This is a genomic window from Sulfitobacter sp. IGS-18 (genome assembly GCF_059628195.1).
In genome coordinates, this window is sequence record NZ_CM184556.1 from 284810 (window position 1) to 728935 (window position 444126).

Genomic DNA, 444126 nt, shown 5'->3' on the forward strand with positions numbered 1-444126 from the left:
ACGGAATGTCGCCCATATGATCAACAAACATGTCCATCAGCATGGATTTGCCACGCCCCACCCCGCCCCAGAGGTAAAGCCCCCTGGGGGGTTCGGGTGCCTTGCGGAACAGACCCTTCTTGACCGGGTGCAACAGGGCGCTGCGGATGCGGTCGAATTCCGGCAAAACGGCCTGTTGCGCCGGGTCCGCTGTCAGCTTTCCCTGGGCAATCAGGTCATCATAGGTTTCTTGCAGTGTCGGCATGGGGATTTCTTACAGGCCCGCGCCGGCGATGGAAAGCAGCGGCGCCTGCGCCGGGCGCATAAAGCGCCCCGCCTTAGACCTGCATCGCCAATACCCTGCTGCACTACGCGCTCTCGGGACATTGCCGATGTAATCTGTCTCAGGTCAAAGGCGGGACGCGATAGGTCAGGAAATGTGGGTGTATCAACACATTTGATCATTTGACGCGACAATTGGTTTCGGTACTTTTGAGACAAATTCAAATGGCGGATCTGACATGCAAGAACGGACATCCATTTTCACACCCGTTCTCTTGGTCGGGTGCTTCATCATCATGGTCAGCTTTGCGGTGCGCGCGTCTTTCGGTGTTTTCCAGATCCCGATTGCAGAAGAATTCGGCTGGCTGCGCACGGAGTTCTCGCTCGCCATCGCGATCCAGAACCTTGCCTGGGGTGTCGGGCAGCCGATATTCGGCGCTGTCGCCGAAAAGATCGGCGACCGGCGGGCCATCATCATCGGGGCGGTTGTCTATGCCCTGGGGCTGATCCTGTCGGCCAATTCCGGGACCCCGCTGGAGCATCAGGCCTATGCCTGGTTGGTGGGTTTCGGCATCGCGGGAACCGGGTTCGGCGTGATCCTGGCGGTTGTGGGCCGGTCGGCTTCCGATGAAAACCGCTCCATGTCGCTGGCGATTGTCACTGCGGCGGGATCGGCGGGTCAGGTGTTCGGCGCGCCGACAGCCGAATGGCTGCTGACGTTTCTGAGCTGGCAGAGCACCTTCCTCGTCTTCGCGGCGGTCATTCTGGCGATGATCCTGACGCTGCCACTGATGCGCGCGCCCGCGATGGCCAGCAAGGCGGAGCTTGAGGAAAGCATGGGCCAGATCCTGGTCAAGGCCTTCCGTGATCCATCCTATACGCTGATCTTCCTGGGGTTCTTTTCCTGCGGATATCAGCTGGCCTTCATCACCGCGCATTTTCCGGCCTTCGTGACCGAGATGTGCGGGCCGATTCTGGCGGGCGGGGTGCTGCATAACATCGGGATCACGACCACATCGGCACTGGGCGCCGTGGCGATTTCGCTGATCGGCCTGGCGAATATCGCGGGGACACTGGCCGCGGGCTGGGCGGGCAAGCGCTATTCCAAGAAGTACCTGCTGGCGGGCATCTACGTGGGCCGCACGGTGATCGCGGCGATGTTCATCATGTTTCCGATCACGCCGGTTACGGTGATCCTGTTCTCTGTCGGAATGGGCGCGCTCTGGCTGGCGACGGTGCCGCTGACCTCGGGCCTTGTCGCGCATATCTACGGGCTGCGCTACATGGGCACGCTCTATGGCATTGTTTTCTTCAGCCACCAGTTGGGCAGCTTCATGGGCGTCTGGCTGGGCGGGCGCATGTATGACGCCTATGGCAATTACGAAGCCGTGTGGTGGATCGGCGTGGCCGTGGGGGCTTTCAGCGCCATTGTACATCTGCCGATCCGGGAGAAGCGGCTGGCAGGGCTGGTGACGGCCTGATCCGGGCGGAGGGCCGCGTTACGTGACCCAGGTCTTGCGTCAGACGCCATAGCGCCGCAGGATTTCCAGTATCTCGCCTGAATGGGTGTAGGTCAGCCCGTGCCCGGCCCCTTCAAGCACCTCATGCGCCGCCTTGCTGTTCCATTCCGCCAAAGTCCCGATGGCGGCGGCCGGGATCACCCTGTCGGCACCGCCCCAGATCGCCAGCACCGGCAGGCCTGCCGACTGCAGCTTCACGTGTTCGGATTCCTGTGTTTTGGACAGCAGCCCGCGCAGGCTGGCCAGCACCGCAGGGGTAAACCCCTGATACTCCGTTTCTTTGGCCTGAAGCAGGGTGACGTCCGGCACCGCAGTGGGCAGATCGCGCTCGGCCCGGACGCCTTTGCGATGCATCCGGGGAAACAGGGCCAGCATCAGCCAGTCGCCGATCAAGGGGGTGTCGATGATGAACCGCATCAGCTTGCCACGCGCCAGCCCCATACCCGCCGGTGCCAGCAGAACCAGCCGGTTGACCCGGTCGGGATGTTCCGCCGCGAAGGCCGTGCTGATCGCCCCGCCCATCGAATACCCGATTAGCGTGATGTCACCCTCGACCCCCAGATGGGCGAGCAATTCGTGTAGCTGGTCGAGAAAGAACGCTCGGTCCTGCGGCGCCCTGGGCCGGTCGGAATAACCGCGGCCGTAGAGGTCATAGGTCAGCACCCTGTAACCCCGCTCGACAAGGCCGGGGGTCAGGCCGCCCCAGACGAAACTGGGCGTGGTCAGACCGTGCACGCAGACGCAGATCGGCCCGTCCGCCGGGCCATGCCAGTTGAAATGCGTGACCCCCTTGCTGAGCCGCACGAATTGCCCCGGTGCCGTGCCGCGCGCGCTGTCGTCCATGCGGTGGCGGTTCCATTCGATCAACGGCGGCAAGGCGATGATCGCCGCCAGGATCAGCAGGACCCCGATCACTGCCCTGCGTTCCAGCGGTCCAGAATATAGCGGCTGGTCATCAGATCCAGATGCGCGCCGCCGCCGTTCTTGAACAGCGTGATCTCATCGCGGGACTCTCGGGTAAACCGGGCAAGGTCGTAATAATCCGCAATCAGATCATCGCGGGTGATTGCACCGGATTCCAGCGGGATATTGATTTCGCCGATATGGCCGATAGTGGTGTCAAAACTGTCGACAAAGATGCGCGCCCGCTTGAGTGCCGCATCATCGGTTTCGCGCATGTCGGGTCGGTAGGCGCCGATCAGGTCGATATGTTGCCCCGGTTGCAGCCAGTCGCCCCTGATCAGGGGTTGGGTCGACATGGTGGCCGAGGTGACAATGTCCGCGCCGCGCACGGCGGTTTCCAGATCCTCGGCAACCGCCAGTCCCGGCAATTCGCTGGCCATGGCCTGAGCGTTCTCCGGGGTTCTGTTCCAGACGGTAAAGGCGGCATCCGGAAAGGCGGCGGAATAGGCTGCATGCAGCGCCCTGCCTTGGGTCCCGGCCCCGACGATCAGGATGTTGCGGCTGTCCGGGCGGGCCAGCCTGCGGGCAGCCAGCAGGCTGTCTCCGGCGGTCTTCCATTTGGTCACCAGATGGAAATCGACAATCGCGGCCATCTGGCCTGTGTCGTCCGCATAAAGGCAGACACCGCCGTTCACCATGGAACGGCCCTGGGCCGGGTTGCCGGGAAAGACAGTGGCTGATTTGACCGCGATGCCCAGGCCGTCGATCCAGGCGGCGCGGTTGAGCAGGGTATCCTTGCCCCGGTAAAGGAATGTATCCCCGATCTCTGCCTTGGGAAGATCATGGCCTGCGGCCAGCGCATCGGTCAGTCCGATCCAGTCAAGCCGCGCCTCGCCCGCATCGAAGGGGATGTTCGGGACATCGGTCATTGCGCTTCCTCCTCGCTCAGCAGGTCTGCCGCGACAAGGCGGCCGGCCCATCCTTCGGGACCCTCGAACAGATGGGTCTGCCATCCCCGCGCGGCAGCGGCGGCGATATTGGCCGCGCTGTCATCGGTGAACAGCAGGGCGGCCGGGTCAACGCCGCTTTCCCTTTCCAGATGGGCAAAGATGGCCGGGTCCGGCTTCATCATCTTCAGATGACCGGAAATGAAATCGCGGTCGAATGACCGGAAAAACGGATAATGGGTTGCGGCCAGATCATAGGTTTCGATCCCGAAATTGGTCAGCGAAAAGACCGGCACGCCGTTCTTCTGCAAGGCCTGCATCAGCCGCACCGAACGGTCGATGGCAGGTGTTGCCATGTCCATCCAGTGCTTTTGCCACAGCAGGATTTCGTCGTACCAGTCCGGATTGGCCCTGGCGGTGGCCTGCACCAGATCGCCAAAGGGTTCGCCCATATCGACCCGGCGATTCATGTCGAAAAGGTCTACGGAAGCGAACAGCGCCTGCCGGCGTTCAGCCCCGATCAGGCGGTCATAGACCGGGAGCGGATCCCAGTGGATCAGCACGTTGCCAATGTCGAAAACGACGGCCTGCGGTTTCATCTGTCTTTATCTCCCCTGCCTGGAAATCCCGGGCGTTCTTTTCAACGAGAAAGGCTATTGCTGCTGTGCCGCGCGCAGGGCGCGCTCCAGCGCGTCCAGAAAACGGGAGCGGTCGGCCTTTGTAAAGCTCTTGCCGCCGCCCTGCCGAAACGGATCGGCGGCACGCAGGTCGGCCATCAGGTCGCGGGTGGCCAGCACGTTGCCGATGTTGGCCCCGGTCAGGGCCTCACCGTTGTGTTTGAGCACCTTTGCCCCCGCCGCCACGCATTTGGCGGCAAGCGGGATATCACCCGTCACCACGACATCGCCCGTGCCCGCGCGTTCCGCGATCCACATGTCCGCGACATCGGGCCCATCCGGCACGATCACCGTCTCGACCAGCGGGTTCTGTGAAGGCCGCAGGCCACCGTTGGAGACGACGAACATCCGCACCTTGTGGCGGGTTGCCACGCGCTCTGCCTCCGCCTTGACGGGGCAGGCATCGGCGTCGATGTAGAGCGCGGTCATGCGCCCCACAGTGCTTCTGCATGGAAGGCGATGTGATCTTCCATGAAGCTGGAGACAAAGAAATAGCTGTGGTCATAGCCCGGCTGCATCCGGAAGGTCGCCTGCTGGCGTTTGGCGGCGATGGCGGCTGCCAGCGCTTCGGGTTTGAGCAGGTCAAGGAACTGGTCAGAAGCGCCCTGGTCGATCAGGATCGGCCCGTCAAATCCCTTGTCTGCCATCAACAGGGTCGCGTCATGGCGCGCCCAGGTTGCCTCGTCGCTGCCCAGGTAGGCAGCAAGCTGTTTCCGGCCCCAGTCGCTTGCGGTGGGGTGCGCAATGGGGGCAAAGGCGGAGACCGATTTGAACCGCCCGTCGAGGTTCATCGCAAGGGTCAATGCGCCATGCCCGCCCATCGAGTGACCGGTGATGCCCTGCCGGTCCAGGTCGATGGCGAAATTTTCGCCGATCAGCGCGGGCAGTTCCTCGGCGATATAGTCCCACATGCGGAAATGAGGTTTCCAGGGGTCTTCGGTCGCGTTCACGTAGAAACCGGCACCTTTGCCAAGGTCATAAGCCTCGTCGTCCGCCACATCCTCGCCGCGCGGCGAGGTGTCGGGAAAGACCAGCGCAATTCCGTGATCCGCTGCCCAGCACTGTGCGCCGGCCTTTGTCATCGCGTTTTCATGGGTGCAGGTCAGGCCAGACAGATACCACAGCACAGGCACGGGCCCGTCGCGGGCTTCGGCGGGCAGGAAGAGGCCGAACGTCATGTCGCAGCCGCAGGTCGCGGAGCCGTGCGAATAGACCCCCTGCGTGCCGCCGAAACAGGCGTTTTCAGAGATCGTTTTCATGGTGTGTCCTTTCGAGGTTTCGGGTCTCATGGAATGATGGAAAGCGGCGCGAACCCCGGTGTCAAACCTGGGTGATCCAGCCCACGACAAGGCTGACGGTCAGGATGCTGACGGCGGTGGACAACAAGATCGCGGTCGAGACCCGGACCGGGGCGACGCCGTAATGCTGGGCAAGCATATAGACGTTTCCGGCCACGGGCAGCGCGGAAACGGCGATGATGACGCCTGCCTTGAACGGGTCCACGCCGAACAGGAACAGCGCCGCAAAGGCGACAAACAGCGGGTGCAGCACCAGTTTGCAAAAGCTCAGCCAGCCCGCGATGTGAATCCGCTCGGGCTGGGTCAGCGCCAGTGAGGCGCCGATGGCAAACAGGGCACCCGGTGTCGCGGCGCCGCCGAGGATGCTGAGAAAGTCGTTCATCGGGTCCGGGATGGGGATCTGCAGACCCGACCAGACGAAGCCCAGAACGATGGCGACGATCATCGGGTTGCGGATCAGGCCCAGCCCGATGGGCCGCAGCATCTGCATCGGTGCCAGACCGCCACGCGAACCGGTAATCAGGATGACGATCAGGCTGGAGAAGACAACCAGGTCTATCGCCAGCGCCAGCAGCACCGGGCCGACCGCCTCCGGGCCCAGCAGCAGGGCGAGCATCGGAACACCGAGGAACCCGGTGTTCCCGATCACCGCGCATTGCGCCTCGATCGCGGTTGTCGGCACGTCCTGGCCGCGCAGGAAACCGACAAGCGTGGCGATCCCGTAGACAAAGCTCGTCCCCCAGAGATAGGCGACCACAAGGCGGGTATCCCAGACCTCGGCCAGTGACAGATTGGCGGAAAATCGGAACAGCATTGCCGACAGGGCAAAGTAGAAGACAAATTTGGTCAGATATGCGGTGGCTTCGGCACTGAAGAACCTGGAGCGTCCTGCCCAGAAGCCCAGCCCGATCAGGGCAAAGAAGGGCAGAGTTTTCATGAAGATCGCCAGCATGTCCCAAGGGGTATCCAGCAATGCGGTCCGGTGCAAGCGTCCTGCTGCACGGAAATACCGCTTGGAACTGAACGATTCGGTTTATATTGTTGTACCTCAATGTTTCGGAGCAGAAATGAACGTTGCCCCCCCAAAGGTTCGCAAGGGCCGGAAATTCGATCAGGTGCTGGAAGGCGCGCGTTCCGTGTTCATGGCTGACGGTTTCGAAGGGGCCAGCGTCGATGAGATTGCCCGCGTTGCCGCGGTGTCCAAGGCGACGCTTTACAGCTATTTTCCTGACAAGCGGTTGTTGTTCATGGAGGTTGCCAGCTCCGAATGCGCCCGTCAGAGCCAGGAAGCGGTCAAGACCATCGACATGTGCGCCCCGCCCCGCGCGGTGCTGGGCCAGGCCGGGCGGCACTTCCTGCGGTTTCTGACCTCGACCTTCGGGCAGCAGGTGTTTCGGATCTGCGTTGCCGAATCGGATCGGTTTCCCGAGCTGGGCCAGAAATTCTACAGCACCGGTCCTGCGGTTGTGCGGGCCGAGATGGTTGCCTATTTCCAGGGGGCCGAGGCCCGGGGCGAACTGCGGATCGAGGATCACGCGCTGGCCGCCGACCAGTTTGGCGAGCTATGCAAGGCCGACATCTGGACGCGGCTGATCTTTGGCGTGACAAAGACCGTCTCTGACGCCGAAATCGACCGGGTGGTGGACAGCGCGGTCGAGACCTTTCTGGCCCGGTACGAAGCATGAGAACGAGATCAAGGAACAGGACATGAAAACACAGATCGCACTTGTCACCGCCGCCGCGCTGGCGGCCTGCGGCCCGCAACAAAACGGCGGCGCCTCGTCTGATGCTGGCGCGGGCGGTGCTGACACCTGTAACGCGGCGGCCTATGCCGGAATGATCGGTCAGGACGCGGTCGTGGCGCTGTCCATACCGGACCCCAAGCGTCAATACCGCCTGGGCGATCCGGTCACGATGGATTTCAACGCGTCCCGCGTGAACATCGTGCTCAACGATACGGATGTGATCATCGACATCACATGTGGCTGAGCGGTCCGGCTGTCTGACCTGCGGCATGGCGTCTTTGACCTGAGGCAGATCAGGCAAGCGTTTGAATCTCGTCAGTGGGCGGTGACAGGAAAATCCGACCCGGACCGGACCATAGACGGGGGGCACGTATGGGTCCGCTGTGCGGACTTATCTACAGTTGATCACTGGCAACCAGGCCCGGAACAAGCCGAAGGCGCCGGGCCGCGCACAGGCCCCTATATCCTGTTACACTTCGGCAAGCGCCTTTCTCGCCCCCCCGCGGCGTTAACCAAATAAAAACTTTTATTGACAATGTATTGGGTTCCCTGCGGGGAACGCTGCGGCGTCTCGTTGCTGATGTCAACACGACCTAGTATGGGGGAAACGAAATACGCATCATTTCCCACCGCCCCCGGATCGCTTGCGATCCGGTTCGCACCCGACCCCGCCCCCCAGGGCGGGTGCGAAACTCCGACCTCGCAAGATGCTGCGAAGTATGGAAAAATGGAGATGCCCCGCCAAATGGAGGGCCGCCCTCGGTTTCGGGTGCGAACCTGCCGTTGAGAGCTGCATTCAATGAACCGAACTTTGAGTCCGGGTGACTAGCACTTGGGGCGGTTGTCCACGATCCGCACGGCTTTGCCTTCGGATCGGGGGACACCGCCGACATCGGCCACATCCACTTTGACGCTGATCCCCACGGTCTGCTTGATCTGGGCAGACAATGCCCTTGCCGCATCGGCGCGCAGCGCGTCCGAGACGGAGGCATCCGCGCATTCACACAAGATCCGCATCTGATCCATGCGGTCGGGACGGGACAGTTCGATCTGGAAATGCGGGGCAAGGCCGCTGGTTGACATCAGCGCCTCTTCGATCTGGGTCGGAAAGACGTTCACGCCGCGCAGGATGATCATGTCATCCGACCGGCCCGTCACCTTTTCCATCCGCCGCATGGACCGTGCCGTGCCGGGCAGCAGGCGGGTCAGGTCGCGGGTGCGGTAGCGGATGATCGGAAAGGCCTCTTTCGTGAGCGAGGTAAAGACCAGCTCGCCCTGTTCACCCTCGGCAACCGGCTGCCCGGTTTCGGGGTTGATGATCTCGGGATAGAAATGATCCTCCCAGATGTGCAGCCCGTCCTTTGATTCCACGCATTCCATCGACACGCCCGGCCCCATGACTTCGGACAGGCCGTAGATGTCGACCGCATGCATGTCGAAGGCCTGTTCGATTTCAAGGCGCATCGCATTGGTCCAGGGCTCGGCGCCGAAAATGCCGACTTCGAGCGAGCTGGCGCGCGGGTCGATGCCCTGCGCGGCGAATTCATCCAGAATGGACAGGGCATAGGACGGGGTGACGGTGATCCCCTTGGGCTTGAAATCCTCGATCAGGCGGACCTGGCGCGGTGTCATCCCGCCCGAGATCGGGTAGGTCGACAGCCCCAGCGCATCGGCACCCAGATGGATGCCCAGCCCCCCGGTAAACAACCCGTAGCCATAGGCGTTGTGCAACATGTCGCCGGGACACATTCCTGCCGCACGCAGGGACCGCGCCACCACGCTGGCCCAGTTGTTCAGGTCGGCCTGCGTGTATCCCACGACCGTCGGCTGACCCGTGGTGCCCGAGGAGGCATGGATGCGGGCCACTTTCTCGCGCGGGACGGCGAACATGCCAAAGGGGTAATGGTCGCGCAGGTCGGTTTTGACGGTGAAGGGGAACTTTGCCAGATCGGCAAGCGATGTCAGGTCATCGGGATGTACGCCAGCCGCGTCAAAGCTGGATTTGTAGAACGGCACATTGTCATAGGCATGGCGCAGGGACCATTTCATGCGCTCCAGTTGCAGCGCCTCGATCTCGTCCCGGCTGGCAATCTCGATCGGATCAAGGGTGGATCTTTCTGGCGTCAGGTCTTTCATTCTTGGGTCCCCTCCTCAGGAAAATGCTGGCCTTTGACACTGCGCGACAAGCCACGGAACAGCGCGACCGTGCGCCCGTCCTCGCCCGTCACGGTGACGTCGTAGATGCCCGACCGCCCGGTTCTGGATGTCTCCACCGCGCGGGCAGTCAACACCTCGTCAGCCCGGCCGGGGCTGAGAAAGGTGATCTGGTTCTGCTGGGCGACGACAAGCTGGTTGTAGCTGTTGCAGGCAAAGGCAAAGGCGCTGTCGGCAAGGGTGAAGATATAGCCGCCGTGGCAAATCCGGTGCCCGTTCAGCATTTCGGGCCGGACCTTCATGGTCAGCGTGGCCTGTCCGGGTGCGACCGCCGTGATGGTCATGCCCAGCCCGGCAGAGGCCTGATCGGCGGCAAACATGATCTCTGTCGATTTTTCCGCACGTTCCTGGGGGGTCATTTGGCTGGCTCTTTATGTTTCATAAATCCTGAGAATTCCACAGTGCTGTAACTCTTTCAATCATTATCATCTACGCAGGCTCTTGAATTGGGCGGCGAAGGGCGCAACTGTAGAAACATGACAGTGCAATTTCCTCCGCAAGTCACCCCCTTTGAGCGTCCTGCCGAACAGGTCGCGTTTCACCGCACCGAACTGTCATTGATCCTGTCGCTTTACGGACGGATGGTTGCGGCGGGTGAATGGCGCGATTACGGCATATCATGTCTGCGCGACGTGGCGGTGTTTTCTGTTTTCCGGCGCACGGCCGAGATCCCGCTGTACCGGATCGAGAAACGCCCGAAACTGCGCAGCAAGCAGGGGATGTATGCGGTGATCGGGACAAACGGTCAGGTGCTGCGCCGGGGCCATGAGCTGAAAGCGGTCCTGCGTGTGTTGGAGCGAAAGCTGATCCGCGCGGTGGAATAACCTCCCCGTCGCAAGCTCAGCTTGAGGGATGCGAAAGGCGCCGGTGCGCTGTCACGTTGCCGTCGCCCTGTTCGCGGATGCGGGTGATCGCCTCGGCAATCGGTTCGTAAACGGTCTGCATGGCGTGGACATTGGCGTGGATCAGTGTTTCGGGGTCAGCAACCAGCGCCACATGCCCCTTCCAGAACAACAGGTCGTTGCGGCGGTAGGGGCGGGATGCCGGTTCCCCCAGGATATGCTGCTGGTCGCTGTCGCCGGGGCAGGGGATTCCACAGGCCAGCAGGGCGGCCTGCACCAGCCCGGAACAATCAATGCCCCAGCGGCTGTTGCCGCCCCAGAGGTACGGGGTGCCAAGGAACAGCTTGGCGATGGCGGCGGGATCGTCAAACATCTGGTCGGCCTCGCGCAGGTGCACCAGGGGAATGTATCCGATGGAGGTGACGGCAAAATTGCCCTTTGTGCCGGTCACGGCCACCGCGCTGCCAAAGCTGAGACTCTGGCGTTCCAGCGATTTGAAATCCGCCGAGGTATAGGCATGGGTGGCAGGCGCGCAGACCCTGTGGGTCGCCTTGGCCGCGCTGCCCAGCGCGCCGGTGCTGACATGGCCGCAATAGCCGTCCTTGTCCGCCTGAACATAGGTATATCCGGCAAAATCCTCCCCCAGCAGGGTCAGGGTGTCACCAAACAGCAGCTGGCGGTCTCGCGCCCCACCGGGGCTGCGGCACAGGTCGGTGACGGCGGCGGTGACCTGACCCGGTTCCGACCGTGTCACCAGCGAAGCAACGGGTGTCAGACGCGGGTCGCTCATCGGTTGAGAAACGGCAACAGAGCTGCGTGAAGCGCCCGTGTGGCCTGACCGGTGCCGCCCTTGGGGCGGGCAGGGGCAGCGGCAGGTTGCCATCCATAGATGTCGAAATGTGCATAGGGGCTTTCGGTGACGAAACGGCGCAGGAACAGGGCGGCGGTGATGCATCCGGCAAAGCCGCCCTTGGGCGCATTGTCCAGATCCGCGATGCCCGGTTCGATCATCGCCTCATAGGGATCGTGAAAAGGCATCCGCCAGACCGGATCGGCGGTGGCGGCTGCCGCCGCCTCAAGCGCCGAGACAAAAGCCGGGTCATCGCTGAAATAGGGGGCGAGATCGGGCCCGACCGCCACCCGTGCGGCCCCGGTCAGGGTCGCCATGGAGATGATCTGGTCCGGCGCGTCCTCATCGGCGTAAGCCAGCGCATCGGCCAGCACCAGGCGGCCTTCGGCATCGGTATTGTTGATCTCGACCGTCAGCCCCTTGCGCGATGTCAGAATGTCCTGCGGGCGGAAGGCGTTGCCGGAAACAGAATTCTCAACCGCTGGAACCAGCACCCGCAATTGCAGGTCCAGATCCGTGGCCATGATCATATGCGCCAGCCCAAGCACGGCAGCAGCTCCGCCCATGTCCTTTTTCATCAGACCCATGGAGGCACCGGGTTTCAGGTTCAGACCACCGGTGTCGAAACAGACCCCCTTGCCGACAAGGGTCAGCTTCGGTCCGGTCTTGCCCCAGCGCATGTCGATCAGCCGCGGGGCGCGGTCGGCGGCGCGGCCGACGGCGTGGATCATCGGAAAATTCTGCGTCAGCAGGTCATCCCCGACGATGATTTCGATCTCGGCACCATGCTGTTTTGCCAGTGCCAGCGCAGCATCGGCAAGGTCGGGGGGGCCCATGTCCGATGCAGGTGTGTTGATCAGGTTGCGCGTCAGCACCTCGCCTGCCGCTATGGCCTCGATCCGGGCCACATCCAGATCCGCCGGTGCGACAAGCCTTGCCCGCAGGGGCGATTGTTCGCGGTAGCGGTCAAAGGCATATCCGGCCAGGAGCCAGCCCAGTGCCTCGGTCTCTGCCGCGTCCTCGGGCAGGCCGCTGACGATTTCATAGCTGCCTTCGGGCAGGGTCGTCGCCGCACCGGCCAGGTGGAACCGACCCCGCAGGCGCGCCTTCTGTGTGCCGTATCCGACAAGGGCCATCGCCGGTTTGCCCTCGGCATCGGCGATCACCAGCGATTGGCCAAGCGCCCCGGTAAATCCATTCGCGCCGATCCAGTTCTGAACCGCTGCCGGCTGATCGGCGGACCAGCCCGTCAGCGCATCTTCGGAAAGAACGTGCAGCGGCAGGGTATCGGCGGTTTTCGGGACAAATGTGCAGGGCATGGTACGCTTTCGATTTCGGAACAACCTGCGGCGCAGCCTATCCTTTCCAGCGATGCCCGCAAGCCATCAGCTCGGGTTTTCGTCGCTGTGCCAGACTGCGCAAAGCGACCGCTCGCCAACCCGCAGCAAGCGCGAAAGCGTGGCGGCGGTGGCAATGGAATCCCCCCGGTCGATGCAGGTCACGACATCTGTGGCAACGCGGGTCATGGCCAGCATCCCGATCTGGTCACCCACCGCGATCAACGTCCTGGTGTTCTTGCGCAATGCCACCAGTTTCTTGTCATGATACAGGTCCGAACAATGCGACAGCCGCAGCGCGATGTCCTCCAGCGCCCGGCACAGAATGTCTTCGGCATCGGCTTCGCCCAACTGGCGATAGAGCGCGTTCAGCCGTGTTTGATCAACACATACGTTTTCCATAGGTTTCATTTGCAGAACCAGCATAGTCTCACCCCTTGATCAGCCCCCACGGCTGTGGCGTGACTATGCCGTGCAAGTGTTTGAAAAGGGTTGCCGCGCCCTACCTTTTCGCTCGAATTCGCCATTGATTTGGTCTAACTCTGCGGGACCGAAAACAAAGGGATCAGCGCGATGAACAGGGCAAAACCACTGCCGGGCTACCTGATACAGCGGTATCACGGCTGGAAAGCAACGAGCTATGCGGACAACGCATCTTGGTATCGCAGGCTGGCCGACGAGGGCCAGCGACCAAGGGCGATGGTGATCTCATGTTGTGACAGCCGGGTGCATGTGACCTCGATCTTCGGGGCCGATCAGGGCGAATTCTTCATCCATCGCAATATCGCCAACCTTGTCCCACCCTATGAACCCGATGGCGATCATCACGGCACCTCGGCGGCGGTAGAATATGCGGTGCGGGTGCTGAAAGTTGCCCATCTGATCGTGCTGGGCCATTCCAACTGCGGTGGCGTCAAGGGCTGTATCGACATGTGTCAGGGCAACGCGCCCGAGATGGAGGCGAAAGACAGCTTCGTTGGCCGCTGGATGGACATTCTGCGCCCCAAGTATGAAGAGGTCTCCAAACTGCCCGATGGGGTGGAACAGGAACGTCAGCTGGAAAAACTGGCGGTGATGACATCGCTGGAGAACCTGATGACATTTCCCTTTGTCGCGGAGCTGGTCCAGAGCGGCCAGTTGACGATGCACGGCCTCTGGACCGACATCGGCGAAGGCGGGCTGGAATACTACAGCGCGGAAAGCAGGCGCTTCCAGCCGGTATAACCGGGGCGGCGTATCGGGCAGGCGCCACTGGCGCCCGCCCTGTCTCTTATCTCAGGACCATGCCATCGGGCCAGTTCAGCTCTTGCTGGATCTCGATTTCGCTGGTTTCACCGGCCGCCACGCCGATGTTCCATTGCAGCACCCCGCGCTGGTCCTCGACATTGGTCTCATCCGGTTCCGGGGTCGCGCTCCACTGGATGACCAGGTCATCCTGAATGGTATAGGGAACCGCGGCCTGAACCTCGACGTCCCAATCGGTTGTGCCCAGATTCTCGATGTCCACGCGGACCCGCTGACGCTGGGCATTGGACCGGCTGATGATGCCGCGATCGCCTTCGGACTGGTTCAGGATCGTATAGGTCAGTTGCAGGTCCTCGATGGGGCCAAAGGGGACATCGCCCTCGCCGCCTGCCGGAACCTGCGGGAAGGGCGCGCGCCCGACCAGCGTGTTGTCGATGTAAAGCGCCGCCTCATCCGCCGCCAGCAGGGGTTCCTGCGTGGTATTGGTGAATTCGGCCATCAGATAGGCCGTGGTGTCGAATGCCGGGGCTGCATGGGCATAGCGGCGCGCGTCAAAGCTGAGCTGGTCCAGATTGACTCGTGTCGCGTCGACGCCACTGGCCAGATCAAGCGGGCGCGCCACGGTGTAGGTCACACCCGGCCCGTCAAAGGAGGTCGCGACACTGTCGTTGAACCGGACCGCCGATTCCATGACAGGTGCCGCTGCATCCATGCTGCCGCCTTCCTTGCGCAGGGAGGCCAAGGGGCGCGGCGGCTCAGGCTCTTCGATCCGGCGCAGTACCGGTGCCACGATGCTGGGGCTGATCTGTGATGCGGGTGCCAGCGTCGAAAGGGTGACCGCCACATCCTCCCAGTTCTCGCCGCTGTACTGCGCGATCATGGCCCCCCGGGTGATTTCCAACGTCGAAGGGTCCTGGCCCCGCAGGTATAGGTCATAGACCGGCCGCCAGCCTGCATCGACGGGATAGCTCAGGGACAGGGTCAACTCGGCCTCGGCTTCGGCTGTGACGGACAGGGTCAGCTGCGACACTTCCTTGGCCGGCGGCGTGAGCGCGGCAAGGGCGGCCTTCGCGTCGTTCAGTTCCTTGTCCAGATCCTCGCGGTCTCTCTCGATGTCCCGGGCGCGCTGCTGCGCCACAAGGGCGGCCTGCCGGGCGGCCAGTGTCTCGGTTTCGACCATCCGGGCGATATCGCTCAGGGTTGTCACATCGCTTGGCAGCCCCTCGTTTGTGCCCAAAGCCCCCAGAAAGCCGACCTTTGCCTCTGCTGCTGCAGCGGCAAGACGGGCCTCCGCAACCCGGTCCTCAAGATCGGTGATCGCGCGTTCGGCGGCCTTGATCCGGTCCTTTGCTGCGGTGATTGCCGCGCTGTCGGTATCGGGACGCGGGGGAATGGCAGAGGAACGGAATTGCGTCGCCCCAAGGCGCGCGCCATCCAGGCTGACCCGCAGCATGTCGCCCTGCAGCCAGGCAGGCAGGTCGGGCAGGATAACCTCATGCGTGCCCGCAGGAACGCTAAAGGCGACCTCGCGCGTGACCTGCGCGCCGTAGCCATAGACGACCGCGGCAGTGGGGGCACTGGCAAGGGTGAAAGTGTCGGCCTGGGCCATGACGGGCAGGCCCAGGAGGCATGCAGCAACAATACGCATCGGGTAATCCCTGTGATCAAAAACTGATCATATTGTGCAAGTCTGCCAGGCAAAAGAAAAGGGGCCACAAGGCCCCTCATCCCGGTCAAAGCGAAAGCCCGCCTAGCGCATATCGCTCAAAAGTGGGAACCGGTTTTGGGCTCCCCGGATATGCGAAATCAATAGGTTGGAGCGCGTCGCGTGCATGTAAATGAACGCGAAACGCTCTAACCTTTTTTCAGAACCTCACGGCCCAGCAGTTCAGCGATCTGCACCGCGTTCAGGGCGGCACCCTTGCGCAGGTTGTCGCTGACGCACCACAGGTTCAGACCGTTGTCGATGGTGCTGTCCTGACGGATGCGGCTGATGAACGTCGCGAAATCGCCCACGCATTCGATCGGTGTGACGTATCCACCGTCCTCGCGCTTGTCGATCACCATGATTCCGGGTGCCTCGCGCAGGATGTCGCGGGCTTCATCCTCGTCCAGATGGTCCTCGAATTCGATGTTGATCGCTTCGGAATGGCCCACGAAGACCGGCACGCGCACGCAGGTTGCCGTGACCTTGATCTTTGGGTCCACGATCTTCTTGGTCTCGGCGACCATCTTCCATTCTTCCTTGGTCGATCCGTCTTCCATGAAGACGTCGATATGCGGAATCACGTTGAAGGCGATCTGCTTGGTGAACTTGCGCGCGGGCTTGTCATCGACCGGGTTGTAGATCGATTTGGTCTGATCCCAGAGTTCGTCGATGCCTTCCTTGCCCGCACCGGACACGGATTGATAGGTGCTGACCACCACCCGCTTGATCGTCGCGCGGTCATGCAGCGGCTTGAGCGCCACAACCATCTGCGCGGTCGAACAGTTCGGGTTGGCGATGATATTGCGCTTTGCGTAATCATGGATCGCCTGCGGGTTCACCTCGGGCACGATCAGCGGCACATCCGAATCGTAGCGGTAGAGCGACGAGTTGTCGATCACCACGCAGCCGGCCTTGGCGGCGCTGGGCGCGTATTTCTTGGTCGCGTCGGACCCCACGGCGAAAAGCGCCATGTCCCAGCCCGTGAAGTCGAACGTGTCCAGATCCTTGCATTTGAGCGTCTTGTCCCCATAGCTGACTTCCGTACCCATGGACTTGCGGCTGGCCAGGGCCACGATCTCATCCACGGGGAACTGGCGCTCGGCCAGAATGTTCAGCATTTCGCGGCCCACATTGCCTGTGGCGCCCACGACGGCGACGCGATAACCCATCTGAATTCTCCAATGTTATATGTGATGGTGGCTGCCCTTTATCCCGCCTGTCGGCAAAGGGAAAGGGCTGCGCGATATGCAAGCCCTCAGGCGGTGCGGTCGCTGCTGAAAAGGTACACCAGCAGCCCCGCGACCAGGCAGCTGCCCAGCAGGACAAAGACCATCGCATAAGGCAGCACCACATCACCCGTGCCCGCGTAGTTGTGATAGACGCGGGCAGAGGCGAATTGCAGGATGCCGACCCCGCCGATGCTGAAAAGGTTGAGCATGGTCACTCCCCGCCCGATCAGATGCGGTGGCAGAAAACTGCGCCCATGTGCCATGATCACGGCATAACCGCTGCCAAAGAAGCCGATGACACAGATCAGCCCCACCGACAGGGCCAGCGAATGCGCGGGCAGCAAGATTACGGCAAAGGTTGTGAGGCTGGTGACCATTGCACCGCCCGCCAGCATCCATTTGCGCGAGGGAAAGAGCCGGTCGGCAAAGCCGTAGAACAGAGTGCCGGCGATCATCGCGGTGCCCATCAGCAGGCTGGCAACGCCCACCGCGCTGGTGCCCGCCCCGAACACATCCGTCAGGTAGGGACCGATCCAGAGGCCCCGCACCGCGCCCGGCAGCGCATAGTTGACGCCCATCAGCGGAAAGATGAACCAGAGCGCCCGCAGCCTGAAAAGCTCTGCCAGCGATCCTTTGCTTTCACCTTCGACCTTGGCAGGGTCCCTGACCCACAGATAGATCGACAAGGCCACCAGCGCGCAAAGGCCGCCCAGCCCCCAGAGCGAGTTGCGCCAGCCCAGCAGTTCCGCCGAGAGCGCCATCGGATAGGAGGCCACGAGGTTGCCCAGGCTGCCGACCCCGACCATGACAGACGCCAGAAGGGCAAACCGCATCGGCGGGTATTCGCGGGCGAAGATATAGTAGGAGGCCATCAGCACCGGCGCGCAGCCGAAGCCGATCAGCGTCATGGCGATGGTGATATGCAGCGGGCTGGTGGCCAGTGCAAACACGGCTGCCCCGCCGCCGCCCCCGAGCAGAAGCAGCCCGGCCGCAGTCCGGCGGGGTCCGATGCTGTCCAGGGCCGCGCCGATCGGGATCTGGGCCGCCGCAAAGGCCGCGAACCACATGCCGGAGGCCAGCGCCAGGTCATCGGGCGTGGCACCGATGTCCTGCTCAAGAAGCTTGGCAAGAACCGCCAGGAAGGCGCGAAAGAACTGGCTCAGCACATAGGCGAGCGCCAGCAGGATCAAACCAATATGCATCAGTCGCGGGGTATCCATTTCCGCGCCAGAGCCTGCGCGTTTTGGCTGAGCAGCAGGACATCGGCACCAACTGCAACGAACTGCGCGCCTGCCGCCAGGGCGTCATTTGTCATTTCGTCCCGGGTGGAGAGGATCCCAGGGGCCTTGCCTGCCGCCTTGATCCGGCGCAGGGCGTCCATGATTGCGGCCTGGACATCCGGATGCTGGGCATTGCCCATATGCCCCATGTCCGCCGCCAGATCGGCCGGTCCGATAAAGATCCCGTCCACTCCTTCGACCGCGAGGATGTCATCAAGCGCGGCCATCCCCTTGCGGTTCTCGACCTGGAGCAAAAGGCAGATCTGCGCATCGGCAGTGGTGCCGTAGTCGGTGATCCGGGAAAAGCGTGCTGCACGGGTCAGGGAATATCCGACACCCCTGTCGCCGTGGGGCGGATAGGTCACATCGCGTACCAGCTGCCGCGCCTGCTCGGCGCTTTCGACCATCGGAACCAGAATGGTCTGCGCGCCTGCGTCCAGCATCTGTTTCATCAGATAGGTTTCACCCACCGGGACCCGGACAATCGGGTGACTGGGCGAGGCGGCAAGGACCTGAAGCTGGGCCAGGATCGACCGCAGGTCGTTGGGCGCATGTTCGCCATCAATCAAAAGCCAGTCGAACCCGGCGGTGCCCATCAGTTCCGTGCTGAAGGTGTCGGCAAGGCCAAGCCAGCAGCCAAAGACGGTTTCGCCCGCGCTGAGGGCCTGTTTGAACGGGTTCACGGGTACGGGCATGATGAGGATCCTTGCAGTTTCTGCCGGACCCTACGCCGTGTCGCGTGGTCTTGACCAGAGGCTGCGCATGCGGGCGCGGCTCTCATCCGGGTGGCGGGGTCAGATGACCTTGATCACGTCCTTGTCGATGGCCAGCATGTAGCCGCGCCGCGCGATGTTCTTGACCAGCAGTTCGCTGACGATCTGGTTGCCCAGCGTGTCGCGCAGCCGCTTGATCCGGGTGGCCCCCGCGGCCTCGTCGCAATCGGCGGCGTTGCGGCCGGAAATGACCCCTTCGATCTCGGAGCCGGACAACACGTCGTCGTCCATCCGGGCCTCGGCCAGCACGCTCATGGTTTCCATCGCCGCATCGGTCAGCTTGAAGCCGAGGTTGTTGAGGTAGACGGTATTTTCTTCGCGGCTGATCAGCAGCGAATTCACCTGGATCCCTGCCCGCTCGATCTGGGCCATGCGGCGGTTGAAGCCGACCAGCATGATCAGAAAGACCAGCGCAGCCACCAGCATCGCGGTGGCAAAGACCAACAGCACAAAGATCACCATGCGGTAGCTGTTGAGCGTTTCGGAAAAGGCCGTGCCGGATTGTGCCAGAATCTCCAGCAGCTTGATCTCCGTCCCGGAGGTCAGATCGTCGTTCTCGACAAAGATGCGTGTGACTTCGGCGTTGAAGGCATTGGCATCGGGCAGGGACCAGAACAGCAGCCCTGCCGCGATCAGCAAGGCCGCGACAATTGCTGTAATCCCGGCACCCACGATGCGGCCGCCAAAGCGGCGCATGTCAGAAGCGGAGGTAGTTTGATCCTGCACTGTCTCTCCTCTGTGCCAACCCGTCCTCACCAAAGACCGACAGGATATTGAGCAGGGTCCAGCCCTGCGCCGAAAGCCGGGCGGAAAGCTCGGCCTTGGCGGCGCCTGCATTGCAGGCCCCGTTGATCTGCGCAACGCCGTAATGCAGGCGCAGCGGGTTGTCTTGCTTGGCCTTGTAATCGGCATAACACCCGGCCGCCGAGGCGGGCAGGGCGGCAGCGATCAGGGCCGCAGACAGAAAGGAAAGGATGAGGTGTTTCATGCAATATCTCTGCGCCTTTGTGCGCTGATATTCAATATCCAAAGGGGGTTAGCGCAGCTGTTATCCAATAACATCCCCCTGATATTGCCTGTCTGAGCCCCCTGACCCCAGGTTGATCCCATCAGCAGGCGACTCCCGTCTGCGCCCTCAAAAAGGATCAGACACATGTATCGCCGCATTATCGCTACCATCGCTGCCGCATCCATCGCGATCACCGCCATTGGCGCCATTCCCGCCCATGCCGGAGATCGCGACACCGTGCGGGCCCTTGCCGCCATTCTTGGCGTTGCCGTCGTGGGCAAGATCATTCACGACAACAACAAGAAGAAACGCGCCAATCACCAGCCCGCGCCGGTCTATGACCACCCGCGCAGCGCGCCGCCGCGCTATCATCCGCCGCGTGGCGTCCAGCCGCACCACAATCCGCCCCGCTATCATCCGCAGCCGCGCCCGCTGCCGCGTCATGTGAACAACAAGCTGCTGCCCAAGCAGTGCTTCCAAAGTTTCGACACGCGTCGCGGCACGATCCGGATGTTCGGCGAACGCTGCCTGCAGCGCAACTTTCGCCACGTGAAATCCCTGCCCCAGAACTGCCACTACAAGTTCGGGACCCCGAACGGCCTGCGCAGCGGCTTTGAAGCGCGCTGCCTGCGGGATGCGGGATACAGATTGGCCCGCGGGTAAAACCGCAGGCCATACCCCGCAGGCCAGGTCCCTGACCTGCGGGAAACTGGGGGAGGTGTTCGGGCACTTCCCCCACCTTTTTCAAACAGCCAGCAGATGATTTCAGACGGTCCGGGCCTTGCGGTGCGGGCCGTCTTGGGTTTTGGAAGGAACATGATTCCGGATTACTCATTTGAACAGGCAGCCCGGGGCCGGGGGTTCCTGCGGATCGCCGGGGTGGACGAGGTCGGTCGTGGCCCCCTGGCCGGTCCCGTCACCGCAGCCGCAGTGGTGCTTGACCCCGCGCGCATCCCCGAGGGGCTGAACGATTCCAAGAAACTGACCAAGCGGGCCCGCGCGCGCCTCTATGAAGAGCTCATGCAGGTGGCCGATGTCAGCATCGCCCATGCCAGTGTGGAGGAGATCGACAGGCTCAACATCCTGCGGGCCAGCCACCTGGCGATGATGCGCGCCCTGGCAGGTCTGAAAACGCCTGCAGATTACGCCCTGATCGACGGCAACATGCTGCCCCGCGATCTGACCCTCCCGGCGGAGGCGATCATCAAGGGCGACGCCCGTTCCCAGAGCATTTCGGCCGCCTCAATCATGGCTAAAACATGTCGAGATTGTGTCATGTTGTCCCTGGCGCAACAGCATCCCGGATATGGTTGGGAGACCAACATGGGATATGGATCAAAAAGCCACATGATGGCGCTTCAAAATCTTGGTGTGACCCCACACCATAGACGTTCGTTCAAACCCGTACACAATATGTTGTAGCAAGGTAATTTCTTAAGCATTTGATTCAAAAAAGAAATTGACCACGATTCGCCTTTGACTCATCCTGATGCTCAACCAACGAGTGCAAAATGCACCGGGCACAGAGGCAGAATTGATGAAGACCATGACAAAGGGTGCGGTGGCACTTCCCTTGAACGAAATCCTTGCGGGTGATTGCATCGACGTGATGAACGCCCTGCCGGAGAACAGTGTTGATCTGATCTTTGCGGACCCGCCCTATAACCTGCAATTGCGCGGCGATCTGGTGCGTCCCGACAATTCCAAGGTGGATGCGGTCGATGACGAATGGGATCAATTTGCCAGTTTTGCCGTCTACGACAAATTCACCCGGGCCTGGCTGAAGGCCGCCCGCCGCCTGCTGAAACCCAACGGGGCGATCTGGGTGATCGGCAGCTATCACAATATTTTCCGTGTTGGTGCTGCGCTGCAGGATGAGGGTTTCTGGATCCTCAATGACGTGGTCTGGCGCAAGTCCAATCCGATGCCGAACTTCCGGGGCAAGCGGTTCACCAACGCCCATGAGACGATGATCTGGGCCGGCAAGGACGAGAATGCGAAATATACCTTCAACTACGAGGCGCTGAAGGCGCTGAACGAAGGCATCCAGATGCGCAGTGACTGGGTGCTGCCGATCTGCACCGGGCATGAGCGGCTCAAGGACGAAGCGGGCGACAAGGCGCATCCGACGCAAAAGCCCGAAAGCCTGCTGCACCGCATTCTGGTCGGATCGACCAATCCGGGCGACGTGGTGCTTGACCCCTTCTTTGGCACCGGGACCACGGGTGCGGTTGCCAAGATGCTGGGCCGCGATTTCATCGGTATCGAGCGCGAGGAATCCTATCGCAAGGTGGCCGGCAAACGCATCGCGAATGTGCGCCGCTTCGACCGCGACGCGCTGCAGACCACAACCTCCAAACGCGCCGAGCCCCGTGTGCCCTTTGGCCAGTTGGTCGAGCGGGGGATGCTGCGCCCGGGCGAGAACCTCTATTCCATGAACAACCGTCACAAGGCCAAGGTGCGCGCCGACGGCACGCTGATCGGCGATGACATCAAAGGCTCTATCCACCAGGTCGGAGCGCATCTTGAGGGCGCGCCAAGCTGTAACGGCTGGACCTACTGGTGCTTCAAGCGCGAGGGCAAGACGGTGCCCATCGACGTTCTGCGCCAGCAGATCCGGTCCGAAATGGCCAACTGAAACAGCCTGACTTTATCCGAACACCGCCGGTGCCTGCGGCCTTCCAGATGAAGGTCCGCCTATAAAGGCACTCACCTAAGCCCCGCCCTTGTGGCGGGGCCTTTTTTGTTTGACGGCGCACGCCCGCATCATGGCAGAAAACCACCCTGCCCATCGGAAAAATCGCGCCAGATCTTTTCACCGACCTGGCAATCGCGCGGATCCCGGGCCTGTGCCGGGATCACCCGCGCCGCCGGGGTCAGCCCCGCGATTTCCAACACCAGTTTGCGTTTCACCGCATCCGCAAAATCGGGCCAGTCGGTGACCGGGATGACAAAGGCACCCGGCCCCCCGATGACGCAGGTCTGGTAATAGATGTCGAGCTGCGGCAGGTCGAACTGCGAATAGGCGCCGTCGCTGGTCATCAGCGGCAGCCCGTTGATGGTGATGCCCCGCGCAAGAACCGTATCTCGGGCAAGGGCTACCGGGCCGCCAAGGTTATTGGGGCCATCCCCGGAAATGTCGATCACCCGGCGCAGACCGGCATAGGCGTTGGTCTCGATCAGCTCCGCGCCGAATTGCAGCGCGCCCGAGATCGAGGTGCGGCGCAGGCCGGGATCAAGTTTGGCCGTCAGCCGCCGCGCGAAATCGGCCAGATCGGCGCGCGAGGTGACAACACGCCAATCCACCACGACCTGCTGCGTTCCGGCCCATTCCACATAGGTCAGGGCGACGTTCTGAAGCAGGCCGGACTGCACCGCCGCAAAGACTTCGGAAGACCCGAGCGCCGCGGCATAGCCCCGGCGTTGCAGCTCAAGTTCCGCCTGGGACATGGAGCGGGAGACATCGACCAGCAGGACCAGTTCAAGGTCCACTTCAACCACCTGCGTCTGGGCAACTGCGGTGCGAAAGCCGCCCGACATGCAGGCAAGAACCAGGGCCAGCAGGCCGGGAATCAGGCGAAGGCGACAGAGCATTCCGAAACGTTAAATCGTTTCGGGATAAACTTGAAACATCCCACATCACTTTTCGCGTTCGACCGAAGGGAGAGGCAGCGAACAAGTGATTCAGATTTATCCCGAAACGTTAGGAAGTCACCCTGCCTGTGTAAATTGCCCCTTGCCTGACATCACGGTCATTTCATCCGGGCTCAGCGCGGTTCGGGTGTGCTGTGCCTGTTGTAGGGCGCCCAGTCGGTGATCTCGGGATAATACATTGCCCGCCATTTGCGGACCCTCGGGTTCATGATGCGCCGCCAAAGTGGCGGGATCATCGCCGCCAGCGTCATCACCGGATAGCCATGGGGCAGTTGCGGTGCTTCATCAGGGCCATAGTTCTGCAGGACGGGGAACCGCCTGTCGGGTTTGTAATGGTGGTCGGAATGACGCTGCAGATTGATCAGCAGCCAGTTCGATGCCCTATGCGCCGCGTTCCAGGAGTGGCGCGGCTGGACATGTTCATATCTGCCGTCGCCCAGGTGCTTGCGGGTCAGCCCGTAGTGCTCAATGTAGTTGACCAGTTCCAACTGCCAGATCGCCACACCCGCCTGCACCAGAAACAGCACCAGCCCGGACCAGCCGCCCAGCAATAGGGCCAGCGCCAGCAGCGCGGCCTGAAACCCCCAGTATTTGAAGAACGGGTTGGAAAGGTCGGTCCAGGGCCGGGACTTGCGCGCCAGCATCGCCTTTTCTGCCGCAAAGGCCGAGATCAGCGATTCACGCAGCACACGGGGATAGAAACGGTGGAACCCTTCGTTGTATCGCGCCGTCACCGTATCGCGCGGTGTTGCCACATAGCGGTGGTGCACCAGCAGGTGTTCGGACCGGAAATGCGAATAAAGCACCATCGCCAGAAGCGCATCCGCCAGAAACCGCTCCAGCCGGTTCCGCTGGTGCATCAGCTCATGGGCATAGTTGATCCCTATGGTGCCGGTAATCACACCGACCCCGAAAAAGACCATGAAGCGTTCGAAGGTGCCAAGGTGCTCGGCCTGCGGGACGTACCAGATCAGTCCGAACAGCGTCAGGAATTGTGCAGGAACCCAGATCAGGGTGACAAGCCGATACCAGAACAGGTCGCTTTCCGAGGCAGAGAGGTCTGCGTTGTCCAGGTTCAGCCCCACGACAGCATCCAGCAGCGTGAACAGATACCATGTGATCAGCGGCAGCAGGACAACCGTCCACCCCCCGCAGATCGCCGTGATCCATGCCAGCGGGATCAGCCCCAGCGACAGCCAGAACGGCAGCGCCCGCGTCACGCGGGCAAGCTCCCTTGGCGCTAAGGTTTTACCTTGTATGGTCATGGTATCGGCTCTCTTTTCGCAATCCGATCCTAGTCACCCGGACTCAAAGTTCGGTTCATTGAATACAGTTCTCAACAGCAGGTTCGCGCCCGACCCCGAGGGCGGCCCTCCATTTGGCGCAGCACTTCCATTTTTCCATACTGGGCAGCATCTTGCTAGGTCGGAGTTTCGCACCCGCCGTTTTGCCGAAGGCAAACCTGCGGTTTGACGGGGGCGGGGTCGGGTGCGAACCGGATCGCAAGCGATCCGGGCGCAGGAGGAAATGATGCGCATTTCGTTTCCGCCATTCTAGCGCAGCTTGCCTGCCCGTCAAAGGCCCGTGACATCCTCTGACTGCGACAAATCGAACGCCTTGCGCATCACCGTCGGCAGATCGGAAGGGCGGAAGTCCTGCCTTGGGACAAAGTCGCCGCGTTCGGGCTGCACCTTTGGCCCGACGCGGGCCGTCCGGACGGAAAGGATCAGGTGGAAATGGGTAAAGGTGTGGCGCACTTCACCGGCCAGGTCGTGCCAGCAGGCGGTGACCGGCGGCGTGCCGGCTGGCCGCTCGGTCGCAATGTCCAGCCAGTCCGAACCCGGCCAGCCCAGCATGCCGCCCAGCAGCCCCTTGTCTGGGCGTGTTTCCAGCAACCACGCCCCATCGGTCCGTTGCGCGAGGTATAGCGTGCCGTGGCGCACCGGCTTGGGCTTCTTCGGTGTTTTCATCGGCAGCAGCGGGGCGGTGCCCTCGCGCCGCGCCTTGCAGGGATCGCGCCAGGGACAGATCCCGCATGCGGGCGATTTCGGGGTGCAGATCGTGGCCCCCAGATCCATCACCGCCTGCGCGTAATCGCCCGGCCTGTCACGCGGTGTCAGTGCCGCCGCTTTCTTCATCAGCACCGGTTTGGCCCCGGGCAGGGGCGTGTGAATGTCGTAAAGCCGCGCCATCACCCGCTCCACGTTGCCGTCCAGCACGGTCTGGGGCAGATCAAAGGCGATCGACGACACGGCCGCCGCCGTATAGGGGCCGATGCCTGGCAGGGCCAGCAAGGCCGCATGATCGGCAGGAAAGACCCCATCGTGTTGCGCAACCACGGCCCGTGCGCACTTCAGCAGGTTGCGCGCCCGGGCGTAATAACCCAGTCCGGCCCATTCGCCCATCACATCGGCATCCGGTGCTGCGGCCAGCTCCGCCACCGTCGGCCAGCGCGCGACGAAGCGCGCGAAATAGTCCCGCACCGTGGCAACGGTGGTTTGTTGCAGCATGATTTCGCTCAGCCAGATGCGGTAGGGGTCAGGCCGGATGCCCGCCCTGCGCTCTGCCGGGCCGGTGCGCCAAGGCATCTCCCGCGCATGGAGGTCATACCATTTCAGCAAGATGTGCGGCAGGTTGCCGGGGGACGGTGTTTCACGCAATGTTTATAGGTCCTCGGCGGTGATGGGGTGGCGCAACGGCATCAGACCGCTATGGTATGCTGCACGTTCGGAGATACAAGCCCATGCCACCGCGCCGCACCGGAACCTATGGTTTCAAACGCACCGACAGCCTTTTGTCCGGCCAGATCCGGAAGGCCTCCGAATCGCGTGGCTTCGCGCAGTCGCGGCTGCTGACCCAATGGGTTGAAATTGCCGGCAAGGACATTGCGGAAATCTGCCAGCCCGTCGAGATCAGCTATGGCCGGGGCGGATTGGGGGCGACGCTGACCCTGCTGACAACCGGCTCCCATGCCCCCGTGCTGGAGATGCAGAAAGAGAAACTGCGCGCCAGGGTGAACGCGGTCTACGGATACAACGCCATCGCACGGGTGCGCGTCACCCAGACCGCCGCAACCGGTTTTGCCGAAGGGCAGGTTGCATTCGCCCACCAAAGCCCCGGACCGAAGGCGGCACCAGACCCGGCGCTGCGCGCAAAGGCGACAGCGGCGGCGGGCCAGGTTTCGGACAACGGATTGCGCGAGGCACTTGCGCGTCTGGGTGAGAACATATTGAACAAGAACAACCGCTGAAGAGCTGACAAAGGAATATCACATGCAACGTAGAAATCTGATTCTGGGCGCTGTCGCCGTCGCGGGCCTGGGCGGCTGGGCACTGACCCGCACCTCGGCAACCCCCGGTTCGACCGCCATCGTTGGCGCGGCGAATGCCCAGTCGAGCGATGCGGATGTCGATACCTCCACAATCACCGAGATGGTGATGGGCGATGCGGATGCGCCGGTCACGATCATCGAATATGCCTCTTTCACCTGCCCGCATTGCGCGGCCTTCCATCAGGGGCCATTCAAGCAGCTCAAGGCCGACTATATCGACACCGGCAAGGTCAGGTTCATCTACCGCGAAGTCTATTTCGACCGTCCCGGCCTCTGGGCCTCCATGATGGCGCGTTGCGGCGGCGAAGCAAAGTTCTTTGGCATTGCCGATCTGATCTACAAGGGCCAGTCCGACTGGGTCCGCGGCGGCGATCCTGCGACCATTGTTGAAGGGCTGCGCAAGATCGGCCGCCTGGCGGGCATGGACAACGACACGCTGAACGCCTGCCTGCAGGATGCCGACAAGGCGCAGACGCTGGTGGCCTGGGAAACAGAGAACCGCGAAGGCGATGACATCACCTCGACCCCCAGCTTCATCATCAACGGCACCAAGCAGTCGAACATGTCCTATGCCGATTTCAAGACATTGATCGACGCTGAGCTCGGCAGCTGATGCGCGCACCGCTTGCCGGCCTGAAGGTCATCGAACTTGCAAGGGTCCTTGCCGGGCCCTGGGCGGGTCAGACGTTGTCGGATCTGGGATGCGAAGTGATCAAGGTGGAAAGCCCTGCCGGCGACGACACGCGCCAGTGGGGTCCGCCCTTTGTCACCCGCGATGACGACCAGTCGGCAAGCTATTTCCACTCCACCAACCGGGGCAAGGCATCCGTTACCGTCGATTTCCGGACCGACGCGGGCGTGGCGCAGGTCAAGGCGTTGCTGAAAGATGCCGATATCCTGATCGAGAATTTCAAGACCGGCGGGCTGGCCAAATACGGGCTGGACTATGCCAGTCTCAAGGAAGAATTCCCGCAGCTGATCTATTGTTCGATCACGGGTTTCGGCCATACCGGCCCCTATGCGCACCGGGCGGGCTACGATTTCATCATCCAGGGCATGTCCGGCCTGATGTCGGTCACCGGGGAAGCTGACCGGCAGCCGCAGAAATCGGGCATGGCGATCACCGATATCTTTACCGGTATCTATGCAACCACCGCGATACTGGCTGCCGTGCATCAGCGCTGCCAGACCGGTCGGGGGCAGCATATCGACATGGCGCTGCTGGATTGCGCGGTGGCGATCATGGGCAATCAGGCGATGAATTACCTGACCACCGGCAAAGCGCCGGGGCGTATGGGCAACGCCCACCCGAACCTGACCCCCTACGAAGTCTTCGAATCCTCAGACGGTCACCTGATCATCGCCACCGGCAACGATGGCCAGTACCAGCGGCTGTGCCGTCTGTTGGGGCTGGAAGACATGGCGGAAGCGCCGGACTATGCCAGGAACGCCGACCGTGTGGCCAACCGGCCCGAGATGATCCGCCGCCTGAACGGCGCAACGCGCCTGCGCGCGCGGGACGACCTGCTTGCCGCCTGCGAAGCGAACAATGTGCCGGCCGGGCCGATCAACGATCTGTCCGATGTCATGGCCGACCCGCAGGTGGTTGCGCGCGGCATGCAGATCGAACTGGACGGGGTGCCGGGCCTGCGCTCGCCCTTCACCTTCTCGGATGCCGAACTGGCGCTGCACCGTCCGGCCCCGAAACTGGGCGAGGACAACTGAGGCCCGCCGATCTTTTCAAAAAGATCGGACCGGAATTTTCGAAAATTCCGCCGTGTCATGCGGGGCGGGGCAGCGCATCCAGCGCTTTGAACAGTGCGTTGTCTTCGGCGAATTGCAGGCGGACGGGCAGGGTGATCACCTTGCTGCGGAAGCTGTCCGGCAGCCTGACGGCATCCTTTTCCGTCGTGACCAGCTGCGCGCCCCGCGCGCGGGCATCACTTTCCAGCCGGGTCATCAGCGCCGCGGTCAGCGGCTGGTGATCGTCCAGGGCTTCGGTATGGACCAATGTCGCGCCCAGTGCCCGCAGCGTGGCAAAGAACTTCTCCGGGTGGCCGATCCCGGCAAAGGCAAAGGCAGTGGTATCCGCCCAGTTCATACCGGTCTGCAAGGGGGCAAGGACAGCCTGCACATGCGGCACGGCAGGTGGCAGGTCCGGTGCCGCAAAGCGATCCTGCGCGGCCGCTGTTCCGATGGACAGCAAGATGTCAGCCCGGCCCAGACCGGCCGTCGCCGGTTCGCGCAGCGGGCCCGCGGGCAGGCACAGGCCGTTGCCAAATCCTTTTTCCGCATCCACCACCACGATGGCCAGGTCATGATGCAGCGCCGGGTTCTGGAAGCCGTCATCCAGCACGATCACCGTTGCCCCGGCCTTTTGCGCGGCCCTGGCTCCGGCAGCGCGGTCCCGCGCCACCCAGACCTCGGCAAAGGCGGACAGCAGCAGGGGTTCGTCCCCGACTTCGGCCGCGCTGTGGCGCGCAGGATCGACCTGCACGGGCCCTTCCAGGGTTCCGCCATAGCCGCGCGACACGATATGCGGTGTGTGAAACAGGTTGCGCAGGTGATCCACCACCGCCATGACCGTTGGGGTCTTGCCGGTGCCGCCCGCGTTGATGTTGCCGACGCAGACCACGGGCACTTCCAGCCGTTCGCGCGCGCCTCGTGCCAACCGGCGCGCGGTGGCCAATGCGTAAAGTGCGCCCAGCGGCTGCAACAGCCGTGCGCGCCAGTCGGGCCGGGGAAGATGCCAGAAAGCCGGTGCCCGCATCAATGCGCCCTTACCACATCATCAAGCGCATCCTGCACAAGATCGGTCACCCGATCCATCAGCGCCGCACCCTGGCTGATCACATCCCATCCCGCATGGGCCATGGTTGCGGCCTGATCCGGGGCGATCAGGCGGGAAACGGCAGTGCCGAGCGCATCGGCATCATTGACGATGCGCGCCGCGCCTGCGGCCGCCAGCCTTGTGTAGGAACCCATGAAATGCCGCACCTTGGGACCGTAAAGCACCGAAGACCCCAGCGCCGCCGCGTCAAAGGGGTCACAGCCGCTTTCGCCCTGCACCAGGGAGGAGCCCAGAAAGGAAACCGGTGCGAGCCGGAAGAACAGGCCCCGGTCACCGGGGTCATCGGTCACGAGGACCTGTGTTGCCTCATCGGGAAATGTGCCGTCGCTCCAGTTCACGGTCACAAAGCCGCGTGCCTGGGAAAGCTCGATCGCCTCGGCGGTTGTTCCAGGCTCTGCCGCCTGCAGGATCAGCAACAACCGGTGCGACAGGCGCATGGCCTGCCGGTGCGCCGAAAGGATCGTGGGAAATTCCCTGGCCTGCAACTGGGTGGCAAACCAGACCGGCCTGCCGCCGATGACCGCAGAGAGTTCCGTCAGATCCGAATCCACGCAGGGCAGGGCCTGTCCGCCTGCCAGCAGCGGTGAGGTGATTTCAATCTGCTGGCGCGTCAGCCCGAGTTGCAGCAGCCGTTGCAGCCCCGGTTCCGACCGGGTCAGGACGTAGTCGAACTGAGACAACATCCGGTAGGTCAGATCGGAAAGCCAGCGGTCGCGGCGGCCGTCAAAGCCCCGGGTGTCGGCGTCAATCAGGAACATGGCGCACTGCCGGGCGCCGGTTTCCAGCACAAGGTTGGGCCGCAGCGCGCCCCAGACCCAGATGCAGCAATCGGGTTTCCAGTGATCGTGAAATGCCTTGACCGTCGACTGGTGTTCGCCGGGCACAGGCTGGACGATCACGTTGTTGTCTGTTTTGGCCAGCGCGGTGACATCCGCCCCCTCCGACAGGGTGATCAGCACGTTCAACCCGGTCCGCACCGCGCAAAGCCGCAGGGCAAGGTCCTGCACCGCCAGCAGGTTCCCGGATTCAGCGGCGTGAATCCAAACCAGTTCACCGGGGGGCCGCGGCCCGGAGGGCGGGACCACATCCGCCGTCCCGTGCCGGATCATGGCGCGATATGCCGCGAGCCCCAGCGACCGCGCCATGGCCGGTTCAGCCCAGCTCTTCGGTGGGTGAGGCGGGGGCTTCCTCGTCCCGCAGGCGGTGCAGATGCGCGATGAAATAGCGCATATGGGCATTGTCCACCGTGCGTTGTGCCTCGTTCTTCCAGGCGTCGAATGCAGTGGCATAATTGGGGAAAATGCCAACGATATGGATGTCATCGACGTTCTTGAACGCGGTTTCCGTGGGATTGACCAGTTCACCGCCGAAAACGAGGTGCAAGCGTTGTGTCATGGAATTTCCTTTGTCACTTGGGAGTATCCCTGTCGTACCAGAAGAAACGTTTCAGGCAAGTGCAGCGATCAGCGCGGCCTGGGCGGGTGCGCCCCCGGCCACCACCCCGTTGAGCCGGGGATCGGCATTGTTGAAGACCAGCGGCCGGCCCGTCTGATCGGAACAGGTGCCGCCTGCCTCTGTCACGATCAGGGCGCCGGCTGCGATGTCCCATTCCCAGCTGCGGCGCAGGGTGATCATCGCATCGAAACGGCCCTGTCCCACCAGCGCAAGGCGGTAGGCCAGCGAAGGCCGGTAGCTGCGTTTGAAGGTCGGGGCGCTGCGGGATTTCCAGTAGTGGTCCATCAAGGCGGGTTTCGCGGCCAGTACGGTGGTCTGCGACAGGTCGGGCTGATGCGCGGCCCGCAGGTCCTTGCCGTTCAGGGTCGCCCCCTCGCCCTTTGCCGCGGCATAGAGCTTGTCCCGCATCGGCAGGAACACAACTGCCGCGGTGATCACCCCCGCCTCTGCCACCGCCAGCGAATGCGCCCAGGTGTTCGACCCTTCGACAAAGCTGCGGGTGCCGTCGATCGGGTCGATGATGAACACCCTGTCCTTGCCCAGTCTTTCGGTGGTGTCTTCGGTTTCCTCCGACAGCCAGCCGTAATCGGGCCGGGCAAGCCGCAATGTGGTCTGCAGCACATCGTTCACCGCCAGGTCGGCCTCGGTCACGGGGCCCGCATCGCCGGGTTTGTCCCACCGCCGCGCCGTCTTGCCGACAAAGCTGGTGGCGACCCGGCCGGCAATGCGCGCCGCGTCGATCAGAAGGGGCAGATCACGCGCCGGCAAGGGTCATCCCCGGCACCAGCAATGACGGCACGACCCGGCTCAGGTGCGGACGCCCGTCGTTGGCAGGGATCATCGCACGCAGCATGTCCCGCAGGTTGCCCGCGATGGTGCATTCGTTGATCGCATGGGTGATCTCACCGTTCTCGACCCACAGGCCGCTGGCCCCGCGCGAATAATCCCCGGTGTTGGGGTTGATCGTCGATCCGATCATCGAGGTGACAAGCAGACCGGTCCCCATCTCGCGGATCAGGTCGTCCCGGCTGACCGCGCCCTGGGTCAGGGCGATATTCCAGGTGGTGGGGGAGGGACCCGAAGAAGTGCCGCGCGCCGCGTTGCCGGTCGGCGCCATGCCCAGTTTGCGCGCCGTGGCCAGATCGAGGGTCCAGCCCATGAGCACGCCGTTCTCGACGATCATGCGGCGCTGTGTCGGCAATCCTTCACCATCGAAGGGGCGCGATCCGCCGACGCGGGGGCGGTGCGGGTCTTCGATCAGCGACAGGTGGTCGGGCAGGATGGCCTCGCCCAGCGCATGCCGCAGATAGGACGCACCGCGCGCAATGGCATTGCCGTTCACAGCACCCAGAAGATGGCCGATCAGGGAGGATGCGACGCGTTCGTCGAACAGGACAGGATAGGTCCCGGTGGGCGGCTTGCGCGCATCAAGCCGGGCAAGGGCGCGCTGTGCGGCGGTCTGGCCAATGTCGGCGGCATCCCGCAGATCCGATTGGAAAATGCGGTTGTCGCCATCGTAGTCTCGTTCCATACCGCTGCCGCTGCCCGCGATGGCAACACAGGACAGCCCGCGGTTGGTGCGGCCAAAGCCGCCTTCGAAACCGTTTGTCGTGGCCAGAAAGATCTGCTGCCTGCTGTACCCGGCGCTGGCGGATTGCACCTGGCTGACGCCCTTGACGGCCAGTGCCGCGGCTTCGGTCGCGGCGGCATCCTCCTGCAGGGCCTCGGGCGAGGGTTCCTCCGCCGGATCGACCAGTTGCAGGGCTTCGGCGTCCCAATGCTGCGCAAGCTGCTCTGGCTCGGCCAGCCCGGCATAGGGGTCTTCGGGGGCCTCGCGGGCCATGGCAACCGCGCGGACCGCCATTTCCTCCATCGTACGTTCGGAGGTGTCCGAGGCCGAAACCGTCGCGGATCGTTTCCCCACAAAAACACGCAGCCCGATGTCGGTGCCTTCTGCCCGCTCGGCCTGTTCCAGCATGCCGCCGCGCACGTCGACAGAGACCGAGGTCGCGCGGACGGCCTTTGCATCTGCCGCATCCGCGCCTGCCTTGCCGGCGGCAAGCAACAGGGATTTGGTCAGCGAATCGAGGGGCTGTGACATGAGGCAGGCTCCAATCGGGGTTGGCGCAGAGGTAATCGCCTATGGCCATAAGGGCAAGAGCAGCGCCCCGATTGGGCGCTCCGGGCGCGGGAACGGCCGGGTTGGCGGCCCTTGTTGTCCATGAATTGAACAAAGCTGCGCTTTGCCCCCGGGGCGTCAGATGCCAGGCAAAGCCGACTTTGCGTCACATCGCAGCCCCGGCGTGTGGCGCGACGTCCGAAGGACGCGGCAGGAGACAAGCGGTCAGTCGTGAGAATGCAGAGAATGGCGGGATCGGGTTCAACTTATGCTTTCAGGAATCCTGCTATCTGGGCATTTACTTCATCAGGGGCATCCTCCTGAACGATATGCGACGCATTGGGTATTATGCGATGGATCGCATTGGGCAGCCTGTCAGCCAAAGCATCATTCAACCGCCGAAAAACAACCGGGCTTGAGTTTCCGCTAAGCAACAGGACGGGCATCGTGACACGCGAGAGTGGTACGTTACGCAAATCGGGAAAGCCATGATACAAAGCCTGCGCTCTGTCCGGTCCCCGATTGTCCCAGACCTGCTGGTAGCGCTCTTCTGAGAGGCCGTCAAAGGCCCGATCCCCCAAAACGCCCCGGCCAAAATGTGCAATGGCGGCTTTGTCGTCCCCCTTTCGAAATGCCTTTTCCGCTGGCCCAAATGTCCCTGCACCCAGTTTCGCGATCGCAAAGGCAAGTTTCGGGTTCGAAAGGAACAGCTTGAGCAATTGCAGCGGCTTTGGCGGGATTTCCAGATGAACGGTTACGCTCGGTGCTTCGATCAGAACCAGGCTTCGACACATCTCGGGGCGTTGCGTCGCCAGGACGAGTGCAATCAGCCCGCCCCACGAATGCGCCACAATATGGGTTGGGGCCGTCCCAAGGTGGTCGATCAGCGCGGCCAGATCGTCCACATGGGTTTGGAACGTATCCGGCTGGTCTGGCGGAATGGGGGCGTTCGGTGCGTGAAACCGGCGACTATAGCAGAGAACCCGGAAATCCCTCGACAATGCGGACATCTGACCGGTCCAGCTTCGGAGGTCCGATACACCACCGTGGACAAGCGTGACAGGGTCGCCGCGACCTTGTTGGAATGTGGCGAGGCTGGTTCCGTTCACCTCGATCATAGTGGTGTCATTGAGGTCAAGCATGCAGGACAATAGCATATGTGCCTGAACTTTCCGAACGGCAACTTCGTCTGCCAGCAGGAACTTGCGCGCCCTGCGTCGAAGGTCCTCTCTGGATCGCAAACGCCTGACAGTTGGGCCAGGATTGCCTGGCACGGCCTCCTGTCAGGATTCAGAAAATTCGCCAGCAAGAGCCAGAATTGCGCGGCATGCGCCGCCCCGGGGCACATAGCAAATGAAAAGAGGCGCGGACAGCGCCGCGCCTCTTCGTCCATTCGAAGCGCGCAGCTTACTTGATACGCTGCCCATTGGCCAAGACCTGGCCATCTTCGGTGAATTCGATCTTCGAGCTCAGGGTATCCGGTTCGGTGCCGGGCACTGCGAAGAGGCCCATCATCATCCGTGCGCCCATCGCCTGTTCTTCCGGCAGCATGCCCATCCCGACCAGCTTGTCCAACAGGCCGTTGCCGCCGACAAGCGACAGGTCAACGGCGCCCACAGGCTTCGGCATGCCGGGGAATGTGGTCTGATCCGTGTTGTCGAAGGTCACGTCGCCCTGACCTTCGAGACGCGCACCGGCGGCATCCACCACCAGCGTGTTCACCGTCAGCGCGTTGACCTCGCCCGGAGGGCCCGCAAGGTTTGCCGCGGCTTCCGGGTCCATGTAGTTGACCAGCAGCTTGGCCTGACCGCTCAGATCCAGCTCGATGGTTGCCGGGTCACGCGGCAATTGGCCGGTGGGGTCGAAGATGCCCCAGATCATGTCGGACATGACGAAATCGCCCAGCGTGATCCCAAAGGCAAAATCCTGCGGGTCGTCGGATTTGACCACGGGCGCTTGCAGCTTGAAACCGGAACGCGCCATGCTCAGGTCGATCGGGAACGGCAGATCGGCCACCTTGATGTTCATCTTGGTGTCTTTCTGGGACCCGGCATAGGCAATGCCGCCCGGGCCCATCTCAACGCTCAGATCGCCGCCCTGCGAGGATGTGGTGGCGGCGAAATCGCCTTCGGTTTCATCCTGGAAATTGATGTCGGTGTTGCCGGCGCCATAGGTGATGGAGCCCGACATATCAAAGCCCGCCGCGATCATTGCCGCCATATCTGCCGCATTCAGGTTGTCGAGCGGGATCAGCCCACCCCCCTCAAGGGTCAGTTCGGACATGCTGCCGACCATGGCAAGCTGGCCGGTCTGTTCGGGGTTGTGCACAAACAGGTCATAGCTGACGCTGCCGATCTGGCCGGTCTGCTCATAGCTGCGCATGTCGCCGATGGCCATTGTTGTCCGGCTGGTGAAGTCGGTCGCAACGACGTCGATCTTGGCGTTTTCTTCGCCATAGCTTTTGTCATCCACCATCAGCTCGGTCAGCTTCAGGCCGATGGTGCCCGCATCATAGGCATAGGTCATGTTCTCGGGCGTCCCGCTGACCGTCATGCTGTGGTCGGACTGGGTGTAGTCCAGGTTCATGGTAAAGCCGGGGTCGGTATCGGTGCCGGTGGCGGAAATTGTCATGGGCAATCTGTCCGGCATCACGATTGCCACCGATCCATCGCCATTCGCGATGAATTCGAAGGTGCCCATGGTCATGGTGACCGCGCCGCCCTCATCCGGCATCGGCATGTCCAGGGTCAGATCGCTGACAGTCAGGTTGCCACCTGCCTCAGTTTCAGAGGCGCTGATGCCGTAGCCCATCCCCTCCATATACTGGCGCCAGTCACCCCAGACCTGTGACGGGGTCAGATCGGCCCAGGCGGCAGAAGACAACAGCATCGCGGGCAATGCGAGGCCAATGGAAGCGGAGTTCAGACGAAACATGGGAAAATCCTTATCGCAAATGTGGCCAGAGCCTCTGACAAAGGGCGCGAAGGGTCAAGTACCGTGCAGGGGTGGACCATCGCATTTCACAGCTTTACCACAGGGCAACGACCCTATGCAAAACATCCCCCGATCAAAGGAGCGATCCAATGGATATGACCGGCAAGACAGTTATGATCACAGGTGCAAGCCGTGGCATCGGCGCCGAAACTGCGCGGGTTTTCGCCCAGGCAGGGGCAAATGTCGTCTTGCTGGCGCGTTCTCAGGACGCGCTGAGCGATCTGGTGGGGGAAATCGGCGACAAGGCGATTGCGATTCCCTGCAACGTGGCGCGCTATGGTGAAATGTCTTCGGCGGTCGCCACCGCCCAAAGCGCATTCGGCAGTCTGGACGTGCTGATCAACAATGCCGGCGTGATCGAGCCGATTTCCCGCCTCGCCGACGCCGATCCTGCCGGTTGGGGTCAGGTGATCGACATCAACCTCAAGGGCGTGTTCAACGGCATCCATGCGGTGCTGCCTGCGATGCGCGAAGCGGGCGGCGGGTCGATCCTGACAATTTCTTCCGGTGCCGCCCATGGCGCGATCGAAGGCTGGAGCCACTATTGCGCCTCCAAGGCGGCGGTCAACATGCTGAACCGCTGCCTGGACAAGGAAGAGGCCGAACATGGTATCCGCGCCATTGGCCTGTCGCCCGGCACTGTCGCCACCCAGATGCAGCGCGAGATCAAGGCCTCCGGCATCAACCCGGTCAGCAAGCTGGCCTGGGAAGATCACATTCCCGCCGACTGGCCCGCACGCTGCCTGTTGTGGATGTGCAGCGCGGAGGCGGACCGGTTCAAGGGAGACGAAATTTCCCTGCGCGACGAGGACATCCGCCGCGCCGTCGGCCTGATATGATCCTCTGCGACCGCGCAGACGGTATCTGGACCGTCACCATCAACCGCCCGGACAAGGCCAATTCGCTGACCCATGCCATGCTCAGCGACCTGGCAGAGGTGATGGAGGCGGCAACAGAGGCAAGGGCGGTGATCCTGACCGGCACGGGCCGTGTTTTCAGCGCCGGTGCCGATCTGGAGGCTGCCCGCGCGGGGCTGGCCACCTCCGATGTCTGGGAACGGCTGTCCGGGGCGGTTGCCTCCCTGCCGGGGCTGACCATCGCGGCGCTGAACGGCACCCTGGCGGGCGGTGCCATGGGCATGGCGCTGGCCTGCGACATCCGCATCGCCGTGCCGGAGGCCAGGTTTTTCTATCCGGTGATGAAGCTGGGGTTCCTGCCGCAGCCGTCCGACCCGCTGCGCATGGCGGCCCTCATCGGCCCTGCGCGCACCAAGCTGATCCTGATGGGCGGGCAAAAGATCACGGCCGAAGAAGCACTGTCCTTTGGCCTGATCGACCGGATCGTCGCGCCTGAGGAACTGCTGGAACATGCCCGCGCCCTGACGGCCGACACGGTTGCCGCCAAGCCCGAGATCGCAGCCGGGATCAAGCAGATGTGCCGCTCAGGCTAAGGACCCCTTTGCTGCACGCCGCTGCATTCGGACGGACCAATCCGGATGCGGCGGGTTCTGACCCTTTGCAATATCCTTGATCCTTTGCCGCCGTCCGGGCATGAGGATGGCGTATTTGCTTTTTGTTACAAGGGTCCGGTGATGGAGTTCGACCTTTCTGCGCAACCTGAAATCGTGCAGCAGACCTATGGCTATGCCGTGCAGGGGTGGGAACTGGCGCTCAGCTGGTTGTTGAGCCCGGCGGCCTGGTCCCAATTCGCATTGCTTGTGGTCGCATGGCTGCTTGCGGTGCTGATTTCGACGCGGATGAAACCAGCATTGCAGCGGCTGATAGAACCCGGCGACAGTGCCGGTGTCTTCGCCACGCCGCGCCGGTTTGTCCTGCGCTTTCTGCCGTTGCTCTCTCCGCTGCTGGCCTATGCCCTGACGGGCATCGGGGAAAGCATCGTCAGATCCCTGTTCGATTCCGGCGCCGTCATCGCCTTTGGCAAGCGGGTGTTCCTCTTCCTGGCCGCGCGGGCGCTGGTCCGCGACATGATCACCGATCCGCTGCTCAAGACCATGGGCCGCTTTATCCTGCTGCCGATCATGGCGATTTATGCCGTGGGGCTGATGGATGTCGTGAACACGGCGCTGACCGAAACCATCGTGGGCGTCGGCAACATCCGCTTTTCGCTGATCACAGTCGTGCGCGGGGTCATCGCCGGGACCTTCCTGTTCTGGCTGGGGCAATGGTCGAACACCCAGACCACGCAGATCATCGCCCAGAAGGAGGAGATGCGCCCGTCGATCCGGCAGTTGCTGATCAAGACGGTCGAATTCACCATCTTTGCCGTGGCCTTCCTGCTGCTGATGAACATCATGGGCATCAATCTGGGGGCCCTTGCCGTTCTGGGCGGCGCCATCGGTGTGGGGCTGGGGTTCGGCCTGCAAAAGATCGCGTCGAATTTCATTTCTGGCGTGATCCTGCTGGTCGAGGGGCAGGCGACGGTCGGTGATTTCGTGGAACTCGACGGCGGCGAAGCGGGCACAATCGTCAAGATGATGGCCCGGGCCACGATTCTGGAAACCTTCGATGGCCGCTGGATCGTGGTGCCGAACGAAGATTTCATCACCACCCGTGTGGCGAATTACTCTGATTCCGGGTCGGCCAACCGATACGAGGCGGCATTCTCTGTCAGCTATGACACCGATATCAACAAGGTGCCGGCCCTTGTGGAGGCCGCAGTGGCCACGCATCCGGAGGTGCTTGATGAACCCTATCCGCCCGATTGCGAGCTGCGCGGCTTCGGTGACAGCGGTGTGGATTTCGCGGTGGAGTTCTGGGTCAACGGGCTGGACGACGGGCCGAACAAATACACCTCCGACGTCCTGTTCCTGATCTGGAACGCGCTCAAGGACGCGAAGATCGAGATTCCCTTTCCCCAGCGCGTGGTCGAGATCAAAGGCGGTTTGCCCAAGGCAGAGGCATGAGCCGCGCTGTGGTGATCGGGGCAGGCCCGGCTGGTCTGATGGCGGCAGAGATGCTGGGACGTGCCGGTCTTGCGGTCACGCTCTGCGATGCCAAGCCATCGGTGGGCCGCAAGTTCCTGATGGCCGGCAAATCCGGCCTGAACCTGACAAAGGACGAGCCGTTCACACCCTTCATGGAAGCCTATGCCGAGGCACGAGCCCCATTGTCCCCGATCATCGCGGCATTCGACGCCAGCGCCGTGCAGGCATGGGCGCGCGGGCTGGGCCAGGAGGTGTTCTCCGGATCGACAGGCCGGGTCTTTCCGACGGCGATGAAGGCCTCGCCATTGCTCAGAGCCTGGCTGGAACGCCTTGCCGGGCTTGGCGTGCAGACCCGCACCCGGTGGCACTGGCAGGGCTGGCAGGGTGAGGCACTGGCATTCGACACCCCCGGGGGTGTCGAGACGCTGCAGGCAGATGTGACCGTGCTGGCCCTTGGGGGCGCAAGCTGGCCCCGACTGGGCGCGACCGGCGCATGGGCCGACATATTGCGCGCCCGTGGTGTCGATCTGGCGGGTTTTGCGCCTGCGAATGCCGGCGTGGCGGTGGATTGGTCTGACCACATGGCCAAGCACTTCGGCGCGCCGCTCAAAGGCGGGGCATGGTCCGCCGGCCCCTATCAATCGCGGGGCGAGGCGAGCCTGTCGGCGCGCGGGCTGGAGGGCGGCGGGATCTATTCGGTCTCCCGCGGTGTCCGTGAAGGGCATGATCTCTTGCTTGACCTGTTGCCGGATCTCTCCGTGCCGGAGATCACGACACGCCTGGCAAAGCCGCGCGGCAAGGCCAGCCTGGCCAATCATCTGCGGAAGGTGTTGAAGCTGACACCGGCGCAGATCGCGCTGATACAGGAAATGGCGCGGCCCCTGCCCGATGGCCTGCGGGCCACGGCGCGGGTGTTGAAGGCGCTACCGATAAGCCACGCCGGGCTGCGCCCGATGGCGGAGGCCATCTCGACCGCCGGGGGCGTCCGCTTTGGCGCGCTGGATGACAATCTGATGCTGCGCGCGGTGCCGGGTGTCTTTGTGGCAGGGGAAATGCTGGATTGGGAGGCGCCGACAGGGGGCTATCTGATCAATGCCTGCCTTGCGACCGGGCGGTGGGCCGGGCAGCAGGCCGCAACCTGGGCCGGGGTCTGATCCGGGGGCTCGCGCTAATCGGCAGTCGCACGTCCGGCTATCGAGCCGCGGTTCCGCAACGCCATCCAATAATGGGCACTCCCGGTTGCTGAACCGTTTTTCCGCAACGCGATGGAAAAGCACTAACGTTCCGTAAATGAAGACATGTCATTTTTGACATGTCTTTATTTGCAGCTGTGAATGCCGTCTGTGTGAATGCCGAAAGCGTGAATGCACCTTGAGGGGCCGAAGCCTTCCGCATCCGAAACGCCAGAACTTACCCCGCACCCTTTTCCTGCGCGGCCTTGAACGCGGGCCGGTCCCGCATCCGGGCGGCCCAGGCGCCGAGCTTGTCATTCAGACGCGGAAACTTCGCACCGATCGACCAGTTCACGCAGTGACAGGCCAGGATATCCGCATGGGTCATCTGGTCCCCCATCAGGAACGGCCCTTCCAGCCGCTCCGCCAGCACATCGGCCGAGCGCAACAGCTCCGCCTTCAGGCTGTCCTTGATCTCGGGCACCCGGCGGTCTTCGGGAAAAACGAAACTGTGTTTGGCGGCCGCCCAGAGAATCGCGTCGAATTCATCGACCAGCCAGAAGGTCATTGCATCCTGCCGGGCCCGGGCAGGGGTGCCTGCCGTGGCCGTCAGCTTGCCATGTTTGTCGCCGAGGTAGGTCATGATCGCCACGGAATCGGTCAGGATCTCATCGCCGTCGACAAAGGCCGGGATCTTGCCCAGCGGATTGTATTTCAACGCTTCTTCGGACCGCGGCCCGGCATCCACCTGTTGGTAGTCTTCGCCCAGTTCTTCCAGCATCCACATCACCCGGAAAGCGCGGGATCTGGTCGCACCAATCACCTTGTACATCGTTGTTCCTTTCAGCGTTGAGCGCCCAGCATCGCGAGGCGGATAAAGGCGCGTTCGACCAGTGCCAGCGCCGGCGCGGTCTGCGCTGCCGACCGCAGGGTCAGGTCGGTATCGGTCAGAACCGTCAGCGCGGTTTCCAGCTTTGCCGCACCCCAGGCCTTGGCCTGCCGCATGGCGCGGTCCCGGTCGCGCACCCCATAGACGGGCGCACCGGGGGATGCCGCAATGCGGTAAAGGGTGCGGAAATGGCGGATCGCCATGATGGTCAGCGTCACCGGGTTCACGCCCTGTCCCTGCAACTTGCTCATCACCGGCCCGATGTCGCCCGCGCGGGCCTCGGCCACCACATGCAGGATGTCATCCACATCCGCCTCGGTCGATGTCGGCGCGCAGGCTGCAACATCCTGCCCGGTCAGGGCGCTTGGGTCATTCAGCTTGTAAAGCGACAGCTTTTCCAGGGTCTGACGGAAATCGCCGGGATCAAGCGTGCGGGCCAGTTCGCTCAGCGCGCCCATGGCATCGGGTTCGGGGCACAGCCCGGCCTCTGCCAGCAGCCGCTCGATCTCCGCCCGGTCTGGCGGGGTGTCATAGATCGCCACCGCATAGGCATTCGGGTGGCTCTCAAAGGCTTTGCGCACCTTCGAGGTCTTCTTCAGGTCGCCCCCGGACACGACAATCTGCGCATCGCCGGGCTGCCAGTCTCCCAGCGCATCCAGCAGCGGCTTGGCGATATTGTCGTTCGCGTCCTCGACAAAGGCCGCACGCGGTCCGGGAAAGAACCCCACCGCCTTGATCGCATCCAGCAACATCGCGGGATCGCGGCGCAGCTCGGCCGCCGGGATTCGCGTCAGGCGCATTTCCTCTTCCGCATCGGGACCCAGCAGGGATTTCAGGAATTCCTGCCGTTTCAGCGCGACGCGCATCGCGTCGCTGCCAAAGATCAGCAGGCCGGTCTTGCCCGCGTCCGGCTTGGCGAAATAGCTGTTGGCCTCGCGCGGGGACAGTTTCATGCGGGGATCTGCGCGGCGTAAAGCCTTGCGATGATCTGCTCGGCCAGGATGCGCATCAGGCGTTCCTGTGCATCCTGCGCGCTGGCCAGCGTTGCAACGGTTGTGCCGGTGGCGGAATAGCCGGTGAAATTCTCGACGGTGCCGGAGGTCACGATCTGGCCTGTGGTCAGATCCCGCAGGGCGAAATCCACCGCACCCAGCAGGTTGAACCGGGTGATGTTGCCCGCCGAATCGATGGCCAGCCCCTCTTCGGTCGTGGCAATCTTGACCGCCAGGCCAAAGCTTGCGGCGCTGGTACGGCCCAGCCGTTCCTCGATCTCTCGGGTCAGCAGATAGCCGTTGCGGTCATCCGGCTCATCCACCAGCACGCGGTTGCGCAAGGCGCTGCCGCTGCCGCCGGGTCCATAGACCGGCTCGAACCCGCAGGCGGCCAGCGCCAGCGGGGCAAGCAAAACGGTACGGCGGTCAAGCAACGACATTCACGATCCGTCCGGGCACAACGATGACCTTCTTCGGGGTGGCCCCATCCAGGGTTCTGATCACAGCTTCATGGGCCAGCGCGATCTTTTCAACCTCTTCTTTCGGCATATCGGCGGGCACCTGTATTTCCGCACGCCGTTTTCCATTGATCTGGATCGGCAGGGTGACGGTATCGTCAACCAGCATTGCCGCGTCAGCCTTCGGCCAGGGGGCGGTGGCAATCAGGCCTTCGCCGTTCTGCCTGGCCCAGATGTCCTCGGCCAGATGCGGGGTCATCGGGGCCATCAGCTGCGCCAGCGTCATGATCGCTGCGCGCTGGGCGCTCTGGCCCGCCTTGGATTTCTGCAAGGTTGCCGTGAAGGCGTAGAGTTTCGCAATCGCCGCATTGAAGCCGAAACTTTCGACACCCATGGTCACGTCATGGATGGTCTTGTGCATGGCGCGCAACAGATCCTCGTCACCCTCTCCCCCGGCATCGGCATCCATCGCCGCGATCCGGTCGCTGATGTTCCAGACCCGCGACAGGTGCTTGAACGCCGCTTCGGCACCTGAGGCTGTCCATTCCACGTCCCGCTCGGGGGGGGAATCGCTCAGCACGAACCAGCGGGCCGTATCCGCGCCATAGTTCGAGATGATGTGCAGCGGGTCCACGACGTTGTTCTTAGACTTGGACATCTTAGACGAAGGGATAAGGTCAATAGATGTGAAATCGTGACCGCCTGATCTGTAAATATCTGCCATTGCATTGTTGTCTTGTGAAAGGTCTCCTACTTCGTCCCGAAGGAAAGCCTGCTCAGTGCCATCAACTAGGAACGTCACAACCTCTTCAGGATAGTAGAACCTGTCGCGAAGAATGTTGTTGTCGTCCTTCATCTTTACACGAGATTTATAGATCGCGTGCGTCACCATGCCTTGGGTGAACAGCGCGTCAAAGGGTTCGATGGCGCTTTCCGGCAGGTGTCCGGTGATGTGCATCGCGCGGGCAAAGAAACGTGAATAGAGCAGGTGCAGGATCGCATGTTCGATGCCGCCGATATACTGGTCCACGTTCATCCAGTATTTGGCATCTTCCATGTTTGTCGGCGTTTCGGCGCGGGGCGCGGTGAAACGGGCGAAATACCAGGAGGAATCGACAAATGTGTCCATCGTGTCGGTTTCGCGCCTCGCCGCCGCGCCACAGGACGGGCAGGCACAGTCGCGCCAGGTCGGGTGCCGGTCCAGCGGGTTGCCGGGCGTGTCAAAATCCACATCATAGGGCAGTTCGATCGGCAGGTTCTCTTTCTTTTCCGGGACCACGCCGCAGCTGTCGCAATGCACCACCGGGATCGGGCAGCCCCAATACCGCTGGCGGCTGAGGCCCCAGTCGCGCAGGCGGAACTTGGTCACGCCGTGGCCCACGCCATTGTCCTCGCAAAAGCGAATCGCGGCGTCGATGGCTTCGTTGCCGGTTTGCCACTGCTCCCCCGCGAATCCGCGGTTGTAAAAGACCTTTTCGTCCTTGGCGGGCACAAAGGCCTCTTCGAGGTCTTCGGGCGCTTCCGCTGACGGCAGAAAGGTCGAAATGATCGGCAGATCGTATTTGGTCGCAAATTCAAAATCGCGCTGGTCATGGGCCGGGCAGCCGAAAATGGCCCCGGTGCCGTAATCCATAAGGATGAAGTTCGCGATATAGACCGGCAGGTCATGCGCCGTGTCAAACGGGTGGCGCACCCGGATACCGGTATCCAGGCCCAGCTTCTCGGCGGTTTCGATGGCTTCCTCGGTTGTGCCGCCCTTTCGGCACTCTGCGCAGAAGGCCGCGACATCGGCATTGTCCCGCTCCAGCGCCTTGGCAAGCGGGTGATCGGGCGAGATGCCGACAAAGGAGGCACCCATCAGCGTATCGGGGCGCGTGGTATAGACCTCGATCCGGTCATAGCCGTCCGGCGCGTCAATGGTGGAGAAGGCGAATTGCAGCCCACGCGATTTGCCGATCCAGTTGGCCTGCATCAGCTTGACCTTGGCGGGCCAGTTATCCAACCCGTCGAGCGCCTCCAGCAGTTCTTCCGAATGATCCGAGATCTTGAAGAACCATTGCGTCAGCTCGCGCCGTTCCACCAAAGCACCAGATCGCCAGCCGCGCCCTGCCTCGACCTGTTCGTTGGCCAGCACGGTCATGTCGACCGGGTCCCAGTTCACCACGGCGTTCTTGCGATAGACAAGGCCCGCATCGAGGAAATCGAGGAACAGCGCCTGCTGCTGACCATAGTATTCCGGGTCGCAGGTGGCGAATTCACGGGACCAGTCGATCGACAGGCCCAGCGGCTTCATCTGGCCGCGCATGTCGTCGATGTTGCCATAGGTCCAGTCCTTTGGGTGGCCGCCGATGGCCATGGCGGCGTTTTCCGCAGGCATCCCGAAGGCGTCCCAGCCCATCGGGTGCAGCACGTTATGCCCGGTGGCGATCTTGTAGCGCGCGATCACGTCGCCCATCGTGTAGTTGCGCACATGTCCCATGTGGATGCGGCCCGAGGGGTAGGGGAACATCTCCAGCACATAATACTTGGGCCTGGAGACATCGCGGACGGCGCGGAAAATGCCATCCTTTTCCCAGGCGGATTGCCAGCGGGCTTCGATTTCGGCGGGAGTATAACGGGTCATGGCCTGTGCCTTCGTTCAAACGGACTGCGCCGGGCCGTTCATGTCACTGGGCCCGGCGCATAAGAAGTCGTGGATTGTGTTCGGGATCAGAATTTGTTGTCGGCGAGTCGCATCTCACGGGCGCGGGACAGAATGGCGTCCTCGACCGCGCGGGTGGTGGCAGTGTTCACGGTGCGTCCGCCCTGGGTTTGCAGCGCCAGGTTCAGCGACCGCGCATCAAGCGCCGGATCGTCGATCAGAACCGTTGCGCGATAGGCAGAGCCGCCGCCCGGCGGTGTGCCATAGCCTGTCACGATCACGCCTGTGAATGGGTCGATGGATTGAACGGGCAGGAAATTGAGAACCTCAAGCGAAGCTGACCAGAGGTATTTGTTCACCGAAACATTCGTGCCGGTGTTCTTGCGGTTGAAGATCGACCAGATCGTATTGTCCGGATCGGTCTCGATCACGTTGGGGTTGTTGGTGTTGCTATAGGTCGCGGCACGCGGTGTCGCTTCCCGCCCCAGGCCACAAGCGCCGAGACTCGCAACAATAAGAAGTGCCACTGCGCCTTTGCAAACGGTCCTGTACGCCATTTCAGCTTTCCTTTGCCTGTTTGGACAATGGTCTATCCAAGTGCTGCACCATCGGCAAGGCATATGTCTGCAGCGATTCCCCTGTTGAATATGGGCTTTGTGCTCTTGGACACCCCTGAAAAGGGAGGGGCAGAGATAAAACTGTGGCAAAGCTGCACCATTGGCAGCGACATTGCCCCGGAGCGTTTCAGGCTTCTTGCAAGGAGGGGGGGGTTGGGTGCAAACACCCTTCATACCCTTTCCGGATTCCCCGGTCTGGGCATATGAATTCAAACCGAGGGAAAACTCATGAAAAAAGTTCTCTTCGCTACAACAGCCCTGGTCGCGACCGCCGGCGTTGCAGCAGCAGACGTTACATTTGGTGGTTACGGCCGCTTTGGTCTTCTGTACACCGACAACGGCGTTACAGACACAACAAACATCACAAGCCGTTTGCGTTTGATCGTGAATGCAACTGCTGAATCCGACGCTGGCGTCGTCTTCGGTGGTACAATTCACTTCGAATCCGAAGAGCGTGATGCGGCTGTCGGCACTCTGCCGGGCTTCAACGGCGCACGCTTCTTCGCCCGTTCCGGCGGCTTCGAAGTTGGTGTTGGTAACATCTACGGCGCGCTGGAGTTCATGCCTGGTCAGTACCCCATCGACCTGGGTTTGACCGGTCACTCCTATGACTACGTTGCCTACAACTTCCGTGGCGATGCTTACCAGAACGGCCAAGGCCTGGGTAGCTCGGGCTCCAACGGTATCGAAGTTCTGTACTCTGCTGGTGATCTGGCGGTCCACGTGTCCGCAACCAACCCTGCCGGTGCAAACAACGAGCGTATCGCGGGTCACATCGCATACACATGGAACGGCTGGACATTCGCTCTGGGTGCTCAGGACTCCGACTTCGTTGGTGACACTGAGTGGACAGCCACTGTTGGCGGTTCCTTCGGCCCGGCCGACGTGACACTGGCCTTCGCCGACAACGGCGTTGCTGGCGACCACTGGGTTCTGGCAGGTCGCTTTGATGTTGGCGCAGCCACAAACATCGAAGCCTACGTTGCAGATGCTGACTACTTCGCCCAAACATCCTACGGTGTTGACTTCAACCACGACATGGGTGGCGGCACATCGCTGCGCGGCGGTATCTCCAACAACAACGCCGACGTGACCATCGTTGACTTCGGTGTGCGCTTCAACTTCTAAGTTGAGCTCATACACGTGAGTTTGGGGCAGACCTTCGGGTCTGCCCCTTTTCATTTCTGCCCCCGTGTTGTTCTGTGCGCCTCAAGGCAGCAAGGGGAACATCATGGGTCTGACAGATATCACCACCAGATTGACCAGGGCAGAAGCGGATGCCGGGCGCAAAGCCGGTTCCGTCACCCTGATCGCCGTCAGCAAGGTGCAGCCGGACGCGCGGGTGCGCCATGTGCTTGAACAGGGCCACCGCTGTTTCGGTGAAAACAAGGTGCAGGAGGCGGCGGGCAAATGGCCCGGTTTCCGCGCTGATTTTCCCGGCGTCGACCTGCACCTGATCGGGCCCCTGCAATCCAACAAGGCACGGCAGGCAATCAACCTGTTTGACGCCATCCATTCCCTGGACCGGCCGAAACTGGCCAAGACCCTGGCACGGCTGGCCCAGGAAGAGGGGAAATGCCCCGATCTGTTCATCCAGGTGAACACCGGCGAAGAGCCGCAAAAGGCAGGCGTCCTGCCCGGCGATGCAGATGCCTTTGTCAGGGAATGCCGGGATCTCGATCTGCCGGTGCGGGGTCTGATGTGCATCCCCCCGGTGGATGAAGAACCATCGCTGCATTTCGCGCTGCTGGCAAAGATCGCGGCGCGCAACGGCTTGCAGGGGCTTTCCATGGGCATGAGCAGCGATTTCGAACGCGCCGTGGCCCTGGGTGCCACCCATGTCCGCGTCGGCTCGGCCATCTTCGGAGAAAGAGTGCCGGGATAAGGCCCGAAACCTGGCTCTATAGCGTCTGACGAAATACTTGAAGCATCATGCATCACGTAACGCGTTGAAATCTCTGATTTCAGGCAGCGTTACGGGATTCAGGTTTTTCGCATGACGATCTAGGTCACGATCAACCGTGCATGCTGCCGGATCATCGGGGCAATGGCATGCAGATCGGCCCGCCGCAGGCCGATACAGCCCTCCGTTGGATAACCGGGCCTGCGCCACTGGTGGATAAAGATGGCAGAACCGCGCCCCGCAACCGCATCGGGCCAGTTCCAGCTGGTCAGGATCACCAGATCATAGAGCGGATCCGCGCGGCGCAGCACCTCGTGGCTGTGCGGATAGGGCGCACGCACCATCCTGTTGTAATCCTTGGCCGCCGGATCGTCTGACCACAAGTCCCGCGGCCCGATCGGCACCGCCCAGTTCACCGGGCAGGACAACCTGTCGGGCCGATACAGCATCCCGACAATCCGGTGGGCCCCTTTCGGGGTGGCGCCATCGCCCTCGCGCTTGTGTTCGGTCACACCACCCCTGCCGATGCTGCAGGGGTAAAGCCGCCCCTGAAACCGCAGGCCAACAGGGGTCAGGACCATATCATCGCGGGTCATCAGCGCGGAGGCAGATCGTCGAAACAGGGCTTGCCTTCGGCCACCACATGGAAGGGCTGCGCGTCTTTCATGAAGATCGCAAATTCCGCATCACCAAAGTCTGCCGCCGGATTGTCCAATGTTCCCGCCTTGAGCACCAGATAATCCCGCCCCGGAATCCGCGTCACGACATGTGTCCCGCAGGTGCCGCAGAACTGCCGTGTGCGCGCGCCTTCAAGGTCGTCGCGGGTGAATTCGGCGGGTGTCCCGCTGGTAAAGGCAAAACCCTCCAGCGGCACTGCCATCGCGAAATTCGGCCCCCCGCCCGAGATATACTGACATTCCCTGCAGTGGCATTGCAGCTTCCACACCGGAACGGCTGTCACCTCGTAGTGCAGCGCCCCGCAATAGCATCGGCCTTTCATGGCTGTCCTTTCCCTAAAGAAGATGCCCGGACTTTGCAGCCTTGGTCGCCAGATAACCAGCGTTATGGCGGTTTTCGCCAACCTTCAGCGGCACCCGTTCGGCCACGTCGATGCCCGAGGCTTCCATCATTTCGACCTTGCGGGGGTTGTTGGTCAGCAATCGCACCGCGGAAAAGCCCATGGACCTCAGAATATCCGCCCCCAGCCGAAAATCGCGCTCGTCGTCCTCGAACCCCAGCCGGTGATTCGCCTCGACAGTGTCAAACCCCTGATCCTGCAGGGAATAGGCCCGCATCTTGTTGGCCAGCCCGATGCCGCGTCCTTCCTGATTGAGATAGAGCAATATCCCCGTCCCCTCGGCCCCCATCTGCGCCAGCGCAGCACGCAGTTGCGGGCCGCAGTCGCATTTCAGACTGCCCATCAGGTCACCGGTGAAACAGGCGGAATGCAACCGCGCGAGAACCGGTTTGGTCCGGTCGGGGCGGCCGATCTCGATGGCATAATGCTCCTCGCCGCCATCCTCGGGGCGAAAGATATGCAACCGGCCCGCCTCTGACACTTCCATCGGCAGGCGCGCATTGACGACAGGATGCAAGGGGCTGCGTTCGGCCAGCGCGGGCGTCACCGCGGCAAGCTCAAGCGCCGTCAGGGAATGCCGTGCGGCAAACGCCCTGGCATCGGGCAGCGGCAGGACCAGGGCAGCGGGCAGAAGGCGCGCCGTCTTGCACAATTGCAGTGCGGCGCGATGGGCGGCCACATCACCGCCCCGCGCGCATTGCAGCGGGCCCTTCATCGGTGCGCGCAGATCGTCAGCGGGATCAGCCAGATTTTGCACCCAGACCGGTGTGGCGTCTTCCGGCAGAAGCACACGCGCCAGGTCCCCGTCATAGGCCCGCGCCTTGAGGGTCTGGGCCCGGCGCGCGGTAATCGCAAGAACCGGCTCTCCCCCCAGTGCCAGCACATCGGCCAGCCGCTGCGCGGTCAGGGTTTCTGCCGCCAGTACCAGAACAGGCTCTGCACCTTGCAGAACAATCGGGATACCCATGCGTAAATCCGCCCGCGCGCGGGCCAGTTGCTCGATAATGTCAGGGGCCAGGGCCATATTGTGTTACAACTCCGTAAGGCGATTGAAACTTAACTATGCCACATGGCCCGGAATTGAAACATTGCGGCGCTCTGCCACACGAGGCCGTGAAGCCTGCATCCCAAACCTTGTCGAACTCGTGTGCAAGGCACACCTGTAACAAAATAGTGTGGAGGTTAGAAATGGCCCAGCTCAAGAAAATCCTTCTCGTCGACGATGACGAGGACCTGCGCGAGGCGCTGAGTGAACAGTTGATCATGACCGAAGACTTTGACGTCTTCGAAGCAGGCAACGGCGCCGATGCAATGGCCCGCGCGAGGGAGGCGATCTACGATCTGGTCATCCTCGATGTCGGCCTGCCCGATACGGATGGCCGCGAACTCTGCCGGCTGATGCGCAAACAGGGTGTGAAAAGCCCGATCATGATGCTGACCGGGCACGATGGCGATGCAGATACCATCCTGGGTCTGGATGCCGGTGCCAACGATTATGTCGCGAAACCCTTCAAGTTTCCGGTCCTGCTGGCCCGCATCCGCGCGCAGCTGCGCCAGCACGAACAATCCGAAGATGCGGTGTTCCAGCTTGGCCCCTATACCTTCCGACCGGCGATGAAGATGCTGGTGACCGAAGACGACAAAAAGGTCCGCCTGACGGAAAAGGAAACCAACATCCTGAAGTTTCTCTACCGCTCGAACGATGGCGTTGTCCCGCGGGATGTCCTGCTGCACGAGGTCTGGGGCTACAACGCAGGTGTGACCACCCACACGCTGGAAACCCATATTTACCGCCTGCGCCAGAAAATTGAACCAGATCCGTCAAATGCGCGCCTTCTTGTTACCGAATCCGGCGGATACAGATTAATGAGCTGACCGCCGGAACCAAATCGGGATTTTGCGGTTACCCCTTGCGAGAGGCGGGGTTTTCATGACCCGCCCCTCGGTTTGAACCCCGAAGTTTGTGCCCGGGTATTGGCACATACCTCCCTGTTGGACTTGGCCGGGCTCCGTGCCCGGCCATTTTTTGCGATCAAACACCGCAGGCGAATATGTCCGCCCGGGGGCCTTGATCCGGTGGCGCTCCCCCGGCCAAGCGGTTAACCTGCCCCTGGTCACTGACGGAGAACCCCATGCCATTCACCCTTGCCACCTGGAACATCAATTCGGTTCGTCTGAGAGAGGGCCTTGTCCTGAAGATGCTGGCCGAGCACGGGCCGGACGTCCTGTGTCTGCAGGAATGCAAAAGCCCGGTCGACCAGATACCGACAGAGGCCTTCATACAGGCAGGCTATACCCACATGGTCGCGCGCGGGCAAAAGGGCTACAACGGCGTTGCCATCCTGTCCAAATTGCCGCTGCAAGATGCCGGGGACCGGGATTTCGCCGCCCTGGGCCATGCCCGCCACGTTGCCGCGCGGCTGGAGAACGGCACGACCATTCACAACTTCTACGTGCCCGCCGGCGGTGACAAACCCGACCGGACCATCAACGAGAAATTCGGCCAGAAACTGGATTACCTCGCGGAAATGCGGGACTGGTTTCATGGCGAAAAGCCGCAAAAGGCCATTCTCGTGGGCGACCTGAACATCGCCCCGCGCGAGGATGACGTATGGGATCACAAGAAACTCCTGAAGGTGGTCAGCCACACCCCGGTCGAGGTCGAGGCCCTGGGCGCCACCCAGGATGCGGGCGGCTGGGTGGACATCACCCGCCAGGACATACCGCAGGGCAATCTCTACAGCTGGTGGTCCTACCGCTCCCCCGATTGGGATGCAGCAGACAAGGGCCGCCGCCTCGATCATGTCTGGGCCACACCGGATATTTCCAGCGCCGCCCATTCCAGCCACATCCAGCGCGCCGTGCGGGGATGGGAGCAGCCCAGCGACCATGCCCCGGTTTTTGCCACCTTTGACCTTTGATTCGCGCGCCCAAGCGCTCATATAAGGTCAAATATTGCCACGCGAGGACAAGACCATGGAACTGAACCTGACCGCCAATGCCCCCGGTGCCGACCTGATCAAGGATGTCAGCGAAGCGACCTTCATGACCGACGTGGTCGAGGCCTCGCAGACAACCCCGGTGATCGTGGATTTCTGGGCCCCCTGGTGCGGCCCCTGCAAGACGTTGGGCCCCCAGCTTGAGGCCGCGGTGACCGCCGCGAAAGGCGCGGTGAAGATGGCCAAGGTCAACGTGGACGAGGCGCAGATGATCGCGGGGCAGCTGCAAATCCAGTCGATCCCGACCGTCTATGCCTTTTTCAAGGGCCAGCCGATCGACGGTTTCCAGGGCGCCCTGCCGGAATCCGAGGTAAAGGCCTTTGTCGGCAAGGTGATCAAGGCCGCCGGTGGCGCAGCGCCGGGTGATGCCCTGGCCGAAGCGGTGGAAGCGGCAGAAGAGATGCTGGCCGAAGGCGCGGCAACAGATGCGGCACAGACCTTTGCCGCCATCCTGGGCGAAGATCCGCAACATGCCGGTGCCTATGGCGGCATGGTCCGTGCCCATATCGCCATGGGGGAACTGGACCAGGCAGAGGCGCTGCTGAACGGTGCCCCGATCGAGATTTCCAAGGCCCCGGAACTGGAGGCCGCCTTTGCCCAGCTCGAACTGGCGCGACAGGCGCAAAACGCAGGGCCGGTTGCCGAACTGACCGCAACAGTGGAAGCGGAACCCGACAACCATCAGGCAAGGTTCGACCTGGCCCAGGCGCTCTATGCCAAGGGCGACGCCGAACAGGCGGTCAGCCAGCTTCTCGATCTGTTCCGCCGCGACCGCGAATGGAACGACGGTGCCGCAAAGACCCAGCTTTTCACCATCTTCGACGCGCTGAAACCCAATGATCCGGTGGTCCTGAACGGACGCCGCAAACTGAGCTCGATGATATTTGCCTGATCTTGCCCGCGCGCTAAGTGCTAGGCCATGAAAAAGCAAACAGAGCTGCCAGATACCATTGCGGTCTTTCCACTGGCCGGGGCCTTGCTTCTCCCCCGTTCGCGGCTGCCCCTGCACATCTTCGAGCCGCGCTATCTGCAGATGGTTGCGGACGCGTTGAAAACCGATGGCCGGCTGATCGGGATGATCCAGCCCAATCTGGTGCCGGGTCGCGATGGGCCCGGTCTGCACAGCATCGGCTGCGCCGGGCGGATCACCCAGTTCTCCGAAACCGAGGATGGCCGCTATATGATCACACTCAGCGGCGTCTCCCGCTTCCGCATCCTGCGCGAGGTCGAGGGTTTCTGCCCCTACCGCAGATGCGACGTGAAATGGGATGGCTTTGAACGCGACCTGGGCGGGGAAGAGCAGGATACAAACTTCAGCCGCAAACCCCTCATGGAACTGCTGGGCCGCTACTTTGAAACCCGCGGCCTCTCAGCCGACTGGAACACGCTGAAAGAGGCGGAGGATGAATTGCTGATCAATTCACTTTCGATGATGCTCGACTTCGACGCAGAGGATAAACAGGCCCTGCTTGAGGCGCCGTCGCTCCAGACCCGGCGCGAGACCCTTGTGACCCTGATCGAATACGCCATGCGCGGCGGCCATGACGAAGGATTGATGCAATGACCGACACCCCGACCTTTGACCGCCGCATGCTGGATGCCCTGATCTGTCCGCGCAACCAGACAACGCTGGAATATGATGCGGAAAATCAGGAACTGATCTCAAGAGCCGCCGGTCTGGCCTATCCGATCCGCAACGGCATCCCGATCATGCTGATCGACGAAGCCCGCAAGCTGAGCTGACCCGCCTTCAGATCAAAGCACCCGATTTACAGCGCCCAGATTACAAGGCCTTGCCCTGCATCATCCGTGGCAATTCTCCGGTCAGGCCGGCAGCCTCGCGGATGAAACCGCGCCGCAGGCCGGGCATTGCATTCACGGCGGCCATCCCTATGTCGCGCGCCATGCGGATCACCGGGTTGTCGTTTGAAAACAGCCGGTTGAAACTGTCGGTCGCCAGCGCAAGCGTCGTATTGTCAAAACGGCGCCATTCCTGATAGCGCGCCAGCGCCGCGTCCGAACCCGGGTCCTCGCCGCGCCGCCGGGCGTCGGCAATCACCTCTGCCAATGCCGCGACATCCCGCAGACCGGCGTTCAGCCCCTGTCCGGCAATCGGATGCACCCCATGGGCCGCATCGCCCACCAGCGCGACGCGCGGTGCCACCATGTTCTGCGCCAGCGACAGGCTCAGCGGATAGGTATAGCGCGCCCCGGCCAGGCCGATCTCTCCCAGAAAATCGCCGATCCGGGGCCGCAACACCTCCAGATACCCCGCATCGGACAGCGCGTTGATCGCCTTGGCGGTCTCTGCCGTCTCGCTCCAGACGATGGAGGATCTGTTGCCGCTCAGCGGCAGGATGGCCAGCGGCCCGGAGGGCATGAACAGCTGATGCGCGATGCCGTTATGCGGTGCGGTATGGTCAAGCGCGCAGACCAGCGCGGTCTGGCCATAGGCCCATTCAACCCGCCCGATCCCGGCACGCCGCCCGGTGCCGGTGCCCCGGCCATCGGCCCCCACCGCCAGGCGCGCCCGCAGCGTGCCGCCGCTGGCCAGCGTCAACGTGATCTCGGTGGCCTCCGCGCTCTGGCCAATTACGGTTTCGCCATTCATCTGGCGGATGCGTTTGTCACCCTTGACGGCATCCAGCAGATGCCGCCGCAGATGCCGGTCCTCCACCATATAGCCCATCGGGCCTTCCTCGATCTCGGCATGGTCGAAATGCATGAACATCGGTGACGGCGCTTCACCCGCGCGCCCATCCGTCACCTTGATCTCCAGCATGGGCTGGGCCCGATCCGCAATCCCCTGCCAGAGGCCAAGCGCCTCCAGCATCCGGGCAGAGGACAGCGCCAGCGCATAAGACCGCCCGTCAAATCCCGCATTCCTGCGGATCTTGACCTCAAGCGTGTCGATCAATGTCACCTGCAGCCCCGAACTGGCAAGCGCCAGCGCCAGGACCGGGCCGTTCAGGCCGCCACCGATGATGGCAATGTCGGTATCGAATTCCATGCCCCTTGATATGGCGGCTGCTCGGGGATTGTCCATGTGCGCTATGGTCGCTACCGTCGGCGAAAAACAGGGGACCAAACATGCAAGACTGGCTGACCATGACCGCCGCGGATCTGGGGCGCGGCATCGGGGCAAATGAGATTGATCCGGTGGCCCTGTGCCAGACCTATCTGGACGCCATCGCAGCGCATCCCCTGCGGGACCGCATCTATGCCCGGGTCACCGCCGACCGTGCGCTGGCCGAGGCCCGCGCCGCCGCCGTCCGCGCCAAAGCGGGACAGCGGTTGTCCCCCCTCGACGGGGTGCCGATCTCCTGGAAAGACCTCTTCGACACCGCAGGCACCGAGACCGAGGCGGGCTCGAAGTTGCTGCAGGGGCGGGTGCCCGACCGCGATGCGGTCGTTCTCGCCAATGCGACTGCGGCGGGGCTGGTCTGCCTCGGCAAGACCCATATGAGCGAACTGGCCTTTTCGGGCCTGGGCCATAACCCCAGCACCGCCACACCGCCCTGCGTCAACGACGAAGATGCCGTCTCCGGCGGATCCTCTTCGGGCGCTGCGGCTTCGGTGGCCTTCGGGCTGGCCGCCGCCGCCATCGGCTCCGACACCGGTGGTTCGGTCCGGGTTCCCGCGGCCTGGAACGATCTGGTGGGCCTCAAGACAACCTCGGGCCGGCTCAGCCTCGAAGGTGTGGTTCCGCTGGCCCTGAAATTCGACACGGTCGGCCCGTTGTGCCGCTCGGTCGAGGATGCCTGCCTGCTGCTTGCTGCGCTGGAAGGGGAAAAACCCGCCGATCTGCGCCACAGCGAGCTGGAAGGGCGTCGTTTCGCGGTCCTGCGCACCGCCGCCATGGAGGATCTCCGCGAGGCACCGAAGGCGGCCTTTGAAGCGGCGATTGCCCGGCTGAAAAAAGCCGGCGCAGAGATCACCGAAATCGACATTCCCGAGGTGGCAGAGGCCATGCCGCTTAGCGGTTGTCTATATACGACAGAGGCTTACGGGCTCTGGCGCGACGTGATCGAAGCGAACCCCGACGCGATGTTCAGCGAAATCCTGGAACGGTTCCGCCTTGGAAAAGGCTTTTCCGGCCCGGATTATGTGGCCGCATGGGCAAAGCTGGACGCGTTGCGCGCAGGCTATGACGCCGCCGTTGCGGGTTTCGACGCGGTGCTGCTGCCCACAGCCGCCCTGCTGCCGCCCTCGCTTGCGAAGCTGCAGGAAGATCACGACTATTATGTTTCCGAAAATCTCTTGACCCTGCGCAACACCCGCGTTGGCAACCTGATGGGGTTATGTGCCCTCACATTGCCAACGCATACTCCCTCTTGTGGTCTGATGCTGATGTGCCCCCCATATATGGAAGAACAGCTTCTGAGGCTTGGCGCGGCGGTCAGCGAAGCGCTGGTCTGAGATTGGCCTAAATACCACAACATGCTGTGCTTGCGCCGGTTTTTCTGGACGGCAGGCAGCACCTTGGGTACTTTGAAACAAACGGGGCGATAACGATCCCGATCCGAGGCAGTTGTAATGTTTTATCCTGAGCGGTTTTCGAACCTTCCGGCCCATGCGTGGCCGCGCCTGCGCGCCCTTTTGGACGTGCACGAAGGCGGCGGGCCCTTGATCCAGATGACAATCGGTGAGCCGAAACATGCTTTCCCGGCATGGGTCACGGACAAGATTGTCGAAGCGGCGGAAGGGTTTAACAGCTATCCCCCGAACGATGGCTCGCCGCAGTTGCGCGCCTCCATCGCCGGCTGGATCAAGCGCCGCTATGGCGTGGACATGGACCCCGATACCGAGGTGATGGCGCTGAACGGCACCCGCGAGGGACTGTATAACGCGGTGATCGCACTCTGCCCCGAAACCAAAGGGGGTCAGAAACCCGCGATCCTGATGCCGAACCCCTTCTACCAAGTCTATATGATCGGGGCGATTTCCGGCAATTCCGACCCGATCATGGTCAATGCCACCGAAAAGACCGGGCAACTGCCCGATTTCCACGGCGTCGGTCCCGCGATCCTGGAGCGGACCACGGCCTGTTACATTTGTTCGCCCGCCAACCCGCAGGGCGCAGTCGCATCGCGGGATTACTGGGCCAATCTGATCGAGCTGGCCGAGAAGTACGATTTCAAGATTTTCGCCGATGAATGCTACTCGGAGATCTATCGCGACACGCCACCCGTCGGCGCAATGCAGGTGGTCGAGGAACTGGGCGCCGACCGCAACCGCGTGGTGATCTTTCACTCGTTGTCGAAACGGTCGAACCTGCCCGGCCTGCGTTCCGGCTTTGTCGCATCCGGTCCCGAGACAATTCGCGAGGTCAAGCAGCTGCGCAACTATGCGGGCGCACCGCTGCCGCTGCCCCTGCAGGCCGCCGCCGCCGCGGTCTGGGACGACGAGACCCATGTGGTCGAGAACCGGGCGCTCTACCTTGAGAAATACCATATCGCGGACCGCATCCTGGGCAATGTGCCCGGCTATGCCAGCCCCGAGGCGGGTTTCTTCCTCTGGCTTCCGGTCGAGGATGACGAGGCCGCGACCCTGAAACTGTGGAAAGAGACAGGCGTGAAAGTTCTGCCGGGCGGTTACCTGGCGCAGGACGTGGAAGGGGTGGAAAACCCCGGTAAAAAGTACATCCGGGTCGCCCTGGTGGCCCCCAAAGATGAAATGGCGCGCGGATTGGAACTGATCCGCGACTGCCTTTATCCGACTTGAGAACGAGGAACCGAGCAATGGCATATCAGACCCGTGGGCGTGACCCCCTGCTGGACAGCAACATGACCGAGGCGCTTGAAAAGCGTGGCAAGGAACTGTTGGGTCTGGCTCTGATCATGCTGGGCGTGATGGCCGCAATGATGATTGGCAGCTACACGCCGGACGATCCCAACTGGATGGTCTCCACCGATGCGCCGGTGCAGAACTGGATGGGCCGCATGGGGGCCTCCATCGCGGCACCGCTGTTCATGATCGTTGGCTGGGGCGCATGGGGTCTGGCCGCTATCCTGCTGTTCTGGGGCGGCCGCTTTGCATTGCATTGGGGGCAGGACCGGGCATTGGGCCGGTTGATCTTTGCACCGATTGCCGTGGCCCTTGGCTCGATCTACGCGGCGACCCTGGCACCGGGGCCGGAATGGCTCCAGACGCACAGCTTTGGCCTGGGTGGCCTGTTCGGCGATACCGTGATGGGCGCGATCCTGACGGTCCTGCCGATCGGGTCGGCCTTCACCGTGAAATTCATGTCGGTCGTCATGGGGCTGGGTATCCTGGCGCTGGGCGCTTTCGTGCTCGGCTTCACCAGATCCGAACTGAACCGCATTGGCCGCTTCCTGCTGGTGGGGACAATCATGGCCTACGCCACGATGATGAACATCATGGGGCGTGGCGCATCCGGTGCCGTTCAGGCGGCCCAGACACTGCAGGCCCGCCAATCCGAGCGGCGCGAACGTCTGCGCATCGAGGCAGAAGAGAACGCGGCCTTCGCAGCACAGCAGGAAGCCTCGGCTATTGCCGTCCAGCGCAACATGCCCCGCGCCGAACCCGTGCTGGAGGAATATGCGCAGGCCGAACCGGCCAAGACCAGCCTGCTGGGCCGCATGCCCGGCCTGATCAAACGCCCCGACCCGATGCCGGAACCCGAGCTGGTGGAAACCTATTCCGACGCCGTGGTGGAAGAGGAAGAACCGGGCAGCGACCGGATCCGCTCCAAGATCGCCGATGTGATCAAGAACCGCGTGCGCAGCACCACTGCGGTACACACGCCGACAACCGCACCGCTGACCCGCGGGCGCGGCAGGGGGCCTGATCCGCTGGTGTTGAAAACCGCACCCGCCACACAATTGCCGCCCGAACCGCCCCTGACATCGCAGGCAGCACAGCTCGGCCGGGCAGAACCGCCGCTGACCGCGCCGCGCCTGTCGGTCCCTGGCGTCAGCGCCGCCCCCATGGCAGCCCCGGCACCGGTGGCAGAGGACGCGCATTCATATGCGCCGATGGACGACAGCTACGATACTTATGGCGATACATATGACGAAGCTGACATCGGGACTGCCGAGGCCCTGCCGTTGCAACAGGCCGCACCGGGCGCCCCCGCCATCCCCGTAGCCGAGCCGCGCCGCGCGGTGGTGCAGCAACCGGTCCGCAAACCGGTGCAACCCTCGAAACAGGCCCAGGCCGAAGCGCAACCGACCCTGACCTTTGAAGACACCCATCCCGGTTTCGAACTGCCGCCGCTGAGCCTGCTGGAAAGCCCCGACACCGTTCAGCGCCTGCACCTCAGCGATGAGGCACTTGAAGAAAACGCCCGGATGCTGGAAACCGTGCTCGACGACTATGGCGTCAAGGGAGAGATCGTCGCGGTCCGCCCCGGCCCGGTGGTGACCATGTACGAGCTGGAACCCGCGCCGGGCCTCAAGGCCAGCCGCGTGATCGGTCTGGCAGACGACATTGCACGGTCAATGGCCGCGCTCTCCGCCCGGGTTTCCACCGTGCCGGGGCGCAGCGTGATCGGCATCGAACTGCCCAACGAGAGCCGCGAAAAAGTGGTCCTGCGGGAGATCCTCTCCAGCCGCGATTTCGGGGATGGCAATCAACGCCTGCCGCTGGCGCTGGGCAAGGACATCGGTGGTGATCCCATCGTGGCCAACCTCGCCAAGATGCCTCACCTGCTGATCGCGGGGACCACCGGTTCCGGTAAATCCGTGGCCATCAACACGATGATCCTGTCGCTGCTCTACAAGCTGACCCCGCAGGAATGCCGCCTGATCATGATCGACCCCAAGATGCTGGAACTTTCCGTCTATGACGGTATCCCGCATCTGCTGTCCCCCGTCGTCACCGACCCCAAGAAGGCCGTCGTTGCGCTGAAATGGACCGTGGGCGAAATGGAAGAACGCTATCGCAAGATGTCCAAGATGGGCGTGCGCAACATCGAGGGCTACAATGGCCGCGTGCGCGACGCGCTGGCCAAGGGCGAGTTGTTCAGCCGGACCGTTCAGACCGGATTTGACGAGGACACCGGAGAGCCGATCTTCGAGACCGAGGAAACCACACCGGTCGCGCTGCCCTATATCGTTGTCATCGTCGACGAGATGGCCGACCTGATGATGGTTGCCGGCAAGGAGATCGAGGCCTGCATCCAGCGTCTTGCACAGATGGCGCGGGCCTCCGGCATTCACCTGATCATGGCGACACAGCGGCCTTCCGTCGATGTCATCACCGGCACCATCAAGGCGAACTTCCCCACCCGGATCTCCTTTCAGGTGACTTCCAAGATCGACAGCCGGACGATCCTGGGCGAAATGGGGGCCGAACAGCTTCTGGGCATGGGCGACATGCTTTATATGGCCGGCGGGGCCAAGATCACCCGTTGCCACGGCCCCTTTGTCTCGGACGAGGAGGTCGAGGAAATCGTCAACCACCTCAAGCAGTTCGGTGAACCCGATTATGTCTCCGGCGTGGTACAAGGCCCGCCCGATGACAAGGAAAGCGACATCGACGCGGTGCTGGGGCTGAACACCGGCGGCAACACCGATGGCGAGGACGCGCTTTACGACACGGCCGTGCAGGTGGTGATCAAGGACCGCAAATGTTCGACATCCTACATCCAGCGCAAGCTGGCCATCGGATACAACAAGGCCGCCCGCCTGGTGGAGCAGATGGAGGAGGAAGGTCTTGTCTCTCCTGCGAACCACGTGGGCAAACGCGAAATACTGGTGCCGGAACAGGGATAAGGCTTACCTCCTCTATGCCCTGTTTGCTACATGCGCCAACAGCCGCCGGAAACGCTCCGGCGGCTTTTTTTATAGCGTCAGACGCTATAACGATACCCGCTTTGATGGCCGGGGCTGACCGATGTGGAACCCAAAGCCCGGAACAAGCCGAAGGCGCCGGGCCATCGCCTGCCCGCCCCTCGGGTAGGCGATTTGGTGAGGCTGGGAGTGTCCCCGATGGGGCTCATCACGGTTGAGAGATAAAGTGCCATGAACATAAGCCAGCATCGCCTACCCCGGGCAGGCGACGGCCCGGCTTGCGCTTCGCGTCAGGCTGGTCTTCCTTTGTGGAACACCCTACCCAAATCTGTATCACCTATCGACGAAGCAGCAGCGCACCAGAGCCGCCCCGGCGCTTCCGTCGGGATGTAAGCAGAAAACCGCGACCTGATATCGCATATCACCGGGTTCCGCCCTATCTCTGTTCCAACTGAACATACAGGAAGATCACAATGCGACTGATGAAACCCATCGTACTTGCACTTGCCCTACTGAGCCCCGTTGCGGCTGCGGCGCAAAAACTGCCGCTGAACGACATATCGGCCTATCTGAACCAGCTGCAGACGGCCAAGGGCGATTTCACCCAGATCAATGACGACGGCTCGATCAGCACCGGCACCATCTATATCAAGCGGCCCGGCAAGGTGCGGTTCGAATACAACCCGCCCGACTCCGCAATGGTGGTGGCCGGGGCAAACACCGTGGTGATCTACGACAAGAAGTCGAACCAGCCCGCAGAAAGCTATCCGCTGTCGCGCACACCGCTGTCGATCATTCTGGCCAAAAAGGTGGATCTGGCCCGCGCCAATATGGTCACCGGCCACAGCTATGACGGCACCGCCACCGTGGTAACGGCACAGGATCCCGAAAACCCGCAATACGGCAACATCCAGCTGAAGTTCACCGGCAACCCGGTGGAACTGCGCCAATGGATCATCAATGATGGCAGCGGCTCTCTCACCACCGTGGTGCTGGGGGATATGCAAACGGGCGTATTGCTGCCCAACAGCCTGTTCGACACCGGCCGTCCCGGCAGCACACCCAAAAGATAGAAGGCAGCGGCCCCGGCATCAACCGGGGCCAATCACCTCACCGCAAGCGGCAACCCGCGATCTGCTGCTCATACATCAGCGAGCGGGCCTCGACCTTGCCCGCCACGGCGACCAGCCAGGATTTGTTGTTGTAGGTGGCCCGCGCAAATCCCGTGTGGCCTTCGTGATAGGCCAGGTACTGATTGCGCGCGTCATGCAGGGCAATGCCGTTGCGGTCGCGGGTCTGGTTCATGTACCAGCCCATGAAATCGCTGGCGTCATTGATCCTGTCCCGCTTGGCCGACCGCCGGTTCTGCGCCTTGCGGTATTCCTCCCAGGTGGCATCAAGCGCCTGAGAATACCCGAAGGCGCTTGACTGCCGCCCCATCGGGATCACGCCCAGCACGTATTTGAACGGCGTGCGCGCGTCCGACACGAACTTGCTTTCCTGGTGGATGGTGGCCATCTGCACATGCACCGGCACACCCCATTTGCGTTCCACCTTGCGGAACGCCTTGTAGTATTCGGGGCGCTCTCTGAGAATTGTACAGGCGTTGTCCAGATCATTTGGCGCAGACGATTGCCCGCCCCCGCAGGAGGCGACCATCAGTACAATTATCATAGCGCGAAGAGTTTTGCTCATTTGCCTCTCGCTTGGTCGTTTTTTTATTTTGTCACAGCATACGCTATTTTGATGCCGGATCACATCATAAATTTTACAGCAGAACCGCCAGCAAAAGCGGTAATGCGCCCACCGATGTCAGTGCAAAAACCACGTCCGGACCGGCCACCGCCTGCGAATCGGCACCAACCGCGTGATGGCACGCTGGGTGACGAACCGGGGCAGGGGAATGGCGATACAACATGAACCGGAAACCCGATAGATGCGAGGTGCAACAGTTTGTTTCCTTTGCCGTTTCATGCGTGATTGGACAAATGCCCCTTGAACCGATTACTAACGAAGGGTAGGGGCTGCAATGTTATGCTACGCACGCGCGCGAAATATCATCTCGGGCAGATTGTCCGGCACAAGAAGCACCCGTTTCGCGGGGTGATTTTTGATGTCGATCCGGAGTTCGCAAATACCGATGAATGGTATGAATCGATTCCCAAGGAAAACCGCCCGGTCAAGGATCAGCCTTTCTATCACCTGCTGGCGGAAAACGATCAAAGCTACTACGTGGCCTATGTGTCGGAACAGAACCTTGTCGCGGATTATTCAGGGGAGCCGGTGGACCATCCCGATATCCCCGACCTGTTCGGCCCCTTCACCGATGGATCCTATCCGCTGCATTTCCAGCTGAACTGACGGGCCGGAAACCTCCGGCGTTAACCAATAACTATTCCACATTAGCAAAGTGTTGGGTTCTCCGCGGGGAACCTCGATGCCTGTTTTGCTCAACGATGGGCACCGCAGGCGCGCCACTGGCCGCCTGCGGCGGGCCGGTCAGTACCCCAGCGCGCATCCATCCTTGCGCGGGTCGCTGGCCCCTTCCAACATGCCATCCGGGCGCATCAGGATGGCCTGCGCACCGCCAAGGGCGACATCCGGAATTTCGACCGTGTGACCCATGTCGCTCAGCTGCGCACGGATCGCATCGGGGTATCCCCGTTCCACCTTCAGCACCCCCTGATCGGTAAAGGCGCGCGGCGCGTCGATGGCGCTTTGCACATCCATGCCGAAATCCTGCAGATTCGAGGCAAAGCGCGCATGGCCACAGGGCTGATAGGCCCCGCCCATGACGCCAAAGGGCATGATCACCTTGCCATTCTCGCGGATCATGCCCGGAATGATGGTGTGCATCGGGCGCTTGCCGCCCTTCAACTCGTTCGCATGGCCTTCCTCCAGGGTGAACCCGGCCCCCCGGTTCTGCAGCAGGATGCCGAATTTTTCCGATGCGATACCCGATCCGAAACCGTGGAAAATGGAATAGATCAGCGAGACCGCCATGCCGTCCCTGTCCACCACCGTGACATAGACGGTATCCTTGTGAACCTGTTCGGAGAGGGCAGCGGGCGAAGCCATCGCGCGCCTGGGGTCGATCAGCGCCGCCAGCCTCTGCGCGGTTTCACCCGACAGCATATGATCCAGCCGGGTGGTGTGATCCGGGTCCGCCAGGAAACGGTTCCGGGCATCATAGGCCAGCTTGGTCGCTTCGGCCTCTATGTGGATACGCTCGGCGCCAAAGGGGTCCATGCCTGCGATGTCGAACTGGTCCAGAATGTTGAGCAGCAACAGCGCCGTTGCACCCTGGCCGTTTGGCGGATGCTCGACCACTTCGATGCCCTTGTAGGGGCCTGCAACGGGAGTGGCCGGCGTCGCGGCAACAGCGGCAAAATCCTCGGGGCTGTGCAAGCCGCCCTGATCGTTCAGCGCGCGCAGCATGTCCTCGGCGATTTCCCCGGTGTAGAAGGCATCTCTGCCGTCTATGGCGATGCGCCGCAGCACTTCGGCCTGACCGGGCGCGCGGAAATTCTGGCCCACCTGCGGCACCTTGCCGTCGATCAGATAGTAATCCCGCGCCGCACCTTTCAGCTTTTCCGTCTCGCGCGCCCAGTCAAAGGCGACGCGCGGCGCGACCGGCACCCCGGCATCGGCATAGCGGATGGCAGGGGCAAGAATCGCGTCCAGACCCGCAGTGCCGACAGTTTCCGACAGGTGGCAAAAGGCGTCGATCGCGCCGGGTATGGTCACCGCATCCGCCCCGTACAGCGGCACGGTGCTCTCCCCGCGTTGCCGCAGCAGCGCCGCATCGGCCTTTGCAGGTGCGCGCCCCGATCCGTTCAGCGCATGCACTTCGTTGCTGCCGGGCAGGGTGTAAAGAACAAAGCAATCCCCGCCGATCCCGGTCATCTGCGGTTCGCAGATGCCCAGCAGGACCCCGGCGGCAATCGCCGCATCCATCGCGTTGCCGCCACGCTCCAGCATCTCGACCGCCGTTTTGGCGGCCAGGGGGTGTGAGGTGGCGCACAGGCCGTTGGCCGCAATGACAGGAGAACGTCCGGGCAGGTGAAAGTCGCGCATATGGTTTCCCAACATCAATGTTTCGCGGCAACCTAGCGCGTCGCTTCGGGACTGCCAATGTCGGGTGGGAATGATCGGGAAAGTACCTCGACGCCACGCACTGGGTGGGGGCAATTAAACGCAGCGCCGAGGGAAGCCATATGCAGCTACAAGGCGGAAAATGCCCTACAACGGTGGCGCGAATATGATCACAATAAGGCCTTTTGGCGGTCCGGGTCGTTCTCCCCTGGGTTGTCAGAGCCGCCGCTGCCACCCGCCGGTTGCGGAAATGCCTGTGCAGGCGGGCGAAACCGGTTATCCCTGCAGGTTCAGGGCAATCGCCAGTCGCAGGTCCAGAAGGTTTTCCGCGCCGATGCGGCGGTAACACACATCCTTGGCAAGGTCGCGAATCAGGAACCAGCCAAAGCCGCCTTCGGGCAGGTCCTCGATCACGGGGCTGATCGGCTGCGCATTCCCCAGCGGCGGTTTGCCGTCGGGCATGGCCTCGCCCCGGTCGATGATCCGGAAATGCAGACCGTCCCCCCTGTGGTCGCCGCGCAGGGTGATCAGGTCATCCGGCGCCGGCTCCTGCTCCGCATATGCGTGTTCGACGATGTTGTTCAGCACCTCGGCCAGCACAAGTTCTACCGTTTGCAGCTCCTCCATATCCAGTTCCAGAGGGGCCAGCGCCTGACGCACCCCTGCCAAAGCCTCGCGGACAGCGGGCTTGCTGCTTTTGAAGCGGATATCGAAAGGAAAGGGCAGGGTTTCCGGCGACAGCGCCGTGGAACTGGTCATGGCCGCCTGCTCAGGCATGTTGACCGCTCAGCGCGGCGGCAAGTGTGGGGAAGATGGCAAAGACTGAATCCATCCGTGTCAGTTTGAACACCCGGTCAACCGGGGCTGTCATGCCCGCCAGGATCAGCGACCGGTCCGGAGCAAGGAATTTCATCGTTGCCACGATCGCGCCCAGACCGCTGGAATCGATGAAGGTGACGTCGCTCAGGTCCAGAATGATGTTTTCGCCCGCTCCCTGGGCGGCCTGGCGCATCGTCTCCTTGAAATCCAGCGCGACCGCGGCGTCGATCCGCTGTTCGCGCAAACCGACCACGCAGAAGTCAGCTTCTGTTTTGACGGAAACTTGCATAGACAGACCTCTAGACCCAACTGGTGAAGCCGTTAGATAGTGACCAAAGATTATCATTCGGTAACCAACGGCCGGGACAAACAGGAGAATGTGATGCGGAATGTCGTGATTTCTGGTGCGTCTCGCACCCCGATGGGCGGTTTTCAGGGGGCTTTCGCGGGCCTTACGGCGTCAGAGCTGGGGGGCCATGCCATCAGGGCCGCGCTGGAAAATGCCGGGCCCGCTGCGGTCCAGGAGGTGCTGATGGGCTGCGTCCTGCCCGCCGGACAGGGCCAGGCCCCCGCCCGCCAGGCCGGTTTCGCCGCCGGTCTGGGTCAGGACGTGCCCGCCACCACCCTGAACAAGATGTGCGGCTCGGGCATGAAGGCCGCGATGATCGCCTTTGACCAGATCGCGCTGGGCCATACCGATGTCATCGCAGCGGGCGGCATGGAAAGCATGACCAACGCGCCCTATGTGCTGCCAAAGATGCGCGGCGGCGCGCGGCTTGGCCATGGGGCGGTGATCGACCACATGTTCCTTGACGGTCTCGAAGACGCCTATGACAAGGGCCGCCTCATGGGCACCTTTGCCGAGGATTGTGCCGAGACCTATCAGTTCACCCGCGAACGTCAGGATGAATACGCTCTGGCCTCGCTGTCGCGCGCCATCGCGGCACAGGACAGCGGTGCGTTCAGCGATGAAATCGCCGCGGTCGAGGTGACCTCGCGCAGCGGCAGCACAAGCATTGCCGCCGATGAACAGCCCGCGCAGGCCCGGCCGGACAAGATCCCGCAGCTGAAACCTGCCTTCCGTCAGGGCGGCACGGTGACGGCGGCCAATTCCTCGTCGATCTCTGACGGGGCCGCCGCGCTGATCCTCGCTTCGGAAGAAGCGGCCGAGGCGCAGGGCCTCAACATCCGCGCGCGCATCCTCGGCCATGCCAGCCATGCGCAGGAACCGGGTCTTTTCACCACCGCCCCGGTGCCCGCCGCGAAAAAGCTGCTCGAACGGATCGGCTGGAAGAAAGAGGACGTGGACCTGTGGGAGGTCAACGAGGCCTTTGCCGTTGTCCCCATGGCCTTCATGCACGAGATGGGGCTGGACCATGACATCGTGAACGTCAACGGCGGCGCCTGCGCGCTGGGCCATCCCATCGGTGCCTCCGGCGCGCGGATCATGGTCACGCTGCTGAACGCATTGGAAAAGCGCAACCTGCGCCGTGGCATTGCCGCGATCTGTATCGGTGGCGGCGAAGGCACTGCCATCGCCATCGAGCGCGTATGATTTCTTATTACCATGCATAATCTCGGTGGGCCGGGCGGCGGACAGCCCCCGGCGCTCCCGTTCAAGGAAACACCCCGTGCAAGCAGACTATGACACCCTGGCCAAGACCATCGCGGCGCTGACCGAAGGCGAGGACGATGCCGTTGCCCTGATGGCCACCGTCGCCTGCGAGGTCCATCATGCCGACGACCGCTTCGACTGGACTGGCTTCTACCGCGTCACCGCGCCGGAACTGCTCAAGATCGGGCCCTATCAGGGCGGCCATGGTTGCCTGGTGATTCCGTTCTCGCGCGGGGTCTGCGGGGCGGCCGCGCGGGAAGGCAGGGTGCAGCTGGTGCCGGATGTGGATGCTTTCCCGGGTCACATCGCCTGCGCCTCGACCACGCGGTCGGAGCTGGTGCTGCCCGTCCGCGATGGCACCGGCACATTGATTGCGGTGTTCGACATCGACAGCGATCAGCCCGATGCCTTTTCGCACAAGGATGCCACCGCCCTTGGCGACATCTTGCAGTCGGTTTTCCAACAAGTGAAATAATACTGGAAAATTTCATTTCCGGGGTCTAGCGTGAAAATGGAGACGTAATTTTCACCCAGGGCATCATGCAGCACAGCGCGCCAGATTCACCCTTTTCGCTTGGAGCGGACCTGCGCGCCCTGCGCAAGAGCCGGGATCTGACCTTGACGGATCTGTCCAATGCCCTTGGCCGTTCCGTCGGCTGGCTCAGCCAGGTCGAACGGGGCATCTCTGAACCTTCGATCACCGATCTGCGCCATATCGCGGCCTGCCTGGGGGTTTCCGTCTCCATGTTGTTCCGCCATGCCGCAGCCCCGGCGCATGAGGCGGGCTATGTGGTGCGCCGCGGCGCGCGGCGGCCCATCGGCTCTGATGTGGCCGGGCTGGTGGAGGAGCTGCTCTCTCCCGACCTTACGGATGATTTTGAAGTCGTCCATTCCACCTTTCAGCCCCACAGCCGCATCAAGGCGCCGGTCAGCCGACCCACCCAGGAAGTCGGATACCTTGTGTCAGGCAGGCTGGAGATCGAGATCGAGGGCACAACCCATCTGCTGAACCCCGGCGACAGCTTTCGCATCCGCGGCGAGGCGTTCCGCTGGGCCAACCCTTTCGATGCCCCCGCTGTGGCGATCTGGGTCATCGCGCCGCCGGTGTATTAGGTCGATGGCATGAGCTTTGAAACCCGGACCCTAACTGCTCTTTTCCGGCTGGTGCTTGGCGCCAGACCGGGGGCAGTCTTTGACTGCCCGGTGCGCCGGGTCATGGCGCTTTGTTTCATTCTGAACGGTGTCCTGCCGGGCACCGCCACCACCCCGACAAGGAGTTGAACCATGCTCAAAGGCAGCTGCCTGTGCGGCAAGATCACTTTCACGGCAGCGCGCACGGCCCGCGATCCGGCGGCCTGCCATTGCAGCCAGTGCCGCAAGCAATCGGGCCATTACTGGGCCTCCGTGAATGTCTGGATGGAGGGGTTCAGGGTGTCCGGCCCGGTACGCTGGTACGCGGCATCTGACAGCGCCAAACGCGGCTTTTGCCCGACCTGCGGCTCCTTCCTGTTCTGGAAAAGCGAGGACGAGGACGAAATCGGCGTGGCGCTGGGTGCGCTCGACGGGGAGACCGGCCTGCATCTGGAACGGCACATCTTCACCGCCGACAAGGGCGATTATTACGACATTCCGGCCACCGGCCCACGGGAGGCAGGGGCAGATGAGTGAGTTCCCCACAACCGCGCGTGTCGTCATCATCGGCGGTGGCGTCGTCGGGGCTTCGACCCTTTATCATCTGGCCAGGGCGGGCTGGACCGATTGTGTCCTGCTGGAAAAGAACGAGCTGACGGCGGGGTCCACCTGGCATGCGGCGGGCAATGTGCCGAACTTTGCCGGTTCCTGGGCGGTGATGAACATGCAGCGCTATGCCGCCGCGATGTACCGCACCCTGGGCGATGACGTGGGCTATCCGATGAACTACCACGTCACCGGCTCTGTCAGGCTGGCCCATTCGAAGGAGCGGATGCAGGAATTCGAACGTGTCGCCTCCATGGGGCAATACCAGGGGCTGGAGATGACCGTCTGCACGCCGGACGAGTTGAAGGAAAAGCATCCCTTCATGGAAACCCATGATCTGATGGGGGGGCTGTGGGACCCGCTGGACGGCGATATCGACCCGGCGCAGCTGACCCAGGCGCTGGCCAAGGGGGCGCGGGATGCGGGCGGGCGGATCGAACGCTTTTGCCCGGCCATCGGCATTGACCGCGCGGGCGACGAATGGATCGTGAAGACCCCCAAGGGTGATATCCGCTGCGAATATGTGGCCAATTGCGCGGGGTACTACGCGCAACGTGTGGGCGAGATGTTCAAGCCCTTCGGCGGGCGCACCGTGCCGATGGTGGTCATGTCGCACCAGTATTTCCTGACCGAGCCGATTGCCGAGCTTGAGGCATGGACCAAAGAGAAGGGACACAAGGTCCCGCTGCTGCGCGACGTCGATACGTCCTATTATCTGCGGCAGGACAAGAACGGCCTGAACCTTGGTCCCTACGAGCGGAACTGCAAGGCGCATTGGGTCACGCCTGATGATCCGATGCCGGAGGATTTCAGCTTTCAGCTTTACCCCGACGATCTGGAGCGGCTGGAATATTACATCGAGGACGCGATGGCGCGGGTGCCGATCCTGGGCAGTGCCGGGGTTGGCCGCAACATCAATGGTCCGATCCCCTATGCCCCTGACGGGCTGCCCATGGTGGGGCCGATGCCGGGGGTGCGGAACGCGTTCGAAGGGCATTCTTTCACCTTCGGCATTGCCCAGGGCGGGGGCGCGGGCAAGGTCTTGTCTGAATGGATCATGCACGGCCAGACAGAGCAGGACATGTGGGCGGTCGATCCGCGCCGCTACACCCATTATGCCGATCACGACTATACGCTGGCCAAGGCGCTGGAGACCTATGGCCATGAATACGCGATGCATTTCCCGCGCCATGCCTGGCCTGCGGGGCGCGACAAGAAACTGTCGTCGCTGCATTCCCGCCTGCGGGACGCGGGCGCGCAATTTGGCGCCTACAACGGCTGGGAACGGGCCAATTGGTTTGCCCAGCCGGGCGATGACACATCCGAGGACGCGACCCAGACCTGGGACCGCAACGGCCCCTGGGCGCCCCGCATCCGCGAGGAGGTGGAAGCGGTGCGCGATCACTGCGGGATGCTGCCGATCAGCGGTTTCACCCGGCTCAGGGTCAAGGGCCCGGGTGCGCGGGATTTCATCGACGGGCTGACCGCCTCGGCCCTGCCGGGGCCGGGGCGCGTCGGCCTGGCCTATTTCCCCGACGACCGGGGCCGCATCGTGACCGAGACCAGCGTGATGGTGCACGGGCCGGACGACGTGGGTCTGATCACCGCTGCCGTGGCGCAGTGGCACGACGCCGAGTACTTTCAGCGGCAGGCACCCGCAGGCATTGCGGTGACGGACCATTCTGACGAGGTGGATTGCCTGCTGGTCACCGGCCCGAAGGCACGGGACATCCTTGCCCCTTTGACCCAGGGCCATGACCTGACCGCCCCCTGGCTGTCGGTCAGCATGGCGGGCACGGTCGCGGGGCAGCAGGCCGCGCTGCTGCGGGTGTCCTTCGCGGGCGAGTTGGGCTGGGAGCTGCATGCAGCACCCGGGGCGATGCCGCCGATCTGGGATGCGCTGCTGAGCGTGGGGGTGAAACCCTTTGGCATGTGGGCGCTGAACGCCATGCGGATCGAAAAGGGCTATCGCGCGTGGAAGGGCGACCTGTCGACGGATTACACCCTGCTTGAGGCGGGCCTTGACCGGTTCATCCGCTTTGACAAGCCGAGGGGCTTTCCCGGCAAGGCGGCTTTGCTGGCCGAGAAACAGGCAGGTGTGAAGAAACGTTTTGTCACCATGATCGTCGAGGCGGGCGATCAGGACGCGCCCTATATGTCCACGGTGATCCACAAGGGCGAGGTTGTGGGTGAGACCACCAGTGGCGACTGGGGCTACCGGCTGGGCAAATCCATCGCGCTGGGCACCATCCGCGCGGATCTTGCCGAACCCGGCACGCAGGTGCAGATCAACATCTTTGGCAAACTCTGCCAGGCGGTGGTGCAGCCGGATCAACCGCTTTGGGACCCTGAAAACGAAAGGCTGCGCGCATGAGCATCGAGACATATCTGATCTATCTGGGGGTGCTGGCCGCGTTTTTCCTGACGCCGCCGGACACGAGCCAGCTGCTGATCATCTCCAATTCCCTGCGCCACGGGCTGCGCCGCAGCGCGGCCACGATTGCGGGCGACCTGTCGGCCAATGCGCTGCAGATGACGGCGGCGGCCTTTGGGCTGACAGCCATCATCGCGGCCTCTGCCGATGCGATCTGGATCATCAAATGGGGCGGCGTGGCCTATCTCGCCTGGATCGGCCTGCGCCTGATGATGACACGGGGCGGTGCGGCGGCGCCGGGTGCGGCCCGTGACGCCCGCACCGGCATCCTGTTCCGGCAGGGGTTCCTCACCTCTTCCGCCAACCCCTATGCGGTGGTCTTCTTTGGCGCGCTTTTCCCGCAGTTCATCGACCCGGCACAGGCCGTCCTGCCGCAGCTGCTGATCCTCGGGATCACCTATCTGCTGGTCGATGGTGCGGTGCTGCTGCTGTGGGGCTGGACCGCGACACGGACACTGGCGCGCCTGCGCGCGCTCAGCGGGGTCTGGGTGAACCGGATTTCCGGCGCGCTGATGATTGTCGCCGCGGCCCTGCTGGCCAGCCGCGACCTGAGCGCCGAGGTACGGCAATGAGCGATATCACCCTTCTCGATGGTGGCATGGGCCAGGAGCTGATCCACCGTGCGGGCGACAACCCGACGCCCTTGTGGTCCACCCAGGTGATGATCGACAATCCCGGCATGGTGGCCGGTGTCCACCGCGATTTCACCCGGGCCGGGGCGACGCTGGCCACCGCCAATACCTATGCCATCCACCGAGACAGGCTGGCGGGCACCCCGCTGGAAGACCGGTTCGAGGAGTTGCACAGGCTGGCGCTGGCAGAAGCGCGGGCCAGTGGCGCGCCCCGGATCGCGGGCAGCATCGGGCCGCTGATGGCCTCCTACCGGCCTGACCTGCATCCTGAGGCAGCGGCGGGTGCAGTGCATTATGCCGAGATTGCCGGGCTGCTGGCGCAGGACTGCGATCTGCTGATCTGTGAAACCGTCGCCTCGGTGACCCATGCAGAGAGTGTCCTGAAAGGGGCGGCCACAGCGGGCAGGCCCCTGTGGCTGGCCCTGACGGTCGATGATCAGGACGGCAGCAGGCTCCGCTCCGGCGAAGCGCTGTCAGAGGTGCTGCCGCTTGCACGGGCGCAGGCGCAGGCGGTGCTTGTCAATTGCTCGGTGCCCGAGGCGATTGCGGCTGCGATACCGGTATTGGCGCAATCCGGCCTGCCCTTCGGGGGTTACGCCAATGGTTTCGAGCGGATCACGGAGGGGTTCCTGTCGGACAAGCCGACCGTGGACAGCCTGACCATGCGCCGCGATCTCACGCCGGAACGCTATGCGGATCATGTCATGCGCTGGGTCGATGCCGGGGCCACCATTGTCGGCGGCTGTTGCGAAGTCAGCCCCGCCCATATCGCCGAAATCGCCCGCCGCCTGCGCGCGGCGGGTCATGCCATCGTCTGAGGTCGCCTGATATGAACGCCATCCCCAGCCACGCCCGCGTCGTCATCATCGGGGGCGGCGTTATCGGTTGCTCTGTCGCCTACCACCTGACCAAGCTGGGGTGGCAGGACGTGGTGCTGCTGGAGCGCAAGCAGCTCACCTCGGGCACCACCTGGCACGCGGCGGGGCTGATCGCCCAGCTGCGCGCCAGTGCCAATATGACAAAGCTCGCGAAATATTCGCAGGAGCTTTACGGCAGCCTGCAGGAGGAAACCGGTGTTGCCACGGGGTTCAAGCGCTGCGGTTCCATCACCGTCGCCCTGACCGGCGAGCGCCGCGAGGAAATCTACCGTCAGGCGGCCATGGCCCGCGCCTTTGGCGTGGACGTGGAAGAAATCAGCGCGGCGGAGGTGAAGCAGAAATATCCGCACCTCAACATCGGGGACGTCACGGGGGCAGTATACCTCGACAAGGACGGCCAGGGCGACCCGGCCAATATCGCGCTGGCCCTGGCAAAGGGGGCGCGGCAGCGCGGCGGGCAGATCTTCGAGCGGACCCGCGCCATCGGCGTGACCCGGCAGGGCCGCCGCATCACCGGCGTCGATTGGGCACAGGACGGCGACAGCGGGCATATCGCCTGCGAGATGGTCGTGAACTGCGCCGGCATGTGGGGCCGCGAGGTGGGGCAGATGCTGGGCGTGAACGTCCCGCTGCAGGCCTGCGAACATTTCTACATCGTGACGGAGGCGATTGCGGGCCTCACCCAGCTGCCTGTGCTGCGGGTGCCGGACGAATGCGCCTATTACAAGGAAGACGCGGGCAAGATCCTGCTGGGTGCCTTTGAACCCACAGCCAGACCCTGGGCGCTGGACGGCATCCCGGCGGATTTCGAGTTTGACCAGCTGCCCGAGGATTTCGACCATTTCGAGCCGATCCTCGAAGCGGCGGTGAACCGCATGCCGATGCTGGCGGAGGCGGGGATACATACGTTTTTCAACGGGCCGGAAAGTTTTACCCCCGACGACGCCTATCACCTTGGCCTTGCGCCGGAGATGGACAATGTCTGGGTCGCTGCGGGGTTCAACTCCATCGGGATCCAGTCGGCGGGCGGCGCGGGGATGGCCCTGGCGCAATGGATGGATCAGGGCGAAAAGCCTTTTGACCTTGGCGATGTGGATATCAGCCGGATGGAGCCGTTTCAGGGCAACCGCCGCTACCTGGCCGAACGGTCCACCGAAACGCTGGGCCTGCTATATGCCGATCACTACCCCTACCGGCAAAAGGCCACCGCGCGCGGCGTGCGGCGGACCCCGTTTCATGCCCATCTGCTGGAGTGCGGCGCGGTCATGGGCGAACTGGCCGGCTGGGAGCGCGCCAACTGGTTTGCCGAACCGGGGCAGGACCGCGCCTATCGCTACAGCTGGAAGCGGCAAAACTTCTTTGACAACGTGGCTGCCGAACATATGGCGGTGCGCGGGAATCTCGGCATGTACGACATGTCCTCCTTTGGCAAGATCCGGGTGGAGGGGCGCGATGCCATGTCCTTCCTCAACCACATCGGCGGCGGGCAATTTGACGTGTCGGCGGGCCGGATCGTCTACACCCAGTTTCTGAACCCAAGGGGCGGGATCGAGGCGGATGTGACCGTCACCCGCCTGTCGGAATGCGCCTATCTGGTGGTGACCCCCGCCGCGACACGGCTGGCGGACGAAACATGGATGCGCCGCCATCAGGGCGATTTCAACGTGGTGATCACCGATGTGACGGCGGGCGAGGGGGTGCTTGCCGTGATGGGCCCGCGTGCGCGTGACCTGATGCAGGCGGTATCACCGAACGACTTTTCCAACGTGGTGAACCCCTTTGGCACCGCCCAGGAGATTGAAATTGGCATGGGGCGCGCCCGGGTGCACCGGGTGAGCTATGTGGGCGAGCTGGGCTGGGAAATCTATGTCAGCGCCGACATGGCCGCCCATGTTTTCGAGACGTTGCACGCGGCGGGACAACCGATGGGCCTGCGCCTCTGCGGCATGCATATGATGGACAGTTGCCGGATCGAAAAGGGGTTCCGCCACTTTGGACATGACATCACATCCGAGGATCATGTGCTGGAGGCGGGGCTGGGCTTTGCCGTGAAGACTGACAAGCCAGGTTTCATCGGGCGCGACGCCGTGCTGCGCAAGCGCGAGGCCGGGCTGGACCGGCGGATGATGCAATTCCGCCTGACCGACCCCGAACCGCTGCTTTACCACAACGAACCGGTGCTGCGGGATGGCAAGATCGTCGGTTTCCTGAGTTCCGGCGCCTATGGCCACGCGCTGGGCGGCGCGATGGGCATGGGCTATGTCCCCTGTGCCGGCGAAACACCGGCTGATCTTCTGGCCTCTACCTATGAGATCGACGTGGCGGGCACGCGGGTCAGGGCGGAGGCATCGCTGAAGCCGATGTATGACCCGGCGGCTGCGCGGGCGAAAATGTAACGGGTACAAAATTAGCCTTCCCTCTGCCCTGCAGGTTGCCTACCCCTTGGAGCAAAGGACCGTTACCGATGCGCAACCCCGACAGCCTGCCGCCCCCCGCCACAAACGAAGACACGCCCCTGGGCCTTGTCTTTGCCATTACAGCCTATGGTCTGTGGGGGTTTCTGCCGCTTTACATGAAACTGCTGTCACATATCCCGGCGGCAGAAATCGTGGCGCATCGGGTCTTGTGGTCGCTGCCGATTGCCGCCGCCGTGCTGATCGTCCTGCGCCGCACCGACGCGCTGCGCGAGGCGCTGAGGTCGCCCCGGATGCTGGGCATGGGCTGCGTGACGGCGGCCCTGATCTCGATCAACTGGGGGATCTATGTCTGGGCCATCAACTCGGGCCATGCGCTGGATGCGGCGCTGGGGTATTACATCAACCCGCTGTTCAGCATCTTCCTGGCGGCGGTGCTCTTGGGCGAACGTCTGAACGCCGCGCAGATGGTGGCCATTGCCCTTGCTGCCTGCGCGGTGCTGGTGCTGGCGGTCGATGCAGGGCGGATGCCCTGGGCCGCATTGGGGCTGACAATCTCCTGGGGTTTTTATGCCCTGTGCAAGAAAAGCCTGCCCATCGGCCCCAATCAGGGTTTCCTGCTGGAGGTGCTGATCCTGATCGTCCCGGCAGTGGGATACCTGGGCTACCTCGCCACCACGGGCGAAGCGCATTTCCATTTCGACGGGGGGCGCGATTTCTGGCTGCTGCTTGGCTGCGGAGTCATCACGGCGGTGCCGCTGATGATCTATGCCAACGGGGCCAAGCTGTTGCGGCTGTCCACCATCGGCATCCTGCAATATATCGCGCCGACGATGATCTTCCTCTGTGCCGTGCTGGTGTTCGAAGAACCCTTTGGCCGCGCCCGCGCGATTGCCTTTCCGATGATCTGGCTCGCGCTGGTGATCTATTCCACCGCCATGCTGCGGCAGATGCGGGCGGCGAAAGCGGGCTGACCGGTGGCAGGCGTCAGGGCCGGTTCAGGTTTTTTGCTGCATACTCGGACCTTCGCGCAGATCGCGGCGAAGGGCGGGAGGGAGGCCAACCTGTCGTGAAGCGCAAGCCGGGTATCGCCCGATCTGGAGGGCGTTTCAAACATATGTGAGGTGCGTAGCGTCGCAACCCGCGGGCCGGTCATGGCTTGGTAGAGCGTGCAAAATCGCCCTCCTGGGGGAGGTCGGGCGATGCCCGGCTTGCGCCGGGCGGAGGCGCTTGGTGGTATGCACCGCACCAATGGCACGGAAGCTTCGTCCACATCGCCGGCCTTGACCCACACCTCGCGTCAAAGTCCGGTCTGGGTCAGAAATGCGAGAAGACAGTGTCAATGTCGCGTGGTGCGACCCTCTGACAGGATGCAGCGAACCCGCTGCATCCTGCCAAAGAAGTTGGTCGTTCCGTTGATCAAGAACCCGGTCAGGCGTTGGGCAGCTTGGCGGTCCTCAGGTAAGGCAGAACAGTTGTGAATTCACCGAACCGGGCCTTGGCGTCGGCGTCCGACACGGTGGCAGGGATGATCACGTCATCGCCCACATTCCAGTTCGCCGGTGTGGCAACACCCTGCCCGGTGGAGGTCTGCAGCCCGTCCAGCGCGCGCAGCACTTCGGCAAAGTTGCGCCCCACGGTCATCGGATAGGTCATCGAGAGTTTCAGCTTCTTGTCCGGCCCGATGATAAAGACAGAGCGCACCGTGGCGCTGTCCGCCGGGGTGCGGCCATCGGGCAGATAGGCTTCGGCAGGCAGCATGTCGAAAGCCTTGGACACCGCAAGCCCGTCATCCGCAATGATCGGGAAACCCGCCTTTGCCCCGGCGACCTTCTCGATGTCGCCCTTCCATTTCTTGTGGTCCTCGACCCCGTCGACGCTGACCCCCAGCACCTTGGTGCCGCGTTTCTCCCATTCGTCGGCCAATTGGGCCACGGCACCGAATTCGGTGGTGCAGACGGGGGTGAAATCCTTGGGGTGGGAAAACAGGATCATCCAGTTGTCACCGACAAAATCGTGCAGAGAGATGCTGCCCTGATCGGTTTCGACGGTCAGATCGGGAATCGTGTCGTTAATGCGCAAGCCCATGTTGTCCTCCGGGTCTGTCTTCTACTTTTCCATAACGTAAGGATTAATCCGCGACATTCCATCCCCTCTCTTGCAGCACCCCGCGCGCCCTGACAAAGTGGCGCCAAACCGGACAGGGCCAGTGCTTTGCCCCGTCATAACAACGAGGAGTTTTCCAATGCTGGAGAAACGTGAGTTCTATATCAACGGTCAATGGGTCGCCCCCGCCAAGGCCAATGATTATGCCGTTATCGATCCGTCCACCGAAGAACCCTGCGCGGTGATCTCGCTGGGTGGTCAGGAAGACACCGACAAGGCCGTCGCCGCCGCCAAGGCTGCCCTGCCGGGCTGGATGGCCACATCGCCGGCCGAACGCATCGCGCTGCTGGAAAAGCTGCTGGAGGTCTACAAGACCCGCGCCGAAGACCTTGCAAAGGCCATGAGCACCGAAATGGGCGCGCCCATCGAGATGTCGCGGGCCAGTCAGGTCGGCGCAGGCACCTGGCACCTGAGCAACTTCATCAAGGCCGCAAAGGAGTTCCACTTCGAGGCGCCGCTGGGCGATCACGCCCCGAATGACCGCATCATCCGCGAGGCGGTCGGCGTGGCCGCGCTGATCACGCCCTGGAACTGGCCGATGAACCAGATCACCCTGAAAGTCGGCGCCGCCGTGGTCGCGGGCTGCACCATGGTGCTGAAACCCTCCGAGGAAAGCCCGATTGACGCGATGATCTTTGCCGAGCTGATGCATGAGGCCGGTTTCCCCAAAGGCGTCTTCAACCTGGTCAACGGTGACGGCGTCGGCGTCGGCAGCCAGCTTTCGGCGCACGAGGATGTGGACATGGTGAGCTTCACCGGCTCGACCCGCGCGGGCACCGCGATTTCCAAGGCCGCGGCAGACACGCTCAAGAAAGTGCACCTGGAACTGGGTGGCAAGGGTGCCAATATCATCTTTGCGGATGCGGATGAAAAGGCCGTCAAACGCGGTGTGATGCACATGATGCAGAACACCGGCCAGTCCTGCAACGCGCCCAGCCGGATGCTGGTCGAGGCGAGCATCTATGACAAGACCGTGGAAGAAGCCGGTGAAGTTGCCAGCAAGATCACCGTTGGCCCGGCATCCGAAGAAGGGCGGCACATCGGCCCGGTGGTGAACGAGGTGCAGTTCAACAAGATCCAGGACCTGATCCAGAAGGGCATCGACGAGGGCGCGCGTCTGGTCGCCGGTGGCACAGGCCGGCCGGACGGGCTGAACCGCGGCTTCTTTGTCAAACCGACGGTCTTTGCAGACGTGACCCCCGACATGACCATCGCGCGTGAGGAAATCTTTGGCCCGGTCCTGTCGATCATGAAATTCGACACCGAGGAACAGGCCGTCGAGATCGCCAATGACACGGTCTATGGGCTGACCAACTATGTCCAGAGCTCCGATGGCACGCGCCGCAACAGGCTGGCACGCCGGTTGCGGTCCGGCATGGTCGAGATGAACGGCCAGGGCCGCGCGGCGGGTTCCCCCTTCGGCGGGATGAAACGCTCCGGCAACGGCCGCGAAGGCGGCATCTACGGGATCGAGGATTTCACCGAGATCAAGGCCGTCTCGGGCTGGGCTGCTGAATAGGCAGTGCCACGACGGACGATCGGACAGGGCCGCCTTCGGGTGGCCCTTTTCCTTTCACGCCCATGACTGCCGAAGGCACAGCGCCGCCGGGGGACGCCGGTTCAGCCTGCCTTGCGCTTCCATTCTTCCCAGAGGAAGGGATATGCCCAGACGCATTCGTGGGTCTGTGCCAGACCCTCGCGGATGGCGTCTCTTTCACCGTCCTGCGCGGGTGAATAGCGGTGGAACTGGACGGTCAGCCTGTCCACCCGTGCCATCAGGCCGGTGTCGATCAGGGCGGGCAGCAGATCGTATTCCCCGCCCTCGATGTTCATCTTGATGCAGGCCACGCGGTCCAGCCCCAGCGCGTCAAAGACCTCTGCCACCGGGCGCACCTCGCCCTGCACCGGGTTGCCGGAGGCGACCAGTGCGGAGGATGCGTTTTCATCGTCGGAGAGGTCCAGCACCCCGGCGGAAGCCCCCATGGCATAGCCTTCGACGGTGACATCCTTGCATCCTGCAAAACGATCCTGCAGGTGGCGGATGAACCTCGGGTGGGGTTCGAAACAATGGACCTTCACACCGTAAAGCGCGGTCATCCGCTCTGCCCAGTCGCCCTTGTATCCGCCGACGTCCAGCACGGTATCGCCGGGTTTCAGCCCGTCGTAACGTTCAGGCGTGCCGCGCCCATGCGCGGCGTAGAATTCCCGGACCATGCGCTTGTAGGCGCGAAACTCGGGGTTGGTGGCCAGTTTCCACATCTTGTGCAACTCGCTTGAGATCGACATGCGGCGGTTCCTTTGCATCTGGCGCAGGGCGCAATCTTTATCATAGAAAGCTGGGAAGCAATGGTGAAAGGTAACCATGATCTATACCCGCCTGCACGGATTCCTCGGCAACCAGATGTTTCAATATGCGGCTGCCGCGCAGCTGGCGGCGCGTCTGGGGGTGCCGGTGGCGCTCGACCCGCGCCGGGCGGCGGCCAAGGGGCAGGGCAACCTGACCGAGATTTTCGACCTGCCGGTGGTCGCCCCCGCGCAGCTGCCCCCCGATCAGGACCGCAGGCGGCTGGCCTATGCCATCTGGCGGCTTCTGGGCCGGTCACCCCGCCTGCGCCGGGAAAAGGGGCTGGGCTATGATCCGGCTTTCGAAGACTGGGGCGATGAAAGCTATCTGCACGGGTATTGGCAGAGCGAAAAGTACTTTGCCGGGATCAGGGACCACCTGCGCAATGTCTTCACGATGGTGCCGCCCATGTCGCCCGAGAACGCCGACATGGCCAGGCAGATCGCGGCGGGGCCCTCGGTGGCGCTGCATGTGCGGCGCGGCGATTACGTGGCGCTGGGGGCAACGGCGGTCTGTGATCAGGCCTATTACGACGCGGCGCTGGCTGCGGTGACACAGGGGTTGCCGGAGGCACCGACAGTCTTTGTCTTTTCCGATGATCCGGGCTGGGCGCGCGACAACCTGGCAGTGCCCTTCGACAAGGTGGTGGTGGACCTGAACGGGCGCGAGACCGCTTATGAGGATATGCGGCTGATGTCTCTGTGCCAGCACAATGTGATCGCCAATTCCACCTTCAGCTGGTGGTCCGCATGGCTGAATGCCCATGAGGGCCGCCGCGTGGCCGCCCCGGCCCGCTGGTTTGCCAATGACCACCAGCGCAACCCTGACATCCTGCCCGAGGATTGGATTGCCATCGGCTGACGCCCCGGAGTTTTCAAAAACTCCGGACCGAATTTTTCGAAAAATTCGGCTCCCCGCCGCCCCTAGGTCGTGTTGACATTCATTGTCGCCCACCCGCGCGAGACGGATTTTGCCGCTGGTGCGGGTGGGCGACAATGAATGTCAACACGACCTAGAAAGGCGCTTTCGACCTTATTTTCGTCGACCGCCCGCCCTGCGGATGATTGAACCGCAGTTCTTCCGAATGCAGCATCAGCCGGGGATAATCCCGTGCCGGACCCGTGGCATAAAACGGGTCACCCAGGATCGGATGCCCGATGCTCAGCATATGGACCCGCAACTGGTGGCTGCGCCCGGTTCTGGGGAACATCCGCACACGGGCGGTGTCGCCCTCATCCTTGATCCGTTTCCAGTCAGTCTGCGCGGGTTTGCCGGTGTCATGGCATACCTTTTGCAGCGGGCGGTTCGGCCAATCGACGATCAGCGGCAGGTCGATGGTGCCGGCAGGTTCCGTCGGCACGCCCCAGACCCGCGCAACATAGGTCTTGCGCGTCATCCGTTTTTCGAATTGCAGGCCAAGGTGCCGCTGCGCATAGGGTGTCATGGCAAAGATCATCACACCGGATGTATCCCGGTCCAGCCGGTGCACCAGCAACGCCCCGGGGAAGACCTGCTGAACGCGGGTCAGCAGGCAGTCGGCCAGATGCGGGCCCTTGCCCGGCACGCTGAGCAGGCCGCTGGGTTTGTCCACCAGCAGCACTTCGGCATCTTCATGCAGGATCACCAGCGGATCCTGCGGCGGGTCATATTCCGTTTCCATCCCTTCCCGTCTCAGATGTAGGGTGGGTTTTCAAGCCACCAGCGCAAATGAGGACCCCATGCACCCCACCATCGAAAAAATGCAATCTGTCGTCGCCTCGGGCGACCATACTGCGATCGCGCCGATTCTGGCGGCTGATGTGACTTTCCTGCCGCCAACCTATTGGAAGACCTGGACGGGCCGCGACGCTGTTGCGGCGGTGCTGGGCCATGTCGGGCAGGTGTTCAGCGATTTCCGCTATCGCCGGGTGATGGGCGCGGGCAACGACTGGGCTTTGGAGTTTCAGTGCAGGATCGGCGAGTTTGACGCCGTGGGTGTCGATCTGATCACGCTGGGCGATGACGGGTTGATTGCCCATTTCGAAGTGGTCATGCGACCGCATAAATCCATCGGTGCACTGCGCGACGCGATGAACGCCCGTGTGATGCAGGATCCTGCGTTTCTCAAATTCAAGGATGCGCTGTCGTGACGCGGCCTTGCGGCGTTGCTGTCAGCCCTGCTGCGGTCTCGCCCTGATCCGTGTCCGATAGATCGCGCGTCTGATTTCCCGCATCAGCTTGCCGCTGGCGCGGGTCTTCTTCTGGATGGTCGAAGCGCCCGGCATTTCGCCCACACCGCTTGGCCAGATCGTATGTATCGGCTGGCCGGTGACCCAATGCATCTGCAGCGTTGTATCCACGGGACGGTCCAGCCGTTCCGTCGCCGCCAGCAACCGCCGCGCCGCTCCCCTGCCGACAACCTGACAGACGGTCTGCAACCCGATCACACGGGGGAGAAACAGCGCGGCACCGCCATCCTCGGCCAGCACGACCTGCCTGTGTTCGCGGTCCTTTGCGGGCAGGCGGATAAAACTCTCCTCACCCGCATGTGCCGCCACCAGGGCCATGGCCCTGTCCCAGGGTGCCGGGTCAATCACCAGATCATCCTCGGCGATCAGGACAAAGGGGTCCGGCCCCGCTGCGATCTCCTGCCAGCATTTGCGGTGGCTCAGGAAACAGCCCACCTCGCCCTGGCCCATGGCAAAAGGATAGGGCGGGGTGTGGCAGTTGCCGTCCAGCACATCCGCCGCGCCGCTTTGTAGCGCCTCCTGGCCGTTAACCGCGGGCATGACCTCGGCCCCCGGCAGGACGCCCATGAGCCGCGCGACATTCTCTGCCCGGGCGCCCGGTCCGGGCATATGGATGATCAGGGATCGCATCTGTCAGGCCCCGTCTCGCGCGGGTGGGTGAAAATGAATGTCAACACGACCTAGTCACCCGGAATCAAAGTTCGGCTCATTGAATGCCACTCTCTACGGCAGGTTCGCACCCGCCCTGGGGGGCGGGGTCGGGTGCGAACCGGATCGCAAGCGATCCGGGCGCAGGAGGAAATGATGCATATTTCGTTTCCGCAATACTAGTGCAGGACAACGCGGGCACCATTCGGCACGCGGTTGGCCAGGTCGATGACATGGGCGTTGATCATGCGCACGCAGCCGTTCGACACGGCGCGGCCGACGTTTTCCGGCTGCGGCGTGCCATGAATGCGCAGCAGGGAATCCCGGTTGCCCTTGTAGAGATAAAGCGCACGCGCCCCCAGCGGGTTGGGCCCGCCACCCGGCATCCCGGCGGCGTGTTTGGCATAGATATGCGGCTCCCGGCGGATCATGTTCTTGGTTGGCGTCCAGCGCGGCCATTCTGCCTTGCGCCCCACCCGGAAGGTGCCGGAATAATAGCGCCCCTCCTTGCCGATCCCCACCGGATAGCGGACGGCCTTGCCCCCCTCCAATGTCCAGTAGAGCGCGAATTGCCCCGGATCGACATGAATTTCACCGGGTGCAAAGCCGTCCCGGATACGCACGATCCTGGCCTTCTGGTGGTCCGGTATCTGATATTCCCCGGTTGCGGAGACTGCGGGCGTGGCGACCAGCGCGGCAGCACCGGTGATCAAAAGGTTGCGGCGGTTCATCAATGGCATCCGGGTCTCCTCAGGCACGACAGCTGTTTGGGCTCAACATAACCCGCCCGCGCCGGAGGGCAATTGCGGAAATCCCGACCTGGTGCCGCGCCCCGGCCCAAAGCAAAAGGCCCCCGCGCAGCGCGCGGGGGCCCAGATGGGTCCGGAAAGGAGCCGAGGATCAATCCTCGACTTTTTCCTCTTTCTTCACTTCTTCACCGGTTTCCTGATCGACAACCTTCATCGACAGGCGCACCTTGCCGCGGTCGTCAAAGCCCAGAAGTTTCACTTTCACTTCCTGGCCTTCCTTCAGCACATCCGACGGATGGTTCAGGCGGCGGTTCTCGATCTGGGACACATGCACCAGGCCATCGCGCTTGCCAAAGAAGTTCACGAAAGCACCGAAGTCCACGATCTTGACGACCGTACCGGTGTAGACCGCGCCTTCTTCCGGCTCTGCGACGATGGAGTGGATCATGTCGTAGGCTTTCTTGATCGCGTCGCCGTTGGGGCTTGCGATCTTGATTATGCCTTCGTCGTTGATGTCGACCTTGGCACCCGACACTTCCACGATCTCGCGGATGACCTTGCCGCCGGAACCGATGACCTCACGGATTTTGTCCGTCGGGATCTGCATGGTTTCGATGCGCGGTGCGTGAACGGAGAAGTCCGCCGCACCTGACAGTGCCTTGTTCATTTCGCCCAGGATGTGGATACGGCCTTCTTTCGCCTGCGCGAGGGCTTTCTCCATGATCTCGGGCGTGATGCCCGCAATCTTGATGTCCATCTGAAGCGAGGTGATGCCCGCTTCGGTCCCGGCCACCTTGAAGTCCATGTCGCCAAGGTGGTCTTCGTCACCCAGGATGTCGGAGAGGATCGCATAGGATCCGTCTTCTTCCAGGATCAGGCCCATGGCCACGCCGGCCACCGCCGATTTCAGCGGCACGCCTGCATCCATCATGGACAGGGAGCCTCCGCAGACGGAAGCCATGGAGGATGAACCGTTGGATTCAGTGATCTCCGAGACAACGCGGATGGTGTAGGGGAAATCCGTTGCCGCGGGCAGAACCGCCTGCAACGCACGCCATGCCAGCTTGCCATGGCCAATCTCGCGACGGCCCGGGCCTGCGACGCGACCAACTTCACCAACCGAATAGGGGGGGAAGTTGTAGTGCAGCAGGAAGTTGGATTTGAAGTTGCCGTGCAGCGCGTCGATGAATTGTTCGTCATCGCCGGTGCCCAGCGTGGTCACGACCAGACCCTGCGTTTCACCCCGGGTGAACAGCGCCGAACCATGGGTCCGGGGCAGGATGCCTGTCTCGGCCACGATGTCGCGGATCTCGTCGGTCTTGCGGCCGTCGATACGTTTGCCGGTCTTGACCACGTCGCCGCGCAGGATGGAGGCTTCGAGCTTTTTCAGTGCGGAACCCAGGTTGGGATCCTCAAGCTGCTCTTCGCTCAGGCTTTCCTTGATCTTGTCGCGGGCCGCGGCAACAGCGGCTGTCCGCTCCTGCTTGTCGGCGATGGCAAAGGCGGCGCGCATGTCTTTCTCGCCCGCTTTCTTCACGGCTGCCGACAGCTCGGAATAATCGACCGGCTGGAAGTCAAAGGGCTCTTTCGCCGATTCTTCTGCCAGGTCGATGATCAGGTCGATCACCGGCTGAATGCTGTCATGGGCAAATTTCACCGCACCCAGCATTTCCTCTTCGGACAGCTCATAGGCTTCGGATTCGACCATCATGACCGCATCCTTGGTCCCGGCAACCACCAGGTCGAGGCGCTGTTCGGGGTTCAGGCGCAGGTCCTGCATATCGTCCACGGTGGGGTTCAGGATGTATTCGCCATCCTCGAAACCGACGCGGCAACCGGCGATCGGTCCCATGAAGGGCGCGCCGGAAATGGTCAGCGCGGCAGAGGCCGCGATCATTGCGACCATATCGGGATCATTGACCAGATCGTGGCTCAGCACGGTGCACATCACCAGCACTTCGTTCTTGAAGCCGGGGACGAAAAGCGGGCGGATCGGACGGTCGATCAGGCGCGCTGTCAGCGTTTCTTTTTCGGTCGGGCGCGCTTCGCGCTTGAAGAAGCCACCCGGCACCTTGCCGGCGGCATAGTATTTTTCCTGGTAGTGGACGGTCAAAGGAAAGAAATCCTGACCGGGTTTTTGCTGACGTGCATATGTCACGTTGGCCATCACGCTGGTTTCGCCCAGTGTGGCAATCACCGACCCATCCGCCTGACGGGCCACTTTTCCTGTTTCGAGTGTGAGCGTTTCTTCGCCCCACTGCATTGATTTCGTCGTTACGTTAAACATCTACGTTTCCTGTGTTGGCCCGCGGGCCTTTGCATAGAGGGCGCATTCCCTCTGACTCCGGTATCTTCTTTATCAGGCGCTGGAGTCCGGGCGCCGGCTTTCAGATTGCGCGGGCATACAGTGTTTCAAAGGGGATGGGAAGGCATTGGATCAATGAGTTCTGGCCACCCGGACAGAATCTGAAGTTCGCTCCGCGCTTCGGATCAATGCGCTGGACTCCGTCTACGGAGCCTATCCGAGCACGGCAAAGCGTGCCTTCAGCAAGGCTTCGGCGTATTCGTCATCTGCGGTGCTGTCATAGACAACCCCGCCGCCAACATTCAGCGTGACGCGATTGTCGGGGCCACAGATCAACGTGCGGATTGCGACGCCAAAAGACATCGCACCATCCGGGGCGATCCACCCGATGGCACCGCAATAGGCATCCCGCGCCTTCGGTTCGAGCGTGGCAAGTATCTGCATCGCACGGATTTTTGGTGCGCCCGTGATGGAACCACAGGGAAACAGCGCTTCGAAAATTTCGGATATGGTTGTGCCCGATCTGATCTGCGCGGTGATGGTAGAAGTCATCTGATGCAGCGTCTGATAGGTTTCGATAGCAAAAAGCCTGGGCACTTCTACAGTGCCAATTTGCGAAATACGGCTCATGTCATTGCGCAGAAGGTCGACGATCATCAGGTTTTCGGCCTGGTTTTTCTCTGAGGACCGAAGCCAGTCCTTCTGCTTTTCGTCCGCGCCCGGCGATGCGCCGCGCGGTGCCGTGCCTTTCATCGGGCGGGCGGTCATTTTCCCGTGTGGATCAAGATGAAAGAAAAGCTCCGGAGAACGCGACAGCAGGACAGGACCGCCCAGATCAACCAATGCGCCAAATGGCGCCGCTTGTTTCGCGCGCAAAGCCGCGTAGAGCCCGTCAATCGTGCCGGTCCGCTGCGCGGACATCGGAAACGTCAGATTGGCCTGATAAATGTCACCCCGGCAGATGAAATCATGCACCTTGTCGAAGGCCGCGACATAATCGTCGCGCTGCCAGTCCGGTGCCGGGATGTTCAGCGTCGCAGGGGCCTTTGCCGCTGCTAACCGGCTTGGCTGTGGCGCATCGAAAACCCCGAATTGCAAAAGCGGCGTTTTGCGGCGGGTTGGCAGGAAGTCCCGCAGTTTTGGCGACAAAAGATAGCCCAGTTCATAACTGGCGTAGCCCGCGAGCCAATGGCCTCCGGCCTGCGCATCCTCAAGCGCGGCCAGTGCCGCGGGCACATCTGACGGCTGGTCTGCGATGATGATGTGACGGGGCGCGTCAAACAGGGTGCCGTCCGGAAGTGGGCCGTGGTCAAAGACAACGCGTGCGTTTTTCATTTGTTATCTTTGATGCAGGTGCTGAACCGCAATTGGGTCAAAAGTCAGCGGCAATGCGCATATCACGAAGCGGTCTGACAACCCTGATTGATTCCTGGTAGATCGGGTCCGCTTTATAGGCCGTCAGCTTTTCGACGCTTTCGAACTCGGCATAGACAATGACGTCAACCTCGCCGGACAATGCGTCGTTCTGGATGTTCTCCCGGACCTCAAAAAACTGGCTATGGGGAATATCGCCAAGCATTTTCAGCCCGGTCACGATGGCGGGAATATCCGATTTTTCTTTTGCGCTGAAGAAAACGATGTGGCGGATCGCTGGTCTGGATGTCATTTTTGGGCCTGCATGTGGTCTGGTGCGGATCGCATCCGGGGTGCTAATCATATTCAATCGGTCTGATCAATGCCGCGATTGAGAATGCCTGCCAGACATGAAAAAGCCGCCCCCTGCTTCCAGAGCGCGGCCTTGTCTTTTTGTAAAGCGGTCAGGCTTAGCGGCGCAGGCCCAGACGTTGGATCAGGTCCTGATAACGGGCCTCATCCTTGCTTTTGACATAGTCCAGAAGTTTGCGGCGTGTTGCCACCATCTTGAGCAGACCACGGCGGCCGTGGTTGTCTTTCTTGTGGGTCTTGAAGTGCTCTGTCAGCGTTGCAATACGCGAGCTGAGCACGGCAACCTGTACTTCGGGCGAACCTGTGTCGCCTTCCGAAGTACCGAATTCCTTGATCAGGCGTGTCTTTTCTTCTGCAGTAATCGACATCGGGGGCTCCTTCTTGAGAAAGGGTTAATCGGAATGGCGCAGGCCGGGATGTCGTCCAGCACAGGCCCATGGAGAATTCGACCCTGAATCAGATTCGGGGCCGATGGGGGCGTATATGAAAATCCCCGGGCTTTGGCAAAGGGTTATTCGCTGGCTGCTCTGTTGGGGCTGTCCGTCCCTAACCAAGGAACCCCAGACCCTGCGCGGTGCTCAGCGGGATCAGCGAGATATCGGCGGCCTCCAGCAGGCTGTTGCCCTGCAATGTCGCCATCACCTGGCTGCCCATGACGATCTGAAGCTGGCCTTCATCCTCCGGGTTCCGGACCACGGAAATCTGCGGTTCCTCTGCCCCTTCACCGCTGTCGTCCCAGACAAACAGAAGCGAATCTTCCCTTGGTTCGAAATCCAGCACCTCCGCCGGCCCGCCGCTTCCGATCCAGTCGCCCAGAACGATCTGGTCCGCCCCCTCTCCGGCAGTGACGATATCGCCCTGACCGGCGACAATCAGATCGTCGCCGCCGCCACCGTTCAGATAGTCGCCGTCATCGCTGTCGCCGGTTCCCGGCGCCGGGGTGCCATCCGCAATGCCCGAGAGCGTGTCGTCGCCCCAGCCGCCAAACAGGGTATCACTGCCCGCACCGCCATGCAGGGCATCGTCATCCAGGCCCCCCATCAGCGCATCGTCACCCGCCCCGCCGAACAGCCGGTCATCGCCGGCAGAGCCTTGCAGGCTGTCATTGCCTGCGTTGCCATGGATCACGTCATCATCGTTGTGTCCGGCAAGCTGGTCATCCGCAGCGCCGCCGAAAAGGTCGTCATCGCCGTCTTCGCCATGCAGGGTGTCATCGCCGATGCCCCCCTCCAGCGTGTCGTTACCGCCCGCGCCGTGCAGATCGTCATTGCCTGCGCCCCCGTCGAGGATATCGTCGCCGCCGTATCCGCCGATCTGGTCGCCGCCATCGCCGCCGATCAGCGTATCGTCACCCTCCGTTCCGGACAGGATATCGTCTCCACCCGTCTCCGAAAGGATATCGTTCCCACCTGTCTCCGACAGGATATCCTCGTCGGTATCGGTATCCCGGGCGCCGATGTCCACGTAAACAACCGCGCTGACCGCCATCAAACCCATCAAACCCGCAAGAAACATCATCGGCACACACCATCAAATCAGGGGATGGTGCAACGCGCACCACCCCCCTGAGATCATCCGGGAGAACGGCCAGCGGGTCAAAAGCAAACCGGAAAGTTGGTTAATGCGACGCTATCGCCCCGGCACTCCAACGCCATTCCTCGGGTTGCCGGGCATAGGGCAGGTAGAGCGGATGGCGCGGGTGCCCGGCCTTGGACAGGCCCAGGTGGAACAGGGGCACGGCACCGGCGCCAAGCATCCGTGCCACCTGCGGCCCCCGGTCCAGATGTGCCCCGTGGACACCCCATGCCGCGATGACATGATCGGCCCAGACCATGCCCTCGGCCAGCATCGAATCGTTTTCCGGCCCCACCGGATCATTCGCCGCACGCATGTCCCGCGGGTCGGTGGCGCGCCAGGCAAAGATGTTGGTCACCCGAAACCCGCCATAGCCCAGGTGCCGCGCGCGCCGCTCGCAGCGCTCCACCGTCGGATCGTTCTGCACTTCTGTCGCCGTGGAGGGGTTCAGCATCACGAACATCACCTTCAGGGCCGCCGCATCCCAGACCCGCGTCAGGCTGTAGCGATAGGCCTCGCAGTCGGAATAGACCGCGGTGGAGGGGGCGTCGCCCTTGGTATGGCTGCGGGTGATCATGCCTGCTGGGTCAGCCTGCCTTATGCATCGCCGTCCTGCGACAGGTTGAACACCCGCGAGGGGTGCAGCTCGCCCGCCTTGAACCGGCCCACGGCAACCGCCTGACCCTCGAAAGAGGCCCAACATTCATCGCCGTATTCGACGCCTGACGCGATCACCATGCCGGGATTGCCATTGCGCAGCCGGGTGGCCCCCTCGGCGGTGGCCTTGACCTCGGGCAGGTCGTCCAGCCCGATCTCAAGCGGTTGCAGGTGCTGGTCCAGCTCCGGCGTGCGCGCCATTTCGGTAACCTGGTCCAGGGTCAGACCGTCCGCCACATCAAAGGGCCCGGACCAGATCCGGCGCAGATCGCGGACATGGCCGAGACAGCCCAGTTTATGCCCCAGGTCACGGGCAATCGACCGCACGTATCCGCCCTTGCCGCAGACCATCTCTAGCGTGACATGATCGGCATCGGGCCGGTCGGTCAGCAACAGGCTTTCCACAAACAGGGGCCGCGCTGCCAGTTCCATCTCTTCCCCGTCCCGCGCGCGCTTGTAGGCGCGTTGCCCGTCGATCTTGACGGCGGAAAACTGCGGCGGCACCTGTTGGATGTCACCGACAAAATCCGCCAGCGCCGCCTTGATCGCCTCGTCATCGGGGCGCAGATCGGATCTGCCCAGCTCTTCGCCCTCGGCGTCATCTGTGTTCGTGGCGATGCCCAGCCGGACGGTGAACTCATAGGCCTTGAGCGCGTCGGTAATATAGGGAACCGTCTTGGTCGCTTCCCCCAGCGCAATCGCCAGCACGCCCGTGGCTTCCGGGTCCAGCGTACCGGCGTGCCCGGCCTTCCTTGCGTCCAGCGCCCAGCGGACCTTGTTCACAACGGCGGTCGACGTGGGACCTGCCGGTTTGTCCACGACCAACCAGCCGGAAATATCTCTGCCCTTGCGTTTGCGCGCCATGTCTCACCCTTCTGTTTCGCGTGCGAGCCTATACAGACAGCCGCCACCGCTGCCCAGCAGATATCTGCCCCCCGGCACCGCGGCGCCCGTCAGTACAGATGCTCAGTCTGATTCGACCACGCCGACGATGGGCCCGATCGTGGTAAAGCCCGCATCATCGCGGCCCAGACCGGGCGCACGCAGGCGCGATACATTGCCATCGAAATAAAGCGCATTCGGCAGGCCCAGACGGTCCCGGAAAAACGTGCCGAATTCGTGAAAGGTGACGGTATTGTCCGAAATCACAAAGATCGCCCGCGTGCCATCGGCCGTGGTGCCGACGCCATTGCGGATATAGCGCGACGTGCTGTTCTTCAGGAAACGCGGATGCAGCTTGCCGTCGATGACCAGCATCGGACCCGATTGGGTCGCGGACCGGCAGGCGGGTCTGGCCTTGAGAAAGGCGGTTGTTTCCATGACGTCGGCACGGGTGTCGCGGATGCAGAAGATCCCGTTCGGCAGCAGGCCGAAATTGCCGGGGCCATCGGTGCTGATCACCTCCTGCAGCTGGCGGCCATTCTCAAGGTAATAGCCAACCGGCGCGCGGTTTTCGTGGTACATGCCCGCATTCATTGCAAAGCCAAGGTGAAGCCCCCTGGCAGCAAGGGCCTTTTCCACGTTTCCGAAATGTCCGTAGGTGCTGCCGGTCTCATCCGTCAGGAACAGCTCCAGCCGCTCTTTGGTCAGGTCCACTTCGCAGATGGAATATTTATTCCCGCCATAGCTTTCCTTGCGGCAGTCCGTTGCCTGGGCAGTGCCTGCCACAAGCATCAGGCCAAGCCACAGGAGCAATCTCATCCGTCACTGTCCGGGCCGGGCGCATCGCCGGGTGCATCGGCGTCACGGCGCACCGCTTCCTGATTCAGCATGCGGCGGGTCTCGTCCATCTGGTCAAAGGTCTCGTCCAGGCGAAACCGCAGTTCGGGGGCGAACTTCAGCGTCAGTTTCTTGGCCACCTGCCTGCGCAGCTCGCCCTTGTTGCGGGCCAGCAGCTTGATCAGCTCGTCCTGACCTTCGCCGCCCAGCGGCAGCACATAGGCCGTGGCAATCTTCAGATCGGGAGAGGTTCTGACCTCGCCCACCGTGACCGACATGCGGTTGAGGTCGGTATCGTGCACATCGCCGCGCGCCAATACCTCGGACAGCGCCCGGCGAATGGTTTCACCGACCCGCAATTGGCGTTGTGACGGGCCTGCGCCCTCGTGACTCTTGTTTCTGGACATGCCCTCCATCTAAGACGTTGGAAGGCTTTTGCCAAGGCGGCGAATGCAGGCTAAACCGGCCTGAGCAAAGGAGCGCAGATCATGGCAAAACTTCCCGGGGTCACAATCACCGGCGCCTCCGGGCGCATGGGGCAGATGTTGATCGCTCAGGTGCAGGCGTCAGAAAAGCTGGCGCTGGTGGGCGCGGTCGAACGGCCCGGGCATGCCTGGGTCGGACAGGACATCGGCCTGGCCATGGGCGGTGCTGCCATCGGCGTGACGGTCAACGATGACGCACAGGCGGCGATTTCGGCTGCCGAAGTGGTAATCGACTTTACCGCGCCTGCCGCCACACTGGCCTTTTCGGCCATCGCCGCTGCGGCGGGCACGGTGCATGTGATCGGCACCACCGGCATGACCGAGGCCGAAATCGCGCAGCTTGCGCCCGCTGCCGAAAAGACGGTCATCGTCCGGGCCGGCAACATGAGCCTTGGGGTCAACCTGTTGACGCAGCTGACCAAACGCGTCGCGGCGGCGCTGGACGCCGATTACGACATCGAGATCATCGAGGCGCATCACAACAAGAAGGTCGATGCGCCCTCCGGCACGGCCCTTATGCTGGGCGAGGCCGCCGCAGAGGGGCGCGGCGTGACGCTGGCAGAGGTCTCCGACCGGGCGCGCGACGGCATCACCGGGGCGCGCCGGCGCGGCGACATCGGCTTTGCCGCGATCCGGGGCGGTGACATCGTGGGCGAACATGACGTTATGTTTGCCGCCGAAGGCGAACGCATCATCCTGCGCCATGTGGCATCCGACCGTTCCGTCTTTGCCCGCGGTGCGCTCAAGGCAGCGCTTTGGGGTCTTGGCAAAGCGCCGGGGGCATATGACATGCTGGATGTTCTGGGCCTGAACGACGCCCGCTGAACCGGCGGCTTTCTGCGCGACTTCTCATCAGGGGTGAAACTTCACCTGGCCTTTCGGCGTGGTTGTACCAATTCATGCCAAGAGGAGAGTACAAATGAGACCCTTTGCACCTGCATTGTCCGCGGTCCTTGTCACAATGGCCGCTCCCGCATTTGCCGACTTCCAGAAAGTCACCACCCGCAGCGATTTCATCGCGCTTGTCGGCGGCAAGACCCTGACCCGGCCGCTGGTCAAGATCCAGGTGCTGCCGGACGGCCAGATCGCCGGCAGGGGCGCGGCCTGGGCGGTGACCGGTCAATGGCAGTGGAAAGGTGAATATCTGTGCCGCAGCCTTGAATGGGGCGGCGACGATCTTGGCTACAATTGTCAGGAAGTGAAGGTGGACGGGGCGAATGTCCGCATCACCTCTGACCGTGGCACCGGGGAATCAGCAGACTTCAGCCTCCGCTAGGCGGCAGGGCCAGATCCTTGAATGGTCTGGCCCTTGAAAAGCCCGACCCTCAAAAATCCACCGCGATGCCCTTTTTTTCCCAATCGCCGTACCGGACCGGCTCTGGGCCCTCCCTGCCACCCAGCTCGGGCGGCAGATCCAGTGCTTCGGCGGCCTTCCGGCGTGCGGCGGCCTCGTCCAGGGCGCGCTGGGCGGCGGGGGGAATGGGTTTGGGGGCCGGATCCGGTTGCGGCGGCAGATCGGGGCCCGGTGTCGGGACCGGATCGTTCGGCGTGTCCGGGATCGGCTTTGGGGCCGGTGTGGGGTTCCGCATGTCGGCGGGCTCTGTCATGTGATCCTCTTGAGCGGCTGCCGCCTTTGATATACGCCGCCTCATGGGCAGGGCAACCCCGGCCCCCGACCAGAAAAGGCGACGGCATGGCAGACACAGGCGTACAGGCGCGCAGAAGCGCTGTATATCTTCTGGACCAGATCCTGGGGGAAGAACCGCGCCTGATGTCGGAACTGCTCGCAGGGGGGGCGCTGGACAAACTGCCGCCCGACGACCGCGCCCGCGCCCAGCGGCTGGCCCAGGAAACCCTGCGGGGCATGGAGCGCGCCGACCGGTTGCTGCAAAAGCATGTCAAGAAATCTCCGCCCCTCACGGTGCGCAATGTGCTGCGGGTCGGCACTGTCGAACTCTGCCAGGGCGGCGCGGCACATGGGGTGGTGAACGCCATGGTGACCCTCGTCTCGCAACACCGGACATTGAGCCACCTCAAGGGGCTGACCAACGCCGTCCTGCGCAAGATCGCCGCCGAAGGGCCTGACGCCTGGGGCGCGCTGCGGGCGCCGCGGCTGCCGAAATGGCTGCGTGGCCCGCTGACCGAAGCCTGGGGCCCGGAGGCGATTGCCGCGATGGAAGTGGCGCATTTCGCCGGTGCCCCCCTCGACCTGACGGCCAAGGGCGATCCGCAGCTGCTGGCAGAGGCGACCGGTGGGGTGCTGTTGCCCACAGGTTCCGTGCGGGTGGCGGAAGCGGGCCAGGTCTCTGCCATGTCGGGATTCGCGGCTGGCGACTGGTGGGTGCAGGATGCCGCAGCGGCACTGCCCGTCCGCATCCTTGCGCCCAAAACGGGCGAACAGGTGCTGGATCTCTGCGCGGCACCGGGGGGCAAGACCATGCAACTGGCTGCCGCAGGCGCGGCGGTGACGGCCGTCGATTCCTCTGCCACCCGCATGGCGCGGCTGCGCGAGAACCTGACCCGCACGGGATTGCAGGCCGAACTGCAGACCGGGGACGCCCGCGCCGTCACTGGCTCCTTTGATGCGATTCTGCTGGATGCGCCCTGTTCCGCCACCGGCACGCTGCGGCGGCACCCGGATCTGCCCTATGCCAAGGACGGATCGGAATTTGGCGATCTGATCGAATTGCAGGCGGAGCTGCTGGACCACGCCTGGTCCCTGCTGAAACCCGGCGGGCGGCTGGTGTTCTGCACCTGCAGCCTCTTGCCCGACGAGGGGGAGGTCCAGGTCGACGAGGCGCTGGAACGGCATGGCGACATGGTGGTTGATCGCGAGGCGCTGATGGTGCCGGGGGTTGAAGCGGATTGGGTCACCTCGGAGGGCGGCCTGCGGCTGCGCCCGGATTTCTGGGCGGACCGGGGCGGGATGGATGGTTTTTATATCGTCTGCCTGCGCAAGGGCGGCTGATGGCGGATCAAGGAAAACTGCTGCGGTCCTGACGAACCCGTCCCAAAATGCGCAGACTACATCCGGACTGGCCGCGCCAGCCTGATCGCGCCGGATCGGCCGTCTGTGCCGCCCTGTGAGCGACGACACGCTCTGCCCTACACCGCCCTGCAAATGATGACATGTCAAAAATGACATGTCATCTTTTACGGAAAGTTAAGGCGAGCCCCCGAGCCGGAAACACCCATTGCGGCGACCGCGCCGCAGCAGGCGTCAAACGTCGGCAGGCGGCGGGTTGGGAACAGCCAGGTAATCCCGTGAAGGGATCGCAACCATCCCTTTCAGCCCCAGCGCCGCGCGGTCCGGCTCTGACAGCGCCGCCATCGCCTCGGCCACTGCATCGAATATGGCAGAACCGTCCCTGCCGCGCGCGGTGATATAGGGCAGGCCGGGCGTCGGCTCTGTCCACGCCAACACCCGCAACTGCGTTGCACAGGGCTCAAATTGCCGGATCAGCCGCCAGGTCACCGCGTCAAGCGCCGCAATATCGGCACGGCCTTCAGCCACGGCCCTGGCGGAATTCACATGCCCATGGCTCTGGCTGCGGTCCTGAAACCAGAAACCTGCCGCGCGCGCAGCGGCATGTATCGCGGCAAAGCCGGATTGCGACAGGGTCTGGTTGTAGATGAACCTCGCACTGGCAAAGTCGGCCAGCGCAGCGCGGTCATCCCCGGCGCGCACCACGATGGCACTGCGGTAATACCCCGGCGGGCACCCCGTGACGCCGAAATCCGGCGTGCCGACCAGGGTCACCTTGTCATGCAGCTGCGTCCGGTAGGGCATGCCGCAGGTCTGGCTCAGCACCAGTTCAGGGTCGGTCCAGACCGCAAAGGCATCGGCGCTGTTGGACAGCGCGACCGGTGCGTCAATCCCGCGCCAGGCCAGTGCGGCGCGGATATGCGCCCAGTACCGCTCCAGCGCGGCATCGGTTTCAGGTCTGGCATACATCATCAGGCTGGCGATCATGTTGGCAGGTTAACCCCGTCGCCGCCCCCGCAACAGCCCAATTGTGACCAAGAGCGTTTCGGGAAAATGTTGAATCGCAAATACCTTGCCACGTTTCGCGTTCCCAGGACATTTGCGATCCTTGTGCTCCAACCATTCCCCGAAATGCTTTATCGCGCCGATCCCGCGACGCCCTGCCAAAAAGCGGTGACACCCGCCGGGTCAGCCGCTATGCTCCCCGCAAACGCCAGCAGAGCGTCAAGGGCAGCAAATCATGTTCAACATCCCCGGCCTGACCGCACGGAAAGAGCGGTTTCTCAACCGGTGGCACGCCCGTGCCGCAACCCGCACGCCTGCGCAGGTCAAGGGGTTTGTCTCTTCGCCCGAACCACGCACCATCGGCTCCTATGCCCGCGGGCGGCAGCTGATCGCCGGCAATTACCTTTTCGCGGGCACCCTGATCAACGCGCCGGACCGCACCCTGTGGCAGCTTGAGGTGCCGGATGCGGCCTATGCCGCCGACCTGCAGGGCTTTGCCTGGCTCGACGATCTGGCGGCCGTGGGCGACGGTGCCGCGCGGCAGGTCGCGCAGCGCTGGCTGTGGGACTGGATCGGACTTTACGGCAAGGGGCGCGGTCCCGGCTGGACGCCGGACCTGACCGGCAGGCGGCTGATCCGCTGGATCAACCACGCGCTGTTCTGCCTGCGTGGGCAGGAATCCGATCAGAGCAGGGCCTTCTACCGCTCGCTTGAGCAGCAGACCCGGTTCCTGTCCCGCCGCTGGCACGGTGCCGCCCCCGGCCTGCCGAGGTTCGAGGCGCTGACCGGCCTGATCTATGCGGGCCTGGCACTTGAAGGTCAGGAAGCGCTGGCCGACCCCGCGATCAAGGCCCTGGCGCGCGAATGCCGCACCCAGATCGACGCCGAAGGCGGGTTGCCCACCCGCAATCCGGAAGAGCTGCTTGCCGTTTTCACCCTGCTGACATGGGCCGCCGCCGCGCTCAGCGACGCGGGCCGCAGTACTCCCAAAGATCATCTGGCCGCGATTTCCCGAATTGCACCCACCCTGCGGTCCCTGCGCCACGCCGATGGCGGTCTGGCCCGGTTCCACGGCGGCGGGCGCGGGCTGGAGGGCTGGCTGGACCACGCCCTTGCTGCGGCCAGGGTTCGGACCTCTCCGTCAGAGGGCCTGTCGATGGGCTATGCAAGGCTGTCGGGCGGGCGCACCTCTGTGGTGATTGACGCCGCTGTCCCGCCCAGCGGTGCCGCCTCCGGCAATGCCCATGCATCGACCCTCGCCTTCGAACTGACCTCCGGCCGCCGCCCGCTGGTGGTCAACTGCGGATCGGGGGCTTCCTTCGGGCTGGAATGGCGCCGTGCCGGGCGGGCGACCCCGTCGCATTCGGCGCTCTGTCTCGGCGGATATTCCAGCGCCCGCCTGTCCGAGCCGGACCGCCACACCGGGCGCGAGGCCCTGATCGACGGGCCGACCCATGTGCCGGTTGAAATGAGTTCCGCAGGAGACGGCATCCGCTTTCAGGGCGGGCACAACGGCTATGTGCGCTCGCATGGGCTGACCCTTGCCCGCACCCTGGAACTGACGCTGGATGGCCGGGGCCTCGCGGGCGAGGACATGCTGCTGGCGCTGGAGGACATCGAGAAGCGGCGCTTTGACAAGGCGCTGGACCTTGCCGGGCTCAAGGGCCTGCGCTTTGACATCCGCTTCCATCTGCACCCGGATGTGGACGCGACGCTTGATCTCGGCGGCGCGGCGGTGTCGATGGCCCTGAAAAGCGGTGAAATCTGGGTCTTCCGCCATGACGGCACACATAACCTCTCGCTGGAACCGGGTGCCTATCTTGAGACCACACGTCTCAAACCCCGCGCCGCACAGCAGATCGTGCTGTCCGGCATGGCATTTACATATGCCACCCGGGTCAGGTGGTCCTTGTCCAAGGCGCAGGAAACTGCGATTGGCGTCCGTGATCTTTCGATGGACGACCCATTGGCTGACAACACCGAACCGGACGAACAATAGGACCCTGCCAAATGCCTGATCTCTACCCCGTGAAACGCGCCCTCCTTTCCGTATCCGACAAGACCGGCCTGGTCGAACTTGGCCAGGCATTGGCCGCGCAGGGGGTCGAGCTGTTGTCCACGGGGGGCACCGCATCGGCGCTGCGCGACGCGGGGCTCACGGTCAGGGACGTGGCAGAGGTGACAGGCTTTCCCGAAATGATGGATGGCCGCGTCAAGACGCTGCACCCGGTTGTGCACGGCGGCCTGCTGGCGCTGCGCGACAATGACACGCATGTTGCGGCGATGAACGAACACAACATCGCCGGCATCGACCTGGTGGTGGTCAACCTCTACCCCTTCGAGGCAACCGTGGCCAAGGGCGCGGCCTATGACGAGGTGATCGAGAACATCGACATCGGCGGTCCCGCCATGATCCGCTCTGCGGCCAAGAACCACGGTTTCGTCAATGTCGTCGTGGATACCGAAGACTACGCCGCCCTCATCGCAGAGCTTGAGGCCAATGACGGCCAGACCACCTATGCCCTGCGGCAGCGCCTGGCGCAGACCGCCTATGCCCGCACGGCAGCCTATGACACCGCCGTCAGCACATGGATGGCCGCGCAGATCGGCGAAACGCCGCGCCGCCGGACATTCGGCGGCACCCTGGCCCAGACCCTGCGCTACGGCGAAAACCCGCATCAGAACGCCGCCTTCTATACCGATGGCTCCGACCGTCCGGGCGTGGCGACGGCACAGCAGCATCAGGGCAAGGAACTGAGCTACAACAACATCAACGACACCGACGCGGCCTTTGAACTGGTCAGCGAATTCGACCCAGCACAGGGCCCGGCCTGCGCCATCATCAAACATGCCAACCCCTGCGGCGTGGCGACGGGCAAGACCATGGTCGATGCCTATACCCGTGCCTTCGACTGCGACCGCACCTCGGCCTTTGGCGGCATCATCGCGCTGAACCAGCCGCTGGACGGTGAAACCGCGGAAGCCATCAGCGGCATTTTCACGGAAGTGGTCATCGCCCCCGGGGCCGATGCCGATGCCATGCGCATTTTCGGCAAGAAGAAGAACCTGCGCCTGCTCACCACCTCGGGCCTTGCCCCGCGCGACGCGGCGGCGCTGGCGGTGCGGCAGGTGTCGGGCGGCTATCTGGTGCAGGACAAGGACGTGGGCCGGATCACCCGCGACGATCTGAAGGTGGTGACCAAGCGCCAGCCTTCCGAGCAGGAACTGAACGACCTGCTCTTTGCCTGGACCGTGGCCAAACACGTCAAGTCCAACGCCATCATCTACGTGAAGGACGGCGCGACCGTGGGCGTCGGCGCGGGCCAGATGAGCCGGGTGGACAGTACCCGCATCGCCGCGCGCAAGGCGCAGGACATGGCCGAGGCGATGGGCCTCTCCGCACCGCTGACACAGGGTTCGGTCGTGGCCTCGGATGCGTTCTTTCCTTTCGCCGACGGTCTGATCACGGCGGCCGAGGCCGGGGCAACCGCCCTGATCCAGCCCGGCGGGTCGATGCGCGACGACGAAGTGATTGCCGCGGCAGACGAAGCCGGGCTCGCCATGGTCTTTACCGGCATGCGCCACTTCAGGCACTGAGACGGAGGCACCGATGCGCAGTTTCATCCTATTCACTGTGGTGGCCTTTCTGATCGACCAGATCAGCAAATACCTGGTCATTCACACCATGGAACTGGCGCGCATCCGGTCCATCGACGTGCTGCCGCCGCTGCTGAATTTCCGCTATGGCGAAAACCGGGGTATCAATTTCGGGCTGTTCGGCGGCGGGTCAGAGGCCAGCCGCTGGATCCTGATCGCCCTGGCGCTGCTGATCTGCACGGCAGTGACGATCTGGCTGATCCGCTCCGCCCAGCCCCGGCTTGCGCAGATCAGCGGTGGTTTGCTGGTCGGTGGCGCCATGGCGAACGTGCTGGACCGGCTGATCTATGGCTATGTGCTGGATTTCCTTAACATGTCCTGCTGCACGATCAAAAACCCCTTTGTTTTCAACGTCGCGGATATTTTCATCTTTGCCGGTGCCCTGGGCCTGATCCTGTTCAGCGGCGACGGCAAGACCGCCCCGCGCCGCCCGCGCAAAAAACCTAAGTGACATTGCCTGCCTGCCTGCGATATTGAAGGGCAGACCCAAAGGAGACGCCCATGCGCCGTATCGCTCTGATGATCCTGATCCCGCTGGCACTCTCGGCCTGTGCCAACAAGGGATTGCGTGACCTTCGGACAGAATCCAAGGGCCCGGACGAATTCATGCTGTCACCCTCTGCGCCGTTGCAGGAACCGGCCAACTACAGGGACCTGCCGCCGCCGACGCCGGGGCAGGCGAACCTGACGGACCGTTCCGCCAGAAACGAAGGCGTGGCCGCGTTCGGCGGCAACCCCCAGGCGCTGCAGGGGGGCGTGGACGGGCGCGATGGCGCCCTGGTCAACCACGCCAGCCGTCTGGGCGTGACACCGGGTATCCGGGGCATCCTGGCTGAAACAGATGCCCAGTTCCGCAAGCGCAAGGCACGGTTCACCCAGATCAGGATCGTGCCGGTGGACCGCTACCAGCAAGCCTACAAGCGGCAGGCGCTGGACGCCGCTGCCGAGGCGGCCCGCTGGCGCCGCGCCGGTGCGCGCACGCCTTCCGCTCCACCGGAAGAACGGCGGTTCAACCCCAGCTAAGCACAGACCAGAACTCATTTATCCGTGAGTTGCCTTGAATACGGTGGCCGCCCGCGTATCTCTCCCATGTTGTTTTCAAAGGAGCGATCATGAAACGATTGCAACTTCTTGGCGCTGTTGCGGCGCTTCTCCTGCCGGGTCTGGCGCAGGCCAGGGACAACGAGGCGGTAACCACCTTTACACTCGATAACGGGATGGATGTGGTGGTGGTCGAAGACCACCGCGCACCGGTTGTGCAGCAGATGGTCTGGTATCGGGCCGGATCGGCGGATGAACCCAAAGGGTCGTCCGGCGTGGCGCATTTCCTGGAACATCTGTTGTTCAAGGCGACCGACAAGCTTGAATCGGGCGAATTCTCGGCCACTGTCGCGGCGAACGGCGGGCGTGACAACGCCTTTACCAGCTACGATTACACCGCCTACCACCAGCGTGTCGCGGCGGACCGTCTGGAACTGATGATGGAGATGGAAAGCGACCGGATGCGCAACATCCGCCTGACGCCGGAAAACATCGCGACCGAACGGGACGTGATCATCGAGGAACGCAACCAGCGCACCGAAAGCAATCCCGGCGCGCTGATGAGCGAACAGATGAACGCGGCGCAATACCTCAATCACCGCTACGGCAGCCCCGTGATCGGCTGGATGCACGAGATGGAGGCGCTGGACCTCGATGATGCGCTGGCCTTCTACAAAACCTATTATTCGCCCAACAACGCGATCCTCGTGGTCTCGGGCGATGTGCAGCCCGATGCGGTGCGGGCCCTGGCCGAGAAATACTACGGCGTGATCCCCGCCAATCCGGACCTGCCCGAACGCCTCCGCACCCAGGAGCCGCCGCAGACTGCCGAACGGCGGCTGATCTTCCGCGATGCACGGGTGGCACAGCCCTATGTCAGCCGCTCCTACCTTGCGCCCGAACGCGACCCGGGCGCACAGGAAGAGGCCGCGGCCCTGACCCTGCTGGCCGAGATCCTGGGCGGCGGGACGACCTCCTTCCTGGCCGAGAAACTGCAATTCGACCAGCAGATCGTGACCTATTCCGGCGCCTTCTACCGGGGGGCCTCGCTGGATGACACGACCTTTGACCTCGTGGTCGTGCCTGCGGCGGGTGTCAGCCTGCAGGAGGCCGAAGACGCGATGGACAAGGCCCTTGCCGATTTCATGGAGACCGGCGTGGACGCCGAGCAGCTTGACCGGATCAAGCTGCAGATCCGCGCCAATCAGATCTATGCGCGCGACGACGCCGATTCCGTCGCCAACCGCTATGGTCAGGCGCTTGCCATCGGGCTGAGCGTGGAAGACGTGCAGAACTGGCCCGATGTGCTGGAGGCGGTCACCGCCGATGACATCATGGCCGCCGCGCGCAGTGTTTTCGACAAAAGACAATCGGTCACCGGCTGGCTGATGAAACCGGAGGTCACGCAATGAAACTGATTTATGGCCTGATCCTCGCGGTCCTGATGGCGCTGCCCGCCCGGGCAGAGGTGAACATCCAATCGGTCGAAAGCCCCGGCGGCCTGACCGCCTGGCTGGTCGAGGATCATTCGATCCCCTTCGTGGCGCTTGAACTGCGCTTTCGCGGCGGTGCCTCACTGGACCGGCCCGGCAAGCGCGGGTCCGTCAACCTGATGACCGCGCTGCTGGAAGAAGGGGCGGGCGACATGGATTCGCGCGCATTCTCCAAGGCTTCCGAAGCGCTGGCCACCTCCTTTGGGTTTGACGCCTCGCGCGATGATGTCTCGGTGTCGGCCCGTTTCCTGACCGAGAACCGCGCACCCTCCGTCGCGCTGCTGCGCGCCGCGCTCACCGAGCCGCTGTTCGACGAAGCCTCGATCGAACGGGTCCGGGGGCAGGTGCTGTCGATCATCCAGTCGGACGCAAAGGATCCCGATGACATCGCGTCAGAGACCTTTGACAGGATCGCCTATGGTGATCATCCTTATGCCAGTTCACTCAACGGGACGCTGGACAGCGTCGCGGCCCTGACCCGCGACGACCTGGTTGCGGCGCGCAAGGACGTCATGGCGCGGGACCGGGTGTACATCGGCGCGGTCGGCGACATCACGCCCGAAGAACTGGGCGCGCTGATTGATGAGCTGCTGGGCGATCTGCCCGAGACCGGAGCGCCGATGCCGCCACGGGCGGATGTGACGATTCCCGGCGGCGTGACCGTGGTTGATTTTCCAACCCCGCAATCCGTTGCCGTCTTCGGTCAGAAGGGCATCGCGCAGGACGACCCGGATTTCTTTGCAGCACTCCTGCTCAACCACGTGCTGGGCGGCGGGTCTTTTGAAAGCCGCCTGATGAACGAGGTGCGCGAAAAGCGCGGCCTGACCTATGGGGTCTATTCCTATCTGGTGGCGCGCGACCTGGCGGAGGTCTACATGGGGTCGGTCAGTTCCTCGAACGACCGCATCGCCGAGGCCATCGAGGTGATCCGCGCCGAATGGGCCAAGGCGGCCGAGAACGGCATCACCCAGGAAGAGCTGGACGCTGCCAAGACCTATATCACCGGGGCCTATCCGCTGCGGTTTGACGGCAATGCGCCGATTGCGAACATCCTGGTGGGGATGCAGCTGCTGGGCCTGCCCATCGACTATATCGCCACCCGCAACGACAAGGTCGAAGCAGTGACACTGGCCGATGTGAAACGCGTGGCGGGCGAATTGCTGGACCCGGAAGGCCTGCAGTTCGTGGTGGTCGGCCAGCCCGAAGGGCTGCAATCCACCACCAGCAACTGAGCGGACGGCGCCGGCAAACTTTTTGAAAAGTTTGATCCGGAGTTTTTGAAAACTCCGTATAACATCGCCCCGCGCGGCGCCCTGTCCGGTTAGGGATTCCCCGGCCAACCCTGCCTCATCACCTTCACTGCGCTGTCCGCCCTTGCGCAGCCAAACTTTTTGAAAAGTTTGACCCGGAGTTTTTGAAAACTCCGGCACCGGGCCTCACTCGCCGTAGGGGATCCAGATGTTCTTGACCTCTGTCGCGGCCTGAAGGAAGGGTTTGCCTTCGCCGTCGCGCCCCATCCAGTCGCGGGCGAAGCCGTTGTTCACCCAGGTCCGCTTGATGTTCGAGGCGGCCCCTTTCTCCACCACCTTGCTGAATTCTGCCGCCCCGAAGGACCAGACCGCATCCACATCCATATGCCGCGCCATCGTGTCGGCGACATCCGCATGTGGCCCGGTCAGGATGTTCACCACGCCCGCAGGCACATCCGAGGTCTCCAGCACCTGCACGAAATCCGTAGCCGCCAGCGGATAGGGTTCTGACGCGGCAAGGATCACCCGGTTGCCCATCGCCATGGCCGGGGCCATGACAGAGATCAGGCCCAGCAGCGGTGCCTCTGCCGGGCAAAGCGCCGCGATCACCCCCACAGGTTCCTTCATCGCCAGCGCCACGCCCCGGATCGGCACGCCATGCGCCTGGCCGTCGTATTTGTCGGCCCAGGCGGCATAGGTGAACAGCCGTCTGATGCAGGCCTCCACCTCTTTCGCGCCGGTCTTGCCCCCCTGCATCGCATCCAGACGGGCCGCGAATTCATCTGTCCGTGCCGCCAGATTCTCGGCCATGTAATAGATGATCTGCGCCCGCAGATGGCCGCTGGTCTTTCCCCAGCCCCTGGCGGCCTGTGCCGCCTCCACCGCGTTGCGCAGATCCTTGCGGTTGGCGATGCCGGCATGCCCCAGAAGCGCGCCGTTCCGGCCCCAGACCGGGGTGGAATAGCCCCCGTCGGGTCGCGCCTGCTTGCACCCGATATAGAGCTTCGCGGTCCGGTCGATCAGGTCCTGCGGCCCCCCTTCGCCGGTGTAGGGCTCGATCTCCTTCAGCGGTTTGGGCGCTGTTTTGGGCCGCGTATAGGCTGCCAGTCCTTCCCAGCCGCCTTCGCGGCCAAAGCCGCTTTCGCGCACTCCGCCGAAACCGGCTGCGGCATCCATCAGGTTGGTGCCGTTGATCCAGACAATCCCGGCCGCCAGTTGCGGTGCCACATCCAGCGCCAGGTTGATGTTCTCCGACCACAGGGTCGCCGCCAGCCCGTAACGCGTGTTGTTGGCCAGGCTCACCGCCTCCGCAGGCGTGCGGAAGGTGGTCGAGACCAGCACCGGGCCAAAGATTTCCTCCTGCATCAGTGTATCCGCCGGGTTCAGCCCGGTGATCAGCGTCGGCGGGTAATAGCAGCCATTCTCCGGCAGTGCGGTATCGGCGACAAATCGTTCCCCGGCGGTATTTGCCGCCACCATCTCGCTTACCGATTTCAGCTGCACGGGATCAACCAGCGTGCCCACGTCGATGCTCTTGTCCAGCGGGTCGCCCACGCGCAACCTGGCCATCCGCGCGCGCAGCTTGGCATAGAAGGCATCGGCCACCGGTTCATGCACCAGCAGGCGCGAGCCCGCACAGCAGACCTGCCCCTGATTGAACCAGATGGCATCCACCAGCCCCTCGACCGCGCTGTCGAGGTCGGCATCGTCAAAGACGATGTAGGGCGACTTGCCGCCCAGCTCCAGCGTCAGGGCCTTGCCGCTGCCCGCCGTCGCCTCGCGGATGCGTCGCCCCACAGCGGTGGAACCGGTAAAGGCAATCTTGTCGATATCGTCATGCGCCACGATCATCTCGCCCACGGCACCATCGCCGGTGACGATGTTCACCACACCCTTGGGCAGTCCTGCCTGACGGCAGATATCCGCGAACAACAGCGCGGTCAGCGAGGTGTATTCCGCAGGCTTCAGCACCACGGTATTGCCCATCGCCAGAGCGGGCGCGACCTTCCAGGCCAGCATCAGCAGGGGGAAGTTCCAGGGAATGATCTGGCCGCAGACCCCCAGCGCCTGCGCCTCGGGCAGCTCGCTTTCCATCAGCTGCGCCATGCCCGCATGGTAATAGAAATGCCGCTGCGCCAGCGGCACGTCGATGTCCCGCGCCTCGCGGATCGGCTTGCCGTTGTCGAGCACTTCGAGGACCGCAAAGAGACGGCTGTGTTTCTGCAGCAATCGCGCCAGCGCATAGAGATACCGCGCCCGGCCATGCCCGCCCAGCTTCTCCCACTTCGGCTGCGCCCGGCGCGCCGCCTTCACGGCGGCGTCCACATCTGCCTGCGTGCCCTGTGTCAGGGTCGCCAGAACCTCGCCCGTCGCGGGGTTGGTGCTGTCGAACCCCTTGCCGGGGTCGGTAAAGGCCCCGTCGATGAAATGGCCAAAGCGGCTGCCCTGATCCACCAGCCAAGCCAGCGCGTCGGCTGCGGATTCCGGGGCGGGGCCGTAGTCCATGCTTTCGAAGATTTCGGGAATGGTCATGTCGTCACCTCAGAGAAGTTCGAAGTATTGCGCGGTCAGGAAAAGGCAGAAGATGGTTGCGAACCCGGTATAGAGCTTTCGTGCCACCACGCGCTGTGCCGGTGACATTCCGATGACGGAAAATTCCCATCGGCCCGGCTCAGCGACCTTCCCGACAAGCGCGCAGCAGCGGGCAAGGTATGCGATGAAAAACACCGTCAGGATCAATCCTTGCAGGCTCTCTTTCGTCATCCGCCGCCCTTTCCCGTTAATATTTCTTAGATGATTTCCGGAAGTTCCCCGAGGGGACCCCTAGCTGGTCGCGTGGCGGTAGCCCGCCGAATAATTGCCGGTGACGTGATGCTCCAGCTGCCGTTCAATGTCGTTCAGCAGCGATGACGCGCCAAAACGGAACAGATCGGGCTGAAGCCAGCGGTCGCCCAGTTCCTCCTTCATCAGCGCGAGGTAGGTGATCGCATCCTTGGCCTTGGAGATCCCGCCCGCCGGTTTGTAGCCGATGCGTACGCCGGTGCGCTCGTGGTAATCGCGGATCGCGCGGATCATCACCAGGCTGACCGGCAGGGTGGCATTCACACTTTCCTTCCCGGTGGAGGTCTTGATGAAATCGGCCCCCGCCATCATGCAGACAAGGCTGGCCCGCGCCACGTTGCGCAGGGTGCCCAGCTCGCCAGTGGCCAGGATCGCCTTCACATGCGCGTCGCCGCAGGCCTCCCGCATGGCGCGCATCTCGTCATAAAGCGCCTGCCAGTTGCCGGACAGCACATGGCGGCGCGAGATCACGATGTCGATCTCGCTGGCCCCGGCAGCGACGCTCATCTCGATCTCTTTCAGGCGCAGCTCGAAGGGCGACAGCCCGGCGGGAAAACCGGTGGAGACGGCGGCAACCGGAATGCCCGTGCCCGCCAGCGCCGCGACGGCGGGGGCGATCATCTCGTGATAGACGCAGACGGCCCCGGTGGTGATCGGGCCCATGCCCAGCGCCTTCAGCAGGGCGGGGGCGACGGGCTGGCGCGCCTTGGCGCACAGCCGCTCGACCCGGCGTGCGGTGTCGTCGCCCGACAGGGTGGTCAGGTCGATACAGGTGATGGCGCGCAGCAGCCAGGCCGCCTGATGCGCCTTCTTGACCGACCGGCGCGCGGGCAGGCTGGCAGCGCGGCGTTCGATCGCAGAGGTATTGGCACGCGCGGCCAGCACCCAGTTCAGGTCCAGCGGCATCCCCGGATTGCGCGGCAGGGTCACCTGCGGCAGATGCGTCTGGCCGGTGCTCACGAGGGGTGTCTGGGACGGGGCGAGTGGCTGTGCCATCGGGGCTCTCCGGTTCGTGTCAGAGTGCGAAGGTGCCACGCCTGCGCCCCCTTTGGCAAGCGGTGCTGCCGCCACGTCTTCTGCGGGAAAACTGCACGAACCGACCGTTTGATCTGCACATCACGCAGGCATCAAGTCCCGGAACAAACAGAACGAGGGCAAGAGACATGAAGACTTTCCTGATCCGGGGGGTGCCGATGGCAATGCAGCAGGACGGATGGTGGCTGAACGCGCCACCGGCGGAACCGCCGCAGGGAAAGGCCCGCAGAGCACCGGGAACGCCCTGGCGGGCAGGCTTGCTGGTGATGCTGCTGGCGCTTGGTGATCTGCTGGTCTGGCAGGTCACGCCGGGGCTGTCGCTGGCGGTTTTCGCCGTGGCAATGGTCATCGCCGCTGCGGCCGCAGCGGGCCGGATGACGGCGCGGCGCGGCATGGTGGTGGGGGCGGGCAGCCTGCTGGCCTTCCTGCCGCTGGTCGAGCTGGTGCAGCCGCTTTCCTTTGCCATTGCGGTCGCTGGCGGATCGGTGCTTTTCGCAGTGATCGCCGGGCTGCGACCGGGGCAGGTTGCCCGCGCCGCGCTGCGGCTCTGGCCCCTGGGGATGCGGCAGACGGTGCAGGACGGGGCCGATGCCCTTGGCCGTCCTGACGCCAGCCAGGTGCCCGGCTGGCTACAGGGGGTTCTGAAACGCTGGTTCGTGCCGGCCTTCCTGGGTGGCGTCTTTGTCCTTCTGCTGCTGATGGCAAACCCGGTTGCCGACCGCTGGCTGGCCGATCTGACGCGGCATGAGCCTGCGCTTCCGGATGCCGACCGGGTCGGTTTCTGGCTGTGCCTGCTGCCGCTGGTCTGGACCGTCCTGCGCCTGCCCGCGATGCGCGAGCGGCTGGGCGCGGCACCGGCGCCCGCCCGCATGGGCCCGCGGCGTGAGGGGCTGATCAACTCCGGCTCGACGGCGCGCGCGCTGATCCTTTTCAACGCGGTCTTTGCGGTGCAGACGCTGCTGGATGTGGTCTATCTCTACGGCGGTGTCGGCCTGCCGGATGGGATAACCTATGCCCAATATGCCCACCGGGGGGCCTATCCGCTGGTGGTCACCGGGCTGCTGGCCGGGGGCTTTGCCCTGATGACCCGGCGCTGGGTTCTGGGTGACCGGGTCCTGCGCGTGCTTCTGCTGCTCTGGGTGGCGCAGAACGTGGCGCTTGTGGTGTCGTCGCTGGTGCGGCTGGACCTTTATATTGGTGTCTACGGGCTGACCCACCTGCGGCTGGCGGCGGGCATCTGGATGGGGCTGACCGCGGCCGGGCTGGCGCTGATCTTCTGGCAGGTCTGCGCCGGGCGGAACAATGGCTGGCTGGTGCTGCGCGGCGGCGGCATGGCGGCGGCGGTCCTGTATCTTTGTGCCTTTGTCAGCTTTGACGCCATGGTCGCGCGCTATAACCTGAGCCATCCGGTGCGCCAGGACCGCGCCTATCTTTGCGCGCTGGGCGAGGCTGCGCGTCCGGTGATTGCCGGTTTCGAGCTGGCACAGCGGCGCAGCATCTGCCCCGGCACGCATCGCATCACCAGCCCGCGCGACTGGCGCGAATGGGGCTTTCGCAACGCGCGCGCCCGCAATAGCCTTGCCACCATCCAAGCAAAGGCCCCGCGATGACTGTACCCCATATCCTGATCGTCGACGACGACCCCCAGATCCGCACCGTGCTGCGCATGGCCCTGGACAAGGCCGGGATGACCAGCGACGCGGCGGGCGACGGGGACGAGGGGCTGACCAAGGCAAGGTCCGGGCGTTATGACCTGATCGTGCTCGACATCGGATTGCCGCAGATGGACGGGCTGGCCCTGTGCCGGACATTGCGCCGGACCGACCAGACCCCGGTGCTGTTCCTGACCGCGCGGGATGACGAGATCGACAGGGTGCTGGGGTTCGAGCTGGGCGGTGACGATTACGTCAGCAAGCCGTTTTCGCCGCGCGAACTGACCGCGCGGATCGCCGCCATTCTCAAACGCAGCGGCGGCAGGCCGGCGCAGACGCCGCCAGGCCATTCGCGCGGCGTGCTGACACTGGATCCCGGCCGTCACACCTGTGCCGTCGCAGGTCAGGTTGTCGCCCTGACCGCGCGGGAGATGGGCATTCTGGGCCATCTGATGGCCCGCCCCGATCAGGTTCTGCCGCGCCCGGCGCTGACCGATGCGGTCTATGGCGCGCATGTCCATGTATCGGACCGCACGCTGGACAGCCACCTGCGCAACCTGCGCGCCAAACTGGCAGAGGCGGGTTGTGCGGATGCCATCGAGACGGTGCATGGCGTCGGGATCAGGATGGGGCCATGCCAAGGCAGGTGAGGCGCAAATGGCGGCCGCCCCTGGCGCTGATCGTGATCGGGGCAATGGCGGGGATCGTCGCGGTGCCGGTCCTTGGGCTGACCTATTTCCGGGTTGCGGGGAACGTGCTGGGCTGGGCGGAAACCGCCTGGCTGATCTTATGGGTGGCGCTGGCTTCGGCGGGGATACTGGGGTTTCTGCTGTGGCGTCTGGTGTTGCGCCCGGTGACAGCGCTGACAGCGCATGCCCGCGACATGAAGGCTGGCCGCGCCGGAAAGCCGCCTGCGCATTTCGGCACCCCGGAGTTTTCGGAACTGGGGCAGAGCGTGATCGACATGGGCGCCACATTGCACAGCCGCGCGGCCACGATGCGGGCCTATGCGGATCATGTCACCCATGAAATGAAATCGCCGCTGACCGCCATCGCCGGTGCCGCCGAACTGCTGGAGGACGCCACCGGGGAAGAGCGCAGGGCGCTGGTTGCCACGATTGCGGATTCCGCCGCACGCATGGACCGCCTGCTGCGCGACCTGCGCCGCCATGCGGCGGCGGGCCTTGCGCGGGAGGGCGGTGAGGTGCTGCTGTCGGTGGCGGCAGGGCAGGTGCGGGGCGCTGTGGCAGAGCTGCGCCGGGACGGCATGGTGCCGATGCCGCAGGACGATCTGGCCGCGGTGCTGGAGCAGTTGATACAGAACGCGGTCAGCCATGGGGCGGATCAGGTCAGCCTTGACTGGGATGGCGGCAAACTGTCGGTCGCGGACAATGGCTCTGGCGTGGCGCCGGGCGACCGGGACCGGATGTTCGATCCCTTTTTCACCACCACCCGCGCACAGGGTGGGACCGGCATGGGCCTTGCCATCGTGCGGGCGCTGATCGGGGCGCATGGCGGCACCATCGCCCATGTGCCAACGCAGAAAGGCGCGGTCTTCGAGATATCCTTTTGAGGGGGGGCTTGCGCCGAGGGTCAGCGCACCCTTGGGTTCGAGTCACTTTCGCGGGCATCCGGCATAGAAGCGAAAAGTTGAGATTGCGAATTACTTGCAACTGTATTGACTTAGTTGCGAATCAATCTCATATAGAAATCATGAAAAACATGATGACCAGATTCACCCCGACCCGCCGCGCCACCCTGTTGGGGGGGCTCGCCCTTTTCGCCACAGCACCTGCCCTGCGCGCAGCGGGCGTGCTGGACGTTGTTGCCACGACCGGCATGATCGCCGATGGCGTTCGCCGTGTCGGCGGCGATGCCGTCACCGTCCGGGCCCTGATGGGGCCCGGCGTCGACCCGCATGGATACCGCCAGACCCGCAGTGACATTGTCGCGATGACACGCGCCGATCTGACCCTGTGGCACGGTCTGTTCCTTGAGGCGCAGATGGAGCGGTTCTTTGAGGAACTGGGCGGCCAGCGCCGTGTCGTTGCAGTGGCCGAGGCCCTGGACAAGAGCAGGTTGCTGGAACATGCGGATTACGCGGGGCGCTATGACCCGCACGTCTGGATGGCACCCGATATCTGGACCGACGTGGTGTCCGAAATCGCCCGCGCCCTGACCGAGGCACGCCCCGACATGGCGGAAGAATTCGCCGCAAATGTCGCCGCCTACCGCGAAGAGCTTGCGGCGCTGTCGACCTATGCCGGTGAGGCCGTGGCCATGGTGCCGGAAGAGACCCGGGTGCTGGTCACGGCGCATGACGCCTTCAGCTATTTCGGACGGGCCTATGGGTTCGAGGTGATCGGCATTCAGGGCATTTCCACCAATTCGGAAGCCGGGCTGAACCGCATCTCCGAGCTTGTCGATGTGCTGGTTGACCGCAAGATCGGCGCTGTCTTTGTCGAGACCTCGGTTTCGGACCGCAACATGCGCGCGCTGATCGAAGGGGCGGCGGCACGGGGCCATGAGGTTGTCATCGGCGGATCGCTTTATTCCGACGCTATGGGGCAGGAGGGCACCTATGAGGGGACCTATATCGGCATGATCGATCATAACGTGACCACCATCGCCCGTGCCCTGGGGGCGGATGTGTCACCTGGCGGCATGACCGGCAGGCTGAGCAGCGGCAGCTGAGCCATGAGCATCAAACTCGCCACTGAACGTCACCCGGAGACCGGACAGACCAGCCGCGAGGACAGTCCGCTGGCGGTGCGGGGCATGACCGTGTCCTATGGCCAGAAACCTGCGGTCTTTTCCGTCGACATGACGGTGGAGCCGGGCAAGATGACCGCCATCATCGGCCCCAACGGCGCGGGGAAATCCACCCTGCTCAAGGCGGCGCTGGGCATTCACAAGCCCCTGGCGGGCACCACGACGGTATTCGGCAAGCCCGTGGGCGCGCAGCGGCACCGAATCGCCTATGTGCCGCAGCGGGCCAGCGTGGACTGGGATTTTCCCACCCGCGTGATCGACGTGGTGCTGATGGGGTTGTATCCGCAGCTGGGCCTGCTGGGCCGGGTCCGGCCCGCGCATCGCGCGCGGGCAGAGGATTGCCTGACCCGTGTCGGCATGGAGGATTTCGCCAGCCGCCAGATCGGTCAATTGTCCGGCGGACAGCAGCAGCGGGTCTTTCTGGCCCGTGCATTGGCGCAGGATGCGGACCTTTACCTGCTGGATGAACCTTTTGCCGGGGTCGATGCGGCCACCGAAAAGGCGATCATCAGCGTGCTGAAATCCCTGCGGGATGCGGGCAAGACGGTTGTGGCGGTGCATCACGACCTGTCGACCGTCACCGACTATTTCGACAATGTCTTTCTGATCAACACCCGCCGCATTGCGGAAGGGCCGGTGAAGACCACCTTTGTCACCGCGAACCTGCAGGACGCCTATGGCGGCCGGCTGGCGGGTGCGCAGATGGAAGCGCTGGCGCTGTCATGATCCGCGACGCGCTGCTGCTGCAACTTGGCTATAATGCGACCCTGGTGACCCTTGGCGCAACCCTGCTGGGGATGGCCGCAGGGGTTGGCGGGACGTTCCTGTTTCTGCGCAAGCGCGCGCTGGTCAGCGATGCGATCAGCCATGCCACGCTGCCGGGGGTCGCGCTGGCCTTTATGGTGATGGTGACACTGGGCGGCACCGGCCGGAACCTTGTCGGGCTGCTGACCGGGGCGGCGCTCTCGGCGGCGGTGGGGCTGTTGCTGGTATCCTGGCTGGGCACGCGGACCCGGCTGGCCGAGGATGCGGCGATCGGCTCCGTCCTGTCGGTTTTCTTTGGCTTCGGGATTGTGCTGCTGACGGTGATCCAGACCATGTCGGCTGGTCAGCAGGCGGGCCTTGAAGGCTTCCTTCTGGGCTCGACCGCCGGGATGCTGCGCAGCGATGCGATGGTGATCGCGGTTTCGGCGGCGCTGACCCTGGCGCTGGTGATGCTGATGCGACGGCCGCTGACGCTGGCCTCCTTCGATCCCGAATATGCGGTATCCATCGGGCAGGACGTGCGCCGCACGGATCTTGCCATGATGGGGCTGGTGCTGGCGGTGACGGTTGTGGGGCTGAAGATCGTCGGGCTGATCCTGATCGTGGCCCTGCTGATCATTCCACCGGTGACCGCGCGGTTCTGGACCGAGCGGACCGATCATGTCGTGATGATCTCGGGCGCTGTCGGAGGGCTGTCGGCCTATGTCGGCGCGGCGCTGTCGGCGGCGATCCCGGCTGTGCCGACCGGGCCGATCATCGTGCTGGTGGGCTTTGCGCTGTTTGCCCTGTCGCTGCTGGTGGCCCCGGGGCGCGGCGTGGTCTCGGCGCTGGCCCGGCACCGGACCCATCAGCGGCGGGTGCATCTGCGGCAGGGGCTGCTGGCGATGGCGCAGGGGCAACCGATCTATGAGAACATGACGCTGCGGCTGTTGCACCGGCAGGGCTGGGCGCGGCCCGATGGCGTGCCCACCGAACTGGGCCGGGGCCGCGCCGCGCGGGCCTTGCGCGACGAGAGCCGCTGGCGGGTGATCCGCAGCGATCCCGCGTTCGAGGCGGCGACCGCCCAGGATGACGGGCTGACCGATATTGAAACCGTGCTGACCGCCGACCAGCTGGCCGAGGTGGATGCACGCATTCCCAGTGCGGAGGTGGTCGCATGAATGGCGCTGAATTTGTCCCGCTCAGCCTTGTGCCGCTGCTGACCGGCATCTGCGTGGCCGTCGCCTGTGCGCTGCCCGGTAATTTTCTGGTGCTGCGGCGGCAGGCGCTGATCGGGGATGCAATCAGCCATGTGGTGCTGCCAGGGATCGTCGTCGCCTTTCTGATCGGCGGCACGGTCAGCACCCTGCCGATGTTGCTGGGCGCTGCCGGGGCGGCGGTGATCGCCGTCGGCGCGATCGAGGCGGTGCGGCGGCTGGGCCGGATCGAAACCGGTGCCGCGATGGGCGTGGTCTTTACCACCATGTTCGCGGGTGGGGTGCTGTTGCTGGAGCAATCGGACACCTCGTCGGTGCACCTGGACGTGGAACATGCGCTTTATGGCAATCTGGAAAGCCTGATCTGGCTGGATGCGACCGGATGGTCCTCTCTGCTGGACCCGCAGGCGCTGGCCAGCCTGCCGGTGGAGCTGCCGCGCATGGCGGCGACGCTGCTGCTGGTGGCGGCCTTCATCGCGCTGTTCTGGCGGCCGCTCAAGATCAGTACCTTTGACGAGGGTTTTGCCCGCACCATCGGGCTGCGGACCAGCCCGCTGGGTCTGGCGCTGGTGATCATGGCGGCGATTGCGGCGGTGGCGGCCTTTGACGCAGTGGGCAGTATCATCGTGATCGCCATGTTCATCTGCCCGCCCGCAGCGGCGCGGCTGATGACCAACCGGCTGGAGCATCAGGTGGCCTGGTCGGTGGGTTTCGCCACGCTTGCCGCGGTGCTGGGATATGTGCTGGCGGGCTATGGGCCGCTGTGGATCGGGATGCAGGACAGCGTCTCGGCTGCCGGGATGATCGCGACGGTGTCGGGGGTGATCCTGGCGGTGACCGCGCTGGTCGGCCCGCACCGGCTGCGCGGCTCAGCTGCCCCGGTAGGTTGAATAGCCGAAAGGCGAAAGCAGCAGCGGCACGTGGTAATGCGCCGCCGGGTCCGAGATGCCGAAACGGATCGGGATCTCGTCAAGGAAACGCGGGCTTTCGGCGGCTGTGCCGATCCGGTCGAGATAGGCCCCTGCGGCAAAGACCAGTTCATAGGTGCCGGGGGCGAAGCCTTCGGTTGGCAGGATCGGCGTATCGGTGCGCCCGTCCGCGTTGGTCTGCATCGCGGCCAGTTTGATCCGCGCCTCACCCTCCAGCCTATAGAGCGTGACCTCCATCGCGCGGGCGGGCGCGCCCAGGGCCGTGTCCAGGACATGAGTAGTCAGATATCCGCCGGGCATCGGGGCCTCCTTGGCTGGAATGGGCTTTTCACGGCAGGATAGAGCGGCGGTACGCCGCGTCAATGCGCGGCCGAGCCGCCCGTTCCGGCCCGGATCTGCGGCGAATCCCGGGTGATTCGGGTTTTCTGGGCAAAGTGATTCGTTTTTCTTTGACCTGCGAATCATCCTTTGCCTATATAGGGCGTGAGAGGCAAAAACTGCACGCAAAGCGTGTATTCTTGAAGCTTTCGGAACGCCGTCTGGGGGACGCCACATTGTTTTTTGGGAATTCTGCGCTGTCGGATTCGACCCGCAAAAGCAAATGTACCCCGGCAGTCATTCAGGTTGGCCCGCGCCTAATAATCCCAGACTAACGCATAAACACAGGCTGCAGCAGTCAATCTGGCATCGGGCTGCATCCAAAGCGGATGTAGCCCGATTGCTTTTCCCCGGTACAACAGAAATTGCGCGCCTGTCGGTATTTGTGCAGGGTGGGGAACACAGCTTCAGGACGTTACCATGAACCGCTATCCGCGCGACTTTCAGGGCCATGGCCCCAGACCGGCCGATGCCAGGTGGCCCCAGGGCGCACGCATCGCCGTGCAATTCGTCGTGAATTACGAAGAGGGCGGCGAGAATTGCCTGTTGCATGGCGATGCCTCGTCAGAGGCCTTCCTGTCCGAGATCGTGGGCGCGCAGCCCTGGACCGGACAGCGCCACTGGAACATGGAAAGCATCTATGACTACGGCGCCAGGGCCGGGTTCTGGCGGCTGCACCGGCTGTTCACCGGCGCGGGCATACCGGTCACGGTCTATGGGGTTGCCAGCGCGCTGGCCCGGGCGCCGGGACAGGTCGAGGCGATGAAGGAGGCGGGCTGGGAAATCGCCAGCCACGGGCTGAAATGGATCGACTACAAGGATCATACCGTCACCGCGGAACAGGCCGATATGGACGAGGCGATCCGCCTGCATACCGAGGTTGTGGGCAGCGCACCGCGCGGCTGGTACTGCGGACGCACGTCGATCAATACCGTGGCACTGGCGGCGCGCAGCGGCGCTTTCGACTACATCTCGGACACCTATGACGATGACCTGCCCTATTGGATGCAGGTCGGCGACCGCGATCAGTTGATCATTCCCTATACGCTGGATTGCAACGACATGCGCTTTGCCACGCCGCAGGGGTTCAATTCGGGTGACCAGTTCTATGCCTATCTGCGCGACACGTTTGACGCGCTTTATGCCGAAGGGGCGGAAGGTGCCGCCAAGATGATGAGCGTGGGTCTGCATTGCCGGCTGGTCGGGCGGCCCGGACGCATCCAGGCGCTGAAACGCTTTGTCGATTATATCAAGGGGTTCGAGGGCGTCTGGACCCCGCGCCGCATCGACATCGCGGCGCATTGGCACGCGGTGCATCCGCCAGAGCCGCGCGGGCCCCGGCCCAGCCAGATGGACCGTGACAGCTTTGTCGCGGCCTATGGCGGGGTTTTCGAACATTCGCCCTGGATCGCGGAGCGCGCCTTTCAGCTGGAGCTGGGTCTGGCCCATGACACGGCGGCGGGCCTGCACAATGCGCTGGCGCGCATGTTCCGGTCGGCCAGCGCGAAGGAGCGTCTGGGGGTGCTGACGGCGCACCCCGATCTCGCGGGGAAACTGGCCGCGGCCAGGCGGCTGACAGCGGAAAGCACGGCAGAACAGGCCAGCGCCGGGCTGGATGCCCTGACCGATGCGGAACGCGCGCGGTTCGAAGCGTTGAATGCGGATTACGTGAGCAAACACGGCTTTCCCTTCATCATAGCGGTCAAGGATCATGACAAGGCAGGTATCCTGCGCGCTTTCGAGGCGCGGATCGCCAATGACACGCAGACCGAGTTCGCAACCGCCTGCGCACAGGTCGAGCGCATCGCACGGCTGCGTCTGGAGGACATGTTTTGAGTTACGCTTTCCCTCCCGGCGGGCTGCCGGACCAATCGGTCAACCCCGAAGGTGCCGCCGTTTTCACGCCTGCCTATGCGGTGCTGCCCGCGATCACCCAGCGCGATATCGTCACCAGCTATCTGCCGGGCTGGCGCGACATGCGGATGTGGGTGCTGGCGCGGCCCCTGTCGGGCTTTGCCGAGACGTTTTCGCAATATGCCGTGGAACTGCTGCCCGGCGGCGGTTCTGACACGCCGGAGGAGGAGGCGGAGGCGCAATCGGTGATCTTTGTCGCGCGCGGCGGGCTGACGCTGAACATCGACGGCCAGCGGCATGAGATGGGCGAAGGCGGCTATGCCTATATCCCCCCCGATACGGTCTGGACGATCTGGAACGATACCGATGCGGTGGCCCAGTTTCACTGGATCAGGAAGCGCTATCAGCAGGCCGAGGGCATCGAGATGCCGCAGGCCTTTGTCACCTCGGACAAGGAGGTGGCGCCGGTCGTCATGCCCGATTGCGAGGGGGTCTGGGCCACAACGCGTTTTGCCGATCCGGCGGACCTGCGTCATGACATGCACGTCAACATCGTCACCTTCCAGCCCGGGGGGCGCATCCCCTTTGCCGAAACCCACGTGATGGAACATGGCTTGTATGTGCTGGAAGGCACGGCGGAATACCTGCTGAACCGCGATTGGGTCAGTGTCGGACCGGGCGATTTCATGTGGCTGCGCGCCTTTTGCCCGCAGGCCTGTATCGCCACCGGCGAAGGGCCGTTCCGCTATCTGCTCTACAAGGATGTGAACCGGCACATGCCGCTATGAGCGCCCCGCGCGAGATTGTCGCGCAGGCGCTGACAGCTGCCGCCTTCGCGCCTTTCGGAGATCTGCTGGATTGCGCGGACGCGCCGGACCGGTTGATCAACGCGGGGCTCTGCGGGCGCTACCACGACCGTGCCAGGCTGGATTTCGGGCCGGAGGGGCGCGCGGGGCTGAGCATTTTCAACGCGGTGCCGCGTGAACTGCCCTATCTGCTGGACCTTCTGGAGCGGCATCCGGAGGGGTCGCAGGCCTTTCTGCCGATGACCTCGAACCCTTTCCTTGTGATCGTAGCACCGGATCTGGGCGACCGTCCGGGCGTGCCGCAAGCCTTTCTCACCGCGCCGCATCAGGGGATCAACCTGCACCGGGGAACATGGCACGGTGTGCTTACGCCTTTGGCGGGGCCGGGCATATTTGCCGTTGTCGACCGGATCGGGGGTACGCCGAACCTTGACGAATACACTTTGGACCGGCCCTATATGATCAGGGCACAGCCCGCGTAACGGATCGTCCCGTCAGAGGGCGACCTCTCCAACAAGGGACAACAGCATGACATCCACTTCCATCGGGACGCCGGAGCAACTGCGCGATCCTAATTATACCCCTGCTTTGACGCGGGCGATTCCGCTGGGCATCCAGCATGTGCTGGCGATGTTCGTCAGCAATGTAACGCCCGCCATCATCATCGCCGGTGCGGCGGGTTTCGGCTTTGGCTCCAACTCGCCCGATTTTCCGGAACTGCTGTACCTGATCCAGATGTCGATGCTGTTTGCCGGGGTGGCGACGCTGCTGCAGACCATCACCATCGGCCCGGTCGGTGCGGCGCTGCCGATCGTGCAGGGCACGTCCTTTGCCTTTATCCCGATCATGATCCCGCTGGTTGCGGGCAAGGGGGTCGACGGGCTGGCCGCCCTGTTCGGCGGCATTGTCGTGGGCGGGTTGTTTCATGCCTGTCTGGGGTTGTTCATCGGCAAGATACGCTTTGCCCTGCCGCCGCTGGTGACGGGGCTGGTGGTCACCATGATCGGCCTCGCGCTGGTGCAGGTCGGCATCCAGTATGCCGCCGGCGGGGTGCCTGCCATCGGCACGCCGGAATATGGCAGTCTGCTGAACTGGTCGGCGGCGCTGGTGGTGATCCTGGTCACCCTGGGGCTGAAGTTCTTTACCCGGGGGATGCTGTCGATCTCTGCCGTGCTGATCGGGCTGATCGTGGGGTATTTCTATGCCGTGGCGGTCGGCATGCTGTCGTTTGGCGGCGACCGGGGCGTGATCGCAAGCTGGAACAACGCCGCCTGGATCGCCCTGCCGGACCCGTTCCGCTATGGCTTTGAGCTGTCGGCGGCGGCGATCATCGGCTTCTGCATGATGGCCTTCATCTCGGCCATCGAAACCGTGGGCGACGTGTCCGGGATCACCAAGGGCGGCGCGGGCCGCGAGGCCACGGATACCGAGATCGCGGGTGCGACCTATGCCGATGGTCTGGGCACGGCCATTGCAGGCGTCTTTGGCGGGTTGCCCAATACCTCGTTCAGCCAGAACGTCGGCCTGATCGCCATGACCGGTGTGATGAGCCGCCATGTGGTCACCTGCGGTGCGGTCTTCCTGATCATCTGCGGGCTGGTGCCCAAGGTGGGCGGATTGATCCGCACCGTGCCGATCGAAGTGCTGGGCGGCGGTGTGATCGTGATGTTCGGCATGGTGGTCGCGGCGGGCATGTCGATGCTGTCCGATGTGGACTGGAACCGCCGCAACATGGTGATCTTTGCCATCTCGATCTCTGTCGGGCTGGGCCTGCAGCTGGAGCCGGGTGCGGTGCAGCACCTGCCCGACACCATGCGCATCCTGATGACCAGCGGGCTGCTGCCTGCGGCGCTGATCGCGATCATCCTCAACCTGGCCCTGCCGGAGGAACTGGCCGGGGAATCGACCGAAGAAGTGTCAGGCGGCCTTCAGGGCCATTCAAAGGGCAGCCTGCCGCATTAGCAAAGGGGGAGGGGCAAGGCGCTGAGCGGCCCCTCCTCTTTTTGGCTCTAAATATCCAGGCGCAACCGCACCGCAATAACCCAGGTTTCCGAAAGAGCACCCATGTACGACCTTGCCACCATGTCCTCCTGGATCGAATTCGCGGTTCGCTGGACCCATGTGATTGTCGGGATTGCCTGGATCGGGTCCTCGTTCTACTTCATCGCGCTGGACCTCGGGCTGCACCGCGACCGCGACCTTGCCTCCGGTGCCGATGGCGAGGAATGGCAGGTGCATGGCGGCGGGTTCTACCACATCCAGAAATACCTGGTCGCGCCGGACAGGATGCCGGGCGACCTGGTGTGGTTCAAATGGGAAAGCTATTCCACATGGCTCAGCGGTTTTGCCCTGCTGGTGCTGGTCTATTATCTGGGTGCCGAGTTCTATCTCATTGATCCGGCGGTGATGGCGCTGTCCACCTTTCAGGCCATTGCCATATCGCTGGCCTCGCTGGCCTTTGGCTGGCTCGTCTATGACCGGATCTGCAAAAGCCGCTTTGGCGATGACAACACGCGGCTGATGATCCTGCTCTACGTGATCCTGGTCGGGATGGCCTATTTCTATACTTCCGTCTTTTCGGGCCGTGCGGCACTGCTGCATCTGGGCGCGTTCACCGCCACGATCATGTCGGCCAATGTGTTCTTCATCATCATGCCCAACCAGCGCATCGTGGTGGCCGATCTGCAGGCGGGGCGCACGCCGGACGCCAAATACGGCAAGATTGCCAAGCAGCGCAGCACCCACAACAATTACCTGACCCTGCCGGTCATCTTCCTGATGCTGTCGAACCATTATCCGCTGGCCTTCGCGTCGGATATGAACTGGCTGATCGCGTCGCTTGTGTTTCTCATGGGGGTGACGATCCGCCATTACTTCAACAGCGTACATGCCCGCAAAGGCGACCCGACCTGGACCTGGCTGGCCACCGCGCTGTTTTTCATCCTGATCATGTGGCTGTCCACCGAACCGATGTTCCGCACCGAAGAACCGGCAGAGGCGACAGGCCCTGCCGCCCTGCGCTTTGCCCGGGCCGAAGGCTTCGACCGGGTGCAGGACATCGTCACGGGCCGCTGTTCCATGTGCCATGCGGCGGAACCGTCGTGGGAGGGGCTGCACTGGCCGCCCAAGGGGGTGCGGCTGGAGACGGAACATCAGATCGCCATGGCGGCGAAACAGATCTATTTGCAGGCCGGGCTGACCCATGCGATGCCGCCTGCGAACCTGAGCTATATGCAGGCGGCGGAGCGGGCAGAGATCGTGGCCTGGTACAAGGCCGCAACGACCCGCTGACAGCCGGTTTCCCACTGGCAGAATCGCGTGATCGCATGCTAGGTCTAGCGATATGTCCCTGGCTCACCCCAATATAGCCGATAATCCCCCGGTCATCCGTCAGCTTGACGATGCCGCGATCAACCGGATCGCCGCCGGTGAGGTCGTCGAGCGGCCCGCTTCGGCGGTCAAGGAACTGGTGGAAAACGCCATCGACGCGGGCGCGCGGCGGATCACGGTGGAATATGCCGATGGCGGCAAGACCCTGATCCGGGTGACGGACGACGGCTGCGGCATCGCGCCGGGTGATCTGGCACTGGCGCTGTCGCGCCATGCGACCTCCAAGATCGACGGCTCGGATCTGCTGAACATCCACACCTTCGGCTTCAGGGGCGAGGCGCTGCCGTCGCTGGGTGCGGTGGGCAGGCTGTGCATCACCAGCCGCGCGGCGGGTCATGACGGGGCCGAGATCACGGTGGCCGGTGGCAGGCAGGGCGATATAAGGCCAGCGGCGCTGAACGGCGGGACGGTTGTCACCCTGCGCGACCTGTTCCATGCCACCCCGGCGCGGCTGAAGTTCCTGCGCACCGACCGGGCGGAGGCGCAGGCGATCGGCGACGTGATCAAGCGGCTGGCCATGGCCGAACCCTTTGTCCGTTTCACCCTGCGCGATGTTTCGGGTGACGGGCCGGGCCGCGAGGTGTTCCGCGCCGATGCCGAACAGGGCGAGATGTTCGAGGCCCTGCATGGCCGTCTGGCGCAGGTGCTGGGCCGGGAATTTGCCGACAACTCCCTGCCCATCGACGCGCAGCGCGAGGGGTTGCACCTGACCGGATTTGCCGCGCTGCCGACCTATTCGCGGGGCTCTGCCGTGGCGCAATATCTGTTCGTCAATGGCCGCCCGGTGCGGGACAAGCTGTTGGTCGGGGCGCTGCGCGGGGCCTATTTCGACTTTCTCAGCCGTGACCGGCATCCGGCGGCGGCGCTGTTCATCGACTGCGAACCGACATTGGTGGACGTCAATGTGCATCCCGCGAAATCCGAGGTGCGGTTTCGCGATCCGGGGCTGGCGCGCGGTCTGATCGTCTCGGCCCTGCGCCATGCGCTGGCCGAGGCGGGGCACCGCGCCTCCACCACCGTTGCGGGGGCGACCCTTGGCGCGATGCGGCCCGAACCCACCGGCGCGCGGGTCTATCAGATGGACCGGCCCAGCCTTGGCGCAAGGGGGGCGGCCCATCAGGCCCAGGCCCCTGCCGGCTTTGCCGAAACCGCAGGCATGTGGGGACGGGTGGAGACACCAGCCGAGCCCGTGACCGAAACCGCCGCGCCGGTGCCCGACTACCCGCTCGGCACAGCGCGTGGGCAGGTGCATGAGAACTACATCATCGCGCAAACCGCCACCGGCATGGTGATCGTGGACCAGCATGCCGCGCATGAGCGGCTGGTCTATGAAAAGCTCAAACGCCAGATGGCAGAAAACGGTGTGGCGGCGCAGGCGCTGCTGATCCCGGAGATTGTCGAGCTGTCGGCAGGCGATTGCGCACGCTTGCTGGAGGTGTCGGACGACCTCGCGCGGTTTGGTCTGGGGATCGAGGCATTCGGCGGCAATGCCGTCGCGGTGCGCGAGACGCCCGCGATCCTGGGCACGGTCAACGCCCGCGCGATGCTGCTGGATATTCTGGATGAACTGGCCGACCAGAGCGACAGCAACATCCTGCAGGCCCGGATCGAGGCGATACTAAGCCGCATCGCCTGTCACGGGTCGATCCGTTCGGGCCGCTGGATGCGGGCGGAAGAGATGAACGCCCTGCTGCGCGAGATGGAGGCGACGCCCCATTCCGGCCAGTGCAACCACGGGCGGCCGACCTATGTGGAACTCAAGCTGGCCGATATCGAACGGCTGTTCGGACGCACATGATCGAGATTGGCGGCACAATCTACCAGTGGAATGACCCGCTTGTGCTGGCTGTTCTTGGGGCGGCGGCGCTGGTCCTGCTGATCCTGATCCTGCTGATCGCGGCGGTGCGCGCGGCGGGCCGGACGGCGCGCCTGGCAGCACCCCTGTCGCAGCAGATGCAGGTGCTGGGCGGTCATGTGCAACAACTTGGCGCGGGGCAGGAGCAGCTGCGCGGCGGTTTGCAGATGGTCTCGGACACCCAGGCCAATGCGCAGAGCCAGCTGATTCAATCGGTGGAGGCGCGGCTGAACACCGTGCAGTTGCAGATGCAGGAGCGGCTGGCAGAGAACGCCGCGCGGTCGCAGCGGTCGCTGACCGAAATGCAGGAGCGGATGAACCAGACCCTGCATGGATCGGCCAAGCAGACCACCACCAGCCTGACGCAATTGCAGGAACGGCTGGCCGCCATCGACAAGGCGCAGGACAATATCACCAAGCTGTCGGGCGATGTGCTGTCCCTGCAGGACATCCTGAGCAACAAGCAGACACGCGGTGCTTTTGGGGAAATCCAGCTGCGCGACATCGTGTCCAAGCAGCTGCCCTCGGACAGCTACAGCCTTCAGCACACGCTGCCCAACGGCAAGCGGGCGGATTGCCTGATCCATCTGCCCAACCCGCCCGGTCCCATCGTGATCGACAGCAAGTTCCCGCTGGAGGCCTATGAGGCGCTGCGCAACGCGAAAACCGACTGGGATCTGAAGAATGCCGTGGCGGCGATGAAGGTCGCGGTGAAGAAACACATCCGCGATATTTCCGAGAAATACATCGTCGAAGGCGAAACGGCGGACGGCGCGCTGATGTTCCTGCCGTCCGAGGCGGTCTATGCCGAGTTGCATGCCAATTTCCCCGAACTGATCCGCGAAGGTTTTGCCGCGCGGGTCTGGATCGTGTCGCCGACCACCTGCATGGCCACGCTGAACACCATGCGCGCCATTCTCAAGGATGCGCGGATGCGCGAACAGGCCGGCGCCATCCGCAAGGAGCTGGGTGCGCTGCATGGCGATGTCGAGCGGCTGGTGACACGGGTCGGCAACCTTGACCGTCATTTCGGACAGGCGCGCAAGGATGTGGACGAGATCATGATCAGCTCGGAAAAGGCGTCCAAACGTGCAGGCCGCCTGCATAATTTCGACTTTGAGGAACTGGCCAAGGACGACGCCCCCGGCGTTGTGGTTCCGCTCGACAAGAGCTGAACCGGCCCGATCACAAACCCGTCAGAAACTTGAAGCCGCGCCAACCGGCCTAGGCTCTGGACCCATTAATTCTATATGCTCAGTTTGACAGATTTTTTCGTAGACTAGGAAAATCTGCGCAAGAATAGTGGTTCTATTTCAAGCAGATGTGACGCAGGCTGCGGGAAAATCCGTCAAACCCGAAGGGCGGTGATTTCACTTCATTTCAACGTCTTGGGTCGCTTGCAAATAGAACCACTATTGGCTGCACGCCCCAAACCATTGAAATTTCGTGAAGTCGCCGCTGAGCATGTAGAATTAGTGGGTCCACAGCCTAGTTCTCTTATCGTGGCGTTTTCAAAGTCATTTCAAAAAATCGCCGTGACCTCCGGGCGGGCTTGGCGCGCGCGCCGAACTTTTTTGCAACTCTTGGGCATCCAGCCTCGTACTTACTGCACGAATCCTACACTACCGTAACAACTGACAGGAAATCATCACCTTATGCCATTTGAAGCTGTAGCAATGGAGCCGGCGCGCGGCGGATCGCCCCGGCGCAGGATTGCCGTCATCGGCGCTGGTATCTCGGGCATGGGGGCGGCACATAGGCTGGCTGACAGCCACCACGTGACCCTGTTCGAAAGCGCGGCGCGGCTGGGCGGGCATGCCCGCACGGTGATCGCCGGCAAGAACGGGGATCAGCCGGTCGATACCGGGTTTATCGTGTTCAACTATGCCAATTACCCCAATCTCGCGGCGCTTTTCGATGAACTGGACGTGCCGGTCGTGAAATCGAACATGAGCTTTGGCGCCTCCATCGACGGCGGGCGGATCGAATATGCGCTGACCAGCCTGAACGCTGTCTTTGCGCAGCGGCGCAATGCCCTGAACCCGCGTTTCATCGCCATGCTGCGGGACATTTTCAGGTTCAACAAACATGCTACCCGCGTGGCCAGCGACCAGTCGCTGACCATCAGCGAATTCCTGTCGGTGCTGGGCACGGGGCGCTATTTCAAGGACTACTACCTGTCGCCGCTGTCTGGCGCGATCTGGTCGACGCCGACGGAAAAGATCATGGATTTCCCGGCCTATGCGATGGTCGATTTCTTTCGCAACCATGCGCTGCTGGGCTATTCCGGCCAGCACCAGTGGTACACGGTCCAGGGCGGCTCTTTGAGCTATGTCCGCCGGCTGGAGGCCGCGATGCGCGCCAGGCGTGTGGACATCCGGCTGAACGCGGCGGTGCAGGCCGTGCGCCGGTTGGAGCCAGGGGTGCAGATCAAGACCTGGGGCGGCGACTGGGAGACTTTCGATGAGGTGATATTTGCCACCCATTCGGACGATACGCTGGCGATGCTGGCAGATCCCGACCAAGCGGAGCAGGCCAGCCTTGGCGCGATCCGGTATCAGCCCAACGACATCACCCTGCATGCCGATGCCCGGATGATGCCCAGCCGGCGGGCCACCTGGGCCTCCTGGGTCTATACCGAAGACAGCAATACCACATCGGAGCGGATTGACCTGACCTATTGGATGAATTCGCTGCAGCCGATCCCGATGGAGGATCCGCATTTTGTCACCCTGAACACCAGGCGCAGGATCCGTGATGAACTGATCTATGATCAGGTGACCCTGCGCCATCCGGTCTATGATCTGGCAGCGCTTGCGGCGCAGAAAAGGATCGCCACCACCAACGGCAACCGCAACACATGGTTCTGCGGTGCCTGGATGCGCAATGGTTTCCACGAGGACGGGCTGGCAAGCGCATTGGAGGTGGCTGACCGGATCGAAAGGGGCGCCGCCCTGCCCATCGCCGCTGAATGAGGGGATCGGTCGATCATATCGTCGGGCAGACCTTTCACGGGCGCAAGGGGGCGACAAGGAACGCCTTTCGCTACGCCATCGACTACGTCTTGTGCGACGCGGAAACCGCACCGGAGACACCGGGGCTGTTTTGCCGAAACGGGGCGGGGCTGACCTCGCTTCTCGACCGTGACCATGGCGGCGCGCCGCATCGGGGCCGTGGCGCTGAGTGGGTGCGCGACGTGCTGGCGGCGCATCGGATCGGCGGCGTGCGGACCATCGAGATTCTGGCCCAGCCCCGGGTCCTCGGCTTTGTCTTCAACCCGGTCAGTTTCTGGCTGTGCCGGGATGATGCGGGCGCGCTGATCACGGTGATTGCAGAGGTGACGAATACCTATGGCGACCGGCATTGCTATCTGTGCCGGAACGAGGACCTTCGCCCGATCACGGCGGAGGACCATCTGACATCGACCAAGATTTTCCATGTCTCGCCGTTCCAGCCGGTGGAAGGCACCTATACCTTCCGCTTTGACATCCGGGCGGACCGGATCGGCATCTGGATCGATTACACAGCCGGAAACGGCGGGCTGATCGCGACGCTGACAGGCAGGCGCAAACCGCTGACCAATGCGGGTATCCTGCGCGCGATCCTGCGGCGTCCGTTCGGGGCGCGGCGGGTTTTGGCGCTGATCCACTGGCAGGCGGTCAAGCTGTGGTGGAAAGGCGCGACATTTCGTGCACGCCCCCTGCCGCCCGAGAAGGAAGTCAGCCGCTGATGCCGGTCCGGGCGCGGCGGCTTCCGTCTTATGCGCTTTTTGCGGCGCTGCTGTCGGCGGCCGGGCTACCCGTCTATATCCATGCGCCGAAATTCTACGTTGACGAATATGGTGTCTCGCTTGCGGCGCTGGGGGCCGTGCTGTTCGGGTTACGCCTGCTGGACGTGGTGCAGGACCCGCTGCTGGGACGTCTGTCGGAAAGGATGCGCAGGCATCGCGGCACGGCAGTGGCCATCGGGGCCTTCGTGATGGCCGCCGCCATGCTGGGGCTGTTTGCCGTGCCGCCACCGGTCCTGCCCATCACCTGGTTCGGGATCATGCTGACGCTGGTGTTTTCCGGTTTCAGCTTTCTGACAATCTGCTTTTACGCCCAGGGTGTGTCCAAGGCGGACAGCCTGCCGGGGCGCGGTCATCTGGCCCTTGCGCGCTGGCGCGAGACCGGGGCGCTGCTGGGCGTCTGTGTCGCCTCTGTCGCGCCGGTGGGGCTGGGCGTGGTCATGGGGACGCCCTTTGCGGGTTACGCGACAGGTTTTGCAGTGCTGGCACTGGCCAGCGTGCTCGCCATGAGCGGCGAGTGGCGCGATGCCGGTCTGCCACCTTCGACCGGGTTTGCCACCATCCTGCGCGACCCGGTGGCGCGGCAGCTGCTGCTGATCGCGCTGTTCAACGCAGCGCCGGTGGCGGTAACCTCGACCCTGTTCCTGTTCTATGTGGAAATCGCGCTGGAGGCGGCGGGCTGGGAAGGGCCGCTGTTGCTGTTGTTCTTCCTGTCCGCTGCCGGCGCGGCGCCGTGCTGGGGGCTGCTCGCCGAAAGGTTCGGCGGCAGGCGGGTTTTGCTGGCGGCAATGGCGCTGGGGATCGTGGCCTTCGGCGGCGCGCTGTTTCTCGGGCCCGGCGATGTGGCCGTCTTTGCGGTGATCTGTATCGCCTCGGGCGCGGTGTTGGGCGCGGACCTGACCCTGCTGCCCGCGATGTTCGCAACACGCATGGCCAGGGTCTCGCCTTCTGCTGCCGAGGGGTTCGGGCTGTGGTCCTTTGTTTCAAAGTTCACATTGGCATTTGCCGCGATTGCCCTACTTCCATTGCTTGAGGGGGCCGGGTTGCGCACGGGTGACGCGCCCAGCCCCCCGCAGGCCACGCGGCTGCTGATCATTTTTTACGCCGGCGTGCCCTGTGCGCTGAAACTGATTGCGATCGGCCTGTTGAGCCGAATGAATGCGATTGAGGACATTTCATGGAAGCAATGATTTTCCTGTTGATTGGTGTGGCCCTGACGAGCATCGCGGTGCTGCTGCGCAGGCGGTTTGCCGAGTTTCCCGGTCAGCATCCCGAAGACTACAGCGAAGGGTTCCCCGCCTTCGACATGCAGCACCACCTGAACGGCGAGATGATCTGCGAAGGTGTGATCTTTGGCCCGCTGGGGCGCGTGACCAGTTCCAAGACGTCTAAAATCTATTGATTGTCGATTGCGGCCTCGTCGCAAAGAACTTCAACGAGTTCTTCCATTTCGCGCATGTGCCTCTTTTCACGAGATTCTTCGGACGAGTCGGTGTCGATTGGAGGAACAGCATCAGCCAGTTCTTCGTGAAAGAAGTGCTGTGCGAACAATCCCATTACGTGGTTCACGCCGACTTCAAGTACCTCGCGCGCGTCTTCGGCATAATATCGTCCGCGAACATGCGGAGCAGTAATCACCTCATAAGAAGGGAAGTAGCAACAGTTGTTCATGCTGCGGGTCACACGTTCGGCTGCTATGCGCAGCACGGCCTTTGACCAAGTGGTTGACGACCAAACATGGCGGTCTTCGTAAGTTGCATTGAGAGGCACTGGCGAAACAGTGATAATAAAGCGTGCCCTGGGATTCTTTTCACGAATGAAAGTCAAAGCGGCTGATAAATCGTCGGCCGTTTCGCTTTCATCGAAGTTATAGAAAGCCACGTCTTCTGGCGAATACCGGCCACCGGCGACGCCAGGTGCCAGTGGAAAGACGGCACCATCCCGGGTATCTATCCAGCTTTCAGTCAAACCGAGGGTAAAGACAAATACATCCAGATTCTCAATTGCGTCCCGTACTGCGGCGAGATGCTGATCGCGATCCACAATCAATTCCGCTTCATTAGGGAAATTGCCAGGTTGAATCTGCGGCCGAAAGGGATCGACAACACCCTCTCCGCGAGGCGCTGGCCAAGCAACTGCCTTTGGGTTGAATGCGCCATAGGCTCGAAGCAAGAGCTGCAAAAGCTGCCGCGCGGTGTAAAGATTACCGTAGCGTGCGGAGAAAAGGCCGTAGTTATGCTTTTTGGCGATATTGTCGGGCACAATAGGGTGGGCCGGTTCAGCAATATAATGGTTGAATCCGCGATCGCTGAGATAGCGGGCGACGTGTTGAGCAAAGCAACTTCCCGCAGTCACGATTTTATCACTGCGGGCAATGCTGAAGGGGACGTCATTTACTGGATCAACGGCTTCACCGTGGGTTCCTGAAGGAGCGCGTTTCCAGAACTGCCTTTCCGGGAGGCCGACATACGGGTGTTTCGCTGCCATTCTAATTGCTCCCTAATGCGCGAATTTGATCAACAACCAACCCGCCGTAATAGCGATTTGCATGAGTGGGGTCGCCGCCCGAGTATCGTGATGCCAAAAGCCCGCTTTCAGCGATGGCTTCGGTCGGTGGTGGCAGAAATTCCATTCCAAATTTCTTAGCCAGGTCCTCGTAATATCGCGCCTGAACCTTGTAAGCAGCTAGCCTGAGAGACAACGGTGATCGTCCTAGATGCAACTTCTCTTTGAGAACTTCTGGAAAGTACACGACTTTTTCAAAGTCTTCGATCGGTGGTGGTGGGCATATTATCGCCATGCGGGTGTCTGGAAATCGCTTCACGATGCCCTCGGTCATCGGAGTGATGCCAGACAGCTTTTTGAGAAGAACATCCTCGAACACTGCGCTCGGAATGGCGACCCGCATTTTGTCATCCTGCACATTCCCGCCCACATCGTAGGGGCTAGGATGCTCGAAGAGAGAAAAGACATTATGCTCGTTACCTCGAATTGATAAACACAGCATGTCTGGGTTCACAACCGGCCACTCGAATTCGGGTTCGTGAAACGGAGTCGTCTTTTCATTCCATACGATGAACTGAGGGTCCGGATTGTGGTTGAGCCAGCTGTTGATCGCTCCCGTATGGCTATTGCCAACTATGACATATTTCGGTTCGCTGTGCGGCACCGCCTGAGTTGGTGTCATACTTGTTGTCCTTACTTCGCGCTTGCAGCATAAGGTTGTGACCAGATTGATGCAAGCTGCAACCGAATTAACCGACATTCCCCAAGTAGAACGCTGATTGTAGAAGCGGATAATCCGGTCAGGGTCCATCGGCAGGTTGGCCACGACGAAGTCGAGGCGCGGGGGCAACTCGCCGGGGTGCCTCTCGACCTTGGCAATAACGCGCCGAGGCCTGCGCCACGACAATGCCTGATACTCGAAATCGACTTGGAGGCACCGCATGCGGTTGGACAGGCGTCCCACCGGACGATTGAGCAGTTGCTTGATTCTGCTTTGCTGAGTGCGATTCGCACGCAGCCTTGGCGTCGACAGCCCGCCCCCCATCGATTCGCTACACTACAGGAACAATTCCCAGATAGTCCGCGTCATTCACATCCTTGTGTTTGGCCAACCGACCAAAAACAGACTGGGGCAGCAAGCCTACCAGGAAATGCAGACGCTTGTGACATGTCCGCGTGTCGCGCAAAACACTGCTCGCAATGTCGTGCAGGCCGAGAAGCACACCAAGTTCAGGAATAGCAACAGACCGCCGCCCGAACGGATTTTCGAGCTACGAAACGCAAGGCTCACCCGACGGTCAACACCGAACCAAACTGATCCCGTATCGTCTGCACCCTCAAGCTGATCCATCAAGTCACGCGCCCCACCGCATTAACGTGCTGAAAAATATCACACTACTATTCGATAAGGGCTCTGAAAATTTCAGGCTACATGGGGAATGCGGGTTCAAATTTTACATTGGCATTTGCCGCGATTGCCCTACTTCCATTGCTTGAGGGGGCCGGGTTGCGCACGGGTGACGCGCCCAGCCCCCCGCAGGCCACGCGGCTGCTGATCATTTTTTACGCCGGCGTGCCCTGTGCGCTGAAACTGATTGCGATCGGCCTGTTGAGCCGAATGAATGCGATTGAGGACATTTCATGGAAGCAATGATTTTCCTGTTGATTGGTGTGGCCCTGACGAGCATCGCGGTGCTGCTGCGCAGGCGGTTTGCCGAGTTTCCCGGTCAGCATCCCGAAGACTACAGCGAAGGGTTCCCCGCCTTCGACATGCAGCACCACCTGAACGGCGAGATGATCTGCGAAGGTGTGATCTTTGGCCCGCTGGGACGCGTGACCAGTTCTTTCGTGGCGGATTTCGACATCCGGTGGGAGGGCGAGACTGCCGTGATGACAGAGCGATTCCGATACAACGATGGCAGTTTTCAGGACCGGACATGGTATATCGCCCTGCAGGACAACGGTGCATTTACCGCCACGGCCGAGGATGTGCCGGGGCATGGCGCGGGCAGCGTGACCGGGTCTGCGGCGTTGATCCGCTATGACATCATCCTGCCCCCCGAAAGCGGTGGACACCGGCTGCGCACGGTCGACTGGATGTATCTGACACCCGACGGAACCATCGTGAACCGCAGCCAGTTCCGCAAATACGGGATCAAGGTGGCAGAGCTGATCGCCACCATCCGGCCAAAGGAGAGACGATGACGGGGTTTCAGTCGAAACGATACTGGCTAGTGGGTGCGAGCGGCGGGCTGGGTGCCGCTTTGGCGCAAAAGCTGAGCCGCGCAGGGGCCGAGGTGATCGTTTCCGCCCGGTCCGAAGGCAAGCTCGCTGCGCTGGTTGCTGAATTGCCCGGCAAGGCCAGTTTCCAGACTGTCGATGTCACGGACGCAGAGAGCGTGAAGGCGGCGGCAGAGGCCGTGGGGCAGATTGACGGCATCGTCTATCTGGCCGGTGTCTATTGGCCCTTTGGTGCGCGGGACTGGAACGCGGAGCAGGCAACCGCCATGGCAGATGTGAATTTCACCGGGCTGATGCGTGTCATGGGGCAGGTGGTGCCGGGGATGGTGGACCGCGATTCCGGACATATCGTCATCACCTCCAGTCTCACGGGGTTTCGCGGATTGCCCGGCTCCATCGGCTATACCGCGTCCAAGGCTGCCACCATGTCGCTGGCCGAATGCATGTATGCCGACCTGCGCAAGACCGGTGTCCGGGTGCAGGTGGTCAACCCCGGTTTCATCAGGACCCAGCTGACCGAAAAGAACAATTTCCGGATGCCCTTCATCATGACGCCTGAAGAGGCCGCGCAGCAGGTGATCGAACATATGGGCACGGACAGGTTCAAGAAGAGCTTTCCATGGCTTTTCTCGACCCTGTTCCGCATCAGCCAGTTCCTGCCCGACTGGCTGTATTTCCGCATTTTCTCCTAGTGCAGCGCGGCGCAGTTCAGGTGTGCCTTGCTGTCAGAGCATCCCCTTGGCGCGTATGGTCCTGACGCTTTCGCGGCTTTCCATCCGGGCCAGAAAGGCCTCGATCCGGGGGAAGTCGGCGACCGTGACGCCATCACCCGCCAGCCAGTTGCAAACGATGAAAAGATAGGGGTCGGCGATGGTCAGCGCATCCCCGCAGACATAATCGCCGCGCAGGCATTCTGCTTCGACATAGGCGGCGCAGGCGGCCATGGTCTGCGGCACCTTTGCCTTCATGTCGTCAAAGCTGGATTGGGCATCGGCCCAGCGACTGCCCCGCATCTTGTGGGCATGGGCCACATGCATGGTTGAGGCAAGGTAATACATGACACCGCGCATATGGGCCGCTGATTGCGCATCCGCGGGCAGGAGCCCCGCCTGCGGTGCAAGGGCGGCAATATAGTCCAGCAAGGCGCCGGTTTCGGTCATCACCGTGCCGTCATCGCCGATCAGCGCCGGCACCCGGCCCTTGGGGTTGATCGCCAGGTAAGGTTCCCTGGTCTGTTCCGCATTGGCGAAATCGACCTTGACGCCTTCATAGGCGAGCGCGGCTTCTTCCAAGCCGATGGCCACTGCGATGGAAATCGTGCCGGGAGCGTAAAAGAGTTTCAGCATGAAATGCGTCCTTTCAGATATGGGTTTGGGCACTGCGGCGGTCTGGCCTGTCCAGATGCGGCACCGCGTTGAACAGCACCGGCGACCAATGCCCGCCGATGGGAAAGAGCCGGTGCATGGAGGTATGCATGATCGCCAGCGCGATGCGCGCCATCGCCGGGATGCCAAGGCCCATGGCCTGGGCCATCACCATGGAAATCAGCCCGCCCGAGGTCACCACCAGCGCGGGCCCGTGACCGGAAGCGATCTCTTGCAGGGCATCTTCGATCCGGGTGTGGAAACTGTCCCAGGTTTCCGGCGCCTCTTCGATCATGCCGTCCTGCCAGTGCTGGAACACGGTGGGCAGATGCGAGGTAAAGGCCCCCTGTTCGGTCGGAAAGGCGATGCCGTGCTGCGCCTCAAGCAGCGAGGCAAGCGTGAAATACTCCAGCTCGTTCAGGCGGGGGTCGCGGATGGGTTCCAGCCCGGTGCCCATGCCTTCGGCGGTCTCGATGTGCCGGGTAAGCGTGCCGGTGTAGAGCCGCGTGTGATGGGTTTCGGTCTGGCGCAGGTGATCGCCCAGCCAGGCGGCCTGTTCATGACCAAGCGGGCTGAGCTTGTCATAGCTCAGCTCGTCCTTGGCACCGGAATTTGCCTGACCGTGACGGATAAGGGTGATGTGGGACATGGGACACCTGCCTGTTTCTGCCTTGATAGGCGAGCAGCGCGCCACTGGAAAGCGCGGTATCGGTATTTGGCCGCGTGATGGGGAAACCATGACGCCTGTCGGAAACACCGGGTGGCGCAAAACCGGGGGGGTGTGTCGGGATTGGGACTCCTGACCTGCACCGGATTTCGTTATAGGTTGGGGGCGCATGCGAGGAGACGGCAATGGCTGAGAAGATCACATTCACACTCGACGGCAAAACCGTGGAGGCCGAGGCGGGCTTGACGATCTGGGAAGTCGCCAACGGGCGCGGCCTGAAGATCCCGCATCTGTGCCACAAGCCCGCCCCCGGCTACCGCCCCGATGGCAACTGCCGCGCCTGCATGGTCGAGATCGAGGGCGAGCGCGTGCTGGCGGCAAGCTGCATCCGCGAACCTGCAGAGGGCATGGTCGTGACCACCAACAACGCGCGTGCGGAAAATGCGCGCAGGATGGTGGTGGAGCTGCTGATGGCCGATCAGCCCGGACATGACGTCAGCCACGACAAGTCCAGCCACCTGTGGGACATGGCCGCGATGAACGGGGTCGAAGCCAGCCGCTTTCCCAAGCTGGAAGAAGGCCGCATCCCGCTGCTGGACGACAGCCATGTGGCGATGAGCGTGAACCTGGATGCCTGCATTCAATGCGGGCTTTGCGTGCGCGCCTGCCGCGAAGTGCAGGTGAACGACGTGATCGGGATGTCGGGCCGCGGCCATGATGCCTATCCGACCTTCGACATGGCCGATCCGATGGGCGCCTCCACCTGCGTGGCCTGCGGCGAATGTGTGCAGGCCTGCCCCACCGGCGCGCTGATGCCCGCCACGGTGGTGGATGCCGATCAGGTGGGTGATTCCGCGGACTTCGATTCCGAGGTGGACAGCATCTGCCCCTTCTGCGGCGTGGGCTGCCAGATCTCGCTCAAGGTCAAGGATGGCAAGGTCAAATACGTCGAGGGCATCAACGGCCCCGCGAACGAAGGGCGGCTCTGCGTCAAGGGCCGGTTCGGATTTGACTATATCCACCACGGTCACCGCCTGACCAAGCCGCTGATCCGCCGCGAGGACGCGCCGCCCAAGGGGCTGAACGTCGATCCCGGCAACTGGTCACAATTCTTTCGCGAAGCCAGCTGGGACGAGGCGCTGGATTTTGCCGCCAAGGGTCTGAAGGACATCGGCGGCCGGGGTGTGGCCGGCTTTGGCTCGGCCAAATGCACCAATGAAGAGGCCTATCTGTTCCAGAAGCTGATCCGTCAGGGCTTTGGCCACAACAATGTCGATCACTGCACCCGGCTTTGCCATGCCTCCAGCGTGGCGGCCCTGATGGAGAACGTCGGTTCCGGCGCGGTGACCGCAACCTTCAACGAGATCGAGAATGCGGATGTGGCGATTGCCATCGGCTGCAACCCGATCGAGAACCACCCCGTTGCCGCGACCTATTTCAAGCAGTTCACCAAGCGCGGTGGCAAGCTGATCGTGATGGACCCGCGCGGCCAGGCGCTGAAACGGTTCTCCAGCCATATGCTGCAGTTCCGGCCCGGCACCGATGTGTCGATGCTGAATGCGATCATGCATGTGATCGTGGAGGAAGGGCTTTACGACCAGCAGTATATCGAAGCCTACACCGAGAACTGGGAGGCGGAGAAAGAGCACCTGAAGGATTTCACCCCGGAGAAGATGGCACCGATCTGTGGCATCGACGCCGAGATCCTGCGCGATGTGGCACGGACCTTTGCCGGGGCGAAGGCGGCGATGATTTTCTGGGGCATGGGTGTCAGCCAGCATATCCACGGCACCGACAACTCGCGCTGCCTGATTTCACTGGCGCTGATGACCGGGCAGGTCGGGCGGCCCGGCGCGGGCCTGCACCCCTTGCGGGGGCAGAACAACGTGCAGGGTGCGTCGGATGCGGGGCTGATCCCGATGTTCCTGCCGGACTACCAGTCGGTCATGGATGACGGCGTGCGTTCCGCCTTTACCGAGGTCTGGAAATCCGGGGATTTCTCGGCCGAGAAGGGGCTGACCGTGACCGAGATCATGGATGCGGTGCATGACGGCGATATCCGGGGCATGTATGTGCTGGGCGAAAACCCGGCGATGTCCGACCCGGATGTGGAACATGCGCGCGATGCGCTGGCCAAGCTGGAACATCTGGTGGTGCAGGACATCTTCATCACCGAGACGGCGAATTATGCCGATGTGATCCTGCCCGCCAGCGCCTTTGCGGAGAAATCGGGGACCGTGACCAATACCAACCGGCAGGTGCAGATGGGCCGGGCGGCGGTGGCCCCTCCGGGCGAGGCGCGCGAGGATTGGTGGATCGAGGTGGAACTGGCCAGACGGCTGGGACTGGGCTGGTCCTATGACAGCCCGGCGGATGTCTTTGCCGAGATGAAGCTGAACATGCGGTCGCTGAACAACATCACCTGGGACCGGCTGAGCCGCGAGAATGCGGTGACCTATCCGTCGCTGAGCGAGACCGATCCGGGGCAGGCCATCGTCTTTGCCGATGGGTTCCCGCGCCCCGATGGCCGCGCGCGATTCACGCCTGCCAGCATCATCGCGCCTGACGATGTGCCGGATGCGGATTATCCGATGATCCTGACCACGGGGCGTCAGCTGGAGCATTGGCACACCGGGTCGATGACCCGCCGCGCCACCGTGCTGGATGGGCTGGAGCCGGAGGCGAATTGCTCGCTGCACCCCAGCACGCTGCGCAAGCTGGGGGTCGCCCCGGGCGAGCACGTGCGCCTGAGCACCAAGCGTGGCAGCATCGAGATCATGGCCCGCGAGGACCGGGCGGTGTCTCCCGACATGGTGTTCCTGCCCTTTGCCTATGTCGAGGCGGCAGCAAACATCCTGACCAACCCGGCGGTGGACCCCTATGGCAAGATCCCGGAGTTCAAGTTCTCTGCCGTGAAGGTCGAGGCGGTGACGGGCGCTGTCGCGGCGCAGTGAACCTGCCGCAGTGTTGATCGGCTGGTGCGCGCCCTTGCGGGCGCGCATGCGATTTTATTCTTGCTGATGAGGGGCGCTGCCCCTCAAACTCCCCGGGAATATTTGCAGCCAAAAAGAGGAAAATACTATGAAGATCAATGCGGAGAGATTTCTGGCGGACCTTCATGCGCTGCGGGAATTTGGTGCCTCGGGTGTGGGCAAAGGGGTGGTCCGGCCCGCCTATACGCCGGCCGATCTGGCCGCGCGGCAGTGGCTGGCGGGGCGTTTCGAGGACGCCGGGTTGCAGGTGGCCATGGACGGGATGGGAAACCTCTTTGGTCTGGCAGAGGGGCCTTCGCTGCTGATGGGGTCGCATTCGGACAGCCAGCCGGAGGGCGGCTGGCTGGATGGTGCGCTGGGTGTTGTGGCGGCGCTGGAAGTGGCGCGGGCCAGCCGGGAAGCGGGGGGACCGGCCATATCGGTGGTCTCTTTCCAGGATGAGGAAGGGCGCTTTGGCGTCACCACCGGGTCGGCGGTCTGGTCGGGGCATCTGTCGCAGGCGGATGCGGATGTGCTGACGGATCATGCGGGTGTCACGCTGGCCGATGCGCGGGCGGCGATGGCCGGGATGGTCACCGGGCCGGTGGACCCGGCGCGCTTTACCGGGTTCATCGAGATGCACATCGAGCAGGGGCCGACGCTGGATTCTTCCGGCGCGCAGATTGGCGTGGTCTCGGATATCGTGGGCATTCGCGACATGAAGGTGACCTTCGAAGGCCAGCAGAACCATGCAGGCACGACCCCGATGCATCTGCGCAAGGATGCTTTCCAGGCGGTCTCGGCATTCAATACCCTGCTGGAAGAGCGGTTTCGCAATGTGGTGACCCCGGCGACGGTCTGGACCATCGGGCATGTGTCTCTGCATCCCAATGCTTCCTCCATCGTGCCGGGAAAGGCTGTCTTTTCAATGCAGTGGCGCGACGGCGACAGGGAAAGGCTGGCCCGGATGGAGGCGATCATCCGCGACACCGCGCAGGAAATCGCGGAGACCCGGGGCATGGCATTGTCCTATGGTCCGCTGTTGGGACTGGAGCCGGTGCGGATGGATGCGGGGCTGCGCGGGGCGCTGGAGGCCGGGGCGGAGGCGGTGGCGCCGGGGCAGTGGCGGGTGATGCCCTCAGGTGCCCTGCATGACGCCACGAATGTGTCGCGGCTGATGCCGGTAGCGATGCTTTTTGTCCCATCAATCAATGGGATAAGCCATGCCTTCGAGGAGGATACCGCCGAGGATGACCTGGTGGCCGGGGTTGCGGTTCTGGCGCGGGCTGTGGCGGAACTGGGCTGACACAGGCGCTGCACAAGCTGTACACAGCCCGTGCACCGTCAGCCGCCCACGGATTTGCGGAAGGTGATCGAGGTGGGCCGCCTGTAGCCCGGATGCGCGGTTCGGGCGATTTCAGCATATCCGGCTGCGGCAAAGAGGGCGTGATTCTCGACCAGTTCGACACGGCTTTGCAATTCGACCGCCCCGAGGCCGAGGTCGCGGGCACGGTGCTCTGCATGGTCGAGCAGGCGGCGCGCGTACCCTTGTCGGCGCGCATCGGGATGGACCGCCAGTTTCCCCAAATAGAGCAGCTGCGGCCTGGGGGTCAGGATCACACAGGCCAGGGGCGGCGTGCCGAGGGACCAGATTTCGCTGGTGGCGGCATCATCGTTCAATCCGGCCAGGGTCATCCGCAGCATCGAGGAGGGCGGGTCGATGCGGCCTTCCATCGGGGCAAAGCAGCTCCGGATCAGATCGAGGATCGCGGCCAGTGCCGGGTCATCCGGCCCGTGCCGCTGCGGTGTCAGCCCCATGTGACATCACCCAGAAAGATATAGCCCGCGCCATAGATCGTCTTGATCAGCTGCGGGTTCTTGGGGTCTTCGCTGAGCTTGGTGCGCAGGCGCGAGATGCGCACATCCATCGCCCGGTCAAAACTTTCGGAGGCGGCGCCGCCCAGGCTTTCCTGCATCTGCGCCCGGCTGATCAGGCGTTTGGGGCTGTCGAGGAAGAGGCGCAGGACTTCGCCTTCGGCATGGGAAAACGGGGTTTCCGCGCCTTCGGCATTTTCCAGCACGTAGCGGTCGAAATGTGCGGTCCAGCCGTTGAAACGGGCGGTGTCACCGGCCTGGGGGTTGGGCCGGGTGCTGCGCAGGCGGGCGCGGATGCGCGCGACCACTTCGGCCGGATCGAAGGGTTTGATGATGTAATCGTCCGCACCCAGTTCCAGCCCGGTAACACGGTCCTGCACTTCGGCCCGGCCCGAGATGATGATGACGATGGCGCCCTGTTCCAGCGCCAGCCGGTGAACCAGCGTCAGGCCATCGGTGTCAGGCAGGCTGAGGTCCACCAGGCAGACATCCGGGCGGTGCCGGGACAGCGCCGCCTCGAAGGCACGGGCGCGGCCGAAGCTGAGGGTGTCGAACCCCGATTCTTCCAGCGCCTCAGCCAGCATGGTACGGATTTCGGGCTCGTCATCGAGGATGGTAACCAGGGGGCGTTCCTTGGCGGTCATGGTTATGTGCCTTTTTGCAGGGTCGGCTGGATCAATGCGGCCAGGTCCTGTTCCGCGAAGGGTTTGCGCAGCACCGGTGCAAGGCGCTGGGCCGCCACGAACATCTCGTGATCGCCGGGCAGGGAGGTCATCAGGCAGAGCGGTGTGGTGCCGCCTATCCGCTGGGCAAGGTCGATGCCGGTGGCTTCTCCGACCAGCTGGATGTCGGAGAGGACAAAGGTGATATCGGGCAGGTCGGCCAGCAGGGCCGTGGCCTCGTCCGCGCTGGTGGCTTCGATCACCGATTGTCCCAGACCGGTCAGCATGTCCCGGACGGAGGCGCGGATGGCGTCGTGATCCTCCACCAGCAGGACCAGCCCGCCGGTGGCGGGGATCGCCACCCGGTAGGGCAGGCGCAATGTCACCTGCGCCCCGCCGTTTGCCACGTTGGACAGGCGCAGGTTGCCGCCTGCCGATTTGGTCATGTCATAGACCATGGGCAGGCCCAGCCCGGAGCCTTCGCTGCCCTTGGTGGTAAAGAACGGGTCCAGGCCGTGTTCCAGTGCCGAGGCTGAAAAGCCCGGCCCACTGTCGGTGACGACCCATTCGACCCAGGTGTCATGGACCAGACGCTGGGTCACCTCGATCCTGCCGCTGGTGCCGATGGCGTCGCGGGCGTTCAGGATCAGGTTCAGCAGGCTGTCGGTCAGACGGCCCCTGTCCAGCAGGGCCATGGTGCCCGGCGCTTCGTTCACGGTGGTGAGGCTGACCTTGGCGGGCAGGGTCGGTGCCGCCAGCGTTTGCAGATCGGCGATCAGGCCGTCGAGGTCGATGGAGACCGGGCGCAGGGTTTCGGGCCCCGTCATATCCGCGATGGAGCTGAGCAGCGCGCCGCCACGGCGGGCGGCGGCCAGGGTGCCGTCGATCAATGCGGCGGCCTCTGCCGGCATGGCCGAGAGGCGGCCCAGCTTGGATTGCAGGCCAAGGATGATGGTCAGCAGGTTGGAAAAATCATGCGCCAGACCGGAAATCATCTGCGCGGCCAGCTCGCGTTTGCGGGTCTGTTGCAAGGCTTCGCGGGTCTGGGTTTCCTCGGTGATGTCCATCGACATGATATATGCGCCCTTCTGCCCGTCGGGGGTGAAGGAGCCGCGAATCCGCCGCGCGCTTTCCTGATGGGTGAATTCAACAATGGCGGGTTCCCCGGCCAGCGCCCGGTCGAGCGCGGGTTTGATCCGGGCATAGGCGGACTCGCCCAGTGCCGTGGAGATATGAAGCCCGATGATGTTGCGGGGCCGTCCGGGCATTACGCTGCTGAGGCGGCGATTGGAATAGGTATAGCGCCCGTCGGGTCCGACATGGGCGATATGGGCGGGCATCATTTCCGTCGTGAGGCGGGTGCGGGCTTCGCTTTCGGTCAATTGGCGCTTGGTTTCTTCCAGCGTGGTGATCATCGCGGCGCGTTCGCGGTTGGTCTGTGACAGCTGCTCTGCATGGGCCAGCACCTGATCGGAGAGCGCCCCGGCGCGGGCGCGCAGCAGGGCTTCCTGGGTCTTGGCGGCGGTGATGTCGGTATAGACCGTGACCCAACCGCCCTGGGGCAGGGGCGAGCCTTCGACGGAGATGGTGCGCCCGTTGGCGCGGGTGCGTTCCATGTAATGCGGCTCGAAGGCGCGGGCCTGTTCCACGCGTTCCTGCACGAAGGCGTCGATGTCGGCGACCTCGCCGTATTCGCCACGGGCAGCAAGGTGGTGGATGGTCTCGCGAAAGCTTGCCCCCGGGGTGACCAGCGAATCGGGCAGGTTGAACATATGCTGGAAGGGGGCGTTGCAGACCGCCAGTTGCAGGTTGGAATCGTAGATTGTCAGCGCCTGTGCGATCAGGTTCAGGCCTGCTGTGGTCATCGCCTTGGTCTGGTCGTCGGTGATCTGCATGGCCCCTCCTTCATTCGACGTAGCACCGGGATCAGGTTGAGGCCAAGACGAATTCGCTGCTGTTACAATTCGAAAGGATTGAGAAAACATCGGGAAAAAGTTGACCTTCAGGGTCAAAGCCGCACCTTTATCGGGTGGTAGAATCGCGCAAAGCGATCACGCCGCCGATGGGTGGCACTGGGAGGACTATAATTTGGCCAAGCCGCTGACGCGCGCCGACGGACCCGCATCCGTTCCGGCTCTTTTGCATCGAAATGCGCAGGAGTTTGCGAATGCGCCTGCGTATCGCGAAAAGGAATACGGGATCTGGCAAAGCTGGACCTGGGCCGAGACGCGGGACGAGGTCGAGGCGCTGGCGCTGGGCCTGATGGAACTGGGCATCAATGAGGGCGATTTCATCGCCATCATCGGGCGCAACCGGCCTTATCTGTACTGGGTGATGATGGCCGCGCAGATGGTGGGGGCGGTGCCCGTGCCGCTGTATCAGGATTCCAACGCCGAAGAGATGGCCTATGTCATGGACCATTGCGGCGCCCGCTTTGCGGTGGTGGGCGATCAGGAGCAGGTCGACAAGATCATCGAGGTGCAGGACCAGCTGACCGGTTTCGAGCAGATGATCTATCTCGACCCGCGGGGCCTGCGCAAATACGACCATAGCGCGCTGACCCAATACAGTCGCGTGCAGGAGATGGGGCGCGAGAACCGCGAGAAACACATCAAGGAGATGGAGGCGCGGCAGGCCAGGCTGGATTACGACAGCACCGGCGTGATGCTTTATACTTCCGGCACGACGGGCAAGCCCAAGGGCGTGGTCCTGTCGAACCGCAACATCATCGAGACGGCCAAATCCTCATGCGCCTTTGACGATCTGCGGCAGTCGGACGATATCCTGGCCTATCTGCCGATGGCCTGGGTCGGCGATTTCATCTTTTCTGTGGGTCAGGCGCTTTGGGCCGGGTTCTGCACGAACTGCCCGGAATCGGCGGATACGATGCATGTGGACCTGCGCGAGATCGGGCCGACCTATTACTTTGCCCCGCCGCGCGTGTTCGAGTCCCAGCTGACCAGCGTGATGATCAGGATGGAGGATGCGAGCCGCTTCAAGAAATGGCTGTTCGACACCTTCATGGCCCATGCCCGCAAGGTGGGTCCCGCGATCCTGGACGGCAAGGAGGTCGGCATCTGGGATCGGCTGAAGTACCGGCTGGGCGAGATCATGGTCTATGGTCCGCTGAAGAACACGCTGGGGTTCAGCCGGGTGCGCGTGGGCTATACCGCCGGTGAGGCCATCGGACCGGAGATCTTTGATTTCTACCGGTCGCTGGGGATCAACCTCAAGCAGCTATACGGCCAGACCGAAGCCACGGTGTTCATCACCGCGCAGCCCGATGGCGAGGTGCGCAGCGATACGGTTGGGGTGACCTGCCCCGGTGTGGAGTTGCGGATCGCGGAGAATGGCGAGGTCTTTTACCGCTCGCCCGGTGTTTTTGTCGAATATTACAAGAACCCCGAAAGCACGGCGGACACCAAGGATGCCGAAGGCTGGGTGGCCACCGGTGACGCGGGTTTCATCGAGGAAGGCACCGGCCACCTGCGCATCATCGACCGGGCCAAGGACGTGGGCAAGATGGCGGACGGGAGCCTGTTCGCGCCGAAGTATGTCGAGAACAAGCTGAAGTTCTATCCCAACATTCTTGAGGCCGTTGTCTTTGGCAACGGGCGCAATGAATGCACCGCCTTCATCAACATCGACCTGACGGCGGTGGGCAACTGGGCGGAACGCAACAACATCGGCTATGCCTCTTATCAGGAGCTGGCGCGGCATCCGAAGGTGATGGATACGATCCAGTCCCATGTGGAGGAGGTCAACGCCAGCATCGCCGAGGATGAGATGCTGTCGGGCTGCCAGCTGCACCGCTTTGTGGTGCTGCACAAGGAGCTGGACGCGGATGACGGGGAGCTGACGCGGACCCGCAAGGTGCGGCGCAAGATCATCGCCGAGAAGTATGATGACATCATCCGCGCGCTTTACGACGGCTCCGGGACGGTCAGCACCGAAACCGAAGTCACCTATGAGGATGGCCGCAAGGGCAGCATCAAGGCGACGCTGGAGGTCCGTGATGCGAAGGTATTCGCGGACAACCGCAAGAAGATGGCGGCGGAATGATGGCGATACGAGGCGCGCGCCCGCCATCCCATGCGTGGTGCAACTTGAAACAGAATGAAGGGGACAGGGTGTGAAGGACTCTGCGGACAGCTACCAGACCGCCGACGGCCGCACCATCGGCCCCGTGGTGATGGAGATGAAGAACATCACCCTGCGGTTCGGCGGGGTGGAGGCGATCAAGGACATTTCCTTTGACATCCGCGAGGGCGAGATCCGCGCGATCATCGGGCCGAACGGGGCCGGCAAATCGTCTATGCTGAACGTCATCTCCGGCTTCTATGTCCCGCAGGAGGGCGAAGTCTGGTACAAGGGCGCGCGCCGTCCGGTCATGAAGCCCTATCAGGTGGCCGAACAGGGCATTGCGCGGACCTTTCAGAACATCGCCCTTTTCGAGGGGATGAGCGTTCTGGACAACGTGATGACAGGGCGTTTGCCGCATATGAACACCGGCCTGTTTTACCAGTCTTTCTGGAAGGGCAAGGCCGAGCGTGAAGAGATCGAGAACCGCGAAGTTGCGGAAAAGATCATTGATTTCCTTGAGATTCAGGCGATCCGCAAGACGCCGGTCGCGCGTTTGCCCTATGGTTTGAAAAAGCGGGTCGAACTGGCGCGGGCGCTGGCCGCCGAGCCGTCGATCCTGCTGCTGGATGAGCCGATGGCGGGCATGAACGTGGAGGAGAAAGAGGACATGAGCCGCTTCATCCTGGATGTGAACGACGAATTCGGCACCACGATTGCGCTGATCGAACACGACATGGGCGTGGTCATGGACCTTTCCGACCGGGTGGTGGTGATGGATTACGGCAAGAAGATCGGGGACGGCACCCCATCCGAGGTGCGCAACAACCAGGACGTCATCGACGCCTATCTGGGGGTGGCACATGACTGATTTTGCGGAAGCGATCCGCGCCTTCGGGCCGCTTCATCCTGGATGTGAACGACGAATTCGGCACCACGATTGCGCTGATCGAACACGACATGGGCGTGGTCATGGACCTTTCCGACCGGGTGGTGGTGATGGATTACGGCAAGAAGATCGGGGACGGCACCCCATCCGAGGTGCGCAACAACCAGGACGTCATCGACGCCTATCTGGGGGTGGCACATGACTGATTTTGCGGAAGCGATCCGCGCCTTCGGGATGCAGATTTACGGAGGGCCGATCAATGCCTGAGCAACTTGCCTTTACAATCGAGGTTTTCCTCAACGGGCTGATGGCCGGGGTGCTTTATGCGCTTGTCGCCCTTGGTTTCGTGCTGATCTACAAGGCCTCGGGCATCTTCAACTATGCCCAGGGGGTCATGGCGCTGTTTGCGGCGATGACGCTGGTCGGCATCCAGAACGGGCAGGTGCCCTTTGCCCATCTGATCAATGCGATCTTTGGCACCGATGTGCACAAGTTCGGCTGGACGGTTCATAGTTTCCTGGCGATTCTGCTGACGGTCATCGTGATGATCGCACTGGCCTGGGCGGTGCAGAAGTTCGTGTTCAAACATCTTGTGGGTCAGGAACCGATCATCCTGTTCATGGCGACCATCGGTCTGGCCTATTTTCTGGAAGGGGTCGCGGACCTGATGTGGGGGTCCGAGCTGAAGGCGCTGAACGTCTGCGCGGCGGATGGGGTCTGCCTGCCGCAGGGGCTGAACCTGTGGATCGACGAGACCACCTTCAATGCCTTCGGATACGGCTTTTTCATCGACAACCTGGATATCGTGGCCTCCATCGTAGCCGCCATTCTGGTGATCGGGCTGGTGATGTTCGCGCAATACACCAAGCAGGGCCGCGCCATGCGGGCCGTGGCGGACGACCACCAGGCGGCGCTGTCGGTCGGGGTGTCGCTGAACTTCATCTGGGTGCTGGTCTGGTCGCTGGCAGGGTTCGTGGCACTTGTCGCCGGGATCATGTGGGGCGCGAAGTCGGGCGTGCAATTCTCGCTGTCGCTGATCGCGCTGAAGGCCTTGCCGGTGCTGATGCTGGGCGGTTTCACCTCGATCCCCGGTGCCATCGTCGGCGGGCTGATCATCGGAGTGGGCGAGAAGCTGTTCGAATTCCTGATCGGCGCACCCTACCTTGGCGGGGCGACCGAGAACTGGTTCGCTTATATGCTGGCGCTGCTGTTTCTGGTGTTTCGCCCGCAGGGGCTGTTCGGGGAGCGTATCATTGAACGGGTTTGATCATACGGCGGTGCGCAATGAATGCGCACCCTACATCAGCAACGTAGGGTGCGCATTCATTGCGCACCACAGGAGGGTTGACCATGTTCTACCGTGAAGCAGGTGATTTCCGGACAACCTATGCCGAGGATCAACAGACCTTTCCGATCAAGTTCGACCGGTATCGCTATTACCTCGTGCTGTTCATCGCCATCTGCGTGATCCCCTTTGTCATCAATGACTATTGGGCCAACTCGCTGCTGCTGCCCTTCCTGATCTATGCCATTGCGGCGATCGGGCTGAACATTCTGGTGGGTTATTGCGGGCAGGTGAGCCTGGGCACCGGCGGGTTCATGGCGGTAGGGGCCTATGCCTGTTACAAGCTGATGACGGCGATGCCCGATGTCAGCATGTTCATCCACGTGCTGCTTGCGGGGGCGATCACCGCCGCTGTGGGCGTGCTGTTCGGCCTGCCGTCGCTGCGGATCAAGGGGTTCTACCTGGCAGTGGCGACACTGGCGGCGCAGTTCTTTCTGGTCTGGCTCTTCAACCGGTTTCCGTGGTTCTACAATTATTCCGCCTCCGGCCAGATCAACGCGCCGGAGCGGGATGTATTCGGCATTGTCATCACCGGCCCCAATGCGGAAGCCTGGGCGACCTATGCGTTCTGCCTGATCTTCACGATTGTCAGCGCCATCGTGGCGCGGAACCTGACGCGCGGCTCGGTGGGGCGCAAGTGGATGGCGATCCGCGACATGGACATCGCCGCCGAGATCATCGGGGTGAACCCGCTGCGGGCCAAGCTGACGGCCTTTGCGGTATCGTCGTTCTTCATCGGCGTCTCGGGGGCCTTGTTCTTTTCCATCTACCTGGGCGCGGTGGAAGTCGGTGAGGCCTTTGGCATCCAGAAATCCTTTCTCGTGCTTTTCATGATCATCATCGGGGGGCTGGGCAGCATCTTTGGCAGTTTTGCCGGGGCGGCCTTCCTGGTCCTGTTGCCGGTGCTTCTGAAGGTGGTGGGCGTGGACTGGCTGGGGTGGCCGACGGACATCGTCGCACATCTGCAGCTGGTCATCGTGGGGGCGCTGATCGTGCTGTTCCTGGTCGCGGAGCCGCATGGCATTGCGCAGCTCTGGCGCGTGGCGAAAGAGAAACTGAGACTGTGGCCCTTCCCGCATTAGCGGGCGGTTGCTGAAACGAGGCGGGGTGAAACCCGGCCCTGAGAACGTAACAAGTCGGAATTTATCCAAGGGAGGAAAACACCGATGACATACAAACTAGGAACTCTGGCCGTTGCAGGCCTGATGGCGGCAAGCCCCGTGATGGCGGATCTTGTCTTTCCATCGTTGAGCTATCGCACCGGTCCTTATGCGGCGGGTGGTATCCCCTTTGCGGACGGATATGCCGATTACTTTACCATGCTGAACGAGCGTGATGGCGGCATTGGCGGGGTGAAGACCAGCGTCCCTGAATGCGAGACGGCATATAACACCGAAAAGGGTGTGGAATGCTACGAATCGCTGAAAGACAGTGGCGGGCTGGTTTATCAGCCCCTGTCGACAGGGATCACCTATCAGCTGATCCCCAAGACCACGGCGGATGACATCCCGATGCACACCATGGGCTATGGCCGGACCTCGGCCGCCAATGGCGCGGTCTTCACGCATACGTTCAACTACCCCGCCAACTACTGGAACGGTGCCTCGGGTGCGATCAACTATCTGCTGGCTGAAAACGGCGGTGACCTGAACGGCAAGAAGATCTCGCTGGTCTATCACAACTCGGCTTACGGCAAGGAGCCGATCCGCACACTGCAGGAACTGTCGAAAAAGCATGGCTTCGAGTTCACCGAAGTGCCGGTCGATCACCCGGGCCAGGAGCAGAAGTCCCAGTGGCTGCAGATCCGCCGCGACAAGCCTGACTATGTGATCATGTATGGCTGGGGCGTGATGAACCAGGTGGCGGTTCAGGAAGCGGCCAACATCCGGTTCCCGATGGAGAATTTCATCGGCATCTGGTGGTCCGGTTCCGAAAACGACGTGCTGGCGGCGGGTGCTGCGGCCGATGGCTACAAGGCGCTGACATTCCACGGTGTGGGCAGCGACTTCCCCGTGTTCGACGACATCCAGACCTATGTGGTGGACAAGGGGCTCGCGGCGGGGGCCGGCGACCAGATCGGCACGGTGCTGTATAACCGCGGTCTCTATGCGGCGATGCTGGCAGCCGAGGCGGCCAAGACCGCGCAGGAAATCCATGGCACGGCGGACATCACCCCGGCGATGATGCGCGATGGCATGGAGGCGCTGAAGATCACCGAAGAGAAGATGACCGAACTGGGCCTGCCGAACTTTGGCCCGACTTTCGACGTCTCCTGTTCCAACCACGGCGGCACCGGCCTTGTCGGTGTGACGCAGTGGGATGCCACAGCCAAGGAGTGGAAGCTGATCTCTGATTTTGCGCCCACGGACATGGATGTGATCGGACCGCTGATCGAAGAGGACTCTGCCGCTTACGCTGCCGAGAACAACATCGAGCCGAGCTGCGGCTAAGACGCAATTCCCGGCCCGCGCCGATATGCGGGCCGGGAACCACTCCCGATCCTGTTGGAAAGACGAAACCCATGCTGGACGACACCAATACCGCCGATGTGGCCGTGGACAACGTGCTGGAAGTCAACAACATCGAAGTGATCTACAACCATGTGATCCTTGTGTTGAAGGGCGTGAGCCTGAACGTGCCCAAGGGGGGTATCACCGCCCTGCTGGGCGGCAACGGCGCGGGCAAGACCACCACGCTCAAGGCGATTTCGGGTTTGCTGGCCTCCGAACGGGGCGAGGTGACCAAGGGGTCGATCAGGTATCGCGGCGCGCCGATCCATCACGCGGACCCGGCCGAGACGGTCAAGAAGGGTGTCGTGCAAGTGATGGAGGGGCGGCATTGCTTCGAGCATCTGACGATCGAGGAAAACCTGCTGACAGGGGCCTATACCCGCAGCGATGGCGCCGCAGCGATCAATGCAGACCTTGAAATGGTCTATGATTATTTTCCACGCCTCAAGGAGCGCCGCCGCAGTCAGGCCGGCTATACTTCGGGCGGGGAACAGCAGATGTGTGCGGTGGGCCGTGCGCTGATGTCCAAGCCCGAAACCATCCTGCTGGATGAACCTTCGATGGGGCTTGCGCCGCAGCTGGTCGAACAGATTTTCGAAATCGTGAAGTCGATCAACGAAGAGCAGGGCGTGACCTTTCTTCTCGCCGAACAGAACACCAACGTGGCGCTTCGGTTTGCGCATTACGGCTATATCCTGGAATCCGGTCGCGTGGTGATGGACGGCCCCGCCGCCGATCTGCGCGAGAACCAGGATGTGAAGGAATTCTACCTTGGCCTGTCGGATGAGGGCCGCAAGAGCTATCGCGATGTGCGGTCCTACCGGCGTCGCAAGCGTTGGCTGTCCTGATGTGCCACGGGCGCAGTGCCGGTGAACTGTGGATCAACCGAAACGTAAGATGGGCGCGGCCCATCGCAACAGTCGAAGAACAAGGGTCAAAGTCATGTCAGCTTCCCATTTCGATGATCTCGAAATCCGCAGTGCGGATGAGCGGGCGGCGGCACAGGCCGCGCGGCTGAAAGAGATCCTGGCCGGGATCACCGATGCGCCGGAAGACTGGCGCGCCGATGCTGCTGCTGTCGGCGGGCCGGAGGATCTGCCGAAGCTGCCGGTGTTGCGGAAATCCGACCTGAGCGGCTGGCAGAAGGCAAGGCCGCCCTTTGGCGGGATTGCGGTGCGCAACGCGACCCATGTGTTCCAGTCGCCCGGCCCGATCTATGAACCGGGCGGCAGCTCTGCCGACTGGTTCCGCATGGGGCGTTTCCTGCATGCGGCGGGGCTGGGTGCGAAGGACATCGTGCAGAACTGCTTTGGCTATCATCTGACGCCTGCAGGCCATATGTTTGAAAGCGGCGCAAGGGCGGTGGGCGCGATGGTTCTGCCTGCCGGTGTGGGCCAGACCGAATTGCAGGTCACGGCGGCACGGGACGTGGGCACAACGGCCTATGCCGGGACCCCCGATTACCTCAAGATCATTCTGGAAAAGGCGGATGAAATGGGCGTGGCCCTTGGCATTACCAAGGCCGTTGTCGGCGGCGGCGCGCTGTTCCCCTCGCTGCGCCAGTACTACATCGACCGGGGGATTTCCTGCCTCCAGTGCTATGCCACGGCCGATCTGGGCAACATCGCCTACGAAAGTGCGGCGATGGTGGGCATGATCGTGGACGAGGGGGTGATCGTCGAGATCGTGACACCCGGCACCGGCGATCCCGTTCCGGCGGGGGAGGTCGGTGAAGTAGTGGTGACCTCGCTCAACCCGGATTATCCGCTGATCCGTTTCGCCACCGGCGACCTGTCTGCGGTGATGCCGGGCGCATCGCCTTGCGGGCGCACAAATATGCGCATCAAGGGCTGGATGGGCCGGGCCGATCAGACCACCAAGATCAAGGGCATGTTCGTCCGCCCCGAGCAGGTGGCGGCACTTGTCGCCCAGCATGACGAGATCCGCAAGGCGCGCGTGGTGGCCAGCCGCACAGGCGAGCAGGACGTGATGACAGTCCATATCGAAAGCGCGGGGGGCGACCCGGAGGCCTATGCGCAATCGGTGGCCAATCTGCTGAAGCTGAAAGGCAAGGTGGTGATCGTCGATCCTGACACGCTGCCCAAGGACGGGCTGGTGATCGAGGATCAGCGCAGCTACGACTGATCTGTTTTCCGGCGGGTGTCCTGAATGCCGACAGCAGATTGTTCCGGCAGAGGTGCGGGGCGGGGCTGGCAATCCTGACTGAAATCATCGAAATAGGGCCATGGACCAGAGCACCAGCCAGATGACCGCGAAACGCCCTGCCCCGACAGACCGGGCGCGGGGTCTGGCCTTTGGCGCGGTGCTGGTTGCTGTTGTTTGCGCGCTGCCGATGCTGGCGGTGCTGATTGCGGCGCTGAGCGGGGGCACGGATACGGTGCGGCACCTCCTCGCGACCGTGCTGGGGGCCTATAGCTGGACCACGTTCAAGCTGGTTGTGATGGTGGCGGCGGGCACCTTTGCGGTGGGGGTCGGCGCGGCCTGGCTGGTGACCATGACACGCTTTCCCGCCGTGCGGTTCCTTGAGATCGCGCTGGTGCTGCCGCTGGCCTTTCCGGCCTATGTGCTGGCCTATGCCTATACCTTTGTGCTGGATCATCCGGGCATCGTGCAAAGCACGCTGCGTGACGTGACCGGCTGGGGGCCGCGCGACTACTGGTTCCCGGATGTACGGTCTTTGGGCGGTGCGGCGGTGATGCTGATTCTGGTGCTTTACCCCTATGTCTACCTGTTGGCGAGGGCCGCGTTCCTGCAGCAGAGCGGGACGACCTTTCTGGCGGCGCGGGCGCTGGGCTCTTCCGCCTTTGCGGCATTCTGCAAGGTCAGCCTGCCGCTGGCGCGTCCGGCAATTGCCGGTGGCGTCCTGCTGGCGGTGATGGAGACCATCGCGGATTTCGGCACTGTGGCCTATTTCGGCGTGCAGACCTTTGCCACGGGCATCTATACATCGTGGTTCTCGCTCTATGACCGGGCCGGGGCTGCGCAGCTGGCGCTGTGCCTGCTGTCGGTTGCCCTGTTGCTGGCGATGCTGGAGCGGGTGCAGCGGGGCAAGGCGAAATATCATGACCCGGCACGGCGCGCGCCCGGCATGCCCCCGATCGAGCTGCGCGGCTGGTCGGGGATCGGCGCACTGGTGCTTTGCGGGGTGCCGGTGGTTTTTGGTGCGCTGCTGCCCATCGTGATTCTTCTGGTGATGGGCCTTGGCTCGGAGCAGGACCTTCTGAGCCCGCGCTACTTGGGTTTCATGCGCAATTCGGTGACGCTGGCGGGGACGGCGGCGCTTGTCACTGTGGTGGGCGCAATCTGCGTGGGCTTTTTCCGTCGGCTGCGTCCGGGGCGGCTGTCCCAGGGGGCGGCCTATGTGGCGCGGCTGGGCTATGCGGTTCCGGGCGGGGTGATCGCGGTGGGGCTGATGGTGCCCTTTGCCGCCTTTGACAATACGCTGGACGCCTGGATGCGCGCGACCTTCGGCATTTCCACCGGCTTGCTGATCACCGGGTCGATCTGGCTGCTGGTGGCGGCCTATATGGTGCGCTTCATGGCGGCGGCGCTGGGCGCTTATGAGGGCGGGCAGGCAATGGTTCACGCCAATATGGACGCTGCCGCGCGGTCACTGGGCGAAACGCCGGTCGGCACGCTGCGCCGGGTGCATCTGCCGATTCTGGCGCCGAGCCTGCTGACCGCGCTGCTGATCGTCTTTGTCGATGTGATGAAGGAGCTGCCCGCTACGCTGATCATGCGCCCGTTCAACTATGACACGCTGGCGGTGCAGGCCTACCGGCTGGCCAGTGACGAGCGGCTGGGCGGGGCTGCGGTGCCCTCGCTGGTGATTGTGGCGATGGGGCTGTTACCGGTGATTCTGATCTGCCGTCAGGTGGGCCGGGGGCGGCGCAGGTAAGGCGCATCGGGCTGCACCTTACCGCTGTGCACTCAGTCCTCGGCGGCCTCGATCTTGTCCTGGGTCCTGGTCTCGAAATCGCTGGCATCGTGGCGTTCCCGCAGCTGCATGGACAGGTCATCGCCAAAGGCGCGGTTGACCATCCGGCCACGTTTGACCGCCGGGCGTGCGTCGATGGTTTCGGCCCAGCGCAGCACATTCCTGTAAGAGGTCACATCGAGGAATTCGGCCGCATCATAGAGCCGTCCCAGCACAAGCTGCCCGTACCAGGCCCAGATCGCCATATCGGCGATGGAATAGCTGCCTGCCATCCATTCGTTCTCGGCCAGATGCCGGTCGAGCACATCGAGTTGGCGTTTCGCCTCCATCGTGAAGCGGTCGATGGGGTATTGCCATTTCTCCGGCGCATAGGCGTAAAAATGGCCGAATCCGCCGCCGAGGTAGGGCGCGCTGCCCATCTGCCAGAACAGCCAGGACAGCATCTCTGTCCGGTCCGCCGGGTTTTCGGGGATGAAGGCACCGAACTTTTCCGCCAGGTGCATCATGATCGACGCAGATTCGAAGACCCGCTGCGGTTTGTCCCCGGAGTGATCCATCAGCGCGGGAATTTTCGAATTCGGGTTGGCCGAGACGAAACCGGAGGTGAACTGGTCACCTTCCATGATGTTGATGATCCAGGCGTCGTATTCCGCGCCTGTGTGACCGGCTGCCAGAAGCTCTTCGAACAGGACGGTGACCTTGACGCCGTTGGGGGTGGCCAGTGAATACAGCTGGAAAGGATGTTTGCCGACCGGCAGGTCCTTTTCGCTGGTGGGGCCCGCGACGGGGCGGTTGATGCTGGCAAAACGCCCGCCGCTTTCGGCGTCCTGGGTCCAGACCTTGGGCGGTGTGTAGGTTTTCATCTCGGCCATATGGGTTCCTTCTCTTCGGCGGGCGCACGGCGCGTGCACCTTGTGGATTGGCCGTAAGGTGGGGCTTTGACCCACTGAGGGCCAGAGGAAAAATGCATTCCGCCGCAAACATGGTTGTGATCCCGGCGCGTGGCAGGGGGCGGCCGGTCAAGAAAAAAGGCTGCCCCGAAGGACAGCCTTTCTGAATGGTAACTGCTGGCAGATCTCAGCCCTGGCGGGCTTTGAACCGGCGTTGGGTCTTGTTGATCACGTAAACGCGGCCTTTGCGACGCACAACGCGGCAATCACGGTGCCGGTTCTTGAGCGAGCGGAGCGAGTTGCGAACTTTCATGTCCTTCTCCATCTTTCTGTCTGGCGCGAACCAGCGCCGGGTTGCGGGCAGCCCGACACGCCAGAGGCGGTCAGACCAGTGAAATTCGGTGGTGGGCGATACTGGGATCGAACCAGTGACCCCTTCGATGTCAACGAAGTGCTCTACCGCTGAGCTAATCACCCACACTGAAACACGGATTATATACGGCCCCAAACAAAATGGGGCGCGAAAACCCGCGCCGTGAGGGGTGCTATAAAAGGAGTCGGGCACATGATCAAGGGCTTTTGGCATCGCAAGTTTCTGCGCTATGTTGATCGCGAAAGGGGGCCGTATGCCGAAGTCTGCCTACGAAGTTTTTCACCCGGAGCGCAACCGGTCCTGCGTGGTCTTTGCCTCGCCGCATTCCGGGCGTGATTACCCCTGGTCTTTCCTGCGTAAAACGGTGCTGGACGAACATGCGATCCGGTCGTCGGAAGATGCTTTTGTGGACATGCTGTTCGACTGCGCGCCGCGTTACGGTGCGACCTTCATCAAGGCGGGCGCGCCGCGCGCCTTTGTGGATCTGAACCGGTCCAACGACGAGCTGGACCCGGCGCTGATCGAAGGGGTGCGCAGGCAGGGGCATAATCCGCGGGTGGCTTCCGGCCTTGGTGTCATCCCCCGTGTCGTGTCGAACGGGCGGGCGATCTACCGGGGCAAGATCACTGGTGCCGAGGCGGAGCGTCGCATCACGCAATATTGGCAGCCCTATCATGACATGGTGCAAAAGCTGCTGGATGCCGCGCATCAGCGGCATGGCCAGGCGGTGCTGCTGGATTGCCATTCCATGCCGCATGAGGCGATGGACGGGGTGGCCCGGTCGGGTATGCGCCGCCCTGATGTGGTTCTGGGGGACCGGTTCGGGGCCTCTGCCGGGGGCGAGGTCGTGGACCGGATCGAGGCGGCTTTTGCTGACGCCGGATTCGTGGTGACCCGCAACACGCCCTTTGCGGGGGCCTATATCACCCAGGCCTATGGCCGCCCGTCACGCGGGCAGCATGCGGTTCAGGTCGAAATCGACCGCTCGCTTTACATGAACGAGGCGCTGATCCGGCCCAATGGCGACTTTGACACGGTGCGCGCTGCCCTGCAGCAGGTGGTGGGGGAAGTGGCGCAGATCGGCCAGGGCCGGTTGCCGCTGGCCGCCGAATAGCCGTTCAGGTCTTTTTCCCGACTGACAGCATCGCCATGCCAAGGCAGAGCGTCCCCAGACCGGTTGCGGCGGTCCGCAGCTGATTCCAGAACTGCCATTCCGGTGAATAGCCCTGCCAGATCTGGCGCGCTGTTTCGATATCTTCGGGGACGGGGACTGCGCCAAGGGCTTCGTTCATCGGGACATTCACCGCCATTGTCAGCAGGACGCCCGGAAAGGTCACCAGCAGTGCCGCGCCAAGGCACCACCCGGCGGCGGCCCGCTGTGCAGCCACAAAGAGAATCACCGTTGTGACGGCCAGCACGACGGGCGTGCCAAAGAAAGCGGGGGCAAAGACCGCGTTGCGCACCGAGGCATTCATGGCCTGCATCGCGGCGATGGCGGTGCGGGGGTCGGCCTGATCCAGCCCCCACATGGTCGAGCAGACCCAGGCGTAGAAAAAGCCGAAGAGCGCGCCGCAGAGCAGCAGGGAGAGCAGAAGCAGGGGGCGGGAAAGTATGTTGGTCATCTGAAAATCCGTATTAATGTGTACGCCTTTACATATCCGTATCTTAATGTACGTTTATTTGTCAAGCAGAGGGGGGCATTCGATGCGTGACGACAAACGCCAGGCGCGCATGCGCGAGATTGAAGCGGTGGCCTATGAGTTGCTGGCCGAGCAGGGGTATGACGGAACCTCCATGCTGGCGGTGGCGAAACGGGCCAGGGCATCGAACGAGACACTTTATCGGTGGTACGGCGACAAGAAGGGATTGTTCGCCAGCATGGTCCGGGCAAATGCCGACGCGGTGCGCGCGGCACTTGATCACGTGGAACCGGCGGGCCTGTCGCCACTGGACAGGCTGCATCGGCTGGCGCCGGTCCTGTTGGGCATGTTGCTGGGGGAGCGCGCGATTTCGCTGAACCGGGCCGCTGCGGCGGATGCCACAGGAGACCTGGGGCGCGCCATTGCCGAGGGGGGACGCGAGAGCATCCTGCCCCTGCTGGCCGGTGTGATGGAAGAGGCGGTCGCAGCAGGGGAGGTGGTGCCGCCGAAGGTGGGGGATATCGCGCCGCTGTTCATGCATCTGCTGGTGGGCGATCAGCAGATCAGGCGGGTAATCGGGACCTTGCCCGCCCCCGGTGAGGCGCAGGTTGTGGCGCAGGCCAGGATTGCGATGGCCCAGTTCATCGCGCTCTGTGCCCCGTGCTGAGGTTAATCCGCTGAACGGCGGGGCCTGAGCCCAGCGAAGCGGCCTCGGGCGCGCGGATCAGCGCAGGGCGCGCCCCTTTACGATGGCCTTCTCGCCAAAGCGGGAGCGGATGCTGTCGGTGGCGCGTTCCGCGCGGTTGCGTTTATCGGCCTGCGGGTCCAGCAGGTCTCCGGCCAGATCGGCGCCCTCGGGCGTGCCAAGGTCGGAGATCCCGACACCGATCAGGCGGAAAGGGCCGGGGTCACCCAATTGGTCAAAGAGCGCGCGGGCATGGCGATAGATGCGGTCCGCAAGCTGGGTATGGTCGGGGAGCGAGACGCGGCGGGTGAGAATCTTGAAATTCGCGTGTTTCAGTTTCAGCGTGACGATGCGCCCGGCCATGCCCTTGGCCTTGGCCCGGTCGGCCACCTGCACCGACAGCCGCCAGATGTGGCCATCCAGAATATCGGCATCGCCCGTGTCCTCGCCAAAGGTGGTTTCCTTGGAGATGGATTTGACCGGTTCATGGGCCGAGACCCGGCGATGGTCCTGGCCTCGCGCCAGGTGCCACAGCCTTTCGCCCATGCCGCCGAATCGAAGGATCAGATCCTGCTTTTCCCAACGCAGAAGGTCGGAAAAATTGCGCACACCGGCCTTTTCCAGCGCCGCCTGGGTGACCGCACCGACCCCCCAGATCATGCTGACCGGTTTGTCGTGCAGGAAATCTGCCGTTTCCGCCTTGCCGATGACGGAAAAGCCGTGCGGCTTGTCGAGGTCGGAGGCGACCTTGGCCAGAAACTTGTTGTGGCTCAACCCGATGGAGCCGGTCAGCCCCAGTTCGGTTTTCATGCGACGGACCAGTCGCGCCAGCATGACCGCAGGGGCCGCGCCATGCAGGCGTTGGGTGCCGGTCATGTCGAGAAAGGCCTCGTCCAGGGAAAGCGGCTGAATGGCCGGGGTCAGTTCCTCCATCATGGCGCGAATGGCACGGGAGGCTTCGACATAGGCCGCCATCCTGGGTTTGATGATGATCGCCTCCGGACAGAGTTTGAGCGCCTGGAACATCGGCATCGCGGAGCGCACGCCGCGAATCCGCGCGATATAGCAGGCGGTGGAGACCACCCCGCGCCGGCCGCCGCCGATGATGACAGGTTTGCCCGCCAGCGCCGGATTGTCGCGCTTTTCCACCGAGGCATAGAAGGCATCGCAATCCATATGCGCGATGGTCAGTTCCATGAGTTCGGGATGGGACAGCACACGGGGGCTGCCGCAGCTGGTGCACCGCGTCACGGCAGGTTGTTCTTTCAGGCAATCACGACAAAGGCTCGCCATCTTGGCACACGGATGAGAATGGTTATGTAGCCAATGTAGCGGGTGAGCGAAGGAAAGAACATGGGGCAGGACGAAGGCTTTGACGGTGCCAAGCTTGCGCTTTTCATCGGCGCGAAACTGGCTGTGATCCTGCGCGACGATATCCCCGGCCTGCCCTTTGCCGGATATTGGGACCTGCCCGGTGGCGGGCGCGAGGGGGATGAAACACCCTTGGAATGCGCCCTTCGCGAGTGTCGCGAGGAGCTGGGATTGACGGTGCCGGAGGGTGCGGTGACATGGCGGCAGCGGTTTACCGAGGACGGACAGGTCAAATGGTTCTTCGTGGCAGGCCTGCCGGACCGGGCGGCGCAGGATGTCATTTTCGGCAACGAAGGGCAGCGATGGACGCTGATGTCGTCTGACGCATTTCTGGCGCATCCCAAGGCCGTCCCGGCATTTCAGGCACGCCTGCGGTTGTTCCTGAAGCGCGAGGGCGTTTCAGGTCTTTGAAATTATTTGGATTTTCAAGACAAAGCCCCCCGCCTTCTGCAGCGGGGGGGAGTTGACGAACTTCAGGAAGAACCAGTTCGTCGGGGAGTATCACCTGACCTTAGGTTAACATGGCAAGCAGGGGCCACATAGTCGGGAATTCCTGACCGGACAGCCAGCAGGCCCGATGTTGTCATTTATGTTACAGTCAGCGGTTGAAGTTCAGGCGCTGCCGCCAGCCATCCAAGGGCAGTTCAGGAGGGGGCGTTGGGTCTGGCCGCCTGTGGGCTTTTCATCTCGGCGAGGATTTCAAGCGCCGCGTCGCGGGGGTCAGGCACCGCCCAGATCGGGCGGCCGACCACCACATGATCCGCGCCTGCGGCGATCGCCTGCGCCGGTGTCATGATGCGTTTCTGGTCGCCGGGCGCACTGCCAAAGGGGCGGACGCCGGGGGTCACCACCAGCTTGCCCTCCGCTTCGGGCAGGGCGCGCACAAGGGCCGCCTCGTGCGGGGAACAGATGATGCCGTCTGCACCTGCTTCGAAGGCATTTGCGGCGCGGGTCTGCACCAGATCGGGGATGGCGCCGTCGCGGATCAGGGCGCCGTCAAGATCGGCCCGGTCCAGCGAGGTCAGGATCGTCACCGCGAGGATCTTTGTGTCATGCCCGCCAGCTCCTTCGCGGGCGGCAGCAACAACATAGGGGTCGCCATGCACGGTGAGGAAATCGAGTTCGAACCGCGCCAGGCCACGCACGGCGGCTTCGACGGTTGCGCCGATGTCGAAAAGCTTCATGTCCAGAAAGATGCGTTTGCCGTGCTCCTGCTTGAGCTCGTTTGCGAGCGCCAGACCACCGCCGGTCAACATGCCAAGCCCGATCTTGTAGAAACTGACGGCGTCGCCCAGTTCTTCCGCGAGCGCAAGCCCCGCGACAGCATTGGGAACATCGAGGGCTACGATCAGGCGGTCATCTGTCATCTGGCTTCCTTGGGTGATGCGGGCAAACGTCTGGGTCGTAGTCGGTTTGACCGGAAGCTGTCCAGTGAAAAGAGCGGGCCGGGCGCGCGCCGGTGCTGCGGAAGACAAAAAAAACCCGGATATGCTTGCGCGATATCCGGGCCAGTATGTCAGAGACAGTGCAGGCAGGCATAGGTCTCTGATGGAGGGGCCGCTGCATGGACAGAATATGCAGCGGTGCCCCGCTGTCCGCGCGGAAAGGCAGGTGTCGCGCGGATGGCTGTGAAATCAGGCGGCGCGGTTGCCGGGGTAGGCAACCAGGCTTTCCAGCCAGCGGCGCGGGTCGAACCGGGGCCGGCCGGCACGTTGCCGGGCAGCGCGGTGAGCCCGTTCCGAATAGAGACCGGCACCTTGCCGGTCCCGGCGGATGGCCTGTTTTTTCAAACCTTCGGCCGCCTGTTCGAAAGACATGGTGATGGGCGCATTGATGGCGCAGGCATATTTGCGCGCGGTTCCGTCACGATGGAGAGTGACAAGCGCCTCGAACGTCTGTTCGGCGGCGTTGTAGATCACATCTGACAGTTGAATGCTTGGATTCTGCATGAAGATTACCTCACAAGGCCTTGATCGTTGTCGCAGGGGTTGGTGCTGCTTTAGACAACAACGATTATGTTGCGAAATGGTTGCATGAATTCCGGAAAAAGCTGTGAATAAATTGGAATAATCTTTTTATTACAGTCGGCTATCCCGGTATGGAATTTTTCATTTCTGCGGAATTTGTCGCAAATTGGGCAGATTGCTGCCGTTCCCCTGGTGCGCCGCCTGTCCGCAGGCGCATTGGCCCTGCCTGCGCTTCATGTCACCCGGCATCTGACAGGTTCTATCGAACGTCGTGCCAGGCAATTCTGGCCCAATCCGGCCCTTCGACGCGGGGTGAGCGAGGAGCCGCTTTGCGGGACGAAGCTGCCGTCCACCAAAGCCCGGAGTCAAGGTGCGCAGCACCGCCGGGCAGCGCCCGACCGCCCCATGGGCGGGCGCTTTCTCACCGTATTGCGGTTCATCATCCCCACGCCAAAGATTAGAAATAAAGTGGCACCCACGGACGTTCCGCTGCCCACCCGCGGCCAGGCGCTGCCCTGTGTGGTTAAGTCACTTTGGACTCAATCCCGCCCTTCGCAGCATTTTTCACAAATGACCGCTTGGCCCCTGCCTCCCATCGGACATAACGCTGCGCTCCGGGCCAGCGATGTGACACAAAAGCCGGTATTGCCTGACACCTGACAGTTTCATTGTGGTGAGCGCCTCTTGAATCCGGTGTCCGGATCCCCAAATTCTAACCGAGGTCCCGAAGGACGCGTGCCGCTGAGCCGGGCGCATCCGCCATGGGGCGCTTAACAAGAGGAGAGAACCATGGACTTGAGCAAGTTCACGGAAAGATCGCGCGGCTTCATTCAGGCGGCGCAGACAATTGCCATCCGCGAGAGCCATCAACGGCTTACTCCCGAACATATTCTGAAAGCACTGCTGGACGATGATCAGGGCTTTGCGGCCAATCTGATTTCGGCGGCAGGCGGTAACGTCAAGCGCGTGACCGAGAACCTCGCGCTGGCGATGGGCAAGCTGCCCAAGGTTTCGGGCGATGCGGCCCAGGTCTATCTGGACAATACAACCACGAAAGTGCTGGCCGAGGCTGAGGCGCTGGCGAAGAAGGCGGGCGACAGTTTTGTCCCGGTAGAACGTCTGTTGATGGCGCTTTGCATGGTCAAATCCGCGGCGAAAACCGCGCTGGAAGCCGGTCATGTTTCGGCCCAGGCGCTGAACACTGCCATCAATGATGTCCGCAAGGGCCGCACCGCGGATACCGCGAGTGCGGAGGATGGATATGAGGCGCTGAAGAAATACAGCACCGACCTGACCACGCGGGCCGAAGAAGGCCGGATCGACCCGATCATCGGCCGCGACGAGGAAATCCGCCGCACGATGCAGGTCCTGTCGCGCCGGACCAAGAACAACCCGGTTCTGATCGGTGAACCCGGTGTCGGTAAGACCGCCATTGCCGAAGGTCTTGCCCTGCGGATTGTCGATGGCGATGTGCCCGAATCCCTGCGCAACAAGCGTTTGCTGGCGCTGGACATGGGGGCGCTGATTGCAGGTGCTAAATATCGCGGCGAGTTCGAGGAGCGTTTGAAGGCGGTTCTGACCGAAGTCACCGAAGCTGCCGGGGAAATCATCCTGTTCATCGACGAGATGCACACGCTGGTCGGTGCGGGCAAGGCGGATGGGGCGATGGATGCCTCGAACCTGCTGAAACCTGCGCTTGCGCGGGGTGAATTGCATTGCGTTGGTGCCACCACGCTGGATGAATACCGCAAATATGTGGAAAAGGACGCGGCGCTGGCGCGGCGTTTCCAGCCGGTCATGGTGCAGGAGCCGACGGTGGAAGATACCATTTCCATCCTGCGCGGCATCAAGGAGAAATACGAGCTTCACCATGGTGTGCGGATCAGTGACTCTGCCCTCGTGGCCGCCGCGACGCTGAGCAATCGCTACATCACCGACCGGTTCCTGCCGGACAAGGCGATCGACCTGATGGACGAGGCCGCCAGCCGTCTGCGCATGGAAGTCGACAGCAAGCCCGAAGAGCTGGACGCGCTGGACCGCCAGGTCCTGCAATTGCAGATCGAGGAAGAGGCGCTGAAGCTGGAAGACGATCAGGCGTCCAAGGACCGGCTGGAGACCTTGCAGAAGGACCTTTCCGATTTGCAGGAGAAGGCCAGTGGCATGACAGCCGCTTGGCAGGCCGAGCGTGACAAGTTGGCCGGCGCCCGCGATATCAAGGAAAAGCTGGACCGCGCCCGTGCGGATCTGGACATCGCCAAGCGGGAGGGCAACCTCGCCCGCGCGGGGGAGCTTTCCTATGGCGTGATCCCGCAGCTTGAGAAGGATCTTGAGGCTGCTGAATCCAGCGAGGATGGCATGATGGTCGAAGAGGCCGTGCGCCCCGAGCAGATCGCAAATGTGGTTGAGCGCTGGACAGGTGTGCCTGCGGGCAAGATGCTGGAAGGCGAACGTGACAAACTGTTGCGCATGGAAGACCAGCTTCATGCGCGGGTCATTGGCCAGAATGCTGCGGTCAAGGCGGTGGCAAATGCCGTGCGCCGTGCGCGTGCCGGTCTGAACGACGAGAACCGCCCCCTGGGCAGTTTCCTGTTCCTCGGGCCGACGGGTGTGGGCAAGACCGAGCTGACCAAGGCGGTGGCGGAGTTCCTGTTCGACGACGACAACGCCATGGTGCGTATCGACATGTCCGAGTTCATGGAGAAGCATAGCGTTGCCCGGTTGATCGGCGCGCCTCCGGGTTACGTCGGCTATGACGAGGGCGGTGTGCTGACCGAGGCGGTGCGGCGCAGGCCCTATCAGGTGGTGCTGTTCGACGAGGTCGAAAAGGCGCATCCGGATGTGTTCAACGTGCTGTTGCAGGTCCTGGACGACGGGGTGCTGACCGACGGGCAGGGCCACAGGGTCGATTTCAAGCAGACGCTGATCGTGCTGACATCGAACCTGGGCGCGCAGGCGCTGAGCCAACTGCCCGATGGCGGCGACATGGCACAGGCCAAGCGTGACGTGATGGATGCGGTCCGGGCGCACTTCCGGCCGGAGTTCCTGAACCGTCTGGACGAGACGATCATCTTCGACCGGCTGAGCCGCGAAAACATGACAGGTATCGTCGAGGTGCAATTGCAGCGGCTGCTCCGGCGGCTGGCCGGGCGCAAGATCGCGCTGGATCTGGATGAGAGCGCCAAGAAGTGGCTGGGCGATGAAGGCTATGATCCGGTCTTCGGGGCACGGCCGCTCAAGCGGGTCATCCAGCGGGTGCTGCAGGACCCGCTGGCAGAGATGATCCTGGCCGGTGACGTGCGCGACGGAGACAGGATCACGGTCACCGCAGGAGCCGATGGCCTGATCATCGGGGACCGGGTTGCGGCCAGCAATCGGCCCAAACCGGACGATGCGACGGTGCATTGATCCGCACTATATATATGCAAGTAAAAAAGGCCGGGGTTTTCCCGGCCTTTTTTGTCGGTAGCCCGGTCGGCGACACGGCAGGAATCTCGTTTGTGCCCATCTGCTGTTGCGGTTGTGCCGCAGGCAACGCAGCAACGCCTCAAGCTGTTTTTCATTTGCCGGTCGAATTGCTAGGTCCGCAGGGAGGAATTGCAGCGGATCCCCCATGCAGATGCAGCAGAAAGGCAGACCCATGAGACTATTAGGTATACTGGGGCTGCTGAGCCTGGCCGCATGTGGTGATCTTCCGGGCCCTTCGGTTCCTGCGCAACCGGGCCAGAACCTGCAATCGGCGCGTCAGGCGGTCTATGCCTGCTCCGCAAATGCGGCGCGGGGTGGTCAGAATGCTGTCGTCAGCAGCTATGTCGGGGGCGTGTTATTTGGCGGCGTGCTTGTGGGCCCGATCATCGTGGCGTCCAATGAAGGGAATATCCGTGCCCATGGCGAGGCGGGCGCGGTGGACCGTTGTCTGAATACGCGCGGTTTCGAGCGGCGCGATCTGACACCGGCAGAAGTTCAGGCGCTGAACAGATTGTCGGGCACCCGGCGCCATCAGCTGTTGGATCACCTGATCTCGGGCCAGTCGCTTGAGACATTCAATGCTTCCGCCGGATACGCCTGACGCAGGTCATGCCAGGTTCAAAGGGTCGTTTTGGCAGCCCTTTTTCGTGCGCACCCGCCGGGATTGTCCGGCGGATGTCTCCTCGGATCAAGGCATCAGCACCTTGTCGATGACATGGATCACCCCGTTCGTGGCTTCAATGTCGGGGGTGACAATCGTGGCATCATTGACCATGAGCCCATTGTCGAGGTTGATCGTGACGACAGAGCCCTCCAGCGTTTCGACATTCATCCCGGTCTGAAGGTCAGCGGACATGATTTTGCCCGCGACGACGTGGTAGGTGAGAATGCTTGTCAGAACGTCCTGGTTTTCGGGCAGCAGCAGGGTGTCCACAGCGCCGTCTTCCAGATCGGCAAAGGCGTCGTCACCGGGCGCAAAGACGGTATAGGGGCCGTCGCCTTTCAGGGTTTCGAGCAGGCCGGCCGTCTCGGCGGCAGCCAGCAGGGTGCCGAAAGTCCCGGCCTCGGTTGCGGTATCGACGATGTCTTTCTTGTTGTCGGCAGCAAAGACGGGTGTTCCGGCAAGCGCGGCAGCAGCGGTCAGGGCAAGTAGTGTTCTGCGGTGCATGATGGTCTCCTCTTGCTATCTGGTGTCACAGGACAATGTGAGGCGGTCCGTCGGAAAGAAAAGCCGGGGGTTTTCGCCGGTGGCGTGAGGGCGCGCCTTGAAACATGGGGCGCGCGCGCTAAGCGGGACGGATGCGGTGCGACCACTCAACTCAACGTGAAGCCGGGACGCGGTTTTGTGATCTCTGCCCGCAGCGCCGCAGGCGCTGGCCGTTTCTGCCGGGCGGAGCAAAGCTGACAATTCGGTGTTCTGGGTGAAATGAACCGCGAAAGTCTTTGGTGCATGGGCCTTGTAACCCTAACTCTGTTGTATGTGGAGTCGAGAGTAGGAGAGCCCGATGGCCCATCGTTGGATCAATACGCTGAAAGAAAGCGACGTCACCCCGGAGGCGGCGTTTCTGAACCGCAGGCAATTGATGGCGGGTGCGGTTGCGGGCGTCGGGCTTGCCGGGATATCCGGCGGGCGGGTGCGAGCCGAGGGAGAGCTGCAACCGAACAGCTATGAGGACATCACCAGCTACAACAACTATTATGAGTTCGGCACCGGCAAGGGCGATCCGGCCCGCAATGCCGGAACCCTCACGACCAAACCCTGGACGGTGAAGATCGACGGCCTTGTGGACAAGCCCGGCGACTACAACTTTGAAGACATCATGAAGGCGATGACCATCGAGGAACGGATCTATCGCTTCCGTTGCGTCGAGGCCTGGTCGATGGTGGTGCCATGGGACGGGTTTGAACTGGCGGATCTGCTGGAGATGGCGGGGGTGCAGTCCGCTGCGAAATACGTGGCCTTCGAGACGGTGCTGCGCCCCGACGAAATGCCCGGCGTGCGGTTCCCGGTTCTGGACTGGCCCTATGTCGAGGGGCTGCGCCTGGACGAGGCGATGCATCCGCTGACGATCATGGCGACCGGCATCTATGGCAAGGACATCCCGAACCAGAACGGCGCGCCGCTGCGGCTGGTGGTGCCGTGGAAGTATGGCTTCAAGTCGATCAAGTCGATTGTGCGGATCACGCTGACAGACAGCGAACCGCCGACAAGCTGGAACAAGGCCAATGCCCGTGAATACGGGTTCTACAGCAATGTGAACCCGGAAGTGAGCCACCCGCGCTGGTCGCAGGCGACAGAGCGTCCGCTGGGCGGAGGGCTGTTTGCCGGTCGCCAGGACACGCTGATGTTCAATGGCTACGGCGACGAGGTGGCCAGCCTTTATGAAGGCATGGATCTGGCCAAGAACTTCTGATGGCAAACCCGGGCGGCAGGGGAGACGGGATTTTCGAAAATCCCGGTCCAAATTCTTTGAAAAATTCGCCACGCCGGGTGGCCCTGTGAAAGTCTTCATCGACGGCATCAACAGCTTCGCGCGGCGCATCCCGACATGGGTTGTATATAGTGCGTATCTGATCCCCGCCGTCTGGCTGTTCTATCAGGGGGTCTACGGGGGGCTTGGCCCCGATCCGGTCAAGGCGCTGGAGCATGAGCTGGGCAAGACCGCGCTGCAGCTTTTGATCATCGGTTTGTGCATCACGCCGCTGCGCCGGTTTACCGGCCTTAACCTGATCAGATTCCGCCGGGCGATCGGTCTGCTCGCCTTTACCTATGTCGTGCTGCATCTGCTGGTCTGGGCATTCCTGGATGTGCAAAGCCTGTCGCGGGTTGCACAGGACATCATAAAGCGCCCCTACATCACCATCGGCATCGCGGCATTTGTCCTTTTGCTGCCCCTGGCCGCCACATCGAACAATTGGTCGGTGCGTAAACTGGGCCCGGCGTGGCGCAAGCTGCACAAACTGACCTACCTGGCCGTGATTCTGGGCGGTATCCACTACATCTGGCTGGTGAAGGGCATTCAGATTGAGCCCCTGGTCTATATGGCCGTGATTCTGGGGCTTCTGTCGCTGAGATTGGTCAAAACCCCGAAGCGCGGACCCGCTGCCCGGCCAAATCGGTGAATCACCGGGCCGCTCGGGGCTGATTGCTGGCCGGTCGCCGGAGATTCTGCACTGATTCCACCATGGTTGCCCGCCGAACGGGCACTTTTTGAAAGAAATTTTGGCCTGTCACGCAAGTCGGAGCCCGATTTTCGGTGAATCGCCCCTCCGATTCACACCCGATCCCACTTTCGGCCGGGTGAATCGCAGCCGACCCGCGGGTGAATCGGCAAATCAGGGGCAAATTTGTTGGCGCAAACAGGGTGAGTCTGCGTCCGGCTTGGGGGTAAGCCTGTGGATAACGCTATATATGGGAATCCGGAGGCCCTGCTTCGGTGATGCCGCAGGCGATAAAGCGACCGCAGGCAAAGTAATTCGAAAAAAATGAGATCGTAACACTCTGTTTCTAAACCACATTCTGAGAGTGTAGCAAAAATTTCGTATTTCTCGAAAAAAGGGGTTGCGGGTATCCGCTACTAACCGTAGAACCCCCCTCACCGGCGGCGCAGAGATGCACCGACGGGGCGTCAGACGGGCCGGACGGAAGCGGAAACGCGGACGGGCGGAAACGAGGCGGACAAGAAATATCAGAGGTATTTGGGCGGGGCGCGCCAGGAAGTTAGGGCGCATCTCAGTCTCTTTTGTCTCTACGCTCTTTGAAATTGATAGTATCTGAAGAGATATGTGGGCGGTTTGGTTCATTCGATGGATCAACCTCTTCATATCGCGCTACTAGACTTCGGTCGATGATGTAGTGTCAGCTTCACTGTTTGGACGGCTTCTGGTTACTTTGGTAACTGCAAGCACAACAAACAGAAAAGACGCCTGTGGTATTCAGTAAGTACTGCAGGTCGATGTGCAGAGGTTCGACGTCAAGGATAAGCAAGCAATTGCTTTTCAACTTGAGAGTTTGATCCTGGCTCAGAACGAACGCTGGCGGCAGGCCTAACACATGCAAGTCGAGCGCACCCTTCGGGGCGAGCGGCGGACGGGTTAGTAACGCGTGGGAACGTACCCTTTTCTACGGAATAGCCTCGGGAAACTGAGAGTAATACCGTATAAGCCCTTCGGGGGAAAGATTTATCGGTAAAGGATCGGCCCGCGTTAGATTAGATAGTTGGTGGGGTAATGGCCTACCAAGTCTACGATCTATAGCTGGTTTTAGAGGATGATCAGCAACACTGGGACTGAGACACGGCCCAGACTCCTACGGGAGGCAGCAGTGGGGAATCTTAGACAATGGGCGCAAGCCTGATCTAGCCATGCCGCGTGTGTGATGAAGGCCTTAGGGTCGTAAAGCACTTTCGCCAGGGATGATAATGACAGTACCTGGTAAAGAAACCCCGGCTAACTCCGTGCCAGCAGCCGCGGTAATACGGAGGGGGTTAGCGTTGTTCGGAATTACTGGGCGTAAAGCGTACGTAGGCGGATCAGAAAGTAGGGGGTGAAATCCCGAGGCTCAACCTCGGAACTGCCTCCTAAACTCCTGGTCTTGAGTTCGAGAGAGGTGAGTGGAATTCCAAGTGTAGAGGTGAAATTCGTAGATATTTGGAGGAACACCAGTGGCGAAGGCGGCTCACTGGCTCGATACTGACGCTGAGGTACGAAAGTGTGGGGAGCAAACAGGATTAGATACCCTGGTAGTCCACACCGTAAACGATGAATGCCAGTCGTCGGGCAGTATACTGTTCGGTGACACACCTAACGGATTAAGCATTCCGCCTGGGGAGTACGGTCGCAAGATTAAAACTCAAAGGAATTGACGGGGGCCCGCACAAGCGGTGGAGCATGTGGTTTAATTCGAAGCAACGCGCAGAACCTTACCAACCCTTGACATCCTGTGCTAACCCGAGAGATCGGGCGTTCACTTCGGTGACGCAGTGACAGGTGCTGCATGGCTGTCGTCAGCTCGTGTCGTGAGATGTTCGGTTAAGTCCGGCAACGAGCGCAACCCACATCTTTAGTTGCCAGCAGTTCGGCTGGGCACTCTAAAGAAACTGCCCGTGATAAGCGGGAGGAAGGTGTGGATGACGTCAAGTCCTCATGGCCCTTACGGGTTGGGCTACACACGTGCTACAATGGTAGTGACAATGGGTTAATCCCAAAAAGCTATCTCAGTTCGGATTGGGGTCTGCAACTCGACCCCATGAAGTCGGAATCGCTAGTAATCGCGTAACAGCATGACGCGGTGAATACGTTCCCGGGCCTTGTACACACCGCCCGTCACACCATGGGAGTTGGTTCTACCCGACGACGCTGCGCTAACCTTCGGGGGGCAGGCGGCCACGGTAGGATCAGCGACTGGGGTGAAGTCGTAACAAGGTAGCCGTAGGGGAACCTGCGGCTGGATCACCTCCTTTCTAAGGATGTTTCTAGCAGATTTTAAGTGATACCAACGCGCTCAAGTAGCGAAGCGGTAGCGCATAAAACTCATGAAACACTTAGCAGGACAGTAAACAAAACTGTCCATATTCGGGGCATCGCAAGATGTCCTTCGGACCGGGCCGTCCTCATATCTCTTCAGCAAGCGCCTCACGCAGTGGGGCGCGTCGCCCTGACAGGGTATCGCGCAGCGATATCCCCAGAAGGGTTGCAATGCGGGTCCGACCCGCCTGGCGCAACTCGCGCATTGCTTCGCAATACGCTGTTTGCGCGACGTCGATTTTGCCTGGGCAAAATCAACTGGGTCGGTAGCTCAGGTGGTTAGAGCGCACGCCTGATAAGCGTGAGGTCGGAGGTTCAAGTCCTCCTCGACCCACCAGTATCCCGAAAGGGTTTTGATGGGGCCTTAGCTCAGCTGGGAGAGCGCCTGATTTGCATTCAGGAGGTCAGGAGTTCGATCCTCCTAGGCTCCACCATTTACTACTAGTACTGATTAGATCAGCAAGCGCGCTGCGGCGTGTTTGCTCGTCCAATCGGACGCTGGTGAGTTCCTTCGGGAGCGCATCAAATTGACATCGTAAAGAGAGATACAATAACAACACTGTTTGGTTGTCCCGCGTAAGGGAATGACCTCGGTTTGGTGCGGCGGACCATGTCTTCGGATGTGGGCCAAAGCGAGCGTTTGCAAGGCTGTTTCCTCGGCCGACCAGGCGTATGCCTGCCGAAAAGAACGTGTTGTCCAAGTCAAGTACACTAACCAGAGACATGACGCTGCACCCTGCACGGGCTGCGGCTATCAGCATGTCTCGTTGTCCAGACGATAGTCTGGGCGGGAAAAAGTATGCTTTTGAACCAGGATAAGGAGGATCAGTTTCTTACCAGCTTCTGATCGTCGCGCGGGACGCAAGTCTTGCTTTTTCTGGATCAAATCAAGCGCGAAAAGGGCGTTTGGTGAATGCCTTGGCAGTAAGAGGCGATGAAAGACGTGATACTCTGCGATAAGCCATGGGGAGCCGAGAATAGGCTTTGATCCATGGATTTCTGAATGGGGCAACCCACCTGATACTGTGTTATTGTTACCCGCTTCGGCGGCGATCAATAATGCGGTAAAACAGGTATTTCTAGACTGAATACATAGGTTTAGAAAAGCAAACCCGGGGAACTGAAACATCTAAGTACCCGGAGGAAAGGAAATCAATTGATACTCCCCTAGTAGCGGCGAGCGAACGGGGACCAGCCGAGCCATGAGTGTGGTTAGAATGCGTTGGAATGCGCAACCAGAGTGGGTGATAGTCCCGTATAAGAAGCATGATTGGACGTATTAAGTAGGGCGGGACACGTGAAATCCTGTCTGAAGATCGGAGGACCACCTTCGAAGGCTAAGTACTCCTTACTGACCGATAGTGAACCAGTACCGTGAGGGAAAGGTGAAAAGCACCCCGACGAGGGGAGTGAAACAGTACCTGAAACCGAACGCCTACAATCAGTTGGAGGGGCTTTACGCCCTGACAGCGTACCTTTTGTATAATGGGTCATCGACTTGGTCTCACGAGCAAGCTTAAGCCGTTAGGTGTAGGCGCAGCGAAAGCGAGTCTTAATAGGGCGTCGAGTTCGTGGGATCAGACCCGAAACCGAGTGATCTAGGCATGGCCAGGTTGAAGGTAAGGTAACACTTACTGGAGGACCGAACCCACATCCGTTGAAAAGGATCGGGATGAGCTGTGCCTAGGGGTGAAAGGCCAATCAAACTCGGAGATAGCTGGTTCTCTGCGAAATCTATTTAGGTAGAGCGTCATCCGAATACCCTCGGGGGTAGAGCACTGGATGGGTAATGGGGCCCCACAGGCTTACTGATCCTAACCAAACTCCGAATACCGAGGAGTACTAGATGGCAGACACACGGCGAATGCTAACGTCCGTCGTGAAGAGGGAAACAACCCTGACCTCCAGCTAAGGCCCCTAATTCATGGCTAAGTGGGAAAGCAGGTGAGACGGCCAAAACAACCAGGAGGTTGGCTTAGAAGCAGCCATCCTTTAAAGATAGCGTAACAGCTCACTGGTCTAATTAAGCTGTCTTGCGGCGAAGATGTAACGGGGCTCAAGCCATGAGCCGAAGCTGAGGATGCATTTATTGCATGGTAGCAGAGCGTAGTGTGACATAACTCCTATCCCCTTCAGCGTTGGTGCGCAGTAAATGCGCACCCTACGTTGAGGAGGGTAAGGAGTTTTCTGTGAAGCTGGCGCGTGAGCGATCCGGTGGAGAGATCACTAGTGAGAATGATGACATGAGTAGCGACAAAGAGTGTGAGAGACACTCTCGCCGAAAGTCCAAGGGTTCCTGCTTAAAGCTAATCTGAGCAGGGTAAGCCGACCCCTAAGGCGAGGCCGAAAGGCGTAGTCGATGGGAACCAGGTTAATATTCCTGGGCCAGATGGAAGTGACGGATCTCGAGGGTAGTTCATCCTTATCGGATTGAATGGGCTGCTTAGAGGTTCCTGGAAATAGCTCCATCGCTAGATCGTACCCTAAACCGACACAGGTGGACTGGTAGAGAATACCAAGGCGCTTGAGAGAACTATGTTGAAGGAACTCGGCAAAATACCTCCGTAAGTTCGCGAGAAGGAGGCCCGGTTCCTAGGCAACTAGGGGCTGGGGGCACAAACCAGGGGGTGGCGACTGTTTATTAAAAACACAGGGCTCTGCGAAGTCGCAAGACGACGTATAGGGTCTGACGCCTGCCCGGTGCCTGAAGGTTAAAAGGAGGGGTGAGAGCTCTGAATTGAAGCCCAGGTAAACGGCGGCCGTAACTATAACGGTCCTAAGGTAGCGAAATTCCTTGTCGGGTAAGTTCCGACCTGCACGAATGGCGTAACGACTTCCCCGCTGTCTCCAACATAGACTCAGCGAAATTGAATTACCTGTCAAGATGCAGGTTTCCCGCGGTTAGACGGAAAGACCCCGTGCACCTTTACTACAGCTTCACACTGGCATTAGGCCGAACATGTGCAGGATAGGTGGTGGGCTTTGAAGCCGGAACGCTAGTTTCGGTGGAGCCTCCCTTGAGATACCACCCTTGTTCTGCTTGATGTCTAACCGCGGTCCGTTATCCGGATCCGGGACCCTGTGTGGCGGGTAGTTTGACTGGGGCGGTCGCCTCCTAAATCGTAACGGAGGCGCGCGAAGGTTGGCTCAGAGCGGTCGGAAATCGCTCGTTGAGTGCAATGGCAGAAGCCAGCCTGACTGCAAGACTGACAAGTCGAGCAGAGTCGAAAGACGGCCATAGTGATCCGGTGGTCCCAAGTGGGAGGGCCATCGCTCAACGGATAAAAGGTACGCCGGGGATAACAGGCTGATACTGCCCAAGAGTCCATATCGACGGCAGTGTTTGGCACCTCGATGTCGGCTCATCTCATCCTGGGGCTGGAGCAGGTCCCAAGGGTACGGCTGTTCGCCGTTTAAAGAGGTACGTGAGCTGGGTTTAGAACGTCGTGAGACAGTTCGGTCCCTATCTTCCGTGGGTGTAGGATACTTGAGAGGAGTTGCCCCTAGTACGAGAGGACCGGGGTGAACGATCCACTGGTGGACCAGTTGTTATGCCAATAGCAGTGCTGGGTAGCTATGATCGGACAGGATAACCGCTGAAGGCATCTAAGCGGGAAGCCCCCCTCAAAACAAGGTATCCCTGAGAGCCGAGGTAGACCACCTCGTCGATAGGCCAGAGATGTAAGCGTGGTAACACGTTCAGTTGACTGGTACTAATTGCTCGATAGGCTTGATTTGATCCAGTAGAAGCAAGACTTCTGCTTATCAATCAAAAGCATACACATACATTAGCTGTACTGACTTGGACATCAACACAGCCGTTCCTTCCGGAATGGCAAAAGAGCGGGAACGCGCATCTAAGAATGCGACGCCTCCCGCCCGAAACCTTCCCATCGCGGAAGGCTCGTAGAGGATTTGTTTGGTTTGGTGATCATAGCGCGAGCAAAACACCTGGTCCCATCCCGAACCCAGCCGTTAAGTGCCGTAGCGCCGATGGTACTGCGTCTTAAGACGTGGGAGAGTAGGTCATCGCCAAACCTAACAAGTCCTCTAAGGCGTTTCCGGTTCTCGTTGAAACGAAGCATCGCCAATGTCCCGAGAGCGCCGAAGGCGCGGCAGGGTAGGGGCGATATAACATAAACTGGAAACGCCAAAATTTGTATCTCTCTTCGATGATCAGATAACTCGACTTAGTGGCGCGGGATGGAGCAGCCCGGTAGCTCGTCAGGCTCATAACCTGAAGGTCGTAGGTTCAAATCCTACTCCCGCAACCAAGTCTTTTCCGAAATATCCGCCGTTCAACGTCGCTTTATGCGGCGTTTTTGTTGCTTCAACGGCGGTCTTTCTTCAGATTTGCACAAATGGTCTGCGTTTCTGGGTCTCGTAACACCCACGCGCATCTCCTATCTGTTGAGTAAGACAGGAAAGGAACCGCCATGACAGATCACGCAACCATCGGTCACATACACCTTCGGGTCAGTGATCTTGACCGCGCCATCGCGTTTTACCGGGATATTCTGGGGTTCGAGATTACCCAGAAGTTCGGCAATAGGGCTGCCTTTCTGTCGGCGGGCGGCTATCACCATCACATCGGGCTGAATACCTGGGAGAGCCTGGGCGCCACACCGCCGCCGCCGGGGCACACCGGGCTTTATCATTCGGCATTTCTCTATCCGGACCGGGCCAGCCTCGCGGCCGTGCTCAAGCGGGTGGTCGACGCGGGCATTCCACTGGACGGCGCTGCGGATCACGGGGTGAGCGAGGCCATCTATCTGCGCGATCCTGATGAAAACGGAGTCGAGATCTATCGCGACCGGGCGCAGGCAGACTGGCCCCGCGATGCTGCAGGAAAACTGTTGATGGTCAATGAGCGGCTCGACGTTGCCGCCCTGCTGGCGGAGGCGCCCTGAGCCGCAATTGATCAGGCGTCCACGATGGACAATCCCGTTCCGCTGCGCCAGTTTCGGCGCAAGGTTTCTGGAGGGAAAGTATCATGGCTACTGGATTTTACTGGCACGAACGCTGTTTCTGGCACGCGGGCGGCAATTATGCCCTGACATTGCCGGTGGGCGGGCTGGTACAGCCGCAGGTCAGCGGCGGCCTTCCCGAAAGCCCCGAGACAAAGCGCCGGTTGAAAAACCTGATGGATGTCACGGGGTTGAGCACGGAACTGGTTCAATGCAGTGCGCCGGAAGCGGACCGCGAAACCCTCGAACGGGTTCATCCCGCGCAATACCTGGATAAATTCAAGGCGGTATCTGACGCCGAAGGTGGCGAAATCGGTCATCATGCGCCCTTCGGTCGGGGTGGCTACGAAATTGCGACCCTCTCTGCGGGTCTGGCCTGCGCCGCGGTTGAGGCGGTGGCAACGGGAAAGCTCGACAACGCCTATGCGCTGACGCGCCCGCCGGGCCACCATTGCGAGCCTGACAGCCCGATGGGTTTTTGCCTGCTCGCCAATATCGCCATCGCCGTCGAGGCTGCGATCGCGCGGGGCGATGTGAAACGTGTCGTCGTGCTGGATTGGGATGTGCATCACGGCAACGGGACGGAAAAGATCTTCTATGACCGCGACGATGTGCTGACGATCTCGCTCCATCAGGAAGGCAATTATCCCGCCACAACGGGCAAGATAACGGATCGGGGCAGGGGCGCCGGAGACGGTGCCAATATCAACCTTCCGCTGCACGCGGGGTCAGGTCATACAGCGTACCTGCACGCGATGGACCGGGTTGTGATCCCCGCAATCGAGGCTTTCAAGCCCGACCTGATCATCGTCGCCTGCGGTTTTGATGCCTCCATGGTTGACCCGCTTGCCCGGATGCAGGCAACCTCGGTAACCTTTGCTGAGATGACCCAGCGGATCAAGGACACGGCGGCCCGCCTTTGTGATGGCCGCCTTGTGCTGGTTCATGAAGGGGGGTATTCCGAAGCCTATGTGCCGTTCTGCGGCCATGCCACCATCGCGACACTTGCGGGCAGTGCCATCACGGCACCGGACCCGATGTTGTCAGCATTCAACATCCGCCAGCCTTCGCCAGCCTTTGATGCCTTCCTGCGCCAGTCGATAGACGACATGGCGAAAACACTAGGACTCTGAGGACCGAATATGCCCATCGCCAATCCCGACGCCCTGAATTTCCTGCAGACCCGGCGGTCGCGCCCGTCAAAGACATTGGGTCTGCCCGTGCCGGATCGCGCAGCGCTGATGCCGCTGTTGACAGCCGCCGCCCGGACGCCGGACCATGGCAAGCTGGAGCCCTGGCGCTTTATCGTGCTGGAGCGTGGCGCGCTGCAAAACCTTGCCGAGGTGGCAGGGCAGCGGGGCCAGGAGCTGGGCCTTGCGCCAGAGCAGATTACCAAGGGCCGCAGCCAGTTTGATGACGGGCAATTGGCGGTTGTGGTGATCGAAGTGCAAAGACCGTCCGAGAAAGTGCCCGCAATCGAGCAGACCTATTCGGCAGGTGCGGTATGTCTGTCGCTGTTGAACGCGGCGCTGGCCAGTGGCTGGGGCGCGAACTGGTTGTCCGGTTGGCCCTCGCATGATCGGGGCTTCATGCGCGATGGTCTGGGGCTGGAAGATCACGAACGGATCGCGGGGATCATTCACATCGGGACGGAGACCTCCACCCCCCCGGAACGGCCGCGCCCCGAAATAGAGAGCATCACGACATGGCTATCGGACTGATCGTCAATTCATTTTTCCTTGCACTCGGACAGCTGAGCGACCCGCGGTTTCGCCGGGTCTTTCTGCTGGGTGTGGTGCTGTCGCTGATGCTGCTGATCGGTTTCACCGCCGGTTTTGCCTGGTTCACCGAAGCGATCACGCCCGATGAGATCTGGCTTCCGATCCTGGGCGAGGTTCAGTGGATTGATGATTTCCTGTCCTGGGGCGCCGCGTTCCTGCTGATGTTCCTGTCGGTGTTCCTGATGATTCCGGTCGCCTCGGCGATCACCTCGATGTTCCTGGACGAGGTTGCGGAAGCGGTGGAGGCAAAACATTTCCCGGAATTGCCCCGCGCGCATTCGGTATCCTTTGGCGATGCCCTGCGCGATACGGTGAATTTCCTTGGCGTGCTGCTGGCCGCGAACATCTTTGCCATCGTGCTTTATCTGATGTTCCCGCCCTTTGCGCCGCTGATCTTCTGGGCAATGAACGGGTTCCTGCTGGGCCGTGAATATTTCACGATGGTGGCGATCCGCTGGGTCGGCAGGGTCAAGGCAAAGGCGCTGCGCCGGCAGCACATCGGCACGATCTGGGTGGCAGGCACGCTGATGGCGATGCCCTTGTCAGTGCCGCTGGTGAACCTGCTGATCCCGATCCTGGGGGCTGCGACCTTTACCCATCTGTACCACGGCCTGACCATGCGCCGGCCCTGAACCAGGTTTCCACATCCGTAATACTGATCCATTCCGAGAGGATCACAGTGGCTGCCACGGCCCAGATGACCACCGCGATGGCAGTGGTCCACAGCGCCTTTTTCCCAAGGTGGTGATGTTCCGGCGCACCGGCATGGGTGCCCGGCACGATGTCGTTCAGATCGCCCTGGGTCTGCACCCGGATCGGCAGGATGATCAGGAACATCATCGCCCAGATCACGACAAACAGGACAATGCCCGAGGTGATACCCATGGTTCAGACCTGCTCCAGCTCGACCAGGGCGCCATTGAAATCCTTGGGATGCAGGAACAGAACCGGCTTCCCATGTGCGCCGATCTTCGGTTCCCCCGTGCCCAGCACACGCGCGCCGGTGGATTGCAGGTGATCGCGGGCCGCGATGATGTCATCAACCTCGTAGCAGATGTGATGAATGCCGCCTGACGGATTCTTGTCCAGAAACCCCTGGATCGGAGAGTTTTCCCCAAGCGGATAGAGCAATTCGATCTTTGTGTTGGGCAGTTCGATGAAGATGACGGTCACGCCATGGTCGGGCTCGTCCTGCGGTGCGCCGACATTGGCCCCAAGCGCATTGCGATATTGATCCGCCGCTGCCTCCAGGTCTGGAACAGCAATGGCCACATGGTTCAAACGTCCGATCATGTCAGGTATCCTTCCGGTTTGCTTCTGCCTTATGGCCCCAAGCCGGGGCGAGGGCAATGTGACACCTGCGCGCGGCGGCGGTCCTGCGGTGTTAACGGCGCATTAGCCATCGCTGGATATTCTCTGAGTCGTTATCGGATTGGAGACGACAATGGACAGCATCGATCCCTTCACCGCCCAACTTCCGCAACCCACGGCAGCACGCCCCTTGCTGGGCCTCACGGTTCTTGTGATCGAGGACAGCCGCTATGCCTGCGACGCGATGCGCCTGCTTTGCCTGCGGTCGGGTGCGCGGATCAGGCGGGCCGATTGCCTGCGGTCGGCCCGGCGGCATCTGCAGGTCTACCGCCCTTCGATTGTCGTCATCGACCTTGGCCTGCCCGATGGCAATGGCACCGACCTGATTGCGGAACTTGCGGCCAGCCAGCCCCGGGTGCAGGCACTGCTTGCGATGTCCGGCGACACCTTCCTGGAGGGGGAGGCGATGGCAGCGGGGGCGGACGGGTTCCTTGCCAAACCGCTTGTCTCGATCGCGGATTTTCAGGAAAAGATATTGTCCCTGCTGCCCGAAGAGCGTCACCCGCAGGGGCCGCGCGTTCTGGACAAGGCCGTGGTCATTCCCGACCGCATCGCATTGCAGGACGATATGGCCCATATCGCCGAGGTGCTGGAGGACCCGCCCGATGACCACGCGCTGGATTACGCGGCGCAGTTCCTGACCGGTGTTGCACGGCTTGCAGAGGACAAGCCGCTGGAAGATGCGGCACATGCGCTGGCCGCGAAAAGAGCATTGGGAGAGGCCGTCGCCTCCGAGACGGCGATCCTCGCTGGCCTCATTCAGCATCGCCTGACCGACAAGCTCGCGATTTAGCCGGAGTGGGGCCGGGGCCTGCAAACCCCATGGCAAAGCCCGCGCTCAGAGCGCGGGATCGCCGGCGGCGCGGACAAGGCCGGTCAGGTCGCCCAGGCTTTCGCGTTGCCGACCGTCCTTGTCGAAATTGGCCGGGGCAAGCCAGGCTTCGAAGGCTTCTTTCAACGCGGGCCATTCGGAATCAATGGCCGCAAACCAGGCGGTATCGCGGTTGCGCCCCTTGACCACCGCAGCCTGACGGAAAACCCCCTCATAGCTCAGCCCAAGCCGTTGCGCAGCCCGGCGGGAGGGCATGTTCAACGCGTCACATTTCCATTCATACCGCCGATAGCCTGCTTCAAAGGCCCATTTCATCATCAAGTACATGGTTTCGGTGGCCGCGCGGGTGCGTTGCAGCGCCGGGCTGAAGTTGATGTGCCCCACCTCGATTGAGCCGGCGGCCGGGGTGATGCGCAGATAACTCGCCACCCCTTCCCAGACCCCGCTCTCCAGATTGCGGATCGCGTAGAAAAACGGGTCCTGCTGGCCCTCATGTTCCCGCGCCCAGCGATGATACTGCGCGGCAGATGAAAATGGCCCGTAGGGCAAATAGTCCCACACCGCGTCATGCTCCGCATAGGCGCGGTAGAGCAGGGCGGCGTGAACATCTGCCGACAGCGGGGCGAGTCGCGCATAGCTGCCGGTCATGGTGTCGCCCGAAGGACGCGGCGGCGGCGTCCAGTTCGGTACAGGCGGCCCGACAGGCCGCGAAGGGGAAGAAACGTCAGTCATGGCAAAACGATATGCGCAGCAAAGGCATTGGGAAAGAGGATAATGCGCTGGCCGGACCGTCCAGAGCAGCTTTGCCGGGGCTGGTCCCGCGCCGTGGGATCCGGCCAGGGATGTCTCCGTTTCTTGCCCCGCGCCGCAAAACCTGCACGGTGACAGCCTAATATCGCCTTATTGCCCTGCTGAAATGGCAGGAATGCAGCACAAACCATGGACGCCAGATGTTTCCGGCCAAACGTGACAAGACCGAAAAGAAAGAGGCCGCCCCCCGCAAGGTGGACTGGATTGTCCTTACGGTTTCGCTTGTCGGGTTGCTGATCGTGATTGCCGCGTCCATCCAGGCGGGCGAGGCGGGATTGGTCGCCAGCCTGGGCCACTATGTGACGGATACGGCAGCCTTCTGATACCTACTGCTGGCATCATGCCAGCAACCCGGGGTCGCTGCCCATATCCAGCCCGGGAAAGACGTTGTTTTCCAGAATATTGCCGTTCACGCCGGTAATGCCCCGCAGCATCCAGGCCGCCGTGGCGCGGACATCGCCGGTTGGCATCAGGTCGCGCCGTTCGTAAAGATCGGCCTCTTCCAGCCCCGGCCAGCGGGTGCTGACCTGCCCCCCCCTGATCGCGCCCCCGGCAAGGATCGCCAGCCCCCCGGTGCCGTGATCGGTGCCGCCGGCCCCGTTTTCGCGGGCGGTGCGCCCGAATTCGGTCATGGCGAGGATCGCCGTCTTGCCCCAGATATCTGCGCCAAGCCCGTCTTTCAGGGCCAGAATGGAGTCCTGAAGCGTGGCAAGGCTGCGCGGCAGGACCCGGCTCTGGGCGCGGTGGGTGTCCCAGCCGCCAAGGGAAAAGGCCGCGATGCGCGCGTCGCCCCGCAGCCTGCCTGCCGCGTAGCGGGCGATCTGGTGATGGGCGCGGCCACCTTTTTCATCCATCCCGGTCTCTGCCAGCATTTCCGCTTCGGCCAGGGCTCTGTGCAAGGCCGGGTCTTCCTCCATCACCAGGGCGGCCAGCCGCATGGCTTGCGGGCTGATTTTCAGATTGGCCTCCGGTGCCCAGTTCGAAACCGGTGCAGCGCCCTCCAGCACCGGCAGGGGCGTTGTGCCGATGGCATAGGCTGTGTCCCGGCCCGCACCGGGTATCTGCTGCAGCAACCGGTTCAGCCAGCCATCGCGGGTGCCATCGCCCAGTTCGGCGGTGCCTGCCTCCAGCAGGTCCTGGCCATCGAAATGGCTGCGCTTGTCGCGGTAGGGGGTGGATACGGCATGGACAAAGCTCAGCTCCTGCTGCCGCCAGAGCGGCATCAGCCCGGCCAAAGCGGGGTGCAAGGCAAAGTAACCGTCAAGATCCAGCGCGCCGTCGGTGCGCAGGCCGGGCCGCAAAGCGGCATAGGCCGCATCGCCCATCGGCCGCACCACATCCAGCCCATCCATGCCGCCGCGCAGGATGATGACAACGAGGCGGGTGTCCCAGGGCGCCTGGGCAAAGGTCATCCGGGTCAGCAAGGGGCTGGCGGCCAGCGAGCAGCCGATGGCGGTTGCGCGGGTCAAAAGCTGTCTGCGGGAAAGCCGGTCTGTCATCGTTATCCCCTTTCTAGCGCCGCTGAAGCGCGGGCGAGACAAGCACCAGCCCGATCCCGACGGCGCGGGTCTCGGCAGCGGCGGTTGCGAATTTCAACGGCTCCGGGGCATCCGGGCCCAGGGTGCTGCGCAGGAATGCCTCCGGTTCCGGCAGGTCGTCAAGCAGGCGGGATGGCACTGTCATCGCCCATTCCAGCCGGGCGGCAACGCCTTGCGGCGTGACCCATGCGCCATCGGCCTCCGGCCAGCCATCGGGTCCCGACGGGCTCTGCCAGTCCTGACCCATGACATTCAGCGGGCCGAGGAACCAGTTGCGGGTCTCTTTGGGTTTCAACGCCTGAATGCGGTCCGGCGGCACCGCCAGCGCCCGCAGGGCCGTGCTGACGTATTCCAGCGGTGGCCGAATGTTTGTCGCGGGCATCTGCCATGCCAGCGGGTCATCCAGCAGCGCCTCGTAAAGCGCCATCAGATCGCCGCCACTGTCCAGATAGGCCGTCGTCAGCCGCGCAACCAGGTCTTCGGGCGGGGTATCGGCAACGAAATGCACCGCCAGTTTGGTGGCGAGGTGGCGCGCCGTATCGGGATGCAGGGCAAGATCGTTCAGCGCATCGCGGATCGGCGTCATGTCCTTGCGGTCGCCATAGGTCTTGCCCAGCACGGTTTCGGTGCCCGGTTCCGCCCAGCCCTTGCGATAGACAAAGGTATAGTCGCGCGTGCGGGTCAGGCCGGTCAGCAGTTCGGCCATCTGCCGCACATCGGCCTGATCATAGGCGGAACCGACGCCCAAAGTATGCAGTTCCAGCAGTTCACGCGCCAGGTTTTCGTTCAGTCCCCGGCGGTTGCCGTCGTGCTGCGCTCGCTTGCTGCCCGGTCCCATGGAGGTGGTCTGGTCCAGGTATTCCAGCATTATGGGATGGGTGATGCAGGCTGTGAGCAAATCGACAAAACGGCCTGAAACATGGGGCCGCACCGCTTCCTCCGCATAGGCGGGGACCGCCTGTTTGAGCATGGAGAACTTTCCCTGCACGGTGAAATGATCCGCCCAGAAGGCGACCAGCCGCTCGCGGAAGCTGTCAGTGCCATGGATGCGCCGCAGCTGCATCTGCCCGAAGGACCGCAGCCGTTCCCGGATGAAATCATGCACGATCGCATCCGATTTCTTGCGGGCCACCGCGGCCTGTTCGGGGCTGGTGGTTTCCTTGCGGGCGAAGGCGTCAAACCGCATCTTGACGATATGGGCGTCCTGAAACGGGCGAAACCCGGGGATCGGGAATTGCCGGGCCATCACATCTTCACCGCGCAGCGTGTCGAGCATGGCCGCAACAGAGGCAGGCGGCGCGACGAGGGGCGATGCGCCATAGCCAAAGCGCCTTTCGGCAAGATGTGGTGAAAAGCCCATGTCGTCTCCAAACCGGCCCTTTCACCAAGATAATACGTCACGGTTGCTTTTGCATCCCTGGCATTTGACCACAGGCCGAATTTGGCCGGGAACCGCGCCCAATCTAAGCGCGTTGGGCCGCGATGACCGAAAGGAACCACCATGCCCACAATCTATGATGCGATCAAAGCCGATCACGACCTGCACCGCAGCCTGCTGCAGGAAATCGGGGAAACAAGCGGCGCCAGCACAGAGCGCCAGAACGCCTGGAGCAGGTTTTACCATGACGTGAAATCCCATGCCGCCGCGGAGGAAGAGACCTTCTATTCCAAGCTGATCTCAAAGACCTGGGGCCAGGACGCCGCGCGTCATTCGGTGCATGAGCACCAGCAACTGGATGACCTGATGGAAGAGCTGAACGAGATGGACATGTCCTCGCCAGGCTGGCTGACCAGGTTCAAGACGCTCAGACACGACTACGAACATCACATGGATGAAGAGGAAGACGAGGTGTTTTCCCGCGCCAGGGAGGTCATCGATGCCGAGGAGATCGAAGGTTTCGGCACCCGTTTCGAGGCCCGCAAGAAGCAAGAGCGCGGGCTGATCGAGGAAAAGAAGGAAGATTCGCTGGAGGATTGACGAAAAAGGGCTGCAACAATGTGCAGCCCTTTTCAGCCTACTCCTGCGGGATCACCCTCAGCCCCAGTTCCATCAACTGGTCGCTAGTGGGCTCGCTGGGTGCGTTCATCATCAGGTCTTCGGCGCGCTGGTTCATCGGGAACAGGATCACCTCGCGGATGTTCTGTTCCTCGGCCAGCAACATGACGATCCGGTCGATGCCCGCCGCACAGCCGCCGTGGGGCGGGGCGCCATATTGGAAGGCGTTGACCATGCCGCCAAAGCGCTTGCGCACTTCCTCTTCGCCATAGCCCGCAATCTCGAAGGCCTTGAACATGATTTCGGGCTTGTGGTTCCGGATCGCCCCCGAGACCAGTTCATAGCCGTTGCAGGCCAGGTCGTACTGAAAGCCCAATACCTCAAGCGGATCGCCCTGCAGCGCCTCCATCCCGCCCTGCGGCATGGAGAAGGGGTTGTGTTCAAAGTCGATCTTGCCGGTTTCGGCATCCTTTTCGTAGATCGGGAAATCCACGATCCAGGCAAAGGCGAAGCGGTCCGTATCGGTCAGGCCCAGTTCCTCGCCGATGATGTTGCGGGCGCGGCCCGCGATGGCCTCGAAAGTCTTGGGCTTGCCGCCCAGGAAGAACGCGGCGTCGCCGACACCCAGACCCAGCTGCTGGCGGATCGCCTCGGTCCGCTCGGGGCCGATGTTCTTGGCCAGCGGGCCTGCCGCTTCCATGCCACCTTCGACTTCGCCGGATTTCAGCTTGGCCTGGGCTTCCTTCACGGTGATGCCCATTTCCTGTGCCACGGCATCCGCCGTTTTCTCGCGCCAGAAGATGTAGCCCATCCCCGGCAACCCTTCCTTCTGGGCAAAGGCGTTCATCCGGTCGCAGAACTTGCGGCTGCCGCCCGTGGGCGCGGGGATGGCGCGGACCTCGGTGCCTTCCTGCTCCAGCAGCTTGGCAAAGATGGCGAAACCGGAACCGGCGAAATGATCGCTGACCACCTGCATCTTGATCGGGTTGCGCAGGTCGGGCTTGTCCGATCCGTACCAGAGTGCCGCATCCTTGTAGGAAATCTGCTCCCAGGTCTGGTCGACCTTCTTGCCGCCGCCGAACTCTTCGAAGACGCCGGCGATCACGGGCTGGATGGTGTCGAATACGTCCTGCTGCTCGACAAAGGACATCTCAAGGTCGAGCTGGTAGAAATCGGTGGGCGACCGGTCGGCGCGCGGATCCTCGTCGCGGAAACAGGGCGCGATCTGGAAATATTTGTCAAAGCCCGAGACCATCAGCAACTGCTTGAACTGCTGCGGGGCCTGGGGAAGGGCATAGAACTTGCCCGGATGCAGGCGCGACGGCACGAGGAAGTCGCGCGCACCTTCAGGCGAGGACGCGGTGATGATCGGTGTCTGGAATTCCTTGAAGCCCTGATCCCACATCCGCTTGCGGATCGAGGACACCACGTCAGAGCGCAGCACCATGTTGTTCTGCATTTTCTCGCGGCGCAGGTCGAGGTAGCGGTAGCGCAGGCGGGTTTCCTCGGGATATTCCTGATCGCCGAAAACCTGCAGGGGCAGGTCGCCGTTCACCTTTCCCAGCACTTCGATGTCACGGATATAGACTTCGATCTCGCCGGTGGGGATCTTGGCGTTTGCCAGACCTTCCGCGCGGGCCTTTACCAGCCCGTCGATCCGGATACACCATTCAGAGCGGACCTTTTCCACCTGGGCAAACACGGGGCTGTCGGGATCGCACAGCACCTGGGTGATGCCATAGTGATCGCGCAGGTCGATGAACAGCACGCCGCCGTGATCGCGCACCCGATGGACCCATCCGGCAAGGCGCACGGTATCACCTTTGTTCGCAAGGTTCAGATCGGCGCAGGTATGGCTGCGATAGGCGTGCATGTGCGGTCCCCCTCAGGGCTGAATGAATTGGCGCAGGTACACCTTTTGCCGCCCCGGAAGTCAAGGGCGCGGCGGGTTCCGCTTCCCGTTTTTGCGGGGGATTGCGCTGCGTTGTGCCGCGGGCATGCGGCCAGCACCGGAATATGCCGGAAAATAAAATAAGGCCGGGTCGATCCCAGGGGGCGACCCGGCCTTGCCCGACGGGGAGGTGTCGGGGGTATTGCGTCTATGAGCCAATTCTCATGGCGCGCGATACCAACTCTTTAACGGTGCGGAACAAAGCCCCGCGCCGGTCATGTCCGGCGTAACTGCCGCCGATGCACGGTGGCAGCGAAACCTTACCCTGATCGCCCTTTGCTCCCCGGAAGGGGAAGGTGGCGCACACAGGATGTAATGCACCCTGCGCACGCCAGGCGATCACGACCCAAGCGGCATAAAATATAAAGCGCAGCCACCGAACACTCACCCGGACATTTTGCGCTGTCCGGGATCACTGCGGCAACTTCACCCCCACACGGGTCACAAACACCAGCCTAGACAGCCAGGTTCAGTGTAGCCGGGCGGTCGTGAGTTGCACGTTAGTAAACCGTTAATATTTGCGAGGGTCACCTGAGCGCTTGACCCGTGGCAATCCGCGCGCCCAAACTCCAAAGAGGGGTGATCCGGGGGTCAGATGACACAAACGCTTCAAGATTATTTCTGGGACGGATACCTTCATTGGGCCGATCTGATGGACCGGGCGGTCGAGGGGCCGGCCCCTTCGCTTGAACAGGTCGCGTCGGATACGGGTATGGCGGTCTACGAACCGGCCTTCGTGCGGGTGAGAGAGTGTTTATGCCCCGCGTCGCGCAGTCAGGTGGAGGGGTTCCTGCAGGCTGCCGACCTGTCTGCCGGGGCCAGCCTGCTGGCGCTGCCCGAGCTGCTATTTCTGTCCGGCCAGGATCTGGCCTTTGACATCAATGACCTGCTGATCGGCCTTGAACATGCGCTGTTTGCAGATGCGCCGCTTGAGTTCTTTTTGTATCGTCCGATTGCCCGCAGCCTGGCGGAGCACCAGCAATACGACAGTATTTTCGAGGTGATCGACCTTGGCGCACCGGCCTTGTACCGCCCTGCACCGGCCCCCTTCATGGACATGGCGTCGCAAGGTGCGATTGGCCAGCTGTTGCCCCAGGCAGAGGTGATCGGCGCGGTCATCGACAATGATATCGGTTTTCTGAACACGACCTTTCGCCATCGCGACGGTCCCGAGGCAGGCAACACCCGGTTCGAGGCGGTCTGGCTGCAGTCGCGCGAATGTCTGGCCAGCACGCCACTGCCGCCGATCAACGCGGTGCAGCTTGGCCGTGTCCTGCGCAAGACCGAGATAGACGCCATGATCCACGGTGATCCGCGCGATGAGGTGCGCATCTACGGCGACATCAACGATGCGCTGCATGTCTGGGATCCGTTTCGCCGCCCCCCGCCTGTCGAAAGCCATGGCACCGCGGTCGCCGATCTGGCCTATGGCCAGGACATGTGCACATCGGACAATCCCTGCGCCGTGCCCCTGATGGCGGTGCAATTGCCGCCCGAAGCGGCGGTGGACACCACCGGCAGCTACAGCGAGAGCTATATCGTTCAGGGGGTTCGGTGGCTTTGCGCCGAGGCGCGCAGGCGGGCACCGCAGGCCAGGCTGGTGATCAACATCAGCTATGGCGTGCTGGCGGGGCAGAAGGATGGCGGCAAGTTCATCGAGGCGCAGATCCACCGCGAGATCACCCTTGCGGAGGCGCTGGGCCAGCAGGTGCATGTGGTCTATGCCTATGGCAACAGCCTGAATGCGCAGCAGGTGGCGCGGGTCCAGATCGCGCCGGGTGCGACCTCTGATCCGCTGGTCTGGGTGATCCAACCCGACGATCCGGTCCCGAATTTCCTTGAGATACGGACCCTGAGCAGCGCAGGCACACCGCATCTGACCAGCCTGCCCGAGGGCTTGCAGATGACGGTCACCGCGCCGGACGGTGGTCAGGTGATACAGGCCGCGCCTGCGCCCGGTGCGGCGGTGCCGCCGCTGGGGGCCGCCCGGAGCGGCGCACCCGCGCGGCTGTACCACGCGCCGGAACGGGTGGTTAGCGGGCGTCCGGATTGCCTGGGGTTCTACAACCTCGCCATCGCGCCGACGCGCCGGATTGATCCTGATCTGCCGATCGCGCCTGCGGGCGACTGGCGCATCACCATCACCAACACGACGACGGCGCCGGTCGATCTGGTGCTGCAGGTACAGCGTGGCGATACCGCGCCGGGTTTCAACATCGGCGGGCGGCAATCGTTCCTGGAGGGGACAGCCGTGCCCGTTGTCCAGGACGGCCATCCCGGCTGGGACGTCCTGGCCCCACTGACCAACGAGGGAACCTGCAGTGCCTATGCCAGCGCCAGCCACCCGCGCATTCACACGGTTGGGGCGCAAAAGGATGTATTGGGGCAGGTGACGGCGGCGGATTATGCATCGCGCGGCGCGCTTTGGGCCGGGTCGGGTGCCGAGACCCAAAATCGCGTGGTGGATCAGGTGTTCACCTTTGGGCAGCGCACGACCGGCACCTATTCCGGCACCGGCTCGCGGCTGTCGGGGTCAAGCGGCGCTGCCGCGATCCTGAGCCGCGAATTGGTTCAGGCTGTCATGCCGCCGACCACCTAGGCGCGTTGTCAGAAATTCGCGATCCGCATTTCTGCCCGCGCCCGTGCCCAGATGTCCCGCAACAGCGGCGATACAATCGACCCGTCCACCGCAACCGAGGCCGGGGCGTGATCAAAGGCTTTCTGCGGACCCGAAAAGGCAAGCGTGTCAAAGTTGAAGTCGCGTGCCGCGATATTGGCGGTCTCAAGCCGATAGGCCCCGGTCTGCGCAGCACCGCTGAGCGCGTTCACCAGATATTCACCAATTGCCATGCCCATCGCGGCCCCGGCAAAACTGTCCGCAGGGAAATGGACACCGGCAATCGTGCGGTTCTCGGCGATCCTCGCGGCCAGCCGCATCAGCAGGCTTGCCTCGGTCGGTGGCTGGGTGGCGGCAAAGGCGGATTGCGCTGAATAGGGCGCATTGCCGGGCGTGTCCGTGGACAGCGCATGAAGAACGGTGGCCACGGCAAAGGCCTCTACCGAATGGCCGCTGGGAAAGCTGGCGTGGCTCGGCGGCTGGATGATCGGCTGGACAAAACCCGACATCTCGTTCGGGCGTGTCGCGGACAGATGCAGCTTGACCGGCATTTCGATATAGGTGCCAAAGCGCAGGATCGCGTCCAGCAACATCAGCGTCCAGGGGGTGCGGTTGTCGTCCAGCGCCATCAGCGCCCCGAAAAAGCTGAGCGTGTCGGTCTGCTGCACATGGATCTCGTCAAACCGCTCGTCCCGCAATGCGGCACTGCTTTTCACAAAGCGCATCTGGCCCCGGAGATAGGCATTCAGAACCTCGCGGAACGGCGTCTGGGGATCGGCCCCCTGTGGCAGGGGCAATGTATAGATTGGCGTGGCTGCACCGGCCTCCTGCAGGACCACCTCTGTCGGGGCGTTCAGGACAAGCGTGGCAAAGAGGTGATCGAGGTTGTAGTCGATGATGTGATTGCGGAAAAACCCCTCGTGGCGTTCAAACGCGGCAAGGTCGGGCGACAGCGCAGGCAGGTTGGTCGTGGGGGCAGAGGTGCGTGGTCGGTGCAATGTTGCGTCCCATTGGCGGGTGATCCCTTCGAATGTGGACATCAGCGCGGCACTGACCTGTCCGCTGGTCTCGCCCCCTGCAAAGAAGATGCCGTCACGGCCATTGCGCCCGTTCCGGCCATTCCTGCCGTTCCGCCCGTTTCTGCCATTTCGACCGTTCCGGCCATTAAGCGCGCTGAGACCCGTCATACCACCCCTCCGAGAACCGTTGTATTCAATACAGCCTGCGCTTAGTCTTGGGTCAACAGACAGCGTGGAAACGGGCCTTTATTAACGGTTTTTTCACTGCGTCTGACGGCGTTACACGCAGGGCGGGAGCCTGGGGCAGAGTCATGACGGTTGTACGGATCAGATTGCGGGGTGATTTCTGCATTTCCTCTCCGACGGGGGATGCGCTGACCCCAAGGGGAAAGAAGGCCATGGGCCTGCTGGCGATGCTTGCCAGCAGCGACAATCACACAAGGTCGCGGCGTTGGCTGGAAGACAAACTGTGGAGCGATCGTGGCAGCGAACAGGCACGGGGCAGTCTGCGCACCACCCTTGTGGACATCCGCAAGAACCTTGGCGAATTTGCCGAAATCCTCGGATCTGATCGCACGTCGGTCTGGCTGGAACAGGACCGGATCGAAACCGACATCGACAATACCGAAAGCACGCGCGAGTTTCTCGAAGGTCTTGTCATCCCCGATCCCGAATTCAACGACTGGCTGATGCAGCAGCGCATGATGCTGCGGCGGAGCGGGGCCAACCGGTCGGACGCGCAATTGCCGGGGCGGGTGACGATCCAATGCGGCGAACCCTGGAACCAATCCTCGACCGGCAATGCCAAACAGCAGATCGTGAACGATCAGGTCGGCAAGATCATCAGCGAATTTATCGCCGCTTCGCGCCGCACGATCACCGAAACCAATGCCGATCTGGTGATCCGCACCAGCATCGAGGAAGAGGACGGCGGTGCCGCGATCCTTGTTCAGGTCATCGACCCGCTGATGGACGAAATCGTGCATTCCGATCATTGCTTTGCCGAGGATCTGAACAATTTCCTGCGCAGTCAGGAGGTTTTGGGCCGGTTCTGCTGGAACGTGGCGGACCTGACGCTGGAAAAACTGCCCGGCCTGCGGCGCGACCAAAGTCCGCTGGCGATGCGGTCGGGTCATGTGCAGAAGGCGCTGCGCAAGGTTCTGACCTTTGATCCTGTGGAAATGCAATCCAGTCTTTCGGTGCTGGACATCGCGAATGACGAAATGGATGCAGGCCTTTACCTGGCGCTCAAGGCCTGGGCGATGACCTCCATGATCATGGAGGGCTTTCTGGTCGAGGACGCAGCAACGCTTGAGGAAATCTCCGCGCTGCTGACCCGGGCAGAAGAACTGGCGCCGGGTGATGCGATGATGGCGGCGGTCAGCGCAAACGTGCAGGCGATCCTGTTCGAGCGGCATGACAGTGCCGTCAATCTGGCCCGGCGCGCGCTGCGCGAAAACCCCAACAACCTGTTCGCCCTGCAGGCCATGTCCGTGGGCCGCATCGCCCAGGGGCAGCTGGATCAGGCCTATGAACTGTCGCGCCAGAGCAAGTTCATCTCTGCCCTTTCCAAGTTCGAGGCCATGTGCAACCTGCACCATTCGCTGCTGTGTATTTCCCTGCAGCGGACCGAAGAGGCGGTTGCAAGCTCCAAGCTGGCGGCGGAAAGGTCACCTGCGTACCGCGCGCCCCGGCGGCAGTTGATCGGCCTGCACGCGGCGCAGAACAGGGCTGCTGACAGCCTGAAACAGGTCAACGAGCTGAAAACGATCGAGACCAATTTCAGCATCGAACGCTATCTGTTCGATCAAAGCTATCCGTCAAATACCCTGCGCAAGTCAGGTTATCTGGACCGCGCGCGCCAGTCTTTGGTCGGGCGCAAGTAAAGCCGCCGTCAGTACAGGAAATCACCCCGGTCCAGATCGGCCCGGTCCACACCCAGCAGGATGATGGAACTGTCCACGCCGGTGACAATCTCGACCGAGTTGCCGACCTGGGTGGCCCCCCGCATGACGTCGACAAAGGCGCGGATGCTGGCAATGCCGGAAAAGTCGATCACCTCAAGGCCGCTGTTGGCATCGAAGTCGATGATCGTGTCATGGCCGTGGCCCTCTTCGAACACGAAGGTATCGCCGTTGAAATCGCCGCGCAGCAGATCATTGCCAGCGCCTCCGGTCAGAGTGTCGAACCCCGCATTGCCGTAAAGCGAGTCGTTGCCAGTGCCCCCCTGGATGTCGTCGTTGCCCGAACCGCCCAGCAGGCGGTCGTCGCCTTCGCCCGCCAGCATGGTATCATCGCCGTCCTGGCCCAGCAGCGCGTCACCGGAGGAGCCGCCGTCCAGCAGATCGTTGCCCGCCTCGCCGAAGAGCCGGTCAAAGCCATTGCCGCCCAGCAGCGTATCGTTCCCCGCGCCGCCGAACAGGTTATCGGCCTGGTTGCCGCCATCCAGGTAATCATTGCCATCGCCGCCATTGAGCAGGTCAAAACCGGCTTCACCAAAGATCGTGTCGTTGCCGGCCTCGCCAAACAGGCCATCGACAGTGCCACCGAAGTTCGCGCCGCCCCGGATTAGATCGTCACCGTCGCCACCGAACACACGGTCCGCAGAATCGCCCGCAAAAAGCGTGTCGTTGCCCGCATCGCCGTAGATGTTGTCGAACCCGTCTTCACCATAGATCAGATCGTTGCCGGTCCCCCCGCGCAGCAGGTCCGCGCCGAAGCCACCGTTGATGAAGTCATCGCCCTCGTCGCCCAGAATCGTGTCGAATCCGCCGTCGCCCAGCAGGGTATCGGCCATTTCGCCACCCAGGATCTGGTCGTTGCCGACACCGCCGCGCAGGGTGTCGTTGCCGCTGTCCCCTTCGATCTGGTCATCGCCATATCCGCCCTCGATCAGGTTGTCGTGACGGGACCCTTCCAGGGTGTCATTGCCCGCACCGCCCAGGATATTGGTAAAGCCGTAAAGGACATCGCTGCCGATATCGTCGCCTTCGGCATAGCCCGACAGGAAGTTGCTGGTCTCAAACCGGTCAATGTCGACGAAGATATTGGCCAAAGCACCGGAGTAGTCGAGCAGATCGACGAATGTATAGTCCGAGGAGCCAAGACCACCCATAAGGGTGTCGTTGCCTGCGCCCCCCACGATTGTGTCGTTGCCATTGCCCCCCCGGATGTCGTCATTGCCGCTGCCGCCGTCGATCCGGTCATTGCCGTCCGCACCGTCGATCCGGTCGTTTCCACCCTCGCCGGACAGGGTGTCATTGCCCGCGAAACCGCCGATGGTATCGTCCCCGGCCCCTGCCGCGATCACATCGTCCAGGCTGGTCCCGGTAATGGCCGAGGCGGCATTGCCCCATCCCTGGGTCACGCGCATGCTGCCCTCGTTGAACGCGAAGCTGGTGATGCCGCCCGTGGTTGACGGGGTGAAACCGGGCCCGCCGTACAGATGCTGGGCCGCCTCCACGTCAAAGATGCCCAGTCGGTTCACGGCACCCCGGTTGTAGCTCATGATGGTGTAAGTGCCATTGTCATAAGCCGCGTCCAGGACCAGATCGCCGCTGAACGGGTGTTCCATCCCGATGGCATGACCGATCTCATGCGCGATCAGCCCCCAGCTCATGTTCCCTGCGCGGCCAGTGTTGATGAACACATCCCCGCCAATGTCGGATTCATAGGTGCCGTATTGCCCGATGGTCCGGCCCGGGTAGTAGGCATAGCCGGAAAAGCTCCCCTGGCCGGGGTCCAGGTTGAAATTGTAATTGGCAAACCGCATGTCGCCTTCGCCGGAGTCAACCTCGACAAAGATGATGCCGGCGGCCGCGGCCCAGGCATCCATTGCCGAACGGGCCAGCGCCTGCTGGGCACTCGAAAACTGCTGGAAACTATCGACGTATTCCTGTGAAAACCCCCGATCAAGCAGATAGTCCTGTGCCATGGTTTCAAAGGAATAGGTCACCACCGTGGGCGTCGCCGCCTCGCCCGACCAGGTGGCACCTGAAAGGATCGCGGTATAATTATCAACAACTGTCGGCATAACGATTCTCTGAACAAAAAAACGAATATGCGTCAGGTTAGCAGCGGAGTGCCGCTCAAGGAACCTTAAGTTTCAGGTGCCGACGGTGCGGTGTCAGCCGACCATCCCAATGATTTCATATGTTTTTTTCAGGATGGGTGCCGTTATTTCGCGGGCTTGTGCCGCGCCCCTGGCAAGGATTCGGTCAATCTCTGCCGGGTCGTCCATCAGGCGCGCCATCTCGGACGAGATCGGCGCCAGCTTGGCAACCGCCAGATCGGCCAGCAACGGCTTGAAGGTGCCGAACTGTTGGCCACCCACCTCTGCAAGCACCTGATCGACGGATTGCTCCGAGAGGCCGGCATAGATGTTCACCAGGTTGCGCGCCTCCGGCCGGTCATCCAGACCCTTGGCTTCGGAGGGCAGGGCATCCGGGTCGGTCTTGGCCTTGCGGATCTTTTTGGCAATGGCATCAGCATCATCGGTCATGTTGATGCGGCTGGCGTCGGAGGGGTCGGATTTCGACATTTTCTTGGACCCGTCGCGCAGCGACATCACGCGGGTCGCGGCCCCTTCGATCACCGGTTCGGTGATCGGAAAGAAATCGACGCCGTAGTCGTGGTTGAACTTGGCCGCGATGTCGCGGGTCAGCTCAAGATGCTGTTTCTGGTCCTCGCCCACGGGAACATGGGTGGCGTGATAGACCAGGATGTCGGCGGCCATCAGTGCCGGATAGGCGAACAGCCCCAGCGAGGCGGCCTCCGCATTCTTGCCGGCCTTGTCCTTCCACTGGGTCATGCGGCCCATCCAGCCCATCCGGGCCACGCAGTTGAAAATCCATGCAAGCTGGGCGTGTTCCGGGACCTGGCTCTGGTTGATCAGGATGGATTTCTCGGGCGAGATGCCGCTGGCGATGAAACCTGCCGCCAGTTCGCGGGTGTTGCGGCGCAGGACCTCGGGTTCGAGGAATTTTGCGGTGATCGCATGCAGATCGACCATGCAATAGATCGTCTCGAAATCCTCGTCCTGCATCGACACGAACCGTTTGATCGCACCCAGATAGTTGCCCAGCGTCAGGCCGCCGGAGGGCTGAATCCCGGAAAAGACGCGCGGGGTAAAGGATGTCTCGGGCATGGCTGACCTCTGGGGCTGGAAAAGGCGGTGGGCACGGCTTACTCATGGGGGCCAATGCCGTCAAGGAGCGCCCATGTCCGCACCCGATTTCCAGCCGCCCGTGAACCCCTTGCCTCCGGTGGTGATCCTGTTTTTCCTTGCCATCGCCGGGGTGGAGGCGGGGCTGTCACTGGGCGAGGCCGGGCTGATCGGCGGGCCCGGGGCCGTGGGCTGGCGGCTGGGCCTGATCCGCGACTACGGCTTTTCCGGCCAGATCTTTGACTGGATGATCGCAAACGGGCAATTCCCGCTGTCCGAGGTCAAACGGCTTGTGACCTATTCCTTTGTCCATCTGGGGTTCACCCATGGCATCTTTGCCATGGTGCTGCTGCTGGCGCTGGGCAAGATGGTGGCCGAGGTCATGGGGCAGGTGGCCTTTGCGGTCATTTTCGTGCTGTCGGGGGTTGGCGGCGCGGTTGTCTACGGGCTTTTGCTGAATGATCCGATGTGGCTGACCGGGGCCTATCCCAATGTCTACGGGCTGATCGGGGCCTATTCCTTTGTCCTGTGGCGGTCGCTGGCCGGGACCGGGGCGCAACAGGCGCGGGCGTTTACCCTGATTGGCATGCTGATGGCGCTGCAATTGCTCTGGGGTGTGTTTTTCGAGGTCGGCACCCTTTGGGTGGCCGAGCTTGCGGGGTTCTTCTGCGGCTTCGCCTTGTGTTTCCTGCTGGCACCGGGGGAATGGGCGCGGATGCGCGCGGGCCTCAGGCGGCGGTGATCTTTGCGCGGTCAGGTTTGGGTGTTTCCGGCATAGGGAAGCAAAACCAGCGTCATCCCCGCCGGACCGCGCGCTTGAATTCGGACAGCCTGAACGCACCGGTCAGATGGCCGATGCCAAAGTAGCTGACCGCGCCGACGGCAATCAGCACCACAAGCGTCAGGCCGCGCCACCAGGGGATGCCAAAGAACGGCTGGAACGCGACATTGGCCGCCCAGAGGCACAGCCCCATTGCGGCGGAAGCAGCCAGCACGCGCCAGATACGTTTGTGAAACCGGGCGTCGAATTGCGCGGCTTCGCCATAGCCGCGGGCGCCGATCGCGAGACAGGCGAACATGACCCAACCGGCAAGGGTGGCGGCGATGGCGGGGGAAATCCAGCCGACGACGGGGGCCAGCCCGATGGCCAGCGCGGCATTGACCACCATGGCCACGACGGCAAAGTAGAAGGGGCGGCGGGTGTCTTCGCGGGCAAAGTAGATCGGTTGCAGGATCTTTTGCAGGACAAAGGCAGGCAGGCCCAGCCCATAGATCGTCACGGCGGTGGCGATGGCGGCACTGTCGTCCACGTCCGACGCGCCGCGCTGGAACAGGACCGTCACCAGCGCCAGCGGCACCACCACCAGCGCCACGGCGGAGGGGATGGTCAAAGCCAGGGAGATTTCGGCGGCCCGGCTCAGCGCACCGCGCGCGCCCGCGTCATCGCCCGCCCGCAAGCGGCGCGACAGGTCCGGCAGCAGGACCACGCCGACGGCGATGCCCACGACCCCCAGCGGCAACTGGTACAATCTGTCCGCGGCAAAGAGCCAGGACACGGCGCTGTCATATTGGCTGGCCACCAGTTGACCGACCACCAGGTTGATCTGCATCACGCCGGAAGCCAGGGCAGCGGGCAGGGCAATGACGATCATGCTGCGCATTTCGGGCGTCCAGCGGGGGCGTCCGGGGCGCAGGGCAAAACCGGCGGCAGCGGCAGCGCGCCAGGTCAGGAAAAGTTGCGCAAGACCCGCGACCGGGATCGACCAGATCAGCCAGTTCACCACAACCCCGCCGGTCAGCGCACCGATGGCCATCGCGGTGATGACAAAGATGTTCAGCAGCACCGGGGCCGCGGCCGCCACGGCAAAGCGGCCGGTGGCATTCAGGATGCCTGAAAACAATGCGGAGAGCGACATGCACAGGATGTAGGGAAAGACGATACGCCCGAAGCCCACGGTCATGTCGAACCGCGCATCCCCCACGAAACCTTCGGCAGTGGCCCAGACCAGCGCGGGCATGAAGACCATGCCCAGCCCGGTCAGGATCAGCACCACCATGCCCAGCCCGTTGAAGGCATCGCGGGCAAAGCGCCCTGCACCTTCTTCGCCTTCCAGTTTCTTGGCGAACATCGGCACAAAGGCCGCATTGAACGCGCCCTCGGCAAAGAAGCGGCGGAACATGTTGGGCAGCCGGAAGGCCGCGACAAAGGCATCCATCACCGGCCCCGGCCCGATGAGCGACAAAAGCAGCACTTCGCGCAGGAAGCCCAGCACCCGGCTGAGCAAGGTCCAGATACCCACGGTGAAAAAGCCGGACATCAGGCGGATGGGTTTCATGGCGGCCTCGGAGAATTGCGTTGCATTTTGCCTATCCCTTGCGTGCCTGCCGCGCAATGGGGCGGCTTGTGCAGGAAATCGGGAGTTTTCCCGCAGAGATCGCAACGGCGGGGCCGGCCCCTATTTCTCGGCCCGTTCCGCGCCTTCCGCAATCGCGTCGCGCAGGCGCTTTTCCAGCATCTTCTGCTTGGCAACCGTGTGGTATTTCAGGCCGAACATGTCCTTGACGTAAAAAGTATCGACCACCTGCGCGCCATAGGTCGCGATCACGGCATTGGCGATATAGACGTTTGCCCCCGCCAGGGTGCGCGTCAGATCATAAAGCAGGCCGGGGCGGTCGCGGGTGTCGACCTCGATGATCGTGTAGATTTCCGACCCCTCGTTGTCGAAAGTGATCGACGTGGGCACGCGAAAGGCCTTTTCGCGCTTCTTGACCTTGTCGCGGGATTTCAGTGCCTCGCGTGCCACGACCTCGCCGCGCAGGGTCTTGGCGATCATCTGGCGCAGGCGGGGCAGCTTGGAGGCCTCATAGGCGTTGCCCTCTGCATCCTGAATCCAGAAGGCATCGGTGACGAAACCGTCCTTGGTGGTGTAGCTGCGGGCGTCCACGACATTGGCCCCGACCAGGGCCAGCGCCCCGGCCAGTCGCGAAAAGATGCCCGGATGGTCGGCCATGACGAAACAGGCACGGGTGGCGTCGCGGTCTTCGTCCGGGTGCAGGTCGATGCGCACGTCGCCATCGCCGATGTCACGCAGCATTTCGGCAAAGGCGACATGGGCGGTGACGTGCAGGCCCTGCCAATAGGGCGGATAATGCCGTGCTTTCTCGGCCTTGAGGTCCTTGGCGGGCCAATCCGCCAGCGCTTCGCTCAGGGCCTTGCGGGCCTCGGTGCCGCGGTTTTCGCGGTTGATGTCCTCAAGCCCGGTTTGCAGCCCGCGTTTCGTCTGGCGGTACAGCGCGCGGATCAGGACCGCCTTCCAGTTGTTCCAGGTGTCGGGCCCCACGCCGCGGATGTCGCAGACCGTCAGCACGCAGAGCAGGTCAAGCCGCCGCACCGTCTGTACCGCCTTGGCAAAGTCGCGCACCGTGCGCGGGTCGGCGATGTCGCGCTTTTGCGCCATGTCGGACATCAGCAGGTGATAGCGCACCAGCCATTCCACGGTATCCACATCCGCCCGCGACAGCCCCAACCGGGGCGCGATCTTGCGCGCCATCTTGGCACCCAGCACCGAATGGTCCTCGGGGCGGCCCTTGGCGATGTCATGCAGCAGCAGGGCGGTATAGATCACCTTGCGATTCACCCCCCGCTTGAGGATGGAGGAGGCGACCGGCAGTTCCTCTACCAGCTCCTGCTTTTCGATCCGGGCCAGGTTGGCGATGCACTGGATGATGTGTTCGTCCACGGTATAGCTGTGGTACATGTTGAACTGCATCATCGCGACGATGGGTTCGAATTCGGGGATGAAGGCAGCCAGCACCCCCAGCTCGTTCATCCGCCGCAATGCGCGTTCGGGATTGCCGTGTTTCAGCAGCAGATCAAAGAAGATGCGCTGCGCCTCGGGCGTTTCGCGCATGTCGTCATCGATCAGGTGCAGGTTTGCCTTGATCAGGCGCATGGCATTGGGATGGATCAGCATGCCGGTGCGCAGACCTTCCTCGAAGATGCGCAGCATGTTCAGCTTGTCCGACAGAAAGGCCTTGTCGTCCGAGATGGCGATGCGGTTGTGCACCACCTCATAGCCTTCCTTGATCTTGGGGCGGCGGCGGAAGAACCGTTCCAGCAGCGGTTCCGCCTTGACGTGGATCGCCTCCAGGCTGGACAGGAAGATGCGGGTCAGATCCCCCACCGCCGTGGCGTGGCGGAAATAGGCCTGCATGAAAACCTCGACCCCGCGCCTGCCGCTGGTGTCCTGATAGCCCATCGCCTCGGCCACCTGGACCTGCACGTCAAAGGTGAGCTGTTCGGTGGCCCGCCCGGCCAGCAGATGCAGATGCCCCCGCACCGCCCAGAGGAAATCTTCCGCCTCCCGGAAGGTGTTGTATTCATCGGGGCGGAACACCCCCTTGTCCACCAGGTCCGAGATCCGGTCGACGTGATAGATCAGCTTGGCGATCCAGAACAGTGAATGCAGGTCGCGCAGGCCGCCTTTGCCTTCCTTGACGTTGGGCTCCACCACATAGCGTTGTCCCTGCTTGAGGTGTCGCTTGTCCCGTTCCTCCAGCTTGGCCTCGATGAAATCGCGGCCCTTGCCGTCGAAAAGATCGCTGGCCAGCCTGGTATCGAGTGCCTTTGCCAGCTTGCGGTCACCGGCGATATAGCGGTGCTCCAGCAGGGCGGTCTGGATGGTGTAGTCTTCGGCACCCAGCCTGATGCAATCCTTGATGGTCCGGGTGGCATGACCCACCTTCATTTTCAAGTCCCACAGGATATAGAGCACGCTTTCCACGACGCTCTCGGTCCAGGCGGTAGCCTTGTAGGGGATCAGGAAGAGCAGATCGACGTCGGAAAACGGTGCCATTTCCCCGCGCCCGTAGCCGCCAACCCCGATCACCGAAAGGCGCTCGCTCTCGGTCGGGTTGGGTTTGGGGTGCAGATGGCGCGCCGCGACGGCCAGCGTGGCGCTGACCAGTTGATCCGTGAGATAGGTATAGGCCCGGGTCATGCCGCGGGCGTCGAAGGGGGCTGCGGCAAAACTGCGTGCGATTTCAGCCCGTCCGTTTACCTGTACCTCCCGCAGCACCTGCACCGCTGCCGCGCGGCGGGCGCCGGGTTCTGCACCCGTGCAGGCTTCATCCAGGGCAGCATGTACCGCCTCGGCATCGAAAATAAGTTCGGGCGCGCAAATCAGGCGCGGATCGCTATCCGCGCCTGTCGCTTTTGTTGAAAGGGAAGTTGGCACTTTCGGATCAGGAACCCGCGCCGCCAAACGCCTTGGGCGCGGGATCGAGGATCACAACCGATTTGTCGCGGATCGTAGCGACGGCCAGCCCACGTTCATTGGTGCCGTCCGCGCGCAGGCGGAAGATGCCGCTTGCCCCCCGGAACCCCGCACCCTGGGTCAGGGACGCACCGGTGAGCGCCGTGGATTTGCCGGTCTTGACCAGGGCACCGATGGCCGCAATCCCATCAAATGCCAGTCCGGCCAGAGGATGCGGGTCAGACCCGTATGCAGCGCTGTATTTCTGGCGGAACACCCCTGTCGCGCCAGGGTCGGGCAGGGCGAACCATCCCCCCTGAACCCCTGGCAGGGCAAGGGTTGCAGGCGGAATGTCCCAGCGTGTCAGGCCGATGAACTGTGTTGTGGGGGCCTTTATGCCGGCCTCGGGCAGCAGTTGCGCATAGAGCGGCAGGGCACTGGCCGAAGAGGTCGTCAGGAACAGCGCATCGGCATTGCCGCTGTCCATGGCCGCCTTGACCCGCGGCACCGAAGCGATGACGGATTCCTGGCTGAGCGCATAGTCCACGGTCCCCGCGAGGGTCGCACCGTTTGCAGCAATCGCCCGCTGGATCGCATCACGCCCCAGTTGCCCGGCGACATCCTGCCCGTGCAGGATCACGATCCGGTCCTTGCCGTTGCGCTTGGCATGGCCGACCAGCCGGTTCGCGGTGGATTCAAAGGTTGGCCCGAGCACAAAGACGTTGCCGCCGGCGATGGTCGTGTTGTTGGAGAACGACAGCACGTTCACGCCCTGAGAGGCCACCGCAACCCCGGCGGCATTGGCGGATTCGCCATAGACCGGCCCGAGAATGATCTTGGCCCCTTCGGAGACGGCCTGGGATGCCATGCTGGCGGCAGTGCCTGCATTCCCGGCCGTGCCATAGACGCGCAGGTCCACCTTGACGCCGTCCAGGTCCCGGATCGCCAGACGTGCCGCGTTTTCAAGGTTCTGCGCAAGCAGGTTGTCGCTGGCCGAACCGCCGCGCGGGACCAGCAGGGCAACCGGGATCGGTGCACTTGTATCAACCTTGGGTCCGCCGGTGTTTGCCAGCCCGCCGATGGCCATCGGCTCGCAGGCGGCCAGGACCAGGGCAAAAAGGGCCAGGATCAGCAGCCGCAGCTTCTTGCGGCCTGCATCGAAAAAAGCAATCATGTCGAACTCACTCTCCGGGTGGTCAGGCGGCGTCGGGACGCCGGTGTTTTACCTAAGCAATCATAGAGAGTGCGAAAGGCGGGTCCAGCGTGAATTACCTCAAAGCCGCTTTGTCGGCGGGTTTATACTTTGTCGGCGTCCCGATCGGGACGGCGCGCGATATCACCCTGCGCGCGCTTGACGTGCTGGCCAGCGCAGATGTGCTGGCAGCGGAAGACACCCGCAGCCTGCGGCGGCTGATGGATATTCATGGCGTGCCACTGGCGGGGCGGCGCATTGTCGCGATGCATGATCACAGCGGTGCGGCTGTGACCGACAAGCTGCTGGCCGCGATCCGCGCCGGGCAGTCGGTGGCCTATGCCTCCGAGGCCGGCATGCCGCTGATTGCCGATCCGGGGTTCGAATTGTCCCGTGCCGTGGCCGAGGCCGGGTTGCCGCTGACCTGTGCACCGGGGCCATCCGCACTGCCCACGGCGCTGGCGCTGGGCGGATTGCCGACGGATGCGTTCTTTTTTGCGGGGTTCCTGCCCAATGCCGCAACCGCGCGCAAGGCTGCGCTGGAGACCCTGCAGGAGGTGCCGGGCACGCTGGTGTTTTACGAATCACCAAAGCGGCTGGGGGCCATGCTGCGCGATGCGGCGGAGGTGCTGGGCCCGGACCGGAAAGCGGCCGTCTGTCGGGAACTCACCAAGAAATTCGAAGAGGTGCAGCGCCATCCCCTGGAAAAACTGGCGGAAATCCACGCGGAGTCCAATCCAAAGGGCGAGATCGTGGTGCTGGTGGACCGTGCCCGTTCAGGAACTGTTAGGGAAATTGACCTAGAAACGGAATTGAAAGGCGCATTGTCGGAAATGTCGATGCGCGATGCGGTCGATATGGTGTCGCAGGCGCATGGATTGCCACGGCGCAAGGTGTATCAGGCTGCCCTGGCGATGGGAAAGGATGACACATGACCGGTTCTGCCAGAACCCACAGGGGCGCGATGGCTTTTCAGGCGGGGGTCGCGGCGGAAAACCGGATTGCGCAGGACTACGAAAGGCGCGGCTTTGCCCTGGCGCGCAGGCGGTGGCGCGGCAAGGGCGGGGAGATTGATCTGATCCTGCGTGACGGTGACGGGCTGATCTTTGTCGAAGTCAAACAGGCACGTGATTTCGACCGCGCCGCACAAAGCCTCTCTGCCCGCCAGATGCAGCGCATCTTTCTGGCCGCCGAAGAATTCCTTGGATCAGAACCTGCGGGCACCCTGACCGAAACGCGGTTTGACGTCGCGCTGGTCGATGCACAGGGACAGACCCGGATCATCGAAAACGCCTTTGGTCACGGCTGACCCATTGCACCCGCCGTCCCGCTGCGCCATCTAAGAGGCAAGCAGCAGGGATTGACCGATGAAAATTGCCTTTCAAATGGACCCGATCGGGGATGTGAACATCAACGCGGACAGCAGTTTCCGCCTTGCCGAAGAAGCGCAGGCACGGGGGCATGAGCTGTTCTTTTACGGGCCCGATCAACTGGCCTACCAGGAAGGGCGGATCACCGCGCGGGGGCATGATTTCACCGTTCAGCGTGTGCAGGGCGACCATGCGCAGCTTGGCCCCCTGCGGGAGGTCGATCTGGCAGAATATGATGTGGTCTGGCTGCGGCAGGACCCGCCCTTTGACATGCATTACATCACCTCGACACATCTGCTCGACCGGCTCAAGGGCACCACGCTGGTGGTCAACGATCCCTTCTGGGTGCGCAATTATCCCGAAAAGCTGTTGGTGCTGGATTTCCCCCAGCTCACTCCGCCCACGACGATTGCCCGCGACCTTGAAACCATCAAGGCGTTCAAGGCCAAGCATGGCGATATCATTCTCAAGCCGCTCTACGGCAATGGCGGGGCCGGGGTCTTCCGGCTGGATGAGAAGGACCGCAACCTAGCCTCCTTGCACGAACTGTTCACCGGTTTCTCGCGCGAGCCGCTGATCGTGCAAAAATTCCTGCCCGCGGTGTCCAGGGGCGACAAACGGGTCATCCTGGTCGACGGGGAGGCCGTGGGCGCGATCAACCGGGTTCCGGCAGAGGGTGAGACGCGGTCGAACATGCATGTGGGCGGCCGCCCCGAAAAGATCGGCCTGACCGAGAGAGACCGCGAGATTTGCGCCACCATCGGGCCGCTGTTGAAGGAAAAGGGGCAGATATTTGTCGGGATCGACGTGATCGGCGACTACCTGACAGAGATCAACGTGACCTCACCCACCGGGATACAGGAGCTTGAGCGGTTTGACGGCGTCAACATCGCCGGCAAGATCTGGGAGGCGATCGAGGCGCGGCGCGCATGAGCCTGTTGCGGCCAGTCCTGAACAACTATCTGCGGTTGGTGGAAAAGCCGCGCCTGGCACGGGCGGAGGGGCCAGAACAGATGCGCGCCAACCTGGAAAGGCAGGCGCGCTATTTCTTTCACGCCCCCCGTGGCACGCAAAAACAATGGCAGGTCCTGCAGGCGGCGGGCCGCCAGGTCGAGGCGCTGGAGGTCGTGCCGCGCGTTCTGACCTCTGACTCTGTCATCCTCTATATCCACGGCGGCGGGTTCGTCTTTGGCAGCCCGCGCACCCATGCGGCGATGCTGGGCAAGATCGGGCAATTGACGGGGATGCGTGCGGTCTTGCCGCGCTACCGACTGGCGCCGGAGGCTCCCTTTCCCGCTGCCGCCACCGACGTGCGCACCGCCTGGGATGGGTTGATCGCCAGCGGGATCAAGCCGGCCCAGGTGATTGTCGGCGGCGACAGTGCCGGGGGTGCGCTCGCGCTGGGTCTACTGGCCGAACTGGCGGGGGCGGGCGCGGCGCAACCCGCCGGGGTCTTTTGTTTCTCGACGCTTACCGACCTGACCTATTCGGGCGCGAGTTTCCGCCAGAACGCGCAGGCAGAGGCGGTTCTGGTTGCAGACCTCGCTGATGAAATGTGCCGGATGTATCTGGGAGACCACCCGGCAGAGGATCCGGCGGTCAGCCCACTGTTTGCGGATTTTACCGGGGCGGCACCGGTCTGGCTGACGGTGGGCGACACCGAAATCCTGCGCGACGATTCACGCCGGATGGCGGCACGGTTGCGCGAACAAGGTGTCGATGTCTGCTTTACCGAGGTCCGCGACCTGCCCCATGTCTGGCCGATCCTGCACAACATCCTGCCGGAAGCCCGGGCGAGCCTGCGCGACCTGGCAGCGTGGATCAGCCAGCGCCTGGATTGACCAGGCGAAAGCTGACCGCCTCGGCGATATGCGGCTTGCGCACGCTTTGTGCGCCGTCGAGGTCGGCAATGGTGCGCGCCACCCGGATCACCCGGTGATAGCCCCGTGCCGACAGGTGAAACCGTTCCGCCACCTTGGTCAGCAGCGCGCGCGCCTCTGCGTCGGGGGTGGCGATCTGTTCCAGCATGTCGCCCTCGGCGTCGGCGTTCACCCGCATGCCGGCGTGATCCTTGAAACGGGCGGCCTGGGTGGCGCGGGCAGCAGCGACACGGGCGGCCACATCGGCGGAACTGTCGCCGCTGCCGGGCAGGTCCAGATCGGTGAAGGCGACGGGGGGCACATCGACCCGCAGATCGAAGCGGTCCATCAACGGCCCCGAGATGCGGCCCATGTAATCCTCCCCGCATTGCGGCACCCGCGCACAGGCGCGCGCTGGATCGCTGAGATAACCGCATTTGCAGGGGTTGGCGGCGGCCACCAGCATGAACTTGCAGGGATATTTCACATGGGCATTGGCCCGCGCGATCATCACCTCCCCGGTCTCGATCGGCTGGCGCAGGGTTTCCAGCACCATGCGGGGAAATTCGGGAAATTCATCCATGAACAGGACGCCGTTATGGGCCAGCGAGACTTCGCCGGGCCGGGCCTGTCGCCCGCCGCCGATGATCGCGGCCATCGAAGCGGTGTGGTGCGGTTCGCGAAACGGACGCGCGCGGGAAATGCCGCCCTCGTCCAGCAGACCGGCGAGGGAGTGGATCATCGACGTGTCCAGCGCCTCTGCCGGGGTCAGGGGCGGCAGGATGGAGGGCAGCCGTGCGGCCAGCATGCTCTTGCCCGAGCCGGGCGTGCCCACAAACATCAGGTGATGCCGCCCGGCGGCGGCGATTTCCAGCGCCCGTTTGGCCCTCTCCTGCCCCTTGACGTCGCGCATGTCGCGGCCCTGTGGCGGTGCCGAAACCTCGCCCGGTTCGGCAGGGGGCAAGGGGGCCTGGCCGGTATAATGGCGCACCACGTCGCCCAGGGTGGGCGCCGCGATGACCTGGGTCTTGCCCACCCAAGCGGCTTCCGCCCCCGATCCGGCGGGACAAAGCAGGCTGCGGTCCTGTTCTGCGGCGGCCATGGCGGCGGGCAGGGCCCCCACCACCGGCACCAGCGTGCCGTCCAGTGACAATTCGCCCAGGGCAACGACAGTCTGCACCACGTCGTCGGGCAGGATATCCAATGCGGCAAGCAGCGACAGTGCAATGGGCAGGTCGAAATGGCTGCCCTCCTTGGGCAGGTCGGCGGGGCTGAGGTTGACGGTGATCCGCTTCGACGGCAGCGCGATGGCCATCGAAGTCAGCGCCGTGCGCACGCGGTCGCGGGCTTCGGACACCGCCTTGTCCGGCAGGCCGACGATGGAAAAGGCCGGCAGGCCCGCCGTCACGGCGCATTGCACTTCCACCATGCGCGCCTCGACCCCCTGGAAGGCGACGGTATAGGCGCGTGAAACCATCTGTTATCCCTTTGGCAACCTTGGTTAAGGGATAGGGAGGGGTGGTTTAAGAAGAGTTAACGCGGCTCATCGCCCGGCCAGGGCGCGGTTTCGGTGCCCATGTCGTAGGGAAAGGGGTCGTAGGTGGTTTTCAGCCCTTCCGCACGCCAGGCCTTGAAGGCCGGGTCACTGATCGCAATCTCGCAGTAGCGGCGCGCCGCCTCGGACACGGGCAGGTCATAGCCGATGATGCGCGCGGCCACCGGGGCGTAAAACACATCTGCCAGCGAGTATCGCCCGAAAAGCCATTGCCCCCGCAGGTCCGCATTGCGCATGGCATGGGTCCAGAGGGTTTCGATCCGGTCAAGGTCCGCCTGCACGGCCTCGGTGACCACGAAGCCCTTGTTCACATGCTGCAACTGCATCGGGCAGGCCCCGCGCAAGGCGGTGAAACCGGATGTCATCGCGGCACAAAGCCAGCGCGCCGTGGCGCGGGCTGCCGCGCCGTCGGGCCACAGGCCCGCCTCCGGGTGCCGTTCGGCCAGCGTTTCGGCCATGGCGAGGGTTTCGCCGATCACGGTGCCCTCAGGCGTGCGCAGGACCGGCACCAGTTTCGCCGGGGCAAGGGCCGCCAGCTCATCCGCCATCGTGCCGCTGTAAAGGCCCACCATATGGGCCTTGTAGGGCAGGTTGAATTTTTCCAGCATCAGCCAGCCCCGAAGGGACCAGCTTGAGAAGGTGCGATCGCCGATGAAAAGGTCATATGTCATGTCGCCACCTAGCCCTGATGTGAAAAGCGGAGCAAACGCAATTTTGTGCGGCAGGTGATCACGGGCAGTGATTGATGCGGCGCAGCTGCCAGGTTTCTGCCTCGTAATGCAGTTCGGTCACCGACAGGTTGTCGATCTTGTGGGCCATTGCCGCATTGGCGGTGACGCCCATGGCCCGCTGAACCTGGGTCAGGATCACGCCGAAATGCGCCACGGCGATGATATGTGCGTCGGGGTGGCGGGCGTTCAGCGCGTCGACGGCTTTGCCCACGCGGTCTGCGGCGGCGTTCCAGCTTTCGCCGCCGGGCGGGGCAACATCTCCGGGGGTTTCCCAATAGGCGCGGGACAGGTCCGGGTCTGTGGCGGCGACTTCGGAGAAGTGTTTTCCGTCCCAATCCCCGAAATGCAGCTCGCGCAGGTCGTGCCGATGCGGCAGACGCCTGTGGCCCGGCATCTCAAGCGCATCGGCGGTGGTGATCGAACGGATCAGATCGGACGACACGACAAGCGCCCGTTCCGGCAGGAAGGCGCTGAGCCGCGCGATGCGCGCCCTGTCGGACAGGTCCGCAGGGACATCGCGCCATCCTACAAAGGTCTTTTCATGGGTGGGACCGTGCCGGACCCAATGCCAGGTGGTCATGGCAGATGGCCTTTCAGGACCAATGGCAACCCGGCCGTCACCTGCACCACCAGTGCCGCCTCCTGCGCCAGCGCGATATTGAGCCGCCCCTGCGCTTCGCGGAACTGCCGGGCCAGGGCGTTGTCGGGCACGATGCCGTGACCAACCTCGTTGGAGACGATGACCCAGGGTGCAGCGCAGCCGCGCAGGGCGGTCAAAAGCGCCTCCCGGGCCGGGAGAAGGTCCGAACCCTCCATCATGTGATTGCTCAGCCACATGGTCGCGCAGTCGATCAGGACGCATTCATCGCCCGTCACCCCGGCCAGCGCCGGGGCCAGATCAAGCGGCGCTTCGATGGTGCGCCACCGCGCATCGCGCCGCTTTTTGTGAACCGCCACCTTTTGTGCCACCTCATCATCGAGGATCCGGCCGGTCGCCAGATAAACCATTGGCCGACCGTCATTTTCCAGAAACGCTTCGGCCCAGGCCGATTTGCCGGACGCGGCCCCGCCTAGGACGAGAGTGGATTGGGTCAAGATTTTTTCCTTTAATTCGGAACTATGGCGCCGGGTCATGCGTACCTTTGTCAAAGGCCGGTCTCAAGGCTTGCCATGTTTTCAGGGGGTATTTGAATATGACAACGCAAACGGCCAGAGAATTTTCCCTCACCCGGACCGCCATGAAAGCGGAACTGCTGGACGCAGAAACCGAGCTGAAGCTGGCATATGCCTGGCGCGACCAGCGGGATGAAGCGGCCCTGCATCGCCTGATCACCGCCTATATGCGTCTGGCCGTTTCCATGGCGGGCAAGTTCAAGCGCTACGGCGCGCCGATGAACGACCTGATCCAGGAAGCGGGCCTTGGGCTGATGAAGGCGGCGGACAAGTTCGACCCGGATCGCGGGGTGCGGTTTTCGACCTATGCTGTCTGGTGGATCAAGGCCTCCATCCAGGATCACGTGATGCGCAACTGGTCGATGGTGCGCACCGGCTCCACCTCCTCACAGAAATCGCTGTTCTTCAACATGCGCCGGGTTCAGGCCCGGCTTGAGCGTGAAGCCTCGGCGGCGGGTGAAACACTGGACCGGCATCAGCTGCGCCAGATGATCTCGACCGAGATCGGCGTGCCACTGCATGACGTGGAAATGATGGAAGGGCGGCTGTCCGGCTCTGATTATTCCCTGAACGCGACCCAGTCGGCAGAGGATGAGGGCCGCGAATGGATTGACGCGCTGGTGGATGAAAGCGCGCAGGCGGCAGAGCGGGTCGAAGACAGCCACGACACGGCGCAGCTGCGCACCTGGCTGGTGGTTGCGATGCAAGAGCTGAACGACCGCGAGCAGTTCATCGTGCGTGAAAGAAAGCTGCGCGATCAGCCGCGGACGTTGGAAAGTCTGGGCGACGAGTTGAGCCTGTCGAAAGAACGCGTGCGCCAGCTGGAGGCGGCCGCATTTGTCAAAATGCGCAAGTCGCTGGAAGGGCAGTCGCGCGAGGTCATGCATTTCCTGAACTGACCGTCCGGGGCTGGCACATTCCCGGGCTGCCGCTTATGGTCCCAGCCAGGCGCGATCTGGCAAGGGGATATCATGCTGGCAGGCAAACACATTCTGCTGATCATCGGTGGTGGCATCGCCGCGTTCAAGTCGCTTGACCTGATACGCCGCCTGCGCGAACGCGGGGCAGAGGTGACGCCGGTCCTGACCACTGCCGGGTCCGAGTTCGTGACCCCCCTGTCGGTATCTGCACTGGCGGGAAAGCCGGTGTTTCAGGCGCTTTTCGATCTGAACGACGAGGCCGAGATGGGGCATATCCAGCTCAGCCGCGTGGCCGATCTGGTGCTTGTTGCACCCGCAACAGCCGACCTGATGGCAAAGATGGCGCAGGGCCTTGCCAATGACCTCGCCTCCACCCTGCTGCTGGCCACCGATACGCCGGTTCTGATCGCGCCGGCGATGAATGTCCGCATGTGGCAGCATCCGGCAACCCAGCGGAATATCGAAACCCTCATGGCGGATGGGATCGCCATGGTCGGTCCCAATGCTGGTGACATGGCCTGTGGCGAATTCGGGCCGGGCCGCATGGCCGAACCGCTTGAGATCGTGGCCGACATCGAGGCGCGGCTGGCCGATGGGCCGCTCAGGGGGAAACGCATTCTGGTGACCTCGGGGCCGACCCATGAACCCATCGACCCGGTGCGCTATATCGCCAACCGGTCCTCCGGCGCGCAGGGGGCGGCGCTGGGCCGGGCGCTGGCGGCGCTGGGCGCGCATGTCGTCTTTGTCACCGGACCTGCCGATGTGCCCCCGCCCGAGGGGGTCGAGGTGATCCGCGTCCAGACCGCTTTGCAGATGCTGGAGGCGGTGCAGGGGGCCCTGCCCGCCGATGCCGCAATCTTTGCCGCCGCCGTGGCCGACTGGCGGGTCAGTTCGGCCAGCGACCGGAAGCTGAAAAAGTCGAAGGATGGCCTGCCCGAACTGAGCTTTGCCGAGAATCCAGACATCCTCAAGACCGTCAGCCGGATGCCCGAAGGCCGGCCCGGTCTGGTGATAGGCTTTGCCGCCGAGACCAACGATGTCGTCGACAATGCGACGGCCAAGCGCGCGCGCAAGGGCTGCGACTGGATCCTGGCCAATGACGTATCCCCCGAAACCGGCATCATGGGGGGCGATGAAAACGCGGTCACGCTGATTTCCGACGCAGGCGCGGAGGTCTGGCAGCGCATGGGCAAGGATGCTGTTGCCCGCAAACTGGCAGCGCGTATCGCGCAGGCACTGGGTTAGGATACATCGATGGTCACGATTACACTGCGCTGGGCCGAAGGGGCCGATCAGACACTGGGCCTGCCCGCCTATGAATCCGCCGGGGCTGCCGGTGCGGATCTGCGCGCCAACCTGCCAGCGGGGCCGGTGACATTGCCCCCTGCGGGCCGCGCGTTGATCTCCACGGGGTTGCATATGGCCATCCCGGAAGGGTTCGAGGTGCAGATCAGGCCGCGATCAGGCCTGGCGCTGAAACATGGGCTGACCCTGCCCAACAGCCCCGGCACGATTGACGCCGATTATCGCGGTGTTGTCGGGGTGATCCTGCTGAACACCGGGACGGAGGCCTTTGAGGTGACCCACGGCATGCGGATCGCGCAGATGGTGGTGGCCCCGGTGGTGCAGGCGGCTTTCAGGGTCGGGGAAACCCTGGATGATACCGCGCGGGGCGGCGGCGGCTTTGGATCCACGGGACTGAGCTGATGTTACTGGTTGCGGTCATGGCTGCCGCGATCTGGTTCGGCGGCGGCGTGATTGGCGCGCCGCGCAAGCTCCGGCTGATCCTGCTCGGTGTGCTGTACCTCGCAGTCCTGGGCATCCAGTTGACCTTTCCCGCCACCCATCCGCTGGCGGTGAACACCGGTGGCAGTGCCGCGCTCTGGCTGCTGCTGGGCGGTGCCGTGGTGATCTTTCTGGCCTACCGCGCGCTGATCCGCATCTTGCGCCAGCGCGCAGAGGGCAGAACAGCCATGCCGGACAGCGCGAAATCCACCGGTACATTCACCGACACCGAGCTGAACCGATATGCCCGCCATATCGTCCTGCGCGAGGTTGGCGGTGCCGGTCAGAAGGCCCTCAAACATGCGCATGTGCTGGTCATCGGGGCCGGCGGTCTGGGCGCGCCGGTGCTGCAATACCTCGCCGCCGCAGGTGTCGGCACCATCGGCGTGATCGACGATGATCAGGTGGAAAACGCAAACCTGCAACGCCAGGTGATCCACCCGGACAGTGCCATCGGCATGCCCAAGGTCTTCTCTGCGCAAAAGGCGATGCAGGCGCAGAACCCATTTGTCACCGTACGCCCCTATCACCGCCGCCTGACCGCGGAAATCGCCGATGAGCTGGTGGCTGAATATGATCTTGTGATCGACGGCTGCGACAATTTTGAAACCCGCTATCTGGTCAACGCCGCCTGCGTGCGGGCCGGGGTGCCGCTGATCTCGGGGGCGCTCAGCCAGTGGGAGGGGCAGCTTTCGGTGTTTGACCCGGCGCGGGGCGCGCCTTGTTACCAATGCATTTTCGACAAGGCGCCGGCGCCGCATCTTGCGCCCTCCTGCGCCGAGGCCGGGGTGATCGGTCCGCTGCCCGGCGTGGTGGGCGCGATGATGGCGGTGGAGGCGATCAAGCTGATCACCGGCGCGGGCACGGTCGCGCGGGGGCAGATGGTGATCTATGACGCGCTCTTTGGCGAGAACCGCAGCATTGCGGTGCAGCGCCGGGCGGGATGCCCCACCTGCGGCAGGGCTGCGGAAAGCTGACATTGCTGCCGGTGCATTGTATCTGCCGCCCCCGCGTCCTAGGGCCTGTGGACATTCGTCTTCGTCCACCCGCGCGAGACGGATTTTGCCGCTGGTGCCCTGATGTGAGCGCAGCAATGCGATCATTGGAAGCGAACATCCGGGATGGCAGAGGCAAAATCCGCCGCGCCCCGCAGGGGTTTCGCCAAAATTGCCCATTTCTGCGTTACAGCGTCCCGCCTTTACTTTAAGGCAAATCGCTTCGCCAATGTCCCGAGAGCGCGTAGCGCGGCAGGGTATTGGCGCTTCAATTTCAAGGCGGGGCGCGCAAAGAGAGCTTGAAATAGCTGGCTATTCCTGCGCTCTCTTGCCTGGAACTGAGCAATTTTGGACTGAAACGGGTGGGCGAAGACGAATGTCCACAGGCCCTAGCTTGAGCGCAAAGGAGATCCCCATGACAAACCCGCTGCTGCAAGACTGGCAAACCCCCTTTGCCCTGGCCCCCTTCGACCGGATTTCCGACGAAGATTTCGCCCCCGCGCTGGAAGCGGCGCTGACTGCCCATAATGCCGAGATTGAGGCGATCGCGCAGAACCCGGATGAGGCGGATTTTGCCAATACAATCGAGGCGCTGGAAGCCGCAGGCGGGGCGCTGGACAAGGTGCTGGGCGTTTTCTTTACCGTGGCGGGGGCCGACAGCACGCCTGCGCGGGAAGAGCTGCAACGCGACTTTTCACCGAAGCTGGCGGCGCATTTCTCCGAGATTTCCGCAAACAAGGCGCTGTTTGCCAGGGTGGCCGCCGTCTGGGACAGGCGCGACAGCCTGACGCTGAGCGATGAACAGGCACGGGTGCTGATGCTGACACATCGCGGCTTTGTCCGTTCCGGTGCCGCGCTGGAAGGGGCGGAGGAAGCGCGGATGAAGCAGATCAAGGGCAGGCTGGCGGTGCTGGGCACCCAGTTCACCCAGAACCTGCTGGCGGATGAGCGGTCGTGGTTCATGGAACTTGCCGAGGAGGATCTGGCCGGTCTGCCCGATTTCGTCGTCGACGCCGCCCGCGCGGCAGGGGAGGAAAAGCGCGCTTCCGGCCCGGTTGTGACCCTGTCGCGGTCTCTGATCGTGCCCTTCCTGCAATTCTCCCCCCGCCGCGATCTGCGCGAAAAGGCGTTTCGCGCCTGGGAGGCGCGGGGCGCCGGTGGGGGCGAGACCGACAACCGCGCCATCGCGGCCGAAATTTTGTCCCTGCGCGAGGAGCGCGCCAAGCTGCTGGGCTATGAAAATTTCGCGGCCTACAAGCTGGAAACCGAAATGGCCAAGACGCCCGAGGCCGTGCGCGGCCTGCTGATGGAAGTCTGGGAGCCGGCCAGGGCGCAGGCCAATGCGGATGCCGAGGTGCTGACCAGCATGATGCATGCCGATGGCGTGAACGGTGACCTGGCGCCCTGGGACTGGCGGTATTACGCAGAGAAACGCCGCGCGGCGGAGCATGATCTGGACGAGGCCGCGTTGAAACCCTACTTCCAGCTGGACCGGATGATCGACGCGGCCTTTGACTGCGCCACCCGGCTCTTCGGTCTGGAATTCGCACCCCTCGACGTGCCGCTCTATCACCCGGATTGCCGGGCCTGGGAAGTCACCCGGAAGGGCGAACATGTCGCCGTGTTCATCGGGGATTATTTTGCCCGTGGGTCAAAGCGGTCGGGGGCCTGGTGTTCGGCCATGCGCGCGCAGGCGAAATTCCCCAAGGTGCAAAGCCCGGTGGTGATCAACGTCTGCAATTTCGCCAAATCCGATCCGGCGCTGCTGTCCTATGACGATGCGCGCACGCTGTTTCATGAATTCGGCCATGCGCTGCATCAGATGCTGTCGGATGTGACCTATGAATCGGTCAGCGGCACCTCCGTGGCGCGCGATTTTGTGGAACTGCCCAGCCAGCTTTACGAACACTGGCTGGAGGTGCCCGAAGTGCTGGGCAAATTCGCGACCCATGCAAGGACCGGGGCGCCCATGCCCGGGGAGATGCTTGACAAGGTGCTGGCCGCAGCGACCTTCGACATGGGGTTCCAGACGGTCGAATACCTGGCCTCGGCCCTTGTCGATCTTGCATTTCACGATGGCGCGGCACCCGCCGATCCGATGGCGCGGCAGGCCGAGGTGCTGGCAGGCATCGGCATGCCGGAGGCAATCCGCATGCGCCATGCAACGCCGCAGTTCGCTCATGTCTTCTCGGGCGATGGCTATTCCAGCGGCTACTACAGCTACATGTGGTCCGAGGTCATGGATGCGGATGCCTTCGAGGCTTTCGGGGAAGCGGGCGGCGCCTTTGAGCCGGGCATTGCGGCAGCGCTTGAGCAGCATATCCTTTCCACCGGTGGCAGCCGCGATGCAGCGGAGCTTTATGTCGCGTTCCGGGGCCGGTTGCCGGGGGTTGAGGCGCTGCTGCGGGGCCGTGGGCTGATCGCGGTTTGAGAGGGTGCCGCGCTGCGGGTCTCACCAAACCCAGGGTTTCGGATCCGTCCTTGCGCGACCCCGTGCTGACAGGCCGCCAACCTCTTGCCAAGGATAATCGGCGTATCCCCGCGCGGCGGGGTCCCTCGTCGATTTTCCTTGGCAAGAGGTCAGCGCCCCGTCTGTCCGGTCGCACGCAAGGGCGGCTCCGAAACCAGGGACCTGTCGATCAGTAGCCCAGGTCCCGGTCGACGAGATTGAGAAATGCTTTGCCCGCCTCGCCGCGCCGGATGTTTTCGGCGACGGATTGCGCGGCTGTCGTGGCCCGCGTTTCGGCAGCGATATGCGGCGTGACCGTGACGCCCGGATGCGCCCAATAGGGATGGTCCTGCGGCAGGGGTTCGGTGCGGAAGACGTCCAGTGTGGCATGTGCGATCTGCCCGCTGTCCAGCGCCTCAATCAGGGCGTCATCGTCGATCAGCGGGCCGCGGCCGGGATTGATGATGAAGGCACCACGCGGCATCAGGGCCAGGGTTTCGCGGTTCAGCGTATTTTCGGTGGCGGGCGTGTCGGGCAGCAGCAGCACGGCGATTTCGGCGCGGCCAAGCGCCTGTTTCAGCCCCTCTTCGCCATGCAGGCAGGTGACACCGGCGACCTCTCTGGGGCTGCGCGACCATCCAGTCACCTGAAAGCCGATGTCGGCAAGCAGCTTCGCCGCAGCACTTCCCAGGGCCCCGAGACCCAGCATCACGACAGAGCGTTCCTGGGCCAGGGGCGGGGTGCGTGGCTCCCAGCGGGCATCACTGCGGGTGATGTCCGTGTCCAGGCCGAGGTGATAGCGCATCACGTGGGCGGTCACCCATTCCACCATGCCCTTTGTCAGGCCGGGATCGACCATGCGCGCCAGCGGGATCTTCAACGTGTCATTGCCGACCACGTTTTCCACTCCGGCCCAGAGGTTCAGCACCGCCTTGGCGCGGGTATAGGGGGTGAAATCCTGCAGGTCGCTGTTCGGGGCATAGACGATGTAATCCACCTCGGCGGGCGGGATATCCATGCTGAGCCGCGCATCGAGACCCGCGTCGGCAAGCGCCTTGCGCAGGGGCTGTTCATAGGTTTCCCACCGCTCCGATTTCGCGGCGAAAAGGACATTGATGGTCATGGGTTACCTCGGTCTGTGGACATGGGCGGATTGCACGAGGCCAAAGGCCAGCAGCAGCACCAGCATGGCTGATCCGCCGTAGCTGACCAATGGCAGGGGCACGCCGACCACCGGCGCCAGCCCCATCACCATCGACATATTGACCGCAAAGAACAAAAAGAAGTTCAGCGCGATGCCCAGGGTCAGCAGGGAAGAGAACCGGTCCTTGTTCAGGATCGCGGTGACCACGCAGAACAGGATGATCATCGCATAGAGCCCCAGCAGGCTGAACCCGCCGACAAAGCCGAATTCCTCTGCCAGGGTGGTGAAGATGAAGTCGGTATGTTTTTCCGGCAGGAAGTTCAGCCGCGACTGGGTGCCCTGCATGAAGCCGCGCCCGGTCCAGCCGCCGGACCCCAGCGCGATCTTGGATTGGGTGATGTGATAACCCGCGCCCAGCGGATCGGCGGCGGGATCGAGAAAGGTGTCGATGCGGCGGTACTGGTAGTCGTTCAGCAATTGCCAGGTGGTGCCGCGCGACTGGAAGACTGCCGTCAGCAGCCCCGTGGCCGAGGCGATGACCGCGGCGAAATAGGCCCAATGCACCCCGGCCAGGAACATCAGCCCGCCCCCCGCCGTCAGCAGCAGGATCGAGGTCCCGAGGTCCGGCTGGCGCAGGACCAGCACGGTCGGCACACAGATGATCAGGACCGGCAGCAACACCCAGAACGGGCGCGATACCTTTTTGGCGGGCAGCCAGTCGTAATAGGCGGCCAGAAACATCACCAGGGTGATTTTCATCAGTTCGGAGGGTTGCAGGTCCATGAAGCCAAGGTCGATCCAGCGCTGCGAGCCCTTGCGCTCATCGCCGATCAGCGCCACGGCGACCAGCAGCAGCAGCGAGCCCCCATAGGCCAGGCCCGACAGGTTCCGCCAGAGCCAGATCGGGATCATCGCCACTGCGAGCATCAGGGAGAGGCCAAGGCCGAAGCGTTTCATCTGCGGTTCGGCCCAGGGGGTGAATGACCCTCCGGCGACGGAATAAAGCATCAGGAAACCGATGCAGCAGACCGAGGCCAGCAGCAGCGTCAGCGGCCAGTTCAGGTGCAGGATCTTGCGAAACCCCGTCGGGACCGATTTGACCGTATATTCAAGGTAACTCATGCCTGATCGTTTCCGTTGATCGCGGCCTGGGGCTGCATCTCGCGCAGCTTGCGTTGCTGGGTCTTGATCCGGCCCCGGTCGGCAGAGGGATAGGCCTCCAGCGGGGGGTCGCCCCCTGCAAGCGCCTGCAGGATCACGTCCCGTGCGATGGGGGCAGCTGCCGTAGATCCGCCGCCGCCATGTTCAACCAGCACCGACACTGCATAGCGCGGGTTGTCGAAGGGGGCGAAACTGACAAACAATGCGTGGTCGCGACGTTCCCAGGGCAGGTCTTCGTTCCGGCTGACCCCGCGCGCCCGTTCGGCGGCGGTAATGTTGCGGACCTGGCTGGTGCCGGTCTTGCCCGCCATGCGGTATTCTTCGGCGATGATGCGCGACCTGTAGCCGGTGCCGCGGCGGTTGTTGACCACCTCGAACATCGCGCGGCGCATCTTGCGCAGGTTGTTTTCGTTCATGCCCAATGACTCGCCCGCGCCACTGGGTTGCTCGACGCCGTCGATTGTCTTGACCAGCCGTGGTGTCACCGCCCGGCCGGTGGCGATGCGCGCGCTCATCACCGCCAGTTGCAGCGGCGAGGCGAGCATGAAACCCTGCCCGATGGAGGCGTTGACCGTGTCGCCGATGACCCAGTCCGCCCCGCGTGTCTCGCGCTTCCAGCTTTTGGTCGGCGTCAGGCCCGAGGCGACAGAGGACAGCGCCAGTTCATGCTTGATGCCAAGGCCAAAGCGGTTCGCCATGGCCGAAATCTTTTCGATCCCGACCTTGAGGGCGAGATCGTAGTAATAGACGTCGCAGGATTGCTTCAGCGAGTTTTCCAGGTCGACCCAGCCGTGACCCGCGCGTTTCCAGCAGTGAAACCGCCGCCCCGCGACTTCGAGATGGCCGGGGCAATAGACGGTTTCGTCCGGGCCGATGATGCCTTCCTCGATGGCGGCCATGGCCGTCATCATCTTGAAGGTCGAACCGGGCGGGTACGTCCCCTGCACCGTCTTGTTCACCAGGGGGCGGTATTTCGATTCCAGCAGCGGGTTGTAGTCCTTGGAGGAAATCCCGCCGATGAAAAGGTTCGGGTCGTAGGATGGCGCCGAGGCGATGGCGGCCAGGTCGCCGTTCTCGCAGTCGATGACCACGACGGCGGCGCTTTCCCCGTCCAGGCGGGCCTGGACGTATTGTTGCAGCTTGGCGTCCACGGTCAGCTGTATGTCCTTGCCCGATTCGCCCTCGCGCCGGGACAGTTCGCGCATCACCCGGCCGGTGGCGTTGACCTCCACCTGCTTGGTGCCGGCCTTGCCGCGCAGGATATCCTCGCGCCGGGCTTCCACGTTGATCTTGCCGATCTGGAACCGCGGGATGCGCAGCACCTGGTCGGGGTCCTCCAGCGCGTCGAGGTCGGCCTGGCTGACCCGGCCGACGCGGCCCACCACATGGGCAAAGTCCGAGCCGCGCGGATAGACCCGCGTCAGCCCGACCTCGGGTGTGACGCCGGGCAGGGCGGGCGCATTGACGCTGACCCGGCTGACATCCTCCCAGCTGACATCGTCGACGATGGTGACGGGCAGGAAGGGTGCGGAGCGCTTGATCTCTGCCATGGCGCGTTCGCGGGTTTCCGCGTCAATCGTGATGATCTGTCCCAGACGATCCATCACCGCCTCTGCGTCGCCCGCATCTTCGCGCACCATGACAATGCGATAGCTCGGCACGTTCTGCGCCAGCCGCATGCCGTTGCGGTCAAAGATCTCGCCGCGGGCGGGGGGGATCAGCCGGATGTTGATGCGGTTTTCCTCGGCCAGCAGGCGGAACTGGTCGGCTTGATCGACCTGCAGATACCGCATCCGCGCGGCAAGGCCGCCCATGAACAGCAACTGCGCGCCGCCCAGCAGGGCGGCCCGGCGGGTCAGCCGCGTGTGGTTGGCATCGTTTTCGGCGCGGTTGCGTCTCATCTCAGACCCTCTGCCCCAAAGCATCCAGATCGCCGGGCGCGGTCTTGCGCACCCGCATCAGCCCGTGGGTTACGGCCACGACCAAGGGATAGAATAACAAGGACATGCCCAGTTCCGAAAGGCTGAGTGTGAGGCCCGGCACAGGCACCAGCACAAGGGCAAGTATCAGCCGGTTCGCGACCATGATCAACACCATGATCATGGCAACCGACACCCATTCAGCGGCAAAGCCGCCGTCGCGCAGGGACCGGCCCCGCGACTTGAGGTTTTCACAGCCGACCAGCGCCAGCAACGCCCAGAGGCCCGGCGGGCGCTGCAACAGAAGGTCCGACATCAGAAAGGCGATGGCCAGCGCGAGGGCAGGCACATATTCCGGGCGCCGCAGGCCCCAGGCACAGGCAAAACACAGCAGCAGGTCGGGGCCGGCCCAGCGGCGCGGCGTGGTTTCCATCGGCAGCAGATGAAAGAACAGTATCACAAGCGCAAGGAACAGGAACGACGCCCGCATCGCCCAAAGCCGGGACAGCGACAGATCGTTCATTCACTCACCTCCGCTTCCGCCTCTGTCTGCACGGGCAAGGGGCCTGCAGGGGAGATCACCTGCGCATTGTCGGTCACCTTCTCGGTGCCGTAGTGCCGCATCACCCGCAGGAATTCCAACCGCTCGTAATCCGCCGCAAGCCGCACGCGCAGCCGCCCGCCGGGGTCGGCGGTGACCTGTCCGATCAGCAGACCCGCCGGAAAGACGCCCCCGTCACCGGATGAAATCACCCGGTCGCCGGGACGCACCAGATCGGGGCTTTCGATGAAATCCAGCGGCGGCGCGGCGGAATTGTCGCCCGCGACGATCGTGCGCTGGCCCGAAGGCTGGATCACCGCCGGGATGCGGCTGGAGGCATCTGTCAGCAGGATCACCCGTGCGGTATTCTGCGCCACGCCGGAAATGCGGCCGACAAGCCCGATGCCGTCCATGGTGGCCCAGCCGTCCACCAGCCCGTCACGCGCGCCGACGTTCAGCAGGACGGACTGCCGGAAGGGAGAGCCGGAATCGGCCAGCACCACCCCGGTGATGAAGGTCAGGCGCGGGTCCAGCCGCACCTTGTTGAGGTCCAGCAGTCTGGCATTTTCCTGTTCCAGTTGCAGGGCCGCTTCCTTCCAGGCCTGCATCTGGCGCAATTCGCTGCGCAGCTCCTGGTTCTGTTCGCTCAGCCGCTGGTAGGATTGAAAGTCGCGCAACAGGTTGATCGTGCCCGTCACCGGCGCCATCGCCCAATCCAGGTTGGGCACCAGCCGGTCGGTGATCTGGGCGCGAAACCGTTCGACGCGCGGACTGTCGATGCGCCACAAAAGAAAGATCGCGCCCAGCAGCAGGATCAGCACAGCCAGCAGCAACCGGCGCAGCGGGCCGGTGAAATCACTGCTGGTTGAGCGGTCTTTGGCCATGTCACAAAGGCTCCTGCCCGAGGGGCGGGCGTGGCAATGGTATCAGGATTCAGCTGTCGTAGTCGATGGCGTGGCGCAGCTGTTTTTCGTATTCCAGCGCCTTGCCCGTGCCCAATGCGACGCAGTTGAGCGATTCATCCGCGATGGAAACGGCAAGCCCGGTCTGCTCGCGCAGCGCAAGGTCCAGATCGCCCAGCAATGCGCCGCCGCCGGTCAGCATGACGCCCCGGTCCACAATATCCGCCGCAAGGTCGGGCGGGGTGGTTTCCAGCGCGGTCATCACCGCCTCGCAGATCTGCTGCACCGGTTCGGCCAGCGCCTCGGCGATCTGGGCCTGCGTGACCTCGATCTCTTTCGGCACGCCGTTCAGCAGGTCGCGGCCGCGGATCTGCATCGAGGTGCCGCGCCCGTCGTCGGGCATCCGTGCCGTACCGATGGAGGTCTTGATGCGTTCTGCGGTGGTTTCCCCCACCAGCAGGTTCTGCTGACGGCGCAGGTAGCTGATGATTGCCTCGTCCATCCGGTCGCCGCCGACGCGGACGGAGCGGGCATAAACGATGTCACCAAGGCTGAGAACCGCCACCTCGGTGGTCCCGCCGCCGATGTCCACGACCATATTGCCGGTGGGATCGGTGATCGGCATCCCCGCACCGATGGCCGCGGCGATGGGTTCGGCGATCAGACCCGCGCGGCGTGCGCCAGCGGAAAGGACCGATTGGCGAATCGCGCGTTTCTCGACCGGAGTCGCGCCATGCGGCACGCAGACGATGATCTTGGGCTTTGAAAAGGTGGAGCGTTTATGCACCTTTCGGATGAAGTGCTTGATCATCTCCTCGGCGGTGTCGAAATCCGCGATGACACCTTCGCGCATCGGGCGGATCGCCTCGATACTGCCGGGGGTGCGGCCCAGCATCAGCTTGGCGTCCTCGCCCACGGCCAGCACCTTCTTGACCCCGTCCTTGATATGATAGGCAACGACCGACGGCTCAGACAGAACAATCCCACGACCCTTGACGTAGACAAGCGTATTCGCCGTGCCCAGATCAATCGCCATGTCGGAAGAAAACATGCCGCGGAGATTTCCAAAGATGTTCATGCGGTGCAAACCTTGATTAAAAGCCCAATCAGCCCGCGACTCTGACAGAGGCGGGCGCGCAGCCCTTATAGGCTTCGCTCCGCTGAGGCGAAAGGGGGGCTCTGAGAAGTCTCGGCATCTTGTCGCCGCCGGGTTAGGCTGGGCAGGAAAACAAAGGGTGGAGATATATAATGAAGAAAATTCAATCGCTCGGCGTCCATCACATCACGCTGACCGGTGCCGACCGTCAATCCTCGATCGACTTCTGGGAGGGGGTGCTGGGCATGCCTTTCATCTTCGACCAGCCCAATCTGGACGACCCGGACGAGGGGCATCTGTATTTTGATCCCGGTGACGGCCGGCTGATCACGATATTCACAAATGAAAACCGCAAGCCTGTTCATAACAGAACCCCGACCGATCCGGGCTGCGTGCATCATCTGGCGCTTGAGGTCGATCAGGCGACGCATGAACAGGTGCTTGACCGCCTGGCAGAGCGGGGCATCCCGAATTCCGGGATCAAGGACCGGGGTTTCATGAAGTCGATCTATTTCAAGGACCCGCTGGGCTTTCTGATCGAACTGGCCTGCTACACCTTCATCCCGCCGCGCGGCAGCAGCCATGCCGAGGTCATGCTGGAGGCACACAAGCTGCGCGTCGCACGGGGCGACAAGGCCATCGGCCGCAGCCATCTGGCCGACGCGGTGCTGTTGATCGTGGAGCGCAGCCAGTTGTCGCTGAGCGAGGATCGTGGCGCGCGCAACCCTTACGGGTGAGCCATCGCAAGGCGGCAGGTCGCGCGCAGGGCGGTCAGCCTTCGCCGACGTTTTTGGCAAAGGCTTCCTTGAATTCAGCCTGCTGTCCGGATGTCGCATCGGTCTGGTAGTTCTTCTTCCAGTCCTCCATCGACATGCCGTAAAACAGCTCGCGGGCCTCTTCCTTGGTCATTTCGATGCCCCGTGCATTGGCCGCTTCCTGATACCAGCGGCTCAGGCAGTTGCGGCAGAACCCGGCAAGGTTCATCAGGTCGATGTTCTGAACGTCGGTGCGGTCCTGCATCAGATGTTGTTGCAGACGGCGAAAGGCGGCGGCCTGCAGTTCGATCTCTTGCTGATCTGGCATGGTGATCTCCTTTTGGATGAAAGCTGGGGGGGCATCGCACAGGTGTCAAGCAGATGCGCCATTGAGCATCGAAATCATCCGGTGCAAGGCGGCCGGGGCTGGCAGAAGCTTAGCATTCATGAAACCTTGGGTGATTATGACGGTGGGGCTTCATATGGGCGGCAATGTATGTTACCGCTAACGGAAGAAAATTAACGGGCCACTGTCTGGCCCAGAAGAAAGAACAGGGAAAATCACATGAGACGCCTGCGCAACGTAAAGATCGTGGCAACCTTGGGCCCTGCATCCGATACATACGAGATGATCGAAACGCTGCACAAGGCCGGGGCGGACGTGTTTCGCCTGAACATGAGCCATGGCAGCCACGAGGAAATCCGCGAAAAGCACCGCATCATCCGCGAGGTCGAAGAGAACCTTGGCAGCACCATCGGCATTCTGGCTGACCTGCAGGGCCCGAAACTGCGCGTGGGTGTCTTTGCCGGTGACAGCGAACAGCTTGATCCCGGTGCCAGTTTCCGGCTCGATCTGGACGAGGCGGAAGGTGATGCAAGCCGGGTCAACCTGCCCCACCCCGAGATTTTCCAGGCGCTTGAGCCGGGGGCGACCCTGCTGGTCAATGACGGAAAGATCAGGCTGAAGGTCAAGGACTGCGGTCCGGATTTTGCCAATTGCGAAGTGGTGATCGGCGGCATCATTTCCAACCGCAAAGGGGTGAACGTGCCCGATGTCGTGCTGCCGCTGGCGGCGCTGTCGGACAAGGACCGCGCGGATCTGGAATTTGTCTGCGGCCTGGGCGTGGACTGGCTGGCGCTGAGCTTTGTGCAGCGCCCCGAAGACGTGACCGAAGCACGCGATCTGGCAAAGGGACGGGCCTCCATCCTGTCCAAGATCGAAAAACCCTCGGCGGTGACGCGGTTCGACGACATTCTGGCGGTCAGCGACGGCATCATGGTCGCACGCGGCGATCTGGGTGTCGAACTGCCGGTGCAGAACGTCCCGCCGATCCAGAAACGCCTGGTGCGCAAATGCCGTATGGCGGGCAAGCCGGTGATCGTCGCCACCCAGATGCTGGAATCGATGATCGAAAGCCCGATGCCCACCCGGGCCGAAGTGTCGGACGTGGCCACCGCGATCTACGAGGGGGCCGATGCGGTCATGCTCTCGGCGGAATCCGCGGCGGGCGCCTATCCGGTCGAGGCGGTGCAGACCATGAACAATGTCGCCTCCGAGGTGGAGCTGGACCCGACCTATACCCAGATCATCGAATCCTCGCGCATCGCCGACCGTGAAACCGTGGCCGACGCCATTGTTGCTGCGGCCCGCGAGATTGCGGAAACCACCGAGATCAAGGCGATCTGCTGCTTTACCCAAAGCGGGACCACCGCCGTGCTCACAGCCCGTGAGCGGCCCCGCGTGCCGATCATCGCGCTGACCCCCGATGTGCGCACCGCCCGGCGGCTTGCATTGAGCTGGGGCACGAACTGCGTGATCACACCGCCGCTGGACCGGTTCAAGCTGGCGGTTGTCGCGGCCGTCAAGGCGGCAACCGCCGAAGGTTTCGCACAGGCGAAAGACCTGATTGTCGTCACCGCCGGCGTGCCCTTCAACGTGCCGGGCACCACCAATATCCTGCGCGTTGCCCCCTGCGACGAACGTTTGATTTTTGCATCCGATCCGGAGTAGCCTGTTCAGGTAGTTGATTTTTTCTCAATCAGGAGTGGTCGGTAATGGACCCTGATCTGGCACTTGTCCTCGGCATCGTGATCGGGGCGCTCTCGATCCCGTCCATCCTGTCGGCCCTGTCTGACAGACGCGCGCCGCGCGCCTCGGCGCTGACGATCCTGATCGCCGGGGGGCTGGTCCTCTATGCTGCGCAGAACAAGCCGCAGGGCTATGCGCTGGAAGAGGTGCCGGATGTCTTTGTGGATGTCGTCGCCCGCTATATGCCCTGAGGCCGGGCGAGGTTTCACCGGCCGGCGGATGCGCCGGTAAACCAGCAACCGCGCAACCGCATCGCGGCACTTGCCAAACCGGCACAACCCTCCTATACGCCCTCACTCAACCCGCGCGTCCGGCCAACGTGGCATGCCGAGTCGCGCGTCAACCGAACTCAATAGACGGAGACGGAAATGCCCAAGATGAAGACGAAATCGAGCGCCAAAAAGCGCTTCAAGATCTCGGCGACCGGTAAGGTCATCGGGGGTCAGGCCGGCAAACGCCATGGCATGATCAAGCGGACCAAGAAATTCATCCGCGACGCACGCGGCACGACAGTTCTGTCAGAGCCCGATGCAAAGATCATCAAGGGCTATATGCCCTACGACCGCTGATAGAGGAGAACCGAGATGTCCCGAGTTAAAGGTGGTACAGTCACCCACGCCCGCCACAAGAAGATCGTCAAGGCCGCCAAAGGTTACTACGGCCGCCGCAAGAACGTCTTCAAGGTCGCCACGCAGGCGGTCGACAAGGCGAACCAATACGCCACACGTGACCGCAAGAACCGCAAGCGGAACTTCCGCGCGCTGTGGATCCAGCGGATCAACGCCGCTGTGCGCTCCCATGACGAATCGCTGACATACAGCCGTTTCATCAACGGTCTGAATCTGGCCGGCATCGAAGTGGACCGTAAGGTTCTGGCCGACCTGGCCGTGCACGAGCCCGAAGCCTTCGGTGCGATCGTCAAGCAGGCACAGGCGTCTCTGGCCGCGTAATCCGCGCCAGTCAGAAATTTCAAAAGGCCCCCGCGGCGATGCGGGGGCTTTTTTGTTTGGGCAGGTTCAGCATGGGTGGCACCGGCTGTGCGGCTGTGGGTTTCCAGCCGGCAGGGGGCAGGGCGCGTTACAGGGGCCGCGCACCAGCGTTGCGGCTCAGACCCCCGCCTTGCCCAATTGCCCCACATTCGCCAGCCAGCCGTCAACCTGCCCGGCACCGGGGCTGCTTGCGGCAGAGAAAAAGCTTACCCTGGTCGGTTTGATTCCGACAAAGCGCAGGATCTGCCCGCGCATCTGATGCAGGATGGCATTGCGATAGATCAGCGACAGGAACCATCTGGGCGTGTCCGAGGTCAGGATCAACCGCGCCGAACGGCCCGAGAGCAATGGTTTGGGCATCTTGCCCCTGGGCACCCGGCTGTCAAAGGTCCGGCCCGGCAGGAACGCCCGGTCAATCGCGCCCTTCAGCTTGGCCGGAATGCCGCCCCACCACATCGGCGCGGTCAAGACGACATGCTCTGCCCATTCGATGTCCGTCAGCAGCTTTTCCAGGGCGGGCTCCAGTGGCTTGGTTTTGCCAAAACCCGCAAATCCATGGTCGGGGTCGAAATCCATTGCTGCGATATGGGTCAGGCGCACCTCATGCCCCGCTGCACGCGCCGCCCCGGCATAGGCTTCGGCCAGGGCGCGGTTCAGGGAGGTTTCGGCCGGGTGGCCATTCAGGATGTAGATGCGTTTCGACATGGTGGTTCCTTGTAATTGACCGTGGTCATTAATTGTTATCGGCCAAAATGACCACGGTCAATAATCAAATTTGACCGCGATCAGGGATCGTGCCACATCTGGGTCATGAAACAGGCTGTCCAGAAACGCACCCTCGAAACCCGCGCCCGGCTGGTGGCCGCGGCCAAGGGGCTGGTCGCGGCGCAGGGCTATGCCGCGCTGCGGGTCGAGGATGTCGTGGCAAAGGCGGGGGTGGCCAAGGGCACCTTCTTTGCCCATTTCCCCGACAAGGATGCGCTGATGGATCTGCTGATCGGGGCCGAGATCGACCGCCACCTTGATGCCATCGCAGATCTGCCCGCCCCGCGCGACGTGGATGAATTTGTCACGGTTCTGATGCCGTTACTGCGTTTCATGACCTGCGAACGCTATGTCTTTGACGTGATCCTGCGCCACTCCGGCGCGGCGCTGGCAGAGGAGATCGGACCGATTGCCACCACCTTTGTGCGCCAGGCCGAGGTTGTTGCCGCTTGGTTGGACCAGGGCCCGTTTCGCCGCGATGTCTCCCCGGATTTGCTGGCCGAAGGGGTGCAGGCATTTGCCACCCAGGCGATGGCGCTGCATTTCTGCGCCCTGCACAACGCCGTGCCGCTCGACCAGCGCCTGCGCCCCTATCTGTCGGCCTGGCTGCAACCGGGCATCTGAACCCGCTTCACGCCCCGCATGGCTTGTATTCAGCGGCCAGTCTGCTAGCACGACCCTGACAGTTGAAGGACGATTGCGATGGACGATCTCAAGCAGAAATACCTTTCCCGGATTGCCGATGCGGCGGACGAGGCTTCCCTCGAAGACATCCGTGTCACCGCCGTGGGCAAGAAGGGTGAGATCGCGCTGAAAATGCGCGAGCTGGGCAAGATGACCCCGGAAGAACGGCAAGTGGCCGGTCCCGCGCTGAATGCCCTGAAGGACGAGATCAACTCCGCCCTCGCGGCCAAGAAGGCGGCGCTGGGCGACGCGGCGCTGAACGAACGCCTGCGCAGCGAATGGCTGGATGTGACCTTGCCCACCCGCGCCCGGCGGCAGGGCACGATCCACCCGATCAGCCAGGTGACCGAGGAGCTGACAGCAATTTTTGCCGAGATGGGCTTCTCCGTCGCGGAAGGGCCGCGCATCGACACCGACTGGTACAATTTCGACGCGCTCAACATCCCCGGCCACCACCCGGCACGGGCGGAAATGGACACATTCTATATGGCGCGCGCGGAAGGCGACAACCGCCCGCCACATGTACTGCGCACCCATACCTCCCCGGTGCAGATCCGCACGATGGAAGCGCAGGGCGCGCCGCTGCGCATCATCTGCCCAGGTGGCGTCTATCGCGCGGATTACGACCAGACCCATACGCCGATGTTCCACCAGGTCGAGGGGTTGGCGATTGACCGCGATATCTCCATGGCGAACCTCAAGTGGGTGCTTGAGGAATTCTTTGCCGCCTTCTTCGAGATCGACGGGATCAAGACACGCTTCCGCGCCTCGCATTTCCCCTTCACCGAACCCTCGGCAGAGGTCGACATCCAGTGTTCCTGGGTCGATGGCCAGTTGCGCATCGGCGAGGGCGACGGCTGGCTGGAGGTGCTGGGCAGCGGCATGGTGCACCCCCATGTGCTGCGCTCCGGCGGGGTGGATCCGGATCAGTGGCAGGGCTTTGCCTTTGGCATGGGGATCGACCGCATCGCGATGCTGAAATACGGCGTGCCGGACCTGCGGGCCTTCTTTGATTCAGACCTGCGCTGGCTGCGGCACTATGGGTTCGCCTCGCTGGACCAGCCGAACCTGCACGGCGGGCTGAGCCGGTAAGGAGGCCATATGAAGCTGTTTCACCGCGACAGGCGAAACGACTCAGCGGCGCACCGCCGGATCTATGCCCGGTTCGAGATCGCCTATACCATGGTCGATTTCCTGGCGGCCCTGATGTTCATCATCGGCTCGGTGATGTTCTTTTCAGACGCCTGGGTGACAACTGGCACCTGGCTGTTCCTGATCGGGTCGTTCTTTTTTGCCGCCAAACCCACCCTGCGCCTGTGGCGTGAGGTGAAATTATACCGCCTTGGCGATATGGAAGACCTGGCCCGGCGCGCAGGCGGCGACGGCTGACACAACCCGGGACCGGGCGCGGGATCACCCTGAGGGGGACGCGGGTGGCCGGCCGGGCTTTGGTGTATTTGAAGAACAATGAAAGGGGGGTGTCGCGCGCCAAAAGCGGGGCTTTTCATTGAAACCCCCGGCGTTTGCGGATACCGAACCCGTGAGACGCATGCACGAGGAACCGCGCGATGAAATTCACCCTGTCCTGGCTGAAAGAGCATCTGGATACGACCGCTTCGGTCGATGAAATCACCTATGCCCTGACCGATCTGGGTCTGGAGGTCGAAGGGGTCGAGGACCGCGGCGCGAAACTGGCGGATTTTACCATCGGTTACGTGAAATCTGCGGAAAAGCATCCCGATGCGGACCGCCTGAACGTCTGTCAGGTCGAAACCGACGAAGGTGTGACCCAGATCATCTGTGGCGCGCCCAATGCGCGTGCAGGCATCACCGTGGTGGTCGCCAAGCCCGGCGTCTATGTGCCCGGCATCGACACGACCATCGGCGTGGGCAAGATCCGCGGCATCGAGAGCTATGGCATGATGGCCTCCGAGCGCGAGATGGAACTGAGCGAGGAACACGACGGCATCATCGAACTGCCCTCGGGCGAGGTTGGGCAGCGGTTTGTCGACTGGCTGGCCGAGAATGACCCGGCCAAGGTTGATCCGGTGATCGAGATTGCCATCACCCCGAACCGCCCCGATGCGCTGGGCGTGCGCGGCATCGCCCGCGATCTGGCGGCACGCGGTCTGGGCAAGCTGAAACCGCGCGACGTGGATGCGGTGGAGGGTGCCTTCCCCTGTCCGGTCACCGTCAGCATCGACGAGGACACCCGCGACCAATGCCCGGTGTTTTACGGCCGCATGATCCGGGGCGTGACCAATGGCCCGTCACCTGCCTGGCTGCAGGACCGCCTGCGCGCCATCGGGTTGCGGCCGATCTCCTTCCTCGTGGATGTCACGAACTTCTTCACCTATGACCGCAACCGCCCGCTGCATGTCTTTGACGCGGACAAGATCGCGGGCAATGCGCTGCGGGTGCATCGCGCCCTGGGCGGCGAGACGATAATGGCGCTCGACGACAAGGAATATACATTCGAAGCGGGCATGACCCTGATTTCCGACGCCGATGGCGTGGAAAGCATTGGCGGCGTCATGGGCGGCGCCGGGTCGGGCTGCACGGCGGAAACCACCAATGTCTTCATCGAGGCGGCCTATTTCGATCCGGTCCGCACCGCCTACACGGGCCGCGCGCTCAAGATCAATTCCGATGCGCGTTACCGGTTCGAGCGTGGGATCGACCCGGCCTGGACGCCTTATGGCATCGAACATGCCACCCGGATGATCCTGGATCACGCGGGTGGCGAGGCTTCCGAGGTTGTGGTGGCGGGTCAGATCCCGGACACGGCCCGCGCCTACAAGCTGGACGCGGCAAGGGTGCAGTCGCTGGTCGGCATGACCATTCCCGAAAGCGATCAGCGCCAGACGCTGACATCGCTGGGCTTCCGGCTGGAAGGCAACATGGCCCATGTGCCGACATGGCGGCCCGATGTTCAGGGAGAGGCGGACCTGGTGGAAGAGGTGGCCCGTATCGCTTCGCTGACCAAGCTGGAGGGGCGGCCGCTGCCGCGCCTGACCGCAGGTGTGCCGCGCCCCGTGCTGTCACCGACACAGCGCCGGATCGGGGCGGCGCGCCGTGCCACCGCCGCGCTGGGCTATAACGAATGCGTCTCCTACAGCTTCATTGACCAGGCCTCAGCCGCGCTTTTCGGGGGCGGTACGGATGCGACCCGGCTGGAAAACCCGATCTCTGCCGACATGAGCCACATGCGCCCGGCGCTATTGCCGGGATTGTTGCAGGCGGCCGCGCGCAACCAGGCGCGGGGCCATGCGGATATGGCACTGTTCGAGGTTGGCCCGGCCTTTCAGGGGGGCGAGCCGGGTGAACAGGCGGAGATGATCACCGGGCTGCTGATCGGGCGCACCGGACCCAAGGATGTGCATGGCGCGTCCCGGCCCGTGGATGTCTTTGACGTCAAGGCGGATGCGGAAGCTGTGCTGTCGGCGATGGGCGCCCCGGCGCGGGTGCAGATCCTGCGCGGCGCGCCGGATTACTGGCATCCGGGCCGGCACGGCATGATCTGCCTGGGCCCGAAGAAGATCCTGGGCATCTTCGGCGAAGTGCATCCGAAAATCCTGACCGCGATGGACGTGAAGGGGCCCGCCATGGCCTTTACCATCTGGCCTGATGAAATCCCGCTGCCGCGCAAGGCCGGGGCCACCCGTGCCGCGCTTCGGATCAGCGATCTGCAGGTGGTTGAGCGTGACTTTGCCTTTGTCGTGGATGCCGGGGTCGAGGCGCTGACGCTGGTCAATGCGGCGCTGGGCGCGGACAAGTCGCTGATCGAGGATGTGCGCGTCTTCGACGAATTCATCGGCGGATCGCTGGGCGAGGGTAAAAAGTCGCTGGCGATCACGGTGCGGATGCAGCCCAGCGAAACCACATTGAAAGACGCGGATATCGAGGCGGTCGGGGCCAAGGTGATCGAGAAGGTCACCAAGGCCACGGGCGGCGTTCTGCGCGGTTAAGGGGGACATATGCTCAGAGTTTACCTGTCCGGCGAAATCCACACCGACTGGCGCGAACAGATCGTCGAGGGGGCCAGCGGGCTGGATGTCGCCTTTGACGGTCCGGTCACCGACCACGCCGCCAGCGACGATTGCGGCGTGGCGATCCTGGGCGCGGAGGCGGACAAGTTCTGGCACGACCGCAAGGGGGCGCAGATGAACGCCATCCGCACCCGCAAGGGGATTGCGGATGCGGATGTGGTGGTTGTGCGCTTTGGCGATCAATACAAGCAATGGAACGCCGCCTTTGATGCTGGCTATGCCGCCGCCCTGGGCAAGTCGCTGATCATTCTGCACGGGCCTGACCATGCCCATGCGCTGAAGGAAGTGGATGCCGCTGCCCTGGCGGTTGCGTCGGAACCGGCGCAGGTAGTGCAGATCCTGCGCTATGTGCTGAACGGCACGCTGCCGGGCTGAACGGGCTGCCACCCGCCCGCCCGGCGCGGGGCATCAGTCGCGCGGGGGCGTCACCAGACCCTTCTGCACTGCGGGGCGGGCCGTGAACCGTTCCAGATAATCCACCAGGTTGCTGTGATCTTCCCAGCCCACCACCTCTTTCGCGCCATAAAAATCGAGCCCCCGCAGCCAGGGCGCGATGGCGATGTCGGCGATCGAATAGTCACCGGCAATCCAATCCTTGCCCTCAAGCGCCAGGTTCAGCACGTTCAACAGGCGCTTTGCCTCGTTGATGTAGCGTTGCTGGGGGCGCTTATCTTCCCATTCGGATCCGGCGAATTTGTAGAAAAAGCCGAGCTGGCCCAGCATCGGACCAAGGCCGCCCATCTGGAACATCAGCCACTGGATGACATGCGCCTTTTCGGTCGCGGTGCTGCCGATCAGCTTGCCTGACTTTTCTGCCAGATAGATCAGGATCGCGCCGGATTCGAACAGGCCCACGGGTGTGCCGTCCGGCCCGTTCGGGTCAATGATCGCCGGGATCTTGTTGTTGGGGTTCAGCGACAGGAACTCCGGGCTTTTCACGTCGGCATCCGACAGGGTGACTTTGTGCGCCTCATAGGGAATGCCCATTTCCTCCAGCGCGATGGAGACCTTGACGCCGTTCGGCGTGGGAAAGGAATAAAGCTGCAATACGCCCGGGTCTTTCGGCGGCCATTTGCGGGCGATGGGGAAGGAATCGAAAACTGACATGGAGGGCTCCTTTGGTTTCATGATGCAAGGTAGTTGCTTTTCCCCGCAGTAACAGACTTCCACCTGTGCGAAGTTATGCTAACAAATGTGCATTGCTGAACGGACCGAAAGCCGTCCGGGCATCTACTGGAAAGAGGGACATGTTGTGATTAACGAATTCAAGGACTTCATCGCCAAGGGCAATGTCATGGACATGGCCGTCGGTATCATCATCGGCGCGGCCTTTACCGCCATCGTGACATCGCTGGTCGGCGATCTGATCAATCCGATCATCGGCCTGTTCTCGGGCGGGGTGGATTTTACCAATAACTATGCCGTGCTGGCCGGTGACGTGCCTGCCGGTGCCTCATTGGAAGCCGCGCGGGAGGCGGGCGCCTCTGTCTTTGCCTATGGCGCCTTCATCATGGCGGTCATCAATTTCCTGATCATCGCCTTTGTGGTCTTCATGCTGGTCAAGATGGTCAACCGTGTCAAATCTGCGGCCGAGAAGCCCGAAGAGGTCGCACCCGAAGTCGAGACCGGCCCCTCGGAGCTGGACGTTCTGCTGGAAATCCGCGACCAGCTTGCCAAGGGCAAGTGATCCGCTTCGTTTTCGATCAAAGGCCCGCTTTGGTGGGCCTTTTTCTGTTTCCGGGGCTTTAGTCGGCCGCCGCCGGACATGACCCCAGGCCGAGGTATCCGCGCGCCAGCCGCCCGGATCTGAGCAACAGCGCCTCCTGATCGGTTTCACCGGCCATGCCTGCGGCATCAATCATGCCGCGCAGCGCTGCCACCAGATCGCGGGCCAGCAGATCGGCATCCTCCAGCCCTGCATGGGTCAGAAATGCTGCGACCCTTTGCAGAATGGCGGCGTTCAGGGCCTTTGTTTCTTCCTCCAGCGGGAGGACAGCATCGGCATATTCCAGCATCCGGGCCAGTTTGGGCCGGCGCAGCTGATGGCCGACGGCCGCGCGCAGCAACCTCTCCAGGGTGGTCTCCACATCCTCCGCGGCCATGTCGCGGGTGGCTGTCTGCACATCTTCCAGCAGTTGAGCGCGCTCCCGGCGGATGATCTCGGCCAGGATCGCCTCCTTTGACGGGAAATATTGATAAAGCGTCCCGATGCTCACCCCCGCGACCTCGGCCACGCGGTTGGTGTTCAGCCGGTCAAACCCTTCCGCCACCAGAATGCGAGCAGCCGCCTCCAGGATGGCGTCGTAACTGACGCGGGCGCGGGCCTGCGTTGGTGTTTTTCGGGGGTTTATCCGCATCTCCAGGGCCACCTCCGGAAGCGAGTAGAAGAATGTGAGCGATTGCTCATACTTATGAACTGCAAGCAGGGAAAAAGGAATGCCCGATGAAATGGACCATTTTTGTCAACATGCGCGCCACACCGGCCTGGTTGCGCCAGCCGCCCGGGGAACGCGACAGGATCGCTGCGGCATGCCTTGGCACGGCGATGGTGGACGACCGCGTGACCATGCGGTTCTACGATGCGGAAGCCTTCAGCGGTTATTGCTCCGACGTGGCCGTGTTCGAGACGACCGACATGCAGGCCTATTATTTCGTCATGGAGAGGCTGCGCAATACGGCACTGTTGTCCGTGCCGTACTTTGAAATTATCTCCATCATCCCGGCCATGGAAAACGGTTTCCGGGAGTTCCAGCGCGCCGAGCAGGGGGTGCGGCAAGGCGGGTGATCGGGCCATCCGGCGCAAGCGCCGGCCCGGCCCGCACATTGCATTACCTTGGGCCCGACCGGAGCTTCGCCGCATTCTCACCTATGACCGCTTGGCCCCTGCCACCTCCTCCTGACATGCTGCAGCATTCAGGGACGACGAGGTGACACAAAGCCGGGTTTGGCTGGTGTCTGACGTTACGCCTTCAGCGCAAGCCGGGGTGACAACACGTCGATCCCAAGTGCCTTGCCCACCGCATGATAGGTCAGTTTGCCCGCATGTACGTTCAACCCGTTCAGCAGATGCTCGTCCTCTTCGCAGGCCTGACGCCAGCCCTTGTTGGCCAGCGCCAGCATGAAGGGCATGGTCGCATTGCCAAGCGCGATGGTCGAAGTGCGCGCAACCGCACCCGGCATGTTGGCCACGCAGTAATGCATGATTCCGTCGACCTCATAGACCGGATCCTGGTGCGTGGTTGCCTTTGACGTCTCGAAACACCCGCCCTGGTCAATCGCCACATCGACAAGCGCCGCACCGGGTTTCAGCTCGGACAATTGTGCGCGGGAAATCAGCTTGGGCGCCGCAGCACCGGGGATCAGCACCGCGCCGATGATCATGTCGGCCTGACGCGCCAACTCCATGGTGTTCTGGGCAGAGGCATAGGCGGTCTTGAAGGTGCCGCCGAAGACATCGTCGAGATAGCGCATCCGGGGCAGGGACCGGTCCAGCACGGTCACATCCGCGCCCATGCCCGCCGCGATCCGCGCCGCATGTGTGCCGACAACACCGCCGCCGATCACCATGACGCGGGCAGGGTTCACACCGGGCACACCGCCCATCAGCACGCCGCGTCCGCCGTTGGCCTTTTGCAGGGTCCATGCGCCAACCTGGGGTGCCAGACGGCCCGCAACCTCGGACATTGGTGCCAGCAGGGGCAGGCCGCCCATGCGGTCGGTTACGGTTTCATAGGCGATGCAGGTCGCACCGGAGGCCATCAGGTCGCGTGTCTGCTCGGGGTCGGGGGCAAGGTGAAGATAGGTGAACAGCACCTGGCCCTCGCGCAGCATCTTGCGCTCCACGGCCTGCGGCTCCTTGACCTTCACGATCATGTCGGCGGCGGCGAAAACCTCCTTCGCGGTCCCGATGATCTGCGCACCGGCGGCCTGGTAATCGCTGTCCTCGAAGCCCGCGCCGATGCCCGCGCCGGTCTCGATCAGGACCTCATGTCCTGCCGTTGTCGCCTCCAGCGCCGCCGAGGGGGTCAGCCCAACGCGGAATTCCTGCGGTTTGATCTCTTTCGGGCAGCCGATTTTCATGATGAGTCCCCTGTTGATTGATTGGCGGAAGCATGGGCAATTCTGCACGCAAAGGGACACGAATAAAGGTGGCGCGACCGGCATTTATCAGGATATCATTGCGCCATGATCAACATATACGCGAAAGTCTTGCGCCGATGAGTCTCGACGAGATTGATCGCCGTATCCTCAGGGCACTTCAACGCAACGGGCGGATGTCAAACGCCGAACTGTCCGACGATGTCCATCTGTCCCCCTCCGCCTGCCACCGCAGGGTCCAGCGGATGGAGCGGACCGGCTATATCAGCGATTATGTCGCCCTGCTGAATCCCCGGAAACTCGGGGTGCCGACAACGGTCTTTGTGGAGATTACCCTGCAAGGCCAGGCCGATGAAACACTGGACGCCTTCGAAAAATCCGTCGCGCGGATTCCCGATGTGCTGGAATGCCACCTGATGGCGGGCTCTGCCGATTACCTGTTGAAAGTGGTGGCCGAGAATACCGAAGATTTCGCGCGCATCCACCGCCAGCATCTTGCACGGCTGCCGGGGGTGCAGACCATGCAGTCCAGCTTTGCCCTGCGCACCGTCTGCAAAACCACCGCATTGCCTGTCTGAATGCAGATTGAACCCGAGATGGGCCTGCTGGTGGCCGCCGTGTTCCTGTTTGCCGGCACGATCAAGGGTGTGATCGGGCTGGGCCTGCCGACGGTCGCGATGGGGATCATGGGCCAGTTCCTGCCGCCCACCACTGCCCTGGCGATCATTGTGCTGCCGCTTCTGGTGTCGAATGTCTGGCAGGTGATCCGCGCCGGGGCGGGGCTGGGCACGCTGCGGCGCTACTGGCTGCTGATGGCACTGCTGGGCGGATCGCTCTGGCTGACGACGTTCTTCACCGCCTCGGTCTCGCCCGAATTCCTGCTCGGCGCCATCGGGGCTGCTATTGTCGTCTTTGCCGTCTCGAACCTGCTGGGGACCCCGCCACCGGTCCCCGACCGCTGGGACCGGACAGCACAGGCGATCACGGGGATCAGTGCGGGCGTGCTGGGGGGCTTTACCGGCATCTGGTCGCCGCCCTTTGTGACCTACCTCATCGCCCGGCGCACCGATGCGGATGAATTCGTGCGCGCCTCGGGCCTCTTTATCCTGATCGGGGGCGTGCCCCTTGCCATCGGCTTCTGGCAGTCGGGCATCCTGAACGGGACCACCGGGCCGCTTTCGGCGGCGATGATCGTACCGACGCTGGCGGGCTTTACCCTGGGCGAGGTGCTGCGCCGCCGGATGAGCGCCAGGGCCTTCCGCCGGGTGTTCCTCTGGCTTTTCCTGCTGATGGGGCTGAACCTGCTGCGCCGCGCGCTGTTCTGACCGGCCCGGGACCCGGACGGCAGGCCAAAGAAAACCCCCGCAGCGCGGGGCTGCGGGGGTTCTGATTTCCGGCATCGCGGGAATGATTTACATCATGCCTTCGCGTTGCGCTTTTTTGCGTGCCAGCTTGCGGGCACGGCGGATCGCTTCAGCTTTCTCGCGCGCTTTTTTCTCGGAGGGTTTCTCGAAATGTTGCTTGAGCTTCATTTCGCGGAACACGCCTTCGCGCTGGAGCTTTTTCTTCAGAGCCCGGAGGGCCTGATCGACATTGTTGTCGCGAACACTAACCTGCATGTGGTTGTCACCACCTTTCTAGGAAAAAGTTGCAAGGATTTGCAGGAAATGGCCCTATATCAACCTTGAAACTGTTTGTCGAGTCCGACAGGACCGCAATTGGAAGGTATGTCCGACAGGACCGCAATTGGACGGTACGTCCGACAGGACCGCAAAAAGGAGCGCAAGATGACCAAGGCAGCAACCGACCCCAGGCTGAAACTGCTGGATGCGGCCTTGCCGCATGTGCCCTTCGATGGCTGGACGGAGGTGACCTTCAAGGCCGCCATCGACGAAAGTGGCGTGGACCCGACAGTGGCGCGCGCGGTCTGCCCGCGCGGCGCGGTCGATCTGGCGGTGGCCTATCACCGGCAGGGCGATGCCGCGATGCTGGCCGCGCTGAAATCCGAAAACCTTGAAGACCTGCGTTTCCGCGACCGCGTGGCACGGGCGGTCCGCCTGCGTCTGGAACAGGTGCAGGACAAGGAACTGGTCCGGCGGGGCACCACCCTGTTTGCGCTGCCGCAATATGCGCCCGATGGCGCGAAGCTGATCTGGGAAACCTGCGATGCCATCTGGAACGCCCTGGGCGACACATCCGAGGATGTGAACTGGTATACCAAACGGGCCACCCTGGGTGGTGTCTATTCCTCGACCGTCCTGTACTGGCTGGGCGACGACAGCGAAGGCCACATGCGCACCTGGGCCTTCCTGGACCGGCGCGTCGACAATGTGATGCAGATCGAAAAACTCAAGGCGCAGGTGAACCAGAGCCCGACCCTCAGCAAGCTCATGGCGGGGCCGAACTGGCTGTTGAGCCACATCAAGGCGCCCAGCCGCTTTCCCAAGGGCGATCTGCCGGGGTCATGGACCGCCCCGCGGGATTGATTACAGTACCCCGCCTTTAACCTGATACAAGTTTGAGGCGGGGCGCTTGCCGCGGGAACTCGGGCCAAAACGGGTGCAATCTGGCGCGGGTGCCTTTACACCCCGGCCAGACATGCTAGGCGGTAGCGCCTTGATCCCAGCCGGAACAGACCCGCCTCATGCCGCTGATAGATGCACAAAACATCACATATGCGCCGAATGGCGTGCCTGTGTTGTCCGATGTAACCCTGGTCAGCGACGCCCGCCGCATCGGCGTGGTGGGCCGCAACGGATCGGGCAAGACCTCCTTCGCCCGTGTGCTCGCGGGGCTGGTCGCGGCGGACAAGGGACAGGTCCGTATCGCCGGTGCCCGGGTGGCAAAGGACCGCAAGGCGGCGCTGGGGGCTGTGGGCATCCTGTTCCAGAACCCCGACCACCAGATCATCTTTCCCACCGTGGAAGAGGAAATCGCCTTTGGCCTCGCGCAGATGGGCCATGCCCCTGCGGAGGTGGCGCAACAGGTTCAGGCGATCCTCGGGCAGTTCAACAAGGGCCATTGGGCGCGCGCCGCGATCCACCAGCTTTCGCAGGGCCAGCGGCAACTGGTCTGCCTGATGTCAATCCTGGCCATGCGCCCGCAGGTGATCCTGCTGGACGAACCATTTGCCGGGCTCGATATTCCGACCGCCATGCATCTGTCCCGGGTATTGGAAGGGCTGGAGGCGACCCTGGTCCATATCACCCATGATCCCGGCATGGTGCGCGGCTATGATCATGTGCTCTGGCTGGAAGGTGGCGCGGTGATGCAGCAGGGCAGGCCACAGGACGTGTTGCAGGCCTTCGAGGCACGTATGGTGGAACTGGGGGCGGCTGATGATCTCTCTGACCTCGCCGGTTGAAACCCGTGCCCATGGCTGGCCCGCCGGGGCCAAGCTGGCGGCGCTCTGTGCCGCGACGGTGGTGTTGTTCGCCACCAAGGCGCTGCTGTGGCACGGGGTCTTCCTGGCGCTGACCCTGGGGCTTTACGCCCTGCCGGGGGCGCTGTTCCTGCGCACCGGGATCGTCCGGCTCAGGCCGCTGTGGATCTTTGCGGCGGTGATCCTGCTGTGGCATCTGGTCACTGCCGATTTTCGGGCCGGGCTGGTGATCGTGATGCGGATGATGACCGCCGTGGCACTGGCCAATCTGGTCACCATGACCACCCGCCTCAGCGACATGATGGGGGTCGTGCGCTGGCTGCTGACCCCGTTTCGCGCCTTTGGCCTGCGCACCGATCTGGTGGAGCTGGCAATGGCGCTGGTGATCCGCTTCACCCCCGTCCTGGCCGGCAAGGGCCGCATGCTGGCACTGGCCTGGCGCGCCCGTGCGGTCCGCCGCCTGGGTTGGCGCATCATCACGCCCTTCGCCGTGCTTGCGATAGACGATGCGGAACATGTGGCCGACGCCCTGCGCGCGCGGGGCGGGTTGTAACTTGACGGTTTCGCCCTCAGCCCCTACCGCTGCGGGGTCGGAATTCAAAGGACCTATGCCATGGAACGCTCCCTGACCCTCATCGCCCTTTTCGCGGCCCTGATCGCTGCACTTGGTCTGATCCCCAAGTTCACCCTGGGCTTCGGCGTGCCGATCACGGCGCAAACGCTGGGCGTGATGCTCTGCGGGACGGTTCTGGGCGCACGGCGCGGCGGTCTTGCCGTGCTGTTGTTCATTGCCCTGGTGGCACTTGGCCTGCCGCTGCTGGCTGGCGGGCGCGGCGGCCTCGGTGTCTTTGCGACACCCAGCACAGGCTTCCTGATCGGCTGGCCGGTCGGTGCCTTTGTCTGTGGCCTGATCATGGAGCGGAGCCGCCGCCAGCCGGTGGCATGGGCCGCCGGGATTGCCTCGGTGCTGGGCGGAATCGTGGTGATCTATGTCTTTGGCATCGCGGGACTGATGCGCGCGCTGGACAAGAGCGCGCTTGAGTCCCTGGGGCTGGTGACCGCCTTCATCCCGGGGGATCTGATCAAGGCCGTCCTCGCAGGTCTGATCACCGCCGGTCTGGCACGGGCGCGCCCCGCAAGCCTGCTGTCACGCGGATAACAACAGGGCTGTCCCGAGGCCGCCCGCGGCGGCAATCGCGGCCAGCCCGGTCCCGCCCGTCCGGTGCAGCGTATGGAACAGCCGCACGGCGTTGATCGCGCCGGAGGCCCCCACGGGATGCCCGCGCGCCAGCGCCCCGCCGCCGGTGTTGACGATCTGCGGATCAATCCCCGCGCCGCGCACACAGGCGATGGCCTGCACCGCATAGGCCTCCATCACCTCGGCGGCCTGCAGGTCGCGCGGGGTCCTGCCGGCTGTGGCCAGCACATGTTCAATCGCGGCAACCGGGGCCAGGCCGGGCATATCCGGGGTGCCGCCGCGCGTCGCCCCGCCCAGGATTTCCTGCACAGGCGTCCGCAGCTGCCGCGCGGCCCGTTCCGACACCACAACGACAAATCCCGCGCCATCTGCGGCCACGGCGGTATTGGCTGTGGTGATGTCGCCGGTCAGGACTTTGGCACGCCGGCATAAGGCGGGCCGCAGATCACGGGTAAAGGCATCCGCCGTCAGCCCCGCAACGGGAATGATCTCTCCGGCCGCTACTGCATGGGCGCGCGCCTTTGCATGGCTGGCCATCGCCCAGGCATCCTGCGCCTCCCGGCCGATTCCCAGCAAGGCACCAAGGGCCTGGGCGGCCTCGGCCATGTCGGGGTCGCGGTCGGGCCAGGGGGTAAACTCTGCCTGCTCATAAGCCTCCGGCGCGCGGCCATCCGCAAAGCGCCTCAGGCGCAGGGGGCGGCGCGAGTAGCTTTCGACGCCACCGGCCACAACCACATCCGCAGCCCCTGCCAGAACCATCTGCCGCGCCAGAACCACCGCATCCAGACCGCCCGCGCATTGGCGGTCGATGCTCAGCCCCGCCACCCGTTCGGGCAGACCGGCCGCCAGCGCCAGCACCCGCGCCGGGTTTCCACCCGCCCCCAGGGCATTGCTGACAATCAGCTCGTCGACATCCTCGGCGGTCAGCCCCGCCTGCGCCAGAACGGCCTTGATCACCGGCGCACCGAGTTCGTGCAGCGACAGCGCCGAGAGCGCGCCGTCACGCGGGGCCACCGCGCTGCGGCAGGCCGCTGCCAGCCAGGCGCTCACGATCCGCTTTCCAGGAGGCGGGCCAGTTCGGCATGATCGGTCTTGCCCGACACCAGCCGGGGCAGGTCATCGAGAAAATGAACGCGCCGCGGCGCGACAAGCGGGCCAAAGCGCCGCCTGCAGGCATCGGTAACCGCGGCGCTCAGGCGCGGGTCCCTTGCCCCTTCGAGACAGGCCACAAGCCGATGGCCACGCAGCGCATCGGGCAGGGGCAGAACGGCACAGGCGGCCACGCCGGGCAGGTCGGTGATGAAATTCTCGACTTCTTCGGGATAGACGTTCTGATCCGCAATCGTGATCATCCGCGTCCTGCGCCCCTTGAGCCAAAGCAGCCCTTTCCCGTCCAGATGTCCCATTTCGCCGACAAAGACGAAACCGTCCCGCCGATGCGCCTCAGCCCCCGGCGCGCCAAGATAACCGTCAAACAGGTAAGGGCTGCGCACCCAGACCTCGCCCACGCCCCCGGTGCTCTGCCCGGCCTCGTCCAGTATCCTCAGCGTCACGCCGGGATAGGCGGCGCCGACCGCGCCATCCGGCGTATCCGCTCCGCCAAGGGTGACGAAACTGGTCTCGGCGGCGCCATAGAACACATGCAGGGCGGCATTGGGGGCAAGCGGCCTGACGGCGGCGCGGCCCGTCGCCTGCAGCGCCCCCCCACCGCAGAGGATCAGCCGCAGCGCCGGCAGGCGCTGGCCTTTTGCGGCGCGGGCGAGGCGCAGCAGCTGCGTCGGCGTCGCATAGAGGATCCGCACCCCATGACGCAGGCAATGGGCGATCTGCGCACGGGGCGAAAGACTGTCGAGCACATGCACATCCGCGCCCAGATGCAGCCCCTCCAGGACACCATAGAGGGCCAGCGAATGGCTGAGCCTGCCCAGAACCGCGATGCTGTCCCCGGGCGCGATGCCAAAGATCGCCGCATTCTGCGCGAAACTGGCGGTCCAGGATTTCTGACTGCGCAGGATCGCCTTGGGCTGGCCCGTCGAGCCGCCGGTCAGCGTGACGAAATGGGTTGCGGGCACCTCGGCCCCGGTCAGCGGCGCGCCATCGCGCAGGCAGAAGCTGCCCCGCGCTGCGATCTGTGCTGTCAGCCGGGTCAGGCAGGCCTCGGTCGGATGTGCCGGAATGCACAGGTCCGAAGGCACAGCCGCCGCAGCGGGCCGCGCGATTTCCGCAGACCCGGCAAAGAGCCGGGCATCGGCATGCCAGATGAACCTGTCCTGATCCGTCATGCTTGTCTCTTGCTCCGGTGTTCCTGACCCTTGCGCAGAGTTATCGGGGTCGACGCGGCGCGCGCAAGACCTATGCTGAAACGCAAGCGATGTGAAAGGAATTCCGATGAGTGACACAATGACCGCGATGGAGATCACCAAACCCGGTGGACCGGAGGTCCTGCAACCGGCCACCCGCCCGGTGCCCTTGCCTGCCCATGGGCAGGTGGTGATCAAGGTGGCCTATGCGGGTGTGAACCGCCCCGATGCCCTGCAACGGGCCGGGAAATATGCACCGCCCCCCACGGCCAGCGACCTGCCGGGGCTGGAGGCCTCGGGCGAGGTGGTGGCGCTGGGTGAGGGCGTCAGCGGCATCGACCTGGGCGATCAGGTCTGCGCCCTGCTGCCCGGCGGCGGCTATGCCGAATATGTGGCCACCCCGGCTGCACATTGCCTGCCGGTGCCCGATGGCATGGGGCTGAAGGAAGCCGCCTGCCTGCCGGAGACCTTTTTCACCGTCTGGTCCAATGTCTTCATGCGGGGCGGGTTGAAGGCGGGCGAACGCTTCCTGGTGCATGGCGGCTCCTCAGGGATCGGGACAACGGCGATCCAGCTTGCCCATGCCTTTGGCGCGCGGGTCTTTGCCACGGCGGGCACGGACAAGAAATGTGCCGCCTGCATGGACCTTGGCGCCGAGGCGGCAATCAACTACCGCGACATGGATTTTGTGGATGTGCTGGAGGCGGAAGGCGGCGCCGACCTCATTCTCGACATGGTGGGCGGGGATTACATCCCCCGCAACCTCAAGGCCCTGGCCCCGGACGGCCGCCTGGTGCAGATCGCCTTCCTGCAGGGGCCGAAGGTCGAGGTGAACTTCGCCATGCTGATGACCAGGCGGCTGACCATGACCGGATCCACCCTGCGCCCGCAGAGCGACCTGACCAAGGCGCGGATTGCGCTGGAACTGCGCGAGGCGGTCTGGCCGCTGTTGTCGGCGGGGCGCGTGGCACCGGTGATGGACAGCAGCTATCCCCTGGCCGAGGCCGCCGCCGCCCATGCGCGGATGGAAGGCAGCGGGCACATCGGCAAGATCGTGCTGGAGGTTGCCCCCTGACCCAAAAGCCGCGCTGACGCGCGACGCGATGCCCGGTGTCCGTGGCGCGCCTGAGCCCACCACCGGTGAGGTCTTTTGCAGTGCCACCGTCGCGCAGGGATATTTGCCTGCCAAAAAGAGAGGGTAAGAAAATCTTAACCCTCATCGGGCAGGTTGGTTCTGCGGTACAGGCGGGGACGCCGATGACCGTGCCAGAAAGAGAGCGAGGCTTTCCGGAAGGGGGAGGGGGCATGACGTCCCCCTCCTCTTTTTGGCAATAAATATCCATCCGACGCTGGCGACAGGTGCAAGGTCAGGGAATATTGCGCATGTGCGTGAACAGGGCATCTTTCATCCGGCAATCTTTCACCACATCCTGCCCGCAGGGCACCGGATCGAGGGTCTTGCTCAGGCAGATCCGCGCCTCCTGAATGTGGCCATCGCGGCAGGTGATGGTGATCCCGTCGGGCTCCAGCCCCGGATTGGCCTTGAGGAATGCCGCTTCCACCACCGAGGCGGGCAGGCGCACGTCCCGGGACAGCTTCCGAAACACCTCGGGCCGGCGGATTGTGCCATAGGCCTGCCGGGACAGCGCGTAATAATCGGCGGCGGACAACCCGCTGCAGCTTCCGTGTTTCTTCCACTGGTGCCAGGCCAGCCCGCCGGTGCCCATGATGTCGGCCATCGCCGCCGTCATCCCGCGCGAGGGCGGGCGCTGCGCGGTCTGGCAGAAGGCGGGATAGCCGCGATGAAACTGCGGCCAGAGACCATGCAGAACCCATCCGTGGCCGGCATCCCGCGCGCATTGCGGCGAGCGCCGCGCATCGCCCTCAAGCGCGCACCAGTTCGGCGACCAGCTCAGCGCCAGCACGTAATAGTCGAATTCACCGGCACGTTCGCCCCCGGCACGCAGGGCGGTTGCGCTGCAGAGCAGGGCGAGGATCAGGGCAAGCGCGCGCATTGGGTCTTTCCTTTGATGTGCGGGGCCACTATAAGGCGCCCGAGTTCCCCGACAATGGAAACCGTCCCGGCCCGCCGGGAAAGCCCTTTCAGGCGACGGGAAAGTTGCGACGTTCAGGAGAGATAAAATGGCAAAACCGATTATGGCCAAGGCCACCGCCGTTTGGCTGGTGGACAATACGACGATCAGCTTCAAGCAAATCGCCGATTTCGTCGGCCTGCATGAACTGGAAGTCCAGGGCATCGCGGACGGTGACGTGGCGCAGGGCGTCAAGGGGTTCGACCCGATTGCGAACAACCAGCTGACCCAGGAAGAGATCGACGCGGCGCAGGACAATCCGATGCACAAGATCCAGCTCAAGTTCAACGCCGCCGCCCAGGGCGAGGAAAAGCGTCGCGGCCCGCGTTACACCCCGCTCAGCAAACGCCAGGACCGTCCCGCCTCCATCCTGTGGCTGGTGAAATTCCACCCCGAGCTCAGCGATGGCCAGATCAGCAAGCTGGTGGGCACCACCAAACCCACGATCCAGGCGATCCGTGAGCGGACCCATTGGAACATCTCCAATATCCAGCCGATCGACCCGGTGGCACTGGGCCTGTGCAAACAATCCGAACTGGACATGGCGGTTCAGAAGGCCGCTGCCAAGAAGGCCGCAGCCGGCGAAGTGATGAGCGATGACGAGCGTCGCAAGCTGGTCAGCACCGAACAGAGCCTCGGGATGGAAGCGGAGCCGAAGATCCCGACAGCGATCGAAGGGCTGGAAACCTTCACGCTGGGCGGTGACGACGACGATGAGGACGAAGCGGACAGCAAGAGCGATTATTCCGATGCCGACAGCTTCTTCTCCCTGCCCGAAAGCGACGACGAGGACGCGGACGACACCTCGCGGTCCTGAACCTTCGCGCGGCGGCGGAACCCCGCAGGGGTTTTCCGAGTTGATCACACTCGGGGGTCGTCCCCGCGATTGACCGGGGGCGTTGATGGGCTGGGTGAATATTGCGATTGATGGCGTGATCTGGGTCACTGCCGCCCTGCTGTTGATCGCAACCCTGCTGCCGCTCAGCAAACTGCCACATGGCATTGTGCGCGGGGGCGAGTTTCCCCGCGAACAGATTTTCGTTCTGGCGGTGGTTCTGGCCACCGTCATGGCCACCACACAGAGATATCATCTGGGCAGCCTGGCAGCGGCCGTGCTGGTGCTGGTCGCGATTGTCCAGCTGGCCTTCATCCTGAAATTCACCCCGATCTGGCCGCGCCAGTCCATAGCGGCGGACCCGGTGTTGCGGCAGGACACCGACTGCCAGATCAGCCTGCTGACCGCCAACGTCAAGAAGTCGAACCGCGATTACGGGCGGTTGATCGACATGACCCTGCAGCGTGCGCCCGACCTCATGATGGCAATCGAGGTCGACGCCGATTGGGTCGCCGCACTCAGACAGGGGCTGGGCGCGCAATATCCCCATTGGATCGAAGCCCCCCGCGACAACGGCTATGGCATGTGCCTGATGTCGAAACTGAAGCTGAGCCGCTCTGAAGTGCGCGATCTGATCGTCGATGAGGTGCCGTCGATCCGCACCATCGTCACCCTGCGCAACGGCATGTGCTGCCGGGTCTATGTCGTGCATCCCGAACCGCCGGTCATCGACCATGACACCAAGGGGCGCGACAGCGAAATCGCGCTGGTCGGGCTGGAGGCGGAGAAGGACGAACTGCCCGCGATTGTCACCGGAGATCTGAACGATGTGGCCTGGTCCACCACCACCCGGCGGTTTCAGCGGCTCTCGGGCCTGCTGGACCCGCGCGTCGGGCGCGGCTTTTACAACACCTTCAGCGCGACCATGCCCTGGATGCGCTGGCCGCTGGATCACCTGTTTCACGACCCCCAGTTCCGGCTGGTCGACATGGCGCGCCTGGGCAAGATCGGCTCGGACCATTTTCCCATGTGGTTTGTCCTGGCCCTGACAGGGCAGGACGCCTGCGACAGCGATCCGGGCGATTGCGAAGAGGATGAGGTCGAAGAGGCCGAGGACATGATCGAGGCAGAGAAGCGGCGCGACCGCGAGGCGATCGGCAGCGATTGGGAGGACGAATAGAGCCCGGCCAGACCCCCCGAAAGCCCCCCTGAAAGTGATGCGGTTTGGTGACAGGAAGCCGCGCGGGGACAGCTTTTTCAAAACGACTGATTTTTCACTTGTACGAATCTGAAAAGGGCCTAAATGGCGGAATACAGACGCCAACGCACGCGCCTCTGGCCGGTCAGATCAACACTGACTGACCCGCGTTTATGTAGCGACGGTAACGTCTCTTGAAACGACTTCTGGGGGAATGTCCCCCATCTGCTCTTTGGAGATGACCATGAACGCTACAGTACCCGGCGCCCTGCGCGCCGCAACCTCCGTATATGCCGATCCCGCTGCGGCCTACATTGCCGCAAACGATTTTGACCGCCCCACGCTGGTGATCAGCCGCGACCGTGTTGCGGCGCAATACGATGCGTTGCGCGCGGGTCTGGGTCATGCGCATATCCACTACGCGGTCAAGGCGAACCCGGCAGCGCAGATCATCCGCCTGCTGGTCAAGAAAGGCGCGGGCTTTGACGCCGCCTCCCGTCAGGAAATCGAACTCTGCCTGGCCCAGGGTGCGAAGCCGCAGAACATCTCTTTCGGCAATACCATCAAACGCGCCTCCGACATCGCATTTGCCCATTCCGCCGGTGTGACCCTCTTCGCAGCCGATTCCGACGCGGAGCTGGAAAAGATCGCGGCCCATGCGCCGGGCGCAAGGGTCTATATCCGCCTGATCGTGGAAAACTCCATGGCCGACTGGCCGCTGAGCCGCAAGTTCGGCTGTGCGCCCGCCTCCCTGCCGGGCCTGCTGGATTACGCCAAGTCCCTGGGGCTGATCCCCTATGGCCTGTCCTTCCACGTCGGCTCGCAGACCCGCAAGGCGGAATACTGGAACCCGGTCCTGGACCAGGTATCGGCACTGTGGCACGCGGCGCAGGCCGACGGCCACGATCTGCAACTGCTCAACCTCGGCGGCGGTTTTCCTGCCTTTTACGGCGAAAGCATCGAAGCGCCGCGCGCCTATGCCGCTGCGGTGATGCGCGCGGTCGAGGCACGTTTCGGCGCGGTGCCGCAGGTGATGGCAGAGCCGGGCCGCGGCCTGGTGGCCGAAGCCGGGCATATCGCGGCGGAAGTCATGCTGGTGTCGCGCAAGTCCGCCGATGACCTGCACCGCTGGGTCTATCTGGATATCGGCCGGTTCTCCGGCCTGGCGGAAACCGAGGGTGAGGCGATCCGCTATCAGATTGCGACACCGCATGACGGTGGCGAAACCGGCCCCTGTGTGCTGGCTGGACCTTCCTGCGATTCTGCGGATATCCTGTACGAGAAACGCCCGATTCACTTGCCAATTGCCCTTAAATCAGGCGATAAGGTGATGATCCGATGCTGTGGGGCCTATACCAGCTCTTACAGTTCTGTCGGGTTCAACGGGTTTCCGCCGCTTGATGTGGTCGTTCTCTGAGAGGACGTGAGATCGCGACGGACGGGCCGTCTGCTTTGGGAGGAGCAGGCGGCCTGCGTTGTTTATCGGCAGGGCCGTCCGGGGCGGAGTTTTCAAAAACTCCGGTCCGTTTTCTTCAAAGAAAACGATTTGGGATCGGCAGGTTTTGTTGATGTGCAGCCGGAGTTTTCAAAAACTCCGACCCGTTTTCTTCAAAGAAAACGGCTAGAGCGCCTTGCGCGCCCGCATCGCCGCCGTGATCGTTCCGTCATCGAGATAATCCAGCTCGCCGCCAATCGGCACACCCTGCGCCAGCGATGTCAGGCGCACCTGGCCCTCCAGCCGGTCGGCGATGTAATGGGCCGTGGTCTGTCCGTCGATGGTGGCATTCAGCGCCAGAATCACCTCTGAAATCCCCTCGCTGGTGACCCTGTCGATCAGCCGGGGGATGCGCAATTCCTGCGGGCCGATGGCATCCAGCGCCGAAAGCGTGCCGCCCAGCACATGATAGCGTCCCTTGAAGACGCCCGAGCGTTCCATCGCCCAGAGGTCCGCCACGTCTTCGACCACGCAGATCTCGCCATTGGCGCGTTTTTCCGATGTGCAGATATCGCAGACATCGGCCGTGCCCACATTGCCGCAGTTCAGGCATTCGCGCGCCGTCGCGGCAACGGTCTGCATCAGGTCGGCCAGCGGGGTCAGCTGCAGCGCGCGCTTGCGGATCAGATGCAGCACCGCGCGCCGGGCCGACCGGGGGCCAAGCCCGGGCAGTTTCGCCATCATCTCGATCAGGGCGTCAATGTCGCGGGTTGAACTCACACACGGGCTCCCGGCGGCGGCTGTTGCTTTGCGGTATTCAGCGCATAACGAAGGGGCTGGGCTCAGAACGGCAGTTTCATGCCCGCAGGCAGGCCCAGCCCTTCGGTCAGCTTGGACATTTCCTCCTGCGCGCGTTCGCTGGCCTTGGCCTGTGCGTCCTTGATTGCGGCAAGGATCAGGTCCTCGACCACTTCCTTGTCGTCGCCGTTGAAGATCGAGGGGTCGATGTCCAGCGTCTTCAGCTCACCCTTGGCGGTGCAGCTTGCCTTGACCAGCCCCGCGCCGCTTTCGCCGGTGACCATGATATTGTGCATCTCGTCCTGAAGCTGGGCCATCTTGCCCTGCATTTCCTGGGCTTTCTTCATCATCCCGGCCATATCGCCAAGCCCGCCTAATCCTTTGAACATCTGTTCTCTCCTGTATCTGGTTGTCTGCTATATGAGCGCCACTGCGGTCGGGATCAACTGTCCTCGAAGGGGTCCCATTCGTCCTCGACCTCCGGCAGCGCTTCGGTTTCGGCCAGGGCCGCGACCTGTTCGGGGGTGCGGATCGCGGTGATCCGGGCCTTGGGAAAGGTTGCCAGGACCGCCTGCATCAGCGGATGCGCCTGGGCATCGGCGCGCAGGGCGTTCTCCTTGGCGTCGCGCAGCTCCGCAATGGTTTTTGCCTCGGCCCCGTTCACCACGCTGACCGCCCAGCGGTTGCCGGTCCACAGCTGCAACCTGGCCCCGATGCGCTGGGCAAGGTCGCGCGGCGCGCTGTCGGTCGGGGTGAATTCGATGCGGCCCGGCTGGTAGGCTGCAAGGCGCAGGCTGGTTTCCACCTCCACCAGCAGTTTGACATCACGGTTCGCGCGGATCAGCTCGACCACATGTTCAAAGCTGGGAAAGCGCGCCAGCGCCGCATCCGCCTGTGGGGCCAGCGCCGTCGCCGCGCCAGAGGATTGGGCCGTGGGCGCCACGCGCGCCTGCCGGGCCGGTCCGCCAGATGCGCCGCCACCCTGGGGCATGTTGCCCCCGCCGGGCGCCGGGGGCGGCGTGGCGTTCTGCAGCCTGCGCACCAGTTCCTCGGGGCTGGGCAGGTCGGCCACATGGGTCAGCCGGATGATCGCCATCTCGGCGGCCATCATCGCATTGGGCGCGCTTGCCACCTCGTCCAGCGCCTTGAGCAGCATCTGCCACAGGCGCGTCAGCACCCGCATCGGCAGGGTTTCCGCCATCTGCGTGCCGCGGCTGCGTTCCTCGGGAGACACCGTGGGGTCTTCGGCCGCTTCCGGCGTGATCTTGACCACCGAGACCCAATGGGTGATCTCCGCCAGGTCCCGCAGCACCGCCATCGGGTCGGCCCCATCGGCATATTGACCGGAAAGCTCGGTCAGCGCGCCTGCCGCATCGCCGCGCAGGATCATGTCGAACAGATCCAGCACCCGGCCCCGGTCCGCGAGCCCCAGCATCGCACGCACCTGCACCGCGGTCGTCTCACCCGCGCCGTGGCTGATCGCCTGATCCAGCAGCGAGGTCGCATCGCGCGCAGATCCTTCCGCCGCGCGGGTGATCAGCGCCAGCGCATCCTCGGCAATCTCTGCCCCTTCGGCCGCTGCGATCTTGCGCAGCAGGGCGATCATCACCTCCGGCTCGATCCGGCGCAGATCAAACCGCTGACAGCGCGACAGCACCGTCACCGGCACCTTGCGGATCTCGGTGGTGGCAAAGATGAACTTCACATGCTCGGGCGGCTCCTCCAGCGTCTTCAGCAGCGCGTTGAACGCGCCGGTCGACAGCATGTGCACCTCGTCGATGATATAGACCTTGTAGCGCGCCGAAGCCGCGCGGTAGTGCACCGAGTCGATGATCTCGCGGATGTTCGCCACCCCGGTGTTGGAGGCCGCGTCCATCTCCATCACATCCACATGACGGCCTTCCATGATCGCCACGCAATGTTCGCAGACGCCGCAGGGCTCAGTCGTCGGCCCGCCCGTGCCGTCCGGCCCGATGCAGTTCATCCCCTTGGCGATGATCCGCGCGGTGGTGGTTTTCCCGGTCCCCCGGATGCCGGTCATGACAAAGGCCTGCGCGATGCGGTCGGCCTCGAAGGCGTTTTTCAACGTCCGGACCATCGCGTCCTGGCCAACCAGATCGGCAAAGGTCTCGGGGCGGTACTTGCGCGCAAGAACGCGGTAGGCGGTGCTGTCGGTCATGGGCGTCCTTCGGATTCGGTCCAGGGGCCAAGTTAGGCCGTCGGGCAGGGCGCGTCCACCACCGTCACAGCGCCCAAAGTACCCCGCCCACAGCCAGCGATGCAACGCTCAGCAGGATCGCCAGGGTCCGCATCCGGCTGTTCGGCTGCGCTTCAGCATGGTGGTCGGTCAGCCGTTTGAGGGTCTTGGTGGCCTGATCATGTGCGGCCCAGAAAATATAGATCGCGGCGATGATAAACACTGTCGCCACGGCCTTGGCCGCCCAGGTTGGCTCGAAATCGCCGAATACGGCACGCAGGCCGATCGCCACGGCAAGTGACGCCATGCCGGTGCGCATCCACCCCGCAAAGGTGCGTTCGTTGGCCAGAATCGTGCGATCTTCGGCCCAGTCCGTGCGATCTTCGGCCAGTTCATTGTCGGTGCTCATTGAACCATTGTGCGGCGGCGGCGTTTGACTGACAATATCCGGTGACACAGCAAGGAAAACAATCATGCGGCTACGTGGCATCCGACGCAGCAGGAATGTCGAGGTCCGGCGCGGTGGCGGCGGTGCAAGGGCAGGCGGACTTGGCCTCGTCGGGGTTCTGTTTGTCCTGGGCATCGGTTATTTCACCGGCATTGACGTGACCCCGCTGCTGACCGGCAGTGGCGGCAGCGCCCCCAGCCAGCAAACGACGCCGGTCTCGGCAGAGGATGACGCCGCCACGCAATTCACCGCACAGGTGCTGGCCACAACCGAAGACGTCTGGAGCAAGGTGTTTCAGGAACAACTGGGCCGCACCTACGAACCGCCGCGTCTCGTGGTCTTTTCCGGCGTGACCCAAAGCCCCTGCGGCGGGGCCTCCGGCGCGACCGGGCCGTTCTACTGCCCGGTGGATGAAAAGGCCTATCTCGACACCGGTTTCTTTACCATGCTCAGCCAGCGCATGGGCGCCGGGGGCGATTTCGCCGCCGCCTATGTGATTGCCCATGAGGTTGCGCATCATGTGCAGAACCAGCTTGGCATCCTGCCCAAGGTCAACGCCGCCCGCCAGCAAGCCTCTCGGGTCGAGGCCAATGCGCTCACCGTGCGGCTGGAACTGATGGCCGATTGCCTGTCAGGTGTCTGGGCAATGAACGTGCGGGGGCTGATGGAACGGGGCGATCTGGACGAGGCGCTGAACGCCGCCCGCAAGATCGGCGATGATTACCTGCAAAAGCAGGCGGGCCGGGTCCCGCAGCCGCATACCTTCACCCATGGCACCTCCGAACAACGCGCGCGCTGGTTCGACCGGGGTTATGACAGCGGGCAGGTGGGGGATTGCGATACTTTCGCAGCGGCGCAGCTGTGACGCGTTAATCAGTTATTTCCATTAACTAACAGTTGGTTAAATTTCCTGCGGGGGGGCCAAGGATGCGTCCGGGACGCAAGGCGCGGACAAGGCGCTTTGGGTTTTCGGGTGACGCGTTTTTTGCTTTGCAAAAGTTGTGCGAAGACAGGTTTCTGTTCAATGTCGGAGGCTTGCCCTCTCGGGAGCATCTTTCAGATGCCCCTGCCGGGCGACGCGCTTTTGCTTTGCAAAAGTTGTGCGAAGACAGGTTTCTGTTCAATGTTGGAGGCTTGCCCTCTCGGGAGCATCTTTCAGATGCCCCTGCCGGGCGACGCGCTTTTGCTTTGCAAAAGCGCTTGGTGAGAGATTGATAACGACCCAAGCGGGACTCGTTACGGCTGCTTCCTTCCGGATCTGACCGGGTTGGCGAGGCGCCTGCCCGCACCAACCTCTCATTTCCGGATATAATGGCGCGGTTTTCGGAACGCAAGGGGCCCGGCGGCGGATGCCATTGCCCTCCCCCGTGCCATGGTGCAAACCCCTGATGCGGGCCGCAAAGGGGCCGGCAGGGATAAGGACGGCAAGATGCGACATGCGGAAACGGTGACTTTCGGGGGATCGGCGCTGGACCGGGCCGGGGAAATACGCAGCAACCCCGAGGCCATCGGCGCGGCGCTCAAGGACCCCGATGCGCGGGCGATCCTGTTCTGGCGCGGCAAGCCGCTGATCGCCACGGCCCGTCCCGCCCATCTTGCCCGCCTGCCGCTGGACCATCCCGTGCTCGCCGACGCGGGCGACGACATCATCCTGCTGGGGCGCGAGGACGGGGCAGCGCGTTTTGCCTATGACCTCTCCTCCTGGCAGCCCGAGGATCTGGACGAGGCGGCGCTGGGCGGTTTCCTGGATCCCAGCGAACAACGCCACCCGGCCCTGGGCGAGGAGATGGCCTTTGCCGAGCTGCGCCGAGTGATGACCTGGCTCAGCCCGCGCGACGCGGAACTTGCGGCAACCGGGCGGGCGATGTTCAGCTGGCACCGCAGCCATGGTTTCTGCGCGGCCTGCGGCCACAGGTCCGACATGGCACAGGCGGGCTGGCAGAGGGTCTGCCCGGCCTGCAAGGCCGCGCATTTTCCGCGCACCGACCCGGTTGTGATCATGCTGATCACGCAGGGCAATTCAGTGCTGATGGGCCGGTCCCCGGGCTGGCCTGCGGGCATGTATTCGCTGCTGGCCGGCTTTGTCGAACCGGGCGAGACCCTGGAGGCCGCGGTGCGCCGCGAAGTCTTTGAGGAGGCGGGAGTCAGGGTCGGGCAGGTGTCCTATCTGTCGAGCCAGCCCTGGCCGTTTCCGGCCTCCCTCATGTTCGGCTGCGCGGGCGAGGCGCTGAGCCGTGACATCAGCATCGACCCGGTCGAGATCGAGGATGCGCTCTGGGTGTCGCGGGAAGATATGATGGAGATTTTCGCGGGCAACCATGCTAGCATATTGCCAGCCCGCAAGGGGGCCATCGCACATTTCCTGCTTGAGAACTGGCTTGCGGACAGGCTCGATTGAGGCAAAAGTGAAGAACAAGAAGAATAAAGGTCGGCAGGACAATGTTGACCGTGGTATTTGAGGCAGTGGAGTTCGGGGCGGATTTATGAAGTTTTCGACCAAGGAAGATGTTGAAGCGCCGATCGACGCCGTTTTCACGATGCTCTGCGATTTCGAGAGTTTTGAACGCTCGGCGATGCGGCGCGGTGCCGAGGTCCAGCGGGTGGATCAGATGAATGTGCCCGGCCCGGGCATGACCTGGCGCGTGGCCTTCGATCTGCGCGGCAAGCGGCGCGAGCTTGAGCTGGAGATGGTGACCTTTGACAAGCCCAACGAGATGGTGCTGGAAAGCACCTCGCCGGGGTTGCTGGGGCAGATGCGTTTCGAGCTGTTGCCCCTGTCGCGCAGCCGCACGCGGATTCTGGTGGAGCTTGAAATCAAGCCGCTGAACCTGAGCGCACGTCTGCTGGTGCAGTCGCTCAAGCTGGCCAAGAACACGCTCACCCGCAAATACAAACTGCGGGTGGCCGAACAGGCCAAGGCGATGGAAGAACGCTATTCCCGGTCGGCCTGAACGGGGCCGGAGGTGGTCTGGATTGTTAAAGTAACGCCAGGCCGCGCATCGCGGGGCCTGGGGACGGCCCGTCAGGTTGCATATATGCCTCTGTCATGATGCGCGGCGGCCTGCGGCCTTGCTTCCGCGTGGGAGGAACGTGGAGAGGGCTCTTTCCGGACATTCGCCGCAAGGCCTGCGAAAATCTGGTCACCGGGCAGAGCTGTCGTCAATCAATGCCACCAAGGCCCGGAACAAGCCGAAGGTGCCGGGACATCGCCTGTCCGCCGCTCGCACCGAAGGTGCGCCTTTGAACGTCGGCATGCCTTTGGCATGACGGTAGGCGATATGGTTAGGCTGGGTAGTTCCCATGATAGGGCTCATCAAAGCTGAGAAACAAAGTGGCATGAGCCAAGGGCAGTATCGCCCACCCCTGGCAGGCGATGGTCCGGCTTGCGCTTCGCGTCTGAGGTTCAAGAGGATCGTCGCGCGAAGGGAAAGCGGAAAGGGTTCGCATCTTCCGTTCTGTAGTTGTGGTGCCGCCCCGCCCGGCCTGCGCCCCAAGTCACACCGGGGTCTCTCCTGACCGTTGCTGTGGCAGCACCAGTGGCGATTGCATCCCTGCTAATCCGCTTCGAAAGTGGCCAGGTAAGTCCGGAGCAGCGCGTTCAGATTGCCGCGTTCCTCCCCGGACAGGCCCGCAACAAGTTTCTTCTGCGTTTCGACGTGATCCGTCACCGCCGCATCAATGATCTTTTGCCCCTTGCCGGTCAGCTGGACCAGCACGCTGCGCTTGTCGTCGGGGTTCCTCACCCGGGTGACCAGATCATCCTTTTCCAACTGGTCAATGCGATTTGTCATGGTCCCTGAGGTGACCATCATGGTCTCAAGCAACTGGTTGGGAGACAGCGCATGCGGCGGGCCGGACCGTAGCAGCGTGGCAAGCATGTCAAAGCTCGGGCCGTTCAACCCGTGGCGGGCAAAGGTCTTGCCCATTTCTTCGGACAGATGGGCAGAAAGCCGCGTTATCCGTCCGATGAGGGCCATCGGCTCCGTGTCGAGGTCGGGCCGCTGTCTGGCCCATTGCGCCTTGATCTTGTCGATATCGTACATGAAGGAACCACAGCGCATATTTATCTTGACGTCAAGTTATTCGTGAGTATCTTGAGGTCAAGATAAAAAGGATTCCATCATGTCACGCAGCTTCGACATTGCATTGACGGCGGTTGCTCCGGTGATCTGGGGCAGCAGCTATATCGTCACGACGCAATTCCTCCCGAACCTGGATCCGCTGACGATCTCGCTTCTGCGGGCCCTGCCTGCCGGGCTGCTCCTGCTGTGTCTGGTCCGGCAATTGCCCAGCGGGGGCTGGATCCCCCGGATGTTTGTCCTGGGCGCGCTGAACTTCTCGATCTTCTGGTCGCTTCTGTTCTTTGCGGCCTACCGGTTGCCCGGCGGGGTGGCGGCGGTCATGGGGGCGCTGCAGCCTTTGGTGGTCATTTTCGCTGCCCGCGCCTTGCTGGGTTCGCCGATCCGAAAGCTGTCGCTGGTGGCCATCGCGGCGGGGGGTGTCGGGGTTGCGCTGCTGGTCCTGACACCGGCAGCGGGGCTGGATGCCCTGGGCGTCATCGCCGGGATCGCCGGCTCTGCTAGCATGGCGCTGGGCACGGTGCTGAGCCGGAAGTGGCAACCGCCGGTCTCTGCCCTGACCTTCACGGCATGGCAGCTGACGGCGGGCGGCATGTTGCTCTTGCCATTTGCGCTTGTGGCGCCGACGCAATTGGCGACGATTTCCGGGACCAATATCCTGGGCCTGATGTATCTGGGGCTGATCGGCGCGGGTCTGACCTATGTCATCTGGCTGCGCGGGATCAAGCTGCTGCAACCCTCCGCGGTTTCCGTCCTTGGCTTCCTCAGCCCGATGAGTGCGGCCCTTCTGGGCTGGCTGGTCCTGAACGAAACCCTGACCGCGCCACAGGCATTTGGCATGGCGCTGGTGCTGGGCAGCGTGTTCCTTGGTCAATATGCGCTGAGACCGGGACGGGCCCGGACGGCGGCGTGACGGCCGCCGCGCCAGGGCTCTCAGCCCCGGTCGGGATGGGCGGGGTAGACCCCCAGAACATTCAGCATATTGGTGAAATAGGCCAGCTCATCCAGCGCCCGTTTGACGGCCGGATCCTCCGGGTGCCCTTCGATATCCGCATAGAACTGCGTCGCGGTGAAAGAGCCGCCAACCATGTAGCTTTCCAGCTTGGTCATGTTGACGCCATTGGTCGCAAAACCGCCCATGGCCTTGTAAAGCGCGGCGGGGATGTTGCGGACCTCGAAGACAAAGGTGGTGAGCATCTTGTCGCCGCGCCGGGAGGTATCGATCTGCGGCGACATCAGCAGGAAGCGGGTTGTGTTGTGGTCCATGTCCTCGATGTCGCGGGCCAGCACCTCCAGCCCGTGAATGTCGGCAGCGACCTCGCTGGCCAGCACGCCGTCGCGGCTGCCTGCGGTCTCGGCCAGATCGGCGGCGGCACCGGCACTGTCGGCGGCGGCCTCGGAGGTGATGCCACGTGCCTCAAGAAAGCTGCGGGCCTGTGGCAAAAGCACCATATGGGCGCGCACATGTTTCACCTCGTCCAGCGTCACACCGGGACGGGCCATCAGCGCGATGCGCACCCGCACAAATGCCTCGGCCACGATCTTGAGCCCGCTTTCCGGCAGGAGGCGGTGAATATCCGCGACCCGGCCATAGGTGGTATTCTCGACCGGCAGCATCGCCAGATCCGCGCGTCCCTCGCGGACAGCGCGGATGACCCCTTCGAAGGTGGTGCAGGGCACGGGAATCATGCCCGGGACAGCCTGGAGACAGGCCTCGTGGGAATAGGCACCCAAAGCGCCCTGAAAGGCGATGCGCGGCGGCGTTTCTGCCATCTTTCTGAACATCCTTCGACAAATTGCGCCAGCAGGGGCGTTTGGTCGCGGTAACTACACCTTGCCCCGCGAGAGGGAAAGCAATAGATACCCGCCCAAGATAGCCACAGAAGTAATGGACCATGCCCATGTTCGATACGATGACAATCACAAAAATTGCCGGCGGCCTGTTTGGTGCATGGCTGATCCTGCTGCTGGGCAAATGGGCCGGCGAAGAGATCTATCACGCCGAGGCGCATGGCGATCAATCCTATGTCATCGAAGTTGCGAGCGCCGATTCCGGTGAACCCGCCGAAGAAATCGATATGGCGGCCCTGATGGAAGCGGCTGATGCCGGCAAGGGCGAGGGGATTTTCCGCAAGTGTTCGGCTTGTCACAAGGTCGATGGCACCGATGCGGTTGGCCCGCACCTGAACGGTGTGGTCGGGCGTGACATCGCTTCGGTTGGCGGTTTCAGCTATTCCGGTGGCCTGTCCGGCAAGGAAGGCGCCTGGGATCCCGAGAAGCTGAGCGCGTTCCTGACCAGCCCCAAAGGCTGGGCGCCGGGCACCACAATGGGCTTTGCCGGGCTGAAAAAGCCCGAAGATCGCGCCAATGTGATCGCCTATCTGCAGAGCCTGGGTGGCTGAAAAACAACGCGATTGATGCAAGGGCCGTCCGATTTGGGCGGCCTTTTGCATGTCTGCGCAGGCGCGGCCCCAAGATTACATATTCGCAACTTGTATCTTGGCGGCGTTGGCCTTTAGCTTACATCTGGTTTGAACAGACGATTTGAGACCCTCAAAGGAGAGCCTGATGATCCGATCCCAGTCCCGCGCCGCCGAACTGCCCCCTGCAAACCGGCTTTGGACAGCCTGGAACGCGCTGTTGGTGATCGGTCTGGCACTTGGGCTTGCCACTGCCGCAGCCGCCCAGGACGAAAAGATCATCAAGAGCCACGGATATTCCTTTTACGGCGATCTGAAATATCCTGCGGATTACACCCACTTCGACTATGTGAATCCCGATGCGCCCAAGGGGGGCGAGATTTCCCTCGGCGTCGTCGGCACCTTCGATTCCATGAACCCCTATACCCGCAAGGGCCGTGGCGGGGCCTTGTCGACGGTGATGTATGAAAGCCTGCTGGGCGAAGGGGTGAATTCTGCCGCGCCTGCGGATGTCTATGGCGAGGCCTATTGCCTTGTCTGCGAGAGCCTGGAATATCCTGAAGACAAGGATTGGGTGATCTTCCACATGCGCCCCGAGGCCCGGTTTTCCGATGGCACGCCGCTGACGGCATATGATGTGGAGTTCAGCCAGAACCTGATCCTTGAGCAGGGTCTGAAGTCTTATGCCGATGCGGTGCGCAAGCTGATCCCCAAGATCGAGGTGATCGACGAACATACGATCAAGTATTACTTTGCCCCCGATGTGTCGCGCCGCAGCCTGATCGAGACGGTTGGCAACATGTCGATCTGGTCAAAGAAATGGTACGAGGAAAGCGGCGCGCGGCTGGATGAATCCCGGTTGGAAATATCCCCCGGTTCGGGCCCCTATATGGTCGACAGCATAGATGTGAACCGCCGCATCGTCTACAAGCGCAACCCCGACTACTGGGGCAAGGACCTGCCGTTCAACGTGGGCCGCAACAACTTCGACACCATAAGGATCGAGTATTTCGGCGACGATACCTCGGCTTTCGAGGCGTTCAAGGCCGGTGAATTCACCTTTGAAACCGAGGGTGATTCAAAGAAATGGGCGACAGGCTACGATTTTCCCAAGGTCCGGAACGGCGATATCATCCGCGAGGAACTGCCCGACGGTGCGCCGCCCGATGCGGCCGGGATCGTGTTCAACCTGGGTCGTGAAGTGTTGCAGGACAAGCGCGTGCGCGAAGCGGTGGCGCTGGCGTTCAACTTTGAATGGACCAACGAGTCGCTGCAATACGGGCTGTTCAAGCAGCGCGCGTCCTATTCGCAGGACACAAAGCTGATGGCGACGGGCGCCCCGGAAGGGGCGGAGCTGGAGCTGTTGAAATCCCTCGGCGATCTGGTGCCGCCCGAGATGCTGACCGAAGAGGTCCGCATGCCGCATACCTCTGATCCCTCCCGCCTGCTGGACCGGCGGAATCTGCGCCGTGCCATGGGGCTGCTGGACGAGGCCGGCTGGCCGGTCGGGTCCGACGGCAAGCGCCGCAATGCGGCGGGGGAGCCGCTCAAGCTGACTTTCCTGTTCAATGCGTCAAGCTCGGCCACCCTGCGGGCGGTGATGGAGAACTTCATCTCCAACGTGAACAACCTCGGCATTGAGGCCGAGCTGCAGACCGTCGATCCGTCGCAATACACCCTGCGCGAGCGTGACCGCGATTATGATCTCGTCTATGATTCCTATTCATCCTATCTGAGCACCGGCGGTGGCCTGACCCAGCGTTTCGGGTCGGAAGATGCGGCATATTCGCTTTTCAACCCGGCCGGCCTCGCCAGCCCTCTGGTCGATGCGATCCTTGAAAAATCCCTGCGCGCCGAGACGCTGGAAGACACGGATGTCGCGCTGCGCGCGCTGGACCGGGCGCTGAGATATGAGTTCATCATGATCCCGACATGGTACAAGCCGACATATTGGGTGGCCTATTACAACCAGTATGAACATCCCGAGACGATACCGCCGTTCTCCCTGGGCAATCTTGATTTCTGGTGGTTCGATCAGGAGAAGGCGGACGCCCTCAAGGCTTCTGGCGCATTGAGGTAACGCGGCGTGGGTGCCTATATCCTTCGCAGATTGCTGCTGATCATCCCGACCTTGCTGGGGATCATGCTGATCAACTTTGCCCTGGTCCAGTTCGTGCCCGGCGGCCCGGTGGAGCAGGCCATCGCCCGGATTCAGGGTGGCGGCGATGTCTTTGCCGGTTTTGCAGGGGCCAATGAGGATGCGGGTGCAGGTGGTCTGACCGCCAATGACAGCGCTTATGTGGGCGCGCGGGGGCTGCCGCCGGAGTTCATCAAAGAACTTGAAAAGGAGTTCGGCTTTGACAAGCCCCCGGTCGAGCGGTTCTTCAACATGCTCTGGAATTATGCCCGGTTCGATTTCGGCGACAGCTATTTCCGGTCGATTTCGGTGATCGAGCTGATCAAGGAAAAGCTGCCGGTGTCGATCACCCTGGGGCTATGGTCGACGCTGATTGCCTATATCGTGTCGATCCCGCTGGGCATCCGCAAGGCGATCAAGGATGGCAGCGGCTTCGATACCTGGACATCGGGTGCGATCATCGCGGCCTATGCGATACCGGGGTTCCTGTTTGCGATCCTGCTGCTGGTGCTGTTTGCCGGCGGATCCTATTGGCAGATATTCCCGCTGCGGGGGCTGACCAGCGACAACTGGCACAGCCTGTCGCCGATGGGCAAGGTCGTGGATTACTTCTGGCATATCACCCTGCCTGTCCTGGCCTCGACCATCAGCGCCTTTGCCACGCTGACCCTGCTGACCAAGAACAGCTTTCTGGACGAGATCAAGAAACACTATGTCATGACCGCCCGGGCCAAGGGCCTGTCGGAGCGGCGCGTGCTGTACGGGCATGTCTTCCGCAACGCCATGCTGATCGTGATCGCGGGCTTTCCGGCGGTGTTCATTGGCGTCTTCTTTGGCGGCTCGCTGATCATCGAGACGATCTTTTCGCTGGACGGGCTTGGGCGGCTCGGCTTTGAGGCCGCGGTGGCGCGGGATTATCCCATCGTCTTCGGCACCCTGTTCATCTTTGGCCTGATCGGCTTGATTGTCGGCATCCTGTCGGACCTGATGTACGTGCTGGTGGATCCGCGCATTGATTTCGAGCGGCGGGAAGGCTGATGTCACAGGTTGATTTGATCCCCGAACGCGCCCCCGGTCAGGATGCGCCCCCGCCCGTACCCCAGGCCCCGCGCGGCTGGCTGTCGCCGCTGAACAAGCGGCGCTGGCGCAATTTCAGCCGCAACCGCCGGGCCTTTTGGAGCCTGTGGATCTTTGCCATCCTGTTCGGCATCTCGCTGTTTGCCGAATTCGTCGCCAACGACAAGCCGATCCTCGTGAACTACCGCGGCGAATATTACATGCCGATCTTCAGCTTCTATCCCGAAACGGCCTTTGGCGGTGATTTCCAGACCGAGGCGGTCTATCGCGACCCGGAGGTGAAATGCCTGATCGCGACCGGCGGGCTGGAGCAGTGTTTCGACGACCCCGGGGCGCTGATTGCGGATGCGCAGGACGGCATGGTCGCAGGCGAGGCGATCGAGAAGGGCTGGAGCATCTGGCCGCCGATTCCCTATTCCTTCAACACTGCGGTGGACCGGCCCGGTGCCGCACCGCTGCCGCCCAATGGCCAGAACCTGCTGGGCACCGATGGCACCAAGCGCGACGTGCTGGCGCGGGTGATCTATGGCTTCCGCCTGTCGATCATCTTTACCCTGATCGTCACCGGGCTTGCCTCGCTCATCGGCATCTTTGCCGGGGCGGTACAGGGGTTCTTTGGCGGCTGGCTCGACCTGATCTTTCAGCGGATCATCGAGATCTGGTCATCGACCCCGTCGCTTTATGTCATCATCATCATGTTCGCGATCCTGGGGCGCAGTTTCTGGCTGCTGGTGATCCTGCTGACGCTGTTTTCCTGGACCGCGCTGGTGGGCGTGGTACGCGCCGAATTCCTGCGCGCCCGGAACCTGGAATATGTCCGCGCCGCCCGCGCGCTGGGCGTGGGCAATGCCACCATCATGTTCCGCCATATGCTGCCCAATGCCATGGTGGCGACGCTGACCATGCTGCCCTTCATCATCACCGGCACGATCAGCACGCTGGCGATCCTCGATTTCCTGGGCTTCGGCCTGCCGTCCTCTGCCCCCTCGCTGGGAGAGCTGACCCTGCAGGCGAAGCAGAACCTGCAGGCCCCCTGGCTGACCTTCACTGCCTTCTTCACCTTTGCGATCATGCTGTCGCTTCTGGTGTTCATCTTTGAAGGTATCCGCGACGCCTTTGACCCAAGAAAGACCTTCACATGACGCAGGATCGGAATTTTCGAAAATTCCGGACCGATTTCTTCGAAGAAATCGGGCAGGGGGTGCGCGGATGAGCACAGCGCTGCTGGATGTCCGCAACCTGAACGTCTCGTTCCGGCAGGACGGCGCGCTGACCCATGCGGTGCGCGGTGTGTCCTTTTCCGTGGAACGGGGCGAGACTGTGGCACTGGTGGGCGAAAGCGGATCGGGCAAATCGGTTTCGGCCCTGTCGACCGTGTCGCTTCTGGGCGACAGCGCCGAGGTGTCGGGCTCCGTCACCTATGACGGCCAGCAGATGATCGGTGCGGATGCGGCACTGCTGCGCAAGGTGCGCGGCAATGACATCAGCTTTATCTTCCAGGAGCCGATGACATCGCTGAACCCGCTGCACACCATCGAAAAGCAGCTGGGCGAAAGCATCGCGCTGCATCAGGGCCTGACCGGCGCGCAGGCGCGTGCGCGGATTCTCGAACTGCTGGAAAAGGTCGGGATCACCGATGCGCAAAGCCGCCTGGGGGCCTATCCGCACCAATTGTCCGGCGGGCAGCGCCAGCGGGTGATGATCGCCATGGCGCTGGCCAACAAGCCCGATGTGCTGATCGCGGATGAGCCGACCACGGCGCTGGATGTCACGATCCAGGCGCAGATCCTCGACCTGCTGAAGGACCTCAAGGACAGCGAGGGCATGGGGCTGCTGTTCATCACCCATGACCTCGGCATTGTCCGCCGCATCGCCGACCGCGTCTGCGTGATGCAGCAAGGCGAGATCGTGGAGCAGGGGCCGACGCGGGAAATTTTCGACAATCCGCAGCACCCCTATACGCTGAAGCTGCTCAGCGCCGAACCCACGGGCAGCCCCGCGCCCGCCCCTGCGGAAGCGCCCGAGATCGTATCGACAGAGAACCTCAAGGTCTGGTTCCCGATCCAGCGCGGCCTGCTGCGGCGCACCGTGGGCCATGTGAAGGCGGTCAACGACATGTCGCTGACGCTGCACGCGGGGGAAACCCTGGGCATCGTGGGGGAAAGCGGATCGGGCAAGACGACAATGGCGCTTGCCATCATGCGGCTGATCCAGTCGGACGGGCGGATCACCTTCATGGGGCAGGACGTGCGGCAATGGTCGACCCGGCAGTTGCGGCGGCTGCGGGCGGATATGCAGATCGTCTTCCAGGACCCGTTCGGCTCGCTCAGCCCGCGCATGACCTGTTTCCAGATCATCGCCGAGGGTCTTGGAATTCACGGGGTCGGCAAGGGCCAGGATCAGCGGATTCTGGTGCATGAGGTGATGATGGAAGTGGGGCTCGACCCGGCCACGATGGACCGCTACCCGCACGAGTTTTCCGGCGGTCAGCGGCAACGCATCGCGATTGCCCGCGCCATGGTGCTGCGCCCCCGTCTGCTGGTGCTGGACGAGCCGACATCGGCGCTGGACATGACAGTGCAGGTCCAGATCGTCGAACTGCTGCGCGACCTGCAAAGGAAATACGGGCTGGCCTATCTTTTCATCAGCCACGACCTGCGGGTGGTGCGTGCCATGTCGCACAAGGTCATGGTGATGAAACGGGGCGATGTGATCGAATACGGGCCGGTGGATGATCTGTATGACAATCCGCAGACCGACTATACCCGCACCCTGCTGCAGGCCACGACCTGAGCGGCGGGGGCGGAATTTTCGAAAATTCCGGACCGTTTTATTCGAATAAAACGGCGCAGGCCGCCGGGGCCACGGCGGCCTGAATTGGCGCTTGCGCTGCCTGCGGTTGAAAGCGGCCGGGCCGGTGTCTGAGCGCGCCCGCGCCTGCTTTCCCCATGTTCAGACCGGTTACAGGCGGCTCAGGTCGATGCAGCTGGTCCTGGCGCGCTGCCACCAGCGCAGGCGCAATGACTTTGCGCCGGGCAGTATGCTGCGGACAGAGAGACGGTCGGTCCGGGTCGCTGTTTGCATGGCGGATGCGTAGATACTTAACATTTCGGGCTCTCCTTATGCTGCGTTTCACCCTTTCAATACTGGGCATTTCCCGGCAAAATGCGACTCATGTATCGTTTCTACATGTAAGTCAGGGTTGCATATGGACTGGAAGCAACTGCCCCCGATGGCCGCGCTGCGGGCCTTTTCCGCCTTTGCCCAAAGCGGCAATGTGCAGGCGGCGGGTGATGCGCTGGGGGTCAGCCATGCGGCGATCAGCCAGCAATTGCGGGTGCTTGAGAAACATCTGGATGTGGCGCTGCTGGATCGGTCGGGCCGGTCGATGCGCCTGACCCCGGCGGGCGAGGTGCTGGCCAAGGCGCTGCACGCGGGTTTTGCCGCGATGATCGAGGCGGCGCAGGAAATCACCGGAACGCGGGACGAGCGGCCCCTGCATATCTCCTGCACACCGACCTTTGCCGCCTCCTGGCTGATGCCGCGCCTGCCGTCGTTTCGCGCCCAGCATCCGGAGGCGAATCTGCGGCTTGATCCCACGCCGGCGCTTGCGCCGCTCTCGCCGGATGGCATTGACATCGCGATCCGTTACGGCGTCGGCCCCTGGCCGGGGCTGGAAACGGAGCTGCTGCTGGAATCCCCCATGGTGGTGATTGCGGCGCCCTCGCTGGTGGGGGAGGGGCCCTTGCCGCCGATTGATGCCCTGTCTGGCTACCCCTGGCTGGAGGAGGCGAGCACCTCTGAAAGCACCGATTGGCTGCGCCGTTTCGGCAATGGCGCGCTGGCTCCGAAGGCGCTGATGCAGGTCCCGGGCAATCTGCTGCTTGACGGGGCCCGGAACGGGCAGGGGGTGGCGGTGACGGTGCTTTTGTTTGTGGCACGCGACATTGCCGCCGGACGGCTGCGGGAAATGCACCGGACGGAAAGACCCGGATCGGGCTATAACATCGTCACGCGGCCCGGCGTGATGCGGCCCGCGCTGAAGGATTTCGTGCGTTGGATTCGCCGTGAGGCGGCGCAGGATCAGGCGGTCAGCCGGGCCCGATCATGAAGCAGCTGACGTTGCGCGCGGCCAGCCTGCGGCAGGCCAGGTCGGCGCTGTCACGGGTCATGCCGAGGAAATTGGCATCAAACCCCTGTGGGCGCTGCACCACCTTGCGCAGGCTGCCGTCCAGGGTTGCCATTTCTGCCAGTGCGGTCTTGAGCAGCACCTTTTCGGCGGCATAGCGGCTGGGATAGCGGCCCACGTTGACGCCCCATTGGCGTCCGCCCGATGTGGACAGCCGGGTGACCACTTCCTGCTCCACCGGGGCTGCCGCTGCGGCTGCGGGGGCGTCTGAGGCCCTGGGCCGCAGGGTCGGGCGCACGGAAGCCTGCGCCGCAGAAGCGAGGGTGACCACGGCGTCGCTTTCGACGGGTTTCGCCGGTGTCGGGGCCGGAGTCTGCACGGCTTCCTTGAGGGCTGCGGTGATGTCTGCATTTGTCACGACAGGTTCCGCAGAGGCCACCATGACAGGCGCGTCGCTGCCGGGGCGCAATTGCGGCCGCTTGGAGCTTTTGACCGCGCCGACCAGGCGGATCGTCTTGCCGGCACCACCCGGTACGGCACCTGCGCTGTCGTCCTCGACATCGGCGTAAACCGTTTCACGCTGGGGCTTGCGCAGGGGGGCATTCGACGGCGCGCGGCGGAATCCGAGATCCATCAGCTCGGCCACCTTGGCATTGCGCGATGCCGTGGACTGACCGCCGAAAACGGTCACGATGATACGCTCGTTGCCACGTTCGGCAGAGGCGGTCAGGTTGAAACCCGCCGCCCTTGTATAGCCGGTCTTGATCCCGTCGGCGCCTTTGTAGGAGGTCAGGAAGCGCCGGTTGGTGTGGCTGACCTTCTTGACCCCGGCATCGGCCTCGATGCGCGAGAACAGGTTGTAGTATTGCGGGTAATCATACAGCAGGTGCCGCCCCATCAGCGTCATGTCATGGGCGGTGGAGAGATGGCCCGCCTCGGTCAGCCCGTGCATGTTCTTGAAGGTCGTCCGCGTCATCCCCAGCGATTTGGCGGTCCGGTTCATCCTGCGGGCGAACTTGGCTTCGGACCCTTCGATTGCCTCGCCGATGGCGGTGGCGGCGTCGTTGGCGGATTTCACGGCGGCGGCGCGGATCAGATAGCGCAGCGCGATCTTCTGACCCGGACGCAGACCCAGCTTGCTGGGCGGCTCGGACGCGGCATTCTGCGAGACCGTCACTTTGGTATCGAGCGAAATTTCACCCCGTTCGATCGCCTCGAAGGCGATATAAAGCGTCATCATCTTGGTCAGGGAAGCAGGGTGCAGCCGGGTATCGGCGTTTTGCGCATGCAGGACCTTTCCGGTCCTGGCGTCGATCACATAAGCAGCATAGGGGGCGGCGATGGCGCTGAGCGGCAGAATGACCAGAAGCCATAGTGCTGCGAGGAAAAATAGCCCGAAACGGGCCGGCTGAATGCGCCGCGCCTTCATTGGAAACCTGCCTTTTACTGCCTCTGGACCGCCGATTTTTCGACTGGCCACAATTTGATTACAGTTAAGGTAACACAGGATCCGATTTCGGGAAAGGCATAACGTACTGGTAAATCAGCGAAAAAAGGGCCGGGTATCGTCCACATCTAGGGGGAGGAAAATCTGATGCCACAATAGGGGCGATTAAGGCAAGATTGTGGCGGCAGTTTGGCGGTCACGCCATTATTGAATTTGTGGCGCGCCTGACCGGTCAGCCGGCTGATTTGCACTGTGCGACCAGCGCCGGCAGATGCGCCAGATCGGGGATCTCCGCGAACCTGGGGTGATCCTGGGGTGCTTTGGCGTGTTCCAGCGCCCAGGTCAGCCCGTGGGGGATCAGAACCCCCCATCCGCCAGCCTCCAGCATCGGCAGAACGTCCGAGGACATGGAGTTGCCTGCCATCAGCCCCTGGTCGGCGCCGGTGCCATGCCGCCGGAAAATCTCGGTATATTCGGCCGGGGTCTTGTGGGAGACGATCTCGATGGCGTCGAAATGTTCGCGCAGCCCGGATTGCTCCACCTTGCGCATCTGGTCGAGCAGGTCACCCTTGGTGATCAGAAGCAGCTTGTGATCGGGCCGGAGCGCTGCAAGCGTGTCCTGCACGCCCGGCAGCAGTTCGACCGGGTGGGACAGCATATCGCGCCCGGCATCGAGGATTTCGCCGATCACGGTGGCGGGCACCTTGCCTTGCGTGATCTCGATTGCAGTTTCGATCATCGACAGGGTAAAGCCCTTGATCCCGAATCCGTAGTGCGAAAGGTTGCGCCGTTCCGCCTGCATCAGCCGCGCCATCAGGTCGGGCTTGTCCGCGTGATCGGCCAGCAGATCGGCAAAACGGTCCTGGGTCATGGCAAAAAACTGTTCATTTTGCCAAAGCGTATCGTCCGCATCAAAGCCGATTGTAGTTAATGCAAGTGCCATTTCCAAGCTGCCTCTTTTCTCAATACAGGAACAGGTTATATAGACGCTCATACGACTCACCAACGCACAGCAACCTGTCGGAGCAGCAATGCGCCTTGAAGAACACATGATGGCGGACAAGTCGGACGATGACGGTCAGACCGATCTGCTGACCAAGACCAAGCCCAAGACAAAGCGGCCTCCGCTCTACAAGGTGTTGCTGCTGAATGACGACTTTACCCCGATGGAGTTTGTCGTGCATGTGCTGGAGCGGTTCTTTGGTCTGAACCATGCCCAGGCCTTCGAGATCATGCTGACGGTTCACAAGAAGGGCCTGGCCGTGGTGGGTGTGTTCAGCCACGAGATTGCAGAGACCAAGGTTGCGCAGGTGATGGATTTTGCCCGCAGGCATCAGCATCCGCTGCAATGCACCATGGAAAAAGAAGAATAGCGTGTGATTGACGCACGACTGGATCTGGCGCTGCAAGGCGGGCTCGACCTGCCTGAGCAAGGGCTGATCGCCGTATTTCACCCCAATGCAGAGGCCCGGCTGCCGGGTCTGGATCCTGACCGTTGCCATATCGTGCAGGACTTCAAGCCACTTTACGACAGCTGGGAGGCGCGCGGTTACAAGGCGATTCACATGATCGGCGACCGCTATGCCGCCGCGATTGTCTGTCTGCCCCGCGCCAAGGCCGAGGCGCGCGCGCTGATCGCCCGGGCCTGCGAGGCCTGCGACGGGATCGTGGTGATCGACGGGCAGAAGACCGATGGCATTGATTCCATTTTTCGCGAGATGAAAAAGCGTGTCACCGTGAATGGTCCGATTTCCAAGGCGCATGGCAAATTGTTCTGGATCGACCCTGCCGCCAAGGATTTCTTTGCCGACTGGCTGCAACTGCCCGCGCAGACGGCAGAGGGGTTCTGGACAGCGCCGGGCGTGTTCTCTGCCGATGGGGTCGATCTGGCATCGGCGCTTCTGGTTGATGCCTTGCCCGAGAAGCTGGGTGCCGAAGTGGCCGATCTGGGTGCAGGATGGGGGTTTCTGGCGGCCCATGTCCTGACACGGGAGAGCGTCCAGACCGTGCATCTGGTGGAGGCCGGGCACAGCGCGCTGGAATGCGCGCGGCACAACGTGACCGACGAGCGTGCCAAGTTCCATTGGGAAGACGCGACCAAATGGGCGCCGCCGCATCGGATGGACACAATCGTGATGAACCCGCCGTTCCATCAGGGCCGCGCAGCCGAGCCGCAGATCGGCCAGGCCTTTGTCGCGGCGGCGTCAAGACTGTTGCAACCCAATGGCAATCTGTGGATGGTTGCCAACCGTCACCTGCCTTATGAGGCCGAGTTGAAGAAGAACTTTGCCCATGTTGATGAACTGGGCGGCGATGCAAGGTTCAAGCTGTTCCATGCAGCCAAACCGACGCGCCAGCGGCGCTGAGCATATCTGAGAAGGGATAGCGATGTCTTTTTCGATTTCCGGCAAGACCGCAATTGTCACCGGCGCGGCCAATGGCATCGGCCTGTCGATTGCGCGGCATCTGGCGAATGCGGGTGCCAACGTGATGTGCGCCGATGCGGATGAAAAGATGCTGATGGATGAACTGGGCGATGAGCAGGAAGAGGGCAACATCCGCACCTTTGCCGGCGACCTGCGCCAGCGCCTGACCATCGCAAACCTGATTTCCGCAACCATAGATGCCTTTGACCAGGTGGATATTCTGGTCAATGCCTCGCGCCAGGTGATGACAACCGACGCGCTGGATGTGGAGGACACCTCTGTCGAAACCCTGCTGGATCAGAACCTGATGACGGCCCTGCACCTGACGCAGGCGGTGTCGCGGCGGATGATCAAACAGGCGGACCCTGAATCCAAGGCGCAGGTCGGTTCGATCATCAACCTCAGCTCTACCGCCTGCAAGCAGACCCGGCCGGAACTGATGGGCTATGCCATCGCCGCCTCTGCGGTGCAGCAGATGACCCGCTCGATGGCGCTGTCGCTGGCCCAGCACCGGATCAGGGTCAACGCGATTTCCTTTGGCAGCGTGATGAGCGCCTCGCTGCGCGCCGCCGTGGCCGAAAACCGCGAGTGGCGCGACAACATCCGCAACAACACGCCGCTGGGGCGCATCGCGTCACCGAACGAACTGTGTGAGGCGGTGCAGTTCCTGGCGGCGGAGAGTTCCGGTTTCATGACCGGAGAGATCATGGTGATCGACGGCGGGCGCACCCTGCTGGACGCGGTATCCGCCCCGGCGCATTGATCCGGTCGTCAGGTCACGACAGGGAAGACGGGCCTTGCTTCCTTGAGAGCACGAGCAACGCCAGGGCGATGCTGGCGGGCACGAATTGCGGAAGGCCGGATTTCACCGCAACAGTCACCGCGGCCCCGACCCCTGCAAGGGCAACGAAGGTCAGGAAACAGGCGGCAATTCTGAACTGCCATTTCTCCTCTTTGATCAGCAGAGACCAGACCAGCCCGGCCGCGAGAAAAGCGTTATAGAAGCCCTGGTTGGCGGCCATCTGGATGGTCGGTTCAAAAAGCTCGGGCGGCATCGAGGTAAACACTTTCGGGCCGCGCGACGTCCAGGCGAAGATCTCAAACCAGGCGATATAGAAGTGGAGTGCAGCGATGAGGCCCACGAGAACCAGTGCAATTTTCTTCATCTTCGTAACTCATCTGTTGCGGTGCTTGGGCCCGGGGCGGGGAAGCAGGTTGGTTGATTGAGGCCGCTCTATCATAGCCCCAGGTGGAAAGGGAGCCGTTTCAGCGCAGCGCCTGCACGGGCTGACAACCGACGATAGCGTCTTGATCGGAGCGGTTCTACCAACCGGCCTCTGCCAGCGCGCGACCATAGTTGGGCGAGATGCGCATGCGGTCCCCGATACCGGCATCGCAAAGCGCGCGGTGCAGGTCGGGCAGGCGCCAGCAGGGGACATGCATGACCATGTGATGTTCCAGGTGGTAATTCACCCAATAGGGCGCGAGCAGTGCACGGGCGATGGGGCCCGCGCGGGTGGTGCGGACGTTGCGCAGCGGGTCCTCCGACTGTTCCGTCGCGCCATGTTCCGCAATGTTGCGGATACGCAGGACCAGTTGAAACCAGGTGAAATAGGGCAGCAGCCAGAAGGCCAGACCGTACCACCATTGCCCGAGGATGCTCATCAACAGGGCAACGCCCAGAAAGACCAGGAGGGATTTCCACAGGTCCCGCGCCTTGAACGCCAGCGCGGCATCCTCGGTTGCTGCCGCGATTGCGTCGTCATCCCCGGCCAGCCGGAAGGACATGACAATCTGCCCGACCACCTGCCGAACCCCGGTCTGCCCGGTCAGGTCGCGGATGAACTTGCGCCGCAGGCTGGCGTGGCTTGTCGGGAACTTGGCGGAGAGGACCAGATCGGGGTCCTTTTCGGTCTGGGTATAACGGTGGTGGGTCAGGTGATAATGGCGGTAGCTGGAAAGCTCCGCCAGGATCGGGCGACCGCAGAGCCATTCGCCCGCGAATTCGTTGATCCTGCGGTTATTGAACAAGGCGTTATGCGCGGCGTCATGCATCAGGATGGCAAGGCCCAGCTGACGCGAGCCGATAAGCACGACCGCCAGCAGGAAGGTCAGCGGATTGGGCCAGAGGGCGAACAGGGCGACAGCGCCAAGGATCACGCCCCAGCAATGGACCACCAGCCAGGCGCCCATGGCGTCGGATCGGCCTGCCAGCCTGTGGATGGCGTCAGCATCCAGATATGCTTTGCCAGGTGTCATGAACCCATGCTGTGCCAGAGGCGTCGACAGGTCAAGCGTGCAAAATGCCCCGGCATTTCCCGCGCCAAAACCCCCGGGGTTTGCAGCCCGGGGGTCAGGTATTCAGCCGGTCAGTGCGGTGGCTTACTGCTTGGGCAGCATCACGCCGTCAATCACGTGGATCACGCCGTTCGACTGGTTCACATCCGCGATGGTCACGAAGGCACCGTTCTGGTTTTCATCGGTGATCAGCACACGGCCATCGTCAGCGATTGACGCGGTCAGCATGCAGCCGCCAACTGTGGGGACCATATGCTTGCCGCCATCTGCCGCGATCATGCCGGTCAGCGCTTCGGCTGTGACCTTGCCGGCAACAACGTGGCAGGTCAGTGTTTTTGTCAGCAGATCACGGTTGGCCGGTTCCAGCAAAGTGGTGACGGCACCGTCTTCAAGGCGTTCGAAGCCTTCGTTGGTGGGGGCAAAGACGGTAAAGGGGCCTTCGCCCGCCAGCGTCTCAACCAGACCTGCCGCCTTGACCGCGGCAACAAGCGTTGTGTGATCCGCCGAATTCACGGCGTTTTCGACGATGTTCTTGTCGGAGAACATTTCCGCGCCACCAACCATGGGATTTTCTGCAGCAAAAGCGGCGGTTGTCCCCAGGGCAATGGCAGAAGCGGCAAGTGTCATTTTCAGCGTATTCATTTTGTCTCCCAACATTAAAATCTGTGTCGTATGGGGGATCAACGAACGCCTGATGGCATTAGTTTCAAAAGTTTGGAAAGTTTTGAAATATTCCGTCAGAAAGTTGCGCCCGGGTCCGGCCGGGCTGATTTTTCTGGTACCGTCAGGCGGGCAAAGCCATAGGCGAGGGCAAAGGTGAGCAGCCCGCCGAGGACATCGCTGAAGTGGTGGCCGCCATGGGACAGGATCGCGGGAAGCATCGCGATATTGATCAGCAGCATCGGCCAGAAGATCACTGTCCCGGCAACAAAGCAGACCGCAAGACAGGCCATAACCGTGTGGTAGGACGGAAAGGCGATGGTTCCCATGATGATCTGTGGCGTGATCACGGCATTGCCGTTCTGCGCCATGTCGCGCAGCCGGGCACCTGCCTCCTGTCCGTGGATCAGCCCAAGGGCGCGTTCTGTTTCTGCAGGAAGCGTGACATAAGCCGAGGGGCCAAGGCTGGGCCAGAGCCACCAGAAGGCGACGGCCAGCAGCAGCGAAACCGTGCCGGTGATCAACACCCGGTAAAGCGCGACGGACCGGCCGAGGTAGCCCAGCATGAAGATCACCGCGAAAAGCTGCATCAGCGAACTGCCATAGACCCAGCCGATTGCACGGCCGATCACGGGATAGGCGGCAATGGCAGTGGTGAACCCCTGCCAATCGTACCCGAAGATCTGCGCATCCAGCCGCATCAGATCCGCGTCCAGCAGGGGCACCGTGATCGGAAAGCGCAGATAGATCAGGATCGTGATCACCCCGGAAAAGCCGATGTAGATGCCTGTGGCGATGGCGCAGACCGCGGCGCGGGGCATGTTTTTTGCGCTGCGGACATAGGCCCCCAACAGGATCAGCCCGGCACTCGGGGCAAAGCTGATCAGAAAGGCGTTCCAGGCAACGGCCTGGGCAAAGAGGACCGACAGAATCAGCGCAACGGCTCCGGTGGCGGCGATCAGCGCGATCAGGAACAGTTCCGGCCCGGCAAACCAGCGGCGCGGGTCGAGGGCGGCCAGCCCCGCCAGAGGGGCAAGGGGCCGGGCAGTGACGTAATCGGGGCTCATGTCGGTCGGCATCGGGCGCGGTTCACCTGCTTTTGGTCATCTCAGCAGGTGGGATAGGGGCAGTATCGGGCCAGATTGGGGCAGCGCCGGGGCAATTGAATGAGCTTTGTACCGGCCCGGCGCGCTGCGGCCCGGTTCGGGACAAAACAAGTTGGTTTTATGCTTGACGGGCGCGGTGGGCTGGCATAGTCCACGCGCTCATGGCGTTATAGCTCAGTTGGTTAGAGCGAACGACTCATAATCGTTAGGTCGGTGGTTCGAGTCCACCTAACGCCACCATATCCCCCTTTGTGCAGGCCGCCATAGTGCGGCAGTCACGGGGTTTGACCCGGCGCGGTGGATTTTCTGAAATCCCGTCAGCGGGTGCTGCCATGCGATACTGGCCCGAGGGGCAAACATTTCTGATCCAGACCAGACGTTGGACGTGCCATGGTTGCCTTCGCGGAACTTGCCGTCCCGTTGCTGCTTGGTCTGGCCAACTTCCCGCCCGACCTCCCGCCAGGAGGGCGATTTTGCACCCTTTGCCAAGCCATGACCGGCCCGCGGATTGAGACGTTCCTCTCCGCGTCAAAGCTCTGATCGCCCTCCAGGTCGGGCGCTGCCTTCCGGTGCCTGTTTCCCCCGGTCCAGGGCAGCCTGTCAGGAACTATAATGCCTAAATCGCCGCGCAATTGGCGATTTTGCTGAATTGGCCGACTTGGAGCCAAGCCTTTGTTGACGCCGATACGCTGGTATTGTCTGATCCAGTAGCATGCACAAAAGGCCATCGTCCGGTGATAAGGGCGAGGTCGGGAATCTTAATGGGAGAAGACCACATGATGTTTCGCAGAACGCTTCTGGGGGCAGCAGGTGCCGCACTGGCAACGGCGCTCACAGCAACCACCGCCATGGCGCAGGATGTCACCCTGCGCATGCACCAGTTCCTGCCGCCGCAGGCCAACGTGCCCAAGCTGGTACTCGATGTCTGGGCCGACAAGGTCGAAGAGGACAGCGCAGGCCGCATCAAGGTCGAGCGTTATCCGTCGATGCAACTGGGCGGCACCCCGCCCGAGCTGATGGACCAGGCCATCGACGGGGTTGCAGACATTGTCTGGACCGTGGTCGGCTATACGCCCGGCCGCTATCCGTCGACCGAAGTCTTTGAACTGCCCTTCATGGTCGACGACGCGCGCGCGGCATCCTCTGCCTATTGGCAGATGTTCGAAAAGCACATGAAGGACGGCGAATTCAAGGATGTGCACATCCTGGGCACATGGGTCCACGGCCCCGGTCTGATCCATGCCAACAAGGAAGTGCGCACACCCGCCGACATGGAAGGCATGAAGATCCGCGGCGGCTCGCGTCTGGTGAACCGTCTGCTGGAAATCACCGGTGCGACACCGGTCGGCATGCCGGTTCCGGCGATCCCCGAAGGTCTGTCCAAGGGTGTCATCGACGGCACCACGATCCCCTGGGAAGTCACCGCAGCACTGAAGGTGCCGGAGCTGGTCAAGAACCACACCGAATTCGACGGTGCGCTTTACACGCTGACCTTCGTGCTGGCGATGAACAAGGACCGCTATGAAAGCCTGCCCGATGATCTGAAAAAGGTGATCGACGACAACTCCGGTCTGGAGTTCTCGATCTTCGCGGGCGGCACCCAGGCGGATGCCGATGGCCCCGCCCGTCAGCTTGCCGTTGATCTGGGTAACAACATCGTCACGCTGAACGATGCGGAGACCCAGGTCTGGCGCGATGCGGCCCAGCCGATCTACGAGGAATGGGTTGCGGACATGCAGGACAAGGGCATCGACGGTCAGGCTCTGATCGACGAGGCGAAGTCGCTGATGGACGCCTACCAGCAGTAAAACGCCCGGCGTTTGACCGACCCGCAGCCTGCATGCTGCGGGTCGGTTTTTTGGCACTATTTTACCGAAAGGTTGTCGCGGATGCGCAATATTGTCCACGCCCTTGCACGCGTTACGGCGCTTTTGGGGGGCTTCGTTCTCTTGGCGCTGATTCTGCTGACCACGCTGTCGATTATCGGACGCTCGGTGAACAAGTTCCTGCATGCGGATTTCTTCGACAGGATGCTGACCGGGGTTTCGCAGTTTCTGCTCGATCTCGGGATCGGAGAGATCAACGGCAGCTATGAACTGCTGGAAGCCGGGGTTGCCTTTGCGATTTTTTCCTTTTTGCCGATCTGCCAGCTGCACGGTTCACATGCCACCGTCGACATTTTCACCGCGGCCCTGCCGGATGCCTTCAACCGCTGGCTGGCCGCGATCTGGGAGATCGTGCTGACAGCGGTCGTGATCCTGCTGATCTGGCGGCTTTTCGGCGGGTTGGAACGCTACTTCGGCAATGGCGAGACAACGCTGTTCCTGCAATTCCCGGTCTGGTGGGCCTATGCCTGCAGTTTTGCCGCCGGGGTGGTCGCCTGTATCGTGGCGGTCTATTGCGCCGCCCTGCGCCTGGCGGGGGCGCTTACCGGACGCGACCTGCTGCCAAACCAAGCGGAAGGGCACTGACATGAGCGGTCTTGAGCTGGGCTTCTGGTCCTTTCCCGTTCTGCTGATCATGGTCTTCCTGCGCGCGCCCATCGGGCTTGCCATGATGCTCTGCGGCTTTGGCGGCTGGTACTTCTTCATGGGCGGCAACCCGACACCGCTTCTGGCCAAGCTGAAGTCAGAAACCTACACGACCTTTTCCAGCTATTCGCTGAGCATCATCCCGATGTTCCTGCTGATGGGCCAGTTTGCCACCCTGTCGGGCATGTCGAGCGCGCTGTTCAAGGCGGCGGAATCCTTCCTCGGTCACCGCCGGGGCGGGGTCGCCATGGCGGCGGTCGGGGCCTGTGCAGGCTTTGGCGCGATCTGCGGCTCTTCCCTGGCCACGGCGGCGACCATGTCCAAGGTCGCCCTGCCGGAGCTGCGGCGCTACGGCTATTCGGGCGGTTTCTCCACCGCGACGCTGGCGGCGGGCGGGACGCTGGGCATCCTGATCCCGCCCTCGGTGATCCTGGTGATCTATGCGATCCTGACCGAACAGAACATTGCCAAGCTGTTCCTGGCAGCTTTCGTTCCCGGCATCCTTGCCGCCATCGGCTATATCATCACCATCTCGATCTATGTGCGCCTGAACCCCAGGGCGGCAGGCACGCGCCCCGCTGTTCCCATGGCCGAAAGGTTCCGGGCGCTGGCCGATACCTGGCCGGTGCTGGTGATCTTCTTCATCGTGGTCGGCGGCATCTACCTGGGCTGGTTCACCCCGACCGAAGGTTCTGCCATCGGCGCCGCAGGGACCGGGTTGGTCGCGCTGCTGTCGGGCAGCCTGAACTGGGCGGTGTTGCGCGACAGCCTGCTGGGCACGGCAAAGACCACCGCGATGATTTTTTTCATCGTGCTGGGGGCAGGGTTCTACAACGGGTTCCTGGCCCTGTCCGGCGTGCCGCAGTTCATGGCCGACTGGGTGGTGAACCAGGGCTTCAGCCCGCTTCTGGTGCTCTGCATCATCCTGCTGTTCTACCTGATCTTCGGCTGCCTGATGGACAGCCTGTCGATGATCCTGCTGACCGTGCCGATCTTTTTCCCGGTGGTCTCTGCCATGGATTTCGGGATGAGCCCGGAACATGTGGCGATCTGGTTCGGCATCCTGGTGCTGATCGTGGTGGAGGTAGGGCTGATCACGCCGCCGGTGGGGATGAACCTGTTCATCATCAACACGATGGACCGCGAAACCCCGATGACGGAAACCTACAAGGCGGTGATGTATTTTGTCGGCTCCGACATCCTGCGTGTCATCATCCTTGTTGCCTTCCCCGGCATCACCCTTTTCCTGTTGTCCTAGGGGAGGCCCCCTTGCCATGACGTCGCATCTGAACCTGAAACCGCATGATGTCACCTTGCAAGAGCGGGCGGATGGCAGCTTCCTGATGCGGTCGAACCTGCCGCTGGGGCCGGTCGCGCGGCGGACCGGTGACTGGCTGGATCATTGGGCGGCAAAAACACCCGATGCGGTGTTCCTGGCGGAACGCCAGGGGCAGGGCTGGCGCGAGGTGACCTATGCGCAGGCGCTGACCTGGGTCCGCGCCATCGCCAGCCATCTGGTGAAGCGCGACCTGGGCCTGGACAGGCCGATCATGATCCTGTCCGGCAATGGTGTGGATCACGGGTTGCTGACACTGGCGGCGCAATACGTGGGCATCCCCACGATCCCGGTGGCTGAACAATACAGCCTGATCCCTGCGGCCCACCCGCGCCTGTCCCATGCGGCGGCGCTGGCGCGGCCCGGTCTGGTCTTTGCCGCCGACGCCACGCAATACGCGGCGGCGCTTGCGCTGGACGACTTTGCCGGGGTCGAGGCGCTTTCCGCTGCGCCGGGTGACAGCGGGGCAACGGACCTTGCCGATCTGCTGGTGCCTTCAGGGGCCGACATCACCGCCGCCGCCGCAGCGGTGGGGCCGGAAACGCTGGCCAAGATCCTGCTGACCTCCGGGTCCACCTCGGCACCGAAGGGCGTGCTGACCACACATGGGATGCTGACCACCAACCAGGCACAGATCGCGGCCTGCCTGCCGTTCCTCTCTGCCCGCGCGCCGCGGATCGTGGACTGGCTGCCGTGGAACCATACCTTTGGCGGCTCCTATAATTTCAACCTCATGCTTGCCAATGGCGGCAGTCTTTATGTGGACGATGGCAAGCCAGCGCCGGGGCTGTTCGACCGCACGGTTGAAAACCTCGGGTTGATCCCGGGCACGATCAGCTTCAACGTGCCGGTAGGTTTTGCGCAGCTGGTGCGCGCCCTGGAGCAGGACGCGGCCCTGCGCGATACCTATTTTGCCGATCTCGACATGATCTTTTATGCTGGCGCCTCGCTGCCGCAGGACACCTGGGCGGCGCTGGAGCGTCTGGCGCTGGCGGCGGGCGGGAAGCTGCCGCTGATCACCACCTCCTGGGGCCTGACCGAAACCGCGCCCGGCTGCCTGATCAGCCATGAGCCGGCGAAAGGTGCCGGTATCGTTGGGGTCCCGATGCCCGGGATCGAGGTCAAGCTGGTGCCGGATGCCGACATGCGCTGCGACGTGCGTGTCCGGGGCGGCAGCATCACCCGCGGCTATCTGGACAACCCCGAAAAGACGGCCGAAGCCTTTGACGACGAGGGGTTCTTTATCACCGGCGATGCAATGCGGCTGGTGGACCCTGCGGATGCGAACCGGGGCCTGCGGTTTGACGGACGCCTGTCGGAAGATTTCAAGCTGACATCCGGCACCTGGGTGCGCGCGGCGAACCTGCGGCTTGATCTGCTGTCGGCCCTTGCCCCCTTTGCGCAGGATGTCGTGATTGCCGGCGAGGGGCGTGACGACGTGCGCGCCATGATCCTGCCGAACCGTGCCGCAATCGCAGCAAAGGGCTGGGAGGTTACCGAAGCGGCAGGCGTGCTCAAATGCGCCGCATTGGAGGCCGAACTGGCACAGCGCCTGACCGCGCTCGCCGCCACTGCGGCGGGCAGTGCCGGGCGGGTCTGTGCCGCCATCGTCCTGGCAGAACCCGCGTCGATGGCAGAGGGGGAGGCAACGGCGAAAGGCAACCTCAACTTCCCCCGCTTTTTGTCCCGCAGGGCCGCACTGGTGGCGCGTCTGTTTTGCCCGGAAACCCCGGATGTGATCCGCATCTTGCACTAAAGTGCAATTCTTCTCCGCATAGCTTGCGGCTGCGGCACTCAAGTGCACACTGCCTCTACCGTGGGAGGAAGAGATGCAGTCAATACAAGCGAATGCCGTTACCTATTTCGTGGACCGCCATATGGACGAGGGGCGGGGGGAGAAGATTGCCTATACCGAGGCTGAAACCGGGCGCAAACTGAGCTATGCGCAGATGGCGGCAGGGGCGGCCAAGGTCGCCGGGGCCCTGACCCATGCGGGCATCCGCCCCGAGGAACGCGCAGCGATGCTGGTGCTGGACCAGATCGAATTCCCGCAGATTTTCTGGGGCGCGATCAAGGCGGGAGTGGTGCCTGTCCCCCTCAACACCCTGCTGGCGACCCCTGTCTATGACGCGATCCTGCGCGATTCGCGCGCCGCAATCCTTTTCGTCTCGGCCCCCCTGTGGGAGGTGGTGGCCCCCGCCATCGCCGATAACCCCTGGTTGCGCCAGGTGGTGGTGATCGGCGATGCGCCCGAAGGCACCCAGGATTTTGCCGCTTTCACGGCAGATGCGCCACCGCAGGATACCCTGCCGGTCAGCAGCGACGCGGTTGCGTTCTGGCTATATTCCTCAGGCTCCACCGGTCAGCCAAAGGGCGTGGCCCATGTCCATTCCGCCCTGCGTGCCACCGCCGACACCTATGGCGCCGAAGTGCTGGGCATCCGCGAGGATGATGTGGTGCTCTCGGCGGCCAAGTTCTTTTTCGCCTATGGGCTGGGCAACGCCATGACCTTTCCCCTTTCGGTGGGGGCCAGCACGATCCTTTACACCGGCAGGCCGACTCCCCCCGGCATGCTGGAAACGATCGGGACCCACAAACCCACGATCTTTTGCGGGGTGCCAACCCTCTATGCGGCAATGGTTGCCCAGATGAACCGCGACGGCGCGCCAAAGGCCCCGCTGCGGGTCTGCATCTCGGCGGGCGAGGCGCTGCCGGAGGATGTTGGCATCCGCTGGGAAAAGCACACCGGGGTCGGCATTCTGGATGGGGTCGGCTCCACCGAGATGCTGCATATCTTCCTGTCCAACGCACCGGGCGACATCGTTTATGGCACCTCGGGCCGCGCGGTGCCGGGCTATGCCCTGCGGCTGGTCGACGAGAATGGCGAGGAGGTCGCGGCGGGCGGCATCGGCGAATTGCTGGTCAACGGTGCTTCGGCGGCAAATGGATACTGGAACCAGCGCGACAAGTCGCGCAGCACCTTCGAGGGGGTCTGGACCCGGACCGGCGACAAATACGAAAAACGCGCCGATGGGCGGCTGGTCTATTGCGGGCGCACCGATGACATGTTCAAGGTCTCGGGCATCTGGCTGTCCCCCTTCGAGGTTGAGGGCGCGCTGATCAGCCACCCGGCGGTGCTGGAGGCCGCGGTGGTGGCCAAACGCGATGCGGAAGGGCTGGAGAAACCACAGGCCTTTGTTGTTTTGCAGGCGGGGGAAGACCCGGAGGCGCTCCGCGAGGTGCTGAAGGACCATGTGAAAGAGAAAATCGGAAAGTGGAAATATCCGCGCTGGATCGAGGTGGTCGAAGAGCTACCTAAAACAGCGACGGGCAAGATCCAGCGTTTCAAGCTGAGAGAGGACTGTTGATGGCAATCGAATGGAGCGAGAAACCGGCTGACCGGATCACACTGGGGGGCTCTGCGCTGGAATACGGCTGCTGGGGCCCTGCGCCGGATCAGGCACCAACGCTGGTCATGCTGCATGAAGGCCTTGGTTCCATCGCGCAATGGCGCGACCTGCCCGCCCGTCTCGCGGCGGCGACGGGATTTGGTGTGCTGGCCTATGCGCGGGCGGGCTATGGCGGCTCCGACCCCGCGACGCTGCCGCGCCCGCTGAACTACATGTCGCTGGAGGCAGAGAATGTGCTGGGCCCGCTGCTGGATGCCGCCGGGATTGCCCAGGCGGTGCTGCTGGGCCATTCGGACGGTGCCACCATTGCCGCCATCTATGGCGGCTCCGTCTCCGACATGCGGGTGCGGGGGCTGGTGCTGATCGCGCCGCATTTCTTTGCCGAGGCAGAGGGGCTGACGGCCATCCGCGCGGCGGGAAAGGCGTACCGCGAGGGCACCCTGCGCAATCGTCTGTCAAAGTATCACCGCGATGTGGATTCCGCCTTCAACGGCTGGCACGACGCCTGGACGGACCCGGCTTTCGAGAGCTGGAATGTGGCCGATTGCATCGACCACCTGCGCATTCCCGTGCTGGCGATCCAGGGCCGGGAGGACCCTTACGGCACCCTTGCCCAGATCAGCGAGATCGAAGCGCGCATCTATTCCCCGCTGGAGACGCTGATCCTGGAGGGGTGTGGCCACGCGCCGCATCTTGAGTATCCCGAGCAGACAGAGGCGGCGATCGTCGAATTCTGCGCAAGGCTGCACCGGCTGGAGCGGGAAGAGGTCCGTATTGCCTGACGCGCCGGATGGTCCCGAACTGCCACCGCACGTCTATGTCCCCGGCGTGACGCGCCGCCACCCGGAAGGGTGGTTCGACAGGATAAAGGCCAGCGTGACCGATGAGGTCGCGGTCGCCGACCTGCACCACACGGCGGCCTGGCAGGCGGGGCGGGCCTATTTCGATGCGGGCTATTACTGGGAGTGTCACGAGGTGCTGGAGGCGGTCTGGATGCGCACGCCGGAAGGGTCGCAGGAGCGCGACATGACCCAGGCGCTGATCCAGCTGGCCAATGCGCGGCTCAAGATCACCATGCAACGGCCCCGCGCGGCCTGGCGGCTGTGCAACATGGTGGAGGGGCATCTGGCCCGCTGCGATGCAACAGCCAGGATTCTGGGGCTGGAGGTCGCAGAGGTCCGGCATTGGGTGGTGCAGACGCGAAAGACGCTGGAAACCACGTAGATATGCATAATACTGCAAAAACAGCGGCGAATTCTGGCAAGTTCACTGGTTTACCCGCAAGGGGATGGAATTATAATACACCAAAAGGTCCAGGCAGGCTGTGAAAGGATTACCCATGACCAAGATCATCGACTTTCAGACGGACCCGTCGAAATACCGGCACTGGAAAGTGACCTATGACGGCCCGGTGGCCCATCTGTTCATGGATGTGGATGAAAAGGGCGGGCTTTTCGACGGCTATGAGCTGAAGCTGAACAGCTACGATCTGGGCGTGGACATCGAACTGGCCGATGTGGTGCAGCGGATGCGGTTCGAACACCCGGAGGTCAAGGTGGTGGTGATGCAATCGGCCAAGGACAAGGTGTTCTGTGCCGGGGCCAACATCCGCATGCTGGGCGGTGCCGCGCACAGCCACAAGGTCAACTTCTGCAAATTCACCAATGAGACGCGCAACACCTATGAGGCGGCGCTGGCCGACAGCGGGCAGAACTACATCTGCGCGGTGAAAGGGGCCTGCGCGGGCGGCGGCTATGAACTGGCGCTGGCCTGCAACCACATCATGCTGACCGATGACAGCACGTCATCGGTTGCCCTGCCCGAAGTCCCGCTGCTGGCGGTGCTGCCGGGCACCGGCGGGCTGACCCGTGTGACCGACAAGCGCAAGGTGCGCCGGGATCTTGCGGATGTCTTCTGCTCCATCGAGGAAGGGGTGAAGGGCAAGCGCGCGGTCGAATGGCGTCTGGTGGACGAGGTATTTCCGAACTCCAGGTTCGACGAGGCGGTGCTGGAACGCGCCCGCGAACTGGCGGCCGCTTCCGACAAGGCGGATGTGGCCGAGGGCATCACGCTGACCCCGATCAGCCGCAGCTTTGCCGAGGATGGCGTCACCTATTCCACCGTCGAGGTCGCCCTGAACCGCAAGGGCGCGCGCGCCACGATAACCATCAAGGGCCCGGATGCGGATGCGCCTGCTGATATGGCGGCATTTACCGCCGAGGGGGCGGAAACCTGGCTGCTGCGCTGCGCGCGCGAGCTGGACGATGCGATCCTGCACCTGCGCAACAATGAAAAGGAACTGGGCCTGATCGAATTCCAGACCCAGGGAGACCCCGAAAAGGTCATGGCCCATGAGGCGCTGCTGCTGGGCAACAAGGATCACTGGCTGGCCAACGAGGTGCTGCAATACTGGAAACGCGTGCTCAAGCGGATCGACATGACCTCGCGGTCGCTGGTGGCGATCGTGGAACATGGGTCCTGCTTTGCCGGGCCGCTGGCCGAACTGCTCTGGGCGGTGGACCGCAGCTATATGATGCTTGAGGAATTCGACGGCGACAATCGCCACATGGCAGCCATCACCCTGTCCGAAGGCAATTTCGGCACTTACCCGATGGGCAATGACCTGACGCGGCTGCAAACGCGGTTCCTGGGCACGCCGGAGCAGGTGGAAAGCCTGCGGGGTTCCATCGGCGCGGCGCTGGAGGCCGATGAGGCCGAAGAACTGGGGCTGGTCACCTATGCCTATGACGACATCGACTGGGAGGACGAGGTGCGCCTGTTCATGGAAGAACGTGCCTCCTTCAGCCCCGATGCGATGACGGGGATGGAGGCGAACCTGCGCTTTGCCGGGCCGGAGACGATGGAAACCCGCATCTTTGGCCGGCTGACGGCCTGGCAGAACTGGATTTTCCAGCGCCCCAACGCGGTGGGCAAGGAAGGCGCGCTGCAACGCTATGGCACCGGCCAGCGCGGCGAATATGACATGGAACGTGTGTGAGATATCGGTGCGCATGAATGCGCACCCTACGCCGGATACGGCGACCAACGGATGTAACCAACCGTAGGGTGCGCATTCATGCGCACCGATCTGGAGGAATAAGATGCTCGACCTGATCAACGTAAGCTATGACACCCAAATCCCCAACAATGTGGGCCTGAGCGAGGACAAGAAGGTTCTCAAGGCGCTGGAAAAATGGCACCCCGGCTATATCAACTGGTGGAACGACCTGATCCCGCAGAACTTTCAGGAATCCATGGTCTACCTGCGCACCGCCGTCAGCGTGGACCCGAAAGGCTGGGCCAAGTTCGACTACGTCAAGATGCCCGAATACCGCTGGGGCGTGTTGCTGGCCCCCGCCGTCGAGGACCGCAAGATCCCCATGGGCGAACATTACGGCGAACCGGCCTGGCAGGAAGTGCCCGGCGAATACCGCAACATGCTCAAACGCCTGATCGTGATCCAGGGCGACACGGAGCCGGGTTCGGTCGAACAGCAGCGCTTCCTCGGCCTGACAGCACCTTCGCTTTACGACATGCGCAACCTGTTCCAGGTCAACGTGGAAGAGGGCCGTCACCTCTGGGCGATGGTTTATCTGCTGCAGAAATACTTTGGCCGCGATGGCCGCGAAGAGGCGGATGACCTGCTGGTCCGCTCCTCCGGCTCCGATGACAGCCCGCGGATGCTGGGGGCCTTCAACGAGGAAACGCCGGATTGGCTGTCCTTCTTCATGTTCACCTATTTCACCGACCGTGACGGCAAGATGCAGCTGGAAAGCCTCGCGCAATCGGGGTTCGACCCGCTGTCGCGCACCTGCCGCTTCATGCTGACCGAGGAAGCGCACCACATGTTCGTGGGCGAAACCGGCGTCGGCCGCACCATTCAGGCGACGCTGGAGGCGATGGCGAAACATGGCATCACCGACCCCACCGACATCAACAAGATCCGCGATCTGGGCGTCATCGACCTGCCCACGATCCAGAAAAAGCTGAACCTGCATTACACCCTGTCGCTGGACCTGTTCGGGCAGGAGGTGTCGACCAATGCCGCCAATGCCTTCAACTCCGGCATCAAGGGGCGGTACATGGAGCAGCGGATCGACGACGATCACAAGCTGACCGGCGACACCTATCCCGTGACCTCCATCAAGGACGGCAAGATCGTGACGGAAGACGCCCCGGCGCTGACCGCCATCAACATGCGCCTGCGCGACGATTATGTGCGGGATGCTGCAGGGGGCGTGGGCCGCTGGAACAAGCAGATCCAGAAGGCCGGGGTGGATTTCGAACTGAAGCTGCCGCATGAGGGCTTTCACCGCCAGATCGGCGTGTTCAGCACCGTGGCCGTGGACCCCGATGGCCAGATCATCTCGGCCGAGGAATGGCACAAGCGCCGCGATGAATGGTTGCCGACCAAGGCAGACGGTGATTTCATCCAGTCGCTGATGGTGCCTTGCTACGAGCCGGGCAAATACGCCTCCTGGATCGCCGCACCCAAGGTCGGGATCGACAACAAGCCGGGCGACTTCGAATATGTGAAGTTGCACATGGCCTGATCGGCAGGGTGGGTTTCAAACCCAGCTTGCGGCAAGATCGAAAGGTGCGTGCCGGTCACGCACCTTTCGCACAGGAAGGACATGCCGCCCGACCAGCGGGCCGGAGGGGAGAGCGCATATGAACAAACCGGTCAAGCAACACCTGATCGACCCGGAAATCTGCATCCGCTGCTATACCTGCGAAATGACCTGCCCGATCAACGCGATCGAGCATGACGACAACAACGTCGTGGTCAACGCCGACATCTGCAACTTCTGCATGGATTGCATCCCGGTCTGTCCCACCGGCTCCATCGACGAATGGCGGGTGGTGCAGACCCCCTACACGCTGGAACAACAGTTCGAATTCGACGAGCTGCCCGAGCAGGAAGACATCGAAGCCGCCGCCGCCAGCGATGACGAGGAAGCGGTCGATCCGATTGCCGCCCTGCTGGCAGAGGCGCACAAGGGCGCGGGCGGCAAGGCCAAGGCGCCGCTGAGTGCGGGCAAGCCCACGGTCAACATGTACACGCTGGGCAAACCGGCGCGGATGAAAGTGCAGGGGAATTACCCGCTGACCCGCGACCCCGACCATGACGTGCGCCACATCATCCTGGACCCCGGCGCGCTGCCCTTTCCGGTGCTGGAGGGGCAATCGGTCGGCGTCATCCCCCCCGGCAAGGATGCAGAGGGCAAGCCGCATCTGCCCCGGCTTTATTCCATCTCCTCGCCCCGCGACGGCGAGCGGGCGGGCTATCACAACATCTCGCTCACGGTGAAGCGCGAGGACAAGGGCCTTGCCTCCAACTACCTCTGCGATCTGGAGCAGGGTGCGGAAGTCGAGGTTACCGGCCCCTTTGGCGCCACATTCCTGATGCCTTCCACGGCGGAATCGCATCTGCTGCTGATCTGCACCGGCACCGGCTCCGCCCCGATGCGTGCCTTTACCATGCAGCGCCAGCGCAGTGGTGCGACGGGGGGCATGACCATGTTCTTCGGCGCGCGCACGCCAGACAGCCTGCCCTATTTCGGCCCGCTCAAGAAGGTGCCGGAAACCCTGTTGAAGCAACACCTTGTGTTCTCGCGCCAGCCGGATCAGGACAAGGAATATGTGCAGGACCGCATCCTGGCCGAGCAGGACAGGGTGGCGGAACTGCTTGAGGATGACCGCACGCATATCTACATCTGCGGGTTGCGCGGCATGGAGGAAGGGGTCGAACTGGCCCTGACCTCCATCGCGGAAAGCCTGGGCCAGCAATGGACCGCCCTGCGCGATGCCATGCGTGAGGATGGGCGTTACCACGTGGAGACCTATTGATGGCCGATCCCTTTATCCACCCTGTCAACGTCACCTGGGGTGACTGCGACCCGGCGCGCATCGCCTATACCGCCCGTCTGCCCTATTTCGCGCTGGATGCGATCAACGCCTGGTGGGAGGCGCATCTGGGCGGTGACGGCTGGTTCCAGATGGAGATCGACCGCAATGTCGGCACGCCCTTCGTCAGCCTGGCGATGGAGTTCCGCAGCCCGGTCACCCCGCGTCATACGCTGATGTGCGACACTTTCCCGACCCGGCTGGGTGACAAATCCATCAGTTTCGCGGTGAACGGATCCCAGGACGGCAAGCTGTGTTTCGAGGGGCGGTTCACCTGTGTTTTTACCATCGCGGACCAGTTCAGAAGCCAGCCGGTGCCACCGGACCTTCGGGCCATCGTTGAGCCGCATATTCGTGCGAAATAATGCAGAATGCCCTGGCTGAGCCCTTGCCGGGGTGATCGACTTGCGGAATAATGCATTAATGTCTCTGATTGTGCCCCATGGCTGATACGCAGGATGCCCCGGACCCCGGTGCCGCGCTGATCGCGCGCATGGCCGAACGGGTCGCCGCCGCCCGCAAAAAGCGCGGCCTGCCGCGCCGGGTGCTGTCGGACCTGTCGGGTGTCTCGCCCCGCTACCTCGCACAGCTTGAATCGGGCGAGGGCAACATCTCCATTCTGCTGCTGTCGCGCGTCGCGGCGGCGCTTGATCTCAAGGTCGAGGCGCTTTTGGCGGATGAAATCCCGATGGACCACGACGCACAGCGCTTTGCGACCCTCTACCGCAATGCTCCGGCCGAGGTGCAGCACAAGGTCAGCGCCTTGCTGGCCCCGCGTGATCCCGGGCTGATGCGCGCCGGGCGGATCAGTCTGATCGGGTTGCGCGGCGCGGGCAAATCCACCCTTGGCCGCCTTGCAGGCGAAGCGTTGAAGATCCCCTTTGTCGAATTGAACGAAGACATCGAGAACGCGGTCGACATGCCCCTGGCAGAGGTCATGGCGTTCTACGGCGAGGACGGATATCGCCGGTTGGAGGCCGAGGCGCTGGACCGCATTTCAACCGTGCACGACCGTGTCATTCTGGCTGTTGCGGGCGGCATCGTCGCGCAGAAAAACACCTATGACCGGCTGCGCGAACGGTTCCACACCGTCTGGATACGCACCAGCCCGCCCGAGCACATGCAGCGCGTGCGCGCCCAGGGTGATGTGCGCCCGATGCAGGGCAATCCCGCAGCGATGGCGCATCTGAAGGAATTGCTGACGGCGCGCAGCCCGCTTTACGATCTGGCCGAGGCGCAGGTGAATACATCGAACCGGACCATCAGTTCCTCGCTGAACGATCTGCTGACCACCATTGCCCGGCACAATTTCCTCGATCCGGTGACATGAGCCAGGCGGCGCTGACCGCAGGGCTTCAGGATGTGTTCTGGCGGCGGGGTGAGGCGCTGCTGTTTCAGCATACAAACCCCTGGGAGCTGGACGAGGCGCTGACCGCTTGGGGCTATGACATGGGCCCCTGCGAAGCGCAGGATCTGCTGGGGCTGGACAGGGTGCTGGCGCGCGGGCCGGACCGCGAGGTGCCGATCCTGCCGCGCATGGTGGCAGAGGGGCGCATGGGCAAGCAGGGCGGCGTGGGCTATTACCGCTATCCCGGTGGCGGCGGTGCGGTGGTCGACCCGCTGATTGAGGATCTGATCCTGGAAGAAGCCTGGTTTGCCAGGGTCACACGATCAGAATTGAGCGATGCGGCCCTTGTCGCGGAGATGCATGCGGCGCTGCTGGCGGCGTGCCGCATGCTGCTGGCGCAGGGGGTGACGCGCGCGGCCCTTGCCGTTGCGCTGACAAAGGGGCTGCATCTGCCACAGGGCCGTGCCTCTGAACTGTCGGACCTTGCCTGACGGCGGCGCCGGTTCAGGTCAGGACAGCTGCGTCGCGCAACCGGGCAATGGCGGCATCATCATAGCCGAGTTCGCGCAGGGTCGCCTCGGTATCAGAACCCGGGGCCAGGGGGCTTTGCAGATCGTCTGGCGTGCTGCGCGAGAACCGGGGCGCCGGGGCGGCCTGGGTGACCCCGGCCACTTCGGTAAAGGTGCCGCGCGCCGCCATCTGCGGATGTTCGGGGGCTTCGGACCAGGTCAGGACGGGGGTTGCACAGGCGTCGGTGCCGTCGAAAATGGCAGCCCATTCATCGCGGGTCTTGCGCCTGAAGACCTCGGCATAGGCCGCGCGCCTTTCGGGCCAGGTGGCGCTGTCCATCTGGCTGGCCATATGATCCTGCGGCAGGCCGGCAAGGCGCACCAGTTCCGCAAAGAACTGAGGTTCCAGCGGACCGACCGCGAGGAATTTTCCATCTGCACATTCATAGGTCCGGTAAAAGGGTGCCCCGCCATCCAGCAGGTTGGCCTCGCGCGTTTCAGACCATTGGCCGCGCGCGATAAAGGCATGTACCAGCGCCATCATCGCGGATGCGCCATCGACCATCGCGGCGTCAATCACCTGACCCTTGCCGGATGTCTGCCGCTCGAAAAGGGCGGCCATGATGCCAAACAACAAGAACATCGTGCCGCCGCCGTAATCGGCCCCGATGTTGAGCGGCGGCATCGGGGTGCCGTCCGCAGCACCGGTGGCCTGCAGAAATCCGGTAAGCCCCAGATAGTTGATGTCATGCCCGGCCGTCTGCGCCAGCGGCCCGTCCTGGCCCCAGCCCGTCATCCGGCCAAAGACAAGGCCCGGGTGCTGCGCCAGGCACTCCGCCGGTCCCAGCCCCATCCGCTCCATCACGCCGGGGCGGAACCCTTCGATCAGCACGTCGGCGCGCGCGATCATGGACATCGCCACGGCGCGCCCCTCGTCTGATTTGAGGTTCAGCGCGACAGAGCGTTTGCCGCGGTTGTTGATGTCGGTCGGATCGGCCGGGCCGGATTTGCGGGTGATCAACGTGACCTCCGCCCCGAGGTCAGCCAGCAGCTGGCCCGCCAGCGGGGCGGGGCCAAGCCCTTGCATTTCCACGACCTTCAGCCCTTTGAGTGGTCCGCTCATCCTGTCCTCCGGCCGGGTGGATACCTTGTGATCCGCGCTCAGGACACGTCCTTGTAGCTGACCTCGCGCTTGTCGGTGCCGCCCTTTTCGCGGCGCACCAGCAGGCGGTTCAGCGCATGGATATAGGCGCGGGTGGAGGCGACAACCGTGTCGGTATCTGCCGACTGGCCGGTCACGATCCGCCCGTCCTCTTCGATCCGGACAGAGACGGTGGCCTGCGCATCGGTGCCTTCGGTGACCGCATGCACCTGGTAAAGCTGCAGCCGCGCCTCATGCGGCACCAGCGCCTTGACGCAGTTGAAGGCCGCATCGACCGGACCATCGCCGGTCTGTTCTGTGGTCTGTTCGGCACCGTCCACGTTCAGCGTCATCCGCGCCTGGTTCGGCCCTTCGGTCCCGCAGACCACATGCATCGACACCAGCGTGACGCGGTCTTCCTCGGGGTCGGTGGCGGTGCGCATCAGCGCAATCAGGTCGTCCTCGTAGATTTCCTTTTTCCGGTCGGCCAGTTCCTTGAACCGCACAAAGACATCCTTGAGCTGGTTGTCGCCCAGCTCGTAACCGAGGTCTTCGAGCTTGGAGCGCAGCGCGGCCCGGCCCGAATGTTTGCCCATGACGATATTGGTCTCGGTCAGGCCAACGTCTTCGGGGCGCATGATCTCGAAGGTCTCGGCGTTCTTGAGCATGCCGTCCTGGTGGATGCCGGATTCATGGGCAAAGGCGTTCTTGCCGACGATCGCCTTGTTGAACTGCACGGCAAAGCCGCTGACAGATGCGACCCGGCGCGAGATGTTCATGATCTTGGTCGAGTCGATCCCGGTCTGGAAGGGCATGATGTCGTTGCGCACGCGCAGGGCCATCACGACTTCTTCCAATGCGGTATTGCCCGCCCGTTCACCCAGCCCGTTGATCGTGCATTCGACCTGACGCGCGCCCGCCTCGACCGCGGCAAGGCTGTTGGCCGTCGCCATGCCAAGGTCGTTGTGGCAATGGGTGGCAAAGACGATCTCGTCCGCGCCGGGAACATTCTCAAGCAGTTTGCGGATCAGGTCGGCGCTTTCGCGCGGCGCGGTGTAGCCCACCGTATCGGGGATGTTGATCGTTGTCGCCCCGGCCTTGATCGCGATCTCGACCACCCGGTAGAGGTAATCAAGCTCGGTCCGGGTGGCATCCATCGGGGACCATTGCACGTTGTCGCAGAGGTTGCGGGCATGGGTCACCGTGTCGTGGATGCGCTCTGCCATTTCGTCCATGGTCAGGTTCGGGATCGCCCGGTGCAGGGGCGAGGTGCCGATGAAAGTGTGGATGCGCGGCTGGCGCGCATGTTTCACCGCCTCCCAGCAGCGGTCGATGTCGGGCAGCTGCGCGCGGGCAAGGCCGCAGATCACCGCGTTCTGTGACTGGCGCGCGATTTCGGAAACGGCGGCAAAGTCGCCTTCCGAAGCGATGGGAAACCCGGCCTCGATGATATCGACACCCATTTCATCCAGAAGGCTGGCGATTTCCAGCTTTTCGGCGTGGGTCATGGTGGCGCCGGGGCTTTGTTCGCCATCGCGCAAGGTTGTGTCAAAGATCAAGACGCGGTCTTGGGATTGGGTATTCATGTCGGGTTCTCTCTGTTCTGCTGTAAATCCATGGCGCGTCACCATCCCTCTGAGCGGACGCGCCGGATGGCACGCTCAGAGGCGGATTAGCAGCAGCAGGTTGGCACGCAGCAGCGCCGCGCAGGGGCGCGGCAGGGTCGGGATATGGGCGGCGTGTGTCATGCCGCTATTTATACGCCGCGTTTTTCAAATGGAAAGGGGGCAATGCGCTTTGCGGTGAAGTCAGTTCGCGTCGGCCCCGGACCTTAGGCTCTGGACCCATTGATTCTATATGCTCAGCGGCGATTTCACGAAATTTCAATGGTTTGGGGCGTGCAGCCAATAGTGGTTCTATTTGCAAGCGACCCAAGACGTTGAAATGAAGTGAAATCGCCGCCCTCCGGGTTTGACGGATTTTCCCGCAGCCTGCGGCGCATCTGCTTGAAATAGAACCACTATTCTTGCGCAGATGCTTCTTGTCTGCGAAAAAATCTGTCAAACTGAGTATATAGAATTAATGGGTCCAGAGCCTAAAAATTTGATACAGCGTCAACGACCCAAATGCGCCCCGCCCGGCCTGCGCCTGATGTCACCCCGGAGGTCGCTTTTCCCTTCGGATCAATGGAGCGCAGGAAGGCCAAAGTCATCCGGCCTTCAACAGCCTGCCTCACCCCTCAGTCATGCGCTGCGCGGCTGTCTTGCGGGGCCTCGGCGCGGTCGAACATGCCATAGTCGCGGATCACATGGGCGATGCGCAGGTGATAATCGGTAAAGATTCCGTCCCGCCCCTTCGCCTGTGCGCCGCGATGTGCCGTCAGCTTGCGCCAGCGCGCAACGGCGGCCTCATCCTCGAAAAACGACAGCGACAGCAGCTTGTCCGGATTCGTCAGGCTCTGGAACCGTTCGACAGAGATGAACCCCTCGACCTCGTCCACCAGCGGGCGCATCGCGGCGGCGATGTCGAGGTAATCCTGGCGGCGATCCGGGTGCGGCATGACTTCGAAGATGACAGCGATCATGTGGCGGCTCCATGCGGGCTGGAGGCCAGTTTCAGAAAGGTCCGTTCCTCGCGCAAGAGGAATTTCTCCGACTGGGCGAAAGCATAGTTTTCCCGGCCCAGCGGGTCTTCGGCCAGCCGGGCGCGGTAGGCTTCATAGGCGGCCAGGCTGGGAATGTTGTAAATGCCATAGGCAAGGGTCGATGACCCCTCATGCGGGGCGAAATAGCCGATCAGGTCGGCGCCGCAGCGCGGAATCGCCTGACCCCAGTTGCGGGCGTATTGGCGGAATTGATCGTGTTTGGTAGGGTCGATTTCATATTTGATGATACAGGTCAGCATGGGGTGTCCTTCATGTTTGCACCTCCGGTCTAGCCTATTGAACGCACCCAATGCTTCGACTAGGGTCGAAGTATGAAAGAAGGCCCTGACATATCCCGCATTGCAGCCCTGATCGGCGATCCGGCGCGCGCCAATATCCTGGGCGCGCTGATGAGCGGCAAGGCCCTGACCGCCACTGAACTGGCGGCAGAGGCGGGGGTGACCGTGCAGACCGCCAGCACCCATCTGGCCAAGCTGGAGGAGGGCAGGCTGATCGCCCACCGCAAGTCCGGGCGGCACAAGTATTTCACCCTTGCCGGTGCAGAGGTCGGCCATGCGCTGGAGGCCTTGATGGGTCTTGCGGCGGGGGCAGGCCACCTGCGCACCCGGACCGGGCCGCGCGATCTGGCACTGCGCGAGGCGCGCGTCTGCTACAACCATCTGGCCGGGGAACGGGGCATCGCGCTCTATCAGGGGCTGCTGGCCCGTGGCGCGATTGCCGAAGACGGGCCTGCGCTGACCCTCACCGAAGAGGGCAATGCCTTGCTGGCGGATTTCGGCGTTGATGTCGCGGCGCTGCAAAAGGGCCGCGTGCCGATGTGCCGACCCTGCCTGGACTGGAGCGCGCGGCGCAATCATCTGGCAGGCGCGGTCGGACGGGCAATGCTGGCACGGATGCAGGTGCTGGGCTGGTGCAAAAGGGTCGAAGGCACCCGCGTGATCGACTTCAGCGCCGCGGGGCGCGCGGCATTCGATCGCCGGTTCGGCGTGTCGGGCGCAGCGGCGTCCTGACCGGCCGGCAGCAAATCAAAGCTGCCCGGCCTCTTTCAACTGTTCGATCCCGTAAAGCAGATGTTCCGTACGAAAGGAATGGCCGCCGGGAAACAGGCAGAAATCAAGGATTTCGCCTGATGCATTGGTTTTGTCTTCGCAGGTCAGATCGCCTGCGCTGACAGGTTGTGCCGGGCCAAAGCCGCCGAAATCCGTGTAAAGGGCAAGCGCATCCGATACCTTGCCCTGTCTGGTCTCGTTGATGGCGCGGCCATCCAGTGGCACGGTGTTGTCCGCGTCGCCGTGAATGTGAACGATGGAAGACACCGGCTGCGCGCAGGTTTCGGGCGGTTCCAGCCAGAAGGTGCCGGACATCGGGATGAATCCCGCAAAACCCTGCGGGTGGCTGCAGGCGAGGTTCCAGACCATCATTCCGCCTGCCGAAAAACCGGAGACGATGATCCGTTCCGGGTCAATGGCGAAACGCGCCTGCGCATCGGCCAGAACCGCATCGAAATAGTCGAATTCCGCAGCGCCGGTGCTGTCGAAAGTGCCAGGCCCCTTGGGCAAATCCCACGACCCGTCCACGCCCTGCGCGGCAATCAGGGCCAATCCTGCGTCCGATACCATGCGGCGCAGACTGCCGTTGCGCATCGCCCCGGCGGCAGAGCCACGGTAGCCGTGCGACCAGACCAGCGCCCCCACCGGGGTCTTGCCATCATAGCCTTCGGGCATTGCGATGCGGTAGGTCCTGTCGCCCAGAACACAATCCGTGTCGGCACCGCAGGCCAGGACGGGTGAAGCAGAGATCAGGGCAAGCAGCAGGGTTGAAATACGCATGGGCATCCTTTGGCATACCGGCGTTTCCGGTACAAATCACATGATCGTTTGCGCGGGGCCGCGCCGATCACGACGCGACCCGAATGCCATTGTGTCAGCTGTTGAGTCTGGCCGTGATCTCCACCAGGCGCTTGGCCTGAAACCCGACCGATTTCTTGCCAAGGTCGTCGAACTTGCCCGCCGTGCCGGAATAGCCATAGGGGTTCCCGTCTTCGAACTTGACCTCATCCGCATAGCCCGGCGCGACGATGATGGTGCCCCAGTGCATGGCCGATTTGTAAAGGTTCTGGATCGTGCCTTCGCGCCCGCCATGGGCCGTCTGCGCCGAGGTCGTCGCGGTGATGGTCTTGTTCACCAGCTTGCCCTGTTGCCAGAGCGGGCCAAGCGTGTCGATAAACGCGGCCATCTGGCTGGGCAGGTTGCCGTATCGCGTCGGGACAGAGAAGAAATAACCGTCCGCCCATGTCATGTCATCGTGGGAGACTTCGGGAATGTCCTTCATCTTTTCCAGCTGGGCCTTCCAGGGCTCCTGACCGTCGATGACGGATTGCGGCGCGGTTTCGGCGGCGCGGCGCAGGCGGACCTCGGCACCCGCCGCTTCCGCGGCTTCCTGCGCGGCCAGCGCAATCTGATGGTTTGTTCCGTAGGTGGTGTAGAAGATGATGGCGATCTTGGGGTTGGCCATGTGCGGCTCCTTGGGTTTCGTTTGCTGGCCCAATGGCCGGGCGCGTGCTTTGGTTCCGCTCGGGCATGCACAGGCACTGTGCGAAATTGTCAGATTCCCTGCCGCTCTTTTACTTTGCCCCGCGCCTGACCATATCAACTGAATGACCCCGGATGCCCCAGACCTCGACAGTTTCGAAGATATCGCCCTGCGCACGGTCGAGGGTTTCCCGCCGCCCTTCCGCGACGCGGCGCGGCAGGTGCTGCTGCGGGTGACAGACTGGCCGACGAAAGAGATGCTGGCCGCCCTGCAGATCGCCGAACCTGTCCGGCTCACAGGGCTTTACGAAGGCATCCCGATGACCCGCAAATCAGTGCTCGACATGGCGATGCAGCCCGATACGGTCTGGCTGTTCCGCGAACCGATCCTGCACGAATGGCGTCTGCGCGGGAACGTGGAGATCGAAGACCTGATCGCCCATGTCACAATCCACGAATTCGCCCATCATTTCGGCTGGTCCGACGCGGAAATCGCCCGCGTCGCCCCCTGGGAGACCTGAGGCGCGGCGCGCCTTTCAGGACGGATCGCGCCAGCGGTTCACGATGGGATAACGCCGGTCCAGCCAGAAGGCCCCCTTGGTCAGGCGCGGGCCGGGTGCGGATTGAAAGCGCTTGTATTCGCTGATGTAGATCAGGTGCTCGACCTTTTTCGCCACATCGCGTTCAAACCCGGCGGCGACGCAATCGGCGACCGACCCGTCCTGATCCACCAGAATGTCCAGGATTGCATCCAGTTCCGGATAATCGGGCAGGCTGTCGCTGTCCTTTTGATCCTCGCGCAGCTCGGCGCTGGGCGGCTTGGTGATGATATTGTCGGGGATCACGGCACCGGCAGGCCCCATCATCCAGTCACGGTGGTTTTCATTGCGCCAGCGGCAGGTCTCGAACACGCGGGTCTTGTAGAGATCCTTGATCGGGTTGTAGCCGCCCGCCATGTCGCCATAGATCGTGGCATAACCCACCGCGACCTCTGACTTGTTGCCGGTGGTCAGCAGCATTTCCCCGAACTTGTTGGACATCGCCATCAGCAGCAGGCCGCGCAGGCGGGACTGGATGTTTTCCTCGGTCAGGTCCGCATCGCGCCCTTCGAACAGCGGGGCGAGGGTGTTGGTGATCGCCTGACGCCCTTCCCTGATCGGCACATAGTCGTAGCGGCAGCCAAGCGCCTTTGCCACGGCCTCCGCATCGTCGAGCGAGGCTTGCGAGGTATATTCCGAAGGCAGCATCACGCAGCGCACGTTTTCCGCGCCCAGGGCATCCACCGCGATGGTGGCGACGATGGCCGAATCGATGCCGCCCGACAGGCCCAGCAGCACCTGTCTGAACCCGGTCTTTGCCATGTAGTCGCGCAGCCCCTGCACCATGACGCGGTAATCCTGCTCCCAGGCGTCGGGCAACGAGGCAAACGGCTGTTGCACGACGCGCCAGCCCTCCGGTCCGCGTTCCAGATCGACGTGATGCACCATTTCGTCGAAGGCAGGCATCTGCATTGCCAGCCTGCCGCCGGGGTTCAGCGCAAAGGAGGCACCGTCGAACACCTGATCGTCCTGTCCGCCCACCATGTTGAGATAGATCAGCGGCAGCCCGGTTTCGACAACGCGGGCGACCATCATGTTCATGCGGGTGTCCAGCTTGCCCCGGTAATAGGGCGACCCGTTCGGCACCAGCAGGAACTCCGCCCCGGTCTCGGCCAGGGTCTCCGACACCTCCGGGTGCCAGGCGTCCTCGCAGATCGGGCTGCCGACACGGGTGTTGCCCACCGCATAGGGGCCGCCCAGCGGGCCGGAATCAAAGATGCGGACCTCGTCAAAGACCGTCTCGTTGGGCAGGTTGTGCTTGAGCGTGCGGTTGGCGATCCTGCCGTTCTTGAGGATCAGATAGGCGTTGAACAGCTCTGTCCCCTCGGCCCAGGGTGCGCCGATGGCCAGCGCCGGACCGTCGGCGCAGTCCTTTGCCAATTGGTCGATATGGGTCATCACATCCAGCTGAAACGCCCGTTTCATCACCAGATCCTGGGCATTGTAGCCGGTGATGAACATTTCCGGCAGTGCCACAAGGTCGGCATTCGCCGCCTTGCCCTCTGCCCAGGTCCTTGCCGCCAGCGCGGCATTGCCCGCAAGATCGCCCACGGTGGGGTTCAATTGGCCAAGGGTGATGCGGAAACGGTCTGCCATGGAAACGCCTTTGCGGTTTGGTCTGCCCCGGATGTAACAGATCAGTCAGGGGGGAAAAGCCCAAAGGATGCCGGAATGCCGCCCCGCGCAGGGGGCAGGTGGAAAGAAAAACCGCGCCGCCCCGCGCCCGGTGATCCCGATTGCGGCGGTTTGGCGCGAGGTGAGCGGATGTGGCGCAAAAGACGATTGCCCCTCTATGCCCCATTGCTTAGGCTTACCGGCGACCCCGCCTGATGCGCGGCGCAAACAATACGGGTATGCCGATGTCCTTTCGTTCGATGATCTTGTGCCTTTCCCTGCTTGCTGTGCCGGCCCTGGCGCAGGAGGGGCAGGTCCTGACCAAGCAATACGACGATGGCGGCGTCTATGAAGGGGCGTTCCGCGGCGGCCTGCAACACGGGCAGGGCACCTACAAGCTGCCCAATGGCTATGAATATTCCGGCAACTGGGAAGATGGCGAGATCAAGGGCGAGGGCGTCGCACGCTTTCCCAACGGCTCCATCTACGAGGGCAATTTCTCAAAAGGGAAGCCGGAGGGTTTCGGCAAGATCACCTTTGCCGATGGCGGCACCTATGAAGGCGACTGGGTGGCAGGCGCGATCATGGGCCAGGGTGTGGCGCTTTATGCCAACGGGGTGCGCTACGAGGGCGGTTTCCGCAATGCCAAGCACCATGGCAAGGGCGTGATGCAAAGCCCCGGCGGCTATGAATACAAGGGCGACTGGATCGAAGGTGTCAAACAGGGCACCGGCACCATCACCTATCCGGACGGCGCGGTCTATGAAGGCGCGATCGAGGCGGGCAAGCGCAATGGCGAGGGCACGCTGACCATGCCCGACGGTCTGGTCTATGTCGGGCTCTGGCAGGACGGCCAGATCGAGGGCACCGGCACGCTGACCCAGCCCAACGGCGATGTCTACGAGGGCAACCTCGTGGCCGGACGCCGCGAGGGGCAGGGCAAGGTGACCTATGCCAATGGCGACACCTATGTCGGCTCCTTCAAGGATGACCGGCGCGACGGGCAGGGGACTTTCACGGGCGCGGATGGCTATGTCTATACCGGGTCCTGGGTGGCCGGACAGATCGAGGGCGAAGGCCAGGTGACCTATCCTGACGGTTCGGTCTATGTCGGTGAATTCCGCGACGACCTGGCCGATGGACAGGGCAAGATCACCTATCCCGACGGTTCCACCTATGAAGGCGCCTGGTCGGCCGGCGTGATCGAGGGCGAGGGCCGCGCGACCTATCCCAACGGGGTTGTCTACGAGGGCGGCTTTTCCAATGCCCGCAACGAGGGGCAGGGCGTGATGACCTATGCCGACGGCTATCGTTACGAGGGCATGTGGAAAGACGGCCAGCGTCACGGCATGGGCACCGCGACCTATCCCGACGGGACGGTCTATGCGGGCAACTTCGAAGACGGCAAGCGCCACGGACGCGGCAAGATCACCATGGCGAACGGCTTTGTCTATGACGGTGAATGGACCCGGGGCGAGATCGAGGGCCAGGGCGTTGCCACCTACGCCAATGGCGACGTCTACGAAGGCACCTTCAAGGCGGGCAAGCGTCAGGGCACCGGCACCATGCGCTATGCCTCGGGCGAAGAGGCCAGCGGCGACTGGGACAATGGCGCGCTGACGGATCCTGCGTCCGGCGATGGTGCCGCGGCAGCGGAGACCACCCCGCCCAGTGACGAAACCCCGCCCAGCGATCAATAATTTCACCCGGCGGGTGCGCTGACCGCCGCTTTTGTCAAAAGGTGCCGCATGCTGGACAGTCTTGGCATTCAACTTCCGATCTTTCAGGCCCCGATGGCCGGGGTCTCGACCCCTCGTATGGCCGCGGCGGTGTCAAACGCGGGCGGGCTGGGCGCGATTGGCGTGGGGGCGACCGATGTTGCCGGTGCCGCGCAAATGATCGCGGAGACCCGCGCCGCGACGGATCACCCTTTCAACGTCAATGTCTTCACCCATGAGACGCCACAGACGGACCCGCAGACGGAACGGGCCTGGCTCGACCTTCTGCGCCCGCTCTTTGCCGGATTTGGCGCAGAGCCGCCCGCAGAACTGCATACGATCTATCAAAGTTTCAACGACAACCCCGACATGCTCGCCCTGCTGGTCGAGACCCGTCCGGCGGTTGTCAGCTTTCACTTCGGCCTTCCCACACCACAGGCTGTCACGGCGCTGCGCGATGCGGGCATCACGCTTCTGGCGACGGCGACGAACCTGGAAGAGGCCCACCGCATCAGGGCTGCGGGCATGCACGGCATCGTTGCCCAGGGGATCGAAGCGGGCGGCCACCGCGGCGTGTTTGACTGCGCGGCCCCCGACCCGCAGCTTGGCACCTTCGCGCTGACCCGGCTGCTGACCGCTGAAATCGACCTGCCGGTGATCGCGGCGGGCGGGATCATGGATGGCGGGGGCATCGCCGCCGCGCTGAATCTGGGGGCTGTCGCGGCACAGCTTGGCACCGCCTTCATCGACTGTGCCGAATCTGCTGCTGATGACGCCTACCGCGCGGCGCTGCATGGGCCGGGGGGCTATCACACGCGCCTGACCCCGGTCATTTCCGGTCGTCCGGCCCGCGCGCTCGAAAACCGGTTCACGGCCAGCGACAGCGTCGCACAGCGCGGCACGCCGCCTGCCTATCCGATCGCCTATGACGCAGGCAAGGCGCTGCATGCCGCCGCAAAAGCCGCCGGTGAACATGGTTTTGGTGCACAATGGGCCGGGCAGGGCGCCCCGCTGGCCCGGACCCTGCCCGCAGCGGAACTGGTGGCGGTCCTCGCCCGGGAGCTTCAGGCGCGGCGCTGACATCCCGGCACGGGGCGGCCCCGCACCGGGCGCATCATCTCACAGCATCAGCTGATAGCTGTGCGGCAGATAGGCAAACCCGTCTTCCCGCGTCTCCACATAGCCGAAGGCGGGGAAGGGCATGTGATAACCGACAAAGGGGATGCCATCGGTCGCCAGCATGTCCAGCAGGCGACGGCGGGTCGCGGCGGCGGCTGCCTTGTCCTGATCGAACTTTACCTCCCAGTCCGGGTGGGCCAGCGACCAGACATAATGGTTCGCGAAATCTGCCCCGAGAACCAGTTGCCTGCCGTCGGATTCGATCATGTAGGCCATGTGGCCCGGCGTATGGCCAAAGGCCGCCATCGCCGTGATGCCAGAGGCAACCGACCCGCCGTCATCCAGGAACGTCATCTGCTCCGCCAGCGGCTTGACCTTGGTATTGAACCCTTCGTTGTCCATCGCGGACCAGGCATCGAACTCCACCTGGCCGGTGACATAGCGCGCATTGGGAAAGGTCGGCGCATCGCCCGTCATCAGCCCGCCGATGTGATCGCCGTGCATATGGGTCAGCACCACAATGTCCACCTGATCGGCGGCATATCCCGCCGCCTGCAGCGCCGCCAGCGTGCCCTCGGCGCTCAACCCGGTATCGAAAAGGACCAGTTCCGACCCGGTGTTGACCACCGTGGGCGTGAAGAAGAACTGCGCAACCTCCGTCGGGATATGCGCGGCCCGGGACACGCTTTCGAAAGTCTCGTGATCCACGTTCAGGCCGAATATGTCATGCGGCGCTTCGACCGGGCGGGTGCCCGCGAGGATCGTCGTGACATCATAACCACCAAGCGAGACACGCCGGAACGGCGCGCTGCCCGCACCCATGATCGGCGCTTCGGCGCGGGCAGAGGTCGCCATCGCGGCCAATGGCAGGGCAGCGGCACCGGCAAGGGCGCTGCGGCGGGACATCTTGAGGCTGTTTCGCATGGCTTGGTCCTTTGGTTTATTACTGGTTGTCGGAATGGTAGCCTCTCTTTGCTGCCCGCCAATACAATTCCGGGCGGGCTGCCATCATATTTTCGTCAGGAGCAGGTGCGATGACAGACGTCCCCACTTTCCTCGCCGGGGTCACCCCCGAGAGGCGGCACCGCGAGGCGGTTGAACTCGACGCCTTCTTTCAACGGGTCACCGACTGGAAGCCGGTGCTCTGGCGCGGCGGGATGCTGGGGTACGGGACGTATGATTACACCTATGCATCGGGCCGCAGCGGCAACTTTCTCGCGACGGGTTTCGCACCCCGCAAGGCCAGGCTGTCAATATACGTGATGCCAGGATATTCCGATTTCGGCCCGATCCTGACCCGGCTCGGCAAACATGCAAAGGGCAAGTCTTGCCTTTACCTCAACAAGCTGGCGGAGGCGGACATGGAGGTGCTGGAGGAACTGATCCGCGCCGGACTGGCCGACCTCGCGAAGCGCTGGCCGGTGCATCCGACCTAGACAAACATTCGGCTCTGTGACACTTGACCGGGGTCCAAGGAGAACAGCATGTCCGCCGATACCGTCACCCGTTTCGCCCCTTCCCCCACCGGTTACATCCACGTGGGCAACCTGCGCACGGCGCTGATGAACTACCTGATCGCGCGCAAGGCGGGCGGCACCTTCATCCTGCGCATCGACGACACCGACCCGGAGCGGTCGAAGGAAGAATATGTCGACGGCATCAAGCAGGACCTGACCTGGCTGGGGCTGGAATGGGACCGGGTGGAGCGCCAGTCGGAACGGCTGGACCGCTATCACGCCGCCGCCGACGAACTGCGCGCCAAGGGCCGGTTCTATGAGGCTTTCGAGACGCCGACCGAGCTGGACCTCAAGCGCAAGAAACAGCTGAACATGGGCAAGCCACCGGTCTATGACCGCGCGGCGCTGTCCCTGACCGATGCACAGAAGGACGCGCTGCGGGCCGAGCGCGGCAGCGGTGTCTGGCGGTTCAAGCTGGACCAGAGCCGGATCGAATGGGCCGACGGCATCCTTGGCGATATTTCAATCGACGCGGCCAGCGTCAGCGACCCGGTGCTGATCCGGGGCGACGGGCAGATCCTCTACACCCTGGCCTCGGTCGTCGATGACACCGAGATGGGCGTGACCCATGTGGTGCGCGGGTCTGACCACGTGACCAACACCGCGACCCAGATCCAGATCATGCAGGCGCTGGGCTTTGATCACCCCGCCTTTGCCCACCATTCCCTGCTGACCGGCCCACAGGGCGAGGCGCTGTCCAAACGCCTCGGCACCCTGGCGCTGCGCGATCTGCGCGAACAGGGTGTCGAACCCTTTGCCCTGCTCAGCCTGATGGCGCGGCTGGGTTCCTCCGACCCGGTGGAACTGCGCACCGACATGGCCGCGCTGATCGAGGGTTTCGACATCGAACGCTTCGGCTCTGCCCCGACGAAATTCGACGTGCAGGACCTGTTCCCGCTGACCGGCCGCTACCTGCAGACCCGCACCGCCGAGGATGTTGCGGAGACAATTGCCGGTCTGGGCGTGCCGCAGGCGCAGGCGGCGCAGTTCTGGGCAGTCACGCGGGAAAACATCGAAACGCTGCATGACCTCAAGCCCTGGTGGGAAATGTTCCGCGACGGCGCCGACCCGGTGATCGAGGACGGTGACGAAGCCTTTGTCGCCGAAGCCATGGCGCTCTTGCCCGAGATGCCCTTTGACGAGACCACCTGGTCCAGCTGGACCGGCGCCGTCAAGGAGGCGACAGGCCGCAAGGGCCGCGGGCTGTTCCGGCCCCTGCGGCTGGCGCTGACAGGGCAGGAACACGGGCCGGAAATGGCTGCCGTAATGCCCCTGCTGCGGGTCGTGAAAGCGCGCGGGTGACCTGCGCCCGACAGGACCGGCGCAGGAGAACGCCGCGCACCGGGGCCTGTCATGCCTGAAGGGGCGCAGGCCAAGTTCCTGACAGGCAACCTGTTTGTGCATGTTGCGGTCATGTCCTTGACCTCCTCCATCGGTCTGATGGCCGTCTTCCTGGTCGACTTTGTCGATATGATCTTCATCTCGATGCTGGGGCGGTCGGAACTGGCGGCGGCGGTGGGCTACGCCGGTGCGATCCTGTTCTTTACCGCCTCTTTCGGCATCGGCATGGGCATCGCCGCGGGCGCGCTGGTGGCCCGGGCGCTGGGCGCGAATGATCCCGTGCTGGCGCGCGAACGCTCGACCCATGCGCTGCTCTATGGGCTGATGTTCGGCATTGTCTTTTCCATCGTGGTCTGGTCGGCGCTGCCCTGGCTGGTCAACATGCTGGGCGCGCGCGGAGAGACCGCCGGACAGGCCATACATTTCCTGCAGATCGTCGTGCCCTCGGTGCCCTTCCTGATGGTCGGCATGATGGGGTCCGCCATCCTCCGCGCCCATGGCGATGCGCGACGGGCGATGATGGCCACGATTGTCGGCGGTATCGTCAACGCGGTGCTGGATCCGATCCTGATCTTCGGGCTGGACCTTGAACTGACTGGGGCCGCCATCGCCTCCTTTGTTGCGCGGGTGGCGATTTCAGGCATGGCGATCTGGCCCCTGATCAAGGTCTATGACGCCCTGGTGCGGCCCCATTTCAAGGGCATGCTGCGCGACCTTTCCCCGGTAATCGCCATCGCCTTTCCGACCATCCTCGCGCAGGTCGCAACCCCGGTGGGGCAGGCCTATATCACCCGCGTCATGGCCGAATACGGCGAGGATGCGGTCGCGGGCATGGCTGTGGTGGCGCGGCTGATGCCGGTTGCCTTTGCCGTGGTCTTTGCCCTTTCGGGGGCGGTGGGGCCGATCATCGGCCAGAACTATGGCGCGGGCAACATGGCGCGGGTCCGGCGCGGCTTCACCGCGGCGGTCATCTTTGTCGCATTGGTGATCCTGAGCGTGTCTGCGGTGTTGTTTGCGCTGCGCGCGCCGATTGCCGATCTCTTCAACGCGACCGGCGTCGCCCGCAATCTGATCTATCTGTTCTGCGGCCCGCTCTCGCTCGCCTTCTTCTTTCCCGGCGTGCTGTTCGTGGCAAATGCCGTGTTCAACAACCTCGGCCAGCCGTTCCTCTCCACGGTGACCAACTGGGGCCGCAACGCGGTGGCCCTGATTCCGCTGGTCTGGATCTGCGCGGCCATCGGGGACGCCCCCGGTGTGCTGGTGGGCCAGTCGCTGGCCGGTGTCGTCTTTGGCGTGGTGGCCTGGGTCATGGCGCTGCGCTGTATCGCGCGTGGCGGCAAGCCAGAGGGGCGCGGCAAGGAGATTTTCGGGCGGGAGGGCCGCCTGATGACCCTATTCCACGCGCGCCGATAACCGCGCGAGGTGATCGTCCACCAGCGCTGTTTCCGCTGCCGACAACACCTTGTGCCGGGGATAACGCGGTGCGGCACGGTCGTTCAGCACCGGCGTGTCCCAGCCATCGGTGGTGTCAAAGAACGCGGCGACCCCCGCCTCGCCGAATTCATGCAGGAAACCCTGCACCACCACGTCGAGATAGCTCAGCAGGATGGCATGGTCGCCCGGCACCCCGGTGTCGGCGGGCGGCACCGCATAATGGGCGATGTCCGGCGCGGGGCTGATCGGATGGATCACCGCACCGCCCGATGACAGCCGCGCGTAACCTGCTTCGCGGGCATCCAGCGCGGCCCAGTCGGCCCCCGGCACGGCCGCAATCAACCCGTCGATGGTGGTGCCGGGGTCCTCGACCACGCTGAGAAACACAAGATCACGCACCGCGGTGCGCACCCAGGCCCGCCGCCAGCCGCGCAACCGGGCGGGATGGGCGTCGGGGTAATTGTGGGTCTGGCGGTTTACAAGGCTGCCATAGCCGAAAAAATAGGGGGTCATGCTGTCCGGGGTCCGTCAATTGTGCGGGCAACAGATCATTGATGTCAGGGGCGTACAACCCCGCTTGACGCCCCATGTGCCCCCGGCATACCAAAGGACATCCGCCACGGGAGAATCGGACCAACCGATGCCGAAGGAGCAACCGCCCCGGAAACTCTCAGGCTCAGGGACCGTGCCGGATATCGACACTCTGGAGAGTGGTGCGACACGCACCCGCCGAAGGGATAACGATCTCAGGCGAAAGGACAGAGGGGGCATCTTGGACCGCGATCTGCGGGGGAAAGATGCCGGATTGATCCCTGGGGACAGCGGCAGGAATATGGGACGCTGCGCCGATGGATGATCTGAAACATACTGCCCTTTTTGACCTGCATGTGGAACTGGGTGCCCGAATGGTGCCCTTTGCGGGCTATGCCATGCCGGTGCAATACCCTTTGGGCGTGATGAAGGAACACCAGCATACCCGCGACGCGGCAGGTCTTTTCGATGTCAGCCACATGGGGCAGGTGATCCTCTCGGGGCCGTCCTGGGACGTGGTCGCCCGCGCCTTTGAGACTCTGGTGCCGATGGATGTGCTGGGCCTGGAGGACGGGCGTCAGCGCTACGGGTTTTTCACCAATGACGCTGGCGGGATCGAGGATGACCTGATGTTCGCCCGGCGCGGCGAGGATCTGTTCGTGGTGGTCAACGCGGCCTGCAAGGAGGCCGACATCGCCCGGATGAAAGCGGCCCTTGAACCCGAAGTGACCGTGACCCCGCTGACCGACCGCGCGCTGATCGCGCTTCAGGGGCCGGCGGCGGCAGCGGTGATCGCCGCGCTGGACAGCCGCGCCGATGATATGGGGTTTATGGATCTGCGCGATCTGGAACTCGATGGCGTGCCGGTCTGGGCCTCGCGCTCCGGCTACACGGGCGAGGACGGGTTCGAGATTTCCGTGCCGGAAGCCCGGGCAGAGGCGCTGACCCGCACCCTGCTGGCGCAGGACGGGGTCGAGGCCATCGGCCTCGGCGCGCGGGATTCGCTGCGGCTGGAGGCGGGGCTCTGCCTTTACGGACATGACATCGACACCGGCACCACCCCGGTTGAGGGCGCGCTGACCTGGGCGATCCAGAAGGTGCGCCGCGCCGGGGGCGACCGCGCGGGGGGTTTTCCGGGTGCGGCCATCGTGCTGGACCAGATCACCGAAGGGGCCGCGCGCAAGAGGGTCGGCCTGCTGCCCGAAGGCCGCGCGCCAATGCGCGAAGGCACCGAGGTTTTCGACGCCGCCGAGGGCGGCACCCGCGTCGGGCAGGTGACATCGGGCGGCTTTGGCCCCACCGTTGGGACACCCGTGGCGATGGGCTATGTAGAGTCGGGGTCTGCCGGGATCGGCACATCCCTCTGGGGAGAGGTCAGAGGCAAGAGACTGCCCCTCACCGTGGCGAAGCTGCCCTTCGTGGCGGCGAATTTCAAACGATGAAGTCAACAGGGAAGAAGACATGAAATTTACCGAAGAACATGAATGGCTGCGCGAGGAAGACGGCGAAATGGTGGTTGGCATCACCATCCATGCGGCCGAGCAACTGGGCGATGTGGTCTTTGTCGAACTGCCGGAGGAAGGCACCATCGTCAGCAAGGACGACGAGGTTGTCGTGATCGAAAGCGTCAAGGCGGCCTCCGACATCCTAGCGCCTGTGGATGGCGAGATCACCGAAGTGAACAGCGCCCTGGCAGAGAATCCCAGCCTGGTGAACGAGGACCCGCAGGGCGATGCCTGGTTCTTCAAGATGAAGATCAGCGACCCGTCGCAGCTGGACGAATTCATGGACGAAGCCGGATACCAGAAATTCATCGGCTGATCCGGCCGCACCCGCCGGAGCCTCCGGCGGGGATATATGAAAGCCAAAAAGAATGAGGGTGTCGCGATGAGCTTCAAGCCGACCGATTATCTGCCGTATGATTTTGCCAACCGCCGCCACATCGGCCCGTCACCGGCTGAAATGTCGGACATGCTGAAGGTCGTGGGGGCGAAATCGCTTGGCGACCTGATGGATGACACCCTGCCAAAGGGCATCCGCATGAAAGGGTCGCTGGACTTTGGCAGGGCAAAGTCGGAACGCGAGGTGCTGGAGCACATGCGTGTGGTGGCGGGCAAGAACAGGGTCCTGACCAGCCTGATCGGCCAGGGCTATCACGGCACCGTCACACCCCCCGCGATCCAGCGCAACATCCTGGAAAACCCGGCCTGGTACACCGCCTATACGCCCTATCAGCCGGAAATCAGCCAGGGACGGCTTGAGGCGCTGCTGAACTTCCAGACCATGATCAGCGATCTGACCGGTCTGGAGGTTGCCAATGCCTCCCTGCTGGACGAGGCGACCGCCTGCGCCGAGGCGATGACCATGGCACAGCGGGTGTCCAAATCGAAGGCGGTGAAGTTCTTTGTCGACCGCGATTGCCATCCCCAGAACATCGCGGTGATGAAGACCCGCGCCGCCCCCCTGGGGATCGAGGTCGTGGTCGGCGACCCGGCCAAGATGGAGGCATCGGAGGTGTTCGGCGCGATCTTCCAGTATCCGGGCACCTATGGCCATGTGCGCGACTTCACCGACAGCATCGCGGCCCTGCATGAACACAAGGGCATCGGCATCATCTCGGCCGATCCTTTGTCGCTGACCCTGCTCAAGGAGCCGGGCGCGATGGGCGCGGACATCGCCGTGGGTTCGACCCAGCGTTTCGGGGTGCCCGAAGGCTACGGCGGCCCGCATGCGGCCTATATGTCCTGCAAGGACGCCTACAAACGCGCCATGCCGGGGCGGATCGTGGGCGTGTCCATCGACGCCCACGGCAACCGCGCCTACCGCCTGTCCCTGCAGACCCGCGAACAGCATATCCGCCGCGAAAAGGCGACCAGCAACGTCTGTACCGCCCAGGCCCTGCTGGCGGTCATGGCGTCGATGTACGCGGTGTTCCACGGCCCCGAGGGGCTGAAGGCCATCGCGCAGCGCATCCACCGCAAGACGGTACGTCTGGCCCGCGGGCTGGAAGAGGCAGGCTTCAAAGTGGACCCGCAGGCCTTCTTCGACACGATCACTGTCGATGTGGGGCCGCTGCAGGCAGCCGTGATGAAATCGGCGGTGGACGAAGGGGTCAACCTGCGCAAGGTGGGCGAATTCCGCGTCGGCATTTCACTGGACGAGCGCACACAGCCAAAGATCATCGAAGCGGTCTGGCGTGCCTTTGGCATCGTCAAGGAGGACAACGATTTCGCCCCCGAGTACCGCGTGCCGGAAGAGATGCTGCGCAGCTCCGAATACCTGACCCATCCGATTTTCCACATGAACCGGGCAGAGACCGAGATGATGCGCTACATGCGGCGTCTGGCGGATCGTGATCTGGCGCTGGACCGCGCGATGATCCCGCTGGGGTCCTGCACGATGAAGCTGAATTCGGCTGCGGAGATGATGCCGGTCAGCTGGCGGGAATTCTCGCTGATCCACCCCTATGCCCCCGCCGACCAGGCGCTGGGCTACAAGGAGATGATCGACGATCTGTCCGCCAAACTCTGCGACATCACCGGCTATGACGCGATCTCGATGCAGCCCAATTCGGGTGCGCAGGGGGAATATGCGGGGCTGCTGACCATTGCGGCCTATCACCGCGCCGAAGGTCAGGGCCACCGCAACATCTGCCTGATCCCGGTCAGCGCCCATGGCACCAACCCGGCCTCCGCACAGATGGTGGGCTGGAAGGTGGTCGTGGTGAAATCGGCGGCCAATGGTGACATTGATCTGGACGATTTCCGCGCCAAGGCGGAAGCGGCGGGCGACAACCTTGCCGCCTGCATGATCACCTATCCCTCGACCCATGGCGTGTTCGAGGAAACCGTGACCGAGGTGACAAAGATCACCCATGAATACGGCGGCCAGGTCTATATCGACGGGGCCAACATGAACGCCATGGTGGGGCTGTCGCGGCCCGGCGATCTGGGTGGCGACGTGAGCCACCTGAACCTGCACAAGACCTTTTGCATCCCGCATGGCGGCGGTGGCCCCGGCATGGGGCCGATTGGCGTCAAGTCACATCTGATCCAGCATCTGCCGGGCGATCCCAACGCGGGCGGGGCGGCGGTATCGGCCGCACCCTATGGCTCGCCCTCGCTGCTGCCGATTTCATGGTCCTATTGCCTGATGATGGGCGGCGAGGGGCTGACACAGGCCACCCGCGTCGCGATCCTGAACGCCAACTATATCGCCAAGCGGCTGGAGGGGGCGTTTGACGTGCTTTACAAGGGGCCGACCGGCCGGGTGGCGCATGAATGCATCATCGACGTCCGCCCCTATGACGAAAGCGCGGGCGTCACGGTGGATGACATCGCCAAGCGTCTGATCGACTGCGGATTCCACGCGCCGACCATGTCCTGGCCGGTGGCGGGAACGCTGATGATCGAACCGACCGAATCCGAGACCAAGGCCGAGCTTGACCGGTTTTGCGATGCGATGCTGGCGATCCGCGACGAGATTGCCGCGATCGAGGCGGGCGAGATGCCGCGCGAGAACAATCCGCTGAAGAACGCGCCGCATACGGTGGAGGATCTGGTGGTCGAATGGGGTGACCGGCCCTACACCCGCGAACAGGGGTGTTTCCCGCCGGGGGCCTTCCGGGTGGACAAATACTGGCCGCCGGTGAACCGGGTGGACAACGTCCACGGGGACCGGAACCTGATCTGCACCTGCCCGCCGCTGGAAGACTACGCCGAGGCGGCGGAATAGAGCCAGATCGGTAAACGGCCACCGGAACACGTGGCCGTTTGCCGTTTGCTAAAGCGCCCGACCTTTACCCTGAAGCATCCAGCGACATGATTGCCCCGAGAGCGCCGCAGGCGCGGCAGGGTATTCATGTCTCGGGTTTAAGGTCGGGCGCTCTGAGGTCAGCCCAGAAGCAGGACGGCGCCCAGGGGAATAACCACGTCACAGCTGCCGATGGCAGGTTGCGCTGTTTTTGCGCGGTTGGGATACCACAGACGGCAAGAGCCGGCCGGCGGGTAATAGCCCTTTGGCACGACGAGGTTGCTGCTGCTGAACGGGTCGTTGCGCACGACCATCCTGGTCTGCTTGGCGTTGGCTTCAGTCAGGGGCAAGCTGATGGCAGTCAGCGCGGCGAGAGCGATGCAGGATTTACTAAATGATTTTAACATCTCAAGTCTCCTTCGAAAGGGCCAGGGACGTAAATGACCGATGGCCAAGGACTCAACGCGCGGCGTAACGAAAAAGTTCCGGATCGTGACCGACCTTGCTATTGATCTGCGTCGTTCAGGAATTTGAAGACCCTGGCGAGGCGGTTCCAGGTTGCCTTGTCCGGCGCGGCCAGTATGTGCCCGCGGCGCAGGGTGGCGTCATAATCGCCGCCCGACAGCATCTGCACATAGCCGCCCGCCTGCTGGCAGATCAGCACGCCTGCGGCATGATCCCAGGGATTCAGGCTTTGGGTCAGCAGAAAGTCGAAGTGACCCTGCGCCAGCATCCGGTATTCATGCGCCGAACAGCGCAGGCAGTTGACCCAGTTGAAATTGCAAAGGGTCGCCGCCAGCTTCTCCCGCCACGCGTGATCGAACAGATAGAGCGGGATATAGCCTGAAAGCCCCGCCAGTTCGCCGCCCCTGCTGACCCGCAGATCATGCGTGACGCCGGAGGGACGCTGCATCTGTGCAGGGGATTGATCGTCCGCGATGGCCCAATCGTCCATCACCGGATCATAGATCAGCCCGAAGGCCGGTTTGCCGTATCGGGTGACCGCGAGGATGACGCCGAAGACCGACATGCCCCGCGCGAAATTCCAGGTGCCGTCCACCGGGTCGATGATGAAGCACAGCGGCGCATCGGCGATCTTGTCCAGCAGGGTGGGATCGGCGGAAACCGCTTCCTCGCCGATCACCAGCGCGCCGGGAAAGGCCATGTTGAGGGCGCGGGTGATCATCGCCTCTGCCGCCGTGTCCGCGATGGTCACCAGGTCGTCCGGCCGCGATTTCGTGGCGATGTCGGCGGCATTCAACGCGCGGAAACGCGGCATGATCTCGGCTTTTGCGGCGCGGCGCAGGATGTTGATCACATTGTTGCGCTGGGCAGGGCTCAGGGCGGGGGCGCGTTTGGCGGGCAGATTGTCAGGCATTGTCGCTCCTTTGTATTCTGGCGCTGACTTGCCCGATCCGCCGGGGGATGTGCAAGCCGGGTGGTGGTGCTTGCGTCATTCTCGCGCACGCAGGACCTGCGCGGGCCGGGCGTTGAGCGCGCGCAGGGCAAAGCCCAGCCCGGCCAGGACAGAGGCCAGCGCCCCGCCCGTCACGATCAGCAGGGCAGAGGGCCAGATCACGCTGAAGCGGGTTTCCATCACGAAGTGGCTGACGGCCCAGCCGCCCAGGATCCCCGCCAGCAGCGCGACGCTGCCCGCGAAAAGCCCCAGCAGGGCCGCGCGCAGCACGAAGCTGGCGGCGATGGCGCGCCGCGAGGCCCCCAGCGTCTTGAGCAGTGCGGATTCGTAGCGCCGCGCCTCCGCCCCCGCGGCCGCCGCGCCGATCAGCACCACGAACCCCGTCAGCAGCGTGGCCAGCGCACCGTAAGAGGTCGCGGCGGCAAGGCTTGCCAGCACGGCGGACACCCGGTCGATGGCGTCGCGCACCCGGATCGCGGTGATATTGGGGTATTGCGAGGCCAGATCGCGCAGAATGGCGGCTTCGGCCTCTTCCTCTGCATAGACGGTCGAGATGAAAGTATGCGGCGCGCCGGCCAGCGCCGCAGGGTTCATCGTCAGGACAAAGCCGATCCCGGCGGTGGAAAAATCCACCTCCTGAAAGGCGGCAATGGTGCCGGTGATGTCGCGGCCCAGCACGTTGATGGTCAGCGTGTCACCCAGCTTCAGCCCCATCTCCTCGGCCTCTTCGGCGGCAAAGCTGATCAGCGGCGGGCCGTCGTAATCCTCCGCCCACCATTTACCGGCGGTGATCCTGGCATCGGCACCGGGCTTTGCGGCATAGGTCACGCCCCGGTCACCGCGCACCACCCAGTGATCGCCCGCAACCTCCTGCGCCGACTTGCCGTTGATCCGGGTCACGACACCGCGCAGCATCGGCGCGCTGTCGATGCGGCTGACGGCGGGGTCATCCTCCAGCCGCTTGGTATAGCCGGGCATCTGGTCCTTCTGGATATCGACAAAGAAATAGGAGGGCGCCACATCCGGCAGGTTGCCCGCGATGGCCTGCCGCAGGTTGCCGTCGATCTGCCCCACGGCGGCCAGCACCGACAGGCCCAGACCCAGCGAGAGCACCACGGCACCGGCTCCTTCGCCCGGTCCCGCAAGAGCCGCCAGCGCCCAGCGCAGCCGGGGGCGGCCCCGCGCCAGCCGCGCGCCGCCCCGCGCCACCACGCGCAGCAGCATCGCCGCCAGCACAAGGATCAGCAGCGCCCCGGCAATGCCGCCCAGAGTCCAGAGCGTCAGCCGCCAGGATCCGTTGAACCAGCCCGCCAGCCCCACCAGCGCCGCCGCGAGCGCCGCGATGGCCACCAGGTACTTCGCGGCCGGCAGCCGCCGCGCCCCGGCCCAGGCATCGCGGAACAGGGTCGCGGCGCGTACATCCTCGCTGCGGGCCAGCGGCCAGAGGGTAAAGGCCAGCGCCGTCAACAACCCATAAAGCGCCGCCTCGATCAGCGGCGCAGGATAGAGCGCGAAACTGGCCGGCAGGGGCAGCCTGGCGGCAATGACCGGCGACAGCAGCAGCGGCACCAGCCCGCCCAGCACCACGCCGATGGCAACGCCCAGCAGCGACAGCACACCGATCTGGATGAAATAGGTCTGGAAGATCGTCGCCCGCTCCGCCCCCAGGGCGCGCAGGGTGGCGATCACCCCGGTCTTGCCCTGAAGATAGGACCGCACGGCGGCAGAGACGCCAACGCCCCCGACAGCCAGCCCCGACAGGCCCACCAGCACCAGAAAGGCGCTCAGCCTTTCAACGAAACGCGCCACACCGGGCGCCCCGTTGCGCGCATCGGTCCAGCGCATCCCGGCATTCTCGAACTGCGCCTCGGCCTCACCCTCCAATGCGGCAAGGTCGGTGCCCTGCGGCAGGTCCAGCCGGTATTTGCTGTTGTAAAGCGTGCCCGGCGCCAACAGCCCCGACCCCTCCAGCGCGTCGCGGTGCAACAGGGTGCGCGGCCCCAGGGCAAACCCACTGGCGGCGCTGTCAGGCTCACGCAGGATCAGCGCGGACAGCCGATAGTCACGGGTGCCCAGCCGGAAGGTATCGCCCGGCGTCAGGCCCAACCGGTCTGACAGTGCGCGTTCCATCACCGCGCCGGGCAGCCCCTCCACCTCGGACAAGGCCTGATCCAGCGGCATCGCGGGATCGAGAACCATCTCTCCGACAAGCGGGTAAAGGTCATCCACCCCCTTGATCTGGGTCAGGGCGCGGTCATCGCCGACCACGGCCATGGAGCGGAATTCGACGATTTCAGAGACCGCAGTGGCGCGCGCCGCCATCCACGCCCGTTCCTCCGGGCTGGCAAAACGATAGGTGAAATCAAGCTCCGCCGCGCCGCCCAGCAGGGCCGCCCCCTCCCGCGCCAGGCCCGCCTCGATCGCGGCGCGGACGGAACCGACAGCGGCGATGGCCGCCACCCCCAGCGCAAGGCAGGCCAGGAACAGGCGGAACCCGCGCAGCCCGCCGCGCATTTCGCGGCGTGCGAACCGGGCGGCGAGGGCAAGGCTCATGCGATCTGCCCGTCGGCCAGGGCGATGGGCCGGTCGCAGCGTTCGGCCAGCGCCGGATCATGGGTGACCAGCACCAGCGTGGCCCCATATTGGTCGCGCAGGGAAAACAGCAGGTCCATGATGGCCGCGCCATTGGCGCTGTCCAGATTGCCGGTCGGCTCATCCGCCAGCAGGATCGCCGGACGTGGCGCACAGGCCCGTGCCAGCGCCACCCGTTGCTGTTCACCACCCGACATCTGAGCCGGGTAATGGCCGGTGCGATGCCCCAGCCCCACGGTCTCCAGTGCCTCACGCGCGCGCTCAAAGGCCTCCGGGATCCCGGCCAGCTCCAGCGGTGTCGCGACATTTTCCAGGGCAGTCATGGTGGGGATCAGGTGAAAGGACTGGAACACGATGCCCATGCGCCCCTGCCGGAACCGGGCCAGCGCATCCTCGTTCATCGCGGTCAGATCCTGACCCAGCGCATGTACGGTGCCGCCCGTGGCCTGTTCCAGCCCGCCCATGACCATCAGCAGCGAGGATTTGCCCGACCCCGAAGGCCCGGTCAGCGCGACGCTTTCACCGCTCTCGACGTTCAGGGAAATTCCGCGCAGGATATCAACGGGTCCGGCATTGCCCTTGAGCGACAAAAGCACATCTTGAAGGTGGAAAACGGTGTCACTCACGCGGGGGCCTTTCAACAGGGTCCCTAGGGATATGGAGTTGTTACGATGATGCGCAAGGCGTTAAAGCGTTTCAGGATAAACTTGAAACATCCCACATCACTTTTCGCGTTCGACCGCAGGGAGAGGCAGCGAACAAGTGATTCAGGTATATTCCGAAGCGCTCTGGTGGGGATTGTTCTGGTCTGGGGGCAGGCGGTTGCGGCGCAGCAGGTCGTGATCGCGGCGCTGGGTGACAGCCTGACACAGGGCTATGGCCTGCCGGCGGAACAGGGGTTCGTGCCGCAGCTGGAAGCCTGGCTTGCAGCGCGAGGTAGCGATGTGCGGCTGATCAACGCGGGCGTTTCCGGCGACACGACCGCGGGGGGGCTTGCCCGCGTGGGCTGGACCCTGACGCCAGAAGTGGGCGGGATGATCGTGGCGCTGGGCGGCAATGATCTGCTGCGCGGGCTGGCCCCGGCGCAGGCGCGCGCCAATATCGACGGGATCCTGCAGGCGGCGCAGGCGGCCGATGTCGAGGTGCTGCTGATCGGCATGGAAGCGCCCGGCAATTATGGCCCCGACTACAAAAGCGAATTCGACGCCATCTATCCCGAGCTTGCAGAAGAATATGGCACGCAGTTTGTCGACAGTTTCTTTGCCGGATTGACGGAAGGGGATGCGCCCGCCGACCCGTCACAATTGCGCGGCTTCCTTCAGGCCGATGGCATCCACCCCAATGCAGAGGGTGTGACCCGGATTGTCGAGGGCATCGGGCCGGAGGTTCTGGACCTGATCGCCCGGATCAGGGCGGACTGACCCTTGCCGGGGCGGCTGTTCCTCACCACGCCACTTGCTGCGCTGGCGGAAGAATTGGGGGTGCCGCCGGGCGCGCTTGCGGATGAACCGCCCCGCGCCAATATCTCACCCGGCCAGCAGATCGTCATCTTCGACGGCACCGGCCTTGCCCATATGCGTTGGGGGATCATCCCGGTGGGGCGGGTCAACGCCCGTGGCCGGCCGGTGATGGAGACGCTGATCAACGCGCGCTCCGAAACCGTGTTCGACAAAAGCGCCTTTGCCGGGACGGGCAGGGCGGTGGTGCCGGTGAACGGCTGGTATGAATGGACCGGGGAAAAGCGCCGCAAGACCGCCTGGCGGATTGCACCGAAAGACGGCGGATACCTCTATTTCGCGGCCATTACCGACCTCTGGCAGGCGCCGGGTGGCCTGCAGGTGCCGCAGGTGGCAACGCTGACCTGTCCGCCGAACGCCGATGTCGCGCCGGTGCATCACCGCATGGGCGCGCTGCTTGAGCGGGAGATGATCGGCACATGGCTGACCGGTGACGCGCAGGACGTGAAGCCGCTGCTGCAGCCCTGGCCGGAGGGCCGTCTGCTGATTGAAAAGGCCAGCGGCGTCGACTGGACCGGGCCCTGACCGAAGCGACCTGAGAAAGTCCCCTGACAAAAGAAAACGGGCGCCTGACAGCGCCCGAATTCCCTCATGAAACTGATGCTTGCTCAGGCGAGTGCGATGTTCGCAGCGCTTTCGCGGCCGTCGCGGCCTGCTTCGACATCGAAGGTCACTTTCTGGTTGTCGGCCAGACCTGTCAGGCCTGCCCGCTCAACTGCGGAAATGTGAACAAAGATATCCTTGCCGCCCCCGTCAGGGGCAATAAAGCCGTAGCCTTTGGTCGTGTTGAACCATTTTACGGTACCAGATGCCATGGACCGGTTCTCCTGTCTTAGTTCTGCCCGCGGAATGCGGCAGCGTGGCTCGGACGAAGTCGTGATCGTTCCAGCGCCATAAGGCAGGGAGTTTCGAAAGTCGTTCGTGCAGCAATTTCGATAATGAAAGGAATCAAACGAAAATCAAGCCCATTTACTGGGCATGGCCCAATCGGCGGACGGCTGCGCATGAAATTTCACCGGAATGAAATAATTTGACCACTTGATAAAAAAATAACTCTGGGGCAGAGTTTTTCAAGACCCAGCCAATGCAAGGTGAGCCAGATGACTTCAGATGTCTTTGAACCGGGAATTCAATCGGGGCGGTTGAGCCCGGCGGACTATCAGGCGCAATTCTCGGACCTGCACCCGCCGCTGGACCGGCATGAGGCCCTGGTGGCGGCGGATCGGTGCTATTTCTGCCATGACGCGCCCTGCATCACGGCCTGTCCCACGGATATCGACATTCCGCTGTTCATTCGCCAGATCGCGACCGGCACACCCGATGCGGCGGCAAAGACGATCCTGAGCCAGAACATCATGGGCGGCATGTGCGCACGGGTCTGCCCGACGGAAACCCTCTGCGAACAGGCCTGTGTCCGTGAAAAGGCGGAAGGAAAGCCGGTGTTGATCGGCCAGTTGCAGCGATTTGCGACGGATCATTTGCAGGCGCAGGGCGTGCATCCCTTTGTCCGCGCGGCCTCCACCGGAAAGACCGTGGCGGTGGTGGGCGCCGGCCCTGCGGGCCTGTCCTGCGCACATCGGCTGGCGATGCTGGGACATGACGTGGTGATCCATGATGCGCGGCCCAAGCCGGGCGGTCTGAACGAATACGGCATTGCGGCCTACAAGACACCCGGCGGCTTTGCCCAGGCAGAGGTCGACTGGCTGATGCAGATCGGCGGGATCAGCTTCAGGCACGAAAGCGCCCTGGGCCGTGACCTGACCCTGGAGACCCTGAAAGCGGAATATGACGCCGTTTTCCTCGGCATTGGCCTGGGCGGGGTGAACGCCCTTGGGGCCGAGGGCGAGGACAAGCAAGGGGTCAGCGACGCGGTGGATTTCATCGCCGAGCTGCGGCAGGCCAGTGATCTGGCGGCCCTGCCGATTGGTCGCGACGTGGTGGTGATCGGTGGCGGCATGACGGCGGTGGACGCGGCGGTGCAGGCCAAGCTGCTGGGCGCGCTCAATGTCACGCTGGTCTACCGGCGCGGGCGCGACCGGATGAACGCCTCTGTCTTCGAGCAGGACCTCGCGGCCTCCAAAGGGGTGCGGATCGTGACCCATGCGGTGCCGGTGGCGGTACATGGCAACGGCGCGGTGCGCGAGATCGAGTTCGAATATGTCGATGACGCGATGAAGGGCACCGGGCAGATGCTGAAACTGCCCGCCGACCAGGTGTTCAAGGCCATCGGTCAGACGCTGGAAGGCGAAGGCATGCCCGAGCTTGACGGCCGCAAGATCAGGGTGGACGCCTCCGGCCGCACCAGCGTGGCGGGCATCTGGGCCGGAGGCGATTGCGCCAGCGGCGGCGACGACCTGACCGTGACGGCGGTGGCCGAGGGCCGCGACGCGGCGATGGATATTCACATGGCGCTGACCAAATGAGGTTTCGCGGCGAAACCTTGTTTATTAACAATGGGTTAATTCTTGACGCGCGCGCCCCGCGATAACCGCAGGGGACATGCGCATCGGGACTGGACGCATCTTTTGAGGATAGTGATATGGCTGATCTGACAACCGACTTCATCGGGATCAAATCCCCGAACCCGTTCTGGCTGGCCTCTGCGCCGCCGACGGACAAGGAATACAACGTGCGCCGCGCCTTTGAGGCCGGATGGGGCGGTGTGGTGTGGAAAACGCTGGGCTCCGAGGGGCCGCCCGTGGTCAATGTGAACGGCCCGCGCTATGGCGCGGTCTATGGTGCGGACCGGCGGTTGCTGGGGCTGAACAACATCGAGCTGATCACCGACCGCGACCTTTTCACCAACCTCGAAGAGATCAAGCGGGTGAAGGCGGATTACCCCGACCGGGCGATCATCGTGTCGATCATGGTGCCCTGCGAGGAGGAAGCCTGGAAGGCGATCCTGCCCCTGGTGGAGGACACCGGCGCGGATGGGATCGAGCTGAACTTCGGCTGCCCCCACGGGATGAGCGAACGCGGCATGGGGGCTGCGGTGGGCCAGGTGCCGGAATACATCGAAATGGTGACCCGCTGGTGCAAGCAGTATTATTCCAAGCCGGTAATCGTGAAGCTGACGCCGAACATCACCGACATCCGCAAGCCCGCCGCGGCGGCCAAGGCGGGGGGCGCGGATGCGGTGAGCCTGATCAACACGATCAATTCGATCACCTCGGTCAACCTCGACACGATGTCCCCGGAGCCGTCGATTGACGGCAAGGGATCACATGGCGGTTATTGCGGCCCGGCGGTCAAACCCATTGCCATGTCGATGGTGTCAGAGATCGCGCGCGACCCGGAAACACGGGGCATCCCCATCTCGGGGATCGGCGGGGTCACAACCTGGCGCGACGCGGCAGAGTTCATCACGCTGGGCTGTGGCAATGTGCAGGTCTGCACCGCTGCGATGACCTATGGTTTCAAGATCGTGCAGGAGATGATCAGCGGCCTGTCCGACTGGATGGACAGCAAGGGCCATACCAGCATCAAAGACTTCAAGGGCGCGGCGGTGCCGAATGTCACCGACTGGAACCAGCTGAACCTGAATTACATCGCCAAGGCCAAGATCGACCAGGACCTGTGCATTTCCTGCGGCCGCTGCTTTGCCGCCTGCGAGGATACCAGCCATCAGGCCATCGCCATGTCAGAGAACCGGACCTTCAGTGTGATCGACGCGGAATGCGTCGCCTGCAACCTGTGCGTCAATGTCTGCCCGGTGGAGAATTGCATCACGATGGAGGCGATGGCACCGGGCACCACGGATCCGCGCACCGGCAAGGTGGTGCAGCCGGATTATGCCAACTGGACAACGCATCCGAACAACCCGTCGGCAACTGCCGCTGAATAACGGTCGCGGCGGTCAAGGCTCAGGCCTGGCCGGCCCCTTTCAGGAAGGGCGAGGTCGGCAAAGGATCCGGCATGGTTCTGGAAATCTCTGCCAGGGTCGGCATCAGGTTTTCGATCTGCGCGGCCAGGATGGAATTGGGCGTGGCATCCGCCGGGCGACGTGTCAGCGCGGGGCGCTGCGCCGCCTCACCGCCCGCACCGGCACCCGTGCCGGAATGAGAGGTCGAGGACCCCTGCCGGGGCGTATCGGCGGGGCGGTTGGTTGGCGCGATCCTGGCCGCGCTTGATGTCGCGGTGACGCCGCCATCGGTGCCCTGTGCAGCACTTTGCCCGGCCGTGGCCGTGCCATGCACCGCGAATGGATTGGTCAAAAGTAGAACACTCATCTCTGCTCCGATCATGTGAAATTGGGCTTCTCGCCCAGGGAGCAGTTTGCAGCGCAATCGTGAAGGAAGGGTAAAGGCCCCTTTGCACCTGGCCGCGATGCCGCGCCTGCGGCCGGGGGCCACCGGGAAACGGCAGCAGGTTCCGGGCCTCTCAGACCCTGAGCATCGCTTCGAACATGCGGCGCAGATGGGCGGAGGCACGGGCATGCGGGTCTTCCTCGGGGCCCATCAGGATCCTGACCTGGCTTTCGAAATCGGCGTAATGCTGGGTGGTGGACCAGATCGAAAAGATCAGATGTTGCGGATCGAGGGGCGGCAGCCTGCCCTGGGCGATCCATTCGGCGATCAGCGCGCATTTTTCGTCGAACAGCGGTTTGAGATGCCCGGTCAGTTCCGGCGCGATGCGCGGTGCGCCCTGCAGGATCTCATTGGCGAAAAGCCGGCTTTCGCGGGGCAGGTCGCGGGCCATGTTGAGCTTGCGCTGCACGTAGGACAGGATTTCGGCGACAGGCTCACCCTGGGGGCTCATCGCCACCAGCGGGTCAAGCCAGGTGTCCATCAAGCGGCTGAGCAGGGTGACATGGATGTCTTCCTTGCCATCGAAATAATAGAGGATGTTGGGCTTGCTCAGCCCGGCCTCTGCCGCGATCTGGTCCAGCGTGGCCCCGCGGTAGCCGTGGCGCGAAAACACGTCGAGCGCGGCCTCCAGGATCAGCCTGCGGTTGCGCTTCTGGATGCGGCTTGTTTTCTTGGGCGCGCCGTCTGGCAAGGGCGTCTCCGGCAGGGTGCTGAGAAATGAGGCAGTCGCCCCGATGGGTTCCTGCGATGCTAAAAGCAGTTCTTGACAGATGCCAGTGTAATCGCAATCGTGCCTTTACCAAATGGTAAAATTTAATCCGCCAGCCTTTGAGGAGCCAGCAGATGCCTGCACCCGGTGAGAACCTGAAGATCAACCCGGACCGCCTGTGGGACAGCCTGATGGAGATGGCGAAGATCGGGCCGGGGGTCGCGGGCGGCAACAACCGCCAGACCCTGACGGACGAGGATGCCGAGGGCCGCGCGCTGTTCCAGAAATGGTGCGAGGAAGCGGGTTGTGCCATGGGGCTGGACCAGATGGGCAACATGTTCGCACGCCGCGAGGGGACAGACCCCGAGGCGCTGCCGGTCTATGTGGGCTCGCATCTGGATACCCAGCCGACGGGCGGCAAATATGACGGCGTGCTGGGGGTGCTGGGCGGGCTGGAGATCATCCGCACGCTGAACGATCTGGGGATCAAGACGAAGCATCCCATCGTTGTGACCAATTTCACCAACGAGGAGGGCACGCGATATGCCCCTGCGATGCTGTCGTCCGGGGTCTTCGCGGGCATTCACACGCAGGACTGGGCCTATGCGCGGGTCGATGCGGCGGGCAAGACCTTTGGCGATGAGCTGAAGCGGATCGGCTGGCGCGGCGAAGAGGAAGTCGGCGCGCGGAAGATGCATGCGTTTTTCGAGCTGCACATCGAGCAGGGCCCGATCCTGGAGATCGAGGGCAGGGATATCGGCGTGGTGACCCACGGCCAGGGGTTGAGCTGGACCCAGGTGTCGGTCACCGGCAAGGACAGCCACACAGGGTCCACCCCCATGCCGATGCGCCGCAATGCGGGGCTGGGCATGGCGCGGATCCTGGAGAAGGTCGACGAGATCGCCTGGTCGCACAAGCCGCATGCGGTGGGGGCGGCGGGCCATATTGATGTCTATCCCAATTCGCGCAATGTGATCCCGGGCAAGGTGGTCTTTACCGTCGATTTCCGATCGCCCGAGCTGAGCGTGATCGAGGACATGGAGGCGCGGCTGCGGGTCGAGGGCCAGAAGATCGCCGATGACATGGGGCTGGAGGTCGCCTTCGAGAAGGTGGGCGGCTTCGATCCGGTGGCCTTTGACGCGGGCTGCGTGGCGGCGGTACGCGCTGCGGCGGAGCGTCTGGGGTACAGCCATATGGACCTGATTTCAGGGGCGGGGCATGATGCCTGCTGGATCAACCGGGTGGCCCCCACGGCTATGGTGATGTGCCCCTGCGTGGACGGGCTGAGCCACAACGAGGCGGAAGAGATTTCGAAGGACTGGGCGATGGCGGGTGCCGATGTGCTGTTGCATGCAGTGGTGGAGACAGCGGAGGTCGTTGGTTGAGGCAGGTGCCGATTTTTTGGAAAAAATCGGGCCGGAATTTTCCAAAATTCCGGGGTTGCGCATGATTGCAAAGGGGCTTTCACTCGCTCGGAGGATTGACATGATGCTCGACAGCGAAGTGGCAGAGGCGCTGGCCAGTACAGACCAGGTGACACGGCGCACAGCACGGGATTTTGAACGCAGCAGGTGCGCCCCGCGCGAAGTGACGGTCAATTTTTCGGGCGGGATCACCCAGTGCTGCTGGTCCGTCAGCCGCGGCGATGGCACCTACCGGGTCGTCTATCTGCCCAGGGCCGGATATTTCTCGCTCTGCGTGGAGAGTGATTTCGGGCCGCTGGACATCGGCGTGCACGGGCCTGCGCTGGGGTGTTTCGGATCGGTCTGAGCCAGGGGGCGCTGCCCCCGCAGCCTTCGGCTGCCCCCCCGGGCATATTTAAGGCCAAAAAGAATGGAAGACGGGAGAGAAGTGATGAGCAAGGTGATCAAGGGCGGCATGGTCTGTACGGCGGACCGGACGTGGAAAGCGGATGTGCTGATCGAGGGCGAGAAGATCGTCCGTATTGGCGAGGACCTGACAGGCGACGAATATATTGACGCCGAAGGTGCCTATGTCATCCCCGGCGGGATCGACCCGCATACCCATCTGGAAATGCCCTTCATGGGCACCACCGCCGCCGAGACCTTCGAGAGCGGCACCTGGGCTGCGGCCTGTGGCGGGACCACGATGATTGTCGACTTCTGCCTGCCGGGCGCGGATGGCAGCATCAGGAACGCGATCAACGAATGGCACCGCAAGTCGGCACCGCAGATCTGTTCGGATGTTGGCTATCACATGGCGATCACCGGCTGGGACGAGAATGTCTTCAACGAGATGAAAGACGCCGTGGAGATGGGGGTGAATTCGTTCAAGCATTTCATGGCCTACAAGGGCGCGCTGATGATCGAGGACGACGAGATGTTCGCCTCCTTCAAGCGCTGTGCGGAGCTGGGCGCGCTGCCGATGGTCCATGCGGAAAACGGCGACCTGGTGGCCGAGCTGCAACAGAAGTATTTCGATCAAGGCATCACCGGGCCGGAGGGACATGCCTATTCCCGCCCGCCGGAGCTGGAGGGGGAGGCCGCGAACCGCGCGATCACCATCGCCGATACCGCCGGCGTGCCTTTGTACATCGTGCATGTCTCCTGCGAACAGACCCATGAGGCGATCCGCCGGGCGCGGCAAAAGGGGATGCGGGTTTACGGCGAGCCGCTGATCCAGTTCCTGACGCTGGACGAGTCTGAGTATTTCAACAAGGACTGGGACCATGCCGCGCGCCGCGTCATGTCGCCGCCGTTCCGCAGCAAGGACCATCAGGACAGTCTCTGGGCCGGGTTGCAGGCGGGGTCGCTGCAGGTGGTGGCCACGGACCATGCGGCCTTTTCCACCGCCCAGAAGCGTGCGGGCAAGGATGATTTCAGGATCATTCCCAACGGGTCGAACGGGCTGGAGGAACGTCTGAGCGTGCTCTGGACCGAAGGGGTGGAGACCGGGCGGCTGACGCCGAACGAATTTGTCGCGGCGACCTCGACCAATGTGGCCAAGATCCTCAACATCTACCCGCGCAAGGGGGCGATTGTCGAAGGGGCGGATGCGGATATCGTGGTCTGGGACCCGAAGATCACCAAGACGATTTCACCTGCGAACCATCATTCGGTGCTGGACTACAATGTCTTCGAGGGCTTCGAGGTGACGGCAAACAGCCGCTATACGCTGAGCCGGGGCGAGGTGATCTGGGCCTGGGGGCAGAACAGCCAGCCGCAACCGGGCCGGGGCAAGTTCATTCCGCGCCCTGCCTTCCCCAGCGCCAATGTGGCGCTGTCGAAATGGAAGGCGCTGACCAGCCCCAAGATGATCAAGCGCGATCCGTTGAACATTCCGGCGGGGATTTGACGACGTGGGGTCTGCGATGCCTGCTGAACACCATGGTTCTGTCGCCGCGGAGCCTGTTATCTCCGCCCGGAACCTCGACCTGACGTTCCAGACCAATGACGGGCCGGTGCATGCCCTGAAGGGGGTCAGCCTGGACGTCGGGAAGGGCGACTTTGTCTCCTTCATCGGCCCCTCTGGCTGTGGCAAGACGACGTTCCTGCGCTGCATGGCCGACCTTGAGCAGCCCACGGGTGGCACGGTCACCGTGAACGGCATGACGCCGGAGGAGGCGCGCAGGTCGCGGGCCTATGGCTATGTGTTCCAGGCGGCGGGGCTCTATCCCTGGCGGACGATTGGCGGCAACATCCGGCTGCCGCTGGAGATCATGGGCATTTCCAAGGCCGAGCAGGACGCGCGCGTGGCGCGGGTGCTGGACCTGGTGGAGCTGAGCGGATTTGAAAAGAAATTCCCCTGGCAATTGTCGGGCGGGATGCAGCAACGGGCCAGCATTGCGCGGGCGCTGGGGTTCGATGCGGATATCCTGCTGATGGACGAACCCTTTGGCGCGCTGGACGAGATCGTGCGCGACCATCTGAACGAACAGCTGCTGAAGCTCTGGGACCGGACCGGCAAGACGATTGCCTTTGTCACCCATTCGATCCCCGAGGCCGTCTATCTGAGCACCAGGATCGTAGTGATGTCGCCGCGTCCGGGGCGGATCACCGATGTGATCGACAGCCCGCTGCCGCGGGAACGGCCGCTGGACATTCGCGAAACGCCGGAGTTTCTGGAAGTGGCGCACCGGGTGCGTGAAGGTTTGCGGGCGGGGCATGGCGATGTGTGACTTCGCGATGTGTGGTGACGGTCAAGCGACCCGGTGCGCCGCAACTTGCCACGACGCTCCGGGTCCGCTCCGCCGTTTGTGTGGGGAGGCGAGGTCCCCCTTCATCGTTCACGGCCATCGGCTCACCAGCCTGTACCGCCGCTGCAGAAAACAACCAAATCCTTTCATTGTTCTTAAAATACACAAAAGACACCATCTGCGGCTGGCCGGGGCGCTGGTGTATTTGAGGAACAATGAAGCGGGGGGTATCGCATGAGGCGTTCTGTCGTGCCCGTGTTGACTGTTGTCGGGTTCCTGCTGGTGTTCTGGTATGCGGCTGCGGTCTGGCTGAATGCGCCCTGGGCCTACAACAAGGCGCAGCGGGCGGGCGAAAGCTTGTCCTTTTCGCAGGTGGTGGCTGATACCTGGTCGCAGAAGAAGCCGAAACTGCCGGCGCCGCATCAGGTGGCGCGGGAAGTCTGGGAGACCACGGCGCAGAAGGCCGTGACCTCGAAACGGTCGCTGATCTATCATGCCGGTGTCACGCTGAGCGCCACCCTGCTTGGCTTTGTGCTGGGTACCGGGCTGGGCATCTTGCTGGCGGTCGGGATTGTCTACAACAGGACGATGGACATGTCCGTCATGCCCTGGGTGATCGCAAGCCAGACCATTCCCATTCTTGCGATTGCGCCGATGATCATCGTGGTGCTGAATGCGGTGGGGATCTCCGGGCTGCTGCCCAAGGCGATGATCAGCATGTATCTGTCGTTCTTTCCGGTTGTAGTGGGCATGGTGAAGGGGCTGCGCAGCCCCGAGGCGATGCAGCTGGACCAGATGAGGACCTGGCATGCCAGCCGGGGGCAGACCTTCTGGAAGCTGCGGTTGCCCTCTTCGATGCCCTATCTCTTCACCTCGCTGAAGATCGCCATGGCGGCTTCCCTCGTGGGGGCGATTGTGGGTGAATTGCCGACCGGTGCGGTTGCGGGTCTGGGGGCGCGGCTGCTGGCGGGCAGCTATTACGGGCAGACGGTGCAGATCTGGTCGGCGCTGGTGATGGCGGCGGTGCTGGCGGCCTGCCTTGTGGGCATCATCGGATTGTTGCAGCGTGTCATGCTGCGCCGGATGGGGATGAGCTGATGGGCTGGATTGTCTTTGCCCTTGCCGCCTGGGCGCTGGGATGGCTGCTGAATGTCTGGCTGGCGCGCCAGCCGGTGACCTGGTGGTCGTCACTGGCGGCGCCGGTCATCTTTGGCCTGACGCTGCTGGCGGTCTGGGAAGGTGTGGTGCGCGGGTTCGAGATCAACCAGGTCCTGCTGCCTGCCCCCACGGCGATTGCGGCGCGCATCGGGATCTCGGCGGATCTGCTTTGGGCGGATTTTGCCCAGACCGTGCTGAAGGGGGCCTTGTCGGGCTATGTGATCGGCTGCGGCGCGGCTTTCCTGATAGCTGTGGCGGTCGACAGGTTCCCGTTCCTGCAGCGGGGTCTCTTGCCTGTGGGGAACTTCGTGGCGGCCTTGCCAGTGATCGGCATGGCACCGATCCTGGTGATGTGGTTCGGCTTTGACTGGCAGTCCAAGGCGGCGGTGGTGGTGGTCATGGTGTTCTTTCCGATGCTGGTGAACACGGTGCAGGGGTTGCAGGCGGCGGATGCCATGCAGAAGGACCTGATGCGCACCTATGCGGCGGGTTATTGGCGCACCTTGCTGAAACTGCGGCTGCCTGCGGCGATGCCGTTCATTTTCAACGGTCTCAAGATCGGGACGACGCTGGCGCTGATCGGCGCGATCGTCGCCGAATTTTTCGGCTCGCCCATCGTCGGGATGGGGTTTCGCATCTCCACATCCGTGGGGCAGTTGACGCTGGACCTCGTATGGGCAGAAATCTTTGTCGCGGCGCTGGCCGGATCGGCCTTTTACGGGGTGATGGCGCTGGTCGAACAGCGCGTGACGTTCTGGCATCCGAGCCAGCGGAATTAACCAAGAAGAGCAACCAACGGGAGTAAAAAGATGAAAAACATGACCAAGATTGCAGCCGGTGCGGCGCTGGGCCTCTGGGGCACGATGGCGCAGGCGGCAGATGATCTGACCCTGCAGCTGAAATGGGTCACCCAGGCGCAGTTTGCGGGCTATTACGTGGCCAAGGACAAGGGGTTCTACGAGGAAGAGGGGCTGAACGTCACGATCAAGCCGGGCGGCCCGGATATCGCGCCCGAGCAGGTGATTGTCGGCGGTGGTGCCGATGTGATCGTGACCTGGATGGCAGCGGGTCTGGCCGCGCGGGAACGTGGCGTGCCGCTGGTCAACATCGCGCAGCCCTTCAAGACCGGCGGTCTGCAGGTCAACTGCCTGAAATCCACCGGTGTGGAAAGCACCGATGATTTCGCCGGGCGCACCATGGGTGTCTGGTTCTATGGCAACGAATATCCCTTCTATGCCTGGATGGCCTCGCTGGGTCTGGAAACTGACGGAGCGGACGACAACGGTGTGACCGTTCTCAAGCAGGCCTTCTCGGCCGATCCTCTGATTCAGGGGCAGGCGGATTGCATTTCCACCATGACCTACAACGAGTACCGCCAGATCCTGCAGGCGGGGATCACCCCGGAGGAGCTGGTGACGTTCAACTACCTCGACATGGGGTTCGGCATGCTGGAAGACGGGCTTTACGTGCTTGAGGATGACCTGGAGGACCCGGCCTTCAAGGACAAGATGGTCCGCTTTGTCCGCGCGTCCATGAAGGGTTGGAAATACGCCGAGGAGCACCAGGAGGAAGCCGCCGAGATCGTGATCGAAAACGATGCCTCGGGCGCACAGGAGCTGGATCATCAGCTTTACATGGTCGGTGAAGTGGCCAAGCTGACGGCTGGCAGCAATGGCACCCTGGACGAGGCGGATTACGCGCAGACGGTCAACACGCTGCTCTCCGCGGTAAGCGAGGAGAATCCGGCGATCACGAAGGAGCCGGAAGGCGCCTGGACCCATGCGATCACGGATGAAGCGCTGAACTGATCGCTTCCGACATCGGGGAAGGGGCCGGTGCGGAAACGTGTCGGCCCTTTTGTTGAATGTGGCAACTGCAGCTTGCACCGCGCGCGGCGCATGATTTGAAAGCCGCACTCCTTGAGCAGAGGCATGAAAAAAGGGGCCGATACATCGTACCGGCCCCTTTCCAGTCAAGATGGCGCTTCTCTCAGAGAACGGTGACCTTGGTGCCCAGGGGCACACGTTCGTAGAGATCCTTGACGTGTTCGTTCAGCATCCGGATGCAGCCGTTGGACACGGACCGGCCGATGGAGTTCGGCTGGGTTGTGCCGTGGATGCGGAAATAGGTGTCCTTGCCGTTCTGGAACAGGTAGAGCGCGCGTGCGCCCAGCGGGTTGCTGGGGCCACCGGGCTGCGCATCGGTGTTGCCCTTGAAGCGGCCATAGGCCTGGGGGTCGCGTTCGATCATCTCGTCGGTGGGGCGCCATGTGGGCCATTCTTTCTTGACGGCGATGGTCGCGGTCCCGGTGAATTCCAGACCGGCCTTCCCGACGCCGACGCCATAGCGGATCGCACGGCCGGGGGATGTGACGAGATACAGGTAGTGGCTGCGCGGCAGGATCAGCAGTTGACCGGGTTGGTACTGGCGCTTGATCGACACTTCCTGAGGGGTCGGGTCATATGCTCCGGCCTGGGCGCTCAGGGCGTGTGGCAGGGCGGCGGCAGCCAAGGAACTGGCGATAAATGTACGGCGGCGCATGTAATGCTCCATGTAAATGGGGTTGGCAGATGATCCATTTTCCAGAGCGTTTGTCTCGATGACAAGTGGAGGCCCTTAAAATATCTGCCGGTTGTTGCACAAAGGCCGGAATAGCTGACGGGCCTTCCCGCCCCTTGGGGGAAACGCGGTGGCTGGCACAGAGTTCCCGTGAACCGGAACGCGCCCCGCGCCGGACAGGAAGGTCAGCCGCAGGTGATTCACGCCCCCTTGATGCGATCTGACGGACGTTTTGCCCTTCGGCATGTTCTGGCCTTAAAGTCTTGAATCAAAGGGCATTTAGGGCATGAAATGGGAAGCGTGACATGTTGCCGACGCGAGTACGGCACATTCCTGACCAGGTTGGCGCAAAGTCGTCGCCTATCTTAAAATTGTCTTAATCTGGTCGCAAAAACGCCCCCGATCCCTCACCACCTTTTGCTGATGCCACGGAATGACCGATCTGGCGCCGCAGGTAACCGACGAACCTTGAGGAAAACGCATGCGTATTTTGGCCGTTGATGATGATCCGGTGATTCTCGACCTGCTCGAACGGGCATTGGCCGACAGCCGGGGATATGAGCTGACCACCTGCACGTCGGGCGAGGACGCTCTGAAGTTGCTGAAAGGACCGATTGCCCCTTTCGAGTGTTTCCTGCTGGATGTCATGTTGCCGGGGATCGGCGGGATCGAGCTTTGCGATGCGATCCGCCAGACAGCGGCCTATCGCACCGCGCCGATCATCATGATCACCGCCAGCCGCGAGCCTGATCTGATGGAACGTGCCTTCTATGCCGGGGCCACCGATTTCATGTCCAAGCCGCTGGATGGCGTGGAGCTGAGCGCGCGGATCGTTTCGGCGAGCATGCTGAACGACAGCCTGCACCGCGAACGCGAGGCGCGGCATACGCTGGCCGATCTGACGGCCAAGATGAAGCTGCGCTTCGATGAGGCGGTCAGGCTGAGCAACCCGGAGGTGACGGATCTGCTGGCGCTGGAAAACACGCTGCTGCGGATGCCGGAAGGCTGCTATGCGATGACATTGTTTTCCATTGATGTGATGGGCCTGCGGGGGATTCACCGCGCGGTCAGCCCGATGGCATTCCGTTACCACCTTGAGGCCGTCGCGGGGGCGGCTGTTGATGCGTTCAAGCACCGTACAGCGCGGCTGGCCTATACCGGGTCGGGGCGTTTCATGGGTGTCGTGATGGGGCGTGAACGGTTCGACCGTGACGCCGTGTTGACAGGGATCAACGCAAGCCTGTCATCGGATTGGGATGCCACGGCAAGCGGCACGCCGATGCCGCCGGCGATCCGGCTGACGACACTGTCGGATCAGCGGTTGTGGTCGGGTGTGTCGGCCAGCGACATGCTGCGCACGAAAAAGGCGAATGTCGATCTGCTGCGCGGCGTTCAGGAGGAGCAGGAAGACAACCTGTTCAGCAAGCTGGAAGCCAGGGTGCCACGCGCCTCTTAAGGGGGTTCGGAAGGGCCATTGATCAAAACGGCCCGTTCCTTCTGTGCGTGATGGACCCTCGCGTTCAACAGAGGGAAGTAAGCCATTACCGCTGAGTGCGAACGGGCTTGTAAACAAGCCCTCAGATTGCTGACAAACCCGGAAACGGCTGCCGCCGGAGGTAAATCGTTCTTCTGCGCTCAGCGTTTCGTTTTCGAACGAAGGGCCGCGCCCGAGCCTGGGAGGGCGCATTGAGACGCGCATTCGGAGCGCCTCCCTAACAAATATCAATGTTGTCAGTGTGATACGAGAAGTCACCAAAAGCGCCCTCCCGGGGGGAGGGTCGGGCGCGGCCCGGGCTTTCAGCCCGCGCCAAGGGTTGTGGCTGGCGTCGTGGAAGAACGATTTCGTTGTTTCGGGGGGGCGGGTGCAGGAACGTGCTTTTTCAGCAGCCTGCGGGCTTGTAAACAAGCCCTGCCTCGCACACGTTGAATTTGCTACGCAAAGGTCAACGTACAAACTTCTTGTGTTTCAGCCGCTTGGGTTCCAGCGCATCCGCGCCGAGGCGGCGTTTCTTGTCTTCCTCATAGTCTTCGAAGTTGCCTTCGAACCATTCCACATGGGCCTCGCCCTCGAAGGCGAGGATGTGGGTGCAGATCCGGTCGAGGAAGAAGCGGTCGTGGGAGATGACCACGGCGCAGCCCGCGAAATCCACCAGCGCATCTTCGAGCGCGCGCAGGGTTTCGACGTCAAGGTCGTTGGTCGGTTCGTCAAGCAGCAGGACGTTGCCGCCCTCTTTCAGCAGGCGTGCCATGTGGACGCGGTTGCGCTCACCACCCGACAGCAGGCCGACCTTTTTCTGCTGGTCGCCGCCCTTGAAATTGAACGACGAGCAATAGGCGCGGGAATTGACCTCGGCATCGCCCAGCTTGATCAGCTCGGCCCCGCCGGTGATGGCCTGCCAGACGGTATCCTCGGCATTCAGGTCGTCGCGGGACTGGTCCACATAGGACAGATCGACGGTATCGCCATATTCGATGGAACCCGCGTCGGGCTTTTCCTGACCGGTCAGCATCCTGAACAGCGTCGATTTACCCGCGCCGTTGGGGCCGATGACCCCGACAATCCCGCCCGGCGGCAGGGAGAAATCCAGCCCTTCGACCAGCAGCTTGTCACCCATCGCCTTTTTCAACCCCGCGACCTCGATCACCTTGGAGCCGAGACGCGGGCCATTGGGGATGACGATCTGCGCGCGCGACAGCTTCTCGCGCTCGGAGGTTTCGGCCATCTCGTTATAGGCGTTGATCCGGGCCTTGGATTTGGCCTGCCGTGCCTTGGCACCCTGGCGCATCCATTCCAGTTCGCGCTCCAGCGTCTTCTGCTTGGACTTGTCCTCGCGCGCTTCCTGCGCCAGGCGCTTGGCCTTCTGTTCCAGCCAGTCGGAGTAGTTTCCCTCGTAGGGGACGCCGCGGCCGCGGTCGAGTTCGAGAATCCAGCCGGTGATGTCATCCAGGAAATAGCGGTCGTGGGTGACGATCAGGATCGTGCCCTTGTAGTCGATCAGGTGCTGTTGCAGCCAGGCGATGGTTTCCGCGTCCAGGTGGTTGGTCGGTTCGTCGAGCAGCAGCATGTCAGGCGCTTCCAGCAGCAGCTTGCACAGGGCGACACGCCGCGCCTCACCGCCCGAGAGGGAGGCAACATCGGCGTCATCGGGGGGGCAGCGCAGCGCCTCCATGCTGACGTCGATCTGGCTGTCGAGATCCCACAGGTCCTGCGCGTCGATGTCATCCTGCAGTTTGGCCATCTCATCGGCGGTTTCGTCGGAGTAATTCATCGCCAATTCGTTGTAACGGTCGAGGATGGCCTTTTTCGCGGCGACACCTTCCATCACGTTCTCGCGTACGGTCTTGGTCGGGTCGAGCTTGGGTTCCTGCGGCAGATAGCCGACGCGCGCGCCTTCGGCGGACCAGGCCTCGCCGGTGAAATCCTTGTCCATGCCTGCCATGATCTTGAGCAGGGTGGATTTACCCGCGCCGTTCACGCCGACGACACCGATCTTGACGCCGGGCAGGAAGTTCAGGTGGATGTTTTCAAAAAGCTTTTTTCCGCCCGGATAGGCTTTGGAGACGCCGGACATGTGATAGACGAACTGATAGGCGGCCATTGCGGTTTCCTGTCTGGTCAAAGAGGTTTCGCCCCGCAATATCGCGGTGATCGGTCAAGATCAACGCAGTCGTAAACGAGGGTGGCCGCGCAGGTGATACCTCGGCAGGCGCCGCTGTTTTCTGCGCAGGCGCCCTGCCGGAAACGAATTCTTCAGCATTGCGGCACTAGCTTGCACCTGAAAGGAGCCAAAATGCTCGATTCCCGGGATGACGATGCGCAGGCCGACCAGCCGGTCAATGCGCATGAAAACGCGATCGACGCGGTCGTGTCGATTGATGAACGCAATAATATCTCTGCCTTCAATCCGGCGGCGGAGCGGTTGTGGGGCTATGACAGCGCCGAGGTGATCGGCAAGAACGTCAAGATGTTGCTGCCCCCTGACATGCGGGCAACCCATGACAGTTTTGTCGACCGCCATCGCAAGTCCGGGCAGGACCGCATTGTCGGCACCAGCCGCGAAGTGCCGATCCATTGCAAGGACAACACCACCGCCTATGCGCGGCTGTCGCTGCGCCGGTCCGTGACGGCAGCGGGTGCACAGGGATATACCGCCTACCTGACCGATATGACCGAACAGCATCGCAAGACGACCGACACCGTCGAGGTGATGCGCGACCTGCTGGACCAGATCGACAGGTTGACCACGGGTATCAATACCATCGCGCAGCAGACCAACCTGTTGTCGGTCAATGCCTCTATCGAAGCGGCAAGGGCGGGCGACATGGGGCGGGGCTTTGGCGTGGTCGCGATGGAGATCAGGGCCCTGTCGAACCAGGCCAAGGAGATCACGCTGGAAATCGAGAACGTGGTGGAATCCGGCAGGCAATCAGTTGGCAAACTGGCGCAGGAGGCGACCCCGACCGGGCAGGGCGGTTGAGGCAGGACCGTCCCGATCGTGATCACGCTGAACGCCCGGCCTGGCCCGATGCCGTGCGATGTTTCAATATCTGCGCGAATTGCCCGATGGCATGAACTGTCCGATGACATGCGTCGATTCTACTGAGGCGAGAAGATTTCTGCAGGCAGTTCGGCTGCACAAGACTGCATCTGCCAAGCGAAATTGATGCTTTCGGCTGAGAATTCGGGTGATTTTAGGCGTTTTTACCGGAAACTGAACTTTTTCAGTCGATGTGAATTCAAAATCTCTGTTACGCTTTTGTTAACCTGCGAGGGTCGGTCGATGTCCGCCCTACGTGGGGAAACGAAGTGGTGTCCATGCAGGGACGGGTTTTCCCGCCGCTGCAAAGGCACAGGGACAACAGGGAACATCTCATGTCAAAAACCGCAATCGTTGTGGGTCTGGACGGGTCGGAGGCCGGCGAACGCGCGCTGGCTTTCGCCAAAAGCAGAGCCGAAATGATCGGGGATTGCTCAATCACGCTCTGCTACGTGATTGAATGGTCACCCTTTTCATTCCAGACACCCGAGGAAAACGAGCAACGCCACAAGCGCCGCGAAGAGGAATTGAAACTGGCGCATGAGCGGGTCATCGACCCCGCAGTCGCCCAGGCCAAGGCCGACGGTTTCGAAGTGACCGGTGTCGTCAAGCACGGCGATGCGGCGGATATTCTGGAGGATATCGCCAAGGCGCAGAGCGCCAGCCAGATCGTGGTGGGCCGGGTTGGTGCGCGCGGTCTGAAAGAGCGCCTGTTCGGTGGTGTCACGGGGCGGCTGGTCGCTTCGGCGAGCGTCCCGGTCACAATCATTCCCTGAAGCAGAGGTTTTCGACATGTCCAGACTATACGCAGTACTACTGACCCTGATCGCCTCTGTCCTGCCGGGCCTTGCCGCGGCACAGGAGGCGGTTGGCGTCGACCAGCGGATCAACCAGATCTTTGCGGATTACACCGGTTGGTACGTTTCCTTCATCTTTGCGCCCGTACCGGGCACAACCTTTTCCTGGATCGCCCTCTGGCTGGTGGTCGGTGCCGTGGTGTTCACGGTGTATTTCGGGGCCATCCAGTTCAAGGGTTTCGTGCATTCCATCCGACTGGTGAAAGGTGACTATTCCGATCCCAATGATGCGGGCGAGGTCAGCCACTTCCAGGCGCTGGCGACGGCGCTGTCGGGCACCGTGGGCCTTGGCAACATCGCGGGTGTCGCGGTTGCGGTCAGCATCGGGGGGCCGGGTGCGACCTTCTGGATGGTGGTCGCGGGCCTCTTTGGCATGGCGACCAAGTTCACCGAATGTACGCTGGGTGTGAAATACCGCAACGAATACCCGGACGGCAGCGTCTCGGGTGGTCCGATGTACTATATCACCAAGGGGTTCAAGGAGCGCGGTCTGCCGCTGGGCGGCTTCATGGCGGTTCTGTTCTCCATCTTCACGATCCTGGGCGCGCTGGGCGGGGGCAACATGTTCCAGGCCAACCAGGCACATGCGCAGATCGCGGGTGTGGTGGGTGATTATCCGGGCTGGATCACCGGTGTGGTCCTGGCGGGCGTCACCTTTGCCGTGATTGCAGGCGGTCTGAAGTCCATCGCACGGGTCACCGAAAAGGTCGTGCCCTTCATGGGTATCTTCTATGTGCTGGTGTCGATCCTCATCCTGCTGATCAACTTCGATCAGATCGGCTGGGCCTTTGGCCAGATCTTCATGGGTGCCTTTACCGGTCTGGGTGTTGTCGGCGGCTTTACCGGCGCGCTGATCCAGGGTTTCCGCCGCGCGGCCTTCTCCAACGAGGCGGGCATCGGGTCGGCGGCCATCGCCCACTCTGCGGTGCGGACCAAGGAGCCGGTGACAGAGGGATATGTGGCCCTGCTGGAGCCGTTCATCGACACGGTGGTGATCTGCACGATGACTGCTTTGGTGATCGTGATCAGTGGCGTGATGAACGTCGACCCGGAAACCGGTCTTTACATCTGGAATGCTGAGGCCGGCCGGATTGCGACCGACGGGGACGTCAGCGGTGTTGCCCTGACCTCGGCCGCCTATGCCAAGGCGTTCTCCTGGTTCCCGGTCCTGCTGATGGTGGCGGTGGTGCTCTTTGCCTTCTCCACCATGATCAGCTGGTCCTACTACGGGCTGAAAGCCTGGACCTACCTGTTCGGTGAAGGGCATACCAAGGAGCTGGTGTTCAAGATCATCTTCTGCCTGTTCATCGTGATTGGTGCGGCGGCAAGCCTTGGTCCGGTGATCGACTTCTCGGATGCGATGCTGTTCTCCATGGCGATCGTGAACATCATTGCGCTGTATTTCCTGATGCCGATCGTGAAACGCGAGCTGAACAGCTATGTCACGCGTCTGCGTGCGGGCGAGTTCGTCAAGCACAAGTAGGCTGATGCATTGACAATGGGGCGCAAAGCCCTTCCTTTCGGCCCCTGAAGAAATTCGGGGGCCGATTTTGTTGCGCCATAGAATGCCATATGCCGCAGCCGGTCAGGTGATCGGCCTGTTGGGCGGGTCGTTCGACCCGGCCCATGCGGGCCATGCCCATATCACCACCGAGGCGCTCAAGCGGTTTGGTCTGGATCGGGTCTGGTGGCTGGTCAGCCCCGGCAACCCGCTGAAGACCCGGGGGCCGGAGCCGCTGGACAAGCGGATGGACCGCGCCCGCGAGGTCATGCGCCACCCCCGCGTCGAGATCACCGATATCGAGAGCCAGCTTGGCACGCGCTATACGGCACAGACGCTGGCCAGGTTGCGCAGGCTTTATCCGAATGTGCGCTTTGTCTGGCTGATGGGTGCGGACAACATGGCGCAGCTGCATCAGTGGCAGGATTGGCGCGGGATCATGGAGACCGTGCCGATTGGCGTTCTGGCCCGCCCCGGCCAACGCATTTCGGCGCGGATGAGCCGGGCGGCGGGGCTTTATGCGCCCTACCGGATTCCGGGGCGTTTCAGCCATCTGCTGGGGCTGGCCGATGCGCCGGCCTGGTGTTTCATCAACGTGCCGATGAACGATGCTTCCTCGACGGCGATCCGGGCGCGGGGCGGCTGGTCAGCGCAGGCGGGTTGAGGCCAGTCCGGCGCCGATGATCAGGGCCAGCCCGGCCCAGGTGAAGGTATCGGGCAGGTCACCGAAGATGATCCAGCCCAGAAGGACAGCCGCGATCAGCTGGAAATAGACCAGCGGCGCCAGCCGCGTGGCGGGGGCGATACGGTAGGCAAAGAGCAGCAGCAGGTTGCCCAGCATGGAGAACAGGGCCGAAGCCAGGGTCAGCCCGGCGATGGGCAGGGTCATCGTCGGCAGGTTGAGCAGCCCGAGCGGCATCAGCAGAAGGCCTGCGATTACAAGCTGGGTAAAGGTCAGCGCCATCGGGCTGCCCAGCCCGGACAACCAGCGCGACATGGTCAGGAAAGTGCCGTAGCAGGTGCCGGCGGCCACCGCCCAGAGCACGTCCAGCTCTCCGTCCGGACCGGGGCGGACCACCAGCAGCACGCCGATAAACCCCAGCACGGTCAGGGCGCTGCGCAGCGGTGTGACGGCTTCACGCAGGAAAATCACCGCCAGAACATAGCTGACCAGCGGCCCGACAAAGAAGGCGGCAAAGACGGTGGCGATGTCGACCGTCTGCAACGCCATCTGGATGCAGGAGATGCCCATGGCGAGAACGGCTGCACGTGCCCAGATGCGCCAGTTGCGCAGCAGCGCATCGCTGCCGCGTGGCAGAAAGGGCAGCAGGATCATGGTGCCCAGGGCAAAGCGGGACCATGCGACGAACAGCGGAGAAACGCCCAGACCGCTGGTAAGCAGCTTACCGGCGCTGTCCCCGCCGGGGATCAGGGACATGGCAACAAACATGATCAGAACGGCACTTTGCATCAGGCCTGCTAGCACGCATTCACGGTCTGTAAAATGTGAAATGAGACTGCTTGTGGAAGACCGCGAGGTGCGGTTTAACCGGGCGCATGGGCAAGCTTGTTTCACGTCGGTTATTTCTGGGTTCGGTTGCGGCCTTCGGCACCATGCCCAGGGGCGTCCTGGCCGAGCCGCCGACCGCATCCCTGCGTCCCGTTCTGCGGGGGGAGGATTTCCACAAACGCGCGGTGGCCGATGTGGAAGCCATCATCCGCGAGGCGCATTTGACCGGCGATGTGGCCTTTGCCGTGGCGCGGGCCGATACCGGGGCCTGGCTGGAATGTCGGAATGAACAGGCAGGGACCCCGCCTGCCAGCGTCGCCAAGGCGATCACGGCGCTTTACGCGCTGGAGGCTTTGGGGCCTGATCACCGGTTTCAGACCCGTCTTTGCGCCACCGGTGGGATCAAGGATGGCGAGGTGCAGGGCGACCTGTGGCTGGTGGGCGGCGGCGATCCGACGCTGGATACCAACGGGCTGGCCGATATGGCCGCTGACCTGAAAGCCGCGGGGGTGCGGGCGGTCAAGGGCGGTTTCAAGATCTATGAGGCCGCGCTGCCGGTGATGCGCCAGATCGACCCCGAGCAGCCCGATCATGTGGGCTATAACCCGGCGGTGTCGGGGATAGCGCTGAATTTCAACCGGGTGCATTTCGAATGGAAACGGGCCAGCGGCAACTATTCGGTGACCATGGACGCGCGGTCTGACAAGTATCGTCCGGCGGTGGCGATGGCGGCCATGCAGGTGCAGGACCGCAGTGCGCCGGTCTATACCTTTGAAGACCGCGGCGGCACGGATCACTGGACCGTGGCGCGCGGGGCACTGGGCGACGGCGGGTCGCGCTGGTTGCCCGTGCGCAGGCCGGGGCTTTATGCGGGGGATGTGCTTTCCACCATGGCGCGGTCGCAGGGCATCAAGCTGGACCGGCCGGAGGTTGTTGATACCTTGCCCGAGCAGGTCGAAACGCTGGTGACCCGGCGCAGCGGGCCGTTGCGCGGTATCCTGCGCGAGATGTTGAAATATTCCACCAACCTGACGGCGGAAATGGTGGGCATGGCCGCGACGCTGGCCCGCGGGGAACCGGCGGCAAACCTGCGCGCCTCTGCCGCCGCGATGAACCGCTGGGCGGTGGCGGAACTGGGCATGACGGCACCCAAGCTGGTGGATCATTCCGGCCTGGGAGATGACAGCACCGTCACGGCGCTGGATATGGCGCGGGCCCTGGTCAAGGTGCGGGACAGCGGGCTGCGCCCGATCCTGAAACCTTTTGGCATGCGCGATGCCAAGGGACGCCCGATGAAGGATCATCCGATTGCGGTGGATGCCAAGACCGGAACGCTGAATTTCGTATCCGGGCTGGCGGGATATCTGACGGCGACGGATGGCACCGTGATGGCCTTTGCCATTTTTGCAGCCAACCCCGGGGAGCGCGCCAAGATCAGCCGCGAGGAGCGCGAAAGACCGCCCGGTGCGCAGGGCTGGAACAGCCGTGCAAAGCGCGTGCAACAGGCGCTGATCGAACGCTGGGGTGCGCTCTACGGCAGCTGACCCATGGGGCAGAAGGAGATTTCCATGGCAAGCTGGGCCGATCTGGACGAAGAGCTGCGCCTGTGGCGCGCGGCTGGCGAAATACCCACCTTCTGGTGGCGGGATGACGATACCGAAGCGCCGACCGCCGATCTGGAGCGGCTGATTGCGCTGGCAGAGCGGTTTTCGGCCCCCTTGCATCTGGCTGTGGTGCCCCATGCGATTGATCCCGGCCTCGCGCCGCGCCTTGGGGCGTCACCGCTGGTTTATGCGTTGCAGCACGGGTTTTCGCACAAGAACCACGAGCCCAAGGGCGCGCGCGCCTCTGAGGTCGGGGTGAATCGTGACATCGCCTTGCAGGAGGCGGATCTGACGCTTGGCTGGCAGCGTATGGTGGCGGCGGGATTGCCCAACCTTCTGCCCGTCTTTGTCCCGCCCTGGAACCGGATTGCGGAGAAGACGCTGATGGTCCTGCCGCGTCTGGGCTATCACGCCGTGTCGATCTTTGACCGGCGGCCGGAGAATCCTGTGGGGCTGCCGCATTTCAACGGCCATATCGACCCGATCCGCTGGAAAGAGGGCGCGCGTTTTGCCGGTACGGAAAAGACACTGGAGCAGGCGGTGCGGCACCTGCGTCAGCGCCGTCTGGGCGTGGCCGAAAAGGATGAGCCGACAGGCTTTGTCACCCATCATCTGCAGACAGATGAACCAACCTGGGATTTCAGCGCCGCCTTGCTGGAGCGGCTGACATTCCGGGATGCGACCCGCTGGATCGCGCTGCCTCAGGTCCTGAAAGGAGCCCACCTTGGTTGAGATTGCCTATGCCGTGCCGTCGGAGCGCGAGGAAGTTGCGCAGTTCATGAACGCGGTCTTTGTGAAGGCCAAGTGGGACATTGACGGCTGGCGCCGGCTGGTGGCCGGGCGTTGGTGCGGACCGGAGGGGCGCTATGCCATCACGGTGCGCGATAACGGGCGGCTGATGGGGGTTCTGGGGTTGGTCTATGCCGAGCGGATCACGGCGGAAGGGGTGCGGACCACGGCGGACATGACGTCATGGTATGTGTTGAAAGACCTGCGGGGGCAGGGGGTTGGCGGCAAGATGATGGCGCTTGCCACCTCTGATCCTGAGGTTACGGTCACCAATTTTTCCAGCGCCAAGGCGGCGGTCAGCGTGCTGGAGCGTGCGGGGCTGGAGGTGCTGGACAGCGAGCGGCTGGTCTGGCTGCCGTCAGAACTGCCGAAGTTCAGGGTGCATGAGGATCCGCTGGCGCTGGGCGACAGGCTGACGGCGAAGGACAGGCGGATCATCGGCGATCATCAGGGTCTGCGCCTGCGGCATCTGGCGGTGGAAACGCCGGACGGGTTGTGTGTGATGGTGGTCTATCCGCAGAAGAAGCACGATGAATATGTCACGCATGAGATCATGTATCTGGCTGATCAGCCACTGTTTGCGCGGCATGCCAGGCAGATCGCGGCGTCTGTCCTGCCCGAACGGGAGGCGATCCTGTCACTGGACCGCAGGTTCGCGGCAGAGGGGATCGAACCGGACGATGTACGCGCCTTTGCCACGCCGAGGTTCTGTCAGAAGGGGCTGCTGCACCCCTCCGAGATCGACATGCTTTATTCCGAATGCGTGTTGCTGAACATCAAGATCCACTAAAGCGCCGTCAGCTGAGGTGACGCGCGCGCGCGCCGCGTTCGATGGCGGCGGCATGCAGACGGTCGATGTTCAGCTCGTAACGGATTTCTTCGAGCAGACGCAGTTCGGCTTCTTCGAGCTTGCCATCGGCGGCGGCGACGTCGCAGGCCAGCGCATAGGCGGTCTCATACAGGCGTTCCGGCAGCGCCTCGCGGATCAGGCCGAAGAGCGCGTCGAGCCCGTCTTCCTGTTCGAAGAGGTCGAACACGGTCTTGCTGATGGTGCTGAGCCGGTCGTTGTCATAGCCCGCAAAGATCGGCAGCATGTTGACCGAAGACTGGATCTTCATCAGTTCGGTGGTTCTGATGTGCTCGTCAGACGCGGAAACGGCGACCATCATCGCGACAAGACTGTCCTGCGCGCTGAGCGACAGGGAGGGATCGTCAGGCATTGAACTTCCTTTGATGCTGTGTTGGGTACAGATTATTGACCCGGTCCGCCCGGCGCAATAGGAAGCGGCCTGACCTGCGCGCATTGGGCGCTCGGGTGCCAATGATGGAAAATGTGATGTCTGATATGCGTGACGCCGCGATGAGCAGCAAGGCCTGGCCCTTTGAAGAAGCGCGTCGGGTGCTCAAACGGTATCAGAACAAGCCGCCGGAAAAGGGTTTTGTGCTGTTCGAGACGGGCTATGGCCCCTCTGGCCTGCCGCATATCGGGACCTTTGGCGAGGTGCTGCGGACCACGATGATCAAGCGCGCCTTTGAAGAGATTTCGGACATTCCGACCAAGCTGATCTGTTTTTCCGACGATCTGGACGGGATGCGCAAGGTGCCGGGCAATGTGCCGCAGCAGGAGATGCTGGCCGAGCATATGCACAAGCCGCTGACATCGGTGCCGGATCCTTTCGGTACGTATGAGAGTTTTGGCCATCACAACAACGCCATGCTGCGGCGGTTCCTGGATACTTTCGGGTTCGAATACGAGTTCTATTCGGCGCGGGAGTTCTATCAATCGGGCCAGTTCGACGCGATTCTGCTGCGCGCGGCGGAACGGTACGACGAGATCATGGCGGTGATGCTGAAATCGCTGCGCGAAGAGCGGCGTCAGACCTATTCGATCTTCCTGCCGATCCACCCGGAGACGGGGCGGGTGTTGTATGTGCCGATCCGCGAGGTGAATGCCAAGGATGGCACGATCACCTTTGATACCGAAGAGGGCGAGGAAATGACCCTGCCGGTTACCGGCGGGAACGTGAAATTGCAGTGGAAACCCGACTTCGGCGCGCGCTGGGCGGCGCTGGACGTGGATTTCGAGATGTACGGCAAGGAACATGCCACCAATACCGCGATCTATGACCGGATTTGCGAGATCCTGGGCGGCAGGAAGCCGGAGCATTTCAGCTATGAGCTGTTCCTGGACGAGAATGGCCAGAAGATTTCCAAATCCTCCGGCAATGGTATCTCGATTGACCAGTGGCTGACCTATGCGAGCACGGAATCGCTCGCGTATTTCATGTTTCTCAAGCCCAAGACCGCCAAGCGGATGCATTTCGATGTGATCCCGAAGGCAGTGGATGAATATCACCAGCAGTTGCGTGCCTATGAGACGCAGGACGCCGCGGGACGGGCGAACAACCCGGTCTGGCACATCCACGGGGGCGATGTGCCCAAGTCGGATATGGTTGTGCCGTTCTCCATGCTGTTGAACCTCGCGTCCGTGTCCTCGGCCGAGGACAAGGGGCAGTTGTGGGGCTTTATCCAGCGCTATGCGCCCGATGCCTCGCCGGAGAAGAACCCCGGCATGGATGCGGCGGCAGGCCAGGCGGTGCGGTATTTCAATGACTTCGTAAAGCCGCACAAGGTGTTCCGCACCCCGACCGACCTGGAGCGCGAGGCCCTGGAAGAGCTGCGCGACAACCTGAGGTCCTGGGACGGCGGGCTGGATGCCGAGGCGCTTCAGAGCATGGTCTTTGCCGTCGGGAAAGAGCGGTTCGAGCCGCTGCGCGACTGGTTTACGGCGCTTTATGAGGTCTTGCTGGGGGCGTCGCAGGGGCCGCGTTTCGGCGGGTTCATCGCGCTTTACGGTGTGACGGAAACGGCCGATCTGATCGACGCGGCGCTGGCGGGCAAGCTGACAGCGGGCTGAAACTCTTGCACTGTTGGCGCCGTGACTTGCCATATGAGCACCCGACCTTAGACTTGAGACACGAATACCCTGCCGCGCCTGCGGCGCTCTCGGGACATTCGAGTCACAGGATGATGAAGGTTAAAGGCCGGGCGCTCTAGTCACACAGCCAACAGGAGAGAGGTCATGCGGACAGGGTTTTTGAGGATGCTCGGGGCGTTGATGCTGGCGGTGATGTCCGTCACCGGGGCCGCCGCGCAATCCACCGAGATCGAGGGCACGATCAACAGTCAGTTCGAAGCCTTCAAGGCGGATGATTTCGCGACGGCATTTACCTATGCCACGCCGAGTTTGCAGCAATTGTTCCAGTCACCGCAGAATTTCCAGCGCATGGTGACGCAGGGCTATCCGATGGTCTGGCGCCCTGCCGAAGTGCGCTATCTGGAGCTGCGCAAGCGGGGCGGGTCGATGTGGCAGAAGGTGCAGATCACCGATGCCAAGGGGTTCACCCATATCCTGGATTACAAGATGGAAGAGACGGATCTGGGCTGGCGCATCGGTGCCGTGCAGATCCTGGATGCGCCGGGGGCGACGGCCTGACAGCGGGCGTTGCGCCAAGACCGTGCGCCGGTCTCAGCGCTGCTTAAGATTTCATTGATATTTCCCTGTCCACGGGTCGGCAATCGCCGGGTCTGAGGTCAACCAGACGGGGTGCTGGCGGTTTGGGTGCCGTGGCGCTGCCGGAGAAAGGGATATTTGATGAACAAGGCGATTACCGATGGCGTGGTGCTGATGCCGACCCCGTTTGCGCAAGGTCTGGATGTCTGGTCAAGCGGCGATGGGACGCCGGGTTCGGACACTTACGAAGGCTCGGCCAATGGGGCTTTTGTACCTGCGGATCAGGATTTCGGGGGGGCGCTGGAGCTGCTGAAGACGCAGAACACGCAGAAGCTGCGTTACATGGGCGAGACCCCGTTGCTGCCGGGGTGCTATCTGCAGATCAGGGCAAGGGTGAAGGCGATCAGTGGCAATCTGCCGTCGGTGCGCATCGCCGGATATGCGGCCCGCGCGAACGGGACGCTTGTGAACAATGTCGCGGGATTTTCTCCCTATGTCACGCTGACGAGCTATGGTGAGGTTGTCGAGGTGTCGGCCATCGTGGGGGCGGGCGATCGCGGCGGGGTCGATCTGGTCTGGGGGACAGAGCCGGTTTACGGCCATTTCGGGATTGACCTGGTGGGCGCGAACGGCGGGATCGTCCGGGTCGATGACATCGAGATCGAGGATGTGACATCGGTTTTCCTGCGCAACATGCTGAGCCAGGTGGATGTGGTGGATTTCGGCGCGATCGGTGACGGCACAACCGATGACAGCGCCGCATTCGATGCGGCCAATGCGGCGGCCAACGGGCGCACGGTCTTTGTGCCGGCCGGGACCTACCGGCTGAATTCCAGCGTGACGATTGACAGCAATGTGAAATTCGAGGGCAAGCTGAGCATGCCGACCAGTGCCGTTCTGGTGCTGCGCCGCAATTTCGACCTGCCGAATTACATCGAAGCCTTCGAGGACGAGGAACTGGCCTTTCGCAAGGCCTTTCAGGCGTTGCTGAACAATGCGGATCACGAGACGCTGGATCTGGGCGGGCGCAAGGTGACCATCACCGGGCCGATTGACATGCAGGCGGCGGTGCCGGGGCAGAATTCCTATGCGACGCGCCGGGTGATCCGGAATGGCCAGTTGGAGGCGGCAAGCGGCAGTGCCTGGGACACGGAAGTTGTGACCTCGCAGGCCACCTACAGCACGAGCAACAACAAACGGCTGACCAATGTCACCAACATTGCCAATATCCCTGTCGGTGCCCTGGTGGAGGGAAACGGGGTGGGCCGCGAGATTTATGTGCGGTCCAAGAACGTGGCGACCGGGCAGATCGAGCTGAACGCGCCGCTTTACGATGCCTCCGGCACGCAGAACTTCACCTTTCGCAAGTTCCAGTACATGCTGGATTTCAGCGGCTTCAGCCTTCTGAGCAAGTTCGTGCTGGCCGACATCGAGTTCCAGTGCAACAACCGGTCCTCTGCGATCATGCTGGCCCTGTCGGGCACGGCGTTTCACCTGCGCGATTGCTTCATCACGCGACCGGCAGACCGGGGGATCACCTCTATCGGCGGAGGTTGTCAGGGCATGCTGATCGACCGCTGCCAGTTCCTGTCGGCGGAAGATGCGATTCCGGTGTCGCAGCGCACGACCATCGGGTTCAACGCCAATGCCAATGATGTGAAGCTGCGCGACAACCGCGCCACGCGTCTGCGCCATTTCGGCCTGCTGGGCGGGGCCAACAGCATCATCACGGGAAATCATTTTTTCCAGGGTGACGAGGTGAACAACGGGGTCCGCTCGGCGGGCATCATCCTTGCCAATACCCATGTCAGTTCGATTTTCTCGGGCAATTATGTGGACAATTGCTTTCTCGAATGGACCAATGAGCAGGACCCGGCGCCGGACTTCAATTCTGAATATTCGTTCAGTGCGCTCAGCGTCACCGACAATATCTTTCTGTCGGGTGAGGTGGCCCCCTGGTTCAGCTATATCGTGGTCAAGCCGCATGGAGCGGGGCATTTCCTGAGTGGTGTGTCGATCACGGGCAACCGGTTCCGCAGCCTGAACGGCACCATCGACAGGGCAGAGCGGGTCGATACCACCTTTGCGGATCTCGACCTTTCAAGGTGCAAGAACGTGGTGTTTACCGAGAATTCGTTTCACGCGGTGACCCATCAGGTCGAAAGCCCGGCCAAGGTCGAATTTTTTCAGAATACGGCATCTGACATCTGGACCATTGATATGTCCGGATACCTGCCTTTCGGAGGCGAGGCGTTGAAGGTGGAAAGCGTGTTGCCGCAGGGGGCCCTGCGCAATGACAACAATGTGCGCCAGTGGGAAACACCCTATGCCGATGTGGCGATTGGCGGGAACCGCGACCAGATACGGCTGAACTGGTCGACCGCGCTGCGCGGGCGGGTGCAGGTGACGGTCCGCATGGACAGTCGCTGAATGCACCGGCAGGCCCCGTCTGAGAGGGCGGCGGGGGCCTGCCATCAGAATTCGCGCCATAACCCCAGCTTGATTGATGTAGAGGACAGAATGTCAAACGGGGTTTCGGTGCCGATCTGGATTCGGAAGTTGCGGTTCTTCGGCTTGATGAGGATCGAAGGGGCGAAGGTGCCATAGGTCTGCTGATCAATCCGGGCCAGGTAGACCTGCAACATGCCCGATGTCACCTGGCTGAAATTATATCCCAGAGTGCCATCCAGTTTTGCCGCGCGCCGACCGGAGGTGACGTCCCAGTAAAGCGCGCTGTCCACACCCATCCATCCGTAGTTCTGCCCGATCTGAAAGCTTCGGCCCCAGGACAGCCCCAGCTTGACGTGGGGCAACATCAGATCCTGAACCCAGGCGGTGCCTGCCCCGACTTCATAGGCCCATTTGTGCGTCGCGTCTGGTCGGCTCAGCGGGCGCCGCAGGAAAAGCGTGACCGCACCGGACTGCAGGCCGAGATGGCTGTTGGCAAAACTGAGGTCGGCACCGATGGTCAGGTCGTCATGCCATCCGTATTCGATGTAGGTTCCGCTGCTTTGATCGAGCGATTTGTTCAGGGTGAAGGTGGATGAAACGAAGCTGGTGCCCTTCTCTCTCATCCAGGCCCCTGCCTGTGCAGGGCCGGACAGGCAGAGAAAGATCAGGACAAGAACCAGGACAGGCATCGCATACTCCTGCGATGATCTTGGTTAATGCAAATTAAAAAATGATTACCGGCCCTGGCCATGTGCAAAAGGCTGGGCGACGAAAAAGCCCGGAACAAGGTTCCGGGCTGATCCGTAAATGTCTGGGGTTCAGATCGTCGCGCGGCTGCCGCGGGGGCCGAGGATGAGCCAGGCGATGAAGCCAAGCACCGGCAGCACCAGAATGACGACGGTCCAGATGATTTTCGCAAGCGTTGACGCGGTTGATGTCAGCACCTGATAAATTGCGTAGATATCGGCGATCAGGACGATCAGTCCGAAGAGGCCATATTCCATTGGGTGTCTCCTTGAATCACATATTGCGTATTGCTGGATAAACTCCACGTGATCGGAAAAAGTTCCGCAGCTTGCGGCAGCGCATTGTAATCGCTATGGAATGCGGATGATCTCTGACCCCAAACTGGCGCTTGACCGGCGCGATGGCCTGCCGGATGCCCTGCGGGTTCTGGCCGAAGCCTATCCGCGAGCAAATTGGGAGGCGCATGCCAACTTTGGCGAGATGATCCGCTTCTGGATGGAACGGCATGCCATGTTTCGGCAATTGACCGAGCTGTTGCAGAGCGACGCGCAGGCGCTGGCCGATGGCCGCGTCGATTTTGCCACATATGCGCCGCGGCTGTCGCAATATGGCGGGATGCTGCTGAACCAGCTTCACGGGCACCACCAGATCGAGGATCAGCATTATTTTCCGCAGTTGATCACGCTGGATGGACGTCTGGAACGCGGCTTTGAGCTGTTGGAGACGGATCATGAGGCGATGGACGGTTTGCTGCACGGGATGGCCGATGGGGCCAATGCCGTGCTGCAAGGCGGCGAGATCGGGCCGTTTCTGGATCGTCTGAACGGGTTCACGACCTTGTTGAACCGCCATCTGACCGACGAGGAAGAGATCGTTGTGCCGGTGGTGCTGGAAACAGGGTTCAGCGGATAAGACGGGATCTGCGGAACATCGCTGCGGCCACCTGAGTTGAGCGGTAACCCGACCTCAACCGAAAGGAACAGCCATGCCTGCCCGATCCAAAGCCCAGCAGCGCGCCGCCGGTGCCGCCCTCTCTGCCAAACGTGGCGAGACCAGGGTGTCCGACCTGCAGGGCGCGTCGAAAGAGATGTATGAGACCATGACCGAGGCGGAACTGGAGGATTATGCCAGTACCGACCACGACGGCCTGCCTGAAAAGGTGGACGACGATTGATCAGGATCAATCGGTCCTGCGCCTGCGCTGTTATCCGCCAGTGGCCAGCAGGCTGCGGAACCGAAGATCGCCAGGGGCGTTTTCCCGTCAGACACGCACTCAAGAAAGGAACACGTTATGAATGACATGTCTTCGACTGCATCTCTGGTTTCTTCCAGTGATGTGAACGGCACGGTGGTTTTCGGCACGAAGGGTGACGAGATCGGCCATATTGATCATCTGATGATCGACAAGAAATCCGGCAATGTGGCCTATGCGGTCATGGGTTTTGGCGGGTTTCTGGGGATGGGCGAAGACCATCACCCGATCCCGTGGAACGCCCTGCGTTATGACCCCTCCCGCGGGGGCTATGTGACCGACATCGACGCCGACACGCTGAAAGGCGCGCCCGAGCGCCCCGAGGGCTGGCAAAGCGACCGCGCCTGGGAACGGCGGACGTTCGATCATTACGGCGTGCCGTATTACTGGATGTGATTGCCTGACAGGCGGTTGAATGCGGAAGGCGGGCTGGATGGCCCGCCTTTTTGTTGATTTTTTTTGCAGAAAACGTGGTCGAGGGCGGTGGGCGTTGTAAAGCTCTGGTCCTGTTCGTGATTTCTGACATAGTTCGTATTATGCCGACGATCTTTCGACAGGGCGGGTTCCGCTTCTTTTTCTATTCAAATGAGGGAGACCCGCGTGAACCAGTGCATGTTCATGCGGTGAGCGCGGATGGTGAAGCCAAGTTTTGGGTCGGAGCGGAGGTCGAACTCGCGAGAAGTGCAGGACTAAATTCAAAAACCCTGCGCAAACTGGTGCAAATCGTGGTAGAACGGCAGGAAGACATTAGTGGAGCATGGTATGACCATTTCGGCTGAAAAGGTGCATTTCGACGATGATCAGATGTGGGTTGCCCTGTCGGATGGTCGCGTGATTGGTGTGCCCTTGGCTTGGTTTCCACGTTTGTTGGGGGCAACGAAAGCAGAGCGTGACGCTGTAAAGATCAGCCCATTCGGACTGCATTGGGAGTCGCTGGACGAAGATATTTCTGTGGAGGGGCTGCTGGCGGGTCGCGGGGATTTGTCGGGCGTTGGAAAGGTGGCTTAGAGCTAAAGTAACAAGCGAACTTCTTTTAGGGTTCTGGCTTGGCTCGCGCATTCGTGCTGGCGTCATCGAAGCCATAGAGAACCTCAAATTCCAGACTGAGCCCGAGCGTTTTCGCTTCAAAGGTTGAAGCCGTGCTCCGCTGCGCACCCGTCACCTCAACGCTTCCCCCCATACCGGCTTTTCCCGCCGCGCATGCCGCCGCGGCCGCCGGTGCTGCGGCCTGAGGCTTTTTGCGCGTCGCCGACGGCTTTCTCCACCGCGTATTGCCGCGCCATGGGGTCGTCGGCGATGGCCAGATCGACCGCCTCCAGCCGCTTGACCTCGTCGCGCAGGCGGGCGGCTTCTTCGAACTCCAGGTTCTCGGCCGCCTTGCGCATGTCGGTGCGCAGCCCTTCCAGCACGGTCTGCAGGTTGCCGCCATGGGCCTTGTCCACCTTGGCGGTGACACGGTTCATGTCCACATCGCCCTTGTAGAGACCGGCCAGAATATCCTCGACGTTTTTCTTGACCGTCTGCGGGGTGATGCCATGTTCTTCGTTATAGGCCAGTTGCTTGGCGCGGCGACGTTCGGTTTCGCCCATGGCGCGTTCCATGCTGCCGGTGATGCGGTCGGCATACATGATGACGCGCCCCTCGGCATTCCGCGCGGCGCGGCCGATGGTCTGGATCAGTGAGGTTTCGGAGCGCAGGAAGCCTTCCTTGTCGGCGTCCAGGATCGCCACCAGACCGCATTCGGGAATGTCCAGCCCCTCGCGCAGCAGGTTGATCCCGATCAGCACGTCAAAGGCCCCCAGCCGCAGGTCGCGCAGGATCTCGATCCGCTCGATCGTGTCGATGTCGGAGTGCATGTAGCGCACGCGGATGCCCTGTTCGTGCATGTATTCGGTCAGATCCTCGGCCATGCGTTTGGTCAGCGTGGTGCAAAGCGTGCGGTAGCCATCGGCGGCCACCTTGCGCACCTCGTCCAGCAGGTCGTCCACCTGCATTTCGACGGGGCGGATTTCGATCTGCGGGTCGATCAGGCCGGTTGGGCGGATGATCTGTTCGGTGAACACGCCGCCGGCCTGTTCAATCTCCCAGGCCGCGGGGGTGGCAGAGACAAAGACGGATTGCGGGCGCATCGCATCCCATTCCTCGAACTTCAGCGGGCGGTTGTCCATGCAGGAGGGCAGGCGGAAGCCGTGTTCGGCCAGGGTGAACTTGCGCCGGTAGTCGCCTTTGTACATGCCGCCGATCTGCGGCACGCTCACATGGCTTTCGTCCGCGAAAACAATGGCATGATCCGGGATGAATTCGAACAGGGTCGGGGGCGGCTCGCCCGGGGCGCGGCCGGTGAGGTAGCGCGAGTAGTTTTCGATGCCGTTGCAGACGCCGGTGGCTTCCAGCATCTCAAGGTCGAAGTTCGTGCGCTGCTCCAGCCGCTGCGCCTCCAGCAGCTTGCCATCCGCAACCAGCTGGTCGAGCCGCGTGCGCAGCTCTTTCTTGATGCCGATGATGGCCTGGGACATCGTTGGCTTGGGCGTCACATAGTGGCTGTTGGCATAGACGCGGATCTGGTCGAAAGTATCCGTCTTTTCCCCGGTCAGCGGGTCGAATTCCGTGATGCTTTCCAGTTCCTCGCCAAAGAAGGACAGCCGCCAGGCCCGATCATCCAGGTGGGCGGGGAAAATTTCAAGGCTGTCGCCGCGCACCCGGAACGACCCGCGCTGAAAGGCGGCGTCGTTGCGTTTGTATTGCTGGGCGACAAGGTCGGCGATGACCTGACGCTGGTCATAGCTGGAGCCTGTTTTCAGGTCCTGTGTCATCGCGCCATAGGTTTCCACCGACCCGATGCCATAGATGCAGGAGACCGAGGCCACGATGATCACATCGTCGCGTTCCAGCAGCGCCCGGGTGGCCGAATGGCGCATCCGGTCGATCTGTTCGTTGATCTGGGACTCCTTCTCGATATAGGTGTCCGACCGGGCGACATAGGCCTCCGGCTGGTAGTAATCGTAGTAGGAAACGAAGTATTCGACGGCATTGTCCGGGAAAAATCCCTTGAATTCGCCGTAAAGCTGGGCTGCCAGCGTCTTGTTCGGGGCCAGGATGATGGCGGGGCGCTGGGTCTCTTCGATCACTTTCGCCATGGTAAAGGTCTTGCCGGTGCCGGTGGCGCCCAGCAGGACCTGGTCCCTTTCGCCGTCTTTCACCCCCTGCGACAGTTCCGCGATGGCGGTGGGCTGATCGCCTGCGGCCTCGAATTCCGTTTGCAGGCGAAACCGCCTTCCGCCCTCCAGCTTGGGGCGGTTGCGCACGTCGGGCGCGGGGTTGGACAGAATCGGCGCGATTTCAGAGCTGTCAGTCTGGGCGTAGGGCATCTGTGGCGTCCTCGGGTGGGGAGCCCCATAGGTGTCGTTTTTGGCGGCAGGATCAAGGGGGGATGGCGGGCAACTGCCAGCTTATGTCAGCAGTATTCCCGACACCCCGTGTCATTTCATCAGGCGCTTCCGATTCGCCCTGACCTTGCGGCTGAGCGGGACCATTGCGGCGGATATCACCTGATCGGGGCTTTTGCCTGCCATGATGGCCTTGCTTGCCGCGGCATTGGCCTTGTTCAGGGCGGGCAGCTTTTCAGAGACCATGCGGGTGTTTTCGCCCGCCTTTTGCGGGATCAGCCCGGCCATGGCCATCAGCCGCAGGGCCATGACGGTTTGCGCCTCCAACGCCAGCAGGACGGCATTGGTTGTCAGCGAAATCAGATTTACAGGGTACATCGAAAGCTCCTTTCGAAAACTGATACCAAGATAATGCTGCGGCGCAGCATTTGTAAGGGGCATTCCGCATTATCCCGACGAAGGCCTTGCCCCAGACCTGCGAATGGCCGATACAGGATCGCAACACAGACCAAGGAGCGTCTCATGCGCGCACGCATCTATCAGCCCGCCCGCACGGCCATGTCATCAGGCACGGCAAAGACACGGATGTGGTTTCTGGAATTTGCACCATCAGAGGCACGCGAAGTTGATCCGCTGATGGGATGGACCTCTTCGTCCGACACGCAGGCGCAGGTGAAACTGCGCTTTGACACGCGTGAAGAGGCGGTTGAATACGCCCGCGAGCACGGCATCGACGCCCAGGTGCAAGAACCGCACAAGCGCAAGCCGAATGTCCGCCCCGGCGGCTACGGGGAAAATTTTGCAACCGGCCGCCGCGGTGCCTGGACCCACTGAAGCCGGGCCTGTGGCCGGCAGCCGGATCATCCATGATCTGCCAGATCGGCCGGACATGACCGGCGATGCGACCGGATTGCGAAAACCAGCATGTTGGCAGGGTCACATCCGATCCACTTTGAAACCCAGTGATCCGGGATCGCAGCACCCATGACCCTACCCAAAGCGGCAATCCGGTATCTGGTCACCCATTCGGGGGGCTTTCACGCGGATGAGCTGTTGTCCTCGGTTGTTCTGACCCGGCTGTATCCGGAGGCTGAACGTGTCCGCAGCCGGGAAGCGCGCTGGATCACCCCGGCCCCCGACAGGATCATCTATGATGTGGGGCGGCAGTTTGACCCCGCCGCGGGCATTTTCGACCATCACCAGGTGCCCGGCCCCCTGCGGGCGGATGGCCAGCCCTATAGTTCCTTTGGCCTGATCTGGGCCAGTTACGGGCGCGATTACCTGCGTGCCCTTGCCGTGCCGGAGAGCGACATTGAGGCGGTCCATGCGGGGTTTGAGCGCGATTTTGTGCTGCCCGTCGATCTGATGGACAACGGGGCGCTGGACCCCGGCGTTGCGGGGCCGCTTGCCGGCTTGACCCTGCCGGTGCTGCTGGAAACGCTGAAACCGGTCTTCGACAACCGCAGTCCGCAGGCGGATGACGATGCCTTTACCGCCGCCTTGCCCATCGCCCGCGCTTTTGTCGAGGCGGCGATTGCCGGAAAGGCGGCCAAGCTGCGCGCGGCCACGATTGTCCATGATGCCATTGCCCTCGCGGGCGAGGCGCGGGTGCTGGAACTGCCGATGGGCATGCCGTTTCGTGCCGCGATCCTGGAGGCGGGGGCGGATCACCTGTGGTTTGTGGTGCACCCGCGCGACACCGACTGGGCGATCACGGGGATCCGGAAGAGCGACGACAGTTTCGCGCTGCGTGCGGATCTGCCTGCGGCCTGGGCGGGGCTGAGCGATCAGGACCTGCAACAGGCCAGCGGCGTGCCCGGTGCCCGGTTCTGCCACGCAGGACGGTTCATTGCGGTCGCGACTGACCGGGACAGCGCGCTGCGCATGGCCGCCCTTGCGATCGAGGCGGCGGACCAACTGGCGGCCGAGGCGATCTAGGCCGGTGGAGGCCGTCGCGGAATAGATCACACAGAGGGGCGCCAGAAGGCTTGCCAAGCCGGCCCCGATGATGGAAAACCCCGCGCAGCGGTCCCTTAGCTCAACTGGATAGAGCAGCTGACTTCTAATCAGCAGGTTGAGGGTTCGAGTCCTTCAGGGATCGCCAGTCCGTCTCAACAGACTTTCAAAATGTTGATTTCATTTGTTTTTAATAACCAAGGTGACACCTTGTTCCGGTGAGGTGTCACCTTGCGTTCCTGTAATGATCTTTTTCAGATCGGCAGATTTGCTGTATCGCGTCGCCTCTGATGCAGAATCGTGGCCGAGGATTGCCATCCGCTGTTCCTCTGTTGCGCCGTTTTCCTTGAACACGGCAGCGCGGTGTTTGCGGATGCCATGGGCCGAAAGGCCCGTCAGCCCGGCCTTTCGGCATGCTGCGGAAAACCATTGCGCCGCCGCTTTGGGAGACCTGGTTGCACCTGACGCCGTGATGATCCACGTCATGTGTCTGGGGCTGTTGCGCAGGCAGCGATCGAGGTGGTCGGACCATTCAAACCAATGTGGGGCCGCAGACGCTTGCCATGGCACTGCCGCCTCTGACCCACTTTTGCCTCTGGCGTAGGTCAGCCACCCGTCCCGAACCATGCCCCGGCCCAGACCGCAGGCATCCTTGATGCTGGCGCAGCTGCGGTGCATCAGTTCAAAGGCCAGCCGCTGAGGTGTGTCGTGTGGCCAGAACGCGCGGAACTTGGCCACGTCATCGCGACCCCAGGGCGTGAACCCGTCGCTTTTCGGGGTCTTGCGCTTGCGCACGGCAAGGGCGGGGTCATCTGCGATCAGCCCGGACTCTAACCAGAACCGCCCCAGCGACCGCCATGCCTTTAGCCTGGCGTTGGCGGGGTGTGGCGCGCGGTCGGACAGGTCTTGGCGGATGTGCTGCGCGCGCAGGGTGTTCAGGCTGCCCGTGCCATAGTCTGCCTCGATCGCCCTGACCTGCCGCCGCCACGCATCACGGGTGGATGGTGCAAGTGCCATGAAGGTGTCAGATGCCAGATAGGCGTGACAGGCGGCGCTGATCGTGCCTGCAATCGGCTTTTGGCGCGGTGCGTGGCCTTTGTGCTGTTCAACGCAGGAAGCGTGAGCCTTGAGGAACATGGCGCTGTCGGGGGCTGCATCCGGTAACGGCCAGCGCGTTACCTTGCCGCCGGTCTTGAACCGGTAGTAATAGCGGACGTTGCCGCTGGGGTGGTGCCCTTTTGGCCAAAGATTTTTCAACCGGACGCCCGTTTTTTGAACAATTCGTCGCATGATACCACCTTGCCAGAACCAGGGTCCGGCGATGCTATGGCATCGTTTTGCATTGAGGCAAGGATTCGCAAGGTCCCGTCACGTTCGATCCGCACTTCCGAAATGCAGATGCCCATGGCCTGCGCCGCCGAAATAGCGGTTTCGATCCGGGCTTTTGATGGCGTGACGGCGGGCATGGGTTAGGTGTCCTTGTTTGCCAGTATCAGCAGGACATCGGCATGGCGTATCGAAAGAGATAGATTCATTCCTCAACAGCCTCCAAATGCTTAAGTCGCGATGTCGAAATCAGATGCAACTCAATGATGGCGAGAAACGCTTGCTCCATGCCGTATTCAAACGAAAGCGCTTTGGCCGCATCTATACGAGCGGTTGGTTCACTTTCGTGGGAGTTGAAGATTTCACTCATTCGATTAACAATCTGACGATTGGCTAGCATGGGGTCCTCCAATGGAAGTGATGAGAATTAATTGCGGCCATTGCCGTCAATGCGTCGATGTTGTCCTGCAAGCCCAGCAGGATGCTGTCCGTGCGGTGATACGTGATCCGGCTTCTGGCGAAGAGCAAACGGTCACCGGTGTTCGGATGAAAGAGGGCGAAAAGCGACAGGCTGCTATAGCGTTTTGTCCAATGTGCCTTGCTCCCAATCTGCTTTGGTACAAACGCGAAAGCCAAGTAGGTTTTGTGGACCATTTTCCGAAACAACCTGGTAGCAAGCGCGCCAAAAACGAAATGGTGTTTACAGACATCAGGCAATACCCTGACATTGAACCATATGTGATGAACGCAAACTGGCCATCTGATCTTTCGGAATCCTGGGGGGATGTCCTCAAGATGGTCGATGCCAAGGTTTCCCCTCCGAACATCGCGGCTGCTATAGGCGTATGTCTTGAGATAGCTTGCAATGCCCTCAACGCGGGCGGCAAAAAACTCTACCTGATGATTGACGCGCTGAAAAATGATGGCCACATTACTGAACCAATGCATGCCTGGGCTCATCAAATAAGAATTCTCAGAAATTCCGGGACACACAAATTTGTTGCCTCGAATTCTGATGTCGATGCAGCAGTCGATTTCATGAAGATATTTCTGCATGTGGCTTTCACCTTGAGGCTTGAGATTGAAGCAAAAACGACTTAATTCCGTCTATTTGCGTTTTCAGTATCAAGAAGAACCGGGTTTTCGGGTGAGTCATGTGTCACCCCTCCCCCCTGGTCCACGCCGGACAAAATCCTGCACCAAATTGTAAGGCGCGAGGCTGCCGAACCTTGCGGCGATCTGTTCCGCGATCTGGGCGCGGATTTCCTTTTCGGCGGCGGTCATTGCGCCCCGTCCCGCAGCAGGCACATCAGTGCCACGATTGCAGTTGCCAAGAGGACGTCAAGGCTCATGGCAACATCATGAAGATGGCGGCAAGCATCAGCAGTATCGCCCAGGACGATCTGCGAAAACCTGCGGCGATTGCGAATAGGAACGTCACCAGCGGTGCGACTTCCCATATCTGGCGCAAAAGGTCTTGCATGAGGTTGACCATCACGGCGCGTATCCTTTCGGTTGGAAAAGGCCGGGGGCGCGTGGCCCCCGGCAAGGTGTGGGGCGCGGACAGTTGCACCCCGGCAGGTAACTGCTATCTGCGAGGGCAGGCGATGCGCCCGCGCCAAGCGTCGAAGTCTGTGCGCAGCGCGGCAAAGCGCGCTGCGGCGTTGGCGTCGGTTTCCAGATCGCAGCGGGATTTCACCTGGCAGATGTTGCGCAGGTATTCAGCCGACGCTGATGCACAAAGCTGCACGCCCGGACCCATGCAGCGCATCCCGGCGAAGTTCTGGAACTGCGGATCGTTGCACAGGATGCCTGCCTGCTGGGGCAGCGGCAGGTCGGCAAAGGGTGTGGTCGCGGCGGTCATGCGGACACATCGCCCAGGGGCGGCAGAATGCGCGGCTGTTGTGGCAAATTTTCCGGGTCAGCGATCTGGTAGGCGGGATCGCCGACGCGGCCGAAATTGACCCTCTGACCGCGCGCCTCTTTCAGTTTTGCCCATTGTGCGCCCAGCACCGCAGGCATCCGGCAAAATTGTTCAGGGTTGCTGACAACGTGCTGCGCGAATTTGTTTCGGGTGATTGTCTGCATGACTGCTGCTCCTGCATGTGGATGCAGCAGACATAATACACAAAAAATGTAATCGCAAACTAAAAATACACAAAATATGTAAGTCAGTACTTACTTAGTGAGGGTTCGCGCCGTGTTTCATGGCGTGCCGTGACCTTCTGATTTCCGATTGGGGGTTCTGTCCGTTCGGCATTCTTGCGCAAGATTTCGAGAATGTTGGCTGTGTTGTCGGCAGTGTCGATTTGAGCGCGGGCAAACTGGGTTAATGCAAATTCAAACATTGCGAAAAGAATGGCGCAGCCCGCAATGGCAAATGCAAGGCCCGTCTGATCCGCTAGGAACATCCAGATTGCGGTTAGGATGGCAGCAACAAGTGCAAGCCAAGTAAGGAAGTCTAACAGTGCCAGGCTGAAGCGCGCGGCGCGGTAGGAGGTCTTCATTTCAGATAGTAACCTTCGGTTGCATTTCTTGAATAGGTAAAAAATTCTGTTGAGTTGTTCTCTTAATGTTCTAGTCTGGGTGGCATGCGAGATTTGAAACCCAGCTTTATTTTTATGACCGCGCGGGTCGCAACTTGCTTTCGGGTTGATCTGAATTTTTTGTTTGATCCAATGCACGTTTGGCGGACGGCAAGGCGTCGAAAATCTGCGCCTGAACATCTGCCGGAAGCTGGGCAAAGTCGCCGTGCATCAGAAAATTGAAGTCGATCCGGTGGGCGCGGAAATAGAATCGCATGATCTCGCGGTTAGGGAACTGTCTACCGCGTTCCATGTTGTTCAGGGAGTTCGTCGGGACGCCTGATTGCTGGGATGCCTCCGATTGCGTCATGCCAGTGCTCATTCTGGCGGCCAGCAGGCGGACAGAACAGGCGTTTTTACCCATATCCCCTAGTTGGGTCAGCATCTCTTTTTCTGCGATGTTCATGGTCCGCAGTTTGTGCTGATACAGGAAAAATGTATATTTCTGATAAATGTATCTAGACCATACATAAAAAATGTATTACCGCTGGGGGTATGAACGAAGCCTCCAACATATGCGAAATCATCGGACGAGATGTCCTTGCCGGGGCTATAGGTGTCAGCAGGCAGTCGATTAGCAATGCGATCAGCGCGAACGCTTTTCCAGCTAGTTGGTTCTTGGTGATCAAAACGCTCTGCGCAGCGAAAGGCGTCCGTTGCCCCCTGCGTCTGTTCAAATTCAAGGCAATTGTCGCAGTCGGGAATGCGCAGCGACCAGATGATTACCAAAAAAGGGGGGCTACAGCATGACCGCAGCCCCCCGTCCTTTCCCTTGCTCACTTCAAAACTCTGATCGCTCACAGGTCAAAGATGGAGTGAACATGCGGAAAAATCTTTCACAAAATGCGCGTCGGGCAGATTTTTCCGGCGGGCGTCACAAGAGCCTGTCGCGGCGCTGGTTCGCCTCCCTGCTCTGGGCGGCGTTTCCCGGCGGTTCTGAGCGTGAGGTTGCGCGGATCGGCGCGCCCGTCCTTGATGTGTCGGAGCGGCAAATCGTCAACTGGCTGCGCTGCGAAAATGACGCGGCGCTAAGCTATGTCACGGCGGTGATGGTTCTGGCGGGTGTCGAACTGGCCCTCGACGGTGTGCGGGGGCGCGCGGCATGAGCGGGCGGCGTCAAGAACCGCGCAGGCTGACAGGCCGGGTCTGCATCTGGATCGCAGGCCGGTGGTTCGCGGCATGGGGTGCGCGGGCTGCGCTGATCGCGCAGGCCAGCCGCACGGAACGCCGCGCGCGTCGGTGGCATCGTCGGTCCCGTCGCTGGAACCGGCGGTCGGAAAAATTTTTCCAAACTTTGAACGGGGGGCGGGCATGAAAGATGAAGTCCAGCACCAAGTTGCCCGGCGGCTTTGCGCCATACCACCGGCGGAAGCGGCGCAAGTTGAGAGGGCGCGTTTGTGCCGTGAGGGCATGGCGCAGGATTGGACGCCTTCGCGGGATGAACAGATCGTTGCGGCGGCAGGCCGGTATCGCTACATCCGGGCGCTTGCCGATGGATGGGGGCTGACATCGGCCAAGGTTCTGGCGCGTTGGCATCAGCTGCGGGTGAAGTCATGACCATTCGCGACCAGGTGCATGAAGTCCTGACGGAAAATTGGGAGAATTGGGGCGAACACCCCTTCGATTGGACCAGCGAGAACATCGCGCAGCGGATGATTGCAATGCGCCGGGTCGATCAATCCGCCACGGTGGCAGAAGTTGCCCAGGCGGTCGAGGAATGGCGGGGGGATCGGTGATGGCCCCGGATTTCACAAAGGCGATGTGCGGCCTCAGAACGGCCCTTACAGGGCGGTGCGGACCATGACCCGCACGGCATCCCGCCCCGGGAATGCGGTGGCACCCCATTTTGCCCCGGAAAGTTTTCTGGATGTGGCGCATGCCGAACTGACGTTGGCCGCGCCCTGGACGGTGGGCATCTGTTTCAATCCGTCTTGTTCGCGGCCCTTCACGCCTGCGCGGTCCTGGCAGATTTACTGCTGCGCCGCCTGCAAGAACACCGGAACGCAGGAAATGCGCAGCTGGGGGCACAAGATGGCCTTGCCGCTGCTGGTGCATCGGGTCGGTAAATATCAGCGCAGCGATGCGGATGTGGTCAACGTCACGCGGGCCGCGCGCCGCTACGTGACGCAAGTTCAGTCCGCGTGGCTCAAAGACCGCGAGGCCAGAAGGCAAGGGGGAGGATCATGAAGACAACAAGCATATCTGCCACCGATGTACGGGCGCAGACGCTTTGGCGGATGGTGAATGCCGTGATAGCGAATTTTTCTCCGCTCTATCGGCTGCACCCGGTCAATGTGGTGATGATGATCCTCGATGTCGCTGTGATGGGGCTGGCGAATTACTCCCAAACCGCGACGGTGGATTACTTGCGGGCGCGTGCTGACGGTATCGGCGACGGCAGGTCCGGGGTGGACGGGCATCATGCACGGGCGCTTGCGGCTGGAAACCGCATTGTCGAGGCAGCGCAGGCGGAAGCGGAAGCGCTGGAACGGCGGTTGTCATGAGTGGGGGTGCGAAAGCGATGGGCACGATCCGCGAGAACGCCAACGCTGCCTTAGACGATGCCGTGCATCACCCAGCGCACTATTCAGCACATCCATCCGGTGTCGAGTGCATCACGGTGGCTGAACATATGGGGTTCAATCTGGGAAACGTGATGAAATACATCTGGCGCGCTGATGCGAAGGGCGCGCCGGTTCAAGATCTGAAAAAGGCACGGTGGTATCTCGATCGCGAAATTGCGCGGCGTGAGGGTGCCGGACAGTGAAAGTCCTTGTCGCCTGCGAATACTCCGGCACGGTGCGCAATGCCTTTCTGGCGCGCGGGCATGATGCCTGGTCTTGCGATCTGTTGCCATCCGAGGACGGCAGTAATCGGCACATTCAGGGCGATGCGCGCGATCTGCTGAACGATGGCTGGGATTGCCTGATCGTGGCACATCCACCCTGCACCCGGCTTTGCAACTCCGGGGTGCGCTGGCTTCATCGGCCTCCTGCGGGCAAGACGTTGCGCCAGATGTGGCGCGAGTTGCGCGAGGGTGCGGCGCTGTTTTCGGATTTCTGGAACGCGCCGATCCCGCTGCGGTGTATCGAAAATCCGGTAATGCATAAGCATGCCAAGGCGCTGATCGACAACTACCGCGAATTTGCGCAATCTGTGCAGCCCTGGCAGTTCGGACATGGCGAGACCAAGCGCACCTGCCTGTGGCTGCATGATCTGCCGCCCTTGATGCCTACAGATGTGGTCGATGGCCGCGAGAACCGCGTGCATCGGATGCCCCCCGGCCCGGATCGCTGGAAAGAGCGCAGCCGGTTTTTCAAGGGCATTGCAGAGGCGATGGCGGATCAGTGGGGCGCGCTGGCATGACCCAAGCGATCCTGCGCGATGTCACAGATGATCCGCTGCCGGAATATCCGGTTTCATCATCCGTTCGACTGGACAGTCACGGGTTCATCGCCTGGGAGTTCCGCCGCTATCTCAACAGCGAAATGCGCTGGAACGCCGATCACCAGATCAAGGGCATCTGGTTTGATCTTGTGCAGCTGGCCCATGAACAAACCCCGGTCGGCACCCTGCCGATGGATCATGCGCGTTTGGCCCGCATGGTGGTGCCCGCAGTCGATGCCCTGACCTTCAAGGCACTTGCAGAGCGTCCCTATGGCGTGTTGTACGGGTGGCGACCCTGCGAATGCGATGATGGCACGGTGCGGCTGATGCACGGCACTGTGACGCGGGTTGTGTTGGAGGCGCTGAGCCGCAAGGAAATGAATGCCGCGCGCACAGATGGCGCGTCTGCCCGCAAGCGGCTTGACCGCCTCACGGTGGCATTGGCCAGCACCGCGCCTGCAATCGCCATGGACCCGGCCAAGGTCTACTGGGTCGATGCGCATATTCGCGATGCCATGGACCGCGACGGGAACAAGCGGCGCACCGAAGCGCAGTTTCACGAGGCAATTCAGGCTTGCCTGGAAAAGATGGCATCCGGGTTCTTTCGGAAATCACAGCAGCAATCAGGGGGCGGATGATCGTCTGTCCCTATGTGTCCGCAGACATAAACGGACACATAGGGACTTAAAACGGGACATAACGCCGACACACGGCCCTTATGTGTCCCGCACCATAAGACAAGACACGACAGGATAAGACAGCTTGCGCATTGCCCAGACGGACGGACAGCGCAGCAGGCGCGGGGTCAACACTGAGAAAAGGGGAAAGGCATGGACGAACAGGCACAGAAGGCAGGGGAAAAAAGGGTGCAGGAACTGCTGGTGACACCGCTTGAGCGGCTGGGGCTGACCCGACCAGCAGGTATGACCAAAGCCAACTTTGAGGCGATGCAGAATGAATTGTGCCAGCGCCTTGCCTACATGTCGCCCGATGGTCTGGGCGCGTTGGCCGAGGATATGGCGGGACGTGGTGGCGGCAAGGATCGTGACCGGTTCCCGTTGGCGCAGCGGGTGCTTGAGCGGGCGCGGACAATCGAGATGCCACCCGCCGATGCATCGCCTCTGATACGCAAGGTGTTCGCGGCGCGTCTTGGCGACGAGGCGCTGCGAGAGGGGTTTGCACCCGAACTGATGCGCTGGTTACGGATGAACCGGCAGTGGCCAAGCAATTTCGTAGTGTCCGGCCTGCGTGACGCGGCGCGGGAAAACATCAGGCGGGCCGATGACCTGCGGTGCCGGGTCGATAGGTTCGAAACGCTATCGACGGCGGATCGCATTTGGTTTGACACCCGAAAGGCGGCGGTCGCGCGGTGCGTGCAGGCCCGTGATCTGGGAAAAGGGGATGCAGCGTGATGGCGATGAAAGTGTCCGATCTGGACAAGGCGGTCGCGCGGCGGCTGGGGATTGGCGATCCGGCGAAGGTAACGCAGGCGGATCGCGATCTGCTGATCCGCAAACTCCTGGCGGCGCGGGCCAAGGTTCCACTGATCTGTGATCGCAAAGAAGTGGTGTCCGCACCAGCGCGCGGCCCTGTAATGACCTTCTTTCCGCGCGAAACGGTAATCACCGATGCGGGGAACATCCGCAGTCAGCGTGTCGGGCGCTTTGCCGCGCTCAAGGTGCAGGATGCCTTTGACAAGGCGGATGTGCAGGCGGCGCGGCGCAGGCAGCCCGCGCCGTTCACGCCGGGTCAGCGTGACGTGGGCCGGGAATATGCGGACCTGTTCACCAGGTGCCAGTCGTCGGGCTTGAAGTTATCCCAGTTGAATGGTTCGGGCGGTGGCGGTGGCATGTCTGGTGTGAGTGAGGCGGTACTGGCTGACATGCAGCGGCTGGGCTGGCTGCAGCGCCGCATTGGGCAGGGAACCGCGCTGGTGGTCCGGCGGGTGCGTCCTTCGCGGCGTGGTGGCGACGGGATCAAACGCGCGCGCAACATCAGGGATGCTGATCTGGTGCGTCTGTTCTGTGTCGATGCAGAGACGCTGAGCGCCGTTCTGGTGGCGCATGGGTGGTCTGACTACCGCGAAAACAAAAAAGCGCTGCATTGCGCCCTGTGCGCCGCCTTGGAGCGCATGCGTGGCTATTAGCTGTGGGTTTGGCAAAAAGGGGATTGACCGTTAGCACGGTCTTTCCTATCACTTGTGACATCATCACCAAATGCGCCCACGGGAAACCGGCAGGGCGCATTTTTCGTTGGTGGTTTCCTGTCGCGGTGGGGAAGTGGTCTATCCCGGCTGGTTCATACCCAGCAGATCGTCGGTTCAAATCCGGCCCGCGCAACCAGATAAACCAGAGCAGTGAAGGCGTCCGCACCAAGGTGGTCCATCGCTTGAAGTCGGGGTTGTGCTGTCGGGCCAGCGCAACCTCGCAGTGTTTCATGAAATCGGCGCGCATCCGTTTCTCTTCCCACGGTTGACGGCGCGCCGGTCGCGGGCGGCAGAGTGGCAGCGATGTCGCCCGCATCGGTACAAGGGGGCGGCGATGGCGATCCGTAAGGTCTGTGTCGCCGCTGGTTGCGATGAACTGGCGATCGAGGGTCTGGCGCATTGCCCGGATCACGAGGCCAGGCGGTTGGACGCGCTGGCGCAACGAAGGGCGAAGGCGCAAACCAGTAACGAGGCCCGCGCCGGTCGCGCCCTCTACAAGCTGACCGCGTGGGTTCGCGCATCGAAGGCTTACCTGCGGCGTAATCCTCTGTGCGCTGACTGCCTCGATCTAGGTGTGGTCGAGGCCGCGACGGAGGTAGACCACATCGTCCCGCATCGCGGCGACCGCAAGGTGTTCTTTGATCGGTCGAATTGGCAGGGACTTTGCAAGTCCTGTCACAGTCGCAAGACAGCCCGCGAAGTTTTCCATGGAGGGGGGTGGTCAAAAAATCTGACGCCTGAGCCAAGGACCGGCGTGGGTACATTTGTTTTCGTGCGGGGCGAATTGGGGAAAAAAGCCCAAGGGTGAAAGGCCCTTTGGCATCTTGAAAGGGTCTGGCGATGAAAGGACGAAAGCCAACGGTCGGCAATGTCGTGCCCATGCGCGGCGATCCGAAAAAGCGTGTACCGGACGCCCCGGATTTCATGACTGACAACGGACGGAAGGTTTGGGAAAGTCTTGCGGCTCAGATGGTGGCCAAGGATCGGCTCGACCCGCTGCATGAGCATATGTTTGCAGCCTACTGCGAAAGCGTGTCCAACTTCATCGACGCGACCCACTGTCTTGCAATGGAGGGTCTGTATTATGAGACCCAGACCCGCAACGGAAAGCAGCAAAAGAAGACGGCACCCTGGGGGCTGCAGCAAGAGGCCATGGCCAAGATGCAGCAGCTGGGGGCGCTGTTCGGCATGTCGCCTGTCGATGAAAAGCGGCTGGGGGCAGGCGGGCAGGGTGACCTGTTTGATGAAGTCCTGAAAAAGATCAATGGGACCGGCTGACAATCCCGTCACCGGGTACGCGCAGAATGTTCTGGATGGCACGATAGTTGCTGGAACGCTGGTGCGCCTGGCCTGTGAACGGCACCTGATGGACCTTGAAACGGGTCGGGACCGGGGACTGATCTTTGACGCAGAAGCCGCGATGCGCCCGATCCGGTTTGGTGGTGTGCTGCAGCATACGACAGGCCCGCTTGCGGGAAAGCCGCTGCACCTGGAACCCTGGCAACAGTTCCGCATCGGATCTGTGTTCGGCTGGAAACATGAGGAAACCGGCCTGCGCCGCTTCACCGATTGTTATCACCAGATCGGCAAGAAGAACGGCAAGACAACCGAAACAGCGCTGCCGATGATCTACACGCAGCTGTTTGATGGGGAGGCTGCGCCGCAAGGCTACTGTGCTGCCACCACGCGAAACCAGGCGGGCCTGCTGTTCGCGGAAGTCAAACGGATGATCAAGCGGTCGCCGTTTCTGGCCAGTGAAATGGATGTCTGGCGCAGCTCGATCGACACGCCGCGCTGCGACGGGCTGATCACCTGTCTTAGCCGTGACGGCAACGCAAGCGACGGGATCAACCCGAACTTCATCGCGCGGGACGAAATGCACCGCTGGACGGATCGCGAACTGGCAGAAACGATCGTTGAAAGTATGGCGGCGCGGGCGCAGCCGATTGACTGGGTGATCACCACGGCGGGCCATGATCGGACCAGCCTCTGCGGTGAACTGCGTGGCTACGCGGAGAGCGTGTTGCGCGGTGCCGTCGAGGATGACAAGTTTTTTGGCTACGTGGCAGAGCCGCATCCAGACTGCGACCCGATGGACCCGGTGGCCTGGGCGATGGGAAATCCGAACCTGGGGGTGTCCAAGTCTTTGGAGTTTGTCAGGGACAAGGCGCAGAATGCGCAGCTGATCGCGGGCAAGATGCCCAACTTCAAGCGGTTTCACCTCGACCTCTGGACGGAAGGGGCCGAAACCTGGATCGACCGGGACAGCTGGGACAAGGGCATGGCCAGTGCCCCGATCGACATTCGGAAACTATACGGTCGGCCTGCATGGGTCGGCCTGGACCTGTCCAACAAGATTGACACCACTGCACTGGTTGTAGCGATCCCTGTCGATGGGGTGATCTATCTGATCGCCTACACCTTTCTGCCTGCTGGACCGAAAGGCTTTGTGAAGCGGGCGCAAAGTGAAAAGCGCGAGTTCATTGCCTGGCGCGATCAGGGCTGGCTTGAGGTTCACGCGGGGGGCGTCATTGACGAGGATCAGATTGCCGAACGTCTGGAATGGGTGCGATCAAAGTTCGATCTGCGCGAAGTGGCGTTCGACCCCTGGGGTATGAAAAATCTGGCCAAGAAACTGGATCAACGGCGGTTCCCGATGGTGGAGCACCGGCAGGGTTACGCCTCGATGTCCGAACCCATGAAGCGGGTTGAGGAGCGGGTGGTGCAGGGCACGATCCGCCACGGCGGCAATCCCGTCCTGGCCTGGCAGGTCGGCAACGTCCATCGGGACGAGGATGCGGCAGAGAACGTGAAACCGAACAAGAAGAAATCCAATGGTCGGATCGACGCGGCGGTCGCCATGATCATGGCGATCGGTCGGGCCGAGGCCCAGGAAGGCAAACGGAAAGCACGCGAGGTTGAAGTGGTATGACGATCCTTTCCAGAATGGGCCTGCGTAAATCGGTGCCCGCAACCGCACGGGTCGAGCCGGTGGTGATGGCAGCAGATGCCCCCGCCACGTCCGGCACCCGAAACCCGAACGATGCGATTTTCAACATCGGTTTCGGGACCGGATCACGGGTCAAGAGCCTGCCGCCTGCCACGGGGCGCACGGCGGAAAGGCATGCAACGGTCTTTGCCTGCGGCAACAACATCGCGGGCGATCTGTCTAAGGTGCCATTGAAGATGTACCAGCGCGACAGCGAGGGCACGGAAACGCGGGTGCGCGAACACCCGGCGGCTTATCTGATGAATGTTGAGGCTTCGCCTGGGATCACCGCGCGCACTCTGCGGTTCATGCTGGTCTATTGCTACTGCATCCGGGGGCGGGGATACGGATATGCGCCGCGCACCGGCAGGGGCGAGTTGGAACTGATCGAGGCGATCCATCCCGACACGGTTTCAATGTTCAAATCGGGGCGGGGCCGCTGGTTCGATTTTGAGGACGGGGCAGGCATCAGGCGTCGGGTGCCGTCGCGGTCAATGGTGCCGCTGCGTTACATGCCAAACGATGGCTGGACCGGGCGCAGCCCGATCGAGGTTGCGGGGGAAAGTTTCGGCCTGGCGTTGGCGGGTCAGGAAGCGGCGGCGCGCACGGCATCAGGCACCACCATGCGAGCGGTGATCAAGATGCGGGACGCCTATGAAACGGATGAGGAGTACCGCCGCAATGGACGGCGCATCCGCAATGCGCTGACGGACCCTGAGAACGAGGGCTTTCCGATTATCGGCGCTGATGAAAGTATCGAAAGCCTGGACCTGTCTGCAGCGGATCAGGAATTGCTGGCGTCCCGCAAGTTCGATCGCGAACAGATTGCCGCTGTTTACCGGATGCCGCCCAGCAAGTTGCAGATGCTGGAATATGGCGTGAAGGCCAACGGCGAACAGCAAGCCCTGGACTATCGCACCGACTGTCTCCTGCATTGGTCAATTCCGGTTGAAGCTGAGTTCGGCATGGGTCTGCTGACCGAAGCTGAGCGGCGCGCCGGACTGTTCTTTCGCCATGACTTCGATGCGCTGATCCAGGCCACCACAAAAGAAAAATACGACGCCTGGACCAAGGCAGTTGGTGGGCCGATCGCAACCGCGAACACCGCGCAGCGCAAACTGAACCTGCCAATCACAGATGGCCCCGACGACGACAAACTGAACCCTGCGTCCAACATGACGCGCGAAGAAACCAAGACAGAGGAATAAGCCATGGCCCGCCGGAAAATCGGACAGCTGCTGCAATCCTGCGCGATGGCGCTGGCCCGTGATGGCGGCGAAGCCTTGCTTGCTGCGGACGTTCCGCAGGCGATGATCGAGGCGGCGGGCGGAAATGCCGTCACCATCGAACCTGGTGAGAGGTTCGCCATCCAAAGAGGGCTGGCAGTGGTGCCGGTGCGCGGGCTGCTGACCCCGAATATGTTCATGTTTGAGCGTTACATGGGCTGGACCACCTATCAGGGTCTTGAGCAGACCATGGCGGCGCTGACATCTGACGAAGAATGTGCCGCAATCGTGCTCGACATGGACACACCCGGCGGCATGGTGCGCGGGATCGACGGCGCGGCACAGGCAATTGCAGCAGCGGCAACGGTTAAACCGGTGCATGTGCTGGTCAATCCGCTGTCCGCATCGGCAGGGTACTGGCTGGCCTCACAGGGGCGCGACATCACCTGCACGCCGGGTTCTGAATTGGGATCGATCGGCGTTCGCCAAGTCACCACGTCGCCACAGGACACCGACAATTGGGGTGACCGGTGGTTCGAAATTTCGTCAACCCACGCGCGTGCCAAGAAGCCGGACCCTGCGACAGAAGAAGGTATGGCGGAATTGCGCCGCGCGCTGGACGAAACCGAAGGTCGCTTCCATGCGGCTATATCGGCAGGGCGCGGAATTGATCTGGCAGGACTGGCCGCGCAATTGTCCGTGTCCGATGATCCCAAGGACGGCGGGGCGCTTTTCAATCCTGATGATGCCATCGCGCGCGGGTTGGCCGACAGCATTGAAAACCGGGATGCATTCTATGCCCGCCTGATGGCGCAATATGCGCCGGTGAACCGCCCGCAGTCCCGTGCCTATGCCGCTCAAGCTGCGGCGGCATGCGCCCGCGCGGCCCTCTGACACCAACACAACCGGTGTAATCGACCTGTCCATCGCGGCGGGATTTTTGTGCTGCGCAAGCGGTACGTTTTCCAATGGAGTTTGGAACATGAGCAAGAAAGACTTGAACGATCTGCGCCGCGAACGCAGTGCGGCGGCAGATCAGATGCAGACCTGCGCGGATGCAATTTCCGCCATCGAGGACGCCACCGGCGACATCGACGAAACGAAGCTGGAAGCAGCCGTTGCGGCATTTGAAGCGGCGAAAAAGGACCATGCCGCGCTGGATGCCAAGGTGAAGCGGGGCGAGGAAGTCGAGGCCGCGCAGGCCACGGCGGCACAATCAGAAGCGGGTTCTACCGCGACTGGTGCGCCCGTTCCTGCCGTGGCCAAAGACCCTGCGCACAAGGGTGTTGAATTTGGTTTCATGGCGCATGCGCTGGCCAGCCATGGCTGCGACAAGGCCCGCGCAGCAAAGGCGCTTGAGGACGCGGGCCACAGCGGTATTTCCGCAGCGCTTTCCGGCGCGACGGACGGGGCCGGAGGCGTGACCATTCCGCGCGCCCAGGCCGACGAGGTGATCGAACTGCTGCGCCCGCGCGTGACGGTCATGGCGTCCGGTGCCCGCACGATCGACATGCCCGCAGGCGAAGTTCGGAACGCCCGTCAGGCAACCAGCGCGACGGCAAGCTACGGGGCAGAGAACTTCGCCACGGAGGAAAGCGAACCGACCTTCGATAAGGTCGATCAGAACTTCAAGACGCTGCGGTCCCTTGTGCCGGTCGGCAACGCCTTGCTGCGTCACAGCAGCGCTGCAATTGCCCAGTTGGTGCGCGACGACATGCTTGATGTGATGGGCCTGCGCAAAGACCTGGCGTTCCTGCGCGGCGACGGGTCAAGCAACACGCCCACTGGTCTGGGTGGCTGGGTGCTGGCCGGTCACACGCAGACGGCGGTCGCGAACGGTGCTGCCGTGGTTGAGGCTGCTCTGCGGCGCATGGTGTCCAAGGTTCAGGATGCAGATGTGGCAATGATTTCGCCCGGCTGGATCATGCGCGCATCTGTACGCAACTTCCTCGCCAGCCTGCGGGAACCGACGCACGGATCGTATCTGTTTCCCTCGATCGACCAGAACAACACGTTGCTGGGCTATCCGATCAAGACAACTTCGCAACTGCCTGACAACCTGGGTGTCGGTGGTGACGAAAGCGAGGTCTTCTTTGCTGACTTCAATGAAATGCTGGTCGGTGACAGCATGGTGCTGATGCTGGCTGCATCGCAGGAAGCGGCCTATGTGGACACAAACGGGGACACCATTTCCGCATACCAGAATGATCTGACGCTGATGCGGGCAATCGAAGAACACGATTTCGCGCCACGGCACGATGAAGCGATCGCGATGCTGACCGGTGTCGATTGGGGTTTGTAATCCCGACCTGAAATCTTAGCGCAGCCAGTGCTGCGAAGTGGTTGGGCGGGAGAATTCGCCCAGCATATCCCCAAATGTCAGATCCTCGAAAGGAAACGAAATGAGCAAGGTCATCCTTGAATTTACCAAGGGGCACGGTCCCTATGTCAAAGGCGATATTGCCGGGTTCGACCCGGAGAAAGCAGCCAGGCTGAAATCCGTCACCAAGCCCTATGACGCTTCAAAGTCCAAAACGTCAGTTGATCTGAAACCGTCGACCGACGCTGCCGAGGTCGAGAAGATGGTCAAGGATGCGAAAATCAAGCTGCAAGCCGAGGCCGACAAGCTGGACGCCCGCGCGAAGGCGCTGGATGACCGGGAAAAAGAGCTGGCCAAACAGGCAGAAGCTGCGCAGGCCAAGACGGCAAGCGAAGGCGGTTCCGAACCTGCGACCAAGGAACCGGAAAAGGCCACCAAAGGTGAGCCGCCCGCGCAGGGTTCGGCCAAAGCCAAGACCGGCAAATAAGGGCCAGCCAGATGAAAAACCTCACGGCAACCGCAGTGACACAGGTCACGGTGGCGGATTTCAAGCGGTCGGTTCATATCCTTGAAACGGAAGCCGACGATGATGTCCTGATCGCTGACCTGATCGCCGTAGCGGTTGCCGTGGTGGAAGACGGCACAGCACACCCGATGGCTGCGGCTGATTACGAGTTTTCTTTGCCCGGCGGGCGCTGGTGCCAGTGGTGGTTCCCGGTGCGCCCTGTGAACAGCCTGACCAGTGTAGAGGTGCAAGGCAGCGATGGTGAATGGTCGCTGCTGGACCTTGAAGATGCCTATGTGCTGACCGAATACGAAGAACCCCGTCTGGTTGTGGGTGAGGCGCTGGCGGCCGAAATTTGCACGGCGCGGGCCGCACGCGTGACCGCAGCTGTCGGCGGTGCGCCGGTACGGCAGCAGCGTCAGGCGATTTTGATGATGGTGCGAGAATGGTTCAATGCGGGGATTTCCGCAGATGAAGCGGAAAAGGTTGAACTGACTTTTGCCATCCGGCACCTGATGGATCAATGCCGCTACAGGCGTCCACGGGTCACGGGCTGAACGATGGCCCGCCGGAACACCCTTATCACATTCCTGCGCGCGCCGCGCGTGGACAGCGGCCTGCGGTCGGAGGCCGGGGCTTTCGCGCCTTTGCATCAGACCTGGGCGGAAAAAACAGATGTGTCTGATGCTGAGCGGATCGCGGCGGCGCAAGTATCGGCGGAACTGTCTGCGCGGTTTGTCGTCAAATGGACGCAGGCCAATGCTGGTGTGACTGGCGCCGACATCATCCAGATCGGCAGCGGTGCGGGGGCAAGGTACTTTGCGATCACGGGTTCCAAGGAAGTCGGGTTCCGTGACCAGCTGGAATTCAGTACCCAGGAACGGGCTCAACCATGAGCCTGACCTACGGGCTTGAAGGTTTTAGCGAACTTGAAAAGACGTTGGAGGCTTTGAAGCCTGCAACGGGCAAGGCGGCGATCCGCCGGTCGATTAAGGCTGCAGCGCAGTCGATGGCGGACCTGATGCAAGGTGCTGCGCCGGTCGATGATGGTGACCTGCAGGCATCCATCGCGATCAGCACAAGACTGGACAAGCGCCAGGCGGGTCTGCACCGCAAAATGTTCCGTGACGACCGGGCAGCGGTCGAGGTGTTTGTCGGGCCGTCCTATGACCTGGGGGCAGGCGGGCGGCACGGGCATCTACAGGAATTCGGCACGGCGCACCATGCACCGCAGCCGTTCGTGCGTCCTGCATGGGATCAGGATCGCGAGGCACTTCTAGAGCGGCTGTCGGATCAGATGTGGAATGAAATTCAAAAGACATTGGCCCGCGCCGCGCGCAGGGCTGCGAAAGGGCGGTCATGAAAAGCGACTTGCGCAGCCTTATCCAGAGTGACGCGCAGATCGCCGCGCTTGCCAGTGTTGATTGGAACGCGCGGGCGCAAGGCGCGACCGGTCCAGCGATTGTGCTGCACCAGATTTCAGGCGCGGAAGGTGTGACGCAAAAGGGATCTGACGCCTTTTTTCAGGGCCGGGTGCAGGCGGATTGCTTTGCCGCTTCATACACAGATGCAGAGGCCCTGCGCGGTCACCTGGTGCGGCTGTTGCATGGGTATCGTGGCGGGGGATTTCTGGGCGTCTTTCACGCCGCGACCCGCGAGGGGCGCGAAAACGACGCGGAAAAGGAATTCCGCATTTCTTTGGATTTCATGGTTCATCACAGGAGCGAATGACATGAGCAGTACAGGTGTAACACTTGGCTATGGGCTGACGGTCGAAATCGGGCGCGGGGAGGTTCCGACTTGGACAGAGATTGTCGGTGTGGGTGATGTGGACTTTCCGACCGGCGAAGCGGACGAGGTGGACGTGACGCACATGAAGTCACCCAGCCGCACAAAGGAATATATTGCGGGGTTGGACGATAACGGTGTCGTGACGATCCCGCACCACTGGGTGCAGGGGTCGGACACTGACACGTTGCTTACCGAACTGAAAGAAAGCCGCGAAATCATTCAGATCAGGTTCACCACGCCTGAGGTCGGGGCCACGCCGGAAACCTACGCCGGGTTCCTCAAGTCCTACAAGCGGTCTGCACCGATTGAAGACAAGATGATGGCTGATGCAGAATTCCGCATCAACGGTCTGGTGGTGGCATGAGCGCCGCGCGCGGTGTGATTGCCTGCAAGATCGGCGGCGTCGATCTGAACCTGGTCTGTGATTTCAACACGCTCTGCCGGATCGAGGAGAAAGACCCGCGATCAGCACTTGAGGTGTTCGAAGCCTGTGACACGTCCGAGGGGGCAATGCCGCGTTTCTCGGACATTCGGCTGCTGTTGTGGGCGATGACCCAAGCTGAGCAACCCGAACTGGACCTTGAGCAGATCGGGCGGTTGATCGGCAGTGACGTGGAAGCGGCAATGCTTGAAATCGGGCGGGCGTTCGATGCTGCCATGCCAGAGGCAGACCCGCAAAAAAAAACCGGCAAGGCGAAGGCGAAGGCGAAAAAGCCGCGCCGCGAAAAGTCGAAAGCTACCTGAGAGCCTACGTTGCGGCGGGCTTCGACCCGGCGCATTTCTGGCGTCTGCTGCCCCGCGACTACGTGATCCACATGCAGGGGGCGGCAGACCGTGCAGATCGCGAATACCGGCAGGCGGTCGGGATCGCACACCTTCAGGCGCATCTGTCGCGCGCCAAGAAAATCCCGCCGCTGCGCAACCTCCTGCGCCGGAAAGAGAAATCAACACCCGCTGAAATCCGCGCAAACCTTCGCGCGATGTCGCAATCCCTGCCGAAAAGGAAATGGTCTGAATGGCTCAATCAGTCGTAGGTGCATTGCGGGTCAACCTGGGCCTCGACAGTGCTCAGTTTCAAAACGGTCTGGGCAGGGCGCAGGGGGCGCTGGGTCGGTTTTCGCAACGGGCGAAACTTGCCCTTGCCGCCGCCGCTGCCGCTGCGGTTGCTGCGGTCACAGCCCTGACAAAGCGGTCCATGACGTTCGTGGACCAGCAGGCCAAGGTTGCGCGGACGATTGATGGCTCGATCGACGGTCTGCGCGCCTTGCAGTTGGCGGCGGGTGATGCGGGGGTCGCACAGTCGGACCTGAATAAATCCATGCAGATGATCGGGGCGCGGCTGGCCGAGGCGCAGGTTAAAGGCGGTGCAACGGCGGATGCGCTGAAACGGCTGGGCCTGAACGCTGGCGAACTGTCCAGGATGGATGCGGACGAGCGGCTGGCGACGATGGCGGATCGCGTGAAGGAACTTGGGCTTTCGTCGGGTGAGGCCACGCAATTTCTGATGGATATGGGGGTCCGTTCCAAGGAAATGGCGTTGCTCCTGACCGGCGGCGGTGACGCAATCCGGGCTGCACGGCAGGAAATTCAGGATCTGGGTTTGTCCATGTCGGCGGTGGATGCGGCCAAGGTCGAGGCGGCAAACGATGCCATGAGCCGCATTGGCGTCGGCATTGAAGCTCTGGGGCAGCGCCTGGCGGTCACATTCGCGCCCATGCTGGAACGGATGGCAGAAGGCTTTACAGCGTCCATGCGCGAAGGCGGCGCGCTGCGTCTGGTGCTGGATGGCCTTGGCGTGGTGATCGAGCGGGTGGCGTCCTATGCGGTCACATTCGGGGCGTACATGGGTGCGCGCTACGTCGCTGCACTGGGGATGGCGGCTGTTTCAACTGGTGGATTGTCAGCGGCATTGACAGTGTTGCGCGGTGCTTTGATCCGAACGGGTTTGGGTGCGCTGATTGTCCTGGCTGGTGAACTCGCGTTCCGGCTGTCGAAGCTGATTGAGAGGGTCGGTGGTTTCGGAAACGCGATGTCCCTGATGGGCGCTGTTGCCGCTGAGGTTTGGCAGCGGGTAGGGGATGGCGCGGATTATGTGCGGTCCGCAGTTGTGGTCATGGCATCTGGCATGACGGCGGCATTTTATGGCGGCTTGCGCAAGATGGCCGGAGCGTGGGTTTCTTTCACCCAGTCCATCGCGTCAGGGATCAACGCTTTGTTCGGGACAAGCCTGTCTGGCGCGAGTGCTGTCATCTCGCAGGAATTGGGGTTGGCGCAGCTTGCTGCGGAAGATGCCGGGGCCGCAGCGGCGGACGCCATGACCAAAGCCGGATCGAGTTTCACCAAACCATTGGCATCTATCAGGGCGTTGAAGGATGCAATTTCCGACACGACCGAAACCGCAGAGACGGACCTGCAGGATGCTACGGACGCTGCCGAGAATTTTAATGAGGCACTGGACAATACCGGCGGCGGTGGTGGGTCAGCGGCGCGCGCAAAAGAGGGTGTCGAAAAACTAAGCGAAGCGGCGAAGCGTCTGAAAGAGCGAATGCAGGAAACCAAGAGTGCTTTCGGGACGGCATTCCGCAGTATTGTCACGGGCGCGCAATCTGCGGGCGAGGCGGTGGGCCAACTATTGCAGCGCTTTGCTGAGATGTTGGCAGATCGTGCTTTTAACAGCTTGTGGGATATCGCAGCAAACGCCCTGACCGGTGGCGGGACCGGCGGCGGTTTCTGGTCAAGCATTTTCGGCGGTGTCACTGGTCGCGCTGTCGCGCCGGTTGCGGATCGGATCACCGCCCTTGATACCAATTCTAAGCCCTTCGACGTGGCGCGCGCGCCCTCCGTTAATTTGCCTCAGGAGCGGAACCGGTTTGATGTGGGAATTACCATGGATCCCAGCACGGCAACGCTTGGTGCGTTTGTCAGGAATGCAGCCGGTGAAATAGTCGCGCAGGCTGAGCCGGGAATTGTCAGCCGTTCCGTCAGCGCCGTGGATGCGCGCATGCGGCGCACCAAATCGTTTGGTCAGCCTGCATGACCGATGTGATTGCATGGCCCCCGGTGGGGCTTACCGCTTGGGAGTTGACCGAATTTTATCCGCAGTCGCGGTCAGTTGCGTTGATCGGGGGTCGCGCGCGCACATCCTCTGCGCAGCGGGCGCGGCGCATGGCAACCGCCGGGGTGCGCGGGATCGGCAAGGACCAGGCGGGGGCCGGTTACATCCGCATGATGAACCGCCTTTGGGCCGGGGCACCGCATTTGACCCGCGTCACCTGCCTGCCGACGATCTGGCACCTGGCCCAGCGGGGTCTTGACCTGACATCGCTGCCGCTGGACTGGCAGCACTCTGCCGACGATCTGGCCTGGTCGCATGACGGCGACGATCTGGAATGGTTCAGCGGTGCCTACCTGACACCCGGTGAACCGGTGACGGATGGCGGCTGGCACGGCCTGCAGGTCAGCGGGTTGCCGCCTTCGACCATCGTGGCGCGTCCGTCGCAGCTGGTGACGGTGCGGGCAGGGGGTGCGGTGGAAACTGCCTATGCACTGGACGTGGCCCGATCCGATGTGAATGGCGATGCGCTGATCCGCACCGACAAGCCCGAGGCGTTCACGATCAGTGGCGTGGTCAGCATTGGCGAGGCCGAGGTGATCACATTCGAGGCGGTGGACGTGCCGCGCGCGGTTCAGGGTCTGGATGGCGATTTCATCTATCAATGGGATTTTCGCGAGGTGTTCGAGGATGAATACGCCGATGGCTGGACATTGGTAAGCCCATGGCGCTGACACGCGGAACGTCCGGCGCGCTGCTGACGCTGCTGGCAGGGCATTTTTACCCGGTGCTGCTGACCTATGCCGATTGGCCGGGCGAGGAAATCCGCCTGCACACCGGAGTTGGGGAGCTTTCATGGGATGGGCAGACCTGGCTGGGCGCGGGATCGCTGGTGCGGTTCCAGGCCCCGGAAGAAACCGCCGGCCTGGCGACTGACGAGGGTGCGGTGCATGTCGCGGCCACGGTGGAAGACATGCTTGCCGAACGCGGCAAGGTGATCCGCAACCGACCGATCAAGGTCTGGTTTGGCGCGACCACCGTAGAGGGCGGTAACGTCCTGGCCGCTGACCCGGTGGCCCTGTTCAGCGGATACTTCGACAGCCGCAAGGCATCGCTGGCGCGGTCCGGGGATAACCTGTCGCACGACATGGTGCTGGGTCTGGGGATCGGCCCCGGCGCGCGGTCTGCCGCCTCGATCACGCACAGCTATGAAGATCAGATCGCCAATTTTCCCGGCGATACGGCAGGGCGGCAGGTGCAGATTGCCATCCGTCGCCAGCGCAACCCGCAAAGCTGGCCGGAAACCTGATGATCACGCCAGAGGCCGCGTTCGCGGCGGCGCGGGCGCAGATGTCCGGGCCGCTCATTTGGGGTGCCTGCGACTGCGCAACAGCGGCAGCTGCGGCTTGGGCTGGCCTGCATGGGCGCGACCCGCTGGCGGCGTTCAGGCAGCGCTACAGCAGCCCGACCGGCGCAATGCGCATCCTTGCCCGTGCCGGGGGCTACCTTGCCTGGTGTGACGCGGTGTTCGCGGCAGCTGGTCTGGTGCGCTTGGTGCGCCCGGTGCCGGGTGACCTGGTGCTGATCGAAAGCGATGGCCCGATCGGTGCTGCGCTGGGTTTGGCGATCGAGGGCGCGCGGGTCGCGACAAAGACTGAAACTGGAATGTGCGTGGCCTGCGCGCCGATGTTGGGAGTGTGGAAATGCCGTTCCTTGGACCATTGATCGGCACTATCACGGCTGGTATCACCAGCATCACCGCCAGTTTGTCGGGATTTTTCGCCGGTTTGGGTTTTGGCGCAGCAACCGCCGAAGCGCTGGCCGGTGCGCTTGTCCGGTTCGGTGGTTCCTTGTTACTGAACGCGGCGGCAGCTGCGCTGCAGGGCCGCAACCAGCCGACAGCGCAGGACATCGCACGGCAATTGTCGCAGCCAAGCACGGAACCGACCTATCGGTTTGTCTATGGAAAATGCCAGGCCACCGGGTCGCCGGTGGGCACGCCGGTGCAGGGTGAGGTGATCTGGGGCTGCTGGCTGCTCAATTCGCGGCCCTCATACCTGGACACCTTCACGCTGTTTCTGGACAAGCGCGAGGTGACATTGACCGGCGATGCCTTTGACTTTGACGGCGACGGGGCGGTCGCGGATGCCGATCCGTTCGACGGCTATGTGACCTGCTGGATCAGCCGGGGTGACCAGACCACGCCGCCGGTCAAATTCACCGATTATGCACCCTATGAAGAAGGCGTGCGGGACGATCTGTGGAAAACGACAGACGGCTGGCAGGGCCGTACCGTGATCTGGCTGCGCCTGGTGGCGGGGCCAAACGGCACCAGGCAGGAACGCTGGCCTGCGACCCCGCCGCTGGTTGAGGTGTTCGGCAAATGGTCGATGGTCTATGACCCGCGCAATCCGGCGCAAGACCCGGACGATCCCGACACCTGGGAGTTTGAACAGAACCTGGCGCTATGCGTGCGGGATGCCCTGCGACAGAACCCGATCCGGGCCTACCGCGAGGACCAGCTGCATGTGTCATTCGAGGATGGCGCGGACATCTGCTGGGAAACCGTCTACCGCAAGGACGCATCGGCGGAAAAGCGGTATCGCTGCGCCGGGACGCTGACGTTTTCGGACGGCGAGATTGAAGACCAGATCAATCCGATGCTGGTTTCCGGCGCTGCCGACCTGATCCGCATTGGGGGGCAGTTGGGGTTCGCGGCGGGGGCTTACCGCGCACCGGCCATGACGCTGGACTATCTGCTGGGCGACAGCTTTGAGTTCACCGACATGCTGCCGGGTGATGCGCTGGTGAACCAGTTGCGCATTTCCTACCTGTCGGCGGAACGGGGATACGAAACGGCGGACCTGCAGCCATGGGATATTCCGGGTGCGCTGGCGGCGGATGGCGGGGTGCCTGCGGTCAAGAGCCTTGACCTGAAATTCTGCCCGTCACCCACGCAGGCAATGCGGGTGCGCAAAATCCTGGGCCTGCGGCTGCGGCGGCAGGAAAGCATCAGCGGGGGCGAGTTGCCGCCCGAGGCATTCGACCTGGTGGGCGGTGCGACCGTCACGTTGGCGCTGCCGGAACCTTACGACGCGCTGGATGGCGTCTATGAGGTGCAGAGCATCTTTCCCGGTGCTGACCCGCTGGGCGAAAGCAGGCAGCTGGCACTGCGGATGCCCGCCACGCTGATCAAGCACGATCCGGCGATCTATGATTATGACCCTGCTGTCGATGAGGAAGACGTTTTGAACGAACCTTTTGACGAGGTGCGGCAAGGCATGCAGCCACCCGGCGCGATCAGCATCACGACCGGCGAGGCCGTCAACCAGGACACCGGCGGTGGCATCCTTCCGCGCATTCGTTTTGCAGCTGATCCGTCGCCATCGGCAAGCGTCACGGGCTATGAATGGGAATACCGACAGGTTGGCACGGGCATCTATCAGACCGGCGGGCAGATCGGTGCGGATGTGCGGGACGGGTCGGAAAAGATATTCGGTTTTCTGATCGCCAACCCCGCGCTTTCCTTTGACATTCGGGTGCGCGCGGTTGGCGCGTCCGGTCAGTCCGATTGGGTGGAATACACCGGCGCGCAATCGTCTGTGACCATTGTGCTGGACCTGCCAACGGACGGGCAGGCGACCGGCGACGCGGGCGAGATCGGGGTGAGTTTCCGCATGCCGAACGATGCCGATGTCCGCCAGATGGAAATTTTCGCATCGGATACCGACGATGCTGGTGCCGCTGCGATCCTTGGCGATCCCATTGTCGCATCTGCGAACACGGTGGTGTCAGTGACCGAAACCGGGCTGGGCGCAAGCCAGACCCGCTATTATTTCGCGCGCTCACGCGGCGACTTCAACACCGCGTCGGCTTTCACCGCCAGCGTTTCCGCAACAACAGATCCCTGATCAGGAGGCACCATGCCCGCACCCACAGTCACGTTCCCGGTCACCGGGACCGGCCCATACGGCACGACCAAAGAAGCCGCCGAAGGCGCAATCAACGATGCCTTCGCGGCGCAGCAGTTGGAGATCGACGGTAAGGCCACCGCCGCGCAGGGCGAAAAGGCCGATACGGCAGTGCAGCCAGGTGAACTGGGCACGGCTGCTGCGGCGGATACGGGCGATTTTGCAACTGCCGCGCAGGGCGAAAAGGCCGATACGGCAGTGCAGCCAGGTGAACTGGGCACAGCGGCTGGGGCGGACACGGGCGATTTTGCAACCGCCGCACAGGGCGAAAAGGCCGACACGGCAGTGCAGCCAGGTGAACTGGGCACAGCAGCGGGGGCGGACACGGGCGATTTTGCAACCGCCGCACAGGCCCTGACCGCTGATGGACTGGCCCTGACCAGCGGCACCCTTGGTGATACCCCGACAGTCAATGTGCCAGCCGCCAATGAGGCGGATGTGCGTCTTGGCACTGAGAGCGCGAAGGCCGTGACCCCGGCGGCGCTGGATGCGCCGTTGATGGAGCGGGCCGAGCACGCCAAGGTCGCGGCTGTTCTGAATATGGACCCCGATCTGGTGGCCTATCTCTACGGGGCAGGTATGGCCGATGCGGCTGGACGGCTGGGCGCGTGGGTCGGCGCAACCGGCTTCACGTTTCGTCAAGCAACCATTGAGGGGGACAGCCATGGCGACTATGCGGGTGGCATCACGCCGATCCTGCGCGGGTCCGGTGGTGCGACCTTCATGGGGTATGACGGGGCGGCGCTGGCCGCGTATTTTGCGCGCATGGTGTTCGGCGGGGCGATCCTGCCCGCGCCTGATGCCAGCGGTGATTACGCGGTGGTCAAGCCGATCCTCTACGCGGGTGATGGCAAGACGCTGCTCATGGGTGCAGATGCGGACGGCCTGCGGCTGACGCTTTCTGATCAGGCAATTTACACATTTGAGACCAAGCGGGCGTTGGACCTGTCGGCGGTTCCTGTCGGTCTGCTGGCAGACCCTGAAGAAGTGAAGATCCACAGTGCCGCGCTTTTCACCGCGCGCGGCCCAGATGAAACAGGCGTGAACCGGCGGTATTTTCTTCGCCGTGACGTGACGCCCGGCTGCGCGATGGCAGAGACACGCGGGCCGGTCGAAGTGGTCACGATCTATGGCCAGAGTTATACGACCGGCGGCGGTGGGTCGGACACCAACGCGCTGGAACTCCCAACTATTGTGACAGAGGACGCGCTGACACCTCACCATGACCTGATGCCGATCACGACCGAGCCGGGCACGGGTCTGATCTCGACCGGTGCGCAGCTGGTTGACGGCAGCGCGATTACCGACCTGGTGCCCTGTGTCTCGACCGAATGGTCCGAAGTGTCGCCGTTCTACGGTGGTGAGACGGGCTTCCCGGCCTGCGCCCGTTTCCTCCGGCGCTCCGAGCAGGCGGCGGGCCTGCCAAACATCACGCGGGTTTGGTACTCGCATGGGCAAGGCGGGGCCTCGATCACCGATCTGGATGACACCGGCAGCAATTCGTATCTGAACGGGCTTATCACCCTGCAGCGGATCAAGGATGTTGCTGCCATCTATGGCCGCAACATCATCGTGCGCGATTGGAACTGGTCGCAGGGGCAGGCCGATGGCGGCAAGACCAGGCAGGAATATATCGACCTGTTCATCGCGCTGCGCACGCAATATCTGTCGGACATCGCGGCGATCACCGGGCAAGACCTTGGCGATGATCCGGTGACCGTCTGGATGGATCAGGTTGCCCCGTCCGAGGACAATGACGGGCGGCAGGTGTCGCTGTCGCAGCTTGATCTGATGACCGAAAACCCCGGCGACATCTATCTGACCGCGCCTTGGTATTTCCTACCCTATGTGGACGAAATCCACCCAACGCCTTTGGCCTATGCGGTCCATCGCGAATACAATGCCAAGGTCAAGCGGATCGTGGAGAGCGGCGGCACCTGGACGGGTGTGCGCCCGGCGGGGCCGCTTGTGGTCGATGGCAGCACAATCACCGTGCCGTTCTACAATCAGGGCAGCGATCTGGTGGTGGACACCACGACGCTGCCGCAGGCCCCTGGCTGGGGCTTCGAACTGGTGGGTGAGAGCGAGACCATCGACGCAATCGACATCCTGCCCGGCGACGTGGAAGGGCAGAACAAGATCGAGCTGACGCTTTCCGGCGCGCCAACCGTCACGCCCTATCTGCGCTATGCCTACACCGGCCCGGTGAGCAAGCCCGGCGGGCGTTCTGGCGCATGGGGCAACATCCGCAATCAGGACACCACCCCCAGCCTTTCCGAACCCGGCCGCAATCTTGTCGATTGGGCCTTCATCTCTGACGCCAACCCGGCCTAAACAGGAGCACCACAATGTCCAATCTCAAAGCACCAGGCATCACCATCGCCGCCGCCGCCGGGTCGATCTATGACCCGATTGTCCCCAGCTTCGGGGACGCGATGGCCGCTGATGGCAATATCACGCACTGGCACACGCCGATCCTGACGGCTGGCACGACCAGGATTACAACCGTCATTGACGATCAGGTCGCATCCATCGCCAACCGTGCAGGCGGCACGGCGCTGACGCAGGATACCGTGAACCGCCGTCCCGCGTATCTGGCGCAGGACGTCTCGACCGCGCCTTTTGGTCAGCCTGCCACAGCGCATGGGTCATCCAATGAAGACCATTTTTTGGTAGAGGGCCTGTCCGCGTCGGACTTCTGGGGCCTGATGGTTTTGAACGTCGATGAGACCTTGGCCGGTACGCGCAACGTGGCGGGCGGGCAGGTGTCCGCAGGCGATCCCATCGGGGGCACGCATCTGCTGCAGGCGGATGACGGCGGGGTCTGGCGGTTCACGGTTGGGGGTGGATTGGTTGCACCTGCTGGCGCTGCCATTCCAGAGGCGGTTGTGGAGACCGACCTTGTGATAGGCGAATGGGGCCTGGTCTATTTCTCCTGGGACGCCTCTGCCGCCACGGCGGCGATCTCGACCGATGGCATCGTTTGGTCCACCGCTACCCAGGCCGGTGCCGCGAACGCGCAGACCCAGCGCCGGATCAATGGCGCGATCAATGCGGCTGGCACCGGCGGCACGATCCATACAAATTTTGACCTGGCGGATATGGTGTTCGGAACCGGTCACCTGCTGGACAGCGGCATGGCGGACACGCTGGAACTGCTGCGGGCCTATGTGGCCAGTCGCTACGGGCTGTGATTTCTGGTCGGCGTCGGGTGCCATACGCTTCAAAGTGCGCATAGCAAAATAACACTCCAAAGAATGGCATGAGAGGTTGAATGGCGCGGACGATGGAAAAGCAGTTCACCAGAGGCAATCTGATTTCGATAGTCACTACAGTTCTGACGGGCGCGGCGATGCTTGTGGCGGTGGTCACTGCGTTCAACAGGATCGACGCCAAGGCCATCCAGAACAAGGACAACGTGGCGCGGCTTGAGGCTGACTTTTCGGTCAGGTTCGCCAACTGGTCATCTCAGGCTGCGCAGATGCGAAATGAGATCACATCCCTGCAGGTGAGCAGTGCCAGAACCATCGCACAGTATGATGCGCTCAGTCGTTCGCTGGATGAGATGAAAACCTCCCTGCGCGACATCACCGCGATCCTGAGGGAACAGGAATCCAAGCGGCGCTGAGGCGCGCTCAAATGGGGCGGGAAGTGACAGCCTGATCCACCTGACAATCTGAAACCCGGCCCGCCATCGCGCGGGCCTTTTGCATTGGGGAAACGCCATGCCGTTGAAATACTCCGAACGCACCCGCGACATCCAGATCGCCCTGAAAAAGCGCGGGTTCGATCCCGGCCCGATTGACGGCCTGAAAGGGTCGCGGACCTCAGCTGCGATCATCGCGTTCAAGCGCTCGATCGGGTTTCGTGCCCGTGACTACGTGGGGCCGTTGACCTGGGCCGCGCTGCATCGCCGGGAACCCCCTGAAACACCCGTCACCACCGCGCCGGTTCCCTGGCTGGTCGAGGGGTACAAGCGCATGGGGCTGCACGAGGGCCGCGACAACGGCATTCTGCGCCGCTGGCTGGCCAGCGATGGGCATGCCCTGGGTGATCCGTCCCGGTTCCCCTGGTGCGGCGACTTCGTGGAAACCTGCATCCGCCTATCGCTGCCGCAGGAACGGTTCACCGGCGACCTGGCGCGCAACCCCTATTGGGCGCTGAACTGGCGCGAGTTTGGCCAGCCCAGCAAGCCCACAGTCGGTGCCGTGATCTCGATCACCCGCAACGGGGGCGGCCACGTCGCGTTTGCCGTGGGTGAGGACGCGCACCGCATCTACTGCCTGGGCGGCAATCAGCAAAACCGCGTCTGCGTCGTGCCGATCGACAAGAACCGCTTTGTGCCTGCGTCCTGGCGCTGGCCTTTGAGTTATCCGCTGCCCGCACCTGGTCTCCCCGCGATGACCTCTGCCGAGGCATCCAGCATCAACGAGGCGTGACGCCTCATCATCCCGAAAGGAAAGACCATGTTCGATCTTCTGTCAGAGTTCCTGACAAACGAGGCGGTGCAGACCGCGCTGCTTACCATCATCGGTGCCGTCCTCACATTCATCGCCAACCGCGCCGCAGGGGCGTTCCAGGCAGCGACCGGCATCCGCATCGAGGAAAAGCACATGCGCGCGCTGCACTCGGCCATCATGACCGGGGTTGAGGCCGCAATGATCGACGGGCCGGAAGCCGGGATCGAGGTGATCAAGCACCGCGCGGTGCGATACGCTCAGCGGTCGGTGCCTGATGCGATCCGCGCGCTGGTGCCGGGGGATGGTGTGTTGGATCGGCTGGCGGAGCGGTACGTGCGCGAGGTGATGGGGAGGTTCTTGAGGGACGCGTGAGATCTCGCTCACGGCCCATTGCTGCCATTGAACACCGTCACGGATACTGCGGCGCAGCTTTCCTCAAGCGGACGTTGGTAATGACGCATAGCAATTTTTAGCGATGATGACTTCTATACGGGCAGGGCCGCCGTTCGAATATACTGCAAGCAATCAACCATCTGCCATTACAGCGTCCATTTCGTCCAAGAAGTCTGATAGTCGTTGTGGTGTTTCCACGAAATCCACGAAGATGCTAACCAGATTTCGTTTGCTGAACTCGATTTTAGGCTTCAATGGCTTTCCGTTGAGCTTGGGCTTATCGGCGAACCTTTTCGCCAACCTTTTGCAAAAGTTTAGAACGAATTGTGCTACAATTTTTCCTCTAAAAAATTGATTTGGATCCAAGCTTTGCTGCTGCCTGGCGTATTGGAATACAACCGTCGCCGGTACGGCTGGGACCCCCGCTTTTTCTAAGAGGTCAGCGCAGGTGAGCTTTTTACGGCTTAAACCACCGTCAGACAGACAAAAAATGTCGTGAAGCCCAATATTTTCAAGGTTAGGGCTATGATCCTCAGCCCGTAGAGCAACTACGTAAGACATGACAAACCTAGTTCGCGCCTCAAATGTTAATTGGTCTGTTTGCAAAGCATCTCGTATGTCATCCACAAGTTCGTCCGAGGGGTTGAGCTGGAAGTGCTTTTTTATACCCGCTAGAATTACAGTATTGTCATAGATGTAGTTCTCGACGGAATAACCACATGTAGAAAAGGTGTGGGTTGGGTACTCATCTTCCCGCAAAAATCTATCATGATCAGAATCTAGAAAAAAGAAAACATTCTTCGGGCCACCGAAAGCCCTCACAACTTCGGAATGAAGAGCAAGCACTCCGCCCTTGCCATCGCAAATGACTGGCCGAAACGTCTTGGTAGGGAAGCGATCAGTCAGGAACTTGGTATAGAATTCCTCATCTTCTTCCCCTTCAAACGCAACGTAGAAATCAAACTTCCCAGTAGTAATGGAGGTTCTTAGCTTGTGCCAGGCAGCCGCAGGTGTTTTCCGACGCTCCCTAAGTGTTTCTAAATAGCTCATTGTGATGGTGTCGTGTGCTCAAGTAGGTCCACCGTGTACGTATCAAGCGAGTTCTCGAAAACAAATGGGGAGTGGGTAACTGCACCAATAAATGCGCAAGTGGAAAGCTGTGAAATATCCTCAAGGAACCTCTGCTGCCAATCAACAGAAAGAGACAGCTCCGGTTCATCGATGACGATGTAATTGGAAACGTTTTGATCAAGCGTCAGGTGTGAAAACAAACTTACAATCTGTTTTTCACCGGAAGACAACTCTTCCATTTCAACAGGGCGTCCAGAATTGTGAATAATTTTCACGGTATAAGAAACATTATCAAAACTGAACGACTTGCCGTAAAGGTATGAATTGCAGATTTTTATAAACTGCAATATTGGATTCTCCAATTTTGCAATATTATTACCGACTTCAACAAGGTAGAGTACATAGTGAGCGACATATTTTTCGTTCTCTAAGAGAGCGTCACCGTTTCTGATTTTTGCGACAACCTCTCTAATTTTTCCTTTGTCTGTATCACTGAGAATGGTGCTATCGACTTTTGAAAAAACAGCGTTCAAAGCTTCTGCGCTAATATTTGCCGCCTCAATTTCTTCATATTTATTTGCTTCATCGCGAATGACATCACGCAAGTACTTTGTCGTAAGGCTGTTGATCTGGGCCAGTGCATATGCCTTAACATTCTCCAGCCTGTGACCAATGTTCTCTTTGACGTCCTCCATTCCAAATTGAACGAGCTCGATATATGTTTCGCTTTGAAAGTTTTCGCGTCTGCGCCTTGTCAATTTGCTTTGGAGTTCTTCTTCGATTTCCGGGAAAACCGTTTTGATATCTTTTTCGATCCGCCGGTATGTTGGAAGGTACAAAATTCGACCCTCCAGATTTTCTGACAAAAAGTCGTCCACATTTGTGACATTCTTTTGGGCTTTCGAGTCAAAACCAATCTCCCGACGGGCGAGCAATCGAACTTCCCTAACCATTTCTTCTGCCACCCTCATCGGGACGCCCAGCGCTTCCCGAACTCTTTCGATATCGCCTCGAAGTGATGAAGATGACGTGCTGTGGCTAGAAAAGTTGCGGTCCTTGCGATTTAATAGGTCGAATGTCTCTTTCAACATACTTTGACTAAATCCATAGCCGTATTTGTTTCCACGTCGCATTCTTCTATGCGTTTCCAAGTATTCAATTAATTCAAGGCGAGTAATAGTGAGCTTTCTATTCCTATTTCTCAGCTTAACCGAGACACTTACAAAATCTTGTTCACCAAGCCTGTGCCATTGCTGGCTGATAAAATAATAAAAAATATTTAGGATCGTACTTTTGCCAATACCATTGTAACCAACAATAATCAGCCGATTATCAAGAACAGGAATCTTAATATCTGTTTCGCCAAACAGGCCAATAATCTCAATTTCTTTGAATATGATCACAGTGGCTATCGCTTCACTACAGTTGTCAGGGCTTCGTCTTCCTAGGTTGTATGCGGGAAACGCCGTTCTCGCAATCACTGCTTAGTCAAAGCTGCTGCCGTGCGACTGGCCGAACTGGACTGTGCGAACAGAGAACCATGTCGACTGTGGGACCAAACCAGAAAAGACTTGACCGGTTTCACATGTGCCGAAAGGCAGCTTTCCACGACTTCGATGTCAGTTTTCCACATGCAGCGAAAGTCCGCAATCCGCCCTTTGTGATCGCTACCGCTTCCGGCCCAAAGCCGACCTTGGCCACACACTTTGATACTGCATTGCGGCGACACCAAACCAGCCATTCGTTAACTATACGGCAACATTTAATGCGGCCTTTGGAACGCGTGGGACAAGTCGGTCACAAGCCGGTAGGATGCCGAGCAAATTGACCAGCCTGAGGACATCCTATGACGATCACCCACGAAGATGAGCTTAACGACCTGAAAGAAATCGGCCGGATCGTCGCGAACACGATGCACAGGATGGCCAGAGCAACGGAACCGGGCATGACGACGCGGGAGCTTGACGCCATCGGCCGCGCGCTCTTGGAGATTGAGGGGGCAGTGTCTGCGCCTGAAGCGGTTTATGACTTCCCGGGTGCGACCTGCATCAGTGTGAATGAGGAGATCGCACACGGCATTCCCGGCGAGCGCGTCATCCAGGCCGGAGACTTGGTAAACATCGACGTGTCGGCGTCAAAGAATGGCTTCTTTGCCGACACCGGCGCGACCTTCCGTGTCGGAGCGGTCAAACCCTCGCTGGATCGCCTCTGCAAGGATGGGAAACGCGCGATGGAGGTCGGAATCAGGCAAGTTGGCAGCGACAGGCCGCTTGCAGACATTGGTAAAGCAGTAGGCCGATTTGCGTCGAACCGCGGCTATACACTTATCCAGAATCTGGCCAGTCATGGTGTCGGGCGATCGCTCCATGAATACCCCTCTGAAATCGCGACCTGGCCCACGCGGGGCGACAAACGGCGCATGAACAAGGGACTGGTGCTGACAATCGAACCGTTCTTGTCCTCAGGCGGCCTCTGGGCAACAGAGCGAGAAGACGGGTGGACACTCTACAGCGAACCTGCCGCGCCTGTCGTCCAGTATGAGCACACGGTCGTTGCGACAGATCGTGGAGCAATTGTCGTGACACTCCCCGGATGAGGTAACGGCACATTGGACAGAGCAACAAATTCGGCCCACAGCGGTCGCTCGAGGCAGAGGTCTGCACTGCGGCGCGGCACCGTCGAACCGGCCGTTCGCTGCAACCGCGAAATCCCGTGGTTAACCAATTTACCTATCGCGGGACAAACTTGCTATTCGAGGCCTCCATAGCTACCAATTGACGGCTTCGATTTCTGTCAGGAGAGTAGCCTTGTCTTACAATCTCAGTAATTTTCAAGAATTGCGTAAACGGCTTGACGGAACTTTGAAGGACCAGTCTGGAGAACCGATCTCATGTCGGCTCTACGAAGCTCCAGGAGCAAATGGGGCGCTTTCTCTGATTGGCGAAACTGGCGACGAAATCGATTTTCACATTGCTGAGGCTTGTAATATTGCAGGGGTAATTACTTCCCTTGAACGAATTCTTTCTCTTCCAAGGTCGAACGTTGCTTGTTATGAGCTTTCAGAGGTCTTCCTACTAACCCTTGATGTTCTTCGAGAAAATATTAGGGATGCTTCTGCGTCTGACCGCTACCAGGAAACTGATGCTGACAGCAACATCAAGTCATGGGCAGGATTTATAAAGCACCCGAAGGACTACGTTTTCGCGCACAGATGCCTTTCGGACATTTACCCAGCCACCACCCCTGCAACTGTGGTCATAGATAGCAATTTCCTTAAGAGCTGGAATGGCCTCAGTCATCGTGAAAGGGATGCGAGAAAAACCAAACTCGCTAACCGTATCGTTTCAGTAGGGATGCCAAGTGTTGACGAATTGTCCAATTTCTTCGAATCCTGCGCTGTCCATCTTGATAGAATGGTTACCCCCCCCAATTCAGTCTGACTGACCGCGAAGGGCTCGCAGCCGACCTTATAAGTTTTGCAGCATGACAACCCGGTTGAACGCATCGAACCAGAAGGGACGGCCCAGAGCGGACCTCCATGCTGGCCGCAGTTAGTGACCGCTAAGGAAGTCCTCATTGCCGATTTCATGCAATACGGCTAATGTCTGCTACAAGGCGTTCCAAAACACAGCCTTCCGCATAAAACTCGACGGTTTCTAACCTGCGCAACATAGTTAAGGAATATGAAATATGCAGGTTGTGCTAATGACCGTTGCGTTGATTGCCTTCCACGGGAACCGTCGTTCATGCTTTCGAAATAAGCGAAATCCTAAGTATCGAGCAAACAGTTCAAGTTCGCGTGTCCGATCTCAAGCAAGGCGAAGAAGTTTGGTTCATATGCACCGCATACTCAATGGAGAACGAGCCACTGGATACTGGCGAAGGTTATGCCAATGGACCAGTGGATACGATGGATGTCTACTTCCAAACCTCTGACGCAATCGTCCATATTAAATGCCATCGACAGCAAAAATAGATTCAAATTGAAAATTTAGTCCAAATATTGAGCCGTAGAAGGTATCAGAAATGAAAAATCTACCTAATCTCTCACTGTTGGGAATAGCGTTAACAAGCCCCTCGCTCGCACAAACTTACAGCGATGATCTTAATTACGTCTGGGCGGTTAACCACAATGTAGCGAATGCGCAATTTTGTTACATCGAAGGTTATTTGTCTGAGGAGCGAATGCAGGACTTGTGGACACATCAAGACCATGCGCGTCGCTCGACCATTGAACTTGGGTATCCTGTTGAAGAAGTTGACAATTCTGAAATGGCAGGTGCTGAAAGCTTTCACAGCTTCGCTGACCCGTTTTTCAAGGGCTTTCCAGATAAAATTGAAAGCGCTTGCCGCGACTTTACTCTGCAGTTTGATTGGGCCGCTATCAAGGCGCAAGCAGAACAGATCAAAGCAGGTGAATAAATGGCTCCTTACATACGTAGCAATTGGTATAGTCGTTCGGTGACTGACTTTTGCGCAACATCCGAAATCTGAATAGAGGTCGAAAATCCGCACAATTTTCGTCCGCAGAGCGGACCTCAATGCATAACGCAGCGAATGACCGCAATTCGCCCAGCGTGTCAAACGGGTATGTCTGCTTCGGGCTGACAGGAGACATCGGTGCAGTGTCTTACAGCGGCAGCTTTGTCCCGCATTGCAGACCTCGGTGGTTGACGCAGCGAATGGCAGCTCTCCGCCCTTACCATCTGCTTCTCGGCCTAGGGAACTGCGTCACGTCGGGGATCCCCTCGCCGCATTCCTGGCACTTCACACGGTCGGTCAGGCTTTAGACTGTAACGCCTTCCAGCAAATCATTTCGCTCAAGGCGGGCGATCATTTTGCAATTCCAGCACCGGACCACGACGTGCGTCACATTGGGCGGAAAGAGCGGTGTTTCTGACATGGTCGGCCGGATATGGCGAGGCCGCGCGATAGTCAACGGCGCAGTTTTGCGGCATATTTCAGGTGACACCTTGGGTCCTAACCCATTGAAACCCATAGGCGGTGTTTGGTGACACCTTTGTGCGTAAGCTGTTGGAAAATATAGAAACCGCGTATTCCTTCAGGGATCGCCATTTTCGGGTGTCATATGCCAGGCAAACCCGGCTTTGTGTCACATCGCGGGGCAAGAGCGCAGCGGTCATTCGTTAAAAATGCAGCGAACGGCGGGATTGAGCCCGAAGTGACGCAAAGCGCAAGCCGGGCCAGCGCCTGCCCGGGGTGGGCGATACTGACCTATGTTCATGCCACTTTATGTCTCAGCTTTGATGAATCCTAACGAGGGAACACCCAGCCTCACCAAATCGCCTACCCGAGGGGCGGGCAGGCGATGGCCCGGCGCCTTCGGCTTGTTCCGGGCTTTGGTTTCCATTGATTGAACGGCAAAAAAGTCTCGCAAAGCGGACCCACGCGCTTCCCGCGTTGAAAGTCCGGATCAGGTCGGAAATGCCCGATGATTGGGTCAGGATTGCTTGGCGCGGCCCACAGACAGGATTCAGCAAATTCCGCACCGTGGAGGCAAAGGCGCTCGACAGTCGACATCAGGTGAACAGGGCTTTGTCGCCAGTCTGGCGCCGCCCGGCCTGCGCCACCGGTCACACCGGGCCGCTTGCAGCGATTGCAACCCGGCGGAACCTTCGGCGCAGTGGTGCGTTCGGTTGGATGAAACTGAATTGCCTGCCTCCCGCCATCGCCATGTTCGTGTCATTTGGTCTGACCACGGGTCTGGCCACGCCCGCTGCGGCCGAGGTCGTGGGAAACGTGGATGTCGACTGGCTGGGCAACGACATCGTGGTCGAAGCGGTTGCGGACCCCAATGTCAAGGGCGTGACCTGCCATCTTGCCTATTTCGAGCGGGGGCTCATCGACCGCCTGCAAAAAGGCAATTGGTTCGAGGACCCTTCCAATTCCTCGATCTCCTGCCGCCAGACCGGGCCGATCGAGATCGGCGAGATCGACCGCAGCGACGAGGGGGAGGATGTGTTCAGCGAACGCCGTTCCATCATCTTCAAGACACTGCGGGTCAAGCGCATCTTTGACGAGGCGAACCAGACGCTGATCTATATCAGCCACGCCCGCGACGTGCAGAACGGGTCGGCCAAGATGTCGATGTCCACCGTGCCCCTGTTTGGCGCCGGGGTCGATTGACCGGCTGAACAGCGTAAAGCCGCACATGCGCTAGAACCCCGCTTTGCGCGGGGTTTTTCTTGGGTTACCATCAGGAAAAATCCGAGAAACGGGGCAGTAAAATGAATTCGACACGCAGAAATTTCACCTTTGGGCTGGGTGCGCTGGGTCTGGCGGCCTGCACCACGGGCGGCGGCGCGCTGGGGCCCGTGGCGGGCAGTGGCGGCGGCAGCAGCCTGCCCGACGACCTGCGCCCGGTGCCCAATGGCGCATATGACGCCTGGGTCGCGTCCTTTCGCGACCGGGCTGCCGGGCAGGGCATTTCGCCCTCCACCCTGAGTGCGGGCTTTCGCGGCGCAGGCTATCTGCCCGGCGTGGTCACCCGCGACCGCAACCAGACGGAGTTTTCCCGCACGCTGGAGGATTACCTCGCCATTGCCGCCTCGGACGAGCGGGTCAGCAAAGGACGCGCGGCCTTTGCCCGGCACCGCAGCACCCTGGCGGCCATCGAAAGCCGTTATGGCGTGGCACCCGAGATCGTGACGGCGGTCTGGGGGCTGGAAAGCTTCTACGGCGAGCGGCGCGGCAATGTGCCGGTGATCTCCTCCACTTCGACGCTGGCCTTCGACGGGCGGCGTGGCGCGTTTTTTGAAAAGCAGCTTCTGGCGGCGCTGAAGATCATCCAGAACGGGGACACCACGGCCCAGAACATGACCGGTTCCTGGGCGGGGGCGATGGGCCATACCCAGTTCATCCCGACTTCCTACGAGGCCTTTGCCGTCGATTTCACCGGCGACGGGCGGCGCGATATCTGGTCGGACGATCCGACGGATTCGCTGGCGTCGACTGCCGCCTACCTGCAGCGCAACGGCTGGACCCGCGGCACCCGCTGGGGCGGCGAGGTTGGCAATGGCGCACCGGCGGGCCGGGCGCTTCAGCCGCAGCCGGGCGGACCGACCTTCAACGTCACCTCCAATTTCAACGTGATCAAGCGATACAACAATTCCGACAGCTATGCGATTGGCGTCGGTCACCTGGCGGACCGTATTGCGGGCGGCGGGCCGATCAGGGGCAATTTCCCCCCCGACAAGTTCGGCCTGACCAAGGATCAGCGCATCCAGTTGCAAAAACGGCTGACTGCCAAGGGCTTTGACACCGACGGCGCGGATGGCGTGATCGGCCCCAACAGCCGCAAGGCGATTGCCGCCTATCAATCCAGCATCGGCCGCGCCGCGACAGGCGATCCATCGGTGGACCTGTTGCAGACGCTTTAGGATCAATGGGTCCTGAGCCGCGCTCAGGACGTTTTCAGATTCCTCTATCGCGGGGCAGGTGACAGTGTTGCCTGCCCCGTTTGCGTTGGACACTCGGGTGATGGCGGGGGGAGTTTGGCAGCAATTTCAGCAGCCTTGCCTCGAATCGCCCATGGGCGCTACCATGGGTAGAATATTGCCAGGTTATTCTTTTTCATATTTTATGCAGCCGGGGTTTTCTCATGACATATCGGGTATTGAAGTTCCTTCTTGCATTTGTCCTGTCGATTGGCGCGCTGCCCGCGCAGGCGCAGGTTGACCGCAAGCTGATCGTCATTCCAGGCATCGTCGGGTCGGAACTGTCGAACCAGTCGGACGAGGTGATCTGGGGGCGGGTGAGTTCGCTCAAATCTTCCAACTTTCGTCAGATTGACCTGCTGCCCGAAACGGGCGAGCCGGTGGCCCTCACGCCAACCGATGCCCTGCGGAAGGTGCCATTGGTGTTTGGCACGGTAAACGTCGGTCTTTATTCCGGGCTGATCGACTTTCTGGTGGGCAAACGGTCGATCTTTGACAGCGCCGCGCAGCAGCAAATCCTGGGCAATTATGTCGAGGGTACGGACCTGTTTGTCTTTGCCTATGACTGGCGGCGGTCCAATTTCGCAAATGCGGTTCTGCTGAACGAATTCGTGAAGGCCAAAGTGCCGGCGGGCGAGCAGTTTGATATTGTTGCCCATTCCATGGGGGGCTTGCTGTCACGGGCGTTCCTGTCCGATCTGCGCCCGCAGGATTTCTGTACCGATCCGGAGATGGATACCGATCTGCCTGCCGCGGCGCGGGCGGCCACCTGCAATGCTGCCTATGGCAGCCTTGGCGACCAGGGCTGGCGCGGCATCGGGGCCGACAACCGCTTTTCCGAGGCATCGCGCCTGCACACATTTGTCGAGATCGCCACGCCGCATCAGGGCTCGGTCAATGTGGCCAGCACGCTGGTTGAGGGCTGGGGCCGGCTGAGCCAGATCCTGATCGGGGGCAAGCGGGAGATTCAGAACATCCTTCTGTCCATGGTGGGTCCCTATGAGCTGATCCCTTCCTATGAAAACTGCTGCGCCGTGGGGGCGGCAGGCCGGCCCCAGAACACGGTCGTGGCCGCGCTGGACGAGACCTATTGGGCCAGGCTGGTGCTGGGGTTCGAGGTTGATCCCTGTCCTTATGCGCATTGCGCCTCCAGACGCGCCTTGCTGCGGATCGGATTGCAGAACCGCGCGTTGCTGGACCAGGTCTTTGCACAAGGGTTGCCCGACACGGTGAATGCCAATCATGTCATGGTGGGCAGGCTGGTCGATGGCACCCGTGAAACGATGTATGTGGCACGGGGGGCTGCGGGCGACGGGGCCGGTATCACCTACCGGATCAGTGCACGCGGCGATGGCACGGTCTATGAGGGCAGCGCATTGGCCGATGGTAATCAATCCTTTGTTCTGCGCGCGAAACACCCGTTCATCGTCGGCAGCGACGAGGTGCATCGTTACGTCTACAACGTCCTGATCGACCCGGTGCAGACCGTACCGCAGATGGTGAATTCGGAGCGGATCTTCGTCGGCGGAGGCGATGTGGAATCGCTGGCTCTGATGGCGATGCCGCAGATTGCTGGGGTGGGGCAGAATGTTGACCTCCGGCTGGATCTGAACGCCGACCCCGCCCAGAATTTCGACAGCGATGATCTGCAAACCGCGCAGATCGAACTGGTGCTGACGCCCTATGGGGCGGCGGCGCCGGTCTGGCAGCAGTCGGTCGGGGTGAACGAGGGTCTTTCCTTTGCCGCCGGGGGGCTGGCTGTCTTTACCGCCAGCCTGCCCGCGCCTGCCGAAGGGGTCTATCTGGTGAGCGCGCGGATTGGCGACAGGAGCATCGCGCAGGAACTGTTGCATGTGCTGGAGGAGGAATCATGAAGCGGCTATTGTCACGCATCCTGCAGGCTGCGGCGCTGCTGGTGGCGCTATGGGGCGCGCCTGCTGCGGCGCAGGACTGGCCGGAATTTCTGCAAACCCGGCAGCTGTTCCGGGTGGTGGTGACAGGACTGGGCGCGGATGGCACCGCGCTGCAACCGGTCAAGGGAACCGCCTGGGCCGTGGCGCCGGGCATTCTGATCACCGCAGATCACGTCACCGGCAAGGCGCTGAATTACAAGAACATGTCCTCTTCCGACAAGGTTTTCATCCCGCGCCGGGATGTCACGGTCGAGGTCGGGGCGACCAAGCGGTATCAGGGCACGCCTGCAGAGAAATATCCGCAGGGCATCGTGACGACCTCACCTTTCGAGAGCATCGACGCGGCCCGCATCGGTTTTCCCGATTTGACGGCAACCCCGTTCGACCTGAGCGCCTGCGACATCACCGCGAGTGCCAGCTACCGGGTGTTGAAATTCAACGACGGCAACGTCTTTCAGCCCAAGGAGGTGAGCATCACGCTCAAGGCCTATGGCCGGTCCAATCTGGGTGATGCGGGCAGTGTGGTGGTGATGACCGGGCCGAAAGGCACGATCATCGAGGGCGACAGCGGATCGCCCGTACTTGGCCCCGACAACCGGGTGATCGGTCTGGTCTCTGCCATCAACCCGGACAGCGGCAGCGATGTGCGGGACGAGGTTCATGTGACCCTGGTGAAATCCTTTCTTGACCTGATCCCCTTGCAGATCGGCACGCAGGAATATCTGGATATCCCCTGCAGCGACCGCATTCGCCTGCGCGCCATCGACGAATTGCGCGAAGGCCTGACCGCCGCGCGGGAGGATATGGCAGAGCTGCACGCGCAAAAGGATGCGCTGAAGGAACAGGTTGAAACGCTGGCGCAGCGCAACGACATGCTGATGGTCCAGATCAATACGCTGATGCACAACCAGAACTGGCTCGCCAGCGCGGCTGAGCGGGCGGGAACGGGCACGCCCGGGCTGCCGCAAACAGAGGGGTTGGAGATTCTGGCCGCCAACCAGATGCTGCATGCGGCCAATAAAACACTGGTCGAAAAGCCGAGCGACCTGCCGCCCCTGCGCCCCACCGTCACCCGGATCTCCAGCGAACTGGGCAATCCGGAATGGACCCTGTCGGGTTCTGTCAGTGCGAAGAACGACGTGGCGATCAGCCTGTCCTATGACCGGGCGCTTTCCGGCCCGCCCTATGCCGAAGAGCTTGTCTTTTGCTTCACCCCGATCGCATTTGACGTCCCCCCCGGTACGCCCAACGATCAGGACCCGACAAACCGCAACTTCTATGTGCCCATTGAAGGGCCGTTCAAGCCAAGCCAGAACCTGATCAACTGGCCCTTTGCGGGCGACACATCGCCTGACAATTGCTATCCCGCCGGTCATTCGGGCCAGAATGCGGGTTACCCCGCGTCAGATGCCGTGACCAGGGGCAGCTTTCAGTGGAGCCGTCAGCAGGGTGCCTTGCTGGATCTGATCCGGGGTGCGCAGCGCCGCTATCCGGGCAGCGACTGGGACGGCATGTATTATTTTCAGGTGTTTGAACTTGTCCCCGGCAGCGGAGAGGGGGAGGCCATGTACAAGATTCACACCCGTGCCCTGATTGATCTGCTGCGCGATCCTGCGGCTGCGAATGAAGGCTCGGCAATGCCCTGCAAAATCTTTAAGGATGGTCCCAGCCTGACAGAGGCTGTCGCGGATGGCGAAGAAGAACTGCCAAGGGAAAACGAATGTTCCAGAGATATCTGATCGCCCTGAGCCTTGCGCTGCTGACCCAGGCGGGTGCCGCAGAGGCACAGTCCGATAGCCGGCTGCGGTTCGAGACGATCTTTGACCTGCCCTTTGTCCAAAGCCTTGAGTTTGCGCCGGGCGGGCGCGAATTATTCGTCGCGGTAGAGGGGCATCTGCTGCAATGGGAGCTTGATCCGCTCAACCTTGTTCACCACCAGAACACGCAGGTTCTGGCCAATGAAATGGTACTGGGGCCGGATCAGAGGCTCTATTCCGTTGGTCTGGGCAGCGCGCGTGGTTCCTTCAGTCAGGCGGGCAGCAAGGCGGTGGCATTTGGCCGGGACGAGGCCGCAGGTGCTGCCTTTGAAGTGGTCGAAGCCAATTCGAACCTGGGGATTTCGCAATATTCCTCCATCGCCTTTGACAGTGGTGGCAATGCGATCCTGGCCAGTGCCAGCAGCTATACCGCCAGCCCCTTTCCGCGCCGCGAGGATGTGCAGAACGGTGATGCACGCAAATATCCGCAGCTCAAGTTCCGGTGCGGCGGAGTTTCGCAGCTTTCGATTTTTGCCATTGATGGCGTTGACCACTACCTTGCCTCGACGGCGGGGCAGGCCACGCTGGAATTCGGAAAGCTCGACCTGGGGTCCGAGCGCAGCGCGGCCGGCGATTGTTTCATGGTCGAGCAGATGGAAAAGGGTCAGATACGCCAGCCCACCTTTGACGCCGTGCGCCATGCGGTGATCGACCTGGGCGATACGCCGTTTTCCACCGATGGGGCCAGCAAGGCGATCATGGTGCTGAACCCGAACACCAACAAGTTGTCGCTGTTTCGCATCGAACCCTTCGGTAATACGCATTTCCTGTCCCGTCTCGGTGCGCTTGAACTCGATCTGGGAAAATTCATGCCCTCGGGGGCGCAGGATGCGGTGCTGACGGATCTTGCCACCGATGCGAAGGGCCGCGAGGTGCATGTCAGCAGCACGTCCGCCAGTGTCGTGTTGCGGTTCGATTTCGATGGCACCGGCTTGAATTATCGCGGCCGGATTGCCACCGGCGCACCGGTCCAGCGGCTTGAGATGAGCAGCGATGGTGCCGCCGCCGCCATCGTCACCGGCCGCGCGCCCTTTGGCGGGGATTGGCGCATCACCGTGATCGAAAATCCGGCGGCCCTGTCGGATTGGTTGCAGGTGCCGGCCAGTTTTCCCTCCATCAAGGCCCTGCAGGAGCAACTGAACGCGCAGGATTTGTCGGCAGGTTTCCCGGATGGTATCCTTGGCCCGCAGACAACGACGGCTGTCGGGGATTTCCTGTCGGGTAAAGGCAAGACATCGCCGACATCGAATGAGCCTGACGCGGATGCGCAGATGCTCTATCAGAGCATTGTCAGCTCGTTCCCGAAATACCTGTTGAAAGAGAAACCCGCCCGGCTGGCCAACGACTGAACAAAGGAAAATACCATGACCAAAGTCATTTCCCTGCTTGCCGTTCTGTCCTCGCCCCAGGCGGATGCCCTGCCGCAATGCGCCACTGCTCAGACCGTGCAGGGCAGCACGGTCTATTGCTGTTCGCTGACCAATGGCCAGCAATGCTGTTCAGGGTCGCTTGATTCCAGCGGCAAACCGGCGGGCTGTGGCTGCTGATTTCAGCAGTATCTTTCAGGCCCTTCCCACTGGGCCGCGTTATAGCGGTCACCATGCGCCCAGCCGACCGGCAGCACGGTTTCGATCCGCACCAGATCCTCGGCTGAGAGGTCGATTTCTGTGCCCCGGATCAGTTCTGCCAGGTGGGACAGGTCCTTTGTCCCCGGAATCGGCAGAACCCGGTCGCCCTGTGCGATCAGCCATGCAATCGCGAGGGCGGCGGCGGGTTCCCCCATATCTGCCGCAAGCGCGCGGAAACCATCCGTGGCAGCGATATTCGCGTCGTAGTTCGGCTGCATGAACCGCGGATTGCCTTTGGTGAAGGCCAGCGATTGCACCTTGTCAAAGCTGAAGGGCGCATCGGTCAGAAAGGCGCGTCCGACCGGTGAAAAGGCAACCAGCGTGGTGCCAAGCGCGCGGCAGGTCTGCACCAGCCCCAGTTCCGGCGCGCGGGTGGACAGGGAATATTCCGATTGCACCGCCGCAATGGGGCATTCGGTAAAGGCCCGGCGCAGGGTGGATGGTGCGATTTCGGAAAAGCCGACAGCACGGGTCTTGCCCTTGTCCATCAGGCGTTTCAGCGTGCCTGCCACCTCTTCGGGGCTGTGGCTGCGGTCGTAACGGTGGATATAGAACAGATCGACATGATCCACCCCCAGCCTTTGCAGGCTTTCGTCCAGCGCGGCCTCCAGATAGTCGGGATCATTGTTGAACCGCCGGTCCGGTGACCGGGTGATGCCCGCCTTTGTCGCCAGAACCATGTCCTGCCGCGCGCCGGGGGTCCTGGCGAACCAGTCTCCGATGATCTCTTCCGAGCGTCCGTTGCCATAGACATTCGATGTGTCGATATGGCTGACGCCCGCCGCGCGGCAGGCGTCCAGCACCGCGTGGCTGTCCGCGACGCTGGCATCCCCATAGATGCCGGCAAAGGACATCGCGCCGATGCCGAATTGTGAAACGGATGGGCCATCGGGGCCAAGCTGGATTGTCTTCATGGGCTGTTCCTTTGCGCGTCTGATCGGCCGGGGCAGATCAGGACAGCAGGTGTCGGGTGTTTCTGTCGTCGTCAGAAAAACGGCCAATTCAGGTGTCTGCAAGCAGATAGGTGGAAAATCCGACAAATGTAGCGGAAGTGCCCCTTGACCCTCCAGCTACTGGAGACCCTACATCGCTGTTATCACCACGACTGAACGAGGAAGGTATCCGCCATGGCCGACGCGCAGGCACCCCGGAACGGGCAATCTGACAATGACATCATCCGCGACCCCGTTTGCGGGATGACGGTTGATCCGGATGCGGGCAAACCGACAGCGGTTCATGATGGCCGGACCTATCATTTCTGCTGTGCCGGTTGCATGAACAAGTTCGAGGCCGACCCCGAAGCCTATCGCAGCGCAACCGACCCGGTGTGCGGCATGACGGTGGAAAGGGCAGTGGCAGCCCATATGTCGAAGCACGCAGGCGAGCGGTTCTATTTCTGCTCTGCCGGGTGCCAGGACAAATTCGATGCGGCGCCAGAAAACTACCTTGGCGACCGGCCAGCGCCCGAACCGGCCCCGGAAGGCACGATGTACACCTGTCCGATGGACCCTGAAATCGTGCAGGATCATCCCGGCGACTGCCCGATCTGCGGCATGGCCCTGGAGCCGATGACACCCAGCCTCGACAGTGGCCCGCACCCCGAATACGTCGATTTCAAACGGCGGCTCTGGATCACCGCGCCGCTGGCGCTGGCAGTCTTCCTGCTGGAAATGGGGTCGCATGTCGGCATTCCCTTTGCCGAGTGGATCGGGCATCGGGCCTTTGGCTGGCTGCAGTTTTCCCTGGCGACACCGGTGGTCTGGTTCTGCCGCATCTTCTTCAGACGCGCATGGAATTCCGCCCTGAACCGCAGCCCGAACATGTGGACGCTGATCGGCCTGGGCACGGGGGCGGCCTATCTGTTTTCGATCGTTTCACTGCTTGTCCCCGCTCTCCTGCCCGCGCAGATGCAGGATGGCATGGGCATGACGCCGGTCTATTTCGAGGCGACGGCGGTGATTCTTGTGCTTGTGCTGGTCGGGCAGGTGATGGAACTGGCGGCGCGCGAACGCACCGGTGACGCGATCCGAGCCTTGATGGACCTCGCGCCCAAGACGGCGCGCCGGGTATCGGGCGAGACGGAAGAGGATGTGCCGCTGGAAGAAGTGCAAAGCGGCGATATCCTGCGGGTGCGGCCAGGTGAAAGCGTGCCGGTTGATGGCGTGGTGACCGAGGGGCGGTCCTTCGTTGATGAAAGCATGATCACCGGGGAGCCTGTGCCGGTCGAGAAAACCGCGGGCGAAGCTGTGACCGGCGGGACGCTGAACAAGTCGGGCTCCTTCCTGATGGAAGCGCAGAATGTGGGGGAGGATACCACCCTGAACCGGATCGTGCAGATGGTCGCCAGTGCGCAACGTTCCCGCGCGCCGATCCAGGCGGTGGCCGACCGGGTGGCAGGTTATTTCGTGCCCGCCGTGGTGGGTTGTGCCCTGTTGGCCTTTGCCGCCTGGTGGGCCTTTGGCCCGTCGCCCGCGCTCTCCTATGCCTTTGTGGCAGCGGTTTCTGTCCTGATCATCGCATGCCCCTGTGCGCTGGGCCTTGCGACGCCGATGTCGATCATGGTGGCCTCCGGGCGCGGGGCCCATGCCGGGGTGCTGATCCGTGACGCGGAAGCGTTGGAACGTTTCGCCAAGGTGGATGTGCTGATTGTCGACAAGACCGGCACGCTGACGGAAGGCAGGCCGAGCCTGACCGACGTGGTGCCGCAAGGCATGGACGAGGCTGAACTGATGTCCCTGGTCGCGGCGCTGGAGCGTGGCTCCGAGCACCCGCTGGCCGAGGCGCTTGTCGCCGGGGCGAAAGAGCGTGGCGCGGCCCGGAAGGATTGCAGCGATTTCGAGGCGGTCACCGGCAAGGGCGTGACCGGGACGGTGGAGGGCCGCAAGGTGGCGCTGGGCAATGCGGCGCTGATGGCGGATCTCTCGGTGCAGACCGGGGCGCTTGCCGGTCGGGCAGAGCAGCTGCAGTCCGAGGGCAAGACCGCGATGTTCGTGGCCCTGGACGGGCAGTTGGCCGGTCTGGTTGCTGTCGCCGACCGGATCAAGGAGACAACGCCCGAGGCGATCCGCGCGCTGCATGACCTTGGCCTGCGCATCGTCATGGCTACGGGGGATGCCAAAGGCACCGCCGAGGCTGTTGCGCGGGAATTGCAGATCGACGAGGTACATGCGGGCATCAGCCCGGAGGGAAAGGCGGCCCTGGTCAGGACGCTGAAGGGCGAGGGCCTGTCGGTCGCCATGGCCGGGGACGGTGTCAACGACGCCCCGGCACTGGCAGAGGCCGATGTGGGCATCGCCATGGGCACCGGTGCGGATGTGGCGGTGGAAAGTGCCGGGATCACGCTGGTCAAGGGCGAGCTGACCGGCATCCTGCGCGCCCGGAAGCTGGCGGAGGCGACGATGCGCAACATTCGCCAGAACCTTTTCTTTGCCTTTGTCTACAACTCTGCCGGTGTGCCGATTGCCGCGGGCATCTTGTACCCCTTCCTGGGGCTGCTTCTGTCGCCCATGGTCGCGGCCGCCGCGATGAGCCTGTCCTCCGTTTCGGTCATCGGCAACGCGCTGCGGCTCAGGGCGCAGAAGTTGTGAAAGGTGACGGAACTCTTATGTTGTCGGCAGAGGATGCATCTGAATTGAGCCCCCCGCTGGTGGAACCCGTACCGGGGGGAAATGGAGTTTGCCCATGAACATCGGACGGGCCGCCACCGAGACAGGTCTGAGCGTCAAGACGATCCGCTATTACGAGGAAATCGGCCTTGTGGAACCGGAACGGGCCGAAAACGGCTACCGGGATTTCGGCGACCAGCAGATCACGCAATTGCGGATGCTGGCTCAGGCCCGGCATCTGGGTTTCGGGCTGGAGGAATGCCGCAGGCTTCTGGACCTCAACGCCGATCCCGCGCGGGCCAGCCGCGATGTAAAGGCGCTGGCGCTGCGGAATCTGGACACCGTGCGATCAAAGATCGGCCAGTTGCAGGCGCTGGAAGGGCAGTTGGAAACACTGATCTCCCAATGCCCCGGCGACGACGACCCGCATTGCGCGATCCTGAACGGATTGAACGGAAGGTCTGATCCCCTATCCGGCGAACCGGATTGATCTGGTATTCGGGTCTTGTCTGCAGGTTGCAGGGAAGGTCCGGTGCGACCTGAGATGTCCAGCCGGGTGGCTGGCTGGATCGTTCAAGCCAACGGTGTCTCCGCTCAGGCTCTGAAACCAGATTCGAAAGGCTGGCAGGCGCCGAGAACCTGCTTTTGAGGCCGCTGAAAAAGTTTCATCCCACAAAGGGACGTCTGGAGGGGCATTGAACGCGCTCCGATAATTCCTCAGGGCGTTGAAGTCTATGACAAATCGTGGATTCTGCGCGGCGTGGGTCGCTGCTCAGGCTCGCCTCAGCAGAGAGTTTTGCATCCGCTCGAATTGCGGCATGTGGCGGGCACTGAAAAGTGTTGCCTATCAGGGCCTTGGGTATTTTCGGAGGAGGTGGTCAATGGTGCTGCTGGAGAGAATTGAACTCTCGACCTCTCCCTTACCAAGGGAGTGCTCTACCTCTGAGCTACAGCAGCGCCGATGAGCGGGGTGATTAGACGCAAACCGACAATCGTGCAACCCCAATCTGGACGGCTCGGGGCCGCTGAGTTAGACACGCTGCATGGCAGAGCGGCAGGACCCGAAAATACCCGTCAAAAAAGCATCCCCGCGTGAGGATCGGCTCAAGGCCGCGCTGAAGGCAAACATGGCGCGGCGCAAGGCGCAGATGCGTGCGCGGGCGGCACAGGACACAACGGAAAGCCGCAAAGGCTCCAACGAGGAAAGCAGTTAAGATGGATTCAATTCTGGTCAAAGGCGGTGGCGCGCTGCAGGGGCAAATTCCGATTGCGGGTGCCAAGAACGCCTGCCTTGCCCTGATGCCCGCGACGCTCTTGTCCGAGGAACCGCTGACGCTGACCAATGCGCCACGTCTCAGTGACATCCGCACGATGACGCAATTGCTGGGCTCCCTGGGGGCGGAGGCGACATCGCTGCAGGACGGGCTGGTGCTGGCCCTGTCATCGCATGGTGCGATCAGCACCCACGCCGATTACGATATCGTGCGAAAGATGCGGGCCTCCAACCTCGTGCTGGGGCCGCTCCTCGCGCGCGAAGGACATGCGGAGGTGTCTCTGCCCGGCGGCTGCGCCATAGGGGCGCGCCCGATGGATATTCACACCGACGGGCTTGAGAAAATGGGCGCGGAGATCGAACTGCGCGACGGATACCTGCATGCCAAGGCAAGCGGAGGCACGCTTAAGGGCGCGGTGATCGACTTTCCCTTCGCCTCCGTCGGCGCGACTGAGAACATCATGATGGCGGCCACGCTGGCCAAGGGGACCACCGTCATCAACAATGCCGCGCGCGAGCCTGAAATCGTTGATCTGGCCACCTGCCTGCGGGCCATGGGCGCGCAGATCGAGGGCGACGGCACATCGCGGATCGAGATCCAGGGGGTGGACCGTCTGCACGGGGCAACGCACCGCGTGGTCACGGACCGAATCGAACTGGGCACCTATATGCTGGCACCCGCACTCTGCGGGGGCGAGGTGGAATGCCTGGGCGGGCGGATCGACCTGCTGGAAGCCTTTTGCGAAAAGCTGGACGCGGCGGGTATTTCCGTGACCGAAACGGACAAGGGGCTGAAAGTCGCGCGCAAGAATGGCCGCATCCGTGCCGTTGATGTCACGACCGCCCCCTTTCCCGGTTTCCCGACCGATCTGCAGGCGCAGATGATGGCGCTTCTCTGCACCGCAGAGGGCACGTCGGTGCTGGAGGAGAAGATTTTCGAGAACCGCTTCATGCATGCGCCGGAACTGATCCGCATGGGGGCCGATATCGAAGTGCATGGTGGCCATGCGACGGTCAAGGGGGTCCACAAACTCAAGGGTGCGCCGGTCATGGCGACGGACCTGCGCGCGTCGATCTCGCTGATTCTTGCCGGGATGGCGGCAGAGGGCGAAACCAAGGTTGCGCGGGTCTACCATCTGGACCGGGGTTATGAACATGTGGTGGCCAAACTTTCGGGCGTGGGTGCCGATATTGAACGGATCAAGGACGCATGACCGAGGACGCAAGGTTTGAAGACGGCCGCGAGGCCCCGCTGAACATCGGTGCGCTGGATGCGGATGATCTCAGGGTCATTGCATCGCTGACGCAGGATGCGGTCTTTCCGGCTTCCGAAATGCGCTGGGACCGCAAGGGCGCGCGCTTTGCGCTGCTTCTCAACCGGGTCCGGTGGGAGGACGCGGGCAAGGAACGCCATGCGCCCGAGCGCGTGCAATCGCTGCTGGTGTTCGACACAGTGCAGCAGGTTGCCTCGCAGGGGGTGCCAAAGGGCGATGCCGATACGATCCTGTCGCTGCTCAGCATCGGTTTCGATGAAACGGATGCGCCCTCCGGTCAGGTGACCCTGACACTGGCCGGGGATGGGGCGATACGGCTGAGCGTCGAGGCGCTGGAAGTCACGCTGCGCGACGTGACGCGGCCCTATGCTGCACCCTCCGGCAAATTGCCCCGGCATGACGACTGAGGTTCGCGTCGCGTCACCCGCGGACGCCAGGATCTGGCGCGCGCTCAGACGTGACGGTATCGCGCGGTTCCCCTCTGCGTTCATTCCTTCACTGGCGGAGCATGAAGCGATCCCCTTGGCACAAGACGCAGACCGTCTGGCGCAGGGTGACAGGTTCTTGGCCTTTCAAGGCAAAAGGCCCGTCGGTCTGATCGGTATGAACCGTCATGCCGGGCGGTCGTCCCATCGCGGGGAAATCGGGCCGCTCTATGTCATACCGGATGCTCAGGGAACGGGGGTGGCCCAGAAGTTGCTGCGCGCAGTGCTGGAATACGCGGATCGCGTCGGCATCTGGCAGCCGGAACTGTACGTCAACGAAGAGAACCGGCGCGCCATCGCCATCTATGAAAAACACGGTTTCGTGCGGGTGGGCCGGGTGCCCAACGCGATCATGGGCGCGAACGGTCCGGAACACGACCTGATGATGATCCTGACATCTGCCTCGCGCGCCACCTGAACTGCGGCACTGCCCGCCGTCCCGTTAGCCGGTGCGTGATCCAAAAGCGCCCCCGCCCGGCATAAGCCGGGCATCGCCCGACCTCCCCCCAGGAGGGCGATATTACACGCTCTGCCAGGACGCAGCCGAATTGCGTGATGAAGTGTTCTGCGCCGCGTATAGGTTCCGAACGCCCTCCAGGTCGGGCGATGCCCGCCTTGGCACCCGACCTCCCGCACGCTCTTGAGGGTTGGCGATGTGGCGGCTATGCACGGGCCAGCAAAAGGATGCGCCCATGCCCGTGTTTCTAGATCAACGCCAGCCCGACTTTGAGGATGGTTTTGCCGCCCTGCTGAACGCCAAGCGCGAGGACAGCCCCGATGTGGATGCCACCGTGGCCCGGATCATCGAGGATGTGCGCGCAAGGGGCGATGCCGCGGTGATCGAGTTGACGGAGAAATTCGACCGGATCGCCCTGACCGCCGATCAACTGGCGATCAGCGCCGATGAGGTTGCGCAGGCCGTCGAAACCGTACCCGCCGCCGAACGCGCCGCCCTTGAAACCGCCGCCGCGCGCATCCGGGCCTATCACGCGCGACAATTGCCGGACAATGCGGAATGGACGGACGAGACCGGCGCAACACTTGGCTGGCGCTGGTCGCCGGTATCGGCGGCAGGGCTCTATGTCCCTGGCGGGCTGGCCAGCTACCCCAGTTCCGTCCTGATGAACGCCATCCCTGCCGCGGTTGCCGGGGTCAACCGCCTTGCCATGGTGGTGCCGACACCCGATGGCGTGCTGAACCCGCTGGTCCTGCTGGCCGCGCAACTCTCCGGCGTGACGGAGATTTACCGCATCGGCGGCGCACAGGCCGTGGCGGCGCTGGCCTATGGCACCGAAACCATTGCGCCTGTGGACAAGATCACCGGCCCCGGCAACGCCTTTGTCGCGGCGGCCAAACGCCGTGTGTTCGGCAAGGTTGGCATCGACATGATCGCGGGCCCCTCCGAAATCCTGGTGATTGCGGATGCGGCAAACGACCCGGATTTCATTGCCCTTGATCTGCTCAGCCAGGCGGAACACGACGAAAGCGCGCAAAGCATTCTGATCACCACGGATGCGGCTTTCGGGCAGGCGGTTGTGGCATCGGTGGAAAAATACCTTGAAACGCTGGAGCGGCGGGCGATTGCGGGCGCATCCTGGCGTGACAACGGGGCGGTCATCACCGTACCGGACCTCGCCACGGCGGCGGAGCTGTCGAACCGAGTAGCACCCGAACACCTGGAGCTTTGCGTGGCCGACCCTGATGGCTTGAGCGCACAGATCACCCACGCCGGGGCCATCTTTCTCGGTCAATGGACGCCGGAGGCCATTGGCGATTATGTCGGCGGCCCGAACCACGTTTTGCCGACGGCGCGCTCTGCCCGATTCTCATCCGGCCTGTCGGTGCTGGATTTCATGAAACGCACGACGCTGGCGCGGATGACGCCAGAGGCCCTACGCGCGATCGGTCCTGCCGCCGAAACCCTGGCAGCCTCCGAAAGCCTTCAGGCGCATGGTCTGAGCGTCACGGCACGTCTGAAAAAGCTGAACCAATAGGCGGGAGCGACGGGTGCCGTCCGGCCCCCCGTTCGGCCAGGCAGGCCGCCCGCGTTATCGCGAAATTCGATAATACGAGCGCGATTGCCCCTTGGGGCCTGCTGCGCTATGCCTATGCGACTTTCCTGCCTGAGGTCTTTCCATGTCCCGCATCTCCCATATTGTCCTTGACGATGCCAACCTGCCCCCCCCGACGCCCGAGATAGAGCAGGAACGCAAGGTCGCGATGTTCGACCTGCTGGAAGACAACCACTTTGTCATCCCGGCCCGGGACGACCGCCCCGTTCCCGAGGGGCCCTATCACCTTGGCCTGTCGATCCGCGACAAGCGCCTGGTGTTCGACGTGGCGACCGAGAAGGCCGAGAAGGCGGCGGAGTTCCATCTGTCGCTGGGTCCGTTCCGGCAAGTGGTCAAAGACTATTTCCAGATCTGCGAAAGCTATTTCGACGCGGTCAAGAAACTGCCGCCCAGCCAGATCGAAACCATCGACATGGCCCGTCGCGGCATCCACAACGAAGGCTCCCGCGTTCTGCAGGAACGCCTGGAGGGCAAGGCCGAGATCGACATCGACACGGCGCGCCGATTGTTCACCCTGATCTGCGTCCTGCATTTCGGCGGCTGAACGATGGCGGCGCTTCCCCAGTCCGTGCTGTTCTGCTGCGACCATAATGCGGTGCGGTCGCCCATGGCGGAAGGGATCATGAAGAAGTTCTATGGCACCGACACCTACGTGCAATCCGTGGGCGTCAAGAACGACCTGGAGATCGACGGCTTTTCCATCGCGGTCTGCGCCGAGATCGGTGTCGAACTGTCGCGCCACCGCTCGCGCAGTTTCGACGAGATGGAGCAATGGGGCGATGACCTGTCTTCCTTCGATCTGGTGATCGCCCTGTCCCCGGCAAGCCAGCGCCGGGCGCTGGAGCTGACGCGGTTTTTCCACCTTGAGGTTGAATACTGGCCGATTCTGGACCCGACGGGCCTCGGCGAGGGACGCGAGGCCAAGCTGGTTCAGTTTCGCGCCGCCCGCGACCAGATCAAGACCCGCCTGATCGACCGCTTCGGCGACCCGGTATGCCCTGACAATTAGGATTCCCCATGGCTGACATCATCAAGACCTATTTCGATGCTTTCAACGCAGGCGACACCGACGGGATGCTGGCCTGCCTGACCGATGACGTGGCCCATCACGTCAACGAGGGCAAGGTGCGCGAAGGCAAGGCGAAATTCGCGGACTTCTGCGCCCATATGAGCCGCTGCTACAAAGAGAACCTGACCGATATGGTGGTTTTCTCTGACCCCGAAGGCACGCGGGCGGCGGCGGAATACACGGTCAACGGCAGCTACCTTGAAACGGACGCGGGGCTGCCGGAGGCGCGCGGCCAGAGCTACCGGCTGCCGGCGGGGTCATTCTTTGACCTGCGGGACGGCAGAATCAGCCGCATCACCACCTATTACAATCTGGCGGACTGGACCGCGCAGGTCAGCTGAGATGGGCTTGCGGATCACGCCGCTTACCGGTGCGGCGCTGGCGAAGGCGCTGCCGGAGGTGGCGCGGCTGCGCATCGCGGTCTTTGCCGAATGGCCCTATCTCTACGACGGGGATCTGGCCTATGAGGAGCGGTATCTGCAAAGTTACCGCGACAGCGACCGGGCCATTGTCGTCGGGGCGTTTGACGGGGAAAGGCTGGTGGGGGCCAGCACCGGGACGCCATTGACGGATCACGCGGATGATTTCGCCGCCGCCTTTGCCCCCAGCGGCATCAACCTGTCAGAGGTGTTCTATTGCGCCGAAAGCGTGCTCTTGCCCGGCTACCGGGGCCAGGGGATCGGGCATCGGTTCTTTGATGCGAGAGAGCGCCACGCCCGCACCCAGGGCTTTTCCAGGTGCTGCTTTTGCGCGGTGATCCGGCCCGAGGATCACCCGGCGCGCCCCACTGGCTACCGCCCGCTCGATGCCTTCTGGCGGGGACGGGGATACCAGCCGCTTGACGGCGTGGTCGCCGCGTTTCACTGGAAAGACCAGGGCGAGAGCGAAGAGACGCCGAAACCCCTGCAATTCTGGATCCGCGATCTGTGAGGGCGCCGGAGTTTTGGAAAACTCCGGGCAAATTTTTTCTATGGCGCATCGGGATATACCTGAATCACTTGTTCGCTGCCTCTCCCTTCGGTCGAACGCGAAAAGTGATGTTGGATGTTTCAAGTTTATCCCGAAACGCTGTAAAAAATTCGCCTTCCGGTGAGGTCAGGTCTGGGCGCAGATCGCCGCGGCGTTCTGGCCGAATTCTTTCCAGGCCTTCCAGAAGCGTTCATTGTTGGCATTGTCCGACTGGCGGATTTCCTGCAGCTGATGGGGGTCGCGGAACATCTTGGCCCCCCGGCGCTGGTCCGCCGCGGAAAGCGACTGGTCCGCCACCGCCTGCACGCAGCCGCAGCGGGTTCTGGAAGCCTCCTTGCGTCCGTCTGCCAGGCAGGCCTTCTGAATGGGTCCGCTTGCAAAGGGAACAACCACCGGCGCGGGTGAATAGCCGCCACCGTAACCCGTTGCTTTGCTGCTGGAATACCTGCTGCCACCCCCACAGGCGGCCAGCCCCAAAACGGCGACAAGCGCCACACCGATACGCATCATCATAACTGCCCTCTGCCCGGACCGTGGGGTTTGCCCCTTGATGGTCCCTATTTGCTCTGCTGCGCAGTATGCCTGAATCGGGATGGCGGGGCAATTCACGTTTGATTGCGCGCCGTTCCACCGGTGCGGCTCGGACCCCGCTGAAGGGTTTGCATGGCAAATTCGGGAAAATTGCCGTCGGAAGCCGCTTTGGCCATGAAGCGCGGCCGTTGCAGCCGCATCTGACCCGTCCGGATGAACCTGTTACGCTGTGTTTTGACCAATTGACGCTTGCCCCGCGCTGCGCCATATCCCCATACATGACACCGCTTTCACACATCCGCAATTTCTCCATCGTCGCGCATATCGACCACGGGAAATCCACGCTCGCCGACCGGCTCATCCAGGAGACGAATACCGTCTCCCTGCGCGACATGAAGGCGCAGATGCTCGACAGCATGGACATCGAACGCGAACGGGGCATCACCATCAAGGCCCAGACCGTGCGGATCAACTATACCGCCGACAATGGCGAGGATTACGTCCTCAACCTGATCGACACGCCCGGCCACGTCGACTTCGCCTATGAGGTGTCACGCTCCATGCGCGCGGTCGAAGGATCGCTGCTGGTCGTCGACAGCACCCAGGGGGTCGAGGCGCAGACGCTCGCCAACGTCTATCACGCCATCGACGCGGACCACGAGATCGTGCCGATCCTCAACAAGATCGACCTGCCGGCCAGCGAGTGCGACCGCGTGGCCGAACAGATCGAGGATGTGATCGGCATCGACGCCTCGGGCGCGATCCGCGTCTCGGCCAAGACCGGGCAGGGCATCCATGAGACGCTGGAAGCCATCGTGCACCATCTGCCCGCGCCCAAGGGCACGCTGGATGCGCCCCTGAAGGCGATGCTGGTGGACAGCTGGTACGACAGCTATCTCGGCGTCATCGTCCTGGTCCGCATCATGGACGGTCAGTTGAAAAAGGGCGACCGCATCAAGATGATGCAGAACGGATCGGTACACCACGTCGACCGCATCGGTGTCTTCCGCCCGGTGATGACGGAGATCGACGTGCTGGGACCGGGCGAAATCGGTTTCCTGACCGCTTCGATCAAACAGGTGCGCGACACCCGTGTCGGCGACACGATCACGCATGAGAAGAAAGGCACCGACAAGGCGTTGCCGGGTTTCAAACCTGCGCAACCGGTTGTCTTCTGCGGTCTCTTTCCGGTGGATGCCAATGACTTCGAGGACCTGCGCGACAGCATCGAGAAACTCGCGCTCAACGATGCCTCCTTCAGCTTCGAGATGGAAACCAGTGCGGCTTTGGGCTTCGGCTTCCGCTGCGGGTTTCTGGGGCTGCTGCACCTTGAAGTCATCCGCGACCGGATCGAGCGTGAATATGACATCGACCTGATCACCACCGCGCCTTCGGTCATCTATAACATCCACATGAAGGACGGTCAGGTCGAACAGTTGCACAACCCTGCCGACATGCCCGATCTCACCTATGTCGACCACATCGAAGAGCCGCGCATCAAGGCGACGATCCTGGTGCCGGACGAATACCTTGGCGACGTGCTGAAACTCTGCCAGGACCGCCGGGGCATCCAGATGGACCTGACCTATGCCGGGTCGCGCGCGATGGTGGTCTATGACCTGCCGCTGAACGAGGTGGTGTTCGACTTTTACGACCGGCTGAAATCGGTGACCAAGGGCTATGCGAGCTTTGACTACGCGATGATCGGCTACCGCCAGGACGCATTGGTCAAGATGCAGATCCTGGTGAATGACGAACCTGTCGATGCGCTGTCCACCATGGTCCACCGCGACCGGGCAGAGACGCGGGGCCGCGCCATGGTCGAAAAGCTGAAAGACCTGATCCCGCGCCACATGTTCAAGATCCCGATCCAGGCGGCGATTGGCGGCAAGGTCATCGCCCGTGAGACTCTGAGTGCCATGCGCAAGGACGTGACGGCCAAGTGTTACGGTGGGGACGCGACCCGGAAGAAGAAGCTGCTGGAGAAGCAGAAGGCGGGTAAAAAGAAGATGCGCCAGTTTGGGAAAGTGGATATCCCTCAAGAGGCCTTTATTTCAGCGTTGAAGATGGACAGCTAAAGGCTGGCCATTTTTAAAGCGCGCGGGAGGCTGGGTGTTGCGGAGTAGTGCGCGTTCCCGCTTGGTTGTGTTTGGGAAGTTCCCCTAACAATGCAGCTTGCGTCGAACAACAAGGATCTACATCTGACATTCCGGTGAGGATAATATATTGCGTAACTGTTCCGGCCCATGCAGGATGGATCGGGCGCAAACTGGCGTTGTATGTTAGTGAGATATGAGGTGAATTTCGATCTGGAAAACTTTGAATGGAAGAAGCTGTTATTCGTATTGGGCGCTTTATTTTCGACAATACCACTGCACGTTGCCAGTTTCAGTTATGCCTTACCTACCTCATTTGCCGCGGTCATCGATGCTGGCATAAGAGCATCGATTGGTTTGAAGTTTGCTACTGAACTTATTCTTTTCGGGTTCATGGCCAGATACATCCCGCAATTCATTTACGGCTTGGCTTCGTGGTCCCACAAGTCGGTCGTTGAAGCTAAATATTATCGACGCGGTTACCGTCGAATTTACGTAGCCTTCACTGGCTTTGGTGCCCATTCACGAAAGTTTAAATCAGCTACAGAAATTTCTGAACACTTCAGGAAGGTAGCTTATTTTGGTCGGCAGAACGCAAGGTTTTCCAACCTACTAAAGTCAGACTTGCACAAGATCTCAGGAATCCAGTTTTACGAAACGCATAGGAATATGATCTCGGCTGGACTTACAATCTCAATGTTCTCGCTAAGCTATATAGGGCTAGTTCGCGGGATTGCAGTAATACTTCTTTCGGGGTTATTTGCCGCAGCCGCTGTGTTTTACTCTGCGTCCAGCACGGCATTCAGATTTAGTCTATCGTCTGATTTTTGGGATGGGTATGAAAAAAGTGTGCCAAATCATAGAATTGATGTTGACGATATTCTGATTGCATTATCATCAATAGCATTCGCTGCTGACTTTGTCAGGATATCTGCGGGTCGACTATCTGATTTCCACGCCTGACTTAATCTATGATGCAGACACCACGCCAGTTTCACTAATAGTGTCTAATTTACAGGGAACTCTCGTTTATAGTGAAGCGAACGGTTTTGAGTTTAGAAAATTGCCGGAAAGGATGACACTCTACTAGGTGCTGATATCCAAATGCCAAACCCCACGGGTTTGGCAGCGCCCGAACCGCCCCCACGGGGCGGGCGCTTCGCTTGATCCCCGCCCCTCGGTTCGGGCGCGGCAGTCCCCTTCAATGACACAATTCAATTGCACCCCCGACCGGCGAAACTTACACCATCCCCATGACATGTCCGCTCTGTACCACCGAAAACACCCTACTTATCGAAACGCCTGTCCCCGGCGGCCCCGATGGTGCCTCCGTCGAGATCTGCGCCGCCTGTGCGGACCCGGACACGCCGCCCGATCATTTCCGCCCGCTGGCTTCCACCATGTGGTCAGAGGACCCGGCGCTGCAGGTTCTGGCCGCGCGCATCCTCAAGCGGCTGGATACGGACTGGGCGCGTGACCTCGCCGAACAGCTTTACCTTGATGACGAGACACGCGCATGGGCCGATAACGTGCCGCAAGGGACAGACCACAAGGACAGCAACGGCGTGCCGCTTGCCACCGGAGATACCGTGGTGCTGATCAAGGATCTGAACGTGAAGGGCGCGGGCTTTACCGCCAAACGAGGCACGGCCGTCCATCGAATCTCGCTGGTGCCCGACAACCCCGCCCATATCGAAGGCCGGGTCGAGGGGCAGCGCATCGTGATCCTGACGGAATTCGTGAAAAAGCGTTAGACCCGGTAAAACAGGTATCTGTCCCCTGCCACCGTCTCCGGCCCTGCGATGCGCTCGAACCCCTCCAGCGGATCCTGCGAGATGACCAGCCCGCCCGGCACCATCAGCGGCGCGATCAGGGGGCTCATGGCGCGGCTCTTGGCGGCGTCCTTCTCGGCCACACCGATGCCCAGCTCGTAATGCACCAGCGCCAGCTTTGTCCCGCTCCGGGCCATCTGCATCAGCATCCGGTCGGCATCCCCTTGCAGGAAATTCTCCGCCGGGGGCACGCAGGAGGGATGGGCGTTCATCTCGCGGTCGATCACCCAGATGCGCCGGCCGGGCAGGACTTCGCGCAGGTGATCATAGGTGCGCCCGTTGCCCAGACCCAGTTCCAGCACATCGCCCTCCAGCCCTTCGATCTGCCCTGCGGCCCAGTTGATGCCGTCGATCTGGGCGGTCAGGCGGCGGCGCATGGATTCAAGACGGCTCATGGCAGGGGTCCTTTCAGGGAGATGAGGTTCACAGGTCTGGCGCCGCCCGCAAGCAGGGTCGACAGGCAGGCGCGGGTAAAGTCCCAGATCGCGGGGTCATGCACCAGGTGGTGCGTGAGAAAGCCCAGCGGCTCGGCCGCATCCGCGCGGCCCCTGCGGCGGTCCTGCAGGTGCCGGAGGAGGGCGGTAATCTGGCTGTCCGGATCGACCAGCCCGCCGCCGCCACGCCAGCGGATCGGATCCATATGGGTGTTGATCTGCACCAGCCCGGGTGCCGCCTCGCGGGCGGGGCGGGGAGTATAGGTCGAAAGCGCGCGATAGCCCAGATCGGGCAGGCGCGGGATGAGGGCGGGGTCGATGCGGTTCCAGGGCGGCACGAACATCTCGAACAGCTTTGCGCCAAGAAGGCCGCGCAGGCGGTCCAGCCCCGCCTGCGCCTGTTCGGCCGCATCCGGGCGGGCATGGCCAAACTCGGCCTTCTTCTGCCCCTCGGGCGCATGGTTCAGATGGGCCCATCCATGCACCAGCGCCGTCGCATGGGCGCTGGTGCCGATGACCTTTGCCAGTGCCGCTGTGGCAGGTTGCGGAATCACGGCAAGGTGCACCGGCATCCCCAGCGCTTCCGCCAGGTGCAGGAGTTGCTCCAGCGCTGCCGTCGGCTCCGTCGCGTCGTCATCCCGCCACCAAAGCGGCAAATCCCGGCCCTCGGCCCGCCAGATGGCCAGCTCATCGTTCAGGGGGGACCAATCGGGGCTCATGACTGCGCCCCTTGCATCTCTGACACGATCTCGACCGTGCGCGCCGCCCCGTCCAGCCCCTGATGCAGCGCGGCGGGGCGCGGGCCTGCGCTGACCTCAAGCAGCGCCTGCAGCAGGGTCTCTGCCGTCAGATCGGCGCTGCGCACCACTGCAATGCCGGGGCGTTTGGCAAGCGCCTCGGCGCGGATGCCCTGTTCCACCTCGCTGCCCGCATCGAAGGGGATGAAGACCGCCCGGCAGCCGGTCTGCAAGACATCCAGCGCAGTGTTATAGCCGCACATGGAGACAGAGGCCGCCGCGTGGTGCAGCATCTGGCGAAAATCCGGACGCGCGGGTTCGATCACCACATTGGCGGGCGCGTCCATCTGCGCGCCGCGTTCCGCTGCCTTGGCTCCGCCCAGCAGCAGCCGCCATTGCCTGTCGGGGTCCCGTCTGGCGGCTTGCAGCGCGGCGGCGAAAATCTCCGCGCCCACGTCGCCGCCCCCCGCGCTGACGATCACCTCTTCCGCGCCGGCACTTTGGGGATGTGCCGGGGCAGGGGGCGGGGCCACGAACCCGGTGTATCTGAGCCTGGGTTGCAGCACCTCAGATACCGGCCAGCTGAGGCTCAGCGGCGTTATCGCCGCATCCGAATGCACAAGCACCGCGTCATAATAGGTGTCGATCATATCATCCGCGAACGCGGCCTTCCTGGGTTTCGACGGCGGCGCGAGGATGTCGCGGATGGAGGCGCAGATCAGCGGCTTGCCGGCGCTCCCGCGTGCCGCACTCAGCAAGGCGCGGAATTCCTCGCGCAGGATGCGGCGGCCAAAGGGAAAGAGCTCGGTGATCAGCACATCCGGGGCCTCGGCGTGGAAATGATCCAGCAGGGCGGCCTGACGCCGGGACAGCGCGCTGTCGGTCACCACATCGCCCTGCATGTCCAGCAAACGGGTGAAGTCGACGCCGTCAGAGCGCACTGGCGGCAGTTGGTGCAGGGGAATATCGGCGTCCTGCAGATGCGGCGCAGGCATCCCGCCCGACACCAGGCTGATCCTGTGGCCTGCCTGCCGGAACGCCCGCGCAAGGGTCAGTGCACGGGACAGGTGCCCGGTGCCCAGCAGGTGGGTTACGACAATCATCACCTTCATGGTGCCGTCTCCGTCAGGCGCAGCGGCTCGGCGCGGGGGCGCCAGCCGGAGGGGTCTATGTCGATGATGTAGAGCCTGTTGCGCTTCACCGCAAAGGGGGCAGGACCGTCGAAATCCCAGCCATGGGCATGGGCCAGCAGCACCCGCATCACGCCGATATGGCAAACTGCCACCGCATCTCCCGTCAGCGCCTCTGCCCAGGGCAGCAGGCGCGCGCGGACCTTGGCGGGGCTTTCGCCGCCGGGCGGGGCATAGTGCCAGCCCCAGTCTTCAATCGGGCGATAGTCGCAATCCGGGTCGGCATGCAGGTCGGGGCGTTTTTGCCCCTCCCAGCTGCCCCAGTCCATTTCGGTCAGGGCCGGGTCGGTTGTCGGGGCACGGCCACTGACCAATTGTGCCGTTTCTGCCGCGCGGCGCAGGGGGCTGGACCAGATCGCGGCGCGGTCCCAGGGGGCCGGCAAGGACAGCAGCGCCAGTTGCGCCCGTGCTTCGGGATCAAGCGGGATGTCGGTGCGGCCCTGAATGCGGCCCGCGCGGTTCCATTCCGTGTGGCCGTGGCGCAAGAGGGCAAGGCGGCTCATGCCGCCACCCCCGCAGCGGACAGGCCCCTGCGCAGGCATTGCGTCGCGGCGGGCAGCAGGTGGTGGGCTGCAATGTGGTCCCTTGCGGCGGTTCCGGCGGCCTGGCGAAGCTCAGGCTTTGCCAGCAATTCCGTCAGCCGATGGGCCAGGGCGGCTGCCCCGGCCCCGGGGGCGGGGTATATGCCCGGTGCCAGCACGTCGCGGACGCCGGGACGGTCCTGTGCCACGACCGGCAGGCCCACCGCCTGCGCTTCGAGATAGGTCAGGCCAAAAGCCTCGTTCACGCCGGGCCAGAACAGCAGGGATGCACGGGCGTAGGCGCCCTGCAGCGCATCTTCCGTCAGCGCACCGAGAATGCGTACCTTGTCACCAAAAGGTGCCATCAGCGCCGCCACCTCCGCGCGCGCCGGACCATCGCCTGCGATCTCCAGCGCCCAGTCGCCTTCCAGCAGCGTCAGGGTTTCCGTGATGATGCGGTAGGAGGCCAGCTTGTCCCCCGCGCGCATCATGCCGACGCTCAGCATCGGACCACTCAAAGCTGCGGCATCTGGCAATGTGTCGCGGCACAGGAACGGGCGCAGGTGGATCAGGTGTTGCCCGGTCGGTGCGTCGCGGCGCAGGGTTTCGGCGTCACGGGCCGTCACGTAGAAAATCACCGCTGCGGCACCTGCCGCCGATTCTGCAGCGGCTGCGAAATCGGCCCAGGGGCCCGCCAACCGCTTGCGCGCACGGGTGGATTCGACCTGCAGATAAGGAATGCCCAATGCCCCTGCGACAGCGGGGCCGATCAGGTCGGGGGCCTTGTAGTAATTGTGGTAGCTGACCCAGGCCTGCCAACGCTCCCGGCGGCCCTGCGGGATCAGGCGCGCGATCTGCTCCTCTGCCTGCACAAACAAACTGGCTTGCAGTGCGGTGTCTCCGCTGCCGTCCCTGCTGCGCAGGGTGCTGGCAAGGGTTACCTCAGCGCCAGTCCTTTCAAGCGCCGTCATCAGCCCCCGCGCCATTGCCCGGTCACCGGAGGGCGTGGGGTGGTCAGGCGGTTTCAGGGGAGCATAGAACGCCAGCCGCATCATCTTGCCGGCGCGAGCATCGCCACAAGGCGCTTTTTCAGATGTGCGATCCCCGGTTGCATCAGGAAATCCGAGGTCAGCCGTGCAACGGCGGCATCGGCCATCTGTGCCGCCCGCACCGGGTCTGCGGCGAAATCGGCCATGGCCTCGGCCAGGGTCGCCGGTGCGTCATCGCTCAGCACGCCATGCACACCGGTGTCGATGAATTCGGGGATGGCAGAGACCGGCGTGCTGAGGATCGGCAGCTTCTGGCTGGCCGCCTCCATCAACACGTTGGGCAGACCGTCGCGGTCGCCATCCGACGCGATGCGCGAGGGCAGGACAAAGAGATCGGCGGCGCGCATCGCCGCGATCACCTCGGGCTGGTCGCAGGCCCCGCGCCAGGTGATGCGGTCGCTGATCCCATGCGCTTCGGCGCGCGCGCGCATCTGCGCGTCCAGCGCCCCGCCGCCGATATGGGTCCAGTGCCAGTCGAGGGTGGCGGGCAAGAGGGCCAGCGCGTCAATCAGGTTGTCAAAACCCTTTTTCTCGACCAGCCGCCCCACTGACATCATCTGGAACGGGTCACCCGGTTTGCGCAGTTTCCGCTCTGGTGGGGCAGGGAACCGTGCGAGGTCCAACCCGTGATACACCAGATCGACCCGCTCGGGCGTATCGGCCAGCCCTTGAAGATGCGCCGCCCCAAAGGCGGTGCAGGTCGCGCCAAAGGCGGCACCGTGATGCCGGCCTGACAGTTTTTCGCGCAATTCCCAATCCGGCGAGGTCCAGATGTCCTTTGCATGGGCGGAGAAGGACCAGGGCAGCCCCCGCAGAATGGCCGCATAGCGCGCGACAGAGGAGGGCGTATGCAGGAAATGCGCATAAAGGCCCGCCACATCCTGCGGCAGTTCATGCGCCATCACGCAGGCCTGCCCCCAGCGGCGGCGGCGGTTGGGCGTGTCGTCACGGTTCAGATCGGCAGCATAGGCGGCAGCGGCCGCGTCAAAGCCGGGCATGTCGGCCGCAGCACCCATCGCGCGGGCCACCCGGGCGGGTTCATCGCGCAGGTATTCCGGCAGATAGCGCACCTGGGCCTGCAGGCGGTCATGCAGCGGATGCGTCTTGTGATCGGTCGGATGCCGCAGTGACCAGATGTCAAACTGCAGACCGGCCTCTTCCAGCGCGACCAGTTCCTGCGCGATAAACGTCTCTGACAGGCGCGGCCAGCCCTTGACCACGACAGCCAGCTTTCCGACGTTCATTTGCTGTTCTCCCCGGCCATCAGGGCACGGGCCCGCGCCACCACGACATCCAGACCTTCCAGCAGCCCGTCTGCCCCGGCTTCCGATGGCTTGCCCTGCCGCGGCAGGTTGCGGATGGCCGCGATCATCGACTCGGCGGTCATCCCGTCGCGGGTTTCATCCAGCATCCGCACCAGCCCGCGCTGTTCCGCACGGCTCGCCCTGATCCACTGCTCCAGCCGGGGTTTGGTGCGCGGCACGATCACCGCCGGCTTGTCAAAGGAGAGCACCTCGCAAAAGGTATTGTAGCCGCCCATGCAGATCACACCTTCGGCCCGGGCAAAAAGCGCCTCGATCCGGCTGTCGAATCCCGTCGCGATGACGCGCCCGCCCAGTTTGGCCACCCGTGCGTCGAAAGCCGCGCGCACTTCGCCAGACAGGAAGGGGCCGTAGACCAGCACCGCGTCCGGCCCCAGGGAGGGGTCGTTTTCATAGGCTTCAAGAACCAGCGACACCATGGTGGCCCCGTCGCCGCCGCCACCGGGGGTGATCAGGATATAGGGCCTGTCCGGCACCTCGGAGGCGTCAGTGACAGTGCGGCGCAGATAGCCGGTCCAGTGCAACCGCGCGCGGGCGGCCTCCGACAGGTGAAGCCCCTCGGTCGGGTCATAGACATCGCGTGCGCCATAGACCCAGATCTCGTCATAAAACCGCTCTGTTGCCTCGATCGCGCCCTTGCGTGCCCATTCGGCCCCGATGACCTCCGGTTCGTCCAGCACATCCCGTAGCCCAAGGACGCAGGGTATGTTCCCCTTGGCATGCAGCCACTCCAGCGTCGGCAGCAGCTCGCCGCGAAAGCCGGTTGGTTCCTTGTCCACGATCAGCAGGTCCGGCTGGTATTGCTCGACCGAGGTCTGGATCAGCCCCGCCCGCAATGACGTTGTCTGGTCGATGTCCATGCCAAGCGTCTGGCTGACATAAGACCCGTCCGGGAGTTTCGTGACACCCGGCAGGCGGATATGATCGACCCGTTCGGGAAAGGTAAATCGCCCTGCGACGGGCGATCCGGTCAGGATGATCGCGGAAGCCTTGTCATCGCCCTTTGTCAGGGCGGTGGCCAGCGCGCGGGACCGGCGCAAATGGCCCAGCCCGAAGGTGTCATGACTGTAGAACATGATCCTGCGCGACGTTGCCTTGCGGGCCATCGTGACGGTGTGGGTCATGCGTTCCATGTGCAGCGGTGCCGGTCCTGATCGCATCAGGACGCAGCCCGATTTCCCGCTTGTTCTGGGAAACTGCTTTCCCGGTTCACCGGGTCTGTCATCTGGACGGGGCGCTGGCTGGTCTGGCTGCGCATTGGGCGGCTGAAGCAGGCAGGGTGCATCATGGGCGGTCTTTCCGGTTCTAGTGTGGCAGCCCGTGGCGCCTGCATTCCGATATGGCACAAGTTATATGGGCTTGTAAAACATCTGCACTGATATTTGGCCCGAGGCCCTGCCGCACCGGGGCGGCGATTGCAATGGTGTGTCGCCTGACTTAGGCTCTGGACCCAATAATTCTATATGCTCAGCGGCGATTTCACGAAATTTCAATGGTTTGGGGCGTGCAGCCAATAGTGGTTCTATTTGCAAGCGGCCCAAGACGTTGAAATGAAGTGAAATCGCCGCCCGTCGCTCCGAAGGAGCGCCATGTCATGTTGGCACGCCTTCGGCGTGACGGGTTTGACGGATTTTCCCGCAGCCCATTGCCCGGCAGGGCATTGCGCAGCAATGTCCCGAGAGGAGGCGGCGCATCTGCTTGGAATAGAACCACTATTCCTGCGCAGATGCTTCTTGTCTGCGAAAAAATCTGTCAAACTGTGTATATAGAATTATTGGGTCCAGAGCCTAACGTAGTAAAATTGAATTTGGGGGCCATCATGCGCTATCTTACCTTTCTCATCATGGCCTTGATGATCTGCCTGGCCGCCCCCGATGCGCAGGCGCAGGGGCTGGGGCCGCTGCTGAGCAAGGAAAAGGCTGCCCCCTCCGCGAGCGAGGAAAACATCGACCGGATCATCCGGCAGGCCGCCGAAAATGGTGTGGGCGTGGTGGTGATCGACACCGAGGGCAACCTGCTGACCCAGGGCACCACCGAGGCTGCGGAAACCACGGCAGAGCAGCCGGCAGGGAAATCACCGCTGATGGCCGCACAGGACCGGGCGATGCAGCTCCGGGCCGCCCTTGTAGACCGGCTGTTACTGCTGCCTGCCGCCTTCAACGAAGTCGCCTATATCCTGCGCGCGGCCAGCCCGGATGGCACCATTTGGGCCTTTGGCAAGACATTGCTGTTGTGCCTTGCCCTGTTTGCGGTCGGGTCGCTGTTCGAACGATATGTGTTTGGCAGACGGATCGCGAAGGGATTTGTTACCTCCCGCGTGATGGAAAACCCGCAGGGCTATGTGGAAAAAATGCCCTTCCTCGTCATGCGCTTTGCCGTCGGCGTCGTGGGTATCCTGGTTTCGATGCTGGTGGCCTACATCCTGGGGTTCGCGATCTTTGGCACCCTGGAAGACACGGCGATGCAATTCACCGTCAGCCTGATCAATATCGGCTATTTTGCATGCCGCCTGGTTGCGGGGATCTGGCGGATGATCCTTTCGCCCTTTCTGAGCCAATACCGGATCCCGCATTTCAGCGACCGCGACGCAAAACGGCTGCACAGGTGGATATGGATCCTGGCCGTCCTGGACATCTGCGCGATTCTTTTCGGCATCTGGATCGGTGAGCTGGGCCTGAACTACGAGGTCTATGCCTTTCTCAGTGCGATGATGTCGGCGGGTATCGTCCTGATGAACATCCTGATGGTCCTGATCAACCGCCGCGCAGTCAGCCTCGCTTTGCGGAACGGGAAATCTCTGGAGGAATGCAGTTTCCTCGTGCGGTTCCTGTCGCGTGCATGGGCGCCGGGGATGATTGTTTACGTCATCTTCGCCTGGCTCGAACTGACCGCTGATCTGGTCCTTGGGAACCCGTCCTCCATTCCGCTGATCGCGGGGGCCTACGGCATCATGATGTCGATCATCGTGGTTTACGGTGTGATCAACTATCTGATCGAACGCAGTTTCGCCCGCGCCCGCGCGATGCGCCGCATGAACGAAAAGCTGGCCGAGGAAGAAACCCAGGAGGCCGAGCTGGCGGCCGCACTGGAAGCGCAGTCCGAAATCTCCGAAGTTGAAGCGGCGCGGCTGAGCGAGGAACTGGCCGATACCCGTGCCGCCGTGGCCGAGGAAGAGGCGCGCATGGGCCTGATACCGCGCCACCGGCTGAACACCTTCGAAGGTCTTGCCGGGCGGGTTGCCGGCATTCTTGCCTTTGTCGCGGGGGCCTATGCGTTTTTCTACATCTGGGACAACGACGGCGCGCAGATGGTCGAAAGCTATGCCGACCGGTTTCTCGACATCCTGGTGATCATCTTTGTCGGTTACGTGGTCTATCACGCCTTCCGGATCTGGATCGACAACAAGATCGCCGAGGAAACCGGGGATGAAAAGGAAGTCGAACTGGGCGATGAGGGCGGCGGGTCTTCCGCAAGCCGGCTTGCGACCCTGTTGCCGCTGTTTCGCAACTTCATCCTGATCCTCGTGGTGGTGACGCTGCTGCTGATCGTGCTGATGGAGCTGGGGATCAATGTCGGGCCCCTGTTTGCCGGTGCCGGGATCGTCGGGGTGGCGATCGGCTTTGGCTCCCAGGCGCTGGTGCGCGACATCTTTGCCGGGGCGTTCTTTCTGTTCGACGACGCCTTTCGCAAGGGCGAGTATCTGGACGTGGGCGAGGTCAAGGGCACGGTCGAAAAGATCTCCGTCCGGTCCTTCCAGCTGCGCCATCATCTGGGCGCGCTGCACACGATTCCCTTTGGCGAACTGCAGGTGATCACCAATTATTCCCGCGATTGGGTGATGATGAAACTGCCACTGCGGGTGACCTATGACACCGATGTGGAAAAGGTCCGCAAGCTGATCAAGAAACTGGGGCAGGAACTGCTGGATGACCCGGTGATCGGGGACAACTTCATCCAGCCCCTGAAATCCCAGGGCGTGATCGAGATGCAGGACAGCGCCATGATCATCCGGGTCAAGTTCATGACCAAGCCCGGGGATCAATGGCTGGTGCGCAAGAAGGTCTATGAGGACATTCGCGCCCTGTTCGAACGCGAAGGCATCAAATTCGCCCACCGCGAAGTGACCGTGCGCCTGGCCGATGGCAAGGTCGAGAACCTGAGCGAAGAAGACCGCAAGGCGGTCACCGCGGCGGCACATGCCCATATCGAGGAAGAGGACATGGGGGACGCCGCAGACATGGGGGATGACCGTTAGGAGCGCGACGCCGAATTTACGCTCCCCCGGTTTTGACAAAGGGGGGCAGCCGCCTATCTCCTGCTTAACCCAGAAGGAGGATCACAATGTCACAGACACGTCGCCATTTCCTTGTCACCACCGCTGCGACAGCCGGGGTTGTCACGCTTTTGCCCTATGCCGCGCGTGCCGCAGCCCATGCGGGCGATACCTTCGACACCGAAGCGGGCCCCATCACCGTGCATCCGGTCTCCCATGCCTCCTTTGTCATGGAGACGCCCAAGGGCACGATTTACGTCGACCCGGTGGGCGATGCGGCACAATACGCGGATTTCCCGCCCGCGGATCTGGTATTGATCACCCACGAACACGGGGACCATTACAACGCAGAAACCCTGTCCGCCCTGGTGGGGGAGAGCACCCAACTGATCACCAACCCGGCCGTCTTTGACATGTTGCCCGATGACCTGAAGGGCAAGGCAACGGCTGTGGCCAACGCGGAAATGGCGCAGTTTGCCGGGATGAACATCGAAGCGATCCCGGCCTACAACATGACCGAAGTGCGCAAGAATTTTCACCCCGAAGGCCGCGACAACGGATATGTGCTGAACTTCGACAAGTTCCGGGTCTATATCTCTGGCGATACCGAAGACATTCCCGAGATGCGGCAGCTGTCGGACATCGACCTCGCCTTTGTCTGCATGAACCTGCCCTTCACCATGGACGTGAATGCCGCGGCATCGGCGGTGTCCGAATTTGCGCCGACATATGTCTATCCCTACCACTACCGCGGTCGGGACGGCGGCACCCAGGATCCGGAAGCTTTCGCCAAACGTGTGGGCACGGATGTCGAGGTGAAGATGGGCAAGTGGTACGATTGATCTGCTTTCGAATGGGCTGACGCCCCTCCGACCGGGGCGAGGGGCGCTGCCCCTCGCGCTCCCCGGAGGTATTTTGAGGATAAAAACGTTGGCTTTCACCCCTTGTAGGGGTCGAGCGATGCCCGCAGGCCGTCGCCCAGGAAGTTGAATGCCAGGACAACGATGATGATGGGCAGCATGGGGATGGCCGTCCACCAGTAGATTTCGATGCTGGCCAGGTTCTGGGCGTCGTTCAGCATGACGCCCCAGCTGACGGCCGGGGCGCGCAGGCCGAGGCCGAGGAAGCTCAGCGCCGTCTCACCCAGGATCATTGCCGGGATCGACAGGGTTGCGCTGGCGATCAGATGCGACATGAAGTTCGGCAGCAGATGCCTGCTGATGATCCGCGCCGGTCTGGCCCCCATCATTTCCGCCGCTTTCACGAATTCCTCCTCGCGCAGCGACAGGAATTTCGACCGCACCGCCCGGGCGAGGCCGGGCCAGTCCAGGATGCCGAGAATGATCGAGATGATGAAAAAGACCGCGACCGGGCTCCAGTTGGAAGGCACCGCCGCCGAGAGGGCGAGCCAGAGCGGCAGTTCCGGCAGGGAGCGCAGGATTTCGATGGCCCGGTTGATGATCCAGTCGGTGCGCCCGCCAAAGTAACCCGCAAGCGCCCCGAAGGTGATGCCAAGCAGGAAGGAGACGGTGATGCCGATCAGCCCGACCGTCAGCGACAGTTGCGCGCCATAGAGGATACGACTGAACACGTCCCGGCCCAGCCTGTCTGACCCCCAGAGAAAGATCGTGGCCCCCGGCGGCGCACAGAACAGATGGGTGTCGGAGGGGATCAGGCCGAAGAGGTTGTAATCCGCCCCTTCGCAGAAAAATTCCAGCGGCATCGGGGTGGATGTGTCGGTGGTATAGGTCCAGCGGAAATTGACCAGATCGGCCTCTGCCGTGATCGGATAGACGTAAGGCCCCACAAACGACCCCTCGTGCCACAGGTTGACGCTTTGCGGCGGCGCATAGAGATAGTCGGCGCTGCGCTGATTAGGGGTATAGGGGGAGATGAAACCGGCAATGGGCAGCATCAGATAGCACAACAGCAGGAAAATGCCCGATATCAGCCCGATCCGGTGGCGTTTGAACTTGCGCCAGGTCAGCAGCCAGGCCGGCGCATCCATGTCCGCGCGTTCGGGGGCGCTGATGTCGGTGTCATCGGACCAGGCTTCTGCATCGACATAACGGTTGTCCGGCTGAATGCTCATGTGTCACGGCTCCCGTAGCGGATGCGCGGATCGAGCAGCACCAGCAACATGTCCGAGATCATCGTGCCGACCAGTGTCAGCAGAGCCACGAACATCAGCACGAAGGCGGCAAGGAACTGATCCTGGCTTTTCAGCGCGGCCAGCAGGGCAGGGCCGATGGTCGGCAGGGCCAGGACGACCGACACCAGCACTGAGCCGGAGACCATGGCCGGCAGCAGGTTGCCGATGTCCGCGACAAAGGGGTTGAAGGCCATCCGCAGGGGATATTTGGCCAACAGGCGCGCCGGTGCCAGCCCCTTGGCGCGGGCGGTCTCCACATAGGGTTTGCTGAGCTCGTCCAGCATGTTTGCGCGCAGGCGCTGCATCATCGCCGCCGCCCCCGCAGTGCCGATGACGAAAGTGGGCACGATCAGATGGGTGGCCATGGATTTGACCTTGGCCCAGCTCAGCGGTTCGCCCTCGAAACTGGCGTCCATCAGGCCGCCGATGGGAATGTCGAAATACTTGTGCCCATAGTAGAACAGGATCAGCGCCAACAGGAAGTTGGGTGTGGCAAGGCCAAGATATCCCACGAATCCGGCGGTGTAATCCATCCATGTCTCTGCCTCGGCAGCGGCCAGCACGCCCAGCGGCAGGGCGACCACATAGACAAAGAGCACGGCGGCGAGATTGACCAGCACGGTCAGCCAGAGCGCATCCCCCACGATTTCCCCGACCGGCCGGTCGAATTCGAAGGACCAGCCGAAATCGCCCTGGATCAGCCCGGAGAACCCGTTGGGGCCGGGGGCAAAGCCGACCCAGATCAGGTATTGTTCCCAGATCGGCCGGTCCAGCGCATATTCGGTGCGCAGGAATTCGGCCTTGGCCACACCTTCGGCCTGACCGGTGGCACGCAGCTCGGCAATCTGGTTGGACAGGTAATCGCCGGGCGGCAGGTTGATGATGGTGAAGACAAGGATCGACACGATCCAGAGCGTCAGCAGCATGGTGAAAAAGCGATAGACCGCGTATTTGAGAAAGGTCATTGCGTCACCTGTTGCAGGGCATCTTCAAAGTAGAATTCGTCGATGCGGTGGACGCCGAAATGCGCGCCGGGTTCAAACGCCCAGATCGCCGTCTCGGGCACGTTGCGCAGCCGCTTGTTGACCACCACGGGCTGCGGGGCTTCGGACAGGATGCCAATCGCGAATTGCTGCTCTGCGTGGATGTCCAGCATCTCAGCCCAGATGGCGCGGCGTTCATCCCGGTCGAAGGTATGGTTCCATTGGTCCGACAGCGCCAGCAGGCGTTTCGCCTCCGGCAGATCCGGGGCTTCGCCGACCTCGCCCCCCGACTGGAAGTACTGGCCCCACTTTGGCCAGGCAAAGAATTCCTGGTTGGTGGGGGCAAGATACATCGGCGAGGTCGAGGCGGAGGGCAGCCCGTTGTCCCAGCCGAACCAGACCGCCGACATCGACACTCCGGCATAAACACGGTTGCGCAGGATGTCGCGGTCAAGCGGGCGCATCACCAGTTTGATCCCGAGGTCGCGCCAGGTGTCCGTGACGATGGCCAGGGCATTCTCGACCTCTTGCCGTTCGCCTGCCGTTTCCACGATGAACTCCATTGGCCGCCCGTCCGGTAATTTGCGCAGCCCGTCCGGAGTACGGTCGGTCAGGCCCATCTCGTCCAGCAGTCCATTGGCCGCGTCGATGTCCATGGTAGCCCACATCGACAGATCGGCGCGGTTGAACAGGGGGCTGGATGACAGGGCGGTCATGCCGCCCTCCAGCGCCAGGCCGAAATAGAGGGCGCGGTTGATCATATGCCGGTCGATGCCCATGCTGAGCGCCCGGCGGAACCGCACATCGCGCATCACCCCGCGCCAGACGGGATCGTTGAAGTTGAGGTTGGGGTAGATCGCGATCTGGCTGGCCGCCCCGTTGCCCCAGAGCAGCGTGCGGTAGTTGCCGCCGTCGGATTCGCCCTTCTTGAGGATCGAAATGTCCGGGAAATCGAGGCCGCGCGCCTGAAGGTCTGCCTCGCCCGCGTTGGCCTTGGCCGCAACCAGCCCGCCGCCCACGATGCTCATCTCGACAATGTCGATATAGGGCAACTGGACCCCCCGGGCGTCGATCCTGTGATAATAGGGGTTGCGCACGAAAACCTGCCGCGAGGTGGTGCCGCTGGCGTTGATCCAGGGCTGCAGGGTCGGCTGCTGCGGGTTGTCGAACTTGTACATGCTGTCACGACGGTTGTGCAGCGCGGCCCAGCTCTTGACCCGCGCCTTGCGGGTTTCCAGTTTCAGCGCGGCGGGATCCGCGAGGTCGCCGTGAAACTGTCTCAGGTAATGTGCAGGCCGATAGATGAACGGCGGGGCCGCCTGTGCCAGCAACGGCAGGAAGTTTGCATTGGCGGTGGGCCATTCGAATACCACCGTATAGGCATCGGGAAAGGTCACGCTGCCCAGGACGCCGTCGACATACATGAACTCCGGCGGCCCGGTTGGCGTGATCTTTTCATTGTTCACGACATATTCCCACCAATAGCGGAAATCTTCCGACGTGAAGGGCGCGCCGTCGGACCAGCGGTGGCCGGGGCGCAGATGCATGGTGAACCTGCGGTCTTCCTCGATCTCGATGTCGCGCAGGATGTCGGGGTAAAGTTCGTAGTTGGTGTCATAGCCGACCAGGCGGGCATAGCCATACACCACCATCTGGCGCACGTCCTTGGCACGCGAGACCATGGTGCGCAGGGTGCCACCCTGCCTGCCAAAGCTGCGCCCCTTGGCGGGCAGATCGACGATCAGCGGCGTTTCCGGCAAACGCTCTGCAATCGGGGGCAGGTGGCCCTGGTTGATCTCCATCTGCCAGAAGGAGCTTTCCTGAGGCGCCGGCATCTGTTGGGCAGAGGCGGAGAGGCCCGTGATCAGGGCGAGGCAGAGGGCGATGCACCTAAACATGGCACCTCACCAGATGTCCGGGATCCAGCTCGCGCAGGATGGGTGCGTCAGCGCCTTCAAAGCGGAACCGGTCCGGCCAGCTTGCCGGTGATCCGGCGCCTTTTGCGACCAGGGCAAGGTCGATGGGGCGCGAAAGGTCCGGTTCCGGCTGTGCGGCGATCAGGGCCCGGGTGTAGGGGTGGCAGGGGTTGTAGAACAGCGTTTCGGGCGGCGCCTGTTCCACGATCACCCCGGCGCGCATCACCGCGACCTCATCGGCGATCCGCGCGACCACGGCCAGATCGTGGCTGATGAACAGATAGCTCAGCGCGGCACGGTCGCGGATGTCTTCGAGCAGGGTCAGGATCTGATCCTGCACGGAAACATCCAGCGCCGAGGTCGGCTCGTCACAGATCAGCAGCCTGGGATCGAGGGTCAGCGCCCGGGCGATTGACAGGCGCTGTCGCTGACCACCGGAAAACGCATGCGGATAGCGGCGCAGCATGTCCGGGTCCAGCCCGACCCAGCGCAGCATTTCCGCCGCTTTTTCAAGCTGCTCCGCGCGGCTGCCGATGTTGTGGATCTGCATCGGCTCGATCATCGCGCTTTGCACCCGCATGCGGGGGGAAAGGGAGGAATAGGGATCCTGGAACACCATCTGCGCCTGACGCTGAAAGGCGGTGCGCTGGGCGCGCGTCATGTCGTGCACGGGCAGCGGCGCATCGTCCCGGTCCGGGGCAAACAGCACCTCTCCGCCGGGATCGGGGCGTTCCGCGCCAAGGGCGATGCGCGCGCAGGTCGTCTTGCCCGAGCCGCTTTCGCCCACCACGGCCAGTGTTTTGCCGCGCACCACCTGCAGGTTCACGTCCCGGCAGGCCGCGATCTGTACCGGTTTGCGCCAGCCCCCGGCCCGCATGGTATAGGTCTTGGACACGTTCCTGAGGTCGAGAATGATGTCCTTGCGATCCAGTGCCCGCGCGGGTTGCGCGACCTCCGGGATCATCGGCGCGGCGGCAAAGAGCTTTTTCGTGTAGCCATGTGCAGGCGCCCCCAGAATGCCGCTGGCGCCGCCGCTTTCCATGACACGGCCCTTGTTCATGACCACGACCTGCTGCGCCATATTGGCCACAACGCCCAGATCATGGGTTACCAGGATGACGGCCATGCCGGTATCCTTCTGCAAGCTGCGGATCAGCCCCAGAACCTGCGCCTGCGTCGTGACGTCCAGCGCGGTGGTGGGTTCATCCGCGATCAACAGCTCCGGTTCGGCAACCATGGCCATGGCGATCATGGCGCGCTGACGCATCCCGCCCGACATCTCGAAGGGATAGCTCCGCCATGCCCGTTCAGGATCTGCAAAGCCGACTTTCTCGAATTGGGCCAGGACCCGGCGCTTTGTCTCGGCGCCGCCGAGATTGCGGTGAATCCGCAACACCTCGCCGACCTGATTGCCCAGCCGGTGCAGCGGTGACAGCGAGCGCATCGGCTCCTGAAAGATCATCGCGATCCGGTTGCCCCGGATGCGCCGCATTTGCCTGCTGGAACAGGTCAGCAGGTCGGTCGCCCCGTCAGGCTGATTGAACGTGATCCCGCCGCCCCGGACCTGCGCCGTCTCCGGCAGGATGCGCAGGATCGCGCGGCAGGAAAGCGTCTTGCCCGATCCGCTTTCGCCGACCAGCGCAAGTGTCTCGCCCGCGTGTACCGAAAAGCTCACGTTGCTGACCACCGGCGGGGCCATGCCAAAGCCGATCGTAAGTGCGTCAACATCGAGCAGTGAGGTCATCGGGTTCCTGTCGGGGCCAAGAGTACAGAACTTGAAGTGAAGCCTATTCCGCGCCACAGGTCCAGAGGCGCGCGGCGTCAGGCGTCAATGCTTCACTTTGTGCTGCACCTGCGCCATGTAGGGCCGGAAATGTTACAGGAGTACCGCATGAGCCGCCTAGATGTCTTTATCAACCGGATGTTGTCGCAGCGCGCCTGTCTGGATCACGCCGCCGCGCGGACTGCCGACTTCCCCGGACCAGTGTTCGAACTGGGGCTGGGCAATGGCCGCACCTATCATCACATGCGCGAGACGATGCCGGGCCGCGACATCTTTGTGTTTGAGCGGGCCGTTGCCGCCCATCCTGACAGCACACCGGCCGACGAGATGCTGATTCTGGGCGATGTGCGCGAAACGCTGGTTGAGGCGCTTGCGCGGTTCGGGCCGACGGTGGCGCTGATTCATGCCGATCTGGGCGGTCACAACCTGTCCAAGAACGATGCTTTCGCGCGGCTTGTCTCGCCCCTGATCGAGCCGCTTCTGGCGCCGGGTGGCCTGATGGTGTCATCGGACCGGATGTATTTCGAGCGTTTGCAGGAGCAGGAATTGCCGCCAGAGGCGGTGCCGGGGCGGTGTTTCATCTACGGCTAGGGGCTGGCTGCTCCCCGGTCGGGCGTAAGGCCGTTGATCCGAAACAGGATCTGTTCCGGTGTCGATTTACTTGCGGTAAGGATGATCCCCGCCAGTCGTATACATGTTGCCGATGTTGCCTGTGTCGCCAATACGGCCGATGGGGCCAATGGGACCGTGCATCCAGAAGACCCTCCTGTGATGACATGTCAAAAATGACATGTCATCACAGGAGGGTTGAAAGCGCTGCATGTTTCATTCGATGCGACGGGTTTTCTGAATCTTCGCTGTGATGCGGAGGAACGAAGCGAACTCAACTGCCAGGTGTTTCCGACCTGAACCGGCGCTTTCCCGCCGTTCCGTTTGGCGATGCCAATGCCCAAAAGCATCCCCGCCCGGCGACAGCACTCTGACACAAACCGGCTTGCCCGGCATCTGAAAGGGTGGGCCACAATCTGACCCGCTCAGAGGCAAGTCTCCAGGCTCCCGGCATGGGCAGACCCAGGATGACGCCCCGTCCTTGCCCATACCTTTGTTTTTGGTCTTGTGCCTTTGAAATCGTGAACCTATGTTCCGATGAATTTTGCGAAACAGTGTTTTGCAATGCGAAACAGCAATGGGGAGGATTGCTTTGCCGGAATTGCCCGCACCGCTGAGACCGCGCAGGCCGGGGGTGACCCGCTTGGTCGCCGTTGCCGTTGCCTGCCTGCGGCCATCTCGCATCAGCGCGGGGGCATGTCCGTGCAAATGACATCCGGTCAGACAGAATCCGGGACCACCGACCGCAAGTTTGCCAACACGCTTGCCCGGGGCCTTGGCGTGTTGCGGGCCTTTCGTGCCAGCGACAACGGGCTGACCCATGCAGAAATCGCCAAACGTACCGGATTGCCCAAGCCGACGATCTCGCGGCTGACCTATACGCTGTGCGAACTGGGCTATCTCGTCCATGGCGGGCGCAACGACCGGTTCCGCCTGGGCCCGGCCGCCGTGGCCCTTGGGTCTGTTGCGGGGCTTTCCGTCGGCTTTGTCGATCATGCCTCGGAACAGATGCAGGCGCTCGCGGACCGGACCGGCACGCTGGCGCTGATAGCCGTGCGCGACGGTGCGCGGATGCTGCTGGCAAAAACCTGGCGGCCCGAAGGGAAATCGACCATCTGGCTGGATCCAGGCTACCGCATTCCGATGTACGGCTCCTCCTCCGGCATGGCAGTGCTGGCCTCGATGGATGACGACAGGTTCGCGGGGCTTGAAAACGCCGACACCCTGGTGTCCTTTCGCAGGCAGGGCTACGACCAGCTGCTGGGGCAGGGATTTGTCATCACCCCGCGCGACCTGCGCTACACAGGTACTGTCAACGCGGTGAGCGTACCCTATTTCGCGAATGAATTTGGTGAATCCGTTGCCTTTACCTGTGGCGCATCACCTGCTGACCTGCCGACGCACCGCATGCTGGCAGAGGTCGGCCCCGCCCTGCGCGATACCGTGCGCGCGCTTGAGCAGAACACCGGACATGCTGCTGCGCTGATACGGCGCGGCTGAGACTTCAAGGAGACCTGAAATGACCGACAAGATCGACTATTCCCGCCACGACGACATCGCCGTCCTGCGCATCCGGAATCCCCCTGTCAACGCGCTGTCACAGGCCGTGCGCCAGGGGCTGTCCGACGCCATGGACCGGGCCGAGGCCGAGGAAGGCGTCAGGGCGGTCCTGATCGTGGGTGAGGGGCGCGCCTTCATCGCGGGTGCCGACATCACCGAATTCGGCAAACCCCCGCAGGAACCCTTCCTGCCGGATCTTTGCACAAGGATCGAAGGATCGCCGCTGCTGGTGGTGGCCTCCATGCACGGGGTGTCGCTGGGCGGCGGGCTTGAGGTGGCGCTGGGCGCGCATTACCGCATCGCCCAGCCCGACGCGCGGGTGGGCCTGCCCGAGGTGCATCTGGGCCTGATCCCCGGCGCGGGCGGAACCCAGCGCGTGCCACGTCTGACGGGGGCGGAAAAGGCGATCGAGATGATCACCTCCGGTCGTCAGATCAAGGCGGCAGAGGCGCAGGAAATGGGCCTGATCGACCGCGTGGCCGAAGGTGATCCCGAAGCGGTGGGCCTTGCCTATGCGCGCGAGCTTCTCAGCGCCAATGCGCCGCGCCGCCCGGTCAGCGAACTGCCCGGCCCGGACCCCATCGACTGGGATGCCACCTATGACGCGGTGCTGAAAAAGGGCCGGGGCCAGATCAGCCCTGCCACCGCCGTGCGCGCGGTGCAGGACAGCGCCGAGCAACCCTTTGCTGAAGGAATGAAACGCGAGCGGGCGCATTTCATGGACCTGATGCAAACCGACCAGCGCAAGGGCATGATTCATGCCTTTTTCAACGAACGCGCCGTGGGCAACCTGCCGGAACTCAAGGGAGTGGAGCCGCGCGCCCTGCAATCCATTGGCGTCATCGGCGGTGGGACGATGGGGGCAGGCATTGCCACTGCTGCCCTGTTGGCCGGCCTGAATGTCATCCTGATCGAGATGAAGCAGGGGGCAGCGGATGCCGCGCGGGACCGCATCGGTGGCAATCTTCAGGGCGCGCTGAAACGCGGCAAGATTTCCCAGAACAAATTCGAAGCGATGATGACCACCGGGCTGGAGGTGTCGATCAACTACGACAGCCTGCGCGACGTCGATCTGGTGGTCGAGGCGGTGTTCGAGGACATGGGCGTGAAACGCGAGGTTTTCGGCAAGCTCGACGCCGTGTGCAAGCCGGGCTGCGTGCTGGCCTCCAACACCTCCTATCTGGATGTGGACGAAATTGCCGCCGCCACCTCGCGGCCCGAAGACGTGATCGGCCTGCATTTCTTCTCGCCCGCACATGTCATGAAACTGCTTGAGGTCGTGGTGGCGGAAAAGACCGCGCCGGATGTCGTTGCCACCGGTTTTGCGCTGGGCAAGGCACTGGGCAAGATCAGCGTGCGCGCGGGCGTCTGCGACGGTTTCATCGGCAACCGTATTCTGGCGGTCTACCGCACCGCGGCGGACTATATGGTGCTGGACGGCGCATCGCCCTACCAGATCGACAAGGCACTGACCGACTTCGGCTTTGCCATGGGCCCCTTTGCCGTGGCCGACCTTGCCGGGCTCGACATCGGCTGGGCCACGCGCAAGCGCAAGGCGCCGCACCGCCACCCGGCGGAACGTGTGCCGACCTATATCGACCGGCTCTGCGAAGAGGGTCATTTCGGCCAGAAGACCGGCGAAGGCTATTACATCTACGAAAAGGGCAAGCGCGGCGGCACGCCGAACCCCAAGATCGCTGCACTGGTCGCGGAGGAACAGGCAGAGCGCGGAATTACGCCACGTGATTTCTCCGACGAAGAGATTGTGCGGCGCTACATGTGTGCCATGGTGAACGAAGCGGCCAAGGTTGTTGGCGAAGGCATCGCGCGGCGTCCTCTGGACGTCGATATGGTTCTGCTCTTCGGCTACGGCTTTCCACGCTATTGGGGGGGACCGATGAAATGGGCGGATATTCAGGGGCTGGACAAGGTGCTGGCCGACATCGAAGGCTATGCGCAGGAGGATGCTTGGTTCTGGCAACCCGCACCGCTGCTTCAGGAACTTGTGGCCGAGGGCCGTACATTCGACGACCTGAACAAGGCCAACTGACCCCCATCCACCAGGCGAATTCACGATAGGAGCACCGACATGGATCTGAGCTATTCCGAAGAAGAGAAAGCCTTCCGCGAGGAAGTCCGCACGTTTTTGAAAGACAAATTGCCCAAGGAGCTGAGCGACAAGGTGCGCTATGGCGGTGAGCTGGGCAAGGCCGACATCGAACGCTGGCATGCCATCCTGAACGAACAGGGCTGGCTGGCACCGAACTGGCCCAAGAAGTTCGGCGGGGCCGAATGGAACGCCGTGCAGCGCCACATCTTCGAGGAAGAGGCCGCCGCCCACCACGCGCCACGCATCGTGCCCTTTGGCCTGTCGATGCTGGCGCCCGTGCTGCAGAAGTTCGGCTCTAAGGAACAGCAGGACCATTGGCTGCCGCGCATCCTGAACGGCGATGACTGGTGGTGTCAGGGCTATTCCGAGCCGGGCGCCGGCTCCGACCTCGCCTCGCTCAAGACCACGGCGGTCCGCGACGGCGACCACTACATCGTGAACGGTCAGAAAACCTGGACCACGCTGGGCCAGCACGCCAACATGATCTTCTGCCTGGTGCGCACGGACAAGGAGGTCAAGCAACAGGAAGGCATCTCGTTCCTGCTGATCGACATGGACACGCCGGGTATCGAAGTGCGCCCGATTGTCCTGCTGGACGGCGGGGCCGAGGTGAACGAGGTCTGGTTCACGGATGTGAAAGTGCCTGTCGAAAACCTTGTGGGAGAAGAGAACAAGGGCTGGACCTATGCCAAGTACCTGCTGACCCACGAGCGGACGAATATCGCGGGCGTCGGATTCTCGCAGGCCGGCCTCACAGCGGTCAAGCGTCTCGCCAAGGCCGAGATGGCAGGCGGCAAGCCCCTGATCCAGAACCCGCATTTCGCGGCGCGTCTGGCTCAGGTGGAAATCGACCTGCAGGCCATGTCCACCACCAACCTGCGCATCATCTCCAAGGCGGCGGCGGGCACGGCGCCGGGGGTGGAATCCTCCATGCTCAAGGTCAAGGGCACGATCATCCGGCAGGAGATCAACGACCTCGCGCGGCGCGCTGCCGGGGCCTATGCGATGCCCTTCGCTTCCGAAGCGATCGAAGGCTCCAACGCGGGCCTGCCCGATCCGCTGTCCGCGGGCCCTGTGGCCGCGCAGTATTTCAACAACCGCAAGCTGTCGATCTTTGGCGGCTCCAACGAAATCCAGCGTGGCATCATCGCCAAGGTCACGATGGGAGGATAACAGATGAATTTCGAGCTGACTGAAGAACGCCAGATGCTGCAGGACACCCTGCGCCGCTACCTGCGCGAGAAATACGACACTGCTACGCGCAACAAGATCATCGAAAGTGACGCGGGCTACAGTGCCGCGATCTGGGCCGAACTGGCCGAACTGGGTGTGATCGGTGCGCTTTTCACCGAAGAGCAGGGCGGTTTCGGCGGCAAGGGCTTTGACCTTACCACGGTGTTCGAGGAACTGGGCCGCGCGGGTGTGGTGGAGCCTTTCCTTGATACCGCCGTGCTGGCCGGTGGCCTGATCGCCGATCTGGGCAACGACGACCAGCAGGCCCATGTGGAAGAGATCATCGCGGGCAGCCTGCAACTGGCCTTCGCCCATGGCGAACCGACCAGCCGCTATGACCTGAACCGCGTGCAAACCACGGCAAAACCCGATGGCGACGACATCGTGCTGAACGGTCACAAGGCTGTCGTGGTGAATGCCGAAGCGGCCGACATGCTGGTCGTCTCGGCCCGCGAAAGCGGGGAGCCGGGCGACAACGACGGCATCTCGTTGTTTCTGGTCCCTGTGGATACCAAGGGTGTCACCATTCAGGGCTATGCCCTGCTGGCCGGGGGCCGCGCCGCCGAGGTGATGCTGGACAATGTGAAAATCCCTGTCTCTACCCGTCTTGGCGCGGCCGGCAAGGCCTTTGACGCCATCGAGGCGCGGGTGGCAGCGGCATCCGTGGCACAGGTCGCCGAAACCCTGGGCGCGATGGAGACCGCGACCCGGCTGACCAAGGATTACCTGGGAACGCGCAAGCAATTCGGCCGCCCCATTGGCACCTTTCAGGCGCTGGCGCACCGCATGTCCGACCTGCTGATCGAGATGGAGCAGGCGCGCTCTGCCGTGATCAACGCGGCGGGGCATCTGGAATCGGACCGTTCGGTTCGCGAAAGCCATGTCTCGGCGGCCAAGAACCTGATGGGCCGGGCGGGCCGTCTGGTGGCAGAGGATTCGATCCAGATGCACGGCGGCATTGCCATGACCCAGGAATATGAGCTGGCCCATATCGCCAAGCGGATCGTCATGGCGGACCACCGCTTTGGTGACACCGACCACCATCTGGAGCGTTTCATTGCCCTCTCCGCTGCCTGAGACCGCACATCTGATCGAGAACGAGACCGGGACGCAGACATTGATCGGCTATGTCGTCGATGTCAGCGACCCGGACGGTCGGGGGCGGGTCTGGCTGGACATCGGGCCGCAGCACACCAACCGGCACAATGTGCTGCACGGGGGCATCGCCACGGCGGTGCTCGACAACGCCTGTGGGACCACCGGATCACTGACGGTCGATGCCACCGGCAAGGCGCCATTCCTGACGATTTCCATGAATGTGCAGTTCGTCGCACCGGCGCGGGCAGGCACCCGTGTCACCGCCACGGGCCGTGTCGTGGGCGGCGGGCGCAGCACGCTGTTCATCGCTGCCGATCTGGTGGATGAAAACGACCGTCTGATCGCCACCGCATCGGGGGTCTTCAAACGGGTTCCCGAGGAGAAACTGAAATGAGCGCACGGCTGGAGGACAAGGGCGACCGCCTGATTGTCTGGAATGGCAACACCGCCAAACGCGGGGCGCTCAGCCCCGAGCTTTACGACTGCATCCTTGAGGCGGTGAAACAGGCGCATGACCGGCGCATTCGCACGGTTATCCTCGCCTCCGAAGGTCCGTTTTTCTGCGCTGGGGGGGATCTGAACGTCCTGATCGAACGGCGCGGCCTGCCCGAGGCGGAACGCCGCGAGAAAATTGACGGGCTGCACGATCTGATCCGCGCGATACGGTCCTGCCCGGTCCCGGTCATCGCTGCGGTGGAGGGCGGTGCAGCGGGTGCCGGCCTGTCCCTCGCGCTGGCCTGCGACCTGATCGTCGCCTCCGAAGAGGCGCGCTTTACCGCCGCCTATGTCAAGGCGGGGCTGGTGCCGGATGGCGGGCTGACCTCTGCCATGGCACGGATGCTGCCGCGCCCCCTGGCGATGGAGATGTGCCTGATGGGCCGCCCGGTGAATGCCCTTCGCTTTGCCGAACTTGGCGCGGTCAACCGCATCAGCAAACCCGACAAGGCACTGGAAGAGGCCATGATGCTGGCAGACACGCTGGCCGATGGCCCGCGCGACGCGCAAAGCACAATCCGGGGTCTGGTTGCCGACGCCTATGAAGCGACCGAGGCGGAGCAACTGGATGCCGAACGCAACGCAATGGCAGCGGCGTCAGGCAAGGACGAGGCCGCCGAAGGGATTGCGGCCTTCTTGGAAAAACGCAAACCCGTCTATCGCTGAGCGGTTTCGGGGGGGAGGAGTGACAATGGCACGGGTGGAGAAATTTCTCGCCGATCAGGTGGCGCGCGCGCCCCTGTCCACGGCGCTCAGCGACAGCACGGGAACCCTCTGGACCTTCGCCGATCTGGACGCGGCCAGCGATGTTCTGGCGGCAGAGCTTCAGGACGCCGGCGTGCAGGCCAACGACCGGGTGCTGCTGCTGGCCGAAAACTGCGCCGCCGCCGTTGCCGCCCTGCATGCGGCCTGGAAGCTGGGCGCGGTGATCATCCCCTTCAACGCCCGCCAGACCGAGGGCGAGGTACAGAAGATCCTCAATCACGCCACCCCCGCTGCCGTGCTGATGACCAGCGCGGTGTCCGGGGATGCCGCCCGACACGCCGAACGGATGGACGCACGCGAGATTACCGGGATGTTCGGTACTGTCCACATCGCCACGCCCGGACCCAGCAACCCTGATGACGACCTCCACGACGTCGCGGTGCTGCTTTATACCACCGGGACCACGGGCGATCCCAAGGGTGTGATGCTGACCCATTCGGGGATGCGGTTTGGCGGTCAGGCCTCCGCCGCACTGCGCAGCATGACCCATGACGATGTGATCTATGGCGCGCTGCCGATGAGCCATGTCTTCGGCCTTGTCTCTGTCATCACGGCGGCCTGTTTTGCGGGCACCCATGTGCGGCTTGAGGCACGGTTTTCCGCGCAAAAGCTGTTCGAGGCGGCGCATGACGGGGTCACCATCATCCCGGCGGTGCCGCAGATGCATGCGCTGGTGATGCAATATACCAAGGAAAAGGGGCTGGATCGGCTGGGCTCACCCAGCCTGCGCTATGTCTCTTCCGGCGGCGCGCCGCTGGACCCGGCCTGGAAGCGCAAGGCAGAAGCCTTTTACGAGCTGCCCCTGCAGAACGGGTTCGGCATGACCGAGACGACCTCCGGCGCTTCGGCCACGGTGAATGCGATCGGCTCGCCCGATACCTCGGTGGGGCCTGTTACCCCCGGTACCGAAGCGATGATCGACGAAACCGTGCCCGGCGGCGGCGAAGGGCAGGGCGAGGTGCTGATCCGTGGCCCCCATGTGATGAAGGGCTACTACCGCAACCCCGCAGAAACCGCCAAAGCGGTGGATGCGGACGGCTGGCTGCACACCGGAGATCTGGGCAAGATCGACGCCGAGGGGCGTCTGCACATCCTGGGACGGTCGAAAGAGCTGATCATCCATGGCGGGTTCAACGTCTATCCGCCCGAGGTGGAGGCGGCGCTGAACGATCATCCGCAGGTGATCCAGTCAGCGGTGATCGGCCGGATGAAGGATGGCGACGAGGAAGTCCTGGCCTTCGTGCAGGTGGCCGAGGGCGACATCCCCGATGCGGAGGAACTGCGCGCCTTTGTCAAGGAACGGCTGGCGGGCTACAAACGGCCCAGCCAGATCATCGTCGGCACCAGCCTGCCTGCGGCGCCGACGGGCAAGATCCTCAAGCACCGGCTGCTCGACGCCTTTGCCGATCAGATCAGGGACTGATCGGCAGAAATCAGACGTAAGTGCCGACAGCCGCCTGCCGGATGGCGCGGATGTTCTCGCCGTAAGGCGCGGGGTTACCGGCCGATCCGCCCTTGAACACCGCCGATCCCGCCACCAGCACATCCGCGCCCGCCTTCACGCATTCGGGGGCGGTCTCGACGGTCACGCCGCCGTCAATCACGATATGCACGGGACGGTCGCCGATCATGTTGCGCAGGGTTGCGATCTTGTGGGCAAGGGGGATGAACTTCTGCCCGCCAAAGCCGGGGTTCACCGTCATCACGCAGACCAGGTCGGCATCATCCAGCAGGTATTCCACCGCGCTGGCCGGGGTGCCCGGGTTCAGCGCCACACCGGCCTTGCACCCGGCCCCCCGGATCGCCTGCAGGGTGCGGTGGATGTGCGGCCCCGCCTCCACATGGGCGGTGATGATGTCGGCACCGGCATCGGCAAAAGCGTCAATATAGGGGTCGACCGGCGCGATCATCAGATGCACGTCCATCACCCCCTTGATATGGGGCCGGATCGCGGCGCATGTCGTCGGGCCGAAGCTGATGTTCGGCACGAAATGCCCGTCCATCACGTCAACATGAATCCAATCCGCGCCCTGCGCTTCCACCGCGGCGCATTCCGCTCCGAAGTTGGCGAAATCGGCGGCGAGGATGGAGGGGGCGATTTTCACGGAACGGTCAAAGGTCATGGCAGTCTTTCCGGCAGCTGAGACATGGTCCGCGTCATAGCCTGCAGGCGCGCCGGAGGATAGGGCGTTTCAAGGTATTTTTCCGAAGGTGCAGATGATGGCCCCGCCTTTACAGTGTCGCGCCTTTAACCTGATACATCCGGTATCGGCGATTCAAGTTTAAGGCGGGGCGCTTTCGGCAGCAGCCCGGGTCCGGGCGGATTACGCCTGATGCTCGGGCGGCGCCTGCAGCAGATCAAGCAGGCTGGCAAAGGATGTGCCCGTCCGTGGCAGCGCCAGACAGGCTGCCATGATCGCCTCTGCCCTGCGTTGCCCGATCACAGGCGCGGCGAAGCGCATGAACTTGTCGGTGATGTCCTGTGCTGCGAAAGGACGTTCCGGCCCGCCGCGCGCATGTACCTCGCCCGAGGGCAGGATTCGCCCGTCTTTCAGCGTGAGGGTGACATCGGCCCATCGCCCGGCGGGATAACGTGCCTCATGCTCCGGCCCCACGCGCATCTTTGTCATCGCCACCAGTTGCGCGGCCACCGGGTCCTGCAGCCCCGCGCCCGCGATATGCTCCAGCCGGATGTCGCCCCGGGCGATCATGACCGCCACGGCAAAGGGCAGCGAATATTGCGCCTGAGAGGTCGTCTCAGGGACGCCGGGAAAAAGCTGTACCGCGTTGTGAAAGCTGCGGATGTCGATGGCGGCGACCTGCTCTGCCGAGACATCATGCGCAAGGCAGATTTCACGCACGGCATCTATGCTGGCATGCGCCCAGCGGCAGATCGGGTAGGGTTTGATATATTGGTGCAGCACCTGCCAGAACCGACCCAGGTCCGCCCAATGTTCCTGCGCCTCCGCAGCCTCGACGGTGATCGCGGGCGCACCGGTAAAGCCCATCTCGGCCATGATCAGGGCGGAGACCCCCACCAGCGCGCCCATCCCGGACCCGTCGTGCAGCATCGTGGGGGTCGCAATTTCGCGCATCATCTGGCTGCGCGGCCCGTGATATTCCGCGATACCCAGCGCCTCGCGCAATTGTGCCGCCGAACTGCCCCGCAACCGCGCCCCCAGCGCGGTGACGCCAAGGGCATTCCAGGCCCCCGATGTATGGTAATCGCTGACCGAAGCATGCAGCGCGATGGCCGCCCGCCCTGCCACTTCGTATCCCGTGACCAGTGCCGCAAGCGCGTCACGCCCCGACAGATCCGGCAGGTGCTGCGCAAGGGAGACCAGCGCCGGAACCACCGCCACCCCGGTATGCCCCTTGGTCGGGTTGTATCCATCATGCCCGTCCAGATTGTCGATCTGACTTGCCGTTGCAAAGGCCGCCCCGGCCAGGCTGGCCGCGCGTCCGTCGAACATCATCCAGGCGGTATCGTCCCGGCTGCCCGCCCCGTAAAGGCGCCGCGCGGTTTCGCGGGCGATCTGCCCCGCCTGCATCGGGGCGGCGGCAATTGCGATGCCCAATGTGTCCAGCAATAACAGCGCCACATGGTCCAGAACCGCCTGCGGTATCTCTTCGGTCCGCTGGTTGCGGATGAAGTGGTCGATGTGGTCTGGCAAGCCTTGCGCCATGAGAGCCTCCGCGTTGCTGCTGCATCCAGAATAGGGGGCCTCAGGGGGGATGATACGCCAATTGCGACATGTATCCGGCGTGTCTGGTGCAGGGCTGCAAACCTGTTAACACTACGCCGGGACAACAAAGGAACAGGCGATGGCCCAAACCACACATGAGGCGGATGAAGACAGCCGCAACCGCGATATCCGCATCTATGTGAACGGCGATATCGTGCACCGGGACGAGGCCAAGGTATCGGTCTATGACGCGGGCTTCATGCTGGGCGATGGCATCTGGGAAGGGATGCGGCTCTATCAGGGGACCTGGGCGTTCTTTGACGAACACATGGACCGCTTCTTCAATTCCTGCAAGGCCATCGACCTGGATGTCGGGACCGACAAGGCAGGCATCGCCGAGGCGCTGCGCCGCACGGCAGAGGCGAACGGGATGAGCGATGACGTGCATTGCCGGCTGATGCTGACCCGCGGGATCAAGGACAAGCCGTTCCAGCATCCCGGCCTCAGCACCTCCGGCCCGACGCTGGTGATCATCATGGAACATTCCAAACCGGTCGACCGCCTGCAATCGGCGGGCATCCGGCTGGCATCGGTGCCGCAGGTGCGCGGGTTGCCGCATGCGCAGGATCCAAAGCTGAACAGCCATTCCAAGCTGAACTGCATCATCGCTTGCCTGCAGGCCGAAGCTGCCGGTGCCGACGAGGCGCTGATGCTGGACCCGCATGGATTCGTGAACACGACCAATGCCTGCAACTTCTTCATCGTGCGCCGGGGCGAGGTCTGGACCTCGACCGGGGACTATTGCATGAACGGCGTGACCCGGGCCAAGGTCATCGACCTCTGCCTTGAAAACGGCATCCCTGTGCATCAGAAGAACTTCTCTCTCTACGAGGCCTATGGCGCGGACGAGGCGTTTCTGACCGGCACCTTCGGCGCGCAGACTCCCGTTGCTTCCATCGACGGCAAGACCATCGGCAACGGGGACCGGCCCGTGACCCGGACGATACAGGGCATGTACAGGGACCTGATCAAGAAACATGTAAGCGGAGCGGCGTGATATGGCAGACAGCATCACATCGGGACCACGGTCCTACCTGGAGCCCCTCAACCTGCGTGGGCGTATCTCAAAACCGCAGCCAAAAGGGCTGCCGCTGGTCAACCTGGGCTTCAATGAACTGCCCTATGGCCCCAGCCAGAAAGTTGCGGCTGCCGTGGCCGAAGCATCGGCGCAGGTCGCCTCCTATGGCACGCCGCTCTGCGACGGGCTGCGCGCGGCGCTGGCGCAGGCCAACGGGCTGGATGCCGATCAGATCATCTGCGGCAACGGGTCAGAGGAACTGCTGGATGTCATCGCGCGCAATTTCGTGCGGCCCGGGGATGAGGTGCTGATCTCGGCCTATGGCTATATCCAGTTTGAAATGGTTGCCGCCAGACAGGGCGCGACCCTGGTCAAGGCACCGGAGGCGGATTTCACATCGGACGTGGATGCGCTGCTGGGGGCGGTGACACCGCGCACCAGGCTGGTGTTCCTTGCCAATCCGAACAATCCCACCGGCACGGTGCTGCCAGTGTCGGAACTCAAACGTCTGGTCGAGGGGTTGCCGTCCGACGTGGTGGTGGTGCTGGACCTCGCCTATGGCGAATTCACCGGATTTGATCATTGCGCCGAGGTGCATGCGCTGGCGGAGGGACGCGAGAATGTCATCGTGACCCGGACCTTTTCCAAGGCCTATGGTTTGGCCGGCCTGCGCTGCGGCTGGGCCCATGCGCCTGCCGCGATGATGCCCAGCCTCTACGCCGCGCGGGGCATGGGCAGCGTCAACCGCCTCGCCCAGGCCGCCGCGACAGCCGCTTTGGCGGATCTGGCGGTGGTCAAGGCGCGTGTGGGTGAAATCGTGGCTGAGCGCCGCCGCGTCGCTGCCGCGCTGGCCGATATGGGGATCACGGCGCTGCCGTCGGGAACGAATTTCCTGCTGGTCCGCATCGACGGCAAAGGCGCCGAGGCAGCAGAGGCGCTGGTCGTGCATTTCTTTGACGATGCCGGGATCATTGTAAGCCGCACCCGCGAGGCGGGGCTGGAAGACTGGCTTCGGTTCTCGCTCGGCACGCCCGATCAGAACGACCTTCTGCTGCAAAGCGCCCGGAACTTCATGGAAGGCGCGGCCTGACCCCGGGGCCTCCCGCATTCTTAAGCCCAAAATACCCGGCGCGCCGCGCGCAAGCGGCGCCGCCGCCGAGCTTTCGGGCACAGGCGGTTCACCTCAGCCCTTTGGCGGCATCTTGTCCATATGCCGCAACATCGCGACAAAGGCGCTGAGCCTGTCGTTCTGATAGGCGGGCACATCCAGCCCTTCGTAATCCAGAAACCCCTGCCCATCGCGCAGGCCGCGGCGGTTCTGCGCCATGTTGTCCCTGACGATCTGGGGGGCGGCAAAGCGGTCTTCGCCCGTGGCACCGGCCATGTAATTGCTGGCATGGTACAGGATATCCCCGCCGCCCCAGTCGATGAACTCCAGCAGGCCCAGGATCGCAAACCGGAAACCGAAACCGTATTTCGTCGCCTTGTCGATATCCTCGGCCGAGGCGACACCTTCTTCCACCAGCCGGGCGGCCTCGTTCATCGCCAGCGCCTGGATACGCGGCACGATGTAGCCGGGGCTGGCGGCACAGACCACCGGCACCTTGCCGATGCGTTCCAGCAGCGCCTTCAGCCGCGCAGTCACCGCCGGATCGGTCTTTTCGCCGGGCGACAGTTCGACCAGCGGCACAAGGAAGGCCGGGTTCAGCCAATGCGCGTTCAGAAACCGTTCCGGGTGGGTGACGAACCCCTGCAGATCATTGGAAAGGATGGTGGAGGTGGTGGAGGCGACAATCGCCTCCGCCGAGGCATGTTCGGAGATCATCGCAAATGCATCGCGCTTTGCCTCCATGACCTCGGGCACCCCTTCAAAGATCACCGCCGCCCCGGTCAGGGCCGAGGCGCAATCGCCCAGGGCAACCGTGCAGATGCGCGCGAGGACGCTGTCAATCTCCGTCTCGCTCAACATGCCGAACCCCGAGAGCATGCCGAGCGTGCCGCGCAATTCCGCGTCGACCTGCGCGCAGAGCGCGTCGAATCCGGCGCTGTCCCGGTGCTTTGCGTCGATCAGGGCGACCTCATGCCCGGCATAGGCAAAGGCGATGGCCATGCCACGGCCCATCCGCCCCGCGCCGACAGCAGCGATCACCTCGCGCTGTGCCATCACAGGCCCTCCTGCAACAACGCCTTCATTTGCGCGCGGCTCAGGTCTGCAAGGCCCATGGACCCCAGCGTCCGCCCGGTCTGTTCGAAATCCGTGTCACAGACGGCCGAGGCCACGGCCAGCAGGCCCCGCGCAGTCGGCACCGGCACACCGGCCCAATCGCCCACCGAAACCAGGAAAGCGAGGCCGCAGGCCACGTCCTCCCGCATGTAGCGGTGTTCGGTCAGCACCAGGTTTTCGCGCCAGTCGCCCGAATCGGTCAATTTCTCGTGCGCGGCATTGCCATACATCCATTCTTCGCCATCGGGGTCATAGTGGTCCGCCAGCGGAAAATGCGGCGCGCCATAGCCCAGGGCCTCGCGCAGCGCCATCCGCTCGCCGTCAAGCCGTGTCGTGACGCGCCGGATCGCGGGCTGTGTGCCTTCGTTGTGGATGTCCCAATGGTCGAAATGTTCGATGGGGCCTGCGTTCATCAGGATCAGCGGCGGGTGGATGATCGGGCCTGCATTCATCAGCGCGCCCGACAGGCCATCGCCGCAATCCTCGACCGAGGGGTAGGCCTGCGCGATGACCTTGAGGGCATGTTCCGCATTGCGGCGCGGGAAGATGCCCGATGGCAGGCGTGTCGCGCGGGTGGTCACCGCGACCGTATCCGCCCCGTGCTTGCGGGTCAGGTAGGGCAGGGTGCCCGCCTCGGCCAGGGTGATGTCAGCCCTGTTGCCCGCGTCCCGGATGATCTGCGCCATCAGGACGCTGCCGAATGTGCCGGGCGGCAGATAGATGACCTGCCCGTCTTTCAGGAACGGGGCCATCGCCTGTGCAATATCGGGCTGCGCGGTGGCCGGGGTGGGGCAGACAATCAGCGCAGCGCCAGAGACAGCTTCTTCGATATCGGCCGTGACGACCGCGATCTGCACCGCTTTCTCACCGGTGTGATCCTTGAGCGTCAGGGTGTTGTTGCGCTTGTTAAGGTCGGCCACACCTTCGGCGTTGCGCCGCCAGTACCGGACCCGGTGTCCTTCGGCAGAAAAGTCCAATGCTGCCGCTGCGGACCCGTTGCCGCCTCCAAGAACTGCAATTTCCATATTTTGCTCCCTTCCTGTTCACATGGTTTGTGATAGGCTTCAATTTATGTGCAAACACATGCTCTGCGGTTGAAAGCAGATATGCTTTCGCGATTTCCGTTGTCTTAGTTGCATGAAAATGCATATATTGGAAGAATAAAAACGAGACCAACTGGGAGTACTGAAATGACAATGTTCAACAGGTTGGCCTTCAGGGCCACGACAGCTGTGGCGGCACTTGCACTGACCGCGACCGCCGCTTTTGCAGAGGATCGGGTGTCGGCAACCCATGCTTTCCCGACATTCCTTGTCTATACAAAGACTTTCCTCGCCATGGTGGATGACATCAACGAGCGCGGTAAGGGGATCGTCCAGATTGACGTGCGCGGCGGCCCCGAGGCGATCGGCATGTTCCAGCAACCCGCCGCCGTGCGGGATGGCGTGGTGGACATGGTCCATATACCCGGTTCCTTCTACGGCGCCTCCGTGCCGGAGATCGACGCAATGGTTGCCGCGACTGTCACACCGCTGGAGGCCCGCGCGAATGGCGGCGCGGCAGCGATGGACATGGCACATCAGGAACGCTTTGGCGTGCGGCACCTGGGCTGGATCGACGGCGGGGTAAAGTTCCACATCTACACCTCCACCGAACCCAAGTTCGACGAGAACGGCGTGCTGGACCTGACCGGGGTCAAACTGCGCGACAACCCGATCTATCACGCCTTCTTCGAGGCGCTGAACGCCACCACGGCCTCCATGCCCGCGACGGAAGTTTACGCCGCGCTGGAAAAGGGCGTTGTCGACGCTGCCGCATGGACAGAGATCGGTCTGATGGACCTCAAGTGGGACGAGTTCATGAAATTCGCGGTGGAGCCGCCCTTCTACAACACCGACATCGGCGTGATCTTCAACAGGGAAAGCTGGGACGCGCTGACGCCTGAAAGCCAGGAGCTGATCGAACAGGTCGTGATCGAATGGGAAGAGAAATCCTACAACGACCGGCAGGAGACGGTGAAAGCCGACCGCGCCGAGCTGGAGAAACGCGGGATGCAGTTCGTGGCCATGTCCGATGAAGGTGCTGCGGCCTATCTCAAGCTGGCCGAAGACGCCGCCTGGGGCCGGATGGAGACCCGGTTGCAGGAAATGGGCGACGATGGCAGCAGCTACGAGACCATGCGCAAGCTCTATCACCCTGAATAAGATCAACGAAGCGGCGCGGAGCGTAATCTTCGCGCCCTTCTTCGTGTCGGAGGCCGCTTGTGCTGAAACTGCTCGACGCCATCTGTAATCTGCTTGCGATCCTTGCCGGGACCTATCTGGTGGCGATCATGTTCGGCATCGTCTTCCAGGCGACGGCACGGTCTTTCAACCATTCCGGCTCGTCACACATCTTTACCTTCTCCGAATACGGGCTGCTGTATATCGTCATGGCGGCCTCCCCCTGGCTTGTCCGGCTGAAGGGGCATGTGTTCATCGAATTGCTTACCGCCGCGCTGCCGGCTGCGGTGAGTAAACCGTTTTCACGCTTTGTCGCGCTCCTTTGCGTGCTGATCTGCCTCGTTCTGGTCTGGTATTCGGGCGCGACCACGCTGCGGGCCTATCACTTTGGCGATGCGGACATGCGGTCGCTCGACATGCCGAAATGGATGCTGCTGATCTCCATGCCGGTCTGTTTTGGCCTGATGGCCCTGAATTTCCTGCGCTTCGTCTTTGGAGCGGAAACCTTGCATTCCGGGCAGGCGGGCGTTCATGAATAACTCGAAAGGCCCGTTCTGATGGAATGGTATTACGCGCTGTCGTTCCTTCTGGGGATGATCCTGTTCCTGATGTTCATGGGCATCCCCGTGGCCCTGGCCTTTATCGCCGCCAACATGATTGGTGCGACCTATTTCATGGGGGGCAACGGTGACCTGCTGCGGCAGATGTCGCGGGGGATCGGGCAATTGGTCAACAACGCCCTGCCGACGGTGACCACCTTCAACCTGATGCCGGTGCCGATGTTCCTGCTGATGGGCGAGATTTTCTTTCACACCGGCCTTGGCAACAAGATGTTTGCGGCGGTCGAGAAACTGATGGGCCGCATCCCCGGCCGCCTCTCCTTTGTCACCGTCGCCGGGGGGACGGCCTTTGCCACCCTGTCGGGCTCCTCGCTGGGCTCCACCGCATTGCTCGGCTCGCTCATGGTGCCCGAGATGGAAGCGAAGGGCTACAAGAAGCACATGGCCATTGGTCCGATCCTCGGCACCGGGGGGCTGGCGATGCTGATTCCGCCCTCGGCGCTGGCGGTTCTGCTGGCAACACTGGCAACGCTGGATGTGGGCGACCTGCTGCTTGCAGGCGTGGTGCCGGGGCTGATGCTGGCCAGTTTCTATGTGATCCTGATCCTGGGCCTCTGCCTGTGGGATCCGACAGCCGCTCCGGTCTACGAGGTGGAGCCGACCGCGTTTTCCGAAAAGATGCGGCTGCTGTTCTTTGACATCATGCCGATGATGTCGATCGTGGTCGGGGTGATCCTGCTGATCATGAACGGCTGGGCGACCCCGTCGGAATCCGCCGCCTTCGGCTGTGTCGGCGTGCTGCTGCTGGCCATCGTTTACCGCAAGCTGACATGGGCCAGCTTCGTGGCCTCCGTCACCGGTGCGCTGCGGGTGACGACCATGGCGCTGCTGATCATCTTCGGTTCCGCCACCTTCTCTGCCTTGCTGGCGTTTTCGGGGGCGTCCTCGGGGCTGATCCGCTGGGCGACACAATTCGAATTCGACCCCATTGTGATGCTGGTCATCATGTTCTGCATCCTGCTGGTGCTGGGCATGTTCATGGACCAGCTTTCCATGATGCTGCTGACCGTGCCGATCTTTTTCCCGCTGGCGCAGACGCTGGGGTTTGACCTGATCTGGTTCGGGGTGATCATCCTGATGGCGCTAGAGATCAGCTTTACCACGCCACCCTTCGGGTTGCTGCTCTTTGTGATGAAGGGGGTGGCACCACCTGACACCACAATGCGCGACATCTACATGGCGGCCTTGCCTTACATGGGCTGCGCGATTCTGCTGGTGGTGCTGTTGATCATCTTCCCCCAGATTGCGCTCTGGCTGCCGAGCCTGGGCGAATAGGCGGCCAAGGGGGCCGGAATTTTCGAAAATTCCGGGCAAAACTTTTCAAAAAGTTTTTCCCCGCCCCGCCGCAGGGTCAAAGCCACTTGGGATGGGGCAGGCGTACCCCGGTCACATGGTCGGGCACGTCGATGTCATCCCCCGGATGGCGCTCCGTTACATTTGTGAGGGCAGGAACAGCACCAGCGCGGGAAAGGCCAGCAGCAGGATCAGCCGGATGATGTCGACCATCCAGAAGGGTGTCACCCCGCGAAAGATGGTGCCGGTGGACACATCGCCCACCACACCCTTCAGCACAAAGACGTTGAGGCCCACGGGAGGGGTGATCAGGCTGATTTCCGTGACCACCACCACGATGATCCCGAACCACACCGGGTCAAAGCCAAGGCCGGTCACCAGGGGAAAGAAGATCGGGACCGTCAGCAGCAGCATCGACATCGATTCAAAGATGCAGCCCAAAACGATATAGATCGCGATGATCATCGCCATGACCACCCAGGGCGACACGTCATAGGCACTGACAGCCGCGCGCAGGGCCTCGGGCAAGCCCGCGAGGTTGACGAAGTTGGAAAAGATCCAGGCCCCGATCAGCACCGCAAAGAGGCTGGCGGTGGTCAGCGTGGTTTCCTGCAACACATCGCGCAAACCGGCCCAGTTCAGCCCGCCCCGCGCCAGGGCAATCAGAAACGCCCCTGCCGCCCCCATGCCCGCCGCTTCGGTCGGCGAAAAGGCCAGGTGGATCGGCCAGAAATCAAGCGCCCCGTAAAGCCCGCCGATGACAAGGCCAAAGAGCAGCAGAACCGCCCAGACGCCTTTGACTGCAGCCAGACGCTCCGCCCATCCCGCGCGTGGTCCGGCGGGCCCGGCATCGGGATTGCGCGCCACGGTATAGCGGACCGCCACCAGATACAGCAGGATGCCAAGCGCGCCGGGAATGATCCCCGCGATGAAAAGCTGCCCGATGGAGGTTTCCGTCAGCAGCCCATAGATCACCAGAATGACCGAGGGCGGGATCAGGATGCCCAGCGTGCCGCCCGCCGCGATGGAGGCGGTCGAAAGGCTGTCGGCATATCCGAACTTGCGCATCTCCGGCATGGCCACCTTGGACATGGTCGCGGCAGTGGCCAGCGATGATCCGCAGATCGCCGCGAACCCGCCGCAGGCCACGATGGTCGCCATCGCCAGCCCGCCCCGGAAATGCCCGAGAAAGGCATTGGAGACGGCATAAAGCTCGCGGCTGATCCCGCCCTTGTTCACGAACAGGCCCATCAGGATGAACAAGGGCACAACCGACAGCCCATAGTCCTGCGAGGTGTCGATCAGCAACCGTGACACCATCGAAATCGAGGCGGTGAAGTTGGTCTGGTAGGTAAAGCCGATCATGCCCACCAGCCCCATCGCAAAGGCGATGGGAATGCGGCACAGGACCAGCAGGAAGACGGCGGCAAAGCCGATGCAGGATTCAATCATGCAGGGTCTCCAGCGCGCGGGGCGCAAACCAGTGCAACAGCCCCTTGATGATCAGCACCAGCGCCGACAGAAAGGTCATGATGGCGATGAAATATTCCACGTAAAATGTGGGGATAGAAAGGTATTCGGTCATGTCGCCATAGCTGCGGCCCCGTTCGGCCAGCACCACAACCCGTTGCGCGGGCCAGTACAGCATTACGCCACAGATCAGATTGACAAAACCATCCCTGAGCCGCGCGATGTGCAGCCGGTCAAAAAGGCCATCGGCAAGATCCACGGCAATATGCTCTTCGCGGGCCGACAGGATCGGCAGGGCGGAAAACACCACAATCGCGATGGCGATCCGGGTCAATTCGGTCGCGGCCTCGATCGGCGCATTCAGCGCCGACCGCAGCACCACGTCACAGAACGTCAGCACCATCAGCGCAAACAGGGCGAGCGATGCCACCGCCATCGGCAGGGCCGCAGCAAGGCGGGCGAATCTGATCACCTGTTGCATAGAACCTCAAGGGGTGAGGGAAGGGCAGGGATGACCCCTGCCCGAACCGGTCATTTGGTTTCTTTGGCCATCTCTGCCACGACCATCTCATAGGCCGCCTGCGCATCGACACCTGCGGCCTCAAGCTCCGCCAGAACCTTGTCACGCACCCGTTGCCCCATTTCGGCAAAGGTGGCCTGGTCTTCTGCGCTGGCCGTCACGATGGTATTGTCTGCCGC

The 444126-nt window shown here is 62.5% G+C and carries 437 protein-coding genes, 8 tRNA genes, 3 rRNA genes, 1 other RNA gene, 1 pseudogene and 1 riboswitch (2 of these 451 only partly in view); of the genes and pseudogenes, 274 read left to right on the top strand and 176 right to left on the bottom strand.

The features are described 5' to 3' along the window. A protein-coding gene (gene zapE / locus ACWNZ3_RS01285; protein WP_269363371.1) for a cell division protein ZapE crosses the window boundary here: on the bottom strand, positions 1-244 show its beginning. Its footprint begins 815 nt before the window's first position; 244 of the gene's 1059 nt are visible here — the first part of the coding sequence; it begins with the start codon at positions 242-244; the stop codon falls past the left edge of the window. Positions 245-500: 256 nt separating this feature from the next. Between zapE and ACWNZ3_RS01290 the strand changes: the two genes are divergently transcribed. Beyond that, positions 501-1742, top strand: coding sequence for an MFS transporter (locus tag ACWNZ3_RS01290; RefSeq protein ID WP_269363373.1), 1242 nt, complete (start codon positions 501-503; stop codon positions 1740-1742). A 39-nt stretch (positions 1743-1781) separates the two neighbouring features. On the opposite strand, the gene ACWNZ3_RS01295 is transcribed toward ACWNZ3_RS01290, so the two are convergent. The 6 genes from ACWNZ3_RS01295 to ACWNZ3_RS01320 all read right to left on the bottom strand — a co-directional run bounded on the left by ACWNZ3_RS01295 (position 1782) and on the right by ACWNZ3_RS01320 (position 6558). Then, the gene (locus ACWNZ3_RS01295; protein ID WP_496900927.1) at positions 1782-2696 is read right to left on the bottom strand and encodes an alpha/beta fold hydrolase; all 915 of its coding nucleotides are present in this window, start codon (positions 2694-2696) and stop codon (positions 1782-1784) included. Continuing rightward, entirely contained in the window at positions 2693-3613 is a 921-nt protein-coding gene (locus ACWNZ3_RS01300) for an ornithine cyclodeaminase family protein (RefSeq protein WP_274573324.1), read from the bottom strand. The genes ACWNZ3_RS01295 and ACWNZ3_RS01300 overlap by 4 nt, the downstream gene beginning before the upstream one ends. Then, positions 3610-4230, bottom strand: a complete 621-nt coding sequence (locus ACWNZ3_RS01305) for an HAD-IA family hydrolase (RefSeq protein WP_496900928.1) — start codon at positions 4228-4230, stop codon at positions 3610-3612. Before ACWNZ3_RS01305 ends, ACWNZ3_RS01300 begins: the two co-directional genes overlap by 4 nt. Positions 4231-4284: 54 nt before the next feature. Next, positions 4285-4737 carry a YaiI/YqxD family protein gene (locus ACWNZ3_RS01310; RefSeq protein ID WP_114274290.1) on the bottom strand — a complete coding sequence of 151 codons (453 nt, stop codon included), beginning with the start codon at positions 4735-4737 and terminating at the stop codon, positions 4285-4287. Further along, positions 4734-5567: an S-formylglutathione hydrolase gene (fghA, locus tag ACWNZ3_RS01315; protein ID WP_496900929.1), complete on the bottom strand. Its 834-nt coding sequence runs from the start codon at positions 5565-5567 to the stop codon at positions 4734-4736. Before fghA ends, ACWNZ3_RS01310 begins: the two co-directional genes overlap by 4 nt. 61 nt (positions 5568-5628) lie before the next feature. Then, complete coding sequence (locus ACWNZ3_RS01320; protein WP_269363627.1) at positions 5629-6558, bottom strand: AEC family transporter; 930 nt, start codon at positions 6556-6558, stop codon at positions 5629-5631. A gap of 115 nt (positions 6559-6673) precedes the next feature. On the opposite strand from ACWNZ3_RS01320, the gene ACWNZ3_RS01325 reads away from it, so the two are divergent. Together ACWNZ3_RS01325 and ACWNZ3_RS01330 are read left to right on the top strand one after the other, a co-directional pair. Then, positions 6674-7291 carry a TetR/AcrR family transcriptional regulator gene (locus ACWNZ3_RS01325; RefSeq protein ID WP_269363383.1) on the top strand — a complete coding sequence of 206 codons (618 nt, stop codon included), beginning with the start codon at positions 6674-6676 and terminating at the stop codon, positions 7289-7291. 22 nt (positions 7292-7313) lie between these two features. After that, positions 7314-7595 carry an I78 family peptidase inhibitor gene (locus tag ACWNZ3_RS01330; protein WP_269363385.1) on the top strand — a complete coding sequence of 94 codons (282 nt, stop codon included), beginning with the start codon at positions 7314-7316 and terminating at the stop codon, positions 7593-7595. A 581-nt stretch (positions 7596-8176) separates the two neighbouring features. Here ACWNZ3_RS01330 and paaK read toward each other — a convergent pair. Both paaK and paaI read right to left on the bottom strand, forming a co-directional pair. Then, positions 8177-9487, bottom strand: a complete 1311-nt coding sequence (gene paaK / locus ACWNZ3_RS01335) for a phenylacetate--CoA ligase PaaK (protein ID WP_496900930.1) — start codon at positions 9485-9487, stop codon at positions 8177-8179. Continuing rightward, positions 9484-9924, bottom strand: coding sequence for a hydroxyphenylacetyl-CoA thioesterase PaaI (gene paaI, locus ACWNZ3_RS01340; RefSeq protein ID WP_496900931.1), 441 nt, complete (start codon positions 9922-9924; stop codon positions 9484-9486). The genes paaK and paaI overlap by 4 nt, the downstream gene beginning before the upstream one ends. Before the next feature lie 117 nt (positions 9925-10041). Here paaI and ACWNZ3_RS01345 point away from each other — a divergent pair, with 117 nt between their 5' ends. Further along, positions 10042-10389 (top strand): DUF2794 domain-containing protein, encoded by a 348-nt coding sequence (locus tag ACWNZ3_RS01345; RefSeq protein ID WP_496900932.1) that lies wholly within the window; start codon positions 10042-10044, stop codon positions 10387-10389. Between the two features lie 16 nt (positions 10390-10405). On the opposite strand, the gene ACWNZ3_RS01350 is transcribed toward ACWNZ3_RS01345, so the two are convergent. The 3 genes from ACWNZ3_RS01350 to ACWNZ3_RS01360 form a co-directional block, all read right to left on the bottom strand. Then, positions 10406-11197 carry a C40 family peptidase gene (locus ACWNZ3_RS01350; RefSeq protein WP_496900933.1) on the bottom strand — a complete coding sequence of 264 codons (792 nt, stop codon included), beginning with the start codon at positions 11195-11197 and terminating at the stop codon, positions 10406-10408. After that, positions 11194-12576 (bottom strand): leucyl aminopeptidase family protein, encoded by a 1383-nt coding sequence (locus tag ACWNZ3_RS01355; protein ID WP_496900934.1) that lies wholly within the window; start codon positions 12574-12576, stop codon positions 11194-11196. Before ACWNZ3_RS01355 ends, ACWNZ3_RS01350 begins: the two co-directional genes overlap by 4 nt. 66 nt (positions 12577-12642) lie before the next feature. Further along, a complete protein-coding gene (locus tag ACWNZ3_RS01360; RefSeq protein ID WP_274573316.1) occupies positions 12643-13020 on the bottom strand; it encodes a hypothetical protein in 378 nt (125 codons plus the stop codon). Positions 13021-13167: 147 nt separating this feature from the next. On the opposite strand from ACWNZ3_RS01360, the gene ACWNZ3_RS01365 reads away from it, so the two are divergent. Further along, positions 13168-13818, top strand: coding sequence for a carbonic anhydrase (locus ACWNZ3_RS01365; RefSeq protein ID WP_496900935.1), 651 nt, complete (start codon positions 13168-13170; stop codon positions 13816-13818). A gap of 46 nt (positions 13819-13864) precedes the next feature. Here the strand turns inward: ACWNZ3_RS01365 and ACWNZ3_RS01370 are convergent, their stop codons facing one another. The 6 genes from ACWNZ3_RS01370 to ACWNZ3_RS01395 all read right to left on the bottom strand — a co-directional run bounded on the left by ACWNZ3_RS01370 (position 13865) and on the right by ACWNZ3_RS01395 (position 19817). After that, positions 13865-15487 (bottom strand): DUF4139 domain-containing protein, encoded by a 1623-nt coding sequence (locus ACWNZ3_RS01370; RefSeq protein WP_496900936.1) that lies wholly within the window; start codon positions 15485-15487, stop codon positions 13865-13867. 206 nt (positions 15488-15693) lie between these two features. Beyond that, the gene (locus ACWNZ3_RS01375) at positions 15694-16716 is read right to left on the bottom strand and encodes an aspartate-semialdehyde dehydrogenase (RefSeq protein WP_114276074.1); all 1023 of its coding nucleotides are present in this window, start codon (positions 16714-16716) and stop codon (positions 15694-15696) included. A gap of 86 nt (positions 16717-16802) precedes the next feature. Further along, positions 16803-17978, bottom strand: coding sequence for an MFS transporter (locus tag ACWNZ3_RS01380; RefSeq protein ID WP_496900937.1), 1176 nt, complete (start codon positions 17976-17978; stop codon positions 16803-16805). Then, positions 17978-18751 (bottom strand): aldolase/citrate lyase family protein, encoded by a 774-nt coding sequence (locus ACWNZ3_RS01385; RefSeq protein WP_496900938.1) that lies wholly within the window; start codon positions 18749-18751, stop codon positions 17978-17980. Before ACWNZ3_RS01385 ends, ACWNZ3_RS01380 begins: the two co-directional genes overlap by 1 nt. A 99-nt stretch (positions 18752-18850) precedes the next feature. After that, entirely contained in the window at positions 18851-19525 is a 675-nt protein-coding gene (locus tag ACWNZ3_RS01390) for a winged helix-turn-helix domain-containing protein (RefSeq protein WP_067290416.1), read from the bottom strand. A 1-nt stretch (position 19526) separates the two neighbouring features. Beyond that, positions 19527-19817: a hypothetical protein gene (locus ACWNZ3_RS01395; RefSeq protein ID WP_269363404.1), complete on the bottom strand. Its 291-nt coding sequence runs from the start codon at positions 19815-19817 to the stop codon at positions 19527-19529. Positions 19818-19982: 165 nt separating this feature from the next. Here ACWNZ3_RS01395 and ACWNZ3_RS01400 point away from each other — a divergent pair, with 165 nt between their 5' ends. From ACWNZ3_RS01400 to ACWNZ3_RS01410, 3 genes are all read left to right on the top strand, one after another. Beyond that, entirely contained in the window at positions 19983-20501 is a 519-nt protein-coding gene (locus ACWNZ3_RS01400; protein WP_496900939.1) for a hypothetical protein, read from the top strand. Positions 20502-20654: 153 nt separating this feature from the next. Next, positions 20655-21260 (top strand): ribonuclease HII, encoded by a 606-nt coding sequence (rnhB, locus tag ACWNZ3_RS01405; RefSeq protein ID WP_496900940.1) that lies wholly within the window; start codon positions 20655-20657, stop codon positions 21258-21260. Between the two features lie 115 nt (positions 21261-21375). Then, positions 21376-22476 carry a site-specific DNA-methyltransferase gene (locus tag ACWNZ3_RS01410; RefSeq protein ID WP_269363409.1) on the top strand — a complete coding sequence of 367 codons (1101 nt, stop codon included), beginning with the start codon at positions 21376-21378 and terminating at the stop codon, positions 22474-22476. Positions 22477-22604: 128 nt separating this feature from the next. Here ACWNZ3_RS01410 and ACWNZ3_RS01415 read toward each other — a convergent pair whose 3' ends face one another. The 3 genes from ACWNZ3_RS01415 to ACWNZ3_RS01425 form a co-directional block, all read right to left on the bottom strand. Beyond that, positions 22605-23432: a DUF1194 domain-containing protein gene (locus tag ACWNZ3_RS01415; RefSeq protein ID WP_496900941.1), complete on the bottom strand. Its 828-nt coding sequence runs from the start codon at positions 23430-23432 to the stop codon at positions 22605-22607. 173 nt (positions 23433-23605) lie between these two features. After that, on the bottom strand, positions 23606-24757 hold the full coding sequence (locus ACWNZ3_RS01420; RefSeq protein ID WP_496900942.1) for an alkane 1-monooxygenase: 1152 nt from the start codon (positions 24755-24757) through the stop codon (positions 23606-23608). A gap of 309 nt (positions 24758-25066) precedes the next feature. Further along, on the bottom strand, positions 25067-26152 hold the full coding sequence (locus ACWNZ3_RS01425) for an A/G-specific adenine glycosylase (protein ID WP_496900943.1): 1086 nt from the start codon (positions 26150-26152) through the stop codon (positions 25067-25069). Between the two features lie 83 nt (positions 26153-26235). Here ACWNZ3_RS01425 and ACWNZ3_RS01430 point away from each other — a divergent pair, with 83 nt between their 5' ends. Genes ACWNZ3_RS01430 through ACWNZ3_RS01440 form a run of 3 tightly spaced genes read left to right on the top strand, consistent with a single transcriptional unit; the run spans position 26236 to position 28548 of the window. Then, entirely contained in the window at positions 26236-26742 is a 507-nt protein-coding gene (locus tag ACWNZ3_RS01430) for a DUF721 domain-containing protein (protein ID WP_114276081.1), read from the top strand. Between the two features lie 22 nt (positions 26743-26764). Then, positions 26765-27436, top strand: coding sequence for a DsbA family protein (locus ACWNZ3_RS01435; RefSeq protein ID WP_269363416.1), 672 nt, complete (start codon positions 26765-26767; stop codon positions 27434-27436). Next, entirely contained in the window at positions 27436-28548 is a 1113-nt protein-coding gene (locus ACWNZ3_RS01440; RefSeq protein ID WP_496900944.1) for a CaiB/BaiF CoA transferase family protein, read from the top strand. The genes ACWNZ3_RS01435 and ACWNZ3_RS01440 overlap by 1 nt, the downstream gene beginning before the upstream one ends. A 55-nt stretch (positions 28549-28603) precedes the next feature. On the opposite strand, the gene lpxK is transcribed toward ACWNZ3_RS01440, so the two are convergent. The 7 genes from lpxK to ACWNZ3_RS01475 all read right to left on the bottom strand — a co-directional run bounded on the left by lpxK (position 28604) and on the right by ACWNZ3_RS01475 (position 36182). Then, complete coding sequence (gene lpxK / locus ACWNZ3_RS01445; protein WP_496900946.1) at positions 28604-29593, bottom strand: tetraacyldisaccharide 4'-kinase; 990 nt, start codon at positions 29591-29593, stop codon at positions 28604-28606. Then, entirely contained in the window at positions 29593-30819 is a 1227-nt protein-coding gene (locus tag ACWNZ3_RS01450; protein ID WP_496900947.1) for a 3-deoxy-D-manno-octulosonic acid transferase, read from the bottom strand. Before ACWNZ3_RS01450 ends, lpxK begins: the two co-directional genes overlap by 1 nt. Positions 30820-30826: 7 nt before the next feature. Further along, on the bottom strand, positions 30827-31069 hold the full coding sequence (locus tag ACWNZ3_RS01455; RefSeq protein ID WP_269363422.1) for a DUF4170 domain-containing protein: 243 nt from the start codon (positions 31067-31069) through the stop codon (positions 30827-30829). A 51-nt stretch (positions 31070-31120) separates the two neighbouring features. Further along, positions 31121-31897, bottom strand: a complete 777-nt coding sequence (locus tag ACWNZ3_RS01460; RefSeq protein ID WP_269363424.1) for a 3'(2'),5'-bisphosphate nucleotidase CysQ — start codon at positions 31895-31897, stop codon at positions 31121-31123. After that, positions 31884-33230: a TldD/PmbA family protein gene (locus ACWNZ3_RS01465; RefSeq protein WP_496900948.1), complete on the bottom strand. Its 1347-nt coding sequence runs from the start codon at positions 33228-33230 to the stop codon at positions 31884-31886. Before ACWNZ3_RS01465 ends, ACWNZ3_RS01460 begins: the two co-directional genes overlap by 14 nt. A 284-nt stretch (positions 33231-33514) precedes the next feature. Beyond that, positions 33515-34366, bottom strand: coding sequence for an alpha/beta fold hydrolase (locus ACWNZ3_RS01470; RefSeq protein WP_496900949.1), 852 nt, complete (start codon positions 34364-34366; stop codon positions 33515-33517). 289 nt (positions 34367-34655) lie between these two features. Continuing rightward, positions 34656-36182 (bottom strand): DUF2125 domain-containing protein, encoded by a 1527-nt coding sequence (locus ACWNZ3_RS01475; protein WP_496900950.1) that lies wholly within the window; start codon positions 36180-36182, stop codon positions 34656-34658. 149 nt (positions 36183-36331) lie between these two features. On the opposite strand from ACWNZ3_RS01475, the gene ACWNZ3_RS01480 reads away from it, so the two are divergent. The 4 genes from ACWNZ3_RS01480 (at position 36332) to ACWNZ3_RS01495 (ending at position 40340) form a co-directional block, all read left to right on the top strand. Then, on the top strand, positions 36332-37081 hold the full coding sequence (locus tag ACWNZ3_RS01480; protein WP_114276090.1) for an SDR family oxidoreductase: 750 nt from the start codon (positions 36332-36334) through the stop codon (positions 37079-37081). Further along, positions 37078-37692 (top strand): enoyl-CoA hydratase/isomerase family protein, encoded by a 615-nt coding sequence (locus ACWNZ3_RS01485; RefSeq protein ID WP_496900951.1) that lies wholly within the window; start codon positions 37078-37080, stop codon positions 37690-37692. Before ACWNZ3_RS01480 ends, ACWNZ3_RS01485 begins: the two co-directional genes overlap by 4 nt. Before the next feature lie 141 nt (positions 37693-37833). Then, positions 37834-39165: a mechanosensitive ion channel family protein gene (locus ACWNZ3_RS01490; protein WP_496900952.1), complete on the top strand. Its 1332-nt coding sequence runs from the start codon at positions 37834-37836 to the stop codon at positions 39163-39165. Beyond that, positions 39162-40340 carry a TIGR03862 family flavoprotein gene (locus ACWNZ3_RS01495; protein WP_496900953.1) on the top strand — a complete coding sequence of 393 codons (1179 nt, stop codon included), beginning with the start codon at positions 39162-39164 and terminating at the stop codon, positions 40338-40340. Before ACWNZ3_RS01490 ends, ACWNZ3_RS01495 begins: the two co-directional genes overlap by 4 nt. A 256-nt stretch (positions 40341-40596) precedes the next feature. On the opposite strand, the gene ACWNZ3_RS01500 is transcribed toward ACWNZ3_RS01495, so the two are convergent. The 5 genes from ACWNZ3_RS01500 to ACWNZ3_RS01520 all read right to left on the bottom strand — a co-directional run bounded on the left by ACWNZ3_RS01500 (position 40597) and on the right by ACWNZ3_RS01520 (position 45895). Beyond that, positions 40597-41190 carry a glutathione S-transferase family protein gene (locus tag ACWNZ3_RS01500; protein WP_269363436.1) on the bottom strand — a complete coding sequence of 198 codons (594 nt, stop codon included), beginning with the start codon at positions 41188-41190 and terminating at the stop codon, positions 40597-40599. Between the two features lie 11 nt (positions 41191-41201). Continuing rightward, a complete protein-coding gene (gene holA / locus ACWNZ3_RS01505) occupies positions 41202-42200 on the bottom strand; it encodes a DNA polymerase III subunit delta (protein ID WP_496900954.1) in 999 nt (332 codons plus the stop codon). Next, positions 42197-42679 (bottom strand): LPS assembly lipoprotein LptE, encoded by a 483-nt coding sequence (gene lptE, locus ACWNZ3_RS01510; protein ID WP_269363439.1) that lies wholly within the window; start codon positions 42677-42679, stop codon positions 42197-42199. Before lptE ends, holA begins: the two co-directional genes overlap by 4 nt. Then, positions 42666-45320 (bottom strand): leucine--tRNA ligase, encoded by a 2655-nt coding sequence (gene leuS, locus ACWNZ3_RS01515; RefSeq protein WP_496900955.1) that lies wholly within the window; start codon positions 45318-45320, stop codon positions 42666-42668. Before leuS ends, lptE begins: the two co-directional genes overlap by 14 nt. 86 nt (positions 45321-45406) lie before the next feature. Then, entirely contained in the window at positions 45407-45895 is a 489-nt protein-coding gene (locus ACWNZ3_RS01520) for a DUF3576 domain-containing protein (RefSeq protein ID WP_269363443.1), read from the bottom strand. A 288-nt stretch (positions 45896-46183) separates the two neighbouring features. On the opposite strand from ACWNZ3_RS01520, the gene ACWNZ3_RS01525 reads away from it, so the two are divergent. Together ACWNZ3_RS01525 and ACWNZ3_RS01530 are read left to right on the top strand one after the other, a co-directional pair. Continuing rightward, a complete protein-coding gene (locus ACWNZ3_RS01525; RefSeq protein WP_269363445.1) occupies positions 46184-47083 on the top strand; it encodes a porin in 900 nt (299 codons plus the stop codon). A 103-nt stretch (positions 47084-47186) separates the two neighbouring features. Then, positions 47187-47840, top strand: coding sequence for a YggS family pyridoxal phosphate-dependent enzyme (locus ACWNZ3_RS01530; RefSeq protein ID WP_269363448.1), 654 nt, complete (start codon positions 47187-47189; stop codon positions 47838-47840). A 119-nt stretch (positions 47841-47959) separates the two neighbouring features. On the opposite strand, the gene ACWNZ3_RS01535 is transcribed toward ACWNZ3_RS01530, so the two are convergent. From ACWNZ3_RS01535 to ribA, 3 genes are read right to left on the bottom strand one after another with little or no spacing between them, the layout of a single operon-like run. Beyond that, complete coding sequence (locus ACWNZ3_RS01535) at positions 47960-48454, bottom strand: L,D-transpeptidase family protein (RefSeq protein ID WP_496900956.1); 495 nt, start codon at positions 48452-48454, stop codon at positions 47960-47962. Then, positions 48454-48858 (bottom strand): GFA family protein, encoded by a 405-nt coding sequence (locus ACWNZ3_RS01540; RefSeq protein WP_274573293.1) that lies wholly within the window; start codon positions 48856-48858, stop codon positions 48454-48456. The genes ACWNZ3_RS01535 and ACWNZ3_RS01540 overlap by 1 nt, the downstream gene beginning before the upstream one ends. A 13-nt stretch (positions 48859-48871) precedes the next feature. Continuing rightward, positions 48872-49960 (bottom strand): GTP cyclohydrolase II, encoded by a 1089-nt coding sequence (gene ribA / locus ACWNZ3_RS01545; protein ID WP_269363453.1) that lies wholly within the window; start codon positions 49958-49960, stop codon positions 48872-48874. Between the two features lie 164 nt (positions 49961-50124). On the opposite strand from ribA, the gene ACWNZ3_RS01550 reads away from it, so the two are divergent. The 5 genes from ACWNZ3_RS01550 to ACWNZ3_RS01570 all read left to right on the top strand — a co-directional run bounded on the left by ACWNZ3_RS01550 (position 50125) and on the right by ACWNZ3_RS01570 (position 53678). Further along, entirely contained in the window at positions 50125-50811 is a 687-nt protein-coding gene (locus ACWNZ3_RS01550) for a response regulator transcription factor (protein WP_114276102.1), read from the top strand. Between the two features lie 257 nt (positions 50812-51068). Beyond that, positions 51069-51857: an exodeoxyribonuclease III gene (locus ACWNZ3_RS01555; RefSeq protein ID WP_274573291.1), complete on the top strand. Its 789-nt coding sequence runs from the start codon at positions 51069-51071 to the stop codon at positions 51855-51857. A 55-nt stretch (positions 51858-51912) separates the two neighbouring features. Continuing rightward, a complete protein-coding gene (locus tag ACWNZ3_RS01560; protein ID WP_496900957.1) occupies positions 51913-52827 on the top strand; it encodes a tetratricopeptide repeat protein in 915 nt (304 codons plus the stop codon). A 27-nt stretch (positions 52828-52854) separates the two neighbouring features. Beyond that, positions 52855-53499, top strand: coding sequence for an LON peptidase substrate-binding domain-containing protein (locus ACWNZ3_RS01565; protein ID WP_269363457.1), 645 nt, complete (start codon positions 52855-52857; stop codon positions 53497-53499). Next, positions 53496-53678 (top strand): Trm112 family protein, encoded by a 183-nt coding sequence (locus ACWNZ3_RS01570; protein WP_114276106.1) that lies wholly within the window; start codon positions 53496-53498, stop codon positions 53676-53678. The genes ACWNZ3_RS01565 and ACWNZ3_RS01570 overlap by 4 nt, the downstream gene beginning before the upstream one ends. A gap of 40 nt (positions 53679-53718) precedes the next feature. On the opposite strand, the gene ACWNZ3_RS01575 is transcribed toward ACWNZ3_RS01570, so the two are convergent. After that, on the bottom strand, positions 53719-54945 hold the full coding sequence (locus tag ACWNZ3_RS01575; protein WP_496900958.1) for an FAD-dependent monooxygenase: 1227 nt from the start codon (positions 54943-54945) through the stop codon (positions 53719-53721). Positions 54946-55025: 80 nt separating this feature from the next. Between ACWNZ3_RS01575 and ACWNZ3_RS01580 the strand changes: the two genes are divergently transcribed. The 4 genes from ACWNZ3_RS01580 to ACWNZ3_RS01595 all read left to right on the top strand — a co-directional run bounded on the left by ACWNZ3_RS01580 (position 55026) and on the right by ACWNZ3_RS01595 (position 61764). After that, positions 55026-56354, top strand: a complete 1329-nt coding sequence (locus ACWNZ3_RS01580; RefSeq protein WP_269363460.1) for an amidase — start codon at positions 55026-55028, stop codon at positions 56352-56354. A 117-nt stretch (positions 56355-56471) separates the two neighbouring features. After that, positions 56472-57659, top strand: coding sequence for an aminotransferase class I/II-fold pyridoxal phosphate-dependent enzyme (locus ACWNZ3_RS01585; protein ID WP_496900959.1), 1188 nt, complete (start codon positions 56472-56474; stop codon positions 57657-57659). 17 nt (positions 57660-57676) lie between these two features. Further along, the gene (locus ACWNZ3_RS01590; protein WP_496900960.1) at positions 57677-60673 is read left to right on the top strand and encodes a DNA translocase FtsK; all 2997 of its coding nucleotides are present in this window, start codon (positions 57677-57679) and stop codon (positions 60671-60673) included. Between the two features lie 491 nt (positions 60674-61164). Next, a complete protein-coding gene (locus ACWNZ3_RS01595) occupies positions 61165-61764 on the top strand; it encodes a LolA family protein (protein ID WP_496900961.1) in 600 nt (199 codons plus the stop codon). A gap of 37 nt (positions 61765-61801) precedes the next feature. Here the strand turns inward: ACWNZ3_RS01595 and ACWNZ3_RS01600 are convergent, their stop codons facing one another. Further along, entirely contained in the window at positions 61802-62386 is a 585-nt protein-coding gene (locus ACWNZ3_RS01600; RefSeq protein WP_269363465.1) for a transglycosylase SLT domain-containing protein, read from the bottom strand. A 339-nt stretch (positions 62387-62725) separates the two neighbouring features. Here ACWNZ3_RS01600 and hspQ point away from each other — a divergent pair, with 339 nt between their 5' ends. Next, positions 62726-63052 carry a heat shock protein HspQ gene (gene hspQ, locus ACWNZ3_RS01605; protein ID WP_114276113.1) on the top strand — a complete coding sequence of 109 codons (327 nt, stop codon included), beginning with the start codon at positions 62726-62728 and terminating at the stop codon, positions 63050-63052. A 138-nt stretch (positions 63053-63190) separates the two neighbouring features. On the opposite strand, the gene ACWNZ3_RS01610 is transcribed toward hspQ, so the two are convergent. The 3 genes from ACWNZ3_RS01610 to ACWNZ3_RS01620 all read right to left on the bottom strand — a co-directional run bounded on the left by ACWNZ3_RS01610 (position 63191) and on the right by ACWNZ3_RS01620 (position 65894). After that, positions 63191-64768, bottom strand: a complete 1578-nt coding sequence (locus ACWNZ3_RS01610) for a gamma-glutamyltransferase family protein (protein WP_496900962.1) — start codon at positions 64766-64768, stop codon at positions 63191-63193. A 294-nt stretch (positions 64769-65062) separates the two neighbouring features. After that, on the bottom strand, positions 65063-65545 hold the full coding sequence (locus ACWNZ3_RS01615) for an ATP-binding protein (RefSeq protein ID WP_274573286.1): 483 nt from the start codon (positions 65543-65545) through the stop codon (positions 65063-65065). Between the two features lie 10 nt (positions 65546-65555). Next, positions 65556-65894, bottom strand: coding sequence for an STAS domain-containing protein (locus tag ACWNZ3_RS01620; RefSeq protein ID WP_269363471.1), 339 nt, complete (start codon positions 65892-65894; stop codon positions 65556-65558). Between the two features lie 93 nt (positions 65895-65987). Between ACWNZ3_RS01620 and ACWNZ3_RS01625 the strand changes: the two genes are divergently transcribed. The 10 genes from ACWNZ3_RS01625 (at position 65988) to rarD (ending at position 76289) form a co-directional block, all read left to right on the top strand. Further along, entirely contained in the window at positions 65988-67160 is a 1173-nt protein-coding gene (locus ACWNZ3_RS01625; protein WP_496900963.1) for a thiolase family protein, read from the top strand. A gap of 76 nt (positions 67161-67236) precedes the next feature. Then, positions 67237-67695, top strand: a complete 459-nt coding sequence (locus ACWNZ3_RS01630) for a GAF domain-containing protein (RefSeq protein ID WP_496900964.1) — start codon at positions 67237-67239, stop codon at positions 67693-67695. Between the two features lie 65 nt (positions 67696-67760). Next, positions 67761-68333 (top strand): helix-turn-helix domain-containing protein, encoded by a 573-nt coding sequence (locus tag ACWNZ3_RS01635; RefSeq protein WP_269363478.1) that lies wholly within the window; start codon positions 67761-67763, stop codon positions 68331-68333. Between the two features lie 9 nt (positions 68334-68342). Next, complete coding sequence (locus ACWNZ3_RS01640; RefSeq protein ID WP_496900965.1) at positions 68343-68501, top strand: hypothetical protein; 159 nt, start codon at positions 68343-68345, stop codon at positions 68499-68501. A 3-nt stretch (positions 68502-68504) separates the two neighbouring features. After that, a complete protein-coding gene (locus ACWNZ3_RS01645; protein ID WP_269363482.1) occupies positions 68505-68888 on the top strand; it encodes a GFA family protein in 384 nt (127 codons plus the stop codon). Beyond that, positions 68881-71331 carry a GcvT family protein gene (locus tag ACWNZ3_RS01650; protein ID WP_496900966.1) on the top strand — a complete coding sequence of 817 codons (2451 nt, stop codon included), beginning with the start codon at positions 68881-68883 and terminating at the stop codon, positions 71329-71331. The genes ACWNZ3_RS01645 and ACWNZ3_RS01650 overlap by 8 nt, the downstream gene beginning before the upstream one ends. After that, complete coding sequence (locus ACWNZ3_RS01655; protein ID WP_496900967.1) at positions 71328-71963, top strand: LysE family translocator; 636 nt, start codon at positions 71328-71330, stop codon at positions 71961-71963. Before ACWNZ3_RS01650 ends, ACWNZ3_RS01655 begins: the two co-directional genes overlap by 4 nt. Further along, positions 71960-72841, top strand: coding sequence for a homocysteine S-methyltransferase family protein (locus ACWNZ3_RS01660; protein WP_496900968.1), 882 nt, complete (start codon positions 71960-71962; stop codon positions 72839-72841). The genes ACWNZ3_RS01655 and ACWNZ3_RS01660 overlap by 4 nt, the downstream gene beginning before the upstream one ends. Positions 72842-72852: 11 nt before the next feature. Continuing rightward, entirely contained in the window at positions 72853-75297 is a 2445-nt protein-coding gene (locus tag ACWNZ3_RS01665) for a GcvT family protein (RefSeq protein ID WP_496900969.1), read from the top strand. Positions 75298-75365: 68 nt separating this feature from the next. After that, positions 75366-76289 (top strand): EamA family transporter RarD, encoded by a 924-nt coding sequence (gene rarD / locus ACWNZ3_RS01670; protein ID WP_274573279.1) that lies wholly within the window; start codon positions 75366-75368, stop codon positions 76287-76289. Positions 76290-76746: 457 nt separating this feature from the next. Here rarD and ACWNZ3_RS01675 read toward each other — a convergent pair whose 3' ends face one another. Continuing rightward, complete coding sequence (locus ACWNZ3_RS01675) at positions 76747-77403, bottom strand: peroxiredoxin (RefSeq protein WP_269363493.1); 657 nt, start codon at positions 77401-77403, stop codon at positions 76747-76749. A 157-nt stretch (positions 77404-77560) separates the two neighbouring features. On the opposite strand from ACWNZ3_RS01675, the gene ACWNZ3_RS01680 reads away from it, so the two are divergent. Continuing rightward, the gene (locus ACWNZ3_RS01680; protein WP_496900970.1) at positions 77561-79000 is read left to right on the top strand and encodes an aldehyde dehydrogenase family protein; all 1440 of its coding nucleotides are present in this window, start codon (positions 77561-77563) and stop codon (positions 78998-79000) included. A gap of 101 nt (positions 79001-79101) precedes the next feature. Here ACWNZ3_RS01680 and ACWNZ3_RS01685 read toward each other — a convergent pair whose 3' ends face one another. Then, positions 79102-79767, bottom strand: a complete 666-nt coding sequence (locus tag ACWNZ3_RS01685) for an FkbM family methyltransferase (RefSeq protein WP_496900971.1) — start codon at positions 79765-79767, stop codon at positions 79102-79104. Positions 79768-79843: 76 nt separating this feature from the next. On the opposite strand from ACWNZ3_RS01685, the gene ACWNZ3_RS01690 reads away from it, so the two are divergent. Beyond that, a complete protein-coding gene (locus ACWNZ3_RS01690) occupies positions 79844-80686 on the top strand; it encodes an alpha-1,2-fucosyltransferase (RefSeq protein ID WP_496900972.1) in 843 nt (280 codons plus the stop codon). 151 nt (positions 80687-80837) lie between these two features. Here ACWNZ3_RS01690 and ACWNZ3_RS01695 read toward each other — a convergent pair whose 3' ends face one another. After that, positions 80838-81485: a pseudouridine synthase gene (locus ACWNZ3_RS01695; protein ID WP_496900973.1), complete on the bottom strand. Its 648-nt coding sequence runs from the start codon at positions 81483-81485 to the stop codon at positions 80838-80840. 58 nt (positions 81486-81543) lie between these two features. Between ACWNZ3_RS01695 and ACWNZ3_RS01700 the strand changes: the two genes are divergently transcribed. After that, positions 81544-81954, top strand: a complete 411-nt coding sequence (locus ACWNZ3_RS01700) for a nuclear transport factor 2 family protein (protein ID WP_274573273.1) — start codon at positions 81544-81546, stop codon at positions 81952-81954. Positions 81955-81975: 21 nt separating this feature from the next. On the opposite strand, the gene ACWNZ3_RS01705 is transcribed toward ACWNZ3_RS01700, so the two are convergent. From ACWNZ3_RS01705 to rbfA, 11 genes are all read right to left on the bottom strand, one after another. Beyond that, complete coding sequence (locus ACWNZ3_RS01705; RefSeq protein ID WP_496900974.1) at positions 81976-82683, bottom strand: glycosyltransferase family 25 protein; 708 nt, start codon at positions 82681-82683, stop codon at positions 81976-81978. Between the two features lie 197 nt (positions 82684-82880). Beyond that, positions 82881-83441: a L,D-transpeptidase gene (locus tag ACWNZ3_RS01710; RefSeq protein WP_496900975.1), complete on the bottom strand. Its 561-nt coding sequence runs from the start codon at positions 83439-83441 to the stop codon at positions 82881-82883. 160 nt (positions 83442-83601) lie between these two features. Continuing rightward, positions 83602-85737: a polyribonucleotide nucleotidyltransferase gene (gene pnp, locus ACWNZ3_RS01715; protein ID WP_496900976.1), complete on the bottom strand. Its 2136-nt coding sequence runs from the start codon at positions 85735-85737 to the stop codon at positions 83602-83604. 231 nt (positions 85738-85968) lie between these two features. Further along, a complete protein-coding gene (locus ACWNZ3_RS01720) occupies positions 85969-87090 on the bottom strand; it encodes an aminodeoxychorismate synthase component I (RefSeq protein ID WP_496900977.1) in 1122 nt (373 codons plus the stop codon). A 37-nt stretch (positions 87091-87127) separates the two neighbouring features. After that, positions 87128-87421 (bottom strand): Dabb family protein, encoded by a 294-nt coding sequence (locus tag ACWNZ3_RS01725; RefSeq protein ID WP_274573268.1) that lies wholly within the window; start codon positions 87419-87421, stop codon positions 87128-87130. A 157-nt stretch (positions 87422-87578) separates the two neighbouring features. Beyond that, the gene (rpsO, locus tag ACWNZ3_RS01730; protein WP_269363510.1) at positions 87579-87848 is read right to left on the bottom strand and encodes a 30S ribosomal protein S15; all 270 of its coding nucleotides are present in this window, start codon (positions 87846-87848) and stop codon (positions 87579-87581) included. 178 nt (positions 87849-88026) lie between these two features. Then, positions 88027-88998 (bottom strand): calcium-binding protein, encoded by a 972-nt coding sequence (locus ACWNZ3_RS01735; protein ID WP_496900978.1) that lies wholly within the window; start codon positions 88996-88998, stop codon positions 88027-88029. A gap of 100 nt (positions 88999-89098) precedes the next feature. Next, positions 89099-89632 (bottom strand): DUF1643 domain-containing protein, encoded by a 534-nt coding sequence (locus tag ACWNZ3_RS01740; protein WP_496900979.1) that lies wholly within the window; start codon positions 89630-89632, stop codon positions 89099-89101. Positions 89633-89652: 20 nt separating this feature from the next. Further along, positions 89653-90576 carry a tRNA pseudouridine(55) synthase TruB gene (gene truB, locus ACWNZ3_RS01745; RefSeq protein WP_496900980.1) on the bottom strand — a complete coding sequence of 308 codons (924 nt, stop codon included), beginning with the start codon at positions 90574-90576 and terminating at the stop codon, positions 89653-89655. Between the two features lie 102 nt (positions 90577-90678). Continuing rightward, entirely contained in the window at positions 90679-91413 is a 735-nt protein-coding gene (locus ACWNZ3_RS01750; protein WP_269363518.1) for a phosphodiester glycosidase family protein, read from the bottom strand. Beyond that, entirely contained in the window at positions 91410-91838 is a 429-nt protein-coding gene (gene rbfA / locus ACWNZ3_RS01755) for a 30S ribosome-binding factor RbfA (protein WP_269363519.1), read from the bottom strand. The genes ACWNZ3_RS01750 and rbfA overlap by 4 nt, the downstream gene beginning before the upstream one ends. An 81-nt stretch (positions 91839-91919) precedes the next feature. On the opposite strand from rbfA, the gene dapB reads away from it, so the two are divergent. Together dapB and ACWNZ3_RS01765 are read left to right on the top strand one after the other, a co-directional pair. After that, entirely contained in the window at positions 91920-92741 is an 822-nt protein-coding gene (dapB, locus tag ACWNZ3_RS01760; RefSeq protein ID WP_496900981.1) for a 4-hydroxy-tetrahydrodipicolinate reductase, read from the top strand. A 94-nt stretch (positions 92742-92835) separates the two neighbouring features. Next, the gene (locus ACWNZ3_RS01765; RefSeq protein WP_274573263.1) at positions 92836-93192 is read left to right on the top strand and encodes a dihydrodipicolinate reductase; all 357 of its coding nucleotides are present in this window, start codon (positions 92836-92838) and stop codon (positions 93190-93192) included. 49 nt (positions 93193-93241) lie between these two features. Here the strand turns inward: ACWNZ3_RS01765 and ACWNZ3_RS01770 are convergent, their stop codons facing one another. Further along, the gene (locus ACWNZ3_RS01770; RefSeq protein ID WP_205388264.1) at positions 93242-93523 is read right to left on the bottom strand and encodes a DUF1674 domain-containing protein; all 282 of its coding nucleotides are present in this window, start codon (positions 93521-93523) and stop codon (positions 93242-93244) included. An 86-nt stretch (positions 93524-93609) separates the two neighbouring features. Between ACWNZ3_RS01770 and ACWNZ3_RS01775 the strand changes: the two genes are divergently transcribed. Then, positions 93610-94884: an RsmB/NOP family class I SAM-dependent RNA methyltransferase gene (locus ACWNZ3_RS01775; protein ID WP_496900982.1), complete on the top strand. Its 1275-nt coding sequence runs from the start codon at positions 93610-93612 to the stop codon at positions 94882-94884. A gap of 252 nt (positions 94885-95136) precedes the next feature. On the opposite strand, the gene ACWNZ3_RS01780 is transcribed toward ACWNZ3_RS01775, so the two are convergent. Then, on the bottom strand, positions 95137-95889 hold the full coding sequence (locus ACWNZ3_RS01780; protein WP_496900983.1) for a phosphate/phosphite/phosphonate ABC transporter substrate-binding protein: 753 nt from the start codon (positions 95887-95889) through the stop codon (positions 95137-95139). Between the two features lie 253 nt (positions 95890-96142). On the opposite strand from ACWNZ3_RS01780, the gene ACWNZ3_RS01785 reads away from it, so the two are divergent. The 6 genes from ACWNZ3_RS01785 (at position 96143) to ACWNZ3_RS01810 (ending at position 103330) form a co-directional block, all read left to right on the top strand. After that, entirely contained in the window at positions 96143-97906 is a 1764-nt protein-coding gene (locus ACWNZ3_RS01785) for a heparinase II/III family protein (protein ID WP_269363528.1), read from the top strand. An 11-nt stretch (positions 97907-97917) separates the two neighbouring features. Then, the gene (gene purH / locus ACWNZ3_RS01790; protein ID WP_496900984.1) at positions 97918-99504 is read left to right on the top strand and encodes a bifunctional phosphoribosylaminoimidazolecarboxamide formyltransferase/IMP cyclohydrolase; all 1587 of its coding nucleotides are present in this window, start codon (positions 97918-97920) and stop codon (positions 99502-99504) included. 13 nt (positions 99505-99517) lie between these two features. Next, positions 99518-100015 carry a signal peptidase II gene (gene lspA, locus ACWNZ3_RS01795; RefSeq protein WP_496900985.1) on the top strand — a complete coding sequence of 166 codons (498 nt, stop codon included), beginning with the start codon at positions 99518-99520 and terminating at the stop codon, positions 100013-100015. 50 nt (positions 100016-100065) lie between these two features. Further along, positions 100066-100587: a DUF3035 domain-containing protein gene (locus tag ACWNZ3_RS01800; protein ID WP_269363533.1), complete on the top strand. Its 522-nt coding sequence runs from the start codon at positions 100066-100068 to the stop codon at positions 100585-100587. Between the two features lie 89 nt (positions 100588-100676). Next, positions 100677-102017 carry a M16 family metallopeptidase gene (locus ACWNZ3_RS01805; RefSeq protein ID WP_274573257.1) on the top strand — a complete coding sequence of 447 codons (1341 nt, stop codon included), beginning with the start codon at positions 100677-100679 and terminating at the stop codon, positions 102015-102017. Then, complete coding sequence (locus tag ACWNZ3_RS01810) at positions 102014-103330, top strand: M16 family metallopeptidase (RefSeq protein ID WP_496900986.1); 1317 nt, start codon at positions 102014-102016, stop codon at positions 103328-103330. Before ACWNZ3_RS01805 ends, ACWNZ3_RS01810 begins: the two co-directional genes overlap by 4 nt. A 204-nt stretch (positions 103331-103534) precedes the next feature. Here ACWNZ3_RS01810 and ACWNZ3_RS01815 read toward each other — a convergent pair whose 3' ends face one another. From ACWNZ3_RS01815 to deoC, 3 genes are read right to left on the bottom strand one after another with little or no spacing between them, the layout of a single operon-like run. Next, positions 103535-105880: an aldehyde dehydrogenase family protein gene (locus ACWNZ3_RS01815; protein WP_496900987.1), complete on the bottom strand. Its 2346-nt coding sequence runs from the start codon at positions 105878-105880 to the stop codon at positions 103535-103537. Between the two features lie 9 nt (positions 105881-105889). Further along, positions 105890-106111, bottom strand: a complete 222-nt coding sequence (locus ACWNZ3_RS01820; protein WP_496900988.1) for a hypothetical protein — start codon at positions 106109-106111, stop codon at positions 105890-105892. Between the two features lie 60 nt (positions 106112-106171). After that, positions 106172-107185, bottom strand: coding sequence for a deoxyribose-phosphate aldolase (deoC, locus tag ACWNZ3_RS01825; RefSeq protein ID WP_114276151.1), 1014 nt, complete (start codon positions 107183-107185; stop codon positions 106172-106174). 167 nt (positions 107186-107352) lie between these two features. Here deoC and ACWNZ3_RS01830 point away from each other — a divergent pair, with 167 nt between their 5' ends. The 7 genes from ACWNZ3_RS01830 (at position 107353) to ACWNZ3_RS01860 (ending at position 114499) form a co-directional block, all read left to right on the top strand. Further along, positions 107353-108834: a DUF4153 domain-containing protein gene (locus tag ACWNZ3_RS01830; protein WP_496900989.1), complete on the top strand. Its 1482-nt coding sequence runs from the start codon at positions 107353-107355 to the stop codon at positions 108832-108834. After that, entirely contained in the window at positions 108831-109526 is a 696-nt protein-coding gene (locus ACWNZ3_RS01835) for a response regulator transcription factor (protein WP_274573253.1), read from the top strand. The genes ACWNZ3_RS01830 and ACWNZ3_RS01835 overlap by 4 nt, the downstream gene beginning before the upstream one ends. Further along, positions 109511-110449, top strand: a complete 939-nt coding sequence (locus tag ACWNZ3_RS01840) for a sensor histidine kinase (protein ID WP_496900990.1) — start codon at positions 109511-109513, stop codon at positions 110447-110449. The genes ACWNZ3_RS01835 and ACWNZ3_RS01840 overlap by 16 nt, the downstream gene beginning before the upstream one ends. 149 nt (positions 110450-110598) lie before the next feature. Further along, the gene (locus ACWNZ3_RS01845) at positions 110599-111570 is read left to right on the top strand and encodes a metal ABC transporter solute-binding protein, Zn/Mn family (RefSeq protein WP_496900991.1); all 972 of its coding nucleotides are present in this window, start codon (positions 110599-110601) and stop codon (positions 111568-111570) included. 3 nt (positions 111571-111573) lie between these two features. Continuing rightward, positions 111574-112374 (top strand): metal ABC transporter ATP-binding protein, encoded by an 801-nt coding sequence (locus ACWNZ3_RS01850; protein WP_269363552.1) that lies wholly within the window; start codon positions 111574-111576, stop codon positions 112372-112374. After that, positions 112371-113573, top strand: a complete 1203-nt coding sequence (locus tag ACWNZ3_RS01855) for a metal ABC transporter permease (RefSeq protein ID WP_269363554.1) — start codon at positions 112371-112373, stop codon at positions 113571-113573. Before ACWNZ3_RS01850 ends, ACWNZ3_RS01855 begins: the two co-directional genes overlap by 4 nt. Next, entirely contained in the window at positions 113570-114499 is a 930-nt protein-coding gene (locus tag ACWNZ3_RS01860; protein WP_114276158.1) for a metal ABC transporter permease, read from the top strand. The genes ACWNZ3_RS01855 and ACWNZ3_RS01860 overlap by 4 nt, the downstream gene beginning before the upstream one ends. On the opposite strand, the gene uraH is transcribed toward ACWNZ3_RS01860, so the two are convergent. Continuing rightward, entirely contained in the window at positions 114479-114838 is a 360-nt protein-coding gene (uraH, locus tag ACWNZ3_RS01865) for a hydroxyisourate hydrolase (RefSeq protein ID WP_269363557.1), read from the bottom strand. The two genes, ACWNZ3_RS01860 and uraH, sit on opposite strands and share 21 nt — an antisense overlap. A 498-nt stretch (positions 114839-115336) precedes the next feature. Between uraH and puuE the strand changes: the two genes are divergently transcribed. From puuE to ACWNZ3_RS01920, 11 genes are all read left to right on the top strand, one after another. Further along, positions 115337-116752: an allantoinase PuuE gene (gene puuE / locus ACWNZ3_RS01870; RefSeq protein WP_496900992.1), complete on the top strand. Its 1416-nt coding sequence runs from the start codon at positions 115337-115339 to the stop codon at positions 116750-116752. Continuing rightward, positions 116749-117558: a bifunctional allantoicase/(S)-ureidoglycine aminohydrolase gene (locus ACWNZ3_RS01875; protein WP_274573247.1), complete on the top strand. Its 810-nt coding sequence runs from the start codon at positions 116749-116751 to the stop codon at positions 117556-117558. Before puuE ends, ACWNZ3_RS01875 begins: the two co-directional genes overlap by 4 nt. Further along, positions 117555-118058, top strand: coding sequence for an ureidoglycolate lyase (locus tag ACWNZ3_RS01880; protein WP_496900993.1), 504 nt, complete (start codon positions 117555-117557; stop codon positions 118056-118058). Before ACWNZ3_RS01875 ends, ACWNZ3_RS01880 begins: the two co-directional genes overlap by 4 nt. 46 nt (positions 118059-118104) lie before the next feature. Continuing rightward, the gene (locus ACWNZ3_RS01885) at positions 118105-119538 is read left to right on the top strand and encodes a uracil-xanthine permease family protein (protein WP_496900994.1); all 1434 of its coding nucleotides are present in this window, start codon (positions 118105-118107) and stop codon (positions 119536-119538) included. A gap of 102 nt (positions 119539-119640) precedes the next feature. Further along, positions 119641-120867 (top strand): urate hydroxylase PuuD, encoded by a 1227-nt coding sequence (locus ACWNZ3_RS01890; RefSeq protein WP_496900995.1) that lies wholly within the window; start codon positions 119641-119643, stop codon positions 120865-120867. Between the two features lie 52 nt (positions 120868-120919). Continuing rightward, positions 120920-122764, top strand: a complete 1845-nt coding sequence (mutL, locus tag ACWNZ3_RS01895) for a DNA mismatch repair endonuclease MutL (RefSeq protein ID WP_496900996.1) — start codon at positions 120920-120922, stop codon at positions 122762-122764. Then, positions 122761-123996 carry a DNA recombination protein RmuC gene (locus ACWNZ3_RS01900; RefSeq protein ID WP_496900997.1) on the top strand — a complete coding sequence of 412 codons (1236 nt, stop codon included), beginning with the start codon at positions 122761-122763 and terminating at the stop codon, positions 123994-123996. The genes mutL and ACWNZ3_RS01900 overlap by 4 nt, the downstream gene beginning before the upstream one ends. Positions 123997-124476: 480 nt before the next feature. Further along, positions 124477-125796 (top strand): NAD(P)/FAD-dependent oxidoreductase, encoded by a 1320-nt coding sequence (locus tag ACWNZ3_RS01905; protein WP_496900998.1) that lies wholly within the window; start codon positions 124477-124479, stop codon positions 125794-125796. Beyond that, complete coding sequence (locus tag ACWNZ3_RS01910; protein WP_496900999.1) at positions 125793-126551, top strand: DUF1365 domain-containing protein; 759 nt, start codon at positions 125793-125795, stop codon at positions 126549-126551. Before ACWNZ3_RS01905 ends, ACWNZ3_RS01910 begins: the two co-directional genes overlap by 4 nt. Next, entirely contained in the window at positions 126551-127798 is a 1248-nt protein-coding gene (locus tag ACWNZ3_RS01915; RefSeq protein ID WP_496901000.1) for an MFS transporter, read from the top strand. The genes ACWNZ3_RS01910 and ACWNZ3_RS01915 overlap by 1 nt, the downstream gene beginning before the upstream one ends. Continuing rightward, positions 127786-128010 carry a hypothetical protein gene (locus ACWNZ3_RS01920; protein WP_496901001.1) on the top strand — a complete coding sequence of 75 codons (225 nt, stop codon included), beginning with the start codon at positions 127786-127788 and terminating at the stop codon, positions 128008-128010. Before ACWNZ3_RS01915 ends, ACWNZ3_RS01920 begins: the two co-directional genes overlap by 13 nt. Here ACWNZ3_RS01920 and ACWNZ3_RS01925 read toward each other — a convergent pair. Further along, positions 128004-129095: a GSCFA domain-containing protein gene (locus tag ACWNZ3_RS01925; protein ID WP_496901002.1), complete on the bottom strand. Its 1092-nt coding sequence runs from the start codon at positions 129093-129095 to the stop codon at positions 128004-128006. The two genes, ACWNZ3_RS01920 and ACWNZ3_RS01925, sit on opposite strands and share 7 nt — an antisense overlap. Before the next feature lie 721 nt (positions 129096-129816). Further along, positions 129817-130464 (bottom strand): annotated as a pseudogene (locus tag ACWNZ3_RS01930) (transposase); the annotation flags it as partial. A gap of 290 nt (positions 130465-130754) precedes the next feature. Between ACWNZ3_RS01930 and ACWNZ3_RS01935 the strand changes: the two are divergent. Next, positions 130755-131318 (top strand): DUF3833 family protein, encoded by a 564-nt coding sequence (locus tag ACWNZ3_RS01935; RefSeq protein WP_496901003.1) that lies wholly within the window; start codon positions 130755-130757, stop codon positions 131316-131318. After that, complete coding sequence (locus tag ACWNZ3_RS01940) at positions 131315-132046, top strand: SDR family NAD(P)-dependent oxidoreductase (protein ID WP_274573238.1); 732 nt, start codon at positions 131315-131317, stop codon at positions 132044-132046. Before ACWNZ3_RS01935 ends, ACWNZ3_RS01940 begins: the two co-directional genes overlap by 4 nt. Before the next feature lie 33 nt (positions 132047-132079). Here the strand turns inward: ACWNZ3_RS01940 and ACWNZ3_RS01945 are convergent, their stop codons facing one another. After that, complete coding sequence (locus ACWNZ3_RS01945) at positions 132080-132700, bottom strand: glutathione S-transferase family protein (protein WP_274573237.1); 621 nt, start codon at positions 132698-132700, stop codon at positions 132080-132082. Positions 132701-132713: 13 nt separating this feature from the next. Then, positions 132714-133367, bottom strand: coding sequence for a histidine phosphatase family protein (locus tag ACWNZ3_RS01950; RefSeq protein ID WP_274573236.1), 654 nt, complete (start codon positions 133365-133367; stop codon positions 132714-132716). Positions 133368-133570: 203 nt separating this feature from the next. Between ACWNZ3_RS01950 and fdhF the strand changes: the two genes are divergently transcribed. After that, positions 133571-136339, top strand: a complete 2769-nt coding sequence (fdhF, locus tag ACWNZ3_RS01955; RefSeq protein ID WP_496901004.1) for a formate dehydrogenase subunit alpha — start codon at positions 133571-133573, stop codon at positions 136337-136339. A gap of 127 nt (positions 136340-136466) precedes the next feature. Continuing rightward, entirely contained in the window at positions 136467-137663 is a 1197-nt protein-coding gene (locus ACWNZ3_RS01960; RefSeq protein WP_496901005.1) for a Zn-dependent hydrolase, read from the top strand. Positions 137664-137701: 38 nt separating this feature from the next. Here the strand turns inward: ACWNZ3_RS01960 and ACWNZ3_RS01965 are convergent, their stop codons facing one another. The 3 genes from ACWNZ3_RS01965 to ACWNZ3_RS01975 are packed head-to-tail and all read right to left on the bottom strand — an operon-like array spanning position 137702 to position 140789. Next, complete coding sequence (locus tag ACWNZ3_RS01965; protein WP_496901006.1) at positions 137702-138175, bottom strand: GNAT family N-acetyltransferase; 474 nt, start codon at positions 138173-138175, stop codon at positions 137702-137704. Beyond that, complete coding sequence (locus tag ACWNZ3_RS01970; protein ID WP_114276177.1) at positions 138166-138876, bottom strand: response regulator transcription factor; 711 nt, start codon at positions 138874-138876, stop codon at positions 138166-138168. Before ACWNZ3_RS01970 ends, ACWNZ3_RS01965 begins: the two co-directional genes overlap by 10 nt. Positions 138877-138878: 2 nt before the next feature. Further along, positions 138879-140789, bottom strand: a complete 1911-nt coding sequence (locus ACWNZ3_RS01975) for a PAS-domain containing protein (RefSeq protein WP_496901007.1) — start codon at positions 140787-140789, stop codon at positions 138879-138881. 193 nt (positions 140790-140982) lie between these two features. Here ACWNZ3_RS01975 and ACWNZ3_RS01980 point away from each other — a divergent pair, with 193 nt between their 5' ends. The 9 genes from ACWNZ3_RS01980 (at position 140983) to ACWNZ3_RS02020 (ending at position 151637) form a co-directional block, all read left to right on the top strand. Next, a complete protein-coding gene (locus ACWNZ3_RS01980; protein WP_269363592.1) occupies positions 140983-142956 on the top strand; it encodes an AMP-binding protein in 1974 nt (657 codons plus the stop codon). A gap of 70 nt (positions 142957-143026) precedes the next feature. Continuing rightward, positions 143027-143845: an ABC transporter ATP-binding protein gene (locus tag ACWNZ3_RS01985; RefSeq protein ID WP_269363593.1), complete on the top strand. Its 819-nt coding sequence runs from the start codon at positions 143027-143029 to the stop codon at positions 143843-143845. 2 nt (positions 143846-143847) lie between these two features. Further along, positions 143848-144069: an ABC transporter ATP-binding protein C-terminal domain-containing protein gene (locus ACWNZ3_RS01990; protein WP_496901008.1), complete on the top strand. Its 222-nt coding sequence runs from the start codon at positions 143848-143850 to the stop codon at positions 144067-144069. 53 nt (positions 144070-144122) lie between these two features. Beyond that, positions 144123-145130 carry a branched-chain amino acid ABC transporter permease gene (locus tag ACWNZ3_RS01995; RefSeq protein WP_269363595.1) on the top strand — a complete coding sequence of 336 codons (1008 nt, stop codon included), beginning with the start codon at positions 144123-144125 and terminating at the stop codon, positions 145128-145130. Positions 145131-145213: 83 nt separating this feature from the next. Further along, entirely contained in the window at positions 145214-146290 is a 1077-nt protein-coding gene (locus ACWNZ3_RS02000) for a branched-chain amino acid ABC transporter permease (RefSeq protein ID WP_269363597.1), read from the top strand. A gap of 84 nt (positions 146291-146374) precedes the next feature. Next, positions 146375-147658 (top strand): ABC transporter substrate-binding protein, encoded by a 1284-nt coding sequence (locus ACWNZ3_RS02005; protein WP_269363599.1) that lies wholly within the window; start codon positions 146375-146377, stop codon positions 147656-147658. 71 nt (positions 147659-147729) lie between these two features. Continuing rightward, positions 147730-148566 (top strand): ABC transporter ATP-binding protein, encoded by an 837-nt coding sequence (locus ACWNZ3_RS02010; protein ID WP_114276185.1) that lies wholly within the window; start codon positions 147730-147732, stop codon positions 148564-148566. A gap of 94 nt (positions 148567-148660) precedes the next feature. Then, a complete protein-coding gene (locus tag ACWNZ3_RS02015) occupies positions 148661-149863 on the top strand; it encodes a phenylacetate--CoA ligase family protein (protein ID WP_496901011.1) in 1203 nt (400 codons plus the stop codon). A gap of 121 nt (positions 149864-149984) precedes the next feature. Then, a complete protein-coding gene (locus ACWNZ3_RS02020; protein ID WP_496901875.1) occupies positions 149985-151637 on the top strand; it encodes an ABC transporter permease in 1653 nt (550 codons plus the stop codon). Between the two features lie 32 nt (positions 151638-151669). On the opposite strand, the gene yghU is transcribed toward ACWNZ3_RS02020, so the two are convergent. The 3 genes from yghU to ACWNZ3_RS02035 all read right to left on the bottom strand — a co-directional run bounded on the left by yghU (position 151670) and on the right by ACWNZ3_RS02035 (position 153043). Then, on the bottom strand, positions 151670-152548 hold the full coding sequence (yghU, locus tag ACWNZ3_RS02025) for a glutathione-dependent disulfide-bond oxidoreductase (protein WP_114276188.1): 879 nt from the start codon (positions 152546-152548) through the stop codon (positions 151670-151672). 205 nt (positions 152549-152753) lie between these two features. Next, a complete protein-coding gene (gene ykgO, locus ACWNZ3_RS02030) occupies positions 152754-152879 on the bottom strand; it encodes a type B 50S ribosomal protein L36 (protein WP_005850168.1) in 126 nt (41 codons plus the stop codon). Positions 152880-152968: 89 nt separating this feature from the next. Further along, a tRNA-Val gene (locus tag ACWNZ3_RS02035) sits at positions 152969-153043 on the bottom strand. A gap of 149 nt (positions 153044-153192) precedes the next feature. Between ACWNZ3_RS02035 and ACWNZ3_RS02040 the strand changes: the two genes are divergently transcribed. Further along, the gene (locus tag ACWNZ3_RS02040; RefSeq protein ID WP_274573228.1) at positions 153193-154053 is read left to right on the top strand and encodes an N-formylglutamate amidohydrolase; all 861 of its coding nucleotides are present in this window, start codon (positions 153193-153195) and stop codon (positions 154051-154053) included. A 4-nt stretch (positions 154054-154057) separates the two neighbouring features. Here ACWNZ3_RS02040 and ACWNZ3_RS02045 read toward each other — a convergent pair whose 3' ends face one another. Then, entirely contained in the window at positions 154058-154561 is a 504-nt protein-coding gene (locus ACWNZ3_RS02045; protein ID WP_269363606.1) for an anthrone oxygenase family protein, read from the bottom strand. 82 nt (positions 154562-154643) lie between these two features. Here ACWNZ3_RS02045 and ACWNZ3_RS02050 point away from each other — a divergent pair, with 82 nt between their 5' ends. Then, positions 154644-155246, top strand: a complete 603-nt coding sequence (locus ACWNZ3_RS02050) for a TetR/AcrR family transcriptional regulator (protein ID WP_496901018.1) — start codon at positions 154644-154646, stop codon at positions 155244-155246. 57 nt (positions 155247-155303) lie between these two features. On the opposite strand, the gene ACWNZ3_RS02055 is transcribed toward ACWNZ3_RS02050, so the two are convergent. After that, complete coding sequence (locus ACWNZ3_RS02055; protein ID WP_496901019.1) at positions 155304-156557, bottom strand: DNA polymerase IV; 1254 nt, start codon at positions 156555-156557, stop codon at positions 155304-155306. Between the two features lie 60 nt (positions 156558-156617). Here ACWNZ3_RS02055 and ACWNZ3_RS02060 point away from each other — a divergent pair, with 60 nt between their 5' ends. Next, positions 156618-157046 carry an NUDIX hydrolase gene (locus tag ACWNZ3_RS02060; protein ID WP_269363612.1) on the top strand — a complete coding sequence of 143 codons (429 nt, stop codon included), beginning with the start codon at positions 156618-156620 and terminating at the stop codon, positions 157044-157046. 233 nt (positions 157047-157279) lie between these two features. Here the strand turns inward: ACWNZ3_RS02060 and pyrF are convergent, their stop codons facing one another. Both pyrF and ACWNZ3_RS02070 read right to left on the bottom strand, forming a co-directional pair. Further along, positions 157280-158002 carry an orotidine-5'-phosphate decarboxylase gene (gene pyrF, locus ACWNZ3_RS02065; RefSeq protein ID WP_496901021.1) on the bottom strand — a complete coding sequence of 241 codons (723 nt, stop codon included), beginning with the start codon at positions 158000-158002 and terminating at the stop codon, positions 157280-157282. Between the two features lie 267 nt (positions 158003-158269). Further along, the gene (locus ACWNZ3_RS02070; RefSeq protein ID WP_269363615.1) at positions 158270-158584 is read right to left on the bottom strand and encodes an orotidine 5-phosphate decarboxylase; all 315 of its coding nucleotides are present in this window, start codon (positions 158582-158584) and stop codon (positions 158270-158272) included. Positions 158585-159391: 807 nt separating this feature from the next. Between ACWNZ3_RS02070 and clpB the strand changes: the two genes are divergently transcribed. Next, the gene (gene clpB, locus ACWNZ3_RS02075) at positions 159392-162007 is read left to right on the top strand and encodes an ATP-dependent chaperone ClpB (RefSeq protein ID WP_496901023.1); all 2616 of its coding nucleotides are present in this window, start codon (positions 159392-159394) and stop codon (positions 162005-162007) included. A 232-nt stretch (positions 162008-162239) separates the two neighbouring features. After that, complete coding sequence (locus ACWNZ3_RS02080; RefSeq protein WP_269363619.1) at positions 162240-162668, top strand: hypothetical protein; 429 nt, start codon at positions 162240-162242, stop codon at positions 162666-162668. A gap of 87 nt (positions 162669-162755) precedes the next feature. Here the strand turns inward: ACWNZ3_RS02080 and ACWNZ3_RS02085 are convergent, their stop codons facing one another. Beyond that, positions 162756-163235, bottom strand: a complete 480-nt coding sequence (locus tag ACWNZ3_RS02085; RefSeq protein ID WP_496901024.1) for a fasciclin domain-containing protein — start codon at positions 163233-163235, stop codon at positions 162756-162758. 337 nt (positions 163236-163572) lie between these two features. On the opposite strand from ACWNZ3_RS02085, the gene msrP reads away from it, so the two are divergent. From msrP to ACWNZ3_RS02145, 12 genes are all read left to right on the top strand, one after another. Further along, positions 163573-164481 carry a protein-methionine-sulfoxide reductase catalytic subunit MsrP gene (msrP, locus tag ACWNZ3_RS02090; RefSeq protein ID WP_269363623.1) on the top strand — a complete coding sequence of 303 codons (909 nt, stop codon included), beginning with the start codon at positions 163573-163575 and terminating at the stop codon, positions 164479-164481. Positions 164482-164566: 85 nt separating this feature from the next. Next, positions 164567-165190 (top strand): protein-methionine-sulfoxide reductase heme-binding subunit MsrQ, encoded by a 624-nt coding sequence (gene msrQ / locus ACWNZ3_RS02095; RefSeq protein WP_496901025.1) that lies wholly within the window; start codon positions 164567-164569, stop codon positions 165188-165190. Between the two features lie 877 nt (positions 165191-166067). After that, positions 166068-167529, top strand: a 16S ribosomal RNA gene (locus ACWNZ3_RS02100). 324 nt (positions 167530-167853) lie between these two features. Next, positions 167854-167930: transfer RNA gene (locus ACWNZ3_RS02105), tRNA-Ile, on the top strand. A gap of 21 nt (positions 167931-167951) precedes the next feature. Beyond that, positions 167952-168027, top strand: a tRNA-Ala gene (locus ACWNZ3_RS02110). A 451-nt stretch (positions 168028-168478) separates the two neighbouring features. Further along, positions 168479-171331, top strand: a 23S ribosomal RNA gene (locus ACWNZ3_RS02115). Positions 171332-171516: 185 nt separating this feature from the next. Continuing rightward, positions 171517-171631, top strand: a 5S ribosomal RNA gene (gene rrf, locus ACWNZ3_RS02120). The 16S, 23S and 5S rRNA genes sit together here with 3 tRNA genes alongside, the layout of an rRNA operon. A 159-nt stretch (positions 171632-171790) precedes the next feature. Next, positions 171791-171867, top strand: a tRNA-Met gene (locus tag ACWNZ3_RS02125). A 162-nt stretch (positions 171868-172029) separates the two neighbouring features. Beyond that, on the top strand, positions 172030-172503 hold the full coding sequence (locus tag ACWNZ3_RS02130) for a VOC family protein (RefSeq protein ID WP_274573218.1): 474 nt from the start codon (positions 172030-172032) through the stop codon (positions 172501-172503). Between the two features lie 83 nt (positions 172504-172586). Next, on the top strand, positions 172587-173693 hold the full coding sequence (locus ACWNZ3_RS02135) for a class II histone deacetylase (RefSeq protein ID WP_496901026.1): 1107 nt from the start codon (positions 172587-172589) through the stop codon (positions 173691-173693). A 9-nt stretch (positions 173694-173702) separates the two neighbouring features. Next, positions 173703-174281, top strand: a complete 579-nt coding sequence (locus ACWNZ3_RS02140; protein ID WP_269364000.1) for a nitroreductase family protein — start codon at positions 173703-173705, stop codon at positions 174279-174281. Continuing rightward, positions 174266-174973: an EI24 domain-containing protein gene (locus ACWNZ3_RS02145; RefSeq protein WP_496901027.1), complete on the top strand. Its 708-nt coding sequence runs from the start codon at positions 174266-174268 to the stop codon at positions 174971-174973. The genes ACWNZ3_RS02140 and ACWNZ3_RS02145 overlap by 16 nt, the downstream gene beginning before the upstream one ends. On the opposite strand, the gene ACWNZ3_RS02150 is transcribed toward ACWNZ3_RS02145, so the two are convergent. Both ACWNZ3_RS02150 and mce read right to left on the bottom strand, forming a co-directional pair. Then, entirely contained in the window at positions 174933-175226 is a 294-nt protein-coding gene (locus ACWNZ3_RS02150; RefSeq protein ID WP_496901028.1) for a DUF1467 family protein, read from the bottom strand. The two genes, ACWNZ3_RS02145 and ACWNZ3_RS02150, sit on opposite strands and share 41 nt — an antisense overlap. Positions 175227-175229: 3 nt before the next feature. Continuing rightward, the gene (mce, locus tag ACWNZ3_RS02155; protein ID WP_114277344.1) at positions 175230-175634 is read right to left on the bottom strand and encodes a methylmalonyl-CoA epimerase; all 405 of its coding nucleotides are present in this window, start codon (positions 175632-175634) and stop codon (positions 175230-175232) included. A 151-nt stretch (positions 175635-175785) separates the two neighbouring features. Between mce and ACWNZ3_RS02160 the strand changes: the two genes are divergently transcribed. Next, positions 175786-176505 (top strand): response regulator, encoded by a 720-nt coding sequence (locus ACWNZ3_RS02160; protein ID WP_496901029.1) that lies wholly within the window; start codon positions 175786-175788, stop codon positions 176503-176505. Between the two features lie 45 nt (positions 176506-176550). Here the strand turns inward: ACWNZ3_RS02160 and ACWNZ3_RS02165 are convergent, their stop codons facing one another. Further along, positions 176551-177276, bottom strand: coding sequence for a GNAT family N-acetyltransferase (locus ACWNZ3_RS02165; protein WP_496901030.1), 726 nt, complete (start codon positions 177274-177276; stop codon positions 176551-176553). Positions 177277-177494: 218 nt separating this feature from the next. On the opposite strand from ACWNZ3_RS02165, the gene ACWNZ3_RS02170 reads away from it, so the two are divergent. Then, positions 177495-177677 (top strand): hypothetical protein, encoded by a 183-nt coding sequence (locus ACWNZ3_RS02170; RefSeq protein ID WP_496901031.1) that lies wholly within the window; start codon positions 177495-177497, stop codon positions 177675-177677. A 15-nt stretch (positions 177678-177692) separates the two neighbouring features. On the opposite strand, the gene ACWNZ3_RS02175 is transcribed toward ACWNZ3_RS02170, so the two are convergent. Beyond that, a complete protein-coding gene (locus tag ACWNZ3_RS02175; RefSeq protein ID WP_496901032.1) occupies positions 177693-178853 on the bottom strand; it encodes a DUF1501 domain-containing protein in 1161 nt (386 codons plus the stop codon). Positions 178854-178866: 13 nt separating this feature from the next. Next, positions 178867-180252, bottom strand: a complete 1386-nt coding sequence (locus ACWNZ3_RS02180) for a DUF1800 domain-containing protein (RefSeq protein WP_496901033.1) — start codon at positions 180250-180252, stop codon at positions 178867-178869. Positions 180253-180393: 141 nt separating this feature from the next. On the opposite strand from ACWNZ3_RS02180, the gene ACWNZ3_RS02185 reads away from it, so the two are divergent. Then, entirely contained in the window at positions 180394-180870 is a 477-nt protein-coding gene (locus ACWNZ3_RS02185; protein ID WP_269364018.1) for a hemerythrin domain-containing protein, read from the top strand. 37 nt (positions 180871-180907) lie between these two features. On the opposite strand, the gene aspS is transcribed toward ACWNZ3_RS02185, so the two are convergent. Next, positions 180908-182761, bottom strand: a complete 1854-nt coding sequence (aspS, locus tag ACWNZ3_RS02190; RefSeq protein WP_496901034.1) for an aspartate--tRNA ligase — start codon at positions 182759-182761, stop codon at positions 180908-180910. A gap of 673 nt (positions 182762-183434) precedes the next feature. On the opposite strand from aspS, the gene ACWNZ3_RS02195 reads away from it, so the two are divergent. After that, on the top strand, positions 183435-185438 hold the full coding sequence (locus ACWNZ3_RS02195; RefSeq protein ID WP_496901035.1) for a S8/S53 family peptidase: 2004 nt from the start codon (positions 183435-183437) through the stop codon (positions 185436-185438). 8 nt (positions 185439-185446) lie between these two features. Here ACWNZ3_RS02195 and ACWNZ3_RS02200 read toward each other — a convergent pair whose 3' ends face one another. Next, positions 185447-186643, bottom strand: a complete 1197-nt coding sequence (locus ACWNZ3_RS02200; RefSeq protein WP_496901036.1) for a phosphatase PAP2 family protein — start codon at positions 186641-186643, stop codon at positions 185447-185449. A 143-nt stretch (positions 186644-186786) separates the two neighbouring features. Between ACWNZ3_RS02200 and ACWNZ3_RS02205 the strand changes: the two genes are divergently transcribed. Beyond that, a complete protein-coding gene (locus tag ACWNZ3_RS02205; RefSeq protein WP_274573208.1) occupies positions 186787-188361 on the top strand; it encodes an AfsR/SARP family transcriptional regulator in 1575 nt (524 codons plus the stop codon). An 8-nt stretch (positions 188362-188369) separates the two neighbouring features. Here ACWNZ3_RS02205 and ACWNZ3_RS02210 read toward each other — a convergent pair whose 3' ends face one another. Further along, positions 188370-190508 carry a matrixin family metalloprotease gene (locus ACWNZ3_RS02210; protein WP_496901037.1) on the bottom strand — a complete coding sequence of 713 codons (2139 nt, stop codon included), beginning with the start codon at positions 190506-190508 and terminating at the stop codon, positions 188370-188372. A gap of 93 nt (positions 190509-190601) precedes the next feature. After that, positions 190602-191621, bottom strand: coding sequence for a tryptophan--tRNA ligase (gene trpS, locus ACWNZ3_RS02215; protein WP_496901038.1), 1020 nt, complete (start codon positions 191619-191621; stop codon positions 190602-190604). Between the two features lie 73 nt (positions 191622-191694). Here trpS and ACWNZ3_RS02220 point away from each other — a divergent pair, with 73 nt between their 5' ends. Then, entirely contained in the window at positions 191695-192381 is a 687-nt protein-coding gene (locus ACWNZ3_RS02220; protein WP_274573206.1) for a rhomboid family intramembrane serine protease, read from the top strand. Positions 192382-192433: 52 nt separating this feature from the next. Here the strand turns inward: ACWNZ3_RS02220 and murJ are convergent, their stop codons facing one another. The 3 genes from murJ to ACWNZ3_RS02235 form a co-directional block, all read right to left on the bottom strand. Next, positions 192434-193975, bottom strand: a complete 1542-nt coding sequence (gene murJ, locus ACWNZ3_RS02225; protein ID WP_496901039.1) for a murein biosynthesis integral membrane protein MurJ — start codon at positions 193973-193975, stop codon at positions 192434-192436. A gap of 120 nt (positions 193976-194095) precedes the next feature. Next, the gene (locus ACWNZ3_RS02230) at positions 194096-196876 is read right to left on the bottom strand and encodes a [protein-PII] uridylyltransferase (protein ID WP_496901040.1); all 2781 of its coding nucleotides are present in this window, start codon (positions 196874-196876) and stop codon (positions 194096-194098) included. A gap of 7 nt (positions 196877-196883) precedes the next feature. Beyond that, positions 196884-198068: a penicillin-binding protein activator gene (locus ACWNZ3_RS02235; protein ID WP_496901041.1), complete on the bottom strand. Its 1185-nt coding sequence runs from the start codon at positions 198066-198068 to the stop codon at positions 196884-196886. Positions 198069-198157: 89 nt separating this feature from the next. On the opposite strand from ACWNZ3_RS02235, the gene rsmI reads away from it, so the two are divergent. Genes rsmI through ACWNZ3_RS02255 form a run of 4 tightly spaced genes read left to right on the top strand, consistent with a single transcriptional unit; the run spans position 198158 to position 201297 of the window. After that, a complete protein-coding gene (gene rsmI / locus ACWNZ3_RS02240; RefSeq protein ID WP_496901042.1) occupies positions 198158-199021 on the top strand; it encodes a 16S rRNA (cytidine(1402)-2'-O)-methyltransferase in 864 nt (287 codons plus the stop codon). Continuing rightward, positions 199018-199395, top strand: coding sequence for a YraN family protein (locus tag ACWNZ3_RS02245; RefSeq protein WP_496901043.1), 378 nt, complete (start codon positions 199018-199020; stop codon positions 199393-199395). Before rsmI ends, ACWNZ3_RS02245 begins: the two co-directional genes overlap by 4 nt. Positions 199396-199453: 58 nt before the next feature. Then, positions 199454-200389 carry a glutathione synthase gene (gene gshB / locus ACWNZ3_RS02250; protein WP_269364040.1) on the top strand — a complete coding sequence of 312 codons (936 nt, stop codon included), beginning with the start codon at positions 199454-199456 and terminating at the stop codon, positions 200387-200389. Continuing rightward, positions 200386-201297, top strand: coding sequence for an alpha/beta hydrolase fold domain-containing protein (locus ACWNZ3_RS02255; protein ID WP_496901044.1), 912 nt, complete (start codon positions 200386-200388; stop codon positions 201295-201297). The genes gshB and ACWNZ3_RS02255 overlap by 4 nt, the downstream gene beginning before the upstream one ends. On the opposite strand, the gene ACWNZ3_RS02260 is transcribed toward ACWNZ3_RS02255, so the two are convergent. From ACWNZ3_RS02260 to cobU, 4 genes are read right to left on the bottom strand one after another with little or no spacing between them, the layout of a single operon-like run. Then, positions 201278-202792 carry a YifB family Mg chelatase-like AAA ATPase gene (locus ACWNZ3_RS02260; protein WP_114277365.1) on the bottom strand — a complete coding sequence of 505 codons (1515 nt, stop codon included), beginning with the start codon at positions 202790-202792 and terminating at the stop codon, positions 201278-201280. The genes ACWNZ3_RS02255 and ACWNZ3_RS02260 overlap by 20 nt on opposite strands. Before the next feature lie 56 nt (positions 202793-202848). Next, complete coding sequence (locus tag ACWNZ3_RS02265; protein ID WP_496901045.1) at positions 202849-203541, bottom strand: glutathione S-transferase; 693 nt, start codon at positions 203539-203541, stop codon at positions 202849-202851. A gap of 58 nt (positions 203542-203599) precedes the next feature. Beyond that, positions 203600-204181, bottom strand: coding sequence for a histidine phosphatase family protein (locus ACWNZ3_RS02270; RefSeq protein WP_496901046.1), 582 nt, complete (start codon positions 204179-204181; stop codon positions 203600-203602). Next, positions 204178-204696 carry a bifunctional adenosylcobinamide kinase/adenosylcobinamide-phosphate guanylyltransferase gene (gene cobU, locus ACWNZ3_RS02275; protein WP_331284234.1) on the bottom strand — a complete coding sequence of 173 codons (519 nt, stop codon included), beginning with the start codon at positions 204694-204696 and terminating at the stop codon, positions 204178-204180. Before cobU ends, ACWNZ3_RS02270 begins: the two co-directional genes overlap by 4 nt. Positions 204697-204794: 98 nt before the next feature. On the opposite strand from cobU, the gene ACWNZ3_RS02280 reads away from it, so the two are divergent. From ACWNZ3_RS02280 to ACWNZ3_RS02300, 5 genes are all read left to right on the top strand, one after another. After that, positions 204795-205673 (top strand): RNA polymerase factor sigma-32, encoded by an 879-nt coding sequence (locus tag ACWNZ3_RS02280; RefSeq protein ID WP_269364050.1) that lies wholly within the window; start codon positions 204795-204797, stop codon positions 205671-205673. 72 nt (positions 205674-205745) lie between these two features. Further along, the gene (gene coaBC, locus ACWNZ3_RS02285; protein ID WP_496901047.1) at positions 205746-206939 is read left to right on the top strand and encodes a bifunctional phosphopantothenoylcysteine decarboxylase/phosphopantothenate--cysteine ligase CoaBC; all 1194 of its coding nucleotides are present in this window, start codon (positions 205746-205748) and stop codon (positions 206937-206939) included. A 9-nt stretch (positions 206940-206948) separates the two neighbouring features. Beyond that, positions 206949-207401 (top strand): dUTP diphosphatase, encoded by a 453-nt coding sequence (gene dut, locus ACWNZ3_RS02290; RefSeq protein WP_496901049.1) that lies wholly within the window; start codon positions 206949-206951, stop codon positions 207399-207401. After that, positions 207401-208456, top strand: a complete 1056-nt coding sequence (gene moeB, locus ACWNZ3_RS02295; protein WP_496901050.1) for a molybdopterin-synthase adenylyltransferase MoeB — start codon at positions 207401-207403, stop codon at positions 208454-208456. The genes dut and moeB overlap by 1 nt, the downstream gene beginning before the upstream one ends. 433 nt (positions 208457-208889) lie before the next feature. Further along, complete coding sequence (locus ACWNZ3_RS02300) at positions 208890-210905, top strand: M3 family metallopeptidase (protein ID WP_496901051.1); 2016 nt, start codon at positions 208890-208892, stop codon at positions 210903-210905. Between the two features lie 208 nt (positions 210906-211113). Here the strand turns inward: ACWNZ3_RS02300 and ACWNZ3_RS02305 are convergent, their stop codons facing one another. Genes ACWNZ3_RS02305 through ACWNZ3_RS02330 form a run of 6 tightly spaced genes read right to left on the bottom strand, consistent with a single transcriptional unit; the run spans position 211114 to position 217668 of the window. Next, positions 211114-212046 carry a 2-hydroxyacid dehydrogenase gene (locus ACWNZ3_RS02305; RefSeq protein ID WP_496901052.1) on the bottom strand — a complete coding sequence of 311 codons (933 nt, stop codon included), beginning with the start codon at positions 212044-212046 and terminating at the stop codon, positions 211114-211116. Between the two features lie 3 nt (positions 212047-212049). After that, a complete protein-coding gene (rodA, locus tag ACWNZ3_RS02310; RefSeq protein ID WP_274573191.1) occupies positions 212050-213189 on the bottom strand; it encodes a rod shape-determining protein RodA in 1140 nt (379 codons plus the stop codon). Beyond that, the gene (gene mrdA / locus ACWNZ3_RS02315; RefSeq protein WP_496901053.1) at positions 213186-215129 is read right to left on the bottom strand and encodes a penicillin-binding protein 2; all 1944 of its coding nucleotides are present in this window, start codon (positions 215127-215129) and stop codon (positions 213186-213188) included. Before mrdA ends, rodA begins: the two co-directional genes overlap by 4 nt. Position 215130: 1 nt before the next feature. Beyond that, positions 215131-215670, bottom strand: a complete 540-nt coding sequence (locus ACWNZ3_RS02320) for a rod shape-determining protein MreD (RefSeq protein WP_114277377.1) — start codon at positions 215668-215670, stop codon at positions 215131-215133. Further along, on the bottom strand, positions 215667-216572 hold the full coding sequence (gene mreC / locus ACWNZ3_RS02325) for a rod shape-determining protein MreC (protein ID WP_114277378.1): 906 nt from the start codon (positions 216570-216572) through the stop codon (positions 215667-215669). The genes ACWNZ3_RS02320 and mreC overlap by 4 nt, the downstream gene beginning before the upstream one ends. A gap of 49 nt (positions 216573-216621) precedes the next feature. After that, positions 216622-217668, bottom strand: coding sequence for a rod shape-determining protein (locus ACWNZ3_RS02330; protein WP_067295094.1), 1047 nt, complete (start codon positions 217666-217668; stop codon positions 216622-216624). A gap of 170 nt (positions 217669-217838) precedes the next feature. Here ACWNZ3_RS02330 and ACWNZ3_RS02335 point away from each other — a divergent pair, with 170 nt between their 5' ends. Beyond that, positions 217839-218423 (top strand): VOC family protein, encoded by a 585-nt coding sequence (locus tag ACWNZ3_RS02335; RefSeq protein ID WP_269364070.1) that lies wholly within the window; start codon positions 217839-217841, stop codon positions 218421-218423. Positions 218424-218457: 34 nt separating this feature from the next. On the opposite strand, the gene ACWNZ3_RS02340 is transcribed toward ACWNZ3_RS02335, so the two are convergent. After that, positions 218458-218769 (bottom strand): DUF1244 domain-containing protein, encoded by a 312-nt coding sequence (locus ACWNZ3_RS02340; protein WP_269364072.1) that lies wholly within the window; start codon positions 218767-218769, stop codon positions 218458-218460. A gap of 237 nt (positions 218770-219006) precedes the next feature. Here ACWNZ3_RS02340 and pyk point away from each other — a divergent pair, with 237 nt between their 5' ends. From pyk to rplT, 4 genes are all read left to right on the top strand, one after another. Beyond that, complete coding sequence (gene pyk / locus ACWNZ3_RS02345; RefSeq protein ID WP_496901054.1) at positions 219007-220452, top strand: pyruvate kinase; 1446 nt, start codon at positions 219007-219009, stop codon at positions 220450-220452. Positions 220453-220496: 44 nt separating this feature from the next. After that, positions 220497-220721 (top strand): hypothetical protein, encoded by a 225-nt coding sequence (locus ACWNZ3_RS02350; protein WP_274573190.1) that lies wholly within the window; start codon positions 220497-220499, stop codon positions 220719-220721. Positions 220722-220898: 177 nt separating this feature from the next. Continuing rightward, positions 220899-221099, top strand: a complete 201-nt coding sequence (gene rpmI, locus ACWNZ3_RS02355; RefSeq protein WP_071973065.1) for a 50S ribosomal protein L35 — start codon at positions 220899-220901, stop codon at positions 221097-221099. Positions 221100-221114: 15 nt separating this feature from the next. Further along, positions 221115-221480, top strand: a complete 366-nt coding sequence (gene rplT, locus ACWNZ3_RS02360) for a 50S ribosomal protein L20 (protein ID WP_067295078.1) — start codon at positions 221115-221117, stop codon at positions 221478-221480. 156 nt (positions 221481-221636) lie between these two features. Here the strand turns inward: rplT and ACWNZ3_RS02365 are convergent, their stop codons facing one another. Next, the gene (locus tag ACWNZ3_RS02365; RefSeq protein ID WP_496901055.1) at positions 221637-222224 is read right to left on the bottom strand and encodes an NAD(P)H-dependent oxidoreductase; all 588 of its coding nucleotides are present in this window, start codon (positions 222222-222224) and stop codon (positions 221637-221639) included. Positions 222225-222329: 105 nt separating this feature from the next. Here ACWNZ3_RS02365 and ACWNZ3_RS02370 point away from each other — a divergent pair, with 105 nt between their 5' ends. The 5 genes from ACWNZ3_RS02370 (at position 222330) to ACWNZ3_RS02390 (ending at position 227392) form a co-directional block, all read left to right on the top strand. Next, on the top strand, positions 222330-222908 hold the full coding sequence (locus ACWNZ3_RS02370; protein ID WP_496901056.1) for a TetR/AcrR family transcriptional regulator: 579 nt from the start codon (positions 222330-222332) through the stop codon (positions 222906-222908). A gap of 78 nt (positions 222909-222986) precedes the next feature. Further along, on the top strand, positions 222987-224060 hold the full coding sequence (gene pheS / locus ACWNZ3_RS02375) for a phenylalanine--tRNA ligase subunit alpha (RefSeq protein WP_114277385.1): 1074 nt from the start codon (positions 222987-222989) through the stop codon (positions 224058-224060). Positions 224061-224069: 9 nt separating this feature from the next. Then, positions 224070-224357, top strand: a complete 288-nt coding sequence (locus ACWNZ3_RS02380) for a YrhK family protein (protein WP_496901057.1) — start codon at positions 224070-224072, stop codon at positions 224355-224357. A 179-nt stretch (positions 224358-224536) separates the two neighbouring features. Beyond that, positions 224537-226936 carry a phenylalanine--tRNA ligase subunit beta gene (gene pheT / locus ACWNZ3_RS02385; protein WP_496901058.1) on the top strand — a complete coding sequence of 800 codons (2400 nt, stop codon included), beginning with the start codon at positions 224537-224539 and terminating at the stop codon, positions 226934-226936. A 9-nt stretch (positions 226937-226945) separates the two neighbouring features. Next, on the top strand, positions 226946-227392 hold the full coding sequence (locus tag ACWNZ3_RS02390) for a YtoQ family protein (RefSeq protein ID WP_269364088.1): 447 nt from the start codon (positions 226946-226948) through the stop codon (positions 227390-227392). Between the two features lie 33 nt (positions 227393-227425). Here the strand turns inward: ACWNZ3_RS02390 and ACWNZ3_RS02395 are convergent, their stop codons facing one another. Continuing rightward, positions 227426-228124, bottom strand: coding sequence for a glutathione S-transferase family protein (locus tag ACWNZ3_RS02395; RefSeq protein WP_496901059.1), 699 nt, complete (start codon positions 228122-228124; stop codon positions 227426-227428). A 145-nt stretch (positions 228125-228269) separates the two neighbouring features. Here ACWNZ3_RS02395 and mscL point away from each other — a divergent pair, with 145 nt between their 5' ends. Continuing rightward, positions 228270-228704, top strand: coding sequence for a large conductance mechanosensitive channel protein MscL (gene mscL, locus ACWNZ3_RS02400; protein WP_269364234.1), 435 nt, complete (start codon positions 228270-228272; stop codon positions 228702-228704). A gap of 58 nt (positions 228705-228762) precedes the next feature. Here the strand turns inward: mscL and ACWNZ3_RS02405 are convergent, their stop codons facing one another. Beyond that, a complete protein-coding gene (locus ACWNZ3_RS02405; RefSeq protein ID WP_496901060.1) occupies positions 228763-229374 on the bottom strand; it encodes a TetR/AcrR family transcriptional regulator in 612 nt (203 codons plus the stop codon). Between the two features lie 86 nt (positions 229375-229460). On the opposite strand from ACWNZ3_RS02405, the gene ACWNZ3_RS02410 reads away from it, so the two are divergent. Further along, positions 229461-229802: a darcynin family protein gene (locus tag ACWNZ3_RS02410; RefSeq protein WP_269364093.1), complete on the top strand. Its 342-nt coding sequence runs from the start codon at positions 229461-229463 to the stop codon at positions 229800-229802. A 176-nt stretch (positions 229803-229978) separates the two neighbouring features. On the opposite strand, the gene ald is transcribed toward ACWNZ3_RS02410, so the two are convergent. Further along, entirely contained in the window at positions 229979-231097 is a 1119-nt protein-coding gene (gene ald / locus ACWNZ3_RS02415; protein ID WP_114277391.1) for an alanine dehydrogenase, read from the bottom strand. A gap of 137 nt (positions 231098-231234) precedes the next feature. Between ald and ACWNZ3_RS02420 the strand changes: the two genes are divergently transcribed. Beyond that, a complete protein-coding gene (locus tag ACWNZ3_RS02420; protein WP_274573181.1) occupies positions 231235-231693 on the top strand; it encodes an Lrp/AsnC family transcriptional regulator in 459 nt (152 codons plus the stop codon). Next, on the top strand, positions 231694-232440 hold the full coding sequence (locus ACWNZ3_RS02425; protein ID WP_496901061.1) for a sulfite exporter TauE/SafE family protein: 747 nt from the start codon (positions 231694-231696) through the stop codon (positions 232438-232440). Positions 232441-232527: 87 nt separating this feature from the next. Here the strand turns inward: ACWNZ3_RS02425 and rpsU are convergent, their stop codons facing one another. Continuing rightward, positions 232528-232734, bottom strand: a complete 207-nt coding sequence (gene rpsU, locus ACWNZ3_RS02430) for a 30S ribosomal protein S21 (protein WP_007118112.1) — start codon at positions 232732-232734, stop codon at positions 232528-232530. Between the two features lie 168 nt (positions 232735-232902). On the opposite strand from rpsU, the gene ACWNZ3_RS02435 reads away from it, so the two are divergent. The 4 genes from ACWNZ3_RS02435 (at position 232903) to ACWNZ3_RS02450 (ending at position 235656) form a co-directional block, all read left to right on the top strand. Beyond that, positions 232903-233601: a COQ9 family protein gene (locus ACWNZ3_RS02435; protein ID WP_496901062.1), complete on the top strand. Its 699-nt coding sequence runs from the start codon at positions 232903-232905 to the stop codon at positions 233599-233601. Positions 233602-233759: 158 nt separating this feature from the next. Next, positions 233760-234479: an energy-coupling factor ABC transporter ATP-binding protein gene (locus ACWNZ3_RS02440; protein ID WP_496901063.1), complete on the top strand. Its 720-nt coding sequence runs from the start codon at positions 233760-233762 to the stop codon at positions 234477-234479. Next, positions 234454-235050, top strand: a complete 597-nt coding sequence (locus ACWNZ3_RS02445; protein WP_496901064.1) for an energy-coupling factor transporter transmembrane component T family protein — start codon at positions 234454-234456, stop codon at positions 235048-235050. Before ACWNZ3_RS02440 ends, ACWNZ3_RS02445 begins: the two co-directional genes overlap by 26 nt. Before the next feature lie 60 nt (positions 235051-235110). After that, entirely contained in the window at positions 235111-235656 is a 546-nt protein-coding gene (locus ACWNZ3_RS02450; RefSeq protein ID WP_496901065.1) for a biotin transporter BioY, read from the top strand. On the opposite strand, the gene ACWNZ3_RS02455 is transcribed toward ACWNZ3_RS02450, so the two are convergent. Continuing rightward, positions 235645-236748 carry a thiolase family protein gene (locus ACWNZ3_RS02455; protein ID WP_496901876.1) on the bottom strand — a complete coding sequence of 368 codons (1104 nt, stop codon included), beginning with the start codon at positions 236746-236748 and terminating at the stop codon, positions 235645-235647. The two genes, ACWNZ3_RS02450 and ACWNZ3_RS02455, sit on opposite strands and share 12 nt — an antisense overlap. Further along, positions 236742-237977, bottom strand: coding sequence for a class I adenylate-forming enzyme family protein (locus tag ACWNZ3_RS02460; protein WP_496901066.1), 1236 nt, complete (start codon positions 237975-237977; stop codon positions 236742-236744). The genes ACWNZ3_RS02455 and ACWNZ3_RS02460 overlap by 7 nt, the downstream gene beginning before the upstream one ends. 106 nt (positions 237978-238083) lie before the next feature. Between ACWNZ3_RS02460 and ACWNZ3_RS02465 the strand changes: the two genes are divergently transcribed. Then, on the top strand, positions 238084-239070 hold the full coding sequence (locus ACWNZ3_RS02465; RefSeq protein ID WP_496901067.1) for an NAD(P)H-quinone oxidoreductase: 987 nt from the start codon (positions 238084-238086) through the stop codon (positions 239068-239070). A gap of 292 nt (positions 239071-239362) precedes the next feature. Here ACWNZ3_RS02465 and ACWNZ3_RS02470 read toward each other — a convergent pair whose 3' ends face one another. Then, positions 239363-240010: a ribonuclease T2 family protein gene (locus ACWNZ3_RS02470; RefSeq protein WP_496901068.1), complete on the bottom strand. Its 648-nt coding sequence runs from the start codon at positions 240008-240010 to the stop codon at positions 239363-239365. Positions 240011-240137: 127 nt separating this feature from the next. Between ACWNZ3_RS02470 and ACWNZ3_RS02475 the strand changes: the two genes are divergently transcribed. The 3 genes from ACWNZ3_RS02475 (at position 240138) to ACWNZ3_RS02485 (ending at position 243538) form a co-directional block, all read left to right on the top strand. Further along, positions 240138-240905, top strand: coding sequence for a DUF1013 domain-containing protein (locus ACWNZ3_RS02475; RefSeq protein ID WP_274573170.1), 768 nt, complete (start codon positions 240138-240140; stop codon positions 240903-240905). A gap of 85 nt (positions 240906-240990) precedes the next feature. Then, positions 240991-242103 carry an endonuclease/exonuclease/phosphatase family protein gene (locus ACWNZ3_RS02480; protein WP_496901069.1) on the top strand — a complete coding sequence of 371 codons (1113 nt, stop codon included), beginning with the start codon at positions 240991-240993 and terminating at the stop codon, positions 242101-242103. A 256-nt stretch (positions 242104-242359) separates the two neighbouring features. Next, positions 242360-243538 carry a type III PLP-dependent enzyme gene (locus ACWNZ3_RS02485; protein WP_269364117.1) on the top strand — a complete coding sequence of 393 codons (1179 nt, stop codon included), beginning with the start codon at positions 242360-242362 and terminating at the stop codon, positions 243536-243538. A gap of 204 nt (positions 243539-243742) precedes the next feature. Here the strand turns inward: ACWNZ3_RS02485 and recR are convergent, their stop codons facing one another. The 4 genes from recR to ACWNZ3_RS02505 all read right to left on the bottom strand — a co-directional run bounded on the left by recR (position 243743) and on the right by ACWNZ3_RS02505 (position 246960). Further along, positions 243743-244336, bottom strand: a complete 594-nt coding sequence (gene recR, locus ACWNZ3_RS02490) for a recombination mediator RecR (protein ID WP_114277405.1) — start codon at positions 244334-244336, stop codon at positions 243743-243745. Between the two features lie 62 nt (positions 244337-244398). Beyond that, positions 244399-244743, bottom strand: a complete 345-nt coding sequence (locus tag ACWNZ3_RS02495) for a YbaB/EbfC family nucleoid-associated protein (RefSeq protein WP_114277406.1) — start codon at positions 244741-244743, stop codon at positions 244399-244401. Between the two features lie 53 nt (positions 244744-244796). After that, positions 244797-246533 (bottom strand): DNA polymerase III subunit gamma/tau, encoded by a 1737-nt coding sequence (locus tag ACWNZ3_RS02500; protein WP_269364122.1) that lies wholly within the window; start codon positions 246531-246533, stop codon positions 244797-244799. Positions 246534-246597: 64 nt separating this feature from the next. Continuing rightward, a complete protein-coding gene (locus ACWNZ3_RS02505) occupies positions 246598-246960 on the bottom strand; it encodes a YidH family protein (RefSeq protein ID WP_269364123.1) in 363 nt (120 codons plus the stop codon). 64 nt (positions 246961-247024) lie between these two features. Here ACWNZ3_RS02505 and ypfJ point away from each other — a divergent pair, with 64 nt between their 5' ends. Next, positions 247025-247864 (top strand): KPN_02809 family neutral zinc metallopeptidase, encoded by an 840-nt coding sequence (ypfJ, locus tag ACWNZ3_RS02510; protein ID WP_496901070.1) that lies wholly within the window; start codon positions 247025-247027, stop codon positions 247862-247864. 336 nt (positions 247865-248200) lie between these two features. Here ypfJ and ffs read toward each other — a convergent pair. Next, positions 248201-248298: signal recognition particle sRNA small type (gene ffs, locus ACWNZ3_RS02515), an RNA gene on the bottom strand. Between the two features lie 130 nt (positions 248299-248428). Here ffs and nudC point away from each other — a divergent pair. Next, positions 248429-249397, top strand: coding sequence for an NAD(+) diphosphatase (gene nudC / locus ACWNZ3_RS02520; protein ID WP_269364126.1), 969 nt, complete (start codon positions 248429-248431; stop codon positions 249395-249397). Between the two features lie 85 nt (positions 249398-249482). Continuing rightward, on the top strand, positions 249483-249950 hold the full coding sequence (locus tag ACWNZ3_RS02525; RefSeq protein WP_114277410.1) for an SRPBCC family protein: 468 nt from the start codon (positions 249483-249485) through the stop codon (positions 249948-249950). A gap of 603 nt (positions 249951-250553) precedes the next feature. On the opposite strand, the gene ACWNZ3_RS02530 is transcribed toward ACWNZ3_RS02525, so the two are convergent. Next, on the bottom strand, positions 250554-251042 hold the full coding sequence (locus tag ACWNZ3_RS02530; RefSeq protein WP_269364128.1) for a MarR family winged helix-turn-helix transcriptional regulator: 489 nt from the start codon (positions 251040-251042) through the stop codon (positions 250554-250556). 79 nt (positions 251043-251121) lie between these two features. Between ACWNZ3_RS02530 and ACWNZ3_RS02535 the strand changes: the two genes are divergently transcribed. Continuing rightward, positions 251122-251991, top strand: coding sequence for an EamA family transporter (locus ACWNZ3_RS02535; protein WP_496901071.1), 870 nt, complete (start codon positions 251122-251124; stop codon positions 251989-251991). Positions 251992-252011: 20 nt separating this feature from the next. Here the strand turns inward: ACWNZ3_RS02535 and ACWNZ3_RS02540 are convergent, their stop codons facing one another. Then, positions 252012-252851, bottom strand: coding sequence for a prephenate dehydratase (locus tag ACWNZ3_RS02540; RefSeq protein WP_269364130.1), 840 nt, complete (start codon positions 252849-252851; stop codon positions 252012-252014). A gap of 128 nt (positions 252852-252979) precedes the next feature. Between ACWNZ3_RS02540 and ACWNZ3_RS02545 the strand changes: the two genes are divergently transcribed. The 5 genes from ACWNZ3_RS02545 (at position 252980) to ACWNZ3_RS02565 (ending at position 259505) form a co-directional block, all read left to right on the top strand. Further along, complete coding sequence (locus tag ACWNZ3_RS02545) at positions 252980-253480, top strand: c-type cytochrome (protein ID WP_114277415.1); 501 nt, start codon at positions 252980-252982, stop codon at positions 253478-253480. A 166-nt stretch (positions 253481-253646) separates the two neighbouring features. Beyond that, entirely contained in the window at positions 253647-255578 is a 1932-nt protein-coding gene (locus ACWNZ3_RS02550) for an extracellular solute-binding protein (RefSeq protein WP_496901072.1), read from the top strand. A 6-nt stretch (positions 255579-255584) separates the two neighbouring features. Then, positions 255585-256673, top strand: coding sequence for a microcin C ABC transporter permease YejB (locus ACWNZ3_RS02555; RefSeq protein ID WP_496901073.1), 1089 nt, complete (start codon positions 255585-255587; stop codon positions 256671-256673). Next, positions 256673-257854, top strand: a complete 1182-nt coding sequence (locus ACWNZ3_RS02560; RefSeq protein WP_496901074.1) for an ABC transporter permease — start codon at positions 256673-256675, stop codon at positions 257852-257854. The genes ACWNZ3_RS02555 and ACWNZ3_RS02560 overlap by 1 nt, the downstream gene beginning before the upstream one ends. A 67-nt stretch (positions 257855-257921) precedes the next feature. Continuing rightward, positions 257922-259505 carry an ABC transporter ATP-binding protein gene (locus ACWNZ3_RS02565; protein WP_496901075.1) on the top strand — a complete coding sequence of 528 codons (1584 nt, stop codon included), beginning with the start codon at positions 257922-257924 and terminating at the stop codon, positions 259503-259505. A gap of 168 nt (positions 259506-259673) precedes the next feature. Here ACWNZ3_RS02565 and ACWNZ3_RS02570 read toward each other — a convergent pair whose 3' ends face one another. Further along, entirely contained in the window at positions 259674-259820 is a 147-nt protein-coding gene (locus ACWNZ3_RS02570) for a hypothetical protein (RefSeq protein WP_496901076.1), read from the bottom strand. Positions 259821-259920: 100 nt separating this feature from the next. Here ACWNZ3_RS02570 and ACWNZ3_RS02575 point away from each other — a divergent pair, with 100 nt between their 5' ends. Further along, positions 259921-260823 carry a LysR family transcriptional regulator gene (locus ACWNZ3_RS02575; protein ID WP_496901077.1) on the top strand — a complete coding sequence of 301 codons (903 nt, stop codon included), beginning with the start codon at positions 259921-259923 and terminating at the stop codon, positions 260821-260823. On the opposite strand, the gene ACWNZ3_RS02580 is transcribed toward ACWNZ3_RS02575, so the two are convergent. Further along, entirely contained in the window at positions 260804-262270 is a 1467-nt protein-coding gene (locus ACWNZ3_RS02580; protein WP_274573162.1) for a D-alanyl-D-alanine carboxypeptidase family protein, read from the bottom strand. The two genes, ACWNZ3_RS02575 and ACWNZ3_RS02580, sit on opposite strands and share 20 nt — an antisense overlap. Before the next feature lie 250 nt (positions 262271-262520). Continuing rightward, positions 262521-263231 (bottom strand): HAD family hydrolase, encoded by a 711-nt coding sequence (locus tag ACWNZ3_RS02585; RefSeq protein ID WP_269364143.1) that lies wholly within the window; start codon positions 263229-263231, stop codon positions 262521-262523. An 88-nt stretch (positions 263232-263319) separates the two neighbouring features. Between ACWNZ3_RS02585 and clpS the strand changes: the two genes are divergently transcribed. From clpS to ACWNZ3_RS02600, 3 genes are read left to right on the top strand one after another with little or no spacing between them, the layout of a single operon-like run. Beyond that, complete coding sequence (gene clpS / locus ACWNZ3_RS02590; RefSeq protein ID WP_067294983.1) at positions 263320-263661, top strand: ATP-dependent Clp protease adapter ClpS; 342 nt, start codon at positions 263320-263322, stop codon at positions 263659-263661. 3 nt (positions 263662-263664) lie between these two features. Further along, entirely contained in the window at positions 263665-264654 is a 990-nt protein-coding gene (locus ACWNZ3_RS02595) for a class I SAM-dependent methyltransferase (RefSeq protein ID WP_496901078.1), read from the top strand. Between the two features lie 22 nt (positions 264655-264676). Next, a complete protein-coding gene (locus ACWNZ3_RS02600) occupies positions 264677-265477 on the top strand; it encodes an SDR family NAD(P)-dependent oxidoreductase (RefSeq protein ID WP_269364146.1) in 801 nt (266 codons plus the stop codon). A gap of 13 nt (positions 265478-265490) precedes the next feature. Here ACWNZ3_RS02600 and ACWNZ3_RS02605 read toward each other — a convergent pair whose 3' ends face one another. The 4 genes from ACWNZ3_RS02605 to ACWNZ3_RS02620 all read right to left on the bottom strand — a co-directional run bounded on the left by ACWNZ3_RS02605 (position 265491) and on the right by ACWNZ3_RS02620 (position 268751). Next, positions 265491-265880 carry a DUF1304 domain-containing protein gene (locus ACWNZ3_RS02605; protein ID WP_496901079.1) on the bottom strand — a complete coding sequence of 130 codons (390 nt, stop codon included), beginning with the start codon at positions 265878-265880 and terminating at the stop codon, positions 265491-265493. A gap of 157 nt (positions 265881-266037) precedes the next feature. Continuing rightward, a complete protein-coding gene (locus ACWNZ3_RS02610) occupies positions 266038-266973 on the bottom strand; it encodes a fatty acid desaturase family protein (RefSeq protein WP_496901080.1) in 936 nt (311 codons plus the stop codon). A 123-nt stretch (positions 266974-267096) separates the two neighbouring features. Beyond that, positions 267097-267654: a fasciclin domain-containing protein gene (locus ACWNZ3_RS02615; protein ID WP_496901081.1), complete on the bottom strand. Its 558-nt coding sequence runs from the start codon at positions 267652-267654 to the stop codon at positions 267097-267099. 95 nt (positions 267655-267749) lie between these two features. After that, positions 267750-268751 (bottom strand): phosphatase PAP2 family protein, encoded by a 1002-nt coding sequence (locus ACWNZ3_RS02620; protein ID WP_496901082.1) that lies wholly within the window; start codon positions 268749-268751, stop codon positions 267750-267752. Positions 268752-268941: 190 nt separating this feature from the next. On the opposite strand from ACWNZ3_RS02620, the gene ACWNZ3_RS02625 reads away from it, so the two are divergent. The 14 genes from ACWNZ3_RS02625 to ACWNZ3_RS02690 all read left to right on the top strand — a co-directional run bounded on the left by ACWNZ3_RS02625 (position 268942) and on the right by ACWNZ3_RS02690 (position 283801). Continuing rightward, positions 268942-269018, top strand: a tRNA-Met gene (locus ACWNZ3_RS02625). Between the two features lie 536 nt (positions 269019-269554). Next, complete coding sequence (locus ACWNZ3_RS02630) at positions 269555-270586, top strand: TRAP transporter substrate-binding protein (protein ID WP_269364152.1); 1032 nt, start codon at positions 269555-269557, stop codon at positions 270584-270586. 81 nt (positions 270587-270667) lie between these two features. Further along, complete coding sequence (locus tag ACWNZ3_RS02635) at positions 270668-271249, top strand: TRAP transporter small permease (RefSeq protein WP_269364154.1); 582 nt, start codon at positions 270668-270670, stop codon at positions 271247-271249. A gap of 1 nt (position 271250) precedes the next feature. Next, the gene (locus tag ACWNZ3_RS02640; protein ID WP_114277429.1) at positions 271251-272567 is read left to right on the top strand and encodes a TRAP transporter large permease; all 1317 of its coding nucleotides are present in this window, start codon (positions 271251-271253) and stop codon (positions 272565-272567) included. 16 nt (positions 272568-272583) lie between these two features. Next, positions 272584-274401 (top strand): AMP-binding protein, encoded by a 1818-nt coding sequence (locus tag ACWNZ3_RS02645; protein ID WP_496901083.1) that lies wholly within the window; start codon positions 272584-272586, stop codon positions 274399-274401. Between the two features lie 73 nt (positions 274402-274474). Beyond that, on the top strand, positions 274475-276013 hold the full coding sequence (locus ACWNZ3_RS02650) for a benzoate-CoA ligase family protein (RefSeq protein ID WP_496901084.1): 1539 nt from the start codon (positions 274475-274477) through the stop codon (positions 276011-276013). After that, a complete protein-coding gene (locus ACWNZ3_RS02655) occupies positions 276013-276837 on the top strand; it encodes an alpha/beta fold hydrolase (RefSeq protein WP_274573153.1) in 825 nt (274 codons plus the stop codon). The genes ACWNZ3_RS02650 and ACWNZ3_RS02655 overlap by 1 nt, the downstream gene beginning before the upstream one ends. Further along, entirely contained in the window at positions 276830-277279 is a 450-nt protein-coding gene (locus ACWNZ3_RS02660; RefSeq protein ID WP_496901085.1) for a DUF309 domain-containing protein, read from the top strand. Before ACWNZ3_RS02655 ends, ACWNZ3_RS02660 begins: the two co-directional genes overlap by 8 nt. A gap of 115 nt (positions 277280-277394) precedes the next feature. Continuing rightward, entirely contained in the window at positions 277395-279053 is a 1659-nt protein-coding gene (boxC, locus tag ACWNZ3_RS02665) for a 2,3-epoxybenzoyl-CoA dihydrolase (RefSeq protein WP_496901086.1), read from the top strand. 103 nt (positions 279054-279156) lie between these two features. Beyond that, positions 279157-280608, top strand: a complete 1452-nt coding sequence (gene boxB / locus ACWNZ3_RS02670; RefSeq protein WP_269364163.1) for a benzoyl-CoA 2,3-epoxidase subunit BoxB — start codon at positions 279157-279159, stop codon at positions 280606-280608. Positions 280609-280726: 118 nt separating this feature from the next. Further along, positions 280727-281905 carry a benzoyl-CoA 2,3-epoxidase subunit BoxA gene (boxA, locus tag ACWNZ3_RS02675; RefSeq protein ID WP_496901087.1) on the top strand — a complete coding sequence of 393 codons (1179 nt, stop codon included), beginning with the start codon at positions 280727-280729 and terminating at the stop codon, positions 281903-281905. Continuing rightward, positions 281905-282327, top strand: a complete 423-nt coding sequence (locus ACWNZ3_RS02680; protein ID WP_114277436.1) for an acyl-CoA thioesterase — start codon at positions 281905-281907, stop codon at positions 282325-282327. Before boxA ends, ACWNZ3_RS02680 begins: the two co-directional genes overlap by 1 nt. A gap of 77 nt (positions 282328-282404) precedes the next feature. After that, entirely contained in the window at positions 282405-283292 is an 888-nt protein-coding gene (locus tag ACWNZ3_RS02685; protein ID WP_274573148.1) for a helix-turn-helix transcriptional regulator, read from the top strand. Further along, a complete protein-coding gene (locus ACWNZ3_RS02690; protein ID WP_496901088.1) occupies positions 283289-283801 on the top strand; it encodes a 3-hydroxyacyl-CoA dehydrogenase family protein in 513 nt (170 codons plus the stop codon). Before ACWNZ3_RS02685 ends, ACWNZ3_RS02690 begins: the two co-directional genes overlap by 4 nt. Positions 283802-283814: 13 nt before the next feature. On the opposite strand, the gene ACWNZ3_RS02695 is transcribed toward ACWNZ3_RS02690, so the two are convergent. The 4 genes from ACWNZ3_RS02695 to ACWNZ3_RS02710 all read right to left on the bottom strand — a co-directional run bounded on the left by ACWNZ3_RS02695 (position 283815) and on the right by ACWNZ3_RS02710 (position 287864). Continuing rightward, positions 283815-284942: a CaiB/BaiF CoA transferase family protein gene (locus tag ACWNZ3_RS02695; protein WP_496901089.1), complete on the bottom strand. Its 1128-nt coding sequence runs from the start codon at positions 284940-284942 to the stop codon at positions 283815-283817. A gap of 38 nt (positions 284943-284980) precedes the next feature. Further along, positions 284981-286546, bottom strand: a complete 1566-nt coding sequence (locus ACWNZ3_RS02700; RefSeq protein WP_274573145.1) for a 2-isopropylmalate synthase — start codon at positions 286544-286546, stop codon at positions 284981-284983. 653 nt (positions 286547-287199) lie between these two features. After that, positions 287200-287544 carry an antibiotic biosynthesis monooxygenase family protein gene (locus ACWNZ3_RS02705; RefSeq protein ID WP_114277441.1) on the bottom strand — a complete coding sequence of 115 codons (345 nt, stop codon included), beginning with the start codon at positions 287542-287544 and terminating at the stop codon, positions 287200-287202. Next, positions 287541-287864 carry an NIPSNAP family protein gene (locus ACWNZ3_RS02710; protein WP_269364175.1) on the bottom strand — a complete coding sequence of 108 codons (324 nt, stop codon included), beginning with the start codon at positions 287862-287864 and terminating at the stop codon, positions 287541-287543. The genes ACWNZ3_RS02705 and ACWNZ3_RS02710 overlap by 4 nt, the downstream gene beginning before the upstream one ends. Positions 287865-287936: 72 nt before the next feature. Here ACWNZ3_RS02710 and ACWNZ3_RS02715 point away from each other — a divergent pair, with 72 nt between their 5' ends. Then, on the top strand, positions 287937-288635 hold the full coding sequence (locus tag ACWNZ3_RS02715) for an ArsR/SmtB family transcription factor (RefSeq protein ID WP_496901090.1): 699 nt from the start codon (positions 287937-287939) through the stop codon (positions 288633-288635). Between the two features lie 15 nt (positions 288636-288650). On the opposite strand, the gene ACWNZ3_RS02720 is transcribed toward ACWNZ3_RS02715, so the two are convergent. Continuing rightward, positions 288651-289454 (bottom strand): CE1 family esterase, encoded by an 804-nt coding sequence (locus ACWNZ3_RS02720; protein ID WP_496901091.1) that lies wholly within the window; start codon positions 289452-289454, stop codon positions 288651-288653. Positions 289455-289548: 94 nt separating this feature from the next. Further along, entirely contained in the window at positions 289549-290139 is a 591-nt protein-coding gene (locus tag ACWNZ3_RS02725) for an NAD(P)H-dependent oxidoreductase (RefSeq protein ID WP_496901092.1), read from the bottom strand. A 142-nt stretch (positions 290140-290281) separates the two neighbouring features. On the opposite strand from ACWNZ3_RS02725, the gene ACWNZ3_RS02730 reads away from it, so the two are divergent. After that, the gene (locus tag ACWNZ3_RS02730; RefSeq protein ID WP_269364182.1) at positions 290282-290677 is read left to right on the top strand and encodes a metallopeptidase family protein; all 396 of its coding nucleotides are present in this window, start codon (positions 290282-290284) and stop codon (positions 290675-290677) included. Positions 290678-290692: 15 nt separating this feature from the next. Here ACWNZ3_RS02730 and ACWNZ3_RS02735 read toward each other — a convergent pair whose 3' ends face one another. After that, positions 290693-292351, bottom strand: a complete 1659-nt coding sequence (locus ACWNZ3_RS02735) for an NAD+ synthase (RefSeq protein ID WP_496901093.1) — start codon at positions 292349-292351, stop codon at positions 290693-290695. A gap of 263 nt (positions 292352-292614) precedes the next feature. On the opposite strand from ACWNZ3_RS02735, the gene ACWNZ3_RS02740 reads away from it, so the two are divergent. After that, the gene (locus ACWNZ3_RS02740) at positions 292615-294069 is read left to right on the top strand and encodes an MORN repeat-containing protein (protein ID WP_269364186.1); all 1455 of its coding nucleotides are present in this window, start codon (positions 292615-292617) and stop codon (positions 294067-294069) included. Positions 294070-294117: 48 nt separating this feature from the next. After that, entirely contained in the window at positions 294118-295167 is a 1050-nt protein-coding gene (locus ACWNZ3_RS02745; RefSeq protein ID WP_496901094.1) for an NAD(P)H-dependent flavin oxidoreductase, read from the top strand. Between the two features lie 39 nt (positions 295168-295206). Here the strand turns inward: ACWNZ3_RS02745 and ACWNZ3_RS02750 are convergent, their stop codons facing one another. Continuing rightward, positions 295207-296130 (bottom strand): MBL fold metallo-hydrolase, encoded by a 924-nt coding sequence (locus ACWNZ3_RS02750; RefSeq protein ID WP_496901095.1) that lies wholly within the window; start codon positions 296128-296130, stop codon positions 295207-295209. 110 nt (positions 296131-296240) lie between these two features. Here ACWNZ3_RS02750 and ACWNZ3_RS02755 point away from each other — a divergent pair, with 110 nt between their 5' ends. The 3 genes from ACWNZ3_RS02755 to ACWNZ3_RS02765 are packed head-to-tail and all read left to right on the top strand — an operon-like array spanning position 296241 to position 299477. Further along, positions 296241-296642, top strand: coding sequence for a DUF1801 domain-containing protein (locus ACWNZ3_RS02755; protein ID WP_496901096.1), 402 nt, complete (start codon positions 296241-296243; stop codon positions 296640-296642). Positions 296643-296690: 48 nt separating this feature from the next. Beyond that, on the top strand, positions 296691-298025 hold the full coding sequence (gene gltX, locus ACWNZ3_RS02760) for a glutamate--tRNA ligase (RefSeq protein WP_274573136.1): 1335 nt from the start codon (positions 296691-296693) through the stop codon (positions 298023-298025). A 51-nt stretch (positions 298026-298076) separates the two neighbouring features. Then, entirely contained in the window at positions 298077-299477 is a 1401-nt protein-coding gene (locus ACWNZ3_RS02765; protein WP_496901097.1) for an MATE family efflux transporter, read from the top strand. On the opposite strand, the gene ACWNZ3_RS02770 is transcribed toward ACWNZ3_RS02765, so the two are convergent. Further along, positions 299457-300011 (bottom strand): gamma-glutamylcyclotransferase family protein, encoded by a 555-nt coding sequence (locus ACWNZ3_RS02770; RefSeq protein WP_269364199.1) that lies wholly within the window; start codon positions 300009-300011, stop codon positions 299457-299459. The genes ACWNZ3_RS02765 and ACWNZ3_RS02770 overlap by 21 nt on opposite strands. Before the next feature lie 97 nt (positions 300012-300108). Next, positions 300109-300194: riboswitch (glycine riboswitch) on the top strand. 152 nt (positions 300195-300346) lie between these two features. Between ACWNZ3_RS02770 and gcvT the strand changes: the two genes are divergently transcribed. The 3 genes from gcvT to gcvP all read left to right on the top strand — a co-directional run bounded on the left by gcvT (position 300347) and on the right by gcvP (position 304763). Next, complete coding sequence (gene gcvT, locus ACWNZ3_RS02775) at positions 300347-301471, top strand: glycine cleavage system aminomethyltransferase GcvT (protein ID WP_496901098.1); 1125 nt, start codon at positions 300347-300349, stop codon at positions 301469-301471. 19 nt (positions 301472-301490) lie between these two features. Further along, positions 301491-301850: a glycine cleavage system protein GcvH gene (gene gcvH / locus ACWNZ3_RS02780; RefSeq protein ID WP_496901099.1), complete on the top strand. Its 360-nt coding sequence runs from the start codon at positions 301491-301493 to the stop codon at positions 301848-301850. A gap of 66 nt (positions 301851-301916) precedes the next feature. After that, complete coding sequence (gcvP, locus tag ACWNZ3_RS02785; protein WP_496901877.1) at positions 301917-304763, top strand: aminomethyl-transferring glycine dehydrogenase; 2847 nt, start codon at positions 301917-301919, stop codon at positions 304761-304763. Between the two features lie 158 nt (positions 304764-304921). On the opposite strand, the gene ACWNZ3_RS02790 is transcribed toward gcvP, so the two are convergent. The 4 genes from ACWNZ3_RS02790 to ACWNZ3_RS02805 all read right to left on the bottom strand — a co-directional run bounded on the left by ACWNZ3_RS02790 (position 304922) and on the right by ACWNZ3_RS02805 (position 309416). Continuing rightward, on the bottom strand, positions 304922-305188 hold the full coding sequence (locus tag ACWNZ3_RS02790) for a hypothetical protein (protein ID WP_496901100.1): 267 nt from the start codon (positions 305186-305188) through the stop codon (positions 304922-304924). Positions 305189-305286: 98 nt separating this feature from the next. Next, positions 305287-306159, bottom strand: coding sequence for an inositol monophosphatase family protein (locus ACWNZ3_RS02795; RefSeq protein ID WP_496901101.1), 873 nt, complete (start codon positions 306157-306159; stop codon positions 305287-305289). Between the two features lie 75 nt (positions 306160-306234). Continuing rightward, the gene (locus tag ACWNZ3_RS02800) at positions 306235-308751 is read right to left on the bottom strand and encodes an ABC transporter permease (RefSeq protein WP_496901102.1); all 2517 of its coding nucleotides are present in this window, start codon (positions 308749-308751) and stop codon (positions 306235-306237) included. Then, positions 308748-309416, bottom strand: a complete 669-nt coding sequence (locus ACWNZ3_RS02805; protein ID WP_274573131.1) for an ABC transporter ATP-binding protein — start codon at positions 309414-309416, stop codon at positions 308748-308750. Before ACWNZ3_RS02805 ends, ACWNZ3_RS02800 begins: the two co-directional genes overlap by 4 nt. Before the next feature lie 162 nt (positions 309417-309578). On the opposite strand from ACWNZ3_RS02805, the gene ACWNZ3_RS02810 reads away from it, so the two are divergent. Both ACWNZ3_RS02810 and ACWNZ3_RS02815 read left to right on the top strand, forming a co-directional pair. Next, entirely contained in the window at positions 309579-310211 is a 633-nt protein-coding gene (locus tag ACWNZ3_RS02810; protein WP_496901878.1) for an arylesterase, read from the top strand. Between the two features lie 3 nt (positions 310212-310214). Then, positions 310215-310832, top strand: coding sequence for an SOS response-associated peptidase (locus ACWNZ3_RS02815; RefSeq protein ID WP_496901103.1), 618 nt, complete (start codon positions 310215-310217; stop codon positions 310830-310832). 83 nt (positions 310833-310915) lie between these two features. Here ACWNZ3_RS02815 and ACWNZ3_RS02820 read toward each other — a convergent pair whose 3' ends face one another. Beyond that, positions 310916-311122: a cold-shock protein gene (locus ACWNZ3_RS02820; protein WP_067294005.1), complete on the bottom strand. Its 207-nt coding sequence runs from the start codon at positions 311120-311122 to the stop codon at positions 310916-310918. A gap of 285 nt (positions 311123-311407) precedes the next feature. Between ACWNZ3_RS02820 and ACWNZ3_RS02825 the strand changes: the two genes are divergently transcribed. Continuing rightward, entirely contained in the window at positions 311408-312730 is a 1323-nt protein-coding gene (locus ACWNZ3_RS02825; protein WP_496901104.1) for an NAD(P)-dependent oxidoreductase, read from the top strand. Positions 312731-312846: 116 nt separating this feature from the next. Next, the gene (gene preA / locus ACWNZ3_RS02830) at positions 312847-314151 is read left to right on the top strand and encodes an NAD-dependent dihydropyrimidine dehydrogenase subunit PreA (RefSeq protein WP_496901105.1); all 1305 of its coding nucleotides are present in this window, start codon (positions 312847-312849) and stop codon (positions 314149-314151) included. 19 nt (positions 314152-314170) lie between these two features. On the opposite strand, the gene ACWNZ3_RS02835 is transcribed toward preA, so the two are convergent. Together ACWNZ3_RS02835 and ACWNZ3_RS02840 are read right to left on the bottom strand one after the other, a co-directional pair. Beyond that, complete coding sequence (locus ACWNZ3_RS02835) at positions 314171-314536, bottom strand: hypothetical protein (RefSeq protein ID WP_496901106.1); 366 nt, start codon at positions 314534-314536, stop codon at positions 314171-314173. 151 nt (positions 314537-314687) lie between these two features. Continuing rightward, positions 314688-315305, bottom strand: coding sequence for a TetR family transcriptional regulator C-terminal domain-containing protein (locus tag ACWNZ3_RS02840; protein WP_274573125.1), 618 nt, complete (start codon positions 315303-315305; stop codon positions 314688-314690). A gap of 152 nt (positions 315306-315457) precedes the next feature. Between ACWNZ3_RS02840 and ACWNZ3_RS02845 the strand changes: the two genes are divergently transcribed. The 7 genes from ACWNZ3_RS02845 to ACWNZ3_RS02875 all read left to right on the top strand — a co-directional run bounded on the left by ACWNZ3_RS02845 (position 315458) and on the right by ACWNZ3_RS02875 (position 322445). After that, complete coding sequence (locus ACWNZ3_RS02845; RefSeq protein WP_496901107.1) at positions 315458-316708, top strand: Zn-dependent hydrolase; 1251 nt, start codon at positions 315458-315460, stop codon at positions 316706-316708. Positions 316709-316808: 100 nt separating this feature from the next. Continuing rightward, positions 316809-317093, top strand: a complete 285-nt coding sequence (locus tag ACWNZ3_RS02850; protein ID WP_496901108.1) for a hypothetical protein — start codon at positions 316809-316811, stop codon at positions 317091-317093. An 84-nt stretch (positions 317094-317177) separates the two neighbouring features. Continuing rightward, entirely contained in the window at positions 317178-318638 is a 1461-nt protein-coding gene (gene hydA, locus ACWNZ3_RS02855) for a dihydropyrimidinase (RefSeq protein ID WP_496901879.1), read from the top strand. A gap of 16 nt (positions 318639-318654) precedes the next feature. Continuing rightward, entirely contained in the window at positions 318655-319461 is an 807-nt protein-coding gene (locus tag ACWNZ3_RS02860; RefSeq protein ID WP_496901109.1) for an ABC transporter ATP-binding protein, read from the top strand. A gap of 252 nt (positions 319462-319713) precedes the next feature. Then, the gene (locus ACWNZ3_RS02865; RefSeq protein ID WP_269364226.1) at positions 319714-320577 is read left to right on the top strand and encodes an ABC transporter permease; all 864 of its coding nucleotides are present in this window, start codon (positions 319714-319716) and stop codon (positions 320575-320577) included. Beyond that, on the top strand, positions 320577-321416 hold the full coding sequence (locus ACWNZ3_RS02870; RefSeq protein ID WP_496901110.1) for an ABC transporter permease: 840 nt from the start codon (positions 320577-320579) through the stop codon (positions 321414-321416). The genes ACWNZ3_RS02865 and ACWNZ3_RS02870 overlap by 1 nt, the downstream gene beginning before the upstream one ends. Before the next feature lie 39 nt (positions 321417-321455). Then, a complete protein-coding gene (locus tag ACWNZ3_RS02875) occupies positions 321456-322445 on the top strand; it encodes an ABC transporter substrate-binding protein (RefSeq protein ID WP_269364230.1) in 990 nt (329 codons plus the stop codon). A gap of 181 nt (positions 322446-322626) precedes the next feature. Here ACWNZ3_RS02875 and ACWNZ3_RS02880 read toward each other — a convergent pair whose 3' ends face one another. Continuing rightward, positions 322627-323178, bottom strand: a complete 552-nt coding sequence (locus ACWNZ3_RS02880; RefSeq protein ID WP_269367413.1) for a L,D-transpeptidase — start codon at positions 323176-323178, stop codon at positions 322627-322629. Positions 323179-323677: 499 nt separating this feature from the next. Between ACWNZ3_RS02880 and ACWNZ3_RS02885 the strand changes: the two genes are divergently transcribed. Further along, positions 323678-324652, top strand: coding sequence for a response regulator (locus tag ACWNZ3_RS02885; protein WP_269367414.1), 975 nt, complete (start codon positions 323678-323680; stop codon positions 324650-324652). A 487-nt stretch (positions 324653-325139) separates the two neighbouring features. Here ACWNZ3_RS02885 and ettA read toward each other — a convergent pair whose 3' ends face one another. Further along, the gene (ettA, locus tag ACWNZ3_RS02890; RefSeq protein ID WP_269367415.1) at positions 325140-326795 is read right to left on the bottom strand and encodes an energy-dependent translational throttle protein EttA; all 1656 of its coding nucleotides are present in this window, start codon (positions 326793-326795) and stop codon (positions 325140-325142) included. 192 nt (positions 326796-326987) lie between these two features. Between ettA and ACWNZ3_RS02895 the strand changes: the two genes are divergently transcribed. The 4 genes from ACWNZ3_RS02895 (at position 326988) to ACWNZ3_RS02910 (ending at position 330756) form a co-directional block, all read left to right on the top strand. Then, positions 326988-327674: a methyl-accepting chemotaxis protein gene (locus tag ACWNZ3_RS02895; protein WP_496901111.1), complete on the top strand. Its 687-nt coding sequence runs from the start codon at positions 326988-326990 to the stop codon at positions 327672-327674. A gap of 395 nt (positions 327675-328069) precedes the next feature. Then, positions 328070-328510 (top strand): universal stress protein, encoded by a 441-nt coding sequence (locus ACWNZ3_RS02900; protein ID WP_269367417.1) that lies wholly within the window; start codon positions 328070-328072, stop codon positions 328508-328510. 16 nt (positions 328511-328526) lie between these two features. Continuing rightward, positions 328527-330074, top strand: coding sequence for an alanine/glycine:cation symporter family protein (locus ACWNZ3_RS02905; protein ID WP_269367418.1), 1548 nt, complete (start codon positions 328527-328529; stop codon positions 330072-330074). Between the two features lie 82 nt (positions 330075-330156). Continuing rightward, complete coding sequence (locus ACWNZ3_RS02910) at positions 330157-330756, top strand: nicotinate-nucleotide adenylyltransferase (RefSeq protein ID WP_114277477.1); 600 nt, start codon at positions 330157-330159, stop codon at positions 330754-330756. Here the strand turns inward: ACWNZ3_RS02910 and ACWNZ3_RS02915 are convergent. Further along, complete coding sequence (locus tag ACWNZ3_RS02915; RefSeq protein WP_496901112.1) at positions 330739-331563, bottom strand: DMT family transporter; 825 nt, start codon at positions 331561-331563, stop codon at positions 330739-330741. The two genes, ACWNZ3_RS02910 and ACWNZ3_RS02915, sit on opposite strands and share 18 nt — an antisense overlap. A gap of 86 nt (positions 331564-331649) precedes the next feature. On the opposite strand from ACWNZ3_RS02915, the gene dacB reads away from it, so the two are divergent. From dacB to ACWNZ3_RS02930, 3 genes are read left to right on the top strand one after another with little or no spacing between them, the layout of a single operon-like run. Then, positions 331650-333146, top strand: a complete 1497-nt coding sequence (gene dacB, locus ACWNZ3_RS02920) for a D-alanyl-D-alanine carboxypeptidase/D-alanyl-D-alanine endopeptidase (RefSeq protein ID WP_496901113.1) — start codon at positions 331650-331652, stop codon at positions 333144-333146. Positions 333147-333170: 24 nt separating this feature from the next. Continuing rightward, complete coding sequence (locus ACWNZ3_RS02925) at positions 333171-333938, top strand: polysaccharide deacetylase family protein (protein WP_496901114.1); 768 nt, start codon at positions 333171-333173, stop codon at positions 333936-333938. Next, positions 333931-334785, top strand: coding sequence for a GNAT family N-acetyltransferase (locus ACWNZ3_RS02930; RefSeq protein WP_269367422.1), 855 nt, complete (start codon positions 333931-333933; stop codon positions 334783-334785). Before ACWNZ3_RS02925 ends, ACWNZ3_RS02930 begins: the two co-directional genes overlap by 8 nt. 7 nt (positions 334786-334792) lie before the next feature. On the opposite strand, the gene ACWNZ3_RS02935 is transcribed toward ACWNZ3_RS02930, so the two are convergent. Then, on the bottom strand, positions 334793-335215 hold the full coding sequence (locus ACWNZ3_RS02935; protein WP_269367423.1) for a tellurite resistance TerB family protein: 423 nt from the start codon (positions 335213-335215) through the stop codon (positions 334793-334795). A 116-nt stretch (positions 335216-335331) separates the two neighbouring features. On the opposite strand from ACWNZ3_RS02935, the gene ACWNZ3_RS02940 reads away from it, so the two are divergent. The 3 genes from ACWNZ3_RS02940 to ACWNZ3_RS02950 all read left to right on the top strand — a co-directional run bounded on the left by ACWNZ3_RS02940 (position 335332) and on the right by ACWNZ3_RS02950 (position 339939). After that, a complete protein-coding gene (locus ACWNZ3_RS02940; protein ID WP_274574079.1) occupies positions 335332-336912 on the top strand; it encodes a lysine--tRNA ligase in 1581 nt (526 codons plus the stop codon). A 165-nt stretch (positions 336913-337077) separates the two neighbouring features. Continuing rightward, positions 337078-337491, top strand: coding sequence for a DUF4864 domain-containing protein (locus tag ACWNZ3_RS02945; protein ID WP_496901115.1), 414 nt, complete (start codon positions 337078-337080; stop codon positions 337489-337491). 159 nt (positions 337492-337650) lie between these two features. Then, positions 337651-339939 carry a glycosyl hydrolase family 28-related protein gene (locus ACWNZ3_RS02950; protein ID WP_496901116.1) on the top strand — a complete coding sequence of 763 codons (2289 nt, stop codon included), beginning with the start codon at positions 337651-337653 and terminating at the stop codon, positions 339937-339939. A 44-nt stretch (positions 339940-339983) separates the two neighbouring features. Here the strand turns inward: ACWNZ3_RS02950 and ACWNZ3_RS02955 are convergent, their stop codons facing one another. After that, entirely contained in the window at positions 339984-340649 is a 666-nt protein-coding gene (locus tag ACWNZ3_RS02955) for a hypothetical protein (RefSeq protein WP_496901117.1), read from the bottom strand. 129 nt (positions 340650-340778) lie between these two features. After that, positions 340779-340964 (bottom strand): PLDc N-terminal domain-containing protein, encoded by a 186-nt coding sequence (locus ACWNZ3_RS02960; protein WP_114272772.1) that lies wholly within the window; start codon positions 340962-340964, stop codon positions 340779-340781. Between the two features lie 106 nt (positions 340965-341070). Between ACWNZ3_RS02960 and ACWNZ3_RS02965 the strand changes: the two genes are divergently transcribed. The 5 genes from ACWNZ3_RS02965 (at position 341071) to ACWNZ3_RS02985 (ending at position 342967) form a co-directional block, all read left to right on the top strand. Further along, complete coding sequence (locus tag ACWNZ3_RS02965; RefSeq protein ID WP_496901118.1) at positions 341071-341619, top strand: hemerythrin domain-containing protein; 549 nt, start codon at positions 341071-341073, stop codon at positions 341617-341619. A 73-nt stretch (positions 341620-341692) separates the two neighbouring features. Next, positions 341693-341881 (top strand): DUF3008 family protein, encoded by a 189-nt coding sequence (locus ACWNZ3_RS02970; RefSeq protein ID WP_269367429.1) that lies wholly within the window; start codon positions 341693-341695, stop codon positions 341879-341881. A gap of 117 nt (positions 341882-341998) precedes the next feature. Continuing rightward, entirely contained in the window at positions 341999-342355 is a 357-nt protein-coding gene (locus tag ACWNZ3_RS02975; RefSeq protein ID WP_269367430.1) for a PRC-barrel domain-containing protein, read from the top strand. A 50-nt stretch (positions 342356-342405) separates the two neighbouring features. Further along, positions 342406-342738, top strand: coding sequence for a DUF4160 domain-containing protein (locus ACWNZ3_RS02980; RefSeq protein WP_496901119.1), 333 nt, complete (start codon positions 342406-342408; stop codon positions 342736-342738). Beyond that, positions 342722-342967, top strand: a complete 246-nt coding sequence (locus ACWNZ3_RS02985) for a DUF2442 domain-containing protein (protein ID WP_269367432.1) — start codon at positions 342722-342724, stop codon at positions 342965-342967. Before ACWNZ3_RS02980 ends, ACWNZ3_RS02985 begins: the two co-directional genes overlap by 17 nt. Before the next feature lie 155 nt (positions 342968-343122). Here the strand turns inward: ACWNZ3_RS02985 and uvrB are convergent, their stop codons facing one another. Beyond that, on the bottom strand, positions 343123-345327 hold the full coding sequence (uvrB, locus tag ACWNZ3_RS02990) for an excinuclease ABC subunit UvrB (RefSeq protein WP_274574090.1): 2205 nt from the start codon (positions 345325-345327) through the stop codon (positions 343123-343125). Between the two features lie 111 nt (positions 345328-345438). Beyond that, positions 345439-345723 carry an antifreeze protein gene (locus ACWNZ3_RS02995; RefSeq protein ID WP_274574091.1) on the bottom strand — a complete coding sequence of 95 codons (285 nt, stop codon included), beginning with the start codon at positions 345721-345723 and terminating at the stop codon, positions 345439-345441. Positions 345724-345867: 144 nt separating this feature from the next. Here ACWNZ3_RS02995 and ACWNZ3_RS03000 point away from each other — a divergent pair, with 144 nt between their 5' ends. The 3 genes from ACWNZ3_RS03000 to ACWNZ3_RS03010 all read left to right on the top strand — a co-directional run bounded on the left by ACWNZ3_RS03000 (position 345868) and on the right by ACWNZ3_RS03010 (position 347449). Continuing rightward, entirely contained in the window at positions 345868-346179 is a 312-nt protein-coding gene (locus ACWNZ3_RS03000) for an ETC complex I subunit (RefSeq protein WP_114272766.1), read from the top strand. A gap of 150 nt (positions 346180-346329) precedes the next feature. Next, the gene (locus tag ACWNZ3_RS03005) at positions 346330-347283 is read left to right on the top strand and encodes an MYG1 family protein (protein ID WP_496901120.1); all 954 of its coding nucleotides are present in this window, start codon (positions 346330-346332) and stop codon (positions 347281-347283) included. An 89-nt stretch (positions 347284-347372) separates the two neighbouring features. Next, positions 347373-347449, top strand: a tRNA-Arg gene (locus tag ACWNZ3_RS03010). 32 nt (positions 347450-347481) lie between these two features. On the opposite strand, the gene ACWNZ3_RS03015 is transcribed toward ACWNZ3_RS03010, so the two are convergent. The 3 genes from ACWNZ3_RS03015 to ACWNZ3_RS03025 all read right to left on the bottom strand — a co-directional run bounded on the left by ACWNZ3_RS03015 (position 347482) and on the right by ACWNZ3_RS03025 (position 349027). Next, the gene (locus ACWNZ3_RS03015) at positions 347482-348558 is read right to left on the bottom strand and encodes a tyrosine-type recombinase/integrase (protein ID WP_269367437.1); all 1077 of its coding nucleotides are present in this window, start codon (positions 348556-348558) and stop codon (positions 347482-347484) included. Next, complete coding sequence (locus ACWNZ3_RS03020) at positions 348555-348767, bottom strand: hypothetical protein (protein WP_269367438.1); 213 nt, start codon at positions 348765-348767, stop codon at positions 348555-348557. Before ACWNZ3_RS03020 ends, ACWNZ3_RS03015 begins: the two co-directional genes overlap by 4 nt. Before the next feature lie 65 nt (positions 348768-348832). Then, positions 348833-349027, bottom strand: coding sequence for a hypothetical protein (locus ACWNZ3_RS03025; RefSeq protein WP_496901121.1), 195 nt, complete (start codon positions 349025-349027; stop codon positions 348833-348835). A gap of 11 nt (positions 349028-349038) precedes the next feature. On the opposite strand from ACWNZ3_RS03025, the gene ACWNZ3_RS03030 reads away from it, so the two are divergent. Further along, positions 349039-349728, top strand: a complete 690-nt coding sequence (locus ACWNZ3_RS03030) for a DUF4145 domain-containing protein (protein WP_269367440.1) — start codon at positions 349039-349041, stop codon at positions 349726-349728. A 247-nt stretch (positions 349729-349975) separates the two neighbouring features. Here the strand turns inward: ACWNZ3_RS03030 and ACWNZ3_RS03035 are convergent, their stop codons facing one another. From ACWNZ3_RS03035 to ACWNZ3_RS03055, 5 genes are all read right to left on the bottom strand, one after another. Next, positions 349976-350125 (bottom strand): hypothetical protein, encoded by a 150-nt coding sequence (locus tag ACWNZ3_RS03035; protein ID WP_496901122.1) that lies wholly within the window; start codon positions 350123-350125, stop codon positions 349976-349978. 90 nt (positions 350126-350215) lie between these two features. Continuing rightward, a complete protein-coding gene (locus ACWNZ3_RS03040; RefSeq protein WP_496901123.1) occupies positions 350216-350491 on the bottom strand; it encodes a hypothetical protein in 276 nt (91 codons plus the stop codon). Next, a complete protein-coding gene (locus ACWNZ3_RS03045; RefSeq protein ID WP_496901124.1) occupies positions 350488-350715 on the bottom strand; it encodes a hypothetical protein in 228 nt (75 codons plus the stop codon). Before ACWNZ3_RS03045 ends, ACWNZ3_RS03040 begins: the two co-directional genes overlap by 4 nt. Positions 350716-350798: 83 nt before the next feature. After that, the gene (locus ACWNZ3_RS03050) at positions 350799-351134 is read right to left on the bottom strand and encodes a hypothetical protein (RefSeq protein ID WP_496901125.1); all 336 of its coding nucleotides are present in this window, start codon (positions 351132-351134) and stop codon (positions 350799-350801) included. Between the two features lie 112 nt (positions 351135-351246). Beyond that, positions 351247-351618 (bottom strand): helix-turn-helix domain-containing protein, encoded by a 372-nt coding sequence (locus tag ACWNZ3_RS03055; RefSeq protein WP_496901126.1) that lies wholly within the window; start codon positions 351616-351618, stop codon positions 351247-351249. 415 nt (positions 351619-352033) lie between these two features. On the opposite strand from ACWNZ3_RS03055, the gene ACWNZ3_RS03060 reads away from it, so the two are divergent. The 34 genes from ACWNZ3_RS03060 to ACWNZ3_RS03225 all read left to right on the top strand — a co-directional run bounded on the left by ACWNZ3_RS03060 (position 352034) and on the right by ACWNZ3_RS03225 (position 377491). Then, the gene (locus ACWNZ3_RS03060; protein ID WP_496901127.1) at positions 352034-352318 is read left to right on the top strand and encodes a hypothetical protein; all 285 of its coding nucleotides are present in this window, start codon (positions 352034-352036) and stop codon (positions 352316-352318) included. Between the two features lie 205 nt (positions 352319-352523). Then, on the top strand, positions 352524-352769 hold the full coding sequence (locus ACWNZ3_RS03065) for a hypothetical protein (protein WP_496901128.1): 246 nt from the start codon (positions 352524-352526) through the stop codon (positions 352767-352769). Further along, the gene (locus ACWNZ3_RS03070; RefSeq protein WP_496901129.1) at positions 352766-352948 is read left to right on the top strand and encodes a hypothetical protein; all 183 of its coding nucleotides are present in this window, start codon (positions 352766-352768) and stop codon (positions 352946-352948) included. Before ACWNZ3_RS03065 ends, ACWNZ3_RS03070 begins: the two co-directional genes overlap by 4 nt. A 64-nt stretch (positions 352949-353012) precedes the next feature. Beyond that, positions 353013-353399 carry a hypothetical protein gene (locus ACWNZ3_RS03075; RefSeq protein WP_496901130.1) on the top strand — a complete coding sequence of 129 codons (387 nt, stop codon included), beginning with the start codon at positions 353013-353015 and terminating at the stop codon, positions 353397-353399. Continuing rightward, the gene (locus ACWNZ3_RS03080) at positions 353396-353716 is read left to right on the top strand and encodes a hypothetical protein (RefSeq protein ID WP_496901131.1); all 321 of its coding nucleotides are present in this window, start codon (positions 353396-353398) and stop codon (positions 353714-353716) included. The genes ACWNZ3_RS03075 and ACWNZ3_RS03080 overlap by 4 nt, the downstream gene beginning before the upstream one ends. Positions 353717-353733: 17 nt before the next feature. After that, positions 353734-353979 carry a DUF3310 domain-containing protein gene (locus ACWNZ3_RS03085; RefSeq protein ID WP_496901132.1) on the top strand — a complete coding sequence of 82 codons (246 nt, stop codon included), beginning with the start codon at positions 353734-353736 and terminating at the stop codon, positions 353977-353979. Then, a complete protein-coding gene (locus ACWNZ3_RS03090; RefSeq protein WP_496901133.1) occupies positions 353976-354578 on the top strand; it encodes a hypothetical protein in 603 nt (200 codons plus the stop codon). The genes ACWNZ3_RS03085 and ACWNZ3_RS03090 overlap by 4 nt, the downstream gene beginning before the upstream one ends. Continuing rightward, complete coding sequence (locus tag ACWNZ3_RS03095) at positions 354575-355237, top strand: hypothetical protein (protein WP_496901134.1); 663 nt, start codon at positions 354575-354577, stop codon at positions 355235-355237. Before ACWNZ3_RS03090 ends, ACWNZ3_RS03095 begins: the two co-directional genes overlap by 4 nt. 192 nt (positions 355238-355429) lie before the next feature. Next, positions 355430-356011: a hypothetical protein gene (locus ACWNZ3_RS03100; RefSeq protein ID WP_496901135.1), complete on the top strand. Its 582-nt coding sequence runs from the start codon at positions 355430-355432 to the stop codon at positions 356009-356011. Beyond that, positions 356008-356745 carry a hypothetical protein gene (locus tag ACWNZ3_RS03105; RefSeq protein ID WP_496901136.1) on the top strand — a complete coding sequence of 246 codons (738 nt, stop codon included), beginning with the start codon at positions 356008-356010 and terminating at the stop codon, positions 356743-356745. Before ACWNZ3_RS03100 ends, ACWNZ3_RS03105 begins: the two co-directional genes overlap by 4 nt. Before the next feature lie 118 nt (positions 356746-356863). Further along, positions 356864-356941 (top strand) — tRNA-Met (locus ACWNZ3_RS03110). 198 nt (positions 356942-357139) lie between these two features. Then, on the top strand, positions 357140-357613 hold the full coding sequence (locus ACWNZ3_RS03115; protein ID WP_496901137.1) for an HNH endonuclease signature motif containing protein: 474 nt from the start codon (positions 357140-357142) through the stop codon (positions 357611-357613). 32 nt (positions 357614-357645) lie between these two features. Next, positions 357646-358083, top strand: coding sequence for a phage terminase small subunit P27 family (locus tag ACWNZ3_RS03120; protein WP_496901138.1), 438 nt, complete (start codon positions 357646-357648; stop codon positions 358081-358083). After that, positions 358070-359737 (top strand): terminase large subunit, encoded by a 1668-nt coding sequence (locus ACWNZ3_RS03125; RefSeq protein WP_496901139.1) that lies wholly within the window; start codon positions 358070-358072, stop codon positions 359735-359737. Before ACWNZ3_RS03120 ends, ACWNZ3_RS03125 begins: the two co-directional genes overlap by 14 nt. Further along, positions 359734-361002 carry a phage portal protein gene (locus ACWNZ3_RS03130; RefSeq protein WP_496901140.1) on the top strand — a complete coding sequence of 423 codons (1269 nt, stop codon included), beginning with the start codon at positions 359734-359736 and terminating at the stop codon, positions 361000-361002. Before ACWNZ3_RS03125 ends, ACWNZ3_RS03130 begins: the two co-directional genes overlap by 4 nt. Before the next feature lie 3 nt (positions 361003-361005). Then, entirely contained in the window at positions 361006-361914 is a 909-nt protein-coding gene (locus ACWNZ3_RS03135; RefSeq protein WP_496901141.1) for a S49 family peptidase, read from the top strand. Between the two features lie 88 nt (positions 361915-362002). Further along, the gene (locus ACWNZ3_RS03140) at positions 362003-363322 is read left to right on the top strand and encodes a phage major capsid protein (RefSeq protein WP_496901142.1); all 1320 of its coding nucleotides are present in this window, start codon (positions 362003-362005) and stop codon (positions 363320-363322) included. A gap of 100 nt (positions 363323-363422) precedes the next feature. After that, entirely contained in the window at positions 363423-363827 is a 405-nt protein-coding gene (locus tag ACWNZ3_RS03145) for a hypothetical protein (protein WP_496901143.1), read from the top strand. 11 nt (positions 363828-363838) lie between these two features. After that, positions 363839-364402 carry a head-tail connector protein gene (locus ACWNZ3_RS03150; protein ID WP_496901144.1) on the top strand — a complete coding sequence of 188 codons (564 nt, stop codon included), beginning with the start codon at positions 363839-363841 and terminating at the stop codon, positions 364400-364402. A 3-nt stretch (positions 364403-364405) separates the two neighbouring features. Continuing rightward, positions 364406-364741, top strand: coding sequence for a phage head completion protein (locus ACWNZ3_RS03155; protein WP_496901145.1), 336 nt, complete (start codon positions 364406-364408; stop codon positions 364739-364741). Next, positions 364738-365208 (top strand): HK97-gp10 family putative phage morphogenesis protein, encoded by a 471-nt coding sequence (locus ACWNZ3_RS03160; RefSeq protein WP_496901146.1) that lies wholly within the window; start codon positions 364738-364740, stop codon positions 365206-365208. The genes ACWNZ3_RS03155 and ACWNZ3_RS03160 overlap by 4 nt, the downstream gene beginning before the upstream one ends. Next, positions 365205-365576: a tail completion protein gp17 gene (locus ACWNZ3_RS03165; RefSeq protein WP_496901147.1), complete on the top strand. Its 372-nt coding sequence runs from the start codon at positions 365205-365207 to the stop codon at positions 365574-365576. Before ACWNZ3_RS03160 ends, ACWNZ3_RS03165 begins: the two co-directional genes overlap by 4 nt. Position 365577: 1 nt before the next feature. After that, positions 365578-366000: a phage tail tube protein gene (locus ACWNZ3_RS03170; protein ID WP_496901148.1), complete on the top strand. Its 423-nt coding sequence runs from the start codon at positions 365578-365580 to the stop codon at positions 365998-366000. Then, the gene (locus ACWNZ3_RS03175; protein WP_496901149.1) at positions 365997-366380 is read left to right on the top strand and encodes a hypothetical protein; all 384 of its coding nucleotides are present in this window, start codon (positions 365997-365999) and stop codon (positions 366378-366380) included. The genes ACWNZ3_RS03170 and ACWNZ3_RS03175 overlap by 4 nt, the downstream gene beginning before the upstream one ends. Positions 366381-366840: 460 nt before the next feature. Further along, positions 366841-368673 (top strand): hypothetical protein, encoded by a 1833-nt coding sequence (locus tag ACWNZ3_RS03180; RefSeq protein WP_496901150.1) that lies wholly within the window; start codon positions 366841-366843, stop codon positions 368671-368673. Between the two features lie 128 nt (positions 368674-368801). Further along, positions 368802-369422 (top strand): hypothetical protein, encoded by a 621-nt coding sequence (locus ACWNZ3_RS03185; protein ID WP_496901151.1) that lies wholly within the window; start codon positions 368802-368804, stop codon positions 369420-369422. Beyond that, positions 369413-369997 (top strand): hypothetical protein, encoded by a 585-nt coding sequence (locus ACWNZ3_RS03190; RefSeq protein WP_496901152.1) that lies wholly within the window; start codon positions 369413-369415, stop codon positions 369995-369997. Before ACWNZ3_RS03185 ends, ACWNZ3_RS03190 begins: the two co-directional genes overlap by 10 nt. Continuing rightward, complete coding sequence (locus ACWNZ3_RS03195) at positions 369997-370413, top strand: DUF6950 family protein (protein ID WP_496901153.1); 417 nt, start codon at positions 369997-369999, stop codon at positions 370411-370413. The genes ACWNZ3_RS03190 and ACWNZ3_RS03195 overlap by 1 nt, the downstream gene beginning before the upstream one ends. Beyond that, the gene (locus ACWNZ3_RS03200) at positions 370392-372599 is read left to right on the top strand and encodes a phage tail protein (protein WP_496901155.1); all 2208 of its coding nucleotides are present in this window, start codon (positions 370392-370394) and stop codon (positions 372597-372599) included. The genes ACWNZ3_RS03195 and ACWNZ3_RS03200 overlap by 22 nt, the downstream gene beginning before the upstream one ends. 12 nt (positions 372600-372611) lie before the next feature. Next, positions 372612-374993: a hypothetical protein gene (locus ACWNZ3_RS03205; RefSeq protein ID WP_496901156.1), complete on the top strand. Its 2382-nt coding sequence runs from the start codon at positions 372612-372614 to the stop codon at positions 374991-374993. A gap of 14 nt (positions 374994-375007) precedes the next feature. Continuing rightward, positions 375008-375853, top strand: coding sequence for a hypothetical protein (locus ACWNZ3_RS03210; RefSeq protein ID WP_496901157.1), 846 nt, complete (start codon positions 375008-375010; stop codon positions 375851-375853). Positions 375854-375933: 80 nt separating this feature from the next. Beyond that, positions 375934-376287, top strand: a complete 354-nt coding sequence (locus tag ACWNZ3_RS03215) for a hypothetical protein (protein WP_496901158.1) — start codon at positions 375934-375936, stop codon at positions 376285-376287. A 97-nt stretch (positions 376288-376384) separates the two neighbouring features. After that, a complete protein-coding gene (locus ACWNZ3_RS03220) occupies positions 376385-377098 on the top strand; it encodes an NlpC/P60 family protein (protein ID WP_496901159.1) in 714 nt (237 codons plus the stop codon). Positions 377099-377125: 27 nt separating this feature from the next. Beyond that, positions 377126-377491 carry a hypothetical protein gene (locus tag ACWNZ3_RS03225; RefSeq protein WP_496901160.1) on the top strand — a complete coding sequence of 122 codons (366 nt, stop codon included), beginning with the start codon at positions 377126-377128 and terminating at the stop codon, positions 377489-377491. Positions 377492-377644: 153 nt separating this feature from the next. Here ACWNZ3_RS03225 and ACWNZ3_RS03230 read toward each other — a convergent pair whose 3' ends face one another. Further along, positions 377645-378562: a DUF4435 domain-containing protein gene (locus ACWNZ3_RS03230; protein WP_496901161.1), complete on the bottom strand. Its 918-nt coding sequence runs from the start codon at positions 378560-378562 to the stop codon at positions 377645-377647. Then, a complete protein-coding gene (locus ACWNZ3_RS03235; RefSeq protein ID WP_496901162.1) occupies positions 378559-379986 on the bottom strand; it encodes an AAA family ATPase in 1428 nt (475 codons plus the stop codon). The genes ACWNZ3_RS03230 and ACWNZ3_RS03235 overlap by 4 nt, the downstream gene beginning before the upstream one ends. A gap of 443 nt (positions 379987-380429) precedes the next feature. Here ACWNZ3_RS03235 and map point away from each other — a divergent pair, with 443 nt between their 5' ends. The 9 genes from map (at position 380430) to ACWNZ3_RS03280 (ending at position 391317) form a co-directional block, all read left to right on the top strand. Next, entirely contained in the window at positions 380430-381179 is a 750-nt protein-coding gene (gene map / locus ACWNZ3_RS03240) for a type I methionyl aminopeptidase (protein ID WP_496901163.1), read from the top strand. A 211-nt stretch (positions 381180-381390) separates the two neighbouring features. Further along, positions 381391-382023: a hypothetical protein gene (locus tag ACWNZ3_RS03245; RefSeq protein WP_496901164.1), complete on the top strand. Its 633-nt coding sequence runs from the start codon at positions 381391-381393 to the stop codon at positions 382021-382023. Positions 382024-382609: 586 nt separating this feature from the next. Further along, the gene (locus ACWNZ3_RS03250; protein WP_496901165.1) at positions 382610-383005 is read left to right on the top strand and encodes a hypothetical protein; all 396 of its coding nucleotides are present in this window, start codon (positions 382610-382612) and stop codon (positions 383003-383005) included. 1272 nt (positions 383006-384277) lie between these two features. Further along, positions 384278-384730: a CreA family protein gene (locus ACWNZ3_RS03255; RefSeq protein WP_496901880.1), complete on the top strand. Its 453-nt coding sequence runs from the start codon at positions 384278-384280 to the stop codon at positions 384728-384730. 101 nt (positions 384731-384831) lie between these two features. Then, entirely contained in the window at positions 384832-385983 is a 1152-nt protein-coding gene (locus tag ACWNZ3_RS03260) for a lytic murein transglycosylase (protein WP_269367669.1), read from the top strand. 221 nt (positions 385984-386204) lie between these two features. Further along, a complete protein-coding gene (locus tag ACWNZ3_RS03265; protein WP_496901166.1) occupies positions 386205-387914 on the top strand; it encodes a lipase/acyltransferase domain-containing protein in 1710 nt (569 codons plus the stop codon). Further along, entirely contained in the window at positions 387911-389692 is a 1782-nt protein-coding gene (locus ACWNZ3_RS03270; protein WP_496901167.1) for a hypothetical protein, read from the top strand. Before ACWNZ3_RS03265 ends, ACWNZ3_RS03270 begins: the two co-directional genes overlap by 4 nt. Then, positions 389674-391119 (top strand): peptidoglycan-binding domain-containing protein, encoded by a 1446-nt coding sequence (locus tag ACWNZ3_RS03275; protein WP_269367672.1) that lies wholly within the window; start codon positions 389674-389676, stop codon positions 391117-391119. The genes ACWNZ3_RS03270 and ACWNZ3_RS03275 overlap by 19 nt, the downstream gene beginning before the upstream one ends. A gap of 15 nt (positions 391120-391134) precedes the next feature. After that, positions 391135-391317 carry a hypothetical protein gene (locus tag ACWNZ3_RS03280; RefSeq protein WP_114272831.1) on the top strand — a complete coding sequence of 61 codons (183 nt, stop codon included), beginning with the start codon at positions 391135-391137 and terminating at the stop codon, positions 391315-391317. 2 nt (positions 391318-391319) lie between these two features. Here the strand turns inward: ACWNZ3_RS03280 and ACWNZ3_RS03285 are convergent, their stop codons facing one another. Next, positions 391320-392312 carry an aldo/keto reductase gene (locus tag ACWNZ3_RS03285; RefSeq protein ID WP_496901168.1) on the bottom strand — a complete coding sequence of 331 codons (993 nt, stop codon included), beginning with the start codon at positions 392310-392312 and terminating at the stop codon, positions 391320-391322. A gap of 213 nt (positions 392313-392525) precedes the next feature. On the opposite strand from ACWNZ3_RS03285, the gene ACWNZ3_RS03290 reads away from it, so the two are divergent. Together ACWNZ3_RS03290 and ACWNZ3_RS03295 are read left to right on the top strand one after the other, a co-directional pair. Next, complete coding sequence (locus ACWNZ3_RS03290) at positions 392526-394985, top strand: heavy metal translocating P-type ATPase (protein WP_496901169.1); 2460 nt, start codon at positions 392526-392528, stop codon at positions 394983-394985. Between the two features lie 94 nt (positions 394986-395079). After that, positions 395080-395493: a Cu(I)-responsive transcriptional regulator gene (locus ACWNZ3_RS03295; protein ID WP_269367675.1), complete on the top strand. Its 414-nt coding sequence runs from the start codon at positions 395080-395082 to the stop codon at positions 395491-395493. Positions 395494-395885: 392 nt separating this feature from the next. On the opposite strand, the gene ACWNZ3_RS03300 is transcribed toward ACWNZ3_RS03295, so the two are convergent. Continuing rightward, a tRNA-Thr gene (locus ACWNZ3_RS03300) sits at positions 395886-395960 on the bottom strand. An 86-nt stretch (positions 395961-396046) separates the two neighbouring features. Here ACWNZ3_RS03300 and ACWNZ3_RS03305 point away from each other — a divergent pair. The 9 genes from ACWNZ3_RS03305 to ACWNZ3_RS03345 all read left to right on the top strand — a co-directional run bounded on the left by ACWNZ3_RS03305 (position 396047) and on the right by ACWNZ3_RS03345 (position 402106). After that, positions 396047-396217 carry a hypothetical protein gene (locus tag ACWNZ3_RS03305; protein WP_205388098.1) on the top strand — a complete coding sequence of 57 codons (171 nt, stop codon included), beginning with the start codon at positions 396047-396049 and terminating at the stop codon, positions 396215-396217. Position 396218: 1 nt separating this feature from the next. Further along, entirely contained in the window at positions 396219-397490 is a 1272-nt protein-coding gene (gene murA / locus ACWNZ3_RS03310) for a UDP-N-acetylglucosamine 1-carboxyvinyltransferase (protein WP_496901170.1), read from the top strand. Continuing rightward, on the top strand, positions 397487-397957 hold the full coding sequence (locus ACWNZ3_RS03315) for a DUF2948 family protein (protein WP_496901171.1): 471 nt from the start codon (positions 397487-397489) through the stop codon (positions 397955-397957). Before murA ends, ACWNZ3_RS03315 begins: the two co-directional genes overlap by 4 nt. After that, entirely contained in the window at positions 397947-398453 is a 507-nt protein-coding gene (locus ACWNZ3_RS03320; protein WP_496901172.1) for a GNAT family N-acetyltransferase, read from the top strand. The genes ACWNZ3_RS03315 and ACWNZ3_RS03320 overlap by 11 nt, the downstream gene beginning before the upstream one ends. A gap of 274 nt (positions 398454-398727) precedes the next feature. Beyond that, positions 398728-400029 (top strand): histidinol dehydrogenase, encoded by a 1302-nt coding sequence (gene hisD, locus ACWNZ3_RS03325; RefSeq protein ID WP_496901173.1) that lies wholly within the window; start codon positions 398728-398730, stop codon positions 400027-400029. 142 nt (positions 400030-400171) lie between these two features. Then, on the top strand, positions 400172-400651 hold the full coding sequence (locus ACWNZ3_RS03330; protein WP_269367680.1) for a UPF0262 family protein: 480 nt from the start codon (positions 400172-400174) through the stop codon (positions 400649-400651). 3 nt (positions 400652-400654) lie between these two features. Next, entirely contained in the window at positions 400655-401116 is a 462-nt protein-coding gene (locus ACWNZ3_RS03335; RefSeq protein ID WP_067294184.1) for an arsenate-mycothiol transferase ArsC, read from the top strand. A gap of 8 nt (positions 401117-401124) precedes the next feature. Then, a complete protein-coding gene (locus ACWNZ3_RS03340; protein ID WP_496901174.1) occupies positions 401125-401517 on the top strand; it encodes a ketosteroid isomerase-related protein in 393 nt (130 codons plus the stop codon). 1 nt (position 401518) lies between these two features. Then, positions 401519-402106, top strand: coding sequence for a GNAT family N-acetyltransferase (locus ACWNZ3_RS03345; protein WP_496901175.1), 588 nt, complete (start codon positions 401519-401521; stop codon positions 402104-402106). Between the two features lie 165 nt (positions 402107-402271). Here the strand turns inward: ACWNZ3_RS03345 and ACWNZ3_RS03350 are convergent, their stop codons facing one another. Next, positions 402272-402658 carry a hypothetical protein gene (locus ACWNZ3_RS03350; protein ID WP_496901176.1) on the bottom strand — a complete coding sequence of 129 codons (387 nt, stop codon included), beginning with the start codon at positions 402656-402658 and terminating at the stop codon, positions 402272-402274. Between the two features lie 296 nt (positions 402659-402954). Here ACWNZ3_RS03350 and lepA point away from each other — a divergent pair, with 296 nt between their 5' ends. The 3 genes from lepA to ACWNZ3_RS03365 all read left to right on the top strand — a co-directional run bounded on the left by lepA (position 402955) and on the right by ACWNZ3_RS03365 (position 406526). Beyond that, a complete protein-coding gene (gene lepA / locus ACWNZ3_RS03355; protein WP_496901177.1) occupies positions 402955-404754 on the top strand; it encodes a translation elongation factor 4 in 1800 nt (599 codons plus the stop codon). 219 nt (positions 404755-404973) lie between these two features. Further along, complete coding sequence (locus ACWNZ3_RS03360; RefSeq protein ID WP_496901178.1) at positions 404974-405735, top strand: hypothetical protein; 762 nt, start codon at positions 404974-404976, stop codon at positions 405733-405735. Positions 405736-406025: 290 nt separating this feature from the next. Then, the gene (locus ACWNZ3_RS03365) at positions 406026-406526 is read left to right on the top strand and encodes an alkylphosphonate utilization protein (protein ID WP_496901179.1); all 501 of its coding nucleotides are present in this window, start codon (positions 406026-406028) and stop codon (positions 406524-406526) included. Here the strand turns inward: ACWNZ3_RS03365 and ACWNZ3_RS03370 are convergent. Genes ACWNZ3_RS03370 through ACWNZ3_RS03400 form a run of 7 tightly spaced genes read right to left on the bottom strand, consistent with a single transcriptional unit; the run spans position 406523 to position 412981 of the window. Beyond that, positions 406523-406999 carry a class I SAM-dependent methyltransferase gene (locus tag ACWNZ3_RS03370; protein ID WP_496901180.1) on the bottom strand — a complete coding sequence of 159 codons (477 nt, stop codon included), beginning with the start codon at positions 406997-406999 and terminating at the stop codon, positions 406523-406525. The genes ACWNZ3_RS03365 and ACWNZ3_RS03370 overlap by 4 nt on opposite strands. Then, a complete protein-coding gene (locus ACWNZ3_RS03375) occupies positions 406996-407757 on the bottom strand; it encodes a polysaccharide deacetylase family protein (protein WP_496901181.1) in 762 nt (253 codons plus the stop codon). The genes ACWNZ3_RS03370 and ACWNZ3_RS03375 overlap by 4 nt, the downstream gene beginning before the upstream one ends. Next, positions 407754-408887, bottom strand: coding sequence for a glycosyltransferase family protein (locus ACWNZ3_RS03380; protein WP_496901182.1), 1134 nt, complete (start codon positions 408885-408887; stop codon positions 407754-407756). The genes ACWNZ3_RS03375 and ACWNZ3_RS03380 overlap by 4 nt, the downstream gene beginning before the upstream one ends. Next, the gene (locus ACWNZ3_RS03385) at positions 408884-409468 is read right to left on the bottom strand and encodes a histidine phosphatase family protein (protein ID WP_496901183.1); all 585 of its coding nucleotides are present in this window, start codon (positions 409466-409468) and stop codon (positions 408884-408886) included. Before ACWNZ3_RS03385 ends, ACWNZ3_RS03380 begins: the two co-directional genes overlap by 4 nt. Continuing rightward, entirely contained in the window at positions 409465-410541 is a 1077-nt protein-coding gene (locus ACWNZ3_RS03390) for a glycosyltransferase family 4 protein (protein WP_496901184.1), read from the bottom strand. The genes ACWNZ3_RS03385 and ACWNZ3_RS03390 overlap by 4 nt, the downstream gene beginning before the upstream one ends. Further along, positions 410538-411779 carry a glycosyltransferase family 4 protein gene (locus ACWNZ3_RS03395; protein ID WP_496901185.1) on the bottom strand — a complete coding sequence of 414 codons (1242 nt, stop codon included), beginning with the start codon at positions 411777-411779 and terminating at the stop codon, positions 410538-410540. Before ACWNZ3_RS03395 ends, ACWNZ3_RS03390 begins: the two co-directional genes overlap by 4 nt. Beyond that, positions 411776-412981 (bottom strand): glycosyltransferase family protein, encoded by a 1206-nt coding sequence (locus ACWNZ3_RS03400; RefSeq protein ID WP_496901186.1) that lies wholly within the window; start codon positions 412979-412981, stop codon positions 411776-411778. The genes ACWNZ3_RS03395 and ACWNZ3_RS03400 overlap by 4 nt, the downstream gene beginning before the upstream one ends. A gap of 695 nt (positions 412982-413676) precedes the next feature. Between ACWNZ3_RS03400 and ACWNZ3_RS03405 the strand changes: the two genes are divergently transcribed. Next, the gene (locus ACWNZ3_RS03405; RefSeq protein WP_269367694.1) at positions 413677-416112 is read left to right on the top strand and encodes a mechanosensitive ion channel family protein; all 2436 of its coding nucleotides are present in this window, start codon (positions 413677-413679) and stop codon (positions 416110-416112) included. An 86-nt stretch (positions 416113-416198) separates the two neighbouring features. Beyond that, a complete protein-coding gene (locus ACWNZ3_RS03410) occupies positions 416199-416972 on the top strand; it encodes an MBL fold metallo-hydrolase (protein ID WP_496901187.1) in 774 nt (257 codons plus the stop codon). A 95-nt stretch (positions 416973-417067) separates the two neighbouring features. Here ACWNZ3_RS03410 and ACWNZ3_RS03415 read toward each other — a convergent pair whose 3' ends face one another. From ACWNZ3_RS03415 to ACWNZ3_RS03430, 4 genes are read right to left on the bottom strand one after another with little or no spacing between them, the layout of a single operon-like run. After that, the gene (locus tag ACWNZ3_RS03415; RefSeq protein ID WP_269365590.1) at positions 417068-418222 is read right to left on the bottom strand and encodes an ABC transporter permease; all 1155 of its coding nucleotides are present in this window, start codon (positions 418220-418222) and stop codon (positions 417068-417070) included. Beyond that, positions 418219-419247: an ABC transporter permease gene (locus ACWNZ3_RS03420; protein ID WP_496901188.1), complete on the bottom strand. Its 1029-nt coding sequence runs from the start codon at positions 419245-419247 to the stop codon at positions 418219-418221. Before ACWNZ3_RS03420 ends, ACWNZ3_RS03415 begins: the two co-directional genes overlap by 4 nt. Beyond that, positions 419244-421163 (bottom strand): ABC transporter substrate-binding protein, encoded by a 1920-nt coding sequence (locus tag ACWNZ3_RS03425; protein ID WP_496901189.1) that lies wholly within the window; start codon positions 421161-421163, stop codon positions 419244-419246. The genes ACWNZ3_RS03420 and ACWNZ3_RS03425 overlap by 4 nt, the downstream gene beginning before the upstream one ends. Further along, entirely contained in the window at positions 421156-422925 is a 1770-nt protein-coding gene (locus ACWNZ3_RS03430; protein WP_269365594.1) for a dipeptide ABC transporter ATP-binding protein, read from the bottom strand. The genes ACWNZ3_RS03425 and ACWNZ3_RS03430 overlap by 8 nt, the downstream gene beginning before the upstream one ends. 147 nt (positions 422926-423072) lie before the next feature. Between ACWNZ3_RS03430 and ACWNZ3_RS03435 the strand changes: the two genes are divergently transcribed. From ACWNZ3_RS03435 to ACWNZ3_RS03470, 8 genes are all read left to right on the top strand, one after another. Then, the gene (locus tag ACWNZ3_RS03435) at positions 423073-423555 is read left to right on the top strand and encodes a class I SAM-dependent methyltransferase (RefSeq protein WP_496901190.1); all 483 of its coding nucleotides are present in this window, start codon (positions 423073-423075) and stop codon (positions 423553-423555) included. A gap of 582 nt (positions 423556-424137) precedes the next feature. Then, positions 424138-425073, top strand: coding sequence for an IclR family transcriptional regulator (locus ACWNZ3_RS03440; protein WP_496901191.1), 936 nt, complete (start codon positions 424138-424140; stop codon positions 425071-425073). Positions 425074-425092: 19 nt separating this feature from the next. Further along, positions 425093-427183, top strand: coding sequence for a 3-hydroxyacyl-CoA dehydrogenase NAD-binding domain-containing protein (locus ACWNZ3_RS03445; protein ID WP_496901192.1), 2091 nt, complete (start codon positions 425093-425095; stop codon positions 427181-427183). 39 nt (positions 427184-427222) lie between these two features. Continuing rightward, positions 427223-428416, top strand: a complete 1194-nt coding sequence (locus ACWNZ3_RS03450) for an acyl-CoA dehydrogenase family protein (protein ID WP_496901193.1) — start codon at positions 427223-427225, stop codon at positions 428414-428416. 3 nt (positions 428417-428419) lie between these two features. Continuing rightward, on the top strand, positions 428420-429553 hold the full coding sequence (locus tag ACWNZ3_RS03455; protein WP_496901194.1) for an acyl-CoA dehydrogenase family protein: 1134 nt from the start codon (positions 428420-428422) through the stop codon (positions 429551-429553). After that, positions 429534-429968 carry a PaaI family thioesterase gene (locus tag ACWNZ3_RS03460; RefSeq protein WP_496901195.1) on the top strand — a complete coding sequence of 145 codons (435 nt, stop codon included), beginning with the start codon at positions 429534-429536 and terminating at the stop codon, positions 429966-429968. Before ACWNZ3_RS03455 ends, ACWNZ3_RS03460 begins: the two co-directional genes overlap by 20 nt. After that, complete coding sequence (locus ACWNZ3_RS03465; RefSeq protein ID WP_496901196.1) at positions 429965-430735, top strand: oxepin-CoA hydrolase, alternative type; 771 nt, start codon at positions 429965-429967, stop codon at positions 430733-430735. Before ACWNZ3_RS03460 ends, ACWNZ3_RS03465 begins: the two co-directional genes overlap by 4 nt. A 25-nt stretch (positions 430736-430760) precedes the next feature. Next, positions 430761-432257, top strand: coding sequence for a class I adenylate-forming enzyme family protein (locus tag ACWNZ3_RS03470; RefSeq protein WP_496901197.1), 1497 nt, complete (start codon positions 430761-430763; stop codon positions 432255-432257). Between the two features lie 10 nt (positions 432258-432267). Here the strand turns inward: ACWNZ3_RS03470 and rpe are convergent, their stop codons facing one another. Next, positions 432268-432957, bottom strand: a complete 690-nt coding sequence (rpe, locus tag ACWNZ3_RS03475) for a ribulose-phosphate 3-epimerase (protein WP_496901198.1) — start codon at positions 432955-432957, stop codon at positions 432268-432270. 201 nt (positions 432958-433158) lie between these two features. Next, on the bottom strand, positions 433159-434520 hold the full coding sequence (locus tag ACWNZ3_RS03480) for an MmgE/PrpD family protein (protein WP_496901199.1): 1362 nt from the start codon (positions 434518-434520) through the stop codon (positions 433159-433161). Positions 434521-434659: 139 nt separating this feature from the next. On the opposite strand from ACWNZ3_RS03480, the gene ACWNZ3_RS03485 reads away from it, so the two are divergent. Further along, positions 434660-435577: an aminotransferase class IV gene (locus ACWNZ3_RS03485; protein WP_496901200.1), complete on the top strand. Its 918-nt coding sequence runs from the start codon at positions 434660-434662 to the stop codon at positions 435575-435577. A 1-nt stretch (position 435578) separates the two neighbouring features. Further along, positions 435579-436688: a pyridoxal phosphate-dependent aminotransferase gene (locus ACWNZ3_RS03490; RefSeq protein WP_496901201.1), complete on the top strand. Its 1110-nt coding sequence runs from the start codon at positions 435579-435581 to the stop codon at positions 436686-436688. A gap of 93 nt (positions 436689-436781) precedes the next feature. Here ACWNZ3_RS03490 and ACWNZ3_RS03495 read toward each other — a convergent pair whose 3' ends face one another. Together ACWNZ3_RS03495 and ACWNZ3_RS03500 are read right to left on the bottom strand one after the other, a co-directional pair. After that, a complete protein-coding gene (locus tag ACWNZ3_RS03495; RefSeq protein WP_496901202.1) occupies positions 436782-437762 on the bottom strand; it encodes a 3-hydroxybutyryl-CoA dehydrogenase in 981 nt (326 codons plus the stop codon). Further along, the gene (locus ACWNZ3_RS03500) at positions 437762-438847 is read right to left on the bottom strand and encodes an NAD/NADP octopine/nopaline dehydrogenase family protein (protein ID WP_496901203.1); all 1086 of its coding nucleotides are present in this window, start codon (positions 438845-438847) and stop codon (positions 437762-437764) included. Before ACWNZ3_RS03500 ends, ACWNZ3_RS03495 begins: the two co-directional genes overlap by 1 nt. A gap of 171 nt (positions 438848-439018) precedes the next feature. On the opposite strand from ACWNZ3_RS03500, the gene dctP reads away from it, so the two are divergent. Genes dctP through ACWNZ3_RS03515 form a run of 3 tightly spaced genes read left to right on the top strand, consistent with a single transcriptional unit; the run spans position 439019 to position 441939 of the window. Further along, the gene (gene dctP / locus ACWNZ3_RS03505) at positions 439019-440026 is read left to right on the top strand and encodes a TRAP transporter substrate-binding protein DctP (protein WP_496901204.1); all 1008 of its coding nucleotides are present in this window, start codon (positions 439019-439021) and stop codon (positions 440024-440026) included. A 59-nt stretch (positions 440027-440085) separates the two neighbouring features. Next, positions 440086-440583, top strand: a complete 498-nt coding sequence (locus ACWNZ3_RS03510; RefSeq protein ID WP_274574201.1) for a TRAP transporter small permease — start codon at positions 440086-440088, stop codon at positions 440581-440583. Positions 440584-440601: 18 nt separating this feature from the next. After that, positions 440602-441939, top strand: a complete 1338-nt coding sequence (locus ACWNZ3_RS03515) for a TRAP transporter large permease (protein ID WP_496901205.1) — start codon at positions 440602-440604, stop codon at positions 441937-441939. A 156-nt stretch (positions 441940-442095) separates the two neighbouring features. Here ACWNZ3_RS03515 and ACWNZ3_RS03520 read toward each other — a convergent pair whose 3' ends face one another. The 3 genes in view from ACWNZ3_RS03520 to ACWNZ3_RS03530 are tightly spaced (at most 50 nt apart) and all read right to left on the bottom strand, a layout consistent with a single transcriptional unit that may run on beyond the window. Then, entirely contained in the window at positions 442096-443409 is a 1314-nt protein-coding gene (locus tag ACWNZ3_RS03520) for a TRAP transporter large permease (protein WP_496901206.1), read from the bottom strand. After that, entirely contained in the window at positions 443402-443908 is a 507-nt protein-coding gene (locus tag ACWNZ3_RS03525; RefSeq protein WP_274574203.1) for a TRAP transporter small permease, read from the bottom strand. The genes ACWNZ3_RS03520 and ACWNZ3_RS03525 overlap by 8 nt, the downstream gene beginning before the upstream one ends. Before the next feature lie 50 nt (positions 443909-443958). Next, on the bottom strand, positions 443959-444126 hold the 3' portion of the coding sequence (locus ACWNZ3_RS03530) for a TRAP transporter substrate-binding protein (protein ID WP_269365631.1). Its footprint extends 852 nt past the window's final position; the window shows 168 of its 1020 coding nt (coding positions 853-1020); its start codon lies beyond the right edge, outside the window; it ends in the stop codon at positions 443959-443961.

Excerpts from the sequence above, each read along its gene's own strand:
- ACWNZ3_RS01650 (WP_496900966.1), top strand. The coding sequence starts at position 68,881 with ATGAGTGAGTTCCCCACAACCGCGCGTGTCGTCATCATCGGCGGTGGC.
- lpxK (WP_496900946.1), bottom strand. The coding sequence starts at position 29,593 with ATGCGGGCACCGGCTTTCTGGCATCTTCCCCGGCCCGACTGGCGCGCA.
- moeB (WP_496901050.1), top strand. The coding sequence starts at position 207,401 with ATGTTACTGGTTGCGGTCATGGCTGCCGCGATCTGGTTCGGCGGCGGC.
- ACWNZ3_RS03255 (WP_496901880.1), top strand. The coding sequence starts at position 384,278 with ATGTTCGTGTCATTTGGTCTGACCACGGGTCTGGCCACGCCCGCTGCG.
- ACWNZ3_RS02655 (WP_274573153.1), top strand. The coding sequence starts at position 276,013 with ATGGCAATCGAATGGAGCGAGAAACCGGCTGACCGGATCACACTGGGG.
- ACWNZ3_RS03290 (WP_496901169.1), top strand. The coding sequence starts at position 392,526 with ATGGCCGACGCGCAGGCACCCCGGAACGGGCAATCTGACAATGACATC.
- ACWNZ3_RS01310 (WP_114274290.1), bottom strand. The coding sequence starts at position 4,737 with ATGACCGCGCTCTACATCGACGCCGATGCCTGCCCCGTCAAGGCGGAG.
- ACWNZ3_RS02825 (WP_496901104.1), top strand. The coding sequence starts at position 311,408 with ATGACTTCAGATGTCTTTGAACCGGGAATTCAATCGGGGCGGTTGAGC.
- ACWNZ3_RS03335 (WP_067294184.1), top strand. The coding sequence starts at position 400,655 with ATGGCGGCGCTTCCCCAGTCCGTGCTGTTCTGCTGCGACCATAATGCG.
- ACWNZ3_RS01810 (WP_496900986.1), top strand. The coding sequence starts at position 102,014 with ATGAAACTGATTTATGGCCTGATCCTCGCGGTCCTGATGGCGCTGCCC.
- ACWNZ3_RS02165 (WP_496901030.1), bottom strand. The coding sequence starts at position 177,276 with ATGACTGACGTTTCTTCCCCTTCGCGGCCTGTCGGGCCGCCTGTACCG.
- ACWNZ3_RS01740 (WP_496900979.1), bottom strand. The coding sequence starts at position 89,632 with ATGATCACCCGCAGCCATACCAAGGGCGACGCCCCCTCCACCGCGGTC.
- ACWNZ3_RS02010 (WP_114276185.1), top strand. The coding sequence starts at position 147,730 with ATGCTGGACGACACCAATACCGCCGATGTGGCCGTGGACAACGTGCTG.
- ACWNZ3_RS01410 (WP_269363409.1), top strand. The coding sequence starts at position 21,376 with ATGAAGACCATGACAAAGGGTGCGGTGGCACTTCCCTTGAACGAAATC.
- ACWNZ3_RS02140 (WP_269364000.1), top strand. The coding sequence starts at position 173,703 with ATGCCCATCGCCAATCCCGACGCCCTGAATTTCCTGCAGACCCGGCGG.
- ACWNZ3_RS01470 (WP_496900949.1), bottom strand. The coding sequence starts at position 34,366 with ATGATCGAGGTGAACGGAACCAGCCTCGCCACATTCCAACAAGGTCGC.
- ACWNZ3_RS03170 (WP_496901148.1), top strand. The coding sequence starts at position 365,578 with ATGAGCAGTACAGGTGTAACACTTGGCTATGGGCTGACGGTCGAAATC.
- ACWNZ3_RS01910 (WP_496900999.1), top strand. The coding sequence starts at position 125,793 with ATGAGGGGATCGGTCGATCATATCGTCGGGCAGACCTTTCACGGGCGC.
- ACWNZ3_RS02650 (WP_496901084.1), top strand. The coding sequence starts at position 274,475 with ATGCAGTCAATACAAGCGAATGCCGTTACCTATTTCGTGGACCGCCAT.
- ACWNZ3_RS01360 (WP_274573316.1), bottom strand. The coding sequence starts at position 13,020 with ATGCTGGTTCTGCAAATGAAACCTATGGAAAACGTATGTGTTGATCAA.
- paaK (WP_496900930.1), bottom strand. The coding sequence starts at position 9,487 with ATGAAAGACCTGACGCCAGAAAGATCCACCCTTGATCCGATCGAGATT.
- pyrF (WP_496901021.1), bottom strand. The coding sequence starts at position 158,002 with ATGACAGATGACCGCCTGATCGTAGCCCTCGATGTTCCCAATGCTGTC.
- ACWNZ3_RS01685 (WP_496900971.1), bottom strand. The coding sequence starts at position 79,767 with ATGTCGATCTCAAGCGAGTTGCACAAGATGTGGAAACTGGCCACCAAC.
- ACWNZ3_RS01920 (WP_496901001.1), top strand. The coding sequence starts at position 127,786 with ATGGAAGCAATGATTTTCCTGTTGATTGGTGTGGCCCTGACGAGCATC.
- ACWNZ3_RS03145 (WP_496901143.1), top strand. The coding sequence starts at position 363,423 with ATGAGCAAGGTCATCCTTGAATTTACCAAGGGGCACGGTCCCTATGTC.
- hisD (WP_496901173.1), top strand. The coding sequence starts at position 398,728 with ATGCCCGTGTTTCTAGATCAACGCCAGCCCGACTTTGAGGATGGTTTT.
- rplT (WP_067295078.1), top strand. The coding sequence starts at position 221,115 with ATGTCCCGAGTTAAAGGTGGTACAGTCACCCACGCCCGCCACAAGAAG.
- ACWNZ3_RS03455 (WP_496901194.1), top strand. The coding sequence starts at position 428,420 with ATGAATTTCGAGCTGACTGAAGAACGCCAGATGCTGCAGGACACCCTG.
- ACWNZ3_RS02500 (WP_269364122.1), bottom strand. The coding sequence starts at position 246,533 with ATGACCGACAGCACCGCCTACCGCGTTCTTGCGCGCAAGTACCGCCCC.
- ACWNZ3_RS03225 (WP_496901160.1), top strand. The coding sequence starts at position 377,126 with ATGTTCGATCTTCTGTCAGAGTTCCTGACAAACGAGGCGGTGCAGACC.
- ACWNZ3_RS02635 (WP_269364154.1), top strand. The coding sequence starts at position 270,668 with ATGCGCAATATTGTCCACGCCCTTGCACGCGTTACGGCGCTTTTGGGG.
- ACWNZ3_RS02545 (WP_114277415.1), top strand. The coding sequence starts at position 252,980 with ATGTTCGATACGATGACAATCACAAAAATTGCCGGCGGCCTGTTTGGT.
- ACWNZ3_RS01970 (WP_114276177.1), bottom strand. The coding sequence starts at position 138,876 with ATGACCGCCAAGGAACGCCCCCTGGTTACCATCCTCGATGACGAGCCC.
- ettA (WP_269367415.1), bottom strand. The coding sequence starts at position 326,795 with ATGGCCGCCTATCAGTTCGTCTATCACATGTCCGGCGTCTCCAAAGCC.
- ACWNZ3_RS02505 (WP_269364123.1), bottom strand. The coding sequence starts at position 246,960 with ATGAGCACCGACAATGAACTGGCCGAAGATCGCACGGACTGGGCCGAA.
- ACWNZ3_RS02205 (WP_274573208.1), top strand. The coding sequence starts at position 186,787 with ATGACGGTTGTACGGATCAGATTGCGGGGTGATTTCTGCATTTCCTCT.
- holA (WP_496900954.1), bottom strand. The coding sequence starts at position 42,200 with ATGAAACTGTCCCCGCGCGAGGCCAACAGCTATTTCGCCAAGCCGGAC.
- ACWNZ3_RS01915 (WP_496901000.1), top strand. The coding sequence starts at position 126,551 with ATGCCGGTCCGGGCGCGGCGGCTTCCGTCTTATGCGCTTTTTGCGGCG.
- ACWNZ3_RS03040 (WP_496901123.1), bottom strand. The coding sequence starts at position 350,491 with ATGACCGCCGCGACCACACCCTTTGCCGACCTGCCGCTGCCCCAGCAG.
- ACWNZ3_RS03480 (WP_496901199.1), bottom strand. The coding sequence starts at position 434,520 with ATGGCGCAAGGCTTGCCAGACCACATCGACCACTTCATCCGCAACCAG.
- ACWNZ3_RS02200 (WP_496901036.1), bottom strand. The coding sequence starts at position 186,643 with ATGACGGGTCTCAGCGCGCTTAATGGCCGGAACGGTCGAAATGGCAGA.
- ACWNZ3_RS01440 (WP_496900944.1), top strand. The coding sequence starts at position 27,436 with ATGCGCGCACCGCTTGCCGGCCTGAAGGTCATCGAACTTGCAAGGGTC.
- ACWNZ3_RS03410 (WP_496901187.1), top strand. The coding sequence starts at position 416,199 with ATGTCACAGACACGTCGCCATTTCCTTGTCACCACCGCTGCGACAGCC.
- ACWNZ3_RS02330 (WP_067295094.1), bottom strand. The coding sequence starts at position 217,668 with ATGAACATCTTTGGAAATCTCCGCGGCATGTTTTCTTCCGACATGGCG.
- gltX (WP_274573136.1), top strand. The coding sequence starts at position 296,691 with ATGTCCGCCGATACCGTCACCCGTTTCGCCCCTTCCCCCACCGGTTAC.
- ACWNZ3_RS02795 (WP_496901101.1), bottom strand. The coding sequence starts at position 306,159 with ATGCCTGACAATCTGCCCGCCAAACGCGCCCCCGCCCTGAGCCCTGCC.
- ACWNZ3_RS03380 (WP_496901182.1), bottom strand. The coding sequence starts at position 408,887 with ATGAAGGTGATGATTGTCGTAACCCACCTGCTGGGCACCGGGCACCTG.
- ACWNZ3_RS01660 (WP_496900968.1), top strand. The coding sequence starts at position 71,960 with ATGAGCGATATCACCCTTCTCGATGGTGGCATGGGCCAGGAGCTGATC.
- ACWNZ3_RS01500 (WP_269363436.1), bottom strand. The coding sequence starts at position 41,190 with ATGTACAAGGTGATTGGTGCGACCAGATCCCGCGCTTTCCGGGTGATG.
- ACWNZ3_RS02425 (WP_496901061.1), top strand. The coding sequence starts at position 231,694 with ATGCAGATTGAACCCGAGATGGGCCTGCTGGTGGCCGCCGTGTTCCTG.
- ACWNZ3_RS02050 (WP_496901018.1), top strand. The coding sequence starts at position 154,644 with ATGCGTGACGACAAACGCCAGGCGCGCATGCGCGAGATTGAAGCGGTG.
- ACWNZ3_RS03495 (WP_496901202.1), bottom strand. The coding sequence starts at position 437,762 with ATGGCACAGCGCGAGGTGATCGCTGCTGTCGGCGCGGGGCGGATGGGC.
- ACWNZ3_RS03430 (WP_269365594.1), bottom strand. The coding sequence starts at position 422,925 with ATGACCTCACTGCTCGATGTTGACGCACTTACGATCGGCTTTGGCATG.
- ACWNZ3_RS01485 (WP_496900951.1), top strand. The coding sequence starts at position 37,078 with ATGATCCTCTGCGACCGCGCAGACGGTATCTGGACCGTCACCATCAAC.
- ACWNZ3_RS01735 (WP_496900978.1), bottom strand. The coding sequence starts at position 88,998 with ATGATGTTTCTTGCGGGTTTGATGGGTTTGATGGCGGTCAGCGCGGTT.
- ACWNZ3_RS03160 (WP_496901146.1), top strand. The coding sequence starts at position 364,738 with ATGAGCCTGACCTACGGGCTTGAAGGTTTTAGCGAACTTGAAAAGACG.
- ACWNZ3_RS02985 (WP_269367432.1), top strand. The coding sequence starts at position 342,722 with ATGACCATTTCGGCTGAAAAGGTGCATTTCGACGATGATCAGATGTGG.
- ACWNZ3_RS02000 (WP_269363597.1), top strand. The coding sequence starts at position 145,214 with ATGTTCTACCGTGAAGCAGGTGATTTCCGGACAACCTATGCCGAGGAT.
- ACWNZ3_RS01805 (WP_274573257.1), top strand. The coding sequence starts at position 100,677 with ATGAAACGATTGCAACTTCTTGGCGCTGTTGCGGCGCTTCTCCTGCCG.
- ACWNZ3_RS01725 (WP_274573268.1), bottom strand. The coding sequence starts at position 87,421 with ATGACATCCAGACCAGCGATCCGCCACATCGTTTTCTTCAGCGCAAAA.
- ACWNZ3_RS03220 (WP_496901159.1), top strand. The coding sequence starts at position 376,385 with ATGCCGTTGAAATACTCCGAACGCACCCGCGACATCCAGATCGCCCTG.
- ACWNZ3_RS01465 (WP_496900948.1), bottom strand. The coding sequence starts at position 33,230 with ATGTCACAGCCCCTCGATTCGCTGACCAAATCCCTGTTGCTTGCCGCC.
- ACWNZ3_RS02700 (WP_274573145.1), bottom strand. The coding sequence starts at position 286,546 with ATGAATACCCAATCCCAAGACCGCGTCTTGATCTTTGACACAACCTTG.
- ACWNZ3_RS01655 (WP_496900967.1), top strand. The coding sequence starts at position 71,328 with ATGAGCATCGAGACATATCTGATCTATCTGGGGGTGCTGGCCGCGTTT.
- ACWNZ3_RS03500 (WP_496901203.1), bottom strand. The coding sequence starts at position 438,847 with ATGGAAATTGCAGTTCTTGGAGGCGGCAACGGGTCCGCAGCGGCAGCA.
- ACWNZ3_RS02710 (WP_269364175.1), bottom strand. The coding sequence starts at position 287,864 with ATGCTGACCTGTATCATCAAATATGAAATCGACCCTACCAAACACGAT.
- ACWNZ3_RS03055 (WP_496901126.1), bottom strand. The coding sequence starts at position 351,618 with ATGAACATCGCAGAAAAAGAGATGCTGACCCAACTAGGGGATATGGGT.
- coaBC (WP_496901047.1), top strand. The coding sequence starts at position 205,746 with ATGCTGGCAGGCAAACACATTCTGCTGATCATCGGTGGTGGCATCGCC.
- ACWNZ3_RS02445 (WP_496901064.1), top strand. The coding sequence starts at position 234,454 with ATGATCTCTCTGACCTCGCCGGTTGAAACCCGTGCCCATGGCTGGCCC.
- ACWNZ3_RS03330 (WP_269367680.1), top strand. The coding sequence starts at position 400,172 with ATGTCCCGCATCTCCCATATTGTCCTTGACGATGCCAACCTGCCCCCC.
- ACWNZ3_RS02180 (WP_496901033.1), bottom strand. The coding sequence starts at position 180,252 with ATGGGCTTTTCACCACATCTTGCCGAAAGGCGCTTTGGCTATGGCGCA.
- ACWNZ3_RS02175 (WP_496901032.1), bottom strand. The coding sequence starts at position 178,853 with ATGACAGACCGGCTTTCCCGCAGACAGCTTTTGACCCGCGCAACCGCC.
- ACWNZ3_RS02280 (WP_269364050.1), top strand. The coding sequence starts at position 204,795 with ATGACAACGCAAACGGCCAGAGAATTTTCCCTCACCCGGACCGCCATG.
- ACWNZ3_RS02135 (WP_496901026.1), top strand. The coding sequence starts at position 172,587 with ATGGCTACTGGATTTTACTGGCACGAACGCTGTTTCTGGCACGCGGGC.
- ACWNZ3_RS03165 (WP_496901147.1), top strand. The coding sequence starts at position 365,205 with ATGAAAAGCGACTTGCGCAGCCTTATCCAGAGTGACGCGCAGATCGCC.
- ACWNZ3_RS01550 (WP_114276102.1), top strand. The coding sequence starts at position 50,125 with ATGGCCCAGCTCAAGAAAATCCTTCTCGTCGACGATGACGAGGACCTG.
- ACWNZ3_RS02845 (WP_496901107.1), top strand. The coding sequence starts at position 315,458 with ATGCCTGCACCCGGTGAGAACCTGAAGATCAACCCGGACCGCCTGTGG.
- ACWNZ3_RS01615 (WP_274573286.1), bottom strand. The coding sequence starts at position 65,545 with ATGACCAGTTCCACGGCGCTGTCGCCGGAAACCCTGCCCTTTCCTTTC.
- ACWNZ3_RS02265 (WP_496901045.1), bottom strand. The coding sequence starts at position 203,541 with ATGACATATGACCTTTTCATCGGCGATCGCACCTTCTCAAGCTGGTCC.
- ACWNZ3_RS03350 (WP_496901176.1), bottom strand. The coding sequence starts at position 402,658 with ATGATGATGCGTATCGGTGTGGCGCTTGTCGCCGTTTTGGGGCTGGCC.
- ACWNZ3_RS03285 (WP_496901168.1), bottom strand. The coding sequence starts at position 392,312 with ATGAAGACAATCCAGCTTGGCCCCGATGGCCCATCCGTTTCACAATTC.
- ACWNZ3_RS01665 (WP_496900969.1), top strand. The coding sequence starts at position 72,853 with ATGAACGCCATCCCCAGCCACGCCCGCGTCGTCATCATCGGGGGCGGC.
- ACWNZ3_RS02340 (WP_269364072.1), bottom strand. The coding sequence starts at position 218,769 with ATGCCAGATCAGCAAGAGATCGAACTGCAGGCCGCCGCCTTTCGCCGT.
- ACWNZ3_RS02900 (WP_269367417.1), top strand. The coding sequence starts at position 328,070 with ATGTCAAAAACCGCAATCGTTGTGGGTCTGGACGGGTCGGAGGCCGGC.
- rnhB (WP_496900940.1), top strand. The coding sequence starts at position 20,655 with ATGATTCCGGATTACTCATTTGAACAGGCAGCCCGGGGCCGGGGGTTC.
- ACWNZ3_RS02925 (WP_496901114.1), top strand. The coding sequence starts at position 333,171 with ATGGCAAGCTGGGCCGATCTGGACGAAGAGCTGCGCCTGTGGCGCGCG.
- ACWNZ3_RS03465 (WP_496901196.1), top strand. The coding sequence starts at position 429,965 with ATGAGCGCACGGCTGGAGGACAAGGGCGACCGCCTGATTGTCTGGAAT.
- ACWNZ3_RS02245 (WP_496901043.1), top strand. The coding sequence starts at position 199,018 with ATGACCGGTTCTGCCAGAACCCACAGGGGCGCGATGGCTTTTCAGGCG.
- gcvP (WP_496901877.1), top strand. The coding sequence starts at position 301,917 with ATGAGCTTCAAGCCGACCGATTATCTGCCGTATGATTTTGCCAACCGC.
- ACWNZ3_RS03315 (WP_496901171.1), top strand. The coding sequence starts at position 397,487 with ATGACCGAGGACGCAAGGTTTGAAGACGGCCGCGAGGCCCCGCTGAAC.
- ACWNZ3_RS01375 (WP_114276074.1), bottom strand. The coding sequence starts at position 16,716 with ATGGGTTATCGCGTCGCCGTCGTGGGCGCCACAGGCAATGTGGGCCGC.
- ACWNZ3_RS02380 (WP_496901057.1), top strand. The coding sequence starts at position 224,070 with ATGAAGCTGTTTCACCGCGACAGGCGAAACGACTCAGCGGCGCACCGC.
- rodA (WP_274573191.1), bottom strand. The coding sequence starts at position 213,189 with ATGAGTTACCTTGAATATACGGTCAAATCGGTCCCGACGGGGTTTCGC.
- ACWNZ3_RS03295 (WP_269367675.1), top strand. The coding sequence starts at position 395,080 with ATGAACATCGGACGGGCCGCCACCGAGACAGGTCTGAGCGTCAAGACG.
- ACWNZ3_RS03265 (WP_496901166.1), top strand. The coding sequence starts at position 386,205 with ATGACATATCGGGTATTGAAGTTCCTTCTTGCATTTGTCCTGTCGATT.
- ACWNZ3_RS02305 (WP_496901052.1), bottom strand. The coding sequence starts at position 212,046 with ATGACCATCAATGTCCTTTTCGCCGCGAAATCGGAGCGGTGGGAAACC.
- ACWNZ3_RS03190 (WP_496901152.1), top strand. The coding sequence starts at position 369,413 with ATGGCGCTGACACGCGGAACGTCCGGCGCGCTGCTGACGCTGCTGGCA.
- ACWNZ3_RS03365 (WP_496901179.1), top strand. The coding sequence starts at position 406,026 with ATGACATGTCCGCTCTGTACCACCGAAAACACCCTACTTATCGAAACG.
- ACWNZ3_RS01525 (WP_269363445.1), top strand. The coding sequence starts at position 46,184 with ATGAAAAAAGTTCTCTTCGCTACAACAGCCCTGGTCGCGACCGCCGGC.
- ACWNZ3_RS01815 (WP_496900987.1), bottom strand. The coding sequence starts at position 105,880 with ATGACCATTCCCGAAATCTTCGAAAGCATGGACTACGGCCCCGCCCCG.
- rpe (WP_496901198.1), bottom strand. The coding sequence starts at position 432,957 with ATGACCTTTGACCGTTCCGTGAAAATCGCCCCCTCCATCCTCGCCGCC.
- ACWNZ3_RS01420 (WP_496900942.1), bottom strand. The coding sequence starts at position 24,757 with ATGACCATACAAGGTAAAACCTTAGCGCCAAGGGAGCTTGCCCGCGTG.
- ACWNZ3_RS02870 (WP_496901110.1), top strand. The coding sequence starts at position 320,577 with ATGGGCTGGATTGTCTTTGCCCTTGCCGCCTGGGCGCTGGGATGGCTG.
- map (WP_496901163.1), top strand. The coding sequence starts at position 380,430 with ATGACGATCACCCACGAAGATGAGCTTAACGACCTGAAAGAAATCGGC.
- rarD (WP_274573279.1), top strand. The coding sequence starts at position 75,366 with ATGCGCAACCCCGACAGCCTGCCGCCCCCCGCCACAAACGAAGACACG.
- ACWNZ3_RS03175 (WP_496901149.1), top strand. The coding sequence starts at position 365,997 with ATGAGCGCCGCGCGCGGTGTGATTGCCTGCAAGATCGGCGGCGTCGAT.
- ACWNZ3_RS01770 (WP_205388264.1), bottom strand. The coding sequence starts at position 93,523 with ATGACAGAGCCCGCCGACATGCGGAACCCCACACCGGCCCCAAAGCCG.
- ACWNZ3_RS02720 (WP_496901091.1), bottom strand. The coding sequence starts at position 289,454 with ATGCGTATTTCAACCCTGCTGCTTGCCCTGATCTCTGCTTCACCCGTC.
- ACWNZ3_RS02910 (WP_114277477.1), top strand. The coding sequence starts at position 330,157 with ATGCCATATGCCGCAGCCGGTCAGGTGATCGGCCTGTTGGGCGGGTCG.
- mreC (WP_114277378.1), bottom strand. The coding sequence starts at position 216,572 with ATGGCCAAAGACCGCTCAACCAGCAGTGATTTCACCGGCCCGCTGCGC.
- ACWNZ3_RS03450 (WP_496901193.1), top strand. The coding sequence starts at position 427,223 with ATGGATCTGAGCTATTCCGAAGAAGAGAAAGCCTTCCGCGAGGAAGTC.
- clpS (WP_067294983.1), top strand. The coding sequence starts at position 263,320 with ATGCGCCTTGAAGAACACATGATGGCGGACAAGTCGGACGATGACGGT.
- ACWNZ3_RS02970 (WP_269367429.1), top strand. The coding sequence starts at position 341,693 with ATGCCTGCCCGATCCAAAGCCCAGCAGCGCGCCGCCGGTGCCGCCCTC.
- ACWNZ3_RS01710 (WP_496900975.1), bottom strand. The coding sequence starts at position 83,441 with ATGCCATTGATGAACCGCCGCAACCTTTTGATCACCGGTGCTGCCGCG.
- ACWNZ3_RS02395 (WP_496901059.1), bottom strand. The coding sequence starts at position 228,124 with ATGTCAGTTTTCGATTCCTTCCCCATCGCCCGCAAATGGCCGCCGAAA.
- ACWNZ3_RS01380 (WP_496900937.1), bottom strand. The coding sequence starts at position 17,978 with ATGCATATTGGTTTGATCCTGCTGGCGCTCGCCTATGTGCTGAGCCAG.
- ACWNZ3_RS03390 (WP_496901184.1), bottom strand. The coding sequence starts at position 410,541 with ATGATGCGGCTGGCGTTCTATGCTCCCCTGAAACCGCCTGACCACCCC.
- dapB (WP_496900981.1), top strand. The coding sequence starts at position 91,920 with ATGGCAAAACTTCCCGGGGTCACAATCACCGGCGCCTCCGGGCGCATG.
- ACWNZ3_RS02935 (WP_269367423.1), bottom strand. The coding sequence starts at position 335,215 with ATGCCTGACGATCCCTCCCTGTCGCTCAGCGCGCAGGACAGTCTTGTC.
- murA (WP_496901170.1), top strand. The coding sequence starts at position 396,219 with ATGGATTCAATTCTGGTCAAAGGCGGTGGCGCGCTGCAGGGGCAAATT.
- ACWNZ3_RS03100 (WP_496901135.1), top strand. The coding sequence starts at position 355,430 with ATGGACGAACAGGCACAGAAGGCAGGGGAAAAAAGGGTGCAGGAACTG.
- ACWNZ3_RS02195 (WP_496901035.1), top strand. The coding sequence starts at position 183,435 with ATGACACAAACGCTTCAAGATTATTTCTGGGACGGATACCTTCATTGG.
- ACWNZ3_RS01750 (WP_269363518.1), bottom strand. The coding sequence starts at position 91,413 with ATGAGATTGCTCCTGTGGCTTGGCCTGATGCTTGTGGCAGGCACTGCC.
- ACWNZ3_RS02460 (WP_496901066.1), bottom strand. The coding sequence starts at position 237,977 with ATGACGGATCAGGACAGGTTCATCTGGCATGCCGATGCCCGGCTCTTT.
- ACWNZ3_RS01355 (WP_496900934.1), bottom strand. The coding sequence starts at position 12,576 with ATGCCCTGCACATTTGTCCCGAAAACCGCCGATACCCTGCCGCTGCAC.
- ACWNZ3_RS02540 (WP_269364130.1), bottom strand. The coding sequence starts at position 252,851 with ATGGCAGAAACGCCGCCGCGCATCGCCTTTCAGGGCGCTTTGGGTGCC.
- ACWNZ3_RS03200 (WP_496901155.1), top strand. The coding sequence starts at position 370,392 with ATGCCGTTCCTTGGACCATTGATCGGCACTATCACGGCTGGTATCACC.
- ACWNZ3_RS02615 (WP_496901081.1), bottom strand. The coding sequence starts at position 267,654 with ATGAATACGCTGAAAATGACACTTGCCGCTTCTGCCATTGCCCTGGGG.
- ACWNZ3_RS03515 (WP_496901205.1), top strand. The coding sequence starts at position 440,602 with ATGGAATGGTATTACGCGCTGTCGTTCCTTCTGGGGATGATCCTGTTC.
- ACWNZ3_RS02860 (WP_496901109.1), top strand. The coding sequence starts at position 318,655 with ATGCCTGCTGAACACCATGGTTCTGTCGCCGCGGAGCCTGTTATCTCC.
- hydA (WP_496901879.1), top strand. The coding sequence starts at position 317,178 with ATGAGCAAGGTGATCAAGGGCGGCATGGTCTGTACGGCGGACCGGACG.
- ACWNZ3_RS02820 (WP_067294005.1), bottom strand. The coding sequence starts at position 311,122 with ATGGCATCTGGTACCGTAAAATGGTTCAACACGACCAAAGGCTACGGC.
- paaI (WP_496900931.1), bottom strand. The coding sequence starts at position 9,924 with ATGACCCCCCAGGAACGTGCGGAAAAATCGACAGAGATCATGTTTGCC.
- ACWNZ3_RS01765 (WP_274573263.1), top strand. The coding sequence starts at position 92,836 with ATGAGACCCTTTGCACCTGCATTGTCCGCGGTCCTTGTCACAATGGCC.
- ACWNZ3_RS02485 (WP_269364117.1), top strand. The coding sequence starts at position 242,360 with ATGACCATGAACGCTACAGTACCCGGCGCCCTGCGCGCCGCAACCTCC.
- ypfJ (WP_496901070.1), top strand. The coding sequence starts at position 247,025 with ATGCGGCTACGTGGCATCCGACGCAGCAGGAATGTCGAGGTCCGGCGC.
- ACWNZ3_RS03215 (WP_496901158.1), top strand. The coding sequence starts at position 375,934 with ATGGCGCGGACGATGGAAAAGCAGTTCACCAGAGGCAATCTGATTTCG.
- ACWNZ3_RS02955 (WP_496901117.1), bottom strand. The coding sequence starts at position 340,649 with ATGCCTGTCCTGGTTCTTGTCCTGATCTTTCTCTGCCTGTCCGGCCCT.
- ACWNZ3_RS03250 (WP_496901165.1), top strand. The coding sequence starts at position 382,610 with ATGAAAAATCTACCTAATCTCTCACTGTTGGGAATAGCGTTAACAAGC.
- ACWNZ3_RS02160 (WP_496901029.1), top strand. The coding sequence starts at position 175,786 with ATGGACAGCATCGATCCCTTCACCGCCCAACTTCCGCAACCCACGGCA.
- ACWNZ3_RS01455 (WP_269363422.1), bottom strand. The coding sequence starts at position 31,069 with ATGACACAACGCTTGCACCTCGTTTTCGGCGGTGAACTGGTCAATCCC.
- ACWNZ3_RS02560 (WP_496901074.1), top strand. The coding sequence starts at position 256,673 with ATGTCACAGGTTGATTTGATCCCCGAACGCGCCCCCGGTCAGGATGCG.
- ACWNZ3_RS01965 (WP_496901006.1), bottom strand. The coding sequence starts at position 138,175 with ATGGGGCTGACACCGCAGCGGCACGGGCCGGATGACCCGGCACTGGCC.
- ACWNZ3_RS02735 (WP_496901093.1), bottom strand. The coding sequence starts at position 292,351 with ATGGCAGACCGTTTCCGCATCACCCTTGGCCAATTGAACCCCACCGTG.
- ACWNZ3_RS01540 (WP_274573293.1), bottom strand. The coding sequence starts at position 48,858 with ATGAAAGGCCGATGCTATTGCGGGGCGCTGCACTACGAGGTGACAGCC.
- ACWNZ3_RS01450 (WP_496900947.1), bottom strand. The coding sequence starts at position 30,819 with ATGGCGCGGTCGCTGGGGCTCGCGGCATATCGCGCCATGATCCGGCAC.
- gcvH (WP_496901099.1), top strand. The coding sequence starts at position 301,491 with ATGAAATTTACCGAAGAACATGAATGGCTGCGCGAGGAAGACGGCGAA.
- ACWNZ3_RS01530 (WP_269363448.1), top strand. The coding sequence starts at position 47,187 with ATGGGTCTGACAGATATCACCACCAGATTGACCAGGGCAGAAGCGGAT.
- ACWNZ3_RS03075 (WP_496901130.1), top strand. The coding sequence starts at position 353,013 with ATGACCCGCACGGCATCCCGCCCCGGGAATGCGGTGGCACCCCATTTT.
- ACWNZ3_RS02350 (WP_274573190.1), top strand. The coding sequence starts at position 220,497 with ATGGACCCTGATCTGGCACTTGTCCTCGGCATCGTGATCGGGGCGCTC.
- ACWNZ3_RS03395 (WP_496901185.1), bottom strand. The coding sequence starts at position 411,779 with ATGAACGTCGGAAAGCTGGCTGTCGTGGTCAAGGGCTGGCCGCGCCTG.
- ACWNZ3_RS03305 (WP_205388098.1), top strand. The coding sequence starts at position 396,047 with ATGGCAGAGCGGCAGGACCCGAAAATACCCGTCAAAAAAGCATCCCCG.
- dut (WP_496901049.1), top strand. The coding sequence starts at position 206,949 with ATGGTCACGATTACACTGCGCTGGGCCGAAGGGGCCGATCAGACACTG.
- gcvT (WP_496901098.1), top strand. The coding sequence starts at position 300,347 with ATGGATGATCTGAAACATACTGCCCTTTTTGACCTGCATGTGGAACTG.
- trpS (WP_496901038.1), bottom strand. The coding sequence starts at position 191,621 with ATGCCCGAGACATCCTTTACCCCGCGCGTCTTTTCCGGGATTCAGCCC.
- ACWNZ3_RS01430 (WP_114276081.1), top strand. The coding sequence starts at position 26,236 with ATGCCACCGCGCCGCACCGGAACCTATGGTTTCAAACGCACCGACAGC.
- ACWNZ3_RS01925 (WP_496901002.1), bottom strand. The coding sequence starts at position 129,095 with ATGGCAGCGAAACACCCGTATGTCGGCCTCCCGGAAAGGCAGTTCTGG.
- ACWNZ3_RS03130 (WP_496901140.1), top strand. The coding sequence starts at position 359,734 with ATGACGATCCTTTCCAGAATGGGCCTGCGTAAATCGGTGCCCGCAACC.
- ACWNZ3_RS02525 (WP_114277410.1), top strand. The coding sequence starts at position 249,483 with ATGAAGTTTTCGACCAAGGAAGATGTTGAAGCGCCGATCGACGCCGTT.
- ACWNZ3_RS01610 (WP_496900962.1), bottom strand. The coding sequence starts at position 64,768 with ATGCGCGACTTTCACCTGCCCGGACGTTCTCCTGTCATTGCGGCCAAC.
- ACWNZ3_RS01290 (WP_269363373.1), top strand. The coding sequence starts at position 501 with ATGCAAGAACGGACATCCATTTTCACACCCGTTCTCTTGGTCGGGTGC.
- ACWNZ3_RS02705 (WP_114277441.1), bottom strand. The coding sequence starts at position 287,544 with ATGATCGCTGTCATCTTCGAAGTCATGCCGCACCCGGATCGCCGCCAG.
- ACWNZ3_RS01385 (WP_496900938.1), bottom strand. The coding sequence starts at position 18,751 with ATGCCCGTACCCGTGAACCCGTTCAAACAGGCCCTCAGCGCGGGCGAA.
- ACWNZ3_RS02570 (WP_496901076.1), bottom strand. The coding sequence starts at position 259,820 with ATGTTAAGTATCTACGCATCCGCCATGCAAACAGCGACCCGGACCGAC.
- lepA (WP_496901177.1), top strand. The coding sequence starts at position 402,955 with ATGACACCGCTTTCACACATCCGCAATTTCTCCATCGTCGCGCATATC.
- rpsU (WP_007118112.1), bottom strand. The coding sequence starts at position 232,734 with ATGCAGGTTAGTGTTCGCGACAACAATGTCGATCAGGCCCTCCGGGCT.
- ACWNZ3_RS02390 (WP_269364088.1), top strand. The coding sequence starts at position 226,946 with ATGCTCAGAGTTTACCTGTCCGGCGAAATCCACACCGACTGGCGCGAA.
- fghA (WP_496900929.1), bottom strand. The coding sequence starts at position 5,567 with ATGAAAACGATCTCTGAAAACGCCTGTTTCGGCGGCACGCAGGGGGTC.
- ACWNZ3_RS02300 (WP_496901051.1), top strand. The coding sequence starts at position 208,890 with ATGACAAACCCGCTGCTGCAAGACTGGCAAACCCCCTTTGCCCTGGCC.
- ACWNZ3_RS01700 (WP_274573273.1), top strand. The coding sequence starts at position 81,544 with ATGCACCCCACCATCGAAAAAATGCAATCTGTCGTCGCCTCGGGCGAC.
- ACWNZ3_RS02580 (WP_274573162.1), bottom strand. The coding sequence starts at position 262,270 with ATGAAGGCGCGGCGCATTCAGCCGGCCCGTTTCGGGCTATTTTTCCTC.
- ACWNZ3_RS03435 (WP_496901190.1), top strand. The coding sequence starts at position 423,073 with ATGAGCCGCCTAGATGTCTTTATCAACCGGATGTTGTCGCAGCGCGCC.
- ACWNZ3_RS02080 (WP_269363619.1), top strand. The coding sequence starts at position 162,240 with ATGAGACTATTAGGTATACTGGGGCTGCTGAGCCTGGCCGCATGTGGT.
- ACWNZ3_RS01400 (WP_496900939.1), top strand. The coding sequence starts at position 19,983 with ATGTATCGCCGCATTATCGCTACCATCGCTGCCGCATCCATCGCGATC.
- ACWNZ3_RS01785 (WP_269363528.1), top strand. The coding sequence starts at position 96,143 with ATGTTCAACATCCCCGGCCTGACCGCACGGAAAGAGCGGTTTCTCAAC.
- ACWNZ3_RS03095 (WP_496901134.1), top strand. The coding sequence starts at position 354,575 with ATGACCCAAGCGATCCTGCGCGATGTCACAGATGATCCGCTGCCGGAA.
- ACWNZ3_RS01635 (WP_269363478.1), top strand. The coding sequence starts at position 67,761 with ATGCAGCACAGCGCGCCAGATTCACCCTTTTCGCTTGGAGCGGACCTG.
- ACWNZ3_RS01905 (WP_496900998.1), top strand. The coding sequence starts at position 124,477 with ATGCCATTTGAAGCTGTAGCAATGGAGCCGGCGCGCGGCGGATCGCCC.
- ACWNZ3_RS02940 (WP_274574079.1), top strand. The coding sequence starts at position 335,332 with ATGTCTGATATGCGTGACGCCGCGATGAGCAGCAAGGCCTGGCCCTTT.
- ACWNZ3_RS02055 (WP_496901019.1), bottom strand. The coding sequence starts at position 156,557 with ATGGCGAGCCTTTGTCGTGATTGCCTGAAAGAACAACCTGCCGTGACG.
- ACWNZ3_RS01940 (WP_274573238.1), top strand. The coding sequence starts at position 131,315 with ATGACGGGGTTTCAGTCGAAACGATACTGGCTAGTGGGTGCGAGCGGC.
- ACWNZ3_RS01705 (WP_496900974.1), bottom strand. The coding sequence starts at position 82,683 with ATGCGATCCCTGATCATCCATATGCCCGGACCGGGCGCCCGGGCAGAG.
- ACWNZ3_RS02685 (WP_274573148.1), top strand. The coding sequence starts at position 282,405 with ATGGCTGATACGCAGGATGCCCCGGACCCCGGTGCCGCGCTGATCGCG.
- ACWNZ3_RS02965 (WP_496901118.1), top strand. The coding sequence starts at position 341,071 with ATGATCTCTGACCCCAAACTGGCGCTTGACCGGCGCGATGGCCTGCCG.
- pnp (WP_496900976.1), bottom strand. The coding sequence starts at position 85,737 with ATGTTTAACGTAACGACGAAATCAATGCAGTGGGGCGAAGAAACGCTC.
- ACWNZ3_RS03470 (WP_496901197.1), top strand. The coding sequence starts at position 430,761 with ATGGCACGGGTGGAGAAATTTCTCGCCGATCAGGTGGCGCGCGCGCCC.
- nudC (WP_269364126.1), top strand. The coding sequence starts at position 248,429 with ATGCGACATGCGGAAACGGTGACTTTCGGGGGATCGGCGCTGGACCGG.
- boxA (WP_496901087.1), top strand. The coding sequence starts at position 280,727 with ATGAACAAACCGGTCAAGCAACACCTGATCGACCCGGAAATCTGCATC.
- ACWNZ3_RS02765 (WP_496901097.1), top strand. The coding sequence starts at position 298,077 with ATGCCTGAAGGGGCGCAGGCCAAGTTCCTGACAGGCAACCTGTTTGTG.
- ACWNZ3_RS03020 (WP_269367438.1), bottom strand. The coding sequence starts at position 348,767 with ATGCCCGCCGTCACGCCATCAAAAGCCCGGATCGAAACCGCTATTTCG.
- ACWNZ3_RS01480 (WP_114276090.1), top strand. The coding sequence starts at position 36,332 with ATGGATATGACCGGCAAGACAGTTATGATCACAGGTGCAAGCCGTGGC.
- ACWNZ3_RS01575 (WP_496900958.1), bottom strand. The coding sequence starts at position 54,945 with ATGGAATTCGATACCGACATTGCCATCATCGGTGGCGGCCTGAACGGC.
- ACWNZ3_RS02475 (WP_274573170.1), top strand. The coding sequence starts at position 240,138 with ATGGCAAAACCGATTATGGCCAAGGCCACCGCCGTTTGGCTGGTGGAC.
- ACWNZ3_RS02260 (WP_114277365.1), bottom strand. The coding sequence starts at position 202,792 with ATGGTTTCACGCGCCTATACCGTCGCCTTCCAGGGGGTCGAGGCGCGC.
- ACWNZ3_RS01600 (WP_269363465.1), bottom strand. The coding sequence starts at position 62,386 with ATGAGCAAAACTCTTCGCGCTATGATAATTGTACTGATGGTCGCCTCC.
- ACWNZ3_RS03115 (WP_496901137.1), top strand. The coding sequence starts at position 357,140 with ATGGCGATCCGTAAGGTCTGTGTCGCCGCTGGTTGCGATGAACTGGCG.
- ACWNZ3_RS02130 (WP_274573218.1), top strand. The coding sequence starts at position 172,030 with ATGACAGATCACGCAACCATCGGTCACATACACCTTCGGGTCAGTGAT.
- pheT (WP_496901058.1), top strand. The coding sequence starts at position 224,537 with ATGAAATTCACCCTGTCCTGGCTGAAAGAGCATCTGGATACGACCGCT.
- deoC (WP_114276151.1), bottom strand. The coding sequence starts at position 107,185 with ATGGCACAGCCACTCGCCCCGTCCCAGACACCCCTCGTGAGCACCGGC.
- ACWNZ3_RS02440 (WP_496901063.1), top strand. The coding sequence starts at position 233,760 with ATGCCGCTGATAGATGCACAAAACATCACATATGCGCCGAATGGCGTG.
- ACWNZ3_RS02370 (WP_496901056.1), top strand. The coding sequence starts at position 222,330 with ATGAAACAGGCTGTCCAGAAACGCACCCTCGAAACCCGCGCCCGGCTG.
- murJ (WP_496901039.1), bottom strand. The coding sequence starts at position 193,975 with ATGAAACCCATCCGCCTGATGTCCGGCTTTTTCACCGTGGGTATCTGG.
- ACWNZ3_RS02770 (WP_269364199.1), bottom strand. The coding sequence starts at position 300,011 with ATGACCCCCTATTTTTTCGGCTATGGCAGCCTTGTAAACCGCCAGACC.
- ACWNZ3_RS01860 (WP_114276158.1), top strand. The coding sequence starts at position 113,570 with ATGAATGGCGCTGAATTTGTCCCGCTCAGCCTTGTGCCGCTGCTGACC.
- ACWNZ3_RS01835 (WP_274573253.1), top strand. The coding sequence starts at position 108,831 with ATGACTGTACCCCATATCCTGATCGTCGACGACGACCCCCAGATCCGC.
- ACWNZ3_RS01780 (WP_496900983.1), bottom strand. The coding sequence starts at position 95,889 with ATGATCGCCAGCCTGATGATGTATGCCAGACCTGAAACCGATGCCGCG.
- ACWNZ3_RS03135 (WP_496901141.1), top strand. The coding sequence starts at position 361,006 with ATGGCCCGCCGGAAAATCGGACAGCTGCTGCAATCCTGCGCGATGGCG.
- ACWNZ3_RS01390 (WP_067290416.1), bottom strand. The coding sequence starts at position 19,525 with ATGCGCCGCTTTGGCGGCCGCATCGTGGGTGCCGGGATTACAGCAATT.
- ACWNZ3_RS01345 (WP_496900932.1), top strand. The coding sequence starts at position 10,042 with ATGACAGTGCAATTTCCTCCGCAAGTCACCCCCTTTGAGCGTCCTGCC.
- ACWNZ3_RS02335 (WP_269364070.1), top strand. The coding sequence starts at position 217,839 with ATGAAGAAAATTCAATCGCTCGGCGTCCATCACATCACGCTGACCGGT.
- leuS (WP_496900955.1), bottom strand. The coding sequence starts at position 45,320 with ATGACCCGTTATACTCCCGCCGAAATCGAAGCCCGCTGGCAATCCGCC.
- ACWNZ3_RS01585 (WP_496900959.1), top strand. The coding sequence starts at position 56,472 with ATGTTTTATCCTGAGCGGTTTTCGAACCTTCCGGCCCATGCGTGGCCG.
- aspS (WP_496901034.1), bottom strand. The coding sequence starts at position 182,761 with ATGCACGCCTATCGCAGCCATACCTGCGCCGATCTGAACCTTGCGAAC.
- ACWNZ3_RS01820 (WP_496900988.1), bottom strand. The coding sequence starts at position 106,111 with ATGACGAAAGAGAGCCTGCAAGGATTGATCCTGACGGTGTTTTTCATC.
- ACWNZ3_RS02725 (WP_496901092.1), bottom strand. The coding sequence starts at position 290,139 with ATGGCCAACCCCAAGATCGCCATCATCTTCTACACCACCTACGGAACA.
- mrdA (WP_496901053.1), bottom strand. The coding sequence starts at position 215,129 with ATGAGACGCAACCGCGCCGAAAACGATGCCAACCACACGCGGCTGACC.
- ACWNZ3_RS03385 (WP_496901183.1), bottom strand. The coding sequence starts at position 409,468 with ATGAGCCGCCTTGCCCTCTTGCGCCACGGCCACACGGAATGGAACCGC.
- ACWNZ3_RS01415 (WP_496900941.1), bottom strand. The coding sequence starts at position 23,432 with ATGCTCTGTCGCCTTCGCCTGATTCCCGGCCTGCTGGCCCTGGTTCTT.
- ACWNZ3_RS03000 (WP_114272766.1), top strand. The coding sequence starts at position 345,868 with ATGCGCGCACGCATCTATCAGCCCGCCCGCACGGCCATGTCATCAGGC.
- hspQ (WP_114276113.1), top strand. The coding sequence starts at position 62,726 with ATGCTACGCACGCGCGCGAAATATCATCTCGGGCAGATTGTCCGGCAC.
- ACWNZ3_RS02945 (WP_496901115.1), top strand. The coding sequence starts at position 337,078 with ATGCGGACAGGGTTTTTGAGGATGCTCGGGGCGTTGATGCTGGCGGTG.
- ACWNZ3_RS03005 (WP_496901120.1), top strand. The coding sequence starts at position 346,330 with ATGACCCTACCCAAAGCGGCAATCCGGTATCTGGTCACCCATTCGGGG.
- rbfA (WP_269363519.1), bottom strand. The coding sequence starts at position 91,838 with ATGTCCAGAAACAAGAGTCACGAGGGCGCAGGCCCGTCACAACGCCAA.
- lspA (WP_496900985.1), top strand. The coding sequence starts at position 99,518 with ATGCGCAGTTTCATCCTATTCACTGTGGTGGCCTTTCTGATCGACCAG.
- ACWNZ3_RS03425 (WP_496901189.1), bottom strand. The coding sequence starts at position 421,163 with ATGTTTAGGTGCATCGCCCTCTGCCTCGCCCTGATCACGGGCCTCTCC.
- ACWNZ3_RS01950 (WP_274573236.1), bottom strand. The coding sequence starts at position 133,367 with ATGTCCCACATCACCCTTATCCGTCACGGTCAGGCAAATTCCGGTGCC.
- gshB (WP_269364040.1), top strand. The coding sequence starts at position 199,454 with ATGAAAATTGCCTTTCAAATGGACCCGATCGGGGATGTGAACATCAAC.
- pyk (WP_496901054.1), top strand. The coding sequence starts at position 219,007 with ATGAGACGCCTGCGCAACGTAAAGATCGTGGCAACCTTGGGCCCTGCA.
- ACWNZ3_RS01620 (WP_269363471.1), bottom strand. The coding sequence starts at position 65,894 with ATGCAAGTTTCCGTCAAAACAGAAGCTGACTTCTGCGTGGTCGGTTTG.
- ACWNZ3_RS02435 (WP_496901062.1), top strand. The coding sequence starts at position 232,903 with ATGACCAAGGCAGCAACCGACCCCAGGCTGAAACTGCTGGATGCGGCC.
- ACWNZ3_RS02690 (WP_496901088.1), top strand. The coding sequence starts at position 283,289 with ATGAGCCAGGCGGCGCTGACCGCAGGGCTTCAGGATGTGTTCTGGCGG.
- ACWNZ3_RS02740 (WP_269364186.1), top strand. The coding sequence starts at position 292,615 with ATGTCCTTTCGTTCGATGATCTTGTGCCTTTCCCTGCTTGCTGTGCCG.
- ACWNZ3_RS03185 (WP_496901151.1), top strand. The coding sequence starts at position 368,802 with ATGGCAACCGCCGGGGTGCGCGGGATCGGCAAGGACCAGGCGGGGGCC.
- ACWNZ3_RS02235 (WP_496901041.1), bottom strand. The coding sequence starts at position 198,068 with ATGATTGCTTTTTTCGATGCAGGCCGCAAGAAGCTGCGGCTGCTGATC.
- ACWNZ3_RS03025 (WP_496901121.1), bottom strand. The coding sequence starts at position 349,027 with ATGCTAGCCAATCGTCAGATTGTTAATCGAATGAGTGAAATCTTCAAC.
- preA (WP_496901105.1), top strand. The coding sequence starts at position 312,847 with ATGGCTGATCTGACAACCGACTTCATCGGGATCAAATCCCCGAACCCG.
- ACWNZ3_RS03275 (WP_269367672.1), top strand. The coding sequence starts at position 389,674 with ATGTTCCAGAGATATCTGATCGCCCTGAGCCTTGCGCTGCTGACCCAG.
- ACWNZ3_RS02950 (WP_496901116.1), top strand. The coding sequence starts at position 337,651 with ATGAACAAGGCGATTACCGATGGCGTGGTGCTGATGCCGACCCCGTTT.
- ACWNZ3_RS01475 (WP_496900950.1), bottom strand. The coding sequence starts at position 36,182 with ATGTTTCGTCTGAACTCCGCTTCCATTGGCCTCGCATTGCCCGCGATG.
- ACWNZ3_RS01580 (WP_269363460.1), top strand. The coding sequence starts at position 55,026 with ATGCAAGACTGGCTGACCATGACCGCCGCGGATCTGGGGCGCGGCATC.
- ACWNZ3_RS02960 (WP_114272772.1), bottom strand. The coding sequence starts at position 340,964 with ATGGAATATGGCCTCTTCGGACTGATCGTCCTGATCGCCGATATCTAC.
- rpmI (WP_071973065.1), top strand. The coding sequence starts at position 220,899 with ATGCCCAAGATGAAGACGAAATCGAGCGCCAAAAAGCGCTTCAAGATC.
- lptE (WP_269363439.1), bottom strand. The coding sequence starts at position 42,679 with ATGTCGTTGCTTGACCGCCGTACCGTTTTGCTTGCCCCGCTGGCGCTG.
- ACWNZ3_RS02495 (WP_114277406.1), bottom strand. The coding sequence starts at position 244,743 with ATGTTCAAAGGATTAGGCGGGCTTGGCGATATGGCCGGGATGATGAAG.
- ACWNZ3_RS01690 (WP_496900972.1), top strand. The coding sequence starts at position 79,844 with ATGATCTATACCCGCCTGCACGGATTCCTCGGCAACCAGATGTTTCAA.
- msrP (WP_269363623.1), top strand. The coding sequence starts at position 163,573 with ATGGCCCATCGTTGGATCAATACGCTGAAAGAAAGCGACGTCACCCCG.
- yghU (WP_114276188.1), bottom strand. The coding sequence starts at position 152,548 with ATGGCCGAGATGAAAACCTACACACCGCCCAAGGTCTGGACCCAGGAC.
- ACWNZ3_RS03415 (WP_269365590.1), bottom strand. The coding sequence starts at position 418,222 with ATGAGCATTCAGCCGGACAACCGTTATGTCGATGCAGAAGCCTGGTCC.
- ACWNZ3_RS02015 (WP_496901011.1), top strand. The coding sequence starts at position 148,661 with ATGTCAGCTTCCCATTTCGATGATCTCGAAATCCGCAGTGCGGATGAG.
- ACWNZ3_RS01800 (WP_269363533.1), top strand. The coding sequence starts at position 100,066 with ATGCGCCGTATCGCTCTGATGATCCTGATCCCGCTGGCACTCTCGGCC.
- ACWNZ3_RS03280 (WP_114272831.1), top strand. The coding sequence starts at position 391,135 with ATGACCAAAGTCATTTCCCTGCTTGCCGTTCTGTCCTCGCCCCAGGCG.
- ACWNZ3_RS02695 (WP_496901089.1), bottom strand. The coding sequence starts at position 284,942 with ATGAGCGGACCACTCAAAGGGCTGAAGGTCGTGGAAATGCAAGGGCTT.
- clpB (WP_496901023.1), top strand. The coding sequence starts at position 159,392 with ATGGACTTGAGCAAGTTCACGGAAAGATCGCGCGGCTTCATTCAGGCG.
- ACWNZ3_RS02185 (WP_269364018.1), top strand. The coding sequence starts at position 180,394 with ATGCCCACAATCTATGATGCGATCAAAGCCGATCACGACCTGCACCGC.
- ACWNZ3_RS02790 (WP_496901100.1), bottom strand. The coding sequence starts at position 305,188 with ATGTTAAAATCATTTAGTAAATCCTGCATCGCTCTCGCCGCGCTGACT.
- uvrB (WP_274574090.1), bottom strand. The coding sequence starts at position 345,327 with ATGCCCTACGCCCAGACTGACAGCTCTGAAATCGCGCCGATTCTGTCC.
- ACWNZ3_RS02270 (WP_496901046.1), bottom strand. The coding sequence starts at position 204,181 with ATGACCACCTGGCATTGGGTCCGGCACGGTCCCACCCATGAAAAGACC.
- ACWNZ3_RS02645 (WP_496901083.1), top strand. The coding sequence starts at position 272,584 with ATGACGTCGCATCTGAACCTGAAACCGCATGATGTCACCTTGCAAGAG.
- ACWNZ3_RS01945 (WP_274573237.1), bottom strand. The coding sequence starts at position 132,700 with ATGCTGAAACTCTTTTACGCTCCCGGCACGATTTCCATCGCAGTGGCC.
- ACWNZ3_RS02835 (WP_496901106.1), bottom strand. The coding sequence starts at position 314,536 with ATGAGTGTTCTACTTTTGACCAATCCATTCGCGGTGCATGGCACGGCC.
- boxB (WP_269364163.1), top strand. The coding sequence starts at position 279,157 with ATGCTCGACCTGATCAACGTAAGCTATGACACCCAAATCCCCAACAAT.
- ACWNZ3_RS02365 (WP_496901055.1), bottom strand. The coding sequence starts at position 222,224 with ATGTCGAAACGCATCTACATCCTGAATGGCCACCCGGCCGAAACCTCC.
- ACWNZ3_RS02405 (WP_496901060.1), bottom strand. The coding sequence starts at position 229,374 with ATGCGGATAAACCCCCGAAAAACACCAACGCAGGCCCGCGCCCGCGTC.
- ACWNZ3_RS02530 (WP_269364128.1), bottom strand. The coding sequence starts at position 251,042 with ATGTACGATATCGACAAGATCAAGGCGCAATGGGCCAGACAGCGGCCC.
- ACWNZ3_RS01995 (WP_269363595.1), top strand. The coding sequence starts at position 144,123 with ATGCCTGAGCAACTTGCCTTTACAATCGAGGTTTTCCTCAACGGGCTG.
- ACWNZ3_RS01395 (WP_269363404.1), bottom strand. The coding sequence starts at position 19,817 with ATGAAACACCTCATCCTTTCCTTTCTGTCTGCGGCCCTGATCGCTGCC.
- ACWNZ3_RS02640 (WP_114277429.1), top strand. The coding sequence starts at position 271,251 with ATGAGCGGTCTTGAGCTGGGCTTCTGGTCCTTTCCCGTTCTGCTGATC.
- ACWNZ3_RS02420 (WP_274573181.1), top strand. The coding sequence starts at position 231,235 with ATGAGTCTCGACGAGATTGATCGCCGTATCCTCAGGGCACTTCAACGC.
- ACWNZ3_RS02750 (WP_496901095.1), bottom strand. The coding sequence starts at position 296,130 with ATGCGAAACAGCCTCAAGATGTCCCGCCGCAGCGCCCTTGCCGGTGCC.
- ACWNZ3_RS03520 (WP_496901206.1), bottom strand. The coding sequence starts at position 443,409 with ATGATTGAATCCTGCATCGGCTTTGCCGCCGTCTTCCTGCTGGTCCTG.
- ACWNZ3_RS02850 (WP_496901108.1), top strand. The coding sequence starts at position 316,809 with ATGATGCTCGACAGCGAAGTGGCAGAGGCGCTGGCCAGTACAGACCAG.
- ACWNZ3_RS03345 (WP_496901175.1), top strand. The coding sequence starts at position 401,519 with ATGGGCTTGCGGATCACGCCGCTTACCGGTGCGGCGCTGGCGAAGGCG.
- rpsO (WP_269363510.1), bottom strand. The coding sequence starts at position 87,848 with ATGTCGATTACTGCAGAAGAAAAGACACGCCTGATCAAGGAATTCGGT.
- ACWNZ3_RS02600 (WP_269364146.1), top strand. The coding sequence starts at position 264,677 with ATGTCTTTTTCGATTTCCGGCAAGACCGCAATTGTCACCGGCGCGGCC.
- purH (WP_496900984.1), top strand. The coding sequence starts at position 97,918 with ATGCCTGATCTCTACCCCGTGAAACGCGCCCTCCTTTCCGTATCCGAC.
- ACWNZ3_RS01720 (WP_496900977.1), bottom strand. The coding sequence starts at position 87,090 with ATGAAAAACGCACGCGTTGTCTTTGACCACGGCCCACTTCCGGACGGC.
- ACWNZ3_RS03205 (WP_496901156.1), top strand. The coding sequence starts at position 372,612 with ATGCCCGCACCCACAGTCACGTTCCCGGTCACCGGGACCGGCCCATAC.
- ACWNZ3_RS02535 (WP_496901071.1), top strand. The coding sequence starts at position 251,122 with ATGTCACGCAGCTTCGACATTGCATTGACGGCGGTTGCTCCGGTGATC.
- ACWNZ3_RS02610 (WP_496901080.1), bottom strand. The coding sequence starts at position 266,973 with ATGACACCTGGCAAAGCATATCTGGATGCTGACGCCATCCACAGGCTG.
- ACWNZ3_RS03195 (WP_496901153.1), top strand. The coding sequence starts at position 369,997 with ATGATCACGCCAGAGGCCGCGTTCGCGGCGGCGCGGGCGCAGATGTCC.
- ACWNZ3_RS01855 (WP_269363554.1), top strand. The coding sequence starts at position 112,371 with ATGATCCGCGACGCGCTGCTGCTGCAACTTGGCTATAATGCGACCCTG.
- ACWNZ3_RS01975 (WP_496901007.1), bottom strand. The coding sequence starts at position 140,789 with ATGCAGATCACCGACGACCAGACCAAGGCGATGACCACAGCAGGCCTG.
- ACWNZ3_RS01775 (WP_496900982.1), top strand. The coding sequence starts at position 93,610 with ATGGCAGACACAGGCGTACAGGCGCGCAGAAGCGCTGTATATCTTCTG.
- ACWNZ3_RS03125 (WP_496901139.1), top strand. The coding sequence starts at position 358,070 with ATGGGACCGGCTGACAATCCCGTCACCGGGTACGCGCAGAATGTTCTG.
- ACWNZ3_RS01560 (WP_496900957.1), top strand. The coding sequence starts at position 51,913 with ATGGAACTGAACCTGACCGCCAATGCCCCCGGTGCCGACCTGATCAAG.
- ACWNZ3_RS02320 (WP_114277377.1), bottom strand. The coding sequence starts at position 215,670 with ATGAACGATCTGTCGCTGTCCCGGCTTTGGGCGATGCGGGCGTCGTTC.
- ACWNZ3_RS01330 (WP_269363385.1), top strand. The coding sequence starts at position 7,314 with ATGAAAACACAGATCGCACTTGTCACCGCCGCCGCGCTGGCGGCCTGC.
- ACWNZ3_RS01595 (WP_496900961.1), top strand. The coding sequence starts at position 61,165 with ATGCGACTGATGAAACCCATCGTACTTGCACTTGCCCTACTGAGCCCC.
- ACWNZ3_RS03485 (WP_496901200.1), top strand. The coding sequence starts at position 434,660 with ATGGCCCAAACCACACATGAGGCGGATGAAGACAGCCGCAACCGCGAT.
- ACWNZ3_RS02565 (WP_496901075.1), top strand. The coding sequence starts at position 257,922 with ATGAGCACAGCGCTGCTGGATGTCCGCAACCTGAACGTCTCGTTCCGG.
- boxC (WP_496901086.1), top strand. The coding sequence starts at position 277,395 with ATGACCAAGATCATCGACTTTCAGACGGACCCGTCGAAATACCGGCAC.
- ACWNZ3_RS03070 (WP_496901129.1), top strand. The coding sequence starts at position 352,766 with ATGACCATTCGCGACCAGGTGCATGAAGTCCTGACGGAAAATTGGGAG.
- ACWNZ3_RS02680 (WP_114277436.1), top strand. The coding sequence starts at position 281,905 with ATGGCCGATCCCTTTATCCACCCTGTCAACGTCACCTGGGGTGACTGC.
- ACWNZ3_RS02210 (WP_496901037.1), bottom strand. The coding sequence starts at position 190,508 with ATGCCGACAGTTGTTGATAATTATACCGCGATCCTTTCAGGTGCCACC.
- ACWNZ3_RS01640 (WP_496900965.1), top strand. The coding sequence starts at position 68,343 with ATGAGCTTTGAAACCCGGACCCTAACTGCTCTTTTCCGGCTGGTGCTT.
- ACWNZ3_RS01960 (WP_496901005.1), top strand. The coding sequence starts at position 136,467 with ATGAAGATCAATGCGGAGAGATTTCTGGCGGACCTTCATGCGCTGCGG.
- ACWNZ3_RS02715 (WP_496901090.1), top strand. The coding sequence starts at position 287,937 with ATGAAAGAAGGCCCTGACATATCCCGCATTGCAGCCCTGATCGGCGAT.
- ACWNZ3_RS02085 (WP_496901024.1), bottom strand. The coding sequence starts at position 163,235 with ATGCACCGCAGAACACTACTTGCCCTGACCGCTGCTGCCGCGCTTGCC.
- ACWNZ3_RS03150 (WP_496901144.1), top strand. The coding sequence starts at position 363,839 with ATGAAAAACCTCACGGCAACCGCAGTGACACAGGTCACGGTGGCGGAT.
- uraH (WP_269363557.1), bottom strand. The coding sequence starts at position 114,838 with ATGCCCGGCGGATATCTGACTACTCATGTCCTGGACACGGCCCTGGGC.
- ACWNZ3_RS02040 (WP_274573228.1), top strand. The coding sequence starts at position 153,193 with ATGCCGAAGTCTGCCTACGAAGTTTTTCACCCGGAGCGCAACCGGTCC.
- ACWNZ3_RS01845 (WP_496900991.1), top strand. The coding sequence starts at position 110,599 with ATGATGACCAGATTCACCCCGACCCGCCGCGCCACCCTGTTGGGGGGG.
- ACWNZ3_RS03525 (WP_274574203.1), bottom strand. The coding sequence starts at position 443,908 with ATGCAACAGGTGATCAGATTCGCCCGCCTTGCTGCGGCCCTGCCGATG.
- ACWNZ3_RS03085 (WP_496901132.1), top strand. The coding sequence starts at position 353,734 with ATGGGCACGATCCGCGAGAACGCCAACGCTGCCTTAGACGATGCCGTG.
- ACWNZ3_RS03120 (WP_496901138.1), top strand. The coding sequence starts at position 357,646 with ATGAAAGGACGAAAGCCAACGGTCGGCAATGTCGTGCCCATGCGCGGC.
- ACWNZ3_RS02585 (WP_269364143.1), bottom strand. The coding sequence starts at position 263,231 with ATGGCACTTGCATTAACTACAATCGGCTTTGATGCGGACGATACGCTT.
- ACWNZ3_RS01535 (WP_496900956.1), bottom strand. The coding sequence starts at position 48,454 with ATGACCCGCGATGATATGGTCCTGACCCCTGTTGGCCTGCGGTTTCAG.
- ACWNZ3_RS01565 (WP_269363457.1), top strand. The coding sequence starts at position 52,855 with ATGAAAAAGCAAACAGAGCTGCCAGATACCATTGCGGTCTTTCCACTG.
- ACWNZ3_RS01645 (WP_269363482.1), top strand. The coding sequence starts at position 68,505 with ATGCTCAAAGGCAGCTGCCTGTGCGGCAAGATCACTTTCACGGCAGCG.
- ACWNZ3_RS03320 (WP_496901172.1), top strand. The coding sequence starts at position 397,947 with ATGACGACTGAGGTTCGCGTCGCGTCACCCGCGGACGCCAGGATCTGG.
- ACWNZ3_RS02905 (WP_269367418.1), top strand. The coding sequence starts at position 328,527 with ATGTCCAGACTATACGCAGTACTACTGACCCTGATCGCCTCTGTCCTG.
- ald (WP_114277391.1), bottom strand. The coding sequence starts at position 231,097 with ATGAAAATCGGCTGCCCGAAAGAGATCAAACCGCAGGAATTCCGCGTT.
- ACWNZ3_RS03230 (WP_496901161.1), bottom strand. The coding sequence starts at position 378,562 with ATGAGCTATTTAGAAACACTTAGGGAGCGTCGGAAAACACCTGCGGCT.
- ACWNZ3_RS01570 (WP_114276106.1), top strand. The coding sequence starts at position 53,496 with ATGACCGACACCCCGACCTTTGACCGCCGCATGCTGGATGCCCTGATC.
- ACWNZ3_RS01840 (WP_496900990.1), top strand. The coding sequence starts at position 109,511 with ATGCCAAGGCAGGTGAGGCGCAAATGGCGGCCGCCCCTGGCGCTGATC.
- fdhF (WP_496901004.1), top strand. The coding sequence starts at position 133,571 with ATGGCTGAGAAGATCACATTCACACTCGACGGCAAAACCGTGGAGGCC.
- ACWNZ3_RS01850 (WP_269363552.1), top strand. The coding sequence starts at position 111,574 with ATGAGCATCAAACTCGCCACTGAACGTCACCCGGAGACCGGACAGACC.
- ACWNZ3_RS03420 (WP_496901188.1), bottom strand. The coding sequence starts at position 419,247 with ATGACCTTTCTCAAATACGCGGTCTATCGCTTTTTCACCATGCTGCTG.
- ACWNZ3_RS02730 (WP_269364182.1), top strand. The coding sequence starts at position 290,282 with ATGACCCCGGATGCCCCAGACCTCGACAGTTTCGAAGATATCGCCCTG.
- ACWNZ3_RS03375 (WP_496901181.1), bottom strand. The coding sequence starts at position 407,757 with ATGAGCCCCGATTGGTCCCCCCTGAACGATGAGCTGGCCATCTGGCGG.
- ACWNZ3_RS02255 (WP_496901044.1), top strand. The coding sequence starts at position 200,386 with ATGAGCCTGTTGCGGCCAGTCCTGAACAACTATCTGCGGTTGGTGGAA.
- ACWNZ3_RS03155 (WP_496901145.1), top strand. The coding sequence starts at position 364,406 with ATGGCCCGCCGGAACACCCTTATCACATTCCTGCGCGCGCCGCGCGTG.
- ACWNZ3_RS01495 (WP_496900953.1), top strand. The coding sequence starts at position 39,162 with ATGAGCCGCGCTGTGGTGATCGGGGCAGGCCCGGCTGGTCTGATGGCG.
- ACWNZ3_RS02470 (WP_496901068.1), bottom strand. The coding sequence starts at position 240,010 with ATGCGCGCGCTTGCCCTGATCCTCGCCCTGCTCTGCAGCGCAACCGCC.
- ACWNZ3_RS01435 (WP_269363416.1), top strand. The coding sequence starts at position 26,765 with ATGCAACGTAGAAATCTGATTCTGGGCGCTGTCGCCGTCGCGGGCCTG.
- mce (WP_114277344.1), bottom strand. The coding sequence starts at position 175,634 with ATGATCGGACGTTTGAACCATGTGGCCATTGCTGTTCCAGACCTGGAG.
- ACWNZ3_RS03400 (WP_496901186.1), bottom strand. The coding sequence starts at position 412,981 with ATGACCCACACCGTCACGATGGCCCGCAAGGCAACGTCGCGCAGGATC.
- pheS (WP_114277385.1), top strand. The coding sequence starts at position 222,987 with ATGGACGATCTCAAGCAGAAATACCTTTCCCGGATTGCCGATGCGGCG.
- ACWNZ3_RS02220 (WP_274573206.1), top strand. The coding sequence starts at position 191,695 with ATGTCCGCACCCGATTTCCAGCCGCCCGTGAACCCCTTGCCTCCGGTG.
- ACWNZ3_RS02070 (WP_269363615.1), bottom strand. The coding sequence starts at position 158,584 with ATGCAGAATCCAAGCATTCAACTGTCAGATGTGATCTACAACGCCGCC.
- ACWNZ3_RS02550 (WP_496901072.1), top strand. The coding sequence starts at position 253,647 with ATGATCCGATCCCAGTCCCGCGCCGCCGAACTGCCCCCTGCAAACCGG.
- dctP (WP_496901204.1), top strand. The coding sequence starts at position 439,019 with ATGTTCAACAGGTTGGCCTTCAGGGCCACGACAGCTGTGGCGGCACTT.
- ACWNZ3_RS01830 (WP_496900989.1), top strand. The coding sequence starts at position 107,353 with ATGAAGACTTTCCTGATCCGGGGGGTGCCGATGGCAATGCAGCAGGAC.
- ACWNZ3_RS02045 (WP_269363606.1), bottom strand. The coding sequence starts at position 154,561 with ATGACCAACATACTTTCCCGCCCCCTGCTTCTGCTCTCCCTGCTGCTC.
- ACWNZ3_RS02915 (WP_496901112.1), bottom strand. The coding sequence starts at position 331,563 with ATGCAAAGTGCCGTTCTGATCATGTTTGTTGCCATGTCCCTGATCCCC.
- ACWNZ3_RS01350 (WP_496900933.1), bottom strand. The coding sequence starts at position 11,197 with ATGAGCGACCCGCGTCTGACACCCGTTGCTTCGCTGGTGACACGGTCG.
- ACWNZ3_RS02410 (WP_269364093.1), top strand. The coding sequence starts at position 229,461 with ATGAAATGGACCATTTTTGTCAACATGCGCGCCACACCGGCCTGGTTG.
- ACWNZ3_RS02745 (WP_496901094.1), top strand. The coding sequence starts at position 294,118 with ATGCTGGACAGTCTTGGCATTCAACTTCCGATCTTTCAGGCCCCGATG.
- ACWNZ3_RS03060 (WP_496901127.1), top strand. The coding sequence starts at position 352,034 with ATGCGGAAAAATCTTTCACAAAATGCGCGTCGGGCAGATTTTTCCGGC.
- ACWNZ3_RS01590 (WP_496900960.1), top strand. The coding sequence starts at position 57,677 with ATGGCATATCAGACCCGTGGGCGTGACCCCCTGCTGGACAGCAACATG.
- ACWNZ3_RS03340 (WP_496901174.1), top strand. The coding sequence starts at position 401,125 with ATGGCTGACATCATCAAGACCTATTTCGATGCTTTCAACGCAGGCGAC.
- ACWNZ3_RS02755 (WP_496901096.1), top strand. The coding sequence starts at position 296,241 with ATGACAGACGTCCCCACTTTCCTCGCCGGGGTCACCCCCGAGAGGCGG.
- ACWNZ3_RS02895 (WP_496901111.1), top strand. The coding sequence starts at position 326,988 with ATGCTCGATTCCCGGGATGACGATGCGCAGGCCGACCAGCCGGTCAAT.
- ACWNZ3_RS02885 (WP_269367414.1), top strand. The coding sequence starts at position 323,678 with ATGCGTATTTTGGCCGTTGATGATGATCCGGTGATTCTCGACCTGCTC.
- ACWNZ3_RS03045 (WP_496901124.1), bottom strand. The coding sequence starts at position 350,715 with ATGCAGACAATCACCCGAAACAAATTCGCGCAGCACGTTGTCAGCAAC.
- ACWNZ3_RS03270 (WP_496901167.1), top strand. The coding sequence starts at position 387,911 with ATGAAGCGGCTATTGTCACGCATCCTGCAGGCTGCGGCGCTGCTGGTG.
- ACWNZ3_RS03050 (WP_496901125.1), bottom strand. The coding sequence starts at position 351,134 with ATGAAGACCTCCTACCGCGCCGCGCGCTTCAGCCTGGCACTGTTAGAC.
- ACWNZ3_RS03210 (WP_496901157.1), top strand. The coding sequence starts at position 375,008 with ATGTCCAATCTCAAAGCACCAGGCATCACCATCGCCGCCGCCGCCGGG.
- ACWNZ3_RS03490 (WP_496901201.1), top strand. The coding sequence starts at position 435,579 with ATGGCAGACAGCATCACATCGGGACCACGGTCCTACCTGGAGCCCCTC.
- ACWNZ3_RS01325 (WP_269363383.1), top strand. The coding sequence starts at position 6,674 with ATGAACGTTGCCCCCCCAAAGGTTCGCAAGGGCCGGAAATTCGATCAG.
- ACWNZ3_RS02975 (WP_269367430.1), top strand. The coding sequence starts at position 341,999 with ATGAATGACATGTCTTCGACTGCATCTCTGGTTTCTTCCAGTGATGTG.
- ACWNZ3_RS02170 (WP_496901031.1), top strand. The coding sequence starts at position 177,495 with ATGTTTCCGGCCAAACGTGACAAGACCGAAAAGAAAGAGGCCGCCCCC.
- ACWNZ3_RS02575 (WP_496901077.1), top strand. The coding sequence starts at position 259,921 with ATGGACTGGAAGCAACTGCCCCCGATGGCCGCGCTGCGGGCCTTTTCC.
- ACWNZ3_RS01555 (WP_274573291.1), top strand. The coding sequence starts at position 51,069 with ATGCCATTCACCCTTGCCACCTGGAACATCAATTCGGTTCGTCTGAGA.
- ACWNZ3_RS03080 (WP_496901131.1), top strand. The coding sequence starts at position 353,396 with ATGAAGACAACAAGCATATCTGCCACCGATGTACGGGCGCAGACGCTT.
- mutL (WP_496900996.1), top strand. The coding sequence starts at position 120,920 with ATGTCCCTGGCTCACCCCAATATAGCCGATAATCCCCCGGTCATCCGT.
- dacB (WP_496901113.1), top strand. The coding sequence starts at position 331,650 with ATGGGCAAGCTTGTTTCACGTCGGTTATTTCTGGGTTCGGTTGCGGCC.
- ACWNZ3_RS02605 (WP_496901079.1), bottom strand. The coding sequence starts at position 265,880 with ATGAAGAAAATTGCACTGGTTCTCGTGGGCCTCATCGCTGCACTCCAC.
- ACWNZ3_RS02145 (WP_496901027.1), top strand. The coding sequence starts at position 174,266 with ATGGCTATCGGACTGATCGTCAATTCATTTTTCCTTGCACTCGGACAG.
- ACWNZ3_RS01890 (WP_496900995.1), top strand. The coding sequence starts at position 119,641 with ATGTACGACCTTGCCACCATGTCCTCCTGGATCGAATTCGCGGTTCGC.
- ACWNZ3_RS02020 (WP_496901875.1), top strand. The coding sequence starts at position 149,985 with ATGACCGCGAAACGCCCTGCCCCGACAGACCGGGCGCGGGGTCTGGCC.
- ACWNZ3_RS01370 (WP_496900936.1), bottom strand. The coding sequence starts at position 15,487 with ATGCGTATTGTTGCTGCATGCCTCCTGGGCCTGCCCGTCATGGCCCAG.
- ACWNZ3_RS01680 (WP_496900970.1), top strand. The coding sequence starts at position 77,561 with ATGCTGGAGAAACGTGAGTTCTATATCAACGGTCAATGGGTCGCCCCC.
- puuE (WP_496900992.1), top strand. The coding sequence starts at position 115,337 with ATGAACCGCTATCCGCGCGACTTTCAGGGCCATGGCCCCAGACCGGCC.
- ACWNZ3_RS01320 (WP_269363627.1), bottom strand. The coding sequence starts at position 6,558 with ATGCTGGCGATCTTCATGAAAACTCTGCCCTTCTTTGCCCTGATCGGG.
- truB (WP_496900980.1), bottom strand. The coding sequence starts at position 90,576 with ATGGCGCGCAAACGCAAGGGCAGAGATATTTCCGGCTGGTTGGTCGTG.
- ACWNZ3_RS03370 (WP_496901180.1), bottom strand. The coding sequence starts at position 406,999 with ATGAGCCGTCTTGAATCCATGCGCCGCCGCCTGACCGCCCAGATCGAC.
- ACWNZ3_RS02995 (WP_274574091.1), bottom strand. The coding sequence starts at position 345,723 with ATGTACCCTGTAAATCTGATTTCGCTGACAACCAATGCCGTCCTGCTG.
- ACWNZ3_RS01885 (WP_496900994.1), top strand. The coding sequence starts at position 118,105 with ATGACATCCACTTCCATCGGGACGCCGGAGCAACTGCGCGATCCTAAT.
- ACWNZ3_RS01935 (WP_496901003.1), top strand. The coding sequence starts at position 130,755 with ATGGAAGCAATGATTTTCCTGTTGATTGGTGTGGCCCTGACGAGCATC.
- ACWNZ3_RS03065 (WP_496901128.1), top strand. The coding sequence starts at position 352,524 with ATGAAAGATGAAGTCCAGCACCAAGTTGCCCGGCGGCTTTGCGCCATA.
- ribA (WP_269363453.1), bottom strand. The coding sequence starts at position 49,960 with ATGGCCCTGGCCCCTGACATTATCGAGCAACTGGCCCGCGCGCGGGCG.
- ACWNZ3_RS02450 (WP_496901065.1), top strand. The coding sequence starts at position 235,111 with ATGGAACGCTCCCTGACCCTCATCGCCCTTTTCGCGGCCCTGATCGCT.
- ACWNZ3_RS03140 (WP_496901142.1), top strand. The coding sequence starts at position 362,003 with ATGAGCAAGAAAGACTTGAACGATCTGCGCCGCGAACGCAGTGCGGCG.
- ACWNZ3_RS01625 (WP_496900963.1), top strand. The coding sequence starts at position 65,988 with ATGCGGAATGTCGTGATTTCTGGTGCGTCTCGCACCCCGATGGGCGGT.
- ACWNZ3_RS02865 (WP_269364226.1), top strand. The coding sequence starts at position 319,714 with ATGAGGCGTTCTGTCGTGCCCGTGTTGACTGTTGTCGGGTTCCTGCTG.
- ACWNZ3_RS02150 (WP_496901028.1), bottom strand. The coding sequence starts at position 175,226 with ATGGGTATCACCTCGGGCATTGTCCTGTTTGTCGTGATCTGGGCGATG.
- ACWNZ3_RS03440 (WP_496901191.1), top strand. The coding sequence starts at position 424,138 with ATGCGAAACAGCAATGGGGAGGATTGCTTTGCCGGAATTGCCCGCACC.
- ACWNZ3_RS02480 (WP_496901069.1), top strand. The coding sequence starts at position 240,991 with ATGGGCTGGGTGAATATTGCGATTGATGGCGTGATCTGGGTCACTGCC.
- ACWNZ3_RS02875 (WP_269364230.1), top strand. The coding sequence starts at position 321,456 with ATGACCAAGATTGCAGCCGGTGCGGCGCTGGGCCTCTGGGGCACGATG.
- ACWNZ3_RS03445 (WP_496901192.1), top strand. The coding sequence starts at position 425,093 with ATGACCGACAAGATCGACTATTCCCGCCACGACGACATCGCCGTCCTG.
- ACWNZ3_RS02005 (WP_269363599.1), top strand. The coding sequence starts at position 146,375 with ATGACATACAAACTAGGAACTCTGGCCGTTGCAGGCCTGATGGCGGCA.
- ACWNZ3_RS01305 (WP_496900928.1), bottom strand. The coding sequence starts at position 4,230 with ATGAAACCGCAGGCCGTCGTTTTCGACATTGGCAACGTGCTGATCCAC.
- ACWNZ3_RS01880 (WP_496900993.1), top strand. The coding sequence starts at position 117,555 with ATGAGCGCCCCGCGCGAGATTGTCGCGCAGGCGCTGACAGCTGCCGCC.
- ACWNZ3_RS02800 (WP_496901102.1), bottom strand. The coding sequence starts at position 308,751 with ATGAGCCTTGCCCTCGCCGCCCGGTTCGCACGCCGCGAAATGCGCGGC.
- ACWNZ3_RS01365 (WP_496900935.1), top strand. The coding sequence starts at position 13,168 with ATGAACAGGGCAAAACCACTGCCGGGCTACCTGATACAGCGGTATCAC.
- ACWNZ3_RS01900 (WP_496900997.1), top strand. The coding sequence starts at position 122,761 with ATGATCGAGATTGGCGGCACAATCTACCAGTGGAATGACCCGCTTGTG.
- ACWNZ3_RS03260 (WP_269367669.1), top strand. The coding sequence starts at position 384,832 with ATGAATTCGACACGCAGAAATTTCACCTTTGGGCTGGGTGCGCTGGGT.
- ACWNZ3_RS01490 (WP_496900952.1), top strand. The coding sequence starts at position 37,834 with ATGGAGTTCGACCTTTCTGCGCAACCTGAAATCGTGCAGCAGACCTAT.
- ACWNZ3_RS01675 (WP_269363493.1), bottom strand. The coding sequence starts at position 77,403 with ATGGGCTTGCGCATTAACGACACGATTCCCGATCTGACCGTCGAAACC.
- ACWNZ3_RS02630 (WP_269364152.1), top strand. The coding sequence starts at position 269,555 with ATGATGTTTCGCAGAACGCTTCTGGGGGCAGCAGGTGCCGCACTGGCA.
- ACWNZ3_RS01520 (WP_269363443.1), bottom strand. The coding sequence starts at position 45,895 with ATGGCGTACAGGACCGTTTGCAAAGGCGCAGTGGCACTTCTTATTGTT.
- ACWNZ3_RS02880 (WP_269367413.1), bottom strand. The coding sequence starts at position 323,178 with ATGCGCCGCCGTACATTTATCGCCAGTTCCTTGGCTGCCGCCGCCCTG.
- ACWNZ3_RS03030 (WP_269367440.1), top strand. The coding sequence starts at position 349,039 with ATGGAAGTGATGAGAATTAATTGCGGCCATTGCCGTCAATGCGTCGAT.
- ykgO (WP_005850168.1), bottom strand. The coding sequence starts at position 152,879 with ATGAAAGTTCGCAACTCGCTCCGCTCGCTCAAGAACCGGCACCGTGAT.
- ACWNZ3_RS02620 (WP_496901082.1), bottom strand. The coding sequence starts at position 268,751 with ATGCCGACCGACATGAGCCCCGATTACGTCACTGCCCGGCCCCTTGCC.
- ACWNZ3_RS03405 (WP_269367694.1), top strand. The coding sequence starts at position 413,677 with ATGCGCTATCTTACCTTTCTCATCATGGCCTTGATGATCTGCCTGGCC.
- ACWNZ3_RS01695 (WP_496900973.1), bottom strand. The coding sequence starts at position 81,485 with ATGGAAACGGAATATGACCCGCCGCAGGATCCGCTGGTGATCCTGCAT.
- ACWNZ3_RS01300 (WP_274573324.1), bottom strand. The coding sequence starts at position 3,613 with ATGACCGATGTCCCGAACATCCCCTTCGATGCGGGCGAGGCGCGGCTT.
- ACWNZ3_RS02060 (WP_269363612.1), top strand. The coding sequence starts at position 156,618 with ATGGGGCAGGACGAAGGCTTTGACGGTGCCAAGCTTGCGCTTTTCATC.
- ACWNZ3_RS02465 (WP_496901067.1), top strand. The coding sequence starts at position 238,084 with ATGAGTGACACAATGACCGCGATGGAGATCACCAAACCCGGTGGACCG.